The organism is Sorangium sp. So ce327 (assembly GCF_051530205.1).
Classification (GTDB): Bacteria; Myxococcota_A; Polyangia; order Polyangiales; family Polyangiaceae; genus Sorangium; species Sorangium cellulosum_B.
The window spans coordinates 7,045,508-7,506,880 of sequence record NZ_CP150330.1 but is presented as its reverse complement, the minus strand read 5'-3'; the positions used below and the strand labels follow the sequence as shown (position 1 = coordinate 7,506,880).

Here is a 461,373-nt window from a genome sequence, read left to right as displayed (position 1 = left end):
CAGATCCCGGCCGGCGACGCGGCCGCGGGCGGGCGCATCCACGAGCGCGCCTGCGCCTCGTGTCACGGGCGCGCCCATTCGGGGGACGGCCGGCTCGTGGCGCGGGCGCCGGCGCTGCCCGACCAGACGCTGAAGGAGCACCCGCTCGGCGAGTACACGGAGGCCGACCGGCGGCTTGTCTTCATCGAGAAGGTCCGGCACGGCGGGTTCGTCGGCTACGGCGGGCAGATGCCGCCGTTCTCCCGCGAGGTCCTCTCCGATGAGGAGCTCGGCGATCTGCTCTCGTTCTACGGGCTGCCCTGGCCTCCGTGAAGCGCGCCGAGAAAGCCGCGAGGATCGCCGAGATCCTCGACCGATTGTACCCGGCCCCGCCCATTCCGCTGGCCCACGACGATCCCTATTCGCTGCTCGTCGCGGTGATGCTCAGCGCCCAGACGACGGACAAGATGGTCAACGCGGTGATGCCGGCGCTCCTCGCGCGCGCCCGGACGCCCGCGGCCATGGCGGCAGTGCCCACCGAGGAGATCGCCCAGCTCATCCGGAGGATCGGTTTCGCGCCCACCAAGGCGCGGCACCTGAAGGCGCTGAGCGAGCGGATCGCGACCGAGCACGGCGGCGTCGTCCCCGCCTCGTTCGAGGCCCTCGAGGCCCTGCCGGGGGTCGGTCACAAGACGGCCTCGGTGGTCATGGCACAGGCCTTCGGTCACCCCGCCTTCCCGGTCGATACCCACATTCACCGGCTCGCGTTCCGCTGGGGGCTGTCGTCCGGAAGGGACGTCGTCGAGACGGAGCGCGACCTGAAGCGCACGTTCCCACCCGAGCAGTGGAGCAAGCTCCACCTTCAGCTCATCTACTTCGGCCGCGAGCACTGCCCGGCGCTGCGCCACGACATGACCGGCTGCCCCATCTGCAGCTGGGCCGCCCGTCGACGCTGATCGCGGCGCCCGGCGGCCGCCGAAGACGGGGGCGGGTACAACGCCGCAGCGCGGCTGGCAGGCTATCGAGGCGGCGCGTTTCCGTCAAGCTGGGTGCAACGTCCCGGCGATCTCATGAGCGCGAGCACCGCCCGCCGCGCTGCGGCGCGAGGCGGCCGGGCGCGGTCGTGTGCGGGTGTGCGGTTCCCGGTCGCCGCGGGCCTGCGGTTCGGGTAAGGCACTTCTGTGACAAAGATTGGATTTGAGATCATCGGGACGGGCCACTACGTGCCCGGAGAACCTGTCACCAACGACGACCTCGCGCGGGTGATCACGACCTCCGACGAGTGGATCTACCAGCGCTCCGGTATCCGCCAGCGCCATTACGCGCCGGACGGCGTGGGGGTGAGCGATCTCGCGTGCGAAGCGGCGAAGCGCGCGATCGCGTCGGCGCGCATCGCACCGTCGGAGATCGATTACATCCTCTTTGCCACGATGACGCCGGACTATATTTTCCCCGGTTCCGGGGCGCTTCTCGGCGCGAAGCTGGGCATTCCGGGCGTCCCCGCGCTCGACATCCGGCAGCAGTGTGCCGCGATGCTGTTCGGCCTCCAGACGATCGACGGGCTGATCCAGACCGGGGCCGCCAAGACCATCCTGTTCGTGGGCGCGGAGGCGCACGCCGGCTTCATGCCCTGGGAGGACTGGGGAGCGCTCGACCCGAAGAATGGCCGATCGGCGACGCCGGAGGCGCGGGCGCACGCCGACCGCCACCGGAACCTCGCCGTCCTGTTCGGGGACGGGTCGGGCGCGCTCGTCCTCCGCGCGACCGATCGCGACGCGGGCCTGCGCGCCAACAAGATCTGCTCCGATGGACGCTTCGCCGAGCTCCTCTTCGTGCCGGGCGGCGGCTTCCGCTCGCGCCCGTACTGGAAGCCGACGTCGTTCGACGAGGACCTGCATATCCCCCGCATGGATGGCCGCGAGCTCTTCAAGTTCGCGGTGACCAAGCTCCCGGCGACCGCGCGGGAGCTCTGCGCCTCTCAGGGCCTCGCGATCGAGCAGATCGACGTGTTCCTGGCGCACCAGGCGAACGGCCGGATCAACGAGCACATTCGCAAGGACCTCGGCGTGCCCGTCGAGAAGCTCCCGAGCAACATCGATCGATTCGGCAACACGAGCGGCGCCACCGTGCCCATCCTCATCGACGAGGAGATGCGCGCCGGAAGGGTGAAGAAAGGGCAACTCGCCATGGTGCTCGCGCTCGGGACCGGCGTCCACTGGGGCTGCGCGCTCTGGAAGCTCTGAGCGGCTGAGCGGCGGCGCCTCGCTCGCAGGCGTCACCGTCCTCCTCGTCATCGTCATCGTCATCGAGCCGCGGCGGTAACGCGCGGCGTATTGCGTCCGGCGCGGAACGCTGCAGAAAATTCGTGCGATCGTGTCGCGACGGATTGCACGTGGCGTACCCCTTGTTACGTTTCCATCAACGCCCGCAGCAGACCCCGTGTTTGCAATGCGATCGACCTTGCGCGGGCGCCACCGGGAAGGGAGTCACCTCAGGGCTCGGCGGCACGGCCCCTCCCCGGCCAGCGGCGAATTGCGCACGCAGCACCTCATGCGGAGCAGGTAGCGCGCAGCAGGCACAGCGCAGCGCGGGACCTACGCGCGGGGGTGCGGTGTTCGCGAGTGCGCGTGAATGCGCGTGAATGCGCGTGAATGCGCGTGAATGTGCGTGAACGCGCGCGAATGCGTGTGCGCGTGTGTTCGGATGTCGTCTCTTGCCGCTCTTGTTCATACGATTGTAGGCCATTCACTTCATTGGAGCATGTTTTCCTTGATGGCGAGGACGCAAACTCTTCGCATTGACTCGGACGCGCAATTATCGGATTTTGCACACTGAGGTGAGTGTGATCGGAGAACACGGAGCGTCGATCTTGAGAGACACACCGACCCAGCTTGGGCTCGGCCGGTATCGTCCCATCGCGAAGCTCGGCCGCGGCGGGATGGCAGACGTCTTCCTCGCGATGGCTCACGGGCCCGCCTCGGTGAACAAGCTGGTCGTCGTCAAGCGTCTCCGCAGCTCCGGGGACGAGGAGGATCGCCAGGTCCTCATGTTCATGGATGAGGCCAAGCTCTCGGCTCGCATGAACCACCCGAATGTCGTCCAGACCTACGAGGTCGGCAGCGATCGGGACGGCTACTTCATTCTGATGGAGTACCTGGAGGGCCAGCCGCTGAAGCGCGTCATGAAGGCGGCTGTCGAGCGGGAGTCCGGCACGGGCGGGCTCGTCCGTGGTACGTGGATCCGGATCGTGGCCGAGGTGCTGCGCGGGCTCCATTACGCGCATGAGCTCTGCGATTTCGACGGTCGGCCTCTCGGCATCGTGCATCGCGACGTCTCGCCGCACAACATCTTCATCACGTACGAGGGCGCGGTGAAGCTCGTGGATTTCGGCGTGGCCAAGGCCGTCGTCAACGCCTCCAGCACCGAGAGCGGGACCTTCAAGGGCAAGCTGACGTATATGGCGCCCGAGCAGGTCACGGCGGGCAAGACGGTGGACCGCCGGGCAGACATCTTCGCGGTCGGCGTCGTGCTCTGGGAGCTCCTCGCCGGGCGGCGGCTGTTCGAGGGCGATCAGATCACCGTGATGCACCAGCTCCTGCTGGGGAAAATACCGCGGCTCTCCACCGTCGTTCCGGGGATCCCCATCGCGCTCGATCAGATCGCCGCGAAGGCCCTTGATCGCGAGCCATCGAAGCGCTTCGCGACGGCGCAGGAGATGTGCGATGTGCTCGAGAACTACCTTCAGTGGTCGGGCGAGGACGTCCGCAGCGAGTTCCTCGGCGCCTGCATGCGGGGGATCTTCGCCGAGAGCCGGGCCTCCATACGCCAGCAGATCAAGGCGCAGATCGAGCGGGTGGCCAGCGCGTCGCTCCTGAGCGACGCCTCCAGCCAGGTGACGATGAGCGGCATCGGCGTCGCGATGGTTCCCTCGAGCTCCGGCTCGGGCAGCAGGCTCCCCTATGTCGGGGAGTCCAGCCGGTCGGGCATCGACCGGGCCTCGGGCTTCGAGCGCGTGTCGGGCGCCGAGCGGGCGTCGGGCGTCGAGCGGCCCAGGACCCCCGTGAGCGACTCGGTGAGCCTGCGAGCGACCACGTCCGGGCCCGTGTCGGCCTCGAAGCGCGGCTACCTGATCGGCGCGTCCGCCCTGACCGCGCTGGTCGCGCTGGTCGGCGGCGCGGTCCACGTCGCGAACCAGCGCGCGCCCGCCCCCGATGCTCCCGCGGTCGCTTCGCACGGCGCCGAGGCCGGGGAGACCGTCCAGAAGAAGCCCGAGGAGGGCCCCAGGGCGAGCGTGACGATCGCGAGCGATCCGCCGGACGCGACCGTGAGCTGGAAGGGAAAGACGCTCGGCAAGACGCCGCTCAAGACCGAGCTGCCCGTGGGCACGCAGGTCGTTGTCGTGTCGAGATCCGACTGCTTCGATGAGACGCTCATGCTGGCGCTCTCACCCGCGGAGGCCGTGGAGCGCTCCGTCAAGCTCCGCCCCAAAGACTTCACCCACTAGAGCGGCGGTCACCCGCTTCGGATACGGGCCCACCTCGGCGTTTTCGGTGCTCAGCGCACGGGAGTGCGCTTCCGCGCCGAAAACGCCGATCTGGGCCCGTCTCCTGTGCGGGTGACCGCCGCTCTGCTGCGGCTCTGGAGGGTGCTGAGGGGGGCGGGAACCGGATGAGCCGGGGGGGGCATCTGCCCGTCGGCGAACGGATGCACCTCCGTGACTGCGGCTAGGAGGAGGACCTCATGGCGTCATGAGCCGTGACGGATGTAGGAGATCACCTTGGTGACGCCGTCGGCGTCCATGGCCTCCTTCACCGCCTCGGTCGCCTCCTTCACGCTGGCGACGGTGCCCTGCAGCGTGACCACGCCGTCGCGCACCGTGACGTGCAGCTTCTTCACCGCGTCGTGATCGCTGTCCGCGAGCTTGCCGCCGACCGCGTTGCGGAGCGCCTCGTCGGACGGGCGCGCGCCGGTCCGCTTCGCCTCCTTCGTGGCGATGACCGAGCCGTCGCGGCCGAAGGTGACCTGATAGTCGTTGTCCTTCGCTGCCTTCGTCCACTCGTCGCGCTCCATCGCGGCGGCATTTCCCTCCTGCTTCTTGGCTCCCTCAGCCTGGCCCTGTTGCGGGGGCTGCGGCGCGGCCTTGTCCTTGGGAGCGGCGGGCGGCGCCGACTGCGGGCGCGCGCCCTGGTTGTCCTTGAGCGCACCTGTCTGCTCGCCGACCCTGTTCATCTGGTCGTTGACGTCGCGGCCCGCCTGGCGCCCGCGCTCGGCAAGCTGCTCCGCCTTTTCGCCCACGCGTTCGGCCTTCTCGCGCGTCTCCTGGCCGAGCTGCTGACCCTCGCGGGCGAGCTGCTCTGCCTTGTCGCCCGCGCGCCCGGCCTGCTCTCGCGCCTCCTTGCCGAGCTGCTGACCCTCCTGGGCGAGCTGCTCTGCCTTTTCGCCCACGCGCTCGGCCTGCTCGCGCAGCTCTTTGCCGGGCTGGTTCGGGGCCGGAGGCGGTTCGCCTCTCCTGTTCGTCTGGTCCACGGGCTCGCGGACCGCTCCTTCAGCTCTCTCGCTCTCGCTCCTGCAGGCCGTGCCGGCGAGCGCCAGCGCGAGGACGGTTGGGCCGCAGAACCAGCGTATTCTGCTCATCGTGCAGCGATAGCTCATGGTGCATCTCCGGGCGCACACCGAGGCAGACGTCGTGCCAGGAACTCGGTCGTTCCCGGCCGCCCGGGAACAACGGCGCCCCGCGCGTGTCGACGGGGTCATGCCGAGACCCTCCCTGGCCACCGCGCAGCGGCGGCACCGGACACCGGACGAGCGCTCCGGCCCGACGCATCGTAGTAGGCTCGAGGTCGTGAGCGCGGCGCCGCCGGAACCCGTCCTGCCTGACGCCCCGCCCGGACAGCGCTCCGCGCCCGATCTCCTCTCGCACCGGCCAGCGCTCCGGGTCGACGCGCGGGCGGTCAAGGAGTCGCTGGCGTTCGCGTTCGCGGGCGGCGCGCCGGCGGGGGCGTTCGATCGGCACGTCGAGTCGGCGTCGCTGCCCGCGTCGACGTGGGATCCAGCCCGCTTCGCGCAGCACGTCTTCCTGCGCGAGCTCATCGTCGGATGCCTCCATTTCACGAGCGAAGGCCGCACGTACATCCCGAGCCCGGCGCTGCTGGGCCGCGCCCTCTCCCAGCCGCCGAGCGATCGCGACACCGTCGAGCTTCGGCGCGCGATCTTCCGGGAGCTCACCGGGTCGGAGGCGCACCGCCGCGATCTCGAGCGCGCCTACGCGGCGCTGCGCCGCTGGGTGGGCCAGATCGAGACGATCCCCATCTCTCGCGGCGAAGGCAGCCGGCGCCGGCTGGACATCCTCGCCGCCGCCAAGGACGCGTTCGACGCGCTCGCAGGTGCGTTCGCGGGCGCCCGCTCGGGCCTGTCGCGGCTCTCGGCGTTCGGCGCGGCCGTGCGCGAGGGCGAGGCGTACCGCCGCCTCGCGGATCTGCTCGCGTACGACGAGGAGATCGCGACGCTGGATGTCCGGATCCGCGTCGGCTCCGACGGCCATGTCCGCGATCTGCGCGCCCTGTCGATCCGCGAGAACAGCGAGAACCGCTTCTACCAGTCGCCGCTCGGGCGCCTGGTCACGAAGCTCGTGATGCTGTGGAGGGGGTACCGGTTCAGCGACGACGAGCTGCTCACCCGCCACATCAACAGCGTGTTCGACGGCATCGAGGACGATCTCGTCGCGCTCGTCCAGCTGCTCGGAGATCTCGAGTTCTACCTCGCCGGCCTCGCGCTCCGCGACCGCGCCCGCGCGGCCGGGCTCTCCGTCTGTCTGCCCGAGCTCGTCTCGCCGGGCTCCTCCGACGGCGCGCACGGCGCGCGCGGCGGGAGCCCCGGGCGCGCGCTCAAGGGGCTGTTCAACCCGCTGCTCCTGGCGAGCTCGGTGAGCACGGTCCCGTGCGACATCGCGACCGATCACCACGACGCGACCGTCATCGTGACCGGGCCGAACTCGGGGGGGAAGACGCGGCTGCTCGAGGCGCTCTCGCTGGCCCAGATGATGGGGCAGGCGGGCTTCTTCGTGCCGGCCGCGGAGGCGCGCCTCTCGCCGTGCCACGGGCTCTTCGTGTCGCTGATCGAGCAGGCGCAGGCCGATCAGAGCGAGGGCCGCCTCGGGATGGAGCTGCTCCGCATCAGGTCGCTGTTCGAGGCGATGCAGGTCGGCGACATGGTGGTGCTCGACGAGCTCTGCTCGGGCACGAACCCGTCGGAAGGCGAGGAGATCTTCCAGCTCGTGATCTCGCTCCTCTCGGAGCTCCGCCCTCAGGCCTTCATCACGACGCACTTCCTCGAGCTCGCGGCGCGGCTCGAGAGGGAGCGGCCGGTCGATCGGCTCGTGTTCCTGCAGGTCGAGCTCGACGCGCAGCAGTGGCCGACATACCAGTTCGTCGACGGGGTCGCCCGGACCTCGCTCGCGCACCGGACGGCGGCGCGGCTCGGGGTCACGCGCGAGGAGCTCGTCGCGCTCGTCGAGCGCAGCAAGCGCGCGCACCGCCGCCGCGGGGCCGAGCCCGCCTGAGCGCGGCCACGCTCGCCGTGGCGGGAGAAATCTGGTTGTATGCGCCGCCATGGAGTATCGACCTCTTGGCAGGACGGGTTTCCGCGTCTCCTCGGTGAGCTTCGGGGCCTGGGCGATCGGGGGCACCTGGGGCGACGTCGACGACAAGGAGTCGCTCGCGGCGCTGCACCGGGCCGTCGATCGAGGCGTGAATTTCTTCGACACCGCGGACGTGTACGGGGACGGCCGGAGCGAGCGGCTGCTCGCGCGGCTCAGGCGCGAGCGGCGCGAGGAGATCGTCGTCGCGACGAAGGCGGGCCGGCGCCTGAGCCCGCACACGGCGGCGAGCTACGACGAGGGGAACCTCACGGCCTTCGTCGAGCGCAGCCTGAAGAACCTCGAGACGGACGCGCTCGACCTCCTCCAGCTGCACTGCCCGCCGACGGACGTCTACTATCGACCCGAGGTGTTCGACGCCCTCGATAGGCTCGTGAAGGCGGGCAAGATCCGGTTTTACGGCGCCAGCGTCGAGCGGGTGGAAGAGGCGCTTAAGGCCATCGAGTACCCCGGCGTGCAGTCGGTGCAGATCATCTACAACGTCCTCCGGCAGCGCCCGGCCGAGCTCTTCTTCCCCGAGGCGAAGCGCCGGCAGGTCGGGGTCCTGGCGCGACTGCCGCTCTCCTCGGGGCTGCTCACCGGAAAGATGAGCGCGGCGACCCGGTTCGCGGCCGACGATCACCGCAGTTTCAACCGAGAGGGCGCCGCGTTCGACAAGGGCGAGACGTTCTCGGGCGTCGACTACGATCTGGGCCTCGAGGTCGTCGACGAGCTCCGCCCGCTCGTGCCCGCCGGCGTGAGCATGGGCGCGTGGACGATGCGCTGGATCCTGATGCAGGACGCGGTGACGTGCGTGATCCCCGGCGCGAAGCGGCCCGATCAGGTGGACGAGAACGCGGGCGCGGCGGACCTGCCGCCCGTGCCGCAGGAGACGATGGCGAAGATCCGCGAGATCTACGACCGGCGGCTCCGGCCCCAGGTTCACCAGCGCTGGTAGACGCCGCCCGGGCGAGGGCTGCGAAGGCTCACAAGATGCGCGGCAACAGCCATCCTGCGAACGAGATGAGGGCCGCCGTGCCGAAGAGCGGCCCTAGCCCCCGGATCTCGAAATCGTCGATGAGCTTGTCGGTGGCGTAGAGCAGCACCGAGTTCACGACGAGGCCGAAGAAGAGATACGCCAGGCCGAGCGTGAGGACGGCGGCGGGCAGGAGCGCCACCGCGACCAGGAACTTCACGAGCCAGCCGAGCAGCAGGTTGAGGACGGTGAACACGGCGGCGACGACGAGCGCCGTCTGGGTCTTTCGGATCCGCACGCCGGGCAGGATCTTCGTTCCGACGAGGACCGCGAGGCCCGCGGCGAGTGCCTGGATGATGAGCGCCTTCATGACCACCTCCCTGGCCGGCACCGCTCGGGCGGGCCGGCGTTCGCACCTTCCTCGTGACCCAGGGAGGTGCCGGGCGCAACCTCGTCCGGCGCGTCGCGAGCGGAGCCGGCGCGCGGCCTCCGCTCAGCCTCAGCGGCGCCGCACCGGCTCATTCCTTCGGCTTGTCGCCGCCGAGCAGCTCGCCGATGGCGGGGGCGCCGCCCGGGCCGAGGGCCTGCGTGCTCTCGATGAGGTGGATCAGGAACTGGCGGTTGTCCGTCACCGAGAGGTTCTGGAGCTCGAGCGCGCCGATGCGGTCCTCGGGGGTGAAATAGGCCTCCTCGACCTTCTCCATCGAGAGCTTGTGCGGCGCATAGGCCATGTAGTCGGCGCGCGTGTTCAGGATGTTGTAATCGTCGCCGCGGCGCAGCTCGAGCGTCACCTCGCCGGTCACGCCGGGGGCGATCCAGCGCGAGAGCGCGTCCTTCAGCATCATGGCCTCGGGGTCGTACCACTTGCCCTCGTAGAGCAGACGCCCGAGGCGCCTGCCCTGGGTGAAGTAGACGTCGAGGGTGTTCTCGTTGTGAATGGCGGACAGGAGCCGCTCGTAGACGGCGTGGAGCAGGGCCATGCCCGGCGCCTCGTAGATGCCGCGGCTCTTCGCGTCGATCACCCGGTTCTCGATCTGGTCGCTCATGCCGAGCCCGTGGCGCCCGCCGATCCGGTTGCACTCGACGAACAGCTCGAACAGGGAGCCGAAGCGCTTGCCGTTGATCGTCGTCGGGACGCCGCGCTCGAACCCGAGGGTCACCGTCTCGGCCTCGATGGCGACCTCCGGCCGGAAGGAGGCGACGCCCATGATCGGTTGGACGATCTTGATCCCGGTGTTCAGGTGCTCGAGGTCCTTCGCCTCGTGCGTCGCGCCGAGCACGTTGGCGTCGGTGCTGTACGCCTTCTCCGTCCCCATGCGGTAGGGCAGCCCGTGGCGCTCGAGGTACTCGCTCATCTCCTTGCGCCCGCCGAGCTCTCCCACGAACCTCGGGTCGAGCCAGGGCTTGTAGATCTTGAGCGAGGGGTCGACGAAGATGCCATAACGGTAGAACCGCTGGATGTCGTTGCCCTTGTGCGTGCTGCCGTCGCCGAAGACGTGGACATCGTCGTCGCGCATCGCGCGGACGATCGCGGTCGTTGTCACCGCGCGGCCGAGCGGCGTGGTGTTGAAGTACTTCTTGCCGCCCGTCGAGAGGTGGAAGGCGCCGCACTGGATGGCGAGGATGCCCTCGCGGACGAGCGCCTCGCGACAGTCCACCAGCTTGGCGGAGACCGCGCCGTGCTGCAGGGCGATCGGCGGGATGTCGCCGGGGGAGTCCTCGTCCGGCTGCGCCAGATCGGCGGTGTACGCGTGCACCTTGAGCCCGTTGCGCGAGAGCCACGCCACCGCGCAGCGCGTGTCGAGGCCGCCCGAGAACGCGATGCCGAGGTGGGTGCCCGCCGGGGGGAGTGAACGGAAGATCCTGCTCATGGCGGCGCAGCATAATCGCAACGCCCGCGAGCGCGCGAGCGGAGATCGCGGGGCGGCGGAGGCGCCTGACAGTGCGTGTGTACGCGCACCCGAGCGCGACGTCAGAGGCTCCGCCCGCTCCGCCGGGACGGCGCGGTCGCGCGATCTCCGCCCGCCCGGGCGGGCGGGCCGTCAGGCGCCTCCACCGGAAGCGCGCTGGCTTGCACGAAACGGCGCAGGCCGGGCCTCATCGGACTAGGATGGAGGACACCGTGTCACGCGAGCCCTGCTCGCAAATGAGGTGCAAATCCATGCCGAAGCTGCCGTACGCCGAGATCGCCCGGATCGAGGAGCGCCGGCTGGCGGTCGGCATCGCCGCCGTGGTCGCCTGCGCGGAGCCCATCGCGGGCGGGTGGATGGCCTTTGATGGAGAGGGCTCCTGGGGAAACTTCGCTGTCGGGCTCGGGCTCGATGGGCCTGTCTCCGGCGAGGAGCTCGATCGCCTCGTGGCGTTCTACGCGGCGCGCGGCGCGGAGCCGCAGATACAGGTCTGCCCCTTCGCGCACGGATCGCTGGTGCGCGGCCTCGCCGAACGAGGGTTCGTGCTACGCGAGTTCGAGAACGTGCTGGCGCGCGAGCTCGCGCCGGACGAGGACCTCCGCGCGCTGGCGTCGTATGGTGGCCCCGGGGAGCTGGAGATCGTGCGCATCGATCCGGGCGACGCGGCGCAGGTCCGGGGGTTCATCGAGATCGCGACGAGCGGCTTCCGGCCCGAGGACGCGCCGATCTCGCCGGTGCTCTTCGAGATCACGCGCCGCGTGGTCGCGCACCCCGGATGCGACTCGTACCTGGCGCTCGTGAACGGCGAGCCCGCCGGCGGCGGCAGCGTGGAGATCTCCGGCGAGGGCGCCGCGCTCTTCGGCGCTTCGGTGCTCCCCCGGTTCCGCGAGCGCGGCATCCAGCAAGCGCTCATCGCCCGCCGCCTGGAGCGGGTGCGCGAGCAGGGTCGCCTGCTGGCGTGCATCAGCGCGAGCCCCGGTATCCCCACGGAGCGCAACGCGATGCGGCTCGGCTTCTTCATGGCGTACAGCAAGGGGATCTTCACGCGGCGGAGCGAGAGCCCGGAGGCGCCTGCCTGAGCCGCTCCCGGCGCCCCGGGCCTCGTCGAGGGCGGCGCACATTTCAGGTGTGCAGCGCTGTTCGTGCAGAACCGAAACAAACGCCCAGGACATCCGTGCGAATTGCCCGACCCTGACGGAAGTGCGTCATGGCACGCCTCATGCTGATATTCTGGTTCAGCGCCGCTGGCGTGGCCTTTCCCCCCCGAGGCCCCGGCGGCGCTTTTTCATTTCGCCGCCAGCGCCCCGCTTTACCGCTCGACCGTCACCGCGCGGCGCCCCGTTGCAGCTCGGTCACCGCGTTCCTCACGAGCCGGAGCCCCACGTTGTCGTCCTGCGACAGGATCGACTCCGGATGGAACTGGACGGCAGCGATCGGCAGCTCCGTGTGCTCGATCGCCATCACGACCCCATCCTCGGTCTCGGCCGTGACCTTCAGCGACGCAGGGAGCGCGTCGCGCAACGCGTAGAGCGAGTGGTAGCGCCCCGCGCGGAACTCGCGGGGCAGCCCCTCGAAGAGGCGCCCGCCGAGCACACGGACCTGCGAGGCCTTGCCGTGCATCGGGTAGTCGAGGACGCCGAGCTTGCCGCCGAAGTGCTCGACCATCCCCTGCAGGCCGAGGCAGACGCCGAAGACGGGCAGCCGGCGCTGGAGCAGCGCCGCGAGCGTGCCCGAGAGATCGAAATCGCTCGGCGTGCCAGGGCCGGGCGAGAGCACCACGAGGTCGGGAGCGTAGGCGTCGAGCTCCTCGTGAGGGAAGCCGGCGCGGAGCGTCATCACCTCGGCGCCCGTCTGCCGGAGGTAGTTGGCCAGCGTGTGCACGAAGGAGTCCTGGTGATCCACGAGGAGGACCTTGCGCGTGCCGCCAGGCACCGGCTGGATGGCAGCCGGAGGCGGCGTGGCGTCGCCGCGCGGCCTCCGGATCGCGTCGAGGAGCGCCGACGCCTTCACCTGGGTCTCGCGCTCCTCCTCGTCGGGATCGGAGTCGAAGAGCAGCGTCGCGCCGACCCGGACCTGGGCCACGCCGTCCTTGACGCGGATCGTGCGCAGCGTGAGCCCCGTGTTCATGCTGCCGTCGAAGCCGACGATGCCGACCGCCGCCCCGTACCACGCGCGCGGCGAGCGCTCGTGATCCTCGATGAACTGCATGGCCCAGGCCTTCGGCGCCCCCGTGACCGTGACCGCCCACGTGTGCGCCAGGAACGCGTCGAGCGCGTCGAAGCCGTCGCGCAGGCGGCCCTCGATGTGATCGACCGTGTGGATCAGCCGCGAGTACATCTCGATCTGCCGGCGCCCGATCACCCGGACGCTCCCCGGCACGCAGATGCGGGACTTGTCGTTGCGGTCGACGTCGGTGCACATCGTGAGCTCCGACTCGTCCTTCGCGGACGCGAGCAGGCGCGCGATCTGGGCGGCGTCGGCGAGCGGGTCGCTGCCGCGCGGGATCGTGCCTGAGATAGGGCAGGTCTCGACGCGATTGCCCTCGACGCGGACGTACATCTCCGGCGAGGCGCCGATCAGATACTCGGCGTTGCCGAGGTTCATCAGGAAGCCGTAGGGCGCCGGGTTGCGCTCGCGCAGGCGGTAAAACAGCTCGGTGGGCGCGACCGGGCACGGCTCGTAGAGCGTCTGCCCCGGCACGACCTCGAAGAGATCGCCCCGCTTGAAGGACTCGCGCGCCAGCCGGACGAGCTCGGCGTACTCGCCCGGCGCGTACTCGTTCTGGGGCGCGCGGTCGGCGCCGACGTAGGCGTGCGTCGCGCCCTCGCGCGGCAGCCCTTCGGTCGAGCGATCGCCGTACTTCAGCTCGTAGCGCGTGCGCGTCGCGCGCTCGCGGCGGTGGTCGACGGCGATGATCTCGTCGGGGAGGTAGAGGACGAGATCCCGCTGATCCGCCGGGCGCTCCAGGCGGAGCCGGATGGGCTCGAACTGGAAGGCGAGATCGTACGCGAACGCGCCGTAGAGCCCGAAGAGCGGGTCGCCGGGGACCCCGAAGAGCTCGATGAGCCGGCGCAGCACCGAGAAGATGGACGGCTGCCGGCTGCGCAGCTCCTCCGGCACCCGCTCGCCCGGCGGCCGGACCGCGCCGACCACCTCGTCGCCGCGCCGCTCGAGGGCCGCGACCGCGTCGAGATCACGGAGGGCCTCGTCGATGGCGGGCAGCAGCACGCGCCCGCGCTCGTTCAGCGCGGTGAACCGGAAGTCGCGGCCCCGGGAGACGAGCACGAGCGGCGGATCGACGAAGCCGATGTCCCAGCGCGTGTACCGGCCCGGGACCTCGTAGCTGGACGCCAGGACCACGCCGAGGTGGCTGTCGAGCGCCTCGACGATGGGCTGGATGGCGCCGTCGACGGCGAGGTCCTCGACCGTCCGCCGCACCGCGACGCCCCTCCGCGTAATGTTGCTCTCTCGTTTCACGACCGCGTCTCCTTCTGTGCGATGAGTATACGCGGTGCGGCATGCGCGCCGTACCGGCATCTTCGCCGCGTGCATGGTTCCGTCGGGCGCGTCATCCGCGCTGCGCGCTCGTGGCGCGTGCGTCCCGCGCGGGCGCTCGACCGGCGTCCGCGGCGCGCTCCGCGAGGTAGATCGCGCGGAGCAGGGGGAAGCTCTTGACGAGGACCTCCTCGTATTCGGCCTCCGCGCTCGACTCCGCGACCACCGCGCCGCCGCTGCCGAAGCTGAGCCCGCGGCCGTCGGCGACGAGGGTCCGTATGGCGATGTTCATGTCCATGGGGCCCTCGTACGCGAGGTACCCGATCGAGCCCGTGTACACGCCCCGCGCGCGCCGCTCCAGCGCGTCGATGATCGAGATCGTCCGGTGCTTCGGCGCGCCGGTGATGGACCCGCCGGGGAAGCACGCCTCGAGCGCGTCGAGCGCGCCCTTCCCCTCGCGCAGCGCGCCCGTGACCACCGAGGAGAGCTGGAGCAGGGTCGCGTGCTCCGTGATCCGCTGGAGCGCCTCGACGTCGATCGAGCCCATGGCGCAGACGCGGCTGAGGTCGTTGCGGACGAGGTCGGTGATCATGAGGAGCTCGGAGCGGTCCTTGTCGCTGGTCGCGAGGTCGCGGCGCAGGGCCAGGGTCTCTTCCTCGGTGGCGCCCTTCGGTCGCGTCCCCTTGATGGGCTCGCTGCGCACCCGCCGCTCCCGGTCGACCGCCAGGAACCGCTCCGGCGAGGACGAGAGCACCGCGCCCTCTGGCAGCCTGAGGAACGCCGAGAACTGCGCGGGGTTCGTGCGGCGCAGGACGCGGTAGAGGGCGAACGGATCCAGCGAGGTCCGTACGTGGAACTCGTTCGTGAGGCACACCTCGTACGTCTCGCCCTCGCGGATCTCGCGGAGGATGGCCTCGATGGCGTCGAGGTGCTCCCGGCGCGAGAGGCGCGGCGCGTGCGCGATCCGGTCGGCGAAGCTCTCCGGGACGGGCGGCAGGAGCGGCTCCGAGAGCGACGGGAGGCCGTGGAGGCGCGCCGCGATCTCGTCCAGCCATGGCGCGGAGGGCGGCGGCGCGGGCTCGTCGGCGTCGATCGCGTCGATCGCGTCGATCGCGTCGATCGCGCACGCGTATACCGTGCGCTCGACGTGGTCGAAGGCCAGGAGCCGCCGCGCGATCATCATCGCGCTGTCCGGGAGCGCGCGGCGCGGGTGGGCGGACGCGCCGAAGCCGAGGTGCTCCTTGAGCTCGTAGCCGAGGTAGCCCACGAGGCCACCGGTGAAGTGGAAGGGTAGACCGCTCGGATCGAGCGATATCGAGGCGAGCTCCCGCCGGAGCGCGACGAACGGGCTCCCCTCGGACGTGGTCGAGGTGAAGGCGTCCCCAGGGCCGCCGGCGCTCCACCGCGTCACGGCGGCGCCGCGGCTCTCGATCGCCTCGGTCGCGCTCCCCATGAACGAGAAGCGCCCGTCTCGGCCCGTCGCGCTCGAGTCGAGCCAGAAGGCGTAAGGAGCCGCGGCGAAGAGCCCGGCGAAGGCCCGCTCGGGATCGACCCACGGGAGCCGGAGGTGACGCACGCGCCCGCGTCGCCGCGCGCCCGGCGCGCAATCGCCCTGCGCGCCTGCGGAGAGGCCCGGCGCGGGCGCGATCCGGCGGAGCGCCGCGCCCCTCCGGTCGCGCGGCGTGTTCATGGCGATATTCCTGAAGTTGCTGATGATTTTCTTGCCGTGCTCGGTGCCGATCGACTCGGGGTGAAACTGCACGCCGTAGAACGGCCGGTCCTTGATCTTGAGGGCCATGATGAGCCCGTCGCCGCGCGTGCGCGCGGTCACCTGGATCTCCGCTGGCAGCTCGCTGTCGCCGACGATGAGCGAGTGGTAGCGCACCACCTGGAACGGGCTGGGCACGCCCTCGAAGAGCCCTGCGCCGTCGTGCTCGATCTCGACGATCTTGCCGTGCATGACCCGCGGGGCGTGCTGGACGCGCCCGCCGAAGCGCGCCGCGAGCCCCTGGTGGCCAAGGCAGACGCCGAGGATCGGCGTCCCGGTGAGGGCCTCGATCACCTCGGCGCAGACGCCGAAATCGGCCCGTCGCTCCGGGCGGCCGGGGCCGGGCGAGATGACGATGCTGTCGAGCTCCAGGCCCTCGATCTCGGCGAGCGAGAGGCTGTCGTTCTTGACGATGATCGGCTCCTCGCCGCTCACTTCCCAGAGGTACTGCCCGAGGATGTGGGTGTACGAGTCGTAGTTGTCGATGAGGAGTGTCTTCACGGCGAAGCTCGCCTCGGGGCTCGCGTCGAGGCCGTCGATCCAGGCGAGCCGGCGCGGATGCCGGCTCGGGTGAGGCGCCCCGGCGGCGGGCGCGGCATCAGGGGCGGATGATGGCCGCGAGCATGGCCTGGAGCTTGAGCTGCGTCTCGACCAGCTCCGCCTCGGCGCTCGAGCCCGCGACGACCCCGACGCCCGCGACCATCCGCGCGCGCGCGCCGTCGACCGTGGCGCTGCGGATGCCGATGAACCAGTCGCCGTCGCCGCGGGCGTCGACCCAGCCCACGAGCCCCGCGTAGAGCCCGCGCCGGATGCCCTCGTGCGCGCCCAGCCAGGCCTCCGCCGCCTCGCGCGGCGTGCCGCACACGGCGGGCGTCGGGTGAAGCCGCGCGGCGAGCGTGAGGGCGTCCGGCGCCGCCTCCGCGAGCTGGCCGTGGATCGGGGTGCCGAGGTGCATCACGTTGCGGAGGCTCAGGATCGACGGCTCGCTGGGGACCTCGAGCGACGCGCACTCCGGCGCGAGCGCGGCGGCCACGGCGTCGACAACGAAGCGGTGCTCGCGCTGGTCCTTGGCCGAGCGCCGCAGGACCTCGGCGAACCGGCGGTCGGCGTCGACGTCGGCGGAGACCGCGTAGGTGCCGGCGAGGGGGTGCGAGGAGACGGCGCGCCCGCGGCGCGAGAGCAGGAGCTCGGGGCTCGCGCCGAGGAAGCCGTCGACATGGAAGATCGCGCACGAGGGGTAGAGCGCGGTCAGGCGGCGCAGGACCTCCTCGACGACGATGGGGCGGTTCGCCTCGACGTCGACAGCGCGCGCCAGCACGACCTTGGAGAGGGCCCCCTGCTGGATGTCGGCCACCGCGCGCGCGACGCGCCCGCACCACTCCTCGTGCGGGAGCGCGGAGCGGAGCGTGAAGCTGTCGGGCGAGCGCCGGTGGCCCTCGGCCCGCTCCAGGTGCGGCGCCGGGGCGGCGCCCTCGCCGATGGTCGTGACCCACGCGGTCCCGTCGGGGGCCGCGCCGACGATCTGGGCCGGCACGACGAGCGCGGCCGGCTCCGTCCGGTCGAACGGCAGGGCGCCGAGCGCCACCGGGCCGCAGCCCGGGCGGCCCACGGCGTCGGCGGCCTCGATCGACGCGAGCGCCTCCTTGATCCACGCCACGCCGCCCTCGATGCCGTGCGGCAGCTCCAGGCGGGCGGCGACCCCGTGCGCGACCAGCTGGGTGCCGGGGTGGAGCCAGACGCGCGCGCCGTCTCCCATGAGCGACGAGATGCCGCCGGGCAGCTTCGCGAGCGTGTCGGCGTCGAGCCGGAAGGTGCGGGCGACGAGCCGCGCCGCCTGGCGGGGGGCGTCGGCCGAGGAGGAGAACGTCAGGGGAGTCATGCACCGCCGTGCGCAGGCCGGTTCGGGCTCGTCCTGCTCGGCAGGACCAGCCTGGAGCCAGCAGGCCACGAGCCCGCGGCACCGTGCCGGATCGCGAGCGCCGGCCACGCAGCATCGGCTCTACCGCCTCCGGAAAGGCTCCGCAAGCGCAAAGCAGCCCACGTTCAGGGCGCCTGCGACGCGCGCCTACCGCTGAATTGCCGCTGAAATTGCGCTTCGAGGCGAGGTGGTGGCGTCGGCGCGCGGGCGCGCGCCCGCACGTATTGCGCGCGTTGTCTCCGCGCGACGCAGCCGCATCGCGTTTCGTCTCACCTCATCTCGCCGCCAGCGCGCGTCGTGTTGCGTCTCGCAGCCAGCGCTGCTGTCTCGTCTCACCCCACCTCGCCGCCAGCGCGCGTCGCGAAGGCGCGCGGCACATCGCGCTTCGCGCCGCGTGCCTTCGCGACGCGCTGTGTGCGGCGCGCCGCGCGCCGTCTGCTGTGCCGCGCTGCCAGCGATCGGCGAGCAGAGCAGTGCCGAGCAGCGCGCGCTCCGTCCCGTCTGTGATCGACGGCTCTTTCCTGGGCTTTTTACCCCTGGAGAGGCGGCGCGATCCCTTGCCCCCGAGCGCGCATCTGGTCGATGCTGCCGATGGCACTCGCCCTTCGCGGCGCGGGCGTGAGCGGCGCGTCTCGATAGCTCTGCCGGCCACCGGGAATGCGAAAATTCTCCAGAACAGAGCTCAGAAAGGATCCTGCGATGGACCCCACTCGGCAGCATGATCTCCGCGCATGGCGGACCGCAGCGCTGATCTTCTTCGTCGTCGGGCTGTGCGCCTGCCGCGGAGACAAGAGCCCGCCTGCCCGCGAGAACGCCCCTGGCGCCGCGGCCGCGACGGCGGCCGCGGTGTCGGAGGCGCCGGGCGAGAAGGCGATCAAGGCGCAGCCCCCCGCCGTGCCGAACGCCGCCGAGGCGAAGCGATACGCCGGCAGCAAGCTCAAGTATTACAGCGAGCCGGTGGGCGTGGGCGCCGAGCTCGACAGGGTGATGATCCAGCAGTTCCAGAAGGACACCGGCATCGAGGTGACGATCATCCCCCGTCCCAAGGACGCGACCGAGACCTACTCCGTCTACCAGCGCCTCTTCCAGGCGCAGTCCGGGGACGTCGACGTCATGATGCTGGACGTCATCTGGCCCGGCGCCTTCGCGCAGAACCTCGTCGATCTGAGCGAGAAGCTCGGCGAGGCGGCGAAGCAGCACATCGAGAGCATCGTCCAGAACAACACGGTCGACGGCAAGCTCGTGGCGATGCCGTGGTTCACCGACTTCGGGCTGCTCTACTACCGCACCGATCTTCTGGAGAAGTACGGGTATCAGAAGCCGCCGGAGACGTGGGACGAGCTGGAGCAGATGGCGAAGAAGATCCAGGACGGCGAGCGGGCGGCGAGCCCGAACTTCCTCGGCTTCGTCTGGCAGGGCAAGGCTTACGAGGGGCTGACCTGCAACGCGCTGGAGTGGATCGCCTCCCACGGCGGCGGCGCGATCATCGAGCAGGGCAAGATCACCGTGAACAACCCGGAAGCCCAGAAGGCGCTCGCGCGCGCCAGGGGCTGGGTGGGCTCGATCTCCTCCGCCGGCGTGACGAGCTACGAGGAAGAGGACGCGCGCAACGCGTTCCAGGGCGGCAACGCCGCCTTCATGCGCAACTGGCCTTATGCCTACGCGGCGGGCAACGCCGAGCGGTCGCCGATCAAGGGCAAGTTCGCGGCGGGCCCGCTGCCGCACGAGCCCGGACAGAAGAGCGCGGGCACCATCGGCGGATGGCAGCTCGCGGTGTCGAAGTTCTCGCCGAACAAGGACGCGGCGATCGAGCTCGTCCGCTACATGACGAGCCCCGAGGCGCAGCGGTTCCGCGCGACCGCGGGCTCCTTCCTCCCGACGATCCGATCGGTGCAGCAGGACGCGGAGGTGGTGAAGTCGCTGCCCTTCCTGGCGAGCGCGAAGGACATCGCGCTCGTGCCGCGCCCCTCGAACAGCACCGGCGCCCGGTACAACGAGGCGTCGATCGCCTTCTTCCAGGGGGTGAGCCAGGTCCTGCAGGGCAAGGAGCCGAAGGCGGTGCTCGGGCAGGTGGAGCAGCGGCTCACGCGCGCGCTTCGCTGACGCCGCACGCTCGCGAGAACGGATATCCCATGAGCATGCCGGCGAACCCAGCGGCCACGAGCGCGGCGGCCCCTCCAGACCACCCGTCGCTCGACGCGCGGCGACAGCGGCGCGCCTGGCTGTTCCTCCTGCCGACGCTCGCGGTCGTCGCGTTCATCGCCCTCTACCCCCTCGCCGAGACGTTCTACCTGAGCTTCACGAACGCGCGCCTCGGCACCGGGGAGCCGGCCAGGATCATCGGGGCGCAGAACTACGTCGATCTCGTGCGGGACAGCTACTTCCACGACGCGGTCCTGCTCACGGTGCTCTTCACGGTCGTCACCGTGCTCGGCGAGCTCGCCCTCGGGCTCGTCGTCGCGCTCGTCGTCAACTCCCGCTTCAAGGGCCGCTCGGCGGTGCGCGCGGCCATGCTCATCCCCTGGGCCATACCGACCGTCATCTCGGCCCAGATGTGGAAGTGGATGTACAACGACGTCTACGGCGTCTTCAACGACCTGCTCGTCAACCAGCTCGGCGTCCTGGACCGCAACATCGCCTTCGTCGCCGATCCTGCGGTGTCGTTCTGGGCGGTGGCGCTCATCGACGTCTGGAAGACGACGCCGTTCATGGCGCTCCTCCTCCTCGCCGGGCTGCAGCTCATCCCGCACGATCTCTACGAGGCCGCGCGGGTCGACGGCGCGACGGCGCTCCAGCAGTTCACCCGGATCACGCTGCCGCTCCTCAGGCCCGCGATGCTGGTCGCGCTCATCTTCCGCACGCTCGACGCGCTCCGGGTGTTCGACGTCTTCTTCGTCATGTTCGGCAACCGGCCGGACATGCAGACCATGGCGACGTACGCGCAGCAGACCCTCGTCAGCGTCTCGGACATCGGCTACGGCTCGGCGATCTCCGTCGCGCTCTTCCTCATCATCGCGGTGTTCATCATGATCTATCTCGCGGTGTTCCGCGCCGAGGAGGTGTGAGATGAGCCGCGCTTCGCGAGGCGCAGGGCGGCGGCGTTCGCTGGGACAGCGCGCCTTGCGGGCCCTGCTCTACCTGCTCGTCGCCGCGGTGCTCGTGTTCACCGTCTTCCCGTTCGTCTGGGCGTTCGTCTCCTCCATCAAGCCCGACGACGAGCTCTTCACGACCCCGGTCCGCTACTGGCCCGGCCGCGCGACGCTCGACAACTACCGCCTCGTGCTGGCGAACGGCGAGTTCCAGACGGCGCTCCTGAACAGCGTGATCGTCGCCGTCTCGGTCACCGCGGTCTCGCTCGCCGTGGGCTCGCTGGCCGCCTACGCGCTGGGGAGGTTCCGCTTCCGAGGGCGCAGCCTCGTGCTCTACGTGGTCCTGGGGATGACCATCTTTCCGCAGATCGCCGTCCTCGGCGCCCTGTTCCAGATGATCAACTTCTTCAAGCTGTACAACCAGCTCCCCGCGCTGATCCTGACATACCTCATCTTCACGCTCCCCTTCACGGTCTGGGTGCTCACCGGCTTCATGAAGGCGATCCCGCGTGAGATCGAGGAGGCGGCCTACGTCGACGGCGCGACGCACTGGCAGGTGTTCACCCGGGTCATGCTGCCGCTCTCGGTCCCCGGGATGGCGACGACGGGCATCCTCGCCTTCATCGCCGCCTGGAACGAGTTCCTGTTCGCGCTCTCCTTCACCCAGACGCCGGACAAGCGCACCGTGACCTACGCGATCCAGGCGTTCTCGACGACGAGCAGCGGGCTCTACGAGATCCCCTGGGGGCAGACCATGGCGGCCTCCATCGTCGTGACCGTGCCGCTCGTGGTGCTGACGCTGGTCTTCCAGCGGCGGATCCTCGCGGGGCTCACGGCGGGCGCGGTGAAGGGCTGACGGCGCGCCGGGCGGCGCGCGCGGCGCGGGCGGCGGCTCACGCGCGCCCCCACGGGAAGCGCAGCCAGCGAGGCCCGTAGGCGGCGCCGAGGTCGCGCAGCCCCGAGAGCAGCACGCCTGCGGCCATGAGCGGCAGGATCACGCGGAGCGAGGGCGGCGCGTCCCAGCGGGAAAAGCCGGTGGGGGCGTGCGCCCAGCGCCAGATCTCGGGGACGAGGTGGGCGAGCGCGCCGCCGTAAATGATGCCCATCACGGCGTGCATCACCCGCTCTCCCGGGTAGACGCCGCCGAGCGGCCTCCGGACCGTGTCCTCGACGACGAAATCGCGGAGCGTGATCGCGATCTCCGCGAGGAGCAGCGCCGCGAGCGCCCACGCGGCGAGCCCCTCCCAGCGCACGAACGGCAAGGAGGCGAAGAGCACCGCGTACAGGAGATCGCGCGCGCCGTGGAGGACAAGCTCGGGCGCCGTGCCCGGCACGCCGCCGGGCAGGCGCGCCCGCCACTCGTGGTAATAGAGCGTGTCGAAGGCGCCGAGCGCGCCCTGCACGGCGAGGAGCACGAGCGCCGTGATCATGCGTGGGGCTCCGGAGCGCGGGGCTCCGGCGCTGACAGCGCGGTCGATTCCGGCGTGGACCCGCCGGCGCGAGCAGGCGGCGCCTCGCCGCCCGGCTCGTTCGCCACGCGCCCCTCGTACGCGACGAGCAGCCCGGCGACCGGCGCGAAGATCCGCACGTCGACGTGGACCTCGTCCTGGAGCGGCCCGGCCCGCCCCTCGATCCGCGGGGCGAGCCACCGGGGCAGCGGGAGGCCGAGGCGGCGGAGCCCGAGCGTCGACCGCACCTGCTCGAACACGAGCGCTCCGCCCTCGGCGCGGAGCCGGAACCAGCACTGGACGAGGCCGAGCCCCTCCACCAGGAGATCACCCGCGCGCCACTGCGAGGAGAAGAGCGGGCGAACCCCGAAGGTGCGGAGCCACCGCTCCCCGTCGCCCGCCGGCTCGACCGCGAGCGTCACGGCCACGTCCTCGGCCGCCTCCGGCATGCGCAGCAGGCCGGCGACCAGGCGCGCCGCGAGCCCCCGGCCGCGCCGCACGCGGAAGCGGCCGCGAGCGCGCACGCCGCCCGCGTGGAGGCGCTGCACCGGCGGCGCGAGCGCGGCCCACGCGGCGCCGAGGAGGGCAGGGTAGAGAGCAGGCGCTGGAACACCCCGCGCCGCGCTCGAGCAGGACGCGGGCGCTCCCCGGGGTCGGCTGTCCGGCTCCCCGGCGGAGCCGCGCATCAGGCGTCCTCTGGGAGCATCTCCCGCGGCACCGCAGGGCTCCTCGGGGCGACGGCCGCGTCGGCGAGATCGCGGATCTTGACGATGATCGCGTCGTCCGTGTCGCTCCGGGCCTCCTCGCAGTACGACCGGATCTGCCAGAGCAGCTTGCGGGTGCGCCGCAGCTCGAAGACGAGCCACCGGGTCTCCGGCTTCGCCTCCTGGGGATGGCGCTCCAGCTCGACCTCGATCTCGCGGATGCGCTCCTCGATCTGCTCTCCGGTCGGGAGGATGCGGCCGTTTCCGTGACAGTCCTTGCACAGATAGGGGCCGGAGTCCGTGTTGATCTCGCCTTCGCCATAACAGCTCGCGCACGTCACCAGCTCGTAGGAGTTCATGCGGCGCACTCTATCCGATCCTGTGCCGTGCTCGCGACCGGCGTCGCCGTCGTTCGATCGGTCGATCGGTCGCGCCACGGGCGGCGGCGTCGTGCGCTCCGGCGTGGCAGGCGGTGACGCCACCGCCATGGAACGCGCGCCGTCGCGACCGGCGTCTCCCGCGGGCGCCGGGGGCCTGGCCGTCTGGCGGTCTCGCCCTCGCAGCGATTTCGCCCAAGGCCACAGAGCTCTGCGCGTCCTAATTCCGCTTGCGCCGTTCCTTGCGGTAATGGGAGGCATCCTGTGACCTGCCCTCATCCCTCGCGTCGGGGCGCGCTGTGCGTCCTGGCCGTGTGCGCCTTTTCCCTCGGTTGGCCGAGCGTCGTCGCGGCCGCCCCGCTCCCGCGGCTCGCGGTCCAGCGGGCGCCCGCTGCGGCCGACTGCCCGGACGCGCCGTCGCTCGCGGTCGCGGTCGAACGCGTGATGGAGAGGCGGGCTCTCGACCCGGTGAGCACCGCCGGCCCGCCCTCCGGCGCCGGCGACCCGCCGGCGAACCCGGGCGGCGCCCCTCCTGGCGACACGTCAACGAACGCTGGGAGCGCCCCTCCTGGCGACACGTCAGCGAACGGGGGCGGCGCCCTGGCGAGCTCGGGCGGGGCGACCGAGCTCGAGGTCCGCTTTCTCCACGACGGCGCCACCTACACCGCCGTCCTTCAGGCAGGTGGTCGCACCCGGCAGCTCTCGTCCGAGGTGGGGGCGTCCTGCGGCGAGCTCGTCGAGGCGGTGGCGCTGACCCTTGCCATCCTGCTCGACAGCGATCCGCCTGCGCCGGCCCCTGTCGCGCCTGCGCCCGCGCCGGCAGCGCCCGCGCCCGCTCCTGTCCCGCCCGCGGTGGCTCCTGTCGTGCCGGCGCCGCCGCGTCCTCCGCCTCGGGCGGCGCGCGGGGACGTCTCGATGGCGCTCGGCGCCGCGCAGACCGTGGGCATGCTCGATCCCTTCCGGGCGGCCGTGATCGCCGATGTCTCCCTGCGGCGCCGCGGGTGGTCGGCAGGCGTCGGCGGGGTATGGCTGCCCCCCCAGGACACCGAGCTCGCGCCGGGCGTCGTCTCCCTCGGGCTCGGCGCCGCCACGGCGCGCGGCTGCGCGACGATCGCCGGCGATCTCGACGGCCTCCGGCTCTCGGCCTGCGCGGCGGCGGTGCTGGGCGCCGTGTACGGCTCCGGCAAGGGGTTCGCCCCGGACCGGGAGTCCTCCGCGCCCTGGTTCGCCCTCGGCGGTTCGGCCGTCGCGGAAGGGACCCTCCTCGGCTCCAGCGCGCTGGGCTGGTCCGCGCGCGCGACGCTCCTCGCGCCGGTCGCGCGGGCGCGCTTCACGGTCGAGCGCCCCGCGGGCGGCGAGGCCGGCGCGCCCCTGACGCAGGACGTGGCGCTCGACCCTTCCCCGGTAGGGCTGCTCGTCGGCCTGAGCGCCCGCGTGTCGATTTTTTGATGGCGAGCCACGGGACCCGCCACGGAGGCGATGGGCATGGCGAGAAGCGGCAGGACAGGATGACCTTCGGAGAGGTCTATGCGCAGCACTTCCGGTTCGTGTGGCGGTCGCTGCGACGCCTCGGCGTGCCCGAGAGCGACGTCGCGGACGCGGTCCAGGACGTGTTCCTGGTCGTCCATCGGCGGTTGTCCGAATTCGAGGGCAGGTCGAAAATTACGACTTGGCTCTACAGCATCTGCTTTCACGCCGCCCGTGACCGGCGCAAGCTCGCGCATATGAGGCGGCGCGCTCACGACGACGAGCCGCTGCTCGACTGCGCCGATGACCGGGCCGACGTTGGCGCGGAGGCGGAGCGGCGGCAGGCGATCACGCTGCTCGAGGCGATCCTCGACGAGCTGCCCCTCGAGCAGCGCGCCGTGTTCACGCTCTTCGAGCTCGACGGGATGGGCGGCGAGGAGGTCGCCGATCTGCTCGACGTCCCGCTGGGGACCGTCTACTCGCGCCTCCGCCTCGCCCGCGATGCGTTTCGCCGCGCCGTCGCGCGCCTGAAGGCGCGCGACGAGTTTCACGTGGGCGGGCCCCGGGTCATGCGGTCGCAGCCCGTGTTGAAGGCGGCCGTCGAGGCCGCGCCGGTGCCCGAGGGGCATCCCTCGGTCGTCCTTCCGCTGCCGGAGGTGGAGCGGCAACCCGTCTGGAAGCGCGCAGGAGGGGAGCGATGAGCGATCCGGTGCGCTGGCTCGACGCCGAGGCGAACGCGCTCGAGACGGAGCGCGAGCTCCTGCGCGCAGCTCCGCCGGCGGACCCGCCCGACGGGGCGCAGGAGCGCGTGTGGGCCGCGATGGCCGCGCAGATCGGCCTCGCCGGAGCCGCCGCGCTCGGAGGGGCTCAAGGCGCCGCGGGAGGGGCGCTCCCGGTGAACGCGGGCGGCGCGGCGAGCGCGGGCGAGATCGCCGCGGCCGTGTCCGCGGGCAAGGTGGCGTCCGCTGCGGCGGGCGCCGGCGCTGCCGGCACGGCGGTCACCGGCGGCGTGACGGCGGCGGCGGGCGCGGCGGGTATCCTGAAGGCGATGCTGTTCGGCGCCGCCTGCGGGGGCCTGATCGTCGCCGGCTATGTCGTCGTGGCTCCGTCGAGCGAGGCGCCGCCGGCTCGGATCGTCGAGGCCGCGGAGGCCGTCGCGGCGCCGGTATCCGCGCCGGTTTCGCCGCAGGAGGACCGCGGGCTTGCCGCGCAGGCCGAGCCGGCACCCGCCGAGCCGCCGCCTGCCGAGCGGGCACCTGCCGAGCCGCCTCCGGTCGAGGCGCCGCTTCGATCCAGGCCGCTTCCGCCGGCCGAGGCGCCGCTGCCGAACAGGTCACCCGCGCGGACCGGCCCCCGAGCGGCCGCGACGCCCGCGAGCCCGGGCGCGCCGCTGTTGGAGCGCGCCGCGAGCGCGCCGCCCGCGGCCAGGGCGGACGTCCTCGAAGCGGCGCCCGCGCCCGAGGCTACAGGCGCGGAGCTCGGCGCGGAGGGCGCGTCCAGCCCGGGGCTCCGGGAGAGCCGGCTGCGTGAGGAGCTGACGCTCCTCGGCGACGCGCGCGCGGCGCTCCGGCGCGGCGACGCCTCCGGCGCGCTGAGGATCGCCGAGCAGGCGCGGCTCCGCTTCCCCGGCGGCGCGCTGGCGCAGGAGCGCGAGGCGCTCACCATCGAGGCGCTCTGGCAGAGCGGCGATCGCGCGGCGGCCGCGCAGCGCGCGTCGGCGTTCCTCCTCGCCTATCCGTCGAGCCCGCACGTACCCCGGCTCCGCTCCTTCACCACGCACTAGACCGAGGGGCAGAAGTCCTGCCAGGGATCTGCCTCGCGAGCCGAGAGAGAGTTCAACGCAAAGGCGCAAAGACGCAAAAAGGCACGAGGATTTGTTTTTTTTTGCGCCTTTGCGCCTTTGCGCCTTTGCGCCTTTGCGTTGAATTCTCTCTCTCTCCGGACTTCTGGTGGACGGCATTTGAACGGGGCTCTCCCGCTTCGGAGACGGACCCAGCTCTACGCTGTCGGTGCTCAGCGCACTTGAGCGCGCTTCCGTGCCGAAAACGCCGATCTGGGCCCGTCTCCTGTGCGGGAGAGCGCCGCTCTGCGATCTGCGGGGGCGATCTGGGGAGGGGCGGGCAAGGAGGGCTGTCCGCATCGTTTTGAGGCCAGGTGGTTTTTTGAAATGGGAAGCGGGGCGGGCGTCCCTTCACGTTCGGTCACTGCCGGTGTTGGACGGCGCGTCACGGCACCGCGCAAGGAGGAATTATGTCTTCGAAGCTATCGAGAACACTGTCGCCCTTTCTCGTCCTGAGCGCCGTCTCGCTCGTGGCATGTCAAGTCGAGGTCTCCCTCGGCGGGCCCGGGGGGAGCTCCAGCTCGGGGATCGGCGGCAGCGATGGTCCCGGGGGCAGCGGCGGCAGCGATGGTACCGGGGTTGGCGGCGGCGACTCCAGCACGGGCGCGGGCGGCTGGGTTCCGCCGCAGTTCACGCCGGACAAGGTCGATCTCCTCTTCGTTGTCGACAACTCCGGCTCGATGGCGGACAAGCAGGAGCTGATGCGCTTCGTGCTCGCCGACTTCGTCGACGGCATGACCAACCCGTTCTGCGTGGATCCGACCGGTGCTGCTCCCCCCTTCCAGCCCTCGAGCGGGTTGAGCGCATGCCCCGCTGGCACATTGCGCGTGCGCACTCCGGTGCAGGACATGCACATCGGCGTCATCAGCAGCAGCCTCGGCGGCCACGGGTCGGGCGCCTGCCAGGCGGCCACGTCCGCTTCGAACGTCGACATGGCCCACCTCCTCGCGCGCTCCAATGAGTCGTCGAACGAGAACGACCTGCCGACGTACCAGGACAAGGGCTTCCTCGTGTGGGACCCGACCGGAAGCCACGTCCCCGCGGGAGACTCCGATCCGGCCGCGCTCGCCGAGAAGCTCAGCGACATCGTGCAAGGGGTCGGGCAAGCTGGGTGCGGCTTCGAGGCGCCGCTGGAGAGCTTCTATCGCTTCCTCGTCGATCCCGATCCGTATGAGACGATCGGCGTGTCGTCGAGCGACGACATTGCAGTGACCGGGCTCGACACGACGCTCCTGGCGCAGCGGAAGGCCTTCCTCCGGCCGGATTCGCTCCTGCTCATCGTGATGCTCTCCGACGAGAACGACTGCTCGATCAGGGAGGAAGGCAAGAACTACCTCGTTGCCGAGACGGGACAGAACTTCAGGTTGTGGCGGCCGCGGACCGAGTGCGCCACCGACCCGAACAGTCCGTGCTGCACGTCCTGCGCACAGCAGCAGGACGGTTGCCCCGTCGATCCGGCCTGCACCGCCCCCGATGGCACCGTCGCAAGGCTCACCGCGGCGGAAGACCCGGTGAACAGCCGGTGCTGGGACCAGAAGCGCCGCTTCGGGATCGACTTCCTCTACCCGATCGAGCGGTACACCCGGGCGCTCACGGAGCGCACCGTGGTGTCGCGGAGCGGAGACATCGTGCCGAACCCGATCTTCTCGGATCTGGACCCGAGCGACGACAACACCCGGACCCGAGGGCCGCAGCACATCGTGTTCACCGGCATCGTCGGCGTGCCGTGGCAGGACCTCGCGCGCCAGAACGCGCTCGGCCAGCCCGATCTCCTGGCCGGCCTGAACCAGTTCGGCCAGCCGGTCGGCGGGCTCAAGAATGCCGCCGAGCTCGCCGATCCGCCGTCCGGCACGACCCTCAGCAGCACCTGGGAAGCACTCCTCGGCGATCCGGCGAACCACATCCCGGCCGCGGATCCGCTCATGATCGAGTCGATGGCGCCCCGCTCGGGCGTGAACCCGATCATCGGTGCCGCGACCGTCCACCCGAGCAGCGTGGGCTGGAACCCGATCAATGGCCGCGAGTACACGGTTCCGCCGGGGAGCACGGGAGATCTCCAGTACGCCTGCATCTTCCCCCTCGCCGAGGAGCGCGTTTGCGACGGTGCGGCCCAGTCGTGCGATTGCAGGCCGATCGCCGGCGTGCCGAGCGACAACCCGCTGTGCAAGCCGGAAGGCACGAACGACCCGGCGGACCCCGGGGCGCGGTCCAGCGTGCAGGACCACGCCAAGGCCTATCCCGGCCTCCGCGAGCTGCAGCTGATCCGGAGCCTCGGGGAGCGCGGGGTCGCCGGCTCGATCTGCCCGAAGCAGCTGGTCGACACCTCGTCGCCTGACTACGGCTATCGGCCGATCATGAACGCCGTGCTCGACCGGCTCTCCACCGCGCTCTGACGCGCCGGCGCCCCCATCGCCGTGGCCCGCCCAGGGGCGGCGCGCGGAATGCATGTGCCGCCCCTGGGCTCGCGGAGGAAGCGACTTCCGCGCGCTCCCGCGGATCCTCCCGTCAAGCCATTGGCACAACCGCGACTCAGCAAGACACCGCGATCGCGGTACCCGCGCCGAGGTCCGCGCGCTCCGCCCGAATTGCGTCCGCTTCCCGTGGCACCGAAGCTGCTTCATGGTGGGGTTCGGACAAACGCAACGCGGAGGTTCTGATGCGCCACAAAGGCATGGCTCTCTTGCTGATCGTGATCGGGCTCGTGGGCTGCGACAGGGGCGGCGGCGACACCGGGGAGCCGCCGGATCCGCCCGGATCAGAGACGTGCGGCGGGTTCCTCGGGACCCCTTGTCCCGACGGGCTCGCCTGCGTCGACGATCCCAGCGACGACTGCGACCCCGAGCACGGCGGCGCGGACTGTCCCGGCGTGTGCGTCGACGACCCGCCGACGACGATGTGCGGGGGATTCGCGGGTTTCCCGTGCCCCGACGGGCTCGAGTGCGTCGACGATCCGAGCGACGACTGCGACCCGGAGCGCGGCGGGGCGGATTGCGGCGGCATCTGCGTGGAACCGACGCCCAAGCCGCCGTTTTGCGGGGGGTTCGCGGGGTTCGAGTGCCCCGAGGGGCTCGAGTGCATCGACGATCCGAGCGACGACTGCGACCCGAAGCACGGCGGGGCGGACTGCGGCGGCATCTGCGTGGTGCCCGAGCCGCGGCCGCCCGCGTGCGGCGGCATCACGGCCCGCCCGTGCCCCGAGGGGCTCACCTGCATCGACGATCCGGGCGACGACTGCAGCCCGCCGATCGGCGCCGACTGCGGCGGCATCTGCGTCGCGCGCTGAGCCGGCGCGCAGCGGGTGCCGAAGGGGATGCGCCGCCCTGACGAACGGGCGCGCCCGCCGCGCGGCGGCGCTCAGTAGCGGTGCTTCCAGAGCAGGTCGAGGCTCGTCGCCGGGTTCGCGCCGGTGGCCATCGCCGCCCGCACGGACCAGTCACGGCGGAAGCGCCACTCGAGGCTCACCTCGGTGCGCGCCTGCGCGCCGGTGTTGCCGCCCCCGGACCCTGGCCCCTGTCCTTGCCCCGTCGGCCCTTCCTCGTAGCTCGCGCTCGCGGTCACCTGCTGCCCGAGCTGGTAGCCCACGGTCGTCTTCAGCCCGCCTTCTTCGGTCGTGCCGAGCTTCGTCTCGAAGTTCCGGAGCGGACCGATGCTCTGGAGGATCATGTTGATCTGCGCGGACGCCAGCTGGTTCCCCACGCCGGCCGCGACCCCGCTGGCGGCGCCGCCGCCGCCAGACCCGGGCGCCTCGGTGGACGTGCCGCCCGCCAGCGTCCCTTCCGCGTACTCCCTGCCGAGCACGAGCTCGGCGATCACCTCGTTCTCCGGGCGCGGCGGCTCCGAACGGAAGGTGATCTTGTCCTCGGTGATCGGGTTGAGCTGCCCCACATAGTCGATGTAGATGCGCGTCCCCTCCGGCGTGTCGTGGTACGCCTTCACGTTCAGGAACGGATTCGACGGATCCCCCTGCAGCGCGACCACGCCAGGCTCGATCTCGAACTCCTTGCCGAGCACCTCGAGCCTGCCCGACACGATGTTCACGTTGCCACGGATCTCGGTCTCCCCCGCGACCTTGATGCGGAGGGGGTGCGCCCGATCCCCCGACAGCGAGGCCTGCACCATGTCGCCCTCGACGCCGATCCTGCCCAGGTGGACCTCCATGGCGATCGGCGTGCCGCCCGCGCTCTCCTTCGCCTGCTCCGGCGGCTCGGCCGGCGCTCGCCGCGCCTCGTAGTCCTCCTGGCTGAGCGGGGCCGACGTCGTGATGTCCGCGTTCTCGCCGAGCGGCTGCACGCTCCGCCCGATCGTGGGCGGCAGCGTCAGATCGAGCGCAGGCACGTCGATCCGGACGGCGATCTCCTCGTCCCGCTTCTCCGCCGCGAGCGCCACCCTGCCGCGCACCTCGCCCATCGGGACGCCCTCCAGCGCGATCGGGAGGGCCCGGCCTCTCGGGATCGAGAGCTCGGCGCGGGCGTTCCTGAAGGCGAACCCTTCCATCTGGAGCGTCGCCTTCCCGCGGACCTGGCCGCTGCCTGCGTCGGCGCGGAGGTCGTCGATGCGGAGCTCGCCGGAGGGGCTCGCGGTGACGCGGAACGAGGCGTTCTCGAACGGCTGGCCGATCGTGGCCACGTGGACGAGCCCGCCCTCGAGGCGCATCTCGCCGGAGAAGCCGGCCTGCGCGCCGAGCCCGAGCCGCACCTCGCCGTCGAGCGTGCCGTCGAGCCGGTTCACCGAGCCCTGCACGAACGGCTCGAGCGCCGCCAGGCGGAAGCGCTCGACCGCGAGCGACACCGAGGCGTTCCGATCGTCGGTGAGCGTCGGGATCGCGTTCGCCTCCCACACCATGGGCGCCTCGGCCTTGGCCTCGAGCCGGCCGCCGTCGCGCCCCTCGAGCCGCACGCTGGCCACGGCCGCGGTGCGCCCCGCGCCGCCCGGCGGCGCGATGTCGAGCGACGCCTCGGCGGTCTCGTACCGCGCGTCAGGGCCGAGCGTGAGGCCGGGGAGCTGAAGGTGCGCCCTGACCTCGGGCGCGGCCTCGAACAGACCGCGCACGGAGATCTCGCCGCGCGCCTCGCCGCCGATCTGCATGTCGGCGAGGACGGGGACCTCCGCGAGCGGCAGATCCGCGATCTTCGCCTCGAGGCTGCCGTTGCTGAAGCGCCGAGCGGAAGGGGCCCCGCCGAGGAGGGCGGCGGCGTCCGCGCCCAGCTTCGCCTTCGCCGTCATGTACGTGAGCGGGCCGCGGAACGCGTACGCGTCGAGCGCGGCGTCGCGCCCGTCATAGACGAGCAGCGTGTCGACCCGGAGCTTGCCGAGGAGCGAGGGGCCCGCGGTGCCGCTCACGTTCGCCGCCGTCGCGCGGGCCACGAGCCGGGGCTCGGCGAGCTTCCCCGCGAAGTACACGTCGAGCCCCGCGGAGCCGGAGAGCACCGGCGTCCGCTTCCCGAAGGCGGCCAGCTCGGTGAGATCGTTGAGCCGGCGGCGCGGCACGCGGAGGTGCGCGGCGATCGACGTCCGCGGCAGCGCCGCGGCCGGATCGGCGAGGAGCGCCGGCAGATCGGCGTCGAGCGCGGCCGAGAGCTCCGCCACGAGCTGGCGATCGAACACCGACAGCGTGACGTGGGCGTCGCCGGTCTTCGCGTCGAGATCCCCCGCGAGCCGCGCGTCGAGCTTCCTCGACACCCACGCCGGCGCGCCCGTCTGCGCGTCGATCGGCCCGGCCGCGCGCAGGCCCTCCGTCCGGACAAGGAGGCTCCGCACCGACGGGAGCCGCTCTCCCGCCTCGCGCGCCACCGCGAGGCGCGCGGTGAGCCGGCCCGAGAGCTCGCTCAGCGCGAGCTGGACCGGCGACGCCTGCGCCAGGCACCCGAGCTGCCACGCGTCGGCGTCCATGCGGGCCGAGCCGGTGACGGTCTGCCAGGTGCGCGCCGAGAGGAGCGGCCCGCGCAGCCTCGCCGCGCTCCCGTCGACCAGCACGCGCGCGATGGCGCCGTGGCACACCGGCGGGGGGGGCGCCTTCTGCTGCGACGCCGTGTCGAAGGCGGTGGTCAACGTCTGCTCGGGCGTCGCGCCCCGGCGCTGGGCCTCCTGCGCCTGCGCGGGCGGCGGCTCGGGCGGCGCGAGCAGCCGGACAAGGCCGTCCGCCTTCAGCGCCTCCCCGTCGAGGCGCGCCGTCACGTTCATCGAGAGCCGCGGCGCCACGCCCGGGACCGAGCCGTCCTCGAGCTCGATCTGGACGCGCCCCGCGCGGCGCGCCCCCCGGCCGTGCACCGACACGTCGAGGTTGGCGAGGCCTCCTATCCCGAGCGGCGCGCCGGTGATGTCGGCGACGCGCGCGAGGTCGATCGCGGTGCCCCGGAGGTCTCCTTCGATCTCGTCCCCGGCGAGCGAGAGGCTCCCCTCGAGCTCCCCCACGCCGTCGCCGCGCAGCGCGAGCCCGCGGAGGGCGATCCCGCGGTCCCACGCGACGCGGGCGGCTTGCGCGGTCACCTCGTCGTCCCCGCGCGCCACCTCGACGCGGAGCTGCCGCGCCTCGCTCCGCGGCAGATCGAGGTGGGCGGAGGCCGTGATCCGGCGCTCCGCGCTGGCCAGCGACACGCGGACGTGCGGCGCCGTGACGGGCCCCGCGGCGCTCGCCGCCACGCTGCGGAACGCGTACTGCTGGGCGCGGAGGTCGGCTCCGCGGAACACGCCGTCGATCGTGAGCTTGTCGAGCGGCCCCCTGGCCTTGGCCCGGACCTCGCCGCGCCCGAGCTGCAGATCGGACCCGACGCGGAGCCCGGCGACGCGCACGGTCGCCTTGGCGTCGAGCGCGTCGTCCCTGAGCGCTCCCTCGACGTGGAGCGCGGCGCTGCCGTGGATGCCGCGCGGGACGTGCTGCACCGCGCCGAGCGACGGGATCTCGCTCTGCGCCTCGAACTCGAGCACCCCGTCCTTCGAGCGGGCGACGCTGGCCTCGATGGGCGCGCCGGGCTCGTGGATCGTCGCCGCGGCCCGCAGCGCGCCGCGCTCGAGCGTCGCGCGCGCCTCCGTCGCCGGCACGCGCTGCCCTGCGACGACGAACGGCTCCGTCCTGGCCTCGGCGACGATGCGCGGCCCGCCCTCCTCGTCGAGGTGGATCTCCCCTCGGGCCTCCGCGCTCACCCGCGCGGCGGGCGCCGCCCCGACGAAGGCGCGCGGGTCGAGCTCCGAGATCCGCACCTCGGCCGTGATGCGCTTCGGATCGAGCGCGTCGAGCCGGGCGCTGGCGGTGACCTCGCCGGTCACGGCGTCGCCCGCGACGAGCGGATCGAGGACCGCGACGCGCGCCGTGACGGTCAGGTCCGAGAGCGCTCCGTCGGCCGTGACCAGCACCGAGAGCGGCCGGGCGAGCGGCGCGCTCGGATCGATCGCGAGGGCTGCCTCGGGCGTCACGCGCGCGGACGAGACCCGCGCCGTGAGGCGCTCGTCCTTCAGGGTCCCCTCGGCCGTGAGCGGGATCGCGCCGACGCTCCCTTCGAGCTTCGCGGTGAGCTCCATCGGCGCGTCCGTCGGCACGTTGACGCTCCCGGAGATGCTGGTCGCCTCGACCGGGACCGGCAGCAGGCGCCGCTCCGTGATGCGCACGCGCTCGAGCGCGTACCGGCTCCGGTCCGCGACGATGACGCCGCCGGCGAGGTCCTCGATCGTGGCGTCGATGGGGCTCCCTGGCGCGACGGTGCCGTGGACCGCCGCGCGATCGAGCACGACCCGCGACAGCTCGAGGCGGAGCGGCCGCGCAGGCTCGGCGGGCGGCTCCGAAGGCGGCTTCGGCGTGAAATCCTCGGCCAGGGTGAGCGCGCCTTGCTCGTCCTGCTCGAGCAAGATGTCCGCGTCCGCGACCCGGACGAGCGGGATCGTGACGGCGAGGTCCCCGTCACCGAGGAGCAGCTCCGTCGCGATCGAGAGCGCGTTGAACTCGGCGTGGACGCCGCTGACGCGCAGGTGCTCGGTTCCGTTCGGGTGGCTCACCGTCACCCTGGAGATGTCGGCGGTGAAGAGGCCGAGGCGGTCGATGTGCTCGATCTCGATCCGTCCCTCGAGGCTGGACCTCAGGGTGTCATTGACGAGCTGCCTTGTCAGGTTGCGGGTCGACGGGGCGTTCAGGTGAACGACCGCGCCGACCGCACTCGCAGCGACGAAGACACCGCCCAGGCCGATCACGCTGGCCGACACGGCGGCCGCGCGGGCCAGCGCCCGGCGAAAGCGGCCTTGCCGGCGCGGGACGCCGGTGCCGGGCGCGGGAGGGACGGCGGGAGTCTCTGGCATATCGCCTAGGGACCGCTCCGGGCGCGCGGAAAATCGTGGCCGGGGACCTCGTGAGGCGGCGGCGCCGGAATCTCCTGCGTGTGCGCGGGCGCAGGCACCTCGGGCTGGTGCCTCGTCCCCGGATCTCCTCCGGGCTGCGCCGTCCCCGGGAGCTGGATCTCACGGTCCGGAGACGTGCGGCCGGGCGAGTCAGGGTTGGCCGGCGGTTCGCCGGGGGGGCTCGCCGCAGGCTGCGGCGCGCCGGGCTTCCAGGGATCACCGTTCGGCGCGCTGTTCGGCGCGCTGTTCAACGTGCTGTCCAACGTGCTGTTCAACGTACCGTTCCTCTCACCGTTCCGCGGTTGCGACGCGTTCTTCATGGCCTCCACCCTGTCTCCGGATCATGCCGGCATGCGGCGCCCGAGCGCGAGCGAAATCACGGCGAGCACCAGGAACGCGACGAACAGGATCTTCGCGATCGACGCGGCGCTGGCGGCGATCCCGCCGAAGCCGAAGATTGCGGCGATGATCGCGATGATGAAGAAGGTGACAGTCCAGCCGAGCATGATGTCCTCCAAGGGGGGTCAGGGGTCGATCCGTTGTTTCGTGGAGACGACCTCAACGTGGTTCCTGATGGCGGCTGTTCGCCGCGGTTCCTTGCTGTTCCCTGCTGCTCCCTGGCTACTGCAGTCCCCGTGCCGGCCGGCGGCAGAGGCTGTCGGCCGGCGCGTTCTCGGCGGCGCGAGGGGGCTAGCGCCGAGATCGGCCCAGCCGCTTCCGTCCGGGCACGCGTGCTGCGCTTCACGTCTGGGGCAAGATGCCTCGATCGTGACAGGGTGACCTGCGCGTGGGCGGAGCGCGGAACAGGGGCGTCGGGCGAGCGCGCGCCCCTGCGCCGCGCTGCTCCGTGCCGACGGCGCCTGCACGGAGGCTCCACGCGGACGCCCTGCAACTTCCCGGAACGGGCGACTCTGGACGGGCTATAAGGACCCGGCCATGCCGAAATCGAAGGTCGCTGTGATCCGCACGTCGCCTGCGACGGTGCTCTCGGACTACCACCGGCTGATGAACCTGGCCGGTTACCAGGACGTGGTCGCCAAGGACGCCGACACGGCGCTCAAGGTGAACATCTCCTGGCACTTCTTCTACCCGAGCTCATCCACGACGCCCTGGCAGCTCGAGGGGGTCATCCGGGCGATGACGCAGGACGGGTACTCGAAGGACCTGATCCACGCCTGCCACAACCGCACGGTCGTCATCGACGCCCACCTCGGAGAGCGCGAGAACAAGCAGATCGACGTCGTGCAGGCGCACGGCCTGCGCAACGTCCACCTCTACGAAGGGGAGGAGTGGATCCCGATCGGGGACGCGGTCGGCGATCTGCGGAAGAAGTTCCTCTGTCTGAACGAGGTGTACCCGAAGGGGTTCTCGATCCCGAAGCGCTTCATCGGGGAGAACATCATCCACCTGCCGACGGTGAAGACGCATATCTTCACGACGACGACGGGCGCGATGAAGAACGCGTTCGGCGGCCTCCTGAACGAGCACCGGCACTGGACGCACCCGGTGATCCACGAGACGCTCGTGGATCTCCTGATGATCCAGAAGAAGATCCACCGCGGGGTCTTCGCGGTGATGGACGGGACGTTCGCGGGCGACGGCCCGGGGCCGCGCTGCATGGTGCCGCACGTGAAGAACGTGCTGCTCGCGTCCTCGGACCAGGTGGCGATCGACGCCGTGGCGGCGAAGCTGATGGGGTTCGACCCGCTGCGCGATCTCAAGTTCGTGCGGCTGGCGCACGACCTCGGCCTCGGGACGGGCGACGTGCGCGACATCGAGCTCGTGGGCGACGTGGACGCGGCGAACGAGCAGTGGAACTTCGATGGACCGTTCAAGGAGATGACGTTCGCCTCGCGCAACCAGCACCGCATCTACTGGGGTCCCCTGAAGAAGCCGATCGAGTGGTCGCTCAAGACGTGGCTCGCCCCTTGGGCCTACGTGGCGTCGGTCACGTATCACGACATGTTCTGGTACCCGCGCTACGCGAAGGAGAAGATGGCCCCCGTGCTGGAGAGCCCGTGGGGGCGCCTCTTCGCGAACTGGGGCAAGGTGCAGCCCGACGCGGCGGGGCAGGGCTACCCGGAGGTCGGCGAGGCGAGCCACGAGCTCGTCCGGAGCGGGGTGAAGCACTTCCTGGAGGGCATGCGCCTCGTGGGGATGGCGGTCGCGGAGTCGCCGGAGATCATGGTCCGCAAGCGGGCGCGCGCGCAGGCGGCCGGCGGAGGCGGGGCGGCGGCTGTGTAGCCCTGGGGCGGCGGCTCCGCCGGCCGAGCGCCGCGCGGAGCCGCTCAACCGCCCGTGGGCCGAGCGAAGACCTTGAGGTAGAGCTCGTCTACCGCCAGATCGCAGCCGATCGACGCAATCTGGAGCCGCTCGCCCGCCCCGAGCACGCGGAGCAGCCATGTGCCGTCCGGCTGGCGGCGGAAGTGCTCGACCTCCACCTGCTTCTGGGACAGCAGGACGTAATCGGCGATCGATGGAATGCCTCGATACAGGGCGAATTTGCCGCCGCGGTCGTAGCTCTCGGAGGAGTCGGAGAGCACCTCGAAGACGGCTGTGGGGTTGAGCAGGGTGTCGCGGTGCTCGTCCTCGAACAAGGGCTGGCCGCAGACGACCGAGGCGTCCGGGTAGACGTAGCGGCCCGTCGTCACGTTCTTGATCCGCAGATCGGACGCGTGCGCCTCGCAGGGACGCGCTCTCAGCGAACTGCGGAGCTCACCCACCACGTTGGAGGCGATGAGGCTGTGCTCGCGCGTGCCGCCCGACATCGCGAACACCTCGCCGTCAGCGTACTCGTGCTTCACCTCGGAGGAGCGCTCGAGCGCGAGGTACTCCTCCGGCGACAGCTTCGCCTGGGGCGCCTTCTGGGCCATGCCGGATTCTACCATGCTCGCCCGAGCGCACGCGGCCGGCGGGGAGACGGGGCGGCGGCGGCATAGCCGCGGGTGGGGCGCCCCAGGAGCGCCCCCTGGCCGAGGCTCAGCGTGCCGCGCTGGTCGCGTGCGACGGCCGTCGCCCCGACGTCACGGCCGGCGCGGCGCCCGCGACGAACCTGACGCGCACCGGCCTCGGCCGGAGCGGCGGCAGCGACCGGGCGAGCCGCTCGTAGGCGTCGCGCCCCACGCGCCGCTCCTCGTGGACGAGCGTCGCCCAGATCTCCGCCTCGCGCGCCTCCGCGTGCTCGGCGGCGCGCGGATCGAAGCGCAGCCCGCGCTCGATGGTGCTGGCTCCCGGGATGCTGTCGTCGGGGCGGCGCGCCGCGCGATCGCGGAAGACGCCGGGGCCGAAGCGGTCGTACTGGAGGATCGTGTGCGCGGTCGACACGGCGCCGGCCCACGGATAGCTGCGCAACGTCCAGCCGCGCGACAGGTCGGAGAGCCGCGCGTCGACGTCGGCGCGCTCGGCGTCGGTCTTCCACGGCTCCCGCGGGACGAAGAACAGGCCGAGCCCGAGCTCGTCGCCCTCGAGGGCGAACACCTCGTCGATCCCGAAGCGCTCCGGGGTCTGCGCGACGAGCGAGCCGTGCGTCAGCCCGAACTCGCCGACGATGTAGACAGCGAGCGCCTCCCGCCGCGCGCGCAGGAAGTCGAGCGTCTCGACGGCCTCGGCGTGCGTCTCGGTGGGGAAGTCCGTGAAGCACATCGCCTCGGCGGCCACGCCCGCGGACGCGAGGTGGTCGATGACGTCGGAGACGACCTCGACGGGCGCGCCCTTGTCGATGAGGCCGAGGACGCGCGGCGACCCCGACTCGACGCCGAGCGCGCACGCGACGGCGCCCGCGCGGCGCAGCACGTCCGCGCGCTCCCTGGTCAGGTACTTCTCCGGCTTGAGATCGGTGGCCCATCGCACGTCGAGGCCGGCGTCGAGGATCGCCTGCGCCATCTTCACGAGCGTCTTCGGCGCGACCGAGTCCTGCGACAGATAGAAGTGGCGTGTGCCGTGCCGCGCGCCGAGGGCCGCGAGGTGCGCCACGATGCTCTCGACGGCGCGCTCGCGGTAGGCCGCCGTGCCGACCTCCGCGAGCCCGTAATGGCAGAAGGTGCATTTGCCCCAGTAGCAGCCCCGCGTCGGGTCGTACGGGAGCACGAGCGCCGGCGCGAGGTACGCATCGAGGGGGAGCCCATCGAAGTCGGGCGCGGGGAGCGCCTTCAGGTCCTCCATGCCGTGACCGGGCGTCCAGCGCGCGCCCATCAGGCGATCGCGCGCGACGACGTTCGGCACGTCCCGGAGCGGCCGGCCCTCGTCGAGCGCGCGCGCGAGCCCGAGGAGGGTGTGCTCGCCCTCGAACAGGCACGCCGAGTCGAACGGGCCGAGCGCGCGCGCGAGCCGCTCTCCCGACAGCCGGAGGAGCAGCTGCGTGACGCCGGGGCCGCCGCACGTGACGTGCGCGCCGGGCAGCGCCTCCTTGATCTTGTGCGCGAACGCGTATGCCGGCTGGAGCTGGCCCGGGAAGCACACGGAGAGGCCCACGATGTCGGCGCGCGCGTCGCGGAGCCGGGGCACGAGCGTCTGCTGCACCCAGGCGTCGAAGGGGTCGTGCTCCGGCCGGCTCGACCGGGCGATCTCGTCCATCGACGTGAGGCCGAACGGCGTGCGGTACGCCGTGAAGTCGAGCTTGAGCGGGTGGTGCGTGGCGGACACGACGCCGAGCGCCGCGTCGAGCGTCGCGACCGCGCGGGCGTAGGCGTCCGTATCGTAGAAGGCGTCAGGGGAGCGGAGCGTGGCCTTGGCGAGATCCACCGCCTCCGGGACGGCGTGCGCGTCGCCGCGCGCGCGGGCGAGGGCGAGGTACTCGAGCTGATCGGCGTGCGGGAGCGAGGCGCGGCGGTCGAGCTCGCCGAGGCGCGCCTCCAGGCGGTCGCGGAGGTCGGCCATGCGCTGCGCCGTGAGGAGCGCGTCGAAGGCCTCGACGTTTGCGTCGATGGGCAGGACCTCCACGCCGTTCGTACGGAGGAAGCCGGTCAGCATCGGCACCGCGAGGTACGGGGCCGTGGGATCGCAGGTCGGCGGGTAAACGAGCGCGATGCGCATCGGGGCGGCGGTCTAGCACACCCGGGGCGGAGCGTGGGGTCGCCTGGCCGCGATCCCCGGGAAGGCGGAGGGCCCTGCTGCGACGCGCCGTTCGAGTGCCTGAGCGACACATGCATCGCGGGTGCGTGCCGACTCGACGCCGACGAGGACGGCATTCCCGACGGGGACGACGACTGCCCCCTCGTTGCCAATCCCGATCAAGCCGACGCCGACGCCGATGGCTGCTGACGTATCTCGACCCGGGCAACATCGAGTCGAGTCCGTGTGTCGCGCTGGACGACAGGGCTCTTCTGGAGCCTCGAACGACCTCAGCCGAACCCGCTAGATGCCGGTATGGCCGTGAGGCATGATGTCCCGGCTTCGATGATCCCACCGACGCGGCACGTTGCGAGCACCCCCCTCGGCCCTTCCGCCGCCGCGACGGTCGTCTGGCGCCTTCGCGGCCAGATCCATGTCACGGTCGTCGTGAAGGCCACGTTCGCGCTCGTCCCCGAGGGGCGCATGTCGCCCGTCGCCCCGGACCCGATCGCGGCGGATGAGCAGCCGGATCCTTCTGGCCAGCGGCTCCAGATCGCGAGCGATCTCGCGCCGTACCTCGATCCGTGCGGCGTCGTGGTGACCGGCCATGCAGAGCTGCCGCCGGGCTTCTCGTCGCCGCACGCCATGGTCCGGCTCACGGTCGTGCAGGACGGCCAGGTCCGCATCGACAAGCAAGCTCAGCTCGACGGCTCCGCGCGCGTCGGGCCAGCCCGCTCCCACGTCCGTATCGACGGCCTGGGGCCGCTTCCCCGCACGTCGCCGCTGCGCAGCCGGCTGCTCGGCGCGGTCGACGCGCGTCGCGTTCACGGCTCGCTGCTCGACATCCCCGAGGGGCTCGACTGGAGCTACTTCCAGGCGGCGCCCATGGATCAACGCATCCCGGCGCTGCGCGGCGACGAGTGGATCGTGCTCGGAGGCATGATCGCGCAGCGGCCGAAGCTCCGGACGCAGCTTCCCGAGGCGCGCGGCGTCGCGCGGCTGTACCGCCAGAAGCTTGCCGCGCCGCGCGCCGGTGAGCCGATCTCGCTCCGCGCCGACACGGTGCACGTCGACGTGGATCGGCGGCGCTGCTCGGTGGTGTGGCGCGGCCATGCGCCGCTCGAGGAGGCGGAGATCCAGTCGCTGCGCGTGCTCGCGGGCGTGGAGCTCCCGGCGCAGCCGATCGCATGGGCCGATCCGTTCGCCGCCGGCAGCGCGCCCGCTGCGCGCGCCGCGCCCTCTGGATCGGCCTCACAGAAAAACGCCAAGGCCATCACGCTGGACGGCACCAACCAGCTCAGCCCCGAGGACGCGGCCAGGGTGGTCGCGGCTGCGGCGACGCCGTTCAGCGCAACGCGAGGGCCTTCGGCGCCTGCGGGCTCGGCGACCCCGGCGACGTCGCAGCCGGCCGTCGCCCCGCAGGCTGCAGCCTCCGCGCCGGCGCGGCCCGGCGGCGTCCGCGATCTGCTCGGGGAGACGGACGCGCTCGATCCCGAGGACGCGGCCAGGCTGGTGGCCGCCGGGGCGATGCCGTTCAGCGCAGCGCGAGGGCCATTGGAGCCTGCGCGCGCAGCGACGCCGGCGACGTCGCAGCCGGCCGTCGCCCCGCGGGCTGCAGCCTCCGCGCCGGCGCGGCCCGGCGGCGTCCGCGATCTGCTCGGGGAGACGGACGCGCTCGATCCCGAGGACGCGGCCAGGCTGGTGGCCGCCGGGGCGATGCCGTTCAGCGCAGCGCGAGGGCCTTCGGAGCCTGCGCGCTCGGCGACGTCGGCGACGTCGCAGCCGGCCGTCGCCCCGCGCGTTGCCGCGGCCCCTCCCGCGCGGCCCGGTGGCGTCCGCGATCTGCTCGGGGAGACGACCTCGCTCGAGCCCGAGGACGCGGCGAGGGTGATCGCCTCCGCCGCGACGCCGTTCGACACACGCCGAGCTCCGGTCGCCGCGCCTGCCGCGCCTCCGCGCCAGGCAGCGTCATCCAGCGCGCCTCCAGCGCCCCCTTCGCTTCTCTCGCCAGCGCCTCTCGTCACCGCGCAGGTCCATGCGGCGCCGCCCATCGTGCATCCGCAGCGCCTCGGCGATGCGGGCGCTTTGCCGGAGGCGCTCGGCGCTCAGTTCCTCGCCGCGATGGCCGAGGCAGGGCTGCTTCACGGCTAGCACCCCCCGGGGACTGCCGAGGCCGCGCCGCTCCGGCGCGCGCCCGTCGGCCGTGCCGACGCCGCGTTCGGTTGTCCCGACGCGCCTCACAGGCATCGAGCTCAACCGTCCATTGCGGTCGAGCGGTCGCAGCATGTAGGATGACTCCGGGTGAATGCTGCCCGCGGTCTGTCCGCGCACGCGCTCTGAACAGGGGAGAGTCCATGCACTCGTTTCAGGTCGACGGACTGGAGCAGGAGCTCCGGGTGACGCGGTTCGAGGGGCGCGAGGGCATCTCCGAGCTCTTCCACTTCGATGTGCTCGTCGCTTGCGCGGACAGGGACATCGCGTTCGCTGACGTCGTGGGCAAGACGGCGCTGCTCACCTGGCAGGTCGGCGAGCTGCCGCGGCACCTTCACGGTGTCGTCGCGAGCTTCGAGCAAGGTGAGGAGGGCAAGCGGGTCACGGCCTATCACGCCACGATCGTGCCCGATGTCTCCCGCCTCAAGCACCGCAGGAACAGCCGAATCTTCCAGGCGCTCTCCACCCCGGAGATCATCGAGAAGGTCCTGCGCGCGGCCGGGATCGCGAGCAAGGGCTATCGCTTCGTGCTGAGCGGCGCCTATCGCCCGCGGGAGTACTGCGTGCAGTACCGGGAGAGCGACTTCGCCTTCGTGTCGCGCCTGCTCGAGGAGGAGGGCATCTGTTATTACTTCGAGCACGACGAGGGCGGCCACGTGCTCGTGTTCTCTGACGGTGCGTCGGGGCACGGGCCGATCCCGGGGGAGAGCACCGTCGTGTTCCGGCCGCCGCTCGGCGCCCTCCACCAGAGCGAGCACGTCTCCCGCTTCCGTTATGCCGAGCGGGTGCGCTCCGGGAAGGTGACGCTGCGCGACTACAACTTCAAGAAGCCCGGCCTGTCGCTCGAGAGCAACGCCCAGGCCGAGGCGGACGACGATCTCGAGGTCTACGACTATCCTGGGGATTACGACGCGCCCGGCGCGGGATCGAGCATCGCCAAGATCCGGCTCGAGCAGCTCCAGACCTCACGCAAGACCGGCAGCGGCGAGAGCGTCTGCCCGCGCTTCGTTCCTGGCCAGACCTTCACGCTCGCGGAGCACGCGCGCGACGATTTCAACCGCGAGTATCTGCTGGTGTCCGTGCGCCACGAGGGTCACGAGCCCGTGGTGGACGCTGTCCCCGAGGGCGACGCCGCGGCCTACCGGAACGAGTTCCAGGTCGTGCCGTCCGACGTCCCCTTCCGTCCGCAGTCGGTGACGCCTTGGCCGACGATCAAGGGGATCCAGACCGCGATCGTTGTCGGCCCTGCTGGCGAGGAGGTCTATACGGACGAGCACGGCCGCATCAAGGTCCAGTTCCACTGGGATCGGGAGGGCAAGAAGGACGCGCAGAGCTCGTGCTGGATCCGCGTGAGCCAGATCTGGGCGGGCTCTGCGTGGGGCGCGGTGTTCCTGCCGCGGATCGGCCACGAGGTGGTCGTCGACTTCCTGGAGGGCGATCCGGACCGGCCGCTCGTGGTGGGGAGCGTCTACCATGGCACCAACGTGCCGCCGTACGCGCTCCCTGCGGAGAAGACGAAGAGCACCATCAAGTCGAACAGCTCGAAGGGCGGCGGGGGGTCCAACGAGCTCCGGTTCGAGGACAAGAAGGGCTCGGAGGAGATCTTCCTGCACGGTCAGAAGGACTGGAACATCGCGATCGAGCACGACAAGAAGCAGTGGATCGGGAACGACGAGGCGCTCGAGGTGGACCACGACCGGAGCAAGGTGGTGGGGAACGACCAGAGCGAGCAGATCGGCGGCAACAAGAGCATCGACGTCGCGAAGAACCACACGGAGAGCATCGGCGAGGACGAGAGCCTCTCGGTCGGGGGCAGCCGTTCGGTCAGCGTGGAGGGGGATCACACCGAGTCGGTCAGCGGGAGCCAGTCGATCGACGTGGGCAAGAGCCAGAGCGCGTCGATCGGCAAGAACAAGAGCGAGACGGTGGGCGGTTCGAGCTCGGAGAGCGTCTCCAAGGGCAAGTCGACGAGCGTGGACGAGGGCTACACCGTGACGGTGGGCAAGGACATGACGGTGACGATCGGGAAGAGCGCAAAGGAGGAGGTGAAGGAGAAGAAGACGATGATCATCGGGGAGAAGCTCTCGATCCAGTGCGGGGACGCCACGATCACGGTCGAGAAGAACGGGAACGTGACGGTGCAGGGGAAGAAGATCACGGTGAAGGGCGAGGGGCCGATCCGGGTCGAGGGGAAGAAGCTCGACGTGAAGAGCGAGGGGGCGGTGAACGTCGAGGCGTCCGGGAACGTGAAGATCAAGGGGAGCAACGTGGGGGTGAACTGAGGCGGAGCGGGGGCTCGCGGGCGCTTCGGGGATGAGGGGGAGCGGAGGAGCTGGGTGATGAGGGACGACGGGCGGGCACCGGCGGCGGAGCCGAGCGGCGAGGCGATCCTGATCGAGGGGGAAGGGGAGGCTGCTGCCGCCGGCGGGGAGGTGGCGGACGAGGGCGGGGGAGAAGCGGGAGCGATCGAGGGCGCGGAGGGGCTCCTCGAGCTGGTGGTCGCGGCGCACGAGGAGCGCGTCCGGGCCGAGGCGGAGAAGGCCGGGCCGATCGAGGGCGTCGTTGTCGGGCGGATCGTGGGGTTCGCGCAGAGCGGCGAGCCGCTCGTCGAGGCAGCTGTCCTGGGAGAGGGGGCGCGCGGGGGGATTCCTGCGCGGGCGATGACGGCGCTCGGGCCGGAGGACGAGGGGCGCGAGGTGGCGCTCCTGTTCGAGGGCGGGCGGCGTGACAGGCCGGTGGTGATGGGGCGGATGCACGTGGCGGGGGAGAGCGCGAGCGCGGCGGTGCAGGCTGGGGCGACGGCGACCGCGGACGGCGAGCGGCTGGTGTTCACCGCGGAGAAGGAGATCGTGCTCCAGTGCGGGAAGGCCAGCATCACGCTGACGCGCGCTGGGAAGATCTTGATTCGTGGGGCTTATCTGCTGACCCGGTCCTCCGGCGTGAACCGGATCCAGGGCGGATCGGTGCAGATCAATTGATCTCGACGATCGAGGCCGAGATCTTCGAGCAGCACGCGCTGGAGGCGGCGTTCCTGTGGTCGTACCGGGATGCCGCGGCGGTGGATCCGCTCTACGATTTGCAGAGCCTCGGTGAGCTGGACGAGCGGCTGGAGGCGCATGTCGACGGCTTGCGGCTGGCTGGCGATGCGGGGTGGGAGATCTGCAAGGGCGCCATCGACGACGAGGAGCCGGGGAGCTTGTTTGCGCCCATGGTGCTCGCGGTGGAGCGGCGGGATCTGAGGGGCATCGCCGGGGTGCTCGACGTGGGCGGGGGCGTGCCGGCGCTGTCGCGGGCGATCGTGTCGGCGCTGGGGTGGGTGAGCTTCGACAATGTGCGGGGGATCCTGCCGGGGCTGCTCTCGCACCGGGTTGGGCCGGAGCTGCACCGCATCGGGATCGCGGGGTGCGCGGTTCACCGGCAGGACCCGGGCGCGCCCCTGGGGTACGCGGTGATATCGAGCGACCTGCGCCTGAAGGCGCGGGCGCTGCGCGCCGTGGGGGAGCTCGGGCGGGGGGACCTGCTGGACGAGGTGCGCGGAGCGCTGGGCAGCGACGACGAGGCGTGCCGGTTTGCGGCGGCGTGGTCGGCGGCGTTGCTCGGCGATGCGGCGGCGCTGAGGGTGCTCGAAGCCATCGCGGACCGTGGAGGGCCGTTCGCCGAGCGGGCGTGCGCGATGGCGATGCGGAAGATGGATCCGGGGATGGCGTCCAGCCGGCTGCGCGCGATCGCCGGGACGATGCGGGGGGCGCGCGTGGCGCTCGCGGGGGCGGCGGCGCTCGGGGATCCGGCGCTGATGCCGTGGATCATCGAGTGCATGGGGACGCCGGAGCTCGCGCGGGCGGCGGGCGGGGCGTTCACGATGATCACCGGGGTGGACCTCGAGGAGGCGAAGCTCCGGGGGGCGCGGCCGGCTGGGTTTCAGGGCGGACCGAGCGACGATCCGGAGGACGAGGACGTGGCGATGGATCCGGACGAGAGCTTGCCTTGGCCGGATCGGGAGAAGATCGCGGTGTGGTGGGCGAGCCGGGGGAAGGAGCTGAAGCGGGGGACGCGGCACCTGCTGGGGAGGCCCATGGCGGTGGAGTGGATTGGGGAGGTGCTACAGAGGGGGAGCCAGCCGGCGCGGGCTGCGGCGGCGGTGGAGCTTTCGTTGCGGCGGGCGCAGCGTGGGGTGGTTGAGGTGAGGGCGCCAGGGGGGGCATGGGAGCGGGGGCTCGCGGGAAGCTGACATTGCGCGACCCGTGAAACTCGGCGATCCTGAGCGCCGTCAGACGGATGCTGCAGCTCCAGAACGAGACACCTTTCGCAGCGACGATCGGGCTCTTCCCGGACACGGACGGCGTCGAGACCCTCTACGTCGTGGTCCGAGCGACCTTCGCGCTCGTCGGCTCGGCGACGCAGATCGCGGAGAAGCAGCGTCCCATCCGGCCCGTCGACGAGTACAGCGGCGACCCGGCGCGCTCCAGCCTGGCGCACGCTGGCGAGATGCACCTGCTCAAGCCCTCGACCGACGTGGTGCTCCTCGGCGACGCCTGGGCTCCGAAGGCGCGACCGGCCTCCGAATGCGACGTGATGCTCCAGGTCGGCGCGGTGCGGAAGATCGTTCGTGTCTTCGGCGATCGCGAGTGGAAGGGAGGCCTCGGGGGAAAGGCCTCTTCTCCGATGCCGTTCACGCGGATGCCGCTCGTCTACGAACGAGCGTTCGGCGGCGTCATCGAGCTGGATCCCGAGACGAAGCGGGCCACGATCGAGCCGCGGAATCCAACAGGCGTCGGCTTCGCGCGCCGCGGGAAGGAGGGCGAGCCGTCAGCCCGGCAGCTCCCCAACATCGAGGATCCGGCCTACCTCATCACCCACCCTTCCGACACGCCCCCTCCAGCGGGATTCGGTTACATCGCCCCCTCGTGGGAGCCGCGCCGCTCATGCGTTGGCACGTATGACGAGGCCTGGCGGAAGACGCGAGCGCCGTATTTGCCCAAGGATTTCAATCCTCGGTTCTTCAACGTCGCGCACCCGGACCTGGTCTGCCGGCGTTACCTGGAAGGGGGAGAGCCGGTGGAGATCGTCAATGCCTCGCCGACGGGCGTCCTGCGTTTTCGCCTGCCGCGGTGTCAGCTCGGCGCTGAGGTCCGGATCGCCGGGAGGATCGAGCGCCCTGCGCTCCACCTCGACACCGTCATCCTCGAGCCGAACGACTGCATGATCGGGCTCCTCTGGCGGGGTGCGGTCCGCTGCGACAAGCACGCCTTGAAGGTCAATCTCGTGCGTATCGGGCTGAATTCGCTCGATCTCGGGGTGAGGTCAGGATGACCGCGCAGCGCCCAGTGGAGATCCTCGGTATCGGCATGACGACCGCCGTAGGGCTGACGGCGTCTACGACGGCCGCGGCGGTCAGGGCCGGCGTATCGCTCAGCAGGGAGACCTCGGTGCTCGATCGGCGCTTCAAGCCGATCGTCATGACCACCGTGCCGGAAGCCGATCTGCCGGGGCTCAGCCCCGCGCTCCACGCGACGCTTGGACTCACGGCGCGCCAGATGCGCATGCTGCGCCTCGGCGGTCCAGCGCTGCGGGAGAGCGTGGCGGGCGTGGATCGGGTCGATCGCATCCCCGTGCTCCTGGCGGTCCCCGAGCCGTACCCGGGCCGACCGGCGGTCGTGGGCCCCGGCTTTCTCCAGCAACTCGCTGTGCAGGCCGAGGTCCCGTTCCATCTCGAGCGGAGCCGGATCTTCCCGCAGGGGCGAGCCGCCGGCTTCGCTGCGCTGCACGAGGCCATCGAGCGCCTCGCCTCCGGGAGCGACGTGTACGTCATCGTGGGCGGGATAGACAGCCACCTCGATCTGCATCTACTCGCCGCCCTTGACCTGGAGGGGCGCCTCCGCGCCGAGCGCGTGTTCGACGGGTTCATCCCGGGCGAGGGCGCTGCGTTCCTGCTCCTCTCCTCGGCGGGCAAGGCTGAACACCTCGGGCGCTCGCCGAGCGCTCGCATCGACGGCGCGGCGTCCGCCGAGGAGCCTGGGCACCGGTACAGCGAGGAGTTTTATCGAGGTGACGGGCTAGACCTCGCGTTTCGTCGCCTCTTCGCCTCGACGGCTGGCGCCGTCCAGACGGTGTATGCGGGGCTCAACGGCGAGAGCTTCAACGCCAAGGAGTGGGGCGTCGCGTACATTCGTCACCGGGAGCGGTTCGCCGAGGGGGCCACGATCGAGCATCCGGTGGACTGCCTGGGGGACACGGGCGCGGCGCTCGGCCCGATGCTGGTGGGGCTCGCGGCCGTGGGCATCAACAGAGGATATCGACGAGCACCGTGCCTTGTGTGGTGCTCGTCGGACTGCGGGGGTCGGGGCGCTGCGATGGTCTCGGGCGCACAGGGAAGAGAGGTGAGGTGAGGGATGGCACAGACGGTGTTCGCGAACGGGCGCGGCGTGGTCCACCAGAACAGTGGCGGGCTCAGCACGGTCTTCCCGGACGTCTGCAAGACGCCGTCCCCGGGAGGGCCGGTGCCGATACCCTACCCGAATATCGGGAAGGCGTCCGACACGTCGAAGGGACCCAAGAAGGTGAAGTGCGACGGTCAGATGCCGATGGTGAAGGGCGCTCAGTACAGCATGACCAGCGGCGACGAGGCGGGCACGGCGGGAGGGGGCGTCGTGAGCAGCTCCACGAAGGGCGCGGCGGAGTTCATGATGTACTCCTTTGACGTGAAGTTCGAGGGAAAGAACGTCTGCAGGCTCGGCGACCCACTGTTTCACAACAAGAAGAACATCATGGGGTGACGTATGACCCAGCTCGGTGAGTCGGTCAGCGTGGAGGAGATCGACCAGGATGAGTTCAAGTGCCCCTTCGAGCACACGAAGCCGGGGAAGGTCGACAACGCGCTGGGGAGCGACTCGGCCAGCCTGGGCTCACGCCTCACTGAAGGCTACAGCACGCAGCTGTGGGCGGACGAGGGGTCCGGGATCGTTCCGAAGACGAAGCAGAAGCTGCTCGCCGCGCGGCCTGATGACTGCCCGGAGCCGCCGGTCGTCGTGGATGGTCAAGAGTATCCCTACTCCTCCTCGGCGCATCACCTGATCCCCGGCGAGGCGTCCCTGCCGAAGAGCGTGCTGATCAAGTTCATCTCCAAGGGTGCGAAGGGAAGCAAGATCTCGGGAGACATCGGTTATGACGTCAATGGTGGCGAGAACGGTGTCTGGTTGCCCACCCATCACGCGCTCTCGGCGGAGATGAAGGGGGGCCTCGTCCTGCCAGGCGAGGAGCAGGCGCTCAAATACTCAGCGCTTACCCGGCGCGTGAAGCAGCGAAATGAGGAGAATCAGTTCGTCGCGACCTTTCAGGAGCGGTTCACCGCCGCCATCATGGAGCGAGCGGGGCGGCAGTTTCACGACGCCCACCCCGATTACAGCGGGTTCGTGATCAAGGTCCTCGATAAGATACATACGAACATCGTCATGCTGAGCCAGAGCTCGGCGTGTGGAAAATGCGACGAGGTGAGGAATCAGAAGGGGAAATTCCCTCCTCCGCATGGGCTCGTGTCCCGGTTGAACAGCGTCTCCTCCCGTCTCTATCAGTTCCTGGTAGGTCCCCCGCAAACCTGGAGGCCTCCTCTGTACACGTCGCGCTTCGCGGCGAGCCTGGCGGAGCTGGAGCGAGCGTGGCTGCGGAGGCAAAGGTAGCATGCCGGACTATTACATGTTGGAGTGCTACGCGTCTCCGGAACAGTGGGAGTATACCGGCGTCGACGGACCCCCGCCGAGCATCGAGGGCATCCAGAGCTGGCTGTCGGGGAGACCTTTCGACGTCGCAGTGCGTGAGCCCATCGAGCTGTCCTGGGACCCTGACACCAGGGGCCCGCGAAAGTACCTCTACGACGCGGGCATCCCGCTCTACCACCGCGCGCTCTGCGCGGCGTTGAACGAGGCTGGCGTCGACAACCTGCAGACCTACCGCACGGCCATCGTCGATCCTCGGGATGGGGAGATCTGCAGGGATTATCTGGCAGTCAACGTCGTCGGCCTCGTGGCCGCCGCTGATCTCGGCAAGTCGATCTATCGGGCGCAACGCGACCCGCCGCTCATCGACTCGGATTTCGATTCGCTGGTCATCGATCCGATGCGAGCCGCAGGGCTATTGATGTTTCGGCTTGCGGAATGCGTCTCCGGTGTGGTGATCCATCAGCGGGTCAAGGAAGCCCTGGAGGCGAGAGGTGGCTTCGGGCTGACGTTCGTGCCGCCGCAGGACTGGATCGGGTGATGAACGCCAGATCGAACGGACGGCTCGGACGCGGAGGCGCCCGAGCCGTGCCTGTCGCTCCGTCGAGCGGCCAGCGCGCGAGACCGGTAGCCAGCGGCTCGCGCGTCTCAAGGCGTCCGGGGCGCGTCTTGGGTGCCCGGACCGCGTTTCCTTTCCGATTCCGAGCGGCGTACTACGGCCGTCGCCGTCTCGATCCGTGGTGAGACCACATCAGCCAAGCAGGTGCCCATGCGCAAGATCGTCGTCCACGAGCCCGGCAGCCACGACAAGCTCCGCGTCGAGGAGCACCCCGATCCGAGCCCTGGGCGCGGCGAGGTGCTCGTCGACGTGCGCGCGGCTGGCGTCAACTACGCCGACTGCGTCGTCCGCATGGGCCTCTACGAGTCGGCGAAGAAGTACGTCGGCTGGCCGATCACGCCCGGCTTCGAGTTTGCCGGCACCGTCGCCGCGCTCGGCCAGGGCGCCTCCGATCTCGCGCCGGGGGCGCCCGTCTTCGGCGTGACGCGCTTCGGTGGTTACGCCTCGCGCGTCGCGGTGCCGCGCCACCAGGTCTTCCCGCTGCCGGCGCGGCTCACGCCGGAGGAGGCGGCCGGCTTCCCCGCGGTGTTCATGACGGCGTACTACGCGCTCTTCGAGCTCGTGCGGCTGCGGCCGGGCATGTCCTTGCTGGTGCACTCGGCCGCCGGCGGCGTCGGCAGCGCGCTCGTCCAGCTCGGCAAGATCGCGGGCTGCCGGGTGGTCGGCGTGGTGGGCGCGGCGCACAAGGTCGAGGCGGCGAGGCGCCTCGGCGCAGACGCGGTGATCGACAAGAGCAGCGAGCCGCTCTGGGCGGCGGCGGAGCGGCTCGCGCCCGAGGGCTACGACGTGATCCTCGACGCGAACGGGGTCGAGACGCTGCGGCAGAGCTACAGGCACGTGGCCTCGGCCGGCAAGCTCGTCGTGTACGGCTTCCACACGATGCTTCCGCGGCAGGGCGGCCGCCCGAGCTACCCGAAGCTCGCTGTCGACTTCCTCCGGATGCCGCGCTTTAACCCGCTCGATCTCTGCAACGACAACAAGAGCGTGCTGGCCTTCAACCTCTCGTATCTCTTCCACAGGACGGAGATCCTGCGCGAGGCCATGGATCGGCTCATCGGCTGGGTGGAGGAGGGGCGCCTCTCGGCGCCGCCGGTGAAGACGTTTCCGCTGGAGAGCGCAGGCGAGGCTCACCGGGCGATCGAATCGGGCAGCACGGTGGGCAAGCTGGTGCTCACGCTGTAAGGCGGGGGCGCCGGCGGCGGGCGGGACGATTGAAAATCAATCCCGAGGGTGTCGAGAGGTTCCAGGGAGGATTGAAATTCAACCCGGCGGGTGTCGACTCCTGTCGGTAGAGTCGGGAGAGATGAAATCCAACCCCGAGGGTGTCGAGATACGACGGCTACCTCGATGTTGCCGTCGGTACGTCACCGCCGGGATGCGACGTCCGCAGGGGGGCTCGACGTCGACAAGAAGCGACCGCACCAGCGCGCCCAGCAGAGGCGCGCTAGCTGCAACGCCGGCCGGTAGAGCAACGGTTTCGTGAACCGTAGATCTCGGGTTCAGGAGCTCCCAAGCTCGTCGCGTTGCTCAGACCACCAGGGCCAGCGGCCTCCTGCTCACCCACAGGCGAGCGAACACGCTGGCATTCACTTTGAGCCACCTTCGGGACTTGAACCCGAGACCTACGGTTTACGAAACCGTTGCTCTACCACTGAGCTAAGGTGGCACGCCTCTCGTTGAGGAGGCGCGCAGATTACCCACTCGGCCTGCCGAGTCAAGCTCTTTTATTTCCGTCCTCGAGCGACGCGGTTTCGCTCGCTGCTTCGGCTGCTTTCCCGGTTCCCTCGCCCGTCGCGTCCCCGGCGTCTCCTCCCGCGGCGAAGAACTCGCCCAGCCGCTCCGCCAGCTCCGCCGCCGCCGACCAGTGCATCATGTGCCCGGCCTCCGGCAGCTCGACGTGCACCGCGCGTTTGAGCCTCGCCGCCCGCTCCGCTTCGTCTTCCGGGTGCCACCCGGTCTGGCCGCCGCTCACGAGCAGCGTCGGGCACGCGATGCGCTCCAGGAACGTCATGAACGCCTCCACCTGGAACAGCAGCGGCGAGGTCGTCCGGTGCATCGGATCGTACGCCCACGCGAGCCCGCCGTCCGGCTCTTCCCGCGTGAGCAGCGGCGCGCGCGTCGCCAGCACGTCGCGCGGCACGCGCGGGTGGTTCGCCACGAGCCGCGCGATCGCGTCCCGCATCGACGAGAGCTTCCGCGGCGCGCGATCGAGCTCCGACATCTGGCGCAGCCATGCCTCGACGCGCACGACGGCGACCTCGGGCCCGCTCGCCGGCGGCCCCATGCCTTCGAGCAGCGCCAGGCGCTCTACGCGGCCGGGGCACGCGCCCGCGTAGTACACGGCGACCGCGCCGCCCATCGAGTGGCCCACCACGCCTAGGCGCGCCGGCGCGAGCGCGTCCACGAGCGCCGCGATGTCGGCGATGTAGTCGGGGAAGTAGTAGTAGCTGCCAGGTCCGACGCGGGCGCTCCGGCCGAACCCGCGCAGGTCCGGCGCGACGACGTCGTGCCCCGCCCGCGCGAGCGGCTCGGCCACGAGGTCCCACGTGCTCCCGGCGTCGAGGAAGCCGTGGAGCAGCAGCAGCGTGAGGCCCGTCGGCTGCGCGTGGTCGTCGCGGAAGCGATGGACGCAGAGATCCAACCCGTTGGTGTTCAAAAATTCCGACGACCTACGCACCACGCGCGCGCTCCCGTCAGCAGATCTCCCGTCAGCCCTCCGCGCGGCCGCGCGGTCCGCGCGCGACCCGCCGGCGCTCCTGCGCCGCGTGCGCGCGCGGGCGTCACCGCCTCCCCGGCGGACCTTTCGCCGGGGGCGCCGCGGGGGCCGCCGGGGGCAGCATCGTCCCCGTCGCCACCGGCGCGGCGGTGGCCGGCTCCGCCGCTCCCGCAGGCGCCGCCGCGGGCGCCGCCCCGGTGGCGGCCGGCGCCGCGGTGTCCGCTCCGGCCGGCGCTGCGCTGCCCGGCGCCGCTGGCGCGACCGGGAGCGCGGCGCCCGTGAGCTGCGCGGCGTCCTTCAGCACCTCGTCCGCGTGCACCCCGGGATCCACGTCCGGATAGACCTTCGCGATCTTGCCGTCCGGATCGACGAGGAACGTCACGCGCGCCGTCGCGCCGAGCCGCATCGGCACGCCGAACGCCGTGGCCCACGCGTGATCGGTGTCGACGAGGATCGGGAACGGCAGCTTGTTCTCGGTCGCGAACTTCTCGTGCGACTCGCGGGTGTCGGAGGACACGCCGAAGACCTGCACGTTGGCCTGCTTGAAGCGATCCCACGCGTCGCGGAACGCGCACGCCTCCTCGGTGCAGCCCGGCGTCCCGTCCTTCGGATAGAAGTACACGACCACGGCCCGACCCCGCTGGTCGGACAGCCGCTGGATCGCGCCGTGCTGATCCGCGGCGAACACGTCGGGCGCCGTCGCGCCGACCGGGATCAGCCCTTGTCCACCATCGGGTCGCTCGGCCGCGCCACACCCGAGCAGCGAGGCAAAGGCAAAGACGACAGCAAGTACGACAAAAACGACCGCAATCGGGAAGCGTCTCTTCATCAGAGCGCCACGTTAGCACGCACTCGGTAGGATCGATCCGACGCTTCTGGTACGTTCCCGCGCCAGGAGACGAGGCCGATGGCGATCTTCGGAAACGACAGCGGCGCCGCGCCTGGCGTGGTGCGCCAGGGCAGGGAGGTCACCTACCCCGATTTCTCTTCGCCCACCGTGGATAAGGTCATGGTCGAAGAGCGCGCAGCCGGGCTCGGCAAAAGGAGCATCAAAGGCCCCGCCAAGGTCGCCGGCCTCAAGCTCGCCATCTCGATGATGGACCTCACCACCCTCGAGGGGAAAGACTCCCCGGGAAAAGTTGAGCAGCTCTGTCAGAAGGCGCTTCGACCCCACGAGCGCGCGGACATCCCTTCCTGTGCGGCGGTGTGCGTCTATCCCAAGCTCGTCTCCGTGGCGAAGCGAGCGGTCTCGGGCTCGGCGGTCAAGGTGGCCAGTGTGGCGACCGCCTTCCCGAGCGGCCTCTCCACGCTCGCCGTCAAGCTCGCCGACGTCCGCCAGGCGGTCGAGCTCGGCGCCGACGAGATCGACATGGTGATCGACCGCGGCGCGATGCTCTCCGGCGAGTACCGCGCCGTGTACGACGAGATCGCCGCGACCAAGGAGGCGTGCGGGCACGCGCACCTCAAGGTGATCCTGGAGACGGGCGAGCTCGGGACCTACGATCGCGTCCGCAAGGCGAGCCGCATCGCGATGCTCGCGGGCGCCGACTTCATCAAGACCTCGACCGGGAAGATCACGCCGGCGGCGACGCCTCCGGTGACGCTGGTGATGCTGGAGGCGATCCGCGATCACGCGCAGGCGACCGGGCGGCGCGTCGGGATGAAGCCGGCCGGCGGGATCCGCACCGCGAAGCAGGCGCTCCACTACCTCGTGCTGGTCAAGGAGACCCTCGGCGACGCCTGGCTCACGAGCGACCTGTTCCGCTTCGGCGCGTCGACGCTCCTCAACGACGTGCTCATGCAGCTCGAGAAGGAGCGGACGGGCGCCTACCAGAGCGGGGACCATTTCAGCAAGGACTGACCGCGCCGCGAGGGCGGGTCCGCGTCGGTGTTCAACGCGCGGCCGCGGGCGTAGAGTGCGCTGCATGAGCGACAACAGCACCGCCGCGGCTGGCGGCGACGGGGGCTCGCCCCGGGACGCGACCGCGGCGCGGGACGCGGCCGTCGTGTTCGGCGACGCCTGGCGCTACGCGCCGGCGCCCGAGGGGCGCGACCACGTGAAGATCGCGCCGCGGTACGAGCTCTTCATCGGCGGCGCGTGGCGCGCTCCGGCCTCGGGCCGCTACCTCGACAGCATCAGCCCGTCGACCGAGGAGAAGCTCTGCGAGTTCGCCGAGGCCTCGGAGCAGGACGTCGATCTCGCCGTGCAGGCGGCGCGGGCCGCGTACGAGAAGCACTGGTCGCGGATGCGCCCGCTCGATCGCGGCAAGTACCTCTACCGCGTCGCCCGGGCCCTCCAGGAGAAGGCGCGCGAGCTCGCCGTCGCCGAGTCGCTCGACGGGGGCAAGCCCATCAAGGAGTCCCGCGACGTCGATCTCCCGCTCGCGGCCGCGCACTTCTTCTACCACGCGGGCTGGGCGGACAAGCTCGAGCACGCGTTCCCGGGGCGCGACCCCCGGCCGCTCGGCGTCGCGGGCCAGGTGATCCCCTGGAACTTCCCGCTGCTCATGGCGGCGTGGAAGCTCGCCCCGGCGCTCGCGGCGGGCAACACGTGCGTCCTCAAGCCCGCCGAGACGACGCCGCTCACCGCGCTGCTCCTCGCGAAGATCATCGAGGAGGCCGATCTCCCGCCCGGCGTCGTCAACGTGGTCACGGGCGCCGGCGCGACCGGCGCCGCGGTCGTCGGCCACCCTGGCGTCGACAAGGTCGCGTTCACCGGGTCGACCGAGGTCGGCAAGCGCATCCAGCGCGCGCTCGCCGGCACCGGGAAGCGGCTCACCCTCGAGCTCGGCGGCAAGGCCGCGAACATCGTGTTCGAGGACGCGCCGCTCGATCAGGCCGTCGAGGGGATCATCGGCGGCATCTTCTTCAACCAGGGCCACGTCTGCTGCGCGGGCTCGCGCCTCCTCGTCGAGGAGAGCGTCCACGACGCCCTCCTCTTCAAGCTGCGCGAGCGCATGGCGACCCTGCGCGTCGGCGATCCGCTCGACAAGAACACGGACGTGGGCGCCATCAACTCGCGGGCGCAGCTCGCGAAGATCGAGGAGCTCGTGGCGGCGGGGGAGCGCGAGGGGGCCTCGCGCTTCTCGGTGAGCTGCGCGCTCCCGCAGCGGGGCTACTGGTTCGCGCCGACGCTCTTCACGGGCGTCGCGCAGTCGCACCGGATCGCGCGCGAGGAGATCTTCGGTCCGGTGCTCTCGATCTTGACCTTCCGCACGCCCGAGGAGGCGATCGAGAAGGCGAACAACACGATGTACGGGCTGTCGGCGGGCGTCTGGACCGGCAAGGGCTCGAAGAGCTTCTGGGTCGCGCAGCGCCTCCGCGCCGGCGTCGTCTGGGCGAACACCTTCAACAAGTTCGATCCCAGCGCGCCGTTCGGCGGCTACAAGGAGAGCGGCTTCGGCCGCGAGGGCGGGCGCCAGGGGCTGCTCGCCTACCTCGAGGTGGACTGATGGCGCTCGGCGACAAGGACAGCGGCGGCGACGAGGGGTGCACGCCGATCGGGGATTGCGCCGGCGCGGCCGCGCTCGACGCTCCTCCGGGCGAGGCGCGCGCGCGGGTCGGCGTGCGCAAGGCGTACAAGATGTTCGTCGGCGGCGCGTTCGTGCGCTCGGAGTCCGGGAGGTACACGCAGGTGCGCGATCACGGAGGCGCGGGCGCGGTCGAGAACATCCCGCGCGCCTCGCGCAAGGACGGGCGCGACGCCGTGCTCGCGGCGGCCGGCGCGCTCGGCGGCTGGTCGGCGCGCGCCGCGTACAACCGCGGGCAGATCCTCTACCGCCTCGCCGAGATGCTCGAGGCGCGGCGCGCGGAGCTCGCGGCCTCGCTCGAGCGAGGCGGGCAGGGCGCAGGCGCCGCCGAGCGCGAGGTCCTGGCGGCGATCGATCGCGCGGTCGCTTATGCGGGCTGGGCCGACAAGTACCAGAGCCTCTTCGCGAGCCTGAACCCCGTGTCCGGCCCGCACTTCACCTTCACGGTGCCCGAGCCGATGGGGGTGGTCGTCATCGCGGCGCCGCCGCGGCCGGCGCTCCTCGGCCTCCTGGGCGCTCTCCTGCCGGTGATCACCGCCGGCAACACCTGCGTCGTGCTCGCGAGCGAGGCGGATCCGCGCACGGCGCTCGTCTTTGGCGAGGCGCTCGCCACGAGCGATCTCCCGGGCGGCGTCGTCAACGTCCTCACCGGCCAGCTCGCGGAGGTGCTGCCGCACCTCGCCGCGCACATGGACGTCGCCGCGCTCGATCTCCACGGCGTGGACGCGGCGCTGACGAAGCGCCTCGAGGAGGCGGCCGCGGCCAGCGTCAAGCGGGTGCGCGCCCGATCGCTCGGCGAGGCGGAGTGGTTCGACGACAGGGCGGCGACGTCCCCCCGCTGGATCGAGCGGTTCGTCGAGATGAAGACGATCTGGCACCCGGCCGGGCCGTGACGCGGGCGGCGCTCGACGACAGGGCGCCGTGAACGGCGCCCGGGGCGCTCAACGACCGAGCACCATCCCCGTCTGGAGCGTCCGCCCGGCGACGAGGTCCGCCGCCGCGAGCGGCTTCCGCCCCTCGACCTGGGCTCGCACGATCTGGATCGCGCCCGCGCCACAGGCGACGATCACGACGCTGCGGCCGGCCATCACCACGGTCCCCGGCGGCGCGCCGGCCTGGTCGGCCTCGCTCTCGACATGCGCGGCCAGCACCTTGAGCGCCTTGCCGTCGATCGTCGTGAAGGCGCCTGGCCACGAGGTCATCCCCCGGATGTGGTCGTGGATCTGCCGGGCGCTCCGCTCCCACCGGATGCGCCCGTCTTCCTTCTTCAGGAGCGCCGCGTGCGTCGCCGCCTCGTGGTCCTGCGGCGTCAGCGTGAGCTCGCCGTCCACCGCGCCGCGGAGGTCCTCGCGCACGACGCGCGCGGCGAGCGCCCCGAGATCGATCGCGAGCTCGTCGGCGGTCGTGTCCGGGCCGATCGGCGTCCGGCGCACCGCGTAGACGGGCCCCGTGTCCATGCCCTCGTCCATCTGCATCAGCGAGATGCCCGTCTCGGTCTCGCCCCCGACGATCGCCCAGGTGATCGGCGCGGCGCCGCGGTAGCGCGGCAGGATCGACGCGTGCAGGTTCATGCAGCCGCGCCGCGGCGCCTCGAGCACCGCCTTCGGCAGGATGCGCCCGTAGGCGATCACCAGCGCGACGTCCGCTCCGGCGCCCGCGACCCACGCGGCGAACTCGGGCGTCCGGACCTTCTCGGGCTGCAGCACGGGCATGCCGAGCTCCAGCGCCTTCACCTTCACCGGCGGCGCCTTCAGCTCGAGCCCGCGGCCGGCGGGCCGATCCGGCTGACAGACGACGCCGACGACGTCCGCGATCGACGCGAGCGCCTCGAGCGACGGCACGGCGATGGCGGGGGTACCGAAGAACAGGGCGCGCACGCCCTGGCTTCTAGCAGGACCTGCGCCCGTCGTGCCGCCTTCTTCGCTCGCGGCGAGCGCCGCCGTGGAGGCTCGGCCTCAGGGCCCGGGCGCTCGGCGCCCGCCGCGCTCTTCGTTCGCGTCGCGCGCCGCCGCGCCGCTCGCGGGCCGAGGATCGGCGCAGCAGCGGAAGCCGGTCTCGTAGAACACGAACTTCGGATCGTGCGCGTCGTTCGTCCCGCGGCAGCCCGTCCACGGCTTGGCCCAGAAGCCCCCCATGAGCGCGCCTGGCCACCGGCGGCCGCGGCGCGAGGCGACCCACTCCTCGACGTTGCCCATCATGTCGAAGATGCCGAAGGTCGAGGCGCACCCGGGATGGGAGCCGCTCGGCGCGCCCTGCCAGAGCCGCTCGACCTCGCGCTGCGCCGCCTCGCCGGAGGCGCCGAGCTTCCGCTCGTCGACCGGCCGCCAGGCCTTGCCGCTGTTGCAGACCGCCTTGTCCACGCGCCAGCCGTAGGCGAGGGGACGCCGCTCGGGGCCCTCGCACGCGAGCTCCCACTCCTGCTCGGCGCACACCCGCTTGCCGCGCGCGGCGCACCACGCGGTCGCCGTCTCGAACGACTGCATGACGAGCGGCTTCGCCCCCCGCTGGTTCGGCGCCTCGAACTGGTCCATGCACACGGAGATCTCGGTCGACGGCCCCTCCTCGGCCGTGATGTCCTCCCAGTACGCGAAGCAGTGGGTCGCCTTGCCGCTCTTGACCGGCTCCACGCAGACGTGCTGCACCTCGTCGCGGTGCGTGCCGGTGACGAGCCGCATGTCGGCCGGGCACGCCGGGCTCGGCCCTGGATCGAGCGACGGCGCCGCCGGCAGGCCGAGCATCGCGATCGCGAGCGCGCCGAGGCCGAGCAGGGGATCGATCATCGTTCAGCGAGGGCCAGGGTGTCGCTCCGTGCCGGGCGCAGCCTCGGCTGCGCTGCGCGGCGAGGCCGAGGCGCGCCTCCTCCGCGCGCCGCGTTGACCCGGCCGCCGAGGATCCTGCGCCGCGCCGCGCGCGCCAGGTGGTGACGAGCGTGACGAGCGAGCGCTGCAGGTCGGAGTCGGACCTGACCACCCGCAGCGTATCCTCATTCAAAAAAATGGCCAGGGCTGTGGCACGCGGCATGCGCCGTGTCTATGGTGAGTTCCCGTAGCCTCGCGGGCTGTCTTCCACCAAGAGCTGCCAGCAGGGCTCCGCGTTGCACCATCCGCATCCGTCTGGATGCAAGCCAAGATGACCGGGGCGCGCGGTGGCCGCGCGGCCCGGCTGCGTGTTGATGAAGGGGTTTACCTCCCCCGGTCGGGTGCCTAGAGGAGATCGCCATGTCCGAGAAAAAGAACCCGCCGATGCCGCCGCGCTCCGAGGAAGAGGTCGTCTTCGGCGACGAGCTGCCGGTTCTGCCGATCCGCAATGCGGTGCTGTTCCCGGGCGCCGTCGCGCCCTTCGATGTCGGCCGCGAGAAGTCGGTCGCGCTGGTGGAGGATGTCGACAACCTCCCCGGCCCGGTCATCGCGATCTTCGCCCAGCGCGATCCGTCGACCGACGATCCCGGGGCGGAGGACCTGTACCCGATGGGCTGCGCCGCGCGCGTGCTGAAGGCGCTGAAGCACAGCTCGGGCAACTACTCGTTGATCTTGCAGGGCCTCACGCGGATCAGGCTCGATAGCGTCACGGCCCACACGCCGTACCTGCGCGCCAAGATCCGCCGCATGGACGAGCCGGCGACGGAGGACGTCGAGGCCGAGGCGCTGGCGATGAGCCTGCGCGACATCGCGAAGCAGGTCATCCAGCTCATGCCGGAGCTCCCGCGCGAGGCGGGCTCACTCATCGACTCCATCCAGGCGCCTGGCGCGCTCGCCGATCTCGTCGCGGCGAACCTCGACGCTCCGGTCGAGGAGAAGGCGCAGCTCATCGAGACGATCGACGTCAAGGAGCGCATCCGCAAGGTGCTGCGGCTGCTCACGCGGCAGCTCGAGATCCTGAAGATGCGCGAGCGCATCAACTCCCAGATCAAGGAGGAGATGGGCAAGAACCAGCGCGAGTACGTGCTGCGCCAGCAGCTCAAGGCGATCAAGGAGGAGCTGGGCGAGGACGACGGCGATCAGGGCGATCTCGACGGGCTCGAGGATCGCATCGCGAAGGCGAACCTGCCGACCGAGGCGGAGACCGTCGCGAAGAAGCAGCTGAAGCGGCTGCGCACGATGCAGGTCGGGTCGGCCGAGTACACCGTGGTGCGGACGTACCTCGACTGGATCCTCGACGTGCCCTGGACGCAGTCGACGCAGGACAACCTCGACATCGGCAGCGTCCGCAAGGTGCTCGACGAGGACCACTACGGCCTGGAGAAGGTCAAGAAGCGCATCCTCGAGTACCTGGCGGTCCGGAAGCTGAAGCAGGACAAGAAGGGCCCGATCCTCTGCCTGCTCGGGCCTCCCGGCGTCGGCAAGACGTCGCTCGGCCGGAGCATCGCGCGCGCCCTCGGCCGCAAGTTCCACCGGGTCTCGCTCGGCGGCGTGCACGACGAGGCGGCGATCCGCGGCCACCGGCGCACCTACGTCGGCGCGCTCCCTGGCCAGATCATCCAGGGCATGAAGAAGTCGGGGACGATCAACCCGGTCTTCATGATGGATGAGGTCGACAAGATCGGGCACGACTTCCGCGGCGATCCGTCGGCGGCGCTGCTCGAGGTGCTCGATCCGGAGCAGAACAACACGTTCGCGGATCACTACCTGGAGATCCCGTACGACCTGTCGCACGTGATGTTCGTCGCGACCGCGAACGTGGCGGATCCGATCCCGCCGCCCCTCCGCGACCGCATGGAGATCCTCGAGATCCCCGGCTACACGCGGAAGGAGAAGCTCGCGATCGCGCGGCAGCACCTGCTCCCGAAGCAGCTGTCGGAGCACGGGCTCACGACCGAGCAGCTGGAGGTCACGGACAAGGCGCTCGAGGAGATCATCGATCACTACACGCGCGAGGCCGGCGTCCGGTCGCTCGAGCGGCAGATCGCGGGCGTCATCCGCGGCGTGGCGGTGAAGGTCGCCGAGGGCGACACGCAGAAGCGGCGCGTCGACAACGAGGACGACCTGCACGAGTTCCTCGGCCCGGCGAAGTACACGAGCGAGGTCGCGGAGCGCACCGCCGAGAGCGGCGTCGCGACGGGCCTCGCGTGGACGAGCGTCGGCGGCGAGATCCTCTTCATCGAGGCGACGCGGATGTACGGCACGGGCAAGCTCCAGCTGACCGGCCAGCTCGGCGACGTGATGAAGGAGTCGGCGCAGGCGGCGCTGTCGTTCGTGCGCAGCAACGCGTCGAGGTACAGCATCGCGAAGGACTTCCTCGAGAAGAGCGATCTGCACATCCACATCCCTGCTGGCGCGATGCCCAAGGACGGGCCGAGCGCGGGCGTGACGATGTTCACGGCGCTCGTCTCGCTCCTCACCGGCATCAAGGTCCGCCACGACGTCGCGATGACGGGCGAGATCACGCTCCGCGGTCGCGTGCTCCCGATCGGCGGCCTGAAGGAGAAGGTGCTGGCGGCGCACCGCGCCGGCATCAAGCGCATCATCGTCCCCGAGCGCAACCGGGCGGATCTCGAGGAGGTCCCGAAGGAGGTCGTGGACGAGCTGCAGTTCTTCTTCGTCAGCCGGATGGAGCAGGTCCTGGAGGCCGCGCTCGAGCGGCTGCCCGAGCCCGCGCCCGTGACCGAGGAGTCGAAGGACGGCGAGAAGAAGGAGATCGAGAAGTCGGAGAAGAGCTCGATCGCCAGCAACTGATGACGGCCGTCGCCAGCGATCGCTGAGCGACCTGTCTCCGAGGCGCCGCGCGGCTTGAACGCGCGGCGCCTTTTTTCGTGCTTTTTTTCGTGACGACGCCCGCGCCGTAGCGACGGGCGCCCTGCCTCTCGGCGAGCTTGGCGCGCTCGCGTTGCAGCGCGTGGGAGCGGCATCGCATCGCCCGCGCAGCGCGCGCCGAGCTGCGCGGCGTGCTCGCGCGCTCTCGCCAAAGCGCGGCTTTCGCCTCGACGGATGTCAAGCGAATCGGTAGCCTCGAGATCGCATGAGGCCGTGTCCGAACTGCGCGTGGATGCTCAAGGAGACCGACGCTGCCTGCTCGATGTGCGGTACGAGCGTGGCGGGCGCATCGCCTGGAGCCTCTGTTCCGGTCGCGCCTCCGCCGGTGCAGGCGGGGGCTGGCGCCTATGCTCCGCCTGGCCCGCCGGGCTATCCAGGGCAGCCAGCCGTCGCGGGTTATGGCGGCGCGGCGTCGCCAGGCTACGCGGCGGGGGGCGCGCAGGGCGCCTATCCGCCTCCTCCTCAGGCCTACGGGGTCGGGGGAGGCGGGCTCGCGGTGCCGGCATCGCCGGGCGGAAGCGTCCCCTTCTCGACGGGCGGGGAAGCTCCCTTCCCGGTCTCCCCCTGGGCCCGAGCGGCGCCTTCCGCGGGGCTCACGTCGCAGCCGGCGTCTCCTCCGATGAACGCGCCCGGCGTCCCGCCGGTCCAGCCGGCGCTCGGGGCACCGGGGCCAGGCATGGTGCCTGGCGCGTCGATGGGTGGCGCGATGGGGCAGCAGCCCGTGGCGCCGGCGCCGGTCTTCGGCGCGCCTCCGCAGATGGTTGCGCCCCCGCCGATGGTCGTGCCGACGGGGGCGCCGGGGCTGGTCGCGCCGCCGATGGTGCAGGGGGGTGCGGTCGCGCCGCCGCCGATGGTGCAGGGGGGCGTGGTGGCGCCGCCGCCGATGATGCAAGGGGGGGCGGTCGCGCCGCCGCCGATGGTGCAGGGCGGGGTGCCGATGGTCGCTCAGGCCAGGGCGCCTGCGATCGTCGCGCCGCCGATCGTCCAGGGGGCGGTCTCGGGCGCGGTGCCGCAGATGTCGGCGCAGCCTGCGCGTGTCCTCGTCGGCTTCATCGTGACGTTCCAGAACGATCCCGGAGGCAGCTTCTGGCCGATCTACAGCGGCCGGACGCAGGTGGGGCGCGCCGGGGCGGACGCCGCGACGGAGATCGGGCTCGCGGATGCGAGCGCCTCTTCACGGCATGCGTCGATCCACGCGGATCCGACGACGGGTCAGGTCTTCATCGAGGACGACGGCTCGCGCAACGGCACCTTCGTCAACGAGCAGCGCCTCGGACAGGGCGAGCGCCGGCAGCTGCGCGACAACGACCGGCTGCGCCTCGGGAGCACGACGTTCGTGGTGAAGGTGCTGGTCGCCTGAGCGGAGAGCGAGGCTACTGGCCGTCGGCGCCGCCTGCACCGCCAGTACCATCTGCGCCGCCGGCGCCACCCGAGCCGCCGGTGCCGGTGCCTTCCGTGGGCCCTGTGCATTTGGAGAAGCCATCCACGATGAGGCACTCGAGCCCATCCGAGCAATCATCGCCGCCCCTGATACACGACTGCCCATCGCCGCACCGCGCTTTGCAGAGCGCGCCGCCACAGTCGATGTCGGTCTCCGTGCCGTCCTTCACGCCATTGAAGCAAAGCGGGAGGGCCGCCGGGATCTCGCAATTGAAATATTCCACCACCTCAGCCGAGGGGACCGCGTCGGAGCCCGCTCCACCATCGCCCCCGCCGCCAGTCCCCTCACTCCCCCCAGGCGCAATGATAGGTGGGTAGTGGATGCTGAAGGAAATGAAACCATTGTACTCATCGAGATCGTTGGGGTCCGCCTCCGGGGGGGGCTGTTTGCCTAGGCTCGTTTTGAGTATGGCCCTCGGAAGGAGCGCGTCGTAGCCGCCGCACTTCGTTTCGGCCTCGAGCCGGTTGAAGTGGTACTGCGTGCCCTCCGAGCAGCTCAGGTCGAGTGTTGCACGGCCTTCCGGCGTGATGACGGTCACTGCACCGCCGTCCACGTCGGCAGCCTCGTTGCCGCCCCCGCCAGCGGCGCCACCACCGCCGGCACTTGCGTTCTCGCATTGTGGGATGGTGGCGGCACCGCCGCTACCATCGGCACCGCCGCCGCCACCACCATCACCACCGGCACCGGTTCCATTCCCGGTCTGGACGCATGGATTGATGGTCACCGAGTAGCTGAACTCCCCCGAGTACGTGAAGGCGCCGCATTCCTGCGCCTGGGCGTCGAGGCGCTTGAATGCGATGCTCTTCGGAGGGAACGCGGCGATGTCGAGCGGCGGGTCGAAGACGACCTGACCTCCCTCTCTGAGGAAGCATATGTCGAGGGTTTCGCGGCTGGCGAACTGGCCGCTGGGCCCGTTTCCTGCGCCAGGTGCACCACACCGATTCAGAACATCGGCATGAAAATCCGCGTAGCAGTTGCTGCTGTCTTCGAGGAACGCGCAGACGTCATCGAATTCCTCTGCGCAGCCGGGCACGGAGACGGCTGCGGTCACGGCGAGGATCGGGGCAACGGCGGCGGTGAGCAAGACGTAACGGCGCATGGGCGCAGTCTACGCGTTCTCCCCGAGCGTGGGCCAGCTTCGCAGAGGTCTGCAGACGGCGCGCCGGCGGCGTGCGTCTCCGCCCCGCGCGCCGCCAGCTCCCCTCACAGCTCGGCGTAGGGCCCGGGGACGACGTACGCGTCGTCGTTGGCCGCGTACGTGAAGACCCCCCAGCAGACGAGCTTGTACTTGATGGCGAACGCCATCGCCTCCCTCAGGTTCGCCTTCGGCGCGAGCACGGCGAGGTTCGAGCGACGGACGCCCCACCAGCCTGGCCCGTGCTGCAGCACCGCGTCGTGGAGATCCTGCGTCGCGTGCTTGGAGTCCTCGAGCACCGCGAGGCGCAGGCGGACGAACGACTTGTCGCGCGCGGGGAAGTCGAACCAGTACAGGTTCGACCTCGCCAGCTTCGGGGTGATGCTCCCGGCGCCCTGCGCCGCGAGGAAGCGGCTGAGATCCTCGGGCGAGAGCTTCTGGGTGACCGGGTGCGTGTCGACGCCGCTGCACGTCTCGGGGCCGATCTTGAACTCACCCAGCGCGAGCGGCGCCTCGGGGCCGTTCTCGGGAGTCAAGAGGTACCGATCGATCGCGGGCAGATCGTCCGGGTACTCCACGCCGGCGTCGATGCCGCTGCACGCCGGGGCCCCCAGCGCAAGCGCGAAGGCTGCCGCGAGCGCGGGGCGCCGGGGCGCGCGGCGGCTAGACGCCGGACGCTCGTGGCCCTGGCTCGTGCGGGTGGAGGGGGGGCTCGGCGCGCTCGCCGCCGGTGCTCCGGCGGGCTCGCCCTTGCGACTCGGTTTGCTTTCGTTGGACATGTCTCTCTCGCGGCACGGGGTACCGCCTCGATCGGCGGGCGCAGCGCTGCCCGGGCCGGGCAATCATTCAATGCCGGGCACCCCGAGGGCAAACTCCTCGGCGAACATTTGGCTGGCGTGCCCTCGCTGGCCTAGAGTTCCCCCCGATGAGGCACCTCGGAATGCCGACGCTCGCGCACCTCCCCGCCTTCCGCGCCCGCCATCCGCTTGCCGCCGGAGCAGCGGGGCGCGCGGGCGTGGCCTGCGCCGCCGTGGCCGCGATCGCGCTGCTCGCCGGCTGCGGCGGCTCCCCGACCGCCCCCAAGCAGGACGACGTCTTCTACCTCCACGGCGCGGCCGGCTCCCTGAGCAAGGACTCGAGCTTCGAGGTGTACTTCCCGCCGCTCGACGCGCCGGCGACGGACCGGGTGCCGCGCCGGATCGGCGTGGGCCTCATGAACGGCGACGTCCGGATGAGCCGCCCGATGGACTGGAACGTCGGCGGCGCCGACTACACGCCCGAGCGCCGCTTCATCACGTACCAGTCCCCGCGGCAGTTCCTGTTCTCGATCTACGAGCGCATCGACAGCCCCGAGGATCCGTGGCCCGACGTGCTCAAGCGCTACGAGGCGGACCTCGAGGAGCAGGGCGCCGAGATCCTCTCCGGCCGCGCGCCTGTGGCCACGGCGAACACGCAGGGGCGCAGCTACCTCGTCAAGGCGAAGATCCCGTCGAAGCCGATCTCGGATGCCTTCGCCCACGAGATCCTGCTCCGGAGCCCCCGCCGCATCCTGCTCGTGCAGATCGTGCACCACGAGAATGTCGACGCGAACGCCGACGAGATCTCGGCCGCGCTGCAGAGCCTCACCGTTTACTGAGCGCAGGGCGAGCCCACGGCGCGAGCGCCGCCGCGCGTTCCGGCGGCGCGCGGCCTCGGTCACATCGGCGGGGGCTCGCCCCGATCGTCGTCGTCCTCGTCGTCGCCGCCCGCGAGGTGCTTGTCGTCGAGGGGGATCGTGATCACGAGCCGCTCCGCCGCAGATCCGCCGATCCACGCGGTGCGCTTGAGCGTCGCGGCGCGCGGCGAGCCGAGCTGGAACCGCGGCGCCTCCTCCGTGTCGACGTGGATCTCGAGCATCACGTCGTGGATGCCCGGCGTGAACGTCTCGATGACGCCGCGGACCAGATCCTGCCGCCGGCCCCCGGGCAAGAAGGAGAGGTACTCGTCGTAGCCGACCGGGCCGAGCACGACCTTGTAGCGGCCGGAGCCGTCGAACACGTAGCGCCCCAGGGTCAGGCTCTCGCCCAGCTGGTGGTTCATCACGCCGAGCTTGTTCCTGAACGGCTTCTCGATCTTCGTCCAGTGGCCGACGAACTGCTCGATCTTCACGCCGATGTTGCCGAGCATCTCGGACAGCACCGTCTCCAGGTTCCTCGCCGAGCGCGACTTCGAGGCGAGGACCGACGCGTAGCGGAGGAAGAAGAAGCGATCGAGCGGCGTCTCGTAGCCGCGGAAGCCGTCGATGCCGACCGCGCAGAGCATCCGGCGCGAGAAGGGATCGGCGCCCTGCTTGCGGTACGTGACGGGCAGGCGGTACTTCGTCCACGCGCGGTAGAGCAGCGACAGGAGCCGGTGGTGGAAGACGTCGAGGAGCTCGCGGATCGGCTGCGGGCCGCCCTGGTAGTCGGCCTGCGCGATCTGCTCGATGAAGTACGCCGGCAGCGGCGACACCGAGCCGTACAGGGCGAGGAACGTGGTCGAGACGCGGGCGCGCTCCACGCCGTCGGCGGCCTTGACCGGCGCGAGCTCGCTCACGTCGCTCGAGGCGAAGATGAGCGAGGGGTCGCCGCGCAGCCGGATGCGCTCGTCCTGCACCGGCCCGAGCTGGCCCACCGGCGGCGCGGCAGGGAAGAGCCGCTCGAGCAGGTAGATGAGGCGGTAGTACGAGAAGCGCGGCGCGGTATCCGCGAAGCGCCGGAGCGTCTCCAGCGCGACGGGGTCGGCGCTCGCGGCGCCTCTCGGCGCAGCCGGCTTCAGATCAGCGTCAGGCTGCCGCTCTTCGGGTCCCATTTGTGCACCACGCGTGTATTCGTGCCGGTGACCGTCAGCTGCGTGAACGAGTTCAGCGAGACGTAGGACCCGAGCATCTCGTTCAGGATGCTCGCGAACAGGTACATCTCCCCCTCGCCGACGAACCCGCCCTCGTCGAGCTCGATGTCGACCGCGACGCCGCGCACCGGCGCCCCTCGGTACAGCCGATCCGTCGGCCGCACCCGGATCGCCTTGATCGCGGCCAGGCGGAGCTGGTTCGCGCGCGCCGCCTGACGATCGACGATCGCCTGAAAATTGTAGAGATCGACCGTCGCCCGGAGCACCTCGAGCTCGGTGATCGAGCGGTAGCTCATCGCCATGTGGGCCAGCACGCGCCACTGCAGCTCGCGCCCGAGCGGCGGCGGGAGCGGCGCCGTGACGCCGGTCAGGTTGGTGAAGCTCGCCACCGCGGGTGAGGTCGCCGTCGGCACCCTGAGATCGCCGAGCTTCAGCTGCGCCGGCAGGCGGCGGTTCGTGCTCGTCGCCTCGATGCTGATCACGTCGAACTCGGGGAGGGCCCCCGCGTCCTGCGGGGAACCGAACGAGAGATACATGTCGATGCCGTCGCCGATGGCGGCCGGGCGGAGGTGCGCCTGGTAGAAGATCGTCCGCGCGGCGGCCTCGGGATCGAGCTCGTGCTGGAAGCTGAAGAACGAGGGGATCTCGACGCGCTGGCTCGTGCGCCGGGCGATGCCGACGACCTTGTCGATGCTGTGGATCTCGAAGGCCGCGGGCGCCGCGCCCGCCGGGCGGCAGAGGTACTCGTGCTTCGTGGCCTCGGGCTTGATCGGATCGCTCGTGTGCTCGAACAGGTTCACGACCGGCGAGCAGAACAGCCGGATGTTCTCCTTGCCGATCCGCGTCCCCGGCGGGAGCCCGTCCTTGAACTGCAGCAGGATCGCGAACCGGTCGGAGATCCGCTCCGCCGAGAGCGCCTGGAGGCCGGTCACCTCGAAGAACGCAAACTTCTGCGGGAGCGTGAAGAACTCCTGCAGGAGCCGGAACCCCGGGTAGACCGTCTTCGGGTACGGGATCAGCGACTCTTCATCGGAGAAGCCGGTGAGCCGCACGGCGCGCGCCGGGAGCGACGCGATCGTCGTGTCGCGCCCCGCGGCGTCCACCGCGGCCAGCGCGACGGTGTCGACGTGCGCCCCGACCCAGAGGCGGAGGTCGTCCTGCAGCCTGCGCTCGCCGTGGATGTAGAAGCGCAGCGAGGAGAGCGACAGGCCCGACAGCGCGGCGCCGCCGGTCAGGCGGAGCTCGATGCGGAGCGTCTGCGCGAGCTGCGCGCCCGTGTCGACGCGCACGTCCTCCACCGCGAGCGGGACGAGCTCGACGTCCTGCGTCGTGCGGAACCGGCACGAGACGCCGTCGACCGGCACCGACCCGACCTCCGCGTGCCGAGCGACGACGAGCTTCTCGCGCACCACGTTCGGGAGCGGCGTGAACTCGATGATCGAGGTCGCCGGGATCTGGCGGAGGTAGTGCGGAAAGAGCAGCGACGCGACCGAGTGGATCACCTCGGGGAGCTCGTCGTCGAGCTTCTGGCGGATCTTGCCGGTCAGGAACGCGACGCCCTCGAGCAGGCGCTCGACGTCGGGGTCCCCGCCCTTCTCCGCGAGCATGGGCGCGATCCCGGGGTAGGCGGCGGCGAACTCGCGCCCCAGATCCCGCAGGTAGGTGAGCTCGTCCTGGTAGTACTTGTTGAACATCCTCTCGCCACCGCCAGTCGACCGCCGGGGCCGAAGGCTGTCAACCGCCGTGAGCCAGGCCGCCGGGCGGGGGCTACGTCATCCGGACGTTGCCGCTCTGGTCCACTGCAGCGCCGAGCCGGAGCGCCTGCCGCCGGCCGTCGGGAAAGTGGATCTGCGCGGTGATCTCGAACTCGAGGACCATCGACTGGATCGCGTCGCTGCGCAGGTGCCGGACCTGCACGTTCTTCAGCCGCGGCTCGTAGGTCTGGATGCAGTTCTTGAGCGAGCGCTGCACCAGGCCGATCGCCTCGGGGAACTCATGCAGGACCTCCGAGACCTCCATGAGGCCGTAGTCCGGGCAGGTCAGCGAGCTCCCCTGGCGGGTGTTCAGCATGTGCCCGAGGTGCGTCAGGATGGCCGACTCGAGGTCGTGATCCCGGTAGGTGTGCCGCTCCGTCGAGTGCGGGTCCGCCGCGTGCGCGATTCGGGTGAGGAGGGAGGCGCCGGCCACCGCGGGATCGTAGATCAGCTCGCCCCTCGAGCGGAAGCCCGCCCGCTCAGCGCGGGGTGAGCCAGTCGTCCTCCGCGGAGACGCCCCCGTCGGTCCAGGTCCAGACGACCTTCTGGTACGTGAACGCGACCTCCTCCTGCTCGGGCAGGCGCGATTGCCCCGGGTTCCTCACGTTGAGCATGTGGAACTGGATGCTCGAGATGTTCGCGTTCGTGAGCTGGACCGTGAAGACAGGCTTCTCGACGCCGATCGCGATCGACCTGTAGAACTGGAGCTCCCAGCGGGGGATGCCCTCGTTGTGGCTGAGGATGCTGAGGAGGAGCGGCGTGGACCGGTCGAGGTCCTTCGTGACGATGAAGGGCTTGTGCATCCGCTTGCCCGTCGGGCGCCCGGTGACCGGGTCGCGCGGCCCCACCAGCGAGTGGAACACCTCGGTGACGAGGATGCTACCTTCTCGCCCCTTCTGGGTGACGGAGCCCCTGATTTCCCCTTGTCTTTCGCCGACGAGTCTGAGGTAGGCGCTGAGGGGCATGCCAACATTCTGAGCTTGCTGCGCGTGATGGCCATGCCTGATTTTGAGGAACCCCCTGATGCCCCAACGTCAGGACGACAAACGCAACCGGGCGACCCGAAGGTCGCCCGTGCGACGAGACGTCAGCAGCTAGGCGTCAGCTGCCCTGCGGCGTCTCCCAGTCGTCGTCCGCCTGACGCGCGCCGTCGCCGTCATCGAACGACCACTCGATCTTCTGGTACGTGAAGGAGACCCGCTCGTACTCCGGCCGATCCTTGGCGCCGTCCCCACCGCGCGTGTTGTCCATGTGGAAGTCGATGCTCGCGACCGTCGCGTTCGTGAGCTTGACCGTGTAGTGGTTCTGCTCCTTGCCGACGTTCTTCGATGCCGCGGTGCCCGGCGTGTAGAACTTGAGGGTCCACTCCGAGATGCTCTCGTTGTTGACCAGGGCGTTGTAGAGAAGGGGGGTCGACTTATCGAGCTCCTTCGTGATCACGAAGGGCTTGTGCTGGCGCTTCCCGCTGGGCAGCCCGGTCGCCGGGTCACGCGGGCTCACGACCTGATGCTGCACCGCGATGACAGCGATCGACTTCTCGCGACCCTTCTGGGTGACCGAGCCATCGATCGGGCCCTGGGTAACGCCCTTCAAAACGAGGTGAGCTTGCAACGCCATGATCAAATGCCTCTTCCTTCAAGAACTCGCCGCCTGGGCTCAGTCTACGCCCCATTGCGCGCTGGCAGACGGTGCGCTCCGTCGGGACTAGGAGTTCAGAGACGCAGAGATAAGACTCTTATCGTATCTCTACCCCTGTCTCTCTCAGGGAGTCCAGAAGGTAACTCCCTCTTTGGGAGCGTCAAGACTTTTGTGTCCGGGAGCAGCGCGGGTTTCTTGGCATTCGGTTCGCTTTGGGTTCGCGTTTGGTTCCTGAGCGCGCGCAATATTCCGTCACGAAGCCATCGCTTCCATAAGAGGACGCGGGCGTGTCCATCGCGTTGCGGGCGTGTGGGGAACGTGACGACGCGCAGGGCCACGGCGTGATGCTGGCATGCGCGCGACCGCCGACACGGAGAACGAGGCGGGCTGGCCGGCCACGGCCGTTGGCCGGCCATGGCCGTTGGCCGGCCAGGGCGTTAGGTCGCGAACTCGCCTTGGCGACGCCTTGCATGATACGAAGAGCGCGTGAGCATCGTTCGCTTCGGCTCCGTCGTCGGCCTGGGGCTCGCCGCCGCCCTCGCGGGCTGCGGATCGTACCCAGAGCAGCCACACGGCGAGCTCCAGACACGCAAGCAGAATCCGATCCCTGTGTGCACGACCCAGCTGCCGCCTGCGAAGCGCGGGGCGGGCGGCAAGGCGGCCGTCCGCACCCTCGACCCAGACCAGTGGCTGAGCGTCGTCATTCCCGGCTACAGCGAGGAACGAGGGATCGGGCCGACCGACGTCGACTGTACCGGCCAGTACGTGTTCGCCAACGAGACCCTTCGCGGCGGCATCTCCAAGTCCGGCTGGCCCCGCAAGATCGACCCCGACGAGGTCGAGATCCGCTCCGGGCCGGAGGGGCTTCGCGCCGTGTGGGTGCGCGTCCTCAAGTTCGAGAACGGCGACGAGGGCGGCCTCGTCGCGCTCGTGCGAGCGGCCGGCGATCGCGCGGACGTCTACGGGGTCGGCAGCTTCCGCGCGCCCGCGAAGGGGACCAAGCTGTCCCCGGTGCGCCTCGGCAACGACAACCTCGTCGTTGCCGAGACGAAGGACTGCCCTGATCCCGACGACTGCCGACAACGAGCGCACTTCTACCTTGCGCGAAGGGGACGGCTGATCGAGGCGGCGTCCGTCGACCTGGAGCGGACGGCGGTGGTGCCCTCCGTCACCGAGCGCGGGCTCTACGCCCGCTACGTGCTGCGCACCGACGTCTCCTACAAACCGAACGGCATTCAGCTGCTCGAGCAGGTGCGGGTGAAGATCGTGAAGCACGACGACGGCAACCGCGACAGCGACCGCGAGCTCCGCCGCGTGGAGTTCCAGCGATTCCTCCGGGTGGAGCGGGATACGCTCTTCTCGTCGAACGATCCGCTCTGGGAGCGCGTCGTCGGCCAGGACTAGAGCGGCGGTCGCCCGCTTCGGATACGGGCCCACCTCGACGTTTTCGGTGCTCAGCGCACAGGAGTGCGCTTGCGCGCCGAAAACGCCGATCTGGGCCCGTCTCCTGTGCGGGTGACCGCCGCTCTGCGACGCTCGTACCAGGGGCGGGCGGAAACTGCTGAAGAGCGGCGGCCGAGGCCAGGGGGGCGCGGGGGCGGGCGGCCCCCGCGACCCCTGGCTGCTCCAGCGAGCGGAGGGAGGCGTACCGGAGAGGCGGCTACCAGCAGAACAGCGCGTTGCCGTAGCCGCAGTTCGGGCGCTGGAGCATCGCGTAGGCGGTGCCGACGGCGAGGCCGCTCAGGAAGCCGGTGACGCCGCCGATCGCGATCTGACCGGCGTTCTCGTGCGGCCGCGTGTCGCCGGGGGCGACGCCGCGGGCGATGGTGGTGACGACCGAGGCGGTGAGGGGGAAGGCCACATTGCCGATGAAGGCGCCAGCGTTGAAGCGGCCAGACGAGTAGCGGAACGTGTCGACCACGAAGATGCCCGTGCCCGCGCCCGTCGCGCCCCAGGAGGCGAACGCGTGCGTCGACGGGCCGCCGAACGACTCGCAGCCCGAGTCGGACACCGCCGCGTTCGTCTCGTCGATCGAGCAGCCAGGGCGCGTCGACTCGAGCGCGTTCTTGATCGGCAGGTCCACGAGCAGCGTCAGCGCGGTCATCGTCATGGCGGGCGCCATGACCGAGAAATGCCAGCGCCCCTTCCAGCCGACCGTGGCCTCGGGATCGCTGTAATAGACACGCGGCATCAGGAAAACGACGGAGCTTCCCAGCACGAGGCTCACGTCCGAGACCGTGGCCCAGTTCTTATCGCGTTGGACCGTCGTCTGCGCGGCCGCCTCGCGCGGGGCGAGGAGGCACGCGGCGACGGCCAGACAACCTGCTGCTACGACTTTCTCCCTGATTCGCATGAACGGCGCCTCGCGTTCGGCCGCGCCTCCGGCGAAGATCGGCGAGCCCAAGGCGCGGCTCGCCGCGCGAAGCCCCGCCGTTTTGGGGCGCTAGCGTTTGTTCGGATTCCCAGAGCCGGGGAAGCGGACGATGCTCCGGCCTCCCGACTCGCCGGACGACCCATAGTCCTCTGCGGCGGTCGCAGCGTACGCCCGAGAGAACTGCTCGCCAAATATTTCCCGAAAAGTCTCCTTGTCCTCCCCCGAATAGTCGCCGTGGCGGCGCTCGTAGAGCTTCCAGAGCTCCTCGTACTTGTTCGAGAACAGCCCGCCTTTCTTGCCCGCGCGCTCGAGCTTCTCCTCGAGCGTCTTCGGGGAGAGCTTGACGAGCAGCGACCTCACGCCCCCCATCACGCCGTTCAGGAGCGCGATCTGGTGGCTCATGACATCCACGAAGATCTCGTGGAGGTGCCGCGCGGCGTCCGGGCCCCCGACCGGCGTGAGCAGGACCGTGCCGAGCTCCTTCGCGTCCTGCGCGTTCGCGACCTTGTCCGTCTCGGCGGAGCGATCGCGCGCCAGCACCTCGGCCTCGAACTCCTGGTAGCCGTCGCGCAAGCTCACGAAGCACTTCAGGAAGACCTCCATCGTGTCGCGGAGCCGCCGCGCGAAGTTGACGATGCCCGCGACGTCGTCCGGGGGCTTCGCGCCGGGCGCGAGGGCGCCCGCCAGCTCGGAGAGCGCCGCGAACGCCGCGTTCGCGGGGGCCAGCTCGCCGAGCGTGCGGTAGTCCACGCCGTAGTACTGAGAGATCTTCTGAAAATCCCGCTCCGCGAGCACGCTCGGGTGCTCCTCGCCAAGCCGGCGCAAGTAGCTCTGGCGCGCATCGGGCGGGAGGCGCGCGAGGTGATCCCAGATCATCCGGTAGACCGCGGCCCACGCGGTCCGATACGCCTCCAGGTACGGGACCACCTGACGCAGGTAGGGGTCTTCACCGCCGGGAGCGGCGCGTTTCTGCGGGCTGATCAGCGCGGAGAGGTTGTCTCCGCCCGTGCCGAGCAGCGTGCCGTCGTTCGGGCTCTCGGACTTCAGCGGCGCCTCGATGATGGCGAGCCGGATCTGGATCGGGCCGATCGTGATCTCCGGCTGGCCGGTCACGTCCACCGAGGTGTCGCGTGCCAGCCGGTGCCCCGCGAACATCGTCCCGTTGGTGGAGCCGAGGTCGCGCACGAAGATCCGGCGATCGCGGACGTCCACCGCCGCATGGAACTGGGAGATGTAGGGCCGGTCGATGTGAAGGTCGTTCAGCTGATTCCTGCCGATCCGGACAGGGAAGCGCTCGAACGAAACGTCGAAGCTTTGGTTGGCCTGGGTGTCGGACACGCGGGCCGAGAGCGCCGCCGGCATGGGGGCAGACTAGCAGACCCGCTCCGCCGGACGGGAGTGCCTGACGTCCATCCGCACCCTGCGGCCCGCCAGTCTGCGTGCAGCCCACCCAGAGGCCACGCCGAGGCCCGAGAGGGCGCCGAGGCCGACCCCCCAGCGGCGCGCCGAGCCCGGCTCGCCCGGGCCGGTCGGTTTGTTGACCGGTTTGCCTACATGGTGCGACGTTGAACCACACACCAATGAGCCTCGTCCACAAGATCCCTCCCCTGGTCTCGGCCCTGGCGTTTGGCTACGGGGTCGGGATGGCGGCGCCCCAGTCGGCGATCACGTCGGTCCAGTCGGCGGTATCGACCTACCAGCTGGGGGCAGCGCGGGCCACGGCGCCGGTCGGGGCGCTCGCCGCGGCGCCGCCGCCGAGCGCGGCGCCGGCGCGCGGGCTCGACGGCCCGGCAGCGCCGCCGGGGGGCGAGTCGCGGGAGCTGTGGCGGCTGCGCGAGGCCGCGGGGCGCGACGCGCGGGAGGGCGCCGCGTGCGAGCTCGATCGGCCGAGCTACTCGAGGCCGCCGCGCGCGTTCTCGGCCGAAGGCAGCTACGCCGACGACGTGGACGACCTCGACTCGGCCGGCGCCGAGGCGCTCTCGAAGCTGCAGCTGCCGGACCTCCGGCTCGCCGTGTCGCGCCGCACCCTGAAGTACGTCCGCTTCTTCACGCGCACCGACCGCGGGCGGCAGATGTTCGAGACGTGGCTGAAGCGGAGCGGGCGCTACCAGGAGATGATCCAGGCCGAGCTCAGGGAACGACGGCTTCCGGAGGATCTCATCTGGGTGTCGATGATCGAGAGCGGCTTCGACCCGCGGGCGAAATCGCCGGCGGGCGCCGTCGGGCTCTGGCAGTTCATGCCCGCCACCGGCGCGGTCTACGGGCTCCAGCAGACGCGGCACCTCGACCAGCGGAAGAACCCGCGCCTCGCCACGCAGGCGGCGGCGCACCACCTGCGCGATCTCTACCTGCGCTTCGGCAGCTGGGACCTCGCGCTCGCGGCTTACAACATGGGCTACGAGCAGCTGCTCGACCGCATCGATCGCTACGGGACGTCCGACTTCAACGAGCTGGCGCGCCAGGAGGCGATCCCCTCGGAGACGGCCGCGTACGTGCCGAAGATCGGGGCGGCGGCGATCGTGGCGAACAACCTGGAGCGGTTCGGGTTCGATGAGGTCGCGGTGAGCCGGCCGATCGACGCCGCCGAGATCGCGGTGTCCCCGGGGACGCCGCTCAAGACGCTGGCGAAGGCCGCCGGCATCGGGACCTCGACGCTGCGGAAGCTGAACCCCGACATCCTGGGGGACCGCGTGCCGCCCGGACGGGGAGACTACCTCGTGATGCTCCCGCCGGACACGCTCGCTCGAGCGCAGGCCGCCCTGCCCGCGATGCTCTCCACGGAGCTGCTCTCCACGGACGACGCGTCGATCCTCGATCCGGTCGATCTGCTCGGCGGACGCGACTTCGCGCCGCGGAGGGGGAGCCGGGACGACGAGAGCCTGCTCTCGCTGCTCCCGAAGCCCGCGCGGAAGCGGACGGCCGAGACGGCGGACGCGGACGACGACGACCGGCGTGCGCTCGGCAAGCGGCGCTCGATGCGCGATCCCGTGGCCACGTCCTCGCTCGACGACGGCGCGGAGGGCTCGTCCGACGACGACGCTGTCGACGTCTCGCGCGCCCCGCTGCGGGCGCGCGCCGCGCGCGGGCAGTCGCGGTCCGTGCGCGAGGTGATGCTCTACCGCGTCGCGCCCGGCGATACGCTGATCGGCGTGGCGCGGCAGTTCGTCATAGACGTCGAGGACGTCGCGCGCGATAACCGTATTGAGCCGGACCAAAAGCTCCGCGTCGGCGCCCTGCTCAAGCTGCGGATACGGCCCGACATGGTGGACCGCGTCGCGGCCGGCGAGCCGCTCGCCGCGCAGGAAAAGGACGACAGCGCCCACGACGCCGCGCCGGCGCCGCGAGGCGACGCGACCCGCGGGGGGGCCAAGCCGGCCGCGCGGGAGCGCGGAGAGGCGAGCGGGGCCGAGGGCCGCGCCCCGGAGGCCGCGGAGAAGAAGCGCAAGGGGCGAGGCTGACGAGGCGCTTTCGGACGAGGGCGCGCCTCGGCTAGCATGCCGCGCATGCAGCTCGTCGACACCAAAGCCATCGTCAAGCGACTCACCAAGAACTGCACCTCTGCCCTCGAGGCGGCGATTGGCCAGTGTGTCAACGCGCGCCACTACGAGGTAACGCTCGAGCACCTGCTCCTCGCGCTGCTCGATGACGCGAACTCCGACATCGCGTTTCTCGTATCCCACTATGATCTCGACCCCTCGCACCTCCGCGCCGCGCTCCAGCGCAGCCTGGAAGAGCTGAGGAAGGGCAACGCCGGGAGGCCCGTGCTCTCGCCGACGATGCTCGAGTGGATGCAGGACGCCTATCTCGTCGGATCCATGGAGTACGGCTACCAGCGGGTCCGGAGCGGCGTGCTCTTCCAGCGCCTCGTCCAGCAGCCGACCCGGTACTCGGTGAGCAGCATCGGCGCGTATCTCGAGGGCATCTCGAAAGACGATCTCAAGAACAACCTCCCCAAGATCGTCTCCGGCTCCAAGGAGGAGGCGGAGGCCGCCGCGGCGGCGGCGGGCGCAGGCGCGCCCGGGAAGCTGCCGGCCGGGATGGCGAGCGCCGGGCCCGACTCGGCGCTGGCGAAGTTCTGCGTGGACTACACGGGGAAGGCGCGCGCGGGGCAGATCGATCCGATCTTCGGCCGCGAGCGGGAGATCCGGCAGGTCATCGATATCCTCGCCAGGCGGCGCAAGAACAACCCGATCATCGTCGGCGACGCGGGCGTCGGGAAGACGGCGCTCGTCGAGGGGCTCGCGCTGCTCATCGTCGAGAGCACGCCGGAGAACCCGAAGGTGCCGCCGCTCCTGCAGGGCGTCGACATCCTCGGGCTCGACATGGGGCTGCTCCAGGCAGGGGCCGGCGTGAAGGGCGAGTTCGAGAACCGGATGAAGCAGGTGATCGCCGAGGTGAAGGGGTCGTCGAAGCCGATCATCCTCTTCATCGACGAGGCGCACACGCTCATCGGCGCGGGCGGCCAGCAAGGCGGCGGCGACGCGGCCAACCTGCTCAAGCCGGCGCTCGCCCGCGGCGAGCTCCGGACGATCGCGGCCACGACGTGGAGCGAGTACAAGAAATACTTCGAGAAGGACGCGGCGCTGGAGCGGCGCTTCCAGCCGGTGAAGGTCGACGAGCCGAGCGAGCCGGCGGCCGTCGTCATGCTCCGGGGGCTCCGGCCGAAGTTCGAGGCGGCCCACAACGTCATCATCCAGGATGAGGCGGTGACCGCGGCCGTGCGGCTGTCGGCGCGCTACCTGACCGGCAGGCAGCTTCCGGACAAGGCGGTCGACCTGCTCGACACCTGCGCGGCCCGCGTGAAGGTCGCGCTGCAGCAGCGCCCCGCCGCGGTCGAGGACGCCGAGATCCTCATCGTGAACACCGAGACCGAGCTCAAGGCGCTCGAGCGGGATCGCGACAAGGGCGTCCAGATCGATCAAGAGCGGGTCGCGGAGCTCAAGGACAAGCTCGCCAAGGCGAAGGCCGAGCTCGAGTCGGTGCGCGCCGATTACGCGAAGGAGACGGCGGGCACGCAGCGGGTCATCGACGCCCGCAAGAAGATGGACGAGGCCAAGACGAACGAGGAGCGGGACGCCGCGCGCCGCGACGTGGTGAAGGCCCTCGACGAGCTCAAGCAGAGCCAGGGCGAGGTGCCGCTGATCCGGCCGGACGTCGACGAGGCCATGGTCGCGAGCGTGGTCGCGGCGTGGACGGGCATCCCCGTCGGCAAGATGGTCCAGGACGACGTGAAGGCGCTCCTCGAGATGGAGGACCGGCTGACCCGGCGGATCAAGGGGCAGACGCACGGCATCGTGAGCATCTCGAAGGAGCTCCGGAGCGCGCGCGCGGGCCTGAAGCCGCTGAGCACGCCGCAGGGCGTGTTCCTGCTCGTGGGGCCCAGCGGCGTCGGCAAGACGGAGACCGCGCTCGGGATCGCCGACCTCATGTTCGGCGGAGAGCGGATGATGACGGTCATCAACATGTCCGAGTTCCAGGAGAAGCACACCGTCTCCCGGCTCATCGGCTCGCCCCCCGGCTACGTCGGCTACGGCGAGGGCGGCATGCTCACCGAGGCCGTGCGCCAGCGGCCCTACACGGTGGTGCTCCTCGACGAGGTCGAGAAGGCCGACCCCGACGTGATGAACCTGTTCTACCAGGTGTTCGACAAGGGCATGCTGAGCGACGGCGAGGGGCGGCTCGTCGACTTCAAGAACACGGTCATCATCCTGACGAGCAACCTCGCGACCGACAAGATCACGAACATGACGGTCGCGGCGCGGGAAGAAGACCCGTCGCGCCGCCTCGACGCGGACGGCGAGTTCATCAAGGAGATCGTCGAGTCGATCAAGCCGACGCTCTCCGCGCACTTCAAGCCGGCGCTGCTCGCGCGCATGACGACGGTGCCGTACCTGCCGATCTCGCCCGACGCGCTCGGCGAGATCACGCGGCTCAAGCTCGACGCGCTCGTCGACCGCCTGCGCAAGAGCCAGCGGATCGAGGCGTCGTACTCGGACGCGCTCGTCGAGACGATCGCGGCGCGCTGCACCGAGGTCGACACGGGGGCGCGCAACATCGACCATATCCTGCGGGCGTCGCTCCTGCCGCTGCTCTCGGTCGCCGTCCTCGAGAAGATGGCGGAGGGGCCGCTCCCCAAGCGGCTCCAGATCGGGGTCGACGCCGAGAAGAACTTCACGATCTCGTTCTCGGACTGAAACGGACTGAAACGGACTGAAACGGACCGAATCAGACCGATCGACGCCGCTCGCGCACCGAAAGTTGTACCGGCCGCGAGACTCCGCATAAATTGGGCGGAGCATGGTCCCGTTCGCCAAGCTCCTACAGCGTTCGATGTGGATCGGGGAGCCCCGTTCGCCCTCCCCCGCAGGGGAGGGCTCGGCGCGCCAGCCGGGGCCTCGACGTCGACCGGCGTCGCTCCTCCGCGGGGCGGCCCCGGCGAAGGTCGCGGCGGCCATCGCCGCGGCGACCTTCGCCGCCTCCCTCGGCGCCGCGCTGCCCGCCGCGCTCTCGGGCTGCACGTCCGCCGCGCCGCCGCCCGCGGCCCCCGAGCCGTGCGACGTCCAGATCGTGACGCTCTCGATCTACGCGTCCGACAACATCAACCCCAACGAGAACGGGAACCCGCGGCCCGTGGTCGTGCGGCTCTACCAGCTGAAGAGCAGCGCGCGCATGGAGAACGCGACATACGACCAGATCCTCCTCAAGGACAAGGAGACGCTCGAGGACGACCTCGCCAAGGTCGACGAGGTCGAGGTCTTCCCGAACGACCTCGTCGAGGTGAAGTTCGAGCGCCTGCCCGACGCGAGCCACCTCGTCGGCGCCGCCCTGTTCCACAGCCCGAAGGGCAACAGCTGGAAGACCTTCTACGAGTTCCCGCTCCCGCCCGGAGAGGCGCAGTGCGGCGGCCGCGAGCCCGACGCAGGTCCGCCCGTGGCCGATCCGCGGGTCGCGTTCTTCATCGACTCGACAAAGATCGACAACGGGGTCGAGTTCGACGAGTCGATGTTCCCCAACGCGAGCGCCGTTCGCCGGCTCAGCCTGCCGAAGAAGGTGGCCGCGCCAGAGGCGCCCGCTCGCCCGGGGAAGTGATCGCCGTGGCGCGCGCAGGTCGTCCTCCCAGCGGCAGTCCACGCGGCGTGCGCGACGTGATCGCGCGGCCGCCGGCGACGACGAGCGGCCCGATGCGCGCAGCGCAGCGTCGGCGCTCCCCGCGCCTGACCCGCTTTCGCGACGCCGCGCACGGCACATCTGATAAGACTGGACGGGCGACATGATTCACCCGCGCAAGCCGGTCTGGACCGAGGGGCTCTTCATGACCCCTCAGCACCTGCAGCAAACGGACGCCTACCACGAGACGCTGCTCCATGCGCGCCTCCATGCCGTCGTGGGCTACGACTGGGGCATCACGTCCGCCCAGTTCGATGAGCGCGCGCTCTCCGCCGGGCAGTTCAAGGTCGTCAAATGCCACGGCGTCTTCCCCGACGGCACGCCGTTCTTCATCGGCGATCGCGGCGAAGATCAGGTCGAGGCGCGGCCGCTCGAGGGCGCCTTCCCGGCCGCGTTGAAGACGCTCGACGTCTTCCTCGGCATCCCGAACCTGCGCGAGACCGCCGCGAACATCAGCCTGGACCCGGCGAAGGCGGGCCCCGCCCAGCGGTTCGTGGCCGCCCAGACGACGGTCCCGGACGTGAACTCCGGCCGCAACGAGCAGTCGGTCACCTGGGCCCGCACCAACCTGCGGCTCCTCTTCGGCACCGAGCCGCGCGACGCGTACCAGACCGTGCGCATCGCGCAGCTCGTCCGCGACAGCTCCGGCGCGATCGCCCTGCGGAAGAGCTTCATCCCGTCGGTCCTTCGCATCAACACGTCGGACCACATCATGTCCGGCCTCCGCCGCGTGCTCTCGGCGCTCGTCGGCAAGCAGAAGTCGCTCGTCGAGGGGCGGCGCATGCGCAACGCGGCGTCGGTCGACTTCCAGGCCTCCGATCTCACCAAGTTCTGGCTGCTCCACACCCTGAACTCGTACATCCCGATCGTGTCGCACCTCGTCGACCACGGCGGCGCGCACCCGGAGCAGTGTTATGTCGTCCTCGGCTCGCTCATCGGAGAGCTCTGCACCTTTGCGGCCACCGACAGCGATCCGACGACGATCCCCAAGTTCAACTACCTCGAGCTCGATGGCGTCCTCGACCCGATGTTCGACCGGGCCTGGAAGCTCATCAACGAGGTTGTCACGGAGCAGTTCGTCATCGTGCCGCTCGAGAAGCGCGAGGACGGCATGTACCTCGGCAGGTTCGAGGACCCGAAGCTGCCCCGCAGCCACGAGATGTTCCTCGAGGCGAAGGGCACGGACGAGGCCACGCTGCGCGAGCGGCTCCCGCGCCTGCTCAAGATCGGCTCGTGGACGCAGATCGGCCACATCCTGCACTCCGCGACGCCCGGCGTGAACGTCGCCATCGAGTACCGGCCGCCGGGCGCCATCCCGGTCAAGCCGGGGCTCGTCTACCTCCGCGTCAACCAGAACGGCGATTACTGGAACGATATCCTCGGCTCTGGCACGATCGCCATCTACCAGCCCATCGAACCGCAAAAGGTCGATCTCCGGCTGATCGCCGTGCCGGCAGGAAAGTGAACGTGTCAGGCCGCCCCTTCCGGGTGAGGAGCCCATGAGCCTCTCGCAGACGATGTACTTTGTGTGCTCCGACGTGCTCTCGCTGATCCTGCAGCTCAGGAACTCGCGCGACCTCCCGGCGCCCGACATCCTCCAGCGGCGCGTCCTCGGCCTGTTCGACACGATGATGCAGAACGGCCGTGAGGCCCGCATCCCCGAGCAGGACATGATCGACGCGAAGTTCGCGCTCGCGGCCTTCGCCGACGAGGTGATCTTCAACTCGAACTGGCCGGGGAGGACGCAGTGGCTCCAGAACCCGCTGCAGTTCCAGTTCTTCCAGCTGAACACGGCCGGCGACGGGTTCTTCACGAACCTCGACAACCTCTACGGCCAGCGCGGAAGGAACCACGTCGCGCAAATCTACTTCCTCTGCTTGGCCCTCGGCTTCCAGGGGAAATATCGTCTGCGTCAGCAGGAGGGCCTCGGCGCCGTCATCGAGGGCGTGGGCAACCACGTCGCTGTCGCCGAGGGCGGCGGTGAGGCCCTCGCGCCGAACGCGGAGCGCAAGGACGGCGGGGCGAACGCGGTGCGCCGCGAGCTGCCCTTCCTGGCCATCGCGCTCGGGCTGCTCGTGCTGGCCGTCCTCGTGGTCATCGTGCTCCGGCTCGTCGTGGCCTCGGACGCGGAGGGCGTGGCCGACCAGATCAAGAAGCTGATCAGCACGGGGACCTAGGCGACTCCGCCGTCCTCTGCTGTTCCCGAGGGAGACTTCCGATGTGGCTGTGGATCCTGAGCGCCCTGTTCCTCACCGCCGTGTGGGGAGTGTGGTTCATGCTGCGCACGGCGGCAGGGGAGGGGGCCGAGGCGTTCCCGATCGAGATCCCGCTCGTGGCGACGGCGGTCGTCCTCGCCCTGCTCGTCGGGCTGGCGGTCTATCGGCGCATCCGCGCGGCGCGCGCCGCGCGGGCGCTCGAGAAGGCGATCGCGCAGCAGGCGCAGGAGCAGGTGATCAACGCGAAGCCGGAGCGGCGCGCGGAGATCCAGGAGCTCAACCGGCAGATGCAGGAGGGCATCGCCGCGCTCAAGGCCTCGAAGCTCGGCGGAGGCAAGCGGGGCGCCGACGCGCTCTACGTCCTCCCCTGGTACGTGATGGTCGGCCCGCCCGGGGCAGGCAAGACCACCGCCCTCCGGCACTCCGGGCTCGTGTTCCCGTACATCGACCCCGAGCGCACCGGCGTGCGCGGCGTCGGCGGCACCAGGAACTGCGAGTGGTGGTTCACGAACGAGGCGATCCTCCTCGACACCGCCGGCCGGTACACGACCGAGAGCGACGACCACGACGAGTGGATGGCGTTCCTCGAGACCCTGCTGCAGCACCGCGAGCAAAAGCCGCTGAACGGCGTCATCGTCGCGGTGAGCCTGAGCGAGCTGCTCGACGCGAGCGACGAGCAGATCGATCAGACCGGCAAGAAGATCCGCGCGCGCATCGACGAGATGCAGCAGACGCTGCACATGGTCCTGCCGGTCTACGTGCTCTTCACGAAGAGCGACCTGGTGGCGGGCTTCACCGAGTACTTCGGCGACCTGAAGAAGAGCGAGCGCGCCCAGGCGTGGGGCGCCACCGTGCGGCTCGACGAGAACAAGGACGAGCCCGGGAAGATCTTCGACCGCGAGTTCGACGTGCTCGTCGAGAAGCTCCACGCGCGCCTCACGAAGCGGCTCATCAGCGAGCGCAACCGCGAGGTGAAGGAGAAGAGCTACCAGTTCCCGCTCGAGTTCGCGGCGGTGAAGCGCAACCTGTCGGACTTCATCGCGGCGGCGTTCGCGCCCAAGGCGGGCGCTGCGCCCACGCCGATCCTGCGCGGGTTCTACTTCACGAGCGGCGTCCAGGAGGGGCGGCCGCTCGACCGCGTGGTCGGGGCGATGGGGCGCGCGTTCGGGCTCCGCGCGGGGCTCGGCGAGGGCGAGGAGGACGCGGCGGCCCCGAAGGAGTCGAAGAGCTTCTTCCTGCACGACGTCTTCACCAACGTCGTCTTCCCGGATCAGGACCTCGCCGCGCGCTCCGAGGCGGAGCTCCGGCGGCGGCGGATGCAGCGGATCCTGGTGGCCGCGGCCGCGGCGCTCGTGGCGCTCCTGTTCCTCCTGCCGGCGGTGATCTCGTACTTCAACAACAAGGCGCTCGTCGCCGAGACCCGGCGCATCTCGGACGAGATCGCGTTCGTGGACTGGTCGGGGCGCAGCGGCACGCCGCCGAACGTGCGCGCGAACATCGACAAGCTCGATCGGCTGCAGGAGCACGTGGGGCGGCTCGACGGTTACGTCGAGAACACGCCGATCGAGTACGGCTGGTTCATGTTCCAGGGGGACAAGCTGTTCCCGCCGACGATGGGCCAGTACATCACGAGCCTGAAGCAGGGCTTCGTCAGCCCGGCGAAGGCGCAGCTCGAGGCGAAGCTCGAGAAGGTGCGCGAGGGGGAGTTCCTGGACGGCTACAACGCCCTGCGGAGCTACCTCCTGCTCGGCAAGGAGTACCAGGGCCACATGGATGAGCAGGCGGCGCGGTGGCAGACCGGGCGGCTCGTCCAGGTCTGGGCCGACACCCTGAAGCCGTTCACCGATCTGCCCGAGAGCGAGCTCAAGGAGCGGCTCACGCCGCACGTCGCGTACTACATCGATCTCGTGCGGCGGAAGAAGCTCGAGGCCGAGGAGCTGAACGAGCCGCTCATCGCCCGGGCGCGCGCCGACCTGCTGCGGGTCGACCCGACGAAGCGCTACTACGATCAGTTTGTAACGAGCCTGATCGATCAGAAGTACGACGAGTCGGGGCCGAACACGCCGGAGAACCTGAAGTACCCGCCGGTGTCGCTCAACGAGATGTTCGCGGATCGGCCCGAGGTGCTGACCGTCGTCCACAGCGCGCAGAAGAACCGGGGCGGGACGTGGTTCGAGGTGCAGGGGCCCTACACGGCCAAGGGGCACGCGCAGGTGCTCGAGTCGCTGAAGGAGGGGAGGAAGAAGCTCGAGCGCGAGCTCTGGGTGCTCCCCCTGTCGAGCGACGAGAAGCGGCAGGGCGATCAGATCCAGAAGGAGCTCGACCGCGTCCGGCAGGACTACGACAACGCGTACATCGCGCAGTGGGAGGCGTTCTTCCGCGACATCCAGGTCGACGTCCCGAAGACGAACCGGGACGCGATCCACGAGTTCAGGGTGCTCTCCACGCCCGACTGGCCCTACCGGCGGCTGCTCCAGCGGCTCTCGGACGAGACGCAGTTCGGGAAGGACGAGAAGCCGAGCCTGCTGACGGCGGACGGCGGCCTGCTCGACAGGGCCAAGGACATGATCGCGCAGAAGGTCGACCAGCGGACGGGCGTGCGGATCGACTCGATGCTCACGGGGAACCAGCGCGAGCACTACGATCCGGTGCCTGACAAGTTCGAGTCGATGGCCAGCTTCGGGGTGCCCCAGCCGCCGGCGGGCGAAGGGCAGCCCCCGCCGCCCCCGCCCAAGCTCGGCCAGTACGTGGGCCACCTCGAGCGGCTGGCAGGGGAGATGAGCGTCGTCGAGGACGGGCCGCCGGACGCGGACACCTCGAAGGCCACGGAGGCGTTCCAGGACGCGGTGAAGGAGACCCAGGGGCTGCTGCTCTCGATGGACCAGAACGGGCAGCGGCTGATGGAGCCGCTCCTCATGAACCCCCTCCGGCAGGCGTACAAGGCCGTCGTGCGGCGCGCAGGCGGCGCGGCGAGCGGGATCTGGGAGGTCGAGGTCTGGCCGCACTACCGCGACAAGATCAAGGACCGCTACCCGTTCAACCTCGCGTCGTCACGCGACGCGTCGCTCGAGGACGCGATGGCCTTCTTCAAGCCGAAGGACGGGGTGCTCTGGGGCTTCTACGAGACGTACCTCAAGGGCTTCCACTACCAGGTCGGGCACGAGTTCTTCCCGAAGGCGCACCTGTCGGGGCAGCCGCAGGCGGCGAAGCCGTTCACGCCGTTCAGCGCGAACCTGTACAACTGCCTGAGGCGCTCGAACGAGATCTCCGACGCGCTCTTCGGGAGCAGCGGCGGGGCGGATCCGAAGGTCGTCTTCCACATCAACATGAAGACGGTCAGCCCGATCGTGAGCGAGGTGGTCTTCGAGGTCGACGGCCAGAAGAGGCTCTATCGCAACGAGAAAGAGTTCTGGCACACCTTCAACTGGCCGGGCGAAGGCGCGAAGGGGGCGAGGATCCAGGTGCGCGGCGCGGGGGGGCTCGACGAGGAGCTCGTGCGCGAAGGGCCGTGGGGGATCTTCCGGCTCTTCGAGGCCGGGACGACCACCGCCCAGAAGGACAACGACGAGCTGTTCACGGTGACCTGGCAGATGACGGCGCCGCCGGTGACGGTGACCATGGAGATCAGGCCGACCCGGGGGAACCACCCGTTCCCGACGAGCTTCTTCCGGGCGACCAACTGCCCTGCAAGCATCGGCGATCGCTTCGGCAAAGGGTGAGGTAGGCAGCAGCAACGGAGCCAGCGGGGGAGGGGGCGTCGTGCGGGGGGCCGGCGGGGGCCCCTCCCGCGAACTCGCGCCTTTTGGGGGGCCGTTGCCGTGAGAACGGGGGGGACGAGACCGTGCGCGAGCGGCTCCGGGGCGGGCCGGCGCTCGGGTTCGCGGGGCCCTACCCCGCCGGCCCCCCGCACGACACCCCCTCCCCCGCTGGCTCTTTGTGAAAAGGGGGGGAGAGGGGGGCGAGGGGGCGTGGGACCTTGATGACGTGGTTCGGGGGGGCGCTCGCACGTTCCTGGCGCAACCGGGAAGGTGGTAGCGCTCGGTGAGCGGTTCGTGGTTCACTCCCAGCAGTCATGTTCTGGCGCCGCAAGAAGGGCCCTGCCGCTCCGCCGCAGATCGGCTGCTTCGGCAAGCTGCCCGCCACGGGCGATTTCATCCGGCTGAACGCAGGTGGAGAAGAGCTCGCGGCCTTCGACCGCTGGCTGGGCGCGTCCATCGATTTCGCCCGGCGCGCCATGGGCGCCCATTTCGATGCGCACTACCAGACGGCCCTGGGCCTCTTCGTCTTCCACGGAGAACCGAAAGGCGACGAGCCGCCCACCCGCGGGCTCGTGGGCGCCTGGGCCGCCAGCGGCGATAACGCCGGGCGGCTCTACCCGATGGTGGTGTTCGGGTCCTACGATTACGATCAACTCGTCTCCGCCGGGCCGTCGCTCCCCATCACCCTGTTCCCCCTCCTCGCCGCCGCCCACGACGCCGCGACAAACGGCAGGACCCTGCCCGTCGACGCCTTCCTCCACCGCGTCTCCCAGATCACGCCGCCGTCGCTCGACGACCCCGAATCGGCCCAGGCCGCCTACCGCGCATGGCTAAGGACCCACCCGATGAAGGCGCTCTGGGACGCCGGCTTCGGCACCGACGCGAGCCGCTTCTGGGTGCTGCAGAACATCCTCGACTCGGTGATCCCCTTCCGCGGTCAGGAGCTCCCGAGGACAGGGCTCGCCCTCAGGCTGCCGCTCGGCGCAGGAGACGCCTACGCCGCCGCCGTGTGGATGGACATGACCCGCCGCCTGTCGAAATGGGGACGCACGCTGATGAACGCGTTCTGGACACCCCAGCGGACCCTGCTCCTCCACCTCGGTACCCCCCACGTGGGCTCGTTCCGCGAGATGATCGCGCCCACCACCCAGGCCGAGCACATCGCCGACCTCTGCGGACCCCCACGCGTCGAGGAGCACGTTTCCCGACATGCGCTCGGGCCAGAGCTCGACGCGCTCGTCGCCCGGACCGACCTGTCGCTCGACAGCTTCCTGGAATCCCTCGGCTGAGCCGATGCCCGCGCCGAAGGCACCCGCTCCACCTGGCGCGCGGCCGCTCCGGTGCGCCGCCCAGCTCACCGCCGAAGTCGCCGTGCAGCCGTCGCGCGGTCGTCGTGCAGTCTTCGTCTGATTCGCCGTCCACACCCAGGACGCCTTGATATCCTGCGCGCCCCATGGCCGCTGAAGACGCCATCCAACAATCCAAAGAGCGGATCGAGGCGCTGTACGCGCCCATCAACGGCGGCGTCGGCGCCGACGTCACCTACGACGAGGCGTTCGAGGGCCTCAAGAACGAGGTCGACAAGCTGCAGTCGCTCGCGGGCGGCAAGGTCGACTGGGGGCGCATCGCGAGCGTCGCCGATGAGCTCCTGAGCGAGAAGTCCAAGGACTTCCGCGTCGCGCTCTACTACGCGGCGGCGAAGTCGCAGATCGACAAGCTGCCCGGCCTGCTCGACGGGCTCGTGCTCGTGCAAGAGCTGAACAACGCGTTCTGGGACACGATGTATCCCGCGATCAAGCGGCCCAAGGCGCGCGGCAACCTGTGCTCCTGGTTCGGAGACCTCGCGGCAGGGACGCTCACCGGCATCACCGTCTCCGCCGCGGACCGCGACGTGGTGAACGCCATCGACCAGGTGAGCCGCGCCCTGGACGTCGACCTCGCCGACAAGCTCGGCGACGCCTACGGAGGGCTCGGCTCGCTCCGGAACGCGATGCGCAGCCTCGTCGCGAGCCTGCCCGCGGAGGCGCCGCCTCCGCCGCCTCCGCCTCCACCCCCGCCGCCTCCACCTCCGCGGGTCGAGCCGCCGAAGGCCGAGGCGCCGCCGGCGGCCACGGTTGCGGCCGCCGCGCCGCCGCCCGCGCCCGCGCCCGTCGCCGCCGCGGGCGATCCGGCGCTCAGCCTCGAGGCGATCGTCGACGAAGACTCCGCGCTCGCCGCCCTCGGCAAGTGCTCGCCCCTGATGGCGCGCGCGGGCGACGCGCTGCGGGCGGCAGATCCGAAGCGGGCGTCCGCGTACCGCATCCTCCGGGTCGGGCTCTGGGTCGACCTCCTCGACGATCCGGGCGCGTCGTCTCCGACCGGCAGCACGGCGATCCCGCCGCCGCCCGAGCACGTGCTGCAGACGCTCCCGGCGCTCACGACCCAGGGGGCGTTCGCCGATCTGCTGCAGGTCGCCGACGAGTACGCGCAGAGCTATCCCCTCTGGCTCGATCCGCACAGGTACGTCGCGAACGCGCTCGAGCAGCTCGGCGACGACTACGCCGACGCCAAGCGGGCGGTGCTCGTCGAGGTGGGCGCCCTGCTGCTCCGCGCGCCGCTCCTGCCGACCCTCAAGTTCAGCGACGGCACGCCGTTCGCCGACGGCGAGACGCAGGCCTGGCTCTCGTCCGAGGTCGCGGCCGCGCTCGGCGGCTCGGGTGCGAGCGGCGCCGCAGCCCCGGCCAGGCCGCGGAGCTACCTCGACAAGCCGCTCTCCGACGCCCGAGGGCTCGTCGCGAACCAGCAGCCCATCGACGCGATGGCGCTCCTCGAGAAGGCCGCCGCCGCGGCTCCGACGGCGCTGGACCGCTTCCGCGTGAGGCTCGCGATGGCCCAGATCAATATCGAGCTGTCCCAGTTCCTCGTGGCGCGGGCGCAGCTCGAGGCGCTGGAGCACCTCGTCGACCACCACCGACTCACCACCTGGCAGCCAGATCTCTGCGCGGAGCTCTACGCCGCGCTCCACACGTGCTACCGGGTCCTGAACCAGGGCTACGAGGCCACCCCCGAGGCCAAGGCGAAGGAGACGCTCTGCTTCGAGCGCGTCTGCCAGCTCGACGCGGCGCTCGCCTTGAAGATGTCGCTGGGGGAGTGAGCCGGATGCCGGGGGGCAGGGGGGCAGCGTGGCAGCGTGGCAAAGACGGGGATGCGCGTCGCGCCGAGAAGCTTGCCCGAGGGGCGGGGGTTTTGTTCTATGCTCGTTCGGCCTGCGGGCGCTCCGCCCGCTGCTGACGGGGAAAGGAGCCTGCGATGAAAGAGGGATCGGTCGCGCCGAAAGAGCGCGTGAACATCACGTACAAGCCGGCCACCGGGAACGCGAAGGAGGACGTCGAGCTGCCGCTGAAGCTCCTGATGCTCGGCGACTACACGCAGCGGCCGGATCCGCGGCCCCTCGAGGACCGCAAGCCCATCAACGTGGACAAGGACAACTTCCAGAAGGTCATGAGCGAGCAGAAGCTCGCGCTCACCTTCAACGTGAAGGACGTCCTGTCCGAGCAGGAGAACAGCGAGCTCACGGTCAACCTCAAGTTCCGCCGCCTGAGCGACATGGAGCCCGAGGCGATCGCGAACCAGGTGCCGGAGCTCAAGAAGCTGCTCGATCTGCGCGCCGCGCTGACGGCCCTCAAGGGCCCGCTCGGAAACGAGAAGGCGTTCCGCAACAAGATTCAGCAGATCCTGAGCGACCCGGCTCAGCGCAACAAGATCGTGAGCGAGCTCGGGCTCGACAAGGAAGGGGAGTAAGCGATGGCGACGGAGACACAGGCCGCGGGGAGCGCGGGCGTCCAGACCCTCGAGGGGGGGTCGCTGCTCGACGAGATCCTCGCCGAGACGAAGATGACGCCCGGCGACGAGGGGTACGAGATCGCCAAGCGGGGCGTGCAGGCCTTCATCTCGGAGCTCGTCGCCCCGCGGCGCGAGGGCGAGAAGGTCGACAAGGCCTTCGTCGACGCGCTGATCGCGGAGATCGACGTCAAGCTGTCGCGGCAGATCGACGAGATCCTCCACAACCCGAGCTTCCAGAAGCTCGAGTCCGCGTGGCGCGGCCTCAAGTTCGTCATCGACCGGTGTGACTTCCGCGAGAACGTCAAGGTCGAGATGCTCAACTGCTCCAAGGAGGACCTCCTCGCCGATTTCGAGGACGCCCCCGAGGTGCCGAAGAGCGGGCTCTACAAGATCGTCTACTCGGCCGAGTTCGGGCAGTTCGGCGGCAAGCCGGTCGGCGCGATCATCGCGAACTACGAGTTCGGCCCGGGCCCCCAGGACATCGCGCTCCTCCAGAAGTGCGCAGCGGTCGCGACGATGTCGCACGCGCCCTTCATCGCGGCGGCAGGGCCGCAGTTCTTCGGCCTGAAGGACTTCCAGGGGCTGCCCAACCTGAAGGACCTCAAGGCGCTCTTCGAGGGGCCGCAGTACACGAAGTGGAACGCGTTCCGCGAGACCGAGGACGCGCGCTACGTCGGGCTCGTGATGCCGCGCTTCCTGCTCCGCCTGCCCTTCGGCGCCAACACCGTCCCGGTGAAGGCGTTCAACTACGAGGAGGACGTGGTCGGCAAGCACGACGCGTACTGCTGGGGCAACGCGACGTACGCCTTCGCCACCCGCCTCGCCGACAGCTTCGCCAAGTACCGCTGGTGTCCGAACATCATCGGCCCCCAGGCGGGCGGCTCCGTGGAGAACCTGCCGCTCCACCAGTACGAGGCGATGGGCGAGATCCAGACGAAGGTGCCGACCGAGATCATGCTCACCGAGCGGCGCGAGTTCGAGCTCTCCGAGGAGGGCTTCATCGGGCTCACGTTCCGCAAGGACTCGGACAACGCCTGCTTCTTCTCGGCCAACTCCGCCCAGAAGGCGAAGTTCTTCGGGCAGAGCGACGAGGGCAGGGCGGCCGAGATGAACTACCGGCTCGGCACGCAGCTGCCGTACATGTTCATCATGTGCCGCATCGCGCACTACCTGAAGGTGCTGCAGCGCGAGCAGATCGGTACGTGGAAGGAGCGCGGCGATCTCGAGAAGGAGCTCAACGACTGGATCGGCCAGTACGTCGCCGATCAGGACGTCGTCTCCGCGGCGACCCGCGGGCGCAGGCCGCTCCGCAAGGCGCGCATCATTGTGACCGAGGTGCCGGGGAACGCCGGCTGGTACAAGGTCGACATGCAGGTGCGCCCGCACTTCAAGTACATGGGCGCCTTCTTCACGCTGAGCCTCGTCGGCAAGCTCGACAAGGAGTGATCCGCCGGTCACGGCACCGCCGCCACGCGGGGGTGCCAGGCCGCGGCGCGGGGGTGCCAGGGCGCGCCGCCGGGGAGAAAGCTACCCTCCACGGCGCGCCGGACCACCGCTCCCCGCTTGGACGAGCTCGCCTGCCGGCGTAGGCTCGGGCCCATGAGAACGCTCTCCAGGATCTGCGTTTACTGCGGGTCGAACCCCGGCGCGTCGCCGGCCTACCGCGAGGCGGCCGTGCGGCTCGGTGAGCTCCTCGCGGCGAGAGGGATCGGGCTCGTGTACGGCGGGGGCCGCGTCGGGCTCATGGGCGTGATCGCCGACGCGGTGCTCGCGCGCGGCGGTGAGGTGATCGGCGTCATCCCGGGGTTCCTCAACCAGCGGGAGATCGAGCACCGCGGGCTGACCGATCTCCGCGTGGTCGAGACGATGCACCAGCGCAAGGCAGAGATGGCCGCCCTCGCGGACGCGTTCATCGCCTTACCGGGGGGCGTCGGGACGCTGGAAGAGCTGTTCGAGGTGTGGACATGGACGCAGCTCGGCTCTCAGGACAAGCCGGTCGGGCTGCTCGATGTGGCGGGGTATTACCGCCCGCTGATCGCCTTTCTGGATCACGTCGTGGCCGAGCAGTTCATGAAGCCGGCCCACCGCGCCGTGCTGCAGGTCGCCGAGGAGGCGCCGGCCCTCCTGGATCTGCTCGCCGCGTGGCGCCCGGGCGCCGAGCCCAAGTGGATGACGCCCGGCGAGCGGTAGGCGCCGCGGCGCCGTGTGATGCGCGCCGCGCTGAAACAGCCGCCTTCTGCGATCCTCGTCATCCGAGGGCGCCGCCCGTGGCCTCGGCGTCCCACAACCGCCCCGCCATCCACGAGAGCAGCAGCACACCCGCCGTGTCCGCCGCGAAATCGGCGAGCGACGAGGTCCGGCGCGGCGACAGCCCCTGCGCGAGCTCCTCGAGGCCGGCGCCGGCGAGCACGAGCGCCGGGCCGAGGCGCGGGAACAGGATCCCGCGGCGGAGCGGGCGGAAGTCGAGCGCCCCGTCGACGCAGGCGGCGAGCAGGCCGAAGCCCAGCGCGTGCATCGCGAGGTCGGCGTGCGGGACCGACGGGAGGGACGTGGGGAGCAGGCCCGTGTAGGCGCCCGCCGAGGCGGCGGCGACAAGCGCGAGCTGGGCGCAGAGCAAGAGGCGGAACTGGCTGCTTCGTGGGGTGATCATGTGCCCGGCATAACGGCGCTGCGCGCTCGGGCAATCCGCGGTGAGCGGCCTCCTCGGGAACTCCTCGCGCGCCACGGCTCCGCCACATCTCGTCCGCAGCGCCGCCTCGCGCGCCGGTCGCGCTTCGCGACGGCTGCGCGCTCAGAGCACGCGCGCGAGGACCACGACCGAGTAGCCGACCGCCGGCTGCTTGCCGGGGTTGTTGTACGAGTGGCGCTGATCGCCGCGGAACACGGCGACGTCGCCGGAGCCGAGCGTGAACCGCTCTCCGCTGACCACGAGCTGGAGCTCCCCCGACTCGCACGTCAGGTACTCGCGGGTGCCCGGGGTGTGCGGGACGCCCGTCATCCGCCCGCCCGGGGGGATCGCGATGCGATCCATCTCCATGCCCGGGATCGGGTCCGGCAGGAGCTTGCGGACGAACGCCTGCCCGGGAGAGCGCGTGGGGAGCGTGTCGCGCGCGTAGAGCTGGCACGTGGCGCGGGGCGCGGAGAGCATCTCCTCGATGGAGACCTGGAGCGCGGCGGCGGCCCGATGCAGCACGCCGAGCGTCGGGTTCGCCGCGCCGGACTCGAGGTGCGCCCAGGTCGCCCGCGGCACGCCGGCGAGCTTGGCCAGCTGCTGCTGCGTCAGCCCGCGCGCCTCGCGCAGCTGCTTGATGTTCTTCGCCAGCCGCCCCGCGAGCTCCGCGTCCTGATCCATGCCCGGAGATTAGCACTCTTCCAGGATATTGGCGCCCGCTCCAACGGGAGAACCCGCGCGGATTAGGCTGGTGTCGAGGAGGAAGGCACCATGAACGACGAATCGACCGGAAGCGAGGCGCTGATCCAGGCCGAAGGGAGCTCCCACCCGTCGCTCCCCCGCGCCGCGCGGGGCGAGCGGTTCGCGCCGCGGGCGGCGCTGGTCACCGGGGCGAGCCGCGGGCTCGGCGCCGCGCTCGCCAGGGAGCTCGCCCGGCAAGGGGCGAAGGTGGTCCTCGTGGCGCGCGAGCGCGCGCCGCTCGAGGCCGTCGCGGCCGAGATCGCCGCGCAGGGCGGGGAGGCGCACGCGCTCGCGGCGGACATCGGGGACAAGGGCCAGACGCACGCGATCGCGGGCGCGGCGGCGGCGCTGGTCGGGCCGATCGACCTGCTCATCCACAACGCGAGCACGCTCGGCAAGACGCCGCTGCCGATCCTGCTCGACACGGAGTGCGAGGATCTCGGGCGCGTGCTCGAGGTCAACGTGGTCGGCCCGTTCCGCCTGACGAAGGTGGTCGCCGGCGCGATGGCGCTGCGGCGGCGCGGGGTCGTCGTCCACATCAGCTCGGACGCGGCGGTGAACGCCTATCCACGGTGGGGCGCTTATGGCGCCTCGAAGGCGGCGCTCGATCACCTGAGCCGCACCTGGGCCGCAGAGCTCGAGGGGACGGGCGTCGCGTTCTACGCGGTGGATCCGGGCGAGATGAACACGCGGATGCACGCGGAGGCCATCCCCGACGCCGACCCGAGCACGCTGGCCGATCCAGCGGACGTGGCGAGGCGCATCGTCGCGCTCGTCGGCCGCGCCGGCGAGGTGCCGAGCGGCGCGCGCCTCGAGGCGGCGCGCCTCCAGGAGGCGCCATGAGCCCCGCCGTGTGGCCCCGCGAGAGCCCGCTCGAGGAGCGGCTCCTCCACGTCGATCCGCGGAAGGGGCGCCTTCGCGACGCGCGCATCGCGGATCTGCCCGCGCTCCTCGAGCCGGGCGATCTCCTGGTCGTCAACGACGGCGCCACGCTGCCGGCGTCGCTCCACGGCGCGACCGAGCGCGGCGCGGCGGTCGAGGTGCGCCTCATCGGCGAGCTGTCCGAGGGGCGCTACTCGGCCCTGCTGTTCGGCGCCGGCGACTGGCACACGCGCACCGAGGAGCGCCCGGCGCCGCCCGCCCTCGGCCCGGGGGACGCGGTGACGTTCGGAGACGATCTGTCGGCCGTGATCGAGCGCGTGTCTCCGGCCTCGCCGCGCCTCGTCGAGATCGCCTTTCGCGAGCGGGGCGCGCCGCTCTGGTCGGCGCTCTACCGGCGGGGGCGCCCGATCCAGTATGCGTACGTCGCGGCCCCGCTCGCGATCTGGCACACGCAGACGCGCTACGCGAGCCGGCCTCTCTGCGCCGAGCTCCCGTCGGCCGGGCGGCCGCTCGTCTGGGGGCTGCTGCTCGAGCTGCTCCGCCGCGGCGTGCGCGTCGCCTCGCTCACGCACGCCGCCGGGATCTCGTCGACGGGCGAGCCGGCCCTCGACGCCCTGCTCCCCTTGCCGGAGCGCTTCGACATCCCGGAAGAGACGGTGACGGCGGTGCGCGAGGCCAAGGCGCGCGGGCGCCGCGTCATCGCGGTCGGCACGACGGTGACGCGCGCGCTCGAGGGCTGCGCTGCCCAGCACGGGGGTGAGCTCCAGGCCGGGCCGGGGGTCACCGACCTGGTCCTTCACCACGGCTTCCGGCCGAGGGTGGTCGACGGGCTCCTGACCGGCGTGCACGATCCGACGGAGAGCCACTTCCGGCTCCTCGAGGCGTTCGCGCCTGCCTCGCTGCTCCACCGCGCGAACTCCTATGCGGAGGAGGCAGGGTATCTCTGTCACGAGTTCGGCGACTCCTATCTTGTTCTGAGCTGACGCGGGCGACGGAAAATCATCGCGCGGAAACCACGGCGAAACCCCTGTCCGCACATCATCCACCGCGTTGCGTGTCGGGCTCGGCCGGCGCGGCGAGCCCGAGCGCAGCCGCCTTCCCGGGCGCTCTCGTGACGGGAGGGCGTGTGGTACGGCCGCCCGCCGTTCGGGTCGGTGGGATTCGTCCGGCGTTGCCGTCGCCTCGGAGCGATCGATGGAAGGAAATCCGGTTCGGGTGAGTTTCGTCGCAGGTTCCGCCGGGGAGTGGCGGGTCGAGCGGATGATCACGGTGCGAGGCGAGGAGATGCCCGCAGCGCCGCGGCTGCAGCGCGTCGAGGGGAGCAGCTTCGTCGCGCCTCCGGGAGCGGCCTGGGTCCTGAACGGCGTGAGGAGCAACGAGCGCTACGTCGAGCTCGAGGAGAGAAAGCGCCTCGTCGCCGTCCAGGAGGACCTCGGCCGGGCGTCGAGCTCGCAGGCGGCGCTGATCCCGCTCAGGAAATCGAAGGCGTGGTGGGCGCTCGCGCAGGACGAGCGGCGGGCGATCTTCGAGGCGAGGTCGCGCCATATCAAGATCGGGCTGGAGTACCTGCCGGCCGTGGCGAGGCGGCTCTACCACTGCCGGGATCTCGGCGGCCCGTTCGACTTCCTGACCTGGTTCGAGTTCGCCGAGGGCGACGCCGGCGCCTTCGACGAGCTCGTGGGCAGGCTGCGCGAGACGGAGGAGTGGTCCTACGTGGAGCGGGAGATCGAGGTGCGGTTGTCGAGCGCATAGTACGGAGTTGCCGAGGGATGCGTTGATGGAGGGTGAACCGTCGCGATAGGGTGCTTCCCTGGAGCTGCGAGCCGAACCCCGCGTCCGCTTCGTGTCCACCCTGTTGCCCGCCCGCGCGTCGTGCCCGCGGAGCGGGCGGGGCAGCCCTGCGAGATCCGTGATAATTGTTGAGCTCGCCAGCTCCCCTTGGTACCCTCCTCAGCGGAGGCGGTCGCCATGGGAAACGTCGATTTTCTCTGGGATGGCAGGCAACTCCGCGATATGGCGGCGTTCGATAGCTACCTGTCGACGCTCGGCAAGCGGGGCCCCGCGTGGGTGAAGGGCATCGTCATTCACCACACGGAGGGATCCCGCAAATCGTGGAATGGGAACGTCGACATGCCCAATCTCATGGCGACGTACAAGGCCAAGCCCAAGTGGACCGCCGGCCCCCACCTCTTCAATGCGCCGGATGGCATCTGGGTCGGCACGCCTCCGAATCAGGTGGGCATCCACGCCGGGGAGTGGAACGCCCGGACGCTCGGCATCGAGATCGTAGGAAATTACGACAGAGAGACGATGTTGCCGGATCTCCGTAACAGGGCATTCTGCATGATCCGCTCTCTGATGCGGTGGTGCGAATTGCCCTTCAACGACATCACGGCGAACACGGTGCCTGGGCATCGCGAGTGCTCGTGGAAGGACAAGACGACCGGTACGATCATGTATCCGCCTACGTGGGACGGCAAAGGGATCAAGACGTGCCCGGGCCGGAACACCGATATGAACGTATTTCGAACCGACCTGGCCCGCTTTCTGAGGACCTACCGAGCGTCGTCGACCGGAGCCAACGTCTACAACGTGGATGCTCCGTCGCGCCCTCGGAAGATCGTCGGCAAGCTGAACCGCGCAGCGCTGGTCCAGGTCACGAGCTTCACCTACGGTGGTAGCTGGGCGCTGCTCGACTCCAAGATCCCGCGCATGGCGGGCGTGCCCAGCGGCCTCATGTACGTGGCGAAGAGTGACCTCACGGACATCACCGAGTCCCCTGGCGCTTCGAACGCCGTGATCCTCCAGGCCGACGCCTGGTCCACCTCCCTCTGTGGCCGGTGACACCGCCGGAGGGCGCGGATCGCCGCGTGGCGCGATCCGGGGCTCGACGATCGGTGGCGCGACGGACCCGGGCGCGGCGCTCCTCGGGGTCGAGGGGCAGGCGGTCGAGCAGAGCGCCCGCATCGCGCTCGTCGGGCCCGTCTGAAGTCTTTTATCGCCTCGAGGTCTGCTGCACCCCGAGAGCACGCCGACAAAACCAAGAAGGCGGCCAGGTCGCCCCGGGCGCTCTCTGCGCCGTCGCGATCACTCGCAGACGTGCGTCGTCGTGTTGCACGTGGCCGGCGAGGTGCAGCTCGAGTCGTCGTTGCACTCGACGCACGTGCCAGCCGCGAGCCCGCTGCCGCACACCGTCTTGCCGGGCAGGCCGTCGGCGGCGCAGTCGGTGCCCGCCGGCGCCGTCGAGAAGCTCGGCATGGCCGGCGTGCCCGTGCACGCGAGGTCCGTCAAGCAGACGGTCGCTGACACCGGGACATCGGTGACGTCATCGTCCGTCGTGGTGCCGCCGGCGCCGTTGCACACGCGCTGCTGGCAATCGCCCGGCGTCTGCCCGGACGGCACCACGGTGCCCGCTGCGTAGCGCTGGCAGGCGCCCGCACCGTCGCAGGACCCGTTGGTCCCGCACGACGCCGCGCCCGTGTCCGGGCACTCGTTGTCCGGATCGCCTCCGGTCGCGATGTAGTCGCAGACGCCGTCGGAGCCGCCGAGCTTCTTGGCCGCGGAGCACGCCTGGCAGGCGCCGGTGCACGCCGTGTTGCAACAGACGCCGTCAACGCAGCGCGCGCTGGCGCACTCGGCGTTGGTCACGCAGGACGCGCCGTCCGGCTTGGCCGCGCAGGTGCCGCCGCTGCAGAAGCCCGTTGTGCAGTCGTCCGCGACGCCGCACGTCTGCCCGACACCGCACCTGTCGCACGCCGGAGCGCCCTGGAAGGACGCGCCGCCGCAGTCGACGTCGGTCTCGTCGCCGTTCTTGTCGGTGTCCATGCAGCTGGGCGTCGCGCACAGGCCGGCCGTGTTGCAGTAGCCGCTCGCGCAGTCCGAACCGAGCGTGCACTCCAGGTCGTCGGCGCAGGGCGCGCAGCCGGAGCCGGCGTCGATGCCGCCGCAGTCGACGTCGGTCTCGCTGCCGTTCAGCAGGCTGTCGGTGCACGACACGTTGACGCACGTGTGCGTGCCCCCCGGATCGCAGAGCTGGGGCGCGGTGCAGTCGGTGCCCGAGAGGCAGCCGACGCAGGCGCCGCTACCGTCGCAGACCTTGCCGCCGGTGGTGCACCTCGTGCCAGCGGTCTTCGGTGAGCTGCCCGGAGTGCCGCCCGGGCACGTGCCGACGTTGCATTCGTCGTCGGCCGGCTTGTCGGTGTCGTCGCGGATCGACGTCGTGCCGCCGTTGCCGTTGCAGACCTGCTGCTTGCAGTCACCCGCCGCCTGGCCCGCCATCGTGACGGTGCCGTCGGGCACGTTGGTCGTACCGCAGCACCGCGCTTCGCACGTGGCCTTCACGCACTCCGTGGCCGGGGCCGGGCAATCGCCGATCGTGTCGCACGGTGTCGCGCCGCCGGGGCATGCCATTGCGCCACCGGTGCCATCCGAGCCGCCGTTGCCGCCCGAGCCGCCGGTGCCATCCGAGCCGCCGGTGCCATCCGAGCCGCCGGTGCCGCCGGTGCCATCCGAGCCGCCGGTGCCGTCCGAGCCGCCGGTGCCATCCGAGCCGCCGGTGCCGCCCGAGCCGCCGGTGCCTGACGACGAGCTAGCGCTGCTGCTCGTCGTCGTGCCGCCTCCGGAGCCACCGGCGCCGCCGGCGCCGCCGGCGCCGCCCGTGTCGGAGATCCGGCTGCGATCGACGGCGACGATGAGCTCGCAGCCGGTCAGGTTCACCGTGAGCGCGCCCGCCGCGAGCACCAACGCAGGGAGGAATGTCGTTTTCTGGTTCATGCCAACAAGCACATTGGCCAGGGGCCAGACCTGACCAGGGGCCGAGCCTACAGCAAGATGCCCAGGGAACCGCAGGTTTTCTCTGACGATGCCCGAGATGGGAGAGCGCGCGCCCGGCGCCTGGTCCACCGCGGGAGGGGGACGCGGCCAGGTCGCGCCCTTGACGGCCGCTCGTTCATGAGTAAATAAACATTTACCTGATGCCGGGAGACGAGAAAAAGGAGACGCGGCGGGCGCTCCTCGACGCCGCCGCCGAGGAGTTCGCGCGGCATGGGCCTGACGGGGCCCGCGTGCACGCCATCGTGGGGCGCGCCGGGGTCAACGAGCGCATGATTTACCATCACTTCGGGAGCAAGGAGGGCCTCTACCGCGCGGTCATCGAGGACCAGTGGTCCGGCCTCATGGAGGGGTGGCGGCCGGCGCTCGAGGCGTCGGCGGCGCTCGAGCCGCGCGAGGGGCTCTGGCACGCGTTCACGATGTTCTTCCGGCTGCTCCTCTCGCGCCCCCTGTGTATGCCGCTCGCGATGCACGAGGCGATGAGCGGCTGGCGAGCCGCGCCGCCAGCGACGCTCGCGATGCTGCCGTCGGAGCTGCGCGATCTCTACGAGCGAGGTCAAGCCGCAGGGGTGTTCCGGCGCGACTGCGAGTTCGAGCTCCTGTACTGCACCGTCGTCGGCGCGCTGGCCGGGATCGGCATCTTCGGGCCGCGCTTCTCGGACCTCCGGGCGCGCCTCTCGTGCGATCTCGAGCTCGCCGCGCGCCTCGGCGAGCAGACCGTGAGCCTCGTGCTGGATGGCGTGACCACGCCTGAATGGGGCGGCCGCGCGGGCGCATCAGAGGCCACGTGACGTGAGCCTCGTTCGTCCGTCGCCGCCCGCAGGTCGTCGCTGAACAATCGTTGTCAATCGATCGTTGCTCGACAAGGAGAACGGGTATGAATGTCGATGTCGTCATCGTGGGCGGCGGTCCGACCGGGTTGATGCTGGCTTGCGAGCTACGGCTGGCCGGCGTGCGCCCCGTCGTGCTGGAGCGGCTGCCCGAGCCCACGGGGCTCTCCAAGGCGCTCGGCCTCGGCGGGCGCGCCGTGGAGATCCTCGACCACAGGGGCCTCCTCGAGCGCTTCCGCGGGCAGCAGAGCGCCGCAGAGATGACGCGCTTCGTGCACTTCGGCGGGATACCGCTGGCCCTCGGCGGCGACCCCCCGCGCGTCTCCAGGCGCTTCCTGAGCATCCATCAGGCGCGCATAGAGGCGCTGCTGGAAGAGCGGGCGCGCGAGCTGACGACGGAGATCCGTCGAGGTCACGAGCTCATCGGGCTCGATCAAGACGGGGAGGGCGCGACGGTCACGGTCCGAGGCCCGGACGGCGACTACCCGCTTCGGGCGCGCTTCGTCGTGGGGTGTGACGGCGGCCGCAGCGCCGTGCGCAAGCTGGCCGGGATCGGCTTTCCTGGACTCCCGCCCTCCCGGCTCCTGCGCCTCGCCGACGTCACGCTGGCCGAGGGCGCGACGGAGGACGGGCACCTCGTCCTCTCCGGCGGCCGCCGCGTTCGGTTCGGGCTCGGCGGGATCGCCCTCGTTCCCCTGGGAGCGGGCGTGTTTCGCGTGGTCACGTCGGAGCCGTATCCGCCGGACTTCGACCGCGACGCGCCGATGACGCTCGACGAGCTGCAGGCCAGCGTTCGCGCGGCGCTCGGCGAGGATCTGCCCGTCCGCGAGGCGCGGTGGCTGTCTCGGTTCACCGACGCGAGCCGCCAGGCGGAGACGTACCGCGCGGGCCGCGTGCTGCTCGTGGGCGACGCGGCGCACATCCATCTCCCCGCAGGCGGGCCAGGCCTCACCACCGGATTGCAGGACGCGGTCAACCTCGGCTGGAAGCTGGCCGCGGAGGTCCACGGCTGGGCGCCGCCGGGGCTCCTCGACACCTACCACGCGGAGCGGCACCCCGAGGGCAAGCGCGTGATCATGCACACGCGGGCGCAGGGCGCGCTGATGATGCGGGACGAGCGCGTCGCCGCGCTGCGCGAGCTGCTCGGTGAGCTGCTCAAGCACGAGCATAGCCTGCGGTATGTCGTCGAGATGCTGGACGCGGCCGACGTCCGTTACGAGATGCCGACCGAGCCCGGCGAGCAGCATCCGCTGCTCGGGCGCTGGGCGCCGGACGTCGCGCTGACCACGCAGAAGGGGGAGACGCGGGTCGCGCAGCTCATGCACGGGGCCAGGGGCCTGCTGCTCGATCTGACCGGCGGCGCCGCGCTCGGCGGCGTGGCCGCGCCCTGGGGCGATCGCGTGGACGTCGTGAGCGCGCGCTGCGCCGCGCTGCCGCGCCCCGCGGAGGCGCTGCTGATTCGCCCCGACGGCTACGTGGCCTGGGCGGCCGCGGCAGGTGAGCCCGAGGCCCCCGCCCACCGCCGGCTGCGCCGCGCGCTCGCCGCGTGGTTCGGCGCGGCCTGCGGCAGCTCCGCGGCGGCCTGAGCCGGCGGCGTGCAGCGCCGGCGCAGATCCGGTAGAGGGCATCGCCCATGGCCGAGCCGTCCGAGACCCCTTTCGATCTGCTGGGCGGCGAGCCGGCGGTGCGCCGGCTCGTCGAGCGCTTCTACGACCTCATGGGCCGCGACGAGCCGGCGCTCGCGCGCCTCCACGTCTGCGACGAGGGCGGCCAGGTTGCCCGTGAGAGCCGCGACCGATTCGCGCTCTTCCTGATCGGCTGGCTGGGCGGGCCGCAGGACTACATCGCCGCGCACGGCCACCCGCGGCTGCGGATGCGCCACGCGCGCGTCCCCGTCGATGTGGCGATGCGCGACGCCTGGATGCGCTGCATGCGGGCGGCCATGGCCGAGCTCGACGTGCCCGCGCCGCTCCGCGCCTTCCTCGACCAGCGCTTCGCCGAGGTGGCGGACTTCATGCGAAACCGTCCGGGCTGACGGGAACCGCCGGCCGGCGCGGCGAGGCGCGCGCGTCTGGACGCCCCCATCGCTCCCCGATTTCCGTACGATACGTCGTCCGCTCTCTGAGGTCGCGCGAATCGCCTGCCGCCAGCGCCGCAGAATCCGCGGCGCCACGGCAGGCGTGCGGCGCCTGGAACCCGTGCGGGGAACGATGTCCCAACCGAACGAGCACCCGATGACCAAGCCCACGCTGCCGGACGAAGGGCGCGCGCTGCGGCAAGGGAGCACCCGCGTCGATGACGCGCCGGATCGGCAGGGGCCGCGCACCGGGCGGCGCAGCCCGTGGCCATGGGTAAAGCGCCTCCTTGACGAGCTGCATCCGCGCGTTCGGCGGCTCCTGGGGCCCTACTGCGTGATCGTCGCGGCGGTGCTGTTCAGGGTGCCGCCGAAGCTCGTCACCTCGGCACGCTGCTGACGATCCTGCAGTCGTGGGAGTCCGCCGAGAGGCCATCGAGGGACGAAGCCGTGTACCCCGACATCGGTCGGCTTCGCGCGCTCGAGGCCGAGTGGATCCAGGCGCGGCGCCGCGCGGCGAACCTGAAGCACGAGGCCGCGGGCGACGGCGATCCGCGCGGCGCGCACCTCGTCGGGCTATCGCTCTCCGGCGGAGGCATCCGCTCGGCGACCATCTGTCTCGGCTTCCTGAAAGGGCTCGCCACGGTCCCGACGAAGAGCGGTGAGGTGATCCTCAGGTACGTCGATTACATGAGCTCCGTGTCCGGCGGCGGCTGGGCGGGGGGCGCGCTCACGGCTCGGACGTCCGGCCCTCGGCCGGAGGGGGACGCGGAGCGTGAGCGCCGCTTCGACCCGCTGGAAGCCGCGTCATGGAACCGCCTCCTCGACAGGATCCGCCTGCGAGGCGACTACCTCATCCCCGGCGGAATCGGCCTCACCGCGAACACGCTCCAGCCCCTCCTCATGATCTTCGTCGGCGCGATCGCCAACGCGCTGTCGCTCCTCACCGCCGGGTTCGCGGCGATCGTGTTCCTCCACCACTCGAGCGCGAGATCGCCGAAGGCCTTCCTCGCGCGTGTGGTCGAGCACGGCGTGACCGCGGTGGTCTGCCACGTCGACGGAGCGCGATCTCTCTTCTTCACCACCGCCTCTGCTGAGCCAGGCACGTTGCCTGACGCGATCGCAAAACAGCTCCCCGTGCTCGACCTCCTCGTGTTCGTCCTGGCGCTGATAGGGGGTGTCCTTCTCGCCGCCCTGCTCGTCATGTACCTCGGGATCCTCTTCTCGTGGCCGTCCGTCCACGAGGCGGGGACCTGGCTCGCCGCTCGCGCGGCGCTGCTCGTGGTGCTCACGGGGGGGCTCCCTGCTTGCGCTGCGGGCCGACCCCCTGCTCACCCTCTTCGTGCTGTGCGCTGCCCTGGCCGCCGCGCTCGCTGTCCTGCTGAGTCGCCTGAAGCGCGAGCAGCTCCTCGCGGTCATCGGGGTCGCCATCAGCGGACAGGTGTTCGCGCTCAGGTTCACGGATCTCTACGATGTCGTGAAGGGCGTGACGTCGACATGGGCGAGCATGCTTGACCAGCTGCTCTTCGCGCCGATCAAGCTCGCTCGGTCGATCGACGGGCTCGTCCACGTGCCTGTCCAGCAGGACCCGATGAAGGTCGTCGAGCTGACGTTCGGGGCGACGCTGTGCCTGGTGTTCATCGGGCTCAGCTTCCTGACATCGAGGAACTACGCGGGGATCAACAGGTTCTGGGCCAACCAGATCCGCCGTGCCTACCTGTCGCTGCCGGGCGACTCCGGTCGGGCAGCCAGCGATTCGCCCTCCGCCTGGCCGCTCGCGGCGCTGAGGCCCTCGAACGAGCCGCGCGTCGAGAGGACGTACGCGGCGGACCCGGCGCCCTGGAACCTGGGCGGGCCGCGCCGCGGCGCGCCGCTCCACGTCGTGACCGCCACGGTCAACACCCCGGGGTCGGACGACCCCGTCCTCTACAAACGGGGCACGGCGCGGTTCGAGTTCAGCCCCTATGCCGTCGGCGGGCCCGCGACCGGGTGGGGGCCGGCCGAGGCCTATGGCGACGCGCTCACCCTGGCCCATTCGATCGCCATCAGCGCCGCAGCCGTGAACAGCCAGGGCGGCACGTTGATCCCGCGGTGGGCGCGCGTCGTCCTCACCCTGCTCAACTGCGGTCTCGGCGTCTGGGTCCGGAACCCGCGCTTCGCGAGGCGCGCCGGCGAGCAGCTCGTGCTCTTCCGGAGGTGGGCGCACTTCTGGAGCGCCTATCACGTCAAAGAGATCTTCGCGCGGAACAAGGAGAGCGACACGCTGGTCTTCGTCTCCGACGGCGGTCACCACGACAACCTGGGGCTGACCACGCTCGTCGAGCGAGAGTGTGAGCTCATCCTGTGCATCGACGCCGGCGCCGATCCCGAGTGGACGTGCGACGAGCTCGCGAAGGCGGCGCGCATCCTGCGCGTGGACCGCGGGCTGAACTTCGAGCTGAAGCGCGAGGACCTCGAGCGCGTTCGCCCGAAGGATCCGCGAGGTACCTGGGAGCAACGCACCCCGAGCACGCCGATCCTCGTGGGGAAGTTCAAGCCGGATCCGGGCGAGAAGACCGAGGCGACCAAGGAGGTCACGGTGGTCTACGTCAAGGCCGGCCTCTTGCCGGGACTGCCGCTCGACGTCCAGCGTTATGCGGAGTCTCACCCCGAGTTTCCGCACCAGACGACCGCGGATCAGTTCTTCGACGAAGCCCAGTTCGAGGCGTACCGGCTGCTCGGTGAGGCGCTCGCTCACGAGGTGGTGCGCACGCTGGACGACGCGACGGGGAGCGCGGGCAAGACCTGGGCGAGCACCGTGGAGGACCTTCGCCCCGAGCCCCGCGCCGTCGGACCAGGCGACGTCGCCAGCCGCGTCGCTCCGGGCTGAGCGCGGCGAGCGTGGCGCGGGTGAAGATCTCCGCGTGGATGCGTCGCGCAGGCGTGGACGCATCGCGTAAGCGTCGCTCGGTCGTTTTCTGCGCCGTTGGCGCAACGATTTCGTGAATCCTCCACCCCGCGCCGGGGCTTCTCCGGACGAAAGAAAGGTGGAGGAGCTCATGAAACGTAATGTGGGGAACATGGATCGGGTGCTGCGTGGTCTGGGTGCGCTTGCGCTGCTGGCGTGCGCCTGGGCGGCGCCGCTGACGCTCGCGACGCGCCTCGCCGTGTTCGGTCTGGCGGGCGTGTACATGCTGTTCACGACGCTCTCGGGCACGTGCTTCGGGTACGCTCTGTTGGGCAGATCCACATGCCCGCTCCAGCGGAGCTGAGGCGCTGAATGGACGCATCGAGATCCCACGATCCGGTCTTCACGGCGGCGGCGCTCGGCGATGACGGCGCGCTGGAGCTGCTCGTCCGCGCCTACCACGACCGGGTGTACCGCTTCGGGCTGCGCGCGTGCCGCGACGCCTTCGACGCCGACGATGCGGTCCAGGAGGCCTTCACGAAGCTCGCTCACCGCCCCGAGGTGGCGCGCGATCCGGGCGCCCTCTCCTGGCTGATGACGGTGGTCCGGAACGCGTGCCTGCGCATGCTTCGCCCCTTCGCGCGGGAGCGCTCGCGGCTGGGGGACCGGGTGGACGACATCGATGCGGTGCCATCGGGCGATCTCGACCCGCAGGCAGCCTTCGAGCGCTGGCGGCTGGTCCGCGCCGTGCATGAGGCGATCGCCGCGCTGGAGCGGCCCTATCGGGAGGTGCTCGTGCTGCGCGACGTCGAGGGGCTGACGGGCGAGGAGGTGTGCCAGAGGCTCGGGCTCGGCGAGGCGGCCATGAAGAGCCGCCTGCACCGGGCGCGGCAACTGGTGCGGCGGGAGGTCCTCCGGCAGGAGGGCGCGCCTTCCGCCTCGGGGGTGCGGGGAGGGGAGGAGAGGAGGAACAAGCCATGTTCGTGAGCAGGAGCCTTGTGGAGCACGTCGCGCGCGGGGCGATCTTCGTCGCGGCCCTCGTGGCCTCGGTGCTCGTCGCGCGCGCTTCCCTCTGGCTGGCGATGGCGCTGCTGCCGGTCGCGCTGGTGGCGGTGGGCGGATGCCCGATGTGCTGGACGCTGGGGTTGATCCAGATGGTCAGGGCCAGGGCGCGAGGGGAGCACCTCGAAGAGCCGTGCGACGACGGCGGATGCGCCTGGGCGCCGCCGCAGAGCCGCCGGTGAGCTAGCGCGAAGCGCTGGTCCCGAGGGCGCGCTCGGCGTATGGACACGGCCACCATGCATCGGGTGTTCATCGACGGGCAGGAAGGTACGACGGGGCTCCAGATCCGCGAGCGGCTGCAGGGCCGCCGCGACCTCCAGCTGCTCGAGATCGACCCCGAGCGCCGCAAGGACCCGGCGGCGCGCCGCGCGCTGATCAACGAGGCGGATGTGCTCATCACGTGCCTGCCCGACGACGCCGCCCGCGAATCCATCGGATGGATCGAGAACCCGAGGACGCGCGTCATCGATCCGAGCACCGCGCACCGCACGGCCGACGGGTGGGTGTACGGCTTCCCGGAGCTCCGCCCCGGCCAGCGCGAGGCCGTCCGCGGCGCGCGGCGCGTCGCCGTCCCCGGGTGTCACGCGACCGGGTTCCTCGCGCTCGTGGTGCCGCTCGTCGACCAGGGGCTCCTGCCCAGGGACGCCCGCGTGATCGCGCACTCGCTCACCGGCTACAGCGGCGGCGGGCGCAAGATGATCCAGGCCTACGAGCAGGCCGAAGGGGCGCGCCGCGAGCAGCTCCGCGGCCCGCGCCCGTACGGGCTCACCCTGCAGCACAAGCACCTGCCGGAGATGCGCGCCATCGCGGGCCTCGACAGGGCGCCCCTGTTCCAGCCGGTCGTGGGCGACTTCTACAAGGGCATGCTCGTCTCGGTGCCCCTGTTCACGGACGCGCTGGCCCGGCCGGCGACGCCCGCCGCGGTCCACGAGCTCTACACGTCGTATTACGCCGGCGAGCCGTTCATCCGGGTGATGCCGCTCGGCGGCCAGGGCGCGCTGGAGGACGGCTACCTCGGCGCGGTGGAGTGCAACGACACGAACCGACTCGACGTGTTCGTGTTCGGAAAGCCGGACCAGATCCTTGTCGTGGCGCGCCTCGACAACCTCGGCAAAGGCGCCTCCGGCGCGGCGGTGCAGAACCTCAACCTGATGCTGGGCGCGCCGGAGGCCACCGGCCTCGACTGAGCGTCACCCGGGTCACCCGGGTCACCCGGCGCGCGTGTAGAGCCGCGGCGCCGCGCTCTCGAGGGCGCCGATCAGGCGCTCCGCGGCGTCGGCCGACGCGCGCCGGAACGCGATCCGCCAGGGCCGGCGGAGCGGACCGGACGAGAGCCGCTTGACCAGAAGGTCGCCGCTGCCGAGGTAGGCTTCCGCCACCCATTCCGAGAGGGTCGCGATCCCCATCCCGGCGCGCGCCGCGTCGACCACGGCCTCCGTGAGCGGGAAGCGCAGGAGCTCGATCTTGGGCCGCTGCCGCCCGAAGACGGCGCCCATGAACCAGCGCGCCTCGGCCGGCGTTGCGTTCGGCGTGATCAGCGGGCCCTCGCGGAGGTGGTCGCGCGTGAGCGAGGCCCGCCCGGCGAGCGGGTGCGAGCTCGAGATCACGAAGACGACCTCGTCCGAGAAGAGCGGCCGCTCCACGAGCGCGCAGCCCGCCTCGCGGTCGCTCGGCAGGGACGACGTGGTGAGCAGCGCGACGTCGATGTCCCCCCGGACGAGCGCGGCGACCGGATCGTGGGTGTGCTCGACCGCGAGCACGATCTCGAGGCGGGGCAGCCTGCGCCGGAGGCTCGTCATCGCGGAGGGGAGCCAGCGGTACGCCGTGTAGCACTCGCACACGAGGCGGACGCGCGTCGTCGCGGCGACCGGCGCCGCGACCTCCCGCTCGAGCTCACGGAGCTGCGCGAGGACGAGCCCGGCCCCCGCGATGAGCCGCTCTCCCGCGGCGGTCGGCGTGACCCCGCGCGCGGTGCGCTCGAAGAGGCGCGCGCCGACGCGGTCCTCCGCCTGGGCGAGCGCCCGGCTCACGGCGGACTGCGTGATGTGCATCGCCGAGGCGGCGCCGGACGTGCTCCCGGCGGCCGCCAGGGAGAGGACGAGCTCCAGGTCGCGGATCTCGAGCTGTGGCCGCGGTCCGATCGCGGGAGGCGCAGGGGGAGACGGTATGCGTGACACGCATAGATCCTATCACGACGATGCGTTGGACGCACAGCCCCGCGAGGCGCACCTTGGGCGCCGTCAGGAGGTTTTCATGAAGCTCTATTTCGCTCCGCTCGCATGTTCTCTCGCCACGCGCATCGCCTTCTACGAGGCCGGCGCGGAGGCCTCGTATGTGGAGGTCGACCTCGAAACGAAGCGGACCGAGGGGGGCGCCGACTACCGTGCGATCCACCCGCTCGGGTTCGTCCCTGCGCTCGAGATCGAAGGAGGCGAGATCCTCGCCGAGAACGCGGCGATCCTTCAGCTCGTGGCGGATCGGTTCCCGGCGGCGGAGCTCGCGCCGCGGGATCCGCTCGGCCGGGCGCGCCTCCAGCAGTGGCTCGGCTTCATCGGGAGCGAGCTCCACAAGGCGGTCTACATGCCGCTCCTGGACAAGACGGCCTCGGCCGAGGTCAAGGCCCATGCGCTGGCCGGGGCGCCGCGCCGCCTCGGCTGGGCGGCCGATCGGCTCGAAGGGCGGGAGTTCCTTCTCGACCGTTTCTCGGTCGCCGACGCGTACCTCTTCGCGGTGCTCAACTGGTCCGTTGTCACGCCGATCGACCTGAAGTCCTGGCCGGCGCTCGCCGCGTACCACGCGCGCCTCCACGGACGTCCGAGCGTGGCGCGCGCCTTCGCCGAGGAGCGGGAGGGCTACTTCCGGGAGCAAGCGCGGCACGCGAAGGCCGCCGAGGCCGTCGACGCGCCGGCGCCGAACGTCTGACCCGAGCGGAGCGCGCACGGCGCGCCCGGCGGCGGGCGCGCTGGGTCCGCCGCGATCGCGGACCGGGACCGGGGCGACGATGCGTGCGACGCGAGCCGACAAAGTGGACGGAATGCGAGAGGAGGCGAGAGCGGTCGACGGCCGTTGAGGCGATGAGAAGCGGCGATGGAAGGACCGAAAGATTCGATGAATGATGGGAAGGGGCGGCGCAACCAAGGCATAGGCGCATGGGCATGGCCGGCCAATGGCCGGCCGATGGCCGGCGGCCAGCCGATGACCGGCGGCCAGCCGATGGATGACGATGACCGACGGTCAATGACCGACGGTCAATGACGCATGACCGACGGACGCGCGACGTCATGGCGCCCCTCACGAATCCAGCTTTTCACGCGCGACCGGCTCTGATACGAGAGTCATTATGAGACACTTGCGACAACTCTTCGTATGTTCGGTCCTGGCCATTGCTGCGATCCCGGTCGGCTGCACGGCGGACGCGCCGGAGGACGCCGAGCAGGAGTCCGAGGTCGGCTCGCTCAGCCTGGCCCTCGTCGGGAACAGCTCCTCGGGCGCGACGTACCGCCTGTCCCAAGCGTGGTTCGATATCTACGGCCCGACGGCGCGGACCATCTACGGAGGGGTCGACACGCCGGTGCTCGCGGAGGTGCTGCCGGTCGGCGGTTATAACGTGGCGCTCCAGCCGGGCTGGGTCCTCGAGCGGTGGACCGGCGGCGGTTACCAGGCCGTCTCGGCGTCCCTCACGTCGGCGAACCCGACGTGGGTCTACATCGGCGAAGGTACGACGTCGACCGTGGCGTTCCAGTTCCGGGCCGATGGCGACGTCATTTCGGTCGGGCAGGGGAGGCTCGACATCGTCATCGGGGTCGACGACACGACGCCGCCGCGCGAGGACACCGATGTGGCGTGCAGCAACGGTTACGACGACGATGGCGACGGCCGCCCGGATTGCTCCGATCCGGACTGCCAGTTCCAGCCGTTCTGCGGGCCGATCGGCGAGGACACCGATTGGGAGTGCAGCAACGGCTACGACGACGACATGGACGGCCTCGCGGATTGTTCCGATCCGGACTGCCAGGGGTATCCCTTCTGCGCGCCGGTGCGCGAGGACACCGATTGGGCCTGCAGCAACGGCGCCGATGACGACATGGATGGCCTCGCGGATTGCGCTGATCCGGAATGCCAGCCCTATCCGTTCTGCTCGCCGTGGCGCGAGGACACCGATTGGGCGTGCAGCAACGGCGTCGATGACGACGGGGACGGCCTCGCGGATTGCTCCGATCCGGAGTGCCAGTGGATGCCGTACTGCATGCCGGTGCGCGAGGACACCGACTGGACGTGCAGCAACGGCGCCGACGACGACGGGGACGGTGCCGTGGATTGCTCCGATGCGGACTGCCAGTCGCAGCCGTACTGCATGTCGTGGCGCGAGGACACCGATTGGGCCTGCAGCAACGGCTCCGATGACGATGCGGACGGCCTCACGGATTGCTCCGATCCGGACTGCGTGTGGTTGCCCGTCTGCGCGATGCCGGGCCTCGTCATCGAGGACTTCGAGGACGGCGATTTCCTCTTCTCCGCGCCGTACGCGGGCAGCGCCCCGCCGTTCACGGGGCCGTGGGTGACGTACGACGACGGGACCGTCCCGCCGGTCGACCTGTTCCCCGCTCCGGGGCCTTTCAGCTCGACGGCGCTCGCGGCGCACTCCCCGGGGGTGCCGTCCGCGTCGGGCGCTGGCGTGGCGCTGTCCTTCGAGATGTGGCCCGTCGATGTGTCGCCGTTCCAGGGCATCCGCTTCCACATCCGTGGCCAGGGCACGCAGGTTCGCTTCGACGTCGGCACGCTCCTTACGACGCCTGAGGGCGGGCTCTGCTCGGCTTGCTACGACAGCCACGGTATCGACCTCTGGGTCGGACCGGAGTGGGTCACCGTGGAGCTGCGCTGGTGGGATCTGATGCAGCAGGGGTGGGGCACGCTCGTGCCGTTCGAGCCGTGGAACGTCATGAACCTGAACTGGCGCACGCCCGTGGGACAGCCGCTGCGCATCGAGATCGACGACGTCCAGCTGTTCTGAGCTCGGGCGCCCAGGGAGCAGCGCCAGCGCTGCGCTGCTCCCGGGGGCCTCGTCCTCCGCTGTCGTGTCAGGCGACGTTGCGGGGGGGCGGCGCCGGGCGCGCGGTCAAACTTCGCATGCAGTGCATCAGGCCGGCCCGCAGGTTGGCCTTGGTCACGATGGCGCTGAGGTCGAGCCCCAGCGCCACCATCGTCTGCGCCACCGTCGGGCGGATGCCGCAGATGATCCCCTCGGCGCCGAGCAGCTGGATGGCCCGCACGAGCTTGATCAGGTGATCGGCGACCTTCGTGTCCACCATCTGCACGCCGGTGAGGTCCAGGACGGCGAACCGCGCCCCGCGGCTCGAGATCGCCTCGAGCAGGCTCTCCATCGCGTCGGCCGTCCTCGCGCTGTCGACGACGCCGATCATGGGCAGCGCCAGCACGCCGTCCCACACCTCGATGATCGGCGCCGCGAGCTCCCGGATGACCCGCTGCTGCGCCTCGATCACGTCGAGCTTCGTCTGGAGGGCCTGCTGCGCGCGCTGCCCCTCCGTCACGTCGAGCGAGAACCCGACGACGGAGCTGACGTGCCCCTCTTCCTCCGCGAGGGGGACCATCCAGCTCTCCCATACACAGCCGTGCACCTCGGCCAGCCCGTGCACCGGGTCACCGGCCAGCGCGCGCCTGACGGCGCCGTTGGCCTCGCCGTAGAGGTCAAAGATGTTCGCGCCGACGAGCTGTCCAGGTTGATGGCCGACGGCCTCCAGCCCCTTGCCTTCATGGTAGAGATACGTTCCGTCGGTATCGACGGCCCACATCGCTATCGGAAGAGCGTTGATCAAGGCGCGGAGCATCCTGTCCCGCGCCCTCAGCTCGGTCAGCTCGTCGAGCGCGCCGTCGCCGGCCGGCGCGTCACGGAACGAGCCGTAGACGAGCCCCTCCGAGCGCGCGCCGCGCACGACGCAGGCGAGCGGTTTGTAGCTGCGCTCCGCGCTCATGACGCGGCCGTGGACGTGAATGGGGGCCGTGCTCTCACGCACTTGCTCCCACCTTGTGGTGAGCGCGCCGCGGTCCTCCGGGTGGAAGAGCTCGGTCAACGGGGTTCCTTGCGCGAGCGCGGGCCCGATCGTCCGGCCCAGCGCGTCGCTCCATCGCAGCAGCGCGCCGTCGCCTCCGGCGACGAACAGCATCTCCGTGGAGTGAGCGATAAAGTCATCCAGCGAGCTCAGTGCTCCGTTTGCGTCAGCCATCGTATTCCCCTCCGCAACCGGACAGGCATACCGGGATTGCGCGTAACAAGGTAGATCGATGACCGCAAGCGAATAGTAGGGTGCAATCCGCGACGCGCACGAAGGCATGGCCTTACTCCAATCATCGGAGCGCACGAGGGGGACATACGGCCTCGGCCACGATCTCCGGCGATCTGTACGACCGGTACGTACCGGTTCGTCCGCGTCGGAGTGGCTCAGCCGCCGGCGTCGCGGGTGGGAATGCCGAGCAGATAGAGCTTCTTCGCTCTCCCGCCGATCACGCCCTTCTCCCATCTGTAATCTTCGTTCTGGAGCCCGCTCAACAGCTCATCGAGGTCAGCGAGCGTGTAGGTCCTCGCGTTCGAGACCGCCCCGTCCCACGCGAAGCACAGCGGGATGATCGGAACGATATAGGTGAAGACGAGCTGCCGCAGGGTCATGGGCCTCGCCAGGGGCGTGATGAGGAGGCACATCACGAAGTTGATCGGGAGGGCGAGCCACCCGAGGAACAGCGGATGACTGTTGTCGCTGATCTCGAAGATACAGAGGGGCTGCCTGCTCCGCTGGGCCGACTCCAGTATCTTCCTCGCGTTGTCCGGCCTCATGTGATGAAAGCTGCTGACCATGGTTCTGAGTCCGTCGAGGCCAGCCATGTCGCCGCCGATCTTCGTGGCGTCCACCGGGGTTGTCTGGTAGGATACATGGCTCCCTTCCTGGTTGTTGATGAGCTCCGCCGCCTCCTTGCTCGGGTACAGGTCCGTGAGCGTCAGTCGGGTGCCCTCGAACCCGGGCTTCTCGCGCAGGGTCCGCACGACGTCGATCATCGGCCCGCCGCTCCCGGAGCAGAGGTCGACGATCTTCGATGTGTTCGACTCCTTCAACGCTCTGGCGATCAGCTCGACCAGCGCCTCGCGCGTGCCCAGCGCCCTGTGCATGATCACGAGCAGGCGTGTCATGCAGGCCCGTAGCCACCCGGGAAACCAGCTGAAATCCTCTATCTCGAACAGGTGTATGCGCTTCATTCGCTCCTCGGGGTCGTGCGGCCTGACCGCGCGCGGCAGCGCGGGTCGCGTGCTGGCTCCGTCGGGCGGCCGGTCGTCTCTCCGGCTGCCCGCTCGGATCGAGTCTATTCAATTTTGCTCTGCGGCGCGATGGCATGGAGGTGCGGCGTGAAGCGCATGATCTTCGAGATGGAGACCGCGGACCCGGATGATTTCATGACGCTGCTCTGGCTCGCCGATCACCCCGACGTCGAGCTGCTCGGCGTGCTCGTCACGCCCGGCTCCGAGGATCAGTGCCGGCTGGTCCGCTGGGGGCTGGATCGCTGCGGGCGGGCGGAGGTCCCGATCGGCGCGCTGCACGGCCCCGCGTGGTGGGCGACGAGCGAGGGCAAGAAGGCGCGGGTCTCCGGCTTCCACCAGGCGTGCTACGGCCCCGGCATCCTGGAGCACCCGGCCGGCGAGGTCGCGGGCGGCCCCGCGCTGCTCGCCGAGCTGCTCCGCGAGCCGGACGCCACGGTGCTCGTCGGGGCCGCGCCCAAGAACATCGGCAAGGCGTTCAACGACGTCCCGGGGCTCCGGCTGGCTCGCTGGGTCCAGCAAGGCGGCTTCGCGGGCGACAACCTGGTCGCCGAGCCGCTCGAGAAGTTCCGCGGGCGCCTCACCTGCCCGAGCTACAACCCCGGCGGCGCGCCCCGGGAGACGCTCGCGCTGCTCGCCTCACCGCAGATCGGAGAGCGGAGGTTCGTCTCGAAGAACGTATGTCACGGGGTCGTCTATACCGAGGCCATGCGCGACGCGCTGAGCCGCCGGGTCTCGGGGCGATCGCCGCGGGGCGGCCTGACGAGGATGATCGACGCGCTCGATCGGTACCTGGCAGACAAGGGCGTGGGCAAGGCGATGCACGATCTCGTGGCGGCCGCCTGCGCGCTCGACGAGCGCGTCTGCGACTTCGTCGAGGTCGAGATCTACCGCGAGAAGGGCGAGTGGGGGGCGCGCGCCATGGAGGGCACGAGCACGCGGATCTCGGTCGGGTTCCACGAGGAGCGCTTCCTCGACGTGCTCGCGCGCTGAGCGGCCGGCGGAGCCCGCCTCACCGGGCTGCGCAGGTCGTGCGGAGGGCGCGCGCCCTGTCGATGCACGCGGCGAGGGCGTCCTCGGGCGGCTCGTCGGGGCACGCGGCCTCGAAGGCGCGGATGGCGTCGCGGAGGCCCCCCGCGCCGCCGGCGCCGAGATCGAGCTTGTGCTTGCGATCCTCGTCGTCGTCGTCACCGCCGACGAGCAGGAGCGTCCCGACGACCGCGCCCACGACGACGACGCCCGTGACGACGCCCGCCACGATCACCCCCGTCTTGCCGTCCACGTCCGGCGGCTCCGCGTCCGGGAGCGACGGCGTGCCCGCCGGGATCGGCTTGGCCTCCAGGCCCGCAGCGAGCGCGGTGGTGGCGATGCCGCCCGCGAGCCCGAGGCCGCCGATGACGAGGCTCGACACCGTGAGCGCGCTCGGCCCCGCGTCCGCGCGCGCGCTCACGCTTGCGGAGAGGCGCACCTGCGCCGCGTTGCACGCGGCGTAAGCGTCGAGGCGGTGGATCTCGAGCGACGCGCGGGGCGCGGTCTCTGGCGGCAGCTTCGCGGCGAGGATGATGTCGTCCGCCGATCGCCGGAGCGTGAGCGGTGCGAGCGGCTCGGGGGCGGCCGCGGGCCGCGTGGAGGCCTTGCCGCAGCCGGCCAGTCCACACGCGATGAGCAAGAGCGTCGTGCAGGAGAGGGCATGATCGCGCCTTCGGGTCATACAGCCACGCTACGCCGATCGAGCGCGGTTTCGTCGAGCGAAATGGGCCTCGTCGCGGTCCGGAACGACCGCCGGCGAGCGGGCTGAGCCAGGATGACAACGTGGTGTGGCCGACGCGCCGAGGAGCGGAAGGTGCGATATGCGCAGGCCTGTTGGCCGTCCCGAACGTGAGCTCCACCGCGTGTGTTAAGATACCCTCCCTGGCGGCCGGCCTCGTGTTTCGCGGAAAGAGGGCCGGTCCCGGCGAGGGGCTTCGCAGGATGGGATTCGAGCAGGCATTGCGCGAGGTCAGGAGATGAGCACGGCCGATCGCCGGCGACCGGCGGATGTCCTCGAGGCGCTTCTCCGGGAGCCGCAGCGTCGCGCGCTCTGGCAGGCGTCGGCCAGAGCGCTCATGCCGCTCCGCCGCGGTCCGGCGCCGGCCGAGCTCTCGGCCGATCTTCTCGTGCGGGTCCTCGCCCTGCGACGTCCTGCGGAGGGGTACGACGAGAAGCTCCATGCACGTCTGGACGTCGCGCACCTGCGCGGACACGTGGCGCGCACGCTCGGGAGGATGGGTCGTCGCGCCGCCGTCGCCGCGCCGGTGCTCGTCGAGACGCTGCGTGAGCCGCTGGGGGAGCGGTGCTCGCCCATGTGCTGCTCGGCTTCGTCGGTGCGTCACGAGCAGATCCTCGCCCGGGTCAGCGTGCTCGATGCGCTGCGCCGGCTGGGCCCGCAGGCGGGGACGAGCGTGCCGGCCGACGTCGTGGCGGAGCTCCTCGCGCCGGCGTCCCGCAGGATCGCCCTGAGCGCGGCGGAGCTCCTCGCGCGACATCCGGAGAGCGCGCTTCACCACCGCGCGGCGCTGCTCGCGGCGCTCGAGCATCCGTACGCGCCCGTGGTCGAGGCGGCCGCGCGCGGGCTCTCGCGGGCGGCCCCGAGCGCCGCGCGCGAGGCGGTGCGTCCTCTGACGACGCTGCTCCGACACGAGCAGGGCGGCGTGCGGCGCGCCGCGATCCGGGCGCTCGTCGCGATGCGCCCGGGCGCGAAGGGAAGCGAGATCGCGCGGGCGGAGGAGCGCTTCGCGTGGCTCGCCGAGCGCGATCCGGACGCCGCCGTTCGGGCGGTGGCCCGCCGCGCTCTCAGGTCGCTCGAGGGCCTGTCGGCGGCCGAAGGTGGCTAGGACTTCCGCTCGCCGCCGTCGCCGAGCATCCCTTCGGGCTTGAGCCCGACCACGAACTTCCCTCCAGCCTTCGCCATCTCCCCGAGCGCCTCGATCTCCCGCAGCTTGAGCAGCGCGGGGTTGTCGGCGATCGCCCGCGCCTCCTCGATCTGGGCGGTCAGCTTGAGCTGAATCCGCTCCTTTTCGGCCTCGGCCATGAGGCGCGTCTGTTGCATCGTCGCCTCGATCTTCTGGCGCGCGCGCTCGTTCTCCGCCTCGGCCTGGATACGGAGCGCCTCGGCGTCCTTGCGCGCCTGGATCACCTTGGCCTCGGCGCGCCGCTCGGTCTCGAGCACCTGATTCATGATCTCGCGGAGGTTGCCGGGGAAGACGAGGTCTTTCACGTCGGCGCGCACGATCTCCACTCCGTAGCGGGCGGCGGTGCCCTTCACGTCGTCGCGCACGGCGTCCGAGATCTCGTTCCGGTCGCTGAGGATCGCCTCGAGGCTCCGGCTTGCGAGAAAGCGCCGCGCGGCGAGCTGCACGTCCTCGTAGATGAGGAGGCCGACGAACGACTGCTGGATGATCACCTCTGTCTTCGTCTTGCTCATGGCGGGTGGGGAGGAGGGGGATGCGCGGCGCGGAGAGAGCGCCGGCGCCTACACGCTGGCGATGTGCAGTACGGGCCTGGGAGGACGACGGCTTCTGATCTCTTGGAAGGAGACCGATCGCCCCAGCCCGCTACGGCCAGGTGGGCGCCGACCGCGACAGGCTACGCGACCCGCCACGCAGCGCAAAGGCCCAGCCTTCGCGTCCCGCGCCCTCTGGCAGGTACGCCGCGCTCCTCCGGGGAAGCGGGATTGACATCGCCGCCGTTCGCCAGATAGCCTGAACAGGTTGGACGGACTTGGGTGGACTCACGGAACGGGAGTTTGGCCGGTGGATGGCTGGACGACGACCACCGGCTCGGGCGGCCCGAACCATCGCGCGACAGGTGTGAGCGCGTCGCACGTCGCCTCGTGACGGACGTGATTCCCACCGAGACCCCGACAAGGTACGCGGACGCCGAAGAGCCGGCCTGCGCTCCGGCAAGCATGCTCCGTAAGGCCTGGTGACGTGTTGTCGTGTCCGAACCTTCGAGAAGGTTGATCCAATGGGTGCCATCAGCGAATGGGATCGTGACTACAACCTCGTCGAGGCGAGGAAGCATCCGTCGAAGAAAGCCGAGGCGCCGCACCAGACGGAGGCCCTTGCGAGGCTCCGGGGGTGGTACGAGTCAGCGTCCACACCCGATGCGGGAGGACTGCTCGTGCTTCCGACCGGAGGAGGCAAGACCTTCACGGCCGTGCGGTTCCTCTGCCGCAATCCGCTGAGCGATGGCTACAAGGTGCTGTGGCTCGCGCACACGCACCACCTCTTGGAACAAGCCCTGGATGGCTTTGGAAAGCGCAGCGACGGGGCCGAGGCGATGGAAGTCGGCTTGATCCACGAGCCGAAGGAGCGGCTGCGGGCGAGGGTCGTCTCGGGGACGCCGGGGCACAGCAAGATTGCAGCCGTCAAGCGCGATGATGACGTGGTGATTTGCACGCTGCAGACCGCCGTGCGCGCGCACCGCGAAAATCAAGCTGCTCTGCGCGCGTTCCTGACCGCGGCGAAGGGGAAGCTGATGGTGGTGTTCGACGAGGCGCACCACGCGCCCGCCCCGTCGTACACCAAGTTCCTCCTCGCGCTGCGCGAAGAGGCGCCAAAGATGAAGCTGCTCGGGCTCACCGCGACCCCGATGTACAACGACAAGAGGGGAGAAGGCTGGCTGGCGAAGCTCTTCCCGCAGAGGATCCTGTTCGAGGTGAGCGCCTCCAAGCTCATGGCGATGGGCATCCTCGCCAAGCCGATCCCGATTCCATGCAGCACGAAGTTCGAGCCGAAGGTCGACGCCGGGCAACTTCAGCGGTGGCGCGCGACCTTCCAGGATATGCCAGAAGAGATCGTCACTCGGCTCGCGGAGAACCAGGAGCGTAACGACAAGATCTGGAAGACCTACGTCGACCGTCGCCAGGAGTTCGGGAAGACGATCATCTTTGCCGACAGGTGGTTCCAGTGCGACTACCTGCGCGAGAAGCTACGCGCGCACGGAGTGCGCGCCGATGTCATGTACTCGCACGTCGAGGTGAACCCGGGCTCTGTCGAGGCCCGAAATCAGCAGTCGCGCGACAAGAACGCCGCCGTGCTGAAGAAGTTCCATGAAGGCAAGCTCGACGTGCTGATCAACGTGCGCATGCTGACGGAAGGCACCGACGTTCCCAACGTCCAGAGCGTCTTCCTCACGCGACAGACGACGAGCCCGATCCTGCTGCGCCAGATGGTCGGCCGCGCCCTCCGCGGGCCGAAGTTCGGTGGAACCTCTACCGCGAACATCGTCCTCTTCATGGACGAATGGCGCGAGGCCATCCAGTGGGCGGAGTTCGATGACGTCTGGGGCACGGGCACCGACAGACCGAAGCCTGAGCCGAGAAAGAGAATGCCGCTCCAGCTGGTGTCAATCGCGCTGGTCCGGCAGCTCGCGCGGTGGATCGAGCTCGGCGAGATCGCGCCGGCGTCGTTCCTCGAGATGCTGCCGCTCGGCTGGTACTTGCCCGAGTTCGACGTCGAGGTGTCGGGCTCCGAGGACACCGAGCACGCGCGCCCGATGGTCCTTGTCTACGCAGACGAGAAGGAGCACTACGACGCGTTCCTTGTGCACGCGGCCAAGGCCGATCTCGGGCGCTTCGCGGATCCAGAGGTGCAGTACGACGCCGTCGAGGCGCAGATGGAACGCTGGTGCAAGAAGTTCTTCGCCCACGCGGGCAAGTCCGCGAGCGGGCTCGGCATGAACCTGTTCCATCTGGTTCGACATCTCGCGCAGACGGGCGGGAAGTCTCCGCCGTTCTCCCCGTTCGAGCACCGCGAAGAGCACGATCTGACGCCGCTGGCGAAGGTCGCCGCGGCGGAAGACTGGGGGCCTGCGCGGACGCGGCAGCAGCTCGAGGCGATCTACATCGACGAGCGGCGCTTCTGGCGCGCGATGATCCCCACGTTCGATCTCTTCCGCGAGCAGTTCCGCATGCTGGTCGAAGCGGAGATCCAGCGCACGACGGGCGCGGGTGGCGCTCGTCGGGCGGGTGGCGTGATCGCGCCGGCTCAGCGGCTCGTCGACCAGGAGCCGTCCGAGCAGGTTAAGCGGGAGGTCATCCGTCGTGATGGGGAGCGCTGCCTCTGCTGTGGCGAGACGCGGCGAAAGAGGCTGCAGGTGGACCACATCATCTCGCTCTATCACGGCGGGACGAACGAGCCCCACAACCTGCAGACCCTGTGCTCAGTGTGTAACCGCGACAAAAGCATCAAGGAGATGCACTTCCGAAAGACCGAGACGACCCTGAAGTCGGCGCCACCGCTGAAGTTCCCGGCCGGATTCGACTCGGCGGAGCTCGACCAGCTCACGCTCGACATCCAGCGCACGATCAACATGTTTTACCAGTGCGCCGCGGTCGATGAAATCGAGATGAAGAGCAAGGGAGTCAAGCGCAGGGAGTGGCGCATCCGGCTGCGTTCGAACAACCCGCGTGCGTGGTTCGAAGGGCATATGGATGCCCTTTTTGGTCGGGTTGTCGAGGCGCAGAAGGGCGGTCGAACCGAGCCCGTTCGCAGCATCGTTCTCGAGGCCCCAGGACACGAGGACGGCTTCTGCGTCTACTCGAAACAGATCGGCGATATTCAACCTCTCCGCATTTCCGAGATCCGGCCGCGGACGTCGGTCGCGGTCTACTGGCCCTTGGGGCCGGGGGTGCCGAACGAGCCTCTCGCCGCCAAGGTGATTCGCGTCGACGCCCGGCGGAGAGAGGCACACGTCCGTGCGACGATCGGCCGCTTCGCGCGCGAGCTCACGAACGTGCCGTTCGAGGCGCTGTTCGCCCCCGGCGCCGCGCTTCGCGAGGAGGAGCAGGAATGAACGCTCGCGCCCGGGTCTTTCACGGGGTGAATGCCTGCAGCAGCCGATCGCGCTGCGCCCGCAAATAGCGGATGTCCTCTTCGTACAGCGCAGGGTGCCCGGCCGCGATGTGCGCCTGGGACGCGACGTCGCCGGCCGCGGCCCGCGCGCGCATGGAGGCGAGCAGCGCCGCGAGTCGATCGGCCACGGTGTCGAGCAACAGGTGCCCTGGCGGGAGGCCATAAGCGCGGCAGAACCGAGCTGCGTGCCGCGCCTGGTCCTCGGGGCTGCCGGCGCTGTCCGGGTTGCTCGGCGCGTGCAGCGGCGCGAAACGGTAGACAGCATACGCCACGTCCCACACGCGCGGGCCGGGATGTGCGGTATCGAAATCGATGAAGCCGACGACCCGGCCGCCGCGGACGACACAGTTGTAGGGCGCGAGGTCGCCGTGACAGATCACCTCGGCCGGCGGGCGGGGCGGGAGCTGCCACCGGTCGTCCGGTCCTGGCACGAACGTCGCGCTCGCGTCGTGGAACCGGCGCAGCAGGGCGGCGGCGGACGCGAGGAGCTCGGGCGTGCGCAGCTCGGCCGGGAGCGGGTTGTGCACCTCGCCGTCGAGGTACGACAGCACCTCGTTCCCCTCGTCGTCGCGCCCGAGCGGCTCCGGCGCCGCGTCGAAGCCCGCCGCCCGGAGGTGCCGCAGGAGCCGGTGGATGGCAGGCGTGGCCGCCGTCGCGGGCCGGTGGACCCTGTCGCCGCGCCGGCGCACGGTGTTGACGCCGCCCTTGAATACCTGCTCGTCGACCATGCAAAGCCCTCTCCGCCGGGGCGCCAGCGCCGCGGTGGCGGAGTCGGCCCCTGTTTCGTCGCTGTCCGCGGAATAGCGGTCTCCCCTAACGCACCTCGACCCGCGCGCCGTCGTGGAGCTTGTCGTTCGGGTGCACCACCACGCGGTCGCCCTCGTCGAGGCCGGCGAGCACCTCGGCGGCGCCGCCGCTCCGCCTCCCGATCTCCACGTCGCGCAGCCGGGCGTGGCCGTCGGCCAAGGCGAACACCGCCCAGCGCTCGCCTCGCCGGAAGAGCGCGGTCTGCGGGACCTGGAGCGCGTCGGCGTTCTCCCAGATCACGATGCGGGCATGGACGCGGTAGCCGTCGCCGAGCGCCTTGCGGGCCTCGGGAGGGCCGGAGAAGTCGGCGATCACGTTGACACGCTGCTCCTCGATGCCGAGGGCGGACACCTTGGTGAAGCCGCTCGGCTCGACGAGGCGCACCCGAGCGCCGAGCGGCGCCTCGCCGCCCCAGCGCTCCACGCGGACCTCGGCGCCAGGCTGCACGGCGACGGCGTCGCTGGAGAGGAGGTCGATGACGATCTCGAGCGCGGCCGGATCGCCCAGCTCGAGGATGGGCGCCCCCGCCTGGAGGAGCGCCGCGCTCTCCTGGAAGACGCGCAGCACCGTGCCGTCGACGGGGCTCTGGATGGCCACGCTGGCGTCGCCGGCGCCGGTCTTCCTCGCGGGCGCGCCGGGCCCTTCGGGCTTCATGCGCACGAGCGCGGCCTCGGCCGTCTGCAGCTCGAACTGGGTGACACGGGCGCCGAACCGCGCGCTCTCGAGCTCGGCCTGCGCGGCGCGCTCGCGGAACTCGGCGGTCTCCAGCTCGGCGCGGGCGACGCCGCCGCTCTCGTGCAGCGTCCTGACCCGGGCGAGCTCGCTGCGGGCCTGGGCGAGGGCGGTCTCGGCGAGGGCGACGCGCGCCTTCACCTGCGAGACGCCGGCGCGGGCGCTCTGGGCGTGGGCCTCGGCCTGGGCCCGGGAACGGGCGTCGAGGAGCGGCGGGTCGATGGGCGCGATCTCGGTGAGCATGGCGCCGAGCTTCACCCGGTCGCCGGGGTGCAGCTCCAGGCGGGGCATCTGGCCGCCCACAGGCGCGGAGATCACGAAGCGGTCCGTGATGCGGGTGCGGCCATCGCCGTCCACCGTGACGACGAGCGGGCGGCGCGTCACCGCGGAGGCCTCCACAAGCGCTGGCTTGGGGAGGAACGCCACCACGATGGCGCCGACGAGCAGCGCCGCGAACAGGGCATAGGGGATCTTCCGGGCGAGCTTCATGCGTCAGTCCCTGGTCTTGAGCACGCCCACGAGGTCGAGCTGGTCGATGCGGCGGCGCACCACCAGCGCCGAGAAGGCCGCGGAGACGAGCACCACCAGCGCGGCATAGGCGTACGTGGAGGGGTGGATGATCAGCGGGAAGCGGAACATCTCGGTGTCTTCGTAGGCCTGGCACATCGCCCAGGCGAAGTAGTAGCCGAGGCCCATGCCGAGCGGGATGCCGGCCAGCGTGGTCACGCCGAGCTCACCGAGCAGGATCCGGCTGACCTCGGCGCGCGTGAAGCCGAGCACGCGCAGGCTGGCCAGCTCGCGGCTACGCTCGGCGAGCGCGATGCGCGCCTTGTTGAAGACGACGGCGAACGCGATGATGCTCGAGAAGACGAGCTGGATCGTGCGCATCACCCCGAGGTTCTCGCCCATGATCTTGTCGAAGCTCTCCAGCGCGGCGCGGGTGGTGCTCACCCCCGCGACGGCGGGGGTGCGCTTGAGCTGCGCGTAGACGGCCTCCTCGCCGAGGCGGTCCACGGCGAGGTAGGCGCCGGAGATCACGTCGCCCTCGCCGAGGAGGCGGTTCAGGGCGTCGAGGTCCATGGTCGCGGAGGCGCCGACCAGGTCGTCGATGAGGGCGGCGACCGGGACCTGGCGCACCGGGCGGTGGCCCTCCAGGACCTCGACCGTGAGCTCGTCGCCGGGGCGGACCCCGAGCTTGCGGGCGAGGTAGGCGCCGAGGAGGAGGCCCTCGTCGGGGATGGGGACGAAGGCGCCGCGGCGATCGACCGTGCGGTGCAGGAGGGCGCCGGGCGCGGCGCCCGGGGGGCCCGCGGAGCCCCGGGCCAGCCCGAGGATGGCCGTGCGGTGCTCGCGGTGGCCGACGCGCAGGACGACCGGCGCGGCGCGCAGCGGCTCGGCGCGGAGGACGCCGGGCACGCTCGCGAGCTCGGTGAGGGCGGCGCGGGGCACGGTCCGGTAGAAGAAGACCGCCGCGTCCTCGCCCTGCACGAGGCGGAACTGCAGGTTGACCATGTAGTGGGTGGCGTCCTCGCTGAAGCGGCCGACCACCACGATGGAGACGGCGAGCGCCACGCCGGAGGCGGCGAGCAGGGCGCGCAGCGGGCGGCGCGAGACGTTGCGGAGGACCATCCGGGCCGCGGGCGTCATCAGGCGGCCGAGGCCGAGCCGCTCGATCAGGATGGGCCTGTAGCGCGCCGGCGCCTCGGGGCGCATGGCCTCGGCGGGGGGCAAGCGGGCCGCGCGCAGGACGGCGATCGCGACGCCGACCGTCGCGGCGGCGACGCTGATCAGCGCGCCGAGGGCGGCGGTGGCCGGGGTGACGCGCAGCTCGAGCACGGGGAAGCGGTAGTACGCGGCGTAAAGGCGCGTCATCCCGCCGCCGAGCCACAGCCCCACGCCGACGCCCGCGGCAGCGCCGGCGAGCACCAGCACGAGCGCCATCTCCAGGTAGTGCTGGCCGATGGCCCAGTTGGAGTAGCCGAACGCCTTGAGGGTCGCGATCTGCGTGCGCTGGGTGCTGATCACCCGGGAGATGACGACGTTCAGCAGGAAGGCGGCGACGGCGAGGAAGAGGGAGGGGACGATGGTGCCGGTGGAGCGGAGCTGCCGGAACTCGTCCGAGAGGAACTGGTCCGAGATCTGCCGGTCGCGGCCGTGCGCGCTGAGGCCGCCGTAAGGGGCGAGCAGGCGATCGAGGGCGGCGATGACGTCGCCCTCGGACGCTCCCTGGGCGAGGGTGAGGGTGAGGTCGTTGAAGGCGCCGCGCATGTCGAGCGCGGCGCGCAGGGCCTCCGAGCCCATCCACATCACCGCGAAGCGCTCGTCGTCCGGCCAGGGGCTGCTGCCGCTGATCTGGTAGACGTACTCCGGGGAGAGGGCGAGGCCGACGATCCGGAGGCTGCGCTTCCGGCCGTTCACCACCGCCTCCACGCTGTCGCCGGGGCGGAGGCCGCGCTTCTCGGCGAAGGCCTCGCCGAGCAGCACCTCGTCGTCGCGGCCGGGCTCGATGTAGCGGCCCTCCCGCAGGTAGAGGTCGTTGAGCATGGGGCCGCGCCGCTCGGGGATGGAGATGAGCCGCCCGGTGAGGGGCTCGGTGACGCCGTCGAGCGCGAGCGTGACGTCCATGATCACGCGGGTCTGCACCTGCACAACGCCGGGGAGCTCGGCGGCGCGCCGGCCGACCGACTCCGGGGCCCTCCTGGCCCGCGCGAAGACGTGGGCGAAGCGGTACTCCTCGTAGTAGGACGCGCGCGTCAGCTCCAGCGAGTCCAGCGCGCTGCGCGAGGCCACGAACACCGCGACGCCCGCGGCGACCACCATCATGATCGCCAGCGCGGGCCCCCGCATCTGCCAGAGGTCGCGCCAGAGCTTTCGGGTGAGGGCGCGCATCACCAGGCGATCTCCTCCGGGAGGAGCTTCTCGGTGTTGCGGCGCTCGGCGGCGATGCGGCCGTCGGCGATGGAGACCACCCGGTCGGCCATGCCGGCGATGGCCGCGTTGTGGGTGATCACCACCACCGTCGTGCCGAGGTCCCGGTTGACGCGGGCGAGCGCCTCCAGGACGACCTTGCCGGTGTGCACGTCGAGGGCGCCGGTGGGCTCGTCGCAGAGCAGCACGTTCGGGCGCTTGGCGACGGCGCGCGCGATGGCGACGCGCTGCTGCTCGCCGCCGGACAGCTGCGCGGGGAAGTGGTCGAGGCGCTTGCCGAGGCCGACCAGCCCGAGCGCCTCCGCGGCGGGCATGGGATCGCGGGCGATGTCCGTCACCAGGGCGACGTTCTCGCGCGCGGTGAGGCTGGGGATGAGGTTGTAGAACTGAAAGACGAAGCCGACGTGCTCGCGGCGGTAGCGGGTGAGGCCGGCGTCGCCGGCGTTGCTGAGATCGTCGTCCCGGTAGCGCACCGTGCCCTGGGTGGGCACGTCCAGGCCGCCGAGGATGTTGAGCAGGGTGGATTTGCCGCTGCCGGAGGGGCCGAGCAGGACCACGAGCTCGCCCGGGTAGAGGTCGAGATCGACGCCGCGCAGGGCGCTCACCTCGACCTCGCCCATGCGGTAGATCTTGGTCAGACCGCGGGCGACGAACACCGGCGGGCCCGCCGGGCCAGAAGGGCCGGGGGCTGCGCGCTCGGGAGGGAGATCAGCCTGGGTCATGGCGGTCGAGCTCCGTGCGCGTCATGTTCGCGGATCGGCGGCTCGATCGCCACTAGGCCGGTGAGCGAGCGCGACGGCGGTCGCGCCAGCGCGCCTCGGCGCGCTACGGCGGGATAGCGCGCCTCGGCGCGCTACGGCGGGATAGCGCGCCTCGGCGCGCTACGGCGGGATAGCGCGCCTCGGCGCGCTACGGCCGGAGGAGGAGCTCCTCGAGGACGGTGGTCAGCTCGTCGACCCTCACCGGCTTGGTCAGGTACCGATAGAACCCGGCCTGCTCGGCGCGGCGGGTATCCCGGGCCATCGCCGCCGCGCTGAGCGCGATCACGGGGATGTCGCGCGTCTCCGGCCACTCCTCGAGCTTGCGCATGGCCTCGTAGCCGCTCATCCCGGGGAGGTTGATATCCATGATGACGACCTCGGGCTGCCGCGAGCGCGCGAGCTCGATGCCGATCTCGGCGTTCGGCGCGGTGATCAGGTGGACGCGCTCGAACTCGGAGATGAGCTCCTCCATGAACGCGATGTTCGACGGGTTGTCTTCGACGTACAGGACCGAATGGCGGACGCCGCCGGGCGCGGCGAGCGGCGACGCCTCCAGGCGCGCATCCGCCTGCGCCGGGGCGGCGACCGCAGGCGGCTCCTGGTGCGCCGGGAGCTCGATCCAGAACTCGGACCCTTCGCCCTGGATGCTGGCGAAGCCGACGCCGCCGCCCATGAGCTCCGCGAGCCGCTTCGTGATGGCGAGGCCGATCCCGGTCCCCTCGATCGGCCCCGTCTCCTGGCCGGCGCGCTGGAAGGGCTGGAAAATCTTCGCGTGCTGCTCCTGGGGGATGCCGATGCCGTTGTCGATCACGCAGATCTTCACGACCCCGTCCTCCGGCATCGACACAGCGATCGTGGCGCGGCCCCCCCTGCGGCCGTACTTGATCGCGTTCGAGCCGTAGTTCATGAGGATCTGCGCGAATCGCGTGCGATCCGCCGTGATCTTCGGGAGCTCCGCGGGGAGGGGCGCGAGGGCGATCTCGATCCCGGCGCGCTGGGCCATCGGGTCGAGCGTCGTCTTCACCTCGACCAGCACCTCGGGGACGTTCACCGGCTCGATCGACACCGTGACGCGGCCCGCCTCGATGCGCGAGAGATCCAGGATGTCGTCGATGAGCTTGAGCAGGTGCTCGCCGCCCTTGAGGACGTGCTCTATCCGCTCCTTCTGGCGATCGGTGAGCGGCGTCTTCCTGTCGCGGTGCAAGAGCTGCGCGAAGCCGAGGATCGCGTTGAGCGGCGTGCGGAGCTCGTGGCTCATCGAGGCGAGGAACTCGCTCTTCGCGGAGCTCGCGGCCTCGGCGATGCCCCGCGCCTTGCGCAGCTCCTCCTCGCGCTGCACGTCGCCGGTCATGTCCCAGAGGGTGCATACCGTCCCGCCCTCGGCCGTGCGGCGCTCGGTCGCGCGCAGGCTGCGCCCGTCGCTCGTGCAGAGATCCAGCGTGCCATCCGGCTCCGCGTGGTAGGCGAGCATCCTCTCGCGGAACCCGGCCGCAGGCTCGCCGCCCAGGGAGAACAGCCCCGCGGCGAGGCTCTCGCCGAGGATCTCATCATAGCTCCGCCCGATCATGGGGCCGCTCACCCGCGCGCCGAGCCAGTGCCGGTAGACGCTGTTGCAGAGCGCGAGCCGATCCTGCGCGTCGAACACGGCGAACGCGCCCTGGATGCTCTCCACCGCGCTCCGCAGGAGGTCGCTCGTGCGTTGCGCCACGGCCTCCAGGCGCTTGCGGTCGCTGATGTCGCGGATGGCGCTCGAGAAGAGCATGCCCCCCTCGGTCGTCAGCGGGCTGAGGCTGATCTCGACCGGGAACTCGCTGCCGTCCCTCCGGCGGCCGAACAGCTCCAGCCCCGACCCCATGGAGCGCGCCCTGGGCGCGGCGATGAACGCCGAGCGGTTGGCGACATGAGACCGCTGGAATCGCTCCGGGAGCAGGATCTCGATCGCCTGCCCGATGAGCCCGCCGCGCGTGTAACCGAACATCCGCTCGGTCTGGACGTTGACGAACACGATACGTCCGTGCTCGTCGACGACCACCATGGCGTCGGGCGCCGCGTCGATGAGCATGCGGAACGTGCTGTCGTCGATCTGGCGAGCGCCAGGCTCATGGGGCGCCTGCTCGGGTGCTGACAGGCGTTCGACGGAGGAGATCTCATGTGTCATCGGGGAGCCTCACACAGAACACGGCGCCAGGGGCGTTGTCCTCGATCCGGATGTCGCCGCCGTGCGCCTCGACGGCCATCTTGCAGAACGCGAGCCCCAGGCCGCGGCCGGCGCGGTGGAGGGCCGGGGCGTCGCCGCCGAGCTGGACGAAGCGATCGAACACCTGCGCGCGCATCTCGGCGGGGATGCCCGGCCCCGCGTCCGCGACGCGGATCTCCACGTGGGCGCCGCGCTTCGCGGCGCCCACGGTCACCGCGGTCCCGGCCGGGGCGTGGACGATCGCGTTCTCGAGGAGGTTCTCGAGCGTGCGGCGGAGCAGGTCCGGATCGGCCTGGACGCTGGGCACCTCGACGGCCTCGCGCAGCGAGAGCGACCGGGAGCTCGCGCGCAGGTCGAGCGCGGCGAACGTCTCGAGGACGAGCGCGCGGAGATCGACGCTCGCTCGCCCGGGGGCGAGCAGCCCTTCCTCGCTCTTGCTGATGTCGAGCAGGTTGTAGATGAGCCGCAGCAGGGCGCGCGCCTGGTCGCGGATGTGCCGCGCCGAGTCGCGCGCCTGCTCCGGGAGCGCGCGATCCCGGAGCAGGAACTGGGCGTGCAGGTCCATGCTGCTCACCGGGTTCTTCAGATCGTGCACGACGAACGCCGTGAGCCGCTCCTTCTGGAGCTGGAGGCGCATCAGCGCGTCCCGCTGCTGACGGACGAGCTCGACGTGCTCGCGCAGCTCCGCGCCGAGCCGGCGCAGCCTCAGGGCGGCCTGCACCCGCACGAGCAGCTCCGAGGGGCGGATCGGCTTCGTCAGGAAGTCGTCGCCGCCGGCGCGCAGCGCGCTGTCGAACGTGTCGACGTCGCGGAGCGCCGTCAAGAAGACGATCGGCGTGCTCGCGCCCTCGGGCAGGCCGCGGATCCGGGAGCACACGGCGAACCCGTCCATCCCCGGCATCCGCACGTCGAGGAGCACGCAATCCGGCTTGTGGCGCTGGAATTGCTCGATTCCCTCCTCGCCCGTGACGGCGAGCACGACCTCGTAGCCGTCGTCCTCGAGCGTGGCCTGCGCCAGGGCGCGGTTCTGCTCGTTGTCATCGACGACCAGCACCCTGGATCTGGGCTCGTGCTGTTCCATGCGGCCTCGGCTCCGGGCGCGAGATTACATGAGAGGCAATGACTCTACAACCGCCGTCAGGCCATGCTCGTCCGCTGGACGGCTCGCCTCGGCCGGCGGGAAGCCTCATTTTTCCGTTACGACCTCGACACCGGTCCAGTCGGCAGGAGCGCCGTTGGCCATCAGATGAGCGATGCGCTGCTGATAGACATGGGCGGCTTTGTCGGCCGGGCTCTGCACGAGCACGCGCGCGATGCCCAGGTTCGCCTCCGCGAACCTCCGCGCGTAGTAGTCGGACAGCGCTTGCTCGAAGAGATCCCGGGTCTTCTGCTTGCGATCGATCGTCTCGGGAGGATCGCCGTCGAATACCTCGAAGACGGACACGGGCTCTCGCTTGCCCTTGAGCTGCACTCTGTCCAGAAAGCGGCAGCCGTGGCCGTCCCGAGCGTGCAATGCGGCCATGGTGCGCTCGCTCACCACGATGGCCACGCCGTACCGGACGGCGAGCCCCTCCAGGCGTGATGCCTGGTTCACCGTATCGGATATCACGGTCGCCTCCATGCGCTCTGCTTCGCCGATGGTGCCTAGCATCACGCTGCCGGTGTGAATGCCGATGCCCATGCCGATCGAGGGCAGGCCCACGCTTCGGCGCTCCTCGCTGAACCGCCTCACCGCGTGCTGCATCGCCACGGCCGCGGCCACGGCGTCATCGGCCTTGCCCGGGAAGAGCGCCATGATGGCGTCGCCGATGTACTTGTCGATGAAGCCTCCGTGGCGCCTGACGATCGGGCTGAGCCGGCCGAGATAGGCGTTGATGAAGGCGAACGCCTCTCCCGGCGTCATGCGCTCCGTCAGAGCGGCGAACCCACGCATGTCGGAGAACAGGACGGTCATCTCGATCGGCACGTGATCTCCGAGCGCGACGTCCGCGGCCCTGTCCCGGCCCAAAAGGCCGAGCATCTCGGTCGGCACGAAGCGGGCATAGGCCCGGTTCGTCGCGAGCAGCTCCTCGTTGAGCTGGGCGAGCTCGGAGGTCCGCTCGGCGACGCGGCGCTCGAGGTCGCTGTTGGCCTGCTGCAGGGCGCGTTGCAGGGCGCGCAGGGACAGGTGCGTCGTCACGCGGGCCAGCAGCTCATCATGCTGAAAGGGCTTGGTCACGTAATCGACGCCCCCGACCTCGAAGCCCATGATCTTGTGGGCCGTGTCCGTGAGGCTGGTCATGAAGATGACGGGAATGTCCCGGGTGGCCGGGTTGTCCTTGAGCCGGCGACAGACCTCGAAGCCGTTGACGTTCGGCATCATGACGTCGAGCAGGATGAGATCGGGGCTCTCGCGGCGGAGCAGCGCCAGCGCGCTCTCGCCGTCCTCTGCGGTGAGCGCGTCGATCCCGGCAAGATCGAGGTGCTCGACGAGCACCTGTCGGTTGGCCGGCGTGTCGTCAACGACCAGCACGCGGCGCCTCGACTCGCTCACCTCCGCGCTCCTCCAGCCATCGGGGTTCCTGTTGCAGCGTGATGCCGGGCTGTTCGACGGTCCGGGACCTCGCGGCTCGTCGCGTGATACGCGGGTCTCGTGCGTCTGTCCAGCGGAGGCGCCCAGCGCGCGCGGACGTCGCTCCTCGCGGCGCCCGCGCCTCGCGCGGTCGTGGCAAGCCGCGCGCCATGGCGGCCACCCAGGATGGCCGACGTCGTGCAACGTTCGCGTCGGCGCGCGTCGATTGCGCGACGAGATGCCTCTGCGCGCGGTGAACCGCGGGAGATCGCGCCAGAGGGGGGCTGGAACGGAGGGTGCTAGAACAAGGTTGGAGTGAGGCTAGAGCGAGAGGGCGAGGCGAGCGCGGCGCAATGCACTGAGAAGCGCGAGGAGGAGAGACGCGAGGAGAAGGAGACGTATTTCTCGTGCGAGCGCTCCTATGGCAGCTTCAGCCGGAGCTTCACCTTGCCTGCGGGCGTCGACGCCGAGAAGGCGACTGCCGCTCTGAAGGACGGGGTCCTGACCATCTCCGTGCCCAAGACGCCGGAGACGCAGCCGAGGAGGATCCCGGTGCAGGCCCCTGCGCCGACTGCTGGAAGAGAGCAGGGCACGAAGGTGTCGTGAGCGGACCACGAGACAAGGCCGCTGCTCAAGAACCTCGCGTCGGCCATGACCATGCTGAGGCCGTCCTCCGCCGTTCCAGGCGCGTCGGGGTGCAATCGCGCGTAGGCCTGGGGGGCGTAGTCGCCCTGCGCAGCGCCAGCGCCGCGAGCAGCGCGCACAGCCACGCGAGGACATAGGCGGCCGCCGGGGACGACCACGCGAGCCCCACGTAGAGCGCCGCGAAGAACGAGGCGAAGCCGAGCAGGCCGCGCACGAAGCCCGCGAGCAGGGCCACCGTGGCGGCCGCGCCGTGCCGGGGCAGGGTGAAGCACGGCAGGACGTTGCCGGTGATCGGGATCGCGAGCAGCAGGCCGCTCACGCCCGCCGGCGCGGCGCCAGCGCTGCGCACGATGCACCAGGCCATGGCCATCGCCGCGACCACCCGGCAGGCGAGCTCTACGCGCGGAATGGCCACCGCCGCGGGCGGCTCGCGCAGGCGCGGCAAGGAGAGCGCGCCCAGGGCGGGCGACGCCAGCGCCGCGGCGCACGCCAGCGGCGGGGGCAGCCGCAGCGCGAGCAGCGCCGCGCCCACCGACAGGAACGCCGCGTTGGCCGTGAGCAGCGCCACGCCCCAGCGCCGCCCCCGCCGCGCGCACCAGGCGAAGGTGAGCACATGACCGATCGTGGCGGGGACGCACACCAGCGTCGCGAGCGCGATCGCGCCCGCCTGGGCGGGCGCCTCCTGCAGCAGCACGAAGCCCATGATCGGGCCAACGATCATCGGCAGCCCGGCGAGCGTGCCGCCCACCGCGTGGCCGAAGCGGCGCGCCGCCAGCGAGGAGAGCAGCACCGACGCGCCCACCAGCGCGAGCTTCAGCAGCACGAAGGCCCGCGCCTCCATCGATCGCGCCGCACGACACGCATGGCTCGCGGGGCCCTGTAGGGCCACACCCCGTGTAAGACAATGCCAGAGGCTCTCCTGCTCGGCGCCGCGAGGTGGTCAGACCTCCGGCGCGCGCCTCGCGCCCCGCGGGGCCTCGACGCGGCGCCGAAGCGACGCTTCACGCTGCGCCCGCCCGCCGGAGGTCGGAGGCCGGAGCGGAGACAGCGCGCTCGCCGGTTTGCGACGCTCGGGGGCTCTGGGCTGCGCCGGGCTCCCCGTGTACGCTCTCCGTGGTTTCCTCATGTCGACATGCCCTACGTGCCGAACCGAGCATGCGGACGGCGTCGCTGCCTGCGCGACGAACGCCGAGACGCTCGCGGCGGAGCCCGCGCCGCCTGGCGCCGATCCGGAGCTCGCGCCGGGAACGCCGGTCGGCGAGTACCGCGTCGAGGCGAAGATCGGGGCAGGCGGCTTCGGCACAGTCTACCGCGCGATCCACCCCGTCATCGGCAAGGCGGCGGCCATCAAGGTCCTGAGCCGCCAGTGCTCCGCGAACCCGCAGCTCGTCTCCCGCTTCGTCGCGGAGGCGCGGGCCGTGAACCAGATCAGGCACCGCAACATCATCGACATCTTCTCGTTCGGCGCCCTCGAGGACGGCCGGCACTACTACGTGATGGAGCTGCTCGAGGGGATGACCCTCGACGCCTACCGCCGCAAGCGCGGGCGCCTCCCGCCCGCCGAGGCGCTGCCCATCCTCGTCAAGATCGCGCGCGCGCTCGACGCGGCGCACGCGGCGGGCATCGCGCACCGCGACCTCAAGCCCGAGAACGTGTTCCTGGTCTTCGACGAGGACGGCGCGATCTTCCCGAAGCTGCTCGACTTCGGCATCGCCAAGCTGCTCGGCGAGTCCTCGAGCACGGTGCACAAGACGCGGACGGGGCACCTGATCGGGACGCCGCTCTACATGTCCCCCGAGCAGTGCCGCGGCAAGAACGTCGATCACCGGACGGACATCTACTCGTTCGGGATCCTCGCGCACGAGCTGCTCGCCGGCGCGCCGCCGTTCGACGGCGAGAACGCGTTCGACCTCCTGATCAAGCACACGTCGGAGGCGGCGCCCCCTGTGTCGACGGTGGCGACGCACCTCTCGCCGGCGCTCGACGCGCCGCTCCTGCGGATGCTCGAGAAGGACCCCGTGAGCCGCCCGGCGTCGCTGATCGAGGCGACCACGGCGCTCGTGGAGGCCGCGCGCGGCGCGGGGTACGAGCTGCCCGGTGGCCTTCTGCGGGCGAGCGACGCCGCCGTCGGGCGAGGCGCCGGCGACGCCGCCGCGCGGCGCCGCGCGGCCGTGGAGGCGCTGGACGCTGGGCTCGCGCCGACGCAGCGCGGCCACGCCGCGGAAGCGAGCTCGGGGCTGCACGGGAACGAGACGTTGCTGCAGGGATCGCTGCCGAGCAAGCCGGAGAGCACGTCGACCACGGCGTCGCGGCGGAGGGCGGCGCTCACGGCGGTCGCCGTCCTCGGCATCGGCGCGGCCGCGGCGCTCACGCTGCACCTCGGGCACAGCGAGCCGGCGGCCGACGCCCCGCGCGCGCCCGCGTCGGCCGCGGCGATGCCGAGGACGGAGGCCGCGCTGGTCGCGCCCGTCCTGCCGGCTTCCGCCGCCGCCGAGGCCACGCCGGAGTCGGCCGCGCCGTCTCCGTCGCCGGAGGCGACCGCCGCAGCCGCGGCGAGCGCCGACGCGGCGCCGCCCGACGTCGAGCTCCGGATCCAGGCGACCCCGAAGGAGCTCGAGGTGTGGAGCGAGGGCAAGCTCGTCGGCAAGGCGCCGGGGCCGCTGCGCCTGCCCCGCGGGCGCGCCGTGACGCTCACCTTCAAGGCGCCCGGGTACCAGGAGCAGGCGCAGGAGGTCCCGGCCGAAGCGGACGGCGCGATCGCCGTGTCGTTGAAGAGGGCGGCGCCGACCGCGAGGGGCCCCGTCAGGAAGGGCGACCTGGAAAACCCGTTCCAGTGAGCATGCGCGCGCGGCCCAGCTCCAGGCGATACGTGCGCGCGATCGGGGGGGCCGCGGCGCTGCTCGTCGCGGCCGCCGGCTCCGCCGGGTGCGTGGAGCTCGGCGAGATCTCCCCGGGCGTGTGCGGCAACGGCGTCATCGAGCCGTCGCGCAACGAGGACTGCGACTGCTTCGAGGCCAGCGCGCCCTGCGAGGTGAAGACGCAGGACGCGCTGGGCGCGACCTCGACGACCTGGTGCAACCCGCGCGGAAGCGAGAACGAGTGCCGCTTCGTGTGCAACGACGTGGACCGCACGTGCCCGAGCGGGTGGGGCTGCGGGGTCGACGGCGTGTGCCGCGTCTCCACGGGCAATTTCAAGCCGCTCGGCGCCGCGCTGCCGCTCGGCGCGCAGCGGCTGATCACGGGTGATCTCGACGGCGACGGCCGCGGCGACCTCGTGGGCGTCGGCTCGACGAGCCTCGAGGCGCTCTATTTCGACGCGAACAGCACGGTGGGGACCCAGGTGTCGATCCCCTCGGCAGGGGACACGCCCGCGCTCGCGCGCCTCACCGACGACGAGACGACGGACATCGCGCTCAGCGTGGGGCCTGGCGTGGCGATCCTGAGCGGCGAGCCGGGCCGCACGTTCGCGCCGGTCCCCGTGCTCGCGTCGGTGTTTCGCCTGGGTTTGCTGCTCGGCGAGGCGTCCGAGACGACGACCCTCCGCGGCGCGTGGCTCTTGCCCGTCGGCAGCACGCGCGAGTACGGACAGACGTGGGTCGCCCTGGTCGCCGGGACCGACACGCGCGGGGCGGCGCCGGAGGATGTCATCGCCGTCGTGCAAGGGTCGGAGAGCGGCCCGCTGTCGTTCATCGATAGGCAGCGAGGGCTGCGCGACGTCGCCGGTCCGCTCGCGAGCGCGGAGCTCGGCGGCGGCCCGCTGCACGAGGTGGTCGTCGCCCTCGCGGACGACTCGGCCGTGCACATCTACTCGCCGGACGACGGCGCGCACACCGCGGTGGAGCTCCCGGCAGGGGCGCGGATCGCGGGCGCGGCCTTCCTCCGGGACGTGAACGGCGACGAGGTCCTCGACCTGCTCGTGGGCGCCACGTGCGCGCAGCCTGATCCCCGCTTGCCCGCGGGCGCGCCTTGCTACGAGCTCGACGTCGCGGAGGGCGCAGGCGGCGGCGTGTTCGGCGGCATGGCGCCGTACGGCGATCTCTCGTACCCGGCGGGCGACATGAGCGCCGGGCGCTTGCCCGGCTTCGGGGCCCCCGTCGCGATCGGCGATCTCAACGGCGACGGGGTGATCGACATCGTGGATCCCGACGCCGTGAGGCTCGGAAAAGCCCGGCCGTCTCCTCCCTACCAGGTCGAGTTCGACCGGCTCGCGCCGGCGAACGGCCGGCGCTGGACCAGCGCGGTGATCGCGGACCTGACCGGCAACGGCGCGCCCGACGTCGTCGCCGGCTCCGCCGACGCGACGGATCTGACATTCTTCAACGGCGTCCCCGGCGCGGAGGCCGCCGATTTCAAGCTCAATGAGCTCAAGATCCCGACGCTGGGCAACGTCTCGAGCTTCGTCGTGGGCGACTTCGACGGCGATCTCTTGCCGGACCTCTCGTTCGCCGAGAGCGCCGGCAGCTCGCTGTCGAGCGCGGAGCACCCGACGCTGGCCGTCTGCTTCGGCCGGTACATGAAGGCGCCGGAGCCGCCGGTGCGGCTCGGCGCCTTCGAGGGGCTCCTCGACATTGCGGCGGTGCGGCTCCCCGAGCCGGACGACGCCGTGGACGACATCAGCGTGCTCTTCTCGCACGGCGGCGACGTCGCGTTCAGCCTCATCGAGGGCAGCAGCTCGCGGTCGCTGCTGCCGCCGTTGCCGCTCGTCCGCTCGGACGACGTGCGGCACGCAGGCGAGCTGCGCGCCGTGAGGAGCGTCGCCGGCCGCTTCGGGGGCGATCGGGCGGAGGTCGCCTCGCTGACGATCGCTCCTCCGAGCCCTGGCTCCTCCCGGGGCTCGGCCGAGCTCTGGCTCTTGCCGGCGGTCGACTCGAGCGCCATCGCCATGGTCGACGAGGCCAAGCACCGCGTCTCGCTCCCCGCGGAGCTCGTTCCCTCCCGGGAGCCCGCGTGGGCGCTGGATGGGGTCGCCGTCGATCTCGACGGCGATGGAACCGACGAGCTCGTCCTCTCGCTGCCGATCGAGGTCGCGGCGGAGGACGCGGCAGCGGAGCCGGGGACGCCGGCCCTGGCCGGCGCGGTCACCCTCGTGCGCCGCGGCGCGAGCGCCGCCTTCGAGGCGCCGGAGGCGGCCTTCTCGCCCGCGCCTCACACGCTGTACGGGGGGCTCCGCGCCGGCGACATGGACGGCGACGGCCACGCGGACGTCGTGGGCATCGCGTACGAGCTGGCGAAAGGGACGCGAACGATCACGGCGAGCCGACTCGCCGTCTTCTGGAACACGGGCGAGGGCGCGCTCGACGCGCCGATCGAGATCGAGGTACCCGACCCCAGCCTCAAGGACCCGGCGAGCGAGGTCACCAGCGTCGACTTCGCCCGCGTCGACGACGGGAGGGGAAGGTCGCTCGTCGTGCTCACGCGCAGCGCGGCCTACGCGCTCGACGTGTGCGGCGACGGCGCGGCGGGCTGCCATGATCTCGGCCAGCACCAGCTCCGCAAGCTGGACGGCATCCCCGGCGGCTCCGCGATCGCGACGTGCGACGTCCTCGGCGATGGGGTCGACGATCTCGCGGTGCTCAGCGACGGCGCGCTCCGCGTCCACGAAGGAGTCCCGAGCCGCCGATGAAGACCTCGCTGTGCGTCGTGCTCGTGGCCTTCGCGGCGACCGCGCTCGCGCCGAGCGCGGCCTCGGCCGAGGAGGACATCGAGCAGGCGAAGGCGCTCTACAACGCCGGCGCCCAGGCCTACGCGGCGACACGGTACCGCGACGCGGTGCAGTCGTTCGAGGCGGCGTACAGGAAGGCGCCGCGCCCTGCTCTCCTGTTCTCGCTGGCCCAGGCCTACCGGCGCCTGTACGTGGTCGAGCAGAGCCCCGAGGCGCTGCGGGCCGCCATCGCGAACTACCGGCGCTATCTGGAGCAGGTCCCGCAGGGCGGGCGCCGCGCGGACGCGACCGAGGCCCTGAGCGAGCTCGGGGTGATCGCCGCGCGCCTCGAGGCGAGCGCTCCGTCGTCGCCCGCCGCGCCGGAGGCGGCGCCGCCCGAAGTCAGGCCGCGGACCCGCATCAACGTCACCTCGCCGACCGCGGGCGCCCGCGTGTCCATCGACGGCGGCGCGCTGGCCGACGTGCCGCTGATGGCCGAGGTGCAGCCGGGCAAGCACCGGATCAAGATCACGGCCGACGGCCACGTCGACGAGGAGCGCGAGGTGGTCGCGATCGAGGGGGACATCCTCGGGATCGACCGGGAGCTGCGCGAGCGGCCGGCGCTCCTCCAGGTGAAGGCCCCCGTCGGCGCGCAGGTCACGCTGGACGGGCGCTTCGTCGGCACGACGCCGCTGCCGCTCCTCCAGGTCGCCCCGGGCAAGCGGTTCTTCGTCGCCACGAAGAACGGCCACGGGCCGTTCTCCCGCGAGCTGTCGCTCCGCCGCGGCGAGCGCCTCGTCATCGACGTGGGCCTCACGAGCTCCTTCCAGCGGAAGATGTCCTATGGCCTCGTCGCGATGGGGGTCCTGTCCGCCGGCGTGGGCGTGCTGACGCTGGCCACGGGCCTCGAGGAAGAGGACCAGGCGCGCGAGATCGCGGAGAAGCGCGCGGCGCAGGGGATCTCGGAGAAGGAGCTGGGCGACTACCAGGCTCACCTCGACACGCGCGACGAGCTCGCGAACGCGACCGTCGGCCTGTTCGGCACGGCCGCGGCGTTCGCCCTCGGCGGCTTCGTGTTCTACGCGTTCGACACGCCGAACCCGCCGCCGCTGCCCGCGCGCACGGACCCCGCGCCCGCGCGCACGGGCGGCCCGATGCTCGAGCTCTCGGCCGCGCCGATCCTCGGGCCGGGGCTCGGCGGGGCGGGGCTCGTCGGCCGGTTCTGGTGAAGGCGCCGCAGCGCCCCGGGCCGCCGAGGGCGGCCATCGCGAGCTAGCGGCGGTATCTGGGAGGAGGTCGACCCGAGTCACGCGCCGTGCGGCGCCGGTGTCGCGGGCGAGCGGGGGAGGCGTCGAACGACGCCTTCGCCCCGCGCGCCCGCCTTCGCTCGATCAGTTGGGGAACCCGTCGAACTGGCAGGTCAGGCTGCAGCCGTCGCCGCCCGTGCGGTTGCCGTCGTCGCACGCCTCGTAGGCGCTCTGCAGCTTGCCGTCGCCGCAGTACGGGCCGTAGACGCAGCCCGGCGCGCACTTGCCGTAGCCGCCGGTGTTGTTGCCGTCGCCGTCGTCGCACTGCTCCGGGCCGTTGCGGATGCCGTCGCCGCAGCGCGGGCCGAGCTGGCAGCGCGGGCCGCACTGGCCGTAGCCGCCGTCGTTCTTGCCGTCGTCGCACTGCTCGCCCGGCTGGACCACGCCGTCGCCGCACTGCCCGCCGAGGCGGCAGTTGTTGCTGCAGCCCGTGGCCTCGTTCGGGGGATCGCACTGCTCGCCCCACTCCTCGTCGACCCGGCGGTCACCGCACTTCGCCGCCGGGCTGCAGTCGGGCATGCAGCTCCCGTAGAAGCCGTCGTTCACGCCGTCGTCGCAGGTCTCGGCGCCGTTGACGCGGCCGTCGCCGCAGTACGGCCCGTACTGGCAGAGGGCATCGCACCCGTTGTATTCGCCGCTGTTCTCGCCCTCGCCGAGATCGCAGTCCTCCTCCGCGGGCTGGACGATGCCGTCACCGCAGCGCGGCCCGAAGATGCACGAAGGCCCGCACTTGCCGTACTCGCCGTCGTTGATCCCGTCGTCGCACTCCTCGCCGAACTGCGGCTGGATCACCCCGTCGCCGCAGTGCGCGCCGAGCCGGCAGCTCACGCAGTTCGAGTCGGTCGCGCTGTCGCACTCCTCGCCCCAGTCCGCGTCGACGCGGTTGTCGCCGCACCTCGGCGCCGGCGTGCAGCCCGGCGCGCACGTGCCGTAGGTGCCGTCGTTCACGCCGTCGTCGCACGCCTCGGCGCCGTTCCTGATGCCGTCGCCGCAGTACGGCCCGTAGTCGCAGGTCGCGGTGCACCCGCCGTACCCGCCGGTGTTCTGCGCGCTGCCGAGGTCGCAGTCCTCCTCGGTGGGCTGGACGATGCCGTCGCCGCAGCGCGGCCCGTGGAGGCACGAGAGCCCGCACTGGCCGTACCCGCCGTCGTTGACGCCGTCGTCGCACTCCTCGCCGAGGGCCGGCTGCGTGACCCCGTTGCCGCACTGCGCGGGGAGCCGGCAGCTCACGCAGCTCGGGTCAGCCGCGTTGTCGCACTCCTCGCCCCACTCGGCGTCGACGCGGTTGTCACCGCACCTCGGCGCCGGCGTGCAGCTCGGGTTGCAGGTGCCGTAAGCGCCGTCGTTCACGCCGTCGTCGCACCCCTCGGCGCCGTTCCTGATGCCATCGCCGCAGTACGGACCGTAGTTGCAGGAGGCGGTGCACCCGCCGTACCCGCCGGTGTTCTGCGCGCTGCCGAGGTCGCAGCGCTCTTCGTCGGGCTGGACGATGCCGTCGCCGCAGCGCGGCCCGTAGAGGCACGCGGGGCCGCACTGGCCGTACCCGCCGTCGTTGACGCCGTCGTCGCACTCCTCGCCGAGGGCCGGCTGCGTGATCCCGTTGCCGCATTGCGGGGGGAGCTGGCAGTTCAGGCAGTTCGGGTCGGCCGCGTTGTCGCACTCCTCGCCCCACTCGGCGTCGACGCGGTTGTCGCCGCACCTCGGGGCCGCCGTGCAGTTCGCGTTGCAGGTGCCGTAAGCGCCGTCGTTCTTGCCGTCGTCGCACGACTCGGCGCCGTTCCTGATGCCGTCGCCGCAGTACGGACCGTAGTTGCAGGTCGCGGTGCACCCGCCGTACCCGCCGGTGTTCTGGCCGCTGCCGAGATCGCAGCGCTCTTCCTCGGGCTGGACGATGCCGTCGCCGCAGCGGGGCCCGTAGAGGCACGAGAGCCCGCACTGGCCGTACCCGCCGTCGTTGACGCCGTCGTCGCACTCCTCGCCGAGGTCCCGCTGCGTGGCCCCGTCGCCGCAGTGCTCGCCGCGCTGGCAGCTCACGCAGTTCGGGTCGGTCGCGCTGTCGCACTCCTCGCCCCAGTCGGCGTCGACGCGGTTGTCGCCGCACATCGCCGCCGGCGTGCAGTTCGGGTTGCAGGTGCCGTAGAAGCCGTCGTTGACGCCGTCATCGCACCCCTCGGTGCCGTTCCTCCTGCCGTCGCCGCAGTACGGCCCGATCTGGCACTCGCGCGTGCAGCCGCCGTAGCCGCTCGCCGTGTTGCCGGAGCCGAGGTCGCACGCCTCGTACGGCGCGTTGACCGCGCCGTCGCCGCACCGGGGCGGGGCCACGCACCCGGGCGCGCAGGCGTTCGAGGCGTTGGCGTACGTGCTGTTGTTGACCCCGTTGTCGCAGGTCTCCATGCCGTTCCTGACGCCGTCGCCGCAGTACGGACCGAGCTGGCAGTTGTTGCACTGGCCGTAGCCCGTCCCGTTCCTGCTGCCGTCGTCGCACTCCTCGCCCGGCGTCACGACCGGCGGGTCGACCCCGCACTGCGGCGTGCACACCGACGTGCCGGCGCTGAAGCCCGACAGCGTGAGCTGGTAGTTCGACCCGGTGACGTGGCGCTCGGCCTGGAACACCGCGATCTCGTAGACCTTGCCCGGCTCGAGGTTCAGGTCGACATCGTAGGTGGCGCCGCGGTCCGTGCAGCCGGAGTTGGCGGGGCAGGGGGTCACGCGGGCGTCGCCGTTGTCCAGGATGGTCACGCTCTCCTGGAGCTGCGCGTGAATGCTGCCGATGTCCGCGGTCAGCGTGTTCTTGATGAACACCCAGACGTCGTCGTCACCGAAGAAGGTGAGCACCGGATCGGCCGCGGCGCCGTTCGGCGTGAACTGGAACCAGTACCGGACCTCGCTCGTGAAGTAGTAGTTGTGCGAGGGGTTGCTCTGCTGCGCCCGCTCCAGCCCGGCGGAGACCAGGTTGTCGAGCGCGGGATCGGCGCCCGGCGGGTCGATGTCCACCGGCCAGAACGGGTTCCGCTGGTACACGTACCTGCCGGCCTGCGCGGTCAGCTCGATGCTGGTGACGAGCGTCCTGTTGTACGTCGGGTTGTCCCGGTACCACCACTGGAAGTTGTCCTGCCCCGTGGTCCAGCCGTTCGCGTCGCTCGGCGTGACGAAGCCGGGGCCGAACCTGCTCACGGGCTTGCCGGCGGTGTCGAGCGTCGGCTGGACGATCCTGTCGATCTGATTGCCGCTGGGGGTGATCTCGAAATCGAAGTGGCCGACGAGGTTGTCCGTCAGGTTGGCGTCGCACGCGGTGTTGCTGACGTTGCGGTTGTAGTCGGCCGGGCACCAGCCGATGAAGTCGCGGATGACCATCGGCAGCCGCATCTCGCTCGGCTGAGCGGTGCAGGTGTAGCCCGGCTCGATCGTGCACGTCGCGGAGCATCCGTCGCCGCTCACGGTGTTGCCGTCGTCGCACGCCTCGGTGGCGTCGCCGGGCAGGAGCATGCCGTCGCCGCACTTCGAGATGCACGCGCCGCGGCTGCAGTCCGGCTCGCCCTTGCAGTCCGGCGTGCAGCCGTCGCGCCAGTTGCCGTTGCCGTCGTCGCAGGCCTCGGTGCCCTCGCGGATGTTGTTGCCGCAGACGGAGAAGCCCGTGCAGTCCTGGGGCTCTCCGTTGTCGCAGACGCTCCCCGGCTCGATCCGGCAGGTCTCGTCGCAGCCGTCGTCCGAGAACGGATTGCCGTCGTCGCACTGCTCGGCGCCGTTCTTGAACCCGTCTCCGCAGACGGTCTTGCAGGGGAACCCGACGCGCGAGCAATCCCACCCATCCTCGATCGTCTGGCAATCGGCGCTGCAGCCGTCGCCGCTCGCCGGGGGCTGCTTCCCGTCGTCGCACACCTCGGTGCCGCCGATCTTGCCGTCGCCGCACACGGGCGGCGGCGGCGGGGTGCAGCGCCCGCCGCCCGGCGGGCACGTCCAGCCGACCTCGATCCTGCACTGCGCGGTGCAGCCGTCGCCGCCGACAGGGTTTTCCCCGCCGCCGTCGTCGCACTGCTCGCCGAGCTGCACCGCGCCGTCGCCGCAATAGGTCCTCACGGTGCAGGGCTGGCCGGGCTTGCAGATCCAGCCCTGCTCGAGCCGGCAATCCGCCGTGCAGCCGTCGCCCGACGCGGAGCCGCCGTCGTCGCACTCCTCGCCGTTGTTCACCCGGCCATCGCCGCACTGGAAGACGAGGACGCAGGCCCTGCCCGGCTCGGGGCACACGTACGCCGGGTCCACCGTCTTGCAATCCGCGCTGCAGCCGTCGCCGCCCGCGGTGTTGCCGTCGTCGCAGAGCTCGCCGGGGTTCACGGCGCCATCGCCGCACCGGAACAGGAGCACGCAGGGCTGTCCCGCGGTCGGGCAGCTGTAGAAGGACTCCTGCCGGCACAGGCTCGAGCAGCCGTCGCCGCCCGCGGCGTTGCCGTCATCGCACTGCTCGCCGGTCTCCTTGAGGCCGTTGCCGCAGGCCGGCAGCCGCGTGCACGGCTGGCCCGGCAGGTTGCACTGATACCCCGGCTCGCGCATGCAGTCCGCGCTGCAGCCGTCGCCGGACGCAGGCGGGGAGTCGCCGTCCTCGCACTGCTCGCCGTCGTTCACGCGGCCGTCGCCGCACCAGTAGTTGATGGTGCAGGGCTGACCCGGCGTGGTGCACGTGTAGATCGGGTCCACTCCGCTGCAGTCGGCGCTGCAGCCGTCGCCGCCCACGGTGTTGCCGTCGTCGCAGACCTCGCCGGGGCTGAGCACGCCGTCGCCGCACCGGATCAAGAACACGCAGGGCTGCCCCGGCGTCGTGCAGTTGTAGAAGGCCTCCTGCCGGCACAGGCTCGAGCAGCCGTCGCCGCTCGCCGTGTTGCCGTCATCGCACTGCTCGCCGGTCTCCTTGAGGCCGTTGCCGCAGGCCGGCGGCCGGGTGCACGGCTGACCGGGGCGGCTGCATTGATACCCCTCCTCGCGCATGCAGGTGGCGCTGCAGCCGTCGCCGCTCCGGGTGTTCCCGTCCTCGCACTGCTCGCCGTCGTTCACGCGGCCGTCACCGCACCAGTAGAGGCGGGTGCAGGGCTGACCCGGCCTCGGGCACGTGTAGATCGGGTCCACCGCGCTGCAGTCGGCGCTGCAGCCGTCGCCGCCCACCGTATTGCCGTCGTCGCAGACCTCGCCCGGGTTGATCGCGCCGTCGCCGCACCAGTAGAGGAGCGTGCAGGGCCGACCCGGGGTCGGGCAGGTGTAGAAGGACTCCTGACGGCACAGGCTCGAGCAGCCGTCGCCGCTCGCTGTGTTGCCGTCATCGCACTGCTCGCCGCTCTCCAGGGCGCCGTTGCCGCAGACCGGCAGGCGCTCGCACGGCTGCCCGGGCTTCGAGCACACGAAGCCGGACTCGCGCATGCAGGTCGCGCTGCAACCGTCGCCGGAGGCGGGCGGGTCGTCGCCGTCCTCGCACTGCTCGCCGTTGTTCACGCGCCCGTCGCCGCAGCGATAGAGGAGGATGCAGGGCTTCCCCGGCTCGGAGCACGCGTAAAGCGGGTCCAGCGTCTTGCAGTCGGCGCTGCAGCCGTCGCCGCCCTGGGCGTTGCCGTCGTCGCAGATCTCGCCCGGATCCACGGCGCCGTCGCCGCACCGGATCAGGAGCTCGCAGGGCTGCCCCGGCGTCGTGCAGACGTAGAAGGACTCCTGTCGGCAGAGGCTCGAACAGCCGTCGCCGCTCGCGGCGTTGCCGTCGTCGCAGAGCTCGCCGGCCTCCTTGACCCCGTTGCCGCAGACCGGCAGGCGCTCGCACGGCTGCCCGGGCTTCGGGCACACGAAGCCCGCCTCCCGCTTGCAGTCCGCGCCGCAGCCGTCGCCGGGCGTCTCGTTGCGGTCGTCGCACTCCTCGGAGCCGTTCACGCGGCCATCGCCGCAGTCGTAGAGCAGCGTGCACGCCTCGCCCGGCCTCGGACAGACGTACGAGGGATCGACGAAGATGCAGTCTGCGCTGCAGCCGTCGCCGTCCGCGGTGTTGCCGTCGTCGCAGAACTCGCCCGGATCGACGATGCCATCGCCGCACGCGATGGTCAGCACGCACGGCTCGCCGGGCGTCGGACATGCACAGTAAGGCTCGATCTCGCACAGACCGGAACAGCAATCGCCGGGCAGGCTGTTGCCGTCGTCGCACGCCTCGCTGCCCTGGTTGATCTCGCCGTCGCCGCAGGCGGGCTCCTGGGGCAAGAGGCACTCGGGGGGCGGGTCGTCGACGGCGCAGGGATCGGGCCCGCCGCCGCTTCCGCCGCCGCCGGAGGCGACGCCCGAGCCGAAGTCACTGCCACCGCCGCCGTCGCCGGAGCCGCTGGAGGTCACGCTCCCCGCGCCGCCCACGCCAGGATCGCCCGTGGTGGAGGGTGAGCCCCCTCCACAGGCGGCGAGTATTTGCAGCAATCCCACGGCCAAAGCCAGATAAGACGTTCTCAACCTCACGACACACCTCGACGAACACGAGCGGCTGCGCTCGGGCAGGACCAGGACGAACACGAGCGGCTGCGCTCGGGCAGAAAGGCCGACGACCCGTCTCCAGGGTAGCCCGGCCGCCCTTCGCACCCCTAGACGAAAATCGCCTCATCCTGCGCCACTCAGCCACATCCGCAGGAGCGCCCGTTCGCAGCGGAGCCTGCGGAGCACCGCTGGCGATTGACGCGCGTTGCGCGGCGCAGCGACGGATGGACACGGTGTTTCATTTCAGCTGCGGGTGCACAGGCGCGCGAGCCAGGCTGGCAGCCCGGTTCGGTCTTGACATTCGCCCTGCGACGGGAGCCCGGAGACGGTTTGGGTCCCAAGAAGGCGCGGAGATCTCCGCGACCCGCGGATCCCCGCTGTTGCGCGCTATCCGCCGGCTCGCCTGAGCACGCCGCCGAGGCCCATCCACTCGATGTACGCCCGCTGCACGTCCTCGGTCCTGCGGTTGATCTCCTCCGCGGCGCCGTTGCCCAGCGGGTCGAGCACGGTGCGCAGCGGCCGCTCCCCGGCCGGCAGCTGCGTGAGCTTCAGGATCGCGTCCGCGACCTGCTGCGGGTCCGGCGGACCCTGGCGCTTCATCGTCTCGATCACCGGCTTCCACAGCTCCGCGGCGAGCGCGAAGAGGGCGCCATACTCCGCCGCTCGGGCCTCGTCGGCCTGCATCGCGTTGGCCATCACGCCGGTCGTCGGGAACGCGCCCGGCTCGATGATGGCGACGTCGATCCCGAGCGGCGCGAGCTCGTAACTTGCGCACTCGGCCATCGCCTCCAGCGCGAACTTGCTCGCGCTGTAATGGCCGAAGAGCGGCGTCGCGACCCGCCCGACGGCGCTGCTCACGTGGACGAGGAGGCCGCTCTTCTGCCGCCGCATCGCGGGCAGCACGGCGCGGTTGACGCGCACGGCGCCGAGGTAGTTCACCTGGAACATCGCCTCGGCCTGCGCCACGGTGAACGCCTCGATCGGCCCCTGCGACAGGACGCCCGCGTTGTTGATCACCACGTCGACGCCGCCCGCCTCGTCGAGCGCGCGCGCCACGCCCGCGTCGACCGAGGCGTCGCTCGTCACGTCGAGCTCGATCACGCGGAGCGCGAGCCCCTCGCGCGCGGCGAGCTCCGCGAGCTCGGACGCCGGCCCCGCGTTCTTCGACGCGATCGCGCGCATCCCGGCGAAGACGCGGTGTCCCGCGCGGGCGAGGGTGACGGCGGTCGCGCGGCCGAAGCCGCTGCTGGATCCTGTGATGAGGGAACGGAGCTCTCGGGTCATTCTCTCGCTCGCTTTCGAAAGGGGGAGCAAGGAGCGTATCGCGCTGGATCCCCCCGTGGAACCGGAGAACGGCGATCGTCGGGGTGCGCGGGACAATTTGCCACGCCCTCATCTGGGTATCGTCGCGACAAGATCGATTTCACTGTGAAGTGCAGCGGTCGAATCGCAGGCTCGCGCGTGCGCGCCGAGATAGTTCCATCGGTCCTGGAGCGGCCGACTCGGCGGATGGCCGGGCGGCGCGATCCACCCATGGATTGCCTGCCTTGACCCCTTTGGGTTGAACCGTATAGTCAGCCAGACGGTCTGGCTGCCCACAAATCGTGTCTGCCGGACCGTCGAGCACACGACCGCTGCCCCGCGCGGGTCGCGGACGTGTGCGCCGTGGTTGCATCGTCCACCATCACATCATCGGAGGTTCGAATGGAACACCTGATTCGGCAGATCGCCCAGGATCGTCTCTGGAAGCAGTGGATCGCGGCCAACACGTCCAGCGCGCCGACGCTCGACGCCGGCTGCATCTCGCGGAAGGAGGGCTGTATCTCGAAGAAGGCCGGCTGCATCTCGCGGAAGGCGGGCTGCATCTCGAAGAAGGCGGGCTGCATCTCGAAGAAGGCGGGCTGCATCTCGAAGAAGGCCGGCTGCATCAGCTGACGGAGCCGCCGGGGCCGCGAGCGAGGCGGCAGGACCATGTGCATCTTGCCGTGGTCTTCTGCCTCGCTCGCGCGCGCCCGGACCGATGGGGGCCGCGCTTCTCGATGGCTGTTCAACCTTTTTCCTGGAGTCGACCGATGGACGCCCACGGACCGACGCTCGCGGCGATGATCGATCAGGTCAGGGACATCCCTATCTACCGGCGGTCGATCGAGAATGGCTCTTTCCCGATCCTGGACAAGCCGGAGATCGCAAGAGGCTTTCCGGACAACTGGATGACCCCGAGGCTCGCCGAGGCGCTGAAGGCCGGCGAGGCGGAGCTCGTGCTCTCGACCGGGACCAACCACGCGCGGATGCAGATCATCCGCCCGCCTTTCTTCCTTCTGAAGTCGTACTACCGCCTGTGGAGCGAGCACCCCGACATCGCGGTCACCTGGCATGAGGGCTGCCAGCGCGTCTCGATCACCACGGTGCTGGCGACCGAGCACGTGGCGCGGCTCGCCGCGAGGCGGCGCGGCGCCGAGGCGCCGGCGCTCCCCGGCCTCGAGGATCGCCGGCTCGACGAGCGGACGCTCTATATCAACCTGCGGCTCGACCCGGCGCTCTGGGATCGCGGCGACGTCGAGCGCATGCTCGGCGAGATGAGCGCCGTCCGAGACGCGCATCCGCGAGGCCTTTATCACCTCGACTGCGATGGCTACCACCTCGCTCACCTGGTGAAGAAGGCCATGGACATGGGAGCGTGGGAGCGCTTTCCGAGGCCGGCCAGCGTCGTTCACGCCTACGAGCTCACGCCGAGGAACGTGCGGCGGTTTTTGGCGGAGCACGTCGAGTGCCCGATCGTCGACCTGTTCGGCAGCACCGAGCTCGGATATCTGTATTACAGCGATCGTCACGGCCGCTACTGGCCTTACCTGGACCAGATGCACCTGGAGCTGATCCCTGTCGAGGAGGGCAGCGCGATCTACAGCCTCATCGTCTCGAGCGTGCGCAACCCCTGCATGCCGCTCATCCGCTATCGCTCGGGCGACTGCGCCGAGACGGTCGACGGCTCCCCCGATCCGCTCCGGATCCGCCGGTTCTGCGGGCGAGAGCGGGAGCTCCTCTGGGCCGAGAAGAGGGGCCCGATCTCGCAGGCCGATCTCGATGACTGGATCGCCGTCTCCGCGCCGTCCGTCTTCATCTATCAGCTCCACACGGAGGGGCGGCGGCGGGGCCGATTGCTCTATACCACCTTCGACGACGCGCCCGTCGGCCCGGCCGCGGCGCGCGCGCTGCGAGAGCGGATCTGGGAGGGCGCAGGCCTCGATTGCGTCCTCGAGCACCGCGCCCATGTCGCGATCGGCAAGTCCGGGAAGCACGCATGGCTGGTGCAGGGCGGCGAGGCCGCGGAGCGAGGTGGCTCGTGACGATGGAACGACCCAGGGTGACGGCCGCCGCGCTGAAGGCGCGGCTCGACGGCGCGTTCTTCTCCGGCGTGGTGCGCCATTTCGTGCGGACCACCGGCGAGGAGCCCGTTTATGTCGAGCGTCAGGTGCTCGAATGCCTGCGGTACCTCTACCTGATATCGCGCTATCCGGAGCCGCTTGCGGGGCTGTTCCTGCCCGTGGAGCAGGCGATCGACGAGGTCTGGCATTACCTGATCTTGCAGACGCGGGAGTACCGCGAGCTGTGCGAGGAGCGCCTCCCGGGCCGCTTCTTCATCCATCACCGCAGCCTGCCCTACGAGGACTATCAGGAGGGGCAGGTCAGCCGGGAGCAGGCGATCGAGGAGGCGCTGCGCTGGCTGCCGCTCTACCGCGACGAGTTCGGCCCCTTCGACGAGGGCGCGCTGCCTCACTGGACGATGGTGCGCTTCCTCCACGAGCGCCTGGGCCTCTCCCTCGAGGCGATCGCCGCGCTCGACGCGGGGAACGGGGCCGCCCTGCCAGGCGTGGAGCGCGACCGTTGAGCCGTCAGGCTGTCGTCACTGCGCCCGTGCCCGCCACGTCGGTCAACACGCTGGTCCTGCTGCTTTGCCAGGTCCTGGGGATCGCTTCCGTGGTGTCGGTCCAGTTCGCCGGCAGCGTGGTGGGTGAGCGGCTCGCGCGGGACATGCGGCTCGCGACGGTCCCGGTGGCCGTGCTCGTGCTGTCCTCGGCCCTGGGCACCTGGCCGGCCAGCCAGCTGATGCGCCGCTTCGGGCGCAAGCCCTGCTTCATCGCCGCGGCGCTCCTGTCCGCCGGCTGCCTCGCGCTCGCGGCGCGCGCGGTGGACCGCTCCGATCTCCCGCTGTTCTGCGCGGCGGTCTCCGGCGTCGGCCTGCATGGCGCCTTCGTGCAGCAATACCGCTTCGCGATCCTCGAAGGGCAGGAGAGTCACCGGGCGCCGCGCCTCTTGACGATGATCCAGCTCGCCAGCGCGCTCGGCATCGTCCCAGGCATCTCGCTCTTCGGCCTGCTCGAAGGACGGACGTCGAGCGAGCTGCCCTCTGCCCTGCTCGTCCTTTCGGCGCTCCAGGTCGTCGCGGCGCTCGCGTTCGTGTCGTACCGGCCGCAGGAAGCGCGGGTCGCGGAGGCCCCCGCCGCGCACGACGCCGGGGCTCGCGCGCTGTACTGGCCCATGGTGGCGATGGGCGCCGGCGCATTCCTCGTGATGAGCCTCATCATGGTGCCGACGCCACTGCAGATGTGCGGCGTCGAGCAGAGCTCGATCCGGCAGGCGGGCTGGGTGATCGAGGTGCACCTCCTGAGCATGTACCTGCCTTCGCTCTCGGTCGGCGCCCTCCTGAAGCGGATGTCGATCGCGGCGCTCCAGGGGCTCGGGCTGCTTTTCCTGCTGGCGGGGTTCGTGATCAGCCTGGCTCCAGGGTTCGAAGGGCACCTGGTCGGGCTCTCGCTGGTCGGGGTCGGGTGGTGTTATGTGTTCGTGACCGCGACGACCCTTGTCGCGCGCAGCCGGCCCGGCCCCGAGCGTTTCCGGGCGCAGGGCGTCAATGATCTGTGCGTGTTCGCCGCCAGCGGCGCGGCGTCGCTCGCGTCCGGCGCGCTCCTGTCGGCGCTGGGGTGGAGCGGCCTCGTGCACCTCGGGGTGGTGCTGGTCCTGAGCTTGATGGCGCTCGCCCTTCGCGTCCACCGCGCCCCACGCCCGGCGCCGGCGCAGGGCGGCGCGCGTCTCTGAAGCGATCGCGCGGGGCCTCGATCGGCCTCCCGCGCACCCATGTCCGGAGAGGGAGGCGAACATCATGTCTGACGTGCAGCCGAATCGTTCAGGGGACAGCCCCGCGCCGCTGGGCCGCGTCGACGCCGTCGTCGTCGGCGCCGGGTTCGCGGGTCTGTACATGCTCTACCGCCTGCGCCGGCTCGGCCTCTCGGTCCGCGTCTACGAGGCGGGCGGCGGGGTGGGCGGCACCTGGTACTGGAACCGCTACCCCGGCGCGCGCTGCGACATCGCGAGCATGGACTACTCCTATTCGTTCTCTCCCGAGCTCCAGCAGGAATGGACGTGGACCGAGCGATACGCCACGCAGCCGGAGATCCTGCGTTATCTCGAGCACGTCGCGGACAGGTTCGAGCTCCGCGCGCACATCCAGCTCCGGACGCGGGTGACCGCGGCCGCCTTCGACGAGGCGACGGATCGGTGGGTGATCCGGACCGACGACGGCGCCAGCGTGTCCGCCCGGTTCTTGATCATGGCGACAGGCTGCCTGTCCGCCGCGAAGGTGCCCGACATCGCGGGGCTCGAGGCGTTCCGTGGCGAGCGATACCACACGAGCCACTGGCCGCACGGCGGCGTCGACTTCACCGGCAAGCGCGTCGGCGTCATCGGCACGGGCTCGTCCGGCGTCCAGGTCATCCCCGCCATCGCCGAGCAGGCGGCGCGACTCTTCGTCTTCCAGCGGACCCCGTGCTTCAGCGTGCCAGCGCGCAACGCGCCCCTGGAGGCGGCCTATGAATCGTGGATGAAGGCGAACTACGCGGAGCACCGGCAGAGGGCCCGCGAGACGCGCGCCGGGGTCATCATGGACGTCGACCCGCGCTCCGCGCTCGAGGTGCCGCCCGAGGAGCGGGAGCGCGCGTATCAGGCTCGCTGGGAGCAGGGCGGCACCGGCTTCCTCGCCACGTTCTCGGACGTGATGCGGTCCCGGGAAGCCAACGAGACCGCCGCCGAGTTCGTCCGATCCCGGATCCGCGCGACCGTCCGCGACCCCGCCGTCGCCGAGGCGCTGTCGCCGAGGGGGTATCCGCTGGGGACCCGGCGGCTCTGCGTCGACACAGGCTATTACGAGACCTTCAACCGGGAGAACGTCACGCTGGTCGACGTCAGGGCGTCGCCTATCGAGGAGATCACGAAGACGGGGCTCCGGACGCGGAGCGCGGAGTACACGCTCGACAGCCTCGTGTTCGCCACGGGCTTCGACGCCATGACGGGCGCCTTGACCAGGATCGAGCTCCGCGGGAGGGGCGGCGAGCCGCTCACGGCGAGGTGGGCCGACGGCCCGCGCACCTACCTCGGCGTCGCCATCGCCGGCTTCCCGAACCTGTTCACGATCACCGGGCCTGGGAGCCCGTCCGTGTTCAGCAATGCGATCGTCTCCATCGAGCAGCACGTGGAATGGATCGCGGACTGCATCGCGTACCTGCGAGAGCGAGGCTTCGCGCGCATCGAGGCCACCGCCGAGGCGGAGGACGCGTGGGTCGCGCACGCCAGCGAGGTGGCCGGCGGCACGCTGTATCCGCTGGCCAGCTCCTGGTACGTCGGGGCGAACATCCCTGGCAAGCCGCGCGTCCTCATGCCCTACGCCGGGGGCGTCGGCGCCTACAGAAAGCGGTGCGAGGCGGTCGCGGCTCGGGGATACGAGGGGTTCTCCCTGTCGAGGGCAGGGTAGCCGCGTCCAGCCGGGGTGGGCCCTCGTGATGGGCGCGATCGGCGCGGAGGCCGAGCACGGCGGTCCCCGCTCGCCCAGCGCCCGATCGGCGCGGCTCGCTGGCTCGAAGGGAGACGCGCGAGGGGGCCATCTGCAGCGCACGGCCATCGGCTGCCCATCGCCTGGCAACTGTGGTAGCTGACCGCCGTGAACGCCACACACGAACCGTCGTACCTGGTCCCGGAGGCCGTCGCCGCCTTCGACGAGGGAGCGCGGCAGGCGGTCTACGACGTCATCGCCCTGCGGCGGGACGTGCGGCATTTCGAGCCGGGGCGCGCGCTCGACCGGGCTGTCCTGCGGCGCATCCTCGAGGCCGCCCACCTGGCGCCCAGCGTGGGATTCTCCCAGCCCTGGGGCTTCGTCGTGGTGCGTGACGAGGCGCAGCGCGCGCGGATCCGCGAGAGCTTCCTTCGCTGCCGTCAGGCGGAGGCTGCCCGTTTTCCGGAGGGCCGGCGCGAGCAGTACCTCTCCTATCGCCTCGAGGGGATCCTCGAGGCGTCGCTCAACGTGTGCGTCGCTGTCGATCTGAGGCCGCGCGGGGAGGCGATCCTGGGCACCATCGTCCAGCCCCAGGCGGTGCGCGCGAGCGCGTGCTGCGCGGTGCAGAACCTCTGGCTCGCCGCGCGCGCCGAGGGCGTCGGCGTCGGCTGGGTCAGCATCGTGGAGCCCGCCGTCCTCCGCGACGAGCTGCGCCTCCCGCCGGGCGTGGAGCCGATAGCGTATCTCTGCCTGGGCCACCCCGTCGCGTTCCGGCGGCGACCGATGCTGGAAGAGAGCGGCTGGCGAGAGCGGCGCGCGGTCGATGAGGTCGTCCACGAACATGGCATCTGGCAAGACCGCGACGGCGCCAGCGCGCCCGCGGCGGGCCGGTCGAGCGAGCCGCCGCGCTCATCGCTCCGCACGACGGCGATCTCACCGCTCGACGCCGCCGCCATGGAGGCCTCCCGTGCGCACCAGGCCACGCTCGGCCTGCCGGCGGGCAGCCTGGGGCGGCTCGGGCAGCTCGCGGCGTGGTGGGCCGGCGTGCGCAGCGATCTCCTGCTCTCGCCGCCCGCGCCGGGGTTGGCCGTGTTCTGCGCGGACCACGGCGTCGTCGCGGAGGGCGTGAGCGCTCACCCCTCGTCGGCGACGACGGCGAGGCTCGCGAACGTGATGGCCGGGGGCGCGGCGGTCTCGGCGCTGGCGGCGCGCCACGGCGTGCGGCTGGTCGCGGTCGACGTCGGCCTGGCGGGCGATCTCTCGGCGCTGCCCTGCGCGCCTGTCGTCCCGCTGGCGCCGCGGGTGGTGCGGCGTGGCACCGGCAACCTGCGGCGCGAGCCGGCGATGACGCGCGACGAGGCGGCGTGCGCGATGGAGGCGGGGGCCGAGACCGCCCGCGCGCTCGCCGCGGAGGGCGTCACGCTCGCGGGCGCCGGCGACATCGGCGTCGGCAACACGACCGCGGCGACAGCCGTCCTGTGCGCCCTCACGGGCGCGCCGCCGGCGAGCCTCGCGGGACCGGGCGCCGGCCTCGACGCGGAGGGCGTCGCGCGCGAGGCCAGCGTCGTCGCCGGCGCGCTCGCGCTTCACGTGCCCGATCCCACCGACCCTCTCGATGTGCTGGCGAAGGTCGGCGGGCTGGAGATCGCCGCGATGGCCGGCTTCGCGCTCGAGGCCGCGCGGCTGCGCATGGGCGTCGTCGTCGACGGGCTGACGGCGTGCGCCGCGGCCCTCTGCGCCGTCAGGATGGCCCCGGCGCTCCGCCCATGGCTCCTCGCCGCGAACCGCTCGGCCGAGCCGGCGGCGGCCCTCGCGCTCACCGAGCTCGGTCTCGATCCGCTCTTCGACCTGGGCCTAGGGGTGGGCGAGGGGATCGGCGCCGTGCTCGGGCTGCACCTCGTCGGCACCTGCGTCTCGACGCTGAGCGGGCTCGACCCTCGTCGCGAGCCCGCGGGCGGCTCCGGCGCTCACGGGGTCGTCGCTTCGGGCTCCGTCTCCGGCGCCGGCTCCTTGTAGAACGCCACGTCGTCGATCCACACGCTGAATGCACGGCTCGCCGAGAAGCGAAACTGGATGGCCCAGATCTTCGTCAGGTCGATCGCCTCGAACTGCTGGCCCCAGCTGGACTGCGCGAGGGCGGAGAAGGGCACCTTGAACTGAGTCCAGCAATTCTTCAGCGTGACGACCCTGGTGAAATGGTCGTCGCACCCGCCCCCTTCGGTGGTGCAGATGCCGCCCTTGCTCCAGGTCTGCACGTCGGCGACGTCAACGGTCACCTTCGTCGAGGCGGGGCCGTCCGCATAGGCAAAGAAGGTGATGCCGCTGTACGCGGAGGCGTCGTAGAGGCCCTGATTGGACGCCGAAGTGCTGTTCAATTGGAAGCCGAACAGGGCACCCCACTTCGAAAACAGGTCATCGCCCTCGACGTGCACTGCCAACGTGCTGTCGCCGCGCGGCGGCTCGAGGAGGCTCATAGTGAACGGCTCACCCACGTCGGGCGTTTGCGTCCCCTCGCCATCGTTCCCCACGTACCAGGCCCCTTGCCGGGGGTTCGTTTCATCCACCACTTTGATGATGGTGTCGTTGTCATCTTCCATGTCGTCGATCATCGACAGTTCCAGGGTGGGGTCGCCCATCGGCGGCTCCGGGCATCCTGCCCCCTCTCCGCCGCCTCCCGCGTCCCCGCCGGCGCCGCCTTCGCCGCCAGCGCCCCCGCCTCCCGCGCTCGTGCCGCTGGTGCTGCTGGTCGTACCGCCCTCGCCGCCGGCGCCCCCGCCTCCCGTGTTCCCGCCTTCGCCGCCTTCGCCGCCAGCGCCCCCGCCTCCGGTGTTGCCCTGCGCGACCTCGTACAACTTATCGAAGCCGAAGATCTGGGCACATCCAACCCCGAGCACCGCAATGAGGCACCCGCTGGTCCACCGCGCAAAAGCCAGCTTGCTGTTCATGGTCATGGAAGGGATCTCCGAGAAGCTTCAGCCAATCACGATAGGACGCTGCGTCCCAGAATGGAAGCGCGTCGGTCGCGACGCGAGCCGCCGCGGCGCGGGCTCGAGACAACGGTTTTCGGCCCCTCGCCGGCCCAGCGCTGCTCAGCCTGTCGGATCAAGGCAGCTCGGCTGCGCGTGCGCGGGGCGACCGTTCCCTACATGAGCTGTCTTCGTGAGGAAGCCTCCGCCATCGCCTGTTGGCGACTCGGTAGCTCTCGCGAGCTCCCTATGAGCACGAGTCAACACGCCCCTTCGGCGCGGCGGCCGCGGGCCGCGCCGGCGAGCGCGAGCCCGAGCAGCGCTGCCTGGACAATGCATGTCTCGACCGCAGGGTAGATGCCGAGCGCGGTGAGTCGAGGGAGCGGCATCCGGTGGAGCGGCAACAACCCGCAGAGCTGGAGGGCGGCCACGGCGCGGCCGGCGAGCGGGACGCACAGCAGACAGGCGAGCCAGGCGGGAGGGCTCGCCCAGCGGCGCGCGGCCGCCCGGCTCGCGCGGGTGACCAGCGCCGCGCCGGCCGCGAGCAGCGCGAGCGTGATCGACACCCCGGCCACGGCGGGCGGCGCGACGGGGAGCGACACCCCGAGCGCGGCGTCGAGCGCCGAGAACGCCGCGCCGAAGCCGGCCAGCAGCGCGGCCGCGAACACGGCCGCTCGGCCGCCTCGCGACAGGCCGCCATGCCATGGATCCTGCGAGCGCACCTGCAGCGCGCCGCGCCGCCGGGCGAGCGCCGCCGCGCCGGCGAGCGCCGCGAGCGCGAGCGAGATCGTCGCGCCTGCCGTGAGCGTTCGCCAGAAGCCGGTCATGTGCCCGAGCGCCGCCGCGACCCAGGCGGCGAGCGCGAGCACCAGCGCCGCGCCCGACGCGACGTGGACGACACGCCGGCTCCGCGACGACGCGACGGCGGCGAGCGCGGCGAGGAACAGCGCCGCAGGGGCGAGCTCGCGCAGCGCCAGGCGGCTCGAGACCTGGGCCACGAGCCGACCTGGCGCGACTCCGGACCGCGCGAGCGCGACCTCGGCGTAGGTCGCGTCGCGCAGGAGCGTGGCCATGCCCGCGTCGAGCGCGTCTGTCGTCGCGCCTGCCGCGAGCGCCGCTCGAAGGGCGAAGGCGCCGTCGCCGAGGTCGCTCGCGAGCGCCTCGTTCACGGTGCGGACGCTCGCCTCGGCCACGTCGATGCCGTCGAGCTGGGCTGTGCTGAGCGCCTCGCGCGCGTCGACGAGCCTGCCCTCGCGCAGCGCGGCGCGCCCCCTGTCGAGCGCGGCGCGCGCGATGGAGAGGGGGTGTGACGCGGCCTCGCCGCCATAGGCCACGCGCCGCCGGAGCTCCGCGAGGAGCGCCGCGTGCCGCTCGGCGGGGATCCCGCGCGCGGCGAGCTCGGCGCGCAGGTCCGCGTCGGAGCGGACCGCGAGCTCGACCATCGAGTAGCCCGGGAGATCGAGCGGCCTCGGGCTTTCACCGGGCTCGGGGTGGTGGAGGCCGGCGACGTGGAAGGCGAGGTCCCAGCGGTCGCGGGCGGAGAGAAAGGTGAACGGCACCATGGCCGTGCCGCTGACGCCGAATCGAACCGCGGACTCGACACCGATGGGCGCGAGCTGCTCGGCGATGATCGCGTCGTGGAAGTTCGCCGGGTGCGGGACCAGGCTCGCCGCGCGCCGGGTATCGGCGTGCCCCGTCGGGCCGTGGCAGGTGGCGCAGTTCTCCTGGTAGAGCGCCGCGCCGCGCGCCGCGTCGGGCCGCGAGAGCGGCGCCTCCGCCAGCCGGAAGGCGGACGCGACCCGGTCGCGCGCGCCCCTGGCCGCGATGGCGACTCGATCCGCGGCGACCTTCGCCTCGACGAGCTCACGCACGCCGACGATGCCCTGCGCGAGGTCGCCCGCCCCGCTCTCGAGCGCGGACGGCTGGATGCGGGTGGCGACCTGGATCGCCTCGCCGAGCAGCGCCAGCTGCTCGTCATACTCGATGACGCTGGTGACGGCGCCGTTCGCGACGCTCCCGCCGTAGTCCATGGCGACATAGCCGAGCACATGGACGAGGCGGCGCGCCTCGACCTCGGCCGGCTCCCCCGGATCCGCCAGCGCAGGGCGCTCGCCCAGGAGCAGGACGGCGGCCATGGCGGCCGCGCCGACCGCCGCCATGGCGGTGCGCCCGGCCGTCGTTGCTCGCGAGATACGCGGGAGTCGCGGGAGCCGTGGAAGGCGCGGGGTGGAGCCGGCCCGCGCCGGCGATCCAGCGCCCACCCCCGTCGCGATCATGCGCCCAGGTCGCGCGGCTAGGCGGCGGAGGCGGAGAACAACCAGAAATCGCGATGTCACGTATCCCTCATACAATCGAAAAAGAGTTCATGCTAGCTTCCCTCGATCCTGCAGCGACCCGCTGCTCGACGACAATGCTTTGAGGTCCTCATGATGATCCCGCAGCGTGGCGTTAAGGGGCGCCGCACCGGCTGGCCAGGGAGCAGAAAGGTTTTGCAAGACTGACCTACCGCTGTCGCGCGAGGCGGCTACGGGCGAAGGCCCCGGCGTCCATCCTCCGTGCGAGCGCCCGTGCAAGAGCGAGCGGACGCGACTGAGCGCTGGGACGACGAGCGCCCGCCGTCGGCGCCGGACACGTATTCAGTGTTGGCCAGTGTTGGCCAGTGTTGGCGCTCGCTCGACAGTCGCGACGGAATTCTGTTGTGCTTGAGCGCGCCCCGGCACTCGCTGCCCTCCGGCGCGGCTCAGAGACAGAGAACGGAGTGGTCTGCCGCCGGCGCGAGGCTCTCCGATTTAAGATGATCTCTCATGTGTGGTTTCGGTAAGATGGTAGCAGCGCGTTCACGTCCGATGCGCTGATCGCGAACGGTATCCGGCGCGATGCGATCGCTGACGTGACCGTGCCGGGAAGGCGCCCGGCTCGCCGCATGGCGAGCGTTTGTTGGAGGCAAGGCGGGATGAATCAGGAAGCTCGGAGGGTGAAGCAATGAAATTGAACCCCGGACATCTGGCCGCAGCGTCGGTGGCAGTGACGATGGCGTGGGCCGGCGAGGCGGCCGCTCAGTCGGTGATGAGGCAGCCCTATCTGCAGTCGTTGACGCCCAACTCGGTCTACGTGGTGTGGACGACCGACGTGGGCACGAACAGCCGCGTGCGCTACGGGACCGATCCGGCGAATCTGACGCAGACGGTGGACCTCGGCGCGCTCGCGACCCAGCACGAGGTGCTCATCAGCGGGCTCACGCCGAACACCCGTTACTACTACAGCGTCGGTACATCGAGCGCGGTGCTGGCGGGCGGCTCCTCCTCCTTCTACTTCGAGACGGCGCCGCCCGTGTCCACGCCGAAGAAGTTCCGGGCGTGGATCATCGGCGACACCGGCTACGGCGGCACGGCGCCCTGGGCGACGCGAGACGCGATGCTGAACACCGTCGGCGCGTACCGCCCCGACCTGTTCCTGCACATGGGGGACATGGCGTACAACTTCGGCACCACCGAGGAGTTCACCAACGGCTTCTTCAATCAGTACGCGGCGATCCTCCGCAACACGGTCGTGTGGCCGACGTTCGGCAACCACGAGGGCCTGAGCTCCGACTCGGCGACGCAGACCGGTCCTTATTACACCGCCTACGTGCTCCCCACCGCCGGGGAGGCCGGCGGGGTTCCCTCCGGTACGGAGGCTTACTACTCGTACGACTATGCGAACGTCCATTTCGTCGTGCTCGACGGCTATGGCTCCTCGCGTTACTCGAGCGGCGCGATGGCGGCCTGGCTCGCCGCCGATCTCGCCGCGACGGAACAGGACTGGATCATCGCGTACATGCACTTTCCGATGTACACGAAGGGCACCCACGACTCGGACGAGGACTGGCTGATCATCGAGCACCGGGAGTACCTCGCGCCCATCCTCGACGCGGGCGGCGTCGACCTCGTGCTCGCGGGCCATTCGCACAACTACGAGCGCTCGTTCCTCGTGGACGGCGCCTACGATACGCCGACCACGGCGGACGGGCACATCGTCGACGGGCACGACGGCAAGCCGCTCGGCGACGGCCCCTACGTGAAGCTCCCTGGCAAGGGGAGCCACGAAGGGGCGGTCCATGTCGTCGCCGGCCACGGCACGTACGTGGGCGGCTCGGGAGGCCACCCGCTCATGTACTTCAACGAGGCGCAGAGCGGCTCGTGCCTCCTCGACGTCGAGGACAACCGGCTCACGGTGTCCAACGTTCGCTACGACGGCGTGATCAGCGATCGCTTCGCGATCGTGAAGGGAACGGCCCTCGACGTCGCGGCGCCCGACGGCGGGGAGCGCCTGCCGCCGGGCGGCATCTTCCCGATCCGCTGGGCGACCGTGGGGAACATCCCCACCGTCCGGATCGAGTACACGACCGACAACGGCGCGACCTGGACCACGATCACGAGCAGCGCCGCCAACACGGGCCGCTACAACTGGGTGGTTCCCTCCACCGACACGACGACGGCGCTCGTGCGCGTCTCCGACGCCGAGCACCCGCTGCTCTCCGACGAGAGCAACGCCGGCTTCACGATCCAGAGCCTCCCCCGCACGGCGGTCTACTTCGGCGACTACTGGGTTTACGACGACCTGGGCGTCGACCGGGGTACGGCCTGGCGGAACCTCACGTTCGACGACTCCTCGTGGAAGGGGGGCTGGGGGCAGCTCGGCTACGGCGACGGCGGGGAGAGCACGGCCCTCTACCGGGCCACGCCGTCGTATCCCACCGCCTACTTCCGCAAGATCATCCCGATCGACGGGCCGGTCGCGCAGGCGACCATGAAGCTCATCCACGACGACGGCGTTGTCGTCTGGCTCAACGGCGCCCAGGTGGCATCGAAGCGCGTGGCCAACACGGCCTACGGTGACTATGCGTCCGCGGAGTCGCGCGACGACGAGCTCACCACGGTGACGCTCTCCCCGAGCTCCTTCGTGGTCGGAAGCAACATCCTCGCCGTGATGGTCAAGCAATCGGCCCCCAATTCGACCGATCTGTCCTTCGACATGGAGCTGACGCTCACCTATGCGCCACCCGGCAGCGGGAGCAGCAGCAGCTCGAGCTCGTCCAGCAGCTCGAGCTCGTCCAGCTCGAGCAGCAGCTCGAGCGCCTCGAGCACGAGCGTATCCAGCACGAGCAGCAGCAGCACGGGCGTATCCAGCACGAGCAGCAGCTCGAGCGCCTCGAGCACGAGCACAGGCAGCGTCATGATGAGCAGCTCGATGAGCGTGGGCAGCGGCGGCGCGGGCGGGGCCGGCGGCGCTGGCTCCGGAGGCACGCCCGTCTGCAGGACCGTGCAGCGCGGCGTCTTCGGCACGGTCTGGGACGCGACGCTCTGGTCGGCTTCGCCGACCTACAAGGATGGGTCGTACCCGTCGATCTACACGGGCGGAGCCGGCACCGGAGGCTTCCGTGCTGCGCTGGTCTGGTTCGACCTCTCGTTCATCCCCGCCGGCGCGCCGGTCTACTCGGCCACCTTGACGATGAATCAGGTGTACAAGTCGTCGGTCACCACCGTTCGTCTCCACGAGGCCCTCGCGCCCTGGGGCGAGACGACCGTGAGCTGGAACAGCTACAACCAGAGCTGGGAGCCGCTCAGCTTCGCGTCGATCGTCACCGTCAACGGCACCGGCGAGCGGACCGCCAACCTCACCGACCTGGTGCAGGACTGGGTGAGCGGCGTCCTCCCGAATTACGGGTTCGTGATGGAAGAGGACGTGGCGGGGGCGACGCAGTGGCGGGCCAGCGAAGACACCACGGCGTCGCGCCGCCCGCGCCTCGAGGTCTGCTACGCAGAGTGACCGCGCACGGCGACGCCCCGGCGGGCATCGCCGGCCCGCCTCGTCGCCCCGCGCGCGTCCACGATCTCCGATCCATCCCTGGTCAGCGCTGAGCGCCGCAAGAGCGCCCGGAGGGCAGGCTCGCGCCGTCGAGCCGCCTGCGGGCGCAACTGTCAACCGCAGGTTGACGTCGTTGACAGCGGGCCATGACAGCCGCGAGCGTGCCTGTTCGCCGGAGCCGGTGAAACGCCGTCTTTCGGCGGAAAAATGCAATCATGGTGCCCTGATGTGCTGCCGGTGGTGATGGCGCGCCGTGGCCTGGGCATTGCTCTCCACGTGAAGACAGGACAAGACATCACGTGGACATCGTGAGGACATGACGACCCGTGGGGGGAGGGGTGCGCAGAGGGGGTGAAGGGTGGGGGTCGTCGGTCGCGCGCAACGTTAATGATTGAGGGATGAACTCATGAGCTTGAAATTGACCTATGCTTTCGGTGCCCTGTTGTCGTTCGGCCTCGCCGGCTGCCTCGCGGCGGACGGCGCCGACCTGGATGTGGACGTGGACTCGGCGAGCGACGCGCTCAGCGCCGTGAGGATCGAGGCCGAGAACCAGAGCTGGTCCATCTCGTCGGGCGACAGGATCGAAGACAACGCGGACAACGTGAAGCTCCGCGCCAACCAGAGCGGGGACACCTTCAAGTTCTCCGCGTCGGTCGCGTCCGGCACGTACAAGATCGTCCTTCGTTACGCCACGCGGAACGTGTACGGCAAGTACGAGCTCGCCGTGAAGGGATCGTCGGTGAAGTCCTTCGACGCTTATGGCTCCTCCACCGGCGACAGCTGGACGACCGCGACGCTCGGGGAGAAATCGCTCTCTGGCAATGTCGAGTTCGCGCTCACGTGCAAGGGCAAGAACTCCTCGTCGTCGGGGTACGACCTGAAGGTCGACTACATCGAGCTCGTGCCGGTGGGCGGCGGCGACTCTGGCGGGAGCTCGGGCGGCAGCAGCTCGGGCGGCGGCACCACGACGGCGGGGAACGGCGGCGTCGTCAGCTCGACGATCATCGTGAAGGCGGGCGAGACGTTCGACGGCGGCGGCAAGCGGTACATCGCCGACAAGAACACGCTCGGGGACGGCAGCCAGGCCGAGGACCAGAAGCCGGTGTTCAAGCTCGAGGACGGCGCGAAGCTGAAGAACGTGGTCCTCGGCGCGCCGGCGGCCGACGGCATTCACACGTACGGCAACGTCACGCTCGAGAACATCGTCTGGGAGGACATCGGCGAAGACGCCCTGACGGTCAAGAAATCCGGCACCGTGGTGCTGAACGGCGGCTCCGCGAAGAACGGCGACGACAAGGTGTTCCAGATCAACGCGGCCAGCACGTTCAAGGTGTCGAATTTCACGGCGCAGAACGCCGGCAAGTTCATCCGGCAGAACGGGGGGACCGACTTCAAGGTCGACGTCTTCATCGACCGGTGCGACATCTCGAAGATGAAGGAGTCCATCTTCAGGACGGACAGCGGCAGCAGCAGCGTGACGATGACGAACACCCGCTACAGCGGCATCGGCAAGGCGCTCTTCATGGGCGTGAGCTCCTCGAAGATCACGACGTCCAACAACACGCAATACTGACCCGGCGGTTCTGCACATTTCCGCCAGGGCAGGAGCGTCCTCGCGGGCGCTCCTGCTCGCTCTCGCGCGGTGTCAAGGGTCAAGGGCCCTCCGCTCCGTCTCTTCCTCTCTGGCGAGCTGGCGAGAGGCGGGCGAGAGGCCTGGAGCGATGTGTCGCGTCAGGCGCGCTCATGTCAACGTTCACATTCTTCGATCACTCACTGTTCCGGGAAATGTACCGCTAAATTGCGGATCTTTGTCGCGAGGAGAGAAGCGACTGTCATCGCGATAGGAACGCCGGTGTGGCATCATGCGCCAATGCGTACCATCACGGATAGGCTCACACGTAGCGCTCGATACCTCGCCTTCGCGGCCATGCCATTCGCCATCCTGAACTGCTCCAGCAGCGATCCCGATGTGTCGGGGGACGGCGGCGGGACCGCGGCGAGCTCCGGCTCACCGAGCGCCAGCAGCAGCACCAGCAGCAGCGCCAACAGCTCGAGCTCGAGCGGCGGCGACGCCTCGACCACCACGACGTCGGGGGCAGGGGGCAGCGGAGAGGGTGGCGCGACGGGAGTCGGCGGGAGCGGAGAGGGCGGCTCCGGAGGGAGCGGCGGCGCGCCCTCCGAGGAGTTCGCGCTCGCGAGCACCAATCACGCGGAAGGCGCCAAGTTCGCCGACAAGTACACCTGCCAGACCGCCGGCTTCCAGAACAGCGTCATGCCGGAGCTCCACTGGACCGCGGGGCCCGCGGGCACGAAGAGCTACGCCATCACCTTCATCGATGTCACGCTGGCGCACGCGACGCCGTCGCAGCCCAACGGCTATCACTGGGTTCTGTACAACATTCCTGCCACCACCACCTCGCTGCCCGAGGGGTTCAAGCAGGCGGACGCGACGAAGCTCGGCGCCCAGCAGAACTCGAACTACCTCGGGCCTTGCCCCAATTTCGGCTCCAGCACCGGCACGAAGACCGACACCTACGAGTTCACGATCTACGCGCTCGCCGAGGAGTCGATCACGATCACGGGCAGCGGCACGGCTGCAGTGAGGGACGCGGAGACCAAGCTCGAGGCGAAGAACCTGGGCAGCGCGAAGCTCACCGGCACGTCCAACGCCTTCTCGAGTCGATGAAACGGCAGCTGCTTTCTCGGTCCTGAAGCATCCTCTCGAGTGTTTCGAGAAGATTCACAGGGAGGCGGGGAGGCGGGGAGTAAAATTTCATGAATCTCCCTGTCTCCTCGCCTCCCTGTTCAAGCTCCTCTTTCCCGGAATGCCAATAAGATGAGGGGATTTGTCAGCTCTACAGCTTGACCCCGGGGTCGCAGGTGCGATGTCTCGATGACCGTCGTCGGATGCGCAGCGCCTGCCGACTCGAGCGGTCCGTCATCCAGAAGTGGGGTCCCGGCGGCGGCCTTCCGGACGCTTCGGGGCCTGCTGCGGGGAAGACAGGGTCTCCGCGAGCTTGCCGCTCCCCTGTTCGAACAGCTTCTTCTCGTACCAGGGCCGTGTGGCGTGCGCGCGAGCGAGATACGCGAGCGCGAGGACGCCGAGGAGCGGCAAGGCGGCGTAGGCCACGGAGTGGGCCGTCACGTCGGGGCCGATGGCGCTGGCTGAGCTCCACGAGGGGACATAACGCGCCTTCACCGTCTCGCCCTCGCGGAGGCGGGCGAACGCGCCGTGGGACACCTCGTCGGAGAAGGCGGCGCCGCCATCGCCTCGCATCGTGACCTCGAAGCGGGTGTGGTCGCCGTCCTCGTTCTCCTGGAGCCGCGTCACGCGGACGTCCACCGTCTCGCCCAGCCAGCGGCGCGCGTGGAAGGCCGCGAACGCCATGTTGAACACGAGCGACGCGACGGCCGCGGCGATGGCCCACCGCATGTGGAACGCCGCCCTGCGCGCGAACCGCTCGCCGAGCGGCTCGGACGAGAGGAGCATGCGCCCCCCGCGCGGGGGCGCGAGCAGGTATCCCTGCGCCTGCTCGCGGTACCCCTGGGCCTGCGCCTCGGGATCGGGCGCGCGCCGGAGCTCGCCGATCGCGAAGACCCTCTCGCCTGGAAGGAGCTCGGCCACGCGGACGCGCCGGGTGAGATCGATCCGGATCATGCCGTCGAGCGCGTCGACGAGCTGCACGTCCTCGCCCGGCTCGACCCGGATGCGCGCGCCGGACGCGTGGCGAAGATAGAAGGGGTGGACTCGGACCTTGCGGCCGGTCTCGGCCCACTGGTAGGTCCAGACCCCGGAGGTCTCGGACTCGGACCCTTCCTCCTCGATCTCGACGCGCACCGCCACGTCCGCGCCTTGCTCCCGCTCGACGGTGCCCATGACGACGGCCTCGCCGGGGGCGAGCGCGGCGCCGGGCATGAACGAGGCCTCGGCCTGCGCGGCGGCGCGGCGCTGCCGGCGCGAGAGCCGGAGCGCGAGCGCCGCGAGGACGAGCAAGCCGGCCGTCGCGACGCCGTCCACCAGGAGCGACGACAGCCCGGCGTCGAGGTGGTATCGGCTCACGAGCAGCCAGATCCGGGGTTCCATGGCCGGCCATGAGAGCGCAAACCGGCGCGCCCGTGCGAAAAACCCGGCGCGCGCCTGCCTTCCGGAGGAACGATGTCTGCCACGCCGCCTCCCTTCGGCGTCCACGAGCCTGACACGGCAGGGCCGATCGTCGTCAAGCGCGCGCCGTCGAGCCCGCGCTGCGCGGCAAACGTCGCACAGGTGCGCTCTCGTCCCACCACCGGATCCGCTGTTCCACAGCACTCTCGTGGTGCATGCAGACGTTGACACCGCGACGCGACGCACGGAGATTCCGCCCTCAACACCAGGCCCGGGATGATGAGGCTCTCCATGCGCCCAGACGGTTTCTCGCTCTCGTGCTCGGCACTCGCCAGCGTTGCTTTCATCGGTTTTCGCGGTACCGAGCACGTCTCGCAGCCGTACGAGTTCGAGCTCTTCTTCTCCGTCCCGACGAGCACCGACGTGCGCAAGGCGGTGGGCGAGCGGGCGACGGTGCGCGCGAGCCGCGGCGACGGGAAGGACCCGCTCGTCGTGCACGGCGTCATCGCGAGCGTTCGCCTCTTGCACCAGAGCGCGGAGCGGGCGCTGTACCAGGCGCTGCTCGTGCCGAAGCTCTGGTTTTTGCGCCACTTCTGGCGCAGCCACGTCTTCACGAACCAGCCCGTCAAGGAGTTCCTCTCCGCGACGCTCCAGAACGGCGGGCTCGCGGGCGGCGAATTCCGCTTCTCGATCAACGACGGCGACTACCCGGTCGAGGAGTTCGTCGCGCAGTACCGCGAGACGCACCTCGCGTTCTTTCACCGGTGGCTCGAGCGCGAGGGCCTCTACTACTTCTTCGAGCACCCGGAGGACGGGCCCGGCGAGGTGCTCGTCATCGTCGACGATCGCGGGCTGCACGACGACTTCCCGGGCGGCGGGGTCGTGCGCTACGTCCCGCTCTTCGGCGACGACGTGACCGCGCCGCCGGGCCTGCACCAGATCGAGCAGACCGTGCAGTGGCTGCCGAAGACGGTGACCATCGCCGACTACAACTACTCGAACCCGTCCGCGTCGGTGAAGGGCGAGAGCAGCATCACCGCGAACGGGGTGGGGGCGATCCGCGAGTACGGCTTCCGCGTCTTCGTGCAGAGCGACGCCGAGCGCCTCGCGCAGGTGCGCGCGCAGTCGATCGGCTGCCGCGAGGTGACCCTGCGCGGGAGCGGCGACGCGCTCGGGCCGCGGGCCGGGTACCGGTTCTCGCTGGACGATCAGCCCGCCGACGTCGTCGACCAGTGGCTCGCGCTCGAGGTGCAGCACAGCGCGTCGGTCGCCGGGATCACGCCCGAGGTCGCGCGGCTGACGGGGCTCTCGGCCAAGGACATCTACGCGATCAAGCTGCTCGCGATCCCGGCCGACGTGCAGTTCCGCGCGCCGCAGGCGACGCCGTGGCCGCGCATCTACGGGTTCGAGAACGCGATCGTCTGCGGCCCCGCCGACAGCCAGTACGCGCAGATCGACGCCGACGGCCGCTACCTCGTGCGCTTCGAGTTCGACACGAGCGGCCTGCCCGACGCGCGCATCTCGACGCGGGTGCGCATGATGCAGCCGCACGGCGGGACGACCGAGGGCTTCCATTTCCCGCTGCGCAAGGGCACCGAGGTGATGATCTCCTTCCTCGGCGGCGACCCGGACCGGCCCTTCATCGCCGGCGTCGTGCCCAACGCGCACCGGCCGAGCGTCGTCGCGGAGCGCAACCTCAGCCAGAACATCATCCGGACGGGGAGCGGCAACCAGCTCGTGCTCGAGGACGAGCAGGGCAAGGAGTTCATCTTCCTCAGCACGCCGAACAACCGCACCGGCATCTACATGGGGACGCCGAGCGCCAACCACGGGGCGGTCTACACGGGCGACGGCGACACGCAGACCGGCACGTTCCTGTCCCCCGAGAACGCCGACCCGGCCATCGCCGGCAGCAGCCTCGTCGACGTCACGTTCAGCTACCTCGAGACGACCTCGGGAGACGGCGGCTCATGGATCGGCGGCGACTCCTGGGAGAACGTCAGCGGCAACAAGTTCAGCATGGTGGTCTGCAACCTCTGGGCGGGCATCGGCGGGACGTACACGCTCCAGGTCACCGCCGCGGCGACGGAGACCTACTACGCGACGCGCAAGACCACGATCAAGACGGGCCGCGAGGACACGGTCGAAGCCGGCGGCATGAAGCAGACCATCACCGACGGGATGACGCTGACCATCACGAGCGGCGGGATGAAGCATGACGTCCACGGCAAGTTCGAGCAGACGATCGAGCCGGAGGGCTCGTCGACGGTGACCGGGCCGTGGATGCACAAGGTCACGGCCGAGAACTTCGACGACTACAAGAGCTGGAAGACGGAGGTCGCCACCACCTGGAAGGGCCACTTCGGCGCGGACGTCGACCTGAAGTCCGACACGAACTTCCTGATCAAGGCGCCCAACGCGAAGATCACGGCCACCAACCTGAAGTGGGAGGTGCTCGGGCTGACGTTCGACCTCACGCCGAACAAGCACGAGCTCTTCGTCTACAAGGGGGCGACCGGCGTCATCAAGACGGACCACGCCGCGCTCGCCCAGCAGGCCTACTTGCTCAAGCTCGAGACGTCGTTGATCAAGCTCGACTTCGCGGCGATGGACAAGAAGGCTGTCGGCGCCAAGATGGATCAGTTCGGCACCTACCTGAAGCAGCAGGCGATCGCGCTGACCCTCGCTGGGGTCATCGCGTGGAACAGCGCCTTCACGAAGATCTGAGCGCGGATGCGAGTCGTCAAACCCCTCAAGGTCCCGGCGCTCACGCGCGTCGTCGAGGTCGCGCGGCGCCTCAGGTTCCACGTGGGCGCCATGATGGCGTTCCCCCTCGACGCGCCGCGCGCGCTCGTCGATGAGATGTCGTTCTGGCAGGCCGCGACGGCGGCGCTCGGGAGCCTCCCGCTCGACGACGGCATCACGAAGGCGCGCGGCGAGCTCCTCGTCGCGGGCCGGTGCTACGCCCCGGAGGGCCGCCGCGTCGGCGCGTCGTTCGTCCGGGCGCGGCTCGGCTCCGTCGACAAGCGCCTGGCCGTGCTGGGCGACCGGTACTGGAGCGGCCACGGCTTCACGGAGCCGGAGCCGTTCTCGGAGATGCCCATCGACTGGGCGCGCGCGCTCGGCGGGCCGAAGGACGCGGCGAACCCCTACGGGAAGGGGATCGAGGAGATCGAGCGCGGCGGGCAGCGCGTCCGCCCGCTGCCGAACGTGGAGCACTACGGCGCGCTGATCCGCTCGCCCGGCGACCGGCCAGGCCCGGCGTCCTTCCTCGCGATGGACGTGACGTTCGGCCAGCGCCGCGCCCGCGCGGGGACGTACGGCGCGGACTACGTCGAGAAGTGGGCGCCCGGCCTGCCGCCCGACGTCGATCCCGCCTTCTTCAACGTCGCGCCGAGCGATCAATGGCTGGCCGAGCCGCTCCGCGGCGACGAGGCGTTCCTCGTGGAGAACATGCACCCGACGCGCCCGCGCATCGAGGGCGCGCTCCCCGGCCTCGCCGCGCGCGTGCTCGTCACCCGCCGCGACGCGAGCGGGGAGGCGTTCCTGGAGCTGCCTGTCCGCTGCGACACGGTGTGGCTCTTCCCCTCGGCCAACCTCGGCGTCGTGATCTTCCACGGCTCGATGCCCGTGGCCGACGACGACGCAGGGGAGATCGTCGACCTCGTCGTCGCCTGCGAGGAGATCGGCCGCCCCCGGCCGATCGAGCACTACCGCGAGGCGCTCGCCCGGCGGATCGACAAGGACCGGGGCTCGATCGCGTCCCTCAGCGACAGCGATCTCATGCCGCCCCGCGAGTCGGGCGTCGCCGCGAACGTCGCCGGCATCGAGATGGTGCAGTGGCTCAAGAGCGAGAACCTCGCCATGCAGAACCTGCGGCGCGGCGCGGAGCGGGAGCGCGAGCGCCGCCGCGAGGAGCTGCTCGCGGACGGCATCGACCCGGCGCGATTCGGCCTCGACGCGCCGCTGCCGGAGGAGGAAGCGCCTCCGCCGGTCGACGATCTCGACGCGCTGGTGACGTACCTCGACGCGGCGTCGCGGAAGATGGAGGAGGAGAAGGAGAGGGCCGAGCGGCTGAAGAAGGAGGCCGAGGAGCGCTTGAAGGCGCAGGCCGCGGAGATGGACGTGTCCGAGGAGGCGCTCCGGCGCGGCCAGACCGGGGAGGAGCCGCCGGGCGGCCCGCCGCGCTTCTCGGCCAAGGCGCAGCTCCAGCAGTACGCAGAGCTGGCCGAGGCGGCGCGCCTCGGCGGCGTGCCGAACCTCGAGCTGGAGGCGATGCTCGCGGATCCAGGGTTCCCCGAGCAGCTGCTCCGCCTCGAGCAGGCGGCGCGCGAGGGCTACCGCGGCTCGGCGCACCTGCGATCCGCGGCCCTGCCGATGACCGCCGAGGCCTCGGAGATGGCGCGCGTCGTCGTCGACGCGGCGCGCGAGGCGGGCGAGCCGCTCGACGAGCGCGATCTCACCGGCGTGGACTTCCGCGGGGTCGACCTGCGGGGGATGCGCTTCGCGCGCGCGTTCCTCGAGGGGGCCGACCTGCGCGGCTGCGACCTCTCGGGCGCGGTGCTCGAGGGCGCGGTGCTCGCGAAAGCCGACCTCTCTGGCGCGAACCTGACGGGCGCGCGGCTCCGGGGCGCGAACCTGGGCAAGGCGAACCTCGAGGGCGCGGTGTTCGACGACGCCGATCTGACCGAGGCCGTCCTGATGGGCGCGAGGCTCGCCGGGGCGAGCCTGAAGCGGGCGAAGCTCGAGCGCGCCGACGCCCTCCAGGTGAGCTGGGGCGGCGTGGATCTCTCGGGCGCGGATCTCTCGCTCTGCTCGTTCCTCCAGACGAGCTTCGCCGGGGCGAACCTCGCCGGGGCGAACCTCGAGCGGGCGATGCTCCTCGAGTGCTCGCTCGACGGCACGGACTTCTCGGGCGCTCGGCTGCACAAGACGTCGTTGATGAGCTGCACCGGGGCGAAGGCCCGCTTCGCGGGGGCGCGCTTCTCCGAGGGGGTCGCCGTCCACAAGAGCGGCCTGCCGGAGGCCGACTTCCGCGACGCCGTGCTCGACAAGACCTGCTTCCGGACGACGGACCTGCGCGGCGCGCGGTTCGATCGAGCCCAGATGACGATGACCGATCTCTCCGAGGCGGACGCGACGGGCGCGACCTTCGACCGCGCCGTCATGAAGAACGCCCTCTTGATCCGGACGAACCTCGACCGCGCGTCGCTCCGCGGGTGCAACCTGACGGAGGCGATCCTCTCGAAATCGCGCCTGGCGGGGGCCGACTTCACGGGCGCGCAGCTCTGCCGGGCCGATTTCAGCCGCGCGCGCGGCGACAACCGCACGACGTTCGCCGAGGCGAGCGTCGAGTTCACCCGGTTCGACCGGCAGGCGGCGCCGGCTCCTGGAGGCGCGACATGAACCGCGACGAGGTGCTCGACAAGGTCCGCCACGGGGACCCGATCCAGGCCGTGGACATCTCCGGGCTCGACCTGACGGGCGCGGATCTCTCGGGCGCGGTGTTCGACCGGGTCCGCATGCCGCGCGTGATGCGGGGCGCGCTCGTCAAGGAGTCGACGTTCTCGGAGTGCGATCTGTCGGGCGTGGACGCGGCGGGCGTGGACCTGCACCTGACGACGTTCTTCCGGAGCCGCCTCGACGGGGCGACGCTCTCGGGGGCGAGGCTCATCGGCGCGACCTTCGTCGAGTCGAGCTTCGAGGGCGCGGCGCTGTCGGGCGCGGAGGCGCCCATCGCCAGCTGGACGACGTGCTCGCTGGAGCGCGCCTCGTTCGAGGGGGCGAACCTCGACCGGGCGAACCTCGTCGAGGTCAAGGCCGGCGGCGCGAACTTCTCTCGCGCGAACCTCGAGAAGGCGACGTTGTACAAGCTCGACCTGCGCACCGCGCTGCTCGACGGCGCGAACCTGACGCTCACGACGCTGGTCGAGGCGGCGCTGGGCGCGCGGGCGTTCCAGGGAACAAAGCTGTTCCGCACGCAGTTCATGCGCGGCAGCGTCGCTGGATCGAGCTTCGCGGGCTGCGACGCGACGCAGTGCAACTTCACCGGGGTCGACGTGTCCGACTGCGATTTCTCCGATGCGGTCCTGACGCAGGCGCTCTTCGTCGAGGCGAGCGCGGCGAAGGCGCGGTTTCCTCGGGCGAAGCTGCAGAACTCCATCTTCGAGCGGGCCGCGCTCGCGGAGGCCGACTTCTCGGGGGCGGAGCTCGTCGAGGCGTACCTCGCCTTCGCGTCGTGCGCCGGCGCGCGCTTCGTCGGCGCGAAGCTCGCGTACGCGGACCTCTCGCACTGCGACCTCTCGGGCGCGGACTTCACGCAGGCAGCGATGTTCCGCACCAAGCTGCACCGCGCTCGCCGCGACGGGGCGAAGGTGCCGGCGGGCGCGGGCTGGCTCGGCGACGACGAGAAGCTCGCCGCGATCGAGGACTGGAAGCCGCGCCGCGGCGGCGAGCGCGATGGGCAGCGCGCGTGACCGTGCCTGCTGCGCGCGCCGCGCGGAACCACGAGACACGAGTGCGCCCTGGGGCGAGGCCGCGTTCCACGAAATCCATTGATTTTTGCCGTGAAATCGTCGAAACTAGCGTTGCGGCGCGCACGTCCTGACCGGGCGGATCCAGGCCGAGGAGACCCGAGATGCAGAGCATGGCGGCCCGCGAGCCCCTGACGGTGGCACACGACGACAGCGCGCAGGACGACCTCCTGGCCGCGGTGGATCTGCCGGCGATCGAGCGGTCGCCCTCGCCGCGACGGGTGCCGTCGCTGGAGACGGGCGTCGTCCGGGGCACGGCGTCGGGGCTCGTTGTCGAGCTCGGCGGCGGGCCGGTCGCGGCGCGGCGCGCGAAGAGCTGCCTCGTCGCGCCGGACGCGGGGGATCGGGTGCTCTGCGCGGTGGAGGGCGAGCAAGTCTTCGTCCTCGCGGTGCTGGAGGGCGAGGCGGGCGCGACGACGCGGATCGTCGCCGAGGGCGATATGAAGGTGCAGGCGACGGGGCGGCTCGGGCTCGGCGCCGGCGACCAGATCGAGATCGCCGCCGCCAGGGAGGTCGGGCTGTTCGCGGGCAAGCTCCAGATCCGCGCGCAGGCGGCGGCGGCGGCGATCGAGGAGATCGGGCTCGTCGGCCGGTCGCTCGAGGCGCACTTCCAGAAGGCCGTCGTCGTCGCCGAGCGCATGGAAACGCGCGCCGACCGGCTCGTCCAGCGCGCGAAGCAGGCGTTCCGCTTCGTCGAGGCGCTCGAGCAGGTGCGCGCGGGCGTCTTCGATCTCCGCGCGGAGGGCCTCGCGGCGGTGCGTGGGGAGAACACGATCGTCGCCGCGCGGACGCTCGCGAAGCTCGACGGCGAGCAGGTCAAGATCGGCTGAAGGGGCGCGCCGCGCGAGGCCGCGGGCGCCAGCAACGACGAGGGGTGAAGCGATGCTCGCGAAGACGACCGCAGGGGGGATGTGCCTGGCGTTCCCGGACGTGTGCCTGACCCCGACGCCGGCCCCGGTGCCGATCCCGTACCCGAACATCTCGCTCCATCCGATGAGCGTGCTCTTCGTGCCGAACGTGCTCGTCACCTGCGCGCCGGCGCACAACATGCTGACGGTCGCGCCGCTCACGATGGGGGACAACCCGGGCGTCGCGCTCGGCGTCGCGTCCGGGATGGTGATGGGCCCGTCGCGCAACGTGACGGCGGCCTTCACGGTGATCGTCGGCTGCGCGCCCATGACGCGCCTGACGAGCATCTCGATCCAGAACAGCACGAACGCGCCGGGCATGGCCATCGTACCGAGCGTCACCACCGTCCTCGTGCTCGCGCCGTGAGGGTCGCGAGCAAGGGGTCCGCCACGGATTCAGGGACGGCGCCGGAGAAGAGCACGCTGACCGAGGCGCTCGCGAAGCTCGACGCGGCGATGCGCAGGCCGACGGGCAGCAGCGTCGATCCGGATCGGCGCCGCGTGGCGGCCCGGCTCGCGGATCTCGCTCGATGCGAGGACGACGAGCTCACGGCGTTCGCCAGGCGGCACCTGCCCGGCCGCGCGGCGGACGAGGCGGCGCTGCGCGCCGCGCGAGAGATGCTCCTGGCGATCGGCCGCGTCCTCGGTCCGGAGGGCGAGAGCGCCGAGGCGCTTGTCGTGCTGAAGGACGCGCACAGGGCGCTCGACGAGCGGCTGGCGGAGGCGAAGCGGGCCGCGGCGCAGCGCGCGGAGGACGAGGCGGCGGCGAAGCGCGCGGCGGAGGAGGCCGCCGCGACGACGGGCGCGCCGGCGCTGGTCGAGGCGCAGGGGCCGCTGTCTCGCCTGGGCGGGGGGCTGCCCTTCGTGCCGCCGACCGCGGCGAAGCATGAAGCGGAGGAGGTCACCGCGACGACGAGCGCGCCGGCGCTGGTCGAGGCGCAGGGGCCGCTGTCTCGCCTGGGCGGGGGGCTGCCCTTCGTGCCGGCGGCAGCGCCGATGGCGGCGCCGGCGGCGCCGATGCCGGCGCCGATGCCCGCGCCGATGGCGGTGCTGGGGTCAACGGCGGTGCCTGGGCCGGCGCCGCTCGGTGTGCCCGCGCCGATCGCAGCACCCACGCTGGCACCGATGGCAGTACCTGTGGCCGCGCCCGCATCTGTGGCCGCGCCCGCACCTGTGGCCGCGCCCGCACCTGTGGCCGCGCCCGAGCCCCCTCCGGCGCCTGCGTCCACACCTGCACCCCAATCCGTCACCCAGCCCGCGATCGTGCCTGTTCCCGCGCCTGCGTCGGTTCCTCGGACGGACCCGCCGGTGAGCGGCGCGGAGTCGAAGCCCCTGAGCAAGACGCTCCCCGATTCGCCGCGGGTCATCGACTCGGCGCTGCCCTTCATCCCGGTGGCCTCCGAAGAGCGCCCTCGGCCGTCCGTCGCTCGTTTCGACTCGGCGCTGCCGTTTCAGCCCGTCGCCAGCCCCGATGGACAGCCGGTGCGCGAGCCTGGTCCGGCGCCCGCGCACCACTCCGCGGCGGTGCCGCTCCACGACGAGCGTCATTCCGTTGCGGCCACGCCGAGCGCGCAGGCCGCTGCCACGGCGAGCCCGTTGCCGGTCGCTGCGTCGAGTGCGCCGCCGGTCGCCGCGCCGAGCGCGCCGCTGGTCGCCACGCCGAGCGCGCCGCTGGTCGCCGCGCCGAGCGTGCCGCCGGCCGCCGCGTCGGGCGCGCCGCCGGCCGCCGCGCCGAGCGCGCCGCTGGTCGCCGCGCCGAGCGCGCCGCTGGTCGCCGCGCCGAGCGCGCTGCCGGCCGCCACGCCGAGTGTCCCGCCCGCCTCCACGCCGGCCCCCGGGAGCGTGAGCGACCCGCTCAGCGCGCGCCCGCCACCCTCGCTCACGCTCAACCAGTACGCCGGGCTCGTCGTCGCGTGCGAGCTGTACCCCGCCTACGTGGAGAGCACGAACGCACGCTACGGGGTGCCGACCCCCGCGGCGCGCGCCTCGCTCGACGCCTTCTGGGCAGGCCGCTTCGCAGCAGATCCCGCCCTTGCCCAGCGCTGGCCCGAGCTCTGCGAGGCCGCGCGCAGGTACTTCCTGCAATCGCGCTGAACGCCGGCGCCGCACGCGCAGCGCCTCGCAGGAACACCTCGTGAAGCGGCGCCGGCGTTCAGCCGGCGGCGCTCGAGCAGGCTCGGATGAGCTCGGCCACGAGCGGCGGCAGCCGACCGGCGAGCGCGGCGCGCTCCGGCTGGAACAGCGTGGCGACGAAGAACGGATGGCCGTCGAGCTCCACGGCGCGCACGTCGCCGGCGTCGTCCTCGGCGCCGATGCGCAGCGGGCCCGAGACCAGCGCGGCCCGGAACTCCGGGTTCAGGCCGTAGCGGCACCGATATCCTTCCGTGGCCTCAGGGCGGCCGTACGCCCGCGCGATGCGGGTTCCGGCGTTGAAGCGAATCGTGCCGGTGGCCTCCACCAGCGAGCACGCAAGCGGCGCGATCACCGCGCGCTGCGCCTCCGGCGCGGTCTCCGCGTGCTCGGCGTCCGACCAGCCCAGCGCATGGCGCGCGTACTCGACGACCGCGTGCTGGAAGCCCCCGCAGGTGCCGAGGAACGGGCGCCGCTGCTCGCGGGCGAAGCGGATCGCGCGCAGCGCGCCATCCATGCTCCGGTACGGGCTCGCCGGAACGCACCACAGGGCGTCGTAACGAGCCACCCGCGAGGCGTCGGTCACCTCCTCGGTCGGCACCCATTCAAAGGAGAGCGGCACGGATAGCGCCTCTCCCGCCAGCCGCAGCGCCACCGGGATGGCCCGGTGGGCCGTCACGGCGTCGTCGTGGTCACCGATGAGCCCAACATGAAGCATCGTCTGCATCGTAGCCTCAGCGCCGCCAGGTGTACGGCGGCGCGGTCGTCACCTCGGTGACCGTCGAGACGCCCGCCCAGTCGGCGGGGACGAACCCGTAGAACGTGTTGCTCGATTTCGATGTGGCGACGAACTCGACATCCCCGAGCAGCTTTGCTGTTCCGGAGACGGACTGGCCATCGCCGAACCAGCCGAGCGGGTAGAAGGTGGTCTGCACGTTCGCCGAGCCGCTCACGTTGAACCCGCGCGCCTGGATGCCCGAGCCGCGTTGCCCGACCAGGCTGAGCGCGCCGACACGGCCGCCGGAGATAACGCCGTTGACGATGGTCGCGTGATCCTCGACGCGGACGTCGCCGCTCACCTCTCCGCCGAGGGGATGGTCGCGTAAGGACCGACGTAGACGCTCGACGGCGTGCCCGCGGGCGCGCAGCCGCCGCCGTTCGCGTGCCTCGTCGTGCCCCGCGGACACGCATCGAGCTGACCGTCCTGAAAGCCGGCGGGCCACGCTCCGACGAGCTCCACCATGTACGGATAGCGATAGATCGACGGGTACGCTGGCCCGTCCGACGGCTTCGTCCAGACCAGCTTCTGGTATTCGGCGTCGCGACCACGACCAGGTAGACGTTGCCCGCCGGGGCTGACGCAGAAGTCCATTTCGCCGTCGCTCCCGCGCTGCAGAGGGCTGTAGCGCGATGTGGTCAGCTCCGGGTCCGTCGCGACGAGGCCCCAGCGCCAGCCGGAGTCGGCGCCAGCCTGCGTCACGCCCCGGAACACAACGCGCACGCTGGTCGCGTCCGATTTCGGGTGCAGGCGCACGACGTTGTAACCCCAGCGCTGCGGTGCCCAGTGATACGGCGAGACGAAGCGGCGATTCTGAGCCCAGTCCGCGTCGAGCGCCTCGAGGCGCGTGAGACGAAGCCGGCGATCGGTGCGGCCGTTCGACGTCATGTCGGCCTCGATCGAGCCGTATTTCGTCGATACACGCCGGAGGGATCGCCTCCGTCCGTGGGCGGAGGGTCCTTGTAGTCCCAGGTGATGTTGTGCATCGCCCACTCGCCGAACTCGTCGTTGAGCCGCTCGAGGTCCCAGCCACGGCTCAGCATGAGCTTCTGCCATGGGTCCCCTTGGCCGCGCGGCGCCTCGTAGGCCCACATGTCGTTGACGGCGCTGTAGCAGTGCTTGTCCTTCAGGAACTCGAAGAACTGCCAGTTGCAATAGCGATTCCGGGTGTTGCCGTAGTAGAGGTGCGGCATGTTCGGCAGCATGTCCGAGCAGTGCACGTTGTCCCGCCCTATCTGATGCGGCATCCAGTTCGCGTGGCTCTCGAAGATCCAGCAGCCGTCGCCGCCGCAATCGGGGAACGCCTGCGTCGTCGACTGCACGCCGTGCATGAACTCATGCGCGAGCCCCCACGGGTCGCGGGCGGCGTCGGGGCCGATCCACATCCCCGTGTAGTTGACGCCGTTGCGGCTCCACCCGCCGCCCCAGAGCGGGAAGCTGTTGTCGAAATGGACCGCGGCCTTCCACTTGTCCGCTGATCTGCAGTACGGCTCGGGGAAGAAGATGGGACTGCCGAAGTACCCGCTCCAGATGCTCTCGAGCGTGTCCGCCGCCTCCTCCGCCTGGCTCAGGTCGATGTCCGTCCCCTCGGGCCAGTAGAAGGCGAAGTGCGCCGACTCGTGGCGCAGCGGCGCGCGCGTCTCGCCGCCGTCGCGCGGCGCCCTCCAGGTGCCTGCCGTGCAGCTGGCCCCCGCGGTCTGGCAGCTCGTCGCCCACGCCGTGCTCGTCGTGCCCTGCTCGCAGGCGCCAGGGTTGCCGCTTGCAGCCCCGGTCGAGCCGCCGGTTCCCGCCGCCTCGGCCGTCGATTCACCGGTGCCGCCGGCGCTGCTGGTGCTGCTGGTGCTGCCGGTGCTGGCTGCGCCTGACGTCGCCGTCCCTGAGGTCGCCGTCGTGCCGCCGCCGGACCCTGATCCCGGAGCAGGTTCCTCCGAAGCCTGACCGCACGCCGCGAGGAGCGCGGAACTACAGACCGACCCAGGTTGAGACATGATCCAGATTGGACCCGAAGGCCCGACCCAGATCGGAGACTCGACGCAGGTCGTTCCAAGACCCGACCTAGATTTGCTCCCAAATCTTAACCTAGGTTGGGTTTGGATTGGATGGGGGAGAGGTTGGTGGAAGGGGATGGGCTGCGATGTCTGGAGGTGGTGAAAATAACATCCGAGGTGGAAGACGGCATGGCGGTCGCCACCTCTGGCGCAGTGATCGCCACGTGTGGGGCGTGGCAAGTGCTCGAAATGATTGACTACAATCTCTGGCACAGCGTTTGTTGATACGGACGGGCCATGAGCCACCCCCGCGAGATCTCGCCCGGCGCTACCTATATGATCACCCGTCGCGTCTTGCGTCGGCACCTGCTCTTGCGCCCCGACGCAGCGATCACCCAGCTCTTGGTCTACGCCCTCGCGGTCTCGGCCCGTCGCTTCCGGATCGAAGTACACGCGTTCTGCGCGATGTCAACCCATCTACACCTGGTCGTGACGGATGTGAATGGCGTCCTGCCGCGCTTCTTGCAGTTCTTTCATCGCATTGTGGCGCTCGGAACCAAGGTGCTTCGCGCGTGGGAGGGACCGGTATGGGACCACGAAGCCACGAGCGTTGTGCGCCTCCTGACGCGCGCTGCAGTCGTGGAGAAGATCGCCTACGTGCTCGCGAACCCTGTGGCCGCTGGCCTCGTCCGGCATGCGCGTGAGTGGCCGGGGGCGAAAGTCGATGTGAGAGAGCTCGGCTGCGGCGTGCTGCATGCGGCGCGTCCTGTGGCGTATCTTGATCCGGAAAATCCACAGTGGCCCGAGGAAGTGATGCTGCCTCTCGCGCTGCCACCGGCGGTCGAGCAGGACGGCATCGATGACTTTCGGCACTTGGTCGCCGCCGCGCTCAAGGAACAGGAGGCGCAGGCCCATGCGGCGCTGCAGCGGCAAGGGCGTCGCTTTCTTGGTGCTGAGCGAGTCAGCAAGATCTCCCCGTACGAGCGCGTCACGAGCTTCGAGGCGCTGGGCGAACGTAATCCGACCTTCGCCGTTGGCCGCGAGCAGGGTGATGCACGGCGAATCGCTGGTGCTGCGGTGCGGGCGTTTCGTGCGTCGTACCGCGCGGCGCTTGAACGGTGGCGCGCCGGGGTACGCGGTGTGGTGTTCCCGGCGGGAACCTGGTGGATGCGCACGTTCCACGGCGCCAGCGTGACGGACCTCAGGCTCGTGGTGTAGATACCGCATGGCGCCGTTCTCCGCGATGCGAGAAGCGCGGGAACGGGTTCGGCGCGTTGTTGTCGTGTCGTGGAGGACGTCCGTCTGGAAAAGCCGGAGCGGGCGGAGCGCTTGTCTGGCGCTGCGCGTACGCCCAAGAGTGGGGTATGCCGGGTCGAGTGCGTATGCGGCGATTGGAGCGGTGACTTTAGATAGGCTCTGACTGACAGGGCGGCGCTGATGGGTCGATAGGTGAGGCGAAGCGATTGAATCAACCCCGGTCATTTATGGATTGGGGGCGCGCAGATCCGGTGACCGACAACCCGGGTCGAGTTTTCTCTTGCGTACGCTTTCGTTCGATGGCTCAACCCGTTCGATGGCTCAACCCGGGTGGGTCGTGCTGCGGGTCGGTCGGGTGATGATGGCTCAACCTGGGTCGGTCGGGGGTGGGGCGGGCCGCTGGGCCGCTGGGCCGCTCTCACCTGTACATACGGTCGATCCGCTCTTCGGGGGTGCGCGGGTCGAGCAGCAGGAGCGTTAGGTAGAACGCCCACTCCAGCGGCTTCATCGCGAGATAGACGAGATCCGCAGCCCAAGCGGCGCCGATGTATCGGCTCACGGGCAGCCCCATCCGGTCGTAGAGCTGGCGCGCCGCGCGGCCGAAGCGCGGCCAGCGCTCGTGCAGCAGATCCTCGAAGGCGTTGGCGATGGCGAGCTGGCGATTGACGAGGATCGGCGTGCCGCCCCGCCGTCCGAGCCGGATCGGGCGCACAAGCCAGGCGTGGCCGCGCGCAGCGACGGTGCACAAGTAGTGGCAATCACCGGGCAGCTTCACGATCGGGAGCTGCGACAGCGTGTACCCGCATGTGCGGGTGAAGACCTGGAGGGCGGCTGCCGGATGTCCCAGCCAGGCCGCGTGCAGGACGGCGTGAACCCCGAGCAGCAGCGGGGAAGCCGCGAGGGCGCGCCACAACGTGGGTCGGTGAATCGCGGGCCGCGGCGGGAGCGGGACTTGCGGCGGCCCCGCGCGATAGGCGGGATCGGCAGCGGCCAACGGAGCGGGCGCGCTGGCCTCGACGCCCCGCCTCAAGAGGCGAGCGCGCAGCTCGGCGGAATAGAAGACGACAGTGAACACCGGCGCTACGCACGGCAGGAGCAGCGGCGGCACGAGCAGGCCGGCCGCGACCCAGGGGCCGAAGTGCACCGCCAGCAGGACGTGGAGCGCAATTCCGACGAGCAGCGCTGCATGGACGACGAGCTCTGCAGGGCCAGGCAGCGCTTCTTTCCGGCGCCGTGACACGACATAGGCGAGCGCGGTGAGGGCGTGCAGCGCGATCAGGCCGTGGACTTCCGGCTCGGCGAGCGGCCGGAACGCCGTGGTGCCGGCGTCGCATGCCGAGACAGTGCACGTCCCGGGGGCATCATGGCTGTACGCCAGGCCCCAGGCGGGCAGGAGGAGCAGCGTGAGCACCTCGGCCGCCACCTGGAAGGGGTCGCGCCCCCGGCGTCGTATCGCGCGGTATGTCCATACGGTCAGGCCGATCCAACCGGCCAGCCCGAGCGCTCCGGCGGCGAAGATCGCGGCATCGAGTCGGACGAGCTGTCCCGCGCCGAAGAGCAGCGCCGCGAGCGCCGGAACGCCGTAGCCGGTGGCCACCAACGCGGCGAGGGCACCGTCTGTCAGTGAGAAGGGCCGCTCGGTCGGTGGCTGCTGCGGTCCGGTCGGTGACTGCTGTGGCCCGGGCGGTGACTGCTGCGGCTCGGTCGGTGGCTGCTGCGGCATGCGTCCACCATGCTAACGGCTCCAGTCCCAGGAGATCCATCCTGCGAGGTGGAGCGCGCGTGCCCATCGCCGTGACGTGGTTGGGTCCCGCGACGGCCCATGGCCCGTGGCGTGGTTGGGTCCCGCGACGCGCATCGCTCGTGACGTGGTTGCGTCCCGCGATGTCCCGCGATGGTTCCCGCGACGCGATGGACCGCGGGACGCGGCGCTAGCGCCCCGCGGGGCCGATCCGGCGGCCTTCGGTCGGAGGCTTCGGCCTGGAGGGCGTCTCCAGCACGAGCTCGCCGCCGTGGGTCAGCACGTGCCAGCGCGGATCCCGGGGTTCGGGGGGCGGGAGCCCCACCCTTCCTTTGACGTCCGGCGCAGGATTTGGACGCACGCGGAACCGCACCTGCCCGTCCCGCATCTCCATCAGCGTCAGGTCCTGGGAGACCTCCACGTCGCGCGCCAGGGGGAGCGCCGGCTCGAGCAGGAGCAGCGTGCCATCCTGCGCCGCGGCGATCCACTTGAGCGCCTCGGCCGGGGTCGCCTGGCTCCCTTCCGCGTGCCATGCACCTTGCGCGCCCCGCACGAAGAGGGTCGCGCCCCCGCCGCTTCCGCGGCAGATCAGCACGCCGATGCCGGCCGCGTTGTGCAGCGCGACCAGCTGCGGGCACCCCTCAGGCGCCGCGACTGGCATCACGGTGCTCGCGATGTGGTCGACGACCGCGAACGTCGGTGGCCGCCTGAGGTGCGCGGCGCAGGCGCTGCCGGGCGGTCGCGCGCTCGTTGGTTCGCAGATCCCGTCGCCGAACGTCGCGATTTGTGTGCGTGTCGGCTGTGGCCGCGGCGTGGCGCTTTCGAGCAGGCAGAGCGCGCCTCCGCACGAGACGCCAGCCGCGCCCATGAGTCCGATACCGCCCACGACGCCCCCGTCGTCGCTTTTGCACCGCGGCTCCCGCCCGATCGCGGTGTCGCCGCGCCGGGGCGGCTCGGGCGCTGGCGGGGCGACGGATGAGCGGAACGAGCCGGCCTCGATGACGCGGATCGCGGGGGAGAGGTGCAGCGCGATGCCCAACGTGGGTCGGGCGTACAAGGACGCGGTATATAAGGACGCAGCAGCGGTCCTGGTCCACGCTTGGCCGTCGCGGCTCAGCACGGCGGGGCAGTTCGCATTGCCGTTCCAGATCCAGGATCCTGCGCGCTCCATCGATCGCGGCTGGAACGCAGATCGCTTCCAGGTCTGCCCGCGATCCAGCGAGAGGAACGTGTCGGGCGCCACCGGCTGCTGACCACGCGCCGGCGCCTGGACCACGGCCGCGAGCACGCCGTCGGGTCGCACGAGCACCGCGCGCACCGCCTTGCCAGGCGCGACGACGGCCGAGGTGAAGCTGCGGCCCTCGTCGGCGGAGACGCTGACGCGCTCTCCGGCCGCGGCCGCGATGAGGGCGCCGGCGGCGTCCCAGGCCGTCGCGCCAGGCACGCTGCCGCGCGGCTCGAAGCCGTCCGCCCTCAGCGCATCGCGGACGCCGGCGGCACGGTGGAGCGCGCCCTCCGGCGTGGCCGCATAGAGCGCGTCGATCTGCGGGCCGCCGACCCCAACCCAGGTGAAGCCTGCGGGCAGCTTCAGTGGGCCGACGACGCCGAGCTTCTCGTCGACCGCGAACGCTCCGCCCGCAGGGTCGGCGCCGCCTCCCTTCGCGGCGAAGATCGCCACGTGCTCGCCGAGGGCGATCTCGGTGTGCTCGCGGAACGGGTCCCGACCGGCCCTGGCCCGCTCCTGCTCTCCCAGGGGCGGCTCGACCCAGGTTGCCGGCGGGATGGCGGCGATCGGCAACGCCAGCGGAGCCGAGGGATCCACGGCCGGCGCGCTCGCGGCGCGCGCGGGCGCTTCCAGCGGGGCGGGGGGATGGCGACCCAGGCCGGCGCGAGCGCCGCGGGGGCCGACCCGGCGGCGGGACCACACGAAGCCACGAGGAGCGGGAGGGGGAGGAGCGCGAGCCGCGAAGCCATCATGCAGGGAGGGTCACCTGGGCCACCTTTACCAGGCCCCCCGACGGGGATCACCAGGCGGGCGGTCGCCATGGGCCCCGCTGGCCATCGCCTCGGCCATCTGCTGAGCTGGACCCGTGCGCACACCGCGAACGCCGAGCCCCGCGAGCCTGTGCGCCGGACGAGCTGCAGGCGGCGCCCGCTCCTCGCCACGGCTCACCGACGTTGGGCGTGCAGGCGACGTGACGGGCGCGTGCGCCCCACGGACCACCGTGGAGCGAAGGCGCTTTGCCATCCTGGTCACGGCAGCGTGCGTCGCGGCGTGCACGCGAGAGCGCTCGTCCGGAGCGCCCGCCCAGACATCGCTCCCCATCCAAGCGTCGATCGCCGCCCCGCAACCCTCCGCGACGCCGCCGCCGGCGCCCGCACCGAGCGCCACCGTCGATGCGCCGTCGTGCACCCCGCACGACCGACCCACGAAGCTGTACTGGACGGAGGGGTGTTGCACGCCGGTCGTCGCCAAGGACGTTGTCGCGTGCCTCTCGGAGGCCGAGCGCGCCGCCGTCGGGTATGTGTCGGCCGAGCTCGTGAGCCACTGCGAGTGGGCCGAGCTGCCGGCCGACGACGCGAGAGGTCACCTGGACTGCCCGTATACCTCGGCCCTGGGCTTTGGCTATCAGTGCGAGGACAAACACCGAGATTTTCTGCGCCGCTGGTTCCAGGAAGACATGCCGAGCAGGTGTTCGCAGAAGCCGGATGCAGCATATCAACAGGAGGTCCTCGTCGAGCTCAATTTCTCCACCGTCGGCACGCGCACGACCGTCGACTACGACGCTGCCGGCACGACGGGGCCCGGCGGCAAGTCCTGGGCTTGGACCGAGACGCTCGTGTTCGAGCCCCGGGGAATCGAGCGGATGAAGCTTGTGCGCCGGACGGCCAAGGGAGACCGGCCGAAGGCATATTAGGCTGCACGATTGCCCGACGTCCGGAAATAGCTCGAAGGTGCGAACGCTCCTTCGGGGCCTGTGGCGTCGGAGCGAGGGATCCAGTCAATGGCGAGCGACCCCGAGGCCGGTGGGAGCCAAGAGGGTCGTCGCATGCAGGGCGGCGTCCACGCGCGAGGCGCGCCGTGACAGCCCTGCTTCTTCCGGGGATCTCCTGAAGATCGCGTCGAGGAGCACGCCGGCGAGGCGGCCGACCTCCGGGACCTCCCTGGCCCGTGGGCGCGGCAGATCCACCGCGACGCTCTCCACGATGCGCCCCTCGTCGAACACCAGCACGCGATCTCCGAGCAGGACCGCCTCCTCCACGTCGTGCGTCACCAGGATGGCCGTGAAGCGGCGCTGCGCCCACAGCGACTCGACGAGGCGTTGCGCCCCGATCCGCGTCAGGGCGTCGAGCGCGCCGAACGGCTCGTCGAGCAGCAGCACCTTCGGGTCGTGGACGAGCGCGCGCGAGGGCGACCCGCTGCCGCTGACCTCCCGAGAGCACGCCCGGGTAGTCGTTCAGCCGATCTCCGAGCCCGACCCGGTCGAGCACGTCGCGCGCGCGTCGCGCCCTCTCGGCCCGCCGATGCACGTGTTCTCCAGCACCGTGCGCCAGGGCAGCAGCCGGGGCTCCTGGAAGACGACGCGCACCGCCTCGCGCGCCGCGACCTCCCTCGAGGCCAGGACGCGCGCCGCGCCGCGCGTCGGCTGCTCGAGGCCGCACAGGACGCGGAGCAGCGTGCTCTTGCCCGAGCCGCTCCGCCCGACGATCGTCACGAACTCGCCAGGGCGGATGTCGAGCTCGATGCCCGAGAGCGCGAGCCGGTCGCCGTACCGCTTGTCGACCTGCTCCAGCACGACACGCGCGCCGGCGGTCTGATCGCCCGAACCGCTCATTCGCTCACCTCGCCTCGAGCCGCTGCAGCGGCGGCTGCCACGGCAGGAGCCGGCGCTCGAGCCACCGCGCCAGCGAGTCGGCCAGCTTGCCGAGGATGGCCCAGAGCACGATCGTGAGCACCAGGAGATCCATCTGCATGAACTCGCGGGCGTTCATCGCGACATAGCCGAGGCCCTGGCTCGCGCCGAGCGTCTCCGCGACGATGAGCACGAGCCACGAGAGCCCGAGCGCAAAGCGCAGACCCACGAGGATCGAGGGGAGCGCGCCAGGGAAGATGACCTCGCGGTAGAGCGCGAACCCCCGCACGTCATAGACCTGCGCCATCTCGATGAGCTGCGGATCCACGCTGCGCACGCCGTGGAACGTGTTCAGGTAGACGGGGAACAGCACCGTGATCGCGACGATGAAGAGCTTCGCGGTCTCGCCGAGCCCGAACCACAGGATCACGAGCGGCACGAGCGCCAGCGCGGGGATCGCCCGGAGCATCTGCAGCGGCCCGTCGATGACCAGCTGCAGCGGGCGCGAGAGCCCCGTGCCGAGGCCGAGCGCGAGCCCGACGGCCGCGCCGACGACGAGCCCGCCCACCGCCCGCAGCGCGCTCACGCCGAGGTGCGCGGGCAGATCGCCGCTCCTCGTGGCGTTCGAGGCGGCCACGAGCACCTCGACCGGCGACGGCAGCAGGCTCTGCGGGATGATCTGCAGCCGCGACAGCCCTGGGCGCCGGCGCGTCGCTGGCGGCATAGACGAAGGGCACGCCGCCCGCCTGCGCGAACACCGGCGGCGTCTCGCCGACGTGGCCGACGTCCACGGCGCCCGCGCGCATCGCCTCGAGCAGCGGAGGACCGGCCTGAAACTCGACCCACTCGGCGCGGGCGTTCCTCGCCTCGAGCGCCTTCGTCAGGGCCTCCGCGCGCTCCTTGAGGAGAAACGGCGTGCCGATCTTCTGGTACCCCAGCCGCACCACCACCGCCGCCCGCGTGTCCTCGGCCGCCTGCCCGGCGTTCGCCGCCTTCTCGCCCGTGGCGCCCGCCTCGCCGCCGTCGCGGCCGCACCCGAGCAGCAACAAGCTCGAGAGAGCTGCGCAGCCCAGCAGCGCGGAGCGGACCGTCGTGAACGAGATGTACCTGATCATGAGGGCTCTTTCGCCTCCTCTACAACCCACGTCAGCGCGTAAGGATGGTATTATGATGTAAAATTGCATCTATGGCGGATGCGTAGCGTAAACCTCGGTCCAGCAGCCGCTGTGCCAGGTCGAGGCGTGGCGCTCCGCGGGGGAGCACCCATGGAGGAGCGGTCGACTGCTGCTAAATCAGCAGTCGATCAGCAGTTGATGTTGCTGGGGGCGCAGCGGCGTCGCGGCGGCCTGCCCGGCGAGGTCCCTTGGCGCCGCGGGCTCCAGCGCGCGGCGGCGCGCGGTGCGGATCGTGCTCTCGCGCGCCTGACCCGGCGACTCACGGGCGAGGAGCTTCTCCATCGATGAACGTCTTCTGGTTTCTCCCGACGCACGGGGACGGCCGCTACCTTGGCACCGCCGAGGGCGCGCGCCCCGTCACGCTCCCTTATCTTCGTCAGATCGCGCAGGCCGCCGACGACCTCGGCTATCACGGCGTGCTGGTCCCCACCGGGCGATCGTGCGAGGACGCCTGGGCGGTCGCGTCGGCCATGATCCCGCTGACGCAGCGGCTTCGCTTCCTCGTCGCCGTGCGGCCGGGCGTCGTCTCGCCCACGTGGGCCGCCCGCATGGCGTCCACGGTCGATCGCCTGTCCGACGGCCGCCTGCTCGTCAACGTCGTGACCGGCGGCGATCCGGCCGAGTCCGAGGGGGACGGCGTCTTCCTGAAGCACGACGAGCGCTACGTCGTCACCGACGAGTTCCTCGGCATCTGGCGGCGCGTCATGGCCGGCGAGACGGTCGACTTCACGGGGCAGCACCTGCGCGTGAAGGGCGCGAAGATCCTCTTTCCGCCGCTCCAGGCGCCGCACCCGCCGCTCTACTTCGGGGGGTCGTCGCCCGCGGCGCACGCGCTCGCGGCGCGCCACGTCGACGTTTATCTGACCTGGGGAGAGCCTCCGGCCGCCGTGGCCGAGAAGATCGCGGACATGCGCCGCCGCGCGGCCGCGGAGCAGCGCACCGTGCGCTTCGGGATCCGCCTGCACGTCATCGTCCGCGAGACGGCCGAGGCGGCGTGGGCCGCCGCGAACGACCTGATCCGGCACCTCGACGACAGCACCATCGCCGCGGCGCAGCAGGCCTTCGGGCGCCTCGACTCCGAGGGGCAACGGCGCATGGCGGCGCTGCACAAGGGGCGGCGCGACGCCCTCGAGGTGAGCCCGAACCTCTGGGCCGGCGTCGGCCTCGTGCGCGGCGGCGCCGGGACGGCGCTCGTGGGCGACGCGGAGACGGTCGCGCGCCGCATGAAGGAGTACGCGGAGCTCGGGATCGAGACGTTCATCCTGTCGGGGTACCCGCACCTCGAAGAGGCCTATCGGGTCGCCGAGCTGCTCTTCCCGCGGCTCCCCGTCGAGCGGAGGACCGCAGGCGTCCGCCCGAACCTCACGGGGCCGTTCGGCGAGATCATCGCCAACGACATCGTCCCGCACCGATCGCAGAGCTGAGGCGGAAGGCCCCGCGCCGAGACGTCATTCGAGCTCCTCGGGGTCGGCGTCGTCGAGGGCGCGCCGTAGCAGATCGAGGTCGCTCATCGCCCTCTCGACGCACGACGCAAAGGCATCGAGGAGGGCCGGGTCGGGGCCCTCGATGAACGCGTTGCGCGGCCTGGCGGTCCGGGACGGGACCGCGGCGCCCCTGCGCGGTGGCTTCGTCCGGGAATCGGCGGGGCCGTCACGATTTCGTGAAGGGCGACCGGGCCTGGCCGCATCCAGTGAGCAGAAGAGGGTTCGATGAACCCGGTCCACGCAGGTCCCGCGGCCGGGGCTTGACGGCCCCGAAGCGTCTGGACCTTCCCCCGGGCCCGCTGCCTTCGAGGACTCCCTCGAAGGCGGCTCGGCCGATCGTCACGTCGTGAGCTCCGAGCCTGCGCGTGGGTTCGAGGTCTGGAGTCCTTGACTCCATGCACGCTCGCGTCCGGCACTGTCACGCGCTCTTTTCGACACCACAGAGGTACAATGCGCAACGTCTCGTTCACCCATCGCAGCGGGTTTCTTGCTCTCTTCCTCGCGCTCTCCGCGTGCGCCACCGCGACGGAGGGTGAGGCGGAGGAGGTCGAGTCGATCTCCGCCGTCCAGCAGCCGGCTGTCGTCGGCGGCTTCAAGGTCGCGGCGATCTTCATCCGATTCAAGAATCGCCCGGCTCCGACGTACACCCTCGATGACGTGCGGGACCGCCTGTTCAACAACGCGGATTCGGTCAACAACTTCTTCATCGAGGCCTCCTATGGGAAGATGCACCTGACAGGTCACAACAACCCCAATGGGGACTATTACGGCTGGTACACGATCAACGCGGATCCCGCAGACTGCGATCAGCTAGCGCACTACGCGGAGCTGGGTAGGGAAGCGGCCGCGAATTTGGGGGGCTACGTCGAGGCCAACTACGATAACACGATGCACTTTTTTAACGAGTTTCCGGCGGGCTGTGCCGGAGCTTATTCCGCGGGCTCCCAAACGTGGTTTCCCGGTCCCACCAACTCTGGCACCTATGCGCACGAGCTGGGACACAGCATGGGCCTGGGTCACGCCAATGTGCTGAATTGCGCCGACAGCGCTGGCAACTGGGTGTCGATGAGCACGAGCTGCGCGCAGCCCAATGTGCCTCCGTGCGCCAACCCCGGCCAGCTCAACGCGGGGAACACGAGCTGCGTCCAGGATATGGGAGACTCGTTCAGCTCGCTGGGTGGGGGGTACATGCACTACAGTGCTCCGGAGAAGGCGCTGTTCGGCTGGTTCGATCCGGAAAACACGGCGACCGTGAGCGCGAGCGGGCCGACCATCGTCAGCGTCGAGCCGATCGAGGAGCCTTCGGACGGCGTGCAGAGGCTCGTCATCCCCATCCCCGGCGGGGACGAGACGTACCAGGTTGAGTATCGTCAGCCGATCGGCTTCGACCTTTATCGTGTCGGCCCCGACAGGGACGATGGGTTCACGGCGAACGCGCCGGTCGCTCGCGGAATCCTCGTGCACCGAGGCCCGCTGGAGGGGAGCCCGACGGGCATCGTCAACATGACGCCCTCGTGGCCGATCATCGACTACGCTCATCTTCAGGCGGACGCCTCGCGCGAGGCGCTCCCCTGGGGTCATACGTTCGTCGATCGCGACGCGGATCTGGCCATCTCGTTGCTCGGGGTCTCGCCGTCCGAGGCGACGGTCAAGGTGACCCGCGGCACGGCGGCCGCGCCGATCCCCGCATGCGCCGACGCGCCCAGCCACTGGTACCTGAAGTGCGGCGCGACCGACACGACCTCGATGAACGCAGCGACCAAACTCACGGAGGACGACGGCGCTCTCGTGCTCACGTACCAGGTCAGCCAGAGCATCGCGACCCAGAATGGTGGAGACGTCTGCACGCTCGTCCAGACGCACACCGCCGGGCAGTGGGATCCGTGCACCCAGTACTGGGTGCCGGCCGGCGGCACGCAGGCGTCGGGCCAGACGAAGACCCTCTCGCCCGACCTCGCAGGGTTCCGCATCACCTATCCGGCGCCCGGGAACTACAAGGCGTCCCTCAGCGCCTCGGGCGCGCTCAGCGTGACGCCCGCTCCCTGATCGCGCTCTCGCCCCTCTCGGCGCTTCCGGCGGCCTCCGCTCAGGTCCGCTCGAGCTCGCCGCCGGAACAGCCCGCCTCAGGAGGTCAGCGAGGCCGAGCGCTCTCCGGGCTGACCGATGGCAACCCGCTCTCCTCCCGGCCGCTGCGTCGCGACGAACACCCCGAGCCCGACCACGAGCGTGGCGGCGACCCCGAGCACCGGGAAGTACTCCATCCACGTCGCCTCGGCGCCGTCGGGTCGCGGCCAGGCGATGTTCGCGATGAGCGCGACCCCCCAGGCCACGGCCGCGGCGTTCAGCGCGAGACCGGCGCGGCCTAGGGAGAACACCCCGGCCGGCGCCCCGGCGAGGCCCGGCCACCGGCGCAGCCGGCGGAGGAGCATCCCCGCCGTCACGACCAGGTACGAGAGGTTCACGAGGAGCACCGCCGTCTCCGTGATGAGCACGAACAGCTGCGCCTCGCCGTAGTTCACGACGAGCATGCCGCTCGCGAGCGCGCCGACAACGATCGCCGGGGCGACGGGCGTCTTCGTGCGCGGCGACACGCGCGACAGCGCCGGCGCGCACGGCAGCGCGCCGTCCCGCGCCATCGAGAAGGCCAGGCGCGAGGCGCCGGTCTGGATCGCCAGCGTGCAGACGCACACGGCCAGCGCCACGTCGACGAGGAAGACCTTGCCCAGCGCCGGGCCGAGCGCGCCGACGACCACATAGGCCAGGCCCTCCGTGGCCAGGCGGCCGTCGGTCAGGCTCGGCGCGGCCATCAGCGCCGCGACGAGGAGCAGCGCGCCGCCCACCCCGGAGGCCACGACGGCCTTCAGGATCGCCCGCGGGACGATCCGCCGGGGGTTCTGGGTCTCCTCGGCCAGCGAGCCAGCCGAGTCGAAGCCGTACAGCACGTACGCCGGCATCAGCGCGGCCGCGAGCAGGCCCGCCACCCCCGTGCCCAGCGACGACGGCGGGCCGTAGATGGGCTCCAGCACCACGCCCGGGCCGCGCACCGCGCTCAGGAACAGCGCCACGAGCAGCAGCGCGACGCCGCCGAGCTCCGCCATCACGCCGACGTCGTTGACCCAGGCCATCACCTTGACCCCGGCCATGTTGATCGCCGTCGTCAGCACGATGAGCCCCGCGCCGAGCAGCACGGCGTTCGCGGCGCCGTCGCGCGACGTGAGCGACGGGTCGCCTCCAAGGAGCTGGAACCCGCTCCAAATGCTCGGCAAGATCGCTTGCAGCGCGATGGCCGCCGCGGCGACGCTCACGACGTCGCCGACGAGCTTCAGCCAGCCCGCGAGCCACCCCGGCGCGCCGCCCCAGACGCGGCGGCCCCACGGGTACACCGAGCCGGCGACCGGGTAGCGCGAGCCCATCTCGGCGAGGTTGAGCGCGACGGCGAGCTGGCCGAGGAAGACGACCGGCCACGTCCAGAAGAACCGGGTCCCGCCGAAGGCGTACCCGATCACGAAGAGCTGGAAGACCGTCGTGAGGATCGAGACGTACGAGAAGCCCGCGGCGAAGGCGGACAGGCTGCCCAGGTCCCGCCGGAGCTCCTGGCGGTAGCCGAGGCGGGCGAGGTCCTCGGCGTCGCCGCGATCTTCCGCGGCCGGCGCAGAGGCCGGCGCGGCGGTCGAGATGGGGTCACGCATCGGCCGACACCCCCACGAGCGGCTGGCCCGCGCTGACCATCTGGCCCGGGCGGCAGCCGATCCAGCCGACCGCTCCGGCCACGTCGGCCACCACGGGGAACTCCATCTTCATCGCCTCGAGCACGGCCAGGCGCTGGCCCGCCTCGACGCGCTGCCCTTCGGCCACGTCGACCTTCCACACGCACGCGGTGAGCGGCGCCGTCACCGGCAGCACCCCGGCGGGGATGGCGTCGTCGGCGGCGGCCTGCGCGCCCTCGAGCCGGGCGCCCGCGCGGCGCACGCGGTCGAACTCGCCGTCCGCCTCCCAGCGGGCGCGCTCGGCGTCGAACGCCGCCCGCTGCCGCGCCTGCGCCGCGCGGATGGGCCCGGCGTTCTCGGCCAGGAAGCGGTGGTGCTCGCCCAGGTCGAACGTGGTCTCCTCGATGCGCACCTCGCCGCGCCCGGCCACCATGTCGGCGCGGAGCTCGAGCAGCTCCTCCGCCGACACGAGGTGGAAGCGGAGCTGGTCGAAGAAGCGCAGGAGCCAGGGCCGCTCGCGCGTGGTCTGCCGGAACGGCCGGTGGCGGCTCCAGACCGGCACCGTGCGGCCGAGGAACTGGTACCCGCCCGGCCCCTCCATGCCGTAGATGCACAGGTACGCGCCGCCGATGCCGACGGCGTTCTCGGGCGTCCACGTGCGCGCCGGGTTGTACTTGGTGGTGACCATCCGGTGGCGCGGATCGAGCGGCGTCGCGACCGGCGCGCCGAGGTACACGTCGCCGAGGCCGAGCACGAGGTAGCTCGCCGCGAGGAAGAGCTCCTGGACCGCCGCGATGTCGGGCAGCCCGTTGACCCGGCGGATGAACTCCAGGTTGCTCGGGCACCAGGGCGCGTCGTCGCGGACGGCGCGCATGTAGCGCTCGATCGCCTCGCGCGTCGCCGGGTCGTCCCAGCTGAGGGGCATGTGGACGACGCGGCTCGGGATCCGGACCTCGGCCTGGGCGGGCAGGTCGGCCTCGACCTCGCGGAGCAGGTCGAGGGCCTTGGCCACGGTGAGGCGCGCGCCGTCGACGTGCACCTGGAGGGAGCGGATGCCGGGCGTCAGGTCGACGACGCCGGGTAGGCGGAGCTCCTCGAGCCGCGCCATGAGCAGGTGCGCGCGCACGCGCAGGTCGATGTCGAGCACCGGCGGGCCGAACTCGACGAGCACGTAGCGATCGCCGCTCTGGCGGAAGACCACCGCGGGGCGGTCGTCGCGCGCCGGCACGCGCCCCAGCACGGGCTCGCCGCGCGGTCGCCGCGGCGCGGGCGCCACCGCAGCTTTCGCCGCGACCGTGGTTGGGCCGTTCGTGGCTGCGCCGTTCGTGGCTGCGCCGCGCAGGGCCACGAGCGCCTCGCACCGCTGCGCCAGCGCGTCGGCCTCCGCGGGCACGATCGACCGGAACCGCACCTTGTCCCCGGCGCTCAGCTGGCCGAGCTTCCACCGCTCGGCCGCAGCGACGGTGAGCGGACACACGAACCCGCCCAGGCTCGGGCCGTCGGGGCCGAGGATGACAGGCATGTCGCCGGTGAGGTCGACAGCGCCGATGCCGTAGGCGTTGTCGTGGAGGTTCGACGGGTGCAGCCCGGCCTCGCCGCCGTCGGTGCGCGCCCATTTCGGCGCGGGCCCGACGAGGCGGACGCCGGTGCGGGCCGAGTGGTAGTGGACCTCCCACTCGGCCTCGTAGAGCTGCTCGATCCCGTCGCGCGTGAGGAAGTCCGGCGCGCCGTGCGGGCCGTCGAGCACGGCGAGCTCCCAGGATCTGCGGATCTCCGGCCGGGCCTCGGGCGGCAGCGCGCCGGGGTCGAGGGAGGGGTCGACCTCCTCGCCGAGGCGCAGCACGTCGCCGGGGCGGAGCGGCCTGCCGGCGTGGCCGCCGAAGCCGCCGAGGGTGAACGTGGCGCGGCTGCCGAGGTGCGCCGGCACGTCGAAGCCGCCGCGGACGAGCAGGTAGGCGCGCGCGCCCGGCCCCCGCACCGGCCCGCAGGCCACGATGGCGCCCGGCGCGACCTCGACCGGTGTCCACGGCGCAACCTCGGTGCCGTTGACCAGCACGCGCATCGCGGCGCCCGCGGCGCACACGACGGCGTGCCGGTGGAAGACCAGCGTGGGTCCGTGCACCTCGCACTCGAGCCCCGCGGCGCCACCCAGGTTGCCCACGACGCGGTTGCCGAGCCGGAACGACAGGTCGTCCATCGGCCCGCTCGGCGGGACGCCGATCGACCACAGGCCGAGGCGCCCGGGCCAGTCCTGCACGGTCACCGCGCCCGGCGAGGCGGTCACCTCGATCGTCGGCGGGCGGAACGGCAGCGACGCGAACGTGCCCGTGTGGTGCCGGACGCCGCGGAAATCGGGGTGATCGAGCGCGACCGCGACCCACTCGCGGTTGGTCTCGATCCCGCCGATCCGGGTCTCCTCGACGGCGGCGCGCAGCGCCGCGACGGCCGCGGCCCGGTCCGCGCCGTGCACGAGGAGCTTGGCGAGCAGCGGATCGTAGAGCGCGGAGACCTCGGTGCCGGTCTCGACCCATCCGTCGACGCGCACCCGCACGCCCCCGCCCTCGGGAGTGCGAACCTCGGTGAGCAGGCCCGCGCTCGGCAGGAAGCCCCGCGCCGGGTCCTCGGCGTAGAGGCGGGCCTCGATCGCGTGGCCGCGGAGCGCCGGGTCGCCGCCGGCGAAGAACGCGGTGTCGCCCGCGGCGATGCGCAGCATCCACTCCACGAGGTCGACGCCGGCGCAGAGCTCGGTCACGCCGTGCTCGACCTGGAGGCGCGTGTTGACCTCGAGGAAGTAGTGCTCGGCGCGGGCCGGATCGACGAGGAACTCGACCGTACCCACGTTGCGGTAGGCGACCTTCGCGGCGAGGGCGCGGGCCGACTCCGCGAGGGCGGAGCGCAGCCGCGGCGGCAGGTCGGGCGCGGGCGCCTCCTCGAGGACCTTCTGGTTGCGGCGCTGGACCGAGCAGTCGCGATCGCCGAGGACGAGCACGTTCCCGCGGCCATCGCCGGCGATCTGGACCTCGACGTGCCGGGGCGCGGCGAGGAAGCGCTCGAGGAACACCTCGCCCGAGCCGAAGTTCGAGCGGGCGAGGCGCTGGACCCGCTCGAACGCGGCCGGGAGCTCCGCCGGCCCGTCGCAGCGGGCCATGCCGATGCCGCCGCCCCCGGCGCTCGCCTTGAGCAGCACGGGGTAGCCGATGGCCGCGGCCTCGGCGGCGGCGTGGTCCGCGTCCCGGAGCACGCCGGTGCCCGGCAGGAGCGGCACGCCCGCCTCGACGGCGATCTCCCGCGCCCGGTGCTTGCTCCCGAAGGCCTCCATCTGGCCCGGCGTCGGGCCGATGAAGACGATGCCCGCGTCCTCGACGGCGCGCGCAAAGCCCTCGGATTCGCTGAGGAAACCGTAACCTGGGTGGATCGCGTCGGCGCCGGCGCGGCGGGCTGCGTCGAGCACGGCGTCGATGCGGAGGTAGCTCTCGGCGGGGGTCTGGCCGCCGAGGCGGACGGCGTGGTCGGCGAGCCGCACGTGGAGGGCGGCGCGGTCGGCGTCGGAGAACACGGCGACCGACGCGACGCCGAGGCGCTTGAGGGTGCGGAGGATCCGGCACGCGATCTCGCCGCGGTTGGCGACGAGGACGCGGCGGAAGGGCGGGGCCATGGCGCTCATGGCCGCACCACCACCGCGCGGATCGGGGTCGGGTTGAACGCGTTGCAGGGGTTGTTGATCTGCGGGCAGTTCGAGACGAGCAGCAGCAGGTCGAGCTCGGCCCGGAGATCGACGTGCTTGCCGGGCGCGGAGAGGCCGTCGACGATGCCGAGGGTGCCGTCGGCCTCGACGGGCACGTTCATGAACCAGTTGATGTTGCCGACGAGGTCGCGCTTCCCGAGGCCGTAGGGCGCGGCGGCGAGGAGGAAGTTCTCGACGCAGGCGTGCTGGTGCTTGGTGTGGTGGCCGTAGCGGACGGTGTTCGACTCGCACGAGCAGGCGCCGCCCGAGGTGTCGTGGCGGCCGCAGCTGTCGTCGGTGACGGTCATCATCACGCGGCCGCGGTTGGAGCGGAGCCGCGCGCCTGTGGTGAGGAAGATGTTGCGCTGGGCGACGATCGTGTCGGCGGCGCTGTAGCGCTCGGCGGTGTCGGCGAGGACGTAGGCGAGGAAGTCGACGGCCTGGTTGCCCTCGAGGTCGATGACGCGGAGGATCTCGCCGGCGCGGACGATCCTGGCCCACGGCGCGCGGGCCGGGACGATCTCGTCGGAGACGAGGGCGCCGGACAGGCCGGCGAGGGCGGGGTCGCGCAGGGCGGCGACCGGCTTCCCGGGGGTGGCGGCGGGGCTCATCGCGCGCCTCCTGCCCGGAGGCCGAGCGCGAGCTCCTCGGCGGTGTTCTCGAAGGCGCGGCGCGCCTCGGGGGTGGCGTTGCGCACGGGGTCGTCGTCGGCGGCGGGGCGGCCGCGCCACGCGGTCAGGCGGACCTTGCCGGCGCGGTAGGTCGGGCGCGGGTCGAGGCGGTGCGGCACGACGGCGACGCTGACGAGGACGTCCTGCTCGGCGCGGAGCAGCACGTGGGCGCCCGGCCGGGAGGAGTCGGGCAGGAAGGTGATGGCGCCGTCGGCCTCGATGCGGACGCCCTTGAAGAGGTTGATGGCCGTGGGCAGATCCCGCTCGGCGAGGCCGTGCTTGGCGAGGGCGAGGAGGAGCCGCTCGCGGCCGGCGCGGAGGGCGCCGCCGTGGGCGTCGCTGCCATGGCGGGACTCGATCTCGGCAGGGAGCGAGGTGCCGCAGAAGGTGTCGTGGCGGCCCGCGGTGTCCTCGAGGAGGGAGGCGAGGACACGCCCCATGTCCGAGAGGAGCAGGTAGCCGGGGCCGGGATAGGCCTGCCACTGGAGCTTCACGGTGTCGGGGAGGCAGAGCCGCTCGATGGGGCGATCCGCGCGGTGGAGCACGAGGGCGACGCAGGTGTCGCCCTCGAGGTCGACGAACCGGAGCCGGCTGCCGACGGGGAGCGTGCGCGCCGCGTAACCGCCGGCGCCGAGGGTCTCCTCCCAGAGGACGTCGCGCGCTTCGACGCCCGCCGGCGGATCGCCGATCGACGTGCTCGGCACGGTGGGTCGCGTCTCGACGACGCTGCCTTCCTGAGCGCGCGCGTGCTCGCGCGCGGCGTACGTTGTGGCCGTTTCAGACATTGCCCGCCTCACTTTCGATAGACAATCGAAACTACGTGCCGACTATCCGGGGCCAGGGTTTCCAGGCTGTTTCGCGAGGGTAAAATGCAGGGCGCGAGCGCTTTTTCCCGGAAGCGGTGAATTTTCTCGGTGACGGTGTGGGTGGTGGATTGGGTGATGAAGAGCGGATGGCGCAGGGGGGCGAGCGCGGAGCCGATTGACGCGCGGGAGGGCGAGGCGGCATGAGGGCGCGACGGCGATCGCGCGGCTGCGTGATGGCCACCTCGGACGATGACGATGAAGACAGAGATGGCTCCTCCTCCGAAGATCGACGGCAGGCACAGCGCCGAAGGAAGGCAGCCGGCGGAAGGGGGGCAGAACGCCGGAGGCCAGCAGAAGGCCGAGGGGAGCCCGCGCCGCATGGGCCGGCCGCGCAAGGCGCCGCAGCGGAGCGATCTCGCGCCGCGGGAGCAGATTCTGCAGGTGGCGGGCCGGCTGTTCGCCGAGCGGGGGGTGGCCGAGGTGTCGATGCTGGAGGTCGCGCAGGCGGCGGGGCTCCGGCAGTCGTCGCTGTATTACTGGTTCCGGCGCAAGGAGCTGATCGTCGCGGAGATCCTGCAGCAGGTGAACCGCCTGCCGCTGTCGTACGCGCGGAGCCTCGAGGCGACCGGCGAGACGGCGGACGTGCAGCTATGGCGCTTCGTGCGCTTCGACGTGCAGACGGTGTGCGGGTTTCCGCTGGAGATCACGGAGATCCACCGGTTCAGCGAGCGGGATCCGGCGGCGTTCGCGACGTACTGGGCCGAGCGGCGCGCGCTGACCGAGGCCGTGGCCGCGATGGTGGGGCGCGGGATGGGGGAGGGGAGGTTCCGCGAGGTGGACGCCTACCTGTGCGCGCTGACGGTGCTGGCGCAGGACGAGAGCGTGCAGAACTGGTGCCGTCCCGAGGGAGGAGGGCGCGTGCATCCGCTCGCGGCCAGCGATCCCGCGGCGCTGGGCTACGGGCCGGAGCAGATCGCGGAGCTCGTGGCGGATCAGACGGTGGGCGGGCTGCTGGTGCGGCCGTCGAGGCTGGCGGCGCTCCGGAGGAAGGCAAGGGGAGCCGACCGAGGTTGAGGCGATCCGACCGAGGCGATCCGACCCGGCGATCCGACCCCGGCGATCCGACCCAGGTTGAGCGGAGCGGACCCGACCGAGGTTGAGGGGACCCAGGCGACCGACCCGGGTTGACCCAGCGGACCCGACCCAGGTTGAGCAGGCGACCCGACCCGGGTTGACCCAGCGGATCCGACCCAGGTTGAGCAGGCGACCCGGAGCGACCCAACCCGGGTTGGCGACCCGACCCAGGTTGAGATTGCCCGACCCAGGTTGGGGCCGCTGGGCGACCCGACCCAGGTTGAGGTAACCATCCAGGTTGAGATTGCCCGACCCAGGTTGGGATCGCCGGATTGCCCACCCGCCCAGGTTGAGGCGACCGAGGCGACCCGACCCAGGTTGGGATCGCCGCCGCAGGTTGGGATCGCCGTGGCGCTCAGAGCGGGTTGAAAGGCGCAAGCCCAGGGAGGTCCTTCGGCTTGCGCCCTGCGGCGCCGACCGCCGGGACCTCCTTGATCTTCTCGCGAGCACGCCCCGTGCCGTCATCCACGACGGTCCATTCATTCCAGAAGTGACCGTCGACGACGAACAGCTGCGGGTGATCGAACGGCGCCTCCTCGAACCGGACCCGCTCGTCCGTGAGCGTCGCCAGGAACGCCACGAGCGCCTTCTTCTCCTCTTCCGTCAGCCCGAGCGGCTGAATGTTCGGAGCGAGGTTCGTCCCGTTGGGCCCAAACCCGGTGGTGTCACCGCCCTCCCGTTCTCGCCGGCCACCGCCACGGTTGTAAAATTCGACGACTTGCCGCAGCGTCAGCGCGCCTCCGTTGTGAAAATAGGGGCCCGTCAGCTCGATGTTCCGGAGCGTCGGGACCTTGAAGGTGCCGTCGACCGCATCGCGCTCGCCCGACGCGATCGGCACCCCTGGTTCGACCTCGAACGACGCCGGGTTGATGCCGAATACGTCCGGGGCGCCCTCGCCCGCGGCGAGCAGCTTCCCTTGCCGCGCGAACGAGAACGGATGACCGAAGGGGTCGACCCCTCCGGCGCCGATGTCCTCCTCGGTCGGCCGAACGCCAATGTTGTAGTAACCCCTGTCGTACAGCGCGGCGCCGCCGTCCCCGACCGGCATTCGCGAGATCAATCCGCCCACCTGCTCCTCGCGCTGCAGGCGGGTGGCGGCGCTGGTGAACTCGGGGCCATGGTGGCAGTTGATGCACCTGCCCTTGCCCTGGAAGATCGCGAGCCCCGCGCGCTCCTCGTCGCTCAGGGCGGCGCTGTCCCCGTCGGCGAAGCGATCGAACCGGCTGTTGTCGGACACGAGCGTCGCCTCGTAGAGCTGGATGGCGAGGCCAAAGAAGAGCGAGAAGTTCGCTTCCACGAGCGACCGATCGCCGACGCGCTGATCCGACCGCCAGTACGCGTCCACGAAGGCCTCTTCGACGAGCTCTCCATAGGACGGAGCGAGCCCTTTTCCGCTCGAATCGCGGAGCTCGCCGAGGATGCTGTCCGTGGGGTCCACGATCTGGCCAGCGAGCGGCCTGCGCGGCAAGAGCTTCGCGGCGACGTCAGCGTACGTCCTCCCCTCACACGACATCTCGAAGGCGTTGATCGGCGGGCCCACGGCCTGAGACGCGAGGCTCGAGTTCTCCAGGTCGACCCTCTCGCGGACCAGGACGCCGTCGCGCACGGCGTGGACGGCGGCGTCCGGATCTCGCCTGCCGAACGGGTTCACTCCGTTGAAATGGTTGCTCGCGCGTCCGTCCCAGAAGTTGCGGAAGTTGAACACCGCGTTGATGACGGTGGGCGTCTGCCGCGGCTCGACGCGCCGCACGTTCACCCCTTGCACCTGGAAGACGTCCGGCAGCAGCGTGCAGTCGTCCTTCTCGCTCTCGGGCACGATGCCGTTGAATCGAGCGTGGAACACCCCCTGTGAAGAGATGACGTCGTCGGCATCCGCGGGGAAGTCGCGGCGAAAAGTCCAGTCGCTCGCCACGAGCGCGTAGTTCGGTCCGCCCTTCCCGTCCGACCGCGTGGCTTCGAACCGCGTGCGCCGCTCGGGATCCTGGTTGTTGATACCCGGGTTGATCTGGTTTCTCTTGCGGTGGTCGACGCCGGCGTGGAAGTGGCACGTCGCGCACGCCACGCCGTCGCTGCCGACCTGCATGTCCCAGAACAGCGCCTTTCCGAGGGCCACGGCCGTCTCCCTGCTCTTGACGTACCGGGACAGGTCGCGCGGCTCCGGGACGGCGACGCCTCGGAGCGAGCCGAGGGATGGCGGCGGAGTGGCTGGCGCGGGCGTCGCGCCGTCGTCCGGCGGATCCGCCGGCGGGTCACCGCTCCCGGGCGTGACCGGCGACGAGGACCCGCCGTCCCCGAGCGACGAAGGCCCGCCGCCACCGAGCGACGATGAGCCGCCGTTCCCGAGCGACGAAGCCCCGCCGTCCCCGAGCGACGAAGCCCCGCCGTCCCCGAGCGACGAAGACGGTCCGGGCCTCCCGCATCCCGAGCACGGAGGCTCGCGTCCCTCGGGCCAGCATCCGGCGGTTGACGATAGACCCATCAGGACGACGAGGATCCACGCCCCGATCTCGCCCGTGCGCGGGTCTACAGAACGAGCTCTAACCATCACGAGGAAGCCTCCTTCGCTGCTGCGCGAGTGAATGACAGGCGGCGCGAGCCAGCGTCCTCGCGGGACTCCGCGGGTCGCCGGCATGGTCGTCCGTCCTGCGATGAGCGGATGTCGCGAGCGCCGACGCTCGACGGGGTTCCGCCCGGCATCGTTCGAGTCTCTTCAAGCCATCCGAACTTCAGAAAGACAGCGCGTGTCCAGGGCGCGCATCGACGCCTCGTCCTGTCTCGTCTCGGCCGGGCGTCTCCCCGTGTCGCGAGCGCATCGGCTCGCGCGGGGGATTCGAGGGAGAAGACGACCTCTGTCGAGGACCTGACGAAGTGGGATGAAGGGACAGGACATATCCCTTCCTCTTGCCGTCACCGCGCCGAGCAGGCGCGGCCGTGTGCGTCGCCGAAACCCTGACTCATCCACCGAGTTCGGGCAATGTCGTCGATGAGGAAGCGCGGGAGTGAGCCGATCGAGCGCGGATCGCCTGGTGAACGAGGCGAATGCGAGAGAGCTAGACTCTGGTCTTCGAGGAGGCCTCGAAGGAACGGAAAGCGCGCAGCGGGAGCTTCGCTGTCCGCGCCCGAGGCGACGTGGCGCCGCGCGACCGACCCGGGCGGAGCGCCCCCGTCCTCGACGGCGCCCCTCGGCGGGCTCCCCGCGTCAAGGCGCCTGGATCTTCTGCTTCACCCAGCGCCCCGACTCGGTCAGCTGGCCATCCGACCACGGGCCGCTGGCGCTCGCGCCGGGCCTGAGCGCGGCGCAGGACTCGGCCTTGTCGACGATCGACCAGTTGAGCCAGCTGATGCTGTTGCTGGCCATGAAGTCGAGCCACCGCTGCGCCTCGGCGAGATCCAGCGCGCCGTCCCCGCTGGAGGAGCAGGTGCCCCACTCGGTGACGAACAGCGCGAGGCCCGCGGACAGCGCGGTCCTCGCCTTGGCGCGCAGCCCGTCCTTGTGCGTCGAGGCATAGAAGTGGAGCGTGTAGGCGATGTTGTCGTAGCTCGTGATCGGGTTGTTGGCGGCGACGTCCACGTCCTGCGACCAGTTCGGCGACCCGACGATCACGAGGTTGTCCGAGCCGGCGCCGCGGATCTCCCGGATCACCTCCTCGGCATACGCCTTCACCTGCGCCCAGGTCTCGGAGTCGGGCTCGTTGAACACCTCGAAGATCACGGCGGGCTCATCGCCGTACTCCGTCGCCATCTCCCGGAAGAAGCGCTTCGCAGCCTCCTTGTTCCGGGGCTGGACCGCGTCGTGATCGTGCCAGTCGATGAGCACGTAGATGCCTCTGGCGATGGCGGCGTCGACGATCGCCTTGACCTTCCGCTTCTCCGCGTCCGGGTTGTTGACGTAGCCGAGCCCCGATGTGTTGGCGGTCATCGCGGCGCGGACGACGGTCGCATCCCAGTCGTTCGCGAGCGTGTTGACGGCGGACGCGTTGTAGAACTTCTCTCCCTCCCAGACGCTCCAGAACATGCTCATGCCCTTGAGCTGGAGCTCTTCGCCGTGCTCGTCGACGACGCGGTTGCCCATCACCCTCAGGCGGCCGTGCCGCTCCACCGGCGTCCTCGCGAGGGGGCCCGTGCCGGTCGAGGTGGTCGAGCTCATGCCGCTCGAGGTGGTGGTCACGCTCGACGTCGAGGCATCGCCGCCACCCATGCCGCCGCCCGAGGACGCGGAGGTCGAGGTCACGCTCGACGTCGAGGCATCGCCGCCACCCATGCCGCCGCCCGAGGACGCGGAGGTCGAGGTCACGCTCGACGTCGAGGCATCGCCGCCACCCATGCCGCCGCCCGAGGACGCGGAGGTCGAGGTCACGCTCGATGTCGAGGCGCCGCCGCCCGAGGACGCCGACGTGGACGCCACGGTCGACACGTCGCCGCCGCTGCCCGAGGACGCCGCGGTCGACGTGTCGGCGCCGCCTGTGCCGCCGGCGCCGCTCGCGGACGCCGCGGTCGACGCGCCGTCGCCTCCTGCGCTGCCGCCGGCGCCGCCCGCGCCGCCGGCGCCGCTCGAGGACGCCGCGGTCGACGCGCCGTCGCCTCCTGCGCTGCTGCCGACGCCGCCCGTGCCGCCCCCCTCGTCTCCGCCGCCCGAGGACGCCGCTGTCGAGCCGCCGCCGCCCGAGGATGCCGACGTGGACGCCACGGTCGACGCGCTGCCGCTGACCGAGGACGCCGACGTCGACGCATCGCCGCCGCCGGATGCCGAGTCTTCCGAAGAGCCCTCGCACCCGAGCAACACCATCGCCGGCAACGCAAGATGCAGAAAGGCGCGCGTCCACCTGGACCCGGTGAACAGCCCAGGGGTCAATTCATGGCTCATTGTATTCTCCAAGGAAGGCGTCTCGCACGATGCGCCTGCTCCGAGCGCGGGCATCAAGCGAGGATATCGACGAAGAAGGCGGCCCCCTGCATAGCAGGTCCGGCGCGACGGGTGAAGGCGAAAGTGGGAGAGTGATCGCGTCCTTGGCTCCTGGGCGCGCTATTCCTCGCGCTATTCCTCGCGCGATCGCGCGAGGAATAGCGCGCCCCTCGGCGCCTGATGGCGCGAGCGACCGACGGCCCTCGCCACGCGCGCCGGAGGATCTCGTCCCGCGCGCTCTCCAGCCCGCGCTCTCCAGCCCGCGCTCTCCGGGAGCGACCGACCCAGGTTGACCGGAGGCAGGCGCGGCGCGGTGTCCGCCGGGACCCGCGGCGGCCTGTCGCCGACGGCTGACCGCATCCCGGTAAGCAGCTCCAGCTCCCACCACGTCCCTCGAAGCTCGCCTCGCAGAGGCTCGACAGGAGGGTGGTTCTGTGTCTGAGCGGCGTCCGAGCATCGCGCTGCCGCGCCAGCTCCTCCGATGTCAGGCCTCGGTACCGAAGTACCGATCGCCGAAGTCGCCGATGCCTGGCATCATGTAGGCGTTCTCGTTCAGCCCCTCTTCGATGGATGAGGTGACGATCTTCACATCCGGGTAACGCTCGGTGACGGCGGCAATCCCTTCGAGGACCGCGATCAGGTTGACGAAGATGATGTTCGCCTCCGCGACGCCTCGGTCCAAGAGGACCTGGATGGCGGCGAGCGCCGTCCCTCCGGTGGCCAGCATCGGATCCAGCAGCAGGACGTGGCACCGCGCTATATCGCGGGGGAGAGACGAATAGTAAAGGCGCGGGAGCTTCGTCGTCTTGTCCCTCTGGATGAGGATCTTGCCGATGCGAACCGACCTGCAGACGGCGCGCAGCTCCGCCTCCATGCTCTCGCCTGCACGCGCGATGGAAACCCCGCAGAGCTGCGAGGCAAAGCGCCGGCCCTCGTACCTTCTGCCCACGGGCGTCTCTACCTCGCACGGCTCGAAGGGGAGAAGACCCAGGCCTGTTTCAATCAGCAGGCGGATGATCCTCCCCGAGTAAAAGACGAAATCCTCCCGGCGCGCGCCACGGTCGCGGATGATCGTGTGCAGCGCCCGCAGCTGATTCGTCTGAGGCAGCAGGTGTAGATTATCAATTTCGAGATGATTCCGGGTCTGCAACTTTCGCGCGGTTGACATGCTCGCGATCCTCCCAACGCTTGAATTCACTCCGTCGGCGGCTCTTCGAAAGACTCGGGCAGCTCCGGGGTCGTGGTGAAGCACGCGGCCGCGGCGCGGTAGATCGAGCGACCACCGGTCCTCTTCCACACCCGATGCAGCACGTACACCAACTTGGGGTTGTGCTCCTCTTCCTCTTCGATCGCTCGCGCGATGATCTGCCCCCAGCCCTCGCCCTCCAGCGGCTGCCCGGCGGAGTCGGTCGCGTCCTCGTACGTCACATGCAGCCTGGCCAGCGTGGACCTCTTCGGAAGGTCCGCGCGAGAGAAGAGGATGCAGAGCATACCTATCCAGAAGCACTTGACCACATACCTCCCCTGGTCCGCCGGAAGGCGGCGGGCGATCTGCTCCATCGCGTGCAGCGACGTGATGAGATGAAGGAGGACGAAGTCGCCAGGCTCGGCCAGGTACAGCAGGGTCACCACGTGAAAGAGCTGCTCCCAGCTCGTGGAGACGTCCTGGTCGTCGATCCAGGCCGGGGCTTCGTAGATCAGCGGGTGCCCTTCGGCAAGCAGCCTGGCGATCCGATACTGAAGCCCCGAGCGCGAGAGCTCGGGGTGTATCCCCAGAGCCGCGCCGGTTTCGGTGTCGGCGACCAGCGTCTCCACCCAGCGATGAAGCTCGTCGCGATCGTCGTCCCACGCCCCCGCGACGCGGAGCAACGAGTCGACCGCCCGCTCTCCCCTCGCGCCGCCGGCCGGAGCCGTGACCGCCCTCTCCGGATGGCACGAGACGTACGAGAACGCCATGTACGCCAGGCCTTCTATCGCCATCCGGCGGTGGTTCGCGTCGAGCGCCCACCCCAGGTGGATCGTGGCATGCGTGAAGGCGCCGACCCAGCCGGGCAGCAGCGCTGGTAAATAGCGTTTCAGCAGCCCGTCGATGCCCAGGAGCTCCTCTTGCTGGTCCAGGAACTCGCAATATGCAGAGAAGCTGGTTCGCTTCCCGAGGAGGCTATCCCAGTTGGACGCCGAGATGGCATGCTTCGACGCCCTGGGCGCTTCCAGGCCGTACCCATAGGGCGTCAGCCTCGCGTAATTGTCGTAGTATGCCTTGATCTTCGTCGGCGGCGCTCCGAGCCCGGCCAGCGCGACAACCGCGTGCTTTGCATGGTTCGTGAGGTGGCCGTTGAATTCGATGTGGTAGGTCCGGTCGTCCAGCAGCTCATTGATCAACTGCGAGTTTGTCATCACGATCTGTCCTGGTGACGAGGCGAACGCGCCACCCTGGTCATGTGAACGCCCAGGAGCACGAGGACGACGCCGAGGCATCGGGGCGCCGTGGGGGGCACGCCCTGGCTCTGGTAGTCTATCAACACAGCGGAGATCATCTGTCCGCTGATCACGAGAAGGAGGGCGTTCATCGCGCCGAGCCTGGGAAATACGTAGCTGTTCACGGCCACGAAGAACGCCCCGAAGAGCCCGCCGAGGTAGGCCGCGAGCGGCGGCGCGACGGGGGCGCCGAACCCCCAGCCGCCCATGACGGAGAGGACCGCCGTCAGGAACAGGAACCCGAGGACGTGATTCCAGAGGGATGCCTTGAAGGGGCCGAGCCGCTCGCTGAGCTGCCCGTTCATCGCGCGGCTCATGCCGATGAGCACGCCGTTGAGGAGCGCGAGCAATATATAGAGGGCCATCGCTCAGCCTCGTCCAAAGATGATGAGCCCGCTGCCCACCAGAACGAGCAGCGCCACGAGGAAATCTGCGGCGACGATGCGCCTCTTCGGGGTGCGGAGCAGCCCGAAGTGATCCAGCACGATTCCGAAGAGCACCTGCCCAACGAGCATGAGGGCAATGGTGCCCGAGAGCGTGAGGCCGCTGTTCACCGTGATCGCCGCCAGCACCACGGTGAGCGCGCCCGGGATGCCACCCAGATAGAACCAGAGCGGCGCCTTCCCCCGCTGCTCCTCGTCTCCACCTCGGGGGCGAGACAGCCGCGAGTGGAGCACGACGAGGATGAACGCCGCTGCGGCCCCTAGCCCATGCGCCGCCCAGGACGCGAAGAGCGGCGTGGTGTGTCTCGCCAGGAGGCTGTTGGTGTTGATCATCAACGCGAGGAGGAGCCCCCCCCCGACCGCCAGCAACCAATCTGTGGAACGTCCGCTCATGGGCATCAGCACCGTTCAATTCGACGACAGCGCCGCTCGCAGGCACGTCAGCACGTCTTCGAACGTGTCGGCCATCCAGGTCGGGCCGGACGAGGTCAGCTCCTGCACGCCATGCACGCCGTAGGTCACCGCGACGGAGCGCATGCCGGCGGCCCTGGCCATGAGCACGTCGTGCGTCGTATCTCCCACCATCACCGCGCGCCCGGCCGGGACCCCCAATGCCTGCATGATCAGCCGCCCCATCTCGGGATCCGGCTTCGGCCGCGTCACCTGGTCGGCGCCGACGACAAGGTCGAACTGGCCACGGAGCCCGGCCGCCTCCAGCAGCGCAGCGGCGCTCGCCGAGAACTTGCTGGTCGCCACGGCCAGGGCCACTCCATCATCGCGCAGCGCCTGCAGGCCCTCCGCGACCCCAGGAAACAGCATCGAGCGCGCCTTCGGTAGGATGACCTCGCGGAACGAGACCTGGTACCAGCGGATGGCCTCGGCCACCCGCGCGTCATGCCGCGGGACGCCCATCAGCAGGCTGAACGCCTGCTCGAGCGGGAGCCCGATGGTCGCCCGCGTGGCGGAGGCATCCCGTGCCCGGAGGCCCATCGCCGCGAAGGCCGCCGAGAACGTCTCCACGATCGCGCGGGGGGAGTCGATGAGCGTTCCGTCCAGATCGAAGATGGCTGCGCGGCTCATCGTATCTTCCTTAAGGATGGAGACCATCATGAGCCTTTCCTCCGGCGGTATAGCGCGTGCGCGGCCGCGAGGCGACCGGCCACCTCCGCTGTGCTCACGAGGACTGCCATGTTTGCCTGGGCGGACCTCCCCTCGGTCGCCTCGTCGACGGCGCGCATGAGGTATTTGGTGAGCGCATTGCCGCGGATTCCGTCCCCTTCCGCGGCGGCCGTCGCCCTCGTCAATGCCGCGTCGACCTCTCGGCCGTCGATGGCGTCCTCCGCCCTGACGGGGCTGGTGATCAAGACGGAGCTCTGGTTGCCCAGGGCCCAGTGGCTCTCGACGGCGCGGGCGATCGCCTCCTCATCATCCAGCCTGTGAGGGCTGCGGATCCCGCTGGAAGCGCAGTAGAAGGCCGGGAAATCGTCGGACCTGTAGGCGATCAAGGGCACGCAGTGCGTCTCGAGGTACTCCATGGTCAAGGCCAGATCGAGAATGCTCTTCGCCCCTGCGCAAACGACCGCGACCTTCGATCGGGTGAGCTGGATCAGATCGGAGGAGATGTCCATCGTCCGCTCCGCGCCGCGGTGCACGCCTCCGATGCCCGCCGAAGCGAAGAACGGGATGCTCGCCAGCTCCGCCGCGACCAGCGAGGACGCGACGGTCGTGGCGCCCATCCCGCCCTTCGCCAGGATGACGGACATATCTCGGCTGCTGACCTTGGGGATGCTCGGCGTCGCGCCGAAGCGTTCCATGTCCGCCGCCGTCATGCCGATCATGAGCCGACCGCCGTCGATGCCGATCGTCGCCGGAACGGCGCCGGCGGCCCGGACGGCTTGCTCTACCCTCCTGGCGGTGGCGACGTTCTCCGGATAGCGCAAGCCGTGCGTGATAACGTTGGACTCCAGCGCCACCACCGGTGCGCCGTCCCGGATGGCGTCGGAGACCTCCTCGCTGAGCGAGAGCGGTACGTTGGTGTGTCGATTGGGGCTCATTGTGATCGCTACGCTCGCAGCAGAGAGGTCAATATTTGGGGGCTTTGCACAGCAGCTCCTTGCGCTTCACGATCTGCGGCAGGTAGACCTGCTCGTTCCAGTCTGCCCTCTCGACCGGCTCGAGCGCGATCGAGATCGCCTCCTCGTTGCACCGGAACGCGCTCCTTACCGCGTGGGTGATCGCCGCGACCAGATCGGCCTGCTGCTGCTCGCTGAGTGAGACGGGGAAGTGCTTGATGTTGACGTGGGGCATGCGGATGTCCTCCATGGCTTCGGTGTTGTGTTCGGGCTTCGCGTCGGCGCGAAGTTGGCGGTGAATCTGCTCGATCAGCTCGTCGATGCCCGGCTCTTTGAGCAGGCCATAATGGTCCGCGTCGAGATCGATGAAGGTCGAGGCGCTCGTCGAGCAGCTATCATGTCCCTCGATGCCCTCGAAGAACGACCGGTCGTCTCCCCGCGCCCTGAAGATCGTCACGGGCGCGCGGATGCGCCGCTCCACGAGCTCGCAGCTGGTGTACTTGAACTCATAGGTTTGATGCACGATCCGGATGACCCTCTTCACCAGCTCCGGATCGAGGCCTGTGAATCTCCTGGCGATGAACGACGCGAAGCTCTCCTCGTCTCTCGCGACCTCAAGGCACTCGGCGAGCGCGGGGTCGGTGATGCTGCCGGCGAATACCGAGAAGAGGATCGTCGCATATTCCTTGTTGTCGTAGGTGGGCTCGCTGCCCGAGGTCGAGACGCTCTTCGCCCCTACCTTCGGCGACCCTGGGGCGATCAAGAACAGGCGCTGCACCCGCTCGCCAGCACGCTCGATCTGATGAGCCGCTTCGAAGGCGACACGAGCGCCGAACGAATACCCCCACAGCGTGTAGGGCCCGGCGGGCTGAAGTCGCCGGATGACCTTGATGTCCTCTGCGGCCATCTGCTGGAGGGTGGGGTAAGGGATCTCGCCCTCGTTGATCCCGTGAGCCTGCACGCCGTACAGGGGCCGATCGGCGCCCATCTTGCGCGCGAGCAGCCTCAGGTTCATGGTGTAACCGCCGAGGCCCGGCCAGCAGTAGACGGGGTTCCCCGCGCCTCTCGTCTGTAGCCGCACGAGCCGTGATGCTGGCTCGACGCCCGCGCCGTCGACCACGAGCGCGAGCTTCTCGATGGTCGGCGACCCGAACAGGACTTGCAGCGGCAGGGAGGTCTGGAACGCCCTGTTGATCTTGCTCACCAGTCCGACGGCGATGAGCGAATTGCCTCCGGACTCGAAGAAGTCATCTTGCACAGAGACCTCGTCCTGCTTCATCTCCTTGAGCCAGAGCTGCTTGATGCGCGCCTCGGTCTCCGTTCGGGGCGCCACGAACGGCCGATCGGCGAGCTCCACCTTGACGCGGTCCAGCGCCTTGAGGTCGATCTTCCCGTTGGCTGTGAGCGGCAGCCTGTCCAGCACGATGACCTTGTTCGGAACCATGTAGTCGGGAAGGAAGCTCCCCAGGTCGTCCCGGATCATCTCCGCGGGCCCCTTCATGTGAACGACGTCCTCCTTCATCCCTTCGCTGAGCGCCTGCTCCTCGCTGATGCGCCCGCCGACGAAGAAGTAGGAGGGGCCCGGGGCCCTGCCGCAGGCTTTCAGGATGCTGTCCATGCGCTTGGCCGAGGGCAGATCGTCCCCGGTCCTGGAGCTGTACCCCGAGGACATGAACCCGAGGTTGATGTCGTTCGCCTGCAGGTGCTGGAGCTTCCTCCCGAGATCGATGTACCTCATCCAGCCCTTGGAGGTCCTGCTGATGACCGTGATGCCGAGGCTCGCCCTCTCGTAGACTTGCTGGTTGATGGCGATGACATGCCGCTTCAAGATCAGCTCGTCCGATAGCTTCTCGAGGACGCCATCTCGGTACTGGTACTGACCCGCGGTGAGGTCAGCGACCTTGCCGGGGTGCACCTGGACGAAGATCTCGACCGCGTCGTCGGGGCGCCGCTCCGCGCGCGGGACGAGCTCGAACGTGCCGATGTAGTGGTCCTCATCCGCGGAGTCCAGGTGGCTCATCGTCGCGGGGGCATGGTCGAGCTCCTTGATGTCCAGCCCATAACGGGGCAGGACCTCCTCGAACAGGCCCACCATGTGTCCCGCTTCAATCTCCAGGACTTCGTGGATGTTGTTCTTGTAGGTGGGCTCGATGGCCCGCCTCTTTCCGACGAAATGCACCCTCGCCTGCGCCGCCGTGGAGGCGAGCTTCTCTCGCAGGAGGATCAGCTGGTGGTGAACAGGATGGTGGTAGTAAACTCCCGACTTCAGGCCGCATAGATTGTCCAGCTCGAAGTACATCTGCGTCGCGTACAGCGCTCCTGGCGACGCGTAGCCGTACTTCGGCAGCAGGCGCTCCGCGCTCAGGAACTGCCCGAAGTACCGCAGAATCTCCCCGAGCTGCGCGAAGCTCAGCGCCTCCAGGCTTCGGGCGTGGGCGCCCGCGAGCCTCTGGCCGGCCCGCCGGCCGAGCAGGCGCAGGATGTCGGCCTTCGTGATGCCCTCGCCGTCGAAGAATCGATAGGTCTTGCGCGCGAACACCTGCTGTCTCTGCTCCCGGGTCGGCGTTCGGCCGGGCAGGTCGAAGACCGCCTTGCCGCGGAGCTCCTGGGGGGCCCGGCATCCCGAGTTCGACAGCTGCGCCTTGACCTGGAGCTTGCTCTCCTTCGACGCGTGGTGGGCGCCGTGATGGCCCTGGTCCATCAGGGCTGCTTCTCTCGGGTTCAGCTCGATGAAGGCGATCAGGTTCTGGAAGCCGGTGCGGGGATCGTTCTTGACGGTGACCGCCGCGTGCTTGACCCAGTCGTGCAGCTCGATGGCCAGCCTTATTTCGTCGAGCTCGACCCGGAACCCGCGCAGCTTGATCTGGTTGTCGGCCCGGCCAGCGAACTGGACGGTGCCGTCGGCGTTCCAGTACGCGAGATCGCCGGTCCTGTAGAGCTTCGCGCGCTGGCCATCCGCCTGGAACGGGTCGTCGATGAACCGCTCGGCGGTCAGGTCGGGCCGGTTCAGGTACCCTCGTGCGAGCTGGGCTCCGCCGATGTAGAGCTCGCCGATCTCGCCCGCGACCATGGGCGACCGGCGCTCGTCGAGGATATGGTACTGCGTATCGTGCACGGGAGCGCCGATGGAGATCGTGCTGGGGCCGTCGTGAACCGTGCGGCGATCGACCGTGAACGCGGACGAGTTGATGGTGCATTCGGTCGGGCCGTACAGGTTGACCAGCTCGCACCCGGGCAGCACCTCGAGGCACCGGAGCGCGAGGCTCCTGGACAGGGCTTCTCCGCCGCTGAAGACCTGCGTGAGTGAGTCGCAGCGGTGGAGCGCTTCGGTGTCCAGGAGGGCCTGGAGCAGGGTCGGAACACACTGTAGCGTCGTCACGCGGTGCCTGATGATGGTTTCGATCAGCCGCTCCGGGTCCCGGTACACGCCAGGGCTGCCCACGACGACGGTGCTGCCGCAGGCGGGCGCCAGGATCTCCCACTGGGCCGCGTCGAAGCTCATGGGCGTCTTCTGCAGGACGACCCGCCTCCGATCCAGCCCATGGGCCGTCCGGAGCCAGCCCATCTGGTTGACGATGCTCCGATGCTCGATCATCACGCCCTTCGGCTTCCCGGTGCTGCCGGAGGTGTAGATGACGTAGGCCAGGTTGTGTGAGCGAAGGCCGGAGCCCAGGTCGCGGTTCTCGGCGCTCGCGTCCGAACGGCCGTGGGCCGCGGCGTCTTTCAGGGTGACGATCCTCGTGCCTCGCGGGGCGAGCTCGGTCAGCCTGGCCTTGAGGTCCTCTTGAGAGAAGATGACCTTCGTGCGGCTGTCCTCGATCATGTAGCGCAGTCGGTCCTCGGGGTACTCCGGCGAGAGCGGCAGGTAAGCGCTGCCAGAGAGAAGGGTCCCCCACGCGCCCACCATCAGGTCGATCGATGGCTCCACGAACAGACCGACGCAGTCGTCGGGAGCCACGCCGAGGTGCCGCAGGTACATCGCCACATCCGAGCTGCGCGCCGCGAGCTGGCGGTAGGTCAGGATCTCGTCCTCACGGACGACGGCAGCGCTGTCCGGCTGCGTCCGGACCTGCTCCCAGAGCAGGTCAGTGATGCACGACCCTGCGAAGGAGGCTGCTTCCATGGCGGCGTGTCGCGCTGGCTGCTCCCGCGCGTCAGCGACGGCGCGGGGCGAACGGATCATGGGTTGTTTCACAATCATCCTCTTGACGTGATGTCGATGGCCTCTGGATGAGCACCACGGATCATGCGCGCACGTCCCCCTCGGCACGCGGTCGGGAGCGCCGCAGGCGATCGTCGCGATATCCCACCGCGAACGTGCCCCAGCAGACTGCGTGCCATGCCGTCGCGGCGTGCTGCGGCAGCGGAGGCCTCGCAGCGACGACCGAGATACGCCCAGCTTCTCGCGCCCTCTCGATCTCGACCCGTCAGCGAGGCGACCGCCCAGCCGCGTGTTCGCGCAGCGCGTTGCGTGAGCGCGCTGCGTGGTTGGGCAGCCCGTTGCGCAAGTACACCTGGCGCGCCTGGGGGCGCGTTTCGCAGCTGCGCCGCGTGCTGCACGACCGCGCAGATCGCGAGGGCCGCTCCTCTCTCGGAGGTTGTGGAATCGAGCGAGAGACAGGCGTCCCGGCGGGGCGGCTTCTACCGGGTCCAGGTGGGCGCGAAGGAGGACTTCCTCCGGATCATGGCACCTCGCGCCTCTGCGGGACCCGGCGGTTGCCGGGCCGCTGGCCTTCCACGGGTGGCAATCTTTGCCTGAATGGCAAGGGGTGCCCGCAAGCGCTGCAGGCGGCGCCCTCGGCTCCAGCCTCGGCCGTCGCGATCATGCCAGAGGAGCACCGGCAAAGGAGCGCGTCCCTCGGCCCCTGCCGGCGCGAGGGGCCGAGGGCCCCTCCCTACGCGCGGCGGACGATGTCTTGCAGCGCGCTCTCCAGTCGGCGCTCGACGGCGGGGTCGTCGAGCGCCGGCGTGATCTCCTCGGGCACGACGCGCGCGCGCATGATGACCCGCGCATAGATGAACGCGTCGCGCGCGTTCGGAGGGTCCTTGTCGCCGAGACAGGAGCGGAGCAGCTGGTACGCTCGGCCTTTCACAGCGCCTCCGCTGTCCGCGCGCGCTCGACGGTGGTGATGATCCGGTGCACCGCGGCGATCGCGGTCTCGTGCGCCGCGAACGCGTCCCGCACGACGTGCGCTGCCCTCGCGGCGGCGCCCTCGTCGAGCGTACCCCCGAGCACGCTCTCGGCGAGCCGGACGAGCGGGCTGATCTCGACCATGTCCCGCGTGAGGGACCGCGTCGCCTGGGCGAGCTCGGACGCCGCCTCGGCCGGAGCGGAGCGCGAGAGGGCCATGGCGTCGTCGGCCAGCTCGGCCGCGATCGCGAACATGTCCCGGTAGCAGTCGACCGCCGCGCGAAGATCGTCCGGGCTCGGCGCGATCTGCGGCGCCTCCGGCAGCGTCGCCGCCGCGCGCTGCGCCTCGGCGAGCACCGGAGCGATGGCCAGGAGCGCGCGCTCCAGCGCACGCGCGGTCTGCCCGAACCGGCCGAGGCGCTCCCTCGCGGTGCGGCTCGGCGGCGGCGTGTCGCTCTCCAGCGCCTCGAGCCGCGCGCCGGCCTCGGCGGCGAGCCGATGGAGGCCCTCGACGACGCCCGGCTCGAAGGTGCGCGGGACGAGGTCGATCACGCAGAGCGAACCGACCACATGCCGGCGCACCCGCACCGGCACACCCGCGTACGCGCGGATGCCATAACGCTCCACCAGCTCCTTGGGTACGCGCTCGTCGTGCAAGGCGTCCTCGACCACGAGCGGCGCCTCGTGGCGCACGACGAGCTGGCAGAACGAGCTGCTCCGTGAGGTCGCGCAGCTGACGCCCAGGTCGGGCGGCAGGCCGCGGTGCGCGCGGAACAGCTGGATGTGTCGGACCACCAGGCTCACGAGCGCCATCGGCGCCCGGGCGAGCTCGGCCGCCCGCTCGACGCAGGCGTCCAGGATGGCGTCCGCGTCGTCGCGCAGCAGCACGTGGTGCAGCTCGGCGAGGCGCGCGGGATCGTTCAAATCGGCCATGGGGGTGTTCTTGCCGGGGCGACAGGGCGGGCTCAACCGCGAGCGCCGCCGTGCCCGCGCCCGGCCCACGATCTTACCGCAACCCGGCGCCTCGAGCTGCCCCCGCGGGCGCTTCATCGGCTCCGCGCTCCAGGAGACACGACCCCACCGGTGTCCACCTTCGAGCCGGCGGCTTCGCTGTCTCGCCGCCCCGGCGCCGCTCGCCCGCGCTCGCACCCGAAAGAAAGCCCTGGGAACAACCATGAACCAGCTCTCGGCAGCGCCGGTGCCGAGCTGGCGTCCTCCGCGGCCCCTGCGTCGACGCTCACGCTCGTCGGCCTCTCCACGGGGTTCCATGTCCCTCCACACGGGCCCCCGGGGCGTGGTCCAGGATGGATGCGTGATCTCGCCGAGACGCTCCCAGAACGTCCGAGGCGACCACACCGGCGCTGGGCCGTATCACCGCGATGCCGGTGTGCGGAGGTGATCGCGCCTCTCGAACAGGGAAAGCCATCCTTGACAGGGGCACGACAGACGATATCGTGCGCGGTCGCTCATTCGGTTTCTCGGGAGCGACGCACGAGATCAAATGGCGCTTTCATCGCGCTGCGCAGAGGGTCGTTCCTGACGAACAACGCCGTTGCCGCTGCGTCAGGCCACGGTCGCGCCTGGCCCACGATAACGGCGGGGATCCGTGCAAACGCCACGATGGCGAGTGCTCGCCGGCGCCCAGCTCGGCCGGATTGAACCCTCGACAGGAAGGTTCGCACATGAGCAAGAAGCGGTTTGCCCTGGGCCTGTCCGTGTCGGTCCTCTCGCTCCTCCACGTCGGCTGCGCAGCCGACGTGGAGGACGTCCAGCGCGCCGCGCTGGCGTCGCACGCCTGGGGCAAATACCACTGGGCACGAACGAGCAACCCCTTCACCATCAAGCTCGGCAACAACGTGTCCTCCGCGTGGGCCGAGCACCTCTCGGTCGCCGCCAGCGATTGGTCCAGGTCGTCGGTGCTCGACGCCACCGTCGCTGCCGGCGGGGGCGGCAGGCGATGCCGGCCCACCAGCGGGAGGGCCGAGGTCTGCAACGCGCGATACGGTGCCAACGGGTGGCTCGGACTGGCCACGGTCTGGGCCGACGGGGAGCACATCACCCAGGGCACGGTGAGGCTGAACGACACCTACTTCGACACGGCCAGGTACGACACGCCGGCATGGAGAGCCTCCGTGACGTGCCAGGAGATCGGGCATATCTTCGGGCTCGCGCACAACGACGAGGACTTCAGCACGACGACCGGGACGTGCATGGACTACTCGAACGATCCGGGGCAAAACCAGCACCCGGATCAGCATGACTACACGCAGCTCGAGGCCATCTACAAGCACCTCGATAGCATGACGACCGTCGGCGCTGCCGGCGCGGCGCCGCCCGCCCTGGCCGGCGTCGACCCCACCGACATGGAGCATTGGGGCGATCCGGTCGACGTGTCGCCGAGCGGGCGCGTGCATACCTTCGTCCGCGACCTCGGCCATCTTCAGGTCATCACCACCGTGACCTGGGCGCCCGAATAAGACTACTCGCGCGCGAGCGGCAGCGCCCAGGGCCCTCCGGCGCCGGCGCGAGAGATCACCTGGAGCAACGCGTCGCTCGCCCGCTCGGGCGCGTAGTCGTAGGGGGGCGTGAAGACGTCATCCGCTGGCTCCCCGTCTCCGCCCAGGTGAACGCCGCTCTCGTCGCGGTAGAGGTTCGAGCCAGGGGCGGCGAGGAGGAGCCCCCGGCCCGTCGCGTCGCTGCAGTCCGAGCGCCGCGTCGCCGCGTCGGCGTTCTCGAACACGCTCGCCTCGAGCAGCACCTGCCCCTCACAGGCGGCGCCGACCGCCCAGTCCGAGATGTTCGAGAACACATTGTTGAAGAGGTGGGCGCGCGCTCGGGATCCGGTGGCGAGGGGGGCGCGCGTCCTCACTTCATCGAAGCGACAGTGGTGCATCGTCACCTCGGCGTCGGTGATCGTGCAGGCCCAGCGCTCGCGGCCGCCGCACTCGGCCTCGTTGCTGCCGTCGAAGTGGCCGTAGGAGAAGGTGACCCCGCTCGTGCCCGCGTGGACGTCGGCGAAGGCGTCGCTGATCCGCTGGACGGTCGTGTGATCGATCCAGACCCTGGAGGCTTGCGTCAGCGTGAACGCATCGCCCGCTTCGTGCACGTTCGAGTTCAGATCGTAGAGGGCGACGTTGCGGATGATCACGTTCTCGCTCTCGTTGAGATCCATGTTCACGCCCGGCAGCGCCGCGCCGCGCCCGAGCCCGACGAGGGTCTTGTTGGAACCGAACTGGAGGACGCGATGGTTCCGCGTCGCCCCGACGAGCGGACGCTCACAGGTCGCATCCCCGGTGAGGACCTGATAGAACGTCTTCTCGGGCTCCCCCGAGCAGGTGCTCGGACAGACCTCGATGTCCTGGACCTCCGAGCCTGTGCGGCGGAAGTCGTAGAGGCCTTCGGCCAGCAAGATCACGGCCGGGTCGTCCGAGCGGGCGAGCGTCTCGAGCTCGGTCCAGCTCGAGACAAGCACGGGCGTCGCCCCCGCGCCCCCCGTCGTGCCCTCGCCAAAGCCGATCGCCTCGACCCGTATCACCTTGCGGAGGGCGATAGGCCCCCGCGTCCCCGGCGCGGGCCCGATCCAGCGAGCCTCCGTGCTCGCGGGGAAGGCCGCCTCGGGATCGCAGCCCGGCAGATCTCCAGCGCTCCCCAGCTCGCGCGCCGCCGTCCAGCCGCTGTCGCCGTAGCCGGGCGCGGTCCAGTCTCCTTCCGGCGCGGTGCTCAGCTTCCAGTCGCTGCCGCTCCCATGGCTGCGCTCGAGCTCGTCGAGGTGGACGAGCGCCGCGGGGGTCCCCGCTGCGGCGTGAACGCTCACGGCGATCACGTTCTCTCCCGGCAGCAAGGAGAGGGGCACGAAGATCGGAGCGCGCGCCGACTCGCTCGCGGCGATGAGATCCCCGTTGACGTGGACGCGGAAGGTATCGCGCGCCGTGATCGAGAGACCGGGGCCCTCGAGCGCCCCGTAGCTCGCGCTGACGAGCGGCGAACTCGCGAGCTCCTCTCCCTCTCCGAAGGCGGCCCCCGGAGGGAGCTCCGCCGCCGGCGGCTCGCCGTCGCAGGCGAGCTCCGAGAGGGTAGGAGAGCTGCCGCCGACACCCGCGTTGCCCGGGGGTCGGGTGGCCGTCTGGAGGAGCTGATCCTCACAGGAGAGCCCCCAGGCCAGGGCCGAGAGCGCGGCGACTCGGAGGAGCCGGGTGCGGCAGGAGAGGCGCATGACGAACAGGGCAAAGCTGCGGGGCGACGCCCGAGAGCGCAACCGAAATGCTCCGAGTCGCCTGCTCCGATCCAGCGTCCTGGCGGCGGGCGAATTTTTCTGGAGGCTCGGGATGCCCTTAAGTAACTAGGAGAGAGTGGCTCAACCCACGCGCTCCGCCCCGCCGCCCGGACCCACCTTGGCCCGCTTCCCCGCCGACAGGCGGTCGGACGCGAGCTTGGTCGCTGGCGCCGCCGCTGGAGAGCGGGAGGCCCTCGCCGTCATCTGGGACAGGTACTCGGGTCTCGTGCGAGGTGTGCTGTATGGGGCCCTCGGTCCCGATACCAGCCTTGAAGATCTGGTCCAGGAGGTCTTCCTGGGCCTGATGCAGGGGGCCGCGCGCATCCAGGACGGGGGGGCCCTCCGTGGCTATCTTGCGTCCATGGCGGCGCGGCAGGCAGCGCTCGAGATCCGGAAGCGCAAGATACGCCGCTGGGTGGGCCTTTCCCCGAGCGGAGAGCTCCCCGAGCGCGCCCTCGAGCGCGTCGACTTCGAGCATCGCGAGGTGCTGAGCGCCCTCCACCGTGTGCTCGACAGGCTGAGCACGCGCCGGCGCATGGCCTTCGTGCTGCGCCACGTGCAAGGCCTCGAAATGCTCGAGACGGCCGCGGCGCTCGGCGTGTCCGAGTCGACGGTGCGCCGTGAGCTCGAGAGCGCGCGCGCGTTCTTGCTCAAGGCGCGCGAGCCAGCCCTCCAGGAGTTCCTGTCCCGGTGTGAAGGACTTTGGCCATGAGCGAACCCGAACGACAGCTCGATCCCGTCGCGGCCCTCCTGCAGAGAGCCGCTCAGCTGAGCGAGCCGGAGCGCCGCGAGGCGCGCGCCGCCTTCCTGCGCCGCGTCGACGAGGCGCAGGCGCGCTCGAGCAAGGCGCGGGTGGTCGTCCGCTGGGTGGCTCCGCTCGCCCTCGCCGCGAGCGTGCTGATGGCCGTTTTCTTCTTCTGGCGAACGGAGCGAGGTCTCGATTACGTCGTCGAGGGCGCGGTGAACGAGAGCGGCTATGTGCGCGTACCCGTCGATCACCTGGCCGCCATCACCTTCTCCGATCAGACGCGGATCCGGGCCGCGGCGGGGGCGCGGCTCCGTATCGACGAGACCAGGAACGAGCGCGGCGCCCGCATCTCGGTCGAACGCGGCCGGGTCGAAGCCGAGGTCACGCACACCGGGCACAGCGAGTGGCGCTTCGTCGCGGGTCCCTTCGTGGTCCGCGTGGTGGGCACGCGCTTCGAGCTCCTCTGGGACGCTGACCGCGAGCGGCTCGAGGTGATCCTGCGCGAGGGGGCGGTCGAGGTGGAGGGCTACTCCGGCTCTGGCGCCGTGAGCGTGCGCGCAGGGCAGCGCTTCGTGGGGGACGCTCAGGCGAGGACCCTGCACGTCAGCGACACGACGGCTCAGGCCCCCGATACGGCGGCTCAGGCCCCCGACACGGCGGTGCAAGGCGCCGAGCCCGCGCCTCCCGCGGCGCAGGGGCAGCTCGCCGAGGTCGCTGCACCGCCGCCGGAGCCTGCTGCTCCCCCGGCGCCGAGCTCCGCTGAAACCCCGGCGCCCCTGGTCGCCCCGCCGAGCGCCAGACCGCCCTGGAGCAAGCTCGTTTCCCAGGGCGAGTTCCGGCGCGTCGTCCAGGAGGCCGAGGCGCGGGGCACGCAGAGCTGTCTCACCTCCTGTGATGCCGCCGATCTGAACGCCCTGGCCGACGCCGCTCGCTACGTGGGGCAGAACGAGCTCGCCGAGCAGGCCCTGCTCGCCCTGCGCGCGCGCTACGCGTCGACCGCGGGGAGCCGCGCGGCCTTCTTGCTCGGGCGCCTTCACGAGAGCCGCGGCGCCGCCGCGCGCGCCAGGACCTGGTACGAGACGGCCCTTCGCGAGGCGCCGGGCGGCGCCTTTGCCGCCGAAGCGCTCGCGGGAAAGATGCGCGCGGTCCAGAGCCTCGAAGGACCGGCCGCCGCGCGCGTGGTGGCGCAAGAGTACCTGCGCCTCTACCCGAGCGGGGTCCACGCCAAGACGGCTCGACAGCTCGCCGCTCAGCCCTGATCCATGATCCGGCGGGCGCGAACGCTCCTCGTCCTGCTCCTGCTGCTCGTCTGCCCTCGACTGGCCTGGGCGCAGCGCGTGCTCGTCGTCCGACCGGATCCGCGCGACGCCACGCTCTTCGAGGCCTTCGGGCGGCTCTCTGCCGAGCTGGAGCTCCAGTCCTTCGAGGTCATCGTGCTCGGGAGCGCCGCGCGATCGCCCGGGGCCGAGGAGCTCGAGCGAGAGGCGCAGGAGAGCCAGGCCTTTGCGGCTGTTGCGCTGCGGCGCGACGGAAGCGGCACGGCCGCCGAGGTGTGCATCGTGGATCGCGTGACCGGCAAGACGACCACGCGAAAGCTCCTCATCGATCCCTCCAGCGATGGCCCGATGCTCCTCGCCGTACGCGCCGTCGATCTGCTGCGCGCAAGCCTCCTCGAGCTGGGCCCGGGCCAGGCTCCCGCGCGGGATGTGCTCGGCGTCGAGGCCCAGCCGCCCGCCCCCGAGGTGCTCCGCTTCTCCCGGGAGCCGCCCCGCTTTCACGTGCGCACGGGGGGGCTCGTCCTCTTCACGCCCTCGGTGGGCGGCGGCGTCGGCGCGCAGATCGGCGCGCACACCCGCCTCGACGAGCGCTTCCGTCTCGGCCTGCTCCTCGGCGGTCCCCTCTTTGGCGCCGAGTTCCGCGCAGCAGGCGGCGCCGCCCGGGTGCGCCAGGAGCTCGCGCTCCTCCGGGCCAGCTGGAACCTGGGGCAAACGGCTGCCGGTCTTCACTGGGAATGGGGGCCGCTCCTTGGCGTCGGCGCCTACCACCTCCAGGCCACCGGCCATGTCGAGCCGCCGCTCCTGGGGCGCAGCGAGGAGTTCTTCAGCTTCGCCGCGGACGCGGGGCTGAGCGTCCAGTACTTCTTTCATCCGAGCGTGGGCCTCGGCCTCGAGCTCACCTGTCTCACGCTCCTGCCGCGCCCCATCATCGCCGTCGATGACGAGCGCACCGCTCCGCTCATCGCTCAAGCCCTGGGCACGCTCAGCCTGGGGGTCTCGTTCTGAGGGAGCATGGCGAGGCGCGCGCGCGTCCTCGAGGCGTCACGGGACGAGGGAGTTGATGTACTCCTCGAGGTTCGTCCAGCCGTCGCCGTTGCGGTCGCCATTGCGATCCTCCGGGTCGTGAGGATCGAGCGAGGCGGAGACCTCCCATGCATCGGGCATCCCGTCCTGATCCGTGTCCGCGGGCGCAGCGCCCCCCGGGATGTCTCCAACGGTGTTGGGGAGGCCGAGGCTCTTCTCGTCGCTGATCGTGGCGCCATCGGTCCCGAGGGACGCGAGCTCTTCCATGACGAAATCGTCGACCGGGTCACGCCAGAGAGACGCCCCGGCGTGCTTCATCACGTGGTCGAAGGCGTCCTTCGCGCTCATCGCGGGCACGTCGGGAATCTCGACGCTCGGCGCCGCCTCCCAGGTCACCGAGCCGAAGTCCCCCTGGCCGAGCGGGCGGCCGTTCAGGACACCGTCCTTGTTGCTGTCGTACCAGTTGTCGACGGCATAGAGGTGGTACTCTGGCGTGGGGCTGTCCAGGGTGCCGCCGTTCGTCTCCGGGCCGGGGATCAGGGTATTGCCGACCATCACCCCGTCCGAGCGCCCGCTCGTGTCGCCCAGGATGTACCCCGAGGTGACCCAGTTGTAGACGACGTTGTTGACGAACTGCAGCGTCCCGCGGGCCTTCGGGTTACGGGAATTGTTGTCGATGTACAAGGACCGGATGATCGACGTGCCGGTCGTGTTGACGATGCCGCCCGTGCTGTGCGTCTGGAGCCCCTGCGCGACGATCGAATCTTGAAGCGTGATGTTGTAGAGCTCCGCCCCGCTCTCCCGGTTCAGATCGAAGGTGCCGTCGCGCCCCCAGCTCAGCGAGCAATGGTCCCAGATCACATCGTGTCCGTTGGCCATGGTGACGGTGTCCTTGCCCGAGTCGCCGATCTTGCCCATGCGAAACCGCACGTAGCGAACGATCGTGTTCGACGCGCCGGAGAAGGAGGTGCCGTTGCCGTAGACGGTGATGCCGCCGCCCGGCGCGGTTTGCCCGGCGATCGTCTGGTTGTTCTTGAACACCAGGCGGGCGTCGATCTTGATGACGCCGCCGACGTCGAAGACCACGGTGCGATTCGGCTGGCTGATGGCATCCCGCAGGGAGCCGGGCCCCGCATCGTTCAGGTTGGTGACATGGTAGACGTCGCCGCCGCGCGCGCCGGTGGCCATCCGCCCGAATCCCTCGGCGCCGGGGAAGGCCCCGAACGCGACGGCGCCCGACCCGCCCGTCCCGGCGCCGCCGCCCACACCCGCGCTCGGTGCGCCGCCGCCCGCGCCCGGGCTCGGCGCACCGCCGGTCCCTCCAGCTCCCGTCGTCACCCCGGAGGCGGCGTCGCTGCCCGATGCCTCTCCGCCCGGCGTCGCTCCGCCCGCGCCAGCAGGCTCCGTCGAGGGAGCTCCGCCGCTCCCGGAGCCGTCGTGCGGTGTCCCGGAACAGGCCCACGCGGCCGCGCCCAGAGCGAAAAGTGACAGCCAAGAGATGCTCGCCCGGCCTGGCGGGCATCGCGCCCAGGTCTTCATGCGCCCGGAGTTGATCCGGCCCCTGCTCACCTTTCAGAATTCGTCACCCGCCGCGCGGGATGGCACGCGGCGCGGGATGGCGTGCTGGGTCGCACGCGACGCCGCGAGGGTCCTGGCAGTGTTGCCACCGGGCTCAGCGGAGGCGGGCGCGCCGAGCTCAGCGCGCCTGGCTCAACGCAAACGCGATGCCGCTCTGGAGCGAGCCCATCGTGACGATGCTGCCCAGATCGACGCCGAGCGCCACGAGGATCTGCGCGACCTCCGGCCGGATGCCGGTGAGGACCATCTGCGCGCCGAGCAGGCGTACGGCCTTCGCCGTCCGGATGAGCGCGTCGGCGACCTGGGAGTCCACGTTCGATACGCCCGTGATGTCGAGGATCACCACCTTGGACTGCTCGGCGCTGACGCCCTGGAGCAGCCGCTCGAGGACCGCCGCGGCGCGGCTCGAGTCCATCGCGCCGATGAGCGGCATGATGACGGCCCGATCGCTGATGCGGAGCAGGGGGGTCGACAGCTCCTGGAGGGTAGCGGCCTGGACCCGGATCACCTCGTCCTTCAGGCGGACGCGCTCTTCCTCGGCGCGCTTGCGCTCGGTGAGGTCCGCCGTCACGGTGGCCAGCGCCATGGGCTCCCCTGTCTCCGGGTCCCTGATCAGGAAGGAGTTGTAAAGGACCGGAACCGCAGCCCCGGTCTTGAAGTGCCGGAACCTGAACTCCCCGACCCAGCGGCCGTGTTCCATCGTCGCGGGCATGATGTGCTGCTCGATGTAAGGGAGGTCGTCGGGGAAGAAGAAGCTGCCAATCGTCACCTGCGGCAGCTCGCTCGCATCGAGGCCGACGAGCTGCATCCCCGCCTCGTTGAGGTACTGGGCGACGCCGTCCATCGAGGCGATGCCGATGAAATCCGAGCTGTTCTCCGCCACGGCGGCGAGCCGCTTCTGCGCCGCCTCGATCGTGAGGAGCTGCGCCACGCGCTCGTGCAGCGCCTGGATCTCCCGCCTGTGCTCGGCCAGCTCGCGCTCGCGCTGGGCCAGCTCCTGCTCCAGGCGGACGACGCGCTCCCGCAGCGCCGAGGCGTCGCTCGGATCGAGTCGGCCATCCATGCTCATGGAGCTCCCCTCATGCTGGCTCGTTCTCGCACGCTCGCCCCTGCGCGGCGCACAGCATCACAAGACGTGTTCCTGCGAGCCGCCGTGTCCCCGAGGCGCGATGAACTATAAGCGAGAGAACGGTCCTCGATCTACTGGAAAGCCAGGCTGGAGATCCTCGTCGCGGTCGTCGGCTCGCCTACACAACGCCGTCGTCCTCCTTGCTGAGCCTCCGCAATGAGCCCACAGCAAGCCAGGAGAACTCATCCGCAGCCGCGGAGATGCGGCGCAGGTCCTGCCCGCCGTACGGTGTTTGGTGACCGGACGGCCCGGTCCACCTTGGAGAGGATGGTAGGGGACACCATGGGCACACTGAGCACTTCCAAACGAATCCTGGTCACCGGCGCGTCGCGCGGGATCGGACGCGCGGCCGCGCTCGCGCTCGGCAAGCAGGGACACACGGTCGTGCTCGCCGCGCGCGACGAGCACGCGTTGAGGTCGCTCGCCCGCGAGATCGCTGGCGCGGGCGGGCGGGCCGAGGTCGTCGCGATGGATGTCACGGAGGACGGGAGCGTCGAGCGGGGGATCGCGCGGCTCCTCGAGGCGGGGCCGTGCGACGTCGTGATCAACAACGCAGGTTCCTGCGACCAGACGGATTTCATGGCGCAGGACATGAGCACGCGACGCGCCGAGATGGATCTCAATTACTGGGGTGCGGTGCGGGTGACGCGCGCGCTGCTGCCGTCGATGCTGGCGCGCCGCTCGGGCGTCATCGTGAACGTCTCGTCGTTGCTCGGGGTCATCGCTTCGCCGACGGCGGCCAATTATTCGGCGACGAAGGCGGCGCTCGGCGCGTGGTCGCATGCGCTCCGAGGCGAGGTGGGCCGCTTCGGCGTCAAGGTCGTCGTGTTCGTGGCGCCCCACACCGACACGGCGTGCGGCCGCGGCACCCGCTTCGACGGCGTGGTGAGCTTGCCTGTCGAGTACACGGCGAAGGAGCTGCTCCGCGCCGTCGATCGGGCGCCCCGGCAGTTTGCGGGGAGCCCCGTCTATCGGCTTCTCGTGCGGCTCGCCGGGCTCTTTCCGGCCTTCCTCGAGGCGCGGGTCGCTGCGTCGGCGCGGGCTCAGCTGCTGCCTGGCTATGGGCCGTAGGAGCGAGCGCCCCCATCGCCCTGGCGCGGCTCGGGCGATCGTGTATCTTCGACCTCGCAGAGGTAGCGCCATGAAGGTCTTCCTGTAGCAACGCGGTCGCTTCCGCCGGGCGGGTTCTCCCCGCTGCCCGCGTTGCTCGCGCTCCGGCGCCCCGTCGCCGTCCGCACTCCGTTCCGCTCGCCTTGCGCTAGCGGGGCGGCGTGTGTTCGACCTTCGACCTCCTGCCATCGGGCGACGCTCGTACGAGACGAGCGCCGCCCGGAGAGCGTGCATCATGGCGCCCCGTCTTCCGCTTTCCATCAAGCTCACCCGTCGCGCCGTCGCGCGACGAGACCTCTTCTGCGAGCTGGTGAAGAGGGCTGTCCGGCCGTCTCAGGCCGACGCCGCCTTCGCCTTCCATGCGTTCGCGTTCAAGGCCGATGAGGACGAGTTCGCGCGCGAGCTCATGCGCCGCCGGACCGAGCTCTGGCTCTTCCGCTCGAACCAGCGCGCCTCCTGCGGCGACTTCCTGGCCGTCGACATGTCGAGCCCCTGGGCGGCGCGGCGGCGATCCTACGTGATCGAGCTCAAGCGCGGGATGCCGGTGCGCATCGGAGGCGGCGCGGTGGGCGTGCAGCTCCAGAAGGCGGCGAGCGCCGTGCAGGCGCTCGCGCAGAAGGGCGACGTGCTCGGCGTCGAGGGAGCGTACGTGACGGTGGCGGGGGACGGGGCGGAGATCATCGCGATGTTCGCGAGGGGAGCGCGGCGCTAGCCTGCTCGACGGTCAGCGGCGCGATCCTGCGGGCTCGGCTACCGCAGGATCTCCTCGAGGAGCGCGTTCTGCACGCCGCGACGATCCTCGCCGAACGACGAGACGCCCAGGCCGTAGTACTGGTTCATGATGGTGAACCACAGATCGCGGAGCTGGCGATCGTTGCCGAGGGCGTCGTAGGCGACGTGCGCGTCGTTCAAGAAGACGCCGTCGCCGCCGAGGAGCACGATGGGCAGGTCGTACCCGTCGTGGTCGTGCGAGCGCATCTCGCTCATGTGCACCATGACGCAGTGATCGAGCACCGTGCCGTCGCCCTCGGGGATCGCGTCGAGCCGCTGCGCGAGCTGCGCGCTCTTCTGGTTGAGCCAGCAGTTGATCGCCGCGTAGTCGAGGTTGCTCTGCGCGAGGATCTTGTACTGGCCGTTCTGGGTCGCGCGGTCCAGGTTGCCGGCGGCGTGCTGGGAGGAGTGGAAGTGCAGGCTGGCCTCTCTCCTGTACGCGAGCCCCACCTTGGCGCGGACGTCCTCCGGGATGCACCGATACTCGAACTCGGAGCGCATGTCGTCGTGCATGTGGGTGATCACGCGCGTCACGTCGCATTGAATCGCCATGACGATGAGGTCGATCATGACCTTCGCGTGATCTTCGTGCTTGTACGGGCCGGCTCCCGTGTTGTCGTTCTCGTTGAGCCCCTCCGCCTGGCCCGGCGGCTCGGGGACCACGCCGGGCTGGCTGATCGGGGTGCAGCCCAGGCCCGTCTGCGGGGTCATCGTCGACTGGACGCGGGTCGCGTTCTTCTCGATCTCGCGCAGCGAGTCCAGGTACTGCTGGACGATCTTGCGATCGGCGGAGCCGACCCGGTTCATGAGCGAGTTCGCGTCCGCAAGCACGCCGTCGATGACGCTCTTCTCCAGCGCCGCGCGGCGCTCCGCCTCGATCCTGGCCTCCTCGTCGCTCTGCCCTGGCATGGACCCCACCGCGCCCGCGCCGACGATCGCGTCGAACACCGCCTTCGGGTTGACCGAGCGCTTCAGCGGCTCGCGCTGGCTCTTCCAGGAGAGGACCTGGTTGTAGGCGTAGCTGCGCTGGTCGAAGAAGCCGGGCTTGACGCCGAGCCCCGTCTGCAGCGACGGGATGCGGGTCGCCTGCTCCGGGCCTGCCTTCTGGACGATGAGCTGGTCGACCGAGACGCCGTTGCCCACCCACTCGCCGAGGTCCTGCCGCGCGTCCCTCCCCATCTGATCGGCGTCCACGCAGGTCGAGAGCGCCGCGCCGAGGCGCGAGTGGGAAGGCTCGATGTAGGGGTGCTTCTCCGTGCTCCACGTGTAGTTGCCGAGGCGGCTGATCATGAGCATCTTCGACTTCACCGGCGCGAAGTGCTCGAGCACCCTCGGCAGCTTGAAATCGGCGCCCTTCAGCGTCTTTCCGAACGCCGGGGCCGTCTCCCACCAGTGATGGGGCGCCCCGTTCGGGAAGGTGCAGAGCACGAAGCGCTTCGGGGTGCCGGGCTCCCCGCCGCGCGCGGTGCGCGGCGCGAGGCTCTCGAGGAACGGCAGCGCCAGGCAGACGCCCGCGCCGCGCAACAGATTTCTGCGTGTCATCAAGCGTTTCATGTGCGCATCGCTCCTTCGTGCTTCGTCCTGTGCAGAAACAACGCGTGCGGCCTCACCGCGCCTACTCCTTCGCTCGAAGGCGGAACGCCTCGCTGGTCACCACCTGCTTCGCCAGATCCGCGATCGTGCCGCCGCTCCAGCGCGCGGCGATCTCCTTGATCCTGGTCCTGTCCCCGGCGCTCGGGCGCCGGCGCAGGGCATAGCTGAAGAGCTGCTCGGACGGGCAGGTCCCCGACCGGGCGGCCTCCACGAGCGCCGGCACGAGGCCGGAGATGTCCTCGAACGCCGCGCCCTCGTACACCCCCGTCGCGTCGATCGGGTCGCCGTTCGGGTACTGGGTCCGGTAGGCGCCGATCGGGTCGAAGTTCTCCAGGCTCAGCCCGATCGGGTCGAGCACGTCGTGGCATCCCGCGCAGTCGGGCGACGCGCGGTGCTTCTCGAGCTCCTTGCGCACGTTGGTGACGCCGCCCTCCTCCCCGTCCGCGGCGCCGAGCTCCGGGATATCCACGTTGGCGGGCGGCACCATGGGCGCGCAGAAGAGCTGCTCCAGGATCGTCTTCGCGCGGGACGTGGGAGAGGTCCGGTCGGCGCGGGACGACAGCGTCAGGAACGCTGGGAGCGTGAGGAACCCCTCGCGCACGCCCTCGGGGTCGTTCGCATAGAGCGGCTCGATCAGCCGGCTCTCCGGGTGGGGCGCGGTGAGGAACTCGGACCAAGGCCGCCCGCCGGTCGTGAAGCCGGCGAAGTACTCGTTGACCTGGTCGAGCATCGCGCTCTTCAGCTCATCGTCCCAGTTCGGGAACTGGCTCGTGTCGGCGTTGTGGCTGGGGAGCGTGCGCGTGCCGAGCCACTGCCCGTAGAAGTTCTGGAAGAAGGCGGCGCTCTTCGGGTCGGCCAGCATGCGCTCCACCTGCTGCTCGAGCTCGCCCTCGGTGGCCAGCTCATCGTCCTTCGCCGCGTCGAAGAGCTCGTCGTCCGGGAGCGAGCTCCAGAGCAGGTACGAGAGGCGCGACGCGACCTCGTAGCCGTTGAGGGCGCCCGGCGATCTCGCCGAGTCGGGGCCCAGCTCGATCCGGAGGATGAAATGCGGCGACGTGAGCACCGTCCGGACGACGTGCTGCACCGCCTCGACGGGGGACATCTCGAGGGTGGTCCGCGCGTCGTCGTACTGCGCCGCGTACCGGTCGACCTCCGCCGCCTCGAGCGGGCGCCGGAAGGCGCGCAGCCCGAAGCGCTCGATGATCTGGCGCGCACACCCGTCGCCCGCGCCCTCTGCCGGGTCGCACACGAGGATCCTGGCGCGCTGCGCCTCGTCCGAGAACGCGTCCTCGGCGAGCGTCCTGGCGGCGTCGTAATACCCCTGGACCAGGACCTGCGAGAGGTTCGAGAGCGCATTCACGTTTGCGTCGAAGCCCTTCGCGCCGAAGGCCGGGAATCCGTCCGCGGGCCGCAGGCTCGTTCCCAGCAGGTGGGCGACGGTGGAGTTGTACTCCGACGCTGTCATGTGGTGGAGGGGCATCCTGTCTACAGCGATGGCGGCACCCTGGTCCGGGGGCTGCCCTGGAGTGTCCTCCGAAGAGCCCTCGTCCCCGAGGGCGCCGGTGCACGAGATGCTCAGGAGGCATCCCCCGGCAGCGATCCATGGACTCGCGAACACTCGGTCCAGTCTGAATGTCATCGTCGGCTCCTGCGTGTGGAATCGGCAGTTATGTCTTGTGACCGGAGCGCACGTTTTTTGTGATCAAATCGACCGGGTGCGGGCATGGCCGTGAAGATCGCGGTGGGTCGTATGAATCCAGGGTTGGCGGCGAGCGCCCGCTCGCCAGCCCTCGGCTCATCCATGGCGACCTCCTCGGATCTTGGCGTGGTGGCGCTGCACCGCGTCGGAGAACGCCTGTCGAGCGGCCCTCAGCCGCGCATACACGGTGTTGATGTTCACCCCGATCCCCTCCGCGATCTCCGACGCCGGAAGCTCTTCCAGCTCGGCGAGGAGGAGCACCACGCGCTTCTCCTCGTCGAGCGACGCCAGGAGGTCGTGCACCACGCGCGCGGCCTCCGCCCTCTTCATGACCTCGTAGGGGCTGAGGTCGCTGGGCCCCGCGAGCTGCTCGGGATCCACGATCTCTCCTGTCCCGCGGTGGGCCGGGCTCTGGCGGCGCTGCGACCTCCGGTGCGCCTGCACGACGTTGACCACGATCCCGAAAACCCATGTCTTCAGCGACGAGCGTCCCCGGAACTCCGGGAGCCGCCGGTGCACGACGGCGAACACCTCCTGACATACGTCCTCGTGCGCGGAGACGTCCGCGACGAGGCGGCGCACGGTCCGAAAGACCAAGGGAAAGAGCTCCTCGTACACCTCCGCGAAGTCGAGCGGCGCGGCCTGCACGCCGGCCGCGGAGACCGCGCCGGCGGGCGGAGGCGTCGACGGAGCGGCCGCCGCGCGCGCGGTCACGGGCTGCACCTCGCCGCCGGTAGCATCGGAGCTCCCTTCGAGAGGAGTTGCAATCCGCATGGAACATCTCCCCCGTCCCTGGCTCAACCTCTCGAGAGTGCAGCATGGATGGCCCTCTCAGCGGGCCCGGACTTCAACAGGACAGCGCCGCGCGTCAGGGGCGGCGAGAGGGAGATATTTCTGACAAAGCGATGCTATATCAACACATGAACCGCAGCTGGTATCGCTGCTGTACAAAGGTTGCCACTGGCCAGGACTGCGATTCCAGCCGCGGACAAATTGATTGAGCTCACCGTCACTCGCTTCCGCGACGACCGAGCGAATCGATGCCGACGTCGATCGGGACATCGAGGTCTCGGCGCGCGTGGCGACCCCTTCAGCGGGGAAGCGAAAGGATACCCGCTGGCGCAGATTGTGAACGCTCACACGCGCAGTGTCAACTGCTATCGGCGGGACCGTGGGTATCCTCGATCGCGAGGGAGGGCACGGCTGGCGGGGCTCGTCAGGAGCGCCGCTGCCGGTCCGAGGGGCGAGGCTCGGCGTGCATTGCTATCGAAACGAGGCAGCCAGGCTGGACACGCGCGAGAGCATCCGGGAGGAGGGGTGGGAGATCCCGGCCCGTACAGCGGTCCCGGCGTGGACGGCGACACCCTCTTCGCCGGGGAGGCGATCTCCTGGGCTCACGTGCAGGACGGGGGGCGCGGGCCGCAATACACTCGGCGCGCAGCCATGCGCGCCCTCGTCCTGAGAGCCCCGAAGAGCCCGCTCGTGCTGGAGGATCGGCCCGCTCCGCGGCCTGGGCCGGGCGAGGTGCTGCTCCGCGTGCGCGCCTGCGCCGTCTGCCGCACCGATCTGCACGTGGTCGACGGCGAGCTGCCGGACGCCAGGCTGCCGCTCGTGCCCGGGCACCAGATCGTGGGCGAGGTCCTCGAGGAGGCGCCCGCGCCCGGCGACGGGCCGCGGTTCGCGAGGGGCGCACGCGTCGGCGTGCCCTGGCTCGGCTGGACCTGCGGTGTGTGCGTGTATTGCCGCGCAGGACGGGAGAACCTCTGCGATCGGGCGCGCTTTACCGGGTACCAGATCGACGGCGGGTATGCGGAGCTCGCGGTCGCGGACGCGCGCTTCTGCTTCCCGATTCCCGACGGCTTCCCGGACCTCTCGGCCGCGCCGCTGCTCTGCGCCGGGCTCATCGGGTACAGGACGCTGCGTCTGGCGGGGGACGCGGAGCGGATTGGCATCTACGGGTTCGGCGCCGCCGCCCACCTCGTGGCGCAGGTCGCCCGCTTCGAGGGCCGGCGCGTCTTCGGGTTCGTGCGGCCGGGGGACGACGCTGCGCGCGCGTTCGCGCTGTCGATGGGGGCCGAGTGGGCGGGCACTTCCTTCGACGCGCCGCCCGAGGAGCTCGACGCGGCGCTGATCTTCGCCCCGGCCGGCGAGCTGGTGCCGGCCGCGCTGCGCGCCGTACGCAAGGGTGGCGCCGTTGTCTGCGGGGGAATCCACATGAGCGACATCCCCTCGTTCCCTTATTCGATCCTGTGGGGCGAGCGGGTGCTGCGGTCGGTGGCGAACCTGACGCGCCGCGACGGCGAGGAGTTCCTCGCGCTCGCGCCGCGGGTGCCGGTGCGGACGGAGGTGAACGTCTATCCGCTGGCTGCGGCCAACGAGGCGCTCGACGATCTGCGGAACGGCCGCATGTCCGGGGCAGCGGTGCTCGTGCCGCCGTGAACCAGCGCTCACCGAGCGCCGCGCCGTTCAGCGGCAGGAGGTGTGCTGTGCTGTCTGGGACGTGTCGGCGATCCCATTCGCGACGCGTGACTCAGGCGCAGCCTGGTATTCGTTCCAACTTTGTCCGGATACGTAGTTAGTCCAGCAGGTCAATTCCATGGAGGTTCGTAAGGACATACGCTGGCCAAGGGGGGTGTTGCTCATGATGGTTCGAAGCGTCCTGGTTCTGTGTCCTGCCATGGTGACGTCGCTGGCCGCTTGCGTGAGCGTGCAGGAGGGGGAGGGCGACGAGGTCGGCGTTGGAGAGCAGACCGTTCTCGTCGAGAACGCGCTGACGTCGAACGCGCTGACGTCGAGCGCGCTCCGGGATCCGCTGGCGCGCCAGCTGCTCAAGTACGTCGTGAGCTGCGCCTTGTCGAGCGGGGCACACTTCGACGTCAATATCGATGGCGTCGTCTACGGATTCGACGGTGAGCTCGGTCTTCACAAGAAATGGGGCGACACGGGCGGCTCCTGCGACAACGCGTGCAAGACCTGGGTGTCCGCATGCGTCCTGTCCAGGATCAATCACCTCGGGCTCGCGACCCCTATCTCGATGCGAGGGAACAAGGGCGAGCTGTCCTCCGACTCCGCGGAGCAGACCACGTACTCGATACGCGAAGGGGCGTACTATGGCAATATCTTCGCGAATCCGCCGATCTGCTACGCCTGCGTATCGCCCGAGAAGACCTCGATAGAGCGGTGTGCGGGGCATCGCTGGACGAATGCGTTCTCACGGTCGTCGGCAGTTGCGACGACGCGTGCGACAAACCGCAAGGCGATGGGAGCTACCCGAACTGCCGCGATCGCGCGCGCGATTCGTACGGCAAGTTCCCGAGCGGCACGAACGCCTACTCCTCGGTCACCATCTTTTTGAAATTGAGGACGCGATGGCGGGCGCAGGGCCCCCCACGGGAGCTCAGCCCCTCTCCGCCCTGCGCGACGAACTCTCTCCTTCGATGCCCGCGCCGGGCACACCAAGAGAAAGGGGCGCTCGGTCTCCGAGCGCCCCTTTCGGTCTCATTGCGCCGTGCGATGCAGGAGACGAACCGAGACCAGGTTCGCGGTGATCGGGTTACAGCGCTTGCACCCGATGTTCCCGCAGGGGCCCGCCGCATGTTGCCTGGTGCGGACGGTCGCCTTTCGCAGCCGCCTCGCTCGGAGCTTCGCGCGCCGGCTCTTCGTGTTCTGCCCCGCCGCCTTCCATGCTTCGTACTTCGCTCTCTCGGCGGCCTTGCGCGCGCGCTTCGCCGCCCTCCGATGCCGCTTGGCCTCGGACTTCTTCTTCTTACTCATGGGACCACCCAACGCCGCTTCAGGGATCTCGCGGAGTAGGCGGCCGGGGACGGCGCCCGCGGCTCATTTCAACCGGGCGCGGCGTCCCCGAGCACGCCCGGATACGGGGTACCGGGCTAGCGCGTGACGATGCCTCCGCGTGACAACGTCACGCGCAGAGGACGAGGGTGTTCTTCATCGAGCTCCTCCAGCCGAGTCGCAGGTCGGTTTGACGACGCCAGAATGAGAGAGGCCGCCTCCGGATCCCCGGGGCGGCCTCTTGAACGCGTCGCGCGCTCCGTCGCCCGTCAGCGGGGCTCGCTCGCGGGATGGGCCGTGAGCGAGAAAGGGGAGGCGGCAAGGACGACCATAACGACGGCGGAAGGGTGCATCGAATCGAGCCGGCCGTCAAGGGTCTTGAGTCGAATCAGCACGTCTTCCATCTCCATTGCGCGCTCCTTTCCTCGTCGCCCTCGCGGAGGACGGGAGACGCCGGCATCGCTTAGCGCCGACCGGACAGCGCGCGGAGGCAGACCTCGATGCCGGCGCGGAGGTTGCCGTGTGTGGTGACGCCCGAGAGGTCGACCCCGATGCCACACATGGATTGGGCGACGGCGGGCCCGATGCCGGTGAGGACGCCGCTCGCGCCGAGCAGGCGGATCGCGCGGACGATGCGGACGAGGTGGTCGGCCGTCGCGGCGTCGACGCTCTCGATGCCGGTGACGTCGATGATGGCGAAGCGAGCGCCTGTGCGCACGACCTCGTCGAGGAGCTTTCCGGTGACGTCGGCCGCGCGGGCGTCGTCGAGCGCGCCGATGAGGGGCACGGCGAGCACGCCCTCGGCGACCTGGAGGATGGGCGTGGACAGCGCGCGGATGAGCGCCTGCTGGCGCTGGATGACCGCGAGCTGACCGGCGATGGCGTGCTTCTGCCGCTCGAGCTCGGCGATGGTGGCGGTCATGTGCTCCTCGTGCTCCCGCTGCGCCGTGATGTCCGTCCCAATGGCGAGGATGTGCGCCGTGCCGTCCTGCTCGACGAGAGGCACCTTGACGACGGACATCCACCGCGTCTTGCTGTTCGGGCGCGTGACGGGGTAAACCCGCGAGACCGGCTGCATGCGCGCGAGCACCTCCCGGTCCATCTCGCCGACGACGGAGAGCTCGGCGTGGGAGCGCGGCAGATCGTCAACGGTCTTTCCCACCGCGCCCTCCACCGTGGTGTTGTACAGCTCGGCGTAGCTCTTGCTGACGAGCTTCATCTTGCCGTCGCGATCCTTGACGGTCACGACGATCGGGATGGTGTCGAGCACGAGGCGGATGAACTGCCGCTCGCGCTCGAGGGCGAGCTCTGCCTCCTTGAGCGCGGTGGTGTCGATCCGCAGGCCGACGAAGCCGCCGTCCGGGAGGCGCCCGCTCTTGAGCGTGATCCAGCGGTCCCCGAACCGCCGCACGAAGACGTCCCCGGGGCGGCGATGCTCCGCGAGGCGAGCGGCGACCCACTCCTCTTCGCCGAGGCCGCTGTGGAGGTGGATCCCCTTCCGGCAGCCCTCGCGGACGACCTCTTCGAACGTATTGCCCATCTGAATGGCGGCGGCACATTCGGGGTAGAGCGATTTGTACGCCGCGTTGAAGAAGCGGAGCCGCTCCTCGGCATCGTAGATGACGAAGCCGACGTCGAGCGCCTCGATGGCCGCGCGCAGGCGCGCTCCTTCCTCGCACGCCGCCCGCTCGGCCCGGCGTTGCTCGGTCACGTCGCGCAGCGCGAGGAGCACGGCGGCGCACGCGCCCGCAGGGTCGACGAGCGGGCTGAGGCTGCCTTCGGCGAGGACGGCGCGCTCGTTCGCGAGGTGGAGGGTGAAGTCGGGCGGCAGGGCGCGCGGGGCGCGATCGCGGAGCACCTGCTCGAGCAGCGCGCCGAGGGGCGCATCGGGCCGCAGGACCTCATCGACGGGCCTTCCCAGCGCCGTCGCCCCGGGCGTGGAGGAGAGGCGCTCGGCGGCGGGGTTCAGCGCCAGGATCCGACCGCTTCCATCGAGCATGAGCAGCGGGTCGACGCTGCAGGTGAAGGCGAGCGAGCAGAGATCAGCAGGAGCGTCGCTAGGCATCGGGAGGAGCGTAGAGCAAGAGCCCCTCAGGGTGTCAGCCTCGGTGACCTCATGACGCATCGACAGGCAGCGGAGCCGCTGGTCGAGCTCAGCCCGGGCGCGGTCCCGTGAACCGCGCGAATCGTCGGACGACGGCCGCTGCCGGCGCCGCGCCACCTGGACCACCGCGCGCCGCGGCGCACCGGGTTGCCCTCCTGGCATTGCCCGCCCATGCACCCTCACACTGTGTGATTCATCCCTCCATTCCTTTCCTCGTCGCTGAGCTCGTCAGGTCACTTGTGCTGTTGTCGTCACCAGAAGGGCTGTCGGCCAGAGCGGGACGTTGGCCGCGAGTCGGCGCAAGCGCGAGAGCGGATCCAGAGAGCACCGCTCCACGCTCTCGACGAGGGGGCGTGTCGACGATCCGGCAGCCTCCGCGCCCGCCTCCGCCCCGACCCCCATCGCGGCAGCAAAAATCCTGTCGCCTGAGAACGGCTCGCCTCGAGGCATAGGCGGGTATGCCTATGCCTCGAGCCGGAGGGCTCGGGTACGAAGTCGTTGCATCACCGGGTCCGTCACGCTCCACCAGCTACGTTCAAACACCGCATCGGTTCGGCTGCCGCCGGCTGCAACCATCCCGGGCAACGGGAACGAAACGGGAGGTTTCCCCATGGGCGCATCGCCCCCTAACGCGCCGCGCGGCGCCGTCACGCTGTCGCTGTGCTTCTTGATCGCGCTGCTGGAAGGGTTCGACATCCAGGCGGTCGGCGTGGCCGCCCCCCTGCTGATCCCCGCCCTCGGCCTGACGCCAGGGCAGGCGGGCGTCGTGTTCGGGGCCGGCATGGTCGGGCTCGTCTGCGGCGCGCTGGCCGGCGGCTGGATGGCCGACCGCATGGGCCGGAAGCCGCTGCTGATGCTGGCCGTCGGCGTCTTCGGCCTGTTCACGCTGGCCACCGTGGTGGCGGGAGGGCCGGTGTCGCTGGGCCTCTACCGGCTCCTGGCCGGGACAGGGCTGGGGGCGGCGATGCCCACCCTGGTGGCCATCGCCCTGGAGATCGCGCCGGCCGACCGGCGGACCCGCACCACCACGTTGATGTTCAGCGGCATGCCGGCCGGCGGCGCGCTGGCGGCGCTGTTCGCGGCCGGCTTCCTGGCGCGGTTCGGCTGGCAGAGCATCTTCGTGGCCGGCGGCGTGCTGCCGCTGCTGCTGCTGCCGGTCATGGCGCGGCTGATGCCCGACAGCCGCACCGCAGCGGCCAGCGGCGCCCAGCGGCCGGGCGGAGGGGATGCGCTGTTCGGCGATGGCCGGCTGCTGGTCACGCTGCTGGCCTGGTTCACCTTCGGCCTGACGCTGCTGGTGCTGTATCTGCTGCTGAACTGGCTGCCGTCGCTGGTCGCCGCCAAGGGCCTGGGCGGAACGGGGGGCGCTGGCGCCGCCTTCGCGTTCAATGTCGGCAGCGTCATCGGCTGCTGGGTCATCGGATTGCTGGTGGACCGGCTCGGGCCGCGCCTCCCCATCATCGCGGCCTATCCCGCCCTGGCCCTGTCGCTGTTCGGGCTGGCGGGGGCGAGCAGCCTGCTTCCGGTGCTGGTGCTGGCAGGCCTGGCCGGTTTCTTCCTGCTGGGCGCGCAATATTCGCTCTATGGCGTCATCCCGCTCTATTACCCGGCGCGGGCGCGCGGGCTGGCCACAGGGGCCTCCATCGCCGCCGGCCGGCTGGGTTCCATCGGCGGGCCGCTGGTGGCGGGCCACCTGCTGGGGCAGGGCTGGGGCCCCGCCGGCGTGGCCATGGCCATGGTGCCAGTGGTCCTGTCGGCCGGCGTGGCCGCGGCGGTGATGACCATTCGTGGGCGTCATGCCGCTGATTGAGCAAAGGGCGGAGGCGATCCGCGCCCGGCAGCGCGCCGGGCGCCATCCGGGCGGCGGGGCCTTCGGCCTGCGCCGTCCCGGGGGTCGCCGCCCGCTGGATCGTTCGAGAGGACTGGCTGCTGCAGGCGCTGGCGGCGCTGTTCGTCGCGCGCTTCGCCCGCTTGGCGGCGGCTTCAACGAGGTGCGGCGTCGAGCCGCATGTCTGCGGGAGGACTCATGCAGGTAATCGTCGCGGGCGCCGGGATCGGCGGCCTGGCCGCAGCTCTGGCGTTACACGCCTCGGGTCATGAGGTGACGGTCTTCGAGGCCGTGCCCACCATCCTGCCGCTCGGGGTCGGCATCAACCTCCTGCCCCACGCCGCCGAGGTGCTGGACGAGCTGGGCCTCGTCGAGGCCTTGATGGCCCACGGGGTGGCGACCCGCGAGCTTGTCTATTTCAACCGCTTCGGCCAGCGCATCTGGGGCGAGCCGCGCGGCCGCTTCGCGGGTCACGCCGCGCCGCAGATCTCCCTGCACCGCGGCGCCCTGCAAGGCGTGCTGTTCGACGCCGCCGTCGAGCGGCTGGGCACAGACCGGGTGATCTGCGACCGGCGCCTCCTGGCCCACGAAGAGGGCGAGGGCCGCATCGTGGCGCGCTTCGTCGACCGCGAGGGCGTGGTCAGGACGGTTCCAGCCGATCTCCTGATCTGCGCCGACGGCATCCATTCGGCGGCGCGCGCCGGCCTCTATCCGGACGAGGGGCCGCCGGTCTACGGCGGTCGCATCCTGTGGCGGGCGACCAGCCTGGCGGCGCCCTTCCTCACCGGCGCCAGCATGATCATGGCCGGGCACCAGGACCAGAAGTTCGTCGCTTACCCCATCTCCCCACCGGGGCCGGACGGCCGCCAGACGATCAACTGGATCGCCGAGCTCACCGTCGCCGAGAGCCTGCGACGGGAGGACTGGAACCGGCGGGGCGATCCCGCCGACTTCCTGCCCAGGTTCGAGGCCTGGCGCTTCGACTGGCTGGATGTGCCCGGCCTGATCCGGAACGCCGACGCGATCTACGAGTTTCCGCTGGTCGACCGCGATCCGCTGCCGCGCTGGAGCCATGGGCGCATGACGCTGCTGGGGGACGCCGCCCATCCGATGTATCCCATCGGCTCCAACGGGGCGAGCCAGGCCATCCTGGACGCCCGCGCCCTGGTCCGCGCGCTCGCCGCCCACGCCGATCCCGTGGAAGCGCTGGCCGCGTACGAGGCGCAGCGCCTGCCCGCCACCGCCGCCATCGTCGCGGCCAACCGCGGCAACGGTCCGGAGCAGTGCATGCAGATGGCCCAGGACCGCGCGCCCGACGGATTCGACCGTATCGAAGACGTCTTCGCCCCCGGCGAGCTGGAGGCCATCGCCGCCCGCTACAAGGTGCTGACCGGGCTGAAGCGCGCCTCGGAGCCCCGCGCGTGAGCCCTCCCCTCATCCCTCTGATGACGCTCGAGGTGGCGGTGGCCCCGCCGGTCACCGTCAATCCGAGCTCGCCCGGCCGGCGCTTCATCCCGATTGTCGGCGGCACGGTGGCCGGCGGCCTCGAGGGGCGGGTGCTGCCGGGCGGCGACTGGCAGACGATCTGGGCCGACGGGCGGATGGACATCTCCGCCCACTACATCCTCGATATCGCCGGCCATGGAACCGTGGAGATCCTCTCCGAAGGCGTCCGCGCCGGGCCGCCGGAGGTGCTGGCGGCGCTCGGGCGCGGCGAGGCCGTGGACCCCGGGCTCTACTACTTCCGCACCGCCATCCGCATGCGCACCTCGGCGCCAGGGCTCCTGCGGCTGAACGCCCTGCTGGCCCTGTCCGTGGGCGAGCGGCTCGCCGACCGGGTGCGGCTCACGGTGTACGAGATCGGCTAGGGGGCGCGAGCGCGGCTGAGAGCTTCAAGGCCTCGGATGGCCTGACACGGAGAACGCATGAGCACACAGACGAGAGCGGCGAGACGCCGGGGCGATGTCGGCGCAGGGTTCTTGGCCGTCATCCTCGGCATCACCTCCTTCCATCGCCCGGCAGGGGCACAACCGCCGCCCGAGGCGCCGCCGGCGCCCGCGGGCGAAGCTCCGGCGATCGCGGCCCCCGCTGCAGACGCGAGCGCGGCGCCAGCGCCGCCTGCGGAAGCCAACGCCGGCGCGCCGGCGCCGCAGGGCGCTGCCGGGCCCGGTGCAGCTGCGACGGCACCGCCGGCGGACAAGGAGCCATGGAAGAAGCCGGTCAGCGTCGCGGCCTGGGCCCGCGTCGGAGGTCGCTTACAGAACCCCGGCGAGCGCGAGAAGATGGACCGGCTGCTCGGGGACGGAGAGCTGGATCTGTCGTTTTCAGGCGAAATCAACCGATTCATCGGCCTGCAGGGCGCGGTCGTCGCTCAGTTCGGGCCGACCCCGACCGGGGGCAACATCACGGGCAGCGTGACCATCCGTGACGTCATCGCCAAGTTCCAGTTTCATGATCTGCTGAACGTCTGGATCGGTCGAATGATCGTGCCGTCGGATCGCTCCGCCTTCTCCGGGCCGTGGTCGATGGGGCCGTGGAACTATCCCGGGTTCTTCGAGCCCTATGCGCCGCCGATCGGGCCGAGACAGGGGCCTTTCGGGCGCAACGATGGGGTGACCGCCTGGGGCAAGGCGGCGGGCGGCCTGTTCAAGTATTACGTGGGGGCCTTCAACCTGCATGACTCTTCGGTGAGCCCGCTTTACACGGCAAGGCTCAACCTGAGCGTGCTCGACCCGGAGCCAGCCTATTACCAGAAGGCCACGTACCTCGGGGAGAAGAGCATCCTCGCGCTCGGCGTGGCGGGTGAGGTGCAGAAGGAAGGTTCGGTCGAATCGCTGCCGCCCCCTGCGGCGGGCGAGCCCGCAGGCATCCCGCGCAAGGATACCTACGGCGAGGTCAACGCCGACCTGCTGTTCGAGAAGAACCTCGGCGCGGCGGGCACCCTCACGCTCGAGGGCGCGTTCTACAAGTACTTCGGAGACTTCGAGAGGTTCGACTACTCTTATTTTGCGCTCGCGAGCTACCTCACGCCGAGCAACGTCGGGGTCGGGAAGTTGCAGCCTCTGGTCCGACTGCAACAGGCGAAGCCGAAGAACGCCGACTCCTATCTGCTCATCGATGCCCAGGTGGGCTACATCATCGAGGGGCACGCCGCGCGTGTCGCGCTCGGCTATCAAAGGAGCGATCTGTCGGGGGCGAAGGGGAACGCCCTCTTCCTCGGTGTCCAGCTGCAGAAGTGATCCCCGGGACGATGGGGGGTTCGGGCCCGCGATCCACGGCATAGGCGCGTATGCCTATGCCGCGAGTCAGAGGGATCGGGTACGAGATCGTTGCAATCACCTCCATGGCGCGCCGCGCGAGATCGTGGGGCGCCGTGAAACCATCCAATCCGGTGTTCATGCGGATCCGTTCAACCGGTCACCCGGTGCACAGCGCGCAAACGAGGACGAGCCCCGGCAGGCGCGACGGGGTTCCTGCTCGTCTGGCGGAGACGAAGCGACTGCCGGCGCGCCATGGGGAGCTCGCACACGCATGAAGCTCGCCTCTCTCCGCGGCCCCGGCCGCGATGGCACGCTCGTCGTCGTCCGTCGCGACGGCCTCGCTTATGCCCCCGCCGGCGCCGCCCTCCCCACGCTCCAGGCCGCGCTCGACGACTGGGAGCGCGCCGAGCCCGCGCTCCGCCGCATTGCGGACGATATCGAGCGGGGCGACGCGCCGGTGACCCCGCTCGCCGTGGAAGATCTCGCTGCGCCGCTGCCCCGCGCGTACGAGTGGGTCGACGGCTCGGCGTACATCCACCACATCATGCTCGTGCGCAAGGCGCGCGGCGCCGAGCCCCCCGAGACGCTGACGACCGATCCGCTCGTGTACCAGGGCGGCTCCGGCGTCCTCCTCGGCCCGACCGACGACATCGTCCTGCGCGACGAGGCCTGGGGCCTCGATTTCGAGGCCGAGGTCTGCGCCGTCCTCGGCGACACCCCGCAGGGAACGCGCCGTGAAGAGGCCCACCGGCACATCCGCCTCTTCCTGCTGGCCAACGACGTGACGCTGCGCAACCTCGTGCCCGCCGAGCTCGCGAAGGGGTTCGGGTTCTTCTGCTCCAAGCCCGCCACCGCGTTCTCGCCGTTCGCGATCACGCCCGACGAGCTCGGGGACGCGCTCCGCGACGGACGCGTCCACCTGCGGCTCCGCTCGACCTACAACGGCGCGCTCATCGGTGATCCCGAGGCCGGCCCGGAGATGCATTTCTCGTTCTTCGAGCTCATCGAGCACATCGCCAGGACCCGCGGCTTCACGGCGGGGACGCTCCTCGGCAGCGGCACCGTCTCGAACCGGGACCCGGCGCGCGGCGTGTCGTGCCTGGCCGAGAAGCGCATGCTCGAGATCCTCTCGGACGGCGCGGCCACGACGCCTTTCATGAAGCCAGGAGACACGATCATGATCGAGATGCTGAATCGCGCGGGAGAGAGCCTGTTCGGGCGCATCGCGCAGCGGGTGGTATCCGGATGAGCGCCAAGGTGGAGTCGATCGGCATCAAGCGGGTGGAGGCGCTGCACTACTACGTGCGCGACCTGGAGCGGAGCCGCAGGTTCTACACGGAGAAGCTCGATTTCCAGGAGATCGCCGCGAGCTCGCCGGAGCTCACCGCGGCGGCGGCGCAGCGCTCGGTCGTCTTCCAGGCCGGCGAGTGCGTCGTCGTCTGCTCGCAGCCGATCGGCGAGGGCGGGCGGGCGTGGCGTTACCTGCGCAAGCACCCCGACGGCGTGGGCACGGTCATCTTCGAGGTGGAGGACATCGACCGCGCCTTCCGCCTGCTCGACGGCCGCGGGGGCACGCCCATCGACGAGATCCACCGGGCGACGGACGAGGGCGGCGCGTTCGCGTCGTTCTCGATCACGACGCCGTTCGGAGACACCACCTTCCGCTTCGTGGAGCGGCGCGGCTACCGGGCGCTGTTCCCCGGCTGCGTGGCCTACGACGCGCCGCGCGGCGGCGAGAACCGCCTCGGGATCACCCGGTTCGATCACATCACCTCGAACTTCCAGACGATGGCGCCCGCCCTGCTCTGGATGGAGCACGTGCTCGGGCTCGAGCCGTTCTGGCAGATCGCGTTCCACACGAACGACGTCGCGAAGGACACGGGCCACGGCTCGGGCCTGCGCTCGGCCGTGATGTGGGACCCGGCCTCGGGCGTGAAGTTCGCGAACAACGAGCCTTACCGGCCGCACTTCAAGAGCTCGCAGATCAACGTCTTCAACGAGGAGCACCGCGGCGACGGGGTGCAGCACGTGGCGCTCGCCGTGGAGGACATCCTCGCCGCCGTGCGCGCGATGCGCGGCCGGGGCGTGGAGTTCATGCCGACCCCGGCCGCCTATTACGACATGCTGCCCGAGCGCCTGCAGCGGCTCGGTATCGGGCAGATCGACGAGGACGTGGCGGCGCTGCGCGAGCTCGAGGTGCTCGTGGACGGCGACGGCGCGAGATCGTACCTCCTCCAGATCTTCCTTAAGGAGTCGTCGGGCACGCACCGCGATCCCGACGCCGGGCCGTTCTTCTTCGAGCTCATCCAGCGCAAGGGGGACCGCGGCTTCGGCGCCGGCAATTTCCGGGCGCTGTTCGAGAGCATCGAGCGGCAGCAGAAGGCGGGGCACGGCTGATGCTCGATCGCGTCGTCGCCGGGATCGTCCCGCCCAAGCACCACATCGCCCTCCGGAGCGAGGCGGGGGATCTCCGCTACGAGGAGTGCCTGACGCGGGCGGGCTTCGACGGCCCCTACACGATCGCCTACCACGAGCGCCGGCCGCACGAGCATCGGGTCGCGGAGGCCGCGCACGGCTTCACGCTGCCGGTCGCCGCGCCGGCGCGCCCGCTGGCGAAGCGGCACTACCGGTCGCAGGATCTGCCGCGGCGGGGCGGGCCCGCCGTCGACTGCCGCGTGCCGCTGCTCTTCAACGACGACGTGGTGATCGGGCTCGCCCAGCCGGACGCGGCCGATCCTGTGTACTTCGCGAACGCGGACGCCGACGAGCTGTTCTTCGTCTTCCACGGGGGCGGCGTCCTGCGCACGATGCTCGGCGATCTCCGCTTCGAGCAGGACGACTACGTCGTCATCCCGAAGGGGCTCTTCTACCGCTTCCTCCCGGACGCCGCGCCCCAGCGGTGGCTCTCGATCGAGGCCGCGGACATCCACCTCCCGCACAAGTGGCGCAACGAGGTCGGCCAGCTGCGGATGGACGCGCCGTACTCGCACCGTGATTTCCGGCGGCCCACGTTCGTCGGCCCCCTCGACGAGGGCATCCGCGCGCTCGTCGTGAAGCGCGGCGGCGCCTTCCACGGCTTCACCCTCGAGCGCTCGCCGCTCGACGTCGTCGGCTGGGACGGAGCGGTGTACCCGTTCGCGTTCCCGATCCAGCGCTTCCAGGCGCGCGTCGGGCTCGTCCACCTGCCTCCGGACTGGCACGGGACGTTCGCCGCGCGCGGCGCCCTCGTCTGCAGCTTCGTGCCGCGCCCGACCGACTTCCACCCGGAGGCGATCCCCTGCCCGTACCCCCACGCGTCGGTCGATTGCGACGAGTTCCTGTTCTACTGCCGCGGCAACTTCACCTCGCGCCGCGGCGTCGGCCCCGGCAGCATCTCGCACCATCCGGCCGGCGTCCCGCACGGGCCGCACCCCGGCGCGTACGAGGCGAGCCTCGGGGCCCGCGAGACGAGCGAGCTCGCGGTCATGCTCGACACGATCCGCCCGCTCTCGGCCACCGCCGCCGCGCTCGCGGTGGAGGACCCGGGCTACCAGGACAGCTTCATCGCGGGCCCATGATCGGGGTCAGGCGCTCGGCCTACGATCGTCTCGCTGAATTCCAGCGCTCGCCGTACGCCGTGAATCGACCAGGGACAGGCGACAGCGCGCTACTCGAGATGCCACACCACGATGGCGATCGTCAGCGAGCCGAGCACGCCCGTGACGTAGATCGCGGCCGCGTGCTCCGGGAAGACCGCGGCGGCCGCCGCGCACGCCGCGCAGAGCGCGGCGGCTAGCCAGCTCGCCCTCGGCAGGCTCGGCGCGGCGGTCGCGTGGACGGCCGCGAAGAGGAGCAGGTTCGTCGCGAGCGCGCGCTCCACGGGCTCGTCCGTGATCACGGCGAGCGCCCGGTGAAGGAGCATCGCGACGAGCAGCACCTTCACCACGTGGCCGATCCGCCGGTTCACAGCGCTCTTCGAGAGAGGGCGGCGGAAGACCCGGAGCAGCGTGAGCCCCGCGAGCGTCGTGACGCAGCCCATGGCGAAGAGGTCCACGGGGCGGACCACCGGGACGACGCGGCCGATACCCACCGTCGCCATCACGACGCCGAGGGCGCCGATCAGGAGGCCGAAGCGGATGCGCTCGCGCCTGGAGACCGTGAGATCGAACTCGGAGCTCCTCGCCAGCTCGTCGGCGAGGACGCTCAGCAGATCGTCGAGCCTCGGCCACCGCTCCTCGGGCCGAGCGCGGAGCCCGCGCGCGAGCGCGCCGCGGACCCGCGCGGGCACCTTCGAGCCGGCCGGCGCCGGCCTCAGGAGATGGCGCCGCGCCCCGTCGAGCCGCGCCCGGACGTCGTCGCCCTCGAACGGCGGCTCCCCGTAGAGCGCCTCGTAGAGCGTGGCGCAGAAGCTCCACTGATCGCTTCTCGCCGTCGCCGGCTTTCGCTCGGCCTGCTCGGGGGCCATGTACGCCGGCGTCCCCATGAACGCGCTCCCGGCCGTGAGCGGCGCTCGGAGCGCGTCCTCCCCGGGGATCTCGGCTCCGGGGCCCCCGCTGGAGAGGGGCCGCTCCTCCTCGACGTGGAGGCGGGCGAGCCCGAAATCGGCGATGCGCGCCCGGCCGTCCTTGCCGATCAGGATGTTGTCCGGCTTGACGTCGCGGTGGACGAGCCCCTCCTGGTGCGCCGCCGCGAGGCCGCGGCCCGCCTGGATCCCCGCGGCGAGCGCGGCCTCCCACGCGCGGGGCTGCTCGCCGCGCAGGTCGCGCAGCGTCCGGCCGTCGACGAACTCCATCGCCACGAACACGCCCCGCTCGTGCTCGCCGATCTCGTAGATGGGGACGACGTTGGGGTGCGAGAGCCTGGCCATCACCTGCGCCTCGCGCACGAGGCGGGCTCGGTCCTCCGGATCGAACCTCCCCGGCGCGATGAGCTTGAGGGCGACGCGTCGGTCGAGCTCCGCGTCGTAGGCCGCATAGACGACGCCCATCCCGCCCTGGCCGGCCTTGGCGAGCACCGTGAACCGCCCGATGCGCGTGCCGGGGCTCAGCGATTCGTCGCGGCCGGGGAGGGCGACGGCGGCGCCCTTCAAGAACCCGTCCGGCTGCTCACCGTCGCTCCGGAGCAGGCTCCACACCTCCCTGAGGAGCTCCGGGCGGCCCGCGCACCGCGCCTCGAGGAACGCCCGGCGGTGCTCGTCGCGCTCCTCGAGCGCCGCCTCGAAGAGCGCCTCTACCTCGCGCGGATCAAGGGGCGGGCTCATCTCCGCCGTGGAGCGCCCGGTAGAGCCACGCCTTCGCGAAGCGCCAGTCGCGCTCGACCGTGCGCGTCGTCACGCCCGAGAGCTCGGCGATCTCGTCCTCGGTCAGGCCCGCGAAGTAGCGCAGCATCACGATCTCGGCCTTGCGCGGGTGCTCCTGGCTCATCTTGCGCAGGGCATCGTCGAGGGCGAGGAGGTCCTCGACGGGGAGATCGAGCGCGAGGGGCAGCTCGTGGATGTCCTCCTCGGGGACGCGCACCTGATCGCCGCCCCGCTTCCGGGCGGCCTTGTGGCGCGCGTAATCGACGAGGAGATCGCGCATCGCCTGGGAGGCGGCGCCGAAGAAATGGGCGCGGCTCTGGAAGCGGGCCTCGCCGTCCCGGAAGAGCTTCTCGTACGCCTCGTGGACGAGCGCGGTGGGGCCGAGGGTCTGCCCGGCGCGGAGGTGGCGGACGCGGGCCAGGGCGATGGTCTTGAGCTCGGCATAGACGGCGCGGAGGAGGGCGTCCGCGGCGTCCCTCTGGCCCTCCTGGGCGGCGTGCAGGAGGCCCGTGATGGCCTCGCCGGCGCTCGGTCCGGGGGCGCGTCGGTCGCTCGCGTTCATGGGGTGCGCCTCGATCAGGCCGGAGCGTACACCAAGTGGCCGCGCCGACGAGCCCGACCGCGCGCGGCGATCTCACGTCGCCTTGCGCTTGCCCGACCGCGCCTTTTGCTGCGTCGGCGCCCTCTGCTTCGTCCGCTGGGGGTCCGCCGCCTTCTCGGGCCGCGTGGCCAGGGCCACGACGCGGCCGAGCTCCTCGCGGAGCGCGTCGGCCCTGCTCTCGCCGAGCTGCTCGCGGACGTGCTTCTGCGTCCGCTCCCACAGCGGGAACGCCGCCTCGATCGCGCGCTCTCCCTGGCGCGTGAGGGAGATGATGCGGACGCGCGCGTCGCCGGGCGCCCGCGCCACGCGGAGCAGGCCCGCCTTCTCGAGCGGCACGAGGTTCCTCGTGAGCGTCGTGCGATCCATGACGAGCCCGTCCGCGAGCGCGCTGAGCTGCACGCCCTCGTCGCCGCACGTCGCGACCGCGGCGAGCATCGTGAGCTGCGTCGACTGGAGCCCAGCCGCGCGCAGGCTGTCGTCGTAGAGCCGCGTCAGCGCGCGCGACGCGCGGCGGACGCGCACGAGGGCGCACTGGCTCGCGATGATCTGGGCGGCGCGGGCAAAATCGGTCACCAGTGTATCTACACCGTTTCGACCGGGTCCGTCAAATCACGGCCTGGATGGCGGCTTGACATCCGTTCAGGTGTAGCTACACCTATCTCGTCCTCGACGACGTGGATCCGCCTCGTCCGCACGACGCCTGCTCGGCTTCGGCGGTCCTGGCGGCCCCGGCGCGCGCTGGCCGATCCCTCGAATCGATCGGTCATCCGTCGCCAAGGGGCGCGGCGGCGCTGAGGCGAGCATCGCGGCATCACGCGCGCGGCCGGGGGCCATGGGCCCGCGGCGCGCTCCGAGCATTTACGTGTAGGTACACTTATTCGAACAGCCCGAGCGGCGCAACGGTGAGGAGCGCACGAACAGCGGCTGGCACGCGGTGCCAGGCGTGCGTCGGCGCCGCGTGCGGTCGGGCTGCGTGGAGAGGATCTATGGGCGAGTTCTTCGTCGTTCCGTACTGCGTGAAGTTCGAGGACAGCATGGCCTATGGCAGCCATCACTACCTCACGAACTTCCGCTTCCAGTGCATCGCGCGCGAGACGCTCTACTTCGCCGAGGCCGCGGACGGCACGCTCCCGCACGAGGAGGATCGCGCCGCGATCCGGCTGCTCACCACCGAGGGGTACAGCCGGAACCTCGCGCCGGTGCGCGTGGGCGAGCGCGTCGCGATCTTCATGAGCCTCGGCGCCGTGACGCGCTCGAGCGCGTACGGCTACTTCCGCACGGTCCGCTTCGACGGCGAGCCCGTGGCGTGCGGCTACCAGCGCATCGTCGCCGTCGCCTCGGCGAGCGACGAGCTCGCGCCGCTGCCCAGGTCGGTGACGGCGCACGTCGGGGCCCTCGATGAGCCCGTTTCGCACCAGCGCTTCGTCGAGCTCTGCCTGCGCGGCGGCTCCGCGCTGCGCGAGCTCTTCCCCGAGCGCCTGCTCCGGCACGCCGCCGAGGTCGCGCGGGGGCCGCTCCACGAGGCGCGCCCGCACAGGGCGCGGTGGGGCGCGGACGCCGCGGCGGGCGGGGAGGCCGCGCAGGGGCGCTCCGGGGAGGCCGCGCGGGAGGGCGGCGGCGTCGCCGGCAAGATCGCGCTGCTCCTGCCGGGCCAGGGCTCGTTCGACCTCCGGCTCCTGCGAGCGCTCCACGCGCGCTTTGACGCCGCGCGCGAGGCCGTGGCCGCGGCCGAGCCCGCGGCGCGCGAGCTGCTCGGCGCCTCGCTCGCGGCGCTCGTGACCGCGGGCGAGGCGGAGGCGCGGGCCGCCCTGGAGGCGTGCGTCGATCTCGATCAGCTCGGGATCCTCGTCCAGGACCACGTCGCCGTCGCGCTGCTCCGGTCCGCCGGGCTCGAGCCGGACGTCGTGGCGGGGCACAGTCTCGGGGAGATCGCCGCGCTGGCCGCGGGCGGCGCGTTTCCCCTCGCGACGGCCGCCGAGGTCGTGTGCCGCCGGGTGCTCGCCCTCCGCGGCGCGCCGCCCGGCCGCATGCTCGCCGCCCACACCGGCGCGGAGCGCCTGCGCGACGAGGTGCATGCGCTCGGCCGGGACGACGTGTTCGTCGCGGTGGTCAACGCGGCCGATCAGGCGGTCGCGTCGGGCACGGCGGACGGCATCGCGGCGCTCGAGCGGCGGCTCACAGGCGCCGGCGTTCGCGCGACGGTGCTCGCGAGCCGCTACGCCTTCCACTCGCCGCTGCTCGCGCCGGCGGTCGGTCCGTTCGCGAGCGCCCTCGCGCGCGCCGGCGCGGCGCGGCCCGCGCTGGCCACGTACTCGCCGATCGATCGCGTCCACTACGGCGACGGCCCGCTCGCGCCCGCGCGCCTGCTCCCGATGCACCTCGTGACGCCGCTCGACTTCGAGGCGGCCGTGCGCGACCTCCACGCGGCGGGGGTCCGCACCTTCGTCGAGTGCGGCGGCGGCGGCGCCCTGACCGCGCTCGCGCGTCGGAGCGCGCCGCCCGGGCCCGATCTGCGCGTGATCTCGGCGTTCCGCGCCGGGGAGGACGTCGTGGCCGAGCACCGGCGCGTGATCGACGCGCTGCGCGCAGCGGGGCGCGCGCTCACGGCGGTCGCGGCGCTCCCGGAGGAGGAGCCGGACGGCCGGCGCCCGCGCGAGGCCGCGAGCCCTGCAGCCGCCGCGAGCCCCGCCGCAGCCGCGAGCTCCGCGAGCCCCGCCGCAGCCGCGAGCTCCGCGAGCCCCGCCGCCGCCTCCGCTGCGGGTGCGACGCCGATCGCGATCGTGGGCATGGGCGCGGTGCTGCCGGGGGCCGGTGGCGTCGACGCCTACCTCGCGCAGCTGCTCGCGGGCACGTGCGGGATCGCCGACACCGGCGAGCGACACCCGGAGCTCGCGACCGACTTCCTGAACCGCGGCCGCGCCGCCGACAAGACCTACAGCCTGCTGGTCGGCACGGTCGACGCCCTCGGCCCGTACGCCGAGCAGACCGGTTACGACACGCGCGCGCTCGAGCGGCTGCCCAAGACGGCCCGCATGCTGGCGTGCGCGCTCGCCGAGGCCCGATCGCACGCGGCCGCGCTCCGCGGCGGCGCGCCCCTGCGGATCGTGTGCCTCCTCGGGTCCACGGCCGACGGCTCGATCGAGCACGACGAGGCCACGCTGCTGCTCGGCGTCGAGCGCGCGCTCGACGGCGCCGCCGCGGACGAGGCGGCCCGCGCCGCCGTGGTGGACGCGCTGGCGGCCGAGCTCGGGCTCGACGCCGGGCGGCGCGCGGCGTGCCGCGGCCACCTCGAGCCGCTCGCGCGCGTCGTGCGCGACGTGGTGGGGGAGGGCGCGCGCACCGTCCTCGTCGACGCGGCCTGCGCGTCGTCGATGCACGCGGTGCACCTGGGCGCCGCGATGCTTCGCCGCGGCCTCGCCGACATCGTGATCGCCGGCGGCGCCTACCAGCCCGGCCCGACGAACGCGTGCCAGTTCTCGCAGTTCGGCGGGCTCTCCGCGACCGGCAGCCGCCCCTTCGACGCGTCCGCCGACGGCGTCGTGTTCGGCGAGGGCGCCGCGGTCGTCGTGCTCGAGCGGCTCGACGACGCCCGAACGCGGGGCGATCGCGTCGACGCCGTGCTCCTGGGCAGCGGCCTGTCGAGCGACGGCCCGAGCCCGTCCGTCACGGTGCCGCAGCGCCGCGGGCAGGCCCTGGCGATGCGGCGCGCCCACGCGCGGGCCGGCGTCGAGGCGCGGAGCGTCCAGTACGTCGAGGCGCACGCCACGGCGACGCCGGTCGGCGACGCCACCGAGTTCCAGGCGCTCGCCGAGGTGTTCGCGAGCGACGCCGGCGACGCGGGCGCCCCGCGCATCGCCCTGGGCAGCGTCAAGTCGCTGCTCGGCCACACGGGCTGGACCGCGGGCGTCGCGTCGCTCATCAAGGTCGTGCTCGCGATCCGCGAGCGCACGCTCTTCCCGCAGCACGGGTTCCAGGCGCCGAGCGCGCGCATCGATCTGGCGCGCTCGCCGTTCGCCATCCCGACGGTGGCCACCCCCTGGATCGCCGAGGGCGGAGCCCCCCTGCGCGCCGCGCTCGACAGCTTCGGCTTCGGCGGCACCAACGCCCACCTCGTCGTCGAGGAGCACCGCCCCGATCGCCACCCCGCGCGTCCGCGCGCGCGCGGAGGATGCCGCGCGCTGTGCGTCGTCGGGCTCGGGTCCGTGTTCCCTGCCACAGGAGGCGCGACCGCGGGCGCCCCGTCGGACGTCCTCGCGTTCGACGAGGGCGCGCTACGGCTGCCGGCCCGCGCGCCGGTGCTCCCGGACGCCCTCGAGGCGATGGACCCGACGCAGCTGCTCGCGGCGATGGCCGCGGAGGAGGCGCTCTCGGCGCTGCCCGCGCGCGAGCTCTGCGAGCGCATCGGCGTCGTCGTCGGCCACGAGGGCAAGACGCGCCGCGGCGCGCGCGCCAACGAGCGCATCTTCGCCGACCGCGTGGCGCGGGCGCTCCGGGCGCGCGGCGTCAGCCCCGCGCTGGCCTCCGCGACGGCCGACGCCCTCCGCGCGGGATCGCCCGCGACGGGGCCGTACACGCAGCCGGGCAACATGCCCAACGTCATCTCCGGGCGCGTCGCCAACGTCTTCGGCCTGCGCGGGCCGAACTTCGTCGTCGACACCTCGGCGACCTCGCTGCTCGACGCGCTCGCGGCCGCCGATCTCGTGCTCGACGAGGACTGCGACGTCGTGCTCGCGGGGGCCGTCAACGCCTTCAGCGACGACGTCGCGCGGGGCGCGTCCGGTACCTGTGACCCGCGGCCGGTCGGCGAGGCGGCGCTGCTCGTCGCGCTGTGCACCGAGGACACCGCCGCGCGCCACGCCTGGCCGGTGCTCGCTCGCCTGCACCTCGTCGCCGGCGTGGCCGAGGGCGCCGCCGGCGCGGCGGGGCGCGGCCCCTCGGCCCGCGAGCTCGCGGTCGGCGGATCGAGCGCGCGGCTGCGCGGGGCCGAGGGCGCCGTCGAGCTCCACGCGGCGATCCGCGGCGCGCGCGCGCACGGCGCCGCGCTGGTGCGCTGGCCGTCCGATCCCCGCGCCGTCCAGGTCACGCCCCCCGAGGCCGCGTCGGTCGCGCCGGCGCGAGCGGCCTCGGGCTTCGCGACGGGCACGCCGATCCACGGCTTCGTCCCCGAGATCGCCCCCGCGCCGGCGAGGGGGCCGTCGGCGCGCGTCCCGTCCCGCGTCCTCTACGTCTGCACCGACGCGGCGCTCGCCACGGAGATGCGGCGCGCCGCCCGCTCCGACGAGGAGCGCGCGCGCGTCCTCGCGCTCGCCGTCGAGGAGGCGTCCGGCACGGCCGAGGCCGGGACCCCGCGCGACCTCGCGGCGCCTGGGGCCGAGGCGGCCGCCGGTGCGCCCTCGCTCGACGCCCGCGACGAGGCGCGGCTCGGCGCGTCGTTCGCGGCCCTGGCCCCGGACGACATCGACGCGGTCGTCGTGCTCACCCGCGCCACGGACGCGCTCGCGTTCGTCGACGGCGCGCCGGGCTCGTACAGGCCGGCGCTGCGCGCGCTGTTCGGCGCGGCGCGCCGCTATTACGGCGCCATCGCGCGCGGCGAGGTGGCCTTCGCCGCCGTCGTCGCCTCCGCCGTGGACCTCCACGGGCGGCTCGCGCCGGTGAGCGGCGCGGTCGGCGGCTTCGTGAAATCCCTGGCGCGCGAGCTCCCGGGCGGCGACGTGCGCGTCGTCCACACCGACGCGCGCGACGCCGCGGCCGCGCTCGGCGCGCTCTCCGAGGAGTGGCGCCACGCCCGGCCCGCCGTGCCCGAGGAGGTGGTCGATCTCGGCGGCGCGCGGCACACCGTGCAGCTCGCCCGCGCATCCGCGAGGCCGCGCGCGCGCGCCGTGCCGCAGCTCGGCGCCGATTCGGTCGTGCTCGTGACGGGCGGCGCGCGCGGCATCACGGCGGAGCTCGTCGAGGGCCTGCTCGACCGCTTCGGCTGCCGCGCCGTGCTCCTCGGCCGCTCGCGGCTGGAGGACGCTCCGGCCCGCGCGCTCGCGATGACCGACGCGGCGTTCGACGCGTACGAGCGGGACTTCTACGCCGAGGCCCTGCGCGAGAGCCCGGGCCTGCGGATGGGCGTCCTGCGCGACCGCTACGCGCGCCTCCGCGCGGCGCGCGAGGTGCACCGGGTCCTCGCCCAGCTGCGCGCCGGGGGCGCCGGTCGCCGCGTCGTCGACTACCACGCCGTCGACGTGACGCGCGGCGAGGACGTCGACCGCGCCGTCGCGGCGGTCGCGGCGGCGTACGGCCGGGTCGATCTGGTCGTGCACGGCGCCGGCATCCAGGTGTCGAGCCGGCTCACGTCGAAGCCGCTCGATCTGTTCGAGCGGATCGTCGACACGAAGCTCGCAGGCCTCTCCCACCTCCGCCGCGCCCTCGCGCGCCACCTGCCCGACGCGCGCCCGCACGTCCACCTCGTCACCTCGGCGTTCAGCGTGCTCGGCAACGACGGTCAGCCGGACTACGGGGCGGCGAACGAGGCGATGAACCGCGCGGCGGCGTACTTTGCCGCCGAGGCCGGCGCGGGCCCGTGGTCGAGCATCGCGTGGCTCGGCTGGAACGGCGTCGGCATGACCGCCGGGTCCGAGTACAGCGCGCTCGGCGCGGCGCGCGGGCTCCGGGGCGTCGAGCCGGAGGAGGGGAGGCAGATCTTCCTCGACCTCGTCGCCGAGCCGCCCGCCGGCGCGGCCCAGGTCCTGCTCAGCGACGGCGAGATCGAGCGCTTCGCTCCGCGCATCGTCGCGGAGGACGCGGCCGCCGCTGCGGACGGTGCGTCCGGGAGCCCGCCCGCGAGCGCGTGGACGCTCGATCCACGCGTCGATCCGTGGCTCTCCGACCACCGGGCGCGCTCGAGCGCCGTCGCGGCCGGGGCGTTCCTCGTCGACCTGGCTGTCCGGCACGCGCTCGCGACGTCGGGCGGCGGGGCGCTCGTCCGCGAGGTGCGCGACGTGCGCTTCCTGGAGTTCCTGCGCCTCGCCGACGACGCGCCGCGCGACGTGCGCGCGGTGACGACCCGCCGCCAGCGGCTCCCAGGCGGCAGCGTCGCGTGCGCCGTCGAGGTGCGCGGCGATTTCGTCCACCGGTCGGGCGTGATCCTCCGCGCTGGCGTGGTCTTCGCGACCTGCGTTGTCGAGCTCGGCCCGATCCACGTCGACCGCGGCTGCCTCGCTCCGCGGCACGCCGGGCGGGTCGACGGGCCCCTGGTCCGCGACCCCTACGCGAGCCCAGGTTCGCCGGTCCGGCACGCGGGCTGGTTCGATCACCTCGGCACCTTCGTGCTCGGGCCCGCGCTCAAGGAGGCCCGGTTCCGCCTCACGACCGACGGCGCCCTCGCAGGGCAGCGCGGGGCCGCCACGCCGTTCCTCCTGCTCGACGCGCTCCTGTCGCTGGGCACCCTGCGCCGCGACGAGGCGGGCGCGTTCCCGGTGTGCGCCGCGGGCGGCGTCGACCGGATCCGCTTCGGGACGGCGGCCAACGACCTCGCGCTCCGCGACGCGGGCGTCCCCGTCCGGCTCGTCGCCACGGTCCCGACCGCGGCGGGCGAGCGCGTCCTCGGCGCGTGGGCGCAGGCGCTCGACCCCTCGGGCGGCGTGCTTCTGGAGGTCGAGGGGCTCGAGGGGCGGGTCGTGGGGCACGTGGCCGCGGACGCCCGCCCGGCGGCGCAGGCGACGCTGACGCTGGGGGCGCCGTGACGCCGCCGCTCGCCATCGCGGTCGCGCGGGCGGACGCCGAGGCCGCGGCGCGCCTCGAGCCCTACCTGACGGCCGGCGAGCGCCGCGCGTGCGCCGCGCAGCGCGTCGCGGCCCGGCGGGCGCAGTCCGCGTGCGCGCGCGTCGCGGCGAAGTGGCTGCGCCTCGAGCTCGCCGCCGGCCGCGGCGCGCCGCTGGTCGCGCTGGACGCTGCCTCGCTCGAGGCCCACCCGCGCGCGGACTACCTCGCCTGCGCGGTGACGGGGCCGTCCGGCCGTCGCCCGCGCTTCGAGGACGGCGCGTTCGCGCTGTCGCTCTCGCACGCGGGCGAGCTCGCGGCCGCCGCGGTCACCACGGCGCGCGCGGTCGGCGTCGATGTCGAGCGGGTCGAGGCGCGCGCGGCGAGCTTTGCCGACGAGCACTTCACCCCGCGCGAGCGCGAGGGCCTCGCGCGGGGCGCCGCGGCGGGCGCCCCGCGCGCCGCCCTCGAGACGTTGCTCTGGAGCGCCAAGGAGGCGCTCTACAAGACGGGGGCGCTCGCGCTGCCGGCGCGGTTCTCGTTCCAGGACATCGACGTCGCGTTCCCGCCGGGGGGCGCGCGCCTCGCGCAGCCCTCGGTCCGCTCCTTCGCGCTGGGCGCGCGGGGCGGGCAGTTCTTCGGCCGGGCCGTACTGACCGGTGCGTTCGCGCTCGTCGCGGCCGTCCCGGTCGCGCCGGTCGCCGCTCTCGGATGAATGGCACTCACCAAACACGAGGTTTCGACGATGCAATCTCATGATCTCCTCGACCACGTTCGCTCCGTCTTCGTGCGCATGACGCGTTACCCCGACGAGGTCGTCGTCGCCGACGCCGATCTGGAGCAGGACCTCGGCATCGACTCCGTGAAGCGCGGCGAGATCCTCGCGACGCTGCGCGCCGATTTCGGTCTCGCGAACGCCCTCAAGGCGGCGCCCGACGAGCTGCGCACGGTGGCCCGCGTCAGCGAGTTCCTGTCGCGAACGATCGCGGCCAGCGCGGAGGCCGGAGAGCACGCCGATGGCCACGTGGAGACCGGAAACCACGCCAATGGCCATGTCGAGGCTGGAGGGCGCGCCAATGGCCATGTCGAGGCCAGAGCGCACGCCAATGGCCACGTGGAGGCTGGAGGGCGCGCCAATGGCCACGTGGAGGCGGTGAAGCACGCCAATGGTCCTATGGAAGCTGGAGGGCACGCCAATGGCCCCATGGAGGTCGGAAGGTACGCCAATGGCCATATTGAGGCCGGAAGGCACGCCAATGGCCACGCGGGCGAGGCGCTCCATGTCGTGGTCCAGGCGCTCGCGGACGCGACCCGCCACCCGGTCGATCTGCTCGTCCCCGACGCGCGCCTCGAGGAGGACCTCGGGGTCGACCTCCGCCGCCGCGACGAGCTCCGCGCGCTCCTCTGGCAGCGCGGCGCCCAGCCGGGCGTGCTCGAGGTGGCGCTCGACGAGGCCCGCACGGTCGGCGATCTCGCGCGCCTCGTCGAGTCCGCGCCGCCCGCGCAGGCCACCGCGGCGCGCGCCCCTGCGGCCCCCGCGGCGCAGCGGGCGCTCCCTGCCCCCGGCGTGGCGCTCGCGGGCAAGACGGTCCTCGTGACCGGATCGAGCCGCGGGCTGGGCCGCGCCATCGCCGCGAAGCTCGGGCGCGCCGGCGCGCGGGTCGTCGTCAACAGCTTCCACTCGCGGGACGACGGCGAGGCGGTCGCCGACGAGATCCGCGGGGCCGGCGGCGACGCCGTGCACGTCTGGGGCTCGGTCGCCAACCCCGCGCACATCGACAGGCTCTTCGACGCGATCGCGCGCGACGTCGGCGAGCTGCACCACTTCGTCAGCAACGCGTCGAACGGCCGCTTCGGCCCCCTCGAGCAGACGACCCCGGAGCACTGGGAGCTGGCCTTCCGCACGAACGTCATCGGCTACCACCTGTGCGCCATGCGCGCGGCGCGCCTGATGGAGCGCCACGGCGGCGGGCGGATCGTCGCGCTCTCGTCGAACGGCTCGTCGAGGTACCTCGAGCACTTCGGCGCCATGGGCGCCGTGAAGGCCGCGGTGGAGTCGCTCACGCGCGCGCTCGCCGTCGAGCTCGCCCCGCGCAACGTGCAGGTCAACTGCGTCTCCGCCGGGCCGATCTACGGCCACGTGACGAGCAACTACCCGGATCACGAGCGGATCCTCCCGTACTGGGAGTCGCGCACGCCGGGCGGCCGGCTCTGCACCGAGGACGACGTCGCCGAGGCCGTCCTGCTGCTGCTCTCGGACGGGGCGCGGAGGATCAACGGCGCGACGCTCACCGTCGACGGCGGGGGCTCGCTGTGCATCTGACCGCGGCGATGGGCGGCGCCGGGGTGCGCTCGGCGCAGGTCCGCGCGGAACAGCTCACGTCAGCTTCCTTGGAGCTCGCGAAGAAGGAGGAATCATGAGTGCCACGCTCGATCGGCAGCCCCCGGGCCCTGGCCCGCTCGCCAGCCTGCGGTACCTGGCGAATTTCAGGACCGGTGACATGCGTCATTACGAGGACCTCTTCGCGCGTCATGGCGACGTCGTGCGCCTGCGGGCGCCCGGGGCCGAGGACTTCGTCATGGCGTTTCACCCGAACGACATCGCGCACGTCCTTCGCACGAACGCCCGGAACTACCCCAAGGGCAAGCGCTACCACGAGCTCGCGCCCGTGCTGGGCTGGGGCCTCGTGAACAGCGAGGGTGAGCTCTGGCGGCGCCAGCGCAGGCACGTGCAGCCCCAGTTCAACCATGCCAACACGCTCAAGTTCGTCCCCATCATCGTCGACCACATGGAGGCGGTGCTGCGGCGCTGGGACGCCCAGCCGGGCGAGTTCGAGCGGGACATCAACGACGACATGATGGACGTGACGTTCGGTATCGCGGGCGAGGCGTTCTTCGGCGCCGCGCTGGAGGCCCACACGGACACCGTCCGCGAGGCGTTCAAATATGCGCTCTCGATCGCGCTCAAGCGGATGTACTCGCTGGTCAACCCGCCCCTGTCCTGGCCGCTGCCCAGCCACCTGCGCTTCCGCCGGGCCATGGACCGCGTGCACACCGTGATCGACGGCATCATCGACGGCTACCAGCGCGGCGCGGGCGGCGAGGACAACGTGCTCGTCCGCCTCATGAACTCCGTCGACCCCGAGACCGGCGCCAAGATGGACCGCGCGCAGCTGCGGGACGAGATCAAGACCATCCTGATGGTCGGGCACGAGACCTCGAGCGTCACCGCCTCGTGGGCGCTGTACCAGATCGCGCAGCACCCCGAGGTGTGCGCCCGCCTCACCGACGAGATCGATCGCGTCCTCGGCGGCCGGTCTCCGACGGCCAGGGACATCGAGTCGATGCCTTACCTCACCATGGTCTTCAACGAGTGCCTCCGGCTGCTGCCCTCCGTGCCGTTCATCCTCCGCAGCCCGCTGGAGGACGACGTCCTCGGCGGCTACCAGGTCGCCGCGGGGTCGACGGTGGCCATCGTCCCGTGGGTCACGCACCGGCACCCGGAGTTCTGGAGCGATCCGCTGGAGTTCAAGCCCGAGCGCTTCGCGAACCACCGCCGGAGCGCGGACGACAAGCTCGCCTTCATCCCCTTCGGCGCCGGCCAGCGGATCTGCCTGGGCGAGTTCATGGGGCAGCTCGAGGGCAAGATCATGGTCGCGATGGCGCTGCAGCGTTATCGGCTCCGGCTGGTCCCCGGCTTCGACCCGCGCTGCCGCGGGTTCATCTCGCTGCAGCCGGTGAACGGGATGCGCATGATCCTGAAGCGGCGGGAGCCGTCGAGCGCCGTACGCGCGGCGCCGGCGGGGCGGGAGGAGCCCGCGGCGGCGGAGCCTGAGGTGACGGAGCCCGTGGCGGCCGCCATGAGGTCTCACGGCTGCCCGTTCAGCGCCCGGGCCTGAGGGCCTGGGCTCGGTGCACCTGGCCGGCGGCGCGACCGCCCGGGCTCTCCTCCCGTCTCCTCCCGGGCGGAGCCCCCGCCATCATTTTTTTCTCGGCCCATGTCAGGCCCCGGGGAGCCGCGGCGAAGTAACAGGCAGGCAGGCGGACGGCTCGGGATGAACCCCTGAGCGCTGCCTTCTTTCACGGCACTGGCGCCGCCGGCGCGCCGCGTGCTCCGGCGAGGAGCGCGCGCGCGCCAGGCGAGAAAGGCATCCCTTCCCATGCGGACCCCCATGCTCACGGTATCTCGAACGATCGTCCTCACCCTGGCGGCGAGCCTCTCGGGCTGCGTCGCGGCCGGCCCTGCCGACGAGCCCGAAGACGAGGCGATCGCTGCGGCCTCTGGCCCGCTCGTCGCGGACAGGGCCAGTCTGCCGACGCCGGCGGCTTACTGGAGCTTCGACACCTGCGCGGCCGGCGCGATCGCGCGCGTTCGCGAGGACTCGGGCCGGGGGGCGTTCGGCGTGATGTCCGGCCGCCGCCTTTGCAGCCCCGGATGGTCCCTGTCGGCCGGTGATTTCGACGGGGCAGGGGATCGCGTGGAGATCAGCAGCGAGGGGAGGAGCTACCTCCACTTCCAGGACCGGATCACCGCGGCGGCCTGGGTCAACCCGCGGAGCGTGACGGGCAGCCGCACCATCGTCAACCAGTGGTACGCCGCGGACTCGTTCCTGCTCGGCATCGACAACGGCAAGTACTTCTTCTCCGTGGCCTTCCCCGGCGGAGGCTTCGGCCGGCACGCGGTCGTCCAGGCCCCGGCCGTCGCCAACGCGTGGGCGCACGTCGCCGGCGTGTACGACGGCGCGGCGCTCAAGCTCTACGTCAACGGCGTGCTCCGCGCGTCGACGCCCGCGTCGGGCGCGCTTCAGCAATCGACGCGGCCGATCGTCATCGGCGGACACCCCAGCTGGAACGCCTACAATGGCCTGATCGACGAGGTCCGCCTCTACCAGCAGGCCCTGAGCGACGCGCAGGTGGCGCAGCTCGCGGGGGGCGAGGTCTACCCGGTGAGGGCGTATTATGTCTATCCGAGCGACCAGCCGTATCACCAGGAGTACGTCGACGCGATCAACACGTACCTCGACGAGCTGCGCGGCTGGTACCGCGAGGAGTCGGGCGGCTCGTTCCACCTGGTGGGCTTCGTCCAGCCGGTGCGCTCGTCCCAGAACTACCTGACCATGCGCTGCGGCCCGACGCCGACGAGCGCCTGCCGGAACAACCCGCAGGAGCTCCCGAACTGGCTCAACGCGGTGTCGCAGGCCGTCGGCGGCTTCCCTGCGCGGCAGTCCACGCTGGTCTTCGCGCAGGGCGGCGGCGGCTGGGCGGGCGCCAACCTCCAGGGCGATTACACCGGATTCGCCCTCGTGGGCGACTGGGTGCTCGAGCCCCTCTCCGGCGTGCGGGAGCCGCTCGCGATCCACTGCGGATACGCCACGTGGCAGTGCAACGGCGGCGTGCCGAAGGGGACCGTCGCCCACGAGCTCGGGCACTCGTTCGGCCTGCACCACCCGGACGGCTACACGGGCACGACGATCATGGCGTGGCACGGCGACTATCCGACGACCGACTTCCTCGATCACGAGCAGAAGATCCTCCAGGAGAGCCCGATGCTCTCGTCCGGCGTGTTCGTGCGCGGCGGGCTCTGGCTCGACTTCAACAACGCCGACGTCATGCACTGGGGCACGGCGGTGAGCCTGACCGGATCGGGCTTCGGGCCCGGCGCGCAGGTCGAGTTCGTGGACGCCACGCACACCGCCCTCGCCAGCCCGACCAGCATCAGCGCGACGAGCCTCACGGTGCAGGTCCCGAGCGGCGTCGGCCCCGGGTACATCCGCGTGCGCAACGGGAGCGGCGCGAGCAACAAGGTGCCGGTGAACTTCCATCCATGAAGGGAGCGGCTCTCGAGGTGACGCCGCCGCGCTGACAAGCAGCGTCATCGCTGGCCACCTCGAGCGACGGCGCCCGCCAACCGTGGCAGGCGCCGTCGCGGTCTCTCGCGCAGCGCCGCTGCGGCGCGGGCCGTCGCTCTTCGCTCCGACGGCCCTGCGCGCGACCTCTCTTCAGCCTCCGATCGTCATTTCTTGTCCAGGGAGCCCCACCCGCCCCACGAGTCCAGCACGTCGGCGCTGAGCTCCTTCGCCGTGGGTTCCTTCGCCGTGGGTTCCTTCGCCGTGGGTTCCTTCGCCGTGGGTTCCTTCGCCGCGCGCTCCTGCGCCTTGCCCTGGGCTGTCCATTGCACGATGACCTCTGCCACACCGCCCACCGGCCCCTTGGGCACGACGTAGACGGCCCTCCCGGTGCCGTCGGGGACCGGACTGAGCTCGGACCTCTCGAGCGGCTCAATTTCCGACCTCAAAGATCGGAACTTCACCGAGACCGTGGGCATCGGGTCCATGTCAGCGAGGACCACGTACAGCTTTTGAGTGCGCAGGACGTATGCCGCGCATGCACCGCACTGAGGGATCGGCGGTCGTCGAGGTCTGTCCCAGACCGGGGGTGGCGGCTGCGGCTGCACAGGGGATGACAGCGCTTGCGCCGCCTGGCCGGTGTCCGCGGCCGACTCGACGGGCGTGGCGTGCATCGACGGACCGCACGCGGCGAGGAGAAGGGTGCTCAGACCGAAAATCGAGCTTCGCATGGTTCGGATCCTCCGTGTCGTTTCCGGGGTCGATCTGTTCTTCTCCGTCGCCTCCCGGCGTCTGACAGATCTCGAGCGTTCTTCGGGGTCGTCAGGGGACCAGCACCCGGAAGCTCGCCCAGTCGCTCGACGGATCCGCCCGCAGCGCCGCGAGGGTCGCCTCGCGCAGCTGCGCGCCCGCCTCTCCTCGCTCGCCGGCGTAGAGCGCGGTCATCACCCGTTCTGCCAGCGCGTCGTCGACCGGGCGCGTCGCCGCGATCACCGAGCGCGCGCCGGCGATGAGCAGCGCCTGGGCCAGGCCGAGCCCGAGCCCCCGCGCCCCGGACGCGGCCTCCGTGCGGGCCGTGTCGCAGCCGGACAGGACCGCCCGCGCGGGCGCTCGGCGCAGCGCCAGGATGTCGCCCACGGCGAGCTCGCTCCCGCCGGAGAGCGCGAGGCTGCTGTCCCAGCCGTCGAGGCCCCCGAAGAAGCCGTGGCCCGCGTAGTGGAAGAGCGCGAGCCCGGGCTCCTCCAGCGCGCCGGCCACCGCGCGGCGCGTGGCGAGCCCCCCCGACAGCCGCTCGACGCGCAGCCCCTTCCCGGTGAGCGCCGCCGCGACCGCGTCCGCCTCGCGCCGCGCGGCCGGCAGATCGCGCCGCGGATCCGCCACGACGAGCGCGCGCTCCAGCGCCTCGCCCGCGCCGGCTCCCTCCGCGGGCTGGGCGCCGCGCTGGGGGAGATCCAGGCCGTAGGTCACCGGAATGCGCGCGACGAGCGGCGCGCCGTCCCAGGGCAGGGCGTGGACGTCGACGCGATCGAGCTCGCCATGGGCGGCGACGCGGAGGCGCGTGGCCGCGCGCAGCTGCGCATCGAACGGCGCGAGCAGCCGCGTGGCCAGCGCCGCGCCGGGGGCGGAGACGTCGAGCGCCGGCAGCCGCCTGGCCGCGACGCCGTCGCGGGTGACGGCGAAGCCGGCCCACCCTTCGCGGATCGGATGGACCACGAGCAGCAGCTCGCCCTCTTCCAGCGCCGGCGCCGCCGCGAGCTCCGCCGCCGCCGGCTCCCCGTGCCGCACCAGGAGCAGCGCCTCGTCGACCAACGCGCGGATCGACTGCCCGCGCGACGCACGGGCGACCCGGGCCGCCTCGAGCTCGTCCGACGAGAGCCGCCAGTCGTCGCGCCCCTCCTCGTCGAAGGCCGCGCGTGCCTCGTGGTACGCCGCGAGGGCGCTCTCCCAGCGCGCCCGCTCCTCGCCGCCGAGCGCCTCGATGCGGTCGATCCAGCGGAGCGTCGCGAGAGCGCGCGCGCGTGATCGCCGCGCGGCGCGCAGGGCGCGGCGCCGATCGCGCCGGAGCAGGAGGTCGACGAGCAGCCGCGCGCTCTCCTCGAGGCGGCCGAGGTAACCGCCCCGGCCCTGCCCGAGCGGCACGAGCGCGCCGAGGTCGCCCCGCACCTCCTCCGCTTGCTCGTAGGCCACGGCGGCCGCGTCGAGCCGCCCCATCGCCTCGAGCGCCCGCCCGCGGCCGAGGGCCGCGCGGTAGCGGCCCTCCGCCAGGTCGCTCGCCTCCGCGAGCCGCGCGAGCCGGCCGTAGACCTGCAGCGCCCTCGCGGGATCGCCGCTGCCCAGCGCGATGCGCCCCTCGATCTCGAGCCAGTACATCGCCACGCCGGCGTCGGGGTGCGCGTCCGTCCGCCGGGCCTCGTCGAGGCGGGCGCGCGCGGCCTCCGTCTGACCGGCCTCGAGCTTCGCGAGGGCCAGGTTCGTCAGCGTGTTCGCGCGCTGCGCCGGCCTCGGGCACGCGGCCCCGTACAGCTCGAGCGCAGCCGTGAGCGGCGCCTCCGCGTCCGCGAGGGATCGAGGCCGCTCGGCGCGCGCGGGCTGCCCGCTGGACCCGCCGCTCGCCCACGCGATCTGGAGGGCGTTCCAGCCGAGGTCGTTCAGCAGGGAGGCTCGCTCGCACGGGGCCCTCCCGGCGGGGGAGGACGCCTGCACGTCGCGCAGCAGCGCCTGCGCCTCCAGCGGTCGGCCCAGGGTCTGGAGCACGTCGGCGCGCTCCTGGAGCACGTGCAGCCGGTGGTCGCTCAGGCCGAGGCGCTCCGCGCCCGCCGCCGACGCGTCCAGCTGCCGGAGCGCCGCGCGCAGGTCGCCGGCCTCGGACGAGAGCAGCGCCGCGTAGTACGGCTTCACCGCGCGCCCCTCGGGGTGGCTCGCCTCGAGCGGCCCGAGCGCGTCGAGCGCCGCCCGCGCCTCCGCGAACCTGCGCCCGTTGTAGAGGAGCGTGTACGAGAGCGCGAAGCGGTCGAGGAACTCGTCGGAGATCCGCCCCGCCGCCCGGTGCGCCCGGATCGACGCCTCGAAGCCCGCGATCGCCTCCGGGATCCTGCCGCGCGCGAGATCCACGCGCGCGCGCTTGCCGATCGCCAGGGCCTGGACGGCGGGGTCCGCGCCGGACGCCAGCGCGTCGAGCGCCGAGGACGCCGCGTCGAGGTCGCCGCTCCGGCGCAGCGCCTCGGCTTCCTTCAGCCGGGGCGCGTCGATGGCCGGGCGGAGCTCCAGGCGGAACGACGCGCGCCCGCCGCCCCGCTCGGCGGTCACCGAGAGGGCGCGGGCGCCCTCCGGGACGGGGACGCGCGCCAGCACGCCTCCCTGGACGCGCGCCCCATCGAGCGTGGCGAGCGGGGCGTCCGCCGCGACGGCCGCGTCGACGGCGATCGCGACGCGGGCGTCCGCGGGGGCCTTCACCCAGATGCGGAGGGTCCGGTCGTCTGGAAGCGCGCAGGCGGGTCCGGCGTGCACGGCGCTGCAGCCGGCGAACTCCACCTCGAGGGGCGGCGCGGGCGCCGCGGCGGTCGCCGGGGCCACCTCCGCCCCGGAGGTCGCCGGGGCCGCGGTCCCCGTCGGGCAGCGCGCGTCGCATCCCGGCGCCAGCGCCGCCGCGCCGAGGATCGCTGCGCCCAGCGCGGGCCGGAGCGCTCGCCAGCGCGTCACGGGTCCCTGGAGGGCGCGGCGGGTCGGGCGGTGGGGAGGGGGGGCGGCGTTGCGCGCGGCAGGAGGAGCACGTTGAATCGTAAGATTCGGAATTTATTATCTTTTTCTTCTTTGGGCGGCCGCGCGTCCGCCAGTCCGGCCGCGCTGTCTGGCAGCGCCGCCGGCCGTCCGATCGCGATCGCGATCTCCCACTCGCCCTCGGGCACGCCGGGGAAGAGCGTCTCCGTGTCGCCTTCGATGCGCGCAGCGCCCTGCTCCGAGAGGTCGGCGTGCACGTCCCAGGGGCGCGCCGTTTCGCCCTGGATCAGGAAGGCGCGCACCGCGACGGGGCCGTCGACCCGGGTTGCGGGCCGCAGGGTGATCTCGAGCCTCGATCCGGGCCCGAGCCGCGCGGTCGCGCCGGCGCCGCTGGAGGCGGAGCGCTCGCGGACCTCGCCGCCGGCGAGCGTCATGGCGTAGGCGGGCACCGGGAGCATGGCCACCGCGCCCGGATCGTCGAGCAGGCCGCGCGGATGGTGCCTGTCGCCCTCCAGCGAGAGCCGCACGACGAGGACCGCCGCGGCGGCCGCCGCCAGGGCCGTCGCCGCGATCCGCCAGGGCGCTCGGCCCGGCTTTCGCGGGAGCGGGAGCACCTGGCCGCCGCGCGCTTCCGCCGCGCGCTGCCCCGGAGGTGGCGGGCCTGCCGCCTCCGCCGCCTCCGCGGCAGCGCCTCCCGTCTCCGCGCCTCGCTCTCCCGCGCTCGCCTGCAGCCCGGCCAGGATCCGGTCTGCGATCCTCGCCCGCGCCTCGCCGTCCAGCGGGCGTGACGCTTCCCACGCCTCGCGGTCCTCCGGGGAGCGCTGCGCCTCGGCCTCCAGCGCGTCGCGCTCGCCGGCCTCGAGCGTCCCCAGCGCCCTTGCGGACCAGCGCGGATCGCTCGCCCGGTCCTGCTCGCGCGCGGCGCGCGCCAGCGCCTTCAGCAGATCGTCGTCGTTCATCGTCCCCCTCCCGGGCTCGCCGCGCTCGGCGAGGCGCCGTGCCCTCTTGGCTCTGCCTCGGCCGCGAGCTCCGCGGCGATCTGCCGGACGAGCCGGGCGATGCGGCTCCGCCACGCATACACGGCGTCCGCCGTCATGCCGGTGATGGCGCACGCTTCCTCGGTGGATCGCTCGTCGACGAGCAGCAGGTAGAAGAGCTCCATCCCGCGCTCGCTCAGCCGATCGCGGAGCGTTCGCGCGATCGCCGCGAGCAGCTCCCGCGAGATCGCCGCGGGCTCCGGCGACACGGAGGCGCCGTCCACGCGCTCGAGCGCGTCGTCCTCGGTGGGCTGCTCGGTCCAGGGGTTCCTGCGGCGGCTGCGCAGGATCGAGCACGCCTCGCGCTCGGCCACGAGCCCAACGAAGCTCGTGAGCGGCAGCCCCCGGCCGGCGTCCCACTGGCGCAGCGTGCGCCCGCCGTCCGCGAAGAGCGCGAGGAACACGCTCTGCGTCAGATCCTCGACCTCCTGCCGGACATCGCGGTGCCCCGCGGCCCGCCGGCGGCGGAGCAGCGGCCGCATCACCCGCTCCTGGATGGTGGGCGTCAGCAGATCGACGAGCGCCCTCACCGCGGCCGGCTCTCCCGCCACCGCCCGCGCGATGAGCGCGGCCTCCGTGCCCGGCGGAGCGGCGCCTGGGGATCCCCGCCGCGCGTCCTCGGCGATCGTCCGCGGCTGCGCGGGCAAGGGAGAGCTCGGGGCCATCAGCGCACGGATAGACGCGCTCGATACGCCCGTCAATCGAGCCACGTCTGCGCCGCGCGGGCCGCGCGGGCCGTTCGCCGAGCTCGAAATCCAATGGATCATCGGACGCTTCGCCGGCGCGGGACGCTCCCCTGGCGACGTCGGCGAGGCACGAGGTCGCAAGGTCATGACGCGCGCTTCCCACGCTTCCCACGCATCCCACCCAAGCTCCGGCCTCGTTGTCTGTATCATCGCCTCATGAGGCACCGCGGGGGACGGGGCTCGAGGGGATGGCCATCACGGCGGCTCGGGCCGACAGGAGCGCTGGCCGTCGCCGTCCCGCTCCTCTGTGCCTCGCTGTGGCCGTCGTTGGCCCGCGCCGACAGCTACGAGCGGTGCGTCCGCGAGGCGGCGACCCAGGCCGAGATCGACGCCTGTGCCCCCAAGGACGAGCCCATCGAGGTGAGGGTGCGGGCGAAGCCGCCGGCCCGGAGCGCCTCCGACGTCGAGGCGGACGCGCAGGTCCTCGCCGCGGCGCCGCACGGCTCGGGCGCCGACGTGCTGCGGGTCCTGCCGGGCGTCTTCATGAGCGATCGCGGCCTGCCCGGTCGCGCGCCGCACCTCTCGCTGCGCGGCTTCGACGGCACCTCGGGTCAAGACGTCGAGATCTTCGCCGGCAACATCCCGATGAACCAGGTCTCGCACATCCGTGCTCCTGGATATGCCGACATGCGCCTCATCATGCCGGAGGTGGTCCGTTCCGTCCGGATCGCCAGCGGCCCTCACGATCCGAGGCAAGGCGATTTCGGCGTCGCCGGCTCGCTCCGCATGGATCTCGGCCTGGAGGCGCCGGGCTTCTGGTTGAAGGGGGGAGTCGGCTCGTTCGGGACGAGGCGTGTCCTCATCGCGTTTGCGCCCGAGCACGACGAGATGATGGACACGTTCGCGGCCTTCGAGACGGACGCCACGGACGGGCCGGGCGGCGCGCGCGGCGGCGAGCGCAGCTCCTTCGTCGGGCAGCTCGGCGGGGGCAGCAACCAGGTCCAGTTCCGCGCGACGGTGGCCATCGGCTCGGCGCGCTTCGACTTTCCCGGCTACCTGCCGCAGGGCCCCGTGGAGCGGGGCGCCGCCCCCTACGCGGCGCAGCGGCCGCTCGGCCGCGACAGGACATCGCAGGCGCTCGTCGGCTCCGATGTCCTGTGGAGCCTCGGCGAGGGCACGATGGGCATCGGCGGGTTCGCGGGCAAGACCAAGACGACGTTTCACCAGAACCTCACCGGGTACGCGCTCGACCAGCTCGCCGGCGAGCCGATCGTCCGGAGCGACGACAGCGAGATGGTGAACGACGCCTCGACCTTCGGCCTCACGGTGCTTTACCGCCATGGCGTCGAGATCACCTCGAAGCGCGATTCCATCGAGATGGGCGCCTACGCGCGCGTGGACACGGTCGACCAGACCGACACGCGCCTGTTCGAGGACGGCACGAGGAACGCCGCGCTCGTCGACGCGACGATCGACGCCACGAACGTGGCCGCGTATGCCGATCTCTCGCTCTACCCGATCAAGCGCGTGGTCGTCCGCGGCGGCGCGCGCCTCGACTCGCTCTCGTACGGCGTGCGGGATCGCACGAGCAACGCCGGGCTCGAGCGCACCGCGCAGGGCTTCGTCGTGTCGAGCAAGGCCATGGCCGACATCGCGGTCAGCGGCGGCGTGCACCTCGTGGCGAGCTACGGCGAGGGGTTCCGTTCCCCGCAGGCGCGCGACCTCGACGAGGGCGAGCGCGTGCCGTTCACCAGGGTGCGCAGCGTCGAGGCGGGCATCCGGCTGAAGGAGGGCAAGACCTTCCAGGGCTCGGCCGTGGGGTTCGGCTCGTGGCTCGGCAATGACCGCGTGTTCGACGCGGCGTCCCGGCAGCACGTCGAGGCCCCGCCGTCGGTGCGCGCCGGCGCGCAGGTCGTGATGAGCGCGCGCTCCGGCCCGTTCGGCGCGCACCTGAGCGGGACGTACACCCACGCTCGCTTCACCGGCTCCGACGCGCGCTTCGCGGAGGGCGACCCGGTGCCCTATGCGCCGGCGTTCGTCCTGCGCGACGACGTGTTCGCCTCGGGGGTCGTCGGCCGGCTCTCCGGCAAGGAGGTGACGGTCCGCGTGGGCGCCGGCGTCGAGGGCATGGCGGGTCGCTCCCTCCCGGGCGGGCGGGACGGCAAGGACGCTGTCAGCCTCGATGCCGTCGCGGCGGTCGGCTGGCGCGGCATGGAGCTCGCCCTGAACGGCACGAACCTCCTGGGCCTGCAGTATTACGACGCGCAGTACGTCTACGCCTCGAGCTTCGTGAAGGACAGCGCGCCCCCGCAGCCGTCGCCGCACGTGCTCGTCGCGGCGCCGACTGCGTGGATGCTGACGCTCCAGATCCACCTCCGTGGCAAGGAGCGCGCGCCGGAGCAGGCCTATTAACAGCCCTTTTCAGCGGAGAAATTGAACAGGGAGGCGGGGAGTCAGGGAGTATTTGAAGATTTCCCTCCCCGTCTCCTCGCCTCCCTGTGAATTCTCCGAAGAATTGAAGGGAGTCCCTAGGCTGTCTCCTGCGTGGACGTCAACCGATCTCGCGGTAGTCGAACCAGTCGAAGTCCGCGTGCAGGCGTGTGCCGGCCAGGTCCTGGCACGCCATCCCGACGAAATTGCCCGTGAACCCGCAGGGGATCGCGTGCTCGTCCGACAGGATCGACGCGTCGTGCTCCCACCCCACCGCGTGGTAGGTGACGCCATCCCGCGAGTAGGAGAACGATATCCGCTCGTCCTTGATCTCGAGCCGCAGGAAGATGTTCTCCACCCCGTCCAGCACGTACTCCTTCTCGACCGGGAACGTCAGGTTCCCGCGCTCGCACTTCATGATCGAAAGGGCCTTCTCGGCGTGCTCCGCCCGGGAGACGTAGAGATAGTAGAACGAGTCCGTGCTGTAGAACGCAACGAGGCCCGCCATTTGCTGGAAGTGCTGAGGGGCGAACTGCATGCACGTCGTCGCTTGCACGTGTTTGGCCTGCTGGCGCCGCGCGACGAGGCTCTGCTCGAAGTTCGAGGTGATGCTCTCGCGCCCGATCAGGCGCAGGTACCCGGGGCGGGCGGCGAGGCTGCTCACGTCTGCCGGCAGCACGCGCGGCGACTGCCACTCGATGCTCAGCGCGGGCGTGTCGAAGTCGTCGCGCTCGGGTGTCTTCGGCCATTCGTGGCGAGCCAGCTTGGGCCCCTCGTAGACGTCCAGCGGAACCTGCCCGCCCGAAGTCAGCCGCGGCCACCCCTCGACCCAGGTGATCCCCTGGAGCGCCGTCTCGCGTCCCAGCGTCGACCGGCCATTCTTCAGCGGGCGACGGCACAGGTGCGCGAACGCCCACGAGCCGTCCTTGTTCTCCACGAAGCTACCGTGACCGGCGCTCTGGAGCAGCAGCTCGGGGTGGGACGCGCTGGAGATGAGCGGATTGTTGGGCATGACCTCGTAAGGGCCGTGAATCGAGCGAGAGCGGGCCACCGTCGCGGCGTGCGTGATGAACGTGCCGCCCTCCGCGGTGAGCAGGTAGTAGTAGCCATCTCGCTTGTAGAGGTGCGGCCCCTCCACGAGCCCGAGCGCGGTGCCTCGGAAGATGTTCTCCACCGGACCGACGAGCTTCTTCTCCGTCGGGCTGTACTCCTGGAGCAAGATCCCGCCGAAGGGGTTGTTGCCCGGCCGGTGATCCCACACCATGTTCACGAGCCACTTGCGGCCGTCGTCGTCGTGGAACAGCGAAGGATCGAACCCCGAGCTGTTCAGGTAGATGGGCTCCGACCACGGACCGGTGATGGAAGGCGCGGTGACCAGGTAGTTGTGGACGTCCTTGAACGCCCCCGCCCAGCGTCGCGAATTCGTGTAGATGAGGTGAAACAAGCCGTCCGCGTAGGTCAGGCACGGCGCCCAGATCCCGCCGGAGTTGGGGTTGCCGCGCATGTCCAGCTGCGAGTACCGCTCCAGCGGCCGCGCGACCACCCGCCAGTTGACGAGGTCTTTCGAATGGGAGATCTGGACGCCCGGGTACCACTCGAACGTCGAGGTCGCGATGTAGTAATCGTCCCCCACGCGAACGATCGACGGATCGGGGTTGAACCCTCTCAGTGCCGGATTTTCCACCTTGCTCATTCACTCACCTTGATTGTCTCGTTGTGTTCCAGGGCAGCCAGTCCTGCTTCCAGAGCTCGACGGATACGCCCGGCACCGCAGGCGCACCCTGCCCAGGTCCCACCGCTCGCGCGCTCGGGCGAGGCACCGGAGGTGCGTGTCCGCGGCAGCTCGGGACGCGGCGCGAGCTCGGGATGCGGCGTGGGGGAGAAGGCATCATAGGGGAACGTGGCGTCTGCAACGTCGCCCCTGCTGGTTCCCGCATCTGCCGTCTGTGGCCGCGCGGCAGGACCTGCCGGAGGAGCTCCGCCGTCGGCGCGCGAGGGTAGCACCGCGCGCGCGCGCGTCCAGGCGCTTCGTCTCGCTGCGCGGGCGCCTCCTTCGGGCTCTGGCGACCGCGCGCCCGCTCACTCCGCCGCCGCCGTGAGCTGCGCCGCATCCGCCGGCCGCGCGCGGTTCCACGCGGACGCCACGGCGGCGAGCGACGCCATGTCGGCGTCCCCGTGCGTCCCCGCCCCGAAGCTGCGCTTGCGCCCGACCGAGATGGCCACGTAAGCCGCCGTCTCGTCGCCGGCGCTCCTCTGGAGCGCGTGCGCCGCGTGCTCGTCCACCGCGATCGCCATCCCCGTGTGGCGCGAGAGCGCGCTCGCGAGCGCCTCGACGGGGCTGCCGCCGGCGGCGCTCAGCACGTGGGCGACGCCTCGGATCTGCACGTGGAACTCGTGTCGTTCGTCCGCGCCCTGGCCGACGCGCCTGTGCCGGGTGACGCGGAGCGTCCCTGCGCGGTTCACGTACTCCCGCTCGAAGATCGCCAGGATCTCGGCCTTCTGCACCTCGCCCTCGGTCCGCTCCGCCCTGCGCTGCACGGCCTGGCTCACCTCGACGGCGAGCCCCCTCGGCAGCGCGTAGCCGTGGTCGTGCTCGAGCACGTAGGCCACGCCGCCCTTGCCCGACTGGCTGTTCACGCGGATCACCGCCTCGTAGCTGCGCCCGACGTCCTGCGGATCGATGGGCAGGTACGGCACCTCCCAGCGCGGGCTCCCGCCCTCGCGCAGCGCCTTGAACCCCTTCTTGATCGCGTCCTGGTGCGACCCGGAGAAGGCCGTGTACACGAGCTCGCCGACGTACGGGTGGCGCGGGTGGACCGGCAGGCGGTTGCAGTGCTCGACCGTCTCCTTGATCGACTGGACGTCATGGATCTCGAGCTCGGGATCCACGCCCTGGGACATCAGGTTGAGCGCCAGCGTCACGACGTCGACGTTGCCCGTGCGCTCGCCGTTCCCGAGCAGCGTGCCCTCGACGCGGTCGGCGCCCGCCATCACGGCCAGCTCCGCCGCGGCCACGGCGGTGCCGCGGTCGTTGTGCGGGTGCACGCTCAGCACGATGCTGTCGCGCTGCTTCAGGTTCCTGTGCATCCACTCGATCTGATCCGCGTACACGTTGGGCGTCGACATCTCCACGGTGGCGGGCAGGTTCAGGATGATCTTCCGTGAGGGCGTGGGCTCCCAGACGTCCATCACGGCCTCGCAGATCTCCTTCGCGAAATCGAGCTCGGTGCCCGTGAAGCTCTCGGGGGAGTACTCCAGCGCGACCTCGGTCCCGGGCGACCGCGCCGCGAGCTCCTTCACCAGCCGCGCCCCCCGCACGGCGATCTCGGTGATGCCCGCGCGATCCAGGCCGAACACCACGCGCCGCTGGAGCGTGGAGGTGGAGTTGTAGAGGTGGACGATGGCGCGGCGCGCCCCGCGAATGGCCTCGAAGGTGCGCTCGATCAGCTCGGCGCGCGCCTGGGTGAGCACCTGGATCGTCACGTCGTCCGGGATGAGCCCCTGGTCGATGATCCAGCGCACGAAGTCGAAGTCGGGCTGCGACGCGCTGGGGAAGCCCACCTCGATCTCCTTGAAGCCCATGCGCAGGAGCTCGTGCCACATGCGGAGCTTCCGCTCGAGGCCCATGGGCTCGACGAGGGCCTGGTTGCCGTCGCGCAGGTCCACGCTGCACCAGCGCGGCGCCCTCTCGATCACGCGGCTGGGCCAGCGGCGATCGGGCAGGTGGATGGGTTGAAAGGGCTTGTACTTGTGGACAGGCATCGTGGACATGACAGGACTCCCTGAAAGCTAGCGATGGGAGTCGTCACGACACGACGACGAGGCGGAGGACCCCCACCGGGACCAAGAGAACCGAGGGGGCCGTACTGCGAGGAGCGACGTCGATCAGCAGCGCGCGCAAAGGCCCCCGGGCCGTAGGCCTAGGCAGGGGCGTAGGGAGCGCGCGCGAGGGACGGACATCGAGGGGGCAATCTAGCGAACGTTCGCTCGCCTGTCCAGCGCCGTGGGCGCGCCGCCAGCGCCGCCTTATGGCGCTAGAGCCCGACCGGGCTCCGCACAGCTCGCTAGGCCGGCGCGGCGCCGCGCTCCTCCGCCTCAGGCGGGTTCAGCGGGAGCTCCACCACGAACGTCGCGCCTGCGCCCGGCTTGCTCTCCACCCGGATGGATCCGCCGTGCGACGCCACGATCGAGCGTGCGATGTAGAGCCCCAGGCCCAGGCCGCCGAAGTTGCGCACCGACACCGCGCGCTCGAAGCGCTCGAAGATCCTGCCCTGATCGGCCTCCGCGATCCCGATCCCCTGATCCCGGACGACCAGCAGCGCGCGATGGGCCTGCCTCCGCACGCCGACGAGAACAGGCCTGCCCGCGCCGTACTTCATCGCGTTCGACAGGAGGTTGATGAGGACCTGCTCCATGCGAGAAGCATCCCAGTCCCCGACCACGCGCTCGTCCAAGTCGAGCTGGATCGGGCAGCGGGCGTCGGCGAGCTGCTGGCTCATCCGCTCGACGACCTCGCTCGCCAGCGCCGCCAGATCGACCGGCGCGGGCGCGAGCGTCAGCCGCCCGGCGTTCAGCCGCGTGACGTCGAGCAGCTCGTTGACCAGGTGGCCGAGCCGCGCGATCTGGCGATCGAGGAGCTGGAGCGCGGCGTCGATGCGCTCCGGGGCGACCTCCGCGCGCCGGTAGCGAGGCAGCAGCCGAGCGAGGAGGTGAGCCTGTATCTTCAGCGAGGTCAGCGGGGTGTTGAGCTCATGCGAGGCGACGACGAGGAACTCGTCCCGGCGCTCGATCGCCTCCTTGGCCTCGGTGAACAGACGGCTGTTGTCGAGCGCGAGCGCGGCGCGGCTCGCCAGCTCCTCGGCGAGCCACAGGTCGGCGGGGCCGTAACGGCGCCGGGGCGCGGTCGCCAGCAGGGTCATGGCCCCGAAGCGCCGGTCGCGCGCGAGGAGCGGAATCCGGAGGAAGGCGTGAATGCCGAGCTGCTCGAGGAGGGGCGCGGCGCGGACGTCGCCCACCTCGGCGCGGTCCGGCGAGGTCGCCGCCAGGGGCCGCAGCGCGTCTCTCACTGCGTCAGCGAGCTCGGCCGGCATTCCCGCGGTGACCGTGTGTCCCGGGGCGCAGTGAGCGAGGCCCACATCGATGACGCAATGATCGGCCAGCTCGGGCACGGCGAGCTGCGCCACGGTCTCGAGGGTCGCGCCGTAGCCGAGGGCCATGAGCTTGCGGCTCGCCTCGGCGAGGAAGCGCTCGGCCTGCTCGGCCCGCTTGCGCTCGGTGATGTCGGTGGAGATGCCGCAGAGCATCCGAGGCGTGGGCCCCTCGCCGAGAGGCACCTTGACCGACAGGAAGGTGTGCAGCCCGTCCTCCAGCGGCACCGTCTCCTCCCACTCCATCGGCGCGCCTGCCTCGAGCACCTTCTGGTCGTGATCGTGGATGGTCTGGCCGACCGGACCAGGGAAGAGCTCGGCGACCGTCTTTCCGAGGATCTCCGCGATCGGCAGGCGCAGGTTGTTGCTCACGTGCCGGTTGACGAGCAGGTGCCGGCCTTCGTGATCCTTGAGGTAGATGGACGCCGCCGAGTTGTCGACGATGGCCTGCAGCGTCGCCTGGCTCTCCCGGAGCTCCCGCTCCGCCCGCCGCCGTTCGGCGTTCTCCTGCTCGACATCGGCATAGAGCATGGCGTTCTCGAGCGAGATGGCCGACTGCGAGGCGAGCAGCTCGATGACGCTGAGCCGCCCGGGGGTGAAGGCGCCGGTGACGAGGTTGTTCTCCAGGTAAAGCAGGCCGATGAGCCGGGCCTCGCGCATGATCGGGAGGCACAGCACCGATCTCGTGCGCTTGCGTCGGAAATACTCGTCCTCCATGAAGGGGTGCCGGGCGGCGGCGTCGTCGAGCAGCACGCGCTCGTGGCTCCGGCGAACGTAGTTGAGGACGGCCTCTGGCAGCGCAGCCGACCGCGCCTCGCCCGCACCGAGCAGCCGTACCGCGCCCCCGGGCGCCTCGATCGCCGCCGCGGTCGACAGGCGGTCCTCCCGGAGCAGGAGCACATGCCCCTCCTCGGCGCCCGCGTGCTCGACCATGGTGCGCAGCAGCGTCTCGAGCAGCCGCGGGAGCTTGAGCTCACCGGAGATGCTCTGCGAGGCCTTCACCACCGACAGGACGTCGAACTGCTCGGCTCGCACCGCGAAGGTGATGGTGGGGGCGATCGGCTTGCGCGGGGCGAGGTGGGGATAACGCTGATCGAGCTGCTCCACCTTGGCGTGAGCGCCCCACGTGAAGTAGGCAGCGCGTGCCTCTCGCAGGTAGCTGTCGGCGGGCGTGGTGAGGCCGCGCGCGCGGTAGAACTCCGCGGCGAGCTCGCAGGCGATCGCCTCGTGCTGGACGAAGCCGGCCTCCCGCGCCGATGTGATGGCCTGCTCGTAAAGCCGGCTGGCCTCCGGCTCGTGCCCCCGGAGCCGGGCGATCTCGGCGCGGACCAGCGCGTGTTTGTGGAGGAAGTTGTCGGGGCCGCTCCTGGCCCACGCGCCGAGCTGCCGCTCGCAGTCGAGGAGCCTCTCGGGGAGCGCCCCCAGCGGGGACGGCTGCGCCTCGTGCGCGCCGTGCGGCGCGTTGAAGAGGGTCGCGAGCGCGAGCGCGAGATAATAGAAGCTCTCGGCGATGACCGCGTGCGGCACGACCCTGGGGGGGTGCTCGGCGATCGCGCGGGTCGCCGCCGCCAGCGCCTCTCGGGGAGAGCCGAGCACGAAGAGCGCCTGCGCCTTCAAGCTGTAATAGAAGTCGCGAGCGGCCTCCAGCTTCCCAGCCTCCTCCAGCCGCGCCTCGAAGGCCGGCGCATCCAGCTCGGACCCGTCCAGCATCGAGAAGCGGACCGGCCTCCCGCGCAGCGTCTGGATCATGGCGTGGCCGCCGAGGAGGGCGTTGTGCGCAAACGTGTAACCGACCCTGTGCACGAAGCCGAGGCGCTCCTTGACCTCGCGAAGCACGTCCTCCAGCGGCTCGCCAGAGAGCAGCGGGAACAGCGCGGCCCAGATGCAGTTGGTGCACGCCATGTTCAGGTCACCGGACTCGACCGCGGCGCTGAAGCCTTCTCGCGTGTACGGATACGTCTCTCTGTAGTGGCGTGTCCAGAAGACGACATGGTGTCCGAAGAGGACGACCACCACCGATTTCGTGGTCAGGAGGCCGCTCGCGTCCGCCAGGCCCTGGGCAAGCCTGCCGAACAGGTAAGCCTCCCGATATCGGCCGAATCTCGAGCTGATCACCATCGCGAAGGCGGCGTAGGCGACAGCGGAGGGCTCGGCGTTGCCGTGGCGCAGGCTGAGCTTGACCATGCGCATGACGACGAGGTTGTACAGGTTCGGGTCCACGAAGAACGCAGGGAGGGACACGCTCTGCAGGACGCCCATCGTGATCTTGATCTCCGGGTGCGTCATGGGGGGCAGATGGATCAGGTCCTCGATGGCCCGATCGCCCAGGGCCTGCCAGACGCTCTCGGTCTCCTTCTCGATCTGCGCGTCGGTGGGGTGGAGCGGCAGATCAACGTCGCACGCGCGGAGGCACGAGAGCCCGATCTCCACCGCGCGGGCGTAGTGCCCGCGGGTGACGTTCAGCGCGGCGACGAGCGCGGAGGCGGCGGCCGTCTCGTGCCGGGTCCTCGCGCGATCGCGGAGCTCTTCCAGGAGCCGCTCGGCCTCGCCGAAGGCGCCGGTGATGTACGCGACGTGCGCGCGCTCGAAGGTCAGGTCGTAGGTCAGCTCGTGCCGCGCCTCCCAGGAGGCCGGCGCGAGCAGCGAAAGGCCCGCGGCGAAGAGCGCGGCGGCGGATTGGAAGGCCGCGGCCGCCTTGGCCCTCCTGCCGGCGCGGAGGTTCAGCGCCGCGACCTCATCGCGCTCCGCCTGGGAACGCAGAAGCGCGGCGCCGTGGTTGAGGTGGCCGACGACGTCGAAGAGCGCGTCGTCGCGCTCCTCCGCGCGTTGCGCCGAGAGGAGCTGCCGCCCGATACAGAGGTGCCTCTCGGCGCGCTGTTCCGCCGGAATGAGCGAGTAAGCGGCCTGCTGTACCCGGTCATGGAGGAATCGATAGGCAGAGCCCTGGCGGAGGAGCAGCCCCTCCCGCACGGCCTCCTCGAGTGCGTCGCGGAGCTCCGCCGGATGGCCTGCGACCACCGCGAGCGTGTCGAGGTCCAGGCTGCTGCCGAGGCAGGCGGCGAGCGTGAGCGCTTCCCGCGCCGGGACCGACAGCCGCTTCAGCTTGCCCGTCATCAGCTCGACGACGTTGTCGGTGAACCCCTTGTCGCGGATCGCGGCGATGTCCCACCGCCAAGCCACCTCGTCCGCGTCGAAGGTGATGAGCGCCTCCTGGTGCAGCGCGATCAGGAACTGGAGCACGAAGAACGGGTTGCCGCCGGTCTTCTCGTAGACCAGCCGCGAGAGCGGCTCGACCTGATCTTCTGGCGCGTGCGGCGCGTGCGGCGCGTGCGGCGCGTGGACCGCCTCGGCGACGAGCGCCGCGACGTGGGCGGCGGAGAGCGGCTCGAGGACGAGCTCGGAGACGGCGGCGCCGCGCCTCCGCACCTCGGCCAGCGTGAGCCGCAGCGGGTGCGCGGGGCCGACCTCGTTGTCTCGATACGCGCCGATCAGCAGGAGATGCTCGGCCCCGGCGTAGGTGGCGAGCTGCTCGAGCAGCTGGAGGCTGGCCGCGTCGGCCCACTGCAGATCGTCGAGGAAGAGCGCCACGGGGTGCTCCTTCCGGGCGCACGCCGCGACGAAGCGCTGGAGCGTCGCGTGCAGCCGGCTCTGGGCCTCGGCGGGCGGAAGCTCGGGCACGGGCGGCTGGGGACCGAGGAGCAGCGTGAGCTCGGGGAGCACGTCGGCGAGCAGCCTTCCGCTTTCGCCGAGGGCCTCCCGCAGGCGCCGTCTCCAGCGCTCGACCTGCTCCTCGCTCGCGCCCAGGATCTCCTGCAAGAGCGCCCGGAACGCCTGAAGGAAAGCGCGGTAGGGGATGTCCCTCGCGGTTTGATCGAACTTGCCGGAGAGGAAGAAGCCCCGCTCCCTCACGATCGGCCGGTGCAGCTCGGCGACGAGCGATGACTTGCCGATGCCCGAGTAGCCCGACACGAGCACCAGCTCTGGCCGGCCCTGCGCTACCACCCGCTCGAACACGGCGAGCAGCGCCGTAACCTCGCGCTCGCGCCCGTACAGCCGCTGCGGCACCTGGAACCGGTCGGAGAGATCGCGCTGCCCGAGCGCAAAGGGCGGAATGGCGCCGCTCGCCCGCCACCTCGCGAAGCACTCGTCCAGGTCGCGCCGCAGGCCGGCCGCGCTCTGATAACGCTCCTCGGCGGCCTTGGAGAGCAGCTTGAGCACGGCCTCCGACAGGAGCGGGGGAATCGAGGGGACGAGCGCGTGCGGCGGCGGCGGCTTCTGGGCGATATGGCAATGGACCCACGCGACGGGATCGCTGGCCCGGAACGGCAGGCTGCCCGTCAGCAGCTCATAGAAGACGACGCCCAGGGAGTAGAGATCGGTCCGCTCGTCGATCCAGCGGTTCATCCGGCCCGTCTGCTCCGGGGCCATGTACGCCAGGGTCCCCTCGATGAGCCCGACGTGCTCGAGGTGCTGGAGCTCGCGCGGAATCCGGGTTGCAATTCCAAGATCGGTGATCTTCACCTCGCCGGTAGCGGGCTGGAGGATCAGGTTCTGAGGCTTGATGTCCTTGTGGACGACGCCATGCCGGTGCACCTCGGCGAGCGCCTCCGCCGAGCGGACGGCGAGCGGGAAGAAGCCATCGAGCGGCATCGGCCCTCGCTGGAGCCGATCGAGCGACACGCCGCCGAAATCCTCCAGGACCAGCGCCGGCTGATCGCCAAGCATCTCGAGCGCGTAGGGCTTGACGATGGCCGTGGTCTCGAGCGCCCGGGCGACCTCGTACTCGTGACGCAGCCGCTCGCGGGCACGGGGGCTCGCGTGATCGCGCCGGAGGACCTTGAGCACCACGTGTCGGCCGTCGCCCTCGCGTACAGCTCGGTAAAGAAGGGTGTCTGAACCCTCGTAGAGGACCTCGATGATTGCGTAACGGGACGAAGACCCCTGATCGGACGAGGCGGGTTGGGTGTCCACTGGAGTCCTGATGCCGGTGATGCGCGGCACATGCTGCCATGGTCGGTGCGCGCCGCCAACGCTTTGACTGGGCGAGTCGCCGGACATCATCCGTCCTCCTCCCTCCGCGAACCCCCGGCGCGCGCCACGCCTCACACCGGGGCCACCCTGTCGAGGACATCGTGGCAGGACCTGCCCCGCACGCTCGTTCGCGAACGCCGCAGCGCCGTCCGCCGCTCGACCGAGCTCTCGTGCGGCAGCGCGCGGCTGCCTCATCGTCGGTGTCCTAGGCCGGCGCGGCGTCGCGCTCCTCCGCCTCCGGTGGGCTCAGCGGGAGCTCCACGATGAACGTCGCGCCGGCGCCCGGCTTGCTCTCCACGCGGACGGATCCGCCGTGCGCGGCCACGATGCTGCGCGCGATGTAGAGCCCGAGGCCGAGACCGCCGAAGTTCCGGACCGACACCGCGCGCTCGAAGCGCTCGAAGATCCTGGCTTGATCCGCCTCTGCGATCCCCATCCCGTGATCTCGCACCACGAGCAGCGCGCGATCGCCCTGCCTGCGCACGCTGACCTGGACGAGGCCGCCGGCGCCGTATTTCATCGCGTTCGATAGCAGATTCATGAGGACCTGCTCCAGGCGAGACGGATCCCAGCGCCCGACCACGGGCTCGTCCAGATCGAGCTCGACGTGGCAGCGGGCGTCCGCGAGCTGCTGGCTCATGCGCTCGACGACCTCGCGCGAGAGGGCCGCCAGATCGACCGGCGCGCGCGAGAGCGTCAGTCGCGCGGCGTTCAGCCGCGTGACGTCGAGCAGCTCGTCGACCAGGTGCCCGAGCCGCGCGAGCTGGCGATCGAGGATCCGCAGCGCCTTGTCGATCCGCTCGGGGGCGAGCTCGGCGCGCTGGTAGCGGCGGAGCAGGCGATCGACGAGCTGCGCCTGCATCTGCAGCGAGGTGAGCGGGGTCTTGAGCTCATGAGAGGCGACGAGCAGGAACTCGTCCCGCCGCCGGATCGCCTCCTGAGCCTCGGCGTACAGACGGGCGTTGTCGAGCGCGAGCGCCGCGCGGCCGCCCAGCTCCTCGGCCAGCCGCAGGTCGGCGGGGCCATAGCGGCGGCTGGGCGTGGTCGCCATCAGGGTCATGACCCCGAAGCACCTGTCGCGCGCGATGAGCGGAACCCGGAGGAAGGCGTGAACGCCGAGCTGCTGCAGGAGGGGCGCGGCGCGGACGTCGCCCACCTCGGGCCGGAGCGGCGACGCCGCTGTCAGGGGGCGCAGCGCGTCGTTCAGCGCTCCCAGCTGCTCGCCGGGCACCCCCGCGGCGGCCGCCGGGCCCGGCGCCCCGTCGTCGCAGTGCACCTCGACGATGCACTGGTCGGCGAGCTCGGGCACCGCGAGCTGCGCCACGCTCTCGAGGGTGGCGCTGTAACCGAGGGCCATCAGCTTGCGGCTCGCCTCGGCCAGGAAGCGCTCGGCCTGCTCGGCCCGCTTGCGCTCGGTGATGTCGGTGACCATGCCGCAGAGCACGCCGGGCATGACCTCCTCGCCGAGGAGGAATTTGACCGTCAGGAAGGTGTGCGGTCCGTCCTCCAGCAGGACCTCCTCCTCGCATTCCACCGGCTCGCCCGAGTCGCGCGCCTTCCGGTCGCTGCCCAGGAAGCTCTCGGTGGTCCGAGCAGAGAAGAGATCGGCGTCGGCCTTTCCGAGGAGCTCACGGCTCGGCAGGCGAACGAGGTTGCCCGCCTGCTGGTTGGCGAGCAGATATCGACCCTCCCGATCCTTCAGGAAGATGGCAGCCGCCGAGTTGTCGACGATGGCCTGCAGCGTCTCCTGGTTGGCCTTGAGCGCCTGTTCCGCCCGCCGCCGCTCGGCGTTCTCCTGCTCGATCTCGGAATAGAGCAGGGCGTTCTCCAGCGAGATCGCCGACTGCGCGGCGAGCAGCTCGAGCACGCTGAGCCGCGCGGGGGTGAAGGCGCCGGTGACGAGGTTGTTCTCCAGGTACAGCACGCCGATCAGCCGGGCCTCGCGCACGATGGGGAGGCAGAGCACCGATCGCGGGCGCTTGCGCCTGAAATACTCGTCCTCCATGAACGGGTGCCGGCCGGCGGCGTCGTCGAGCCGCACGTGCTCGTGGCTCCTGCGAACGTAGTTGAGGACGGATTGCGGCAGCGCGGCCGAGGGCGCCTCGCCCGCACCGAACAGCCGTACCGCGCCCCCGGGCGCCGCGAGCGTCGCCGCGGTCGACAGGTGATCCTCCCGGAGCAGGAGCACATGCCCCTCCTCGGCGCCGGCGTGCTCGACCACAATGCGCAGCAGCGTCTCGAGCAGGCGCGGGAGCTTGAGCTCGCCGGAGATGCTCCGCGCGGCCTTGACCACCGACAGGACGTCGAACTGCTCGGCCCGCACGGCGAAGGTGACGGTGGGGGCGATCGGCTTGCGCAGGGCGAGGTGGGGAAAGCGCTGATCGAGCTGCTCGACCTTGGCGTGGGCGCCCCAGCGGAAATAGCCGGCGCGGGCCTGCTGCAGGTGGGCGCCTTCGGACGTGGACAGGCCGCGCGCGCGGTAGAACCCCGCGGCGAGCTCGCTGGCGATGGCCTCGTGCTGGACGAAGCCGCCCGCCCGCGCCGACGTGATGGCCTGCTCGTAGAGCCGGCTCGCCTCCGGTTCGTTCCCGAGGAGCCGGGCGATCTCGGCGCGGACCAGGGCGTGCTTGTGCAGGAAGTTGTCGGGGCAGCTCCTGGCCCACTCGCCGAGCTGCCGCTCGCACTCGAGGAGCTCGTCGGGGAGCGCCTCTCGGGGGGATGGTCCCGCCTCGCGCGCCTCGTCGACGAGGGCCGCGCGCGCGAGCGCGCGATAGTAGACGCACTCGGCGAGCATCGCCTGCGCATGAGTCTTCCAGCGCTCATCGACGATCACACGGTCCGTCGCCGCGACGGCCTCGCCCTTGGAGCCGAGCAGGAACAGCGCCTGAGCCTTCAAGCAATAGTGGATGGTATACGAGCCCTGCAGGCTCTCCGCCTGAAGCCGCGCCTCGAAGGCCTCCTGATCCAGCTCCGATCCATCCGGCATCGAGAAGCGGGCCGGCCTCCCCCGCAGCGTCTGGATCAGGTGCCGGGCGCTGACGAAGGGGGGCTGAAACCACGCGTGACCGACCATGGGCACGAAATCGAGGCGATGTTCGAGCCCGTGAAGCACGTCCTCCAGCGGCTCGCCGGAGAGCAACTGGAGCAGCGGGGCCCAGACGCAGTTGAGGCCCGCGCTGACGATGTCGCCGGCCTCGAGCGCGGCGGTGAAGCCGATGCGCGTATAGAAATAGGTCTCTCTGTAGTGGCGCGTCCAGAAGACGATCATCTGTCCAAAGGTGGTGAACACCGAGGATTTCGTGGTGAGGACGCTGCTCCTGTCCGCCAGGTCGTAGGCGAGCTTGCCGAACAGATAAGCCTCCTGGTATCTCCCGAACCTCGGGCCGAGCACCATCGCGAAGGCGGCATACGCGCGGGCGGACGCCTCGGTGCTCCCGTGACGCAGGCTGAGCTTCACCATCTGCACGGCGAGCAGATAGTAGAGGTCCGGGTCCATGAGGAAAGCAGGGATGACCGTGCTCGCCAGGACGTCCATCGCGACCTTGATCTCCGGGCGCGTCATGGGCGGCAGGTGGATCAGGTCCTCGATCGCCCGGTCGCCCAGCGCCTGCCAGACGCCGCTCGTCTCCTCCCCTATCTCTGCGTCGGTGGGGTGGAGCGGAAGAGCGATGCCGCAGGCGCGCAGGAACGAGAGCCCGATCTCCACCGCGCGGGTGAACTCCCCGCGGGTCGTGTGCAGGTTCACGGCGAGCACGACCACCGCGGCGCGCTCGAGCCCGTCCCTCGCGCGCTCCATGAGCTCGCCGATGAACCGCTCGGCCTCGTCGAAGCCGCCGGTGGCGTACGCGCAGTGCGCGCGCTCGAAGATCAGGCTGTAGGTCAGCTCGTGCTGCGTCTCCCAGCGGTCGGGCGCGAGCAGGCCGAGGCCGGCGGCGAAGAAGGCGGTGGCAGACTCGAAGGCCGCCGCGGACTTGGCCCTCCTGCCGGCGCGGAGGTTCAGCGCCGCGACCTCCTCCCGCTCCGTCCGGGAACCCAGGAGCGCGGCGCCGCGATTGAGGTGCCCTGCGATGTCGAAGAGCGCCTCGTCGCGCTCCTCCGCGCGCCGTGCCGAGAGGAGCAGCCGGCCGATCCGGAGGTGCATCTCCGCGAGCTGTCCTGGCGAAATAAGCGAGTAAGCGGCCTGCTGTATCCGGTCATGGAGGAATCGATAGGAACCGTCCCGATGGAGGAGCAGCCCCTCCCGCACGGCCTCCTCGAGCGCGCCGCGGAGCTCCTCCGCCGGGCGGCCCGCGACCACCGAGAGGGGTTCGAGCTCCAGGCTGCTGCCGAGGCACGCGGCGAGCTTGAGCGCTTCCTGCGCCGGGGCCGAGAGCCGCTTCAGCTTGCCCGCCATCAGGTCGCCGACGTTGTCGGTGAAGCCCTTGTCGCGGATCGCGGCGATGTCCCATCGCCAGCTGCGCTGCTCCGCGTCGAAGGCGATGAGCCCCTCCTGGTGCAGCGCGAGCAGGAACTGGAGCACGAAGAAGGGGTTGCCGCCGGTCTTCTCGTGCACCAGCCGCGCGAGCGGCTCGACCTGCTCTCCCGGCGCATGGACGGCCTCGGCGACGAGCGCCCCGACGTGGGCTTCGGAGAGCGGCCCGAGGACGAGCTCGGAGACGGCGGCGCCGCGGCGCCGCGCCTCGGCCAGCGTGACCCGCAGCGGGTGGGCGGGGCCGACCTCGTTGTCGCGGTAGGCGCCGATCACCAGGAGGTGCTCGGACCCGGCGTAGGTGGCGAGCTGCTCGAGCAAGAGGAGGCTTCCCGCGTCGGCCCACTGCAGGTCGTCGAGGAAGAGCGCCACGGGGTGCTCCTTCTGGGCGCACACGGCGACGACGCGCTGGAGCGTCGCGTGCAGCCGGCTCTGGGCCTCGGCGGGCGGGAGCTCGGGCACGGGCGGCTGCGGGCCGAGCAGCAGCTCGAGCTCGGGGAGCATGTCGGCGAGCAGCCTCCCGTCGGGGCCGACGGCCTCACGGAGGCGCTGTCTCCAGCGCTCGACCTGCTCCTCGCTCGCGCTGAGGATCTCCTGCACCAGCGCCCGGAACGCCTGACGGAAGGGGAGGTAGGGGACGTCCCGCTTGAGCTGTTCGAACTTGCCGGAGAGGAAGAGGCCCCGCTCCCTCACGATCGGCCGGTGCAGCTCGGCGACGAGCGACGACTTCCCGATGCCCGCGTAGCCCGACACGAGCACGAGCTCTGGCCGGCCCTGCGCCACCACCCGCTCGAACGCGGCGAGCAGCGACGTGATCTCGCGCTCGCGCCCGTACAGCCGCTGCGGGACCCGGAACCGATCGGAGATGTCGCGCTGGCCGAGCGCGAAGGGCTGAATGGTGCCGCTCGCCCGCCACCGGGCGAAGCACTCTTCCAGGTCGTGCCGCAGGCCGAGCGCGCTCTGGTAGCGCTCCTCGGCGGCCTTGGAGAGCAGCTTGAGCACGACCGCGGACAGCGCCGGGGGAACCGAGGGGACGAGCGTGTGCGGCGCGAGCGGCGTCTGGGCGATGTGGCAATAGACCCACTCGACAGGATCGCTGGCCGCCCGGAACGGCAGGGTGCCAGTCAGCATCTCGTAGAAGCTGACGCCGAGGGAGTACAGGTCGGTCCGCTCGTCGACCCAGCGGTTCATCCGGCCTGTCTGCTCAGGCGCCATGTACGCCAGCGTCCCCTCGATGAGCCGGGAGCGGGTGAGGTCCTGGAACTCGCGGGGCGAGAGGCAGGCGATCCCGAGGTCGGTGATCTTCACCTGCCCGGTCTCGGGGTTTTCGAGCAGGTTCTGGGGCTTGATGTCCTTGTGGATGACGTGGTGCCGGTGCAGCTCGGCGAGCGCGTCGGTGATGCGGAGGGCGAGGGGAAAGAAGCGCTCGAGCGGCATCGGCCCTTCCTGGAGCCGATCGAGCGACACGCCCCCGAAATCCTCCAGGACCAGCGCCGGCTGACCGCCGAGCATCTCGAGCCCATGAAGCTTGACGATGGCGGTGGTGTCGATCGCCCGGGCGATCTCGTACTCGTGAAGCAGCCGCTCGCGGGCGCGGGGGCTCGCGTGATCGCGCCGCAGGACCTTGAGCACCACGGGAAGGCCGTCGTCTTCGCGCACACTGCGGTAAAGAAGGGTGTCTGAACCCTCGGAGAGGACCGCGACGATGGCGTAACGGGACGACGCCCCGGGATCGGAGCAGACGGGAATGGTGCCCACGGGAGCCCTGCTACGGGGAATGTGCGACGCATGCTGCCATGGTCGGCGCGCATCGCCATCGCTTTGAGCGGGCGAGGCGCCGGAGTTGCAGTCACGCCGAGCTCGTCCGCTCCTGCGCTGCGGCGCGGCCGCGGCGTCGAGGCGGGATTACCGACTCACGGGACTAGGGCTTGTCGAACTCGGGGATGAGCTTGCCGATCTGGCGAATGCTGCTCATGACCTGCTCGTGCGAAAGGCGCCCGACCTGCTGGAAGCTCAGCAGGCGATCGATGCCGAGGTCCTGGTAGAATTTGATCTTCTGCCGGCACGTCTCCGGGCTGCCGACGATGAGCGAGTTCTGCTCCTTCAGGGCGTCGAACACCTCCTCGTTCGGGACCTCTTCGTTCTGCATGATGCGGGCGAGGACGGCGTTGGCCTTGGTCTCGGCCGGCGTCTTCCCCGCGCGGTCGCGCAGGAGCTGGCCCACGAGGCCGCCGCCCGCCGGGTCCTTGGCCAGCGCCTGCTCCTCGGCGTGGGTCCTGAGGAAGTGCTCCTTTGCCTCGAAGAACGTGAAGGATCCGTTCGTGTACCACGCTGCCGCGGAGGCGGCGCCGTTCTCCATGGCCTGCTGATCCGTCTCGGCGCAGTGAGCGAACGTGAAGAACCCGACCTGGTTGTTGATGAACGCGCCGACGGGCCGCTCACACCGGCGGATGGCCTCGCGGTAGATGCCGATCCACTCCTTCACCTGGTCGGGCGGCGCCCACAACGTGACGCCGAGCGCGCCGACCCCGTTGCGCCCGGCCTGCTCGAACGAGGCCAGGCTCGAGCAGGCCTGCCAGAGGGGCGGGTGGGGCTTCTGGTATGGCTTCGGGATGATGGGGACGTTGTTGATCTCGGCGTCCTCGCTCTTCCAGGAGAACCGCTCCTGCGTCCACATCTTCGGGATCATCTCGAACGCCTGCTGCATCTGATCGCGCGTCCGGTCCGGAGGGATGTTGAACGTGCGCCACTCCGGGATGGTCGAGCGGGCCAGGCCGAGCTCCAGGCGCCCGCCGCTCAGGTGATCGAGCATGGCGGCGCGCTCGGCGACGCGGATCGGGTGGTTGAACCGGAACGGCGACAGCACCGAGGAGTGCCCGAGCCGTATCGACGTCGTGTGCTGCGAGATCGCCGCGAGCATCACCTCCGGCGCCGACGAGTAGCTGAACTCCTCGGCCGTATGGTGCTCGACCTGCCAAAAGCAGCCGTACCCGAGCCGATCGGCGAGCTTCGCCTGCTCGAGGGTGTTCATGATGACCCTGTGCTCGTGGTCCTCCGACCACGGACGGGGACTCTGCATCTCTGTGAACAGGTCGATCTTCATGACTTCCTCCCTCGCGAGTGCTGCGCGCCAAGCATCGATCCGTCGCGTACAAAACGGCAATGTGTGGTTTGACGCACACTGATCTACATGTCGATGGATCGCCGGAGTCGGGCGCTCAGAGGATGGGATGTGCGTGTGGCCCGTCGCGGGAGACCTCCGGTGGAGGGCTTCTCGGGTGCCGGCGGTCCCGGCTCCGGGGCGCTCGGGAGGGCGCGAGCGATTGCCACGTCTTCGCCACAACCTCTCCGCGTTTGTTCCTCGTCGGGCGCGCGGGCGCGCCTCACCCGGGGGGTACGCCCAGGGAGGTCTGCGGCGGTCGTGACCAGGCCGCGCAGCGCTCACCCCGATGGAGGTCCTCGTGCAGGCGCAAGCTACCTGTCTCCCTGTAACGTCATCGCTCGAGGCCGGCACGGACGCCGGCGCGAACGAGCCCGCGGAGCGTCGAGACGACGCCTCCGCGGCCCCCGTGCCCGGCCCCGCCGCGGAGCCCACCGCAGGCGCCGGACACCGCAGCTGGACGGCCGCCCTCCTTGCGGAGCGGCCCTCGGTCTTGCTCCGCGAGGAGCTGTCCCGGTTCGGCGTCGGCCTCGGCCTCGCCTCGCTGTACGGCCTCTCGCTCGGCGCGCGGCAGGGCGGCGTGTCGTTCGTCCGCCACGCGGCCGGCGTCCCTGCGGCCATGATCGCCGTTGCTTGCGTCGGCGTGCCGGCGCTCACGATCGTGCTGACGCTCTTCGATGCGCCGCTCGACCCGCCACGCGCGCTCTCGGCGACGGCGCGCGCCGCCGCCGCGACGGGCCTCGTGCTCGGCGGCCTCGCGCCCGCCTCGGCGCTCTTCGTCGTGACGAGCGGGGCGGACGCGACAGCGGCCCTCATGGGGCTGCTCGGCCTCGCGGTGGGCGGCGCCGTCGGCATCTGCGTCCTGCTGCGTGACCTCGGCGCGGTGCTCCAGCGCGAAGGCGGTGTCGCCGGCGTGTCCCGGTCGACGGCGGCGCTCGTCGTGTTCGCGGCGTTCGCCGTGGTGCTCGCGCTGCGCGTGTGGTGGGGGATGCTGCCGATCCTGAAGGGAGGTGCCCTGTGAGCGCCTCCGTCGTGAGCCGTCTCCTCCGGGCGCCCTCCGAGGTGGCCGCGAGCTGCCGTGAAGACAGGGACATCCGCGCCATCGCGCTCGCGTCGCTCGGCGCCATCGCCCTCGGATCGGCCGTGTTCGGCGGCGTGATCGGGAGCTTCCGCGGCAGCGAGCAGATCGTCTTTGCGGCCGTCAAGGTGCCGCTGGCGATGCTGATCACGCTCGCGCTCTCGGTCCCGGCGCTCCACGCGTTCTCGGCCGTGCTCGGGCGCCCGTGGCCCATGCGGTCCGTCATCGCGCTCGCCCTCGCGTCGGCGGGCCGCTCGTCGCTGGTGCTGCTCGCGTTCGCGCCCGTGCTCTGGCTGGCCATCGACGTGGGGCTCGGCTACCACGCGTCGTCGGTCGCCGCCTGGCTCGCCTACGCCGTCGCGGGCCTCGCGGCGCTCGGCGTGCTCGTGCGGGGCATCGGCGCGGGCCGGGGCCGCTGGCTCACCGCGGTCGCCTTCATGGCCGTCTTCTTCGCCGTCGGCGGTCAGGCCGCGTGGATCCTCCGGCCCTACCTCGGGCGGCCGAGCGAGAAGGACGTCCCGTTCCTGCGCGCCCGCGAGGGGAGCTTCTCCGACGCGCTCGTGAAGAGCTTCCGCTCCTCGCTCGGGATCTACGACCGGGATCTGCGCTCGCTCGACGGCGTGGCGGAGGAGGCGCAATGAGCCTTCGCGATCTCGCGGTGCTGTACCTGATCGCCGGGCTCGCGTGCGCCGTGGCGGTGTACCGCGCCTCGCCCGAGGGGCGCCGCCGTGCCGCCCTGTCCGCGGCGCTCTGCGTGCCGCTCTGGCCCATCTGGGCGCCCGTCGCGCTCACGGCGGGCCGCGGGGAGGGCGGCGGGCGTCCGGTCGGCGCCGCGGGCGAGGCCGCCGCGCGCGTCCAGGGCGCGCTGCGCGAGGGGGTCAGCGCCTGCGCTGGCACCTCGTTCGAGGCGCTCCTGTCGCGCGAGGCGGCCTCGCGGATCGAGGCCGAGGTGGCGCGCGCCGCCGCCCGCCACGCCGAGCTCGACGCGCTGCTGCGCCAGAGCGGCTTCGACGAGGGCGCCGCCGCGGCGCGCGTCGCGGAGATCGAGCGGGGCGGCGGCGGTGCTGGGGGGCGGTCGCTGGCGACGGCGCACCTCCACCTCGAGAACATCCGGCGCCTGCGGGCGATGCGCGACCGCGACGCCCGCGCCCTCGAGGAGCTCGCGGATCTCGTCCAGGCGCTGCGCACGCAGCTCGTGCTGGCGCGCTTCGCCGGATCCTCGGTCGAGGGCGTCGGTGGTATCGTGTCCGAGGTCTGGGCGCGCGTGGAGGGCCTCGGCGCGGCGATCGACGCGCACGGCGCCGGAACAGAGGGACCGATCGCGACGTGAGCAAGCACATTCTGGTCGTCGACGATGAGGCGCGCATCCGCGAGGTGCTGCTCTACGCCCTGCAAAAAGAGGGGTACGCCGTGACGGCGGTGGCCGACGGGCGCGCCGCCGTCGAGGCGGCGGGGGCGGGCACGGTGGACCTCGTGGTGCTCGACGTGATGCTCCCCGAGCTCGACGGCCTCGAGGTGTGCCGGCGGCTGCGCGCCGGGAGCAGGACGCCGATCCTGTTCCTGTCGGCGCGCGCCGACGAGGTCGACCGGATCGTCGGCCTGGAGCTCGGCGGCGACGACTACCTCACGAAGCCGTTCTCGCCGCGGGAGCTCGTGGCGCGGGTGCGCGCGCTGCTCCGGCGGACCGAGGCGCCACCGCCGCCCGGGCCGGCGCCCACCGGCGCGCGCACCGCGGTCCTCCGCCACGGCCCGATCGAGGTCGACACCGAGCGTCACGAGGCGCGGTACCTCGGCCAGCCGGTGTCGCTCACGGCGACGGAGCTCGGCGTGCTCGGCGCGCTGCTGGAGCGGCCCGGCGTGGTGCTCTCGCGCGGGCAGCTCATGCAGCGCGCCTACCGCTACGACAACCTGATCACGGAGCGCACCATCGACACGCACGTTCGCCGGATTCGCGCGAAGTTCCGTGTGGTTGGCGGCGATCCGATCGCGACCGTCCACGGCGTCGGCTACAAGCTGCAGGGGGCGTAGCCGGGCCGCGATGCCTGGCCCCACGATGCGCACGATGATCGAGCGCCTGCGCTGGGAGCTCGGCCGGATCCGCGTCCGGCTGCTTGTCGTGAACCTGGTGGTGCTGCTCGTGCCCGTGGCGGGGCTCGAGTTCGCGCGCCTCTACGAGCGGCAGCTGCTCGGCTCGCTGGAGCGCGACATGGCGAACCAGGCGGTCCTGGTCGCCGCGATGCTCGCGTCGGATCTCGATCGAGGGCTCGAGCTCGACGCGCCCGAGCACGGCGACATCTTGACCCAGGCCGCGAGGCTCACGCGCACGCGCGTCCGGATCCTCGACAGGGCGGGCGCGGTCGTCGCCGACTCGCACGAGAACGGCCCGCCCGAGGGGCCCGAGCCGGCGGCCCCCGCGCTCGTGTCGACGCGCGGCCATCGCCCGAGCTCGGCGGACTTCCGGGAGCTCGCCGACAACGTGCAGCCGATCGGAAAGGGCGCGCGCGAGCGCTGGTCCGAGGTCCCGGATCGACCGGAGGTGCGCGAGGCGCTCGCCGGGCGCCGCGCGGCGCGGACGCGCGTCCGGCAGCAGGAGCTGGCGGTGTTCCTGTTCCTGGCCGAGCCGATCCGGCGGGGCGGCGAGGTGCTCGGCGCGGTGTACGTTGTCCGCTCGACGCAGCCGGTGCTTGTCGAGCTGCACCGGATCCGCTCGGGGCTCATCAAGGTCCTCGTGGTCGCGAGCCTGTTCACGGGCCTCGTCACGCTGGCGCTCGCGTGGTCGATATCGAGGCCGCTCGGCAAGCTGTCGCGCGCGGCGAAGCGCATCGCGGCCGGCGAGCGCGACGTCGCGGTGCCTGTGTCGGGGAGCGGCGAGATCCGCGAGCTCGGCGCGTCGTTTGCCGCGATGAACGAGCGGCTGGGGGCGCGGCTGCGGTACATCTCGGATTTCGCGGCCGATGTGGCGCACGAGTTCAAGTCGCCGCTGACGTCGATCCGGGGCGCCGCCGAGCTGCTCGACGAGGGGGCGGCGGACGATCTCGAGGCGCGTCGGCGCTTCCTGCGGAACATCGAGCTCGACGTGGCGCGGCTCGACCGGCTCGTGTCGCGGCTCCTGGAGCTGAGCCGGATCGAGGCCTCGAGCGAGGCGATGACGGTGCTCGATCTGGAGGCGCTCGTGGCGCGCGTGGTGGAGCGGCGCGCGAGCCCGGGGCAGCCGGTGGAGCTGCGGTACGAGATGCGGACGCGGCTGCTCCGGGCGCGGCAAACGGACCTGGAGACGGCGCTCATGAACCTCGTCGACAACGCGGTGAAGTTCTCGCCGCCGGGGGAGCCGGTGGTGGTGACCGTCGAGGACGGGGAGGGGAGGGAAGGGGAGAGGACGGCGAGGATCGCGGTGCGCGACCGGGGGCCGGGGGTGCCGCCGCAGCACCGGCCGAGGATCTTCGACAGGTTCTTCACGACGGACGAGGGCCGCGACGGGACGGGGCTGGGGCTGGCCATCGTGAAGAGCGTGGTCGAGGCGCACGGCGGGGCGGTGACCGTGGAGAGCGCGCCGGGGGAGGGGGCGAGCTTCGTGGTGGAGCTGCCGGTGCGGCAGTGAGGAGGGGGCGGGGAGAGTTGCCCGTGCGGCTCGATGTACCGGTCAGGGCGCTCGACGCTTTTCGTCGAGGGTCGCTTGGAGCAGAAGGAGCATCGCCCGATCCTTGGGCCTGGTCAGCTTCGCCTTGACCTCGATCAACCGTTCCAGCGACAAAACGCGGACGCGTACGCCGACTACCTCGAGCACCGTCGAGTCGGGCAGGAGATCGTCATAGGACGTCGACTCCTCGATCGTCGCCAGCACGTCGAGCAGACCGTGCTTCGTCTGGAGCAGCTTGTGCCCCGCCGAGCGCAGGTGCGACTCGTTCGGGACGAGCCGTCGTGGGTCGGTGCGGAAGACGGCTTCGAGGTCTGCCAGGGCCGCCATGAGCCGGACGATGTTCTCCTCGGAGCGTGAGTACACGATATCGATGTCGAGGGTGTTCACTGGGGCGCCCTGCAGCGCCGCAGCCATGCCGCCCACGACGATGAACTCGACGTCGTGGTGTACCAGCGCGTGCAGGACGTCAGCGAGCGCCATCGGATGGCTCGCGCACGCTCATGACCAGATCGATCGCCCCCTGCACCTGCGCCAGTCGCTCCGTGGGAGACAGGCTGAGCATCCAGCGGACGAGGGAGCGGTCCACCCCGTTCTCGTCGTAGGGGCTCTCGTCCCGCTCCTCGGCGGGAAGCTCCAGAGGTTCGGCCATGTTCCGAGTCTAGCACCGGGGGGCCGTTGGCACCTCCGTGAGGCGCTCGCCGGGAGCCTCGCCGGCCGGACGCCTGTCCGCGAGCAGCAACCGGCCGTCCCAAGGCGGAGCGCGCGGTGGTCGAGAAGGTGCGCGGGCTGCGCGAGCGCGGGCTGTCGCTGCGTGCGACTGTCGCGGAGTGCGCGAGGCTCGGGATCGCGTCGCGCTCGGGGCGCCCGCTCCAGCAGACGTAAATCGAGCGGCTGGTGCGCGCGGCGGCGCGAGGGTTAACGGTTCTCCTCGACCTCGCCGAGACGGGCGCTAGAGACGCGCCGGAGGTTGACGATGCACATCGGAGATCGAGTTCGCAACAGGATCAACCGAGCCCTCGGGCGGGTGGCGTCGATGCCGACCACCACGCCCGGTTCGATCACCGTTCTTCAGAACGACGCCACGACGGCGCCCTGGCCCATCGGCGACGCCGAGGTCGTCAAGCCGATCGCCGAGCTCATCGCGGAGCAGGAGGAGGTGCTCGAAGGGAACATGCGCACCGTCCACCAGGCCAAGACGGAGCAGAATCAATTCACGTTGGAGAGCGCATCGGCGCGACTTCGGCAGCTCCAGCGCGAGGCGCGCGGCCTGTTCAGCGACGACTGAGATCATGCTCCCGGGGAAGGGGTTAAGCGGACCAGCGCTGCGCAGCTTGAGGACGAGCAGGTTGCGCGGCGGAGTACGCTGGCGCCCATGGCACAGCTCAGATGGGAGTGCATCAAGACCGACAACACGAACAGGAACGACATCGAGACGTGGCGCGCGAAGGTCACGGGAGGGGGGCTCGTCTCCACGTGGGCCCTCCGCACTCGCGCGAACGCTGCGGGACCGGCGGTTCCTGGCGGCTCGAACTGGGGCGGCGGGTTGACCTTCGTACCGGGCACCGGGCACAGGTGGAAGGTGGACGTGGAGAAGAGCAAGACCACCCCCACCAGCGGACGGGGTTAAACTGCTTCATCCCCGGGATCGCGTGCCAGGTTCCGCTCCCGCGGCCGAGGATCGCGCGCTGGGGGCGCGGCTGAACCGCGCTGGAAAACGTGGGTCACCCTGTCCCCGTCGGACGCCTCGCCCGGGTCGGCCGGTTCGCGTCGGTAGACGAGCGTTTCCAGTACGGTCGGGGTGCGGTAGCCTCGCGGTTCATGCTCGACCTGATCAAGCGCGAGATAGCGGACGGCGGGTACTACCAGCAGAACTTCGCGAACGATGGCCAGCGTTTTGTGGCCTGGTATCTGCGGCGCATTCTTCTTCGTGACCCGATCGCAGCACGCGATGACATCACTGATGGCACGAACGACAAGCAGATCGATGCCGTGATCGTCGACGACGACGAGCGACGCGTCATCGTCGTCCAGGGGAAGTTCATCGACGCCGGAACTGTCGACAGCGAACCGCTCCGCGAAGTGCTGGGGGCGTGGATGCGGCTCCAGGACCTGCCGTCCCTCCAGAAGGACTGTAACGATCGCCTCAAGTCAAAGCTCGAAGCGGTACGACGCGCGCTCGACGACGAGTACCGAGTGGACTTCGAGCTGCTCACTACCGGGGTGCTCACGGATGCGGCTATGGCCGACCTCAAGGAGTTCTCTGACAAGCTTGAGGAATCCGACGACTTCGCGGCCGGGCTCCATCTTGTGGACACCGAGGTGCTCGGGACGAGGTTGGCGGAGGCTGAAGCACTGGAGCTGCCTTCCCTCGATCACACCTTGGTGGTCGATCCAGCGAACACGCTGATCACGAAGCTCGGATCAGCCCAGACGATTCTGACGGTCCTTCCGTTAAAGGACTGCCTTCGACTTCCGGGCATCACCGATGGACGTCTCTTCAGGAAGAACGTTCGGCAGTCGCTCGGCTCGAACAATAAAGTAAACCGCGCGCTCAAGGCCACGATTATGAACGGCGATCGTGTGCGCGAATTCTTCTTCTACCACAACGGAATCACCGCCCTCTGCGACTCCGTTTCGGTCAGCGATGACAAGGTTCACCTGAAGATCAAGGGCCTTAGTGTCGTCAACGGGTGCCAGTCGCTGTCCACCATCTTCTCGGCCTCCGAGCGCGTTCGCTCTCCGGAGGCGGTAGACGCGCGCATCCTCTTCCGACTCTATGAGATCCCTGATCGGGCGCTTGGAGATCGGATCAGCATCAACACGAACTCCCAGACGGCGGTGAAGCCACGCGACCTCCGAAGCAACGACAAGGTGATGGTCGGCTTGAAGCGGGCGTACGAAATGCTCTACCCGGACGGATACTTCATCACCAAGAGAGGCGAGGTCCGCCCTGCGGATCGCGACGCAGCCAAGACGGTGGATGCGGCAGTGCTTGCAAAGATGCTCATGGCCTGGCATTGCCAGCGTCCCAGCGTCTCGTATAACGAGAAACGCCTCTTCGACGAACACTACAAGACCCTCTTCAGGACCGGCTACGATCCGAAATCGATCGCCGCGCTCCTGACGTGGCTGAACGCCATCGACGAGACATGGGCGAGCCTGTCCCTGAACGATGTCCTCAAAGCCGGCAAGACGTACGTCAAGTTCCACCTCTTGTTCGCCGTCTCCGCGATCATCGCGCAAGTGAACAAGCAGCCGACGCTCGTGGTCAATCCGTCGGCGACGGCGAAGGCGGCCGAGCGCGCTAACGAGATCCTTCCACTTGCCGCGACGTGCGTGGAGAACGCCCTGCAGAGCGCACTCCAGCAGGCTCAGCTCAGCAACAAAGTATTCAGCCCGCAGAACTGGCTCAAGACCGTAGGCGCGGTCCAAGGTGAAACGCTGGTTGCAGGAACGATTGCGGGCATGTTGAACTCGTTCCCCAACGGGAAGACGCTCCTCGACGCGATGACCGTACCCGTCGCGTCGTTTGCGCCGAGGTGGTCAGCCGAGTAATGGGCCCTGCGGCTATGCGGCCAGGCGTCTCTCAAACGCCGGCGAAACAGCGATACACACGTCGTCACATCTCTCCCGTCACGCTACGTCGTCCAACCACGCAGACGCCTCGCCCGCTTCCTCCGCATCCGCGGAAGCAACCAGGCTTAACAACGTTCCAAGCCCCGCTCCAGACCGCAATGCAGAGCGCCCGCAGGGGCGCCGGACCCCTTCGGATCGCAACGCAGAGCGGCTGCTAGCGGATCGCCTATCGCTTCGTGCGTTGAGGCCCAACCCAGGTTGAGGCATCGCCCCCGCCGGAGGCCCGACCCAGGTTGAGGTATCGCCGCCGTCCACCGAGGTTAAGGCACCGCCGCTCCCCGCTCTCTGCGCCGCCCGCCCGGCAACGCTCGCGCGCCGAGCTGGCTCGCCCACCCTCGCCTCGCCGAGCGCGCGCGGCGCCCTCCTCGACCGCCACGCTGGCGCGTCGATGTGTCGCGGGACGTTGCCAGGTCGCGATCGCTTCGCTATCTTCTCCCTCGCCGAAAGAGGTAGGCCGGTTCAGGCGAGCCCCGGCCACTCCCATGACGGGAGCCCATGTCCCCTCCACCACGGAGTGAGGTCCCACGGCACCAGGACGCACGTGCGTCCTCCGTGGAGGCTCCCATGCAGCTCAATCACATCGATCTCCAGGTCCCCGACGTCCTCGAAACGGCCGCGTTCTTCGAGCGGCACTTCCAGTTCGAGGTCCACGGCAACCGGCGTTCGCCGGCGATCGCCATCCTCACGGGGCCCGACGACTTCACGCTCGTCCTCCAGCGCCGGCGCGAGGAGGATGCCCCTTATCCGGAGGGCTTCCACATCGGCTTCCTCGTCGGCGACGTGGCAACCGTGTACGACAAACACGCGGCGATCGTCGCGGCGGGCATCGACAGCGGCCCCGTGAGCGAGAACGGCCGTGGCGTGATGTTCTATTTCAAGGCGCCCGGCGACATCCTCGTCGAGGTGGGCTGCCGGCGCCGCCCGCTCCCCGCGGCGCGCGCCGGCGGTTGACGGCGGCGCGCCGCCGGGACGGTCCGTGCGCGCTCTCGGAAGGAAGCCACGGCAGGCGCCGTAGCCGATGCGACGAGGAGAAGGCGGCCGCGGCGGCTCAGATCTCCATTCGATACCCCAGCTGGAGCGTCCCGCCGGCGCTGTGCGACTCGCCCGTCGCCACGTGATCGAGCGGCCCCCACTCGAAGAGGAGCTCGCCGAGCAGGAAGCCGGGGCCGAGCGCGAGCTGCGCGCCCAGGGGCGCGAACACGCCCACCTCCGTCGACTGCTCGTGTGTCTCGGCGATCACGGCCTGTCCGGCGCGCCCCTCGGTCACGTTCTCGACGAGGTAGATCCTCGGCCCGATACCGACGTAGGGGACGAATCGGCCGAGCGACGTGAACCGGTAGTTCACCGTGGGGGCGATGACGAGCTGCTTGTGCGTGAGCGTCCACGCGTAGCTTCCACCTTCGACGCGCGGGTCGCTCTCCGTGCCGCTCGTGCTGGGGACCGTGTAGCCGACGTCCACGAGCAGCGAGAAGCTGCGCCGCATCCAGGGGGCGACATAGCCGAGCTCGGCGACGCCGACGAGGAAGGGGTCGAGGCCGTTGAACGGCGCAACGCCGCCGACCTTGGCCGCCACGACGAACGCGCCCCGGTCGGGCTTCGCGGGCGCCGGAGCGGCGCTCTCTGCCGCCTCCGCCGCGGGCAGGCCGACGAGCGCGAGCCCGAGTCCGAAAAGACAGGGAATGATTCGGTTCATGTCGTCTCGCCTCCTCACCAGACCACGAATTCGGTCGAGGTGCTCGCCGCGTCCGCGGCCGTTTGACCCGCCACGAGGAAGATGAAAGCGCTCTGGACCGCGCTGCCCATGAGATAACGGCTCTGCGTCATCGTGAGCCCCTCCGAGTTCCACGAGTTGGTCGCGAGCGACGGGGGCGGCGAGACGAGCGTCGCAGCGGCGGCGCCGCTCGAGGGCTGGCCGTTGCCGCCGCCGAACAGGAAGAGCTGATCGTTCGCCGCGCACACGCCGTAGCCGGCGGCCGAGGCGCCGATGTCTTTCGGCGTGTCGGACAGGGCGCCGAGATCGCCGCCGGCAGCGACCTTGCCGGCCTCCACCTTCCCTGTCAGCGCTCCGCCCGGAAGACGCCCGCCGCCGACGAACACGTACGTGTCGCCGGCCGCGATGTCGGTCGAGACCGCGCGGTCCGCGACCCAGGCGCCGTGCTGCCAGCGGGGCGTGGAGGTGGCCTGTGTGCCGGTGATCCACGCGCTCGCCGCCGTCTGCCGCCCGTTCGCGGCGATCGTGACGGGCAGGTACTCGTAGGAGGCGACACCCCCGTTTGCCTCATCCAGGCCGAACAGCGCGTAGATATACACGCGGCTCTTGTCGGCGGGGTCGAAGGCCATCGCGCCGGCCGCGCCCGTGCGCGCGCTCCCCATCGCGGGCAGCGGCGCCCAGCGGCCGAGGCTCCCGAGCGGCATCGGCCGGTCGATGCCAGGAGCGGCGGTGCCGTCGTCGGCGAACGTGCGCGCGTCGCCGTCGACCGTCGCGAGGAGGACCTCCCCGCCCGAGCTCCCGTTCACGGTCGGCGTCCGGTAGATGCGATAGCCAGCCACGTTGGGGAGCGGCTCTCCCAGCGAGTCGACGGGCGGCGTCCACGTGAGCACCACCTGGATGCGCGCGCCGGGGAGCGCCGGCACCTTCACGATGAACTCGTCGCTCGGCAGCGACTCGCCGCCCGGGTTCTCGGGGTCGTCCGCCGCGAACACGGCCGAGATCCTGTAGAACCAGTATCCCGGCTCGAGCCCCTCCGGCGCCGGCACGAGGTCGTCGACGTCGAGCTCCGGCACCTCGCGCGGGCTGAGGATCAGCGCGCGCTCCGCGCTCGCGACGGCGGAGCTTCCGTCGCTCCCGCCCATCACGTAGACGTAGCGGCCGACGGTCGCCGTCGCGGCGAAGCTCCGCGGCGTGCGCAGCGTCGTGCGGGCGGTCTGCCACGCCCCCATGTTCCCGAACAGGTCCACGGGCGCGAGCTCCACCGAGTCGAAGGGCGCGTCCGCGGCGGCGGCGCCGCCGTCACCGCCGATGGCGTAGACGAACCGGGCCGCCGGCGTGGCGTTGCCCGCGGCCGCGACGAGCGCGCGGCGGCCGACGTCGAGCGGTGTGCCCGCCTTCGGATCGGGGAGGTTCAGCGAGGGGTTCGTGACGCCGATGGCCGAGAAGTCGAAGAAGCTGCCGTCGGCGTTCGTGAGCCTGAGGACGCAGACCGAGCCTTCGACCAGCGCGGAGCCGTCGATGGTGACCTGCTTCGTGCAGCTCTGCTGGGCGTCGCACGCGTCCGCGGCCGAGACGGCGGGCGGCGGCGCCGTGGGGGCGCCCGTCGGATCGACGCAGGAGAGCGCGACCGTCGCGTCACGGAAGTGATGGCCCGCGACGAGGACCGTTTGCCCCGTGGCGCTGACGATCGACGAGCGCGTCACCGTCTCGACCACGGGCGGCGGATCGGTCTGCACCCGGAACGCGTCCTCGAGCAGGCCCACCGTCCCGTCCGGGTTGACGACCACGAGATCGTAGAGGCCCGCAGGGCTGTTCGCCGGCACGACCGCCGAGACCTTGTCCGCGTCGCTGAGCGCCACGGAGGCGAGCGGGATGGCGACGTCCGACGGCGTGGCGCCGTCCGGGTTGAGGAACGCGCGCGGCGTGGCCACGAAGGGCGCGTCGCCGGGCGCGGGAGCCATGGTGTCGCGGAAGATCTGCGCCGCGGTGTCGGACGCGGTGTCGCCGAAGGACGGCACGATGCGATCGATCGAGACGGAGAGGGCATCCGTCACGCGGACGGCGTTCGGCAGGATGGCCGGGCACCCCATCGCGTCGTTGATGGTGACATCGTAGCTGCCCGGCGGCTGGTCGACGGGCACGACGATCTGCACCCGGTTCGGCTTGCCCGGCACCGGCGTCGAGGCCAGCACCGTGACGGGCTCCGCGGCTCCGGCCGGCCGGAGCTCGACGGCGTTCGGCGGGAGCGGGAGCTCGAGCGTGGTCGCGTAGATCGTGACGCGCGTGTTGATGCCGTTGTAGACGATCTCAGGGTCCGCAAAGTACGCGATCGGCCCCGGCACCACCCTGACCGTCTGGTGCGGCGGGGTGTCCATGCAGCCGTCGGGGTTCTGGACCACGACGTCATAGGTGAGGCCGGCGGTCGCTCCCCCGGGGATCTGCGCCGTGACCTGCGTCCCGGCGGCGTCGAGCCCCACGCTGCTCGCGGTGATGGTCGGCTGTCCCGCCGCCTCGAGCGTCACCGAGGGCGTCGCGTTGAAGCCGCTCCCGCTGATGACGAGCCGCCCGCCGCCGCTGCAGACGACGCCGGGTGAAATCTCCGCGACGGCCGGCGGATCTTCCACGCGGAGCGCGATCGTCTCCTCCGAGGAACACCCGGCCGGCGCGGGGTTCGTCACGACGACGGGGTACTCGCCTTCCGTGAACGTGCCCTGAGGGATCGTGATCACGAGTCTGGCGCAGGTCTCGACGTCCCCCTCGGCGAAGGCGCCGGTCACCGCGGCGCAGTCGTCGGCGACCACATCGGACGCGCTGAAGGTCTCGCCCCCGAGGGTGACGGTGGGCCCCTCGCCGCCGACCACCAGGAAGCCGGATCCCGTGATCGCGAGCGTCCGGTCGGACTGCGCGTTGCATAGCGCGAGCGGAGAGATATCCGCGATCGACGGTGGCGGGGCCACATGCAGGTTCACCGGCTCCTCCGAGTGGCAGTCGGCCGGCGGCGGATTGACGACCATGACCGGGTGGTCTCCGGGCTGGAGCGCGTCGACCGGCACGGTGAGCGTCACCGTCGTGCAGCTCGCGATCTCGCCGTCGGCGAAGCTGCCCTGGACCGGCGGCGGCACCGGCTCGCAGCCGCTCACGGAGTCCGGCGCGAAGGTCTGGTCTCCGATGTGGACGACGGGATCTCGCGCGCCGATGGTGAGGAACCCGGCGCCGGTGAGCGTCAGTGTCTGCGCGTCCTGCGCGTTGCACACGAGATCGGGCTGCACGGAGAGGACCTCGGGCGGGGGCACGACGACGACGCCGATCGGATCGGTCGAGACGCAGCTCGCGGGCTCCGGGTTCGTGAGCGTGATCTCGTAGGCGCCCGGCGCGAGGCTCCCTTGCGGGACGACGACGGTCGCGGACGTGCAGCGCGCGACCTCGCCCGCACGACCCGGGATGTCCTGGCACCCCTCGAGCGCGCTCACGGGCACCTCGATCGTCGTGGCGCCGGCGGTCACGCGCGCGACCGGCATGGTCGAGCCGACGCGCAGGAGGTCGGTGCCGGTGAGCACGAGGGTCTGATCGGCGTCGGCCACGCAGAGGATGTCGGGCGCGACGGCGGTGAGCGAAGGCCGGGGCACCACCGCGAGCCCTCCCGTGAAGGTCGCCGCGTGCTCGGCCTTCTTGTCGGGGTTCGTGACGGTGATGTCGTAGAGCCCGGGCAGGAGCGCGAGCGCGGGGTCGACCTGGAACGTCATCTGCTGTCCGCTGATCCAATGGACCTTGCTCGCCTCGGGCTGGCCCGGATCATCGGCGATGAAGAACGACGCGGGCGCCTGGCTTCCGGTGAGATCGACCGTGCGTGTCAGGTCGATCGCCGGCAGGAGCAGCGCCGTCGGCGTCTCCAGGGCGTCGCTCGGCATCGGGGTGAACTTGTCCCCGGTCAGCGTCACGGCGGTCGTGAGCTGTTCATTGCAGACCAGGTTCGGCTCCACGCCGTGATCGGCCTTGGCGCTCGCCTTCGGGCTGTCGAGATCGTATCCACACCCTGCCAAGAGCGCTGTGCACGCGAGCAAGGCGGCTGGCTTCGTCACCATGAAACCTCCATCGAAGGATTCGAACCACCCATCCCCGGGCTGCACACCCGGAGGTACCCCCGCCTGGGCAGGCGTCGAAGAGAAGCGGTGGCGAGTGCGTAGTGCCGCCGGATGTTCGTCCACGGCTCACTTTTTTGCCGTGGCGAGATAGCGAGGTGTGGGCAGACGAGCCCATCCATTCGTCGGGGTGGGCAGAGGAGATGTGTGCTCGTGGCGCCGTGCGTACGGTGTCGTCGGCGGTGGGGGCCGGGGTGAGACCCGACCCTGGTCGAGGTTTCGAGGTTCCGGCGTGATGATCCCGGGAGACCCGACCGAGGTTGGCGCCCCGGCGGAGCCTCCGACCGGGGTTGAGGCCCAATTGACTGAATCGGTTCAGTTTTTCTGTGCGCTGCGGTGAGATCTCCGGTTCTGGCTTCCATCACGCGGCCTGATGATCAACGCTCCGGGGCGCGCGAACGCTCGCGCCCGCTCGTGCAGCGGCAAGGAGCCATCATGGGAAAATCTTCGTTCTTGAGCCTTAGCTCATCAGGCACGCTCGCTCTCCTCATGGCGATCGGATGCGACTCGTCGGACGGGTCGTCCTCCGGCGCCGGCGGCAACCCAGGCACCGGCGGTCACAGCGCGACGAGCAGCGGGAGCGGCACCAGCGGCATCAGCGGCACCAGCGGCCCCGGCGGTCAGGACGCGACGAGCAGCGGGAGCGGCACCGGCGGCGCCGGCGAAGGGGGCGGCGGCGCGGCAGGCACGGGCGGCGCCGGCGGCGCTGGCGAAGGGGGCGGCGGCGCGCCGCCGGCGCCGCTCTGGGACTGGAGCGGCATCGTCGGCACGGGACAGAGCCTCTCGGTCGGCGCGGAGGGCACGCCGCCCCGCACCACGACGCAGCGCTTTCACAACCTCAAGCTGTCGCTCGGGAACGCGAGCGTGCCCCCCTTCGATCCGGCGAACACGGCCCTCACCCTGGTGCCGCTCGTCGAGCCGATCCGCGCGTTCGCGACGACCTACCCCAGCGCTTACCCGAAGAACATCTATGGCGAGACGCCGCACACGGCCATGGCCGACCAGATCTCGTCCCTCGCGGAGGCAGCCGCCGGCGGCGACCACGTCACGGTGCACACCGTCGTCGGCGAGAGCGGGCAGCCGATGAGCGTCCTCCGGAAGGGCGCCACCCAGACGGCCTCGGGCGACACGTCGATGGGCCGCGCCTACGCGGCGACCCTGTTCGAGGCGGAGGCCATCGCGCGCCTCGCCAAGGGTGCCGGCAAGACGTACGGCGTCGGCGCCGTCGTGATCACGCACGGCGAGTCCGACGCCGGCAGCGCGACCTACGGGGATGAGCTGGTCAAGCTGTGGTCCGACTACAACCAGGATCTCCTCCGGATCACCGGCCAGTCGCGGAGCATCCCCCTTATCGTGTCCCAGCAGAACTCGGTGCACACCGACGCCGGCACGCGGTCGACGTCGACGCAGGCGCAGTGGCGCGTGGGCGTCGATCACCCGGGCGACATCGTCTGCTCGGGTCCGAAGTACCAGTATCCGTATGCCAACGATCACATCCACCTGAACGCGAACGGCTACCAGCAACTCGGCGAGAAATTCGGCCAGATCTACTTCGAGAAGGTCGTCCTCGGGAAGGACTGGCAGCCGCTCCAGCCGACGCGCGTCGAGCGGAGCGGCAACGTCGTCACCGTGCACTTCCATGTCCCGGTGCCGCCGCTCGCCTGGGACCCCGCGCTGCCGTCTCCCCACCAGACCGCGTTCACGGAGTGGGCGCAGGGCCGCGGCTTCGAGCTCTGGAACGGCAACACCCGGATCCCGATCAGCGGCGTGGAGATCTCCGGCGATTCGGTGCAGATCACCGCGCGGAACCTCCCCGCGTCCGGCGTGATGGTCGGTTATGCGATGACGACCGACGGGACGTCGATGACGGGCGGCACGATCCGCTGGGGTCAGCTGCGCGACTCCGATCCGTTCGTTGGCTCGACGACGGGCAAGGCCCAGCCGAACTACAGCGTCGCGTTCGAGATGAACGTCCCCTGACGGGCGCCTCCGGCGCGGCGTTCCGATCGGAGAGCCTGCGGGCGGCGGTCCGCAGGCGTATCTCCGCGCTTGACAAGACAGACCTGTCTGTCTAGAACAGCCTCGTGCGGGACGCGCGCAGCCACATCCTCGAGGTCGCGGAGCGCCTCTTCTACGCCGAGGGGTACCGCGCCGTCGGCGTCGATCGCCTGATCGCCGAGGCGGACGTCGCCAAGGCCACGTTCTACCGGCACTTCCGGACGAAGGACGACCTGCTCGTGGCGGTGCTGGACGCGCGCGACGCGCGCTTTCGCGAGTGGCTGGCAGGGCGAGTCGAGGCGGCAGCGGACGATCCGCGGGACCGGCCGCTCGCGGTCTTCGACGCGCTCGCCGAGCTGTTCGCCGCGGACGACTTTCGCGGCTGCGCGTTCCTCAACACGATGGTCGAGGTCGCGAGCCGGAGCCACCCGGCGCACCAGGCCGCGCAGCGCCACAAGCAGCGGCTCATCGACTATTTCGAGCGGCTCTTGCGCGAGGCCGGCGTGCCGTCGGCCAGCGCGCTGGCGCCGCAGATCCTGCTGCTGATCGACGGCGCGATCGTGACCGCCGTCCGCGAGGGGGGACCGGGCGCTGCCGCGCGCGCGCGGTCCCTCGCCGAGAACCTCATTGCAACAGCGCGGCCAGGAAGGCGACGACGATGAACCGCATCACGGGTGTCCCGAGCAGGTGGAATGGACGTGCCGAGCAGCTCCCGCAGCCCGCCGGGGCGGAGCCCGGCGCAGGCGCGCCCTCGACGGGTCGCCCGCGCAGGCCACGGGCGCCCGTGGGCTCGGTGGTCGCCGCGCTGCTCGCGCTCTCCCTGACGGCCTGTGCATCGCCGGACCGCGGCGGAGCCAGCGCGCCGCCGGCCGGCGCGGCCGCGGCCGCCGCGACCGCGCCGCCGGCCGGCGAAGCCGCCGCAGCCGAGGCCTCGAGCGGGCGCCTCCAGTGGCGCGGCGGCCCGACGGCGATCCTCGAGCGCGACGGCCTCCGGCTGCTCACCGATCCCGTCCTTGGCCCGCGCGGCCCGGCGGCGTTTGCGCTCCCAAAGCACCCGTCGACCGGCGTCGAGAACGCGCCGGTCGCCCGCTATACCGATCCTCCGGCGGAGCCGCTCGGGCACCTCGACGTCATCCTCCTCAGCCACAACCATGCTGACCATTTCGACGCCGTCGCGAAGGAGACGCTCCCGAAGGACGTCACCTTCATCCTCCCTCCCGACGCGGTCGGCGCGGCGCGCGCCGCCGGATTCACGAAGCTGACGCCGCTCGATTGGGACAACGAGGCCGTGCTCCCGACCCGCGCCGGCCGCCTGCGGATCCTCGCCGTCCCGGCGAACCACTCCCACGATGCGGCGCTCGACGCGACGCTCGGCAAGGGCAACGGCTATGTGCTCCGCTGGGAGGGCGCGACGCCCTATTCGATGTACTGGACCGGCGATTCGGTCTTCACCGAGCCGATGCGCGCGGTGGCGGCTCGCTTTGCGCCCATCGATCTCTGGCTCCCGCACCTCGGCGCGGTCGGCGTCGACGGCGCGCGCGGCCTCCGCACCATGGACGCGGAGGAGGCGGTCGCCGCCGCCGCGCTGCTCCGCGCCCGTCACGTGATCCCCATCCACCACACAACGTTCGCCCATTACCGCGAGCCCGTGACGGCGTTCACCCAGCGCGCCGCCTCGAAGAACCTGCCCGCGCAGGTCCATGTCCCGACGGACGGCGCGTGGATGCCCCTGCCGCGCTGAGCCTGCCACGGCGCCCCCGCCGCGCCGGCCCTTCGGCGTTCAGACCAGCCACTTCAGGAGGAATAGACCCACGGTGGCGGCGAAGCCGATGATCCAGACAGCGGTCCGGGCAGAGGCCTTGTCGCCGATGTACATGACCAGATAGAGAACGCGCGCGGCGACGTGGGTGACCGCGAGGATGGCGCTCCAGCGAGCGTCGGCGCCCGCGAGGTGGGCCGTGAAGACGGCGGCGGCGAAGGGCGCAAACGCCTCGAAGCCGTTCTGGTGGGCGGCGAGGGCGCGGCGCCCGACGCCCGTGAGCTTGGCCTGCTGGTCGCGCGGGTTGCGGTTGTCCAGGCCCTCGGGCTGCTGTGACTGCGCCCTGGCGACGAACAGGCGGGCCACGTAGATCAAGAGAAGTGAGATGAAGACGCACGTCAACGGAATGGTCATCGGATCCCTCTCGAGCGCACAGGCTCCTCGAAGCGCGGAGCGACTCTAACGAGCTCTCGCCGCCGGCGCGAGCGCCAAGCGTCGTGGCCGCTCCCACGGCGCCTGCGCCGGAGCGGGCAGGGCGGTCCCGCGGGGCAGCGCGCGCGAGCGACGGACGCGCGCCGATGGCAGGACGGGAGCGGCCGGTCCGCGGTACGGCCCTGGGGAGCTTCGCGTGAAAAGGGGTTGCCGGGGATGAGAGATTCGAGGAAGGTTCGTTCAGGTGCACCTTGAGCGAAGATCCTGTCGTGTCGCGCCCGCCGCTGCCGCCCTTCACCGCCGAGACCGCCGCCCGGAAAGCGCGGCTGGCGGAGGACGCCTGGAACAGCCGGGATCCCGCGCGCGTGGCTCAGGCCTACACGGTCGATAGCCGCTGGCGGAACCGGGCGGAGTTCTTCCAGGGGCGGGCGGCGATCGAGGCGTTTCTGCAACGCAAATGGCAGCGGGAGCTGGACTACCGCCTGATCAAGGAGGTCTGGGCGTTCACCGGGGACCGCATCGCGGTGCGCTTCGCCTATGAATGGCACGACGACAGCGGCAACTGGTACCGGTCCCATGGCAACGAGCAGTGGGAGTTCGATGCGCAGGGGCTGATGCGGCGGCGCGAGGCGAGCATCAATGACGTGCGGATCGCGGCGGAGGAGCGGAAGTTCCACTGGCCGCTCGGGCGGCGACCCGACGAGCATCCTGGGCTGAGCGAGCTCAGCTTGTGATGGCGAGCGAGCTCATGTCCAGCTCTCCAGACAAACCCGAGGTCGCCACGGCCTACGATCGCTGGGCCGCGACGTACGATGACGATTTCAACCGGACCCGCGAGCTGGCGGCGGAGGTCCTCCGGCAGCGCGGCCTGGCGCTGGCCGGCAGGGACGTGCTCGAGATCGGCTGCGGCACCGGGCGCAACACGCAGTGGCTCGACGAGCAGGCGAGGAGCGTCCTCGCGCTGGATTTCTCCGAGGGGATGTTGCGTCGCGCGAGGGCCCGCGTGTCCTCTCCCCGCGTCCGGTTCGTGCAGCACGACATCCGCGCTTCCTGGCCCCTCGAGGCGGGCTCGTCCGACGTCGTGATTGCCATGCTCGTGCTGGAGCATATCGAGGACATCGACGCGGTCTTCGCCGAGGCTGCCCGCGCCTTGCGCGCGGGAGGGGAGCTCTTCCTGTGCGAGCTGCACCCCGTGCGACAGATGCGCGGGGGCCAGGCCAATTTCGTCAACCCGGAGACGGGCCAGCCCGAGCGTGTGACCGCGTTCCTGCATGACGTGTCACAGTACGTGAACGGCGGCCTGGGGGCTGGGTTCGAGCTCGTTCACCTGGGCGAGTGGCGCGACGCGGAGGCCGTCAGGAGCGACCCGCCGCGGCTCCTGTCCGTGCAGCTCAGGCGCACGGCACGCCATCCGCCTGGGGCTTGAACAACGTCCTGATCGACGGTTCCTGTTCCTTACCACGCTCGGCATCGAGGCATGCTCTGCCGTGAGCCGTCGATCGGCGACCACCTGATGAAGCTCGAGACGAGACCCCGGAGCGCGCTGCAGCGATCGCCGTTCGGGTGACGTGGGTCGGGCCATCGGTCTAGGATGGTCTCCATGAAGCTCTCGTCACGCCGGCGTCGCCGCGTGCTCGCGTCCTCATTCGTCGTCACGGTGGCCGGCGGCGCAGCGGCTTGTGGCACGTCTCAGCCGCAGCCCGATCCGCCGGAGCTGATCGCCAACCCGCCGCGCCTGGAGCTCATGCAGACGTCTTCGTCTGGCGTGGGGGACGCGGCCACGTTCAGCGACGCCGGGACGACGGAGACGCAGGACGCGGCGGTGCCGGAGACGTCGCAGGACGCCGGGACGACGTCGGCGCAGGGCGAGGAGGAGCCGCTTCCGCAGCCCGCGCGGGGAGCGAAGGTGGTCCGGGGCCCTGACGGCACGTGCAGGCAGTTTCTCCCGAACACCTGCCCGCCGCCTCAGCCCTCTCGCGACGGAGGCCCTCCCGTGGTCGTCATGTGCAACCCGCCGCCGCCTCAGCGGGTCGTGTGCCCGCCGGAAGGCAGCCAGCCCTGAGCGCGGGGCTGCCCTCTGGAGCGGACGATACGACTCCCGTAGATCCCGTTCTGCTCGATCGCGCTCTGGCGCTCTACGGGCTCGATCCGGCGACCTGCCGGCACATCGGCGGCTTCGAGTGCCAGGTGTTCGAGGCGCGGCGGCGCGACGGTACTTTCGTCCTGAAGCTCGGGGATCCCGGGCGCAGGTCCCTGGACGCGGTCGAGGCGGAGTGCGAATGGCTGGAGTACCTGACGACGCAGGGCGTCCGCGCCGCCCCGGCGATCCGGGCCGCTGACGGCAGCTACGCGGCGTTGCTCGGCGAGCCCGGCCAGGCCGTCTGCGTGCGCGCGTACGCGAAGGCGCCAGGCGCTCCGCTCTCTTCCGACGATCTGACGCCGGACGTGGCGACCGCCTGGGGGCGGCTCCTGGGGCGACTTCACGCCGCGACGAAGGTGTATGTTCCGCCGTCGGCGAGGCGGCGTCATGCGTGGCATGAGGACGGCGACTTCACCAGGCCGCGGGAGCTCTTGCCGGCAGACGAGCGCGACCCGATCGGCGGCCGGCTGGAGCGTCTCGTCGCGGAGCTCCGGGCCTTGCCGACGGACCGCGACGCCTTCGGCCTGGTGCACACCGACGCCCACTTCGGGAACGTGCTCAAGGACGGCGGCGCGCTCACGCTGATCGATTTCGACGACTGCGCCTACGAGTGGTTCGCGAGCGATCTCGGGATCGTCCTCTTCTATGTCGCGATCGACCCGCTCGGCCCCGGGCGGCCGCCAGAGCTCCTCCGGATGTTCCGCGACAGGTTCCTGGACGGCTACGCCCGGGAAAACGCGCTCTCCGCGCGGTGGCTGGCCGAGATGGACCGGTTCATGAAGCTGCGCGAGCTCGTGCTGTACACGGCGATCCGCCGGGTCAGCCGGCGCGAGGCGCCGGACGCCTGGTGTCGCGCCTATCTGGAGCGCCACAAGCCGCGCATCCTCGGCGATCAGCCGGCGTGGCCGGAGCCTGGTTGAGAGCGCGTCGCTCAGCCGCCCTGTCGAGCTAACCCACCACCCGAGGGCGGCCGCGGCGCGAGCATCGGGTGCAGCTCGGCGATCCCGAGCCGCGCGCGCCCCGCGAACTCGTAGGCGTCGTCGGTCGCGGCGATGTGCTGCGTCGCCGCGTGGATGTCCCGGAAGCACCGCTGCAGCGGGCTCGCCGCGTAGAGCGCGCCCCCGCCGCCGGCCCGGTAGGCGAAGCCCGCGACCTCCGCGGCGACGTCGGTCACATACGTCTGGACGAGCCGGATCGCCGCCCAGTCCTCGATCGAGAGCGCCTCTCCAGCGCGCGCCTGGTCCCACATCCGCCCGAGCACGTCGAACGCATAGGCCCGCGCCGCCGCGAGCTTCGCCTCCGCGCGCCCGAGGTCCATGTGGAAGGCCGCGTGGCTGCCCAGCGCGAGCTGCGGCCAGGCTTTCACGCGGCGCGGGGCGACCGCGGCGATCTCGTCGAGCGCGCGCCGCCCGACGCCGAGCGCGAAGCCGACGTGACCGGCCGCGAGCAGGGCAAGCAACGGCAGCGAGTACAGCGCGCCGCCGCGCCGCTGAGGCGCCGCCGGGAAGGGGCACGTCCGCGCCTCGGGCACGAGCGCGCCCTCGATCCGGTAGTGGTCGCTCCCCGTGCCGCGCAGGCCGGCCACGTCCCACGTGTCCTCGATCACCACCTGCTCGCGCGGGACCGCGAGGCTGATCATCTCGGGCGGCCCCGCCGGAGGGGCCCCGCCCTCCGGGGCCACGATGGCGCAGGTGAACACCCACGACGCGTGCCGCACGCCGCTGCCGAAGGCCCAGCGGCCCTCGAGCACGTACCCCCCGGAGACGCGCCGCGCGAGGCCGGTCGGGATCTGGAGCCCTGCGAACGTCGGGAATGGCCCTGCGAACACCTGGCGGGCCCCCTCGTCCGGCAGGGTGCCCCCGGCGAGGGCGGCGAGCAGCGCGCTGATCATCAGCGACCACCCCGCCGACGTGTCCGCGCGCGCCATTGCCTCGAAGACCTCGACCTGCGTCAGCGGGTCGCTCTCGACGCCGCCGAGCGCGCGCGGCGCGGCCATCGCGAGCAGGCCGCTCGATTGCAGGGCGTCGACGACCGCGGGCGCGAGCGTGCGCAGCCGCTCGGACGCCTCGGCGTGGGCGGTGGCGACGCCGCGGACGCGCTCCACGGCGGCAAGGAGGCGTTCGCGCTCGGGGGATCGACGGGGCTCGGACATACGGGGCTCCTTCCTGGATCAGGTGCAGCGCGCCGGCCACCGGCCGCCCGCGCGCCCGATGATGACACTGACAACATGGGAAAGTTTCCACTGCCTACATTTTCTTCGCGTCCGCCCGCAGCTCCTGAGCTCGCGGCCCTGTGCATCCGCGATCCCGGGCCCCGCGGCTCGGTGGGACCGCGGCCTTCGTGGTATCGTGCGCCTGCGCTGTGGCTTCCCCCGCAAGGCGCCGCCGTCCGCGCGCGCGCACCTCACCCGCAACCGCGTCGCGCCCTTCACCTGCGCCCGCGCCGCGCCCTTCACCCGCGCCCGCGCCGCGCCCCGTCGACCGGCCCTACCACCACGGCGACCTCCGGCGCGCCGTGCTGGAGGAGGCGCTCTCGCTGATCGAGGAGCAAGGGAACGCGAGCTTCACGCTGCGCGAGGTCGCGCGGCGCATCGGCGTCTCGCACGCCGCGCCTTACCGGCACTTCGCGGACAAGCGCGCCCTGATGACCGAGCTCGCCGTCCAGGCGAGCGCGGCGCTCGGCGCGCGGATCTCGGCCGCCCTCGAGGGCGCCGGGGGCGACCTCCGGGCGCGGTTCCTGGCCGCCGGCTTCGCCTACGTCGCCTTCGCGCTGGAGCACCCCGCGCCCTTCCACGTGATGTACTCCGGCGAGGTGGACGTGGACGACCCGCGGGTCGCGGCGGCCACCTCGCAGAACCTGGGGGTGCTCCTCGGGTTCATCGAGGAGGCGCAGCGCGCCGGCGCGTTCCCGCCCGGCGATCCGTGGGCGCTCGCGGTCCCGATCTGGGCGATGCACCACGGCCTCGCGACCCTCGCGGCGTCGGGGGCCCTCTCCAAGGCCGGGCCGGCGGCGCTCCGGAACCTGGTCGACGACGCCCACGCGCGCCTGCTCGACGGGCTGCTCCTCGCCACGCCGGGGCCGTCGCGCGCCTGACGCCCGCGACGGATTTCCGTGCCCCTCCGCCCCGGCTACGCTTGCGCCCCTCATGCGTGCTACCGCCGCGCTCGCGCTGTCCGCCTTCCTCGTCGCCGTCCCGTGCTCGCCGGCCGCTGCCGCCGACCCGTCCCCCGAGCTCACGTACCGGCCCGAGATCGATCTGCCCATCACCGTCGTCGGCGGCGCCGCATGGATCGCGTCCGAGCTCGCGAAGAAGGGCCTCGCCCCCGAATCGTGCCGCTGGTGCACGGCCAACGCCCTCGACACGTCGGTCCGCGACGCGCTCGTCTGGAGAGGCAACCCGAACACCGCTCATGATCTGAGCAACGTGACGGTCCTCGGCGTCGCGCCCGCCGCAGCGCTGGGCCTCACGGCGCTCGCCGCGTGGTACGACGGCCGCTCCGACAACATCGCCGCGGATCTCGTGATCGTCACCGAAGCGATGGTGGTGGCGATGAACATGAACCAGATCACCAAGTACATCGCCGGCCGCCAGCGGCCGTATGCCCATCACGACAACCTGGATGTGCTCCGCGCGGGCGAGGGCACCTCGGGCGCCCTCCCGCACGACGACGATCTCTCGTTCTTCTCCGGCCACTCGACGGCCGTCTTCTCTCTCGCCGCCGCGAGCGGCACCGTGGCGTCGATGCGCGGCTATCGCGCGGCGCCGTGGGTATGGGCGAACGGAATGGCGATCGCCGCGCTCTCCGGCTACCTGCGCATCGCCGGCGATCGCCATTATTTCACCGATGTGCTCACGGGCGCCGTATTCGGCGCCGCCTCCGGCGTGCTGATCCCGGCTCTGTTTCATGCCCCGCGCCCGGGCGTTGCCAGCTCTGGCACCCGGAGTTTTCGCCTCTCGCTCGCGCCGGCGGGCGGCGGCGCGGGCGTGGGCATCGCCGGCGCCTTCTGAGCCGGATAGCGCGATTTCGGCCATCGGCAAGCGGCAAGCGCTGCTTTCGGATGGCGTAAGTAAGCAGTGTTGACAAACCGGGTGTTCATTTTTACAATACGCCTGTCAGCTAGGAATGCTGGTGCTCGGGCCGTCGTTGCTGGAGCGCTAGCTCATTACGTCGAATACGCCGTGCCGCCCTGGCGGACATGGCGACGGCGAGCTGCGGTCCCGCAATGGGCACGCGCGTTTTCGCGGGCCCGTTTCGGCGGGGTGCCGCCAGCTCGGCCCCATGAAGGAGTCGACGACATGCATGTCGTTCACCATGCGTCACACACCCGGTGGATCGCGGGAGGCCTCGCCGCCCCGCTCTTCGCCCTCCTTGCAGGTTGCAGCGATCAAGCGCTCGGGGCGCCCGTGCCGGCGCCCGGCGCCGAGCTGCAGCCTCGGTCCGCGCCCGGCGTGGGCCGAGAGCTATCCCAGGGGAGCGCCGGTCAGGGCGAGCCCACGCTTCGGCCCGCCGCGACGGCGGCCGCGCTGCTGGAGCGCGACGAGCTGCTCCGGGAGGCCGAGCGGCTCGCGGAGATCAGGGCGGTGCTCGCGCGATCGCCGGAGGCGCCGCTCGCCCTGCTCGACGAGCACCGGGCCGAGTTCCCGGAGGGGCGCCTCGCGGCCGAGCGGGAGATCGTCGCGATCGACGCGCTCTTGCGCAGCGGGCGCGCCGACCAGGCGCGCGTCCGCGCCGGGGATTTCCTCTCGAATTTCCCGGCGAGCCCCCACGCGGACCGGGTTCGCCGCCTGACCGGCGCCGCGCCATGAGACGATCTCGACACCGTCGCACGGCGCCGCCGTAGCGCCGGACGGGATCGATCGAGGCTCGCGGCCGCAATGGCCGCTGAGCCTGGGCCCCCGCGCCCGCGGGGGCCTCAGCCCGCGGGCGCCGGCTCGGATTCCGGGGGGGCCATCCCGTCGACCACGACCGGATCGCTCTGCTCGACCAGGTGCGGCTTGCCCCACGTGTCGATGAAATGCCCCGATCGCTTCGCCTTGGTCTCCAGGTAGAAGCGGTTGTGATCGTTCGGCGGTATCACGTGCGGGATGCGCCCGGCCACGGAGACTCCGTATTGCGTCAGCTGCTGGACCTTGTTGGGGTTGTTCGTGATGAGCTCGATCGAACTCACGTTCAGGCTGCGCAGCATGTGCGCCGCGACCGCGTAGTCGCGCTCATCGTCCCTGAAGCCGAGCGCCAGGTTGGCCTCGACCGTGTCGAGCCCCTGGTCCTGCAGCGCGTAGGCCCGGATCTTGTTGATGAGCCCGATCCCGCGGCCCTCCTGGCGCAGATAGAGCAGGATGCCCCGATCCATGCTCTGGATCTTCTTCAACCCTTCGAGGAGCTGATCGCGGCAGTCGCAGCGCAGCGAGCCCATGACGTCGCCTGTGACGCACTCGGAGTGCAGCCGCGTCGGTACGTTCGAGGCGCCGACGACGTCGCCGTGCACCATCGCGATGTGCTCCTTGGCGTCTCGGTTGTTCCAGAACGCCACGATGCGGAAGTGGCCGGCGCGCGTCGGCAGCTCGGCGACGCCGACCACCCGCACGCAGACGTTCACGTGGCCAACCCCATCGCAGTCGTGCGCTCGATCGCGGGCGACGAGCTCCAGGAGCGCATTCATCGAGTCGGTCATGTCCTGCCTCCGCGAGGAGCCGCCTCGCGAGCCGATCCGTCGTGGGTAAAGGCGCGCACGTCTTACCAGAACACGACGGCCAGGCAACGCTCTGCAGCCGCGCGGGGCGGCCCCCCGCCGGAGCATGCCTGTCGACACGGCACCACGGCGCGTTCGTCCCGCCGACACGGGCCTCGCGCGGCGCGGAGCCGTCTCCGTCATCACACGACCGGAGCGAGGCGGCGGGCTCAGCTATTCAGGCGTCATTCGGGCTGCCCTCGGTGGGCTGCGCCGGCCGCGGCCACCTCCGGCAGCGACCCTGACCGCCCCGCGCGAAGCACGCGCAGGATCAAGCGAGGATCCAGGAGCGCCTCCGGCCCGTCGAGCATGTGCAACGCGCGCACGAAGCGCACGTAGACCTCGCGATCGACCTGCGCGGCCCGGTGCAGCATCCCGGTGTACCAGCGCATGATCGGCTGGAGGAAGGGCCGCCGGCCCCTGGTCTCGGGGTAAGCGAGGTCTTCCCCCGTGGACATCCGCCACGGCAGGTCGACCGCCCTCGCCGCGGCCGCGTGGTAGCGGCGGGTGAGGCCCGCGATCGCGCCGCGCTCCGCGCGGCCGCGCTGCTCCTTGAGCGCGGCGTCGAGCGCCAGCGCCTGGAGGCAGGCCGACGTCATCCCCTGGCCGTAAACGGGGTTGAAGCTGGCGAGCGCGTCGCCCAGCACGGCGAGCCCCTCGGGCATCCGCGCCATCCGCTCGTAGTGCCGCCGGAGGTGCGCCGGGAACTTGGAGACCGCGACGTCCGTCACCGGCTCGGCCCCGAGCAGCGCCCGGTAGAGCGCGTCGTTGGGCAGGCCCCGGGCGAACTCCAGGAAGCCCTCGGGATCGGCGGGCGGGTGATCGCCGAACAGGCCCGCCAGCACCACGATCCAGCGCCCGCCCTCGATCGGCGCGATGCAGCCGAACCGCCGGCTGTCGGACGGCGAGCCGAGGACGTACAGCGATTTCCACGGGAGCTCTGCCGGATCCCGCGGCCGGTACTGCCGGCTGGCGTACCCCACCCGGACCTGGATTGTCGACTCGTCGGGCCGCCGGTAGCCGAGCGCCTCGAGCCACGCCGGCGCGCGCGAGCCGCGCCCGCTGGCGTCCACCACGAGCTCCGCCGGCAGCCGCTCGATCTGGCCGCCCTCGTCGCGTTGCCGGAGCACGACGCCCGTGATCCGGGAGCGATCGCGAGACGCCGAGAGCTCCACCACCTCGCGCTCGTCCAGGCGCCGCACTCTCGGCAGCGCGAACGCGCGGCGGCGCACGTGCGCCTCGAGCAGCGGACGGGTCATGCACACGGTCCGCACCCCCGTCTCGAAGCGCGGCTTCCAGGCGCCGTGGTGGTGCCACGCCAGGCCGAGCCCGAAGTCGTACGCGATGGCTCCGTCCTGGAGCAAATCCCCGGTGAAGCCGGGGAACAGGTCGTTCAGGATCCGCTCTCCCTGGGCGAGCAGCCCGTGGAGCTGGCGAGCCTGGGGTACCCCCTTGCGGGCCTCGCGGAGGTCATCCGGGATGGCGTCGCGCTCGACGACGGCCACCTCGCCGAAATGGTCGGCGAGCACGCGGGCTGCGACCAGGCCCGCGATGCTCCCACCGATCACCACCGCCCTGCGGCCGGCGAACGGGCGATTGGAGCGGATGTCCTCCTGGGTGCAGGGCTTCATGAAGCCGCCAGGATTGCAATCCTCGGGCCGCCCCTGAGGACTGCAAGGCCGGCGCAATGCTCGCTTCGTGATGAGGCGCTCAACCCGGGTTGCGCGCGCTGCGCACATCGCGCGCGACCCGCGCGACGTGCCAGCGCCCGACTGAGCAGCTGCGCAACTACGCAACTCCACGCGCTCCGTCGAGATGAAAGCGACCATCACTCCCGCGCTCTTCGTCGCCATCAAAGATGGCCCTCCGGCGCGACAGGCGCGGAGAGGCCGTATCGAGGCGCCGCCGCCCGCCGGCAGGTGGCCGCTCCGCGGCGGGTGTGAGAGAGAGCACCGCTCACGATCCGGTCCTCGCGTCTTCGTGAGAGACGCTCGACGTGCATTGCAATGCCGCGCGCCCGGAACCGCGCGACGTGAGCCGTCGTCCCGCGATGGGCGCCGGGCTACTTCTTGCGGCAGCCGCAGTCGGACGTCGGCGCTTGCGGCGCCGCAGGCCGCTGGCACGTGGTCACGAGGGTGCTCAGGACAGCGAGGAGGATCGCGACGCGGAGCCGCATGCCGGCGATCCTCCCCCGCGCGCCGGGCGGCGTCAATCCGGGGCGCTCAGCCGAGCGGCATCTCGAGCGACACCTCGTCGAGCCCCACGCCGAGGAAGCGGCGCGGGCGCACCGTGACCGCGATCAGCGCGCCGCCCTCGCCGCGGCCCGCCTTGACGGTGAGCTCGATGCTGGCGGGCGGCGCGCTCTCGAACAGCGCCCAGAGGGCACCCTCGACGACCGGCTGGACCTCCGCCGGGTCGCTGTCCGGGGGCAGCTTCGAGCAGAGCGCGCGCAGGAACTGGACGACGCGCGCGACGAAGAGCTGATCGACGAGCGAGACGCGCTCGAGGCGCTCGTCCGGCTCGGCCGTCGGGCTGTCGTACGTGAGCTTCTCCGGCGGGACGTAGGCCGTCGGCGCGGCGAGGACGTACACCGCGTCGCTGTTCGGGGCCGACGCGAGCAGCAGCACGCCGCTCTTCGAGAGCTCGCGCTGGGTGTCCGTGGACACGAACGCCTCGGTCGGGATCGCGACGCCCTCGTCGCCCTCGTACGCGCCCTTCACCTCGTGCACCGGCAGGTCCCCGAGCGTGCCGCCGCCCTTCGCGCCCGTGACGCGGCAGGGCCACGCCGTCTCGCGGAAGCTCCCTGTGATCAGCGCGCCGACGACGTACGCCGGCGAGATCCAGACGCGGCCGCCCTCATCGCCGGGCTGCTCGGCGATCGCCGCTTCCCGGATCCGGGAGGTCGTCCGATCGTACGGCATCCGGCCGAGCACGCGGTTCATCGCGATCGCGACCCACCGCGCGCCATGCCGCGCTGCAGCGGAGCGCCACGGCGCGCGGTGCGGCGCCCGGAACAGCGCGGCCTTGTTGTCGAGCCGCTCGACGCCGCCGAGATCGTCGACCCCGAGCAGGCGTGCGTCGCCGTTCACCACGGCGGGGAGCGCGTGCGCCTCGGCGACGCGCGCGATCTCCTCGAGCCGCGCGAGCGACGCGGCGCTGCCGTCGATCGCGACGTCCACGATGGCGACCGACGCCGGCGGCTCGGAGCTCGCCGTCTGCGCGAGCACCCGCGCGAGCGCGCTGGCCGCCTCGTCCGGGCGCGCGCTGACGACGTCGAACCGGACGCCCTCGGCCGCCTTCGCGCGCTCCACGAGCAGGCTCAGCCCGCGCCACGCCTCCTCGAGGCGCCGCACCTCGGGGTGCTGCAGGATCGCGCCGAGCTGCGCGCCGATCGCGCGCTCGATCTGCGCGATCGCCTCCGCCGGCCGAGCGGGCTGGCCCGCGCGCGGGCGGGCGCTCGCCGCCACGGTCGCGATGAGCTCCGAGAACCGCCCTGCCTCCGCCGGCTTCTGATCGAGGCTGCCCGGCGTCGCGGGTGGGGGCGCCGCCTCGGCGCCGTCGCTCCCGCCGAGGTCGACCATCGAGAGCAGCGCGTCCACGTCCGAGCCGGGCGCGGGCGCGGGCGCCGCGGGCCGCTCCGCGGCGGGCGCGGAGCGGTCGGGCGAGGCGTCCCGGCGCTCCGGGAGGAGGCCCAGGATGTCGCGCACCAGCGGGGAGCCGCCCCAGAGCCGATCGAGCTCGGCGCGCGCCTGGTCGAGCGTGGCCGAGCCGTCGCGCAGCCGATCCAGGACCCGGCGGCCGTCGAGCAGCGAGCGCAGCAGCGGCACCTCGGCGCACAGCGCGTCGGGCCGGAAGCTCTTCAGCCCGGCGGGCGCCAGGTCGACGCGCACCGCCCGGCCCGCGGCGAGCACGCTCGGCACCTCGATCGCGAGCCGTGGCCGGAGCATCGTGAAGAGGTTATCGAAGCGGCTCGCGTCGACGCGGATCGCGCCCGCGGGCGGGCTCGCGCCGGCGTTGTGCGGATCGCGCGGGGTGAGATCGGCGACGACGAGCACGCGCAGCGGGAGCAGCGGCCCCCGCTCCACGGCGTCCCCGTCCTCGCCCACGTGGAACCTGAACTCGTCGCCCAGAACGCCCTTTTCCGTCATGGCCAGCGCAGCATAGGCGTCACCTATCGGCGCGAGAAGCGCTAAGCTCCGCGCGCATGAAGACGGAAGGCGGTCCGCCCTTGAACTTGAACCCTGAACCTCACGCCGCCAGCGATCGCAGGCGCCTCCGCGGGGGCGCCCCGATCCAGATCGGGCTCCTCGGCTGCGGGACGGTCGGCGGCGGCGTCCTGCGCCTCCTGGCCGAGAACTCCGGTTACCTGGCGGAGCGCGCGGGCGTCCCCCTCGTCGTGAAGCGCGTGGTCGTGCGCGACCTCGAGAAGGAGCGCGTCGCCGCCCTGGATCGCGGCCTGCTCACCACGAACCCCGAGGAGGTCGTCGACGACCCCTCGATCGACGTCGTCGTCGAGGTGATGGGCGGCGAGACGCCCGCGCGCGCGCTGATCGAGCGCGCCATCGACCGCGGCAAGGGCGTGGTCACCGCGAACAAGCTGCTGCTCGCCGCCCACGGCCCCGCGCTCCTCGCGCGGGCCTCGGCGCGCCAGGTCGACCTCGCGTTCGAGGGGGCGGTCGGCGGCGGCATCCCGATCATCCGGACGCTCCGGGACGCGTTCGCGAGCGACTGGGTCGAGCGCGTCACCGCGATCCTGAACGGGACCTGCAACTACATCCTCACGCGCATGCGCGACACGGGCGCGTCGTTCGACGCCGCGCTGCGCGAGGCGCAGGCGCTCGGCTACGCCGAGGCCGACCCGTCGCTCGACGTCGACGGCCACGACGCCGCGCACAAGCTGATCGTCCTGGCGATGCTCGCCTTCGGGGCGCAGGTCGACAGCGCCGACGTGCACACCTCCGGGATCCGGAGCATCGAGGAGGCCGATCACCGCTACGCCGATCGGTTCGGCTACACCATCAAGCACCTGGCGATCGGCCGCGATCTCGGCGATTCCATCGAGCTGCGCGTGCACCCCACGCTGATCCCGAAGCAGAGCGTGCTCGCCAACGTCTCCGGCGTGCTCAACGCCGTGCTGCTCGAGGGGCGCGCCGTCGGCCCGTCGCTCGTCTACGGCCGCGGCGCCGGCGACCTGCCGACAGCGGTCAGCGTCGTCTCCGACATCCTCGACGTCGCGCGCTCGATCGCGTCGGGCGTCGCGGGCATGCAGGGCCGAGGCATGTCGATCAAGCCCCGCGCGGTCCGCCCGCTGGGCGAGATCGTCTCCCGGTACTACCTGCGCTTCGCGGTCGAGGACCGGCCCGGCGTCATGGGGCGCCTCGCCGGCGCGCTCGGCGACGCGGGCGTCAGCATCGAGCAGATCGTGCAGCAGGGGCCGACGAACCCGGGCTCGGGCGCGGCGCCCGGGGGCGGGGCGGCCGCTCGCCAGCCCGCGGTGGACGTCGTGCTCATCACGCACGACGCGCGGGAGGGGCTCGTGCGGAACGCGCTCGACGCGATCGCGCGGGAGCAGTTCCTCCGCGAGCCGGTGCACCTGTTCCGCATCGAGGAGCCGTGACGTCCCACAGCGACGCGCCGCTCGGCGTGTTCGACTCGGGCCTCGGCGGCCTCACGGTCGTGCGCGCGCTGCGCAGGCGCTGCCCGGCGGAGGACATCGTCTACCTGGGCGACACGGCGCGGGTCCCGTACGGCACGCGGTCGCCGGAGACGGTGGTCCGCTACGCGCTCGGCTGCGCGCGCGTGCTCATCGGCCGCGGCGTCAAGGCGATCGTTGTCGCGTGCAACACGGTGAGCGCCGTCGCGATCGACATGCTCCGGGTCGAGCTGGATCTGCCCGTCCTCGGGGTCATCCTGCCCGGCGCCCGCGCCGCCGTCGCCGCGTCGCGCGGCGCGACGATCGGCGTGCTCGGGACGGCCGGGACCATCGCGTCCGGCGCCTATCCCCGCGCCGTGGCGTCGCTCAGCACCCGCACCGAGGTCGCCGGCCAGGCGGCCCCGCTGCTCGTCTCGCTGGCGGAGGAGGGATGGCTCGAGGGCGAGGTTCCGCGGCTCGTCGCGCGGCGGTACCTGGAGCCGCTCATCGGCGCGGGCGCCCGCTCGATCGTGCTCGGGTGCACGCACTTCCCGCTCCTCCGCGCCGCGATCGAGGCCGAGACGGCATCGCTCGCCGGCGGCCCCCTCCCGATCGTGGACAGCGCCTCGGCGACCGCCGAGGAAGTGGCCTCGTTCCTCGCGGAGCGGGGGCTCGCGACCTCCCGGAGCACGCCGGGCGGCCTCTCGCTCCTCGTCACGGATCTACCGAAGAGCTTCGCCACCGTGGCGGCCAGGTTCCTCGGGGAGCCGGTCGTCGCGGACGGCGCCGTCCGCTCCTCGACCCAGGCTGGCGCCGCTGTCCGCTCTCCGACCCAGGTTGGCGGCGACGCCGCTGGCCATTCTTCCCCTTTTTCCGCCCAAGGCGTCGACGTGGAGCAGATCGACCTGTAATACGCAGCAAGCTTCGCCCGGGGCTCCGGGCGCGGAGGAGGTTTTCCACACGATGACGCAGCTCAGGTGGCTTTCGGCCGGCGAGTCGCACGGGCCGGAGCTCGTGGCGACCGTCGAGGGTATTCCGGCGGGCATGCCGCTCCTCGCGGAGGACATCGACGAGGATCTGGCGCGTCGCCAGCGCGGCTATGGGCGCGGCGGGCGGATGAAGATCGAGACCGATCGCGTCCGCCTCGTCGCCGGCGTGCGCGGCGGCGAGACGCTCGGCGGCCCCATCGCCATGGTGATCGAGAACCGCGATCACGCGAGCTGGGCCGGGCGGATGGGCCCCGAGCCGTTCCCCGAGCCGCCCGAGGCGCTGACCCGCCCGCGCCCTGGCCACGCGGATCTGGCCGGCGGCCTGAAGTACGCCCGGCGGGACCTGCGCGACGTGCTCGAGCGGGCGAGCGCGCGCGAGACCGCGGCGCGGGTCGCGGTGGGCGGCGTTTGCCGCAAGCTCCTCCGGTCCGTCGGCGTCGAGGTCTTCGCCCATGTCCTGTCGATCGGCCCGGTGGCGTCGCCGACCTCCGCCGCCTCGGGCGGGGGTGAGCTCCCGCTCACCGAGCTCCGGGAGCGCGCCCGCGCCTCGGATCTCGCGTGCGTCGACGCCGTTGCCGCGCAGGCGATGCGCGACGCCATTCGCGAGGCCGCGCACCGGGGCGACACGCTCGGCGGCGTCTTCGAGGTGATCGCCACGGGCCTGCCGCCCGGGCTCGGGAGCCACGTGCAGTGGGACCGCAAGCTCGACGGACGGCTCGCGCAGGCGCTGATGAGCATCCAGGCGATCAAGGGCGTCGAGATCGGCATCGGCTTCGAGGCCGCGCGCATCTCGGGCTCCGAGGTGCACGACCCCATCGCCTACGATCAGGGGGCGCACGCGTTCACCCGCCCGTCGAACCGCGCCGGCGGCCTCGAGGGCGGCATCACGAACGGCATGCCGCTCATCTGCCGCGCCGCCATGAAGCCGATCGCGACGCTCAAGCGCGCGCTCCCGTCGGTCGACGTGCGCACCAAGGAGCAGTTCGACGCCGCCTTCGAGCGCAGCGACGTCTGCGCCGTCGCGGCCGCCTCGGTCGTCGGCGAGGCGATGGTGGCGATCACGCTCGCCGCCGCCCTGCTCGAGAAATTCGGCGGCGACAGCCTCACGGAGCTCTCGCGCAACGTCGACAGCTACCTCCAGCAGGTCCGCTCTTACTGAAGGCCATGGAATTCCTTTCCGACGCACCTCCGCTCCTGCTCACCGGCTTCATGGGGGCAGGCAAGTCCACCGTGGGCCGCATCGCCGCCGCGCGCACGGGGCTCCCGTTCCTCGATCTCGACGACGCCATCGTCGAGGAGGCCGGCGAGAGCGTCCCGTCGCTCTTCGCGAAGCGCGGCGAGGCTGGCTTCCGCGCGCTGGAGGCGGCGACCCTGCGCCGGCTCCTGGCGGCGCGCGGCCCGCGCATCATCGCTCTCGGCGGCGGCGCCCTGGTCGATCCCGCGCTCCGCGCCGAGGCGCTCGAGCGCGGCTGCGTCGTCGCGCTCACCGCCACCCCGCGCACGATCGCCGCGCGCACGCCGAACGGCAACCGCCCGCTCCTCGACGGCGCGCCGGATCGCGAGGCGCGCATCCGGGAGCTCCTGGCCGCGCGCGCCCCCGTCTATGCCGAGGCCCACGCGCGCGTCGTGACCGACGGCGTCTCCCCCGCGGACGTCGCGGCGCGGGTCCTCCGCGCCTACGCGGATCGCCCGCTCTTCGTGCCGCTCAGCGACAAGAGCTACGCGGTGCGCATCGCCTCCGACGGGGCGGCGTCCACGGCGGACGCCATCGCCGCGCTGGCGCCGACGTCCGTCTTCGTCGTCACGGACGAGAACGTGAGCCGCCTCTGGGGCGCGCCGCTGCTCGGCGCGCTCGCGGCGCAGGGGACGCCGGCCGCGGCCGTCACGGTGCTCAAGCCCGGCGAGGAGCACAAGCGGCTCGCGGCCGTCGAGGCGGCGCTGACGGCGATGATCGACGGCGGCGCCGATCGCGGCGCGGTGGTGCTCGCGCACGGCGGGGGTGTGGTGACCGACATCGGCGGCTTCGCCGCGTCCACGCTGCTGCGGGGCGTCCGCTGGGTCGCGGCGCCGACCACGCTCCTCTCGATGGTCGACGCCTCGGTCGGCGGCAAGACCGGGGTCGACCTCGGGCCCGCGAAGAACGCCGTCGGGACGTTCCACCAGCCGTCCGCGGTCGTCGCGAGCCCGGCGGCGCTCGCGACCGAGACCGACCGCGCTTACCGGAGCGGGCTCGCGGAGGTGGTGAAATCGGCCTGCATCGGCGATCCGGAGCTGCTCACGCTGCTCGAGCGCGAGGCCGACCGCGTCCTCGCGCGCGACCCCGGCCTGCTCGCCGAGATCATCCGCCGCTCGATCGCCGTGAAGGCGGCCATCGTCGCCCGCGATGAGCGCGAGTCGGGCGACCGCGCCCTCCTGAACCTCGGTCACACGCTGGGGCACGCCCTAGAGGCCGAGGGGGGGTTCGTCCGGCTGGCGCACGGCGAGGCGGTGGCGCTCGGCATGGTGGCCATATTCCGCGTCGGATGCGCGCTCGGCGTGACCGACCGCGCGGCGGCCGACCGGGCGACCCGCCTGCTCGCGCGGCTCGGTCTGCCCACCCGGATCGAGGACGAGCCGGTCTCCGCCGCGCTGCGCTTCCTGTCGCTCGACAAGAAGCGCCGGGGCTCGTCGGTCCGGACGGTGCTGATGCGGGACATCGGCAGCACGTTCGTGGAGCCGATGCCGCTCGATCGCCTCGCCTCGCTCCTCGAGCGCGCGGCCGCCGGCGCGACCTGATCCTCGGACGCCGCGCGATGCGCCTGAGACAGCCCTGCTCCGGGCGAAGCCCCTGCGTCGGCGCCGGACGCCCTCCTCGCTGAGCGCTACCGGCGCAGACGGCGCTTGCGCTGTCGGTGAATAAAATCGATGTGTTGCCAACGTTCTTCGGAAAAAAATTCCGGCACACCGCCCGCATCGTCCGCTCCGCGCTATCTTTCCCGGCGCCGATGGTGACCGCGACGAAGAAGAGAATCCTGGTGGTGGAAGACGAGCAGGACACGGCGGCGATGATCGCCCGGTTCCTCGGCGACGAGTTCGACACCGTGGTCGCGACGAACGGGGTCGATGGGCTCGCGCTGGCCCAGCAAGAGCCGCTGCCCGATCTGGTGATCGTGGACATCATGATGCCGAAGCTCGACGGCGTGAGCATGACGAAGCGGCTCCGCGAGCACGAGCCGATGCGCCGGGTGCCCATCATCTTCCTGACCGCCAAGTCAGATCCGATGGACGTCATCGCCGGCATCCAGGCGGGCGCACGCCATTACATCACGAAGCCCTTCGTGCTCGACGATCTCAAGAAAAAGGTCCGCAAAGCCGTCTACGGCCGCTAGAGCGGCGGTCACTCGCTTCGGATACGGGCCCACCTCGACGTTTTCGGTGCTCAGCGCACAGGAGTGCGCTTGCGCGCCGAAAACGTCGATCTGGGCCCGTCTCCTGTGCGAGAGACCGCCGCTCTGCCCCGGCGGACAGCGGGGCCGGGGGAAACGGCAGCAGGGGGCGGGGGGGACCGCAGCAGGGGGAGGGACTGGCTGGGGGTTCGCGGTGGGGGCCGCGCTGGTCAATGAGTCGAATGGCGAAGAGGTTGAGAGAAGGGGAGAATGCCGACTGGCGATCTTGGCATCTCCGAGGTCTCTCGCTTCGAGCAGGTCCGTTTCTCGCGTGCTGCTTGGTGCCGTAGGGGAGGAATCGCGGCGGTTTCTGATGCCGTCACGCGCCGGCACCGCGGGGCGTTCGCCTTGTGTTCTTTGAGGGTTCTTCGGAGAGCCCGTATCTCCGCTGGGGCTCGGCGCCGGTCGTGCGCGGCGCTGGCAGGAGGTGGCCGCGTCAGCTGCCGCCGCGGTGCGGGACGCTGCAGGCCCTGAACGCCTTCTCGAACAGCTCGAGCGAGCGGGAGATGCTCGAATGCACCCGGCGGATCTCCTCGGCGGAGGTGGTCGCGAGCTTCACGATCTCGAGCGCCTCGCGCGGGTGGGCATCATCGTAGTTCGCATGCGCGGCGAGCCACGTCAGCGACTTGCTCCCCTCGCCATAGAGCTTCGTAAAGCCCGGCAGCACCACGCGAGAACACTCGCCGATGACCCCCTCGATCGCATAGTTCACCGCGCCGACCGCCTCCGCGAGGGAGCCGCGGTAGGACACCGACCAGAGCCACTCGAAGAGCGACGCGATCTCCGGGCTCGGGCGGTGGCTCGTGATGTCCGAGGTGCTGTGCCCGTGCCACGCCGCCCAGTCGAGGTACCAGCGCACGTGCAGCGCCTCGACCCGGATGTTGCCGATGAGCCAGTCGCGCACCAGGGAGTCGCGCGGCGTCTGGCCATAGGTCGTCTTGGCGAGGCTGAGCCCCATGTACTTCGGGAACGCCTCGACCACGCAGAAGAACTCACGGAGGAGCCCCTTCCACATCTCCTGATCGACCGGCGCCGTCATCGTCTGCGCGATCGGCGGCGTGTAGACCGCGGCCTTCCACTGGTCGGCCAGAGATTCGAGCATGTCCTCGACCCAGACCGGGTGCGGCGTCGCCTGTAGGCTGTCCTTGACTTCCTTATGCCGCTGCGAGCGAGGTGACAGCATGAAATTACCTGTTGGGTTGCTGGGTCAATCCGCCTCGTGGCTGCCCGCCGGCCTCTACCCCACCGAACCCCCGAAGGCTGACCGGTCAGCGGCCGTCAGGAGACAATCCGCACAGCAGGCACGATGCTGACCCCGAGCACGAAGGACGAGAGGGGCAGCGCGAGGACCTCACCATGGGAGGCTTCGTGTACATGTGTCCTGCCTGCATCCAGTCTGGATCAAGGTGAAGGAGCAAGTCAATAGACAAACGAGGGCGCCGCCGCAACGACAAGAGGGCCGATCTCGCTCAGGTCGCTCACCATACGACCTCGGAGAGGCACTCCGTCGCGCCGCGGAACCGGCACCGCTGGTGGGTTACTTTGGGGGTGGATGCACCGCACAGGAGGAGCGCCTGCTCGACCCAGCCGCAGACGCCTTCTCCGCAGTTCATCGCGGAGGGCCCCTCGTCGTCCCCGGTCGGGCCTGTGATGGTCAGCACCCACTCCCGCGGCTTCACCATGCGCGGGAAGACCTTCCCGGCGTCGAAGTAGCGCGACCAGAACATTCCAGTCCGGGCGACGATCGTGTCGGGCATGGCGATCGAGAGCGCGAACTTCAACACCGTATTGAGGTCGCGATCCGCGACGTAGCGGGCAAACCGCTTGAGCTCAGCGGTTTGGTCGCTCGCAGTGCGCGCGTGCGTTCGCAAGGCGCGGTTCCAGACGCCGATCGGATACCAGCTGCTCGCGAGCAGCGGCTGAGAGAGTACGTCCCGGTCTGACTTGGGCAGCGACGTCACCAGGCGCTCCCATGAACCGGCGTCGCGGGTCGTCGTGACGAACGACCGGAGGTTGACCAGCAACGTTCCTTTGCATCTTCCGGCGGGGATCGAGGTCTTGGTCTTCGTCTCGTGCGTCTTCATCGCGGCGAACCTACGGCGGGAAGGCCCCGGCGAAGCTGAGCCCGATCGGGGGGGCGGCGCACGTACCCTCGGGCGGGAAACCCTGCCCGGGAGCACATCGTCGGGGCAACTCCAGGAGTCGTGGTTGTACCTTGCAGGGGAGCGTGAGTCGGGCTCGATGGCAAGAGATGATTACGTGGGAGCAGCCGTACGACACGAGCCGACGTGGCCCCGCGCAAGATCACGCCGGTTGTCCAGCTCTCCTTTCGACCCGAGACGCCAGACCCCCGGCGACCGCCGCAGACGTCAGCGCGCGCAATGGTGTGATGCGCATTACGTGATTTCGTGCGGCGCTCGTCGCTCGTCGGTCGTCGCGCCCGTCGACGGGCGCTCGTCGCGGTGACGGGGGCTCGCAGCGGCGACGGGCGCTCGCGGCGGGGGCTGCGCGTCGCCCGCGGAGGTGGTGCGCCTGGCAGTTGCCGTCCTCCGCGAACCTCGGTACCCCTACGCCCATGAGCGAACCCACCACGGGCCGGCCCGCCGCCGGCCACGCGGAGCCCGAGCTGCCGCACATCGACGTCGCCGAGCGGGGGGCGCCGCGCGACGGCCGGCCGCAGGTCATCGACGGCCGGCTGTTCATGCAGCTGCTCGTGTTCCGTTGCCCCGGCGACGCCGATCCGGCGGAGCTGACCCGCGCAGCCGGCCAGGCGCTCGCGTCGCAGCGCGTCGGCGCGGTCGTCTACGAGGACATCAACGATCCGCGCGGGATCGCCGTGCTCACGTGGGCGGAGGACCCCGCCGTCTTCGTCCAGACCGTCCGCCCGGCGCTCAACCGCAGCGAGCTCCGGGCCCTGGAGCTTCGCCCCGATTTCACCATGCTGGGGCGCACGTACTCGACCGGCTACGAGCAGGAGCTCGACTTCTGGCTGCTCCGGCGCCCGGCGGAGACCGTCTTGAACCCCGCCTGGCCGTGGGCGGTGTGGTATCCGCTGCGCCGCAGCGGCGCGTTCTCCAAGCTCGAGGGGCGCGAGCAAGGGAGCATCCTGCGCGAGCACGGCACCATCGGCAGGGCCTACGGCGCCCAGGACCTCGCCCACGACATCCGCCTCGCGTGCCACGGCCTCGACGCCCGCGACAACGAGTTCGTGATCGGGCTCGTCGGCAAGGAGCTCCACCCGCTCTCCCACATCGTGCAGACGATGCGGAAGACCCGCCAGACCTCGGAGTTCATCAGCCAGATGGGCCCGTTCTTCGTGGGCCGCGCCGCCTTCCGCAGCCCGGGCGGCTGACGGGGCCGCTCCCCCTCAGCCGATGCCGGCGAGGCCCGAGAACGCCAGGGCCAGGGCGTCGAGCCGCACCGCGGCGCGGGCCTCGGCGTCGCCCAGCGGCTCGTCCGCGGCGACCTCCTCGCGCACGTCGAAGTAGAACTTGATCTTCGGCTCCGTCCCGCTCGGGCGGGCGATGAGCCGGCTCCCGTCGTCGAGCTCGTACACGAGCACGTTGCTCGGAGGCAGCACGAGCGGCTCGACGAGGCCGTCGCTCGTGGTGCGCGTGCGCGCCTCGAAATCGCGCCACGCCACCACGGGGACGCCGCCGATCGCGGCCGGCGGCCTCTTCCTCAGCGCGTCCATGATCGCCGCGATCTTCTCGAGGCCGTCGACGCCGCGCAGGGTGTAAGAGCGCTGCCCGCTCATGTAGAGGCCGTACTTGCGGGTGATCGCCTGGAGCTCGTCGAGCAGGGTCCTGCCCTCGGCCTTGCGCACCGCCGCGAGCTCGGCGACCAGCGCCGCGGCGCTGATGCCGTCCTTGTCGCGCACGACCGGGCCGACGGTGTAGCCGAGCGCCTCCTCGAAGCCGAACACGAAGCGGGCCCCGGTCGAGCGCTCGATGTCCATCGCCCGGTTGGCGATCCACTTGAACCCGGTCAGGGTCTCCTCGTAGTGAACCCCGAGCGCCGCGGCGATGACGCCGAGCATCGGGGTCGAGACGCAGGAGGCCAGCACGAGCCGGCGCTCGTCCGCGCCCTGCGCGCGCCCCTCGGTGAGCAGGTAATGGCCGAGGAGCACGCCGACCTGGTTGCCCGTGAGCTGCACGTACTCGCCGTCAGGGCGCCTCACCGCCACGGCGAGCCGGTCGACGTCGGGATCGTTGGCGAGGACGAGGTCGGCGCCCTCCCGCTTCGCGAGGGCGAACGCCAGGTCCATGGCGCCCTTCTCCTCGGGGTTCGGGAACGCGACCGTGGGGAACGCGCCGTCCGGCTCGGCCTGCTCGGGCACGCTCGCCACGCGCGTGAAGCCGGCTTCGCCGAGCGCCTGGCGGACCAGGCGATTGCCGACGCCGTGAAGCGGCGTGTAGACGATGCAGAGGTCGCGATCCCCGTCGCTCCGCACCGCGAGGCCGCGGATCGCGCCGAGGTAGCTCCGCTCCAGCTCCTCGGGGAAGTCGCGCACCAGCCCGAGCCTCCTCGCCTCGTCGAGGGGCATGCGGGGGACCTCATCCGCCGGCGGCGAGGCGTCGATCGCCGTCGCGATGCTGGTGTCGTGGGGTGGGATGATCTGCGCGCCGTTGTCCCAGTACACCTTGAAGCCGTTGTACTCGGGCGGGTTGTGGCTCGCCGTCACCATCACGCCCGCGGCCGCGCCGAGGTGGCCGACCGCGAACGCCGCGACGGGCGTGGGGCAGGGGACGGGCGAGAGGTGGCTCGGGATGCCCGCGGCGGCGAGGGCGCAGGCGGTGTCCTCCGCGAACTCTCGGCTCATCCGGCGGCCGTCGTAGCCGATGACGACGCCCGCGCTCCGCGCCTTGTCGCCGATCGCTTCGAGGAGGTGACGGGCGAGCCCCGCGGTCGTGCGGAGGATGACGGCGCGGTTCATCCGGCTCTCGCCGGCGCCGAGGACGCCGCGGATGCCCGCGGTGCCGAACTCCAGCGGGCCGGCGAAGCGCTCGGCGAGCTCGGCGCGGACGCCGTCCTCGCCCGCCCTGGCCGCGTCGATGAGCCGGCGCAGCTCGCTCTGGGTCTCCGGATCGGGGTCGTGGGCAAGCCAGCGTTCGGCGGGCTCGAGGACGAAGTCGTGGCTCACGCCTGATATTTAGTTCATGCCGGCCGTGGTTTGCACCACGAGCGCGCGATTCGGCGCGGCGGCGGCGCGGGCGGCGACCGCCGCGCTGTAACCCGCCCGGCCCGGCGCCCGCCCGGCCCGGCGCCGACGTAGCCGGCGGCTCCCGGCCCGCTCAGCCCGCTCGGCCGAGCGTCAGCCCACCTTCTTGCCGGCGGCGAGCGCCTCGGCGAAGCGCGTGTCGTACTGCCCGCCGCGGAAATCGCCGTCCTGCAGGATCTGGCGGAGGAATGCGAGGTTGGTCGCGGCGGGCCCGGCCGGACCGGTGAGCTCGATCGTCGTCTCGGCGAGCGCCCGGTCGAGGCGAGCGATCGCCTCGTCGCGCGTCGGGCCGTGGGCGACGATCTTGGCGAGCAGCGGGTCGTAGAACGGCGTCACCTCGAGCCCCTCGGCGACGCCGGTCTCGATCCGCAGGTCGTCGCCGGCGGCCGGCCAGCGGAGCGCGGTGATGCGACCGGGCTGGGGGGCGAACTTCTTCGCCGGATCCTCCGCGTAGAGGCGCGCCTCGACGGCGTGGCCGCGGCAGGTGTGGCCCCGGACCTCCGGCGCGAGCGGCTCGCCCGACGCGATGCGGATCTGGTGCTCGACAAGGTCGAGCCCGGTGCACATCTCCGTGACGCAGTGCTCGACCTGGAGCCGCGCGTTGACCTCCAGGAAGAAGAGCTCGCCGCTCTCCGCCGCGACGAACTCGACGGTACCCGCGCCGACGTAGCCGGCGGCCGTCACGACCCGGAGGGCGCTGTCGTGGAGCTCCTTCCGGCGGAGCTCGCCCGCCGCTCCCTGGAAGAACGCGGCCGGCGACGGGGTCTCCTCGACGATCTTCTGGTGCCGGCGCTGCGCGCTGCACTCGCGCTCGCCGAGCGCGACGGCGCCGCCCTGCCCGTCGCAGAGCACCTGCACCTCGATGTGGCGCGGGCGCTCGATGTACCGCTCCATGTACACGCGCGGATCCCCGAACGCCGCGCGGCCGCGGTCGGAGCACGCGGTGAGGGCGCGCGACAGCTTGCCTGGATCGGTGACGACCTGCATGCCGATGCCGCCGCCGCCGCCCGCGGCCTTGACGAGCAGCGGAAAGCCGATGCTCTCGGCGGCGCGCTGGGCGGCCTCGACGTCGGCGGGGTCGACCGGACCGCCCGTGCCCGGCGGCGGGAACACGCCGGCCCCGCGCGCGTGATCCCGCGCGAGGATCTTGTCGCCGAAGGCGTGGAGCACCGCGGGCGGCGGGCCGATGAACGTGACGCCGGCCTCGACGACGGCCTCGGCGAAGGCCTGGTTCTCGCTGAGCAGGCCGTACCCCGGGTGGATGCCGTCGGCGCCCGTCGCGCGGGCCGCCTCGACGATCGCATGGATGACCAGGTAGCTGTCCCGGACCGGCGGCGGCCCGATGCGCACCGCCTCGTCGGCCATCGCGACGTGCGGCGCGCTCGCGTCCGCGTCGGAGTACACGGCGACCGTCGCGATCCCGAGCCGTTTGCAGGTCCGGAGGACGCGGCAGGCGATCTCTCCACGGTTGGCGACGAGGATCTTCTTCAACACGGCCGACAGCTACGCCCCCGCGCGGCGGCGCGTCAAGACGCCCGCTGCAGGCGGCGCTCGCCCGCGCGCTCCCGGGAGGCGAGCGGGCGTGCTCAGCCGAGCGCCCGCCGCACCTTCGGCTTGGCCCCGAGCAGCACGAGCTGCCCGCAGGCCGCCGAGACGTCATCTCCGCGCCGGCGGCGAACGAAGCAGGAGTATCCCGCCTGGGTGAGCACCTCCTGGAACGCCGCCACGCGCTCCTGGGCCGGCGGACCCAGCGAGGAGGCCTCGATCGGGTTCATCGGGATGAGGTTGATCTTCACCGGGAGCCCGCGCAGGAGCTTCGCCAGCCGCCGCGCCTCGGCGGGATCGTCGTTCTGCCCGGCGACGAGCGTGTATTCGATGGTGATGCGCCGACGCCGCGGCAGCGGGTAAGCGCGCAGCGCCGCGAGCAGCTCGTCGAGCGGGTGCTTGCGGTTGATGGGCATCAGCGCCGAGCGCGTCTCGTCGTCCGCGGCGTGCAGCGAGATCGCCAGCGCGATCTGCCCGCCAAAATCCGCTCCGAGCCGTGCGATCTCGGGCACGAGGCCCGACGTGGACACAGTGACCCGCCGCGTCGAGAGGTTGATCCCTTCCGGGTGCGTGAGCAGACGCAGCGAGCGAGCGGTCGCTTCGTAGTTGTGGAGCGGCTCGCCCATGCCCATGTACACGACGTTGCGGAGCTCCTCGCCCTCCTCGAGCATCGCCCGCCCGAGGAGCACCTGGCCCGCGATCTCCTCGGCCCCGAGGTGGCGCTTGAGCCCCGCCACGCCGCTCGCGCAGAAGCCGCACCCCATGGCGCAGCCGACCTGCGTCGAGATGCACTGGGTGACGCGGACGCGCGGCGCGGCGCCCGCCTCCGCGGCCGCATCGTCGTCCTCGTCGTCAGCCGCCGCCGCGTCGGCGTCGAGCTGCGCCTGCGAGCCGGGGCCCGACACCGACGGGAGCAGGACGGACTCGATGGTCGCGCCGTCGCGGAGGCGCAGGAGCAGCTTGCGCGTGCCGTCCTCGGAGCGATGAACCCGCTCGGGCGTCAGCACCTCGCCCAGCCCCTCCGCGGCGAGGTGCTCGCGCAGCCGCGCCGGGAGGTTCGTCATCGCGGCCGGATCGAGGACGCCGCGGCGATGGATCCACTGGAATACCTGCTTCGCCGTGAACGACCGCTCTCCGCGGGCAGCCAGCGAGGCCGACCACTCTTCAGGCAGCCGGGCGACGGGGTGGAGCGGCGTGGAGCGCACCTGCCTGGCCTACTGCGCGCCGCCCCCAGCGGCAAGGGGAGCAGGCGGGCGGCCAGGCCAAAGCGTCAGCCGCTCTGGCTCTCCACCTGTGACGTCGTGAGCTGCCCGTCGCGCTCGCGGCGCGCGCGCGTCCGGCTGGCGGCCTCGAGCACCTCGCGGGTGTAGCGCTCGAACGCCTCGGCCCGGTGCATCGCTGTGTGCTCGGCGAAGACGCGCTGCCTCGCCCGCTGGCCCACCGTGAGGCGCTTGTCCTCCTTCATCTCCCTGAGCTTCCGGAGCACGTCCTCCGGCGAGCGCACGAGCAGGATCTCCTCGCCGGGCTGGAAGAACGTCTCGATACCTGGCCAGGTGTCGCTCAGGACAGGGGTCCCGCACGCGGCCGCCTCGAACAGGCGCGCGCTCGGCGACCACCCGGACTCCACCATCGCACGGCGGGTCAGGTTCAGCGTGAAGCGCTGCGAGTTGTAGAAGATGCGGTGCTCGTCCGGCGGGAGGTGCTCCGTCCGGGAGACGTTCTCCGGCCACGCGAGCGACGTCGGGTACTGAGCGCCCGCCACCGCGAAGCGCCCGCGGCGCATGCGCCGCGCCGGCTCGAGGAGGAGCCGCTCGACGGCCGCCTGCCGGTCGTCGCTGTAGGTCCCGAGGTAGCCGAGATCCCAGCGCATCGGCGCCGGCTGGGGATGGTACACGTCCGTGTCCGCCGAGCAGTAGAGCGCCCGCGCGCGCACCGCGCCGTGGCTGCGCTCCAGCCGCTCCAGCGTCGGACCCCCCGTCGCCGACAGATAGAGATCATACCGCGGGATCAGCGCCGGCGTCAGGTACGCGTGATCCCCGTGCGCCAGCCGGCCCAGCGTGACGGGGGTGTCCAGATCGTAGAACGCGGCCTTTCCGCGGGCCTCTTCCGTGATCCATGCCCCGACCGTCGCCCCTTCCGGTACGAAGGAGCCGACGATCACGAGATCGGCTTCGCGCACGGCGCGTGAGAATCTATCGCGGAGCTCGGTAATGCTCGAGTACTGCTCGGTCGTGCCGTAAGGCGGGTTGGGCAGGTCGCGGTGCTGATCGTAGATGGGGAGGTTCCGCTCCAGAAAGAGCACCCGGTGGCCGCGCGACGCGAGCGCCCGGAGGAGCGCTCTGTACGTCGTGGCGTGGCCGTTGCCCCACGAAGACGTGATGGAGAGCCCCAGGAAGACATAGCGGTAGGTAGTTGTCGTCATAGCGTGGTGGCAGCAAGGGTTGAGAGATCCCAGACGGCGTGCCGGCCCGGAGTGCGCCGGTCCCGAGAGGTACACCGCGGCGGCCCCGGAGAGGCGAAAGACGCCTCGCGGACACCTGCGCAACGTGCGTAACGTGCGTAACGTGCGTAACGTGCGTAACGCGCGCAAAACGAGCGGCACGCCGATCCAGTTGCCCTGGCGCCGCGCGAGAGGGCGCGGCGACGAGCGCACCCGGGATTAACATGCGTGCTCACCCTCTGCAATGCTGTGAGATGCAGTTTCTTGATCGAAGGTGCGTATTCCTCGTCAGACGCCAGGCGGTAAGGTCCGCCCTTTTCCCGTGACGACGAAGCGCGCGAAATCGCCGCTTGCTCCGGGATAACGCGGCTCGTTCGGGTAAAGCACCCGACGGCAACCGTCCTCGCATCGCAGAGGAACCGGCCTGTGCGGTAAACGCTGTTCGGAAGCGATGATGGTGAGAAAAAGAGGGACGTTGTCGCAATGGTCTGTGACGGCTGCTGGTCGAACGGAGCGTCGACGGGGGAGCCCTGCTCCGGAACGCCGGGGCAGCGCTGGCGAGGCGCCGCCCAGGCCGGCGCGCGCTGTCGGACGCGTACGCCGCGGAGCGACGGGGCCTCTGGGCGCGGCCGGCGGCAGGGGATTCCGCCGTCCAGCTGAGCTCGCCGGCGAACCGGCGGCCTCGGCCGGGCAGGGGCGCCTGGCCTCGCGGAGAAATCGGGCGGGGGAGCAGGAAGGCAGCAAGCGCGCGGCGCTGTCCGGGTGCCTTCCTGTCGGCGCGGGGACGCTGCGGTGGAATCGGCAGGCCGGGTGTCCAGCCTTCAGCGGCGCTGGGGCCGCGCGAGAGCCGTCGAGACGTTCAGGCGGCGGGGCTCAGCGCCTGCCAGCCCTGGATCACCTCGGCGATGCTCGCGAAGCGGCGGTCCGGGCTGTGCGCCAGACCCCTGTTCACGAACACCTCGATCTCCCGGTCGACCGGCGGAGGCATCAGGCTGCCCAGGCGGCGCGGGGGCGTCCTCGTCTTGAGATCGGCGAGCATCATCAGATTGCGCGCGGCGTAGGGGAGCTCGCCGGTGAGCGCGTGAAAGATCACCGTCATGGCCGCATAGAGGTCGGCCCGGTGATCCACCGTCTTCCCCTTCGTGAGCTGCTCGGGCGGCGCGAACCTGAAATCGCCGAGACACCGGCTCGGTAACGTCGGCGCGGCGTCGGAGAGCCCGGGAGGGAGCTTGCACGAGCCGAGATCCAGGAGCGTCAGCCGCTCGCCGTCAGGACCCTGGTCGAGGAGCACGTTCGCGGAGCTGATGTCGCGGTGGATGATGCCAATCTCGTGCAGCTCGGCGATCGCCGACCAGAGCTGCCCGCCCAGCGGGTGAACGGCGCTGAACGGGAGCGGCCCCTGCCGGGAGATGCGCTCGCTGAGGAGCTCCCCCTCGCGTAGCTCGAAGACGAGGAGAGGACCGTGCGCCGGGTCCTTGCCGCCGTCGAGCGAGGGCAGTGTGTGCGGGCCCCGCAGCCGCTCGCACGCCACCGCCTCTCGCCGGAAGCGCGCCTCGGCCTCCTGCTGGGGCATGCGCTCTGGCGTGTTGAGCACGCCTCCCGGCTCCTGGCGTACCGGGGGCTCGCCGAGCACCTTGACCGCGACGCGCCGGCCGGCGCTCGCGTCCTCGGCGCTGAACACCTCACCGAGGCCTTCGCGGCGGAGATGACGTACCACGCGGTAGCGCTGGAGCAGAACGGTTCCGGGCACGATTGACAAGAGCGGCCTCCTTCGCTTGACAAAGGGGGTCCAGCGCGTTCCGGTCGCCTCCCCCCTCTCCCCAGACAAGCTCATTTATCACGCAGACGCGACAGAGGAAGCGCCGCGCGCAGCGTCACACGACGAAGGGCCCCCGCGCCTCGTTTTCCGGGGCGCGCCGCTACACATCGGCCGCCCGTCGCACCCGAGGTCGCCTGGACGAAAAAGCCGCGGGGGCATGGGGCGGGGAAAAATGGGGCGCGGCCCGCGGGACCACGGGGCGAATGCGGTCCGGGGAGCCGGAGCGCGGGTGGCCGGCCAACGCCCGTCGCGGCGGCGGGAGCGGCCAGCGCCTGGGCCACCACGGCCGCGCCGGTCTCAGCGGGGCCGCCGGCGCTTCGACGCTGCAGAGTTGCCCCTGGCCGCGCTCTCTGGTGACGATGCGCACCGGAGCGCGGCAATCGGTGGTGATTGCATGACAGCGGCGGCGCCTCTCGGCGCCCGCTTCCGGGGACACGCCCGTCACCCTGAACCGCTGGCCATTCAGGTGAACTTCGCGTAGCTCCCACACAGGGCGGACGATCCGGAGCGACGGCAGGCAATGCGAGCGGGAGACGTCATCGACGGCCGGTTCGAGATCATGGAGCTCGCGGGCGCCGGCGGCATGGGCCACGTCTTCCGCTCGCGCGACCTCAAGACCGGCGAGACCATCGCCCTCAAGGTCCTCCAGAACGCCGCCTCCCAGGACTCGAACCGCCTCGCGCGCGAGGCGCAGGCGCTCGCCACGCTGCGGGTGCCGGGGGTGGTGCGGTACATCTCGCACGGCCGCACGGAGCACGGCCACCCCTACCTCGCCATGGAGTGGCTCACCGGCGAGACCCTCTCCCAGCGCCTTGCCCGGCAGGCGTTCACCCTGGAGGAGAGCCTCAAGCTCGGCCGGCGCGTCGCGACCACCCTCGGCTCCGTGCACCGGCTCGGCGTCGTCCACCGCGATCTCAAGCCGAGCAACCTGCTCCTCGTCGGCGGCACCATCGACCGCATCACGCTCATCGATTTCGGCGTCGTCCGGATGTCCGGCATCGACCAGCAGCTCACCATGCCCGGCGCCATCCTCGGCACCCCCGGCTACATGGCGCCGGAGCAGGCCCGCGGCGAGGCGCACGTCGACGCGCGCGCCGACGTCTTCGCGCTCGGCTGCCTGCTCTACAAGTGCATCTCGGGGCGCGCCCCGTTCCGCGGCGCGCGCGGGCTCGCCGTGCTCGTCAAGGTGCTGATCGAGGAGCCGCCGTCGCTCCGGTGGCTCCGCGACGACGTGCCCGAGGCGCTCGACGCGCTGGTCCAGCGGATGCTGTCGAAGTCGCCCGAGGGGCGGCCGAGCGACGGCAACGCGGTCGCGATCGAGCTCGCCGGGCTCATGGATCCCGCGGCGATCTCCGTCCGCCCGCCCTCGATGTCCGTCCGCCCGCCTGAGCTCACGACCGGCGAGCGCAAGGTGATGTGCCTCGTCCTCGCGCGCGACGGCCTCTCCACCGCCGAACCGTCGCTCCCCGAGGTCGACGAGCAGGCGCGCGCGCAGGCGCTCTCGACCACGGCGGCGCGCTACAAGGGCCAGCTCGAGCTCGTCGACGCGCGGCTGCCGCTCGTCGTGCTGTCCGGGGCCGGCGCGACGACCGACCTCGCGGCCCGGGCCGCCCGCTGCGCGCTCGCCGTCCAGGCGCTCCTCGGCGGCGCGCCGGTCGCGGTCGTCACGGGCAGGGCGGAGATCGCCTCGCGCATGCCGATCGGCGACCTCATCGACCGCGTTGTCCAGCTGCTCCCCGAGGGCCGCGCGACGTCCCGCGCGCCGGCGATCCGCATCGACGAGGTGACGGCGGGCCTGCTCGGCGCGCGGTTCGAGATCACGTCCGACGGGGGCGGCCCCTGGCTCCACGGCGCGCGCGAGGAGCCGGAGGCGCCGCCCCACGTGCTCGGCAAGGCGACGTCGTGCGTCGGACGCGAGCGGGAGCTCGCGCTGATCCGGGACGAGCTCGCCCGCTGCATCGAGGAGTCGACCCCGAGCGTCGTGCTCGTCACGGGGCCGGCGGGCATCGGCAAGTCGCGGCTCCGCCACGAGCTCGTCCGCGCGATCCGGGAGGACGGCGAGCCGGTCGAGGTGTGGCTCGGCCAGGTGGATCCGATGAGCGCCGGGTCGGCCTTCGGCCTGCTCGCGCACGCGCTCCGCCGGGCGATCGGCCTCACGGACGCCGATCCCGTCGAGGAGCGGCGGCGCAAGGTGCGGGCGCGGGTCGAGCGGCACGCGGCGCTCGACGCCGCGCGGGTCGCGACGTTCCTCGGCGAGCTCGTCGGCGCGCCGTTCCCGGACGACGACGTGCAGCTCCGGGCGGCGCGGCGCAACCCGATGCTCATGGGCGATCAGCTGCGCCTCGCCTGGGAGGACTTCCTGCGCGCCGAGTGCGCGGTGCAGCCGGTCCTCCTCGTGCTCGAGGACCTGCACTGGGGCGACCTGCCCACGGTCACGATGGTCGACGCCGCGCTCCGGAACCTGAAGGACCGGCCGTTCATGGTCATGGCGCTCGGCCGGCCCGAGGTGCACGAGCTCTTCCCGAAGCTGTGGGACGAGCGGCGCGGGCACAAGCTCCGCCTCGCGGGGATCTCGCGCCGGTCGAGCGAGCGGCTCGTGCGCCAGGTGCTCGGCGAGCGCGAGAGCCCGGCGCTCGTGGCGACGCTGGTCGAGCGCGCGGACGGCAACGCCTTCTACCTCGAGGAGCAGATCCGCGCGGCGGCGGCGGGCAAGGGCGTGGACCTGCCCGAGACGGTGTTGGCGATGGTGCAGGCGGAGCTCGACGCGCTCGACGTGGGCGCGCGGCGGGCGCTGCGGGCCGGGGCGATCTTCGGCGAGACCTTCTCGCGGAGCGGGGTCGCCGCGCTGGTCGGCCGGGCGGAGGTCGAGCCGCTGCTCGCCGAGCTCGAGGTGCGGGAGCTGATCGTCCGGCGTTCCGTGGAAGGCGCGCCGGAGGCGGCCGAGTACCGGTTCCGGCACGCGCTCGTGCGCGAGGCGGCGTACGGGATGCTGACCGATCACGATCGCCGCCTCGGCCACCGGCTCGCCGGCGAGTGGCTCGAGCGGACGGGCGTGGCGGATCCGATGGCCCTGGCCGAGCATTTCGAGCGCGGCGGCGAGCCGGCGCGGGCCGCGGCGGCGACCCTGCGCGCGGCCGAGCAGGCGCTGCTGGGGAGCGACCTGGGCGCGGCGATCGAGCGCGTCGAGCGCGGCATCGCGCGCGGCGCCTCGAAGGCGACGGCCGGGGCGCTGCGGCTCTGCCAGGCGGAGGCGCACCTCTGGCGGGGCGAGTTCGCGCTGGCCGAGCGGCGGGGGACCGAGGCCCTAGAGCGGCTCGCGCCCGGGTCGGCGCCGTGGTTCTCGGCGCTCACGCAGGTGATCCTCGCGGCCTCGAAGCGCGGCAACCACGACCAGGTCGAGGGCCTGCTGCGCCTGGCGCAGGGCACCGAGGCGCGGCGGTCGGCGCGCCCCGCGCGCAGCGTGTGCCTGTGCGCGGGCGCCGGGCGGCTCGTGTTCGGAGGGCGGTACCAGCTCGCGGACGAGCTGCTCGACGGGATCGAGCAGGACGCCGAGGAGACCGAGCAGGAGGTCGAGGTGCTGGCGCGGCTCCACGAGGCGCGCGCGTACCGGGCGATGGCGGTCGGCGATCCCGGCGCGTGCCTCGCGGGCTTCGAGGCGGCGCTCGCGGCGTTCGAGCACGCGGGCGATCGCCGCAACGCCTGCTGGGCCAGGAACAACCTGGGCTCCTGCTACGCGGAGCTCGGCGATTTCGAGGGGGCCGAGGCGGCGCTCAGCGCGTCGCTCGCGGACGCGGAGCGGATGGGCCTGTCGGACGTCCGGCTCGGCGCGCTCCTCAACCTCGGTCCGGTGCTCGCGCAGCGGGGCCTCGTCGAGGAGGCGCGGCGGACGGCGGAGGAGGCGATCGCGACGTCCCAGCGCCTCGGCGACGCGCGCGGGGAGGGCGCCGGGCGGGCGTGCCTCGCGAGGATCGTGCTCCAGGCGGGCGATCTCGGGGGGGCCGAGCGCGAGGCGCGCGCCGCTGTCGCGATCCTGTACGGCGCGCCGCCCTTGCGGGCCTTCGCGTACGCGGTGCTCGGGCGGGCGCTGCTCGACGCGGGGCAGGCGGTGGACGCGCTCGCGGCGACGACCGAGGCGCTCTGCCTGCTGGAGTCGATGGGGGCCGAGGTGGGCGAGTCGCTGGTGCGCCTCTCGCACGCCGAGGCGCTCTCGGCCTGCGGCCACGGGCGGGAGGCGATGATGGCGATCGCCTCGGCGCGGGAGCGCCTGCTCGAGCGGGCGCGGAAGATCGGCGATCCGGTGTGGCGCGGGAAGTTCCTCGGCAATGTGCCGGACAACGTGGCCACGCTGGAGCTGGAGCGGCGCTGGCTCGACGCCTAGGCCGCTCTACGCCGCGGGCGCGCTCAGAGGAACTCGCAGAGGTAGCCGGTGGGCTGGGTGGCCCTGACGTCGAAGCCGCTCTTGCCTGCCACCTCGAACGACGTCCCTGCCGGATAGGCGCGCCACTCCGTGGAGCCGTCGATGCGGATCGCGAGCTCGCCGGCGACGACCGTCATCCGCTCCGGCGCCTCGGTCGAGAAGTGGAACTCGCCGGTGTCGATGACACCCACCGTCTGACGGCGCCCATGGCGCTCGAAGCCGACGCTCTGGACGTTGCCGTTGAAGTAGCTGTTGTGCTTGAGCATGGCGCCCTCCTACCGCGTCCCGCCGCGAGAGACCAGCCCGGACGGACGGGAGAGGTCCGCCCGGCGAGCTACGGCTTCCCGCCCGGGATCGGCACGTAGGCGTGCTGGATGAGGTGGTTGTCTGAGCCCTCGTGGCTCGTCGCCAGCGTGGTCCAGACGCCTTGCTTGCCGCTCTTCCATACGCCGACCAGGATCTTCGCCGACTCCGCCTGATGGCTGAACTTGTACGTGACGTTGGCGCTCCGCCCCGTCTCGCTGGTCGATTGGCTGGTGCGCTCGGTGCCGGATTTCGTCGCCTCCTCGTAGGAAGTCCCGAAGTTCGCGCTCGCAGTCTTGGAGTCTCCTGCCGAGAGGCCGAGGTTGGCGCCGCTCTTCGTCGCGGTCTCGGTATACTCCTTGAACGTCATGCCGAGCGTGATCTTCTCCGACGTTCCGGACGTCATCGATGCCTCGCTCAAGGTGCCGGCGATCGGCGTGATGACCATGATGCGCACCTCGTAGCCGTTCGAGGTCGTGAACGTCCAGTCGCCGACGCCGGTCGGAAACGTCCGGAGCTGCTTGTCGATCTCGTTCAAATCCCGCTGCGGGATGCTGCCCTCGAGCCACCTGCTGCTCGTCCAGAGACCCCAGTCGCGGTAGTAGATCTCCCCGTTCGTGGCGTCCCAGCGCTGCTTGATGTTATCGAGCGTGACGGCGTAATCGATGCCGGAGATCACCCTGTCGCCCGCCGCGAGCGCGTGGCTGTTCTCATAGCGGAGCCCGGTCTTGGCCCTCATCTCCGCCACGCGCTTGTCGTCCCCTCCCTCGAGCTCCGGAGGCGTCCTCCGGTTGTCCGCGTCGGTGCCCGTCGGATCGACGTAGCTGACCGGGTTGTTCCTGGCGTAGCCGTAGAGGTTGCACTCGGCCGGCGACGCGACGCACTTGTCGATGCTGGTCAAGAACAGGGGATCCGGCGTCCAGAACTGCCCGAGGAGCGGGTCGTAGTCGCGGACGCCCATGCGCACGAGGCCGAGATCGCGGTCATAGCCCTTCTGCACATAGTCGATCGCCTCGGCGAGGGGGCCGTACTCGATCCGCGCCCCGTAGGCCGAGGCGAGCGAGAGCGCGCCGGCCTCGTCGGAGATGCTCGTGCCGCGCGGGTCGAACGGCAAGCGCTCGAACACGCCGTTGTCGATCACGCCGACCGTGATGCCCGCGACGTTCACCGGCTCGACGAGCCCGTCCTCGCTGAGGTAGGCGCCCGCCACGTACCCCGCCACGGGCACGCCGTTCCTGTACTTGAGCACCCGCTGCCCTGCCTCGTCGTACGCGAAGCGGAGCTCGTCGGCGCCGCGATAGGCACGCTCGACGTCGCCGCTCGGACCATACTCGACCGTGAGGTCGTCGTGCGCGGTCACGCGGCCCATGGCGTCGACCTGGTAGCTCTCGCCGCCCGCCGTGATGGCCGCGGCGCTGCGCGCGATGGGCCGGTCGCCGAGCTCGTCGCTCGCCGACGCGATCAGCCCGGACGCGTCGTAGCTGTAGCTCGCCGAGCCCGCGCCGTCGGACGCGCCGACGAGGAAGCCGCGCGCGTCGTACCGATAGCCGCGGCGCAACGTGTCGTCGCCGAGCTCGAAGATCTCCGCCGCCATCAGGCCACGCGCGTTCTTCTCCCAGCTCACCGCGCCGGAGACGCTCCCGCTCATCTCATAACCTCGCCGCGCCCGCGTCATGGGGTCGTAGCTCAGGTCGAGCGCGCCGTCCGCGAAGTACACGGTCTCGGGCCGGCCCTCGCCGTCGTACGTCATCGTGAACAGGAGCGCGCCGTCCAGCCGGCAGCTGACCAGTCGGCCGTAAGCGTCGTAGTCGTACGCCCTCGTCGTCACGAGGAGGGGCGCGTCGTTGTGGTCCGACACGCGGAGCGTCACGCTCTTCGTCGCGCCGTTCGCGTAGAGCGAGATGTCCTGATCGAGCTTGCGCCACCCGTCGAGATCCCAGCGTGTCGCCGAGACCTTTCCGTCCGCTCGGCGCGTCGTGACCTTCGTGATCTCGCCGGTCGTCACCGTGGTCGCGAAGCCGAGCTGGCCAGGGAGGGTGAGGCCGCCAGGCAGCGCGCCATCCCAGCCCGTCTCGACCGTGCGGGTCTCGCCGCTCGACGACTTCGTCTCGACGGTGCGGGTGATGCGCCCGATCGCGTCGTGCTCGTACCTCGTCCTCCGGTCGAGCACGCCGGCCGTCGACAGCTCGCGCCGCTCGGTCATCCGCCCTGTCTCCGCGGCGTACGACCACTCGACGCGCTGCACGTCCTCGCGCTGGACGACCGAGGGGCGGCCGTACGCGTCGAAGTCGAGGCTGTGGACGCCGGCCGGCGTGTAGACCCGGCGGAGCCGGCCCATGGCGTCGTGGGCGTAGGAGGTCACCGCCCCGCTCTGATCTTTGAACCAGCGCGGCCGGCCGTCGGCCCCCGCGCCGGTCCTCGTCGCGTAGGCGCCGTTCTCGATCGCGGTCACCACCAGCTCGTCGCCGACGATCTCGCGGATCACCTCGTTCTCGCCGGTGACGCCGCTCTGCACCGTCGACCACGACGAGAGGTCGCTGCCGGCGCCCGTCTTCGTGGACACGCCGAGCAGCGTCGCGCCTGCGAGCAAGGACGCGTGCGTCAAGCCGCCCAGCGAGGGCATGGGATCGCGCGCGAACTCGCGCACCTCCGCGGACGAGCGGCTCACCTGCGTCACCCGAGACAGGCTGTAGCCGCCGGGCTGGAGCGCGGCCTTGGCCAGCACCGCGCCGTCCGCGGCGAGGAGGTCCGCCATCTCGGTGGCCGCGCCGGTTGCGGCGTCGACGAGGTGGCGCTCGAGGATCTGACCCGGCGCCGCGGCCGTCGCCCAGACATAGTCGATCTGGTTGAGCGGACGGGCGGGCGTGGCGCCGGAGAGGTCGTCCCAGGTGGCGCGCAGGCGCTCCAGGCCGTCATAGTCGGCGAAGTTGTTCCAGGCGGCGCCGCCGCGGGTGATCCGCGAGTGGACGAGCGCGTCCGTGATTGGATCGCGGCCAACCACGCTCTCCACCACGCCGTCGGGCGACGTCACCGTGCTGAGCTGCCCGGTCACGGGATCGTAGGTGTAGAACGACGTGCCGGCGCCTGGCGAGCCGATGGACGCGACCCGATGGTCGTCGTCATAGGCCACCTCCTGCAGCACGATCGGGCCTGTCGGCCCGGCCTGCGAGGCGCGGGTGACACGGCCGAAATCGTCCCGCTCGATGTCGACGCGGTAGTCGTAGTCGAGGGTCGCGTCGTCGTGTGTACCGATGACGCGCTGCGAGCCGGTGAGGCAGACGAGCTCGGGATCGAGCTCGGCCACCTCCATCAACGTCGTCTCCTGTCGGCCGATGCCGTCCGGCCCCGTGGTCTCGACCACGGTCGGGCAGATCCCGTCGTGGTACTCGCGGAAGTCGGTGCGCGCCGTCACCGCCGCGCTGCCGTCCTCCGCCTGCCATCCGCGCTCCTCCCACAGCACCCGGAGCCACGGGACGCCGTGGAAGGCGGCCGGCTCCAGACCCCGCTCCGAGAAGCGCACGAGGCCGGGGATGCGGTCGTCCTCGTCGCGCGTGCCAGTGACGACGCCCGCGATGTCGTTGTCGTTATGGAAAGCGACCGTCTCGTGCAGGTAGGGAGACGCCTTGCGCGCCTCTTCGAACCCGACAAGGTATTTGCCCGCCGTGTGCCATACGGGCGAGCCATACTCGTAGGTGTACGTGACAGGGTCGTAGCCCGAGGACTCGACGCGCATCGACGTGAGGATCGAATAGAGCTGGTTCACCCCGGGCGCCGGGCGCACCCGGCCGTAGCCGAAGTGGACGACGGTGCCCTTGCCGTCGTCGGACGAGAGCAGGAGGCCGGTGGACGGCCGCGACAGCTGCAGCACCTCGGCGTGCGCGCCGTTCGCCATGACGATCTGCTCGTTGCCCGAGCCCGACAGGTCGACGACCACCGGAAAGGAGACGGACCAGGGGATCGACGCGAAGGCGGACACCGGGGTCTCGACGAAGGAGCTGCCACGGTTCGTGAAGAGGAGGACCGTCTGGCCCTTGGTCAGGATGAGGTCGGACAGGCCGTCGTTGTTGAAGTCGCCGTGGCTGAACTCGTAGGTGGAGAGCCCCGAGAGAGGCAGTCCAGAGGCCGTGGTGAACAGGTACGAGGTCCCGGTCTGCTCGAAGCGGCCGGAGCCGACGCCGCGCCAGACCACCACGCCGCCGCTGTGGCGCACCATGAGGTCGGGCCGCCCGTCGCCGTTGACGTCGAGGACCCAGCTCGCCGTGGGCGTCACCCTCGGCAGGAGCGATGAGGTCGCCCCCGGCGCGAACGACGCCTGAGCGGGCGAGATCGAGGTGTTCCGCAGCACCTGCGCGCTGCCGTACGAGACCCGCACGATGTCCGGCCGCTGGTCGAGATCGAGGTCGGCGAGGCGGGTGTTCGGCCCGGTGGCCCAGGCGCCGGTGATCCACTGATCGAGCTGCGTGAAGCCGGCGCGATCGCAGACGATCACGCGCGTCTGCGCCCCCGTCGAGCTCGCGGCCGTCACGACCACGTTGGGCTCGGTGGCGTCGCCGTGCATGCGCGCCAGGAAGCGCGGTTTGTTCGTCGCCGACGGGGCCGGCCGGCAGAGCGGGTTCTCGGCGCCCGTGGGGGCGGGCAGCGCCTCGAAGACATAGCCTGTCTCCGTCTGCCGAACGAGCGTCTGGTCGAGGTGCACCTCCATGTCGGTGAGGCCGTTGCGCTCGAGGTCGGTCATGGCCGCCTTGTCGGGCTGAATGGCGCCTGATCCGTACGTGGCGAGGTACCCGTCGAGCGCGGGGGCCGGCTGGAACGTGGCGTTCGCCAGCTGATCGGTCGAGAAGTCGTAGCGGTAGGTGACGGGCGGCTCGGTCGCGCCCGAGGCGTAGCGCTTGGTCACGCTCGCCAGGTAGAACGCCGGGCCGGTCGGCGAGGTCTGGTACGTCAGGTCGTAGCGATAGCGCTCGAGGTACGCGCCGTTCCGGGCCGACACCGCGACGCGCGTGACGCGCCGATCGAGCAGCGTCTTCGCGCCCGAGACGAAGGTGGCGAACGGCGTGGACAGCGGCTCGTAGGTGAACGTCATCCGGTACTGGTTCCCGTCGAAGCGGCCGCCCCAGCGGACCTCGGAGAGGAACGCCCGTCCCGTATCGTTGTGAGTCCAGGTCAAGGTCGTCGAGTCGCCGAAGAGGGTCTCCACGCGGCTCAGGTTCCAGGAGTAGGTGCCGTCCGGCGTGACGCTGGCGTCCGCGGCGTCGAAGCGATGACGCGTGCCGTCCGAGGTCGTCGCCACCCACCCCTCGTCGCTGAGGCGGAGGCGCACCATGCTGCGCAGGCCGGCCGGGTAGTAGGCGCCGTCGTCGCCCTCGACCAGCCGGCCCCACGGGCTCGTGAAGGAGTCGCCCGCCGTGAAATCGATCTCGCCGACGACCCGGTGCCGCCGGATGGTCAGGTCGGTCTGCCAGCCGACGCCCCACTCGCCGACCCCGCCCTCGGCGGAATACGAGGGCACGACCGAGGCGAGGAGGCCGCCTCTCTCCGCCGGCGCGTCGATCGGCAAGGGCAGCGAATACGCGCCTCGCGCGAGCGCCGACGGTCCGAACGCCAGCCGCGAGAGGCTGCCGGCGATCGAGCCGCGCTCGGGCTGTGCGATGCTGGGCGGCTGCACCAGCTGGTCCTTGAACGGCCCCGCGGCCGCGGCCTCGTGGGCCCCGAGAGCGGCGGCGAGGCCCGCTGTCGCAGGCAAAGCATGACGTAACCAGTTCATCATGGGCTCCTGAAGGTGAGATGGAAAGGGTGTTGACGAACAACGCGTCCCCGCCGGAGGCGGGCGCAAAGGAGGACCGGTCGAGGGGCGCGCGCGCGCGGCCCGCGCGGGGGGGTCGCCCCGGGCGACCCAGCCACCGCGCGGTCCGCTCGCGCCCGCGCCCCCTCTGCGCTCGTGTCTAGAGCTCTTCCGGCGGCAGCTGCGGCGGCAGCTCTTCGATCAGGCCGCCTCCGGCGAGGTTCACGCTGTTCTGGCAGACGGCGGGCACGAAGCTGAGGCCGGTGTTCACGCGGCGTTCGACCTCGAGCACCAGCAGCACCGCGAGCGTCTCGTCGATGAAGGTCGCCGGCGGATCGGTGTAGAAGCTCGTGAAGTCGACCGAGAAGGTCGTGAACGGCGAGATGCCCGCGCCCGCGCCGAGCTCGTTGCTGGCCCCGAAGTCGCTGAGCACGTCGCCGCCTGGCCCGTTGATGACAGGCAGGCTGAGCGGGACGCCCGCCTCGGTGTCGGCCGTGAGCTCGAGGACGCCGCCGACGCGCGGGAACGAGAAACGCGCGGCGCCCGCGCCTGCGACGGCGGGCAGCTCGCGGCCGAGCGCCGTGAAGTCGATCGACGTGTTCACGGGGTTCAGCATGTAGACCGACGCCCGGCGCACGACCGGGGCGACGTCGTGGCACGACAGGCGCGCGTTGCCGCCCGAGAACGCGTAGAGGTCAGCGGCCTGCACCGCGAGCTCGGCGACGTGGCCGTCCTGCTCGATGCCGCGCCACGCCCGCTCCGACGCCTGCTCCGAGGCGCTCCGGAACTCGTCGCACAGGCCCTCGCACGCCCCGGGATCGCGCGGAAACGCCACCACGACCGTCCGGCGCGCGTCGCTCGGCAGCTCGAACTGCGCCGCCACCAGGCTGTTGCGGGCGCGGACCGCGAAGAGGCGCAGATCGTCCGCGACCTCGTCGAGCGGGGCGGCGAAGCTCACGCCGAGCAGCGCCGCGAGCTGCCCGGCCGCGGAGGCGCGGAGGCCGCCGAGGCCCGCGGGATCGCGCAGCTGGAAGATCGGCGCCGCGTAGTCCGAGAGGATCTCCCGCAGCGACTCGATCGCGGGGCGGAGCTCCACGCCGGCGAGGTCGCGCAGGCGCCAGCGCGGGATGAGGCGCAAGAGGCGCGACGCGGCCTCGGTGTTGCTCAGCTCGTGCTCGAGCGCGAGCAGGTCGAGGCCGATGCGCGCGATGTCGTGCTGGACGCGGTGGATCTCGCCGCGCCGGCCGAGGCTCGCGATCTCCTTCTCGATCCACGCTTCGTAGAGGTTCTTCAGCTCGACCGGCAGGCCTTGCAGGCCGTTGCCCTGCGCGGCGAGCAGGAGGGTGAGCCGGGACCACGCGTCCGCGCGCAGCGCGCCCGCGTCCTGGCTCGTCATGCCGCCCTGGGCGAGGATGTCCGAGGCCTGCGCCTCGATCGCGTCGATCGTCCGGGCCATCCCTGCGCCCAGCGAGCGCGCGACGAGCCCGACGGGCGTGATCACCCGCATGCTCAGCAGGAGGGAGTCGGCGGTCGGGCGCGCGCAGGCGCCCGTGACGTCGTTGACGAGGAAGTGGACGTCGATCTCCGTCTCCATGGCCGGGTCGACCGCCGGCGCCTGGATCGCGTCGCGCGGGTTGACGACGCGCACGTCGAGGATGACGTCCGGCTGGTCGTGCAGGGTCAGCACGGCAAGGAGGCTCCCGACCGGCGCCGCGGGCACCGGCACGATGGGCAGCCGCAGCCCGCCGTTGAAGCTGGCGCTCATGCGCGCGTCGGTGCCGAGCGTGTGCGAGGTCCCGTACGAATCGGTCGTACCCCAGCTCTCGCTCGTGCAGCGCCGCTCGGTGTACGAGGCCACGAGGGGCGAGCTGGGCAGGTCCGGGATGCTCGGCGGCCAGGAGGCGCTGAAGCCGGTGCACCGCTCGAACATCTCCAGGCTCGATTCGATCTGCGTGTGGCTCTGGTTCACGCCGTCAGCCTCGTAGTGCGTGTTCGACCACGTGATGTAGTAGCCCTCGGGGCCGGCGACGGCGCCGAGCACGTCGATGTCCGCGGCGGCGCCGGTGGGCGAGGCGATCTGGGAGAGGTCGAGCGCGCACGTGGGCGTCCACGTCCGGTCGGGCATGTCGACGTCGAGGATCTCGCCGGGCAAGAGGGTCACCACGGCCGCGTGCATCGAGGGCAGGTCGAGCTCGCCGCCGACGGGGAAGCGCGCGTCGTCCGGGCTGATCTCGACGGGCGGCAGCGTGTCGACCTGGTAGGCGGCGTCGGCGTCGAAGGCGCCCGACGCGATCACGGCCTCGAACGCGCTCATGAAGTCGCCGATCGCGGCGTGCTCTGACGCCTCGCGGGAGCGCAGGGCGTCGAGCCGGCCGAGGAGCGCGCGGGCCTCGTGCACCTGCGACGCCACGCGGTCGAGGACGCTCCGGGTCTCGCCCGCCGCGCGCGTCTGCGCGAGCAGGTCGTTCGTCGTGGCGAGCCGGGCGGCGGCGAAGTCGTCGGCCGCGCCGTCGACCGCGCTGACGCCGTAGTCGATGTACCCGACGAGCTGCTCGCGCTTGAGCACGGCCGAGCTGAGGCGCGCGGGCGACGCGGCGATCAGGCCGGTGGCGGCGTAGCTCGTGGCGGCGCCGCGCGCGGCGCGCACGAGCGCGGCCAGGCCCTCGGCCTCGATCGGCACCTCGGCGTTCGGGTCGGCGAGCGCGGCCAGGGACGAGCCGCCGGCCCTGCTCCAGGCCTCGGCGAGCGCCGCGTGCTGCTGGACCAAGGCCGCGAGGGCGGCGACGAGCGCGGGCTGCTGGCTGCCGAGCGCGCCGGCGTGGGCGAGCACGTCGGCGAGCGCCCCCGCGTCGTCGATGGCGGCGAGGGCGCGCCACGCCTCGGAGGCCGGCGTCGCGAGCGGCGCGCCGCCCGGCGCTGTGGGCGCGCACCCGGCGAACCTGCAGGCGACGTCGTGGATCGGGCTCACCTGCTGGAGGCGATCGAGCGTGCCGCGCAGCGCGTCGCCGACGATGAACAGGAGCGGCGGCGAGGCGATCGGCTTCGAGGGGTGGAACGCGGCGCGGAGCATCGCCCAGTCGACGGCGAGGCCCGAGGCGGCGACGTCGGCGAGGAGCGCGGCCGCGGCGGCGTCGCTGCCGGCGTTCGCGGGCAAGGGCTCGGCCGCCTCGTGGGCTCGCTCCCAGATGCGGCCGGCGAGGGCGCCGCTCTGCGCGCGCACCCAGCCGGGATCCCCGATCGCGGCGACGGCGCTGTACCAGGCATCGAGGTGGCGGAGGCTCTCGAGCAGATCGTCCTCCAGCCCGCCCGCCGCGCTGTACGTCGACGTCGTGCGCTCGATCAGGGTCGCGACGATCTCCGCGCCGACAGCGAGCAACGTCTCGCGGCAGGCGCTCTCGGGCAGCTCGGGCAGCTCGGCGAGCACGTCGAGGCAATGGGGGAGCTCGGCGCGAACGGCCTCCACGGGGACGTGGGCGGCGTCGAGGTCGGCGCACAGCTGGAGCTGGCTGGCGATGTTCATGCCGCTCGGGCTCACAGCCGACGCGGCGCACGCCGGATCGAGCGCGAGCGGGAGCTGGCACGCGGGCGCGCCCGCGAAGGAGCTGTAGAGGAGCTCGATCTGAGCGCGCTCCGACGCGCTGAGCCGGTGGGCGGCGAGCTCGAGGACCAGCTTGAGCCGGGCGGCTTGAGCCTGCGCCACGTGGGCGGGCGCGCCCGCCATCTTGTCGACGAGGCAGGCGGCCATCGCGTGAGCGTCGCTGTCGGCGACGAAGTCGGGATCATCGCAGGTGAGGCAGACCGGCGGCGAGCTCGGGGGGAACGTCTGGCCGGGGCCGCTCGGCGCGGTCGGCGCCGGCGCGTTGGGTGAGGGCGTGGTCAGCGTGGTGCCCGTCTCGCAGGCGCACTCGTTGGGCCTGTAGTCGTGACAGCCGCATTCGGGGGCTGGCCCGGTGTTGGGCTGCGGGAAGCTCGTGATGTTGAGCTCGCACCTGTAGGTGATCGTCCGTATCCTCTCCAGCGGAAAGCCTCCGCTCTGGGTGGTCCTGTCGCTGAGGATGACGGTCCGCGGCTGCACGTTGAACCGCGAGAGCCACGTGCTGTAATTGGGGCCGGTCGTCGGTACGACGGAGCTCCTGATCTCGTTCTTTCGGTTCGTGGCGAGGTTGCTGCAGATCGTCGTCGTGTCCGGGGGGCAGGTCGTCAGACCGTCATTGGGACCTCCGTACGTCGTCTGGCATGTCGAGGTGTACTGGGTGCTCGGGCGTTCGACGATGTTCGACTCGTTGATCCCGGCGCCGTAGGTCTTGCAGCTGTTGTAATTCGCGCAGACGCCCGAGTAGCCGCAGATCGCCGGATCCTGGCAGAGGCGCCGCCAGCTGTAGCGCCACGGGCCATCACACGTGCCCGCGGGCGACTCGAGGCCGGCGTCGGCGCACTCCGGGCTCGCCCATGTGGCTTGCGCCCAGGCGACGTTGGTGAAGAGGAGTGTCGTGAAGGCCAGCGCCAGGAAGATTGTCCGGCGCAGGCGGGGTGGGGGCGAGGTGGCGATCGCCCTGCTCGGTCTGGGTCGCAGTCGCGGTTGCAGGCGCAAGTGCATGATGTGCGCCACGCTGCAATCCCCGATCCATCGATGGCTGTCTCGGCCGCGCCGCGCTTTCGTGAGGACGAGTCGCCGCGCGGCGCGCGAGCTCGGAGCGCTCTTGGCCGGGGCCGGGCGAGCCGGCGACGGCTGTTGCGCAGACCTCGCGCAAAGGAGCGAAGGCGGGGCCCGACAGATTGCGCAGACCTGGCGCAAAGGAGCGAAGGCGCGAAGGCGCGGCTCGGAGGAGCCATCTTCGCTCGACGGCCTGCAGGGAGGCTATCGAGCGCCCTGTCTCTCTGGAGGAGACACCTGTTCCTGCCGGGGAACAGCGCTCAATCGAACGGCCAGGGCGTCACCCGCATCGGGCGCGAAGCGGCGAGTCGCGCCCGATAACGCAGCCGGCGCGTCATGCGCCTGCCGCGCCGACCGGCAGCCGCAGCGCGACCTCGAGCCCGCCGCCGTCCGCGTTCCTCGCCTCGACCTCGCCGCCGTGGATCCGCACCGCCCGCTGCGTGATGGCCAGCCCGATCCCCGTGCCGCCCGCGCCGCGCGCCCTGTGGTCGTCGACCCGGTAGAACGGCCTCCAGATGTCCCCGAGCGCGCCCTCCGGGACGCCCGGGCCGCGATCGCGGACGCGCACCTCGGCCGTCCCGCCGGAGCGCTCGAGATCGACGCGGACCGCGGTGCCCGGCTCGGTGAAGCGCACCGCGTTGCGCACGACGTTCTCGATGGCGCGCCGGAGCAGCTCCTCGTTCCCGTCCAGGGAGCACGCGTCGCGCGCCCCGAGCTCGACCGAGCAGCCCCGCTGCTCGGCCTCGAACGCGGCGTCCTCGACCAGCTGCTCCAGGAGCGCCGCGAGATCGACCCGCTCGGTGCGCTCCATGCCCCGGCCCGACTCCAGGCGGCTCAGCGTGAGCAGCTCCCCGATCATCCCGTTGAGCCGCTCCGTCTCCCGCTCGATCCGGTCGAACGCCGGCTCCACGTCCGGCGGCGAGCGCCGGCGAACGAGCTCGAGCGCGATGTTGAGCCGCGCGAGCGGCGACCGGAGCTCGTGAGAGACGTCGCGCAGGAGCCGGCGCTGCGTCTCCAGGAGCTCGTCGATGCGCTCGGCCATCCGGTCCATGTCGCGCCCGAGCGCCAGCGTCTCGCCGTCCGCGCCCGCGAGCTTCTGCGCGACGCGCACCGAGAGATCCCCCGCGGCCATCCGCTGCGTGGCGCCGCGCAGGATGCGGATCGGACGGGACAGGTACCGCGCGAGGAGCACCGCGACGAGCCCGGTGACGGCGACGATGGCGAGGAGCCGCTGCGGCAACGTCTCCGGCACGATGAAGAACATCCACGGCGACCGGACAGGGCCGGCCGCGACCGCGGCGAGGGCAGGGTCGCGGCGCAGGACGACCGCGACGAGCTCCCGCTCCTCGCCGACCTCGATGGCGATGCCGTCGGCCGAGCGCCTCGCCCTGTCCTCGGCGAGCGGCGCGCCGTCGATGGGCTCGCCCATCACGAGCGCGCCGGCCCGGTAGACCGCGACGCGCTGATCCCGCGGATCGAGCGGCGCGAGGCGCTGCTCGCAGCCGGGGAGCCCGTCCCGCGCGCAGGCGAGCGCGCCCTCGGCCCGGAGCTCGACGCTGCGCGTGTTCAGGCGGCGGCGCAGCCCGCTTGGCTCGGCGGAGAACGCCCAGCCGTGGATCACCGCGAGCAGGCCGACGAGCAGCGCCATGGCGAGCCACAGCGAGACGAGGAGGCGCAAAAAGAGGCTCTTCACGGCCGCCCTCCGGGGAGAAAGCGCTTCACCCGCGCTCCCGCGCGAGGATGTAGCCCGCGTTGCGGACCGTCTTGATGCGCTCGCCGCCGCCCGGCCCAGGCCCGAGCTTGCGGCGGAGGTTCGAGACGTGCATGTCGATGCCGCGGTCGTACGCCGCGAGCCGGCGTCCGAGGACGCGCCGCGCGAGATCCTCGCGCGAGACCACCGTCCCCGCCTGCCGCGCCAGGACCTCGAGCAGGTCGAACTCGGCCGTGGTGAGCCGGACCTCCTCGCCGCGGACACGGACGCGCCGCGCGGCGGGGAGCACCTCGAGATCGTCGACCGTCAGCGCGCCCTGCGCCTCGGCGGCGGAAGGACCGGCCGCCGCGCCCGCGTGAGAAGCGCGTCGATGGAGCGCCCGCACGCGGGCGACCAGCTCGCGCGGGTTGAACGGCTTCGGCAGGTAGTCGTCGGCGCCCATCTCGAGGCCGACGATGCGGTCGACGTCCTCGCCCCGCGCGGTGAGCATCAGGACAGGGACCCGCGAGCTCTGCCGCAGCCGCGTGAGGACCTCGAACCCGTTGAGCCCAGGCAGCATCACGTCGAGCACCACGAGCGTGAACGGCCTCTCCCTCTCCTCCTGGGCGCGCGCGAGGCCGGAGATCGCGTCGCGCGCGCTCTCCACGGCGTAACCCTCCTGACCGAGCAGCTCGGCCAGGAGCTCGCAGAGCTCGGCGTCGTCGTCGATGACCAGGATCTGGGGCGGATCCGTCATGTCGCGACTGTAGCGCGGCTGTCGCACCGCCGTGTAAGGCCTGGTCAAGAGGCGTCTTGACGAATCTTTACACGACCAGGACACCTCTTGAGACACTGCCCTCTAGGTTGCGGTGCATGACGTTCACTCGCTCCGTTCCCTTGCCGTGGCTGGCGACTCTCGCCCTCGCCGCCACGTGCTCGCTGAGCGTCGCGGCGCGCGCCGAGACGCTCACCGCCGAGGAGGCGGTACGCCGCGCGGCCTCCCAGAACCCGTCCCTCCGCGCGGCGCTGCTCGAGGCCACCGCGGCGCGGCAGGCCGTCGCCGCCGAGGAGGGCGCCCGCAGGCCCACGCTCTCGGCCTCGGTGACCGGACAGTACCAGGAGTCCTACGGCAGGGTCGCCGACGCCAATGGAGGCGCCCCGGGCAACGGCGCCGGCGCGCTCCAGCGCTCCGGCGGCACGTCCGTCGCGTCGAACGCGGCGCTGCGGTACACGACCGACGTCGGGACGAGCCTCGAGGTGGGCGCGTCGGCGCGCTCGCCCGCGGACGGGACCCCGGGGCCGAACTACGGCGCCCAGGCTTACGTCTCGGCGCGGCAGCCGCTCCTGCGGGGGGCCGGGACCGACGCGGTCCTCGCGCCGTACGCGCAGGCGCAGGCGTCGGCCGTCGCCGCGGAGCAGGAGCGCGAGCTCGCCGCGAGCCAGACCGCGCTCGACGTGCTCGGGGCGTACTGGGAGCTCTGGTACGCGGAGCAGGCGATCCTCGTGCAGGAGCAGGCGCTCGCGGCCGCAGAGCGGCTGCGAGCGGACGCGAAGGCGCGCGCCGAGACCCTCGGCACCGGCACGAAGGTGGACGTCCTGCGCTTCTCGACCTCGGCCGCGTCGATCGCGGACGCGCTGTCGCAGGCGCGGGCGACGCGCGCGGCGCGGGCCATCGCGCTCGGGCGCGCGCTCGGCATGGCCCCGGCGAGCGCGGCGTCGCTCGCCCCGACGGGCGCGCCGCCGTCGCTCGGGGCCCTGCCGCCGGCCGACGCGCTCGTGCGCGCGGCGAGCGAGCGGTCGCTGGAGCTCGCGGCGCTGCGCGCCGACCTCGACGCGCAGCGCGCGCGGGTGGGCGCGGCGGAGGACGCGGACCAGATCCGCCTCGACCTGTTCGCGACGGCCTCGATGGACGGGCAGTGGGTGCGCGACGGCCTGCCGGGGCTCTCGCTGCCGGGCGGCCGGCCCGCGTTCGGGGTGCTGGGCGGGATCGAGGTCGAGCTGCCGCTCGGCGGCGGGCGGGCATCCGCGGACGCGGCCCGCGCGCGCACGCAGCTCGCGGCCGCGGAGGCGCGGTACCAGGCGCGCGCCGAGGCGCTCGCGGCCGACGTGAGCTCGCTGCGCGCGAGCCTCGAGGCCGCGGCCGAGCAGGTCGCGCTGGCCACCGAGACGGCGCGCATGGCGGGCGAGCTGGCCGAGGCCGAGCGCCAGCGGCTCTCGCTCGGGACCGCGACGTCGGCGGACGTGGTGCAGGCGGAGCAGACGCGGAGGGAGGCGGAGCTCCGCAGGCTGCGGGCGGCGGTGACGGAGCTGGCGTCGCGCCTCCAGCTCGATCACGAGACGGGCGCGCTGCTCGTCCGCTTCGCGTCGGTGCTGCCCAGGAGGTCGTCATGAACAGGAACAAGAAGCGCTACCTGATGTCCGGCGTGGCCGCGTTGGCCGTGGCGAGCTTCGCGATCGGCGGGTACGCCTGGTACAAGCAGCCCGAGAAGACCCCCGCCGGCCCCACCGTCGAGATCCGCCGCGGGAGCCTGACCGAGACCGCGGCCGCGTCCGGGAAGATCGAGCCCGACGTCCAGGTCGAGGTGAAGTCGCGCGCCCCGGGGCAGGTCATCGAGGTGCTCGTGAAGGAGGGCGATACGGTCGAGGCGGGGCAGCTCCTCGTGCGCCTGGACCCGACGGACGCGGAGCGCGATCTCGCCGCGGCGCGCGTGGCGCGCGACCGCGTGAAGGCCGATCTCGCCGCGGCGAACGCGTCGGTCGCCGTCGCCGAGCTCGAGCGCAAGAACAGCCAGACGAGCCAGGAGGTCGCCGAGAAGAGCGCCGAGATGGGCCTCGGGCCAACCGACGCGGCCCGCACGGCGGCGCACTCGACGAAGGTCGCGGGCGCCAACATCACGCTGCGGCGGGCGCAGCTGAGCTCGACCCAGGCGCAGCTCAAGGCGGCCGAGCTGGCGGTGCAGGACGCCGAGACGCGGCTGAAGGAGACGCAGATCTACGCGCCGATCGCCGGGACGGTGCTCGACGTGGCCGTGGAGAAGGGGACGCTCGTCTCGTCGGCGCTCACCAACGTGAGCGGCGGCAGCGCCGTGATGACGCTCGCCGATCTGTCGAACCTGCGCATCGTCGGCGCGATCGACGAAGCGCAGATCGGGCGCGTCGCGCCGGGGCAGCGGGTCGACATCCGCGTCGACGCCTACGGGGACCGTGTTTTCCAGGGCGTTGTCGACCGGGTGAGCCCGCTCGGCAAGGAGGTGTCGAGCGTCGTGACCTTCGACGTCGAGATCGTCGTCAAGGACAAGGACGCGTCGCTGCTCCGGTCGGGGATGAGCGCGGACGTGGAGATCGTGACCGCGGAGCAGAAGGACGTGCTGCTCGTGCCGCTCCTGGCCGTGCAGTCGCAGGGCAAGCGGCGGTTCGTGCGGCTCGCGAACGGCGAGGAGCGGCCGATCCAGACCGGGGCGACGGACGGCTCGCAGATGGTCGTGACCGAGGGCCTGAGCGAGGGCGACGACGTGCTCGCGAGCGCGCCCGTCTCGAGCGCGGCGGGGCCGCAGGGGCAGGGGCAGGGGCAGCGGCAGGGCGGCGGCCAGAACCCGATGCGGGGGATGGGCATGGGGATGGGCGCCGGTCGAGGGGGGCGCTGAGATGGACGTCCCCGTCCTCGTGAGCGGGCTCTCGAAGGTGTACCACGCCGATCGCGAGGATCTCGCGGTGCGGGCGGTCGACCGGATCGGCTTCGAGGTGCGCCGGGGCGAGTCGGTGGCGATCATCGGGCCCTCCGGATGCGGGAAGTCGAGCCTGCTGAACATCCTCGGGTGCCTGGATCGGCCGACGGAGGGCACGTACCGGCTCGGGGGGCGCAACGTGGCGGAGCTCGACGACGACGAGCTCGCGGCGCTCAGGAACCGCCACATCGGGTTCGTGTTCCAGAGCTTCAACCTGCTGCCGCGGATGACGGCGGCGGAGAACGTCGAGCTCCCGCTGCTCTACGGGGCGGTGAAGAACAGCCGCGCGCTCGCGGAGGGCGCGCTCGATCGCGTGGGGCTCGCGGCGCGCGCGCGGCACCTGCCGTCGGAGCTCTCCGGCGGGCAGCGGCAGCGCGTGGCGATCGCGCGGGCGATCGTGACGCGGCCGTCGATCCTGCTGTGCGACGAGCCGACGGGCGCGCTCGACAGCAAGACGGGGCGCGACGTGCTGGAGCTGCTCCTGTCGCTGAACGCGGACGGGACGACGCTGATCATGGTGACCCACGACCTCGGCGTGGCGCGGTCGCTCTCGCGCGCCATCCACATGAGGGACGGGCACATCGTGGCCGACGGGCCTTCGGCCGACGTGGTGTCGGCGTTCCACGCGGGCGAGATGGAGGCGGCATGCTGATCAAGGAGACGGCGAAGAGCGCGTGGCGCTCGCTCGCCTCGAACCGCCTGCGCACGCTGCTGACGATGCTCGGCATGATCATCGGGACGGCGGCGGTCGTGGCGGTGCTCGGGATCGGGGAGGGCGCGCGCAGCAGCGTCGAGGGGCGGATCCGGTCGCTCGGCGCGAACCTGCTGATGGTGCGCCCGGGTTCCGCGTCGGCGAGCGGGGTCCGGTCGGGCACGGTGAAGACGCTGACCGAGGGCGACGCCGAGGCGCTCAAGGGGCTCGACGGCGTGGCGGCGGTCGCGCCGGAGCGGAGCGGCAGCGCGCAGCTGCGGTACATGGCGAGCAACCTGAACGCGTCCGTGACGGGGATCACGCCGGCGTACCTCGAGGTCCGCTCGCTGTCGGTGGCGAGCGGCGTCTCGTTCTCCGACCTGGACGAGCAGCAGCGGGCGCGCGTTGTCGTGCTCGGGGCAAATGTTGCGCGGCAGCTCTATCCGGGGGCGTCGCCGCTCGGGACGCGGCTCCAGATCAACGGGAGTGCGTTCCGGGTGGTCGGGGTGCTGGCGGAGAAGGGGTCGGGCATGGGGTCGCCGGACGACGGGGTGTTCGTGCCGCTGTCGACGCACCGTTCGGTGCTGTTCGGGCAGGATCACCTGTCGACGATCTCGCTGCAGCTGGCGAGCGAGGATCGGTCCGACATGGTGATCGCGCAGCTGGAGCAGCTGCTGCGCCTGCGCCACCGGCTGCGCGCGGATCAGCCGAGCGATTTCGAGGTGCGGTCGCAGGCCGAGATGCTGGCGACGATGGGGCAGATCACGGGCACCTTCACGATGCTGCTCGGCAGCGTGGCGGCGGTGTCGCTCATCGTGGGTGGCATCGGGATCATGAACATCATGCTGGTCTCGGTGCGGGAGCGGACGCGCGAGATCGGCGTGCGGATGGCGGTGGGGGCGCGGCGCGGGGACATCCTGCGGCAGTTCCTTGTCGAGGCGGTCGTCGTGTCGCTCGCGGGCGGCGTGGCCGGGGTGGGCCTCGGGTACGGGGCGGCGGTGCTGCTGTCGCGGTTCGGGGAGTGGGCCACCATCGTGCCGACGTACGCAGTCGGGCTGGCGCTCGGGGTGTCGATCCTCATCGGGATCACGTTCGGCGTGGGGCCGGCGAGGCGCGCGTCGAGGCTCGATCCGGTGGAGGCGCTGCGGTTCGAGTGAGCGGTAATGGAGGAGGCACGGGTTGAAGGGGCGAGTCCTGGGCGTGCTGGACGATCAACCAACATGACCAAACCACATGACCGCCGGTCGTCGTCCCGAGATCCGAACTCGCTGGCCTGAAGGAGGCTCGTTCCCGCCGCCCGCGCCCATCGCGAGGGAATGCAGACGCCGCTGGTTCTGGGCCGCGCATCGCTTCACGCACACCCGAACCCACGCCTCGGTGCGGCGGTCCGTTCTGGCCGATCACGCAGCATTCGCCGGCGCAGCGCTGAGCTCGCCATTGCTTTTCAGTGCCGGCGCGCCGCCGGCTCGCTATCCTGTGGTGGGATGGATGTCCTGCTGCAGAACGACCACCTGACGGTCACCCTCGATCAGGAGATGTCGATCGTCCGCAGCACCCGCTCCGAGGTCCCCTATCCGTCTCCCGACGATTTCATCCGGGTCCACTCCGAAGCGCTCAAGGTCTACGAGTCGCTGGATCGCTGGTGCCTCGGCCACCTGCTCGACCTCCGCCGGGCTCCCATGAACAACGATCCGGCGTTCGAGGCCGCGACGATGCGCACGCGCAGCATGCTGGTCAGCGAGTTCGCCTGCGTCGCCATCGTCGTGCGGACGGCGGTCGGCGCCCTCCAGGTGAACCGGCTCCTGCGTGAGGAGAACAACGACCATGTCGTCGTGCTTCAGGACGACGACACCGCCGTGGGAGTTCTGCTCGAGGAGCTCGGAAAGCAGGTGCGCCGGTCCAGCGCGCCGCCGCACAGCCGCCCCCGGAGCTCCCATCCTCATCCCTGGATGCGCCCCGCCAGGCAGCGCTGAGCCCGATCATCCGTCCGGCGCTTTGAAGGTGGCGCCGGCGCCCGGAGCGAGGGCGCCTGTCATCGCGCTTCTCGTGAGCGCTCCGGGCCTCTAGACTCCCGGGGTGCGCGCCGATCGCAGCACATGCCCCCGATGCGGCCTCCTGATCAACGCCGAGGGGCGCTGTTACCCCGGGTGTCAGGGGCCGCTCGCCACCGTGCGCTGCGGCGGCTGCTACCAGCTGAACCTCCCCGACGCGGAGCGCTGCGACGGGTGCGGGCACGAGCTCGGCCTGGAGCCCATCCCCGAGCCCGACGCGCTCCTCTGCGCAGAGTGCGGCGTGCCCTTCTCGGCGTTTCGCGCCGCGGCCGGCCTCCTGCGCGACTGCGGCCGGTGCGGCGGCCAGCTCGTCGACCACGCGCTCTTGCGGGACCTCCTGGAGCGCCGGGAGAGCTATGGGACGAGCGCGCCGAGGCCGCCGCGGCGGCCGGAGCACGTCGACGTCCGCGTGCGCTACGTCCGGTGCCCGGCGTGCGGCCAGCCGATGAACCGCAAGAACTTCGCCGGCAAGAGCGGCATCATCGTCGACATCTGCAGGGAACACGGCACCTGGTTCGACCGGGGCGAGCTCCCGCAACTCCTCGCCTTCGCCGCGTCGGGCGGCACCGCGAGGGCGCGGCAGCAGCAGATCGACGAAGAGGCGCGGTCGCGCCGGGAGGCCGAGATCGCCAGGGAGGCGGCGCGTCGGGCGAGCGCCGTCGTGGCTGCCTCGTCCTGGGAATCCCGCTGGAACAACCGGCGGGCCGCCGTGCAGGAGCTGCTCGAGCTCTTATGGCAGATCACCCGCTGAGCGTCCGCGCGGGCCGGCCGCGCCCGTGAAGAGACGTTAAGGAGCGTGCAGGACGGACGGGGGCGTCGTATGACGTGCCGCCACGACATGACGTCCCTCGACCAGCGCCTGTCGGCGCTCGATCTGTCCGTCCTGCCGACCTGGGTCTACGACCACGGCCGGCACCGGTTCCCCTGGGTGAACGCGAAGGCCATCGAGTTCTGGCACGCGACGGATCGCGCCGAGCTGCTCTCCCGCGACCTCTCGGACCTGTCGCCGGCCGTCCGCGCGCGGCTCGACGGCTACCTCCGCGTCCTCGCGGAAGGGGGGACGGTGCTGGAGGACTGGACGCTCTACCCGCGCGGGACGCCCGCGACCGTGACGCTCCACGGGCAGCCGATCGACCTCGATGACGGGCGGCTCGCGATCCTGTTCCAGGCGCTCCCTCAGGCCGCCAGCGTCGGCGCCTCGATGGTGCGCGGCGTGGAGGCGGTCCGCCACTCGTCGGTGCTGGTCAGCCTCGTCGACCGGGAGGGGACGGTGCTCTTCCACAACCCCGCGGCGCTGCGCGCCCTCGGCGACGCGCCGACGATCGACGCGGCGTTCCCGGACGAGGGCGTGAGCGCGGCCGTCCGCGGCGCGATCGACGCCGAGGCGGCGTGGGCAGGGGAAGTGCGGGTCGTCACGACCGACGGCGAGCGGTGGCACCAGGTGGAGGCGCGCCCCACGACCGATCCCGTGACCGGCGCGCGCGCGGTGCTCGTGCAGCAGCTCGACGTCACGGCGCAACGGCGCGCCGAGGGGCAGGTCGAGGAGCAGGGCCGGCTCATCGACCGGCTGAACCGCTCGCTCGCCCTCGTCGAGGAGCAACGGCGGCAGATCCTCAACCTCTCGGCGCCGATCCTCGACGTCGGCCGGGGCACGCTCGCGGTGCCGCTCATCGGGCGGCTCGACGCGGAGCGCGGCGGCGAGCTCGGAGAGCGGCTCCTCCCCGCGATCGTGGCGCAGCGGGCGTCCCACGTGGTCCTCGACGTCACCGGCGCGGAGGCGCTCGATCCGGACGGCGCCGCGGCCCTGGAGCGGCTGGCGCACGCGATCCAGCTGCTCGGCTCCAGGCCGATCCTCACCGGCGTCCGCCCGGAGGTCGCGCGCGCGCTCGTCGACGTCGACCTCGGCGAGGAGCTGCTCGTCCTGCGCAGCCTCGGCCGCGGCCTGGAGGTCAGCCGGAAGCGCGCTGCGGTGCGGCGCCGGGCGTAGGCGCCGTCGCGCGCGGCGCTTCCCGGAGCGGCGTCCCCGCGGCGCCTGCGCCCGCCGTAGCGCTTTTCGAGCTGCCAGGCCGGACGGCCTCTGCCATAAGAGGCCGCCATGACGCTTGAAATTCGTGGAAAGTGGGCGCTTGTCACCGGCGCGAGCCGGGGTATCGGAAAGCGGATCGCGCGCGGCCTCGCGGACCTCGGCTGCAACGTCGTCCTGCACAGCCGCGACGCGGCGCACACGCGCGAGCTCGAAGGGGAGCTCGCCGGCAAGGGGATCCGGGTGAGCGCGGTCTCGGGCGAGCTGTCGGATCAGGCGGCGGTCGACCGCATGCTGGACGACGCCATCGCGGCGTCGGGCGGGATCGACCTCCTGTTCAACAACGCCGCCATCATGACGCCGTTCCGCGCCTCGCACCTGCAGACGCCGGCGGACGATTACCGGCTCAGCTTCGAGGTGAACGTCATCAGCCCGATACGGATCACGTACCGGCTGCTGCCGACGATGCTGGAGCGGCGGTTCGGGCGAATCGTGCAGGTGACCTCCGGGATCCAGGATCAGCCCGAGCTGATGGCCTACGCGGCGTCGAAGGCCGCGCTCGACAAGTTCGTGCGCGACATGGCGCCTTCGCTCCGCGGCACGGGCGTGCTGATGAACCTCCTCGACCCGGGGTGGCTGCGGACCGATCTCGGCGGGCCGAAGGCGCCGAACGACGTCGAGTCGGTGCTGCCCGGGGCGCTCGTCCCGGCGCTTGTCGACGGCGAGGTCCACGGGGTGCTCTTCCGCGCGCAGGACTACGCGCGTCCCGCCGCGCGCTGACACGCGCGGGGCGTGCTCCTGACGACCGCGCGCCCCGCGCGAATCGCGCCGGCTCGACAAGTTGTCCCGCGCCGCCGGTGCGCGCCTTGCTAGCGTCGTGGGAGATGAACGAGAGCTCGGGACCTGGGGCGGACACGGGACCTCGCGCGGCATGCGGCGCGGGGGAGGCTCCCACGGCGCTCGCGACGGCGGCCGTCGCGCGTGCAGCGCGATGGGGGCGCTGGGGGGCGCTCCTGCCGGTGCTGGCCTGCGCGTGCTCGCTGGAGGGGTTGTCCGCCGCGTGGGACGCCTCGCCGGCGGCCGCGGGAGGGGGGAGCAGCTCGCTCAGGATCAGGATCGAGGCCGAGGACTGCGAGCTCTCCGGCCGCTTCGAGCGCGTGGACGACCCGCTGGCGAGCGGCGGGACGTACGTGGCGGTCCCCGAGGAGGCGAATTGCGAGAGCGACCGGGTCGACTGCTCGTTCGAGGTCGGCGAGGCCGGCACGTTCCAGATCAGGGCCAGGGTCGCCACGGGGCCCGACGAGAGCACGGACAACTCGTTCCTGGTCCGCGTGGACCATGAGCCGGAGCTCGGAACCAGGTACGACTTCAACGGGACCGAGTTCCACGAGGATTACGTTCACGACTCGAAGGACGCGACAGGGCTGCTGCTCAAGTTCGCGCTCGATCCCGGGATGCACATCGTCTCGTTCGGGTGCCGCGAGGACGCGGCGAGGCTCGACTGGGTCGAGCTCGTTCGAATCGGCCCCTGATCCCCGGGAGGCGCCGCGGAGCCGAGCGCGGGACCACGCCGCGGCGCTCGATATCGCGGGCATCGTACAGCGCCAGGGCCGATGACGCGGTGTTGCACGTGTCCACCGTGTCAACCGGTGGTTGACAGCCTCGGTCGCGGCGCCTGCCCGGGAGCTCCGGGGGAGACGAGCGGCGCTGCAGAGATCCCTGCGGGAAATGCGGTGGAACGGTGCGATCCAGACAGGGCCGGTCCGCCCTGAACTGATGGCATGTGCGTTGCTGTGGAGCTCCAGCGAACGGCTTGTGCGCTGTCCGGCGTCTCCGCCCGCGTCGCGCGAGCTGCTTGGCCTTGGCTCATCACGGAAAGGTGACTTGCTCATGAAGTGCGAATCTCGAGTCGCTTGGGCTGCGCTGATCGCGCTCGGCATCCTCGGCGTTTCGGTGGTCGGGTGCGGCTCGGAGACGTCAGAGCCGGAGGACGACGCGGGGCAGCCGACGAGCAGCGGGAGCGCAGGCTCCACGGCGAGCGTCGGCGCCGCCGGGACCGGTGGGACCGGCGCGGGCAGCGGCGCCGGCAGCTCCAGCGGCGGGACCGGGGGCTCCGGCAGCGGTGAGGGCGGCTCCGGCAGCGGCGAGGGCGGCTCGGACGAAGGCACCGGCGGCTCCACCAGCGGCGCGGGCGGCTCGGACGAAGGCGCCGGCGGCTCCAGCAGCGGCGCGGGCGGCTCGGGCAGCGGCACCGGCGGCGGCGACCCCGGCGCGGTCGACTTCAGGCTCTACGGCTACGCCACGACCGGCGATGGCACCACCGGCGGCAAGGGCGGACAGGTCGTCTCCGTGAGCTCGCTCGACGCCCTGAGGAGGGAGGCCGCGAGGGACGGCGCCGTCATCATCCAGATCACCGGCAAGATCAGCGGCAGCGGCGACGACGTGGACGTCACCTCCGACAAGACCCTCGTGGGCGTCGGGTCGAGCGGAGAGCTGGAGGGGATCGGGCTCAATCTGAGGAGGGCCTCCAACATCATCGTCCGCAACCTGAAGATCCACCACGTGCTGGCCAGCAGCGGCAACGGCGACGGCATCCACATGGACGAGAGCCACAACGTCTGGATCGACCACTGCGAGCTCTGGGCCGAGTCTCCCGCCGTGAACTCCGACAAGGACAAGTACGATGGCCTCATCGACGCGACCCACGAGTCCTCGAACATCACGATCTCGTGGAGCTACCTGCACGACCACTGGAAGGGCATGCTGGTCGGCTCGTCGGACAAGGACAACAGCGACCGCCGCATCACCTTCCATCACAACCGCTTCCGCAACGTGAACTCCCGCGTCCCGAGCTATCGCGGCGGCAACGGGCACGTCTTCAACAACTACTTCGAGGACGTCCCCGCGTCGGGGGTGAACTCGCGGGTCGGCGCCTGCCTGAGGGTGGAGGGCAATCACTTCTACAAGGTGAAGAACCCCATCACCACCCTGGACAGCCCTGCCGGCGGTACGCACCGCATCGACAACCTGTTCGAGCAGACCACCGGGACGCAGGAGTCGGGTCAAGACTGCTCCTGGACCGCGCCGTACGAGTACCCGCTCGACCGCGCGGCCGCCGTCAAGGCGCTCGTCCTGGAGCACGCGGGCGTCGGCAAGACGGACCCGCTGGCGAACCTGCCCTGAGCGCCGCCGCCGCGCTCCTCGTCCCGGCGGCTCCACGTAGGAGCGCGCCCGAGCTCGCGTCCGCCGGCTGAGCCATTCCCGACCCGCCGGGGTACATAGTGAGCATGAACCCCGAGCCGCCCCTCCGCGCCTGGGTGCGACCGCCCCTCACCCAGGAGAGCGTGGCGCGCCAGTGGCAGCGCATCGAGGAGCGGCTCGAGGCCCGGGGCGCTCACCCTGGCCGCCGGTGGCTCTGGGCCGGCTCCCTCGCAGGAGCGCTCGCCCTGGGGGCGGCCGCGCTGTGGGTGGGGGCGCGCGGCGGCCGGGCCCTCCGCGCCGAGCGCCGACGCCGCGCAGAAGCTCTTCGAGGCGGCCAACCAGGCGCGTCGCGCAGGGGATCTCGCGCAAGCGGCGTCCACGTCGCCGCCGTGAAGGCCGCCTGCGCGCCGCGGTGATGGCGGCGGGGCGCGGGCTCGTGCTCCCGGCCCTCTTCACCGCCACCGCCGGGGTCGCGCGCGCCGAGGGGGACGCCTGCGGCGGCGATGCGCCGCCCATCGCCGTGCTGTGGCTCAGGGAGGGGCGCCGCGCGGACGAGCGCCTCGCGGGGGTCGAGCGCGAAGTCGCCCGTCATGGGCTCGGCGCGGCCGGTGTTGTCGAGCTCGATCCGCGCGATGAGGGCCGGACAGCACCGCTGGGCGACCTCGGCGGCCGGCGGAGTGTGGCGAGCGCCGACGATGTAGTCCGTTCAGCGCCGGAGGTCGTCTCGATGGTGTCTCGTGGCGTCCAGTGATTCCGTCGTCTCCTGATGTATAAGGGCCTATCGGGCCCCGCTGAATTGGGCGATGCGCCGCTCGGGGAGCTCGGCTCTCTCGAACGGCCCGGAACCTGGGGGAAGATCTCGTCATGTTGACCTTCGCGGCGCTTTGTGCTCAGAGCCGGGCGATTTCACGGATGGCGTTCGATCGGAAGTACCCGCACGCCTGGCTGCTCCGGGAGCTCGGCCCCGATGACCAGCCTCCTCCGTCGTTCAAGACCCTCGTCGCCGGGACCGCGCCCGGCATGAGCGGCCAGCCGACCTCGTCCCGTCACCGGATCTCGTCGGGGATGATCGCCACGTCGCACGGCTGCGAGCTCCTGCCGGTGGCGAAGCGCCCCGAGAGCCCCTGGCAGGATCGCATCCTCATCGGGCGGGCGCTGAACAGCGACATCGTGCTCCGCGACGCGTCCGTCTCCAAGGTCCACGCCCACATCTCGGTGCTGGTCGCGGACACCCCGATGCTCCACGCGAGAAAGAGCACCAACGGGACCTTCCTGAACGACCGGCTCATGGCGCCGTCCGGGGACGGCGTGCCCCTCCGCAGCGGCGACATGCTCCAGCTCGGCAACGTCCTCTGCGAGTTCATCGTGAACGCCGATCTCTACCGGCTCGTCGCTCGCTGAGGGCGGGGGCTTCCCCGCTGCTGCGCTCGCCCGTCGGATCGCCCGAGCCCTGATGACCGATTCGCCGGCGCTGCCGCCGGGATCAGCTCCGCTCCGGGTGGGGCGCGCGGAAGAGCACCTCCACCGGGCCCGCGTGCGTCTCCACGACGTAGCTCGCCTCCACCGGGGGGGCGCCGTCGCGGAACGCCTTCGTGATCTCCTTGCGCCGCTTCATCAGCTCGACAAGGCCGAGCGCGAGCGCCTCGGAGGCCGTGAGCTCCTTCGGCGTCGGCTTGCGGCCGATGAGGTCCTCGTCGACCATCGCGAGCGTGGGGTAGGCGTCCGGGTCGGCCAGCTCCCAGCGCTGCTCGGCGACCTCGGCGCGCAGCGCGGGGTGCAGGTCGCTCGCGCGATCGAAGCTCAGCGAGAAGAAGCTCGCCGGCAGCGACGCGGGCGGCGCGTCCGGGAGCTTGGCGGTCTCGGCCAGGTAGAGCTCGAACCCGTGCGCGCTCTCGAACAGGAGGACGCCGTGGCTCTGGCCCGCTTGCCCGACGACGCACAGCGCGAGATCGCGCGCGCCGAGCGACGGGATCGACAGCGCCATGATGTCGGCGTCGCTGGGCACCGCCTTCCAGGGCGTCGCGCGGTAGAGCGCGGCCGCCGCGCGGAAGAACGAGGCCATCGCCGGCGCCTCGATGCCGCCCCCGAGGAAGCTCGGCGTCAGGTGGCCGTCCCGCGCGCCCAGGTGGGCCTCGAGGTCCTCGGCCACGACGTCGATCTCCGGCGTGGGCGCGACGCGGACCTCGACCTCCGGGCCGAGCCGCGCCCGCAGGGCCTCCGCGAGCGCCGGCGAGGCCACGCGCACGCGCTGGGGCAGCCGCGGCTTGCCCTCCAGGGGACCTCTGGCGGCGGCCTCGAAGCTGTCGACCGCGCCCGTCACGACGTCGCCGGGGCGCAGCGCGGCGCAGCTCAGGACGAAGCCGCGCTCGGTCATCCAGACGACCGCCTCGGGGCGGTACGCATCGTCGCCCTCGTGCACGAACGCGCGCAGGGAGAAGAAGCCGCCGATCCACTCCTCATCCCTGCGAGGCAGCGAGCGCGCGCTCTTCTTGGACCGCTTCTTCTTGGGGGCTGGCACGGAGGACATCAGGGCACCTGTTCGCGAGGGCGCTCCAGCCGGTACGCTCGACGACCTGGGAGCGAGGGGCGAGACCGGAACCGAGAGGAACTAGAGGAACCTCGAGGAACTAGAGGAACCAGAGGAACCGAGAGCGGAACGCTAGCGCAAAGGCCGCGTGCGTCGAAGCTGGAACACGGCGCAAACGGTGCAAGGGGCGCGAAGGCGCGCGCAAGGGACGCGAAGGCGCGCGCAAGGGGCGCGAAGGCGCGCGCAAGGGACGCGAAGGCGCGCGGCGTGGCGGCTGGCGCGGGGGTCTTTCGTCTGGCGCTCGTCGCGGTGCCCTGTTATCGGTCGTCGTGGTCCAGCGCGGGGACCTGAAGCAGGTGTCGCTCGCCGACCTTCCAGGGGACTCGATGCCTGAAGCGATCAGCAGAGGCTCCCGGCGCTCCGCAAAGGGTGTGGGGCGCGCGGGGCGAAGGGGGCTTGGTCGGCCCGCGCTCGGTCTCCTCGTGACGCTGGCCGCCTGGGCGCAGGCGGGCGCGGCCCAGGCCGAGCCGAGCGCCGAGGAGGTGAAGGCGCTCCCGGGGCGCGCGGTGACGCTCGACGGCGTGGCCGCGAAAGGCGCCGGCGCGGCGCGCCCTGTCGAGCCGGGGAAGCGCAAGGTCATCGCGGCTGCGCCCGCGAGGTACGCCCTCGCGCGCGACGTCGAGGTGACGCCGCCGGGAGAGGTCGTCGAGGTCCCCGTGAAGGCGGTCGCGCCCAGCGCGGCAGCGCAGGATCCCGCGCCTTCCACCGGCGACATCGAGCCGCGCAGGCCGACTCCTTACGGCGTAAGGCCGGATCCGATCCACCGGAGCCTGATGTGGGTGACGGGCGGGCTCACGCTGGCGGGCATCGCGCTCGGAAGCACCTTCGGTGGCCTGGCGATCTCCACGTGGGACAAGGTCGACGACGCGGCGAAGACGGCGTGCGCGAATCCGAGGCGTTACCGGGACTGCGCGCAGCCGGTGCCCGATCTGTCCAGCAAGGCGATGTCGTATGCCACCGTGTCCGATTTCTCCTTCATCGCCGCGAGCGTGGCGCTCGCCGGCACGGCCGTCCTCTGGCTGACGCTGCCCTCGGACGGGCCGCGCGCGACCGCCCGCGTCCAGCTCGCTCCGGGCGTCGTCGGTGGCTCCGTCGTCGGGGCGTTCTGATGACGATGACGACGATGAGGCTCGAAAGGCGCGCTCGGCTGTGGCTTGCGAGCTCTCTCGTCGCGGCGAGCAGCGCGGGCTGCGCGGAGATCGTTGGCATTCAGCTCATCGACGAGCAGGGCGTCGGCGGAGGCTCGTTCAGCGAGCCCGGCTATACGTGCCAGTGGGTGATGTCTTTCGGTGACGCCGAGACCACGCTCGGCGGGATCGCGGCCGACGAGGACGGCACCCTGTGGCTGGCGGGCGGCTTCAAGGGAGACCTGACCGTTGCCGGCGGCGCCCCGCTCACGGCGGGCGGCGCCGGCAAGGACGTCTTCGTGGCGCACCTCGAGCCGGACGGGAACCACGTGTGGAGCGAGCGCTTCGGGAACGCGGAGAACGACACCGCGACGCACGTCCATCAGGCGACCGCGATCGCGCTGGACGGCGGCAGCGTCTACGTGGCGGGCGACTTCACGGGCAGCCTGTCGTTCGGCGCGGACTGCGGGCCGCCCGAGGGCGGCGGCGACGCGTTCGTGGCGCGGCTCGACAAGAGCGATCCCGGCGGGGTCGCGGCGTGCGTGACGCACGGGTCCAGCGGTCTTGACGAGGCGAAGGCGGTCGCGGCGGAGGGCGACCGCGTCTTCGTCCTGACGTCGCTCCAGGGCGGGCTGGACATCGGGTTCTCCAGCTACGATGCACAGACCCTCCTGAATCCGTGCAGCGGCGTCTTTGCGGGCCGTGAGGGCGCGCGTTTCTGGCCTCGCGATCTCCGTGTGGCCTCCGGCGACGCCTTCGTGATCGCCGATTTCGAGGGCCGGGTGAACGTGGGCTTCCCCGGCTCCGAGAGCGCGCTGCCGCCCGGCGGCGCGGCCTCGGACGGGATCGACGCGCTCCTGGCGTCGTTTCCGGCGTCGTGGATCTGCGATGGATGGAGCGCCGAGGGGGCGGACGTCTGGTATCGACACTACTCCGCTCTCCGCGGCGATCAGCGCACCAGCGCCGTGGCGATGCTCGAGGCGGGCGTCGTCCTGACGGGCTCGTTCGAGGGGCAGATCGATCTCGCCGGAGAGAGCATCTCCACCGGAGAGGACGGCTTCGCCGCGCACCTCGACCGGAGCGGCGCCGCCACGTGGGCCAAGCAGCTCGGGGGCAGCGGGGCTCAATCGGCGCAGGTCGTCGGCGTCGACGAGCTTGGAAAGATCGTCTTGGCCGGGCATTTCGATCAGCAGCTGAAGATCGATGACGTCGAGATCGGCGGGGAGGCGGGCGAGGGGGACGCCTTCCTCGCGCGGCTCCGGGCCACGGACGGCGAGGTCGAGTGGCTGGGCGCGCTCGGCGGCCCTGCGCTCCAGCGGATCCTGGCGCTCGCCGTCTCCGGAACGGACGTGTTCCTCGCAGGCACGTCCGGCGCCGACTTCGCGCTCCTGAACTGCCCTGTCGAGGCCGAGGACGGTCAGCTGTTCGTCGCCAAGCTGTCGGTCTCCTCGCGCTGACGGCCGTCCGCCGGGCGCGGGCGGCTGCGCTCGATGTTGCCGCCGCCGCGCGAGAGCAGCGCCCGCGCGCAGGGCGCGATGACCTGCGCGAGCGCGCGCTCCCGGATCGCGCGCCGGTGCTGCGGCGAGAGCACGCCGAAGCCGAGCAGCGGGCCGCCGTGGCTGGGCTCGCTCGGGGAGGGGAGCTCCGAGGAGGCCGCGGCGAGCTCGTCGACGATGGCGCTCGCGAGGGAAGGATCGCGGTCGAGGGCCCAGGCCGCGAACCGGAAGGCGAGCTCGGCGTGCCGCGTCTCGTCCTCGGCGATCTTCTCGAGCGCGCGCCGTACCGCGGGATCGGTCGCGTGGAGGGCGGCCTCTGCCGCCTCGATCGCGGCGATGGTCTCGCCGATGCACCCCTCGCGGAGGGTCGTCACGAGGATCTCGCGGGCGCCTTCGCCGCCGAGGGCGCCGTCGATGGCGAGCGGCCCTGGGCCGACGCCGCGTCCGGCGAACGCGCTGGCCAGCTCGAAGCACGTGCGCGCGTGGTCGGCCTCGTCGCCCATGGCCGCCTGCGCGGCACCGACGAGCTCCGGCGGCGCGCCGAGCGACAGGAGCTGCAGCGCGAACCGCGCGAACGCGGCGATCGACGCGTGCTCGAGGAGGGCGGCGCGGGTCCAGTGCTCGGCGAGGGCCGCCCGTTGCTCGACGGACAGCTCTGCCAGGCGAGGCGGCGCGTCCGGAGCGGCGGTCCGCCAGTCGTCGCGCGCGGCGGGCTGCGCGGTGCGCACGACGCCTTCCACGAGGAACGGCCGGCCGATCGCGCAGATCTCCGCCGTGCAGGTGTGCCGCAGGGCCTCGAGCGAGCATTGCTCGTCCCCTGAGCAGTCCTGGTCGCTGGCGCACTCGTCGGCGGCCGTCTGGCACGCGAAGGCGGTCCCGCCGCATCCCGGGTGCAGGACATAGCTGGAGCAGAGCAGCCTTCCACAGTCCTGGTCGCTGGTGCACCGCGAGGGCACGCACTGCCCGACCGGATCGCCGCACAGGCAGATCTGCCCCTCGCCGCAGTCGGCGTCGGTCGTGCATCCGTACTGGCAGAAGCACCCTGGAGCCACCTCGCCTCCGGTCATGACGTCGCAGTAGCCGTGTGGCTGCTCGGTGCAGTCGGCGTCAGATTTGCAATTCCCCGTCGCGCCGCTCGGGTCCGCGCAGGCCTTGGCACGCGGGAGCGGGCTGGGACAGGTGACGACCTCCGCGCGGTGGATCCAGCCGTCGGCGCAGCGCACGTACCCGGTGTCCTGGTCCGCGACGACGATGGGCTCCGGATCGTCGCAAGCGAACGGAAACCCTTCGGGCGGCAGGCCTCCTGTGCTGCTGGAGGTGCCTTCACCTGTGCTGCTGGAGGTGCCTTCACCGCTGCTGCTGGAGGCGCCTTCGCCTGTGCTGCTGGAGACGCCTTCGCCTGTGCTGCTGGAGGCGCCTTCGCCTGTGCCGCCGCCCGAGCCTTCACCGGACGTGATGTTTCCACCGCAGCTCAGCGCAGGCGCGATCGCCAGCACCGAGAGCAGCCTCGCACCCCAAGAGTCCATCGAGACGAGCAATCGCATGGTATGTCCCTCGTTCGAGGATCTTACCCGGGTTCGGCGCCGCGGTCGCGGGCGCCGCGAGCGTCGTTGCCGCGTCCGGCGCGCCGTGCGAGCGTCGCGTGATGCGGGCGTTGATCGCGGGCGGGGGGATCGGCGGGCTGACGGCGGCCCTGAGCCTGCATGCGGCCGGCATCGATGCGTGTGTCGTGGAGGCCGCGCGAGAGATCAGGCCGCTCGGAGTTGGCATCAACCTCCTCCCTCACGCCGTGCGAGAGCTGACGGAGCTTGGCCTCGCCGATGCGCTGGTGGAGACAGGGATCCCGACCGCCGAGCTCGTGCACCACGATCGGTTCGGGGGTCGGATCTGGGGCCATCCGCGGGGTATCTCCGCCGGGTATCGCTGGCCACAGGTGTCGATCCACCGTGGTGAGCTCCAGTTGATGTTGCTCGCGGCGGTGCAGCGGCGCCTGGGGGCCTCCAGCGTGCGCGTCGGGCTGGCGGTGGAGGGGTTCGAGCAGACGACGTCCGAGGTGCAGGTCACGGTGCGCGATCGGCGGACCGGTGAGCGCGACGTGGTCCCTGCGGACGTGCTTGTCGGGGCCGACGGCATCCACTCCGTGGTTCGCGCGCAGCTCCACCCGGCGGAGGGGCCGCCCAGGTGGAACGGCGTTCACATGTGGCGCGGCGTGACCGAGGGCGATCCGTTCCTGGGGGGGCGCAGCATGATCATGGCCGGCAGCAACATGGCCGCCAAGTTCGTCGCTTATCCCATCTCCCGCCGCGCGGAGCTCCGCGGCCGGGCCGCGATCAACTGGGTGGCGGAGGTGCGCCTGCACGAGGGGGCGGCGGTCGCGCCCGGGAGCTGGAACCGGCAAGGACGCCTGGAGGACGTGCTGCCCCACTTCGCGGTGTGGCGCTTCTCCTGGCTCGACATTCCGGCGCTCATCGCCGCGGCGCCCGTCATCTTCGAGTATCCGATGATCGATCGCGATCCGCTGCCGTGGTGGGGCGCTGGCCGGGTCACCCTGCTCGGCGACGCTGCACATCCCATGTACCCTGTCGGTTCCAACGGGGCCTCCCAGGCGATCCTCGATGCTCGCGTGCTGGCCCGGCACCTCGCCCAGGCGAGCGCCCCCGAAGAGGCGCTCGCCGCCTATGAAGCAGCGCGCCGTCCGCCGACGAGCTCCCTCGTCCTCGCGAACCGAGCGATGGGCGCCGACCGGGTCCTCTCGATGGTGGAGCAGCGAGCGCCGGCGGGCTTCGCCCGGATCGAGGACGTGCTGAGCAGCGACGAGCTCGAGGAGATGGGTCGCAGCTACACGGAGATGATTGGAACCGACGTTGAGGAGCTCAACGCCCGGCCGTCGTGGGGCGTCGGCGGGGGACGGGAGGCGCCGGGAGAGCGGAACGGCTCCAGCTGATCGGCGCGGTTCCGGCGACCCGGTGGCCGAAGGCCGCCAGGCTCCGCTGGCAGCGCTGCAAGCTACGACGCCACAACCGACAGGTGCACGTCTGTCGCTGTAGGGAAAGCATCTGAAATCAGGAAGGACGTCCTTGGCTCACCTCCTGCAAGAGACGCAAGCAGAGCGCCGGTGACGGTTTCCCCCACCGTCGAATGGGCGCTCTGTTGTTTTGTGCTCCTGCCATAGCGCCGGTGCGGGGCACGATGAGTCTCTGGCTCGGCTCATGGGGCCTGGCGACCGTCCATGGCGGATGCACTCGCGCCTGCTGGCCGCTTCCGGCCCTTTCTCAAGGCCAACAGCGACAGCGACACAACCACGGTGCGTGCGTGACCACGTGACCACGGTGCGGGCGTGACCCAAGACCAGGCGGGGGGCACCTACAGGGCCCGCACGCGAAGCCGACGTGGGAGAAGCATCCGCAATAACCGCTCTTCCACACCTACGTCCCAGCCGAAGTCATGGCAAAGCGGCTTGATCCGCGTTTCGATATGGAATACTAGGTTTTATGTATGCTGCCTCGTAAGAATCTATTTTCTTTCACCTCGAAAGACCCTTCGGCGTTCGGGATCCATCTCGCCGCTGCGGCGAGGGAGCACTCCGTCTATTTCGACGAGGGACTCGGCGTGCCGGTCGTACTCCGCGGGGCCGATGTGGCCGCGGTGCTGCGCGACAGCGAGACCTTCAGCACCCGGGCCTACGACACCGGGATCATGAAAGGGACGCTCGTGACGCTTAACGGGGAGTCGCACACGCGCATGCGGCGGCTCTTCAACGCGGTCCTCTCCCCACGCGTGATCTCCCGCTACGAGGAGGCGACCGTGACCCCGGTGGCGCGCAGGGTCGTGGAACGGCTCGTGCGGAAGGAGCGGGCGGATCTTTTTGATGATTTTGCGATGTCGATGCCCATGGGCGTGACGAGCGCCCTCTTCGGACTCCCGGAGGAGCGGATCGCCGAGAATGACGTGCTGATTCGCAAGATGATCCGCAGCGTCGTGATGCCGCAGGATCCCGTCGTCGTGGCCGAAGGGCGGAGCGCCCACGCCGCGATGGAAGCGCAGCTCCGGGAGATCGCCGAGCGCGAGGTGGCGCACCCGAGCGATACGCTGCTCGGCGAGATCGCGCGGGCGATCGTCGCGGAGGGCCTGGGCGGAGTGGAGGCGTGCGAGGGGGTCGTGCTCACGTTGATCCTCGCCAGCTACGAGACGACCAGCTGGATGCTGGCCAACCTGCTCGTGGCGCTGCTCGCCCACCCCGACGCGATGAACCAGCTGCGTCAGCAACCTTCGCTCCTGCCGCAGGCCATCGAGGAGTCGACCCGCTGGTGCAACAGCGCGGCGGGCATCGTGCGGTTCGTCGAGCGTGAGGCGACGATCAGCGGCGAGACGCTGGCTGCGGGGACGATCCTCTACCTGTCGCTGATCGCTCGCCATTACGACGAGGAGATCTACCCGCGACCGGAGACCTTCGACATCCATCGACGACCCGTGGGGATGCTGAACTTCGGCGGCGGTCCGCACTACTGTGTCGGGGCGCCGCTTGCGCGGATGGAGGCGAGGATCGGCGTGTCGCTCCTGCTCGAGCGCTTTCCGGCGCTGCGGGCCGATCCGACCGTGCAACCGACGTTCTCAACGGCGCCGCGCGGCGCGGCCGCGTTCGGACCTGACCAGATTCCGGCGCTGCTCGTGTAATTTTCGCGTCCCGCGACCTTGCGACCCGACCCGCGGCGCGACCGCGGCGGCTCGACCGCCGCGACCCGACCCAGGTTGGCGGCGGCCCGACTCCGGCGGCCCGACTCAGGTTGACGCCGACCCGCGCGCGATTCGACCCAGGTTGCGAGGCCGGCGGCGGCGGCGACCCGACCCACGTTGCGGACTTTATGGTGGACTTTACGAACTCTACCCGGGTCGGGCGATCCGAGTGGCATGGCGGCCGCCGCGGCGACCCGACCCACGTTGCGGACTTTATGGTGGACTTTACGAACTCTACCCGGGTCGGGCGATCCGAGTGGCATGGCGGCCGCCACCCCTGGCGTAGGAGCCGCCACCTGCGGGGCACGGCAATTTCTTGAAATGATTGACTGCGATCTCTGGCACAGCGTTTGTTGATGTGGACGGGCCATGAGCCACCCCCGCGAGATCGCGCCCGGCGCTACCTATATGATCACCCGTCGCGTCTTGCGTCGGCACCTGCTCTTTCGCCCCGACGCAGCCATCACCCAGCTCCTGGTCTACGCCCTCGCGGTCTCGGCCCCGCGCTTCGGGATCGCGGTTCACGCGTTCTGCGCAATGTCGACGCATCTGCACCTGGTCGTGACGGACGTGAATGGAGTCCTGCCGCGCTTCTTGCAGTTCTTTCATCGTATTGTGGCGCTCGGGACCAAGGTGCTTCGCGCGTGGGAAGGACCGGTATGGGACCACGAGGCCACGAGCGTCGTGCGACTCCTGACGCGCGCTGCCGTGGTGGAAAAAATAGCCTATGTACTCGCAAACCCTGTAGCCGCTGGCCTCGTCCGGCATGCGCGTGAGTGGCCGGGAGCGAAAGTCGATGTGGGAGAGCTCGGCTGCGGCGTGCTGCGAGCGGCGCGTCCCGTGGCGTATCTTGACCCGGAGAATCCACAGTGGCCCGAGGAAGTGACGTTACCTCTCGCGTTGCCACCGGCGGTAGAGCAGGACAGCGTCGATGACTTTCGCCACGAGGTCGCCGTCGAACTCAACGTACAAGAGGCGCAGGCCCATTCGGCGCTGCAGCAGCAGGGGCGTCGTTTTCTCGGTGCTGAGCGAGTCATCAAGATCTCTCCGTACGAGCGCGTAACGAGCTTTGAGGCGCTGGGTGAGCGCAATCCGACCTTTGCCGTCGGCCGCGAGCAGGGGGACGCACGACGAATCGCTGGCGCCGCTGTGCGGGCGTTTCGCGCGTCGTACCGCGCGGCGCTCGAACGGTGGCGCGCCGGCGTGCGCAGTGTGGTATTTCCGGCGGGGACCTGGTGGATGTGCACGTTCCACGGCGCCAGCACGAGCGATTTCGGGCTTACCGTGTAGATATCGGGTGGCGAGCTTCACAGCGGCGCAGAACAGGAAGGGGCGGCTCCGACGGGTCGTTGCTGTCTCGTGGGAGCATCCGTTTGGAGGAGCTGACGCGGGCGGGCGAAGTGTTCATAGGGCGCTGCGCGCACGCCCACGAACGGGGGATGCGGTGTCGATCGCGGATGGAACGGCCCGGGTGACGCTGATTGCGTTTGATCAGCGGACGCCGATAGTTCACCGGTTGTTGGGACGATCTGGAGCGGCTCGCCGTGCAGAAGGCATGCATGGCATCCGTTGAGCCGGGCCGTTGCGGACAATACTGTCGCGGTCAACCTGGGTCGCGCATCCGACTTGTTCCGACTGTGAGCCCCGAGAAGGCCGCCGCGAAGCGGCGCCGGAAATCCGTATCCACGATCAGCTTGTCGCGCAGGGTTCGGGACATCTCAACGTGGTAGAACGGTGCGCCCATCTGACGCGACCAGCGTGCTTGCACGTTCGTGGCACCGCCCAACCTATCGATCTCCGTGGGGTAGGCGAGGACCTTTCCATCGTTGATGAACGCCCGTAGAGGGGCGAGCAGCCGGTCCAGCGCGGCGCCCTGCCCCACCGCGCTGGCGATAATGGCGGCATTCGGAGCCGAACGGTCTTGAAAGCCGTGCAGCTGCACGGTGGGCGTGCCGGGGAAGCTCTGGAGCAGCGCCCGGTGCACGGACAGGAAGAACGAACGCTCGGCGTGGGCGACGTCGGCGAAGGCGAGCGACGCAATCAGCCGCTCTCTGGAAGCACGGTTATCTCCACGAGCGCTGCCGCCGGTGCCCTGGGCGCCGTCATTCGTGGTGTTGCCGTCGACGGCTTCATCACCGCCGTCCTCGCGACCAGCGCCATCCGTGCTCTCGTCACCCTCCGCGGTGTGACCCGGGTTGCGCCCGCCCCCGACAGGGGCACCCAGGTTGGGGCGCCCGCCTCCGACAGCGGCACCCAGGTTGGGGCGCCCGCCTTCTGCGCCGTCTTCGTCCGCGCTGGCGTTGCGTGGGTTGGGACCCCCGCCGTACCGGTGCGACGTATTCACGATCAGCGCGCGCGCCCGTTGCGCCTCGAAGATGGCCAGCGCGACGGGCAGCGTTCCCTGATCGAAGAACGTGTGCGGCGCCTCGACGATCAGCGGGACGGCCGCTCCTACGCGCAGCACGACCGCGGCTGCCCCGCGGCGGCGCGTGCCGTCCTCGGACAACACCCACAGGTCGCGCCCGCGGACCGCCCGCAGCGCGAACCCCGGTGGCGCGGCCGGCGGCGGCTGCCTGTTCTGCGCGGCGAGCCCTGCCGCCGCGATCCATGCGGCGTACGTCACCTCCTCCGCGTCGTCCGGCGGCTCCGCGATGAGGTGGCGCCCGCCCTTGCGCAGCGGGGTGATCTCCTCGTCCAGCACCTCCTGCTCGCCGCTGTTGACCGGGGCCGCCGTCACGGGCTCCTCCGCCGCTGCTCCCGGGTTCGGCGCCGCGCCCGGCGCGCTCCCGATGCTCCGACACACCCCCTGCGAGCAGCCGGCGATCGCGAACAGCACCACACAGCCTGCGCTCTTCATGGTCGTCCTCGTCGTCGGAGCCGCGATGCCCTCCGTACTTTTCTCATGCTACGGCCTCGGAAGCCAGGATGACGCTCTGCGATAGCGCGCCCTGCATCGTCTCCTCTTCCTCTTCGTCTGCCTCCGCTTCCGGAGCGGGGGCGGTTTGCGCTAGTAGCACTGCATGCCTCGTTCCTTCGAGCCCGTGCAGGCACCGCCGCTCCCCGAGCAGGTCGGTCGTACGTTTCCGCGCATGGTCGAGCTGATGCAGCGGCTCCTCGCACCGGACGGATGTCCTTGGGATCGCGAGCAGAGCTTCGCGACGCTCAGGCGCTACGTGCTCGAGGAGGCGTGCGAGGTCATCGACGCCATCGACGGCGGCGACCGCAAGGAGCTGTGCGCCGAGCTCGGCGATCTCTTGCTCCAGGTCGTCTTCCAGGCCGAGCTCGCCCGGGCCGAGGGGGCGTTCGGGCCGGACGACGTGATCGCTGCGATCTGCGAGAAGCTCGTGCGGCGCCACCCCCACGTGTTCGCGGACGAGAGCGCCGAGAACGCCGACGAGGTGCTTCAGAACTGGGAGCGCATCAAGGCGGACGAGCGGGCGAGGCAGGGGAAGGACCGCGGCGTGCTCGGCGGCGTTCCCCGCAGCCTGCCGGCGCTGACCCGGGCGCAGCGGGTGGGCGAGAAGGTCGCGCGCGTGGGTTTCGATTGGCCGGACGCGCGGGGCTCGCGCGCGAAGGTGGACGAGGAGCTCGGGGAGCTCGATCGGGCCCTCGATAGCGGCGATTCCGCCGCGATCGAGGAGGAGCTCGGGGACGTGCTCTTCGCGCTCGGGAACCTGGCGCGCCACGCCGGCGTCGACGCAGAGGGGGCCCTGCGTCGGACGATCGACAAGTTCACCCGGCGCTTCGATCACGTCGAACGGCGGGTCATGGAGCGGCACGGGGGCTGGCCTGTCAAGGCGTCCCACGACACGCTCACGCTGGAGGAGCTCGACGGCTACTGGGACGAGGCCAAGCGCGCGGAGCGGCAGACCTGACCGCGGCGCGCGCACGGTCTTGGCGAGATGCGCGCCGGGGAGACGCCGGCAGCATCCGGCGTCACCTATGCGGCCTCTCCGAGCGGCCAATCCAGGGGGAGCGGCGCGCTCCGGCGGCGTAGCACGCGGCCAATCCAGGGCGAGCAGCGCGCTCCGACGGCATAACAAGCGGCCAACCCCGGGCGAGCGGCGCTCCGACGGCGCTGAGACCGACGCGACGCTGCCTCGCTGGCTGGCCTTCGGAGCGGTCAAGTAGGCGCCATCGCATCAAAATTCGGCTTGATCAAGACGAAATTCAGGTGATCAGCTCGAATTTGTCGCGTCAATCTGTCGTTTTGTGCCGTTCTTCTCCGAAAGGGTCGTCGGCTCTTCCATCGCGATAGGCGCGTCTTCAAGGTTCTTGCGCCTTTCACGAGGCGGCCCACGGCTTGCTAGACGCCCGGGCAGCCATGGCAAACCGCTCCTCCGCCAGGTTGCTCCACGTCGCCGTCGTCGCGGACAATCCCGAGACGATCGACGCGCTTCATGCCTACTTCAGCCAGGCCGGGGTTGCGTCGAACGGCAAGAGGACCTTGAACGACGCGCACAGGATGGCGCCCGCGGCGACCGCCCTGGTTCTGTTTCCCGACGACTTCGATCCCGGCGACATCGTGACGTTCATCACGTCGCTGCGGAGCGCGCGACCGAGGCTCCTCATTCTCCTCGTGACGGGCACACCACAGTCCTTTCGCTCCGCGTTGGGGCCAGACGGCCGCTCCTTGCCACCCATGGTGCTGCCGAAGCCGGCGTTTGGCTGGACCATCCTCGACGCTCTTCGCGCGCACGCTCATTCGGAGTCCATATGACTGCTTCAATCATTCGGCGGAATTCACCTCCTGCCGGCGCGGCGCGACGCGCCAACCGACGTCGCGGGAGGACAGCAAGGTGACGGGATCTCTGCTCCTCAGCGTGCCCGTGCTGCTCGTCGGGGCGGCGCTCTCGCTGGGCCTGCGCTCGAACGGCGCTCGCGGCGCGGCCGCGATCGCCTCGCAGGCGATGGCCGCCGCGCTCGTGCTCGCGAGCGCCGTCCCCATCCTCCGAGGCGGCGACGCGCTGGAGATCGTGTGGCGCTGGCCGACGCCCATCGACAGCATGGCGTTCCGCGTCGACGCGCTCGGAGCGTTCTTCCTCGCGTGGTCCCTCCCGATGACGCTGCTCGGCACGATCTACGCCGTCGGATACCTCCGCCCCTACTTCGATCGAGGGAGGAACGGCGGCCCACACTTCGCTCTCTTGAACATGGTCGCCCTGTCCTTCGTGCTGATCTACTCGGTGCAGAACGCCCTCGTGTTCTTGCTGGGATGGGAGATCGCCGCCCTCGCAGCGTGGCTGCTCGTCATCTGGGATTACCGCAACCAGAAGATCCGCTTCGCCGGCTTCAACTATCTCATTTCAACCCATGTCGGGCTCTTCGTCCTCGTCGCGGCGTTCATGCTGCTCCACAGCAAGACCGACTCCATGGACCTCGCCGTGTTCGGCGAATTCCTGTCGAGCCAGGACCCGACGCGGGGGACGCTCTTCCTGCTCCTCGGGGCGTCGTTCGCGCTGAAATCCGCGTTCTTTCCGTTTCACACGTGGCTTCCCCGGGCCCACTCCGCGGCGCCGGCGCACATCTCGGCGCTCATGTCAGGCGTGATTCACAAGGCCGGCCTCTTCGCCTTCCTCCGCTTCACGCTGCTCATGGGACGACCCGACGAGTGGATGGGATGGAGCGTGCTCGGCTTCGGCGCGCTCTCCGCGTTCTTCGGCGTCCTCTCCACGTCGGCCGAACGCGATCTGAAGCGCCTGCTCGGGTACTCGTCGACCGAGAACGTCGGCATCGCCGCGATGGGCCTCGGGGTGGGATACCTGGGATGGACCTGGGGAGTCCCTGAGCTGACCCTGTGCGGCTTCGGTGGCGGCCTCCTGCACATCCTGAATCACGCGCTGTTCAAGTGCCTCCTGTTCTACGCCGCTGGAGCGATCTACCGCGCTGCGCACACGGTCGATCTCGAGCGGCTCGGCGGGCTCGCGAAGCGCCTCCCGCGGACATCCATCCTCTTCCTCATCGGATGCCTGGCCATCTCCGCGCTCCCGCCGCTCAATGGCTTCGTCAGCGAGCTCCTGATCTACGCCGGGCTCCTCGCGGGGCGCGCGCCTTCCAGTCAAGGCAGCGTGGCGACCATCGCAGCGGCGGCGGCGCTGGCCTTCGTCGGCGCGGTGAGCGCGCTGTCGATGACGCGGGCCTTCGGCCTCACATTCCTCGGCGTGCCCCGGGAGCCAGGGCTCCACGTCGGCGAGGACGCGCCGGGTTCGATGCTCTGGCCCATGGTGGTTCACGCCGCGTTCGTGATCTCCATCGGCGTCGCTCCAGACCTGGGCATCGCAGCGATAGGCGCCGCGCTGAGGCTCTTTCCCATCGAGTCCAGCGCGAGCACGCTGCCAGCCCTGCTCACCCCGTTCGCATGGGCCAGCCGCGCGCTCGCTGGCGCCTTGCTCGTCGCCGGCGTGATCGGCTGGCGTCGAGGTCTAGCGGCGCGGCGGAGCGTCACATGGGGGTGCGGAACCACCGCCGCCTCCTCTCGCATGCAGTACACGGGGAGCTCATTCTCCGAGCAATTCACGCGTATCTTCGCATCATTCTTGCCGTCGCTTCGAAGGGAGCGGCTGCCCGAGGGGCCATTCCCGCAGCAGCCCGGCCATCTTTCAACACACCACGTCGACGCCGTCGAGCGCCGCATGTTCGAGGTGCTCGGGCACGGAGAGAGCTTCATCGCTCAAGCCTTCGACCGCATCCCAGAACAGCCGCGCTTCGCGTTCTCCGCAGGGTTCGTCGCGCTCGTCATCATCGGAGCGATGGTGATCGGAGGGGTCGGCCGATGATGATCACCCGCCTCGCGAACATCGCCGCGCTCGTCGTCATGCCGTTCGTCCTCACCGGTGTGATCAACCGCGTGAAGTCGCTGTGGTCCGGGCGCAAGGGACCGCCGGTCCTTCAGCTCGCCCATGACGTGAGGCGACTTTTCCGGAAATCGTCCGTCTACAGCACGACGACGACGCCGCTATTCCGGATCGCGCCGTACGTGTTCCTGGCAACCGCGGTGGGCTCCGCCCTCATCACGCCTCTCCTCGGTTCGACGCCCCTCGCGTCGTTCCAGCTCGATTTCGTGTGGTTCGCGTACGTGTGGGGGCTCGGCCGCGTCGCCGTCATGCTCGCCGCGCTCGACACGGGGAGCTCGTTCGAGGGGATGGGCGCAGCGCGGGAGGCCGTGTTCTCGTCGCTCCTCGAGCCTGCGCTGTTCCTCGTCACCGGCGCGCTGAGCTTCGTCGGGGGCCGACGTACCCTGCACGAGGCGCTGGCGCCGCACCTCCACGCCGGCGCATCCGCGTTCGTTTGGGGCGCCGCGGTCGTGGCGATGCTCATCGTGCTTCAGGTCGAGACGGCGCGCATGCCCGTCGACGACCCGACGACCCACCTCGAGCTCACGATGGTGCATGAGGTCATGATCCTCGACCACAGCGGCCCGGATCTCGCGTGCATCCACCTCGGCTCCGCGATCAAGCTCTTCGTCGGCGCGTCCATCGTCGCGACGCTCCTCAACCCGTGGGCGGGCTTCGGCGGCGCGGCCTGCGCCACCGCGAACCTCGCCTTGACCCTCGCGGCCGGCGTCGTGATTGGCACGATCGAATCCCTGGTAGCCCGGCTGAAGCTACGCTCTGTTCCGCAGTACATCGTCGTCGCGCTCGCCGCTGGCGTCGTCGCGCTCCTCGCGACGGTGTGGCGGGCGGGGGGCCCCGAATGAGCCCTCTCTTGAATACGCTGCTCGGCGTGCTGCTCATCCCCCTGTTCGTCGCGACGTGGCGTACGAGCCTGGTCGGCCTGTCCTGTCAAGGGTTCTTGATGGGGTGGGTGGCGTACCGCCTGAATCCGGACCTCGACACCGTGGGTGACTGGGTCACCCTGGGCGATCTGGTCCTCCTGCGCGGGCTCGCCGCGCCGATCGCGCTCTACCGCGTGCTTCGATCGCAGGACGCGCCCAGGCGCAACGACGTCATCTCGCCGAACCTGCTCTCTTGGACGATCGCCCTCGGCATCGTCCTCCTCGCCTTCAACTTCTCCGAATCGCTCGTCCCCGAGCACGGAGAACGGCGAACGCTCGTCGCGGTGGCTGCTGCTGGGGTGCTGCTCGGCTTCCTGGTGCTATCGACGCAATCCGGTCCGTTCAGCCAGATGGTGGGTGTTCTTCGCATCGAGAACGCGATTGCCCTGTTCGAGCTCGGCGGCGCGCATGAGCATGACACGCTCGCCATTCAGCTCGGTCAGGTCGCCGTCGCCGCGGTGACGATCGCACTCTATCGCTGGTATCTCAAGATGCTCGGCGCGAGCACCGTCGCGCAGCCCGAGAGCCCCGTGGAGGGGCCCACGCTATGAGCTCGATCGCCCTCATCCTGCTTCCAGCGCTGGCATCCGTGGCGCTCCTCGCGCGCGCCGCCCGCGAGCGAGCCACGCTGGTCCTGGTCGGCGCTTCTGCGATCACAACCGCCCTCGCGATCATGGGAGCCGCGACGTCCCCCGACGTCCCGGGCCTCCTCGGGGGCTTCTTTCGCGTGGACGCGACTTCACGGCTCTTCATGACCGTCGTGGACTCGATCTTCCTCGGCATCTCCTTGTACGTGATGCATCGGGTGTACACGACCCCGGCGCTCCGCCAGGACGTCGCGCGGTTCGTGTGGCTGGCTCTGTTGTTCCTGGCTGCAGCGAACGCGGCGCTGCTCGCGAATCACCTGGTGTTGCTCTGGATCGCGCTCGAGGCGACCACCCTCGCGGCCGCGCCCCTCATCGTGCGACCCGGCATACCCGCGTCTCATCGAGCGTCATGGCGCTATTTGCTCTTTTCGTCCGTCGGGCTCGGCGTGCTCCTCGTCGGCTTCATCTGCCTCGGGCGCGGGCTCGAGTCCGGCGGCCAGGCTCCGACGTTCTTCCTCGATCGCCTCCTCGCGCCTCCCGCGATCCCGGTGAACAACTGGACGAAGCTCGGGGCCGCGCTGGCGCTCCTCGGGCTGGGCACCAAGCTCGGCCTCGCGCCGATGTACAGCTGGCTCCCGGAGGCCTACGACGAAGCCCCGCCGGCCGTCGCGGCGCTCCTCGGCGCCATCCAGTTCAACTGCGTCCTCGTCGCGCTCTTCCGCGTCGTTCAGGTGCTCCGACCGACCCATGCGGCGCTCCTGGCAGGCGAGCTCCTCACGATGGGCATCGTCTCGGTCGTCGTGTCGACGGTCGGCATCATAGCGACTCGCAACCTGAAGCGCCTCATCGCCTATGCGTCGATCAACCACGCTGGAGTGATCGCGATCGGCCTCGGCGTCGGCAAGTCAGCGTTCTACGGACTTCTGCTCTACGTCCTGAGCAACGCTTTCATCAAGGCGCTCCTCTTCCTCACGGCGGGCACGATCAAGGCTCACTATCATACCAAGGACACGCGCGCGATATCGGGCCTCATCGAGGACCTCCCGTACAGCGGTGGGTTCTTGATGGTCGGCACCTTCGCTCTGCTCGGCTTTCCCCCGTTCGGCAGCTTTCTCGGAGAGCTTCTGATCCTGTCTGCCCTCGTCGGCTCAGGGCAGATGCTCGTCTTCGCTGCCTTCTGCGTGCTGATCACGATGACGTTCGTGGCGACGGGACGAGCGGTGTTTCCGATGATCTGGGGTGAACCCACGAGGCAGCGCAGCTGGCCTCGGCAGACCCTGCCGGTCGCTCTGCCCAAGCTCGGGTTCCTCGTCGCGCTGGTCGTGCTGGGCGTCTACATCCCGCCGCCCATCAACGCGCTGCTCGCACAGGTGGCTGTATGCCTGGAGGGGCCGTGAAGGAGTCGATGACCGTCCACCAGGCCGCCGTCGGCGCGATCCCGAGGCTCGAGCCGGGACCGTGGCGCGACGAGCTCTTGAAGCAGCTCCGCGCGGACATGCGTGTGGTCACGCTGTACGGCAGGCGCGACGTCGACCGCGTCGCGGTCACGGCGGTCCTTCAGGCGTCAGACCGTTCCCTGCACGTCTCGAGGACCGAGGTGGCCGCGGAGCGCGGGTACCACGAGATGACGACAGAGCATGCCGCGCTTCACTGCTTCGAGCGCGAGCTCCACGAGCAGACCCGCGTGCGGATCGCCGGACATCCGTGGCTCAAGCCGATCCGCTACGAGGGGCAGGAGCAGTCGGCGATGAGCTCGCACCCGTTCTACAAGATTGAAGGGAAGGAGGTGCACGAGGTCGCTGTCGGCCCCATCCATGCCGGGGTGATCGAGCCAGGCTCCTTTCGCTTCATGTGCCTCGGGGAGCAGGTGCATCACCTGGAGATCCATCTCGGTTATCAGCACCGTGGCGTCGAACGCCGCCTCCTCGAGCGTGACCCGCGGAGCCTGACCCCGCTCATCGAGACCATCGCGGGAGATACCAGCGTCGCTCACGCATGGGCGCACTGTTCCGCCCTCGAGAGCCTCGCGGGATGCCGGCTGGACATCGAGGTCGAGCTCGCCAGGGCGGTCGCCCTCGAGCTCGAGCGGGTCGCGATGCACCTGTCGACGCTCGCCGGGATGGCGGCGGACGTCGGATTTCTGCAGGGAGCGACGACGTACGGCCGACTCCGAACCACGGCGATCAACACGATGATGCGGCTATGTGGCAGCCGCTTCGGCAAAGGAGCGCTGCGCCCCGGCGGAGTCCGGATGCGGCTGCCGCCGGAGACGCTGCCTGACATTCGGGCGAACCTCGACCTGCTTCAAGCAGATCTGCCGATCATCAACGATTGCTTTCTCATGGCGCGAACGGTTCAGCACCGCCTGCGTTCCACGGGAACGTTGACGACCGCGCAAGCGCGGGAGCTCGGGCTCGTCGGGCTGGCCGCGCGCGCCTCGGGGATCGAGCTCGACGCGCGCCACCTCACGGAGCACGGGGCATACAGCGTGGTGCCTATCCAGCCCGCCGTCTTGCCGGACGGCGACTGCTGGGCACGCGCGCGTGTCCGCATCGCGGAGATCGAAGCGTCCCTGTCGTGGGTGTCGACCGTCATCGCGCTCTACGCGAACTGGGAGCGCCCGCGGCTAGCGATCGGCGAGCTCGCGCCGAACCAGCTCGCCATCGCGGTCGTCGAGGGGTTTCGGGGAGAGGTCGTCCACTGCATCGAGACCGGCGCGCACGGTGAGGTGGTCCATTACAAGGTCCAGGATCCATCGCTCCGCAATTGGATGGGCCTCGCCCTCGCGGTGCGCGGGAACGAGATCTCTGACTTCCCGATCTGCAACAAGAGCTTCGACCTCTCCTACTGCGGGAATGATCTATGAGCATGTTCTTGTCGCTCCGTGTACGTGCCTCCCAGGGCACGCAGGCCATCGCGGATCTCCGCAAGGCAACGCCGACCGGGTTCCGCGGTCGCCCGAGGATCCATCGCGGCCCGTGCGCGGCCGATTGCAGCGCGTGCCGTGACGCGTGCCCGACCCAGGCCATCCGACTGGCTCCGGTGACGCTCGACCTGGGCCGCTGCGTCTTCTGCGACGCCTGCGCGGAGGGCTGCCCCGAGGCGAAGATCGAGTTCACGCCGGAGCCGAGGATGGGCGGGAACGAGCCCTCTGATCTCACGGTTCGAGAGGGTGAAGAGGAGATCGTGCGGGTCCGCGCCTCCGCGGCATTCTCGAGGTTGTTCGGGCGGTCTCTGAAGATGCGCCAGGTCTCGGCCGGCGGCTGCAACGCCTGTGAGCTCGAGCTGAACGCCGTCACCAACGTCAATTTCGATGTGCAGCGGTTCGGGATCGAGTGGGTGGCTTCTCCGCGGCACGCGGATGCGCTCGTCCTGACAGGTCCGCTCACGCGCACCATGAAGGAGGCGGTTCAGCTGGCCTGGGATGCGATGCCCGAGCCGCGGTTCATCGTCGCCGTGGGGGCCTGCGCCATCTCCGGGGGGCTCTACGACGGCGCCGTGGGCGTCGACCGCGGCTTCCTGGAGAGCGTCGGCCCTTCACTCTACGTCCCTGGGTGTCCGCCGCACCCGCTCACCTTCGTGAACGCGATACTCGATCTGCTCGGGATCGCGTGACGCGCGACGGTGCGTCGCGCGTCGTCGTGGTGATCAGAGCTCGTCCGCGCGTAGACCCGGACCGGCAGCCACGAGGCGCGCCTTTCGCCACATCCGCAGGACGTTCGGGAGCTCCCGATCGACGCGGACTTCGTCATAGCTGTCCGGTACCCGCCCGCCGAATCCGTTGTACGTCAGGAGATAGGTCCCGAGCGGCGCCTCGTTGAGGAGCTCTTCGGCGGCCGCGGTGTCGCGCTGGTATCGATCGACCCCCAGCTCGACGTCTTCATCGAGGTGGTCTTCTCGTCCGAAGAGATTCTCGCCGAACGGGTTAAAGAAGTAATAGGCGTCCGCGCGAGGAACTTCCGCTCTCCCCAGGGCGGCCTCGACGAAGCGAACGCGGTCCTCGATCTCGTAGACCCGCGCGAGGCCGCGCGCCGCCGTGACGAGCCGAGATCGCTGTTCGATCCCCGTGAAGTGGCTGCGTCCCGCCAGCGCCGCCGCCACGCAGAACTTGCCGGCGCCCGACCCGACATCGACGACGGTGCGAACGTCGAGCTCGTCCAGCCACTGGGCCGCGCGAACAGCGACCTCGATCGGCGTCCAGAACTGAGCGGAGACGCGGCGCAGCTCGTCGGGAAGGAAGCGGTCGAAGTCGTGATTTCTGGGGCTGCGCCCCGCTCGCAGCGCCTGCGCGACGGCACCTGCCAGTGGTCCGGCCGCGCGGCCATCTACGGAGGAATGGTTTTGGTCGCGGCAGACGTTCGCCGCCGAATGTTTGGTATGGTCTTCCACGGGTCCTCCCTGCTCAGCTCAATGCAGCGAATCGTGCAGCCGCTTGACGAGCGATCGGTGCTCGGTCAGCAGCGCCGCGGGGAGTCGATCCGCGAACTTGCGAAGGAACTCGAGGACACCGTCGGCCTCCTTCAACCAGGCGCCGCTGTCGACCGCGAGCAGCTGGAAGAGCGCGTCTTTCGAGAGGTCCATCCCGGTCAGATCGATTCCCCGTTCATGCGGAAGGAGGCCAATCGCGGACTCGCGCGCGGCCGCCGTGCCCTCGACACGCTCGAGGATCCACTTGAGGACGCGGATATTGTCGCTGAACCCGGGCCACAGGACGCGCCCGTCGTCCCCCGTCCGGAACCAGTTGACATGAAAGATCTTCGGCGGACGACTGAGCCCTTTTCCGACGGCCATCCAGTGCGCAAAGTAATCGCCCATATTGTACCCGCAGAAGGGGAGCATCGCCATGGGATCGTTTCTGAGGACGCCGACGGCGCCGGTCGCCGCGGCGGTCGTCTCGCTCGCCATGGTCGCACCGACGTAGACGCCGTGACGAAAGCTCCGCGCTTCGTAGACGAGAGGGGCGAGCTTCGATCGGCGCCCCCCGAAGAGGATGGCCGAGATCGGCACCCCCGTGGCGAGGTCGAACGCGCCTGCCGCGCTGGGACACTGCCGCAGCGGGACGGTGAAGCGCGAGTTCGGATGCGCGGCGGGAGACGTCGCGGCGCCTTTCGTCCACTTCGCGCCGCGCCAGTCTTCGATGACCTCATGCTCGTCGAGCTGGGACATGCCCTCCCACCATACGCGACGGCCCGCGCGCAGCGCGACGTTCGTGAAGATCACATCGTGCGTGAGCGACTGCATCGCGTTCGGGTTGGTCTTGAGGCTGGTCCCTGGCGCGACGCCGAACATGCCGTTCTCCGGGTTGATGGCCCAGAGCCGTCCGTCGCTGCCCGGGTGCATCCAGCAAATATCGTCACCGACCGTCTCGACCTTCCACCCGGGGAGCGAGGGGACGAGCATCGCCAGGTTGGTCTTGCCGCACGCGCTCGGGAAGGCAGCCGTGACGTAGTGCGTGCGCCCCTCGGGGCTCGTCAAGCCGAGGATGAGCATGTGCTCGGCGAGCCAGCCCTCCGCGCGCGCTTGCGCGCTCGCGATGCGCAGCGCATGGCACTTCTTGCTGAGCAATGCGTTGCCGCCATACCCCGAGCCGATGCTCCAGATCTCGAGGGTCTCGGGAAAATGGACGACGAAGCGCCTGTCCGGCGAGAGGTCCCCGAGGCTGTGGATGCCACGAACGAAGCTCTCCGCAGCGCCGAGGTGACCGAGCGCCGCGCGGCCCATGCGCGTCATGATCCGGAGGTTGAGAGCGACGTACGGGCTGTCGGTAAGCTCGACCCCGACGCGGCTGAAGGGCGACCCCGCGGGGCCCATCAGGTACGGCACCACGTACATCGTCCGGTCCTTCATCGCGCCTGCGAAGAGCGACCATACGCGCGTCTGCGCCTCCTCTCGGCTCATCCAGTGGTTCGTGGGCCCCGCGTCCTCCTGTCGTGACGTCGAGATGAAGGTGAGGTGCTCCGTCCTCGCGACGTCCGTTGGATCCGATCGATGCAGGAATGAACGAGGGTGGGTCCGTGGATCCAGCTCGATGAACGAACCGGAGAGCGCCATGTCGCGCTCGAGGGTGGTCCGCTCCGCCTCGCTGCCGTCGCACCAACGGATGCGTGCGGGTCGCGTGTGTTCGGCGATCGCCTGGACCCAGGCGCGGAGCGCGCGGTTCGTCGTGGGAGCGTCGTTCATGGTCTTGGTCTTGGTCACAGCAGAATCCGTGCCGGAGCAGGGGCTGGCCGTGAACCGCGCCAGGAGCGCTCGAAGCGGCGCGCTTTCTCGGCATTTTCAAGGCGAACAGCCGACGAATTTCGCCAGTCGAGGGGCGACGTGGATCGCCGGAGCCGATCTCGCGGTCGGGCTTGCAGGTTGCGACAAGATCGCTCAGTATTTCTCGCGTGGGAGAGCGAAAACGACGACCTGACGTGGTGTTTGAGCCGATCATGCGCTCCCACGCCATGAAGAAGGCGGACCAGATCCTTCGCGCCGTCGCCGCGAAGGACGTCACCCTGACGCTGATCGGCGAGAGCGGCTCCGGCAAGGAGGTGCTGGCGAGGCGCGCGCACGAGCTTTCGGAGCGCCGGCGGGGGCCGTTCGTGCCCATCAATTGCGCGGCCATCCCCGACGCGCTCTTTGAAAGCGAGCTCTTCGGGCACGAGCGCGGCGCGTTCACCGGGGCGAGCGAGCGAGCGAAGGGCAAAGTCGAAGCGGCCGAGCGGGGCACGCTCTTGCTCGATGAGATCGGTGATATGCCGATGCCGATGCAGGCGAAGCTCCTGCGATTCCTCGAGAACCGCCGGTACATGCGCGTCGGCGGCGCGACGAAGATCGAGGCGGATGTCCGGTTGATGTTTGCCACGCTACGACCCCTCGATCAGGAGGTGCGCGCGGGTCGTTTTCGCGCCGACCTGTTCTATCGAATCCAGGGCATCACGCTCAATGTCCCCGCTTTGCGTGAGCGACGCGCTGACATCGCGCCCCTGCTGAATCAGTTCACCGCGCAGCACTCGGCGCGACACGGGGTTCGCCCGCCGAGGTTCAGCCGGCAGGCCAAGGCGCTGCTGCTCCGTTACGACTGGCCTGGCAACGTGCGCGAGCTCCGGAACGTCGTGGAGACGCTCTGCTTGCTCCGGGATGGGCGGCAGGTGCGCGTGGCCGATCTGCCCGAGAGCGTCCGTTCGCTGGTCGTGCCCGAAGATGCCGCCGCGGGCGTGTCGCGCGCCAGCACCTCGCTCGCGCTCGACCTCGACGACGGGTTGGAATCGCTCATCCAGCAGATCGTCGAGGCGGCACTGGAGCGCGACGGGGGCGACAAGATCAAGGCAGCGGCGCGACTTCGGATCAGCCTGAGGACGGTGCAACGCTACGTCGCAGCGGGGCGCGTGCGGGTGCCAAGTGGGCGTGTTCGTGGAGAGCAGAGGCCGTCGAAGAAGTGAACCGGAGCGCCTTCCCGTAAGGCGCTTCCTACCAACCTGGAAGGCTCACCCCGGAAGCGGTCGAGCGCCCGCGAGGAGTACCCCTTGAAGAGGAGTTGCGTTCACCGCCCGGACTACGCGCGAGCTCATCGGCAACGGCTGGGTCCAGCTCGCCTGTGTCGATCCGGCGACGCGCCGGATCGCGTGCTTCACGGGCCGCCGAGCGGGCGCGTCGTCTCGCGCGGGTTGCGGTAACACGTCACGCTGGGCTCAATCGCGTGCCGCTATCAGAAGGAAGCGCTCGCGCACGCGCGCCTCGTTCGACTCGTGACGGACGTGGATCTCGTACCGGCCCGGCTGAGCGACGGCCACGCTGAGCGGCGCGTCGCCGCGGTAGCGCGTCAGCCAGTGCGAGCAGCGCTGCTTCTGGCAGTGCTGCTCCAGCGCTCCACCATCGCCGTCAGGTAGCCGCACGCGCACGTGCTCGGGCACCTCGAGGTGAACTACCGCCGGCTCGTCCGCGTGGCGGTCGGTCCACAGATCGAGGTGCATCCACGCGTCCCCTTTCTCAGGCAAGGCGATGGCACGCTCCTCGGAGCGCTCGATCGCTGGAGATGTCGCGCCCCTGTCGCCCGCCACGACGACGGCGATCGCCAACGCCGCGAGCGCTGGGGCTGCAAGCAAGGCCCTCCACCCCCAGGGGCAGCTCGCCCGCTGCGACCGCGCGCCGCCTGTCGCCGCGGGGCACTCCGGTCGCTCGGGGAGCTTGCTCAGCGCGCGTTCGACGAGCGCATCGGATGGGTTCATCGAGCGCAGCGCCCGCACGCTCGCCTCGAGATCCCGCGGAATCGGAGGCAGATCGCGGTCGCGCCCGCTCACGTCGAACCCTCGCGCGCCGCGACGACGCGTGGCGCCGCCAGACGCTCGTAGGCATCGCGCAGCCGCGCGCGTCCGCGGGCGTGGCGGCTCTTCACCGGCCCCTTGGGGATCCCGAGGTGCTCGGCCACGTTATCATAGCCCACTTCCTCAATGTCGCAGAGCACTACCACGGTGCAAAACTCCTCTGGCAGCTCCTGGACATGCAAGGAGTACCTCGGTGTCCTGGTTCAAGATCGCGGCCGCCTCCGGGCTCGAGAGCTCGGCGCGAGGCAGGATACAGAGCGCTTCGGTGCACACCTCGACGAGCCGATCGAGCAAGCCGCGGCGCCGCGCCTCGGTCCGGTAGGCCTCCTGGTACTCGTGCCGAGCGATCCCGCAGCGCCAGACGCCGAGGTCCGAGCGCCCCTCGAAGGACGCCGCGTTGAGGTATGCCTTGAGCAACTCTCGGCCCATCCAGTGGTTCGTGGGCCCCGCGATCTCCTGTGGTGGCGTCGAGATGAAGGTGAGGTGCTTCGTCCTCGCGACGTCCGTTGGATCCGAACGATGCAGGAATGAACGAGGGGGGGTCTGCGGATCCAGCTCGATGAACGAACCGGAAAGCGCCATGTCGCGCTCGAGGGTGGTCCGCTCCTCCTCGCTGCCGTCGCACCAACGGATGCGTGCGAGTCGCGTGTGTTCGGCGATCGCCTGGACCCAGGCGCGGAGCGCGCGGTTCGTCGTGGGACCTTCGTTTATGGTTTCCGCCACAGCGGGCTTCGTGCACAGCAGGATTCGTGCCGGAGCACGGGCTGGCCGTGAGCCGCGCCAGGAGCGCTCAAAGCGGCGTGCTTTCTCGGCATTTCCACGGCGAACAGCCGACGAATTTCGCCAGTTGAGGGGGCGACGTGGATCGCCGGAGCCGGTTTCGTCGTCGGGCTTGCAGGTTGCGACCAGATCGCGCAACATTTTTCTCGCGTACGAGAGCGAAAACGACGACCTGACGTGGTGTTTGAGCCGATCATGCGCTCCCACGCCATGAAGAAGGCGGACCAAATCCTTCGCGCCGTCGCCGCGAAGGACGTCACCCTGACGCTGATCGGCGAGAGCGGCTCCGGCAAGGAGGTGCTTGGCGAGGCGCGCGCACGAGCTTTCGGAGCGCCTGGGGGCCGTTCGTGCCCATCAATTGCGCGGCCATCCCCGACGCACTCTTTGAAAGCGAGCTCTTCGGTCACGAGCGCGGCGCGTTCACCGGGGCGAGCGAGCGAAGGGCAAAGTCGAAGCGGCCGAGCGGGGCACGCTCTTGCTCGATGAGATCGGTGATATGCCGATGCCGATGCAGGCGAAGCTCCTTCGGTAACACGTCACGCTGGGCTCAATCGCGTGCCGCTATCAGAAGGAAGCGCTCGCGCACGCGCGCCTCGTTCGACTCGTGATGGACGTGGATCTCGTACCGGCCCGGCTGAGCGACGGCCACGCTGAGCGGCGCGTCGCCGCGGTAGCGCGTCAGCCTGTGGGAGCAGCGCTGCTTCTGGCAGTGCTGCTCCAGCGCTCCACCATCGCCGTCAGGCAACCGCACGCGCACGTGCTCGGGCACCTCGAGCTGGACCACCGCCGGCTCGTCCGCGTGGCGGTGGGTCCACAGATCGAGGTGCATCCACGCGTGCCCTTCTTCAGGCAAGGCGATGGCACGCTCCTCGGAGCGCTCGATCGCCGGAGATGTCGCGTCCCTGTCGTCCGCCACGAAGACGGCGCTCGCCAACGCCGCGAACGCCGGGGCCGCGAGGAGGGCCCTCCACCCCCAGGGGCTGCTCGCCCGCTGCGACCGCGCCCCTTCTGCCGCCGCCGGGCGCTCCGGTCGCTCGGGGAGCTTTCTCAGCGCGCGCTCGACGAGCGCATCGGAGGGGTTCATCGAGCGCAGCGCCTGCACGCTCGCCTCGAGATCCCGCGGAATCGGAGGCAGATCGCGGCCGTGCCCGCTCACGTCGAACCCTCCCGCGCCGCGACGACGCGCGGCGCTGCCAGACGCTCGTAGGCGTCGCGCAGCCGCGCGCGCCCTCGGGCGTGGCGGCTCTTCACCGTCCCCTTGGGGATCCCGAGGAGCTCGGCCACGCTGTCATAACCCACTTCCTCGATGTCGCAGAGCACCACCACGGTGCGAAATTCCTCCGGCAACTCCTGGAGGCACGCAAGGAGCACTCCAGTGTCCTGGCTCAAGATCGCGGCCGCCTCCGGGCTCGAGACCTCGGAGCGAGGGAGGATGCCGAGCGCGTCGGTGCACACCTCGACGAGGCGATCGAGCAGGCTGCGGCGCCGCGCCTCGGTCCGGTAAGCCTCCAGGTACTCGTGCCGAGCGATCCCGCAGAGCCAGACGCCGAGATCGGAGCGTCCCTCGAAGGACGCCGCGTGCAGGTATGCCTTGAGCAACGCGTTCTGGAACAGATCGTCCGCCTGGTCTCGCGCGCCGCAGAGCGAGGCGCAGAATCGATAGAGCCGAGGGAGCACCGGGCGCACCGCCGACTCGAACTCCGCGCGCGATTCGCCGAGGGGGGGTCGCGATTCGGTCATGAGGGCCGCTCGAGCATCTAGGGCGTCGAAGGCCGGAACTCTAGCGTGGAATGGACGGACGGGTAGCGCCCGCTGCTCGCGCCACGAGGGGGCGAGCGACGTCACCCCGAAGGAGGAAGAAATGTCCATCGGCTGCCCTGGGACGGAACGGATCCGCGCCGAGGTTCCTGGGCGCCGTACGAAATCGTCACCCCGAGCGGGAACCTCCGGCCGACTGGTCCCGTCCTGGGCCGTGTTCTGACGAACAGCGGGCCCACAGGGTGCCCCAACTCCAAGGCGAGCACCGCATGTCCAATCCGAACATTTCGAGGGCGTCGACGTCCTCGGCGTCCACATGGAGGAACGACCTGGTTTCAGGGTTCCTCGTTTTCTTGATCGCCCTGCCGCTCTGCCTGGGCATCGCCATGGCGAGCGGGTTCCCCCCCATCGCGGGCGTGCTCACCGCCGTCGTCGGTGGCATGGTCGCCACCTGGCTCGGCAGCGCGCCGCTGACCATCAAGGGGCCCGCCGCGGGCCTCATCGTCATTGCGCTGGGCGCCGTTCAGGAGCTCGGCGGCGGGGACAACGCCGTGGGCTACCGCCGCGCGCTCGCCTGCATCGCCGTCGCCGCGGTGACACAGATCGTCTTCGCCCTGGCGCGCGCGGGCACGCTCGGCGACTTTTTCCCCTCCTCGGTGGTCCACGGCATGCTGGCGGCCATCGGGATCATCATCTGCTCGAAACAGGTCCACACGCTCGTCGGCGTCACGCCTGCGGCGAAGGACCCGCTCCACCTGATCCTGGAGATCCCGCGCAGCCTGTTGCGCCTGAACCCCGAGATCGCCTCGATCGGCATCCTCTCGATGATCCTCCTCTTCGGCTATCCAGTGATCGCCAAGAGAGCTCGATGGATGCAGAAGATCCCCGCGCCCATGCTGGTGCTGGCGCTGTCCGTGCCGCTCGCTTATGTCTTCGATCTCGAGCACGAGCACACGTACACGCTCGCGGCGACCCACACGACGTACGCCATCGGGCCGAGCTTCCTCGTCAACCTGCCAGGCAACCTCGTCCAGGCGATCGTCTTCCCGGACTTCAGCCACGTCGGCACGCCCGCGTCCATCAAATATATCGTCATGTTCTCGCTGGTGGGCAGCATCGAGTCGCTCCTGTCCGCGAAGGCCGTCGACGCGCTCGATCCCGCGAAGAGCCGCTCCGACCTCGACAAGGATCTGCTCGCTACGGGCGTGGGCAACCTCATCGCGGGCCTGCTCGGCGGGCTGCCGATGATCTCCGAGATCGTTCGCAGCTCCGCGAACATCGGCTACGGCGCGAAGAGCCGGTTGTCGAACTTCTTTCACGGGACCTTCCTCCTCCTCTTCGTGGCCTTCGCGCCGGGCCTCATTCACCGGATCCCCCTCGCCGCGCTCGCCGCGATGCTCACCTTCACGGGCACCCGCCTCGCGTCACCCAAGGAGTTCGCGAAGACGCTCCGCATCGGCAGGGAGCAGCTCGTCATCTTCGCCACCACGGCCGCGATGTGCATCGTCTCCGATCTGCTCGTCGGCGTCGCGGCCGGCATCGCCGTGAAGCTGCTCATCCACCTGACGAACGGCGCGCCGCTGCGCGTCCTCTTCCGCTCCGATGTGGACGAGCGCGTCGAGGAGGGGCGGGTCGTGCTGCGCGTCAAGCACGCCGCCATCTTCAGCAATTACCTCAGCATCCAGCGGAAGATCGAGAGCCACGCGCACGTCTCGAACATCGAGATCGACTTCGCGAATGCCCGCCTTGTCGATCACACGGTCATGTCCAACCTGCATGAGCTCCAGGGCGTGATGGAGCGAAATGGGCGGACATTGACCCTCGCCGGCCTCGGCGATCATTTCCAGATGTCATCCCACCCGCTCTCGGCGAGGAAGCGGCCTGTCATCAGCCCCGTCGCCGAGCGCTGAATCGAGTCGAGACACCATGGCGCGAAAGGGGGGAGCGCGCGTGGGGCTCTCCAGGAACAACCGCCACTCGGGAACCCCATGAACAGCGAGCTCTCTCAGGATCTTCGCGCGAGCGCCGCCCGGCAGAGGCATCTGCGCGACGTTGTCGAGCACGCCGGACACCTCCTTCCGGCGCAGGGGCCTATCGGCGTGTTCGTCCACCACAACACGCTGCACGCGTTCCAGCACCTGCCGTTCCATGACGCGGTCGCCGCGGCGAGCGCGGTCTTCGAGGCCGAGCCGTATCTCTCCGAGGCAGACTACCGCGCGCACATCGCGTCGGGTCGGATCGGCGACGAGGACCTCGAGGCCGCGCTCGCGAGGCGGTTCGCCGCGCAGCCGGACGAGCGGAGAGGCCCGCTGTCCCGGCACGCGATCGAGCGGCTCGCGCTGCGCCATCCGATCGACGCCGAGACGGCGGCGGGCCTCCTGTGGCGTATCTCCGAGGCCGGGGAGACGCGCAGGCTCCGGGCCGACGTCCCCGACGAGCGACGCCGGCGCATCGTCTACAGCACGGAGCGCTGGCTCGAGGCGCGCCCGGAGATCGCGGCGCGCCTCCTCGACCGGGGGGGCCGCGAGCCGGATGCGCGCGCCGCCCTCGCGCTCTGGGACGCGTGCCGCGCCGTGCCGCTGCCGCCCGCCCCGCCCCTGGAGCCGCCGCTCGTCGAGCGCGTGGGCGCCGATCGGTCGCACCGCGATCTGCTTGTCGAGCTGGCTGGCGAGGATCCGGCCGAGCTCGTCGATGCGCTCATGATCCGGTTCCTCGGCGCCTACCTCGACGAGGGCATTGCACACTGGACGATGCCCGATCGAGCGAAGGGGCTCTGGCGCTGCTTTTGCGGCATGGCGCTCGAGGGCTCCCGGCTGGCCGCCCCGGCCTTCGTCGGGCTCGACGCGGAGCTCCGTCGCTTCGACGCGGAGGCGCTGTCGCCGCCCGCCATCGCCGTCCGCGCCCTCGAGGAGCTCTCCGTCGCCCAGGACCACTGGGACGTGTACGTGACACGCGTGCTGCTCGAGCTGCCGGGCTGGGCCGGCATGATCCACCGCCTCGAGCACACGCCGAGCGACCGGCCTGCGGGATCACCGCCCGTGTCGCTGGTCGAGTACCTCGCCGTGCGCCTCACGCTCGCCCGGTACGCGCTGCGCGACGTCGCGCGCCGGCGGCTGGGATACCGAGGACCGCTCGCCGGCCTCGTCGAGCATGCCCGGCGCGCCGCGCGGCCGCCCGCGCCGCCGTCGAGCTCGCCTGACCATGCTCGGCCGTTCCGTCTGTTCCAGCTCGCTCAGCTCGCCGGCCTCTCGGCCGCCGACATCGAGCCACTGTCCAAGGCGGAGCGCGTCTGGGCGCTCGAGGCGCTCGAGGCGTTCGACGAGATCGCGCGGCGCCGCGTCCTGCATGAGGCCTACGAGCACCACCACCGGACCGAGGTGCTGCACGGGATCGCCGCGAACCTCCGGCGCCCCGAGGAGGAGCGCTCCGTGGAGGCGCCCCGCTTCCAGGTCGCGTTCTGCATCGACGACCGCTGCGAGGGCCTCCGGAGGCATTTCGAGGAGCTCTCGCCGCGGCACGATACCTTCGGCGTGGCCGGGTTCTTCGGCGTGCCGATCCGCTACCGCGGGCTCGACGACGCAGGCCACGTGAGCCTCTGCCCGGTCGGCGTGGAGCCGGCGCACGAGATCGTCGAGCGGCCGCACGAGGAAGAGGCGGGCTGGCGACGAAAGGCTCGCCGCAAGCGCTGGGCGCGGCTCCTGCACGCGCTGGGGCGCGGTACCCGCACCATGGCGCGCGGCGTGCTGCTCACCCCGACCCTGGGCCTGCTGTCCACCGTCCCGCTCGTGGGACGCACCCTCTTTCCGCGGGCGGTGGCGAGGCTGCGCCGCGCCCTCGAGCGGCGCCTGCTCCCGCCGGTGCCGACGCGGCTCCACAGCCCGCATGACGAGGGCTCCGCCGCGGGCGGCGAGGGGCAGTCGTTCACCGCCGCGGCCAAGGCGGGCCGCGTGGCCGCCACGCTGGAGAACATGGGGCTCACGCGCAGCTTCGCGCCGATCGTGGTCGTGCTCGGCCACGGGGCGACCAGCGTGAACAACCCGCACCAGTCGGCGTACGACTGCGGCGCGTGCGGCGGCCGCCACGGCGGCCCGAACGCGCGGCTGTTCGCGGCCATGGCGAACGATCCCGAGGTCCGCGCGCTGCTCGCCGCGCGCGGGATCGACATCCCGGACGGGACCTTCTTCCTCGGCGGCATGAACAACACGACGACGGACGAGATCGTCCTCTACGACCAGCACCTCGTGCCGGCGTCCCACCGCGGCGAGCTCTCGGCGCTGATCGGAGCGCTCGACGCCGCGCGCCAGCAGCACGCGCACGAGCGCTGCCGGAGGTTCGCGTCGGCGCCGCGCGAGGGCGACGCCGCGCGGGCGCTGGCGCACGTCGAGGCGCGCGCCGCGGATCTCAGCGAGGCGCGGCCCGAGCTGGGGCACGTGACCAACGCGGTCTGCGTCGTCGGCCGCCGCTCGCTCACCCGCGGGCTGTTCCTCGACCGCAGGGCGTTCCTCGTCTCGTACGACCCGACCCAGGATCAGGACGGAGCGATCCTCGAGCGCATCCTGCTCGCGGTCGGCCCGGTCGGGGCAGGGATCAACCTCGAGTACTACTTCTCCTGCGTCGACAACCGCCGTTACGGCGCCGGCACCAAGCTGCCTCACAACCTCGCCTCGCTGCTCGGGGTCATGGAGGGTTCGCTGAGCGACCTGCGCACCGGGCTGCCGAAGCAGATGATCGAGATCCACGAGCCGGTGCGCCTGCTCGTCATCGTCGAGGCGAGCACGGACACGGCCGCCGCGCTGTACGCGCGGCAGCCGGCCCTCCGCGAGCTCATCGGCAACGGCTGGATCCAGCTCGCCTGCGTCGATCCGGCGACGCGCCGGATCGCGTGCTTCACGGGCGACGGCTTCGCGCCGTTCTCTCCGCCGGATCAACCCTTGCCCGCGGTCCAGCGCTCCGCCGACTGGTACGCCGGGAGGTCCGGCTTCGTTCCGCCTGCGCTCATTCGAGCCGCGTCCACGCGGCCACGTGAGGTCGTCGACCATGCTGTCTGATGTGCTCCTCGGAAGGCTCGCCGCGCTCGCCGTGCTCTCTCCGGCGGCGGCGTTCGCCGCGCTCGGCGCCTACCTGCTGCTCCTTCGCACGCCGAGCGAGCGCGTCGTGTCGCGCGTCGTGCTCTCCACGCTCGCGCTCTCGCTCGCGGCCTCGCTGGCGATATGGATCTCGGCCGTCGCGGCGCCCTACGCGTTCGTCCCGGTGGCGCTCGGCCACTGGTTCGAGCTCGGCGACTATGCGTTCGAGGTCGTCCTGCTCGTCGATCGGCTGTCGGCGACGATGATGCTCCTCGTCTCGCTGATCGCGCTCCTGGTCGGCAGGTTCTCGGTGGCGTACCTGCACCGCGAGCCGGGCTTCGCGCGCTTCTTCCTGCTCCTCGCGCTGTTCTCGACGGGGATGCTGGGGCTCGTGTCGGCGGGCACCGTCGACCTCCTCTTCGCCGGCTGGGAGCTCGTCGGCGCGACGAGCGTCCTGCTCGTGGCCTTCTTCCACGACCGCGAGGCGCCGCCGCGGGCCGCGGTGCGGGTGTACATCACCTACCGGCTCTGCGACATCGGGCTGCTCGGGGGCGCGGTGCTCATGCACGACGTCGCCCGCTCCTCGCAGTGGGGCGAGGTGTTCGGCGGCTCGCCCTGGCCCGGGACCGCCGCGTCGCTCGGGCCCGGCGCGGCCACGGCGCTCGCGCTGTGCCTGTTCCTCGCCGCGATGGGCAAGAGCGCGCAGTTTCCTCTGGGCAGCTGGCTGCCGCGGGCCATGGAGGGGCCGACGCCATCGAGCGCGCTCTTCTACGGCGCCATCTCGGTGCACGCCGGGGTGTACCTCATGCTCCGCGCGGCCCCGCTGCTCCAGCGCTCGCTCGCCGCGAGCGTGGTGATCACCTGCGTCGGGGCGGCGACGGCCGTCTACGGCACGATGGTGGGGCGCGTGCAGGCGGACGTGAAGGGCGCGCTCGCGCACGCGACGATGACGCAGGTGGGGCTCATGTTCGTGGAGATCGGGCTCGGGCTCTACTGGCTCGCGCTCGTCCACATGTTCGCCCACGCCTGCCTGCGCTGCCTCCAGCTGCTGCGCGCCCCCTCGGCGCTCCGCGACGCGCAGGACATCCGGGCCGCGCACGCCGGCGAGCCGCTGCCGCACCTCGGGCTCGCGGGTCGGCTGCTGCCGGCGGCGCTCGTGCGGCGCGCGTACTGGCTGTCGCTCGACCGCTTCCACCTCGAGGGGCTGCAGGAGCGGCTCGTCGCCGCGCCGCTGATGCGCCTCGGGCGCCTGCTCGACCGGAGCGAGCGCCGCTGGGTGGCGGCGCTGAGCGGCTGGCCCGAGCGCGCCCCCGCGGCGCCCGGCGACGAGGGCGCGCGCGAAGAGACAGAGATCGCGGCGGCCTTCCAGCCCCGCGCGCGCGATACGAAGAGGGCTCGCACGTGAACGCCTTTCCGCTCCTCGGGACGCTCATCCTCACGCCCGCGATCGCGGCGCTGTTCGCCGCCCGGGCGCGCAGCGACGAGCGCGCCCGCCGCGTCGCCCTCATCGGCGCGGCGCTCACCCTGATCCTCTCGCTGCTGCCGCTCGCGCTCTCGTACGCCGGCGTCGCGCTCACCGCCGGGGGGCCCGCCTTGCCGCTCCTCGGAGCGCGCCTCCGCCTCGGCCTCGACGGCTTCACCATCACGTTGCTCCCGCTGCTCGGCCTCGTCCTGCTCGCCCTGCTCGCCGCGAGCCCGCGCGCCGCGATCGATCCGCCCGGCGCCGCCGCGCTGCTCGCCACCGGCAGCGCCATCCTCGCCGTGTTCTGCGCGGTCGATCTCGCGGTGCTCGCGGCAGCGTGGGTCGCCGCCCTCGTGCCGGTGGATCGCCTGGTCGCCAGGAAGGGCGCCCAGGACCCGCTCCTCCGGCGCACCTGCCGCATCTTCCTGCTGGGGGGCACGGCGCCGCTCGTCGTGGCGATCGGCGCCATCGCCGTGCTCGCCGCGCGCCGGGGGGCCGCCCTGCCGTTCGACGTCGAGGAGATCGCCCGCGTCGGCGTCCCCGAAGCATGGCAGTCGCCGCTGTTCGCGCTCGTCGGCATCGCGGTGCTGATGCGCATGGCCGCCGTGCCGTTCCACGGCTGGCTGCCGGTGCTGCTGGAGCGGGGGCCGCTCGGCGTGACCATCCTGCTCGCCCAGATGCAGGTCGGCGTCTGCGTGCTCGTTCGCGTGGGGGTGACGCTCCTGCCCGTGGGCTCCGCCGACGGCATGCCGATCCTCGCCGTGCTGGGCCTGATCAGCGCGCTCCACGGCGCGGTGCTCGCGCTGGTCCAGACCGATCTGCGCCGGCTGCTCGGCTACCTCGTGGCGAGCCAGAAGGGGCTCGTGCTCCTGGGGGTCGCCTCGCTGAGCCCGCAGAGCGTGAGCGGCGCGCTCCTGCAGAGCGTCGCCCTGTCGATCGCGATCACGGGGCTCGCGATGGTCGTCGGCGCGATCGAGGCGCGCGCCGGCACGGCGGACACGCGGGAGCTCGGCGGCCTCGTCGCCCGGACGCCCCGCATGGCCGCCTTCTTCTTCCTGCTCGCGTGCGCCATGATAGGGATGCCGGGGGCGCTCTCGTTCGTGAGCGAGGACCTGCTCCTGCATGGGATCTTGCACGTCCATCCCGTGCTCGCGGTGCTGGCGCTGACGGCGGCGGCGCTCAACGGGATCACGCTGTTCCGGGCGTTCCAGCGGACCTTCCTGGGGCCGCTCCGGCGCCACCTGAAGGGCGCCGCGGTGGAGGCGCTCGTGCTCCGCGAGCGCGCGTTCCTGCTCGCGCTGGTCGCGCTCACCGTCGTCCTGGGGGTGGCCCCGGCGCGGCTGATCGCGATCCATGCGCCGGTGGTCGAGCGGGTACTCCACGACGTGTCGCACGGCGCGCAGGCGCGCCTCGCGGCAGCGGCGAACCGCCGCTCCATCGATGCGGACGGCCGAGCGCCCCTTCGTGACGGACGACCGTCGCCCTGAGCCGCGTCCGGCGGATGGCGCGCGCCGCGCTCGCCGCCGCCGGAAGTGGCTCAGAGGAGGTAGCGCTCTCCCGAGTCGGGCAGCACGGTCACGATCGTCCCGCGCACCCTGCGCGCGATCTCCACGGCCGCGTGGACGTTGGCGCCGGAGCTCGGCCCGACGAGGAGCCCCTCCTCGCGGGCGAGCCGCCGCGCCATGCGCGAGGCGCCCGCCTCGGTCACCGTCAGGATCTCGTCGATGAGCGATCGCTCGAGGATCGCCGGGACGAAGCCGGGGCCGAGGCCCTGGATGCCGTGGGGGCCGGGGCCTCGCCCCGAGAGCACGGCGCTCTTCGTCGGCTCGACGGCGCAGATGCGGACCGCGCCGCCGAGCTGATCCCGGAGCACGCGCCCGCAGCCGGTCAGCGTGCCGCCGGTGCCCACGCCGACGACGAAGGCCGCGATGTCGCCGCCGGTCTGCGCGAGGATCTCGAGGCCGGTGGCGCGCGCGTGGGCGCCGGGGTTCGCCGGGTTCTGGAACTGCTGGCTCATCCACCCGCCGGGGGTCGCCTCGCAGATCTCGATCGCGCGGGCGACCGCGCCGGCCATGCCCTGGCCCTCGGGCGTGAGGACGATCTCGGCGCCGTACGCGCGGAGGACGTGCCGGCGCTCGACGCTCATGTCCTCGGGCATGACCACCACGCAGCGGTAGCCGCGCACGGCGGCGATCATCGCGAGGCTGATCCCCGTGTTGCCGCTCGTGGCCTCGACGATGGTCGAGCCTCTCCTGAGGATCCCTTCGCGCTCGGCGCAGAGCACCATGCCGAGCGCCGCCCTGTCCTTGACGCTGCCGCCCGGGTTCATCGACTCGAGCTTGGCGTAGACGACGCCTCCGCCCTCGGGCGAGACCCGGGCAAGGCGGACGAGCGGCGTGCCGCCGATGAGCGACAGGGCGTCCGGCACGACCGGACCGACGCGGACCGCGCCGGCAGGCGGAGGAGCCGAGCTCTCACCAGGCACGTCGGGCGGACTCGGCGGTCCGTCGCCCGGTGCTCGAGGGGACGACATGCCGCCAGTGTACACGTGAACAGGGCATCCCCGGGCACGTGCCGGAGCGCACGCCCCGTGAGGGGCGCCGGCCCGGCTTTACATCGCGATCTCCGAGAGAACCCCGTAATGATCCGAAGCGGCGACGCCGTTGCGGATCTCCTCGAAGACGACCCTCGACGAGAGCGGCTTGCCTCGCCCCTGCGCGTCCGGGCCGCGGACGAAGACATAATCGATGCGGCGCGGGTACTCGTTCGTGATGGCCGCGAACGGGTTCCGCACGGGATCGAAGGTGAATCCGGGGCCCTTGCCCGTCTGGTCGAAGGTGTCGGCGAAGTACACGCTCTTCTGGTTCAGGGCGTGCAGCCCCTTCATGAACCGGATCTCCGTGGCCTCGGGCTGCGCGTTGAAGTCGCCGACGACGATGGGCGGCAGGCCCTCCATGGGCGCCTCGCGCATGACGATGTCGGCCACGGCCGCGACCTGCGCCTCGCGCACGGCGCCGTGGTGGAACTTCCAGTTGAGGTGGGTGACGAAGAACGGGATCGCGCCGTGGGGCGACCCGAGCTCGGCGAGCAGGATCGAGCGCTTCTCGTCGGTCTCGCCCGTGGGCAGGGGGAACGCCTGGCTCCGCGCGATCGGCCAGCGCGACAGCACGGCGTTGCCGAAGAGCACGCCGCCGCCGAGGTCGTGCGCGGCGCCGAACGCGACCTCGTAGCCGAGCCCGTCCGCGATGCCGTCGGCCAGCGAGCGGCCCTCGTACGACAGCACCTCCTGGAGGCCGACCACGTCGGGATCGAGCTCGCGGAGGCCCTCCCGGATGACCTCGAGGCGCGCCTCCCACGGGTCGTGGCGGTTCCAGATGTTCAGGCTGAGCACCCGGAGGGAGCTGCGAACACGGATGCCGGATCCGCCGTGCGGGGAGCCGCTGATCCCGGAGCCTTCTCGAGGACGTTCCATGTCGACGGGCTACGCCAGCTGCGCGCCCGGATCCAGCCGTGATACGAAGGGCCCGGCGCAGGCCGCTGCCCCTCCGGCGCGGAAGGGCGGCCTTGACCGGGAGAACCTGAATGATCACGTGTGCTCGTCGACGCGGGCGGCCTGGATCGGCCGCCTTCCGACCTCGGACCTCGCTCCGCATGACCGCCAGCTTCCTCCTGCTCGCGCTGGTCGCCGGTTGCGAGAGCAAGATGGATCCCAAGGAGTGCGACAAAGTCCGCGGCGACGCCTTCGAGATGGTGAACAAGGCGCAGCACTGCAACACGGACCCCGACTGCCGTCAGAGCGAGTGGCCGGGCTGTGCGAAGCCCATCAGCAACGCGACCTTCGACAAGATCAAGCCCCTCTCGGAGAGCTACAAGACGGGCAAGTGCGAGGAGCCCAAGGTGGACTGCAAGGCCCCGCCGGACTCGTACTGCAAGCAGGGGCTCTGCGTGCACCGCGAGATCGGCACGCCGGAGGGGGCGGGCAACACGCCCACCGACCAGATCCAGATCCAGTGATCCCCGCCACGCCGCCCGCCAGCGAGCCCCGCGGGCCGCTGCGCGGCGGCGCTGGCCGCGCCCGGCGCCCGCCGGCCAGCGCCGCGCTCGGGACTGCGCTGCCGGGCGCAAACGGGCGCGCCGCATCGGTACGCGCTTGACGCGCGAACCCGCAGGGGCCACGGACGCGGCCGTGAGCGAAGGCTTCTATCGCGGCAAGCGCGTCGTGGTGACCGGCGCCGGCGGGTTCATCGGCAGCCACCTCGTCGAGGCGCTGGTCCGGGAGGGCGCGCGCGTGAGGGCGCTCGTCCGGTACACCTCGGGCTCGCGGCGCGGGCACCTCGACCGGCTCCCCGAGGACGTCCTCGCGCAGGTCGAGGTCGTCCCCGGGAACGTGGAGGACGCGGGCGCGGTCCGGTCGCTCGTGCGCGGCGCCGACGTCGTGTTCCACCTCGCGGCCCTGATCGGGATCCCGTACTCGTACGTGGCCCCGCAGCAGTACGTGGCGACCAACGTGCAGGGCACGCTGAACGTCCTCGAGGCGGCGCGCGAGCACGGCGCGCGCGTGGTCCACACGTCGACGAGCGAGACCTACGGCACCGCGCGCTACACGCCGATCGACGAGGCGCACCCCCTGACCGGCCAGTCCCCGTACTCGGCCACGAAGATCGGCGCCGACAAGCTCGCCGAGAGCTATCACCTCTCGTTCGGCCTCGAGGTGGCGACCATCCGGCCGTTCAACACCTACGGCCCGCGGCAGTCGTCGCGCGCGATCATCCCGAGCGTGATGCAGCAGCTCGCCGCCGGCAGCGCCGCGCTCCGCATCGGCAGCACCACGCCGGTGCGGGACCTCAACTTCGTGACCGACACCGTCGCCGGCTTCCTCCTCGTCGGATCGAGCGCGCGGGCCGTGGGGCAGACGCTCAACGTCGGGAGCGGGCGCGCCATCTCCATCGGCGATCTGGTCCGCCTCATCTTCGAGGTGACGGGCAAGCGCGCGGAGCTCGTGACGGACGAGGCCCGGGTGCGCCCCGACGCGAGCGAGGTGCTGGTGCTGCTCGCCGATTTCCGTCGCGCCGCGGAGCTCGTCGGCTACGCGCCCCGCGTGCCGCTCGAGGAGGGGCTCGCGCGGACGTACGCCTACGTCGAGCGTCACCTCACCGATTACCGGCCGCGCGAGTACGCGATCTGACGCGCGCCGCCGCGCGGCCGGGGGCCAGCGCCTCGCGCGCCCTCTCCGCGAGGCGCCGGCTGGATGGATGGAAGACCATGTGGAAGATACCTCTCAGCGATCTCTCGTTCGGGCCTGAAGAAGCCGAGGCCGCGCGGCAGGTCGTCGCGTCGGGCTGGTTGACGATGGGGGAGCGGACGGCGCAGTTCGAGCGGGAGCTCGGGGAGGCGCTCGGCACCCCGAGGGTGCTCGCCGTGACGAACTGCACCGCCGCGCTGCACCTCGCGTACACCGCGCTCTCCGTGGGCCCCGGCGACGAGGTGATCTGCCCGAGCCTCACGTTCGTGGCGACCGCCAACGCCGCGCTCCTGTGCGGGGCCAACGTGGTGCTCGCCGACATCGTCGGCGACGACGACCTCGGCGTCGATCCCGCCGACATCGTCCGCAAGATCACCCCGAGGACGCGGGCGATCACGGTCGTCCATTACGCCGGCTACCCTTGCGACATGGACGCGATCTGCGCGATCGCGGCCGAGCGGGGGATCGCGGTGGTCGAGGACGCGGCGCACGCGCCGCTCGCGAGCTACCGGGGCAGGGCGCTCGGGACGCTGGGGGACGTCGGCTGCCTGAGCTTCTTCTCGAACAAGAACCTCGCGGTCGGCGAGGGGGGCGCCGTGATCGCGAGGGACGACGCGCTCCACGCGCGCATGCGGCTCCTCCGCGCGCACGGGATGACGACGCTCACCCTCGATCGGCACAAGGGGCACGCGTTCACCTATGACGTCGTGGACGCGGGCATGAACTACCGCATCGACGAGATCCGCAGCGCCATCGGCCTCGTGCAGCTCGGGCGGCTCGCGGCGGGCAACGCGCGTCGGCGCGCGCTCGTGGCGCGCTACCACGAGCGCCTCGCCGGGGTGCGGGGCCTCGGGCTGCCGTACAGCGACTTCTACGCGCGCGGGCTGGGGGAGAGCGCGCACCACCTCATGCCGGTGCTCCTGCCCGAGGGCACCTCGCGCGAGGCCGTGATGGAGGCCATGAAGGCGCGCGGGGTCCAGACGAGCGTGCACTACACGCCGATCCACCGCTTCTCGCACCACGGCGCCTCCGACCGGGTGCGCAAGGACGGGCTCGCGCGGACGGACGCGATCGCGGGCCGCCAGCTCACGCTGCCGCTCCACCCGCGCATGGCCGACGCCGACGTCGACGCCGTGTGCGAGGCGCTCGCCGCGTCAGTCCGGTAGGTACCGCTGCCGGTTCTTCTCGAACTCGTCCTGCGCCTCGGCGAAGTCGTCGCTCCTTCCGATGTCGAGCCAGTGGCCCCGGAAGGGGAAGGTGGCCACCGGCTCGCCGGCGCCGAGCAGCGCGTGCATCAGGTCGTCGAACCCGAACGGCCGGCCCTCGGGGATGAAGGGCAGCACGCCGCGGCTCATCGCGTAGATGCCCATGCTGACCCAGAACGTGTAGGTCGGCTTCTCGCGGAAGCTGACGACGCGCCCCTCGGGGCCGAGGTCGAGCACCCCCAGGTCGATCTTCGAGGCGCGCTCGCAGACGGCGACGGTGAGCGGCGATCCGGTCGACTCGGCCGTCCGGTGGAGCGCCGTGAAGTCGAGATCGCTGAGGATGTCGCCGTTCATCACGAGGAAGCGCTCCGGCAGATCCCGCTCGATGACCCGGAGCGGACCCACGGTCCCGAGCGGCGTGTCCTCGCGCTGGTAGGCGATGCGCAGCCCGTACCGGCTCCCCTCGCCGACGACCGCCTCGATGAGCGCGGCCTGGTGGCCGACGCACATCACGACGTCGGTGACCCCCGCCCGCGCCAGCTGCCGGAGGAGGATCTCGACGATCGTGTGATCCCCGATCGGCATGAGCGGCTTCGGGATAAGGGCGGTGTAGGGGCGGAGCCGGGAGCCTTTGCCGCCGGCAAGCACGACTGCCTTCATGCGATGACGTATACCCACGCGCTGCCCGGACGGGTGACCATTCCGCAGAATTTCACCCTCGCCCGGCCCGCGGCGTCCTCTCCGATTGACTCTCTTCGGGCTGCTCTATTACTGGTTGGAGAGCGTCCCGCGGCAGGTCAGCCCCGGCGTGGGGCGATTCACCCCTCACAGGCGACTTGGGCAGCAATCATGACGATGGTACCTCCGTCCCGTACCCCCGCCAGGAAGCGCCGGAAGCTCGGATATCGAGGCAGCGGCACCTTCGCCATGTGCAGCGCCGGCCCGCACCCGGGCGGTCCGCTCTTCCGGCAGCTGTGCACGCTCGCCGACCGCTTCAACGCGCGCGAGGACGATCCGGCCGCGGCGCAGATCGGGAGCGTGCTCTCGCTGCTCGCCCTCTACGCGACCCAGCCGAACGACCGGGATTTCCGGTTGCCGTTCGGCTCCTTCGTCATGGATCTCGCCCTCGCCGACGAGGCGCGCGCTCGGGCGCCGGGCGCCGGGCCCGTCCCGTACGGGCGCCCGCTGCTCGCTCGCTGACCTGGGCATCATGAGCACGCGAGAGCTACCGACACGACCGGCGGGGCGCAGCAAGCGGACGGCATCGGCCTCGGTGGTGCTCATCGTGAGCGCCAGCGAGCAGCTCGCGGAGCGTTGCCGGCGGCTGGTCTTCGTCGAAGGCGCCGACCTGCTCGCGTGCGATCTCGTGTCGCTGCGGGGCAGCGCGGCATGGCTGAACCCGCTGGCCATCGTGATGACCCAGGACGTGCGGGCGTTCGATCCGGAAGGGTTCATCGAGCTGTCGCGGCGCATCGGCGCCGAGCTCGTCGTGCTTCCCTCCGAGAACGTGTCGGACACACAGCTCACCGCGATGATCACGGCGGCTCTGGACATCGCCCAGCGCCGCCGGACCGACTGACGGCGAAGAGCGGCGGTCGAGGGCGCGTCAGTCGCGCGGCGGGAGGACGTCGCCGGACCGGCTCGCCCGCAGGCACCCCTCGTCGAGGCCCAGCTTGCACGCCTTCGTGAACAGCTCGACCGCCTTCCGGTCGTCGCGCTTCACGCCCTCGCCCTCCGCGTGGAGATGTCCGAGCTCGACGCAGGCGGGGGCGTTCCCGCGCTCGCAGACGCGCTGGAACAGCGCGGCCGCGCGCCCGGGATCGGCGCTCGCGCCCTGGCCGTGGAGGTAGGCCCTGCCTGCCGCGAGGCACCCGAGGTTCGCGCCCGCGTGGCATGCGCGCGCGTGCCAGTAGAGCGCCGCCTCGTCCGCCTCGCTCGCCCCGACGGCGCCGTCCGCGCGCGCGAGCCGATCGTGGTAGGCGTCGCCGAGCCGCAAGCAGCCGCGCGCGCTCCCTTCCGCGCACGCCTTCTCGAACAGCGTCATCGCTCGCTCCACGTCGATCGAGACGATCGTTCCGCCCAGGTACATCGATCCCAGCGTCACGCAGTCCTCGATCTGGTGGTCGGCGCAGCCGTTCGTACAGCCGACGAGGTCGTCCGCCTCGCAGGGCAGCCGCAGCGGCGGCGGGGCCGCCTCGGCGCTCGCCGTGGCTCGCGGCGTCGCCGCGCGCCCCTCGGGCGCAGGCCGGCCCGGATCCGCAGGGCGCCGCGCCGCGGTCGCGCTGCTGCAGCCGCAGAGGAAGAGCGCGCCGAGGAGCGACTGGGCGAGTTCGCGCACGTGCATGCTCGAACTCATGACACACAGGGAGCGCTCTCCCAACGCCGCCCCTCGGGCGCATTCAACCCCGGCGCGTTTGCCCCAGGCGCGCGCGTTTGCCCCGGGCGCGCTGGGTACAGGGGACGCTCCAGGGCTGGTCCCGCGCCGGGCCTCGGTGTACACGGAGACGATGCCCCAGATGAGCCCTCCTCCGCTGCAAACGCTTGATGAGCCGAACCTCGAGGCGCTCGTCGAGCTGATGTTCCTCGCGGCGTTCGCCGACGGCGAGTTCAGCCCGGAGGAGAAGATCCATTTCGCCCGGAGCGTAGAGTCGCTCACGGATCGACGGATCCCGCAGAGCACGATGGACACGCTCCTCCAGACCGTGGTGGAGCAGCTCCACAAGGAGGGCCGCGCGGCCCGGCTCGCGTCGCTCAAGGAACGGCTCGCCAGCCCGCAGGCCCGGAAGGTCGCCTTCTTCCTGGCCGCTCAGGTCGTGGTCGCCGACGGGATCGTCAGGAGCAGCGAGCGCGAGCTCTTGCTCGACGTCGCCGCGGCGCTCGAGCTCGATCAGGCCGAGGCCGCGGAGATCGTGCGGAAGCTCGCCGCTTCATGAGCGGCCGGCCGCCCTCGGCGCGCCGCGTGCGGGGGGACAGGGGCGCCCCCCGCGTCGCGGACGCGGGCCGCGCGCGGCGGGGTGAACGGGCGCCGGCGTTTTCGGTTACGATGGGCTCGCCGTGACCTGGTCCTCCACTGGCAGTTTCCTGATCCCGTTTCCGGTGCCGGGCTCAGCGCTGACCTCCACCCGGGGGACGTACGTGATCGGGGCGCTCATCGGCGACGGGCAGTATGGCTCGGTGTACGAGTGCAGCGGGCCGTTCGATCAGGTGTACGCCCTGAAGATGCTGCGGCCGGCGAACAAGCCCTACCAGGTCGTCAAGGAAGAGTGGTCGCGCGAGATGCTCCGCCTGGAGAGCTTCCGCCACCCGAACATCGTCTACATCCACGACGCGTTCGAGGTGAACTACCTGTTCTACCTGGCGCTCGAGCGGTGCGACACGAGCCTCCGGGCGCTGCTCGGCGCCCCGTTCCAGCCGCCGCTGCTCCTGGAGCTCGCGCGTCAGCTGCTGATGACGCTGCAGTACCTGCACGACAACGGCGTCGTGCACGCCGACCTGCACGCCGGCAACGTGCTCATCTCCCAGCTCGACCACAGGCCGCTCGTCAAGCTCACCGACTTCGGCGTGGCGCACCAGCTCGACGGCGTCACCCGCTGGTTCCGCCCGCAGGTCGCGAACCCGAAGATCCTCGTGCCGGAGCTCGTGACGGCGGGCTACACGACGACGCAGAGCGACCTCTACCAGCTCGGGCTGCTCATGTACCAGATGCACACCGGGCAGCCGGCCATCGACGTGAACGTCGCCTACGAGGAGATCACGCGGCAGATCGCCGAGGGCACCCCCCGGCAGAAGGCCGAGGCGCTCGGCACGCCGCTCAGCCAGGTGATCGCCAAGCTGCTGCGCCGCCGCGACGCCTACCGCTACCACTGCGCGCGCGATGTCTGGGACGATCTGCGCCAGCTCCGCTGGGCGTAGCGCAATCTCCGCTGCGTCCCGCGCGCGTTCCGGGCTAGATCTCGCGGCATGATCGCCGCCGCAACGCCACGCGTCGTCTCGCTCACGCCCGCGGTCTTCCACCTGCCGGACGCGGTGAACCAGGTCTCGCGCACGTACGGGGAGAGCCCGATCGTCCCGCGTGGCCCCCGGCTCCGGCCGCTGCTCGACCGGGCACGGCACGGCATCGTCGAGGCCCTCGGCGCGCCCAGCTACGAGGCCATCCTCCTCACGGGCTCGGGATCGACCTCCATGGCCGCCGTGCTCGGCTCCTGCTTGCGGCGCGACGAGCGGCTCCTCGTCGTCCGGAACGGCGCCTACGGCGACCGGATCTTCGAGTACGCCGCCACGCTCGGCCAGCCGGTCGTCGACATGTGCCTGCCCTACGGCGAGAGGCCGGACCTCGCGAAGATCGAGGCCATCCTGGCGGCGGACGAGGTCGACGCGGTGGCCATGGTGTACGGGGGCACGTCGACGTGCACGTTGAACCCCTTGCCCGAGGTGGGCGCGCTTGCCCGGAAGTACGGCAAGAAGCTCCTCGTCGACGGCATCAGCGCGCTCTTCGTCGAGCCGCTGGCCCTCGAGGGCTCGGGCATCGCCGCGGTCATGGGCTCGTGCAACAAGGGCCTGCACAGCCACCCGAACCTGACCGTGGCGCTGGTCCGGAAGGACCTGCTCGCCGAGATGGAGCGGATCCCCGCCCGCGTCCCGAGCCTGGAGCTCCACAAGATCTGGCGCGCCCAGCAGGGCGGCGCGCACCCCTACACGATCGATCCGATGAGCCTCTGCCAGGTGATCGCGGCGCTCGATCACCTCGCCGCCACCGGCGGCGTCGCCGGGCGTCACGCCGTGTACCAGGCGCGCTGCGCGATCCTGCGCCCCGGCTACGAGCGCCTCGGGCTGACGATCGCGCGCTGGGAGAACATGCCGCTCCAGTCGATCGGGACGGCGCTGCACATCCCGGCCGGGCGGACCTACGACGAGATGGCGAGCCGGCTCGCCAGCGAGCCGGTCGATGGCCACGTGTTCGAGATCTACGCCGCCCAGGGGAAGCTCTCAGACCGGCTGTTCCGGATCTTCCACATGGGTGAGTACCCGCTCGAGGCCTACGAGATCTTCCTCAAGGCGCTCGCGCGCGTCGTCTGAGCGCGGGGCGCGCGGCTCACTTCGCGCGGGGCCCGCGGCTCTCTTGGCGCGGCGGCCCGAGGCTCACTTCGCCTCCTTGGGCGCCTCCTTCTTCTCGGCCGGCGCGGCGGGCTTGTCGCCCTTGGCCGCCTTGTCGCCCGCGGGCTTGGCCGCCTTGTCGGCCGTGGTCTTCCCGGCCTTGTCGTCCCCGGCCGCGTCCTTCGCCGCGTCGCCGACGCCGAGCAGCTCGATGTCGAAGACCAGCGTCGCCTTGGCCGGGATCTTCGGCGGGCTGCCCGCGTCGCCGTAGCCGAGGCGGGAGGGGATCGTGAGCTTGCGCTTGCCGCCCACCTTCATCCCGGCAACGCCCTGGTCCCAGCCCTTGATGACCTCCGACGCGCCGAGCGTGAACTCGAACGGCTCGCGGCCGACGGAGGAGTCGAACTCGGCGTTGTTCTTCAGCAGGCGCCCCGTGTAGTGGACGCGGACTTTGTCGCCGTCCTTCGCCTCCGGGCCGGTGCCCACGACGGTGTCTTCCTTGATGAGATCGGCGGGCTCCGGCTCGGCGGGCTTCACCACCGGCACGGCGCTGCCCGGCGGCAGATCCGGCTCGGGGACCTTCTCCTCGCAGCCCGCGACCGGGCCGAGGAGGACAGCGCAGGAGATGGCGATGACGATGTGGAGGGGCTTCATGGCGCCACGTCTTACGCACCCGGCGCTGGGCGATCAACGGTCACCCGACGCGCCCGGGGGCTTCCCGGCCGTCCGGGTTTCCGTTGCAGCGCTCCGGCCCGCGCGGTTAGGGTGCGGCCACCTTGGCTCGCGCGTTCTCCGTCGCTGCCCTGGCGATCGCCGAGGGGGGCGCCAATGCCGTTGGCGCGGTGCGCTTCACCTGCGCCGAGGCGGAGCTCGAGGTCGAGCTGGTCCGGGTCGCCGGCTACGCCGAGGGGTTCGCCCTGGGCGCCGTGGCGGCGCCGGTCCGCTTCGGGGTGCCCTACACGGCGATCCGCGGCCTCTTCCGGCGCGGCAAGGCGCTCTGCGTCGCGCTCGATCCGTCCGCGTGCTCGCCGCACAACTGCTTCGTCCTCGCGCGCTTCGAGGGCGATCTGCCCGGCGTGCCCGGCGTGACCTCGCCGGCGGCGATGGAGGCGATGGAGAGCGCCTACCGCGCGCGCCTCAACGCCCGCATGGCGAGCTGGATCGCGCCGGCGCCGCTCGGCGTGCTCGCGGCCGCCCTGTCCCCCGACTATCTCGCGAGCGGCCCGCTCGGGACCGCGTCGCTCGCGTGCCTCGTCGCGCTCGCGACCTGGCTCGCGCTGCGCTTCGTCGCGCGGCTCGCGACCTGGGGAGGGCCGCCCTCGGACCGCCTGCGCGACGCGCTCGTGGCGGAGATGTCGAGCCGCATGGGCTTCGCGTCGGAGCGGCTCGCGGCCTCGTCCCCCGGCTCGCCGGCCGCGCCCGTGTTCGCGCCCCGCCCGACGCCGCTCGGCGAGCGGCCGGGGCGCGAACCAAGGCGCGGCGTCGAGGAGGGGATCGACGCGCTCCCGCTCCGGGCCCGCGTGCTCGTGCCCGCGGCGCTCGCGGTGATCGGCATCGTGGCGACGATGGCGTTCGTGCAGCGGTTCGCGGCCCCCCGCGATCAGCCGCCGGCCGAGCGGCAGGCGGCGCGCGGCGTCGGGCAGGCGACCCGCGGAGCCACCGCCGCGCTCCTCGCGGGCGAGGTCCGGGAGCGCGCCGAGCCGTCGTTCCCGCACTGCCTCTGCGATCGCGCCGACTCGCCGCTCTGGCGGGCGGGGGTGCCGATCCTCAGCCTGCTCGGATCGACGGGGCCGGACGACGGCGCCGGGGTGATCGCGCCGATTCTGCGGCGGGACCGCGCGGACGACGACGCGGAGAGCGAGGCCGGCGCGGGGCAGGGCGACGCCGCCGGGGAGCAGGGCGACGCCGGGGCGGAGCCGGGCGACGCGGGCCGGGACGGCGGCGTGGCGCGGCCGGCGCGCGGCCGCTACGACTTCGAGCTCGCGGTCGTGAACAACAGCGGCGCGCCCGTCAGCGACTTCCGCGTGCTGCTCACGTTCGCGCGGCGCGATCGCCGCGGCGAGCGCGCCGGCATCACCGAGCGCGGGCTGTTCTGGGAAGGCGCGCTCGGGCCGGGGCGCGCTGTGAAATGGCACGTCGAGGCGCCCGGGACGGAGGTGAAGATCGAGCCGGGCGTGACGGGCATGCTCGACGGCGAGACCGGGGTGGCGTCGCCCGACGCCTTCTTCCAGCTGACGCGCGCGCGCTACCGCGTTGTGCGCATCCACGCGGCGATGATGCTCGCCTGGCTCCGCGACCCGCGCGCCCGCGACGCGCTCGCGGCGCTCCTGCCCGCCGCGCCCGCGGAGGAGGCGATGCTCGGCCGGATCCGGCGCGCGACGGCCGATGTCATCCCGTGCTCGGCCGCGGTCGTCGAGGGGCGGCTGCGCGCGTGCCTCTTCAACGGCGGCGTGAATCCGGTGCGCGGCGTGACGCTGCGCGAGGTCGCTGCGGGCGAGGGCGGCGCGCCGCGCTCCTGGCCCGTCGCGGCGACCCTGCCGGTGCACGAGGGGGTGGAGGTGACGCTGCCCCTTGAGGCGAGCGCGGCGCCCGAGGAGCTCGAGGTGGTCCCGCAGGAGCGATGAGCCGATGATGGGGGGATGAAGAGAGGCTTCAGGGCCGCGCTCGCCCTGGTCGCCCCGCTCGCCGCGGCGCTGGCGCAGCTCGCGGGGGCTCGCGAGGCCGCCGCGTGGGCGCCGCTCGATCTCGAGGTCGTCCCCCGCTGGCGCGAGCTGCCGGCCCGCTACCACATCAACGGGGGGACGATCCCGGGGCCGCTCTCCAGCTTCGCCGCCGCCAGCATCGAGGCCGGCTTCGCGGCCTGGTCGAGCCCCGGATGCACGGCGTGGGAGGTCGAGCTCCTCGGCGACACGCGCGACGGCTACGACTTCGACGACGGCAAGAGCGTGTTCCTCTGGATCAGCGACGGCTGGCCTGGCGAGCTCGGGCAAGCCGACTCGGTGATCGCCGTCACGATGCCGGTCTGGGATGCCGACGGTGTCATCGGCGAGGCCGACATGATCTTCAACGACGTCGGCTTCTGCTGGAACGACACGGGTGATGGAGGCTGCATCGATGTGCGATCGATCGCCACGCACGAAGAAGGGCACTTCCTCGGCCTGGGTCACACGAACGTGCGCGGCGCGACGATGCTCGCGTTCTACCCGGGCGGCACGTCGGCGCGCACGCTCGAGGAAGACGACATCGAAGGGGTCTGCGCCCTCTACCCGATCGCCGGGACGAACGCCGCGAGCTCGGGCGGCGGCGGCTCCGGCGCGGGCGCGACGGCGGCCTCGGGCGGATCGGGCGGCGCGGCGTCGGGGGGCGAGGACAGGCCGAAGAGCGGCCATGTGGACGAGGCCGAGGGCGACGCCGGTTGCTCCTGCTCGGGCGCTGGCCAGCCGCCGATCGCTCCCGGCGCCCTGCCGATGACGGCGCTCGGCGCGCTGCTGGCCATCTGGCGCCGGCGGCCGCGCCGGACCCTGCGCGAGCGGCAGCGATCGGGCGGGGTAGGAGAGCGCGCCCCCCGCGTTGTCGCGCGGACGGGTGCGCTTTACAACCCAGCGCAGCCGGGGCAAACGTCCCGCCATGCCCGAGCCGAGCACCGCAGCGTTCGAGGCGGAGGTCGCGCGTGCCCTCCGCTCCCTTGAGGCCGACAGCTCCGTTTCCGCCCTCGATCCGCTCGGCGATCCGGCCGGCGCGGCGCGCGCCCTCTCGGCGGAGGGCGGCGGCGCGCCGCTGATCCTCCGGGCGGCGCCCGAGCTTGGCGCGCTGCGGCGGGAGCAGGATACAGGCTTCGGCCCGGCGCCGCGGGACCCCGTATGGCTCCGGATCGAGCGCGGTGCGAGCGTCCTCCGGCTGGCGCCGCTGAGGCTCGCGGGCGCCCGCCACGCGCGGCCCGAGGCAGGCGGGGCCGGGGAGGGCACGGCCGAGCCTCGCGACGCGGTGGGCGTCCAGGTGATCTCGGAGCGGCGCCCATGCTGCGGCGCCGCCACGTGCACGCGCGAGCGGACCTACGTCGCCGCCTGGCTCGCGCTCGCCGCGCCCGTGCCCGCGCGCGCCACGGCGGCGCGGCGCCTGCTCGTCGCCGAGGCGCAGGATCTCGAGGCCGCGCCGGCGGAGGCGCTCGTCGAGGCGGTGGCGGCGCCGCTCGCGGCCGCGCTGGGCGTCCCGCTGGAGACGCCGCGGGGGACCGAGCCGCCCGGCGCCATCGCGCCGCGGCCCCTCCCGGAGCCTGCCCCGACTCCGCCGCCAGCGCTGCCGGCCGCCGCGCTGTCGCGGTTCGCGATCCGGAGCGAGGGCGAGCTCCTCGTCTTGCGGGATTACGCGAGCCACGGCCCGCGCGGCTCCGCGGCCCGCAACGCGCTCATCGGGGCCGCGCTGCTGCTCGCCGCGCTCGCGTTCTGGATCCAGGTCATGCGGAGCGTCTCCGCGGGGGAGAGCGGCATCGCCATCGGCGTCGGCAGCGCCGCCGCGCTGCTCTCGCTCGCGGGCTACGCCTTCCTGGGCGTCGCCAGGTTCTCGTCCCGTTACGCGGCGCGCTCCGCCCCGGTCGTGTCGTTCGGCCCGGGCCGCTTCGTCGTCGCCCCCTGGGTGAGCCGCACCGGCGCCATCGACCTGCGCCCCGAGGGCCGGCTGGGCGCGGCCATCTCCGCCGGGGAGGTCCGCGACATCCGCGTGCTCCCGCGCGGCGATCGGTTCGCGGTCGAGATCGAGACCGACCACGGGCCCATCGACGCCCTCCTCACCGAGCGCGAGGACGTCGCGCGCTACTGGCGGGACGTGATGGATCGCGCCGTCGCCTCGGTGCGCCACGCCGGCGGCCCCTCCGCCAAGCAGCGCCTCCGGGCGCGCGCCCAGGCGCAGCAGGCCCCGGCGGCGGGCTGAGCCGTCCGTGAGATCGCCGCCTGACGAGAGGCGAACGACGAGGCCGCGCCTGCTGGCATGTGCCAATTGCGTGCCGGTGTATGCCAGGGGGCTCGAGCGCGCGGAGCACCGACCTGGCGTTTTTCGTCATGAGTTCGCGTGTGGATTCGTGCGGGGAATTCGTGTGGCGATGGGACGGCGCGCGGGTTGCTTGGGGCGGCAGTGAAACGTCGACTTCGATACGAAAGGATCTGCCCATGCCTTTACCCTTCCCGGTGCTCGTCCCTTGTAGCGCGTGCGGTTGCCACGCGCGCCCCGGCGAGGACGAGTGCCCGCACTGCGGCGCTGCCATGCGCACGGCGGACGGCGCTGTCCCGCGCACGAAGATCGCCATGCTCATGGGCTTGACGGCCGCGTTGCTCCAGCCGCTTGCCTGCGGCGGCGACGTCATCGAGCACCGGGACCAAGGCACCTCCAGCAGCTCGAGCGGGGGGACCGGCCGTGACGTCAACATCGGAGGAGCTTACGGAGGCGGTCCATCGGTCAGCACGAGCACGACAGGGGGCTTCGGCGGCGATCTCGGCGTCGGTGGGGCTTACGGCGGCGGCCTGTCGGTCGGCGGCGCTGGCGGCACGGGCGGCGCGGGCGGGACAGGAGGTGACATCGGCGTCGGTGGGGCTTACGGCGGCGGCCTGTCGGTCGGCGGCACGGGCGGCGCGGGCGGCGCGGGCGGGACAGGAGGTGACATCGGCGTCGGTGGGGCTTACGGCGGCGGCTTGTCGGTCGGCGGCGCTGGCGGCACGGGGGAGTGAGCCGATGATCGAGCCGACCACGGTCCCCGTCCGCGCGCTCATGCCTGCGGACTTCCTGGAGGCGAAGCCGATCTACGCGGTCTGGGAGCTCACGATGAAGTGCGACCAGCCGTGTCAGCACTGCGGTTCGCGCGCCGGCGCCGCGCGTGACGCGGAGCTCTCGACGGAGGAGGTGCTCGAGGTCGCCGCGAGCCTCGCGCGGCTGGGCTGTCGCGAGGTCGCGCTCATCGGAGGCGAGGCGTACCTGCGCGAGGATCTTGCCGAGATCATCTCGTTCCTCGCGCGCAGCGGCATCCGCGTGATCATGCAGACGGGCGGGCGAGCCTTCACCTCCGAGCGGGCGAAGGCGCTCCGCGCCGCGGGGCTCACCGGGCTCGGGGTCTCGGTTGACGGGCCGGCGCACATCCATGACGAGCTGCGCGGCAACGTCGGCAGCCACGCAGCCGCAATCCGCGCGCTCGACAACGCCCGGGCCGCCGGCCTGATCACGACCGCCAACACCCAGATCAACCGCCTCAACGCGCACCTGCTGCGCGAGACGTGCGCCGAGCTGCGCTCGTACGGCATCCAGACCTGGCAGGTGCAGCTCACCGTGCCGATGGGGCGCGCGGCCGATCATCCCGAGTGGATCCTCGAGCCGTGGCGCGTGGTCGAGGTCGTCGACACGCTCGCCGCCATCCAGCGCGAGGCGCTCGAGACGCACGTGGCGGGCGTGCCATTCAACGTGTTCGCGAACAACAACATCGGCTATTTCGGCCCGCACGAGCAGCTCATGCGCTCGAGGCCCGGCGGCGGGGAGGCCCACTGGCGCGGCTGTCGCGGTGGCATCAACCTGGTAGGCATCGAGTCCGACGGCACCGTGAAGGCGTGTCCATCGCTCCCGACCACGCCTTATGCCGGCGGCAACGTGCGCGAGCTCGCTCTCGAGCAGCTCTGGGAGCGCTCGGAGGAGGTCCGGTTCGCCCGCGATCGCGACGCGAGCGAGCTCTGGGGGCACTGCGCCACGTGCTACTACGCAGACGCCTGCCGCGCGGGGTGCTCGTGGACCGCGCACTGCACGCTCGGCAAGCGTGGCAACAACCCGTTCTGCTACCACCGCGTGACGCAGCTCAAGAGGCGGGGCATCCGCGAGCGGCTCGTCATGAAGCAGCGCGCGCCGCACGTGCCGTACGACCATGGCGTCTTCGAGCTCGTCGAGGAGGCCTGGGACGCGCCGGCCCCACCGCCGCCCGAGCCGGTGGTACCGAGGAACGCGCGCCGGCGACTGGCGATGGTTCCAAGAACGTAGGCGCTCGCACGGCTCCACGGGCGCCGGTCGCCCTCAACCCTGGAAACCCTCAACTCCGGACGCCCTCCGGACGCCCTCAACCTCGGTCGATCGGACGCGGACGCCCTCAACCTCGGTCGGTCCCAACCTCGGTCGGACGTCCACCCTCGCCATCGCCCTCAACCCCGGACCCTCAACCCCGGTTGGATCGGACACCCCAACCTCGATCGGTTGGACGGGACGCCCTCCGGACGCCCCAACCTCGGTCGGTTGGACGCCCTCCGGACGGACGCCCTCAACCTGACGACCTCAACCCCGGTCGGTCCCAACCTCGGTCGGACGTCCCTCCACAACCTCGGTCGGATGTCCACCATCGCCCTCAACCCGGGACACCCTCAACCCGGGTCGGGTCGGACGCCCCGGACGCCCAACCTCGGTCGGTTGGATGGTCGGTTGGATGGGACGCCCTCAACCCCGTTGCGCGCCGGGCCAATCAATTCCCTTGTGCATCGCTCTGTCCCGTGTAATGAACTCGTTCAGTGAACGCGTTCACTCAAAGACCCGGCCGGCGCGACGCCCAGAAAGACGCGACGCGCGCCCGGATCCTCGAGGCCGCGCGCGACCACTTCGAGCGCCACGGCTTCGAGGTCGCCAACGTCCGTGCCATCGCCGCGGACGCGGGTGTGGCCGCCGGCACGGTCCTCCTCCACTTCGCCGACAAGCGCGACCTGCTCCACGCCGCGCTGTTCGATGACCTCGCCGCCACCGCGGCCGAGGCCGTCAGCGACGAGGAGCCCGGCTCCCTCGAGCAGCGGCTCCACCGGCTCGGGGCCGCCTTCTTCGCGTACTACGCCCGCCGGCCGGCCCTCTCGAAGACGCTGCTCCGCGACGCCCTGTTCGCCGACCCGCCCTGGCAGGCCCGCTTCACCGAGCAGGTCGCCGCCGTGCACGGCCGCGTCGTCGAGCTCTTCAACGCCGCCCGCGCGCAGGGGGAGGTCGCCGACGACGCCGACCCCGCGCTCTTCGGCGTCGCCTTCTTCTCCTTCTACTACTTCGCGCTGATCGCCTGGGCCCAGGGCGCGCATCCGTCGCCCATCGCTCTGCTCGATCGGCTCGTCGCTCAGCACCTCTGCGGCCTCCGCCCCGCAGCCAACGTCAGGAGGGCTCGATGACGTCATCCATCATGTTCCGCAGTCCAGAGGCGCGCGCGCGCATCGCGGCGTGGTTCGACAGGTTCCACGAGAAGCTCCCGGTCCCGACCCGATCGCGCGAGGTCTCCACCCGCTTCGGCGCCACGCACGTCCTCATCGCCGGCCCCGAGAACGCCCCGCCGCTCGTCTGCCTGCACGGCGCGCTCGCCAGCTCCGCGCACCTCATGCCCGAGCTCGGCCCGCTCCTCGCGCGCTACCGCGTCCACGTCGTCGACGTCATCGGCCAGTCCGTCAAGAGCGCCGACGTCCGCCTGCCGATCGACGGGCCCGCGTACGCCGAGTGGCTCACCGACGTCCTCGACGCGCTCGGCCTCGCCCGCACCCACCTCCTCGGTGTCAGCTGGGGCGGCTTCGCGGCCCTGCGCATGGCCCAGGTCGCGCCCGCCCGCATCGACCGGCTCGTCCTGATCGTGCCGGCGGCTCTGGTGTCGGGCTCCGCGTGGCAAGGCCTCACCCGCATCGCGATCCCGATGGCCCTCTACCGCGCCTTCCCCTCGGAAGAGCGCCTCGCGCGCCTCGTCTCCGGGCTGTTCTCCACGCACGACGACATGTGGTGCTCTTATTTCGGCGACGCCGTGCGCAGCTACCGGCTCGATTTCCGCCCGCCGCCGCTCGCCACCCCCGCGTCCCTCGCCGGGTTCACGCGGCCCGCGCTCGTGTTCGGCGCCGACGACGACGTGAGCTTCCCCGGCGCGAAGCTGCTCGCGCGCGCGAAGGAGCTCCTGCCGCGCGCCGAGACCGAGCTGCTCGAGGGGTGCCGCCACTCGCCCCCCACGGACGACGCCTTCCGCGCGCGGCTCTGCGGGCGGATCGCGCGCTTCCTCGGGAGCGACGCCGCGCGTGACGCCGCCGCCGCCGACGTCGCGCCGCCCCCCGCGCCGCCCGGGATCGCCGCGCCGGTCGCGTGACCCTCCGCCGCGCTCCCGCCGGCGAGCCCCTCCTCAGTGCCCCGACACGTCGTCGACCTGCGCGAACGCCTGGATGAGACGCTCGCGCGCCCGCGCCGACAGCGGCGGCGCCTCGATCGAGCGCACGTTCTCCAGGAGGTGCTCCACGCTGCTCGTCCCCGACAGGATCACGTGCGCCCCGGGCTCGTCCCTGCAGAAGCGGTACGCCGCGTCCGGGAGCGACGAGGCGCCCTCTCCTTCCAGGAGCCGGTCCAGCCCCTCGTCGCCGAGCTCGGGCGACACCTTGCCGCGCGCCGAAAGGTCCGCGAGCAGCTCCCGCAGCCGATCGGGCCGGCTCAGCGCCCGCCGGACCGCGAACATGATCAGCGTCCCGATGTCCTTCGCCCGCGTCAGCGGGAACACCCGCGCTCGCGCCGACTGGTTCAGAAGGTTGAACCCGACCATCACGACGTCCCACACATCGTCGCGGAGCGCCTGCTCGAGCGTCGCGTGCGTCGGATCGGCGGCGAACGCCTCCGTGATGCCGAGGAAGCGGATCTTGCCCTGCTCGCGCAGGCGCAGCAGCACGGGGACGATCCGCTCGCGCAGATCGGCGTACTGATCCGGCAGCACGCCGTGCAGATGGTAGATGTCGACGTGATCCGTGCCGAGCCGCTCGAGGCTCGCATGCAGCGACGACACCACGTCTTCCGGCCGCAGCGGCGCCTCGAGGCGCGTCGTCTTCTTCGTCGAGAGCACCACGCGGTCGCGCGGCACCTCGCGGAGCGCCTTGCCGATGAGCCCCTCGGTCCCGTACGCCTCCGCCGTGTCGATGAAGTTCACGCCGCGCTCGATGGCCGCACGGACGAGCCGGAGCGACTCGGCCTCCGCGATGCGCCCGGACCCGAGCCGGCTGTCGCCGCCCGCGCCCAGGCCGAGCACGCTGACCTCGAGGCCGGTCCGGCCCAGGATGATTCGATTCACGATCGTCCTCTCCCTCGATGAACGGTGATCGTCACGGCGCCCGCGCCGGGCGCGGGCTCACTCCTTCGGGGCGACCTTCCACGACGTGAACCGCCGCTCGAGGCGCATGAGCAGGTGATTGAACGTCAGCCCGAGCGCCGTGATGGTCAAGATGCCGACATACATGCTCGGGATCTGGAAATTGTATTGCGCGTAGATGATCAGGTATCCGAGCCCCGCCTTGGCCCCGATCATCTCCGCCGCGACGAGGACGAGCAGCGAGTACGCGCCCGCCAGGCGGATACCCACGAAGATCGTCGGGACCGCGGCCGGCAGGATGACCTTGCGGAACAGCTGGAGCGGCGACAGCCCCATCGTGCGCGCCGACTTGACGAGCAGCGGATCGACCCCGCGCACCCCGCTGATCGTGTTGAGCAGGATCGGCCAGGTGCACGAGTAGATGACGAGCGCGATCTTCGAGGACTCCCCGATCCCGAGGAGCAGCAGGAACACGGGCAGGAGCGCGAGCGCCGCCGTGTTGCGCAGCACCTCGAGCAGCGGATTGAGCGCGTCCGCCACGCCCTTGTACCACCCGATCGCGAGCCCGAGCGGCACGCCCACCGAGATCGCCAGCGTAAAGCCGACGAGAGAGCGCGACAGGCTCGCCTTGATGTGGCTCAGGAGCTGCCCGTTCTGGAGCAGCTGCCACCCTGTCTCCAGCACCTCGGAGAGCGGCGGAAGGAACGCCCCCTCCACGAGGCCCACCCGCGGCGCCGTCTCCCACAGGGCGGCGACCGCGAGGAGGATCCCCGAGCGCGCGAGGGCGCGGCCGAGCCACCGCGCCGCGTCGCCCACGAGCTGCCCTTGCTGCGACTCCTCGGGCAGCGGAATCGATTGCTCCAAACTAGCCATTGACCGCCACCACGCCCGCCACGGGGCGGCTCTCCGCCGCGCGCTTCTGCCGCTTGCTCCGCTCCTGCTCCTCGGACTTCAGCACCTCCTCGCGCAGCAGCGTCCAGATCTCGTGCCGCAGCCTGCCGAACTCCGGCGTCGACCGCGCGTCCTCGTAGCCCCGGATCTCCTCCGGGATATCGATGACCCGCTTCACCCGGCCGGGCCGGGACGTCATGATCGCGACCCGCTGCCCGAGGAACACCGCCTCGTCGATGCTGTGCGTGATGAACAGGATCGTCTTGCGCGACCTCTCCCAGATCCGGAGCAGCTCCGCCTGCAGCGATTCGCGCGTCTGCGCGTCCAGCGCCGCGAACGGCTCGTCCATCATCAGCACCTCCGGGTCGTAGGCGAGGCTCCTCGCGATGGCCACCCGCTGCTTCATGCCGCCCGACAGCTCGTGCGGATACCGATCCTCGAAGCCGGAGAGGCTGACCAGATCCAGGTAATCCTGGGCGATCTCCTTTCGCCGGCTCTCCGGGACGCCCTTGGCCTCGAGCCCGAACTCGACGTTCTCGCGCGCCGTCCGCCACGGGAAGAGCGCATACTGCTGGAACACGATCCCTCGATCGAGGGCCGGGCCCGTGATCGGCTTGCCGTCGAGCAGGAGCTTGCCGCTGCTCGGCTTCGACAGCCCGCCGAGCAGATCGATGAGCGTCGACTTGCCGCACCCGCTCGGCCCGACGAGGACCATCAGCTCGCCGGCCCTCACGTCGAGGTTGAGGTCCTCGATGGCCGTGAACCGCGCGCCCTCCTTGGCCCCCGCCGGCCCTTTGACGGCGAATGTCTTGCTCACATTGTGGAACTGGATCTTGTTGCTCATGGCTTCTCCTGCTCCCGAACCTCGACGAGGGCGCCCCTTCACGGACCGCCGTTGAGCACGCCCCGTACCAAGCGTGAGCCGGCTCTCTGGACGCAAATCCGCTATAACAGATGGCGCCCTGCTGCTGGAGCAGCAGGCGCTTGCTCACGGAGTGTTGCTACAGCAACAGTGGATCCGTCCTTACGAACCCAGCGCGCTCTGCAGACTGTCCGACGAAGACGAATGGCAGTTATTTCGACGTGCGCGAACGCCCCGGGTAAATTTCACCCCATGACCGCCGCCACCACGTCATGGGGAGAAGTCGACGCCGAGAAACTCGCGGGCAAGCGCGCACGCCTCTTCGAGCGAGCGCCGCTCGCGATCGTCCAGTACGGCAAGGAGCTCACGATCGAGGACTGGAACGGCGCGGCCGAGCGCCTGCTCGGCCACGCGCGGAAGGAGGCGCTCGGCCAGCGCGTGGACGAGCTCCTGCCGGCGTCCGGCAGCCCCGGCGCGTGGCGGCAGCTCCTCGCGGAGGACGGGGCGGCCCCCCGGGTGTGGAGCCACGTCAAGAAGGACGGCGCCGTGGTGAGCGTCGAGTGGCGCCACGAGCGCATCCTCGACGAGCATGGAGAGATCATCGGCGTCGGCGTGTTCGGGCAGGACGTGACGGAGCGGACCGAGCAGGATCGCCGCCACCATCAGAGAGAGGTGATCCTGCAGGCCATCACGCAGTCGCTCCCGATCATCGTCTGGGCCATCGACCGCGAGGGGATCTTCACGTGCCACGAGGGCAAGGCGCTCGAGGGCATCGGGCTCCAGCAGGGCGCGCACATCGGCAAGAACGTGTTCGACCTCTACGCGAGCAACCCGCACGGGTGCGAGGTGCTGCGGCGGGCGCTCGCGGGCGAAGCGAGCCATTCGGAGTCCCTGACGCACGGGGTGTTCTGGGACAACTGGGAGGTCCCCATGCGCGACGAGCAGGGCGAGGTGTCCTCGGTCGTCGGCTTCACGCTCGATATCAGCAAGCCAAAGAACACAGAGCAGGAGCTCCGGGCCAGGCTGGACCTCATCGAGCGGCAACAGCGGGTCATCCGCGACCTGTCGACTCCCATCATCCAGGTGTGGGACGGCGTGCTGACCCTGCCGATGATCGGCGTGCTCGACAGCGCCAGGACAGCGGAGGTGATGGATACCCTGCTCGACGCGATCGTCCGCACGGGCTCGCGCTTCGCCATCCTCGATCTCACCGGCGTCGAGCTGGTCGACACGAAGACCGCGAGCTACCTCCTCGATCTCGTCGCCGCGATCAGGCTGCTCGGCGCCGAGGGCATCGTCGCGGGCATCCGCTCGAACGTCGCCCAGACCATCGTCAGCCTCGGGCTCGATCTGGCCAACATCACCACCCTCGGGAACCTCCGGGCGGCCCTCCAGTACTGCATCCGTCAGATGGGCAAGGAGCGCGCGGCCGGCGCGGCGCACGCTTCGCTCCACGGCGCCGCGCCGCGGCCCCAGTGACAGCGCCGCGCGGACGACCGCTCCGGCGCGGCGCTCCCTCGGCTCCCCTGCGATCCCTCACCATCGCCGCGCTGGCTCACGGCTTCCGCGGCGTCGGCTTCGCCGTCTCCGCGGCCCCCATCGCCCTGGCCAGCGCGTCGACGACGACGCGGACCGCGGCGCGCGCGGGCGCGGCGTAGACCGCGAAGCTGGCGCGCTTCGAGGCGCCGTACTCCGGCAGCACGCGCCGCAGCGCGCCGCTCTCGAGCTGATCCTGGACGACGTAATCGGGGAGGTTCGCCAGGCCGACGCCGGCGACCGCGGCGTCGCGCAGCGTGATCGTGTCGCTGGAGCGGAACGTGCCGCTCACCGGGACGACGCGCTCGCCCTCGGGGCCCACGAGCGTCCACCGGGCGACAGGCTCGAGGTTGAGCGTGATGCAGTCGTGGTCGGCCAGGTCCTCGAGGCAGCGCGGCGTCCCGTGGCGCCGCAGGTACCGGGGGCTCGCGCAGAGCACGCGCAGGTCGTCGGCGAGCCGCCGCGCGACGAGGGAAGCAGGGGAGATCTCGGCGGCCAGGCGCACCGCCACGTCGATGCGCTCGGCCACCAGATCGACGATGCGGTCGGTGAGGTCGAGATCGATGCGGAGCTCCGGGTACCTCGCGCGACAGGCCAGCACCGCGGGCGCGACGCGGATCGAGCCGAGGACGGTGGGCGCCGAGATGCGCAGCGTCCCGCGCGGCGTCCCGTCGAGATCCGCGACCGCCCGCTGCGCCTCCTCGATGTCCGAGAGGATCCGGTCCGCGCGCTCTGCGTACAGATTCCCTGCCTCCGTGAGGCTCACGCGGCGCGTGGTGCGCCGGAGGAGCTGCGCGCCGAGGCGCTCCTCCAGCCGCGCGATCTGCTTGCTGACCGACGACGACGTGAGCCCGAGCGCCCTCGCCGCCGCCGAGAAGCTCTGCCGCCGCGCCACCTCCAGGAACGCCCTCATCTCACCGAGGTGACCGCCCGCCGGCTCCATCCCATTCGTTCCTTCCGCGACGCAATCCTCGTCGGCGGGCCAGCATTATCATACGCGCGTCGAAGATCTAGTTTCCTGGAGCGCGAGGCGATCGCCTCGCCGCGAAGGAGGCATTCATGCTCACGCAGGCTCGCGGGCACACGGGCGTCGCGCTGCTGCTCTTCATCCTGGCCGCCACCCTGGTCGCAGATCGGCTCGCGGCGACGCCCCCGGCGCAGGGCGGGTCGACGCCGCCGAGCGCGCGGTACGACCTCGCGCAGATCGACCCGCGGGGGCGCGCGAACGGCGGACCGAGCGCGGCCGGCGCCCCGGCGGGGGCTCAGGCCACGCGATCGATGGCCCCCTCCACGCCCTCCTGCTTGGAGCAGTGCGCACAGCAGTAGAACGCCCCGCCGGCCTCGATGCCGTGCCCCACGATGCGGCAGGCGCAATGGGCGCACACGGGCGCGAGCTTGTGAATCGCGCACTCGAAGCAATCGAAGGTGTAGCTCGTGCCGCTCACCATGATTTGAAATGCCTTGTCGTAGCTGTTGCCGCAGCAGTCACACGTGTTCATGCAAACCTCTCGACGGTTAGGGGATGACGTTGCGCCGCGCGCCGAGCGCGGCCGGCCCTCGCGATCACCCCGGGCTCCTTGGGCGGCTGTCCCGGCGCCGGCGGGTCTTCGATCTCCGGAGAGGGTTCTCCGGGCGCTGGTGGAGGGGGCGGGGGGTCCCGACGCGCCGGCTCGCCAGGATCGGGGTCGCGCCGCGGGGGCTCGCGCGGCGCCGGATCCTGCACCGGCGGACCCCGTCCGGGATCGCCGACGGGCTCGGGGTTGGGCGTTCCTCGGGAGGGGGGCGCATTCACCGGCATGGACGGTTCTTTCCTCGCGCGTCCTTGGCTGACCTCGTGTTGACGCGGTGCAAATAGGGCTGCATGAACCGCGCCACGAGCGCCTCCGAGCGGAGCGGCTCGACAGCGCGACGTGCTGTGCCCGCGCGGTCCTGAACCGCGCTCGCCGCGGCCCTCCACGGCGCGCATTCCTGTCACAGTGAGGCGCGGCTGCATGGCTGCGGCCGGCGCGGCGAGCCGCCCACGCACCTTCACCTCGACGTGCGCTCGCACGGCGAGGCGCCGTCCTCAGCACGCCCGCGCGCCGGATCGGGCTCAGCTGGCGGCCGCGAGCGAGCCGGATGGGCCCGCCCGTCGACCGCCAGCGCTTCACTTCGGGAGGAACTGAAGGATCTGTCCGAGCGCCTTGGTGAGGCTCTCGGCTTCCAGCACGTCGGGCAGCACAAGCACGCCGAGCACGCTGAGGCCGATGCCCATCAGCGAGCCTCCGGCGATCACGCCCGCGCAGATGGCCTCGGTGTTCTCCGCGGCGAGCGCGTACCAGGGCCGCGCGGGCGGCGCGTCCGAGCGCCCGCCCGGCGCCGTCTCGCTGAGCCGTGTCTCCTGCTCGCGCTTCTTGCGCCAGAGCGCGGCGCGCCGCTCGAGCAGCCAGAAGAGGAACGAGCCGAGGAACATCGACCAGATATCGGTGAAGTTCAGGATGAACGCGAGCCCCAGGGCGACCGCGGAGAGGGGGAATCGGTTCTTCGTGACCTGCCTCGTGATCTCGACGAGGATCCCGACGATCGCCCCGACCACCACCGCGGACTTGGCCGTCGGGTGGAGGAAATCGAGCCCCTTCATCAGCACCTCGGCGACGGCCTTCCACGTGAGCGCGCTCGGGACCGGCAGCCGCTCCGTCCCGTAGCGGCCGATGTCGCCCTGGATGAGCACGAAGTACCAGACGGGCACCGAGAGCACGAGCCCCGCGACCGTCCCGAGCACGTGCCCCATCGCCTGGTGGCGCGGCTTGCCGCCGAGCATGTAGCCCGGCTTGATATCCATCAGCAGGTTCGCCGTGTTGCTCGCGACCTCGGCGGTGATCCCGGCCGTCATCAGGTTCGTCGTGATGTTCTTCGGCGCGAGCGCGCCGTAGGTGAGCTGCGTCAGCTTGCCGAGCGCCCCGGTCGGGGTGATCGCCGTGATGCCCGTCGAGTTGACCGCGATGAGCGAGAAGATGAAGACGAGCGGGATCGCGAGCGCCCCGAGCCACCAGGAGATCCCGAACCAGAGCTGCCCGAGCACCACGATCACCGCGCCGACGACGGGTATGCCGATGATCGACAGCTTCACCGGGAGCTCGATGTCCGCGAGCACGTCGGTGGCTCCGCCCTTCTTGGTGAGGCCCTTGAACGCGTCGATGATCACCTTGGGCTTGGAGAAGAAGGCGTAGAGAGAGGACGTCGTCATGCACGCGACGCCACCCCACAGCGCCCAGAGGGTGATCGCCCCGAACCCGAAATGCCCGTTCTTCGGCAGGATGATCCCGCGCTCGATCAGCAGCGGGGCGAGGATCCAGTAGTTGAGGATGCCGCCGAGGAGGAGCGACACGCCGGTCCGGATGCCCATCAGGCCGCCCGTGGCGACGAAGATGATGCTCGTGTCGAACCGGATGGTGAGCTCGTTCAGGGGGGTGCCGCGGATGGCCGGCGAGAGGCCCCAGCGCTTGAGCAGATCGGCAAAGCCCCCGCCATAGAGGAACTCGTCGTAGTAATGCGGGATGTTCTTGAGCGCGAAGAGCGCGCGCATCACCTTGTCGTCGCGGAGGAGCTCGAGCGCGGCGCTCAGGAGGCCGCCGCCGAGGAGGAGCTTCGCCTTGAAGAGGCCCTCCTTCTCGTCGCTCTCGTGCAGCGCGTCCATCACGACGCCGGCGGCCATCCCCTCGGGGAAGGGCTGCTGCTCGTCGTTGATGAAGCGCTTCTTCATCGGGAAGGCGAAGAGCACGCCCAGGATGGCGAGGACGAACATCCAGACCATCGCCTGGCCCATGGGGATGATCGTCGTCGTGACCATCGAGTAGGCCGCCAGGCTCGTGAAGAGCGGCGCGTTCATGTATCCGGCCGACGTCGCGATGGACTGCATCGCGTTGTTCTCGAGCACGGTCATGTCGCTGCCGAGGCCGAGCCTGGAGAGCACCTTGAAGAGCCCGAAGGCCAGGATCACGCTCGTGATCCCGACGCCGAGCGACCAGCCGGTGCGCGCGCCGATGTACAGGTTCGTGAGCGACAGGAAGGCGCCGAGGAGCATGCCCGTGATCGCCGAGCGCCACGTCAGCTGGGGCATGTCGCCGCGGTAGACGTTCTTCAGCCACCATGCGTCCTTCTCTTCGAGCGACATGGTGTGAACCTGCTCTGGCGTGAGCTGTTTGATGGCCATTGCGCGGCGACCTCCTCGCACCTTGTACCATGGTGGGCGACGCGCCGCGCATCTCTTCGGCGAGCGCCTACGGCGCAGATCTCGCCGATTTCCCGTTCACGCCATCGCCCCCGCGCTCCGCCGCCGATCCCGGCGAACCCATGCTGCGACGGAATTGCTGGCTCCGTGTCACGAGGCTCGCGCCCGCCGGCGCCGTTCGCGCGCGCGGCCGGAGGCTGCCTCGCCTCCGCGGAGCGCTCCTGTCTTCCTCAACGTCGCACCGGCCTCCGATACCCGCTCTCGGACCTCGCCGCGCAGTGAGCGCATTGGAAGCACGACCCCTCAACGCGCCTCGGGGTGGAGCAGGCGGACCATCGCCTCGGCGACGCCCGCGGCCGACGCGGGGTTTTGCCCCGTCACCAGGCGCTCGGCGACGACGACCTGCTCCTGCCACGGCGCTGCAGGCTGGAAGAGCGCGCCGCGCTCGACGAGTCGATCCTGGAGAAGGAACGGCACCACGGCGTCGAGCTTCACCGCGCGTTCCTCTTCGTTCGTGAACGCGCTCACCGGCTTGCCGGCGACGAGGTACTGTCCGGACGAGAGGCGCACGTTCACGAGCGCCGCGGGCCCGTGGCACACGGCGCCAACGACGCCGCCGCGCTCGTAAATGCTCGCGGCGATACGCGCGAACGCCTCGTTGTCGGGGAAGTCCCACATCGTGCCGTGCCCGCCGGCGAAGAAGATCGCGGCGTAGCGAGACGGGTCGACGCTGGCCGCCGGCATGCTGTCGTGGAGGCGCCCCGCGAGCGCGCCGCCGTCGAGGAACGGAGCGCTGGCCGGTTCGGGCTTGTCGATCCCGTCGAGCGGCACGCGGCCGCCGCGCGTCGAGGCGAAGTCGACGGCGATCCCCGCCTTCGTGAACTCCGCGTACGGGTGCGCGATCTCGGGCAGGTAGGCGCCGGTGCTCTCCCCGGTGGCGCCCTTCTTGTCATGGCTGGTCATGGCGATGAGCACTCGCTGGTTCATCTCGTTCTCCTTGGCTTGTGTTTGGGTCGGGTGAGCGCTGTCCGGCGTTGTGCCGCCCGCGCACCCGGATGAGACGGCGAACAGGGCGGCGAGCAGCGTGGTCAACGCTGCGCGGCGCCCGATGTGACGATCCGGAGCGGTCATACCCAACACCTAGGCTCTTCGGCGCGAGCCCGGTAGACGACGACAGGGCGAAGCATTTGTACTAGGGTGTTGAGAATGGTCGCGCCTTCGCTCGCCGGCACGCTCCCGAACGTCGAGGCGTTCTGCCGCACCTACGAGACGGGGAGCTTCACCCGCGCGGCGCGGATGCTCGCCGTCACGCCGCAGGCGACGAGCCGGAGCGTCGCGCGGCTCGAGCGCAGGCTCGGCGTGACGCTCTTCCGGCGCACCACCCGGAGCCTCGCGCCGACCGACGAGGCGCGCCGCTATTACGAGCTGTGCACCCAGGCGCTCGCGCTCCTGTCCGCGGGGGAGCGCGAGCTCGCGAGCGAGCGCGCGTCCCCCGAAGGGCTCGTGCGCATCAGCGTCCCGACGACGTATGGCCACCACCGTTTGCTCCCGGCGCTCGGCGTGTTTCGCGAGCGCTACCCCGGCATACGCGTCGACATCCACGTGTCGAACCAGAACGTCGACTTCGTTCGAGAGGGGCACCACCTCGCGATCCGCATGGGAGCGATCGCCGACAGGACGCTCGTCGCCCGCAAGCTCGGCGACTTCGCGCTCGGCGTTTACGCGAGCAGCGGCTACCTGGCCCGCCACGGCGCGCCGCGCTCTCCCCCCGATCTCGAGAAGCACACGTGCATCGCGTTCCAGATGCCGCGCTCGGGTCGGGCGCTCCCGTGGGTCTTCCACCCCGGCCCGACCACGCTCGTCCCCGACGCCCGCTACCGGTGCTCGGAGGACGTGCTCGGCATCATCGGCCTCGCGCGCGCCGGCGTCGGGCTCGTGCAGACGTACGACTTCCTCGTCGAGGACGACGTCGCGCGCGGCACGCTGGTGCAAGTGCTCGTGCCGTTCCGAGGCGCGAGCCGGCCGTTCTCGCTGATTCACCCGAAAGGCACCGTCCTGTCGCCCGCCGCCCGCGCGCTCAAGGCGTTCGTCATCGAGCGCGAGGCGGCGCGCGTGAAGTGAGGGCACGAGCGCGGCTCGCTGCTTCACCATCGCATACGCCAATCCGAGCCGAGCCGCCCGCGCGAACCGGGATCGGGCTGTGTTAACCTCGGCTCGAGTCGGCGCCTGTCATCCGATCCGAGAGGACCTCTTCGTGACCACCACGACGTACGCCGTCACCGTCCCCGACTGCGGTCTTGCCGATGTGACCGTCGCTGCCCGCGGCGAGGGGCGGCCGATCCTGCTGCTGCACGGCGGCGCCGGGCCTCAGTCGGTGGACCGCTTCGCCCAGACCCTCGCCAAGCGCGAACGCGCCCGGGTGATCGCGCCCACCCACCCCGGCTTCCGCGGCACCCCCCGACCAGAATGGCTGGACAGCATTCCCGCCCTCGCCCGGCTCTACCGCGCCCTGCTCGATCAGCTCGACCTCACCGAGGTCACCGTCGTCGGCAACTCCATCGGCGGCTGGATCGCCGCCGAGCTCGCGCTGCTTGGCAGCCCCCGAATCCACGGCATCGTCCTCGTCGATGCCGTCGGCATCCACGTCGCCGATCAGCCCGTCGCCGACGTGTTCGGCTTGCCCAAGGGCCAGCTCGCCGAGCGTAGCTACCACGACCCCGCGCCCTTCCGCATCGACGTGTCCCGGCTGAGCGAGGCGCAGCGCGCCGCAATGGAGGCTTCGATCGCCAGCAACTTCGCCGCCCTGCGCATCTACGGCGGCAGCATGACGGACCCGACCCTGCGCTCCCGGCTGTCCGCCATCACCCTTCCCACCCTCATCGTCTGGGGCGACAGTGACCGCATCAGCACGCCCGACTATGGCCGCGCTTACGCGGCGGCCATCCCCGGCGCCCGCTTCGAGCTCCTCGCCGACACTGGCCACCTCCCGCAGATCGAGAATCCCGAAGCGTTGCTCACCCTGGTCTGGAGCTTCGCCGTCACCCACGCCACGAGGAAGCCGGCTGGCCACGGTTAAGCGCGCTTCGGTGACGCGGCCCGACCGTTCCACCGCCCAGGTTCTAGCGGCGCTGCCGCTGCTCGGCGATCGCCGCCGCGGCCTCCGCCTCGGCCTCCGCCTGGACGGCGACGTCGTCCGGCAGCGCCTGAACCGCAGGGAACCGCACGCCGAACACGCCGGCGCCCGCGGCGACCGGCGCCACGCGCTCGCTCGTGGTCCGCGCGTCGAGCTCGACGATCCGGTTCACCGTGCGCTGCATGGCGATGGCGACGAACAGCCAGGTGATCGGACCGGTCAGGAGCTGGATGTACGGGATGACGCTCGCCACACACGCCGCGATGACCAGGCCCCGCGGCACGCCGTCGGGCATGCCCCGCAGGCGGCACTGCAGGTTCACGCGATCACAGAGCCGGAGGCCGTTCCAGAAGATCCAGTAGTAGTTGAAGTACGGGGCGAAGTGCAGGCCGATGGCCTTCCCCACGGAGGGATCGTCGCGCTCTGCCTGCGGCAGCTGGGCGTGCATCGCGTTGAAGCGGATGAACGACACGATTCCGAACGTCACGACGTGCAGCAGCGCCGTGGCCCACACCGGAAACGCCTCGAGCTGATGCCGCGCCAGCGCGACCCGCTCGCCGGCGCCCAGCCCGGCCACGCCGCCGCGATACGTGTTGGAGGCAACGGGCTGCCGGCCGACGCGCTGCGCCAGCAGGGCATGACGCATGGCCTCGTTCTGTCGGCGCAGGCGCTCGTTCTCGGCCTGAACGTCGTCGAGCTTGCCCGCGAGCGCGTCTCGATCGGAACGGAACACGGGGCAAGTATAGCGCCGCGCCCGGGCCCAGCAGGCCGAAGCGGAGGGCCGAGCGAGCGTTCACGCCCCCATGGCGCGCACGAGATGGAGAGCCGTGGCGCTCCCGGCGCAGGTCAGATGAAGTATCAGTCGCCGTCTCGGCCGCTGCCTGTGAATCCGTCTTCCCGGCGCGCGAAGAGGACGTTGAACGTCGTGAGCGTCCCGTAACAGCCCGTGATGTACGCCTGGAGCTGGACCTTCTCCGCGTCGCTCAGCCCCTCGTGCCCGTTGATCTTCTGCTCCAGCACGCGCAGCTTGTCGCGGAGCATCACGATCTTGTGGAAGAACACGTCGAGCGGGATGCGCTTCTCGGCCGTGCCCTCCTTCCCGGGCCGGAGCACGATCTCCCCGCCTTCCCAGCGGCCGCCGATCTCCGCGCGGCCGACGCCGAGCTCCTCGGACAGCACCTCGCGCAGCACACGGCGGAACTCGTCGATATCCATGTCGATGTCGATCTCCCTTGGCAGCGGCGAACGGAAGGGCTGCGGCGCCGCGCTCGGCCGGCGCTCCGGCGACGGGGCGCGCTCGGGCGCCCGCGGCCTGACGCCAGTGCCGCGCGGCTGGCCCGCCGCCCGGGGTGGCGGTGGCGGCGGAGGCGCGCCCTTGGCACGGTAACGGGCGCACGTCGCTGTCGCCTTGATCGGCGGCGGGTACACCTCGAGGGCGCACTCGCCGACGCGGCCGCGCGCTGGATCGTCGTGCGCCCGGGTGAATGCCGCGCAGCTGCCGCACCGACCCGCGTAATCGTTCACTGCGGCGGGACTGTACCAGCTTTGCGGCTGTCGGGGAGCGCCTTGTCGACGCACCGAGGCGCCTGCCAGCGACGCCGCGATCCGGTCCCGGTGCCACGCTCGGTCCCGGTGCCGCGCTCGCCTGTCGCAGCGAGGGCGAGCCCGCCGCGGTTCGGCTACCATGTCTGGCCGTGCGTGCCCCGGCCCTGCTCCCCGCCCTCGTCTCCGCCGCCGCCCTCGCTGCCTGCGCCGCCGAGCCGCCGCCACGCGCGCCGGCGCCTCCAGCCGCCGCGCCGTCGCCGCCCGCCGCGGCGCCCTCGCCCGCTGCCGGGGCGGAGCCGGCAGCCGCGCGGCCGCCGCTCGAGTTCATCCACGACGACGTGCCGCGGGCGCGCGAGAAGGCCCGGACCGAGGGCAAGGCGCTGTTCGTCGATGCGTGGGCGCCGTGGTGCCACACCTGCCTGAGCATGAAGCACTACGTGCTGACCGATCCGTCGCTGCGCCCGTTCGCCGATCGGGTCGTGTTCGCGGACGTCGACACGGATCGACCGGAGAGCGCGCCGTTCCTGGAGCGGCACGAGGTGACCGTGTGGCCGACGTTCTTCGTCCTCGAGCCGGCGGGCGGCGAGGTGATCGGGCTCTGGCGGGGCGCCGCCTCGGTCGAGGAGCTGCGTGAGCTGATCCGCGAGGCGCTTCTTGCGATGGATTCCAAGGCTGCGTCGGCGCTGCCCGCGGACGATCTGAACCGCCTGCTTGTCGAGGCGAAGCGGGCCCACAGCGCGGGGGACCACGCCGCGGCGGTGTCCGCCTACCGGCGCGCCCTGGCCCGGGGCGGAGAGGCCTGGCCGCGGCGCAGCGAGGCGCTGCTCGGCCTCCTGGCGGCGCTCTACCGCAAGAAGGACGCCGCGGCGTGCGTGGAGCTCGGCAGCGCGCATGTCGGCGAGGTGAAGGGCGCGGCGCTGCCCGCCGATTTCGCGAGCGTCCTGCTCTCCTGCGCGGCGGCGCTCCCCGGCGGCAAGGCCCAGCGGGCCGCGCGCGAGGCGGCGGTCGCCCGGCTGCGGTCGATCGTCGCGAGCCCGCCCGCGGACGCGAGCGCGGACGACAGGGCCGACGCGTGGGGCCTGCTCGCCGAGGGGCTCGAGGCGCTCGGCGACGCGGGCGGGGCCCGCGCTGCGAGCGAGTCGAAGCTCGCCGTGCTGGAGCGGGCCGCGAAGGAGGCGAAGACGCCCGAGGCGGCCGCCGCGTACGACTACGGGCGCGCCATGGCGTATATCGCGCTCGGCCGCGGCGAGGAGGCGGTCGCGATGCTCTCGGAGCGCGAGGCGCAGATGCCCGCCTCGTACGAGCCGCCCGCGCGGCTCGCGCAGGTGCTCCACGCGATGGGCCGCGAGGCGGAGGCGCTCGCCGCGGTGGAGCGCGCCATCGGGCGCGCCTATGGCCCGCGCCGGCTGCGCTACCTGAAGCTCCGGGCCGAGATCCAGCAGCGGCTCGGGCGGGGCGCGGAGCAGATCGCCACGCTGCGCGAGGAGGTGGCCGGCTACGAGGCGCTGCCGAAGGGCCACGCCAGCCAGGCGGCCCTGGACGACGCGCGGCGGCGGCTCGCCGAGGCGGAGAAGGCCCAGCGCGGCGGCGGTGCGAAGAAGCGCTGACGGCGGCGCGCCGAGGCGGAGAAGGTCCAGCGCGGCGCGGAGGAGCGCCGCCCGTCGCTTCCGGCGCCCGCTACGTCTCGGTGCCTACGACAAGGCCCGTCACGCGGAGGCGGTCGCTCGCGTGCTCCTCCGGGAAGATCACGGTGATGTCCATGTCGATGGTGGAGGGCATGGAGGTGCTCCCCGAGGTTCGCACCGTCAGGCTCCCGGTCGCGCTGGTCGCGCTCACGGCGGCGTCAGCTGAGCCCTGGGCGTCCGGCGCGCAGCTGGCCGCCCCCTTGCGCATCAGGATGCGCGACACACGCCACTCCTCCGGGACCGTGACGATGTCGAACCCCACAGGCGACTGCCTGCTCGGCGCCTCGGCGTAGAGCACCACGCAGAGGTCCGCCTCTGGCCGGGCCCTGTAGACGGTGAGGTGATCGAGCCCGCCAGGCCAGTAAGAGGCGGTGTAGCGGCCGACCTCGGGCTCGATGCAGGAGGCGTTCGCCGAGACATCCACCCCGGCCTGCTGCGCAGCGCACGCATTGCAGTAGAACTGGTTGTCGCACCCGCAGACGCCCGGGCAGTCCTCCGGGCACCCCCCGGGCCGAGGGGTGCACCGGCCTGTGGTGTCGAACGTTCCGCACGAGTCGTCGGGGAAGTCGCAGAAGTCCTCCTTGCCGCAGATCCCGCCGCTTCGCCCGCCGCACGCGAGCGGTGTCGCGCCGCTCGAGGTCGAGCTGACGGAGCCCCCAGCACTGCCGGTGCTGCCGCCGTTGCCGGTGCTGCCGCTGTCACCGGTGCTGCCGCCGTTGCCGGTGCTGCCGCTGCCGCTGTCGCCGGTGCTGCCGCCGTTGCCGTTGCCGGTGCTGCCGCTGTCGCCGGTGCTGCCGCCGTTGCCGGTGCTGCCGCTGATGGACGGTATATCGACCGCGCCATCGCAGGCGGCGAGAAGAAGCCCGAAGAGAAGTGAGGATAGGCGCGCGTGGCTCATACGCGCAGTATGGCATGCGCGCCGGCCCGCCAAGAGCAGCCATGCCGTTCGCCGGAGCCGAGCGTGGTCCGCGAAGCTCCTGAAGGAGAACACGGCCAAGATTCCAGAAGACGCCAAGGTGGAATTCCAACCTTGGTGTCTTCTGGCGTTCTCACGGTTTCATCGACTTACCGTCCGCTTCACAGCGTCGGCAGCACGCCGCGGTCCCGGCCGAGCGGGAAGGCCGTCTCGAGGCGGGCGATGTCCTCGCTGCTGAGGCGCAGATCGCCCGCGGCCGCGTTGTCGAGCGCGTGGGCGGCGCTCGCGGCCTTGGGGATCACGAAGACCGGCTGGCGGCGGAGCAGGAAGCGCAGCGCGACCTGCCACGGCGTCGCGCGGTGGGCGGCGGCGACGGACGCGAGCACCCTGCCCGCCGCGCTGTCCGGCGCCGGGAACCGGCCCGAGCCGAACGGGCTGTAGGCGACGACCGCGATGCCGTGCCGCTCGCAGAGCGGCAGCACCCGGTGCTCGATCGACCGCTCGAGCAGGTGATAGAGCACCTGGTTGCAGGCGATCTCGCGCGCTCCGGCGATGGCGATCGCCTTCGACAGCTCCGCCTGGTCGAAGTTGCTGACGCCGAAATACCGGATCTTGCCCCGGTCCCTCAGGTCCTTGAAGGCGCGGAACGTCTCCTCGAGGGGGTGCGGCCCGGGCCAGTGGAGGAGGTAGAGGTCGAGCCTGTCGGTGCGGAGCTGCTCCAGGCTGCGCTCGCACGCCGCGATCGTGCCGGCGTAGCTCGCGTTGCTGGGCAGCACCTTGGAGACAAGGAACACCTCGTCGCGGCGGCCGGCGATCGCCTTGCCGACGAGCGCCTCGACAGCGCCCGAGCCGTACATCTCCGCCGTGTCGATGTGCGTCATGCCCGCGTCGATCCCCCGCCGGATGGCGTCGATGCAGGCCGCCTCATCGTCCATCTCCATCTGCCAGGTGCCCTGTCCGACGACCGGGATCTCGACGCCAGTAGAACCGAGTGCGCGTTGCTCCATGATGATGAACCTCCGCTTTTGTCCCCGGGGGCGTCACGCGCCGCCCTCGCCCGCCGGCAGAGCCGGCGGGGCCCCATCCCCACGCGGTCCGTGCTGGCCTCCCTTCCCGGAGAGCCGCATGGACACAGCGTTTTCTACCTGATCGGCGTTCCTGAGGCGCCCCTCCGCGCCGGGTGGGATCGCTGAATTCACCACGAAAAGCAAGCTCGAGCGCCTTCACCGGGCTGAGCCCGGCGGTTCGTGACGTCGGTCGCTGGCGCCGTGTCCATAGAAAATTCCTTGCTTGAGGACGTCGCAGACAGACGATGAGCCGCTGTGTAGATTGCGCTGCCCGCGGGCTCCGAGGAGGTGGATCGATGCGTTGCATGCTGATGGGATCGTTCGTGCTGGCCGCCGTGATGTCGTTCGCTGGCGTGAGCCGCGCGCACATCGACCTCACGTCCCCTGCGCCGAGGCACGCGGACGACCAGCAGAAGGTGGCGCCTTGCGGTGCTCGCGGCGACGCGCGGGGCGAGACGGTCACCGTGTTCGAGCCGGGCGAGACCATCACGGTGACGTGGAACGAGACGATCGATCACCCCGGGCATTTCCGGATCATGTTCGACGACGACGGCTTCGACGATTTCCCGGAGCCGGCCAATGAGAACGATCTCTGCGAGCCGGGCGTGGACAAGGGCTGCCTGCTCGACGGCATCGCCGACAAGCGCGGAGGGTCGTATTCCGCGGAGGTCACGCTCCCGGACGTGGAGTGTGACAACTGCACGCTTCAGCTCATCCAGGTCATGACGGACAGGAGGCCGGCCACCCTGTACTACCGTTGTGCGGATCTGGTGCTCAAGTCCTCCGACCCTGGCGCCGCGACGAGCGCCGCGAGCTCCGGCGCCGGCGCGGGCGGCGGCGCGACGGGCGCGGGCGGGGACGCGGCGACGAGCGCGAGCAGCAGCGCCACGGTGGGCGCAGGCGGAGACGCGACGACGGGCGCGGGCGCGGGCACGGGCGGGGGCGCGACGACAGGGGCGGGCGCGGGCACGGGCGGGGGCGCAACGACGGGCGCTGGCGTTGACGAGGGCTCCGGCGCGGCGGAGGACGACGGCGGGTGCAGCTTCGGCGGCGCGGCGGGCGGGGCTCCGGTCTCGGCGGGGCTCGGCGCGCTCGCCGCCCTCGCGCTCGCGGCGCGCGGGCGGAGGCGAGGCCGGCTGGCGCCGCGGCAGGACGTTGCCTGTCGCGGGTCGCGGCGCTCGTGATCGCGGGGCCGGCGCGCCGTCAGGAGCGGCGCGTCGGCCCTTCGGCGAACCTGGCGATCTCGATGATCTCCGCGGCGCGGTCGCTGGCCGGCGGGGCGAGCCAGGGGCCGTCGAACCGCGTGACCAGCGCGGTCACGTTGTCGCGGCCTCCGGCGGCGAGCGCGGCGTCGATCAGGGCGCTGGCGGCCGCCGCGGGGTCGGGGTGGGCGTCGAGCGCGGCGGCGATGTGCCGATCGTCGACGAGGTCGCTCAGCCCGTCGGTGCAGAGCAGCAGGGTGTCCTCGCGGCGGAGCTCGACGGCGGAGAGCGCGATCCTGAGGTGTTCGCGGAGCCCGAGCGCCTGGAGCATCACGCCCCTGTGCTCGAAGGTGGCGGCCTCTTCGGGCCGCAGCTTGCCGCTGTCGAGCAGCGACTGGAGGAGGGTCTGGTCGCGGGTGAGCTGGGTGAGGACGCCGCTGCGGAGGAGGTAGGCGCGGCTGTCGCCGACCTGCGCGAGCAGGAGGCGCTCATCGCAGAGCGCGGCCACGGTCACCGTGGTGCCGCTGTTCCGGTGCTGTGAGCTCCGGCGGGCGTTGTCGCGGACGGCGCGCCCGGCCTCGCCGATCGCCTCGAGGAGGCTCCGCTCGAGGGCGTCGCTCGATCGGGGCGCGGAGCGGGTGAGGATGGCGTGGACGATGCGCGCCGCGAGCCGGCTCGCCGCGTCGGGGGACGACGCGCCGCCGGAGCCGTCGTAGACGCCGAGCGACAGGGCGAGCGGCGGCGCGACGGACGCCTGGGCGGCCGCGGGCCCGTGGGCGAGCCCGCGCGCGAGATCGCTGATCAGGAAGGTATCCTCGTTGTGCTCGCGGCTGAGGCCCACGTCGGTCCGGGCCGCCACGGCGATCGCCGCGGCGTGTTCGACGGGGGACTTGCGGTACACGGGCATGCGCGCATCGTACCGCGGGGGCGCTGCCTGAGGGAGGGCGCTCGACGCGCGGCGCGCCTCGTGCCTGAAATGAAGAGAGACCGCATGAGGCTGCTTCCCAACCCCGAGCGCGCGTGGGAGCGCGCCGCGCACGTCCAGACCCTCGCGCGCGCCGAGATCGAGCGGCGGATCCCGCCGTTCACGGGCGAAGCGGAGGTGCTCTCCGGCGGGCACGCCAACGTGAACGTGCGCCTCGGCGCCGAGCGCGTGCTGCGGGTGTACCGCCGAGACGCGGCGGCGGCGCCGAAGGAGGCCAGCCTGCTCGCGCGGGGCTGGAGGTCGTTCCGCGTCCCGGCGGTCCTGTCGGCGGGTGACGATTTCCTCGTCCTCGAGCACGTCCCGCACGTTCCGCTCCAGGACACCGCGACGTGCGGCGCTGCGGTCGGGCGCGCGCTCGCGGAGATTCACGGCGTCGGCTACGACAGCGCGGGTTTCCTCGGGCCGGAGCTCGCCGTCTCCGTGCCGTTCGCCGACTGCATCGGCGCGCTGCGGGGTCATGTGGACGCGGTCCTCGACAGGCTGGCTCCTGCCCTGCGCGGCGAGCTGAGCGAGCGCGTGCGCGCGTTCCTCGACGCGAACACGGAGGCGCTGCGCGCGCTGGCGTCGGCGCCCGTGCTCCTCCACGGCGATTTCAAGGCGTCGAACCTGCACTGGCTGTCGTCGGGCGAGCTCCTCGTGCTCGACTGGGAGTTCGCGTACGCGGGCCCGAGCCTGATGGACGTCGGCCAGCTCCTGCGCTGGAGCCCGGGGCCCGAGTTCGTCGCGGCGTTCGCGGGCGCTTACCGCGAGAGCGCGCCGCTTCCCGAGGGGTTCGAGCGCTGGGCCGCGGCGTTCGACCTGTTCAACCTGGTGGGGCTCCTCGACGGGGCGGAGCCAGAGACGCGCCGGGCGGCCGATGTCTGTGGCCGCATCTCGGAAGTCGTCGAGCGTTGATCAGGGCTGTTCGCTCGATGCGAGAGAACATGTGGAACGGACGACTCCAGCGTGACGCGTCCAGGCACGGGCCACGAGGGCTGAGCCAGCAGCCCTCGTCGGCGAGCGTTGCCTATCCTCTCTGAATCACCCCCTTCTGTCGGGCAGACCGCTGCGGTAACTATGGATCGTGCAGCTTCGCCCCGGCGTCCGTGTTGACCGCTACACCTTGATGGAACCCCTCGGCCGGGGAGGGCAGGGGGCCGTGTGGAAGGTCCACGATCCGCTCGACGGGAGCGTGCGTGCCCTCAAGCTGTTCTTCTTGAGCGGCCTCGAGGGAGGAGCCGCCGAACGCGCCCGGCGCGAGGCAAGAGCCGTCGCCGGCGCCGTCCATCCGACCCTGGTTCCCTGCCGCGCCCTCTTCGAAGCGCCTGCGGACGGGGTCGTGGGCCTGGTCTTCGACTTCGTGCAAGGCCAGTCGCTCGCGGACGCGGCGACGCGTATGTCGCTCGCTCAGCGCGGCGCCGTGCTGGCTCAGATCGCGGCCGCGCTGGCCCATGTGCATGGTCTTGGCCTCTTGCATCGCGATCTGAAGCCCGCCAACGTGCTCATCACCGACGCGTTCTGGGGCGCCGCGGATGCGCCCGGCAGCGTGCGGCTCATCGACTTCGGGATCGCCGCGCCCGTCGGGAACCCTAGGCCGCTGACGGCCACGGGCGCGGTCATCGGCACCGTCGCGTACATGGCGCCCGAGCTGCTCGCGCCTGGGCGCTGGCTCCCGCTGCGCGAGGGGTTTACCCGCGACGTGTTCGCGTTCGGCGTTCTCGCGTGCGAGCTGCTCGGCGGAGCGCACCCGACTGGGCTCTCCGTCGATGCGTCGGTGGAGGCGTTCATTGACGCCTATGTCGCCGCGGAGGAAGGACATCGCCCCTGGCCGCCCCAGGTGCCGGACGCCTTCTGGGCCGAGGTGATCCGCGCGTGCCTCGAGATCCAGCCGCGGCGGCGGCCAAGTCATGGCGCTGCGCTCTTGGAGCGGATCGAGACCGCGGCGCGGGCGAGCCAGAGGCAGCTGGGCGTCGCGTTGCCGCGCGCGAGCGCGACGGACCCGCATCTCGGCCCGACCGAGCTCCAAGTGCAAGCAGGACGAACCTCCTGGCCCGGACCGCGCGCGAGCCACCCGCCCCGCACCACGCCGATGCCGTCACCGCCATCCGCGGCGCTGCGGCCCTCCCTCCCGACGCTCTCACCGGTTGACGGCTCGCGGCAGCCTTCGGCGACGTCCGTCCCCGCGCGGAGCACGCACTCCGTGCGCGCGGAGCCGCCCTCCACGCCTGGCAAGCCGGGTCGAACGGCGCTCCTCCTGGCGGTGGGGTTGGCGCTCGGGGCCGCGGCCTCTGCGGGCGCATCGATGCTCGCGGGTCGACCGGAGTCCGACGCCGGCGAGGTGGCGCAGATGACGCTGCCCGCCGCGCCGGGCGTGGTGTCCGTGCGGCCCGATCCGCTCCTGGTTGCGCCGCCGAAGCAGCCCGAGGTGACGCCGTGCTGCAACAAGCAGGGAGACTGCTTTTCCAAGGGCATGACCTGTCTGCCGGCCCCGTGCGAGGACGTCCCCTTGCCGGATCGTTCGTGGTTGCTGCGGCTCACGGGGGTTGCCCGGCGGCCGGACGGCGAAACGAGGTTCACCGAGGACATGTCCAGGACTCACCCGGCCGCACAAGCATGTGTGCGCCGCCAGTCCACCGGCGAAGAGATCTGCATCCCGTTCACGCAGGACCCCGCAGCGCGAGGTGAGCCCGAACGACTGCAGATCACGACGGCCGAGCTGGTGCGTGGCGAGGTCGTGATCCGGGTGACGGAGGCAAGCGTGCCGCTCTCGGAGGGGCGCGTCGCGGCCAACTACGACTGGCTCAAGAGCAGCGTGCTGTGCCAGGGCTTGCTGCTCTTCGTGGGCGAGAAGGCCAGCGCTTCGGTGCGGGTCGCCGTCGCGTTGGACGCAGAATGAGGACGGGGCGCGGCAGGCTTGCGAGGGAGCCGCTCCGAGGGGGCCGATGATGAGGGCGCGATGACCACCCGGCCGCCGCGCGATGCGCCCACCGACGAGCACCGGCCCCCGACTGGCACACGCCGCGATCGAGGAACGCCAGCGCTGCTCGCCGCCTTTCCTGCCAATATCGCCGTGCCTCTCCCGTCCCCCGGGGTTTACGTCGGACGGGCATGGCTTGCGGCGGCGGGCCTCAACGACACGAAGGTCTCGTCCAACCACCTTCGCCTGACGCGGGCGGGAGGGCGCCCGCAGATCGAGGATGTGGGCTCGCGCAACGGGACATGGCTCGACGGCCATCGGCTCCCAGCGGATGAGCCGGTGCCCATCGAGGATGGGGCCATCTTGCGCGTGGGCGAAACCCTGCTTGTTTATCGCGAGGCGTACGCGGGGCCAGCCGAACCGGAGCCGGCCATTGGCGGTCTTGCGGGGCCGTGGGGGCTCCGCGCAGCTCGCGCGGAGCTAGACCGGCTGGCCACGCGGCCCGTGCGCAACGTCCTCATCACAGGGGAGAGCGGTACGGGCAAGGAGATGCTTGCCGACGCGGTCGTGCGGGCGCTCAGGCGTTCGAATGGTCCTTTCACGCGCGTCAACGTGGCGGGCATCGCCGCGAGCGTGTTCGAGGGGCAGCTCTTCGGCTGGGAGCGCGGGGCGTTCTCGGGGAGCGGCGCGAGTAACCCTGGGGTGCTGCGAGCGAGCGCTGGAGGAGCGGTGTTCCTCGACGAGATCGGCGAGCTGCCGGTCGAGCTGCAACCCAAGCTGCTGCGTGTCCTCGAGAACCAGGAGGTGCTCGCAGTCGGCGCGAAGGAACCGGTGCACGTGGATATCGCCGTCATCGCGGCGACCAACCGTCCGCTCGAGGAGGCCGTCCAGCAGGGCAGGTTCCGCCTCGACCTGCTGGCGCGGTTTCCGGTGCGCATCTCGCTGCCGCCGCTCCGGGAGCGACCGGAGGATGTGTTCGCGATCCTGCTGGCGCTCTGGGAGCGCGCGTACGGCCCTCTGCAGCTCGGTCGCGTGAGGGTGGACGTGGAGGCCGTGGAGCTCATGATGCTCCACGACTGGCCCGCGAACGTGCGGGGCGTGAACCAGCTGGTCGCGGCGGCAGATCCGGCGGTGGGGCTCAAGCTCTCGATCGTGGAGCAGGTGCTCGGTGTACGCGCATCGACGGCCGCGCCGCCACCGACGACGCGGGAGGCGATCCAGGAGGCGCTCGACGCCTGCGGCGGTAACCAGAGCCAGGCGGCGAAGCGTCTCGGGCTGTCCCGGGCTCAGCTGCTCCGGCGGCTCAAGGCCATTCAATACGAGGCCGGCGAGCGGCCAGCGCGAAAGCGGTAAGCGGCGAGCTGGTCCCGAGAGCGGACGTACGCCGATGCATCGCCGTCGCGCGCGCGGGCACCATCGAAGGCGTCGCGCACGCCCTGGAGCTCCGGTGAGGCCCATTGCGCTGAACGAGCTGGGTGACGCTCATGCTCATGACCTCCTGCTGGGCGCCGCTCTGGAGCACCCGGCATGCCGAGGGCGCGCTGTGCGTTTCGAAGCGCGCAGCCTGCTCCTGCGACGCGAGCGCCCCAGCCCGTCGACTTCCCTCGCACCTGATCGCGATCACCCGCGCGGCCGCGCACCCTGAACGCGATCACCTCGCGGCGCTGGAGCCTGGCTTCGGCAACACGCGCCATCGGGCGTCGTCCTTGCTCCGTTCACGTGGCCGCGCGTGCATGGGCTTTCCGCGAGACGCTGGCCGGCGACTTGCACCTTCGGCCGAAAGCACATGACGACGCCCACCTCGAACGCTTCCACGTCCTCTTCTGTCTCGAGCCGTTGGCAGGTTGTGCTCGCGGCGATCGCGCTCGCCGTCTGGTCGCTCCTGATCGCCGCGCCGGCCGCGCTGCTCTTCTTGGTCCTTTGGGCCGCTGTCCTGGTCGTCGCTGCCGCAGGCCTCCTCGACGCGACCGGGGGAATGGATCCGCAGGGCTTCGCCGCCGCTGTCGATCTGACCGGCAAAGTGATGGTCTTCGCATCCGGGGCGGCCTTTGCAGGCAAGCTCGTCGAATTCAGGCAACGCCGTTCGAACGCTGTCGCGATGTCGTCGGCGACGCATGTTCCGTGGCTCTTCTGGCAATCCTTCGTCGGCCTGGGTTGCGCGTTGCTGATCGTTGATCTCGTCCTGTTGCCGCTCGCGTATGCGGGGGTCGTCGAGGTGCCGAGCTCCATTCGCGGCGCAGGCGTCGTCGGAGGGGCAGCGACGCTCGTTATCCTCACGTCCTGGGCGCTCTTCAACGCATGGTGGAGAGCGATGCGCGCGCTCTGGGCTGGCGCGCGTAGCTCGTCGTTCTTCGCAGGCATCCTGACGGCGTGCGGCCTCATCGCCGGTTTGAGCGCTTATGCTCTCGGGAGCGCTGTCGTGGTCCCTCTGCTCTTCCCCGCTGCGTGAAGGCGCATTGCCGGAATTCGCCCCCTTATCAGGCCTGCTGGCCAGCGGCGACGTCGTGGCGCTCTATGGGTGTCGAGCCCCTCGACGGCGACCGCAGCGCTCGAACCACCTCGGATCCGGGCGCGTGCTGCGCGAGGCGCTCGCCGATCTGGCGGCGATGCCGGAGGACGCCTGGGAGAGGAGCGTCGCCACGCCTCTCCTGGTACATTTCCAGCTCGGGCTCGATGAGCAGGCGACGAGCGAGGAGGACGACGTGAGCGCAGAGATCCGGGCGTGGTTCGAGGATTACCAGCAAAAGCTGCGCAACGAGGGGCGCGACGAGGGGCTGAAGGAAGGGCGCGACGAGGGGCTGAAGGAAGGGGGGCGCAACCTCCTGCTGCGGCAGCTCCGGGCCCGCTTCGGTGAGCTACCCGCTGCCGTCGTCGCTCGCATCGACGCAGCCGACGTGGCTGAGCTCGAGCGGTGGGGCGAGCGGGTGCTCGGTGCGCGGACGCTCGACGAGGTGCTCGGCGTCCCGAGCTGAAGGGCCGAGGAGGGCCCGCCGCGCCTGGCCGCCGGCAGCGCGGCCGCCCAGGGACGGCAGCGATGCGCCGGCGTCCCGGCGTCGCCGACCACCCCGTCGCTTTCTGCGCAGAAGACGCCCGTTCAGGGCAGGCCGGCAGGCGTCAGGACGACACCTTCACCCAGGCGGGACGCTCGCTGATCCGCTTCCACCACGCCGCGACGTTCGGCCGATCGGTGATGAGCTCCCCGAGCTTCGACACAACGAGACACTGGAGGTACGGCATCCACGAGATGTCGGCCAGCGAGTAGCTCGAGCCCGCGAGGTACTCGTGGCCGGCCAGCGCCTTCTCGACCACGTCGAGCGCCTTCGAGACCTCGGCCTTGGACGCATCGACGATCGCCTCGTCGCCCGGCTTGCCCTGCATCGGCAGGAAGACCCGCTGGAGGACGATCTTGACCGCCGGGGTGCCGAAGTACGATTGCTCCACGCTGAGCCACTGATCCATGAGCGCCCTGGCCCTGAGCTCGGTCGGCGTCAGCGAAGCTCCCGGAAGCTTGTGATCGAGGTAACGCATGATCGCCCTCGACTCGTAGAGCGTGAAATCCTCGTCCTCGAGCACGGGGATCACGCCGAACGGGTGGCGCGCGAGGTGCTCGGGCTGCTTGTGCGCGCCCTTCGTCAGGTCGACGAGCACGAACTGCGCCTCCTGGCCCTTCTCGGCGAGCACCGTCAGGACCTTGCGCGTACACGTGCTCATGGGATGTCCGTAGATCTTCATCGCGTCTCCTTAGACCTGTGTTCCGTCGCGAGGCGCCGACCGGCGGCTGCCTCCATGGCGCGCTAGCCTAAACGGATTTCTCCGACCGCGATCGCCCAGATGACGCGGGCCGACCGCGGCGCGCGATCAGCCCTCGCGCCGCCGATCCTCCTGCCACTCGGCGTCGCGGGCCGCGGCGAAGACAGGGAGGCGCGCGATCCATCGCTCGCCGGCGTTCGGGCGCTCGAGCGCGATGCGCAGGGCCGCGATCAGCTCGAGCGGCGCGGCGTCGAGGCCCTGCTCCTTCGCAGCCCATCCCAGGCCGGCGAGGACGGCGTTGGCGACCTCGTATCCCGGGCGGTGCATCGGCGCCGTGGGCACGGACGCGGGCGCGGCGAAGTGGCGCTCGCACGCGGCGGCGTCGAGGGAGCCCCAGGCCGCGCATACGATCGGGCGGACGGCGTGGATCGAGCAGGCGCCGCGCTCGTCGAGCAGCGGGCAGGGGACGCCGGCCTCGGCGCGTTCCAGGCGGGAGAGCCCGCGCGTCGCCGCGTCGGCGGCGCGGACGCGCTCCTCCAGCGCGGCGAGCTCCGCCTGGCTCCGCGTGGCGCGCAGGTGGGCCGCGATGCGGAGCACCTCCGGCGCCAGCACGAGCACCTTGCTGACGCAGCAGGTCGCGCAGCCGGCCCTGCAGGCGATGGGCCGATCGGGCGGCTCGGCGGCGACCGACGCCCCCTGCAGCGCCTCGGCCCGCGCGAGCGCCGAGGTCGCGGCCGACGCCGCGCCGGCCTCGGTGCGCGCGGCGAGCGACAGCGCGAGCGCGGCGCGCTCCCCGTCGGCGATCCCCTCGAGGACGGCGGGGGTGTACCGCGTCGCGGGGGCGAGCGGCAGGGAGCGCTTCCGCCGCGTCATCGCGGCGCTACGCCGTCTCCGGGAGCCGCCAGTCGATCTCGTCGCTGCCGCGGGCGCGGAGGGCGCTGTTGATGGTCGAGAACGGCTTGCTGCCGAAGAAGCCGTTCCTCGCCGACAGCGGCGAGGGATGCGCCGTCTTGATGACCGTGTGGCGCTTCGCGTCGATGAGCTTCGCCTTCTTCTGCGCGTAGCCGCCCCAGAGCACGAACACCACCCCGTCGGGCCTGTCGTTGACCTTCTTGATGACCGCGTCGGTGAACGACTCCCAGCCCTGGTTCTTGTGGGAGTTCGGCGTGTGCGCCCGGACGGTGAGCACGGTGTTCAGCAGCAGCACCCCCTGGGTCGCCCACGTGGTGAGGCAGCCGTGCCTCGGGATCGTGAAGCCCGGCAGATCCGAGACCGCCTCCTTGTACATGTTGGCCAGCGACGGCGGCGGCGTGATGCCCGGGCGCACGGAGAAGCAGAGCCCGTGGGCCTGCCCGTCGTCGTGGTACGGGTCCTGGCCGAGGAGCAGCACGCGCACGCTCTCGTACGGCGTGAGCTTGAACGCGGCGAAGACGTCCTCCTCCGCCGGAAACACCTGGTGCGCCTTCCGCTCGTCCTCGACGAAGCGCGCCAGCTTCTTGAAGTACGGCTGCTCGAGCTCTCCGGCCAGCACGCGCTCCCACGAGGCAGGTAGATCGATCTTCATCTCTCGTTCAGACCCCTTCCTTCGGACAGAACTCGCTCATCCGGCACTCCCCGCACTTCGGCTTCCTGGCGACGCAGGTGTAGCGGCCGTGCAGCACCAGCGCAGGGCCGAAGAACGTCCATTGGTCCTTCGGCACGATCTTCATCAGATCCTCCTCGATCTGCTCGGGCTTCTCGCGCTTCGAGAGGCCGATGCGCCCGCTGAGGCGGGCGACGTGGGTGTCGACGATGATCCCCGAGGGGATGTCGAACGCCGTGTTGAGCACGACGTTCGCCGTCTTCCTGGCCACGCCCGGCAGCGTGGTGAGCTCGGCCATGGTCGCGGGCACCTCGCCGCCGAAGCGCGCGACGAGCTCCTTGCACGCGGCCTGCACCGTCTTCGTCTTCTGGCGGTAGAAGCCGGTCGGCTTGAGCTCTTCCTCGAGCTCCGCCGTGGGCGCGTCGGCGTACGCCTGCGCCGTCGGGTACTTCGGGAAGAGCGTGGCGGTCACCCGGTTGACGCGCTCGTCCGTGCACTGCGCGGCCAGGATGGTCGCGACGAGCAGATCGAGCGGCGTCTTCCAGTCGAGCTCGTAACGCGCGTCGGGGTACTCCTGGCGTAGTTGCTCGAGGAGGAGGGGGATGCGGTCTCGGGCGTTCATGGGGGTCGTCGCAGCGTAACCCAGCCCCGGGCCGCCCGTCAGCGGGGCTCGGCGCCTCAGCGACGCCGGGCCACGGGCCCCGGGCGTCTCCGGCCGAAGTAGGTTTCGAGCAGCTCGCGCCCCACGAGGTTCGCCTTGGTGCGCCACGCGATGTCGTTGGCCAGCATCACGGAGACCGCGATCTCGGGGCGATCCGACGGCGCGAACGAGGCGAACCACGAGAACATCCGCGACGGGCTGCCGCCGACCAGCGTGCCGGTCTTGGCGGCGACGGGCATGGTGCCGAGGGCGCGGGTGCCGTCGGGCTTGCGGAACGCCTTGGCGCAGGTGCCCCGCCGCGTCGTGACCTCGAGCATCGACCGGAGGGTGCGCGCGACGTCGGCCCGGAGCCCGCGGCCGTCGGTGCTCCGTGGCCCGAGCGCGCCCGCGTCTCGGCGGTCCTGCGCGTCCTGCACGCCCGGCGGCGCGAGCAGCGAGAGGCGGACGCGCTCGCCGTCGTTGGCGATCGTCTGCATGGCGAACAGCGCGCCGAGCGGGCTGAGCCGCCCGCTCCAGAAGCCCGCGGCGGCGCGGGCGAGGCCGAGCCCGTCGGCCGGGATGTGGGCGGCGCTCGGCGCGACGGGGATGTCGATGGGGACCTCGCCGTCGAAGCCGAGGTCGCGGGCCTTGTTGCGCAGGTCGTCGGCCGTGAGGTGCCGGCCTGCGAGGCGGGCGAAGACGCCGTTGATGCTGCGGCCGAGCGCCTCGCCGAAGACGGTGCAGGTGGCGCCGCGGCCCTCCAGATCGGCCGCGGTGATCGCGCTCATGCCGCCCGTGTAGCAGACGGGCGTGGCGATGTTCACCTTGCGGCCCTCGAGCAGCGCCGCCGCGGTGACGATCTTGAAGAGGCTCGCGCTCGGGGCGAGCGGGGTGGCGACGTAGTCCCGGTCTCCGCGGCTCGCCCACACGAGGATGCGGCCGGTGCGGACGTCGGAGGCGACGATGGCGCCCTCGGGGGCGCCGGAGCGGGCCAGGAGGCGCTCGGCGGCGCGCTGGAGCTCGGGATCGAGCGTGAGGCGCACCTGCTTGCCCGACGCGCCGACCGTGGCGTGGACCGCGCCGGCCTCGACGTGGAGCTTTCGGACGCCCGGCGGGGCCGGAGATGCCGTCGCCGGCGCGATCCCGATGGCGATCGCGGCGGCGAGCGCGAGGAAGAGACGCGATCGCACCCCGCGGAGATGCCAGCGGGCGCGCGGGAGGGCCAAGTTCCGCGCGGCGTTCGCGACGGGCACCTCGTCGCCCGAGGAGGAGGGGGGAGCGGTTCATGAGGAGCAGCGCGCGCTCCCCGGCTTTGCCCTGGAGCGGCTCAGCGTTCTTGTTCCAGGGCGATCCGATGACCATCGGGATCGATGACCGTCACGGGCGAGCTGCCCTCGGAGCTGATGGCGCCGACCACCGCGCCCAGCGCTCGGAGCGACTCCAGGATCCGATCGAGGTCGGAAACGATGAGCCCCAGGCGGAGACCGGACGTCGGCTTGTCCGAGAGCGGATAGAGCTCGAGGACCATTCCACCCACATCGCATGAGTAGTGCTTTGCTCCGCTGCCGTGCTGCTCCGGGGACAAGCGCAGGCCGAGGCCTTCGTAGAACCGCCGCGAGCGCTCGAGGTCTGCGCACCGGAGAACCACGTAAGCAACACGGTGCACGCTCATTGGAGGGGAGCCGCGCGCGCTGACCGAGGTCAGCGCTGTCCTTCCGGCACGATGGTCTCACCGCGCGCCAGCATCGCCACCAGCGTTTCGATCTTCTTCGCGCGCCCGGCGGGCGTCTTGATGCTGTTCATGCGAAACGCCAGCGCGAAGAGGTTCTGGCGCCCGAGGGTCTGGAACGTCTTGCGCGCCCGTGGGTTCGCCTCGATGGCCGCGCGAAGATCGTCGGGAAGGGTGGCTTCGGTGGCGCTGCGGATGGGGGCGTAGGCGGCCTCCCAGCGGCCATCCGCCTTCGCGGCGTCGACCTGCCGCTGGCCGTGCGGGGTCATCCGGCCGGCCGCCGTCAGCCGCGCGATGTGATCCGTGTTGATCTGGCTCCAGACGCTCCTCGCCTTGCGAGGGGTGTACCGCTGCAGAAAAGAGAGGTCATCGAACGACTTCCGGATGCCGTCGATCCACCCCCAGCACAGGGCCACGTCCAGCGCCTGCGCGTAGGTGACCGTCGGCAGGCCCGAGTCCTTCTTGTGAATCTTCAGCCACAGCTCGGTCTCGCGGGCGTGGTTCGCGGCCATCCAGGCTTCGAATGCCGCCTCGGTGGGGAAGCTCTTGATCTTGTCTGGATTGGGAATGATCGGCGCCATGAAAAAGGTCCTGGTTGAAGCCTATCGATCAAGGAGCCACGGGAGCCGGCGCGCCGGGGGCACTGTACGTACCAGAGCTTTGCTGCGCAGCTCGGTGCTTACAGCCGATCTTTCCACGCGTCCGGATGGCGGTGCAGATGAAGCACCGCTATCACGAGCACCAAGGGTTCTTCGAGCACGAAGAAGACGCCGTAAGGAAAGATTCGAACCAGTGCGCGACGAATGCCGGGCTCGATCTCAGCAAACTGGAGAGGATTCTCCATGGTACGGCGGATCGTGACATCCACTTCAGACTCGAATCGGAATCCGAGATCGCGCCGCTTCCGCTCGTAGCGAAGCGCAGCGTCGAAGACTTCGACCTCCGCTTCCTGGCGGATCTCAAGCCGTCTCATCGCTGCGCGGCGCGCAGGCGCGAGAGCAGGTCTCGGCGGGCCTCCTCCCACGAGCGGCTCGAACCCTGACCAGCTCGGTGCGCCGCCAGGCGTTCAGCGAGGATCTCGCGATGCCACTCCAGGGCGGGAACTGCCTCAGGATGGAGCGCAACGCGGTCCCAGAGGGCCTGTAGGTAATCGAGCTTCTCAGCGGGAGAGAGGTCGTCGAAACCTGGAGGGGGCATCGCGGGGAGGGTCATATCCGAAATTATACCGCAAATTCGACCGGAGATCACGCCCGGCGGGCAGTGCCTCATGCCAGGATGTCCGTGGGCCATTTCGTCCGATTGCCCAATAATTCCAGCATCTTCTGCAGTGCCCGCGCCTGCCCGGGGTCGTGCCGGCCGAGAGGGCTCGGCCCACACGCGCGGGCAGAGCAGAGACAACCCTGCGCTCCGCGCGCGGGACGGAGAGAGCGGTCGGGAGTACGACCGACGAGACCTCCCTCTGGCTGCATTCTCCAGTCTCACGCACCGGCGTTCAGCTGCGGGCGCCACAGGAGCATCTGCGACCGGCGGCGACCGTCTGCTGCAACGCTTCGCTATGCAGCTTTCCGCTCATGGTTTCTATCTTGTTCTCTCGCGCACCGCGTTCAGATCTCGAAGCGAACTTCGATGCCCTCGGCTGCACAGGCGCGCTGCGTCGCGGAACGTCGTCCAACCGCGTCGATACAGGCACCGATGCGCTCCATCCGATCCGGGGATCGTGGCAACTGCCGCGCCCACCAGGTCAGCATATAGAGATATGCGTCACACGCCGAATATGCTTCGCCCAGCATGAAGGGCCCGGAGCCCCAGGCGTTCTCGATGACCTCAAAGGCCTGCATGGCTCGCGCCGCCGCCGCGGCTCGCACCTCGTCGACAGCCCCGCTGGTAGGGCTGTGCGCCGTCGCTTTGGGTCAAATTTGCCGCGTATTTTTCTGGGTAGCGGTAAGCCATGTACGCGGGCTGCACCGTGTTGCTCAGGAAGAAGAGCCACTTATAGAGATGCGCTCGTTCGCTTGACCCCAGAGGTGGGATCAGCCGTGCGCTCGGGTATTGATCCGCGATGTACAGGCAGATCGCCGCAGATTCGAAGAGCACGAGCTCGCCACAAACCAGCGTGGGGATCACGCCGTTGGGGTTGAGGCGCAAGTAGTTCGCGCTCTTTTGCTCGCGCCGGTCGCGATCGACGAGCACGAGCTCAAAGTCACAGCCCGCTTCTTGCAGCAGGAGGTGTGGCGCGAGGTTCGCGTTGCCGGGATAGTAGTAAAGCTGAATCTTCATTCTGTAGATCCGCCCAGCGACTCAGGGATAATGTGGTCGATCTCCATCGGTGTGCCGATGATACGCGCCGAGGTCAGGCAATAGCCGCAGCGATGGCGCGCCTCACCGGCGACCTGCTCACGCAGCGCCCTCCCGATGTAGCTACGGCTCATGTCCTTGATGAAGCCCCGAGACGTCATGACCTCGCTGTTTGAGCAGGGCGGCAGATCGGGAACGAACCAGCATGATGCGCGTGTACTCCTTTATGAGCGTCGCGAGCGCCTCGATGTCCGACGCGGAGAGCCCTTCGCTCTGGCGCTTGATGTGCAGATCCTCGAGGTCTGCTGCCTTCTCCGGGGCGAGGCGCTGCCTGGCGGCCCGCCAGAGATCCTCGTCACCTAGCAAGTGCAGCGCGGCGATGGCCTCCGCCATGTCGACCGGCAGCTCGTCGGATTCGTCAGGGAGGGAGGTCGCTACCGCGTCGACGAGCTCGGCCTCGACGGTTCGTTGCGTTTTCCACGCGCGGCGAGCCAGCCGCTCATACAGCGGCTCGGGCAAGTTCACGGTAACGGCTTGAACGGCCATATCCTAGTTTACGATGGGCCGTCGAGGCCAGCAAGCTCGGCGGTGCAAGGCGCAGCGCGACGCGCAGCCGGCCGTTCTCCTCTGCCGTGCCATGATCGGTATCCTCGTCGGCTCAACGAGTCGTCGACTGGTCAACCGAAGCCAGCGGACCAGGCCGGGAGGGATGGGCTGGTCCGACGGGCCCGCGTGCGGGAGGCTCGCCGCCGCGGCGGTCGTCGCCGAGCGCCGGGTCTGGTAGGGTGCGCGCAGAGGTGCCTGTGCTCAAGCTGCCGAAAGATCTCGTCGCCGATCCGCGCCATGACGCGGTGTTCGATCTCCTCACCAAGCACGCGGGCCTGCTGTGGGAGAGCGGTCGAAACCGGGTGGCGACGCTCCCGATGACCGACGCGCTGGCCGCGGAGCTCCGCGGCGCGCTCGCGGCCGAGCACGCCTGCCACGGCCTCGAGCTCATCGCCGACAAGCTCGCCAGGGAGCAGAAGGGGCTGGACGCCGCGGCCAGGAAGGCCCCGGAGAGCCCGCAGAACGCCCGCGCGTCGCGCATCCTCTTTCTCGCGAGCGACGGCAGCACCCGCTTCTATCGCGACTGCGACGCGCTCCTCTCCCGCTACCCCCAGCGCCTCCTGGCCTGCCGGCTCGAGATCGCCGGCGAGGCGCTGGGCGAGAAGCTCACGGGGAGCGCAAGGCTGATCCGGAGCGTGCTTGTCCTCGACAAGAAGGTCGCCGCCAGAGCGCTGCTCGCCCTGCTCCCGCCGGGCTGACGCCCGACGGCGCCACAGCACGTTCCAGCGCAGCGCGCCCTCCATCTACGCGGAGTTCGCTTGCAGGCAGCACCGTCGGCGCGGCCTCTGGAGGGGCACGCCTATGCGCCTGGAGGTCCTGGCCTCCAGGCCACAGCCTCCACACCGGCGCCTGGAGCATTCTAGCAGGGCTGTCGGCGTGCTCCCGTTCCGGCGCTCGCTCCACGAGCGCCCGCTCAAGATCACCGCAAATCCACGCCCGCCGAGCCGGCACGCTGCGTGCTCAGCGTGCTCAGGAGGAAGGACAGTCCGCCGATCCATCAAACCCCGACCGGAGAGAACCCGTCATGAAATCTACCGCATCCATCCTCAGCACCCTCGTTGTCCCCTTCGCCCTCGTCGGTTGCGTCTCGGACTCCGAACCTCACGACGAGGGGCACATGGACGTCGAGGAGGCCTCCGCCTTCCCCGAGGCAGCCCGCACCCCGGCGGAGGTGCAGCCGTCCGAAGGCATCGGTGCACAGAACACGGCGCCGGCCGCGGACACCCTCTCCGAGCCGACGCTGAGCCCTGTCGGGAAGTCCGGCGCAGAGCTCGTGGTCAGCTCCGGCGGCGGCGCGCAGTCCCTCGTCCTCCTCCAGCTCCCGATCGTCAACCTGCTGATTAACCCCGGCTTCGAGAACGCGCAGGCCGGCATCCCGTCGGGCTTCATCGATCATGGCAACGCCAACGCGTCATGGTTCGCCGGCTGGGGCACCGCGGCGGACTCCTGGCCTGCCACGAGCAATGACCTGAACTACGGCGCCATCGCGACATGGCTCAAGACCGACGTCGTGCACACCGCCAACAAGCGCAGCCTCCTCGTGTCGGCGACGACGACCAACGGCGGCATCGCCCAGCAGTACTGGACATCCGCCAGCCCGCCGCCGAACAACGCCTACCTGCGGTTCAGCGTCTGGGTCTATACCGTGACCGGGCAGGTGACGATAGGGCTCGGCAGCGGCGGGACGGGTTATACCACCAGGACCTCGACCCAGACCGGAAAGTGGGAGTACCTCCAGACCTGCGGCACGTCGTTCAACAACGAGGTCCTCATCTACACGATCGGCGGGCCGGCCGTGTACTACGTGGACGACGCCAACGTGTCGGCGACGCCTTCGCCGCTCCTCGACCAGTATTGCTCGCCCGGCGCCGTCGTCTTCTGAGCCACGCCGCCTCCGCGCGGCGCGCAAGTCGAGAGAACCCGCACCGGGCGCACCGAGCATGGGCTCCGCGCCGCATCGCTCAATCGGTGCAGCACGGGGCCCCGCCGGGGGCGTCGCAGGTCGCCGGATCGTCGCTGCACGGCAGCCCCCAGGCCACGGTGGCGCCGAGGACGACCTCCACCTCGGCCGTGTGCTTCGTCGAGCCGTCGTCGTTGCGCGCCTCCGCCGCGAGGATCACGTGGGTCCCCTCCTTGAGCACGGTTTCCGGCTGCCACTGCCTTCCGGGGAGGAACGCGATGAGCCCGAACGCGTGCGGGAACTCCCCGGGGAGGAGCTCGACCATCCCCTCCTGCGGGACGCCCGGGGGGAACAGGTCCCCGGTCGCAGGGTCCTTGACGCTGTACCGCACACGGACCCTCGTGCCACAATCGCTGCAGCCGACGGCGAACCAGAGATGGTATCCGCCCTGGGGCCCGGCCATCACCGGCAGCGTGGCGCCCTCCTCGATGCTCTCGAAGCAGGTCTCGCCGGTCCCGATCTCGAACACAGCGGGGTCGACCGGCAGGCGGCAGCCGCCGCCGCCGCCGCCCGCCCCCGTGGAGCTGCCGCCGCCGCCTTCCCCCGTGGAGCTGCCGCCTTCTCCTGCGGAGCCTCCGCTGCCTTCCCCTGTAGAGCCGCCAGCGCCCGATCCACTCGAGCTTCCGCCGCCGCCCTCGCCGGTCGAGGTGCTGTCGACGCTCCCCTCGCTGGTGGAGCTACCGCCGCCGCCCTCGCCGGTGGAGCCGCCGCCCATCGCGTCCGCCTCGACGCTCGAGCCGCAGTGGAGACACAGCAGCGCAAGGGTGAGCACGGGAGTCGCTTGCCAGTGGGTCAATGCGCGAAGGAAAGATCTCATGGGGAGCACCTGGAACACGCGAGGGCGCTGCAAAGGGGAGAGCCGGAGCGCTCCCTCCTTCAGGCGCGATGTCCCGGAGGGCCGCGGTGGGCTCGACGCGAGCGTCGGCCCTGGCAGACGTGGCAGCAACCGTTCCATCGCGCGCTCCGCGCAATCCGGGCGCTTTCCCTAGCGCGCTCGCCAGCGCGCTGCGCCACGTGTGCCAGGCGCAGACAGCTCTGGCACAGGGACCGGGCCCTCACGGCCCGGCCGGCGCGACGTGCGCGCTGGAGAGCTGCGGCGACGGCGCGCCGGCCCCGGCGGGCGTCTTCGAGACCCACGCCGTGCCTCGGCGCGCTATGGTGTTGTCTCCCGGCCGGGGGCCGGGGGTTCCTTGCCGCCCATGCCGACGACCCGCCTGTTGCACAGCGCCGAGATCCCCCAGGCCGACAACCTCGCGAACGTGCGGCGCGTGCTCGAGGCGCTCTCGGGCGGGGTGACCGAGAAGGAGCGGATCTCCGAGCAGACGGGCATCTCCTTGCGGCACGTCGGCTATGCGCTCGCCGCTGCCCGCGTCCTCGGCTGGCTCGTCGATGACGGCGCCTCGATCACGCCTGCGGCGCGCGAGCTGCTCGCAACCCCGTCCGGCTCTGCCGACGAGCGGACGCACCTGCGGCGCGCGATCTTCGCGTGCGAGGTCGTGAAGGAGGTCGCGCCGGATCTCTTCGAGCCCGCGGCGCCGACGCGGGAGGCGCTCGCGCGCCGCATCTTCCGCTTCACCGCGGGCATCGGGAAGGAGACGGCGCGCCGGCGCGCGCAGACCCTGCTCGCCTGGCGGAGCCAGGTGCTGGAGCGGCAGCTCCCGCTCTTTCCGAAGCGCCCGAGGAAGCGCGGCGCCGCGGCCGCAGCGAGCGCTGGCGAGGAGACAGCGCCGGGCGAGGAGACAGCGCCGGGCGAGGAGACAGCGCCGCGCCGCTGACGGGTCCCTTGCGCGGTGGGGGTACCTCGAAGCTCGGTCGCTCGCCTCGGGGCTACCGCGCCGCCGGCGGCTTGCGCGCGGGGCGCGCCGCCCGCAGCGCGTCGGCGCTCAGCGGGTGGCGGGCGTCCTTGCCCTGGCCCTGGTGCGGCGCCGGCTTGCCCCCCGTTCCGCCCTCCCTACGCGCCCCTCGGTCTTTTCCAGAAGAGAGAGCCCGGCAGGAGGATCCCGCTATTCCGGGTCGGGGAAGGTGCATAACCTGGGATCCTCGCCGCGCGGCGCCCAGCGAGACCGCGCTGGAACGCGCGCCGGGAAGGACGAACGCATGAACCCTTATGCACCTCCGACCGCATCCATCGAGCCTCACGCCGCGGGCGTCGAGCAGATCAGCCCGGAGCGGCGCCTCGAGATCCAGAAGAGGCTGAGTCGCTTCAGCACCTTGAGCTTCCTCTTCGGGTTGCCGGGGATCGTGCTGCAATCGGTAGGTCGCGCGACGGACAACGCTGCCATCTCGCTCCTCGGCGTCGCCCTGTTCATCACCGCCCTCGTGTATTACGCGAAGATGCGTGGCCGGAGCGGCGCGTGGGGTATCGTCGGGCTGGGCACCTGCATCGGCCTGGCGCTCCTCTACTTCCTGCCGAAGCACTGCCTGAACTGCGAGGCGAAGCACTCGTACCGAACGAAGGGTTGCGATCGCTGCGGCGCGCCGCTCGGCTCTTGATCGCCGGCGCTCGCCGGCGTGCCGCGGATCGCGGCGCCGCGGCAGGCGGACCGCGGGCCTCGATCTCGGGCCCCGTGCGGCGCTGCAAGGGGTAGGATGCCGCCCATGAACCGCGTTTCCAGGATGATGACGGTCACGGCGATCGCCCTCGCGGCGGTCGCAGCCGGCTACGGGCTCCTGAGCTCGCGCGCTTCCGACCCGAAGACGCTGGTGGGCCGCGTCTGGATCGAGCGGCTTCCGAGGGGCGACACGGACCTTGTCGAGCTCGTCGTGCTGCTCGCCGACGAGCCGATCGGCATCTTCCGGCGTTCGTCTCAGTACGAGGGCTCGTTTGCCCTGTTTCGTTACGAGCTCCGCGGCAACGACAAGGTGCAGCTGCTCTTCCCGCAGGACAAATCGAGGCACGAGGTCGCCTTCGATGCGCGGCCGTGCGACGTGAAGGGCTTCGACTACTGCCTCGATCTGAGCGGCGCTCCGCGGGGCGCGGCGAAGTACTACAGCCGGAAGGACTGGGAGATAGAGGGGAGCGACCTGCCGGCGCTGGAGAGCGCGCTGCGAGCGCTCGGCGATGAGCTGCTCCGTTCCGCGCCGGAGCCGTGAACGGAGCAGGCCGGCCACCGCTCTCCGCGTCGCGCGCTCTCCTTGGAGCTACCGCGCTGCGGGCGGCTTGTGCGCGGGGCGCGCCGCGCGCAGCTCGTCGGCGCTGACCTTGCCGTCGCGGTTCGCGTCCGCGGCCTTCACCCGCTCCCAGCGCTTGTCACCCACCTCGTCCCTGGTGAGGAAGCCGTCGCCGTTCTTGTCCTTCTTGGCGAAGCGCGCCTTGTGCTTCGCCGCCCGGTCCTTCATGCGCAGCTCGGCGTGCGCCTTGAGCTCCTCGGCCGACAGGGAGCCGTCGTTGTTGGTGTCGGCCTTGCCGAGCCGCTTCTGCGCCTTCTCGGGGAGCTCAGCGACGGTCAGCTTGCCGTCGCCGTTCTTGTCGAAGCGCTTGATGAGGCGGGCCGGGTCCTTGGGGCCGTGCTGGCGGCGGGCGTCCTTGCCCTGGCCCTGGTGCGGCGCCGGCTTGCCGCCCGTGCCGCCCGCGTCGTTCGCCGCGTAGGCCGCTCCGCCGCCGGCGAGGACGGCCGCGGTAAGGAAGCTGCCGAGGACGAGACGACGGAGCGCGGTGTGGGTCTTGTTGGAGAAGAGGGCGAGGGTCATGGGGTCGTGCTCCTTGATGCAAGGGCCAGCGTGTTCTTGCCGGCTTCTGTTCGTGAGACGCGCCCCGGGCCGCCCTCCCTACGCGCCCCTCGATCTTTTTTCAGCGGGCGCGGCCGTGGCCCAGGGCACCTCGCTCGGCGCCGGCCCGCCACCACCCGCCCGCGGGCAGGGGCCGCGCGCGGCCGCCGGTGTGAGCCTCCGCGCATCGCATCGAGGTCGCAGCGTCGGCTCCGGCAGACGGACGCTGAGATCCACGTCCAGCGGGGGTATAAAGGAAGCAGAGACGACGATGATCCTGTACCGACCCGTGGGCCTCGCCGAGCTCCGGCTCATCGCAGAGGCCGGCTATCGAGCGTTCCCGCCGCGCCTGTCGCATCAGCCGATCTTCTATCCGGTGCTGACGGAGGAGTACGCGCGCAAGATCGCCCGCGACTGGAACACCGCCGATGAGACCTCCGGGTTCGCGGGGTGGGTGACGCGGTTCGAGGTCGAGGACGATTTTGCCCGCAGGTATCCTGTGCAGATCGCAGGCGGCCGCTCCCACGAGGAGCTCTGGGTGCCCGCCGAGGAGCTGGAGGAGTTCAACCGCCATCTCGTCGGGACCATCGAGGTCACCGAGGTCTATTGCGGGCCGAAGTTTCAGGGAGACATCGATCCTGCGACCCGCCTCCCCCTCGGCTGGCTCCGCAACCCGCCCACGAAGGTCAGCTGAGGCCATGGAGCTCTCGACCCTCGCAGCGAACCCCCCTCCCCGCGAGATGGAGTTGCGCCTGGAGCAGCACCGGCAGGAGCTGACAGGCCACTGTTACCGGATGCTCGGCTCCGCGTTCGACGCGGACGACGCCGTGCAGGAGACGATGGTGCGGGCGTGGCGGAGCTTCGATCAGCTCGAGGGCAGCGCCGCGATGCGATCGTGGCTCTACCGCATCGCCACCAACGTGTGCCTCGACATGCTGCGGGGCCGGTCAAGGCGGGCTCGACCGATGGATCTCGGCCCGGCGGGCTCGGCCGAGAACCCGGTCCTCGACACGCTGGCGGAGGCGACGTGGGTGCTGCCGATCCCGGACGGTCGGGTGCTGGCGGCGTCCTGCGACCCGGCGGAGCTCGTCTCGTCGCGGCAGACCATCCGGCTCGCGTTCGTGGCCGCGCTCCAGCGGCTCCCGCCCCGGCAGCGGGCGGCGCTGCTGCTGAAGGAGGTCCTGTCCTGGGAGGCCGCGGAGATCGCGGAGCTGCTCGGGATGACCGTCGCCTCGGTCAACAGCGCGCTGCAGCGCGCCCGGGCGACGATGGGCCAGGAGGAGAAGAGCGACCTCCATGAGCCGATGAACGAGGCGCAGCGGTCCTTGCTCGGCCGCTACGTCGCGGCCTTCGAGCGGCAGGACGTCGACGCGCTGGTCTCGCTGCTGCGCGAGGACGCGACCTGGTCGATGCCGCCCTACCGGCTGTGGCTGCGGGGGCGTCCCTCGGTGCACGCCTGGCTCCTCAAGGTGGGCGAGGGGTGCAGAGGCTCGCGGCTCCTGCCGGTGGCGGCGAACGGATCCTTCGCGCTGGGGCAGTACAGGCCGAGCGGTCCTGGCGGCGCCTTCGTCCCGTGGGCGATCCAGGTCATCGACGTGTCCGCCGGGGAGATCGTCGGGGTGTGCTCGTTCCTCGACGCCGAGCGGCTCTTCCCGCTCTTCGGCCTGCCCCTGCGGCCCGAAACATAGCTCCGAAAAAAACTTCCGGACGACCGATGAGTCGGGCGCCGCCGCGGCGTCCTAGGGATCGAATCGGCCGCGCCGCGCCGCCATGACGCCGGGGCGGGAGGACCGATCTGTCCAGAGCGAGCCAGGAGGAGACGATGGAGACGAGGGCCTCGATGTCGGAGCAGCACGTGGAGCCGGTGGTTGTGTCGAACAAGAAGGTCTGGGCGGGGCGGATCCTCAGCGGCCTCTCGGTGGCGTTCCTGCTCTTCGACAGCATCGGGAAGCTGATGATGGTGCCCCAGGTGCTGGAGGGGTCCGAGCAGCTCGGCTATCCCGTGAGCTCGGTCCGCGGCATCGGGCTCGTCCTGCTGGCGAGCGTCGTCACCTACATGATCCCGCGCACCTCCGTGCTCGGCGCGATCCTGCTGACGGGCTTCCTGGGCGGCGCCGTCGCCACGCACGTGCGCGTCGACAACCCGCTGTTCAGCCACGTCCTGTTCCCTGTGTACGTCGCCGCGATGATCTGGGGCGGGCTGCTCCTGCGCGACGAGCGGCTGCGCGCGCTGCTCCCGCTCCGGAAGTAGCGGGGCGGAAGCAGCGGGATCGAGAAATGATCGCGCGACCGATGAGTCAGAGCGGGTCGCGCAGTCTGTGATGGAGGAGCGCCCGTCGTGCCGGGCGAGCACCCAAGGAGAGACGACGATGCGATTCTTGATGCTGTATCGGCCTGACAAAAGCCAGGAGCTCTGCGCACCCGATCCGGAGCACATGGCGCAGATGGGGAAGCTCATCGACGAGATGACGCGGGAGGGCGTGCTCCTCGGCACCGACGCGCTCCTCCCCACCGCGATGGGCGCGCGCGTCCGGAGAGCAGGCGCCGAGCTCACCGTGAGCGATGGGGCGCTCCCGGACATGAAGGATCCGATGGTCGGCTACGCGCTGATCCGGGCAGCCTCGAAGGAGGAGGCGATCGCGGGGGCGAAGCGCTTCCTCCAGGTCGCCGGGGATGGTCACTGCGAGGTGCTACCGCTGATGGATGGGCCTCCGCCCTCCTGAGCGCGCCAGCTGCGACGGTTGCACTATCATCTGAATTGTACAGCGTGGCGGCTGTCCGAGGCCTCCGGTTTGAGTTTCCTCTCTCCCGGGAGGGTCTCGACAACCTCCAACCTCCGAGCGGGCAAACCGCCCTTGACTCCGTGCGCGCGCTCACTTTTACGTGGTGTGCGTCGCCATCGCCTCTCCGCGGCGCCAAGGAGCCCAACCATGCACACACGCAAGCTCGGAACTCTCCAGGTCTCCGCCCTCGGCCTCGGCTGCATGGGCATGAGCGATTTCTACGGCGAGCGCGATGAGGCCGAGTCGATCGCAACGATCCACCGCGCCATCGAGCTCGGCGTCACGCTGCTCGACACCGCGGACATGTATGGTCCCTTCACGAACGAGGAGCTCGTCGGCCGGGCCATCGCGGGCCGGCGCGATCGCGTCGTCCTCGCGACCAAGTGCGGCATCGTCCGCGACCCGAACGACGTCACGGTCCGCGGCATCAACGGCGCGCCGGAGTACATCCGCTCGGCGTGCGACGCGAGCCTGCGGCGCCTGCGCGTCGATGTGATCGATCTCTACCAGCTGCACCGCGTGGATCCGAAGACGCCCATCGAGGACAGCGTCGGCGCGATGGCGGACCTCGTGAAGGCCGGCAAGGTGCGCGCGATCGGCCTCTCGGAGGCGAGCTCGTCGACGCTCCGGCGCGCCCACGCCGTGCACCCGCTCGCGTCGGTGCAGACGGAGTACTCGCTCTGGACGCGCGATCCCGAGGACGACGTGCTCGCCACGTGCCGCGAGCTAGGCATCGGCTTCCTCGCGTACAGCCCCCTCGGCCGCGGCTTCCTCACGGGGCAGATCCGGCGCTTCGAGGATCTCGCGCCGGACGACTACCGCCGCATCTCGCCGCGATTCCAGGGCGAGAACTTCCAGCGGAACCTCGATCTCGTCGCGAAGGTCGAGGGCGTCGCGCGGGAGAAGGGCGTGAAGGCGTCGCAGCTCGCGCTCGCGTGGGTCCTCGCGCAAGGGGACTTCATCGTCCCGATCCCCGGCACGAAGCGCCGCACCTACCTCGAGGAGAACGTCGCCGCGGAGGCGATCACGCTCGGCGAGGCCGATCTGCGGCGCCTCGAGGCGGTGGCGCCGAAGGGCACGGCCGCCGGCCTCCGCTATCCGGAGCTCGGCATGCAGTCCGTGAACCGGTGAGCGACGCGGCCGCCCGGCGAGCGCGGCTCGACCGCGCTCGCCGGGCGGCCGCGCGCGTCGCTCGCGATCGAGGGACCGGCGTTCTGTGAGCGAGCAGCGACCGTGCTTGCAGCACCCTACTGGCACGCGGTGGGCACGCTGCCCCAGTGGCTCTTGGCGACGACGAACCCGTCCGGGCCGGACGTGGAGTGTGAGCCGCACAGCCCATCGGCGTCGGAGATCACGGAGTCGATGCCGATGCCGTACTCCCAGTATTTGACCTCGAGGCTCGAGTCGTGGGTCGTGCCGCTTCGCGCCGGGATGGAGGGGACGAGGATGCCGCTCGACTCGAAGAACTCGAAGCCCTCGATCGAGATCGAGAGCGTCACGTTGCGCACCTGGCCGACGCAGGTCGTCCTGCACGTGGGGTAGCCGGCGGCGCTCTCCACCGTGAAGCCGGAAGGGCAGCCGGACGTATACGTGCAGTAGCCGGTGCATTTGACGGGCAGGGGCCCCGGCAGGTCCACGCACTCGTACTCTCCTCTGCCCTGGATCGTCTGGCGCCGGGTCTCGAACCCCCCTGACGTCACCGAGGTTCGGCTGCCGAGCTCTCGATACAACACGTAGTCGTTCTTGAACGACTCGTCGTTCGTGCAGAGGCCGCCGTTGCAGTGGGCGACCGCGGCGAACAGCCCGGACTCCTGGCCTTCCAGGAGGTAGCGCTCCCCCGCGATCTCGACCGCATGGTCTTCACCACCCAGCTCGCCGATCAAGCTCGCCTTCGCCACGGCGATCTCGTCGGGCGAGCCGATCGACACGCCGGCCACCTTGATGGGCCGGCCGCCCTCGTCTCGTTCGACCATCACCGGCCCCATCTCGAGCTCTTCGGCCCGCCTGGCGACCCACCCGAGCGCGTCGTGCTCGCTCGCGAAGCGCAGCCCGCCGCCAGCCGAGGGCTGGGCGAGAGGGGCGGCGTCGTCCGCCTCGGTCGACGCGGCGGTGCAGCCCATCATGAACGCCGCGGCGAGCAGAGGCGCGGCTCGGTACGTTCGGCGAGGCGTGTTGGCGAGAAGCCTGTGAGTTCTGTCGGTCATGGCGCGATCCTTTAATCACGCTCCGTGCCACGCCTCGCGTCGAGGGCCCACGACCTGGCCAGGCGCTCCGGGGACGCGACGCCGCGGTGCGCGAGCGCGGGGTGGCCTGCGCTGGTTTGCTCAACTTGAGCAGGGACTCGCGCAATCAGGGCGGCGTCGCGCAGGTATGGCCAGGCGCGCGGGCCACAGCGGCGGGGACATCCGCGCGGCACGAAGGCGCGTTGCACTGGGCGCCAGCCCGCGACGGATTGGGATGTGGGCCGGACGCCCCGAGGGGCGCGCGGCGATCACACCTCTTCGGGCACCCCGGGCAGCCGGAGGACGCACAGGGGACCCTCGGACGAGAGCAGACCGGCGAGCGCCGGATCGGTCATCACCTCGTGGAGATCGCGCTCCGCTTCGTCGACCGTGCAGCGCCGCCGCACGAGGCGGACGACCTGGGAGTAGTCCACGTGATCCGGATCGTGCGTGAGCCCGAGCGGTTGCCACAAGGTCTGCTGGCCGTGCCTGTGGGCCGCGCCCGGATCGAACCAGCCGTAGTTGGCGGCCCGGTCGGGGCGGTCCGCGAGGCGGTTGGTGAGTACCCAGTGCTTGCCCACGTTCTCGATGAGCCCGGTCCTCCCTGCGACCTGCTCCTCGAGGCGGCGGTGGTGCTCCAGCATGCGGGAGGTGCTCGCCATCGAGGCGTCCGGGGCGCCGATGCACGGCGGGATCCGCACGGTGGCCTGCTCCCACACGAGGTCGCAGAGGCGCGTCGTCAGCATCGCGCACTCGAGCAGATCCGCGATTCGCTGGGTCGTCCGGGCCGAGGCGTTGACGCGGACGGAGTCCTCCGCGTCGCCGATGCGGAGCGCGTCGGCGCTCACGAGGAACGTCGCGCGGCGCTCGTCGAGCTGGCTGTACACCGGGACCCACGAGATCGGCGCCAGGTGGCCGGCCTGCACCGCTCCGAGGATGGCCTCCTCGCGCGCGGCGCACGCGTGCTCTGGAAGGCCTGCGACGAAATCGGTGCCTCTCAGGACGTCTGTCATGCTCCCCCCTCCCGCGAGCGCGACGGCGGCGCTCCAGGTGGAAGCGTGAGCGGAAGCGGACGCGGCAGGAAGAGGTTTCGCGCTCTCGCCTGCGGCATGCCCACGGCCGCGCGCTCCTGCGCCGCTTTGCGCTGTCCGTCCGCTCGCCCTAAGCTCCGCCCCATGTCGCCCTCGGCGAGCCGTCCATCCCCCTCTTCTCGCTCCCTCCTCGTCTGCACCGCTCTCCTGGCCGCGCTGGCCGCCGGCTGCGGCTCGAGCGCCGCCCGGGGGCCCGAAGCGGGGGCCGAAGTCGCGTCGATCGACGCGCGCCTGCGCGGCAGCTTCCGGCTCGTCCGGTTCGAGCCCGAGGTCCCGCTCGAGCCGATGCTCGCGTCGATGCTCGAGTTCCAGTACGCGCACCTGGTCGTCCGCTTCGATGGCAAGCGCATCCTCGCGGACTCGCCCGGCCTCCACGTGGACCGCGCCTACGAGATCCGCGACCCCGCATGGGATCGGTTCAAGCTGGTCTCCTACGACGAGGCGGGGGTCGCCTACGAGGCGCTGTGCGAGTTCTCGGACCAGGGAGAGCTCGTCGTGCACGCGCAGACGCCGCCCTGGAAGGGCGTCGCCACGCTCCGGCGGGCGCAGTAGCGAGCGGCCTGTCCTCTCGCGTCGACGCAGGCGAGCGCCGAAGCGGGCGCAGATCCGCGGCGAATGCGCCTGCCATGCTCTCTTGATGAGACGAGGAGACGCACGCTCATGCATGCGTGATCTGGTGCGCTCCGGTGCGTCGATGGGACGACAGCGCATGCGCTGTAGGAAGCGCTGCGCGCGCCCTCGGCACGCTCGAAGTTCACCCGGCGGGGTCGTCCTTTGATAAGATAGCTAGGACGGACGTAACTGTCCACACGGCGCGCCAAGGAATCACCGGATCATGAACGACGGCGAAGCGAATGTTCTCGCTACGATGCGAGCGGAATTGGAGTTGCTCCGCCGGCGCAATGCCGAGCTCGAGAGGGAGCTCGCCGAGAAGCAGCGCGTCGAGAACGACCTGCGGGAGAGCGAGGCGCGCTACCGGGGCATCGTCGAGGACCAGACCGAGCTCATTTGCCGCTTTCGGATGGATGGCACGCTGACCTTCGTCAACGACATCTACTGCCGGTACTTCGAGAAGACGCGCGAGGAGCTGGTCGGCCACCGCTTCATGCCGATGGTCCCCGAAGAGGACGGGCTGCTCCTCGCCCGGCAGTTCGCGAAGCTCGGCCCCGAGAACCCGATCGTCCACACAGAGCACCGCGTCATCCTCCCGAACGGCGCGGTGCGCTGGATGCACTGGACCAACCGCGCACCGCTCGGCGAGGGGGGGCCGCTCGCCGAGTTCCAGGCGATCGGCGTCGACGTCACCGAGCGCCGGCACGCCGAGGACGAGGTGAGGCGCCTCAACGCCGAGCTCGAGCTGCGCGTCGCGGACAAGACGAAGCGGCTCGAGCAGATGGTCCGCGAGCTGTCGACCCCGCTCATGCCGGTGGCGGATCAGGTCATCGCGGTGCCGCTGATCGGCTTCCTCGACAGCGACCGCGCCGCGGCGACGCTCGAGACCGTGCTCAACGGGGTCATCACGCACAGCGCCAGGACGGTGGTCCTCGACATCACCGGCGTCGGGGTCATCGACTCCCAGGTGGCCGACTCGCTCATCCGGCTGGCCAAGGCGGTGAACCTCCTTGGCTCTCAGGTGGTGCTCACCGGCATCCAGCCGCGGATCGCGCAGACGCTGGTCGCGCAGGGCGTCGGTGTGGGTGGCGTCGTGACGCTCCGGACCCTGAAAGAGGGTATCGCGTTCGCCCTGCGGCGCGGGCTCACCGCCCCTCGACCTCCGGCCCGCCAGGGCAGCTAGCTCCGAGCCTCGGAGATCCCGCCAGGGATCACCGCACCACGGAACCAGAACAACCGCGGAGCGGACGCCGAGGCCCGGCGCGCAACATCGAGGAAACAAAGGAAACAAAAGGAAACAAAGCGAGCGCCGCTCGCGCTGCGCCTGCTCGTTCGGGCTCACCGGACAGCCGGCGTGCTCCGGCGACGGTGCGTCTGTCCA

At 71.2% G+C, this 461,373-nt stretch carries 362 protein-coding genes, 1 tRNA gene and 2 pseudogenes (1 of these 365 running past the window's edge); 206 read left to right on the top strand and 159 right to left on the bottom strand.

What is annotated here, in order from left to right; genetic code table 11:
- From WME95_RS28125 to WME95_RS28110, 4 genes are all read left to right on the top strand, one after another.
- On the top strand, window positions 1-312 hold the 3' portion of the coding sequence (locus WME95_RS28125; RefSeq protein WP_437541543.1) for a c-type cytochrome. It extends 444 nt beyond the left edge of the window; only the last 312 of its 756 coding nucleotides appear in the window; the start codon falls outside the window, past its left edge; the stop codon is at window positions 310-312.
- Complete coding sequence (locus WME95_RS28120; protein WP_437902441.1) at window positions 309-935, top strand: endonuclease III domain-containing protein; 627 nt, start codon at window positions 309-311, stop codon at window positions 933-935. The genes WME95_RS28125 and WME95_RS28120 overlap by 4 nt, the downstream gene beginning before the upstream one ends.
- A gap of 225 nt (window positions 936-1,160) precedes the next feature.
- On the top strand, window positions 1,161-2,222 hold the full coding sequence (locus WME95_RS28115) for a 3-oxoacyl-ACP synthase III family protein (protein ID WP_437541539.1): 1,062 nt from the start codon (window positions 1,161-1,163) through the stop codon (window positions 2,220-2,222).
- Window positions 2,223-2,848: 626 nt separating this feature from the next.
- Window positions 2,849-4,483 carry a protein kinase domain-containing protein gene (locus tag WME95_RS28110; protein WP_437541537.1) on the top strand — a complete coding sequence of 545 codons (1,635 nt, stop codon included), beginning with the start codon at window positions 2,849-2,851 and terminating at the stop codon, window positions 4,481-4,483.
- 242 nt (window positions 4,484-4,725) lie between these two features.
- Here WME95_RS28110 and WME95_RS28105 read toward each other — a convergent pair whose 3' ends face one another.
- Window positions 4,726-5,631 (bottom strand): BON domain-containing protein, encoded by a 906-nt coding sequence (locus WME95_RS28105; RefSeq protein WP_437902440.1) that lies wholly within the window; start codon window positions 5,629-5,631, stop codon window positions 4,726-4,728.
- A gap of 100 nt (window positions 5,632-5,731) precedes the next feature.
- Here WME95_RS28105 and WME95_RS28100 point away from each other — a divergent pair, with 100 nt between their 5' ends.
- Together WME95_RS28100 and WME95_RS28095 are read left to right on the top strand one after the other, a co-directional pair.
- On the top strand, window positions 5,732-7,537 hold the full coding sequence (locus WME95_RS28100) for a MutS-related protein (protein ID WP_437902439.1): 1,806 nt from the start codon (window positions 5,732-5,734) through the stop codon (window positions 7,535-7,537).
- 49 nt (window positions 7,538-7,586) lie between these two features.
- Window positions 7,587-8,570: an aldo/keto reductase gene (locus WME95_RS28095; RefSeq protein ID WP_437902438.1), complete on the top strand. Its 984-nt coding sequence runs from the start codon at window positions 7,587-7,589 to the stop codon at window positions 8,568-8,570.
- Window positions 8,571-8,598: 28 nt separating this feature from the next.
- Here the strand turns inward: WME95_RS28095 and WME95_RS28090 are convergent, their stop codons facing one another.
- Both WME95_RS28090 and argG read right to left on the bottom strand, forming a co-directional pair.
- Window positions 8,599-8,958, bottom strand: coding sequence for a phage holin family protein (locus WME95_RS28090; RefSeq protein ID WP_437520919.1), 360 nt, complete (start codon window positions 8,956-8,958; stop codon window positions 8,599-8,601).
- A 148-nt stretch (window positions 8,959-9,106) separates the two neighbouring features.
- Window positions 9,107-10,459, bottom strand: a complete 1,353-nt coding sequence (argG, locus tag WME95_RS28085; protein ID WP_437274770.1) for an argininosuccinate synthase — start codon at window positions 10,457-10,459, stop codon at window positions 9,107-9,109.
- 290 nt (window positions 10,460-10,749) lie between these two features.
- Here argG and WME95_RS28080 point away from each other — a divergent pair, with 290 nt between their 5' ends.
- Window positions 10,750-11,577 (top strand): GNAT family N-acetyltransferase, encoded by an 828-nt coding sequence (locus WME95_RS28080; protein ID WP_437902437.1) that lies wholly within the window; start codon window positions 10,750-10,752, stop codon window positions 11,575-11,577.
- Between the two features lie 244 nt (window positions 11,578-11,821).
- Here the strand turns inward: WME95_RS28080 and WME95_RS28075 are convergent, their stop codons facing one another.
- The 3 genes from WME95_RS28075 to WME95_RS28065 form a co-directional block, all read right to left on the bottom strand.
- Window positions 11,822-14,035, bottom strand: coding sequence for an anthranilate synthase component I (locus WME95_RS28075; RefSeq protein ID WP_437911037.1), 2,214 nt, complete (start codon window positions 14,033-14,035; stop codon window positions 11,822-11,824).
- 31 nt (window positions 14,036-14,066) lie between these two features.
- Entirely contained in the window at window positions 14,067-16,262 is a 2,196-nt protein-coding gene (locus tag WME95_RS28070; protein WP_437902436.1) for a chorismate-binding protein, read from the bottom strand.
- Between the two features lie 97 nt (window positions 16,263-16,359).
- Window positions 16,360-17,640, bottom strand: coding sequence for an isochorismate synthase (locus WME95_RS28065; RefSeq protein ID WP_437902435.1), 1,281 nt, complete (start codon window positions 17,638-17,640; stop codon window positions 16,360-16,362).
- A gap of 738 nt (window positions 17,641-18,378) precedes the next feature.
- On the opposite strand from WME95_RS28065, the gene WME95_RS28060 reads away from it, so the two are divergent.
- Genes WME95_RS28060 through WME95_RS28050 form a run of 3 tightly spaced genes read left to right on the top strand, consistent with a single transcriptional unit; the run spans window position 18,379 to window position 21,624 of the window.
- Entirely contained in the window at window positions 18,379-19,782 is a 1,404-nt protein-coding gene (locus WME95_RS28060; protein WP_437902434.1) for an ABC transporter substrate-binding protein, read from the top strand.
- A gap of 29 nt (window positions 19,783-19,811) precedes the next feature.
- Window positions 19,812-20,744, top strand: coding sequence for a carbohydrate ABC transporter permease (locus tag WME95_RS28055; RefSeq protein ID WP_437902433.1), 933 nt, complete (start codon window positions 19,812-19,814; stop codon window positions 20,742-20,744).
- A 1-nt stretch (window position 20,745) separates the two neighbouring features.
- On the top strand, window positions 20,746-21,624 hold the full coding sequence (locus WME95_RS28050; RefSeq protein ID WP_437902432.1) for a carbohydrate ABC transporter permease: 879 nt from the start codon (window positions 20,746-20,748) through the stop codon (window positions 21,622-21,624).
- 37 nt (window positions 21,625-21,661) lie between these two features.
- Here the strand turns inward: WME95_RS28050 and WME95_RS28045 are convergent, their stop codons facing one another.
- Genes WME95_RS28045 through WME95_RS28035 form a run of 3 tightly spaced genes read right to left on the bottom strand, consistent with a single transcriptional unit; the run spans window position 21,662 to window position 23,279 of the window.
- Window positions 21,662-22,198: a hypothetical protein gene (locus tag WME95_RS28045; RefSeq protein ID WP_437902431.1), complete on the bottom strand. Its 537-nt coding sequence runs from the start codon at window positions 22,196-22,198 to the stop codon at window positions 21,662-21,664.
- Window positions 22,195-22,902 carry a DUF4166 domain-containing protein gene (locus tag WME95_RS28040; protein ID WP_437541517.1) on the bottom strand — a complete coding sequence of 236 codons (708 nt, stop codon included), beginning with the start codon at window positions 22,900-22,902 and terminating at the stop codon, window positions 22,195-22,197. Before WME95_RS28040 ends, WME95_RS28045 begins: the two co-directional genes overlap by 4 nt.
- Window positions 22,902-23,279 carry a hypothetical protein gene (locus WME95_RS28035; protein WP_437739461.1) on the bottom strand — a complete coding sequence of 126 codons (378 nt, stop codon included), beginning with the start codon at window positions 23,277-23,279 and terminating at the stop codon, window positions 22,902-22,904. The genes WME95_RS28040 and WME95_RS28035 overlap by 1 nt, the downstream gene beginning before the upstream one ends.
- A gap of 282 nt (window positions 23,280-23,561) precedes the next feature.
- On the opposite strand from WME95_RS28035, the gene WME95_RS28030 reads away from it, so the two are divergent.
- The 5 genes from WME95_RS28030 to WME95_RS28010 all read left to right on the top strand — a co-directional run bounded on the left by WME95_RS28030 (window position 23,562) and on the right by WME95_RS28010 (window position 29,887).
- A complete protein-coding gene (locus WME95_RS28030) occupies window positions 23,562-24,746 on the top strand; it encodes a hypothetical protein (protein WP_437902430.1) in 1,185 nt (394 codons plus the stop codon).
- 59 nt (window positions 24,747-24,805) lie between these two features.
- Complete coding sequence (locus tag WME95_RS28025) at window positions 24,806-25,465, top strand: RNA polymerase sigma factor (RefSeq protein WP_437541511.1); 660 nt, start codon at window positions 24,806-24,808, stop codon at window positions 25,463-25,465.
- Window positions 25,462-26,547: a hypothetical protein gene (locus tag WME95_RS28020; protein ID WP_437902429.1), complete on the top strand. Its 1,086-nt coding sequence runs from the start codon at window positions 25,462-25,464 to the stop codon at window positions 26,545-26,547. The genes WME95_RS28025 and WME95_RS28020 overlap by 4 nt, the downstream gene beginning before the upstream one ends.
- Window positions 26,548-27,014: 467 nt before the next feature.
- Entirely contained in the window at window positions 27,015-28,997 is a 1,983-nt protein-coding gene (locus WME95_RS28015) for a hypothetical protein (protein ID WP_437902428.1), read from the top strand.
- A 278-nt stretch (window positions 28,998-29,275) separates the two neighbouring features.
- The gene (locus tag WME95_RS28010) at window positions 29,276-29,887 is read left to right on the top strand and encodes a hypothetical protein (protein ID WP_437902427.1); all 612 of its coding nucleotides are present in this window, start codon (window positions 29,276-29,278) and stop codon (window positions 29,885-29,887) included.
- Between the two features lie 71 nt (window positions 29,888-29,958).
- On the opposite strand, the gene WME95_RS28005 is transcribed toward WME95_RS28010, so the two are convergent.
- The 3 genes from WME95_RS28005 to WME95_RS27995 all read right to left on the bottom strand — a co-directional run bounded on the left by WME95_RS28005 (window position 29,959) and on the right by WME95_RS27995 (window position 35,432).
- Entirely contained in the window at window positions 29,959-34,887 is a 4,929-nt protein-coding gene (locus WME95_RS28005; protein WP_437902426.1) for a translocation/assembly module TamB domain-containing protein, read from the bottom strand.
- 5 nt (window positions 34,888-34,892) lie between these two features.
- On the bottom strand, window positions 34,893-35,201 hold the full coding sequence (locus WME95_RS28000) for a hypothetical protein (protein WP_437902425.1): 309 nt from the start codon (window positions 35,199-35,201) through the stop codon (window positions 34,893-34,895).
- A 66-nt stretch (window positions 35,202-35,267) separates the two neighbouring features.
- Window positions 35,268-35,432 (bottom strand): DUF1328 family protein, encoded by a 165-nt coding sequence (locus WME95_RS27995; RefSeq protein ID WP_012237660.1) that lies wholly within the window; start codon window positions 35,430-35,432, stop codon window positions 35,268-35,270.
- A 430-nt stretch (window positions 35,433-35,862) separates the two neighbouring features.
- On the opposite strand from WME95_RS27995, the gene WME95_RS27990 reads away from it, so the two are divergent.
- Entirely contained in the window at window positions 35,863-37,170 is a 1,308-nt protein-coding gene (locus WME95_RS27990; protein WP_437520870.1) for a DUF362 domain-containing protein, read from the top strand.
- A 44-nt stretch (window positions 37,171-37,214) separates the two neighbouring features.
- Here WME95_RS27990 and WME95_RS27985 read toward each other — a convergent pair whose 3' ends face one another.
- Together WME95_RS27985 and WME95_RS27980 are read right to left on the bottom strand one after the other, a co-directional pair.
- On the bottom strand, window positions 37,215-37,799 hold the full coding sequence (locus WME95_RS27985) for a Uma2 family endonuclease (protein WP_437902424.1): 585 nt from the start codon (window positions 37,797-37,799) through the stop codon (window positions 37,215-37,217).
- A 106-nt stretch (window positions 37,800-37,905) separates the two neighbouring features.
- Window positions 37,906-39,957 (bottom strand): B12-binding domain-containing radical SAM protein, encoded by a 2,052-nt coding sequence (locus tag WME95_RS27980; protein ID WP_437902423.1) that lies wholly within the window; start codon window positions 39,955-39,957, stop codon window positions 37,906-37,908.
- Window positions 39,958-40,320: 363 nt separating this feature from the next.
- On the opposite strand from WME95_RS27980, the gene WME95_RS27975 reads away from it, so the two are divergent.
- From WME95_RS27975 to WME95_RS27930, 10 genes are all read left to right on the top strand, one after another.
- Window positions 40,321-42,126, top strand: coding sequence for a DUF2169 domain-containing protein (locus tag WME95_RS27975; protein ID WP_437902422.1), 1,806 nt, complete (start codon window positions 40,321-40,323; stop codon window positions 42,124-42,126).
- Window positions 42,127-42,329: 203 nt separating this feature from the next.
- Window positions 42,330-44,468, top strand: a complete 2,139-nt coding sequence (locus WME95_RS27970; protein ID WP_437902421.1) for a type VI secretion system Vgr family protein — start codon at window positions 42,330-42,332, stop codon at window positions 44,466-44,468.
- A 213-nt stretch (window positions 44,469-44,681) separates the two neighbouring features.
- On the top strand, window positions 44,682-45,164 hold the full coding sequence (locus WME95_RS27965) for a DUF6484 domain-containing protein (protein WP_437911036.1): 483 nt from the start codon (window positions 44,682-44,684) through the stop codon (window positions 45,162-45,164).
- The gene (locus WME95_RS27960) at window positions 45,161-46,414 is read left to right on the top strand and encodes a TIGR02270 family protein (RefSeq protein WP_437902420.1); all 1,254 of its coding nucleotides are present in this window, start codon (window positions 45,161-45,163) and stop codon (window positions 46,412-46,414) included. Before WME95_RS27965 ends, WME95_RS27960 begins: the two co-directional genes overlap by 4 nt.
- 47 nt (window positions 46,415-46,461) lie before the next feature.
- Window positions 46,462-47,496: a DUF2169 family type VI secretion system accessory protein gene (locus WME95_RS27955; RefSeq protein WP_437902419.1), complete on the top strand. Its 1,035-nt coding sequence runs from the start codon at window positions 46,462-46,464 to the stop codon at window positions 47,494-47,496.
- Window positions 47,493-48,572: a beta-ketoacyl synthase N-terminal-like domain-containing protein gene (locus WME95_RS27950; RefSeq protein ID WP_437902418.1), complete on the top strand. Its 1,080-nt coding sequence runs from the start codon at window positions 47,493-47,495 to the stop codon at window positions 48,570-48,572. The genes WME95_RS27955 and WME95_RS27950 overlap by 4 nt, the downstream gene beginning before the upstream one ends.
- A 3-nt stretch (window positions 48,573-48,575) precedes the next feature.
- On the top strand, window positions 48,576-48,959 hold the full coding sequence (locus tag WME95_RS27945; RefSeq protein WP_437902417.1) for a DUF4150 domain-containing protein: 384 nt from the start codon (window positions 48,576-48,578) through the stop codon (window positions 48,957-48,959).
- 3 nt (window positions 48,960-48,962) lie between these two features.
- Window positions 48,963-49,859, top strand: coding sequence for a hypothetical protein (locus tag WME95_RS27940; RefSeq protein WP_437902416.1), 897 nt, complete (start codon window positions 48,963-48,965; stop codon window positions 49,857-49,859).
- Between the two features lies 1 nt (window position 49,860).
- Window positions 49,861-50,436, top strand: coding sequence for a hypothetical protein (locus WME95_RS27935; RefSeq protein WP_437902415.1), 576 nt, complete (start codon window positions 49,861-49,863; stop codon window positions 50,434-50,436).
- 228 nt (window positions 50,437-50,664) lie between these two features.
- Window positions 50,665-51,696, top strand: a complete 1,032-nt coding sequence (locus WME95_RS27930) for a synaptic vesicle VAT-1 family membrane protein (protein ID WP_437902414.1) — start codon at window positions 50,665-50,667, stop codon at window positions 51,694-51,696.
- A gap of 412 nt (window positions 51,697-52,108) precedes the next feature.
- Here the strand turns inward: WME95_RS27930 and WME95_RS27925 are convergent.
- The 3 genes from WME95_RS27925 to WME95_RS27915 all read right to left on the bottom strand — a co-directional run bounded on the left by WME95_RS27925 (window position 52,109) and on the right by WME95_RS27915 (window position 54,059).
- Window positions 52,109-52,180, bottom strand: a tRNA-Thr gene (locus tag WME95_RS27925).
- A gap of 48 nt (window positions 52,181-52,228) precedes the next feature.
- Complete coding sequence (locus WME95_RS27920; RefSeq protein ID WP_437902413.1) at window positions 52,229-53,170, bottom strand: alpha/beta fold hydrolase; 942 nt, start codon at window positions 53,168-53,170, stop codon at window positions 52,229-52,231.
- A gap of 124 nt (window positions 53,171-53,294) precedes the next feature.
- A complete protein-coding gene (locus tag WME95_RS27915; RefSeq protein ID WP_437541463.1) occupies window positions 53,295-54,059 on the bottom strand; it encodes a peroxiredoxin in 765 nt (254 codons plus the stop codon).
- Window positions 54,060-54,137: 78 nt separating this feature from the next.
- Here WME95_RS27915 and deoC point away from each other — a divergent pair, with 78 nt between their 5' ends.
- The 3 genes from deoC (at window position 54,138) to WME95_RS27900 (ending at window position 57,653) form a co-directional block, all read left to right on the top strand.
- Complete coding sequence (deoC, locus tag WME95_RS27910; protein WP_437541460.1) at window positions 54,138-55,091, top strand: deoxyribose-phosphate aldolase; 954 nt, start codon at window positions 54,138-54,140, stop codon at window positions 55,089-55,091.
- Window positions 55,092-55,155: 64 nt separating this feature from the next.
- A complete protein-coding gene (locus WME95_RS27905; protein WP_437902412.1) occupies window positions 55,156-56,682 on the top strand; it encodes an aldehyde dehydrogenase family protein in 1,527 nt (508 codons plus the stop codon).
- A 131-nt stretch (window positions 56,683-56,813) separates the two neighbouring features.
- Window positions 56,814-57,653: an aldehyde dehydrogenase family protein gene (locus WME95_RS27900; RefSeq protein WP_437911035.1), complete on the top strand. Its 840-nt coding sequence runs from the start codon at window positions 56,814-56,816 to the stop codon at window positions 57,651-57,653.
- A 48-nt stretch (window positions 57,654-57,701) separates the two neighbouring features.
- Here the strand turns inward: WME95_RS27900 and fmt are convergent, their stop codons facing one another.
- Both fmt and WME95_RS27890 read right to left on the bottom strand, forming a co-directional pair.
- On the bottom strand, window positions 57,702-58,637 hold the full coding sequence (fmt, locus tag WME95_RS27895) for a methionyl-tRNA formyltransferase (protein ID WP_437902411.1): 936 nt from the start codon (window positions 58,635-58,637) through the stop codon (window positions 57,702-57,704).
- A 78-nt stretch (window positions 58,638-58,715) separates the two neighbouring features.
- On the bottom strand, window positions 58,716-59,540 hold the full coding sequence (locus tag WME95_RS27890) for a formylglycine-generating enzyme family protein (protein ID WP_437902410.1): 825 nt from the start codon (window positions 59,538-59,540) through the stop codon (window positions 58,716-58,718).
- A gap of 438 nt (window positions 59,541-59,978) precedes the next feature.
- Here WME95_RS27890 and lon point away from each other — a divergent pair, with 438 nt between their 5' ends.
- Both lon and WME95_RS27880 read left to right on the top strand, forming a co-directional pair.
- A complete protein-coding gene (gene lon / locus WME95_RS27885; RefSeq protein WP_437541452.1) occupies window positions 59,979-62,432 on the top strand; it encodes an endopeptidase La in 2,454 nt (817 codons plus the stop codon).
- Between the two features lie 283 nt (window positions 62,433-62,715).
- Window positions 62,716-63,870, top strand: coding sequence for an FHA domain-containing protein (locus tag WME95_RS27880; protein WP_437902409.1), 1,155 nt, complete (start codon window positions 62,716-62,718; stop codon window positions 63,868-63,870).
- Between the two features lie 13 nt (window positions 63,871-63,883).
- On the opposite strand, the gene WME95_RS27875 is transcribed toward WME95_RS27880, so the two are convergent.
- Both WME95_RS27875 and WME95_RS27870 read right to left on the bottom strand, forming a co-directional pair.
- Complete coding sequence (locus WME95_RS27875) at window positions 63,884-65,050, bottom strand: hypothetical protein (RefSeq protein WP_437902408.1); 1,167 nt, start codon at window positions 65,048-65,050, stop codon at window positions 63,884-63,886.
- Window positions 65,051-65,154: 104 nt separating this feature from the next.
- Window positions 65,155-65,865 carry a hypothetical protein gene (locus WME95_RS27870; protein ID WP_437902407.1) on the bottom strand — a complete coding sequence of 237 codons (711 nt, stop codon included), beginning with the start codon at window positions 65,863-65,865 and terminating at the stop codon, window positions 65,155-65,157.
- 146 nt (window positions 65,866-66,011) lie between these two features.
- Here WME95_RS27870 and WME95_RS27865 point away from each other — a divergent pair, with 146 nt between their 5' ends.
- A complete protein-coding gene (locus WME95_RS27865; protein ID WP_437902406.1) occupies window positions 66,012-66,722 on the top strand; it encodes a hypothetical protein in 711 nt (236 codons plus the stop codon).
- Window positions 66,723-66,781: 59 nt separating this feature from the next.
- On the opposite strand, the gene tssG is transcribed toward WME95_RS27865, so the two are convergent.
- From tssG to WME95_RS27840, 5 genes are all read right to left on the bottom strand, one after another.
- Entirely contained in the window at window positions 66,782-67,915 is a 1,134-nt protein-coding gene (gene tssG, locus WME95_RS27860) for a type VI secretion system baseplate subunit TssG (RefSeq protein WP_437292886.1), read from the bottom strand.
- Window positions 67,879-69,648 carry a type VI secretion system baseplate subunit TssF gene (tssF, locus tag WME95_RS27855; protein WP_012237629.1) on the bottom strand — a complete coding sequence of 590 codons (1,770 nt, stop codon included), beginning with the start codon at window positions 69,646-69,648 and terminating at the stop codon, window positions 67,879-67,881. The genes tssG and tssF overlap by 37 nt, the downstream gene beginning before the upstream one ends.
- A gap of 73 nt (window positions 69,649-69,721) precedes the next feature.
- Window positions 69,722-70,141: a type VI secretion system baseplate subunit TssE gene (tssE, locus tag WME95_RS27850; protein ID WP_437541436.1), complete on the bottom strand. Its 420-nt coding sequence runs from the start codon at window positions 70,139-70,141 to the stop codon at window positions 69,722-69,724.
- 46 nt (window positions 70,142-70,187) lie between these two features.
- Entirely contained in the window at window positions 70,188-70,673 is a 486-nt protein-coding gene (tssD, locus tag WME95_RS27845) for a type VI secretion system tube protein TssD (protein ID WP_437902405.1), read from the bottom strand.
- 136 nt (window positions 70,674-70,809) lie between these two features.
- Complete coding sequence (locus WME95_RS27840; protein ID WP_437902404.1) at window positions 70,810-71,325, bottom strand: Hcp family type VI secretion system effector; 516 nt, start codon at window positions 71,323-71,325, stop codon at window positions 70,810-70,812.
- A gap of 507 nt (window positions 71,326-71,832) precedes the next feature.
- On the opposite strand from WME95_RS27840, the gene WME95_RS27835 reads away from it, so the two are divergent.
- A complete protein-coding gene (locus tag WME95_RS27835) occupies window positions 71,833-72,750 on the top strand; it encodes a hypothetical protein (RefSeq protein WP_437541431.1) in 918 nt (305 codons plus the stop codon).
- Window positions 72,751-73,006: 256 nt separating this feature from the next.
- Here the strand turns inward: WME95_RS27835 and WME95_RS27830 are convergent, their stop codons facing one another.
- Complete coding sequence (locus WME95_RS27830; RefSeq protein WP_437541430.1) at window positions 73,007-73,699, bottom strand: hypothetical protein; 693 nt, start codon at window positions 73,697-73,699, stop codon at window positions 73,007-73,009.
- Window positions 73,700-73,789: 90 nt separating this feature from the next.
- On the bottom strand, window positions 73,790-75,082 hold the full coding sequence (locus WME95_RS27825) for a type VI secretion system-associated FHA domain protein (protein WP_437541428.1): 1,293 nt from the start codon (window positions 75,080-75,082) through the stop codon (window positions 73,790-73,792).
- A 218-nt stretch (window positions 75,083-75,300) separates the two neighbouring features.
- Between WME95_RS27825 and WME95_RS27820 the strand changes: the two genes are divergently transcribed.
- From WME95_RS27820 to WME95_RS27770, 11 genes are all read left to right on the top strand, one after another.
- Complete coding sequence (locus WME95_RS27820; RefSeq protein ID WP_437902403.1) at window positions 75,301-77,178, top strand: transglycosylase SLT domain-containing protein; 1,878 nt, start codon at window positions 75,301-75,303, stop codon at window positions 77,176-77,178.
- Window positions 77,179-77,214: 36 nt separating this feature from the next.
- Entirely contained in the window at window positions 77,215-79,914 is a 2,700-nt protein-coding gene (gene tssH, locus WME95_RS27815; protein ID WP_437541423.1) for a type VI secretion system ATPase TssH, read from the top strand.
- A gap of 103 nt (window positions 79,915-80,017) precedes the next feature.
- The gene (gene tssJ / locus WME95_RS27810; protein WP_437902402.1) at window positions 80,018-80,809 is read left to right on the top strand and encodes a type VI secretion system lipoprotein TssJ; all 792 of its coding nucleotides are present in this window, start codon (window positions 80,018-80,020) and stop codon (window positions 80,807-80,809) included.
- 181 nt (window positions 80,810-80,990) lie between these two features.
- The gene (gene tssK / locus WME95_RS27805; protein WP_437541419.1) at window positions 80,991-82,352 is read left to right on the top strand and encodes a type VI secretion system baseplate subunit TssK; all 1,362 of its coding nucleotides are present in this window, start codon (window positions 80,991-80,993) and stop codon (window positions 82,350-82,352) included.
- A gap of 34 nt (window positions 82,353-82,386) precedes the next feature.
- Entirely contained in the window at window positions 82,387-83,064 is a 678-nt protein-coding gene (locus WME95_RS27800) for a DotU family type IV/VI secretion system protein (RefSeq protein ID WP_437541416.1), read from the top strand.
- Between the two features lie 41 nt (window positions 83,065-83,105).
- Window positions 83,106-86,822: a type VI secretion system membrane subunit TssM gene (tssM, locus tag WME95_RS27795; RefSeq protein ID WP_437902401.1), complete on the top strand. Its 3,717-nt coding sequence runs from the start codon at window positions 83,106-83,108 to the stop codon at window positions 86,820-86,822.
- Window positions 86,823-87,175: 353 nt separating this feature from the next.
- Window positions 87,176-88,150, top strand: a complete 975-nt coding sequence (gene tagF, locus WME95_RS27790) for a type VI secretion system-associated protein TagF (RefSeq protein ID WP_437902400.1) — start codon at window positions 87,176-87,178, stop codon at window positions 88,148-88,150.
- Window positions 88,151-88,314: 164 nt separating this feature from the next.
- A complete protein-coding gene (tssA, locus tag WME95_RS27785) occupies window positions 88,315-89,994 on the top strand; it encodes a type VI secretion system protein TssA (RefSeq protein ID WP_437902399.1) in 1,680 nt (559 codons plus the stop codon).
- 155 nt (window positions 89,995-90,149) lie between these two features.
- Window positions 90,150-90,641 carry a type VI secretion system contractile sheath small subunit gene (gene tssB, locus WME95_RS27780; protein ID WP_012237614.1) on the top strand — a complete coding sequence of 164 codons (492 nt, stop codon included), beginning with the start codon at window positions 90,150-90,152 and terminating at the stop codon, window positions 90,639-90,641.
- Window positions 90,642-90,644: 3 nt separating this feature from the next.
- The gene (gene tssC, locus WME95_RS27775; RefSeq protein ID WP_437541406.1) at window positions 90,645-92,129 is read left to right on the top strand and encodes a type VI secretion system contractile sheath large subunit; all 1,485 of its coding nucleotides are present in this window, start codon (window positions 90,645-90,647) and stop codon (window positions 92,127-92,129) included.
- A gap of 153 nt (window positions 92,130-92,282) precedes the next feature.
- Window positions 92,283-92,873 (top strand): TIGR00730 family Rossman fold protein, encoded by a 591-nt coding sequence (locus WME95_RS27770; RefSeq protein ID WP_437902398.1) that lies wholly within the window; start codon window positions 92,283-92,285, stop codon window positions 92,871-92,873.
- Between the two features lie 58 nt (window positions 92,874-92,931).
- On the opposite strand, the gene WME95_RS27765 is transcribed toward WME95_RS27770, so the two are convergent.
- On the bottom strand, window positions 92,932-93,333 hold the full coding sequence (locus tag WME95_RS27765) for a hypothetical protein (protein ID WP_437902397.1): 402 nt from the start codon (window positions 93,331-93,333) through the stop codon (window positions 92,932-92,934).
- A gap of 141 nt (window positions 93,334-93,474) precedes the next feature.
- A complete protein-coding gene (locus tag WME95_RS27760; protein ID WP_437541399.1) occupies window positions 93,475-94,035 on the bottom strand; it encodes a helix-turn-helix domain-containing protein in 561 nt (186 codons plus the stop codon).
- A 90-nt stretch (window positions 94,036-94,125) separates the two neighbouring features.
- Here WME95_RS27760 and WME95_RS27755 point away from each other — a divergent pair, with 90 nt between their 5' ends.
- From WME95_RS27755 to WME95_RS27740, 4 genes are all read left to right on the top strand, one after another.
- Window positions 94,126-94,938 (top strand): SDR family NAD(P)-dependent oxidoreductase, encoded by an 813-nt coding sequence (locus tag WME95_RS27755; RefSeq protein WP_437902396.1) that lies wholly within the window; start codon window positions 94,126-94,128, stop codon window positions 94,936-94,938.
- Complete coding sequence (locus tag WME95_RS27750; protein WP_437902395.1) at window positions 94,935-95,960, top strand: S-adenosylmethionine:tRNA ribosyltransferase-isomerase; 1,026 nt, start codon at window positions 94,935-94,937, stop codon at window positions 95,958-95,960. Before WME95_RS27755 ends, WME95_RS27750 begins: the two co-directional genes overlap by 4 nt.
- Window positions 95,961-96,171: 211 nt before the next feature.
- Complete coding sequence (locus WME95_RS27745; RefSeq protein WP_437902394.1) at window positions 96,172-96,729, top strand: chlorite dismutase family protein; 558 nt, start codon at window positions 96,172-96,174, stop codon at window positions 96,727-96,729.
- Window positions 96,730-96,945: 216 nt separating this feature from the next.
- Window positions 96,946-97,821, top strand: a complete 876-nt coding sequence (locus tag WME95_RS27740; RefSeq protein ID WP_437902393.1) for a peptidoglycan recognition protein family protein — start codon at window positions 96,946-96,948, stop codon at window positions 97,819-97,821.
- Window positions 97,822-98,064: 243 nt separating this feature from the next.
- Here the strand turns inward: WME95_RS27740 and WME95_RS27735 are convergent, their stop codons facing one another.
- Window positions 98,065-99,750: a hypothetical protein gene (locus WME95_RS27735; RefSeq protein ID WP_437902392.1), complete on the bottom strand. Its 1,686-nt coding sequence runs from the start codon at window positions 99,748-99,750 to the stop codon at window positions 98,065-98,067.
- Between the two features lie 200 nt (window positions 99,751-99,950).
- Here WME95_RS27735 and WME95_RS27730 point away from each other — a divergent pair, with 200 nt between their 5' ends.
- The 10 genes from WME95_RS27730 (at window position 99,951) to argC (ending at window position 107,847) form a co-directional block, all read left to right on the top strand.
- A complete protein-coding gene (locus WME95_RS27730; RefSeq protein ID WP_437902391.1) occupies window positions 99,951-100,598 on the top strand; it encodes a TetR/AcrR family transcriptional regulator in 648 nt (215 codons plus the stop codon).
- An 86-nt stretch (window positions 100,599-100,684) separates the two neighbouring features.
- On the top strand, window positions 100,685-102,223 hold the full coding sequence (locus tag WME95_RS27725) for an FAD-dependent monooxygenase (protein ID WP_437902390.1): 1,539 nt from the start codon (window positions 100,685-100,687) through the stop codon (window positions 102,221-102,223).
- A 47-nt stretch (window positions 102,224-102,270) separates the two neighbouring features.
- Entirely contained in the window at window positions 102,271-102,672 is a 402-nt protein-coding gene (locus WME95_RS27720) for a group II truncated hemoglobin (RefSeq protein ID WP_012237604.1), read from the top strand.
- 199 nt (window positions 102,673-102,871) lie between these two features.
- Window positions 102,872-103,111 carry a hypothetical protein gene (locus WME95_RS27715; protein ID WP_437902389.1) on the top strand — a complete coding sequence of 80 codons (240 nt, stop codon included), beginning with the start codon at window positions 102,872-102,874 and terminating at the stop codon, window positions 103,109-103,111.
- A gap of 50 nt (window positions 103,112-103,161) precedes the next feature.
- Complete coding sequence (locus WME95_RS27710) at window positions 103,162-104,226, top strand: hypothetical protein (RefSeq protein WP_437902388.1); 1,065 nt, start codon at window positions 103,162-103,164, stop codon at window positions 104,224-104,226.
- The gene (locus WME95_RS27705; RefSeq protein WP_437902387.1) at window positions 104,153-105,580 is read left to right on the top strand and encodes a hypothetical protein; all 1,428 of its coding nucleotides are present in this window, start codon (window positions 104,153-104,155) and stop codon (window positions 105,578-105,580) included. The genes WME95_RS27710 and WME95_RS27705 overlap by 74 nt, the downstream gene beginning before the upstream one ends.
- Before the next feature lie 169 nt (window positions 105,581-105,749).
- Window positions 105,750-105,962, top strand: a complete 213-nt coding sequence (locus WME95_RS27700; protein WP_437902386.1) for a YgaP family membrane protein — start codon at window positions 105,750-105,752, stop codon at window positions 105,960-105,962.
- 8 nt (window positions 105,963-105,970) lie between these two features.
- Entirely contained in the window at window positions 105,971-106,585 is a 615-nt protein-coding gene (locus WME95_RS27695; RefSeq protein ID WP_437902385.1) for an RNA polymerase sigma factor, read from the top strand.
- Entirely contained in the window at window positions 106,576-106,842 is a 267-nt protein-coding gene (locus WME95_RS27690) for a hypothetical protein (protein WP_437902384.1), read from the top strand. The genes WME95_RS27695 and WME95_RS27690 overlap by 10 nt, the downstream gene beginning before the upstream one ends.
- A gap of 54 nt (window positions 106,843-106,896) precedes the next feature.
- Window positions 106,897-107,847 (top strand): N-acetyl-gamma-glutamyl-phosphate reductase, encoded by a 951-nt coding sequence (gene argC / locus WME95_RS27685; protein ID WP_437902383.1) that lies wholly within the window; start codon window positions 106,897-106,899, stop codon window positions 107,845-107,847.
- A gap of 21 nt (window positions 107,848-107,868) precedes the next feature.
- On the opposite strand, the gene WME95_RS27680 is transcribed toward argC, so the two are convergent.
- Complete coding sequence (locus WME95_RS27680; RefSeq protein WP_437902382.1) at window positions 107,869-108,837, bottom strand: LysR family transcriptional regulator; 969 nt, start codon at window positions 108,835-108,837, stop codon at window positions 107,869-107,871.
- A gap of 76 nt (window positions 108,838-108,913) precedes the next feature.
- On the opposite strand from WME95_RS27680, the gene WME95_RS27675 reads away from it, so the two are divergent.
- The 3 genes from WME95_RS27675 (at window position 108,914) to WME95_RS27665 (ending at window position 111,671) form a co-directional block, all read left to right on the top strand.
- Entirely contained in the window at window positions 108,914-109,582 is a 669-nt protein-coding gene (locus tag WME95_RS27675) for a glutathione binding-like protein (protein WP_437902381.1), read from the top strand.
- A 165-nt stretch (window positions 109,583-109,747) separates the two neighbouring features.
- Window positions 109,748-109,915 carry a hypothetical protein gene (locus WME95_RS27670; protein WP_437902380.1) on the top strand — a complete coding sequence of 56 codons (168 nt, stop codon included), beginning with the start codon at window positions 109,748-109,750 and terminating at the stop codon, window positions 109,913-109,915.
- A gap of 94 nt (window positions 109,916-110,009) precedes the next feature.
- A complete protein-coding gene (locus tag WME95_RS27665; RefSeq protein WP_437902379.1) occupies window positions 110,010-111,671 on the top strand; it encodes a hypothetical protein in 1,662 nt (553 codons plus the stop codon).
- A gap of 67 nt (window positions 111,672-111,738) precedes the next feature.
- Here WME95_RS27665 and WME95_RS27660 read toward each other — a convergent pair whose 3' ends face one another.
- Both WME95_RS27660 and WME95_RS27655 read right to left on the bottom strand, forming a co-directional pair.
- Window positions 111,739-112,902 carry a PAS domain-containing protein gene (locus tag WME95_RS27660; protein ID WP_437902378.1) on the bottom strand — a complete coding sequence of 388 codons (1,164 nt, stop codon included), beginning with the start codon at window positions 112,900-112,902 and terminating at the stop codon, window positions 111,739-111,741.
- 215 nt (window positions 112,903-113,117) lie between these two features.
- Window positions 113,118-113,924, bottom strand: coding sequence for a hypothetical protein (locus WME95_RS27655; RefSeq protein ID WP_437902377.1), 807 nt, complete (start codon window positions 113,922-113,924; stop codon window positions 113,118-113,120).
- A gap of 147 nt (window positions 113,925-114,071) precedes the next feature.
- Here WME95_RS27655 and WME95_RS27650 point away from each other — a divergent pair, with 147 nt between their 5' ends.
- Window positions 114,072-114,974, top strand: coding sequence for a nucleoside hydrolase (locus WME95_RS27650; protein ID WP_437902376.1), 903 nt, complete (start codon window positions 114,072-114,074; stop codon window positions 114,972-114,974).
- 19 nt (window positions 114,975-114,993) lie between these two features.
- On the opposite strand, the gene WME95_RS27645 is transcribed toward WME95_RS27650, so the two are convergent.
- Complete coding sequence (locus WME95_RS27645) at window positions 114,994-115,692, bottom strand: transcriptional regulator (RefSeq protein WP_437902375.1); 699 nt, start codon at window positions 115,690-115,692, stop codon at window positions 114,994-114,996.
- A 295-nt stretch (window positions 115,693-115,987) separates the two neighbouring features.
- Here WME95_RS27645 and WME95_RS27640 point away from each other — a divergent pair, with 295 nt between their 5' ends.
- Window positions 115,988-116,854, top strand: a complete 867-nt coding sequence (locus WME95_RS27640; RefSeq protein WP_437902374.1) for a HEAT repeat domain-containing protein — start codon at window positions 115,988-115,990, stop codon at window positions 116,852-116,854.
- Here the strand turns inward: WME95_RS27640 and WME95_RS27635 are convergent.
- Window positions 116,851-117,444: an SPFH domain-containing protein gene (locus WME95_RS27635; protein ID WP_437902373.1), complete on the bottom strand. Its 594-nt coding sequence runs from the start codon at window positions 117,442-117,444 to the stop codon at window positions 116,851-116,853. The two genes, WME95_RS27640 and WME95_RS27635, sit on opposite strands and share 4 nt — an antisense overlap.
- Window positions 117,445-117,986: 542 nt before the next feature.
- Here WME95_RS27635 and WME95_RS27630 point away from each other — a divergent pair.
- Window positions 117,987-120,818, top strand: a complete 2,832-nt coding sequence (locus tag WME95_RS27630) for a DEAD/DEAH box helicase family protein (protein ID WP_437902372.1) — start codon at window positions 117,987-117,989, stop codon at window positions 120,816-120,818.
- 19 nt (window positions 120,819-120,837) lie between these two features.
- On the opposite strand, the gene WME95_RS27625 is transcribed toward WME95_RS27630, so the two are convergent.
- The 7 genes from WME95_RS27625 to WME95_RS27595 form a co-directional block, all read right to left on the bottom strand.
- Window positions 120,838-121,605: a phosphotransferase gene (locus WME95_RS27625; RefSeq protein WP_437902371.1), complete on the bottom strand. Its 768-nt coding sequence runs from the start codon at window positions 121,603-121,605 to the stop codon at window positions 120,838-120,840.
- Window positions 121,606-121,690: 85 nt separating this feature from the next.
- On the bottom strand, window positions 121,691-122,905 hold the full coding sequence (locus WME95_RS27620) for an efflux RND transporter periplasmic adaptor subunit (RefSeq protein WP_437902370.1): 1,215 nt from the start codon (window positions 122,903-122,905) through the stop codon (window positions 121,691-121,693).
- 3 nt (window positions 122,906-122,908) lie between these two features.
- On the bottom strand, window positions 122,909-125,305 hold the full coding sequence (locus WME95_RS27615) for an ABC transporter permease (protein ID WP_437902369.1): 2,397 nt from the start codon (window positions 125,303-125,305) through the stop codon (window positions 122,909-122,911).
- Window positions 125,305-126,066, bottom strand: a complete 762-nt coding sequence (locus tag WME95_RS27610) for an ABC transporter ATP-binding protein (RefSeq protein WP_437902368.1) — start codon at window positions 126,064-126,066, stop codon at window positions 125,305-125,307. The genes WME95_RS27615 and WME95_RS27610 overlap by 1 nt, the downstream gene beginning before the upstream one ends.
- Before the next feature lie 187 nt (window positions 126,067-126,253).
- On the bottom strand, window positions 126,254-128,263 hold the full coding sequence (locus WME95_RS27605) for a PAS domain-containing hybrid sensor histidine kinase/response regulator (protein WP_437902367.1): 2,010 nt from the start codon (window positions 128,261-128,263) through the stop codon (window positions 126,254-126,256).
- Window positions 128,253-129,383: a hybrid sensor histidine kinase/response regulator gene (locus tag WME95_RS27600; protein ID WP_437902366.1), complete on the bottom strand. Its 1,131-nt coding sequence runs from the start codon at window positions 129,381-129,383 to the stop codon at window positions 128,253-128,255. Before WME95_RS27600 ends, WME95_RS27605 begins: the two co-directional genes overlap by 11 nt.
- A gap of 105 nt (window positions 129,384-129,488) precedes the next feature.
- Window positions 129,489-130,835: an adenylate/guanylate cyclase domain-containing protein gene (locus WME95_RS27595; RefSeq protein WP_437902365.1), complete on the bottom strand. Its 1,347-nt coding sequence runs from the start codon at window positions 130,833-130,835 to the stop codon at window positions 129,489-129,491.
- A gap of 333 nt (window positions 130,836-131,168) precedes the next feature.
- On the opposite strand from WME95_RS27595, the gene WME95_RS27590 reads away from it, so the two are divergent.
- Window positions 131,169-131,459 carry an Hsp20/alpha crystallin family protein gene (locus tag WME95_RS27590; RefSeq protein ID WP_437902364.1) on the top strand — a complete coding sequence of 97 codons (291 nt, stop codon included), beginning with the start codon at window positions 131,169-131,171 and terminating at the stop codon, window positions 131,457-131,459.
- 25 nt (window positions 131,460-131,484) lie between these two features.
- Here WME95_RS27590 and WME95_RS27585 read toward each other — a convergent pair whose 3' ends face one another.
- Window positions 131,485-132,339, bottom strand: coding sequence for a hypothetical protein (locus WME95_RS27585; RefSeq protein ID WP_437902363.1), 855 nt, complete (start codon window positions 132,337-132,339; stop codon window positions 131,485-131,487).
- Between the two features lie 283 nt (window positions 132,340-132,622).
- Here WME95_RS27585 and WME95_RS27580 point away from each other — a divergent pair, with 283 nt between their 5' ends.
- Genes WME95_RS27580 through WME95_RS27570 form a run of 3 tightly spaced genes read left to right on the top strand, consistent with a single transcriptional unit; the run spans window position 132,623 to window position 138,368 of the window.
- Window positions 132,623-134,335: a serine/threonine-protein kinase gene (locus WME95_RS27580; protein ID WP_437902362.1), complete on the top strand. Its 1,713-nt coding sequence runs from the start codon at window positions 132,623-132,625 to the stop codon at window positions 134,333-134,335.
- Between the two features lie 32 nt (window positions 134,336-134,367).
- On the top strand, window positions 134,368-137,121 hold the full coding sequence (locus tag WME95_RS27575; protein ID WP_437902361.1) for an FG-GAP repeat domain-containing protein: 2,754 nt from the start codon (window positions 134,368-134,370) through the stop codon (window positions 137,119-137,121).
- Window positions 137,118-138,368 (top strand): PEGA domain-containing protein, encoded by a 1,251-nt coding sequence (locus WME95_RS27570; protein ID WP_437902360.1) that lies wholly within the window; start codon window positions 137,118-137,120, stop codon window positions 138,366-138,368. The genes WME95_RS27575 and WME95_RS27570 overlap by 4 nt, the downstream gene beginning before the upstream one ends.
- 162 nt (window positions 138,369-138,530) lie before the next feature.
- Here WME95_RS27570 and WME95_RS27565 read toward each other — a convergent pair whose 3' ends face one another.
- Window positions 138,531-144,884, bottom strand: coding sequence for a DUF4215 domain-containing protein (locus WME95_RS27565; RefSeq protein WP_437902359.1), 6,354 nt, complete (start codon window positions 144,882-144,884; stop codon window positions 138,531-138,533).
- A 435-nt stretch (window positions 144,885-145,319) separates the two neighbouring features.
- Window positions 145,320-146,216 carry an SDR family oxidoreductase gene (locus WME95_RS27560; protein WP_437902358.1) on the bottom strand — a complete coding sequence of 299 codons (897 nt, stop codon included), beginning with the start codon at window positions 146,214-146,216 and terminating at the stop codon, window positions 145,320-145,322.
- 420 nt (window positions 146,217-146,636) lie between these two features.
- Here WME95_RS27560 and WME95_RS27555 point away from each other — a divergent pair, with 420 nt between their 5' ends.
- The 6 genes from WME95_RS27555 (at window position 146,637) to cobT (ending at window position 153,768) form a co-directional block, all read left to right on the top strand.
- Window positions 146,637-146,867: a hypothetical protein gene (locus WME95_RS27555; protein WP_437541335.1), complete on the top strand. Its 231-nt coding sequence runs from the start codon at window positions 146,637-146,639 to the stop codon at window positions 146,865-146,867.
- Between the two features lie 137 nt (window positions 146,868-147,004).
- Window positions 147,005-148,276: a hypothetical protein gene (locus WME95_RS27550; RefSeq protein WP_437902357.1), complete on the top strand. Its 1,272-nt coding sequence runs from the start codon at window positions 147,005-147,007 to the stop codon at window positions 148,274-148,276.
- Window positions 148,277-148,278: 2 nt separating this feature from the next.
- On the top strand, window positions 148,279-148,818 hold the full coding sequence (locus WME95_RS27545) for a glycine-rich domain-containing protein (protein WP_437902356.1): 540 nt from the start codon (window positions 148,279-148,281) through the stop codon (window positions 148,816-148,818).
- On the top strand, window positions 148,815-150,026 hold the full coding sequence (locus WME95_RS27540) for an MFS transporter (RefSeq protein WP_437902355.1): 1,212 nt from the start codon (window positions 148,815-148,817) through the stop codon (window positions 150,024-150,026). The genes WME95_RS27545 and WME95_RS27540 overlap by 4 nt, the downstream gene beginning before the upstream one ends.
- Window positions 150,027-150,090: 64 nt before the next feature.
- Entirely contained in the window at window positions 150,091-151,734 is a 1,644-nt protein-coding gene (locus WME95_RS27535) for a flavin-containing monooxygenase (protein ID WP_437902354.1), read from the top strand.
- Window positions 151,735-151,920: 186 nt separating this feature from the next.
- A complete protein-coding gene (gene cobT / locus WME95_RS27530) occupies window positions 151,921-153,768 on the top strand; it encodes a nicotinate-nucleotide--dimethylbenzimidazole phosphoribosyltransferase (RefSeq protein WP_437902353.1) in 1,848 nt (615 codons plus the stop codon).
- Here the strand turns inward: cobT and WME95_RS27525 are convergent.
- Together WME95_RS27525 and WME95_RS27520 are read right to left on the bottom strand one after the other, a co-directional pair.
- Window positions 153,720-154,703 carry a hypothetical protein gene (locus tag WME95_RS27525; RefSeq protein WP_437902352.1) on the bottom strand — a complete coding sequence of 328 codons (984 nt, stop codon included), beginning with the start codon at window positions 154,701-154,703 and terminating at the stop codon, window positions 153,720-153,722. The two genes, cobT and WME95_RS27525, sit on opposite strands and share 49 nt — an antisense overlap.
- Before the next feature lie 275 nt (window positions 154,704-154,978).
- Window positions 154,979-156,877: a c-type cytochrome gene (locus WME95_RS27520; RefSeq protein WP_437902351.1), complete on the bottom strand. Its 1,899-nt coding sequence runs from the start codon at window positions 156,875-156,877 to the stop codon at window positions 154,979-154,981.
- 823 nt (window positions 156,878-157,700) lie between these two features.
- Here WME95_RS27520 and WME95_RS27515 point away from each other — a divergent pair.
- The 4 genes and pseudogenes from WME95_RS27515 (at window position 157,701) to WME95_RS27500 (ending at window position 163,251) form a co-directional block, all read left to right on the top strand.
- The gene (locus WME95_RS27515) at window positions 157,701-160,526 is read left to right on the top strand and encodes a DNRLRE domain-containing protein (protein ID WP_437902350.1); all 2,826 of its coding nucleotides are present in this window, start codon (window positions 157,701-157,703) and stop codon (window positions 160,524-160,526) included.
- Between the two features lie 445 nt (window positions 160,527-160,971).
- A pseudogene (locus WME95_RS27510) lies at window positions 160,972-161,463 on the top strand (pectate lyase); the annotation flags it as partial.
- Window positions 161,464-161,472: 9 nt separating this feature from the next.
- The gene (locus WME95_RS27505) at window positions 161,473-162,138 is read left to right on the top strand and encodes a pectate lyase (protein ID WP_437555504.1); all 666 of its coding nucleotides are present in this window, start codon (window positions 161,473-161,475) and stop codon (window positions 162,136-162,138) included.
- Window positions 162,139-162,492: 354 nt separating this feature from the next.
- A complete protein-coding gene (locus tag WME95_RS27500) occupies window positions 162,493-163,251 on the top strand; it encodes a YbhB/YbcL family Raf kinase inhibitor-like protein (protein WP_437902349.1) in 759 nt (252 codons plus the stop codon).
- A gap of 252 nt (window positions 163,252-163,503) precedes the next feature.
- Here the strand turns inward: WME95_RS27500 and WME95_RS27495 are convergent, their stop codons facing one another.
- On the bottom strand, window positions 163,504-164,649 hold the full coding sequence (locus WME95_RS27495; protein WP_437902348.1) for a hypothetical protein: 1,146 nt from the start codon (window positions 164,647-164,649) through the stop codon (window positions 163,504-163,506).
- A gap of 309 nt (window positions 164,650-164,958) precedes the next feature.
- Here WME95_RS27495 and WME95_RS27490 point away from each other — a divergent pair, with 309 nt between their 5' ends.
- From WME95_RS27490 to WME95_RS27465, 6 genes are all read left to right on the top strand, one after another.
- Complete coding sequence (locus tag WME95_RS27490) at window positions 164,959-167,394, top strand: type VI secretion system Vgr family protein (protein WP_437902347.1); 2,436 nt, start codon at window positions 164,959-164,961, stop codon at window positions 167,392-167,394.
- A gap of 6 nt (window positions 167,395-167,400) precedes the next feature.
- Entirely contained in the window at window positions 167,401-170,073 is a 2,673-nt protein-coding gene (locus tag WME95_RS27485) for a DUF2169 domain-containing protein (RefSeq protein ID WP_437902346.1), read from the top strand.
- Window positions 170,070-171,143 (top strand): pentapeptide repeat-containing protein, encoded by a 1,074-nt coding sequence (locus WME95_RS27480; protein ID WP_437902345.1) that lies wholly within the window; start codon window positions 170,070-170,072, stop codon window positions 171,141-171,143. Before WME95_RS27485 ends, WME95_RS27480 begins: the two co-directional genes overlap by 4 nt.
- A gap of 161 nt (window positions 171,144-171,304) precedes the next feature.
- Complete coding sequence (locus WME95_RS27475) at window positions 171,305-172,030, top strand: DUF3540 domain-containing protein (RefSeq protein WP_437902344.1); 726 nt, start codon at window positions 171,305-171,307, stop codon at window positions 172,028-172,030.
- 52 nt (window positions 172,031-172,082) lie between these two features.
- Complete coding sequence (locus WME95_RS27470; RefSeq protein ID WP_012237562.1) at window positions 172,083-172,475, top strand: DUF4150 domain-containing protein; 393 nt, start codon at window positions 172,083-172,085, stop codon at window positions 172,473-172,475.
- Window positions 172,472-174,202 carry a hypothetical protein gene (locus WME95_RS27465; protein WP_437902343.1) on the top strand — a complete coding sequence of 577 codons (1,731 nt, stop codon included), beginning with the start codon at window positions 172,472-172,474 and terminating at the stop codon, window positions 174,200-174,202. Before WME95_RS27470 ends, WME95_RS27465 begins: the two co-directional genes overlap by 4 nt.
- 58 nt (window positions 174,203-174,260) lie before the next feature.
- Here WME95_RS27465 and WME95_RS27460 read toward each other — a convergent pair whose 3' ends face one another.
- Genes WME95_RS27460 through WME95_RS27445 form a run of 4 tightly spaced genes read right to left on the bottom strand, consistent with a single transcriptional unit; the run spans window position 174,261 to window position 177,004 of the window.
- Window positions 174,261-174,965, bottom strand: a complete 705-nt coding sequence (locus WME95_RS27460; protein WP_437902342.1) for a CTP synthase C-terminal region-related (seleno)protein — start codon at window positions 174,963-174,965, stop codon at window positions 174,261-174,263.
- 7 nt (window positions 174,966-174,972) lie between these two features.
- Entirely contained in the window at window positions 174,973-175,317 is a 345-nt protein-coding gene (locus WME95_RS27455; protein WP_437902341.1) for a hypothetical protein, read from the bottom strand.
- Complete coding sequence (locus WME95_RS27450; RefSeq protein WP_437902340.1) at window positions 175,314-175,904, bottom strand: DUF6055 domain-containing protein; 591 nt, start codon at window positions 175,902-175,904, stop codon at window positions 175,314-175,316. Before WME95_RS27450 ends, WME95_RS27455 begins: the two co-directional genes overlap by 4 nt.
- On the bottom strand, window positions 175,901-177,004 hold the full coding sequence (locus WME95_RS27445; protein ID WP_437902339.1) for a DUF6055 domain-containing protein: 1,104 nt from the start codon (window positions 177,002-177,004) through the stop codon (window positions 175,901-175,903). Before WME95_RS27445 ends, WME95_RS27450 begins: the two co-directional genes overlap by 4 nt.
- Window positions 177,005-177,301: 297 nt before the next feature.
- Here WME95_RS27445 and WME95_RS27440 point away from each other — a divergent pair, with 297 nt between their 5' ends.
- Window positions 177,302-178,222: a transposase gene (locus WME95_RS27440; protein WP_437902338.1), complete on the top strand. Its 921-nt coding sequence runs from the start codon at window positions 177,302-177,304 to the stop codon at window positions 178,220-178,222.
- 457 nt (window positions 178,223-178,679) lie between these two features.
- On the opposite strand, the gene WME95_RS27435 is transcribed toward WME95_RS27440, so the two are convergent.
- Both WME95_RS27435 and WME95_RS27430 read right to left on the bottom strand, forming a co-directional pair.
- Window positions 178,680-179,858, bottom strand: coding sequence for a DUF6688 family protein (locus WME95_RS27435; protein WP_437902337.1), 1,179 nt, complete (start codon window positions 179,856-179,858; stop codon window positions 178,680-178,682).
- A gap of 334 nt (window positions 179,859-180,192) precedes the next feature.
- The gene (locus WME95_RS27430) at window positions 180,193-181,824 is read right to left on the bottom strand and encodes a hypothetical protein (protein ID WP_437902336.1); all 1,632 of its coding nucleotides are present in this window, start codon (window positions 181,822-181,824) and stop codon (window positions 180,193-180,195) included.
- A gap of 403 nt (window positions 181,825-182,227) precedes the next feature.
- Between WME95_RS27430 and WME95_RS27425 the strand changes: the two genes are divergently transcribed.
- Window positions 182,228-182,920, top strand: a complete 693-nt coding sequence (locus tag WME95_RS27425; protein WP_437902335.1) for a hypothetical protein — start codon at window positions 182,228-182,230, stop codon at window positions 182,918-182,920.
- A gap of 84 nt (window positions 182,921-183,004) precedes the next feature.
- Here WME95_RS27425 and WME95_RS27420 read toward each other — a convergent pair whose 3' ends face one another.
- The 4 genes from WME95_RS27420 to WME95_RS27405 all read right to left on the bottom strand — a co-directional run bounded on the left by WME95_RS27420 (window position 183,005) and on the right by WME95_RS27405 (window position 185,313).
- Window positions 183,005-183,385 carry a hypothetical protein gene (locus WME95_RS27420; protein ID WP_437902334.1) on the bottom strand — a complete coding sequence of 127 codons (381 nt, stop codon included), beginning with the start codon at window positions 183,383-183,385 and terminating at the stop codon, window positions 183,005-183,007.
- A gap of 75 nt (window positions 183,386-183,460) precedes the next feature.
- Window positions 183,461-183,838 carry an ATP-binding cassette domain-containing protein gene (locus WME95_RS27415; RefSeq protein ID WP_437902333.1) on the bottom strand — a complete coding sequence of 126 codons (378 nt, stop codon included), beginning with the start codon at window positions 183,836-183,838 and terminating at the stop codon, window positions 183,461-183,463.
- A gap of 4 nt (window positions 183,839-183,842) precedes the next feature.
- Window positions 183,843-184,580 carry an ABC transporter permease subunit gene (locus WME95_RS27410; protein WP_437902332.1) on the bottom strand — a complete coding sequence of 246 codons (738 nt, stop codon included), beginning with the start codon at window positions 184,578-184,580 and terminating at the stop codon, window positions 183,843-183,845.
- A gap of 568 nt (window positions 184,581-185,148) precedes the next feature.
- Window positions 185,149-185,313 carry a hypothetical protein gene (locus WME95_RS27405; RefSeq protein ID WP_437902331.1) on the bottom strand — a complete coding sequence of 55 codons (165 nt, stop codon included), beginning with the start codon at window positions 185,311-185,313 and terminating at the stop codon, window positions 185,149-185,151.
- Window positions 185,314-185,315: 2 nt separating this feature from the next.
- Between WME95_RS27405 and ssuD the strand changes: the two genes are divergently transcribed.
- Together ssuD and WME95_RS27395 are read left to right on the top strand one after the other, a co-directional pair.
- Window positions 185,316-186,455, top strand: a complete 1,140-nt coding sequence (ssuD, locus tag WME95_RS27400; protein WP_437902330.1) for an FMNH2-dependent alkanesulfonate monooxygenase — start codon at window positions 185,316-185,318, stop codon at window positions 186,453-186,455.
- A gap of 510 nt (window positions 186,456-186,965) precedes the next feature.
- Window positions 186,966-188,561, top strand: a complete 1,596-nt coding sequence (locus WME95_RS27395) for a hypothetical protein (RefSeq protein WP_437902329.1) — start codon at window positions 186,966-186,968, stop codon at window positions 188,559-188,561.
- A gap of 77 nt (window positions 188,562-188,638) precedes the next feature.
- Here the strand turns inward: WME95_RS27395 and WME95_RS27390 are convergent, their stop codons facing one another.
- From WME95_RS27390 to WME95_RS27375, 4 genes are read right to left on the bottom strand one after another with little or no spacing between them, the layout of a single operon-like run.
- Window positions 188,639-190,204, bottom strand: a complete 1,566-nt coding sequence (locus WME95_RS27390) for an APC family permease (RefSeq protein ID WP_437902328.1) — start codon at window positions 190,202-190,204, stop codon at window positions 188,639-188,641.
- A complete protein-coding gene (uca, locus tag WME95_RS27385) occupies window positions 190,197-193,886 on the bottom strand; it encodes an urea carboxylase (RefSeq protein ID WP_437902327.1) in 3,690 nt (1,229 codons plus the stop codon). Before uca ends, WME95_RS27390 begins: the two co-directional genes overlap by 8 nt.
- Entirely contained in the window at window positions 193,883-194,557 is a 675-nt protein-coding gene (locus WME95_RS27380) for an urea amidolyase associated protein UAAP2 (RefSeq protein WP_437322925.1), read from the bottom strand. The genes uca and WME95_RS27380 overlap by 4 nt, the downstream gene beginning before the upstream one ends.
- Complete coding sequence (locus WME95_RS27375) at window positions 194,554-195,402, bottom strand: urea amidolyase associated protein UAAP1 (protein ID WP_437902326.1); 849 nt, start codon at window positions 195,400-195,402, stop codon at window positions 194,554-194,556. Before WME95_RS27375 ends, WME95_RS27380 begins: the two co-directional genes overlap by 4 nt.
- Before the next feature lie 276 nt (window positions 195,403-195,678).
- Here WME95_RS27375 and WME95_RS27370 point away from each other — a divergent pair, with 276 nt between their 5' ends.
- The gene (locus tag WME95_RS27370) at window positions 195,679-196,497 is read left to right on the top strand and encodes a TetR/AcrR family transcriptional regulator (RefSeq protein WP_437902325.1); all 819 of its coding nucleotides are present in this window, start codon (window positions 195,679-195,681) and stop codon (window positions 196,495-196,497) included.
- A 415-nt stretch (window positions 196,498-196,912) separates the two neighbouring features.
- Here the strand turns inward: WME95_RS27370 and WME95_RS27365 are convergent, their stop codons facing one another.
- On the bottom strand, window positions 196,913-198,670 hold the full coding sequence (locus tag WME95_RS27365; protein ID WP_437902324.1) for a cytochrome-c peroxidase: 1,758 nt from the start codon (window positions 198,668-198,670) through the stop codon (window positions 196,913-196,915).
- A gap of 1,086 nt (window positions 198,671-199,756) precedes the next feature.
- Window positions 199,757-200,704 (bottom strand): glycoside hydrolase family 5 protein, encoded by a 948-nt coding sequence (locus tag WME95_RS27360; RefSeq protein WP_437902323.1) that lies wholly within the window; start codon window positions 200,702-200,704, stop codon window positions 199,757-199,759.
- Between WME95_RS27360 and WME95_RS27355 the strand changes: the two genes are divergently transcribed.
- Window positions 200,679-201,515, top strand: coding sequence for a hypothetical protein (locus WME95_RS27355; RefSeq protein ID WP_437902322.1), 837 nt, complete (start codon window positions 200,679-200,681; stop codon window positions 201,513-201,515). The two genes, WME95_RS27360 and WME95_RS27355, sit on opposite strands and share 26 nt — an antisense overlap.
- Window positions 201,516-201,944: 429 nt before the next feature.
- Here the strand turns inward: WME95_RS27355 and upp are convergent, their stop codons facing one another.
- The 9 genes from upp to WME95_RS27310 form a co-directional block, all read right to left on the bottom strand.
- On the bottom strand, window positions 201,945-202,628 hold the full coding sequence (upp, locus tag WME95_RS27350) for a uracil phosphoribosyltransferase (RefSeq protein WP_437902321.1): 684 nt from the start codon (window positions 202,626-202,628) through the stop codon (window positions 201,945-201,947).
- Between the two features lie 26 nt (window positions 202,629-202,654).
- Window positions 202,655-203,857, bottom strand: a complete 1,203-nt coding sequence (locus tag WME95_RS27345) for a questin oxidase family protein (RefSeq protein WP_437902320.1) — start codon at window positions 203,855-203,857, stop codon at window positions 202,655-202,657.
- On the bottom strand, window positions 203,857-204,303 hold the full coding sequence (locus WME95_RS27340; protein WP_437902319.1) for a DMT family transporter: 447 nt from the start codon (window positions 204,301-204,303) through the stop codon (window positions 203,857-203,859). The genes WME95_RS27345 and WME95_RS27340 overlap by 1 nt, the downstream gene beginning before the upstream one ends.
- A 3-nt stretch (window positions 204,304-204,306) precedes the next feature.
- Window positions 204,307-204,780 carry a DMT family transporter gene (locus WME95_RS27335; protein ID WP_437902318.1) on the bottom strand — a complete coding sequence of 158 codons (474 nt, stop codon included), beginning with the start codon at window positions 204,778-204,780 and terminating at the stop codon, window positions 204,307-204,309.
- A gap of 9 nt (window positions 204,781-204,789) precedes the next feature.
- The gene (locus WME95_RS27330) at window positions 204,790-205,461 is read right to left on the bottom strand and encodes an HAD family hydrolase (RefSeq protein ID WP_437902317.1); all 672 of its coding nucleotides are present in this window, start codon (window positions 205,459-205,461) and stop codon (window positions 204,790-204,792) included.
- A gap of 26 nt (window positions 205,462-205,487) precedes the next feature.
- On the bottom strand, window positions 205,488-206,435 hold the full coding sequence (locus WME95_RS27325; RefSeq protein WP_437902316.1) for a pseudouridine-5'-phosphate glycosidase: 948 nt from the start codon (window positions 206,433-206,435) through the stop codon (window positions 205,488-205,490).
- Between the two features lie 28 nt (window positions 206,436-206,463).
- Window positions 206,464-210,576 carry an amino acid adenylation domain-containing protein gene (locus tag WME95_RS27320; protein WP_437911034.1) on the bottom strand — a complete coding sequence of 1,371 codons (4,113 nt, stop codon included), beginning with the start codon at window positions 210,574-210,576 and terminating at the stop codon, window positions 206,464-206,466.
- A gap of 772 nt (window positions 210,577-211,348) precedes the next feature.
- Window positions 211,349-211,546: a hypothetical protein gene (locus WME95_RS27315; RefSeq protein ID WP_437541247.1), complete on the bottom strand. Its 198-nt coding sequence runs from the start codon at window positions 211,544-211,546 to the stop codon at window positions 211,349-211,351.
- The gene (locus WME95_RS27310; RefSeq protein WP_437902315.1) at window positions 211,543-212,517 is read right to left on the bottom strand and encodes a GAF domain-containing protein; all 975 of its coding nucleotides are present in this window, start codon (window positions 212,515-212,517) and stop codon (window positions 211,543-211,545) included. The genes WME95_RS27315 and WME95_RS27310 overlap by 4 nt, the downstream gene beginning before the upstream one ends.
- Before the next feature lie 749 nt (window positions 212,518-213,266).
- Here WME95_RS27310 and WME95_RS27305 point away from each other — a divergent pair.
- A complete protein-coding gene (locus WME95_RS27305) occupies window positions 213,267-214,061 on the top strand; it encodes a hypothetical protein (protein WP_437902314.1) in 795 nt (264 codons plus the stop codon).
- A gap of 2 nt (window positions 214,062-214,063) precedes the next feature.
- Here WME95_RS27305 and WME95_RS27300 read toward each other — a convergent pair whose 3' ends face one another.
- Window positions 214,064-215,839, bottom strand: a complete 1,776-nt coding sequence (locus WME95_RS27300; protein WP_437902313.1) for a pectate lyase family protein — start codon at window positions 215,837-215,839, stop codon at window positions 214,064-214,066.
- A gap of 94 nt (window positions 215,840-215,933) precedes the next feature.
- Here WME95_RS27300 and WME95_RS27295 point away from each other — a divergent pair, with 94 nt between their 5' ends.
- The 3 genes from WME95_RS27295 to WME95_RS27285 are packed head-to-tail and all read left to right on the top strand — an operon-like array spanning window position 215,934 to window position 218,887.
- Window positions 215,934-216,569, top strand: a complete 636-nt coding sequence (locus WME95_RS27295) for an RNA polymerase sigma factor (RefSeq protein WP_437902312.1) — start codon at window positions 215,934-215,936, stop codon at window positions 216,567-216,569.
- Window positions 216,566-217,864 (top strand): FecR domain-containing protein, encoded by a 1,299-nt coding sequence (locus WME95_RS27290; RefSeq protein WP_437902311.1) that lies wholly within the window; start codon window positions 216,566-216,568, stop codon window positions 217,862-217,864. Before WME95_RS27295 ends, WME95_RS27290 begins: the two co-directional genes overlap by 4 nt.
- 3 nt (window positions 217,865-217,867) lie before the next feature.
- Window positions 217,868-218,887 carry a hypothetical protein gene (locus WME95_RS27285; RefSeq protein ID WP_437902310.1) on the top strand — a complete coding sequence of 340 codons (1,020 nt, stop codon included), beginning with the start codon at window positions 217,868-217,870 and terminating at the stop codon, window positions 218,885-218,887.
- A gap of 36 nt (window positions 218,888-218,923) precedes the next feature.
- Here the strand turns inward: WME95_RS27285 and WME95_RS27280 are convergent, their stop codons facing one another.
- Together WME95_RS27280 and WME95_RS27275 are read right to left on the bottom strand one after the other, a co-directional pair.
- Window positions 218,924-220,243: a pectate lyase gene (locus tag WME95_RS27280; RefSeq protein ID WP_437902309.1), complete on the bottom strand. Its 1,320-nt coding sequence runs from the start codon at window positions 220,241-220,243 to the stop codon at window positions 218,924-218,926.
- 358 nt (window positions 220,244-220,601) lie between these two features.
- On the bottom strand, window positions 220,602-221,552 hold the full coding sequence (locus WME95_RS27275; protein WP_437902308.1) for an STAS domain-containing protein: 951 nt from the start codon (window positions 221,550-221,552) through the stop codon (window positions 220,602-220,604).
- A gap of 342 nt (window positions 221,553-221,894) precedes the next feature.
- On the opposite strand from WME95_RS27275, the gene WME95_RS27270 reads away from it, so the two are divergent.
- Entirely contained in the window at window positions 221,895-222,683 is a 789-nt protein-coding gene (locus WME95_RS27270; RefSeq protein WP_437902307.1) for an SDR family NAD(P)-dependent oxidoreductase, read from the top strand.
- Window positions 222,684-222,957: 274 nt separating this feature from the next.
- Window positions 222,958-223,434 carry a hypothetical protein gene (locus WME95_RS27265; RefSeq protein ID WP_437902306.1) on the top strand — a complete coding sequence of 159 codons (477 nt, stop codon included), beginning with the start codon at window positions 222,958-222,960 and terminating at the stop codon, window positions 223,432-223,434.
- 38 nt (window positions 223,435-223,472) lie between these two features.
- Here WME95_RS27265 and WME95_RS27260 read toward each other — a convergent pair whose 3' ends face one another.
- The 3 genes from WME95_RS27260 to WME95_RS27250 form a co-directional block, all read right to left on the bottom strand.
- A complete protein-coding gene (locus tag WME95_RS27260; RefSeq protein WP_437902305.1) occupies window positions 223,473-225,035 on the bottom strand; it encodes a DUF1552 domain-containing protein in 1,563 nt (520 codons plus the stop codon).
- 73 nt (window positions 225,036-225,108) lie between these two features.
- Window positions 225,109-226,551, bottom strand: coding sequence for a DUF1592 domain-containing protein (locus WME95_RS27255; protein ID WP_437902304.1), 1,443 nt, complete (start codon window positions 226,549-226,551; stop codon window positions 225,109-225,111).
- Window positions 226,552-226,881: 330 nt separating this feature from the next.
- A complete protein-coding gene (locus WME95_RS27250; protein WP_437902303.1) occupies window positions 226,882-227,499 on the bottom strand; it encodes an RNA polymerase sigma factor in 618 nt (205 codons plus the stop codon).
- Window positions 227,500-228,228: 729 nt separating this feature from the next.
- Between WME95_RS27250 and WME95_RS27245 the strand changes: the two genes are divergently transcribed.
- Window positions 228,229-229,224 carry a zinc-dependent alcohol dehydrogenase family protein gene (locus WME95_RS27245; protein ID WP_437911033.1) on the top strand — a complete coding sequence of 332 codons (996 nt, stop codon included), beginning with the start codon at window positions 228,229-228,231 and terminating at the stop codon, window positions 229,222-229,224.
- A 202-nt stretch (window positions 229,225-229,426) separates the two neighbouring features.
- Complete coding sequence (locus WME95_RS27240) at window positions 229,427-230,140, top strand: hypothetical protein (RefSeq protein WP_437902302.1); 714 nt, start codon at window positions 229,427-229,429, stop codon at window positions 230,138-230,140.
- 143 nt (window positions 230,141-230,283) lie between these two features.
- Here WME95_RS27240 and WME95_RS27235 read toward each other — a convergent pair whose 3' ends face one another.
- The 3 genes from WME95_RS27235 to WME95_RS27225 form a co-directional block, all read right to left on the bottom strand.
- Entirely contained in the window at window positions 230,284-230,559 is a 276-nt protein-coding gene (locus WME95_RS27235) for a hypothetical protein (protein ID WP_437902301.1), read from the bottom strand.
- A 287-nt stretch (window positions 230,560-230,846) separates the two neighbouring features.
- Complete coding sequence (locus WME95_RS27230; RefSeq protein WP_437541213.1) at window positions 230,847-230,987, bottom strand: hypothetical protein; 141 nt, start codon at window positions 230,985-230,987, stop codon at window positions 230,847-230,849.
- Between the two features lie 53 nt (window positions 230,988-231,040).
- Entirely contained in the window at window positions 231,041-232,642 is a 1,602-nt protein-coding gene (locus WME95_RS27225; RefSeq protein ID WP_437902300.1) for a PAS domain-containing protein, read from the bottom strand.
- Between the two features lie 649 nt (window positions 232,643-233,291).
- Between WME95_RS27225 and WME95_RS27220 the strand changes: the two genes are divergently transcribed.
- The 7 genes from WME95_RS27220 to WME95_RS27190 all read left to right on the top strand — a co-directional run bounded on the left by WME95_RS27220 (window position 233,292) and on the right by WME95_RS27190 (window position 241,326).
- Entirely contained in the window at window positions 233,292-234,491 is a 1,200-nt protein-coding gene (locus tag WME95_RS27220) for an MFS transporter (RefSeq protein ID WP_437902299.1), read from the top strand.
- Window positions 234,492-234,707: 216 nt separating this feature from the next.
- A complete protein-coding gene (locus tag WME95_RS27215) occupies window positions 234,708-235,934 on the top strand; it encodes a flavin-dependent oxidoreductase (RefSeq protein ID WP_437902298.1) in 1,227 nt (408 codons plus the stop codon).
- On the top strand, window positions 235,931-236,377 hold the full coding sequence (locus WME95_RS27210) for a DUF3237 family protein (RefSeq protein ID WP_437541203.1): 447 nt from the start codon (window positions 235,931-235,933) through the stop codon (window positions 236,375-236,377). The genes WME95_RS27215 and WME95_RS27210 overlap by 4 nt, the downstream gene beginning before the upstream one ends.
- A 57-nt stretch (window positions 236,378-236,434) precedes the next feature.
- Complete coding sequence (locus WME95_RS27205; protein WP_437902297.1) at window positions 236,435-237,748, top strand: hypothetical protein; 1,314 nt, start codon at window positions 236,435-236,437, stop codon at window positions 237,746-237,748.
- A 292-nt stretch (window positions 237,749-238,040) separates the two neighbouring features.
- On the top strand, window positions 238,041-239,018 hold the full coding sequence (locus WME95_RS27200) for a fumarylacetoacetate hydrolase family protein (protein ID WP_437902296.1): 978 nt from the start codon (window positions 238,041-238,043) through the stop codon (window positions 239,016-239,018).
- Window positions 239,015-240,166: a 4-hydroxyphenylpyruvate dioxygenase family protein gene (locus WME95_RS27195; RefSeq protein ID WP_437902295.1), complete on the top strand. Its 1,152-nt coding sequence runs from the start codon at window positions 239,015-239,017 to the stop codon at window positions 240,164-240,166. Before WME95_RS27200 ends, WME95_RS27195 begins: the two co-directional genes overlap by 4 nt.
- Window positions 240,166-241,326, top strand: a complete 1,161-nt coding sequence (locus tag WME95_RS27190; protein WP_437902294.1) for a homogentisate 1,2-dioxygenase — start codon at window positions 240,166-240,168, stop codon at window positions 241,324-241,326. Before WME95_RS27195 ends, WME95_RS27190 begins: the two co-directional genes overlap by 1 nt.
- A gap of 89 nt (window positions 241,327-241,415) precedes the next feature.
- On the opposite strand, the gene WME95_RS27185 is transcribed toward WME95_RS27190, so the two are convergent.
- The 3 genes from WME95_RS27185 to WME95_RS27175 all read right to left on the bottom strand — a co-directional run bounded on the left by WME95_RS27185 (window position 241,416) and on the right by WME95_RS27175 (window position 244,221).
- Complete coding sequence (locus WME95_RS27185) at window positions 241,416-243,008, bottom strand: serine/threonine-protein kinase (protein WP_437902293.1); 1,593 nt, start codon at window positions 243,006-243,008, stop codon at window positions 241,416-241,418.
- Window positions 242,992-243,609 (bottom strand): ECF-type sigma factor, encoded by a 618-nt coding sequence (locus tag WME95_RS27180; protein ID WP_437902292.1) that lies wholly within the window; start codon window positions 243,607-243,609, stop codon window positions 242,992-242,994. The genes WME95_RS27185 and WME95_RS27180 overlap by 17 nt, the downstream gene beginning before the upstream one ends.
- A 72-nt stretch (window positions 243,610-243,681) precedes the next feature.
- Window positions 243,682-244,221: a MarR family winged helix-turn-helix transcriptional regulator gene (locus WME95_RS27175; protein WP_437902291.1), complete on the bottom strand. Its 540-nt coding sequence runs from the start codon at window positions 244,219-244,221 to the stop codon at window positions 243,682-243,684.
- Window positions 244,222-244,634: 413 nt separating this feature from the next.
- On the opposite strand from WME95_RS27175, the gene WME95_RS27170 reads away from it, so the two are divergent.
- From WME95_RS27170 to WME95_RS27150, 5 genes are all read left to right on the top strand, one after another.
- Window positions 244,635-251,378 (top strand): SDR family NAD(P)-dependent oxidoreductase, encoded by a 6,744-nt coding sequence (locus WME95_RS27170; RefSeq protein WP_437902290.1) that lies wholly within the window; start codon window positions 244,635-244,637, stop codon window positions 251,376-251,378.
- Window positions 251,375-252,109, top strand: coding sequence for a 4'-phosphopantetheinyl transferase superfamily protein (locus tag WME95_RS27165; RefSeq protein WP_437902289.1), 735 nt, complete (start codon window positions 251,375-251,377; stop codon window positions 252,107-252,109). Before WME95_RS27170 ends, WME95_RS27165 begins: the two co-directional genes overlap by 4 nt.
- Before the next feature lie 30 nt (window positions 252,110-252,139).
- Entirely contained in the window at window positions 252,140-253,717 is a 1,578-nt protein-coding gene (locus WME95_RS27160; RefSeq protein WP_437902288.1) for an SDR family oxidoreductase, read from the top strand.
- A gap of 94 nt (window positions 253,718-253,811) precedes the next feature.
- Complete coding sequence (locus WME95_RS27155) at window positions 253,812-255,293, top strand: cytochrome P450 (RefSeq protein WP_437902287.1); 1,482 nt, start codon at window positions 253,812-253,814, stop codon at window positions 255,291-255,293.
- Window positions 255,294-255,554: 261 nt separating this feature from the next.
- A complete protein-coding gene (locus tag WME95_RS27150; RefSeq protein WP_437902286.1) occupies window positions 255,555-257,222 on the top strand; it encodes a LamG-like jellyroll fold domain-containing protein in 1,668 nt (555 codons plus the stop codon).
- Window positions 257,223-257,407: 185 nt separating this feature from the next.
- Here the strand turns inward: WME95_RS27150 and WME95_RS27145 are convergent, their stop codons facing one another.
- The 4 genes from WME95_RS27145 to WME95_RS27130 all read right to left on the bottom strand — a co-directional run bounded on the left by WME95_RS27145 (window position 257,408) and on the right by WME95_RS27130 (window position 262,659).
- On the bottom strand, window positions 257,408-257,689 hold the full coding sequence (locus tag WME95_RS27145; RefSeq protein ID WP_437902285.1) for a hypothetical protein: 282 nt from the start codon (window positions 257,687-257,689) through the stop codon (window positions 257,408-257,410).
- Window positions 257,690-258,062: 373 nt separating this feature from the next.
- The gene (locus tag WME95_RS27140; protein WP_437902284.1) at window positions 258,063-260,939 is read right to left on the bottom strand and encodes a CHAT domain-containing protein; all 2,877 of its coding nucleotides are present in this window, start codon (window positions 260,937-260,939) and stop codon (window positions 258,063-258,065) included.
- Window positions 260,936-261,916: a hypothetical protein gene (locus tag WME95_RS27135; RefSeq protein ID WP_437902283.1), complete on the bottom strand. Its 981-nt coding sequence runs from the start codon at window positions 261,914-261,916 to the stop codon at window positions 260,936-260,938. The genes WME95_RS27140 and WME95_RS27135 overlap by 4 nt, the downstream gene beginning before the upstream one ends.
- Window positions 261,913-262,659, bottom strand: a complete 747-nt coding sequence (locus WME95_RS27130; RefSeq protein ID WP_437902282.1) for an RNA polymerase sigma factor — start codon at window positions 262,657-262,659, stop codon at window positions 261,913-261,915. The genes WME95_RS27135 and WME95_RS27130 overlap by 4 nt, the downstream gene beginning before the upstream one ends.
- 348 nt (window positions 262,660-263,007) lie before the next feature.
- Here WME95_RS27130 and WME95_RS27125 point away from each other — a divergent pair, with 348 nt between their 5' ends.
- Window positions 263,008-265,092, top strand: a complete 2,085-nt coding sequence (locus tag WME95_RS27125; protein WP_437902281.1) for a TonB-dependent receptor — start codon at window positions 263,008-263,010, stop codon at window positions 265,090-265,092.
- A 139-nt stretch (window positions 265,093-265,231) separates the two neighbouring features.
- On the opposite strand, the gene WME95_RS27120 is transcribed toward WME95_RS27125, so the two are convergent.
- The 5 genes from WME95_RS27120 to WME95_RS27100 form a co-directional block, all read right to left on the bottom strand.
- A complete protein-coding gene (locus tag WME95_RS27120; protein WP_437902280.1) occupies window positions 265,232-266,803 on the bottom strand; it encodes a glycoside hydrolase family 43 protein in 1,572 nt (523 codons plus the stop codon).
- Window positions 266,804-267,189: 386 nt separating this feature from the next.
- The gene (gene leuA, locus WME95_RS27115) at window positions 267,190-268,881 is read right to left on the bottom strand and encodes a 2-isopropylmalate synthase (protein ID WP_437902279.1); all 1,692 of its coding nucleotides are present in this window, start codon (window positions 268,879-268,881) and stop codon (window positions 267,190-267,192) included.
- Between the two features lie 293 nt (window positions 268,882-269,174).
- A complete protein-coding gene (locus WME95_RS27110; RefSeq protein WP_437902278.1) occupies window positions 269,175-275,228 on the bottom strand; it encodes an AAA family ATPase in 6,054 nt (2,017 codons plus the stop codon).
- Window positions 275,229-275,493: 265 nt separating this feature from the next.
- Window positions 275,494-281,514 carry an AAA family ATPase gene (locus WME95_RS27105; protein ID WP_437902277.1) on the bottom strand — a complete coding sequence of 2,007 codons (6,021 nt, stop codon included), beginning with the start codon at window positions 281,512-281,514 and terminating at the stop codon, window positions 275,494-275,496.
- A gap of 163 nt (window positions 281,515-281,677) precedes the next feature.
- Complete coding sequence (locus tag WME95_RS27100) at window positions 281,678-282,859, bottom strand: LLM class flavin-dependent oxidoreductase (protein WP_437902276.1); 1,182 nt, start codon at window positions 282,857-282,859, stop codon at window positions 281,678-281,680.
- A 358-nt stretch (window positions 282,860-283,217) separates the two neighbouring features.
- On the opposite strand from WME95_RS27100, the gene WME95_RS27095 reads away from it, so the two are divergent.
- The 5 genes from WME95_RS27095 to WME95_RS27075 are packed head-to-tail and all read left to right on the top strand — an operon-like array spanning window position 283,218 to window position 287,592.
- On the top strand, window positions 283,218-283,937 hold the full coding sequence (locus WME95_RS27095; RefSeq protein ID WP_437902275.1) for a hypothetical protein: 720 nt from the start codon (window positions 283,218-283,220) through the stop codon (window positions 283,935-283,937).
- Entirely contained in the window at window positions 283,934-284,635 is a 702-nt protein-coding gene (locus WME95_RS27090; RefSeq protein WP_437902274.1) for a hypothetical protein, read from the top strand. Before WME95_RS27095 ends, WME95_RS27090 begins: the two co-directional genes overlap by 4 nt.
- The gene (locus WME95_RS27085) at window positions 284,632-285,324 is read left to right on the top strand and encodes a hypothetical protein (RefSeq protein WP_437902273.1); all 693 of its coding nucleotides are present in this window, start codon (window positions 284,632-284,634) and stop codon (window positions 285,322-285,324) included. The genes WME95_RS27090 and WME95_RS27085 overlap by 4 nt, the downstream gene beginning before the upstream one ends.
- Window positions 285,321-286,022, top strand: coding sequence for a response regulator (locus WME95_RS27080; RefSeq protein WP_437541144.1), 702 nt, complete (start codon window positions 285,321-285,323; stop codon window positions 286,020-286,022). Before WME95_RS27085 ends, WME95_RS27080 begins: the two co-directional genes overlap by 4 nt.
- A gap of 10 nt (window positions 286,023-286,032) precedes the next feature.
- Window positions 286,033-287,592 carry a sensor histidine kinase gene (locus WME95_RS27075; RefSeq protein WP_437902272.1) on the top strand — a complete coding sequence of 520 codons (1,560 nt, stop codon included), beginning with the start codon at window positions 286,033-286,035 and terminating at the stop codon, window positions 287,590-287,592.
- A 42-nt stretch (window positions 287,593-287,634) separates the two neighbouring features.
- Here the strand turns inward: WME95_RS27075 and WME95_RS27070 are convergent, their stop codons facing one another.
- Both WME95_RS27070 and WME95_RS27065 read right to left on the bottom strand, forming a co-directional pair.
- On the bottom strand, window positions 287,635-288,111 hold the full coding sequence (locus tag WME95_RS27070; protein ID WP_437849767.1) for a nucleotidyltransferase domain-containing protein: 477 nt from the start codon (window positions 288,109-288,111) through the stop codon (window positions 287,635-287,637).
- Window positions 288,098-288,280, bottom strand: a complete 183-nt coding sequence (locus tag WME95_RS27065; RefSeq protein ID WP_437902271.1) for a hypothetical protein — start codon at window positions 288,278-288,280, stop codon at window positions 288,098-288,100. The genes WME95_RS27070 and WME95_RS27065 overlap by 14 nt, the downstream gene beginning before the upstream one ends.
- Window positions 288,281-288,604: 324 nt before the next feature.
- Here WME95_RS27065 and WME95_RS27060 point away from each other — a divergent pair, with 324 nt between their 5' ends.
- From WME95_RS27060 to WME95_RS27045, 4 genes are all read left to right on the top strand, one after another.
- A complete protein-coding gene (locus WME95_RS27060; RefSeq protein WP_437902270.1) occupies window positions 288,605-288,916 on the top strand; it encodes a hypothetical protein in 312 nt (103 codons plus the stop codon).
- An 87-nt stretch (window positions 288,917-289,003) separates the two neighbouring features.
- Window positions 289,004-289,258, top strand: a complete 255-nt coding sequence (locus WME95_RS27055; protein ID WP_437902269.1) for a hypothetical protein — start codon at window positions 289,004-289,006, stop codon at window positions 289,256-289,258.
- A 191-nt stretch (window positions 289,259-289,449) separates the two neighbouring features.
- On the top strand, window positions 289,450-291,186 hold the full coding sequence (locus tag WME95_RS27050; protein ID WP_437902268.1) for an AIPR family protein: 1,737 nt from the start codon (window positions 289,450-289,452) through the stop codon (window positions 291,184-291,186).
- A gap of 645 nt (window positions 291,187-291,831) precedes the next feature.
- A complete protein-coding gene (locus WME95_RS27045; protein ID WP_437902267.1) occupies window positions 291,832-292,218 on the top strand; it encodes a VOC family protein in 387 nt (128 codons plus the stop codon).
- Between the two features lie 97 nt (window positions 292,219-292,315).
- Here WME95_RS27045 and WME95_RS27040 read toward each other — a convergent pair whose 3' ends face one another.
- Both WME95_RS27040 and WME95_RS27035 read right to left on the bottom strand, forming a co-directional pair.
- Window positions 292,316-292,960 (bottom strand): hypothetical protein, encoded by a 645-nt coding sequence (locus tag WME95_RS27040; protein WP_437902266.1) that lies wholly within the window; start codon window positions 292,958-292,960, stop codon window positions 292,316-292,318.
- 14 nt (window positions 292,961-292,974) lie between these two features.
- A complete protein-coding gene (locus WME95_RS27035) occupies window positions 292,975-297,060 on the bottom strand; it encodes a Kelch repeat-containing protein (protein WP_437902265.1) in 4,086 nt (1,361 codons plus the stop codon).
- Window positions 297,061-297,552: 492 nt separating this feature from the next.
- On the opposite strand from WME95_RS27035, the gene WME95_RS27030 reads away from it, so the two are divergent.
- The 3 genes from WME95_RS27030 (at window position 297,553) to WME95_RS27020 (ending at window position 300,856) form a co-directional block, all read left to right on the top strand.
- A complete protein-coding gene (locus WME95_RS27030) occupies window positions 297,553-299,097 on the top strand; it encodes a dockerin (protein WP_437902264.1) in 1,545 nt (514 codons plus the stop codon).
- Between the two features lie 104 nt (window positions 299,098-299,201).
- Window positions 299,202-299,777, top strand: coding sequence for a TetR/AcrR family transcriptional regulator (locus WME95_RS27025; RefSeq protein ID WP_437902263.1), 576 nt, complete (start codon window positions 299,202-299,204; stop codon window positions 299,775-299,777).
- Entirely contained in the window at window positions 299,774-300,856 is a 1,083-nt protein-coding gene (locus WME95_RS27020; protein WP_437902262.1) for an MBL fold metallo-hydrolase, read from the top strand. The genes WME95_RS27025 and WME95_RS27020 overlap by 4 nt, the downstream gene beginning before the upstream one ends.
- Before the next feature lie 39 nt (window positions 300,857-300,895).
- On the opposite strand, the gene WME95_RS27015 is transcribed toward WME95_RS27020, so the two are convergent.
- Entirely contained in the window at window positions 300,896-301,288 is a 393-nt protein-coding gene (locus WME95_RS27015; protein WP_437541121.1) for an MAPEG family protein, read from the bottom strand.
- Window positions 301,289-301,557: 269 nt separating this feature from the next.
- Between WME95_RS27015 and WME95_RS27010 the strand changes: the two genes are divergently transcribed.
- The 4 genes from WME95_RS27010 (at window position 301,558) to WME95_RS26995 (ending at window position 304,366) form a co-directional block, all read left to right on the top strand.
- Entirely contained in the window at window positions 301,558-302,040 is a 483-nt protein-coding gene (locus WME95_RS27010) for a DUF1348 family protein (protein ID WP_437902261.1), read from the top strand.
- A 14-nt stretch (window positions 302,041-302,054) separates the two neighbouring features.
- Window positions 302,055-302,732: a class I SAM-dependent methyltransferase gene (locus WME95_RS27005; protein ID WP_437902260.1), complete on the top strand. Its 678-nt coding sequence runs from the start codon at window positions 302,055-302,057 to the stop codon at window positions 302,730-302,732.
- A 174-nt stretch (window positions 302,733-302,906) separates the two neighbouring features.
- A complete protein-coding gene (locus tag WME95_RS27000) occupies window positions 302,907-303,368 on the top strand; it encodes a hypothetical protein (RefSeq protein ID WP_437902259.1) in 462 nt (153 codons plus the stop codon).
- A complete protein-coding gene (locus WME95_RS26995) occupies window positions 303,341-304,366 on the top strand; it encodes a phosphotransferase enzyme family protein (RefSeq protein ID WP_437902258.1) in 1,026 nt (341 codons plus the stop codon). Before WME95_RS27000 ends, WME95_RS26995 begins: the two co-directional genes overlap by 28 nt.
- Window positions 304,367-304,377: 11 nt before the next feature.
- On the opposite strand, the gene WME95_RS26990 is transcribed toward WME95_RS26995, so the two are convergent.
- Window positions 304,378-305,598, bottom strand: coding sequence for an acyl-CoA dehydrogenase family protein (locus WME95_RS26990; RefSeq protein WP_437902257.1), 1,221 nt, complete (start codon window positions 305,596-305,598; stop codon window positions 304,378-304,380).
- A 362-nt stretch (window positions 305,599-305,960) separates the two neighbouring features.
- On the opposite strand from WME95_RS26990, the gene WME95_RS26985 reads away from it, so the two are divergent.
- The 3 genes from WME95_RS26985 (at window position 305,961) to WME95_RS26975 (ending at window position 308,253) form a co-directional block, all read left to right on the top strand.
- Entirely contained in the window at window positions 305,961-306,539 is a 579-nt protein-coding gene (locus WME95_RS26985; RefSeq protein ID WP_437707404.1) for a TetR/AcrR family transcriptional regulator, read from the top strand.
- Between the two features lie 52 nt (window positions 306,540-306,591).
- Complete coding sequence (locus tag WME95_RS26980) at window positions 306,592-307,455, top strand: phosphatase PAP2 family protein (RefSeq protein WP_437902256.1); 864 nt, start codon at window positions 306,592-306,594, stop codon at window positions 307,453-307,455.
- A gap of 288 nt (window positions 307,456-307,743) precedes the next feature.
- Window positions 307,744-308,253 carry a hypothetical protein gene (locus WME95_RS26975; protein WP_437902255.1) on the top strand — a complete coding sequence of 170 codons (510 nt, stop codon included), beginning with the start codon at window positions 307,744-307,746 and terminating at the stop codon, window positions 308,251-308,253.
- Between the two features lie 107 nt (window positions 308,254-308,360).
- Here the strand turns inward: WME95_RS26975 and ribA are convergent, their stop codons facing one another.
- The 3 genes from ribA to WME95_RS26960 form a co-directional block, all read right to left on the bottom strand.
- Window positions 308,361-309,119: a GTP cyclohydrolase II gene (ribA, locus tag WME95_RS26970; RefSeq protein WP_437902254.1), complete on the bottom strand. Its 759-nt coding sequence runs from the start codon at window positions 309,117-309,119 to the stop codon at window positions 308,361-308,363.
- A gap of 242 nt (window positions 309,120-309,361) precedes the next feature.
- The gene (locus tag WME95_RS26965) at window positions 309,362-310,807 is read right to left on the bottom strand and encodes an NAD(P)/FAD-dependent oxidoreductase (RefSeq protein ID WP_437902253.1); all 1,446 of its coding nucleotides are present in this window, start codon (window positions 310,805-310,807) and stop codon (window positions 309,362-309,364) included.
- Window positions 310,808-311,398: 591 nt separating this feature from the next.
- The gene (locus WME95_RS26960) at window positions 311,399-313,324 is read right to left on the bottom strand and encodes a type VI secretion system contractile sheath domain-containing protein (protein WP_437902252.1); all 1,926 of its coding nucleotides are present in this window, start codon (window positions 313,322-313,324) and stop codon (window positions 311,399-311,401) included.
- Window positions 313,325-313,404: 80 nt separating this feature from the next.
- Between WME95_RS26960 and WME95_RS26955 the strand changes: the two genes are divergently transcribed.
- The 5 genes from WME95_RS26955 (at window position 313,405) to WME95_RS26935 (ending at window position 319,165) form a co-directional block, all read left to right on the top strand.
- On the top strand, window positions 313,405-314,793 hold the full coding sequence (locus WME95_RS26955; protein WP_437902251.1) for a homoserine dehydrogenase: 1,389 nt from the start codon (window positions 313,405-313,407) through the stop codon (window positions 314,791-314,793).
- Entirely contained in the window at window positions 314,790-315,719 is a 930-nt protein-coding gene (murI, locus tag WME95_RS26950; RefSeq protein WP_437902250.1) for a glutamate racemase, read from the top strand. The genes WME95_RS26955 and murI overlap by 4 nt, the downstream gene beginning before the upstream one ends.
- Before the next feature lie 52 nt (window positions 315,720-315,771).
- Window positions 315,772-316,956, top strand: coding sequence for a chorismate synthase (gene aroC / locus WME95_RS26945; RefSeq protein WP_012237475.1), 1,185 nt, complete (start codon window positions 315,772-315,774; stop codon window positions 316,954-316,956).
- A gap of 5 nt (window positions 316,957-316,961) precedes the next feature.
- On the top strand, window positions 316,962-318,572 hold the full coding sequence (gene aroB, locus WME95_RS26940; RefSeq protein ID WP_437902249.1) for a 3-dehydroquinate synthase: 1,611 nt from the start codon (window positions 316,962-316,964) through the stop codon (window positions 318,570-318,572).
- A 131-nt stretch (window positions 318,573-318,703) separates the two neighbouring features.
- Window positions 318,704-319,165, top strand: coding sequence for a response regulator transcription factor (locus WME95_RS26935; RefSeq protein ID WP_437902248.1), 462 nt, complete (start codon window positions 318,704-318,706; stop codon window positions 319,163-319,165).
- A gap of 493 nt (window positions 319,166-319,658) precedes the next feature.
- Here the strand turns inward: WME95_RS26935 and WME95_RS26930 are convergent, their stop codons facing one another.
- A complete protein-coding gene (locus WME95_RS26930) occupies window positions 319,659-320,405 on the bottom strand; it encodes a TenA family transcriptional regulator (protein WP_437541089.1) in 747 nt (248 codons plus the stop codon).
- A gap of 295 nt (window positions 320,406-320,700) precedes the next feature.
- On the bottom strand, window positions 320,701-321,306 hold the full coding sequence (locus tag WME95_RS26925) for a hypothetical protein (protein WP_437541087.1): 606 nt from the start codon (window positions 321,304-321,306) through the stop codon (window positions 320,701-320,703).
- Window positions 321,307-321,797: 491 nt separating this feature from the next.
- Here WME95_RS26925 and WME95_RS26920 point away from each other — a divergent pair, with 491 nt between their 5' ends.
- Window positions 321,798-322,574 carry a chlorite dismutase family protein gene (locus WME95_RS26920; RefSeq protein WP_437902247.1) on the top strand — a complete coding sequence of 259 codons (777 nt, stop codon included), beginning with the start codon at window positions 321,798-321,800 and terminating at the stop codon, window positions 322,572-322,574.
- Window positions 322,575-322,589: 15 nt separating this feature from the next.
- On the opposite strand, the gene WME95_RS26915 is transcribed toward WME95_RS26920, so the two are convergent.
- The 5 genes from WME95_RS26915 to WME95_RS26895 all read right to left on the bottom strand — a co-directional run bounded on the left by WME95_RS26915 (window position 322,590) and on the right by WME95_RS26895 (window position 330,178).
- Complete coding sequence (locus WME95_RS26915; protein WP_437541083.1) at window positions 322,590-324,365, bottom strand: phospho-sugar mutase; 1,776 nt, start codon at window positions 324,363-324,365, stop codon at window positions 322,590-322,592.
- Between the two features lie 171 nt (window positions 324,366-324,536).
- Complete coding sequence (locus WME95_RS26910) at window positions 324,537-325,937, bottom strand: acetyl-CoA carboxylase biotin carboxylase subunit (protein ID WP_437902246.1); 1,401 nt, start codon at window positions 325,935-325,937, stop codon at window positions 324,537-324,539.
- 92 nt (window positions 325,938-326,029) lie between these two features.
- On the bottom strand, window positions 326,030-327,193 hold the full coding sequence (rlmN, locus tag WME95_RS26905; RefSeq protein ID WP_437902245.1) for a 23S rRNA (adenine(2503)-C(2))-methyltransferase RlmN: 1,164 nt from the start codon (window positions 327,191-327,193) through the stop codon (window positions 326,030-326,032).
- Window positions 327,194-327,258: 65 nt separating this feature from the next.
- Window positions 327,259-328,410 (bottom strand): CgeB family protein, encoded by a 1,152-nt coding sequence (locus tag WME95_RS26900; RefSeq protein ID WP_437902244.1) that lies wholly within the window; start codon window positions 328,408-328,410, stop codon window positions 327,259-327,261.
- Between the two features lie 877 nt (window positions 328,411-329,287).
- Window positions 329,288-330,178 carry a serine/threonine-protein kinase gene (locus WME95_RS26895; protein ID WP_437555500.1) on the bottom strand — a complete coding sequence of 297 codons (891 nt, stop codon included), beginning with the start codon at window positions 330,176-330,178 and terminating at the stop codon, window positions 329,288-329,290.
- A 589-nt stretch (window positions 330,179-330,767) separates the two neighbouring features.
- Here WME95_RS26895 and WME95_RS26890 point away from each other — a divergent pair.
- On the top strand, window positions 330,768-334,625 hold the full coding sequence (locus WME95_RS26890; RefSeq protein ID WP_437902243.1) for a serine/threonine-protein kinase: 3,858 nt from the start codon (window positions 330,768-330,770) through the stop codon (window positions 334,623-334,625).
- Window positions 334,626-334,648: 23 nt separating this feature from the next.
- On the opposite strand, the gene WME95_RS26885 is transcribed toward WME95_RS26890, so the two are convergent.
- The 5 genes from WME95_RS26885 to WME95_RS26865 form a co-directional block, all read right to left on the bottom strand.
- Window positions 334,649-334,930 carry a pyrimidine/purine nucleoside phosphorylase gene (locus tag WME95_RS26885; RefSeq protein WP_437541072.1) on the bottom strand — a complete coding sequence of 94 codons (282 nt, stop codon included), beginning with the start codon at window positions 334,928-334,930 and terminating at the stop codon, window positions 334,649-334,651.
- 68 nt (window positions 334,931-334,998) lie between these two features.
- Complete coding sequence (locus tag WME95_RS26880; protein WP_437902242.1) at window positions 334,999-340,734, bottom strand: RHS repeat-associated core domain-containing protein; 5,736 nt, start codon at window positions 340,732-340,734, stop codon at window positions 334,999-335,001.
- Window positions 340,735-340,909: 175 nt separating this feature from the next.
- A complete protein-coding gene (locus WME95_RS26875; RefSeq protein WP_437902241.1) occupies window positions 340,910-345,346 on the bottom strand; it encodes a hypothetical protein in 4,437 nt (1,478 codons plus the stop codon).
- Window positions 345,347-345,737: 391 nt separating this feature from the next.
- Window positions 345,738-347,096, bottom strand: a complete 1,359-nt coding sequence (locus tag WME95_RS26870) for an ATP-binding protein (protein WP_437902240.1) — start codon at window positions 347,094-347,096, stop codon at window positions 345,738-345,740.
- A 25-nt stretch (window positions 347,097-347,121) separates the two neighbouring features.
- Entirely contained in the window at window positions 347,122-347,850 is a 729-nt protein-coding gene (locus WME95_RS26865) for a response regulator transcription factor (protein ID WP_437902239.1), read from the bottom strand.
- 116 nt (window positions 347,851-347,966) lie between these two features.
- On the opposite strand from WME95_RS26865, the gene WME95_RS26860 reads away from it, so the two are divergent.
- The 12 genes from WME95_RS26860 (at window position 347,967) to WME95_RS26805 (ending at window position 360,185) form a co-directional block, all read left to right on the top strand.
- Window positions 347,967-349,484 carry a TolC family protein gene (locus WME95_RS26860; protein WP_437902238.1) on the top strand — a complete coding sequence of 506 codons (1,518 nt, stop codon included), beginning with the start codon at window positions 347,967-347,969 and terminating at the stop codon, window positions 349,482-349,484.
- Complete coding sequence (locus tag WME95_RS26855; protein ID WP_437902237.1) at window positions 349,481-350,737, top strand: efflux RND transporter periplasmic adaptor subunit; 1,257 nt, start codon at window positions 349,481-349,483, stop codon at window positions 350,735-350,737. The genes WME95_RS26860 and WME95_RS26855 overlap by 4 nt, the downstream gene beginning before the upstream one ends.
- Window position 350,738: 1 nt before the next feature.
- The gene (locus tag WME95_RS26850) at window positions 350,739-351,470 is read left to right on the top strand and encodes an ABC transporter ATP-binding protein (protein WP_437292719.1); all 732 of its coding nucleotides are present in this window, start codon (window positions 350,739-350,741) and stop codon (window positions 351,468-351,470) included.
- Window positions 351,464-352,666, top strand: a complete 1,203-nt coding sequence (locus tag WME95_RS26845; protein WP_437902236.1) for an ABC transporter permease — start codon at window positions 351,464-351,466, stop codon at window positions 352,664-352,666. The genes WME95_RS26850 and WME95_RS26845 overlap by 7 nt, the downstream gene beginning before the upstream one ends.
- Window positions 352,667-352,993: 327 nt before the next feature.
- Window positions 352,994-353,482 carry a hypothetical protein gene (locus WME95_RS26840; protein ID WP_437902235.1) on the top strand — a complete coding sequence of 163 codons (489 nt, stop codon included), beginning with the start codon at window positions 352,994-352,996 and terminating at the stop codon, window positions 353,480-353,482.
- Between the two features lie 103 nt (window positions 353,483-353,585).
- Entirely contained in the window at window positions 353,586-354,311 is a 726-nt protein-coding gene (locus WME95_RS26835; RefSeq protein ID WP_437902234.1) for a zf-TFIIB domain-containing protein, read from the top strand.
- An 87-nt stretch (window positions 354,312-354,398) separates the two neighbouring features.
- Window positions 354,399-355,547 (top strand): PAS domain-containing protein, encoded by a 1,149-nt coding sequence (locus WME95_RS26830; RefSeq protein WP_437902233.1) that lies wholly within the window; start codon window positions 354,399-354,401, stop codon window positions 355,545-355,547.
- A gap of 108 nt (window positions 355,548-355,655) precedes the next feature.
- Window positions 355,656-356,363 (top strand): SDR family NAD(P)-dependent oxidoreductase, encoded by a 708-nt coding sequence (locus WME95_RS26825; RefSeq protein WP_437292714.1) that lies wholly within the window; start codon window positions 355,656-355,658, stop codon window positions 356,361-356,363.
- A 104-nt stretch (window positions 356,364-356,467) separates the two neighbouring features.
- A complete protein-coding gene (locus WME95_RS26820) occupies window positions 356,468-357,115 on the top strand; it encodes a hypothetical protein (protein WP_437902232.1) in 648 nt (215 codons plus the stop codon).
- 358 nt (window positions 357,116-357,473) lie between these two features.
- Window positions 357,474-358,766 (top strand): pectate lyase family protein, encoded by a 1,293-nt coding sequence (locus WME95_RS26815; RefSeq protein WP_437902231.1) that lies wholly within the window; start codon window positions 357,474-357,476, stop codon window positions 358,764-358,766.
- 433 nt (window positions 358,767-359,199) lie between these two features.
- Complete coding sequence (locus WME95_RS26810; RefSeq protein WP_437902230.1) at window positions 359,200-359,535, top strand: hypothetical protein; 336 nt, start codon at window positions 359,200-359,202, stop codon at window positions 359,533-359,535.
- Between the two features lie 161 nt (window positions 359,536-359,696).
- Window positions 359,697-360,185, top strand: coding sequence for an FHA domain-containing protein (locus WME95_RS26805; protein ID WP_437707369.1), 489 nt, complete (start codon window positions 359,697-359,699; stop codon window positions 360,183-360,185).
- 82 nt (window positions 360,186-360,267) lie between these two features.
- On the opposite strand, the gene WME95_RS26800 is transcribed toward WME95_RS26805, so the two are convergent.
- Window positions 360,268-361,311, bottom strand: coding sequence for a hypothetical protein (locus WME95_RS26800; protein ID WP_437902229.1), 1,044 nt, complete (start codon window positions 361,309-361,311; stop codon window positions 360,268-360,270).
- Window positions 361,312-361,793: 482 nt separating this feature from the next.
- Between WME95_RS26800 and WME95_RS26795 the strand changes: the two genes are divergently transcribed.
- Complete coding sequence (locus WME95_RS26795) at window positions 361,794-362,480, top strand: hypothetical protein (protein WP_437902228.1); 687 nt, start codon at window positions 361,794-361,796, stop codon at window positions 362,478-362,480.
- A gap of 14 nt (window positions 362,481-362,494) precedes the next feature.
- On the top strand, window positions 362,495-363,955 hold the full coding sequence (locus tag WME95_RS26790) for a hypothetical protein (protein ID WP_437902227.1): 1,461 nt from the start codon (window positions 362,495-362,497) through the stop codon (window positions 363,953-363,955).
- Here the strand turns inward: WME95_RS26790 and WME95_RS26785 are convergent.
- A complete protein-coding gene (locus WME95_RS26785) occupies window positions 363,916-365,538 on the bottom strand; it encodes a ferritin-like domain-containing protein (RefSeq protein WP_437902226.1) in 1,623 nt (540 codons plus the stop codon). The genes WME95_RS26790 and WME95_RS26785 overlap by 40 nt on opposite strands.
- A gap of 101 nt (window positions 365,539-365,639) precedes the next feature.
- Here WME95_RS26785 and WME95_RS26780 point away from each other — a divergent pair, with 101 nt between their 5' ends.
- The 3 genes from WME95_RS26780 to WME95_RS26770 all read left to right on the top strand — a co-directional run bounded on the left by WME95_RS26780 (window position 365,640) and on the right by WME95_RS26770 (window position 370,018).
- Window positions 365,640-366,938: a flavin-dependent oxidoreductase gene (locus WME95_RS26780; protein ID WP_437902225.1), complete on the top strand. Its 1,299-nt coding sequence runs from the start codon at window positions 365,640-365,642 to the stop codon at window positions 366,936-366,938.
- 551 nt (window positions 366,939-367,489) lie between these two features.
- Window positions 367,490-368,668 carry a cytochrome P450 gene (locus WME95_RS26775; RefSeq protein WP_437902224.1) on the top strand — a complete coding sequence of 393 codons (1,179 nt, stop codon included), beginning with the start codon at window positions 367,490-367,492 and terminating at the stop codon, window positions 368,666-368,668.
- A gap of 429 nt (window positions 368,669-369,097) precedes the next feature.
- On the top strand, window positions 369,098-370,018 hold the full coding sequence (locus WME95_RS26770; RefSeq protein ID WP_437902223.1) for a transposase: 921 nt from the start codon (window positions 369,098-369,100) through the stop codon (window positions 370,016-370,018).
- Between the two features lie 313 nt (window positions 370,019-370,331).
- On the opposite strand, the gene WME95_RS26765 is transcribed toward WME95_RS26770, so the two are convergent.
- Window positions 370,332-371,564 (bottom strand): hypothetical protein, encoded by a 1,233-nt coding sequence (locus WME95_RS26765; protein WP_437902222.1) that lies wholly within the window; start codon window positions 371,562-371,564, stop codon window positions 370,332-370,334.
- 184 nt (window positions 371,565-371,748) lie between these two features.
- Here WME95_RS26765 and mazG point away from each other — a divergent pair, with 184 nt between their 5' ends.
- From mazG to WME95_RS26725, 8 genes are all read left to right on the top strand, one after another.
- On the top strand, window positions 371,749-372,603 hold the full coding sequence (mazG, locus tag WME95_RS26760) for a nucleoside triphosphate pyrophosphohydrolase (RefSeq protein ID WP_437902221.1): 855 nt from the start codon (window positions 371,749-371,751) through the stop codon (window positions 372,601-372,603).
- Between the two features lie 449 nt (window positions 372,604-373,052).
- Complete coding sequence (locus WME95_RS26755; protein ID WP_437902220.1) at window positions 373,053-373,448, top strand: hypothetical protein; 396 nt, start codon at window positions 373,053-373,055, stop codon at window positions 373,446-373,448.
- A 79-nt stretch (window positions 373,449-373,527) separates the two neighbouring features.
- A complete protein-coding gene (locus WME95_RS26750; RefSeq protein WP_437902219.1) occupies window positions 373,528-375,504 on the top strand; it encodes a proton-conducting transporter transmembrane domain-containing protein in 1,977 nt (658 codons plus the stop codon).
- Window positions 375,501-376,424, top strand: a complete 924-nt coding sequence (locus WME95_RS26745; protein ID WP_437902218.1) for a respiratory chain complex I subunit 1 family protein — start codon at window positions 375,501-375,503, stop codon at window positions 376,422-376,424. The genes WME95_RS26750 and WME95_RS26745 overlap by 4 nt, the downstream gene beginning before the upstream one ends.
- Before the next feature lie 8 nt (window positions 376,425-376,432).
- Complete coding sequence (locus tag WME95_RS26740) at window positions 376,433-377,053, top strand: hypothetical protein (protein ID WP_437902217.1); 621 nt, start codon at window positions 376,433-376,435, stop codon at window positions 377,051-377,053.
- Window positions 377,050-378,486, top strand: coding sequence for a proton-conducting transporter transmembrane domain-containing protein (locus WME95_RS26735; protein ID WP_437902216.1), 1,437 nt, complete (start codon window positions 377,050-377,052; stop codon window positions 378,484-378,486). Before WME95_RS26740 ends, WME95_RS26735 begins: the two co-directional genes overlap by 4 nt.
- Before the next feature lie 8 nt (window positions 378,487-378,494).
- Window positions 378,495-379,955, top strand: coding sequence for a hydrogenase (locus WME95_RS26730; protein WP_437902215.1), 1,461 nt, complete (start codon window positions 378,495-378,497; stop codon window positions 379,953-379,955).
- 2 nt (window positions 379,956-379,957) lie between these two features.
- The gene (locus tag WME95_RS26725; protein ID WP_437902214.1) at window positions 379,958-380,704 is read left to right on the top strand and encodes an NADH:ubiquinone oxidoreductase; all 747 of its coding nucleotides are present in this window, start codon (window positions 379,958-379,960) and stop codon (window positions 380,702-380,704) included.
- 33 nt (window positions 380,705-380,737) lie between these two features.
- On the opposite strand, the gene WME95_RS26720 is transcribed toward WME95_RS26725, so the two are convergent.
- Together WME95_RS26720 and WME95_RS26715 are read right to left on the bottom strand one after the other, a co-directional pair.
- A complete protein-coding gene (locus WME95_RS26720) occupies window positions 380,738-381,478 on the bottom strand; it encodes a hypothetical protein (RefSeq protein WP_437902213.1) in 741 nt (246 codons plus the stop codon).
- A gap of 18 nt (window positions 381,479-381,496) precedes the next feature.
- A complete protein-coding gene (locus WME95_RS26715) occupies window positions 381,497-383,287 on the bottom strand; it encodes a phosphoenolpyruvate carboxykinase (GTP) (protein ID WP_437902212.1) in 1,791 nt (596 codons plus the stop codon).
- A gap of 233 nt (window positions 383,288-383,520) precedes the next feature.
- Here WME95_RS26715 and WME95_RS26710 point away from each other — a divergent pair, with 233 nt between their 5' ends.
- Entirely contained in the window at window positions 383,521-384,513 is a 993-nt protein-coding gene (locus tag WME95_RS26710) for a sigma-54 interaction domain-containing protein (RefSeq protein WP_437902211.1), read from the top strand.
- Window positions 384,514-384,762: 249 nt separating this feature from the next.
- Here WME95_RS26710 and WME95_RS26705 read toward each other — a convergent pair whose 3' ends face one another.
- The 3 genes from WME95_RS26705 to WME95_RS26695 are packed head-to-tail and all read right to left on the bottom strand — an operon-like array spanning window position 384,763 to window position 386,316.
- Window positions 384,763-385,371 (bottom strand): hypothetical protein, encoded by a 609-nt coding sequence (locus WME95_RS26705; protein WP_437902210.1) that lies wholly within the window; start codon window positions 385,369-385,371, stop codon window positions 384,763-384,765.
- Complete coding sequence (locus tag WME95_RS26700; protein WP_437902209.1) at window positions 385,368-385,541, bottom strand: sigma factor-like helix-turn-helix DNA-binding protein; 174 nt, start codon at window positions 385,539-385,541, stop codon at window positions 385,368-385,370. Before WME95_RS26700 ends, WME95_RS26705 begins: the two co-directional genes overlap by 4 nt.
- A complete protein-coding gene (locus tag WME95_RS26695) occupies window positions 385,519-386,316 on the bottom strand; it encodes a hypothetical protein (RefSeq protein WP_437902208.1) in 798 nt (265 codons plus the stop codon). The genes WME95_RS26700 and WME95_RS26695 overlap by 23 nt, the downstream gene beginning before the upstream one ends.
- 102 nt (window positions 386,317-386,418) lie before the next feature.
- Between WME95_RS26695 and WME95_RS26690 the strand changes: the two are divergent.
- Window positions 386,419-386,704 (top strand): annotated as a pseudogene (locus WME95_RS26690) (sigma 54-interacting transcriptional regulator); the annotation flags it as partial.
- An 18-nt stretch (window positions 386,705-386,722) separates the two neighbouring features.
- On the opposite strand, the gene WME95_RS26685 reads toward WME95_RS26690, so the two are convergent.
- Window positions 386,723-387,331 carry a hypothetical protein gene (locus tag WME95_RS26685; protein ID WP_437902207.1) on the bottom strand — a complete coding sequence of 203 codons (609 nt, stop codon included), beginning with the start codon at window positions 387,329-387,331 and terminating at the stop codon, window positions 386,723-386,725.
- Window positions 387,328-387,915 (bottom strand): RNA polymerase sigma factor, encoded by a 588-nt coding sequence (locus WME95_RS26680; protein WP_437902206.1) that lies wholly within the window; start codon window positions 387,913-387,915, stop codon window positions 387,328-387,330. The genes WME95_RS26685 and WME95_RS26680 overlap by 4 nt, the downstream gene beginning before the upstream one ends.
- A gap of 287 nt (window positions 387,916-388,202) precedes the next feature.
- Between WME95_RS26680 and WME95_RS26675 the strand changes: the two genes are divergently transcribed.
- From WME95_RS26675 to WME95_RS26660, 4 genes are all read left to right on the top strand, one after another.
- Window positions 388,203-389,843: a SulP family inorganic anion transporter gene (locus WME95_RS26675; protein WP_437902205.1), complete on the top strand. Its 1,641-nt coding sequence runs from the start codon at window positions 388,203-388,205 to the stop codon at window positions 389,841-389,843.
- Between the two features lie 78 nt (window positions 389,844-389,921).
- Window positions 389,922-392,981, top strand: coding sequence for a YbcC family protein (locus WME95_RS26670; protein ID WP_437902204.1), 3,060 nt, complete (start codon window positions 389,922-389,924; stop codon window positions 392,979-392,981).
- Window positions 392,971-394,404 carry a proton-conducting transporter transmembrane domain-containing protein gene (locus tag WME95_RS26665; protein ID WP_437902203.1) on the top strand — a complete coding sequence of 478 codons (1,434 nt, stop codon included), beginning with the start codon at window positions 392,971-392,973 and terminating at the stop codon, window positions 394,402-394,404. The genes WME95_RS26670 and WME95_RS26665 overlap by 11 nt, the downstream gene beginning before the upstream one ends.
- Entirely contained in the window at window positions 394,401-395,948 is a 1,548-nt protein-coding gene (locus WME95_RS26660) for a complex I subunit 4 family protein (protein WP_437902202.1), read from the top strand. Before WME95_RS26665 ends, WME95_RS26660 begins: the two co-directional genes overlap by 4 nt.
- Before the next feature lie 50 nt (window positions 395,949-395,998).
- Here WME95_RS26660 and cysK read toward each other — a convergent pair whose 3' ends face one another.
- Together cysK and WME95_RS26650 are read right to left on the bottom strand one after the other, a co-directional pair.
- Window positions 395,999-396,889, bottom strand: coding sequence for a cysteine synthase A (cysK, locus tag WME95_RS26655; RefSeq protein WP_437911032.1), 891 nt, complete (start codon window positions 396,887-396,889; stop codon window positions 395,999-396,001).
- Between the two features lie 183 nt (window positions 396,890-397,072).
- Complete coding sequence (locus tag WME95_RS26650; protein ID WP_437540995.1) at window positions 397,073-397,933, bottom strand: endonuclease/exonuclease/phosphatase family protein; 861 nt, start codon at window positions 397,931-397,933, stop codon at window positions 397,073-397,075.
- Window positions 397,934-398,112: 179 nt separating this feature from the next.
- Between WME95_RS26650 and WME95_RS26645 the strand changes: the two genes are divergently transcribed.
- From WME95_RS26645 to WME95_RS26635, 3 genes are all read left to right on the top strand, one after another.
- Entirely contained in the window at window positions 398,113-398,475 is a 363-nt protein-coding gene (locus tag WME95_RS26645) for a hypothetical protein (RefSeq protein WP_437540993.1), read from the top strand.
- Between the two features lie 172 nt (window positions 398,476-398,647).
- On the top strand, window positions 398,648-399,646 hold the full coding sequence (locus tag WME95_RS26640) for an SDR family NAD(P)-dependent oxidoreductase (RefSeq protein WP_437902201.1): 999 nt from the start codon (window positions 398,648-398,650) through the stop codon (window positions 399,644-399,646).
- Between the two features lie 77 nt (window positions 399,647-399,723).
- Window positions 399,724-400,869 (top strand): DegT/DnrJ/EryC1/StrS family aminotransferase, encoded by a 1,146-nt coding sequence (locus WME95_RS26635; protein WP_437902200.1) that lies wholly within the window; start codon window positions 399,724-399,726, stop codon window positions 400,867-400,869.
- Here the strand turns inward: WME95_RS26635 and WME95_RS26630 are convergent.
- Window positions 400,858-401,568, bottom strand: coding sequence for a nucleotidyltransferase family protein (locus WME95_RS26630; protein WP_437540988.1), 711 nt, complete (start codon window positions 401,566-401,568; stop codon window positions 400,858-400,860). The genes WME95_RS26635 and WME95_RS26630 overlap by 12 nt on opposite strands.
- Before the next feature lie 189 nt (window positions 401,569-401,757).
- Here WME95_RS26630 and WME95_RS26625 point away from each other — a divergent pair, with 189 nt between their 5' ends.
- Window positions 401,758-402,108, top strand: coding sequence for a hypothetical protein (locus WME95_RS26625; protein WP_437902199.1), 351 nt, complete (start codon window positions 401,758-401,760; stop codon window positions 402,106-402,108).
- A gap of 10 nt (window positions 402,109-402,118) precedes the next feature.
- Window positions 402,119-402,487, top strand: coding sequence for a hypothetical protein (locus WME95_RS26620; protein WP_437540984.1), 369 nt, complete (start codon window positions 402,119-402,121; stop codon window positions 402,485-402,487).
- Window positions 402,488-402,514: 27 nt separating this feature from the next.
- Here the strand turns inward: WME95_RS26620 and WME95_RS26615 are convergent, their stop codons facing one another.
- Entirely contained in the window at window positions 402,515-403,252 is a 738-nt protein-coding gene (locus WME95_RS26615) for a tetratricopeptide repeat protein (RefSeq protein WP_437902198.1), read from the bottom strand.
- A gap of 172 nt (window positions 403,253-403,424) precedes the next feature.
- On the opposite strand from WME95_RS26615, the gene WME95_RS26610 reads away from it, so the two are divergent.
- The 3 genes from WME95_RS26610 to WME95_RS26600 all read left to right on the top strand — a co-directional run bounded on the left by WME95_RS26610 (window position 403,425) and on the right by WME95_RS26600 (window position 405,984).
- Window positions 403,425-403,841, top strand: coding sequence for a tellurite resistance TerB family protein (locus WME95_RS26610; protein ID WP_437292677.1), 417 nt, complete (start codon window positions 403,425-403,427; stop codon window positions 403,839-403,841).
- A 121-nt stretch (window positions 403,842-403,962) separates the two neighbouring features.
- The gene (locus WME95_RS26605; RefSeq protein ID WP_437540980.1) at window positions 403,963-404,820 is read left to right on the top strand and encodes a serine/threonine protein kinase; all 858 of its coding nucleotides are present in this window, start codon (window positions 403,963-403,965) and stop codon (window positions 404,818-404,820) included.
- A gap of 48 nt (window positions 404,821-404,868) precedes the next feature.
- Window positions 404,869-405,984, top strand: a complete 1,116-nt coding sequence (locus WME95_RS26600) for a pyridoxal-phosphate-dependent aminotransferase family protein (protein WP_437902197.1) — start codon at window positions 404,869-404,871, stop codon at window positions 405,982-405,984.
- Between the two features lie 63 nt (window positions 405,985-406,047).
- Here the strand turns inward: WME95_RS26600 and WME95_RS26595 are convergent, their stop codons facing one another.
- On the bottom strand, window positions 406,048-406,656 hold the full coding sequence (locus WME95_RS26595; protein ID WP_437540975.1) for an FKBP-type peptidyl-prolyl cis-trans isomerase: 609 nt from the start codon (window positions 406,654-406,656) through the stop codon (window positions 406,048-406,050).
- A gap of 122 nt (window positions 406,657-406,778) precedes the next feature.
- Here WME95_RS26595 and WME95_RS26590 point away from each other — a divergent pair, with 122 nt between their 5' ends.
- From WME95_RS26590 to WME95_RS26560, 7 genes are all read left to right on the top strand, one after another.
- Window positions 406,779-408,626 carry a hypothetical protein gene (locus WME95_RS26590; protein WP_437902196.1) on the top strand — a complete coding sequence of 616 codons (1,848 nt, stop codon included), beginning with the start codon at window positions 406,779-406,781 and terminating at the stop codon, window positions 408,624-408,626.
- Window positions 408,627-408,641: 15 nt separating this feature from the next.
- The gene (locus WME95_RS26585) at window positions 408,642-409,691 is read left to right on the top strand and encodes a matrixin family metalloprotease (RefSeq protein WP_437902195.1); all 1,050 of its coding nucleotides are present in this window, start codon (window positions 408,642-408,644) and stop codon (window positions 409,689-409,691) included.
- Window positions 409,630-410,928 (top strand): hypothetical protein, encoded by a 1,299-nt coding sequence (locus tag WME95_RS26580; protein WP_437902194.1) that lies wholly within the window; start codon window positions 409,630-409,632, stop codon window positions 410,926-410,928. The genes WME95_RS26585 and WME95_RS26580 overlap by 62 nt, the downstream gene beginning before the upstream one ends.
- 236 nt (window positions 410,929-411,164) lie before the next feature.
- On the top strand, window positions 411,165-411,719 hold the full coding sequence (locus WME95_RS26575; RefSeq protein WP_437902193.1) for a hypothetical protein: 555 nt from the start codon (window positions 411,165-411,167) through the stop codon (window positions 411,717-411,719).
- A gap of 4 nt (window positions 411,720-411,723) precedes the next feature.
- Complete coding sequence (locus tag WME95_RS26570) at window positions 411,724-413,007, top strand: radical SAM protein (protein ID WP_437902192.1); 1,284 nt, start codon at window positions 411,724-411,726, stop codon at window positions 413,005-413,007.
- 518 nt (window positions 413,008-413,525) lie between these two features.
- Window positions 413,526-414,158 carry a TetR/AcrR family transcriptional regulator gene (locus WME95_RS26565; protein ID WP_437902191.1) on the top strand — a complete coding sequence of 211 codons (633 nt, stop codon included), beginning with the start codon at window positions 413,526-413,528 and terminating at the stop codon, window positions 414,156-414,158.
- The gene (locus tag WME95_RS26560) at window positions 414,155-415,105 is read left to right on the top strand and encodes an alpha/beta fold hydrolase (protein ID WP_437902190.1); all 951 of its coding nucleotides are present in this window, start codon (window positions 414,155-414,157) and stop codon (window positions 415,103-415,105) included. The genes WME95_RS26565 and WME95_RS26560 overlap by 4 nt, the downstream gene beginning before the upstream one ends.
- Window positions 415,106-415,138: 33 nt before the next feature.
- Here the strand turns inward: WME95_RS26560 and WME95_RS26555 are convergent, their stop codons facing one another.
- From WME95_RS26555 to WME95_RS26545, 3 genes are read right to left on the bottom strand one after another with little or no spacing between them, the layout of a single operon-like run.
- The gene (locus WME95_RS26555) at window positions 415,139-416,068 is read right to left on the bottom strand and encodes an aldo/keto reductase (RefSeq protein WP_437902189.1); all 930 of its coding nucleotides are present in this window, start codon (window positions 416,066-416,068) and stop codon (window positions 415,139-415,141) included.
- Between the two features lie 57 nt (window positions 416,069-416,125).
- Window positions 416,126-416,959 (bottom strand): ABC transporter permease, encoded by an 834-nt coding sequence (locus WME95_RS26550; RefSeq protein ID WP_437902188.1) that lies wholly within the window; start codon window positions 416,957-416,959, stop codon window positions 416,126-416,128.
- Window positions 416,952-417,821, bottom strand: a complete 870-nt coding sequence (locus WME95_RS26545) for an ABC transporter ATP-binding protein (protein WP_437902187.1) — start codon at window positions 417,819-417,821, stop codon at window positions 416,952-416,954. Before WME95_RS26545 ends, WME95_RS26550 begins: the two co-directional genes overlap by 8 nt.
- Before the next feature lie 270 nt (window positions 417,822-418,091).
- Here WME95_RS26545 and WME95_RS26540 point away from each other — a divergent pair, with 270 nt between their 5' ends.
- On the top strand, window positions 418,092-419,318 hold the full coding sequence (locus tag WME95_RS26540) for a PAS domain S-box protein (RefSeq protein WP_437902186.1): 1,227 nt from the start codon (window positions 418,092-418,094) through the stop codon (window positions 419,316-419,318).
- 76 nt (window positions 419,319-419,394) lie between these two features.
- On the opposite strand, the gene WME95_RS26535 is transcribed toward WME95_RS26540, so the two are convergent.
- The 4 genes from WME95_RS26535 to WME95_RS26520 all read right to left on the bottom strand — a co-directional run bounded on the left by WME95_RS26535 (window position 419,395) and on the right by WME95_RS26520 (window position 424,572).
- Complete coding sequence (locus tag WME95_RS26535; RefSeq protein WP_437902185.1) at window positions 419,395-420,318, bottom strand: LysR substrate-binding domain-containing protein; 924 nt, start codon at window positions 420,316-420,318, stop codon at window positions 419,395-419,397.
- 319 nt (window positions 420,319-420,637) lie between these two features.
- A complete protein-coding gene (locus WME95_RS26530; RefSeq protein ID WP_437292665.1) occupies window positions 420,638-420,874 on the bottom strand; it encodes a hypothetical protein in 237 nt (78 codons plus the stop codon).
- A gap of 647 nt (window positions 420,875-421,521) precedes the next feature.
- The gene (locus WME95_RS26525; RefSeq protein WP_437902184.1) at window positions 421,522-423,567 is read right to left on the bottom strand and encodes an OPT family oligopeptide transporter; all 2,046 of its coding nucleotides are present in this window, start codon (window positions 423,565-423,567) and stop codon (window positions 421,522-421,524) included.
- A 321-nt stretch (window positions 423,568-423,888) separates the two neighbouring features.
- Window positions 423,889-424,572 carry a type 1 glutamine amidotransferase domain-containing protein gene (locus tag WME95_RS26520; RefSeq protein ID WP_437540951.1) on the bottom strand — a complete coding sequence of 228 codons (684 nt, stop codon included), beginning with the start codon at window positions 424,570-424,572 and terminating at the stop codon, window positions 423,889-423,891.
- A 219-nt stretch (window positions 424,573-424,791) separates the two neighbouring features.
- Between WME95_RS26520 and WME95_RS26515 the strand changes: the two genes are divergently transcribed.
- Complete coding sequence (locus WME95_RS26515; protein ID WP_437902183.1) at window positions 424,792-425,706, top strand: LysR substrate-binding domain-containing protein; 915 nt, start codon at window positions 424,792-424,794, stop codon at window positions 425,704-425,706.
- Between the two features lie 133 nt (window positions 425,707-425,839).
- Window positions 425,840-426,661 (top strand): alpha/beta fold hydrolase, encoded by an 822-nt coding sequence (locus WME95_RS26510; RefSeq protein ID WP_437902182.1) that lies wholly within the window; start codon window positions 425,840-425,842, stop codon window positions 426,659-426,661.
- Between the two features lie 43 nt (window positions 426,662-426,704).
- Here WME95_RS26510 and WME95_RS26505 read toward each other — a convergent pair whose 3' ends face one another.
- Both WME95_RS26505 and WME95_RS26500 read right to left on the bottom strand, forming a co-directional pair.
- On the bottom strand, window positions 426,705-427,451 hold the full coding sequence (locus tag WME95_RS26505; RefSeq protein ID WP_437902181.1) for a hypothetical protein: 747 nt from the start codon (window positions 427,449-427,451) through the stop codon (window positions 426,705-426,707).
- Between the two features lie 125 nt (window positions 427,452-427,576).
- A complete protein-coding gene (locus tag WME95_RS26500; protein WP_437902180.1) occupies window positions 427,577-428,242 on the bottom strand; it encodes a hypothetical protein in 666 nt (221 codons plus the stop codon).
- A 170-nt stretch (window positions 428,243-428,412) separates the two neighbouring features.
- On the opposite strand from WME95_RS26500, the gene WME95_RS26495 reads away from it, so the two are divergent.
- Window positions 428,413-429,870 carry a thioredoxin family protein gene (locus WME95_RS26495; RefSeq protein WP_437902179.1) on the top strand — a complete coding sequence of 486 codons (1,458 nt, stop codon included), beginning with the start codon at window positions 428,413-428,415 and terminating at the stop codon, window positions 429,868-429,870.
- Between the two features lie 70 nt (window positions 429,871-429,940).
- On the opposite strand, the gene WME95_RS26490 is transcribed toward WME95_RS26495, so the two are convergent.
- Both WME95_RS26490 and WME95_RS26485 read right to left on the bottom strand, forming a co-directional pair.
- Complete coding sequence (locus WME95_RS26490; protein WP_437902178.1) at window positions 429,941-430,846, bottom strand: hypothetical protein; 906 nt, start codon at window positions 430,844-430,846, stop codon at window positions 429,941-429,943.
- Between the two features lie 179 nt (window positions 430,847-431,025).
- Window positions 431,026-431,871, bottom strand: a complete 846-nt coding sequence (locus WME95_RS26485; RefSeq protein ID WP_437902177.1) for an aldo/keto reductase — start codon at window positions 431,869-431,871, stop codon at window positions 431,026-431,028.
- Window positions 431,872-432,227: 356 nt separating this feature from the next.
- On the opposite strand from WME95_RS26485, the gene WME95_RS26480 reads away from it, so the two are divergent.
- The gene (locus WME95_RS26480; protein ID WP_437902176.1) at window positions 432,228-433,115 is read left to right on the top strand and encodes an SCE4755 family polysaccharide monooxygenase-like protein; all 888 of its coding nucleotides are present in this window, start codon (window positions 432,228-432,230) and stop codon (window positions 433,113-433,115) included.
- 19 nt (window positions 433,116-433,134) lie between these two features.
- On the opposite strand, the gene WME95_RS26475 is transcribed toward WME95_RS26480, so the two are convergent.
- Window positions 433,135-434,040: a PP2C family protein-serine/threonine phosphatase gene (locus WME95_RS26475; RefSeq protein ID WP_437902175.1), complete on the bottom strand. Its 906-nt coding sequence runs from the start codon at window positions 434,038-434,040 to the stop codon at window positions 433,135-433,137.
- An 84-nt stretch (window positions 434,041-434,124) separates the two neighbouring features.
- Here WME95_RS26475 and WME95_RS26470 point away from each other — a divergent pair, with 84 nt between their 5' ends.
- The 5 genes from WME95_RS26470 (at window position 434,125) to WME95_RS26450 (ending at window position 439,986) form a co-directional block, all read left to right on the top strand.
- Entirely contained in the window at window positions 434,125-435,012 is an 888-nt protein-coding gene (locus WME95_RS26470; RefSeq protein ID WP_437902174.1) for a phosphotransferase family protein, read from the top strand.
- Between the two features lie 211 nt (window positions 435,013-435,223).
- Complete coding sequence (locus tag WME95_RS26465; protein ID WP_437902173.1) at window positions 435,224-436,993, top strand: protein kinase domain-containing protein; 1,770 nt, start codon at window positions 435,224-435,226, stop codon at window positions 436,991-436,993.
- A 60-nt stretch (window positions 436,994-437,053) separates the two neighbouring features.
- The gene (locus WME95_RS26460) at window positions 437,054-438,367 is read left to right on the top strand and encodes a sigma 54-interacting transcriptional regulator (protein WP_437902172.1); all 1,314 of its coding nucleotides are present in this window, start codon (window positions 437,054-437,056) and stop codon (window positions 438,365-438,367) included.
- A gap of 622 nt (window positions 438,368-438,989) precedes the next feature.
- The gene (locus tag WME95_RS26455) at window positions 438,990-439,463 is read left to right on the top strand and encodes a hypothetical protein (RefSeq protein ID WP_437902171.1); all 474 of its coding nucleotides are present in this window, start codon (window positions 438,990-438,992) and stop codon (window positions 439,461-439,463) included.
- 124 nt (window positions 439,464-439,587) lie between these two features.
- Window positions 439,588-439,986, top strand: coding sequence for a DUF4351 domain-containing protein (locus WME95_RS26450; RefSeq protein ID WP_437902170.1), 399 nt, complete (start codon window positions 439,588-439,590; stop codon window positions 439,984-439,986).
- Window positions 439,987-440,128: 142 nt separating this feature from the next.
- Here the strand turns inward: WME95_RS26450 and WME95_RS26445 are convergent, their stop codons facing one another.
- From WME95_RS26445 to WME95_RS26415, 7 genes are all read right to left on the bottom strand, one after another.
- On the bottom strand, window positions 440,129-440,746 hold the full coding sequence (locus WME95_RS26445) for a glutathione S-transferase family protein (RefSeq protein ID WP_437902169.1): 618 nt from the start codon (window positions 440,744-440,746) through the stop codon (window positions 440,129-440,131).
- A 126-nt stretch (window positions 440,747-440,872) separates the two neighbouring features.
- Window positions 440,873-441,637 carry a YkgJ family cysteine cluster protein gene (locus tag WME95_RS26440; protein WP_437902168.1) on the bottom strand — a complete coding sequence of 255 codons (765 nt, stop codon included), beginning with the start codon at window positions 441,635-441,637 and terminating at the stop codon, window positions 440,873-440,875.
- A gap of 7 nt (window positions 441,638-441,644) precedes the next feature.
- A complete protein-coding gene (gene ung / locus WME95_RS26435; protein WP_437707309.1) occupies window positions 441,645-442,328 on the bottom strand; it encodes a uracil-DNA glycosylase in 684 nt (227 codons plus the stop codon).
- Window positions 442,329-442,335: 7 nt separating this feature from the next.
- Window positions 442,336-442,968: an endonuclease III gene (gene nth / locus WME95_RS26430; RefSeq protein ID WP_437902167.1), complete on the bottom strand. Its 633-nt coding sequence runs from the start codon at window positions 442,966-442,968 to the stop codon at window positions 442,336-442,338.
- Between the two features lie 56 nt (window positions 442,969-443,024).
- Window positions 443,025-444,176, bottom strand: coding sequence for a penicillin-binding transpeptidase domain-containing protein (locus WME95_RS26425; RefSeq protein WP_437902166.1), 1,152 nt, complete (start codon window positions 444,174-444,176; stop codon window positions 443,025-443,027).
- Between the two features lie 137 nt (window positions 444,177-444,313).
- Window positions 444,314-444,658 carry a VOC family protein gene (locus tag WME95_RS26420; RefSeq protein ID WP_437902165.1) on the bottom strand — a complete coding sequence of 115 codons (345 nt, stop codon included), beginning with the start codon at window positions 444,656-444,658 and terminating at the stop codon, window positions 444,314-444,316.
- A gap of 29 nt (window positions 444,659-444,687) precedes the next feature.
- Window positions 444,688-445,296: a YdeI/OmpD-associated family protein gene (locus WME95_RS26415; protein WP_437902164.1), complete on the bottom strand. Its 609-nt coding sequence runs from the start codon at window positions 445,294-445,296 to the stop codon at window positions 444,688-444,690.
- Window positions 445,297-445,433: 137 nt separating this feature from the next.
- Between WME95_RS26415 and WME95_RS26410 the strand changes: the two genes are divergently transcribed.
- Entirely contained in the window at window positions 445,434-445,757 is a 324-nt protein-coding gene (locus tag WME95_RS26410) for a hypothetical protein (protein ID WP_437911128.1), read from the top strand.
- Here the strand turns inward: WME95_RS26410 and WME95_RS26405 are convergent.
- From WME95_RS26405 to WME95_RS26385, 5 genes are all read right to left on the bottom strand, one after another.
- On the bottom strand, window positions 445,685-445,912 hold the full coding sequence (locus WME95_RS26405) for an addiction module protein (protein ID WP_437911031.1): 228 nt from the start codon (window positions 445,910-445,912) through the stop codon (window positions 445,685-445,687). The genes WME95_RS26410 and WME95_RS26405 overlap by 73 nt on opposite strands.
- Before the next feature lie 407 nt (window positions 445,913-446,319).
- Window positions 446,320-446,553, bottom strand: coding sequence for a hypothetical protein (locus tag WME95_RS26400; protein WP_437902163.1), 234 nt, complete (start codon window positions 446,551-446,553; stop codon window positions 446,320-446,322).
- Window positions 446,540-446,992, bottom strand: a complete 453-nt coding sequence (locus tag WME95_RS26395) for a glutathione S-transferase family protein (RefSeq protein ID WP_437902162.1) — start codon at window positions 446,990-446,992, stop codon at window positions 446,540-446,542. The genes WME95_RS26400 and WME95_RS26395 overlap by 14 nt, the downstream gene beginning before the upstream one ends.
- On the bottom strand, window positions 446,989-447,144 hold the full coding sequence (locus tag WME95_RS26390; RefSeq protein WP_437902161.1) for an HNH endonuclease: 156 nt from the start codon (window positions 447,142-447,144) through the stop codon (window positions 446,989-446,991). Before WME95_RS26390 ends, WME95_RS26395 begins: the two co-directional genes overlap by 4 nt.
- The gene (locus WME95_RS26385; RefSeq protein WP_437902160.1) at window positions 447,134-447,535 is read right to left on the bottom strand and encodes a hypothetical protein; all 402 of its coding nucleotides are present in this window, start codon (window positions 447,533-447,535) and stop codon (window positions 447,134-447,136) included. Before WME95_RS26385 ends, WME95_RS26390 begins: the two co-directional genes overlap by 11 nt.
- A 272-nt stretch (window positions 447,536-447,807) precedes the next feature.
- Between WME95_RS26385 and WME95_RS26380 the strand changes: the two genes are divergently transcribed.
- Both WME95_RS26380 and WME95_RS26375 read left to right on the top strand, forming a co-directional pair.
- A complete protein-coding gene (locus WME95_RS26380) occupies window positions 447,808-448,314 on the top strand; it encodes a hypothetical protein (protein ID WP_437902159.1) in 507 nt (168 codons plus the stop codon).
- 326 nt (window positions 448,315-448,640) lie between these two features.
- Window positions 448,641-449,498 (top strand): hypothetical protein, encoded by an 858-nt coding sequence (locus WME95_RS26375; RefSeq protein ID WP_437902158.1) that lies wholly within the window; start codon window positions 448,641-448,643, stop codon window positions 449,496-449,498.
- Between the two features lie 79 nt (window positions 449,499-449,577).
- On the opposite strand, the gene WME95_RS26370 is transcribed toward WME95_RS26375, so the two are convergent.
- Window positions 449,578-450,393, bottom strand: a complete 816-nt coding sequence (locus WME95_RS26370) for a hypothetical protein (RefSeq protein WP_437902157.1) — start codon at window positions 450,391-450,393, stop codon at window positions 449,578-449,580.
- A gap of 382 nt (window positions 450,394-450,775) precedes the next feature.
- Between WME95_RS26370 and WME95_RS26365 the strand changes: the two genes are divergently transcribed.
- From WME95_RS26365 to WME95_RS26355, 3 genes are all read left to right on the top strand, one after another.
- Window positions 450,776-451,351: a hypothetical protein gene (locus WME95_RS26365; protein WP_437902156.1), complete on the top strand. Its 576-nt coding sequence runs from the start codon at window positions 450,776-450,778 to the stop codon at window positions 451,349-451,351.
- A 322-nt stretch (window positions 451,352-451,673) separates the two neighbouring features.
- Window positions 451,674-452,069, top strand: a complete 396-nt coding sequence (locus tag WME95_RS26360; protein ID WP_437902155.1) for a hypothetical protein — start codon at window positions 451,674-451,676, stop codon at window positions 452,067-452,069.
- A gap of 105 nt (window positions 452,070-452,174) precedes the next feature.
- Window positions 452,175-452,669, top strand: a complete 495-nt coding sequence (locus WME95_RS26355) for a hypothetical protein (RefSeq protein ID WP_437902154.1) — start codon at window positions 452,175-452,177, stop codon at window positions 452,667-452,669.
- 48 nt (window positions 452,670-452,717) lie between these two features.
- On the opposite strand, the gene WME95_RS26350 is transcribed toward WME95_RS26355, so the two are convergent.
- Window positions 452,718-453,266, bottom strand: coding sequence for an EF-hand domain-containing protein (locus WME95_RS26350; RefSeq protein ID WP_437902153.1), 549 nt, complete (start codon window positions 453,264-453,266; stop codon window positions 452,718-452,720).
- Between the two features lie 289 nt (window positions 453,267-453,555).
- Between WME95_RS26350 and WME95_RS26345 the strand changes: the two genes are divergently transcribed.
- The 5 genes from WME95_RS26345 (at window position 453,556) to WME95_RS26325 (ending at window position 457,198) form a co-directional block, all read left to right on the top strand.
- Entirely contained in the window at window positions 453,556-453,978 is a 423-nt protein-coding gene (locus WME95_RS26345) for an ADP-ribosylation/crystallin J1 (RefSeq protein WP_437540894.1), read from the top strand.
- Between the two features lie 4 nt (window positions 453,979-453,982).
- Window positions 453,983-454,972 (top strand): sigma-70 family RNA polymerase sigma factor, encoded by a 990-nt coding sequence (locus WME95_RS26340; protein WP_437902152.1) that lies wholly within the window; start codon window positions 453,983-453,985, stop codon window positions 454,970-454,972.
- Window positions 454,973-455,106: 134 nt separating this feature from the next.
- Entirely contained in the window at window positions 455,107-455,535 is a 429-nt protein-coding gene (locus tag WME95_RS26335; RefSeq protein ID WP_437902151.1) for a DoxX family protein, read from the top strand.
- A gap of 118 nt (window positions 455,536-455,653) precedes the next feature.
- The gene (locus WME95_RS26330) at window positions 455,654-456,007 is read left to right on the top strand and encodes a YciI family protein (protein ID WP_437520323.1); all 354 of its coding nucleotides are present in this window, start codon (window positions 455,654-455,656) and stop codon (window positions 456,005-456,007) included.
- Between the two features lie 207 nt (window positions 456,008-456,214).
- Window positions 456,215-457,198 (top strand): aldo/keto reductase, encoded by a 984-nt coding sequence (locus WME95_RS26325; protein ID WP_437902150.1) that lies wholly within the window; start codon window positions 456,215-456,217, stop codon window positions 457,196-457,198.
- Window positions 457,199-457,314: 116 nt separating this feature from the next.
- On the opposite strand, the gene WME95_RS26320 is transcribed toward WME95_RS26325, so the two are convergent.
- Both WME95_RS26320 and WME95_RS26315 read right to left on the bottom strand, forming a co-directional pair.
- Window positions 457,315-458,271, bottom strand: coding sequence for a hypothetical protein (locus WME95_RS26320; RefSeq protein WP_437902149.1), 957 nt, complete (start codon window positions 458,269-458,271; stop codon window positions 457,315-457,317).
- A 287-nt stretch (window positions 458,272-458,558) separates the two neighbouring features.
- Window positions 458,559-459,302, bottom strand: a complete 744-nt coding sequence (locus tag WME95_RS26315) for a hypothetical protein (RefSeq protein WP_437902148.1) — start codon at window positions 459,300-459,302, stop codon at window positions 458,559-458,561.
- 162 nt (window positions 459,303-459,464) lie between these two features.
- Here WME95_RS26315 and WME95_RS26310 point away from each other — a divergent pair, with 162 nt between their 5' ends.
- Both WME95_RS26310 and WME95_RS26305 read left to right on the top strand, forming a co-directional pair.
- Complete coding sequence (locus WME95_RS26310) at window positions 459,465-459,932, top strand: hypothetical protein (RefSeq protein WP_437902147.1); 468 nt, start codon at window positions 459,465-459,467, stop codon at window positions 459,930-459,932.
- 316 nt (window positions 459,933-460,248) lie between these two features.
- On the top strand, window positions 460,249-461,175 hold the full coding sequence (locus WME95_RS26305) for a PAS domain S-box protein (protein ID WP_437902146.1): 927 nt from the start codon (window positions 460,249-460,251) through the stop codon (window positions 461,173-461,175).
- Window positions 461,176-461,373: the final 198 nt, after the last annotated feature.

What these genes read in the sequence shown, in the direction of transcription:
- WME95_RS27495 (WP_437902348.1), bottom strand. Translation starts at nt 164,649, where the DNA reads ATGGAACCCCGGATCTGGCTGCTCGTGAGCCGATACCACCTCGACGCC.
- WME95_RS27555 (WP_437541335.1), top strand. Translation starts at nt 146,637, where the DNA reads ATGGAACACCTGATTCGGCAGATCGCCCAGGATCGTCTCTGGAAGCAG.
- WME95_RS27255 (WP_437902304.1), bottom strand. Translation starts at nt 226,551, where the DNA reads ATGACAGCGTCGGAGTACAACTCCACCGTCGCCCACCTGCTGGGAACG.
- WME95_RS28055 (WP_437902433.1), top strand. Translation starts at nt 19,812, where the DNA reads ATGAGCATGCCGGCGAACCCAGCGGCCACGAGCGCGGCGGCCCCTCCA.
- WME95_RS26650 (WP_437540995.1), bottom strand. Translation starts at nt 397,933, where the DNA reads ATGGAACGTCCTCGAGAAGGCTCCGGGATCAGCGGCTCCCCGCACGGC.
- tssJ (WP_437902402.1), top strand. Translation starts at nt 80,018, where the DNA reads ATGGTCCCGTTCGCCAAGCTCCTACAGCGTTCGATGTGGATCGGGGAG.
- WME95_RS27825 (WP_437541428.1), bottom strand. Translation starts at nt 75,082, where the DNA reads ATGCCGGCGGCGCTCTCGGCCCGCGTGTCCGACACCCAGGCCAACCAA.
- WME95_RS27600 (WP_437902366.1), bottom strand. Translation starts at nt 129,383, where the DNA reads ATGGAACAGCACGAGCCCAGATCCAGGGTGCTGGTCGTCGATGACAAC.
- WME95_RS27970 (WP_437902421.1), top strand. Translation starts at nt 42,330, where the DNA reads ATGCACTCGTTTCAGGTCGACGGACTGGAGCAGGAGCTCCGGGTGACG.
- WME95_RS28045 (WP_437902431.1), bottom strand. Translation starts at nt 22,198, where the DNA reads ATGATCACGGCGCTCGTGCTCCTCGCCGTGCAGGGCGCGCTCGGCGCC.
- tssA (WP_437902399.1), top strand. Translation starts at nt 88,315, where the DNA reads ATGGCCGCTGAAGACGCCATCCAACAATCCAAAGAGCGGATCGAGGCG.
- WME95_RS26965 (WP_437902253.1), bottom strand. Translation starts at nt 310,807, where the DNA reads ATGAAGCCCTGCACCCAGGAGGACATCCGCTCCAATCGCCCGTTCGCC.
- WME95_RS26780 (WP_437902225.1), top strand. Translation starts at nt 365,640, where the DNA reads ATGCGGGCGTTGATCGCGGGCGGGGGGATCGGCGGGCTGACGGCGGCC.
- WME95_RS26465 (WP_437902173.1), top strand. Translation starts at nt 435,224, where the DNA reads ATGGAACCCCTCGGCCGGGGAGGGCAGGGGGCCGTGTGGAAGGTCCAC.
- WME95_RS26330 (WP_437520323.1), top strand. Translation starts at nt 455,654, where the DNA reads ATGCGATTCTTGATGCTGTATCGGCCTGACAAAAGCCAGGAGCTCTGC.
- WME95_RS26480 (WP_437902176.1), top strand. Translation starts at nt 432,228, where the DNA reads ATGCGTTGCATGCTGATGGGATCGTTCGTGCTGGCCGCCGTGATGTCG.
- WME95_RS26875 (WP_437902241.1), bottom strand. Translation starts at nt 345,346, where the DNA reads ATGCACTTGCGCCTGCAACCGCGACTGCGACCCAGACCGAGCAGGGCG.
- WME95_RS26825 (WP_437292714.1), top strand. Translation starts at nt 355,656, where the DNA reads ATGACGCTTGAAATTCGTGGAAAGTGGGCGCTTGTCACCGGCGCGAGC.
- WME95_RS26845 (WP_437902236.1), top strand. Translation starts at nt 351,464, where the DNA reads ATGCTGATCAAGGAGACGGCGAAGAGCGCGTGGCGCTCGCTCGCCTCG.
- WME95_RS27345 (WP_437902320.1), bottom strand. Translation starts at nt 203,857, where the DNA reads ATGACAAACTCGCAGTTGATCAATGAGCTGCTGGACGACCGGACCTAC.
- WME95_RS26490 (WP_437902178.1), bottom strand. Translation starts at nt 430,846, where the DNA reads ATGAGCCACGCGCGCCTATCCTCACTTCTCTTCGGGCTTCTTCTCGCC.
- WME95_RS27415 (WP_437902333.1), bottom strand. Translation starts at nt 183,838, where the DNA reads ATGAGCGGTTCGGGCGATCAGACCGCCGGCGCGCGTGTCGTGCTGGAG.
- WME95_RS28050 (WP_437902432.1), top strand. Translation starts at nt 20,746, where the DNA reads ATGAGCCGCGCTTCGCGAGGCGCAGGGCGGCGGCGTTCGCTGGGACAG.
- WME95_RS28035 (WP_437739461.1), bottom strand. Translation starts at nt 23,279, where the DNA reads ATGAACTCCTACGAGCTGGTGACGTGCGCGAGCTGTTATGGCGAAGGC.
- WME95_RS26800 (WP_437902229.1), bottom strand. Translation starts at nt 361,311, where the DNA reads ATGTCCTCCGTGCCAGCCCCCAAGAAGAAGCGGTCCAAGAAGAGCGCG.
- WME95_RS26670 (WP_437902204.1), top strand. Translation starts at nt 389,922, where the DNA reads ATGAACAGCGAGCTCTCTCAGGATCTTCGCGCGAGCGCCGCCCGGCAG.
- WME95_RS26410 (WP_437911128.1), top strand. Translation starts at nt 445,434, where the DNA reads ATGAAGCACCGCTATCACGAGCACCAAGGGTTCTTCGAGCACGAAGAA.
- WME95_RS27405 (WP_437902331.1), bottom strand. Translation starts at nt 185,313, where the DNA reads ATGGAGAAGCTCCTCGCCCGTGAGTCGCCGGGTCAGGCGCGCGAGAGC.
- WME95_RS27760 (WP_437541399.1), bottom strand. Translation starts at nt 94,035, where the DNA reads ATGGATCAGGACGCGGAGCTCGCGGGGCGGCTGGCGAAGAACATCAAG.
- ribA (WP_437902254.1), bottom strand. Translation starts at nt 309,119, where the DNA reads ATGACCGACTCGATGAATGCGCTCCTGGAGCTCGTCGCCCGCGATCGA.
- WME95_RS27720 (WP_012237604.1), top strand. Translation starts at nt 102,271, where the DNA reads ATGGCCGAGCCGTCCGAGACCCCTTTCGATCTGCTGGGCGGCGAGCCG.
- WME95_RS27995 (WP_012237660.1), bottom strand. Translation starts at nt 35,432, where the DNA reads ATGCTCGGCTGGACTGTCACCTTCTTCATCATCGCGATCATCGCCGCA.
- WME95_RS26730 (WP_437902215.1), top strand. Translation starts at nt 378,495, where the DNA reads ATGACCGTCCACCAGGCCGCCGTCGGCGCGATCCCGAGGCTCGAGCCG.
- WME95_RS26850 (WP_437292719.1), top strand. Translation starts at nt 350,739, where the DNA reads ATGGACGTCCCCGTCCTCGTGAGCGGGCTCTCGAAGGTGTACCACGCC.
- WME95_RS26990 (WP_437902257.1), bottom strand. Translation starts at nt 305,598, where the DNA reads ATGTCCGAGCCCCGTCGATCCCCCGAGCGCGAACGCCTCCTTGCCGCC.
- WME95_RS27240 (WP_437902302.1), top strand. Translation starts at nt 229,427, where the DNA reads ATGATGGTTCGAAGCGTCCTGGTTCTGTGTCCTGCCATGGTGACGTCG.
- WME95_RS27950 (WP_437902418.1), top strand. Translation starts at nt 47,493, where the DNA reads ATGACCGCGCAGCGCCCAGTGGAGATCCTCGGTATCGGCATGACGACC.
- WME95_RS27160 (WP_437902288.1), top strand. Translation starts at nt 252,140, where the DNA reads ATGCAATCTCATGATCTCCTCGACCACGTTCGCTCCGTCTTCGTGCGC.
- WME95_RS27985 (WP_437902424.1), bottom strand. Translation starts at nt 37,799, where the DNA reads ATGGCCCAGAAGGCGCCCCAGGCGAAGCTGTCGCCGGAGGAGTACCTC.
- WME95_RS27310 (WP_437902315.1), bottom strand. Translation starts at nt 212,517, where the DNA reads ATGGCCGATTTGAACGATCCCGCGCGCCTCGCCGAGCTGCACCACGTG.
- WME95_RS28100 (WP_437902439.1), top strand. Translation starts at nt 5,732, where the DNA reads ATGCCGAGACCCTCCCTGGCCACCGCGCAGCGGCGGCACCGGACACCG.
- WME95_RS27930 (WP_437902414.1), top strand. Translation starts at nt 50,665, where the DNA reads ATGCGCAAGATCGTCGTCCACGAGCCCGGCAGCCACGACAAGCTCCGC.
- WME95_RS27550 (WP_437902357.1), top strand. Translation starts at nt 147,005, where the DNA reads ATGGACGCCCACGGACCGACGCTCGCGGCGATGATCGATCAGGTCAGG.
- WME95_RS27225 (WP_437902300.1), bottom strand. Translation starts at nt 232,642, where the DNA reads ATGCCTAGCGACGCTCCTGCTGATCTCTGCTCGCTCGCCTTCACCTGC.
- WME95_RS26600 (WP_437902197.1), top strand. Translation starts at nt 404,869, where the DNA reads ATGATCGCCGCCGCAACGCCACGCGTCGTCTCGCTCACGCCCGCGGTC.
- WME95_RS26975 (WP_437902255.1), top strand. Translation starts at nt 307,744, where the DNA reads ATGCATGTCGTTCACCATGCGTCACACACCCGGTGGATCGCGGGAGGC.
- WME95_RS26920 (WP_437902247.1), top strand. Translation starts at nt 321,798, where the DNA reads ATGAGCGAACCCACCACGGGCCGGCCCGCCGCCGGCCACGCGGAGCCC.
- WME95_RS27670 (WP_437902380.1), top strand. Translation starts at nt 109,748, where the DNA reads ATGGAAGGACCGAAAGATTCGATGAATGATGGGAAGGGGCGGCGCAAC.
- WME95_RS26675 (WP_437902205.1), top strand. Translation starts at nt 388,203, where the DNA reads ATGTCCAATCCGAACATTTCGAGGGCGTCGACGTCCTCGGCGTCCACA.
- deoC (WP_437541460.1), top strand. Translation starts at nt 54,138, where the DNA reads ATGGCGATCTTCGGAAACGACAGCGGCGCCGCGCCTGGCGTGGTGCGC.
- WME95_RS27335 (WP_437902318.1), bottom strand. Translation starts at nt 204,780, where the DNA reads ATGCCCATGAGCGGACGTTCCACAGATTGGTTGCTGGCGGTCGGGGGG.
- WME95_RS27660 (WP_437902378.1), bottom strand. Translation starts at nt 112,902, where the DNA reads ATGGCTGACGCAAACGGAGCACTGAGCTCGCTGGATGACTTTATCGCT.
- WME95_RS26420 (WP_437902165.1), bottom strand. Translation starts at nt 444,658, where the DNA reads ATGAGCGTGCACCGTGTTGCTTACGTGGTTCTCCGGTGCGCAGACCTC.
- WME95_RS26415 (WP_437902164.1), bottom strand. Translation starts at nt 445,296, where the DNA reads ATGGCGCCGATCATTCCCAATCCAGACAAGATCAAGAGCTTCCCCACC.
- WME95_RS26890 (WP_437902243.1), top strand. Translation starts at nt 330,768, where the DNA reads ATGCGAGCGGGAGACGTCATCGACGGCCGGTTCGAGATCATGGAGCTC.
- WME95_RS28010 (WP_437902427.1), top strand. Translation starts at nt 29,276, where the DNA reads ATGGCTCTCTTGCTGATCGTGATCGGGCTCGTGGGCTGCGACAGGGGC.
- WME95_RS27195 (WP_437902295.1), top strand. Translation starts at nt 239,015, where the DNA reads ATGAGCGCCAAGGTGGAGTCGATCGGCATCAAGCGGGTGGAGGCGCTG.
- WME95_RS27375 (WP_437902326.1), bottom strand. Translation starts at nt 195,402, where the DNA reads ATGTCTGAAACGGCCACAACGTACGCCGCGCGCGAGCACGCGCGCGCT.
- WME95_RS27330 (WP_437902317.1), bottom strand. Translation starts at nt 205,461, where the DNA reads ATGAGCCGCGCAGCCATCTTCGATCTGGACGGAACGCTCATCGACTCC.
- WME95_RS26575 (WP_437902193.1), top strand. Translation starts at nt 411,165, where the DNA reads ATGCCTTTACCCTTCCCGGTGCTCGTCCCTTGTAGCGCGTGCGGTTGC.
- WME95_RS27820 (WP_437902403.1), top strand. Translation starts at nt 75,301, where the DNA reads ATGAGCCTCGTCCACAAGATCCCTCCCCTGGTCTCGGCCCTGGCGTTT.
- WME95_RS27520 (WP_437902351.1), bottom strand. Translation starts at nt 156,877, where the DNA reads ATGGCGGCGGTCGGCGCGGCCGCCATGGCCGCCGTCCTGCTCCTGGGC.
- WME95_RS26375 (WP_437902158.1), top strand. Translation starts at nt 448,641, where the DNA reads ATGAAATCTACCGCATCCATCCTCAGCACCCTCGTTGTCCCCTTCGCC.
- WME95_RS27470 (WP_012237562.1), top strand. Translation starts at nt 172,083, where the DNA reads ATGCTCGCGAAGACGACCGCAGGGGGGATGTGCCTGGCGTTCCCGGAC.
- WME95_RS27445 (WP_437902339.1), bottom strand. Translation starts at nt 177,004, where the DNA reads ATGTCTCAACCTGGGTCGGTCTGTAGTTCCGCGCTCCTCGCGGCGTGC.
- WME95_RS26645 (WP_437540993.1), top strand. Translation starts at nt 398,113, where the DNA reads ATGACCGCCAGCTTCCTCCTGCTCGCGCTGGTCGCCGGTTGCGAGAGC.
- lon (WP_437541452.1), top strand. Translation starts at nt 59,979, where the DNA reads ATGTCCGAGAAAAAGAACCCGCCGATGCCGCCGCGCTCCGAGGAAGAG.
- WME95_RS28005 (WP_437902426.1), bottom strand. Translation starts at nt 34,887, where the DNA reads ATGCCAGAGACTCCCGCCGTCCCTCCCGCGCCCGGCACCGGCGTCCCG.
- tssD (WP_437902405.1), bottom strand. Translation starts at nt 70,673, where the DNA reads ATGCCCCTCAGCGCCTACCTCAGACTCGTCGGCGAAAGACAAGGGGAA.
- nth (WP_437902167.1), bottom strand. Translation starts at nt 442,968, where the DNA reads ATGAACGCCCGAGACCGCATCCCCCTCCTCCTCGAGCAACTACGCCAG.
- WME95_RS26340 (WP_437902152.1), top strand. Translation starts at nt 453,983, where the DNA reads ATGGAGCTCTCGACCCTCGCAGCGAACCCCCCTCCCCGCGAGATGGAG.
- WME95_RS27730 (WP_437902391.1), top strand. Translation starts at nt 99,951, where the DNA reads ATGCCGGGAGACGAGAAAAAGGAGACGCGGCGGGCGCTCCTCGACGCC.
- WME95_RS27040 (WP_437902266.1), bottom strand. Translation starts at nt 292,960, where the DNA reads ATGAACCGAATCATTCCCTGTCTTTTCGGACTCGGGCTCGCGCTCGTC.
- WME95_RS26755 (WP_437902220.1), top strand. Translation starts at nt 373,053, where the DNA reads ATGGCAAACCGCTCCTCCGCCAGGTTGCTCCACGTCGCCGTCGTCGCG.
- WME95_RS28025 (WP_437541511.1), top strand. Translation starts at nt 24,806, where the DNA reads ATGACCTTCGGAGAGGTCTATGCGCAGCACTTCCGGTTCGTGTGGCGG.
- aroC (WP_012237475.1), top strand. Translation starts at nt 315,772, where the DNA reads ATGACGCAGCTCAGGTGGCTTTCGGCCGGCGAGTCGCACGGGCCGGAG.
- WME95_RS26475 (WP_437902175.1), bottom strand. Translation starts at nt 434,040, where the DNA reads ATGCCCGTGTACCGCAAGTCCCCCGTCGAACACGCCGCGGCGATCGCC.
- WME95_RS26815 (WP_437902231.1), top strand. Translation starts at nt 357,474, where the DNA reads ATGAAGTGCGAATCTCGAGTCGCTTGGGCTGCGCTGATCGCGCTCGGC.
- WME95_RS28090 (WP_437520919.1), bottom strand. Translation starts at nt 8,958, where the DNA reads ATGAAGGCGCTCATCATCCAGGCACTCGCCGCGGGCCTCGCGGTCCTC.
- WME95_RS26525 (WP_437902184.1), bottom strand. Translation starts at nt 423,567, where the DNA reads ATGGCCATCAAACAGCTCACGCCAGAGCAGGTTCACACCATGTCGCTC.
- WME95_RS27000 (WP_437902259.1), top strand. Translation starts at nt 302,907, where the DNA reads ATGAAGCTCTCGTCACGCCGGCGTCGCCGCGTGCTCGCGTCCTCATTC.
- WME95_RS26570 (WP_437902192.1), top strand. Translation starts at nt 411,724, where the DNA reads ATGATCGAGCCGACCACGGTCCCCGTCCGCGCGCTCATGCCTGCGGAC.
- WME95_RS27865 (WP_437902406.1), top strand. Translation starts at nt 66,012, where the DNA reads ATGAGGCACCTCGGAATGCCGACGCTCGCGCACCTCCCCGCCTTCCGC.
- WME95_RS27745 (WP_437902394.1), top strand. Translation starts at nt 96,172, where the DNA reads ATGGAAGGAAATCCGGTTCGGGTGAGTTTCGTCGCAGGTTCCGCCGGG.
- WME95_RS27410 (WP_437902332.1), bottom strand. Translation starts at nt 184,580, where the DNA reads ATGCCGCCAGCGACGCGCCGGCGCCCAGGGCTGTCGCGGCTGCAGATC.
- WME95_RS27735 (WP_437902392.1), bottom strand. Translation starts at nt 99,750, where the DNA reads ATGAACCAGAAAACGACATTCCTCCCTGCGTTGGTGCTCGCGGCGGGC.
- WME95_RS27205 (WP_437902297.1), top strand. Translation starts at nt 236,435, where the DNA reads ATGAGCACACAGACGAGAGCGGCGAGACGCCGGGGCGATGTCGGCGCA.
- tssM (WP_437902401.1), top strand. Translation starts at nt 83,106, where the DNA reads ATGTGGCTGTGGATCCTGAGCGCCCTGTTCCTCACCGCCGTGTGGGGA.
- WME95_RS27525 (WP_437902352.1), bottom strand. Translation starts at nt 154,703, where the DNA reads ATGACCATGAACAGCAAGCTGGCTTTTGCGCGGTGGACCAGCGGGTGC.
- WME95_RS27200 (WP_437902296.1), top strand. Translation starts at nt 238,041, where the DNA reads ATGAAGCTCGCCTCTCTCCGCGGCCCCGGCCGCGATGGCACGCTCGTC.
- WME95_RS27270 (WP_437902307.1), top strand. Translation starts at nt 221,895, where the DNA reads ATGGGCACACTGAGCACTTCCAAACGAATCCTGGTCACCGGCGCGTCG.
- WME95_RS26515 (WP_437902183.1), top strand. Translation starts at nt 424,792, where the DNA reads ATGGTCGCGCCTTCGCTCGCCGGCACGCTCCCGAACGTCGAGGCGTTC.
- WME95_RS27570 (WP_437902360.1), top strand. Translation starts at nt 137,118, where the DNA reads ATGAAGACCTCGCTGTGCGTCGTGCTCGTGGCCTTCGCGGCGACCGCG.
- tssK (WP_437541419.1), top strand. Translation starts at nt 80,991, where the DNA reads ATGATTCACCCGCGCAAGCCGGTCTGGACCGAGGGGCTCTTCATGACC.
- WME95_RS26785 (WP_437902226.1), bottom strand. Translation starts at nt 365,538, where the DNA reads ATGCGATTGCTCGTCTCGATGGACTCTTGGGGTGCGAGGCTGCTCTCG.
- aroB (WP_437902249.1), top strand. Translation starts at nt 316,962, where the DNA reads ATGGAATTCCTTTCCGACGCACCTCCGCTCCTGCTCACCGGCTTCATG.
- WME95_RS27560 (WP_437902358.1), bottom strand. Translation starts at nt 146,216, where the DNA reads ATGACCCGAGAGCTCCGTTCCCTCATCACAGGATCCAGCAGCGGCTTC.
- WME95_RS27630 (WP_437902372.1), top strand. Translation starts at nt 117,987, where the DNA reads ATGGGTGCCATCAGCGAATGGGATCGTGACTACAACCTCGTCGAGGCG.
- WME95_RS27085 (WP_437902273.1), top strand. Translation starts at nt 284,632, where the DNA reads ATGAGCCTTCGCGATCTCGCGGTGCTGTACCTGATCGCCGGGCTCGCG.
- tssH (WP_437541423.1), top strand. Translation starts at nt 77,215, where the DNA reads ATGCCGCGCATGCAGCTCGTCGACACCAAAGCCATCGTCAAGCGACTC.
- WME95_RS26665 (WP_437902203.1), top strand. Translation starts at nt 392,971, where the DNA reads ATGCTGTCTGATGTGCTCCTCGGAAGGCTCGCCGCGCTCGCCGTGCTC.
- WME95_RS27320 (WP_437911034.1), bottom strand. Translation starts at nt 210,576, where the DNA reads ATGGAAGCAGCCTCCTTCGCAGGGTCGTGCATCACTGACCTGCTCTGG.
- WME95_RS27485 (WP_437902346.1), top strand. Translation starts at nt 167,401, where the DNA reads ATGCGAGTCGTCAAACCCCTCAAGGTCCCGGCGCTCACGCGCGTCGTC.
- WME95_RS27500 (WP_437902349.1), top strand. Translation starts at nt 162,493, where the DNA reads ATGCCATTCGCCATCCTGAACTGCTCCAGCAGCGATCCCGATGTGTCG.
- WME95_RS27285 (WP_437902310.1), top strand. Translation starts at nt 217,868, where the DNA reads ATGATCCGGCGGGCGCGAACGCTCCTCGTCCTGCTCCTGCTGCTCGTC.
- WME95_RS27235 (WP_437902301.1), bottom strand. Translation starts at nt 230,559, where the DNA reads ATGAGTAAGAAGAAGAAGTCCGAGGCCAAGCGGCATCGGAGGGCGGCG.
- WME95_RS27580 (WP_437902362.1), top strand. Translation starts at nt 132,623, where the DNA reads ATGTCGACATGCCCTACGTGCCGAACCGAGCATGCGGACGGCGTCGCT.
- WME95_RS28095 (WP_437902438.1), top strand. Translation starts at nt 7,587, where the DNA reads ATGGAGTATCGACCTCTTGGCAGGACGGGTTTCCGCGTCTCCTCGGTG.
- WME95_RS26520 (WP_437540951.1), bottom strand. Translation starts at nt 424,572, where the DNA reads ATGAACCAGCGAGTGCTCATCGCCATGACCAGCCATGACAAGAAGGGC.
- WME95_RS27265 (WP_437902306.1), top strand. Translation starts at nt 222,958, where the DNA reads ATGGCGCCCCGTCTTCCGCTTTCCATCAAGCTCACCCGTCGCGCCGTC.
- WME95_RS27700 (WP_437902386.1), top strand. Translation starts at nt 105,750, where the DNA reads ATGAAACGTAATGTGGGGAACATGGATCGGGTGCTGCGTGGTCTGGGT.
- WME95_RS26855 (WP_437902237.1), top strand. Translation starts at nt 349,481, where the DNA reads ATGAACAGGAACAAGAAGCGCTACCTGATGTCCGGCGTGGCCGCGTTG.
- WME95_RS27045 (WP_437902267.1), top strand. Translation starts at nt 291,832, where the DNA reads ATGCAGCTCAATCACATCGATCTCCAGGTCCCCGACGTCCTCGAAACG.
- WME95_RS27215 (WP_437902298.1), top strand. Translation starts at nt 234,708, where the DNA reads ATGCAGGTAATCGTCGCGGGCGCCGGGATCGGCGGCCTGGCCGCAGCT.
- WME95_RS26445 (WP_437902169.1), bottom strand. Translation starts at nt 440,746, where the DNA reads ATGAAGATCTACGGACATCCCATGAGCACGTGTACGCGCAAGGTCCTG.
- WME95_RS27605 (WP_437902367.1), bottom strand. Translation starts at nt 128,263, where the DNA reads ATGACACATGAGATCTCCTCCGTCGAACGCCTGTCAGCACCCGAGCAG.
- WME95_RS26810 (WP_437902230.1), top strand. Translation starts at nt 359,200, where the DNA reads ATGGCGGCGGGGCGCGGGCTCGTGCTCCCGGCCCTCTTCACCGCCACC.
- WME95_RS27915 (WP_437541463.1), bottom strand. Translation starts at nt 54,059, where the DNA reads ATGAAGAGACGCTTCCCGATTGCGGTCGTTTTTGTCGTACTTGCTGTC.
- WME95_RS27625 (WP_437902371.1), bottom strand. Translation starts at nt 121,605, where the DNA reads ATGGTCGACGAGCAGGTATTCAAGGGCGGCGTCAACACCGTGCGCCGG.
- argC (WP_437902383.1), top strand. Translation starts at nt 106,897, where the DNA reads ATGCATCGGGTGTTCATCGACGGGCAGGAAGGTACGACGGGGCTCCAG.
- WME95_RS27945 (WP_437902417.1), top strand. Translation starts at nt 48,576, where the DNA reads ATGGCACAGACGGTGTTCGCGAACGGGCGCGGCGTGGTCCACCAGAAC.
- WME95_RS28105 (WP_437902440.1), bottom strand. Translation starts at nt 5,631, where the DNA reads ATGAGCTATCGCTGCACGATGAGCAGAATACGCTGGTTCTGCGGCCCA.
- WME95_RS27755 (WP_437902396.1), top strand. Translation starts at nt 94,126, where the DNA reads ATGAACGACGAATCGACCGGAAGCGAGGCGCTGATCCAGGCCGAAGGG.
- WME95_RS27275 (WP_437902308.1), bottom strand. Translation starts at nt 221,552, where the DNA reads ATGAGCATGGATGGCCGACTCGATCCGAGCGACGCCTCGGCGCTGCGG.
- WME95_RS26400 (WP_437902163.1), bottom strand. Translation starts at nt 446,553, where the DNA reads ATGCAGGCCTTTGAGGTCATCGAGAACGCCTGGGGCTCCGGGCCCTTC.
- WME95_RS26535 (WP_437902185.1), bottom strand. Translation starts at nt 420,318, where the DNA reads ATGGAGCCGGCGGGCGGTCACCTCGGTGAGATGAGGGCGTTCCTGGAG.
- WME95_RS27955 (WP_437902419.1), top strand. Translation starts at nt 46,462, where the DNA reads ATGCTGCAGCTCCAGAACGAGACACCTTTCGCAGCGACGATCGGGCTC.
- WME95_RS27830 (WP_437541430.1), bottom strand. Translation starts at nt 73,699, where the DNA reads ATGCGAATCAGGGAGAAAGTCGTAGCAGCAGGTTGTCTGGCCGTCGCC.
- WME95_RS27015 (WP_437541121.1), bottom strand. Translation starts at nt 301,288, where the DNA reads ATGACCATTCCGTTGACGTGCGTCTTCATCTCACTTCTCTTGATCTAC.
- WME95_RS27440 (WP_437902338.1), top strand. Translation starts at nt 177,302, where the DNA reads ATGAGCCACCCCCGCGAGATCTCGCCCGGCGCTACCTATATGATCACC.
- WME95_RS28065 (WP_437902435.1), bottom strand. Translation starts at nt 17,640, where the DNA reads ATGACTCCCCTGACGTTCTCCTCCTCGGCCGACGCCCCCCGCCAGGCG.
- WME95_RS26595 (WP_437540975.1), bottom strand. Translation starts at nt 406,656, where the DNA reads ATGAAGCCCCTCCACATCGTCATCGCCATCTCCTGCGCTGTCCTCCTC.
- WME95_RS26770 (WP_437902223.1), top strand. Translation starts at nt 369,098, where the DNA reads ATGAGCCACCCCCGCGAGATCGCGCCCGGCGCTACCTATATGATCACC.
- WME95_RS26860 (WP_437902238.1), top strand. Translation starts at nt 347,967, where the DNA reads ATGACGTTCACTCGCTCCGTTCCCTTGCCGTGGCTGGCGACTCTCGCC.
- WME95_RS28015 (WP_437902428.1), top strand. Translation starts at nt 27,015, where the DNA reads ATGTCTTCGAAGCTATCGAGAACACTGTCGCCCTTTCTCGTCCTGAGC.
- WME95_RS27260 (WP_437902305.1), bottom strand. Translation starts at nt 225,035, where the DNA reads ATGACACGCAGAAATCTGTTGCGCGGCGCGGGCGTCTGCCTGGCGCTG.
- WME95_RS27635 (WP_437902373.1), bottom strand. Translation starts at nt 117,444, where the DNA reads ATGAGCAAGACGAAGACAGAGGTGATCATCCAGCAGTCGTTCGTCGGC.
- WME95_RS27120 (WP_437902280.1), bottom strand. Translation starts at nt 266,803, where the DNA reads ATGAGCAAGGTGGAAAATCCGGCACTGAGAGGGTTCAACCCCGATCCG.
- WME95_RS27640 (WP_437902374.1), top strand. Translation starts at nt 115,988, where the DNA reads ATGAGCACGGCCGATCGCCGGCGACCGGCGGATGTCCTCGAGGCGCTT.
- WME95_RS27620 (WP_437902370.1), bottom strand. Translation starts at nt 122,905, where the DNA reads ATGAAGCTCGCCCGGAAGATCCCCTATGCCCTGTTCGCGGCGCTGCTC.
- tssF (WP_012237629.1), bottom strand. Translation starts at nt 69,648, where the DNA reads ATGTTCAACAAGTACTACCAGGACGAGCTCACCTACCTGCGGGATCTG.
- WME95_RS27180 (WP_437902292.1), bottom strand. Translation starts at nt 243,609, where the DNA reads ATGAACGCGAGCGACCGACGCGCCCCCGGACCGAGCGCCGGCGAGGCC.
- WME95_RS27975 (WP_437902422.1), top strand. Translation starts at nt 40,321, where the DNA reads ATGATCCCACCGACGCGGCACGTTGCGAGCACCCCCCTCGGCCCTTCC.
- WME95_RS28060 (WP_437902434.1), top strand. Translation starts at nt 18,379, where the DNA reads ATGGACCCCACTCGGCAGCATGATCTCCGCGCATGGCGGACCGCAGCG.
- WME95_RS26345 (WP_437540894.1), top strand. Translation starts at nt 453,556, where the DNA reads ATGATCCTGTACCGACCCGTGGGCCTCGCCGAGCTCCGGCTCATCGCA.
- WME95_RS26550 (WP_437902188.1), bottom strand. Translation starts at nt 416,959, where the DNA reads ATGGCTAGTTTGGAGCAATCGATTCCGCTGCCCGAGGAGTCGCAGCAA.
- WME95_RS26585 (WP_437902195.1), top strand. Translation starts at nt 408,642, where the DNA reads ATGAAGAGAGGCTTCAGGGCCGCGCTCGCCCTGGTCGCCCCGCTCGCC.
- WME95_RS27750 (WP_437902395.1), top strand. Translation starts at nt 94,935, where the DNA reads ATGAGCCCCGCCGTGTGGCCCCGCGAGAGCCCGCTCGAGGAGCGGCTC.
- WME95_RS27645 (WP_437902375.1), bottom strand. Translation starts at nt 115,692, where the DNA reads ATGACCCGAAGGCGCGATCATGCCCTCTCCTGCACGACGCTCTTGCTC.
- WME95_RS26530 (WP_437292665.1), bottom strand. Translation starts at nt 420,874, where the DNA reads ATGAACACGTGTGACTGCTGCGGCAACAGCTACGACAAGGCATTTCAA.
- WME95_RS27135 (WP_437902283.1), bottom strand. Translation starts at nt 261,916, where the DNA reads ATGAACGACGACGATCTGCTGAAGGCGCTGGCGCGCGCCGCGCGCGAG.
- WME95_RS27690 (WP_437902384.1), top strand. Translation starts at nt 106,576, where the DNA reads ATGTTCGTGAGCAGGAGCCTTGTGGAGCACGTCGCGCGCGGGGCGATC.
- WME95_RS26900 (WP_437902244.1), bottom strand. Translation starts at nt 328,410, where the DNA reads ATGACGACAACTACCTACCGCTATGTCTTCCTGGGGCTCTCCATCACG.
- WME95_RS26710 (WP_437902211.1), top strand. Translation starts at nt 383,521, where the DNA reads ATGCGCTCCCACGCCATGAAGAAGGCGGACCAGATCCTTCGCGCCGTC.
- WME95_RS27185 (WP_437902293.1), bottom strand. Translation starts at nt 243,008, where the DNA reads ATGAGCCCGCCCCTTGATCCGCGCGAGGTAGAGGCGCTCTTCGAGGCG.
- WME95_RS27060 (WP_437902270.1), top strand. Translation starts at nt 288,605, where the DNA reads ATGCACATCGGAGATCGAGTTCGCAACAGGATCAACCGAGCCCTCGGG.
- WME95_RS27395 (WP_437902329.1), top strand. Translation starts at nt 186,966, where the DNA reads ATGCGCAACGTCTCGTTCACCCATCGCAGCGGGTTTCTTGCTCTCTTC.
- WME95_RS27475 (WP_437902344.1), top strand. Translation starts at nt 171,305, where the DNA reads ATGCAGAGCATGGCGGCCCGCGAGCCCCTGACGGTGGCACACGACGAC.
- WME95_RS26745 (WP_437902218.1), top strand. Translation starts at nt 375,501, where the DNA reads ATGATGATCACCCGCCTCGCGAACATCGCCGCGCTCGTCGTCATGCCG.
- WME95_RS26540 (WP_437902186.1), top strand. Translation starts at nt 418,092, where the DNA reads ATGACCGCCGCCACCACGTCATGGGGAGAAGTCGACGCCGAGAAACTC.
- WME95_RS26980 (WP_437902256.1), top strand. Translation starts at nt 306,592, where the DNA reads ATGCGTGCTACCGCCGCGCTCGCGCTGTCCGCCTTCCTCGTCGCCGTC.
- WME95_RS27535 (WP_437902354.1), top strand. Translation starts at nt 150,091, where the DNA reads ATGTCTGACGTGCAGCCGAATCGTTCAGGGGACAGCCCCGCGCCGCTG.
- WME95_RS26485 (WP_437902177.1), bottom strand. Translation starts at nt 431,871, where the DNA reads ATGGAGCAACGCGCACTCGGTTCTACTGGCGTCGAGATCCCGGTCGTC.
- WME95_RS27870 (WP_437902407.1), bottom strand. Translation starts at nt 65,865, where the DNA reads ATGTCCAACGAAAGCAAACCGAGTCGCAAGGGCGAGCCCGCCGGAGCA.
- WME95_RS26620 (WP_437540984.1), top strand. Translation starts at nt 402,119, where the DNA reads ATGAGCACGCGAGAGCTACCGACACGACCGGCGGGGCGCAGCAAGCGG.
- WME95_RS27460 (WP_437902342.1), bottom strand. Translation starts at nt 174,965, where the DNA reads ATGCAGACGATGCTTCATGTTGGGCTCATCGGTGACCACGACGACGCC.
- WME95_RS27900 (WP_437911035.1), top strand. Translation starts at nt 56,814, where the DNA reads ATGTTCGTCGGCGGCGCGTTCGTGCGCTCGGAGTCCGGGAGGTACACG.
- upp (WP_437902321.1), bottom strand. Translation starts at nt 202,628, where the DNA reads ATGTCAACCGCGCGAAAGTTGCAGACCCGGAATCATCTCGAAATTGAT.
- WME95_RS26560 (WP_437902190.1), top strand. Translation starts at nt 414,155, where the DNA reads ATGACGTCATCCATCATGTTCCGCAGTCCAGAGGCGCGCGCGCGCATC.
- WME95_RS27715 (WP_437902389.1), top strand. Translation starts at nt 102,872, where the DNA reads ATGACCAAGCCCACGCTGCCGGACGAAGGGCGCGCGCTGCGGCAAGGG.
- mazG (WP_437902221.1), top strand. Translation starts at nt 371,749, where the DNA reads ATGCCTCGTTCCTTCGAGCCCGTGCAGGCACCGCCGCTCCCCGAGCAG.
- WME95_RS26310 (WP_437902147.1), top strand. Translation starts at nt 459,465, where the DNA reads ATGTCGCCCTCGGCGAGCCGTCCATCCCCCTCTTCTCGCTCCCTCCTC.
- WME95_RS27070 (WP_437849767.1), bottom strand. Translation starts at nt 288,111, where the DNA reads ATGGCGCTCGCTGACGTCCTGCACGCGCTGGTACACCACGACGTCGAG.
- WME95_RS26350 (WP_437902153.1), bottom strand. Translation starts at nt 453,266, where the DNA reads ATGACCCTCGCCCTCTTCTCCAACAAGACCCACACCGCGCTCCGTCGT.
- WME95_RS27360 (WP_437902323.1), bottom strand. Translation starts at nt 200,704, where the DNA reads ATGAGCTCGACCACCTCGACCGGCACGGGCCCCCTCGCGAGGACGCCG.
- WME95_RS27940 (WP_437902416.1), top strand. Translation starts at nt 48,963, where the DNA reads ATGACCCAGCTCGGTGAGTCGGTCAGCGTGGAGGAGATCGACCAGGAT.
- WME95_RS26545 (WP_437902187.1), bottom strand. Translation starts at nt 417,821, where the DNA reads ATGAGCAACAAGATCCAGTTCCACAATGTGAGCAAGACATTCGCCGTC.
- WME95_RS27880 (WP_437902409.1), top strand. Translation starts at nt 62,716, where the DNA reads ATGAGGCCGTGTCCGAACTGCGCGTGGATGCTCAAGGAGACCGACGCT.
- tssC (WP_437541406.1), top strand. Translation starts at nt 90,645, where the DNA reads ATGGCGACGGAGACACAGGCCGCGGGGAGCGCGGGCGTCCAGACCCTC.
- WME95_RS28075 (WP_437911037.1), bottom strand. Translation starts at nt 14,035, where the DNA reads ATGCCGGTACGGCGCGCATGCCGCACCGCGTATACTCATCGCACAGAA.
- WME95_RS27545 (WP_437902356.1), top strand. Translation starts at nt 148,279, where the DNA reads ATGGAACGACCCAGGGTGACGGCCGCCGCGCTGAAGGCGCGGCTCGAC.
- WME95_RS27325 (WP_437902316.1), bottom strand. Translation starts at nt 206,435, where the DNA reads ATGAGCCCCAATCGACACACCAACGTACCGCTCTCGCTCAGCGAGGAG.
- WME95_RS27480 (WP_437902345.1), top strand. Translation starts at nt 170,070, where the DNA reads ATGAACCGCGACGAGGTGCTCGACAAGGTCCGCCACGGGGACCCGATC.
- WME95_RS27875 (WP_437902408.1), bottom strand. Translation starts at nt 65,050, where the DNA reads ATGCGCCGTTACGTCTTGCTCACCGCCGCCGTTGCCCCGATCCTCGCC.
- uca (WP_437902327.1), bottom strand. Translation starts at nt 193,886, where the DNA reads ATGAGCGCCATGGCCCCGCCCTTCCGCCGCGTCCTCGTCGCCAACCGC.
- WME95_RS26325 (WP_437902150.1), top strand. Translation starts at nt 456,215, where the DNA reads ATGCACACACGCAAGCTCGGAACTCTCCAGGTCTCCGCCCTCGGCCTC.
- WME95_RS27305 (WP_437902314.1), top strand. Translation starts at nt 213,267, where the DNA reads ATGAGCAAGAAGCGGTTTGCCCTGGGCCTGTCCGTGTCGGTCCTCTCG.
- tagF (WP_437902400.1), top strand. Translation starts at nt 87,176, where the DNA reads ATGTTCTGGCGCCGCAAGAAGGGCCCTGCCGCTCCGCCGCAGATCGGC.
- WME95_RS26925 (WP_437541087.1), bottom strand. Translation starts at nt 321,306, where the DNA reads ATGAAGACGCACGAGACGAAGACCAAGACCTCGATCCCCGCCGGAAGA.
- WME95_RS27770 (WP_437902398.1), top strand. Translation starts at nt 92,283, where the DNA reads ATGAGAACGCTCTCCAGGATCTGCGTTTACTGCGGGTCGAACCCCGGC.
- WME95_RS27765 (WP_437902397.1), bottom strand. Translation starts at nt 93,333, where the DNA reads ATGATCACCCCACGAAGCAGCCAGTTCCGCCTCTTGCTCTGCGCCCAG.
- tssB (WP_012237614.1), top strand. Translation starts at nt 90,150, where the DNA reads ATGAAAGAGGGATCGGTCGCGCCGAAAGAGCGCGTGAACATCACGTAC.
- WME95_RS26775 (WP_437902224.1), top strand. Translation starts at nt 367,490, where the DNA reads ATGCTGCCTCGTAAGAATCTATTTTCTTTCACCTCGAAAGACCCTTCG.
- WME95_RS26790 (WP_437902227.1), top strand. Translation starts at nt 362,495, where the DNA reads ATGAGGCTCGAAAGGCGCGCTCGGCTGTGGCTTGCGAGCTCTCTCGTC.
- WME95_RS26365 (WP_437902156.1), top strand. Translation starts at nt 450,776, where the DNA reads ATGCCGACGACCCGCCTGTTGCACAGCGCCGAGATCCCCCAGGCCGAC.
- WME95_RS27450 (WP_437902340.1), bottom strand. Translation starts at nt 175,904, where the DNA reads ATGACGTCGAACGGCCGCACCGATCGCCGGCTTCGTCTCACGCGCCTC.
- WME95_RS27935 (WP_437902415.1), top strand. Translation starts at nt 49,861, where the DNA reads ATGCCGGACTATTACATGTTGGAGTGCTACGCGTCTCCGGAACAGTGG.
- WME95_RS27230 (WP_437541213.1), bottom strand. Translation starts at nt 230,987, where the DNA reads ATGGAGATGGAAGACGTGCTGATTCGACTCAAGACCCTTGACGGCCGG.
- WME95_RS28080 (WP_437902437.1), top strand. Translation starts at nt 10,750, where the DNA reads ATGCCGAAGCTGCCGTACGCCGAGATCGCCCGGATCGAGGAGCGCCGG.
- WME95_RS26355 (WP_437902154.1), top strand. Translation starts at nt 452,175, where the DNA reads ATGAACCGCGTTTCCAGGATGATGACGGTCACGGCGATCGCCCTCGCG.
- WME95_RS26390 (WP_437902161.1), bottom strand. Translation starts at nt 447,144, where the DNA reads ATGAGCCGTAGCTACATCGGGAGGGCGCTGCGTGAGCAGGTCGCCGGT.
- WME95_RS27490 (WP_437902347.1), top strand. Translation starts at nt 164,959, where the DNA reads ATGCGCCCAGACGGTTTCTCGCTCTCGTGCTCGGCACTCGCCAGCGTT.
- WME95_RS26805 (WP_437707369.1), top strand. Translation starts at nt 359,697, where the DNA reads ATGGCGTTCGATCGGAAGTACCCGCACGCCTGGCTGCTCCGGGAGCTC.
- WME95_RS26320 (WP_437902149.1), bottom strand. Translation starts at nt 458,271, where the DNA reads ATGACCGACAGAACTCACAGGCTTCTCGCCAACACGCCTCGCCGAACG.
- WME95_RS27150 (WP_437902286.1), top strand. Translation starts at nt 255,555, where the DNA reads ATGCGGACCCCCATGCTCACGGTATCTCGAACGATCGTCCTCACCCTG.
- WME95_RS26405 (WP_437911031.1), bottom strand. Translation starts at nt 445,912, where the DNA reads ATGCCCCCTCCAGGTTTCGACGACCTCTCTCCCGCTGAGAAGCTCGAT.
- WME95_RS27380 (WP_437322925.1), bottom strand. Translation starts at nt 194,557, where the DNA reads ATGAGCCCCGCCGCCACCCCCGGGAAGCCGGTCGCCGCCCTGCGCGAC.
- WME95_RS26880 (WP_437902242.1), bottom strand. Translation starts at nt 340,734, where the DNA reads ATGATGAACTGGTTACGTCATGCTTTGCCTGCGACAGCGGGCCTCGCC.
- WME95_RS26830 (WP_437902233.1), top strand. Translation starts at nt 354,399, where the DNA reads ATGACGTCCCTCGACCAGCGCCTGTCGGCGCTCGATCTGTCCGTCCTG.
- WME95_RS27290 (WP_437902311.1), top strand. Translation starts at nt 216,566, where the DNA reads ATGAGCGAACCCGAACGACAGCTCGATCCCGTCGCGGCCCTCCTGCAG.
- WME95_RS27050 (WP_437902268.1), top strand. Translation starts at nt 289,450, where the DNA reads ATGCTCGACCTGATCAAGCGCGAGATAGCGGACGGCGGGTACTACCAG.
- WME95_RS26315 (WP_437902148.1), bottom strand. Translation starts at nt 459,302, where the DNA reads ATGACAGACGTCCTGAGAGGCACCGATTTCGTCGCAGGCCTTCCAGAG.
- WME95_RS26470 (WP_437902174.1), top strand. Translation starts at nt 434,125, where the DNA reads ATGAGGCTGCTTCCCAACCCCGAGCGCGCGTGGGAGCGCGCCGCGCAC.
- WME95_RS27100 (WP_437902276.1), bottom strand. Translation starts at nt 282,859, where the DNA reads ATGAAGATCGACCTGTTCACAGAGATGCAGAGTCCCCGTCCGTGGTCG.
- WME95_RS28040 (WP_437541517.1), bottom strand. Translation starts at nt 22,902, where the DNA reads ATGCGCGGCTCCGCCGGGGAGCCGGACAGCCGACCCCGGGGAGCGCCC.
- WME95_RS27370 (WP_437902325.1), top strand. Translation starts at nt 195,679, where the DNA reads ATGAAGACAGAGATGGCTCCTCCTCCGAAGATCGACGGCAGGCACAGC.
- WME95_RS27740 (WP_437902393.1), top strand. Translation starts at nt 96,946, where the DNA reads ATGGGAAACGTCGATTTTCTCTGGGATGGCAGGCAACTCCGCGATATG.
- WME95_RS27170 (WP_437902290.1), top strand. Translation starts at nt 244,635, where the DNA reads ATGGGCGAGTTCTTCGTCGTTCCGTACTGCGTGAAGTTCGAGGACAGC.
- WME95_RS27190 (WP_437902294.1), top strand. Translation starts at nt 240,166, where the DNA reads ATGCTCGATCGCGTCGTCGCCGGGATCGTCCCGCCCAAGCACCACATC.
- leuA (WP_437902279.1), bottom strand. Translation starts at nt 268,881, where the DNA reads ATGTCCACGATGCCTGTCCACAAGTACAAGCCCTTTCAACCCATCCAC.
- WME95_RS27220 (WP_437902299.1), top strand. Translation starts at nt 233,292, where the DNA reads ATGGGCGCATCGCCCCCTAACGCGCCGCGCGGCGCCGTCACGCTGTCG.
- WME95_RS26735 (WP_437902216.1), top strand. Translation starts at nt 377,050, where the DNA reads ATGAGCTCGATCGCCCTCATCCTGCTTCCAGCGCTGGCATCCGTGGCG.
- WME95_RS26615 (WP_437902198.1), bottom strand. Translation starts at nt 403,252, where the DNA reads ATGCACGTGCGCGAACTCGCCCAGTCGCTCCTCGGCGCGCTCTTCCTC.
- WME95_RS27155 (WP_437902287.1), top strand. Translation starts at nt 253,812, where the DNA reads ATGAGTGCCACGCTCGATCGGCAGCCCCCGGGCCCTGGCCCGCTCGCC.
- WME95_RS27610 (WP_437902368.1), bottom strand. Translation starts at nt 126,066, where the DNA reads ATGACCCAGGCTGATCTCCCTCCCGAGCGCGCAGCCCCCGGCCCTTCT.
- WME95_RS27800 (WP_437541416.1), top strand. Translation starts at nt 82,387, where the DNA reads ATGAGCCTCTCGCAGACGATGTACTTTGTGTGCTCCGACGTGCTCTCG.
- WME95_RS26695 (WP_437902208.1), bottom strand. Translation starts at nt 386,316, where the DNA reads ATGTTGCGCGATCTGGTCGCAACCTGCAAGCCCGACGACGAAACCGGC.
- WME95_RS27980 (WP_437902423.1), bottom strand. Translation starts at nt 39,957, where the DNA reads ATGCGCATCGCGCTCGTTTACCCGCCGACCTGCGATCCCACGGCCCCG.
- ssuD (WP_437902330.1), top strand. Translation starts at nt 185,316, where the DNA reads ATGAACGTCTTCTGGTTTCTCCCGACGCACGGGGACGGCCGCTACCTT.
- argG (WP_437274770.1), bottom strand. Translation starts at nt 10,459, where the DNA reads ATGAGCAGGATCTTCCGTTCACTCCCCCCGGCGGGCACCCACCTCGGC.
- WME95_RS27675 (WP_437902381.1), top strand. Translation starts at nt 108,914, where the DNA reads ATGAAGCTCTATTTCGCTCCGCTCGCATGTTCTCTCGCCACGCGCATC.
- WME95_RS27515 (WP_437902350.1), top strand. Translation starts at nt 157,701, where the DNA reads ATGAAATTGAACCCCGGACATCTGGCCGCAGCGTCGGTGGCAGTGACG.
- WME95_RS26840 (WP_437902235.1), top strand. Translation starts at nt 352,994, where the DNA reads ATGGATGTCCTGCTGCAGAACGACCACCTGACGGTCACCCTCGATCAG.
- WME95_RS26580 (WP_437902194.1), top strand. Translation starts at nt 409,630, where the DNA reads ATGCCCGAGCCGAGCACCGCAGCGTTCGAGGCGGAGGTCGCGCGTGCC.
- WME95_RS26930 (WP_437541089.1), bottom strand. Translation starts at nt 320,405, where the DNA reads ATGCTGTCACCTCGCTCGCAGCGGCATAAGGAAGTCAAGGACAGCCTA.
- WME95_RS27615 (WP_437902369.1), bottom strand. Translation starts at nt 125,305, where the DNA reads ATGCGCGCCCTCACCCGAAAGCTCTGGCGCGACCTCTGGCAGATGCGG.
- WME95_RS26395 (WP_437902162.1), bottom strand. Translation starts at nt 446,992, where the DNA reads ATGAAGATTCAGCTTTACTACTATCCCGGCAACGCGAACCTCGCGCCA.
- WME95_RS27020 (WP_437902262.1), top strand. Translation starts at nt 299,774, where the DNA reads ATGAACCGCATCACGGGTGTCCCGAGCAGGTGGAATGGACGTGCCGAG.
- WME95_RS27035 (WP_437902265.1), bottom strand. Translation starts at nt 297,060, where the DNA reads ATGGTGACGAAGCCAGCCGCCTTGCTCGCGTGCACAGCGCTCTTGGCA.
- WME95_RS27390 (WP_437902328.1), bottom strand. Translation starts at nt 190,204, where the DNA reads ATGCGTGACCCCATCTCGACCGCCGCGCCGGCCTCTGCGCCGGCCGCG.
- WME95_RS27245 (WP_437911033.1), top strand. Translation starts at nt 228,229, where the DNA reads ATGCGCGCCCTCGTCCTGAGAGCCCCGAAGAGCCCGCTCGTGCTGGAG.
- WME95_RS27905 (WP_437902412.1), top strand. Translation starts at nt 55,156, where the DNA reads ATGAGCGACAACAGCACCGCCGCGGCTGGCGGCGACGGGGGCTCGCCC.
- WME95_RS26630 (WP_437540988.1), bottom strand. Translation starts at nt 401,568, where the DNA reads ATGAAGGCAGTCGTGCTTGCCGGCGGCAAAGGCTCCCGGCTCCGCCCC.
- tssG (WP_437292886.1), bottom strand. Translation starts at nt 67,915, where the DNA reads ATGGGACCCGAAGAGCGGCAGCCTGACGCTGATCTGAAGCCGGCTGCG.
- WME95_RS26725 (WP_437902214.1), top strand. Translation starts at nt 379,958, where the DNA reads ATGTTCTTGTCGCTCCGTGTACGTGCCTCCCAGGGCACGCAGGCCATC.
- WME95_RS26610 (WP_437292677.1), top strand. Translation starts at nt 403,425, where the DNA reads ATGAGCCCTCCTCCGCTGCAAACGCTTGATGAGCCGAACCTCGAGGCG.
- WME95_RS27030 (WP_437902264.1), top strand. Translation starts at nt 297,553, where the DNA reads ATGGGAAAATCTTCGTTCTTGAGCCTTAGCTCATCAGGCACGCTCGCT.
- WME95_RS26635 (WP_437902200.1), top strand. Translation starts at nt 399,724, where the DNA reads ATGTGGAAGATACCTCTCAGCGATCTCTCGTTCGGGCCTGAAGAAGCC.
- WME95_RS26885 (WP_437541072.1), bottom strand. Translation starts at nt 334,930, where the DNA reads ATGCTCAAGCACAACAGCTACTTCAACGGCAACGTCCAGAGCGTCGGC.
- WME95_RS27065 (WP_437902271.1), bottom strand. Translation starts at nt 288,280, where the DNA reads ATGGCCGAACCTCTGGAGCTTCCCGCCGAGGAGCGGGACGAGAGCCCC.
- WME95_RS26680 (WP_437902206.1), bottom strand. Translation starts at nt 387,915, where the DNA reads ATGACCGAATCGCGACCCCCCCTCGGCGAATCGCGCGCGGAGTTCGAG.
- WME95_RS26960 (WP_437902252.1), bottom strand. Translation starts at nt 313,324, where the DNA reads ATGACGGAAAAGGGCGTTCTGGGCGACGAGTTCAGGTTCCACGTGGGC.
- WME95_RS26440 (WP_437902168.1), bottom strand. Translation starts at nt 441,637, where the DNA reads ATGACGCGGCGGAAGCGCTCCCTGCCGCTCGCCCCCGCGACGCGGTAC.
- WME95_RS27655 (WP_437902377.1), bottom strand. Translation starts at nt 113,924, where the DNA reads ATGAAGCGCATACACCTGTTCGAGATAGAGGATTTCAGCTGGTTTCCC.
- WME95_RS27055 (WP_437902269.1), top strand. Translation starts at nt 289,004, where the DNA reads ATGGCACAGCTCAGATGGGAGTGCATCAAGACCGACAACACGAACAGG.
- WME95_RS27990 (WP_437520870.1), top strand. Translation starts at nt 35,863, where the DNA reads ATGCCGAAATCGAAGGTCGCTGTGATCCGCACGTCGCCTGCGACGGTG.
- WME95_RS26460 (WP_437902172.1), top strand. Translation starts at nt 437,054, where the DNA reads ATGACCACCCGGCCGCCGCGCGATGCGCCCACCGACGAGCACCGGCCC.
- WME95_RS26820 (WP_437902232.1), top strand. Translation starts at nt 356,468, where the DNA reads ATGAACGAGAGCTCGGGACCTGGGGCGGACACGGGACCTCGCGCGGCA.
- WME95_RS26625 (WP_437902199.1), top strand. Translation starts at nt 401,758, where the DNA reads ATGACGATGGTACCTCCGTCCCGTACCCCCGCCAGGAAGCGCCGGAAG.
- WME95_RS27695 (WP_437902385.1), top strand. Translation starts at nt 105,971, where the DNA reads ATGGACGCATCGAGATCCCACGATCCGGTCTTCACGGCGGCGGCGCTC.
- WME95_RS26360 (WP_437902155.1), top strand. Translation starts at nt 451,674, where the DNA reads ATGAACCCTTATGCACCTCCGACCGCATCCATCGAGCCTCACGCCGCG.
- WME95_RS27725 (WP_437902390.1), top strand. Translation starts at nt 100,685, where the DNA reads ATGAATGTCGATGTCGTCATCGTGGGCGGCGGTCCGACCGGGTTGATG.
- WME95_RS27075 (WP_437902272.1), top strand. Translation starts at nt 286,033, where the DNA reads ATGCCTGGCCCCACGATGCGCACGATGATCGAGCGCCTGCGCTGGGAG.
- WME95_RS27130 (WP_437902282.1), bottom strand. Translation starts at nt 262,659, where the DNA reads ATGGCCCCGAGCTCTCCCTTGCCCGCGCAGCCGCGGACGATCGCCGAG.
- WME95_RS27340 (WP_437902319.1), bottom strand. Translation starts at nt 204,303, where the DNA reads ATGGCCCTCTATATATTGCTCGCGCTCCTCAACGGCGTGCTCATCGGC.
- WME95_RS27005 (WP_437902260.1), top strand. Translation starts at nt 302,055, where the DNA reads ATGTCCAGCTCTCCAGACAAACCCGAGGTCGCCACGGCCTACGATCGC.
- WME95_RS26305 (WP_437902146.1), top strand. Translation starts at nt 460,249, where the DNA reads ATGCGAGCGGAATTGGAGTTGCTCCGCCGGCGCAATGCCGAGCTCGAG.
- WME95_RS26455 (WP_437902171.1), top strand. Translation starts at nt 438,990, where the DNA reads ATGGATCCGCAGGGCTTCGCCGCCGCTGTCGATCTGACCGGCAAAGTG.
- WME95_RS26335 (WP_437902151.1), top strand. Translation starts at nt 455,107, where the DNA reads ATGGAGACGAGGGCCTCGATGTCGGAGCAGCACGTGGAGCCGGTGGTT.
- WME95_RS27890 (WP_437902410.1), bottom strand. Translation starts at nt 59,540, where the DNA reads ATGATCGATCCCCTGCTCGGCCTCGGCGCGCTCGCGATCGCGATGCTC.
- WME95_RS26370 (WP_437902157.1), bottom strand. Translation starts at nt 450,393, where the DNA reads ATGAGATCTTTCCTTCGCGCATTGACCCACTGGCAAGCGACTCCCGTG.
- WME95_RS28020 (WP_437902429.1), top strand. Translation starts at nt 25,462, where the DNA reads ATGAGCGATCCGGTGCGCTGGCTCGACGCCGAGGCGAACGCGCTCGAG.
- WME95_RS26865 (WP_437902239.1), bottom strand. Translation starts at nt 347,850, where the DNA reads ATGACGGATCCGCCCCAGATCCTGGTCATCGACGACGACGCCGAGCTC.
- WME95_RS27585 (WP_437902363.1), bottom strand. Translation starts at nt 132,339, where the DNA reads ATGGAGGCGCGGGCCTTCGTGCTGCTGAAGCTCGCGCTGGTGGGCGCG.
- ung (WP_437707309.1), bottom strand. Translation starts at nt 442,328, where the DNA reads ATGAAGATCGATCTACCTGCCTCGTGGGAGCGCGTGCTGGCCGGAGAG.
- WME95_RS27840 (WP_437902404.1), bottom strand. Translation starts at nt 71,325, where the DNA reads ATGGCGTTGCAAGCTCACCTCGTTTTGAAGGGCGTTACCCAGGGCCCG.